The sequence below is a fragment of the Phycisphaera sp. genome (genome assembly GCA_025916675.1).
Taxonomy (GTDB): Bacteria; Planctomycetota; Phycisphaerae; order Phycisphaerales; family UBA1924; genus JAHCJI01.
This window is the reverse complement of record CP098402.1, coordinates 288,358-749,730: the sequence shown is the minus strand read 5'-3', so window position 1 is coordinate 749,730 and position 461,373 is coordinate 288,358. Positions and strand designations below refer to the sequence as shown.

Genomic DNA, 461,373 nt, shown 5'->3' with positions numbered 1-461,373 from the left:
AAACCCCGCCCGACGCGCTGTCGGAGGTCTACGCCACGAGCCTGTTCGAGGTCTGCCAGAAGGCCGGTGGTGATGCTGCCGTCCAGGAGACCCTCGACGAGCTCGACGCCATCCTCGAGATGGCGCGCCAGGACGCGGCGTTCAACGAGTTCCTGGCTTCGCAGGTGCTGCCCGCCAGAAGCCGTGCGGCGTCGCTTCGCAAGATCCTGGAGGGCAAGGTCAGCACCCGCACGCTGACGTTCTTGCTGGTTCTGAACGACAAGGACCGGCTCGGACGCCTGCCGTCGATGATCCAGGCCTTCCACGAGAAGGCACAGGAGGCGTTCGGCCGCCTTGAGATCGACGTCCACACCGCCGGGCCGATCAGTTCGGCCGACCTGAGCACCATCCGCGACCGGTTGGCTGCCGCGCTCGACAAGGAGGTCGTGGCGCACCATCGCAACGACCCGGCCATGATCGGCGGGCTCAAGCTGCGGTTTGGTGACCGGCTGGTGGACGGCTCCATCGCGACGCGCCTACGCCGCATGCGCGACCAACTGGGCCAGGACGGCGCGGCCCGGGTTCGGGCTCGCGTTGGCGAGATGATCGACGCGAACGCCGAGACTGAAGACCAGACGCCAGACGACGCCTGATTTCTTTCGAGGGGCACCCCAATGCCAACGCGGACCATCGACCAGACCCCCGTGGACGGCCAGCGGGCCCTTGTCCGCGTGGACTTCAACGTGCCCATGGACGGCGGCGCGATCTCCGATGATCGCCGCATCCGATCGGCCCTCCCCACCATCAGGAGCGTGCTCGACCGCGGCGGCAGCGTCGTGCTGATGAGCCACATGGGCCGGCCCGAGGGCGAGGGGTACGAGGAGCGGTTCTCGCTCGAACCCGTCGCAGGCCATCTTTCGGAGTTACTCGGCCGGCCCGTCGCGTTTCCCTCGAAGGACTGTGTTGACCAAGACGCCGCCAAGGCTGTTGAGAAGCTCAAGCCCGGCGGTGTGATCCTGTTGGAGAACCTGCGGTTCCACAAGGCCGAGAAGGACGGCGACGCCGGGTTCGCGGCCAAGCTGGCGGCGTACGGAGATCTATACGTCAACGACGCGTTCGGCACGTGCCACCGGGCCCATGCGTCGATGGTCGCCGTGCCGCGCGCGATGGTTGACAAGCCCAAGGTCGCGGGTTTATTGGTCGAGAAGGAATTGGCATTCCTGAGCGAAGCGGTCGCCAACCCGGCGCGGCCGATGGTGGTGATTCTCGGTGGCGCGAAAGTGTCGAGCAAGATCGGCGCGATCGAGCACCTACTGCCTAAGTGCGACGCGATGCTCATCGGCGGGGCGATGGCCTACACGTTCATGAGCGCCAAGGGCGATCCCACGGGTACGAGCCTAGTCGAGGAAGATCACGTTTCGACCGCCGAAAGCGCGATGGCGGCGGCCAAGGCGGCGGGCGTCGATTTGCTGCTGCCGATCGACCACATGGTGGCAGACAAGTTCGATCATGGTGCCCCCACCCGAGCCGAGGAGCGCATCCCCGACAACGCGGTCGCTGTCGATATCGGACCCAAAACAGCCGAGTTGTACGTGTCACGCATCGCCGGCGCGAAGTCGGTGCTGTGGAATGGTCCCATGGGCATCTTCGAGTGGCCCGGTGCCGACAAGGGCACGCGTACGGTGGCCGAAACCCTTGTGCGGGCCACCCGCGATGGGGCGACCACGATAGTGGGTGGCGGCGATTCTGCGGCCGCACTGGATGCGATGGGCCTAGCGACCGATATCACCCATGTGTCCACCGGTGGCGGGGCCTCGGTGGAGATGCTCGAGGGCAAGCGCTTCGAGGCCATCGAGGTGCTCGACAAGACCGCATAAACACGCCTGACGGGCCGCTTCTCCCCGTTGGCAAGACTGGGGAAGATGCAGACATGGGCACCTACGACCTTTGCGTGATCGGCAGCGGCCCAGCAGGCCAACGGGCGGCGATCCAGTCGGCCAAGGTCGGCAAGCGCGTGTGCGTGATCGAGCGCTTCGGCGAGGTGGGCGGCGTCGCGGTCAACACCGGCACCATCCCCAGCAAGGCGTTGCGCGAGGCCATCCTGGGCACCAGCGGCAACAAGAGCCTGCTGCCGACCGAGAACGACTTCATGTCGGCCCGTAGCAAGTCGTTCGCCGGCCTGCTCGACGCGGCCAATGGCGTCATCCGCCACGAGGTCAAGAAGGTCGCCGGCCACTTCGCGTCCAACGGCATCGACGTGGCATATGGCGAGGCCTCTTTTGTCGACCCGCACACCGTGCGCGTGTCGGGGGCGAACGTGTCGGAGGTCAAGGCCGACAAGTTCCTTATCGGCGTGGGCGCGAGCCCGGCCCGCCCGGACAACATCCCGTTCGACGGGCAGAACGTCATCACGAGCGACGAGCTGCTGCGGCTGGACTACCTGCCCGCCACGATGCTCGTCATCGGCGGCGGGGTGATCGGAACGGAGTACGCCTCGATGCTGACGGCCCTGGGCGTGCGCGTCACGCTCATCGAGGGGCGCAACGAGTTGCTGGGCTTTGTCGACAAGGAGATCACCGAGGCGCTCCAGTTCCACCTTCGCAAGCGGGGCATGACGCTACGCCTGGGCGAGAAGGCGGTGAGCATCTCGGTCATCGATCCGCCCGACCTAGCCCGCAGCGGAAACGCCCAGATGGCCGAGGTCTTGCTCGAGAGCGGCAAGACGCTGAGGGCGGATTGCCTTCTGTATTGCGTCGGCCGCCAGGGCAGTACGGCAGAACTGAACCTGCAGGCCGCCGGGCTCTCCGCCGACAAGCGCGGGCGAATCGAGGTCGACGAGCACTACCAGACCGCCGTCGAGCACGTGTACGCCGCGGGCGACGTCGTGGGCTTCCCGGCCCTGGCCAGCACGAGCATGGAGCAGGGCCGCCACGCGGCGTGCCACATGTTTGGCCTGCAACTGCCCGAGGACTCACGCACGCTGCCCTACGGCGTGTATGCCATCCCCGAGATCTCGATGGTGGGCAAGACCGAGCAGGAGCTGACCGAGGAGAACATCCCGTTCGAATCGGGCGTGGCCCAGTACGACGAGATCGCCCGGGGCCAACTCCTGGGTGACGAGCTCGGCATGCTCAAGCTGCTGATCCACCAGGAGACCCAGCATATTTTGGGCGTCCACGTCATCGGTGCTGGCGCCACCGAGATCGTCCACATCGGCCAGGCCGTCATGGCCCTTGGGGGCACGCTGGACTACTTCATCCACACGGTGTTCAACTACCCGACGCTGGCCGAGTGTTACAAGGTGGCGGCGTTGAACGGGCGGAACCGGCTGCGCAGCACCTGATCCACCCGCTGCGGCCTAGCCTCCCTCGGCATGGCCAAACGCAAGCGAAAAGCCGCCGTTCGAGAGACCGATCCGCTGCCCGAGCGGGCGGTGGCCGCTGGTTCGCTCGACGATGTGCTGGGGCACGACGACGCCGTGGCGTTCCTTCGCAAGACGCTGGAGGCCGGCCGCGTGCCGCACGCGTGGATGTTCCAGGGGCCAGCGGGCGTAGGCAAGCGGACGCTCGCCCTGGCGTTTGGTGCCGCCCTGCTGACGCCGCCCGAGCCGGGCCCGGACCGCGACGAAGCCCGGGAGCTCCTGGCGGCCGGTGCCCACCCAGATCTCACGCTGATCTCCAAGGAATTGGCCTCGTACAGCGCCGAGGCCGACGTGCGGAAACGCAAGCAGCGCAACATCTCGATCGACCTGCTGCGCGAGTTCTTCGATCCCGCCGTCGCGCGCACGTCGAGCCTGCCGGGAGGGCTCGCGGCGAAAGTGTGCGTGATCGACGAGGCCCACCTGCTCGCGCGCGAGGGCCAGAACCACCTGCTCAAGACGCTCGAGGAGCCGCCGCCGCGGACGGTCATCATCCTGGTGGCCGATCGGCCCCACGACCTGCTGCCAACGATCCACAGCCGGTGCCAGGGGCTGCGACTGGGGCCGCTCGACGACGACTCGATGCGGCGATGGCTCGAGGGCCGCGGCACGATCGGCGACGAGGAACGCTCGAACGTGCTCCGCTTGGCAGACGGCTCTCCCGGCATGGCCGACCTCATGCTGAGCACCGGTGTCGCGAGCTGGCCCGAGATCATCCAGCCGCTGGCCGAGAGCGCCGCAGCTGGGCGGGATGATGGTTCGCTGGCCGAGGCGTGCGTGAAGCTCGCGAGCGAGTGGTCCGAAGCGTGGGTGAAGGCCCACCCCGCCGCGAGCAAGGACGCGGCGAATCGGACGGCCCACGGCTTGGCTCTAGGCGTGATTGCCACGTGGGCGCGAGGGCATCTGCGCAACGGTCAGCTCGGGCCCGAAGCCCTCGAGGCGATCGCGGCGTGCTCGGGCTTCTTGGCGCGAGACGTGCAACCCAAGTTTGCGTATGAGGTGCTGACCGAGCAACTCGCTGCGGCGTCGCTTACGCCTGCACGCTGAGTGAGCCCGACTGGTGCTCGACAGTCGCCGCTGGCTTGCTGGCTGCTTGGGCCTCGGTCTTGTCCTGCTTCACGCGGTCCATGGCCAGTTTCCATGTCTCACGCTCGAACTCCAGAAGCTCGATGACGCCCTGGATGCGCTCGGGGTCCTTCTGCATGCTCGCTTCGGTCAGCTCGCTGAACATGAACATGAACAGGCTGGTCACCCGGTCGCACAGGTCGGGATCGACCTCACGATTCACGCCCACCGCCAACTCGGTGACTATGGCCCGGCACTGGCTGATGCCCTCGAAGCTCTGCTCATAGTTCTTGTCGATCAGGCCCTGCTTGCCCTGGTAGGCGAAGCGGATGGCCCCATCGAGCAAGAGCAAACGCAGCTCCGTCGGAGTGGCACTCATGACCTGGGAGCGGAGGTACGACATGGCCGATTCGGGTGGCATGGCTCTCCTATCGGCTGCCTCGGTCGGAGGATTGAGTCCGAATCAGGATCATCCCAGAGAGGCGAGGGCCGCCTGCTGGGCCTGGAAGTTGCTGATGATGCCCTCGAGCGACGCGAACTCCCGCTCAAGCCGGGTCCGTTTGTCGGCCAGCTTGAGGTCGAAGAACGCGATGCGGTCTTCCTGGAGCTGGACCTGGTTGTCCAAGGCCCGGCCGCGGGCGGTCAGCACACCGTCGACCGAGTCGATGTAGGTCTTGCTGAGTTCCTCGATGCGGGCGAACACGCCCAGCGACGAGAAGGTCTCGCGGGCCAGGGGGTTGGTCACTTCGATGCCACTGTCCAGAACGGTCTTGCCGCCCGACTGGTCGATCTCACGAGCGATCAGCAGGTCTTCGACGGCTTGCGGATCCTGCTCGATGGCCTCGCGGAGCTTGTCCTTGTCGAGTTCGAGCCGGGCACCATCGCCGAGCGTCAGGCCCACCTGGCTGAGGTTGCTGAACCGGCCCGAGACATTCTGAGGCCCGCCCAGGACGGTGCGGACCAATGCGTTCTTGAGGCCGATGAGCGTGCTGTCGCCCAGCAGCGGGCCGCGCGCTTCGGTTTCCTCGTCGAAGCGGCTCTGGAAGTCGATGCGGTCGAGCGTCTCGTTGAACGCCGTGACAAAATCTTCGATCTTGGTCTCGAGCTCGCTGCGGTCGCTGGCGACGTTGATCGTGACCGCCTCGTCGCTGGCCGATTGCAGGTTGAGCGTCAGGCCCTCGAAGACGTCGGTGATGGTGTTGCTCGAGCTGGTGACGAGCACGGCCTTGGCCGGATCGCTCGAGCCGAAGAACGCCTTAGCGTCCTGGCCTTCCTGCAGTTGCGTGAGCCCGAGATCGAACCCGCCGGTGTCGATCAGCGTGCGGCCGGCGACACCCGAATCGCGCGCGGTGAGGCTCAGACGGAAGGGGTTGGCACCCACGCCCTCGTTGAGGATCGAGGCCGTCACGCCCACGCCCGCTTCGTTGATCTTGGTCATCACGTCGCGGAGTGAGTCATCCGGATCAAACTCGATGGTCGTCTCATAGCTGCCCACGATGAAATTCTCGGCTGCGCTGGCCGCCTCGCCCTCGATGTTCAGGGCCGACGCGACCGAGCCGCTGACGTCCTCGATGATGAGCTTGCCAGCTCCACCGCTGGTGTCTTCGAGGACGAACCCGTCGCCGTTGTCGTTGATCCGGACCGTGATGTCATCGCCCTCTATGGCGGAATCGATGGCTCGGAGCAGATCTGCGACGGTGCGCACGTCGCCGTTGATCTCGACCTCGTGGGACTTCGCGTTGGCGTCGATCACGCGGAACGTGCCCGTTCCGATGCCCTTGCCGCCATTCAGATCGGCCACCAGGGTGTTGAGGCCGACGTACTGACGCTGGATGCGGTCGCCGGTGAAAACGTTCGACGCAACCCCACCGGCTTCCGTTTTGATACCCAGTGCGACGGCGGTGTCGTCTGCGGTGCCCGAGCCACTGATCGAGAGGTTGCCGGTGCCGCCCGAGACGTCGGTGAATCGGAGGCCCGTGCCCATCTCGTCGAGTTCGACGGTGATCTTGCTCGGGTCGATCTGGTCCTGGAGTTGCTCGAGGAGGCCGTTGAAATCGGTATCTAGATCGTTGATGGTGATATTGATGAAGGTGCCATCGCGCGCCTGGATCTGTAGCAGGCCATCACCCAGATTTTCTGCCGAGCCCTTCAGGCCCGACAGCAACGTGCTGTTCATGCCGGCCAGCACTTGGCCGCCCTGCACCGTGCCGATCGTGGATCCTTCAGTGAAACCCAGGTCTTCCAGAGCACTCCCGACCAGCCCGGTGGTCTCGGCCAGAGCGATCGTGTTAGTGCCCACCGAGTCGAAGAGCTCGAACCCGTTGCCTTCGGCGTTCAAACGAGCGACAACGTCGGTATCGCTTAGTGCATCATTGATTCGGTCGAGCGCGTCGCCCACGGTGGCGGCCTTGCCCTCGAGCAGCGGGTCTTCGCCCTCTCCGGCATCGGGGTCGTACAACTCGCCCAATCGAACCTTGTAATCGTCGCCGTTCACGGTGATCGTGAAGTCGGCGGTCTGGCCGATGATGGTGTTGGCGAACACGCCGTTGCCGTCGTTGAGCACGGACAGCGGCGTCGCCTCGGTCAGTGCATACACGCTTGAGCCGACGACCTCGTCGCTGAGCACGGCCGCGCCGGTCGCCAACCCGAGTGACTCGATGACTTCTTCGGACCCGGCGTTCTCGAGGGTGATGTCGCTGCCATCGCCCGAAGCCGCGACGAGCACGAAGCCGCCGTCGCGCACCTTGGCCGTCACGCCGATGTCCGCGGCGTTGATCGCGTCGAGCACTTCGTTGACGGTGGCCGCCTTCGACAGATCAACCTCGGCCGTGTCGGTACCGTCGGAGATGCGGATCTTGCCGCGGGTGATGCCGTTGCCGCCGTTCAGGTCGGCCAGGGCCGTGTCACGGTCGAGCCGGGCCTCGGCACCCTCGAAGGTGAACGCGTCGGCACCCACCGGCACGTCGTCGGCCGACGAGAAGCCGCGGGTCAGCCACTGCTCGGTGCTCACGAGGCGATCGACCAGGAAGGTGTACGAACCGGCGGCGGCGCCAGCAGAAGCCGTGGCAGTCAGGATGCTCTCGTCTGAACTGGTCGCGCTTTTAGCGTCAAACACCGGCTGGGTGCGCAGCGAACTCACCATGCTGCGCAGATTCTGCAGGCGCGAGTTGATGTCCAGGTAGGCGGTCTGCTGGACCTTGATGTTGCTCAGCCGCTGCTGGGCGAGCAGTTTGGGCCGCGCTTCAAGTGAGAGCAACTGCTGGATAATCGAGGCCGTATCCAGACCGCTGGCCAGGCCGATTCCAGACGTAATACCACCCATCGCAGACCTCCTTGCCCGCTCGGAGACCGATCGTCCCCACCACTGCCACCAGCAGGCCTATCGGCCCGAAAGCGATCCGAAATCGAGTGCGATTCCCCCGAATGGACAACTCTGAGCAGGATGTGCCGGCAGATCCTGCCGATAATGAACGTATGCCCAGCAAGAGCAAGGCCAATCCAGCGATCACCGTCGGAGGAGTCGCCTTAGTGTTATCGGGCCTGTTAGGCCTGTTCCTGGCCAGCTTCTCCGTGGACCAACTGATCTGGGCCATGCTGCTGTTCGAGCCGATCGTGATCGGTGGTGGCCTCATCGCTGTCGCGGTTGGCATTGGCAAGCAGAAGTCCAGCGTGCCCATGGCCTTGGCGACCGCTGCTGGCTGCATTGCCGTGTCCGGCTTCCTCAGCACCGTGGCGGGACGCAGCACGCTCGGCTCTGGGCTGCTCGTGCCAATGCTGGGCGTTCGCCTGGTTATCGCCGGTGCCCTGGGGCTCTACGCCGCGTGGCTGGTAATCGGACCGAGCCGGGATGGCTGGAGGCGGATCGTGATGGGCTCGGTCTTCCTTATGCTCGGCGGCGGTATCGCGGTGTCGAGTTTTATCGGGCCTGCGAAGCCGTTCCGGGAATGGTTGCTCTCTATGGGTGGTTTTACGGCGAGTGCCGCGGCTCTGGTGCTGTTCGTGGTCTTCATGATCCTGACGGCGGCTGGCGTGCATCTCCTGGTGCGGCCCTTCGAGATGGCGATGGATGCGGGCACCCCCGAAGGGTCTGCCGCTTCCTAGCACCAGCACTCTCCATCGAAATGCTGGAGCTTTTTCTCCCAAGGACATCACATGGGCATTCTTGAAATTTTGGGCCTCATCGCCGTTACCTTCGTCGCCGGGGTCTTGCTGGCAGCGGCCATCTTCACGGTCCTGCGCCATCGCGCCGGGCGGAAGCGCAAGCTCGAAGAGCCGGGCAAGGTCGACCAGACCATCGTGCTGGCCGAGCGTGTGCGCTCGGTAGGACGGCTCGTGGGCCTGGAGGTGATGGTCAAGGAGATCGCGACCGCGTCTCGCGGCTTTCAGTGGATGCCCCCGCTGCTGCTCAGCCAGGCGAAGGTCGCGATGATCTTCCACTTCGAGAAGCAGTACTCCATCGATCTGACCCGTATCGAGGATGGCGACATCGAGCAGGTGGGCATCAACCGCTTCCGCGTGGTGCTGCCCGAGATCGACGGCACGCTACGCCTCTCGGATGTCACGCCCTACGACATCCAGCACGGGCGCGTGCTGGGCCTGTTCGACGTGATCCCGATGACCGCCGAGCGGCAGACCGAACTCATGGCTGCTGCCCAGCGCGACGCGGCCACGCTGTACGAGAGCAAGGAGCCCAAGTACCTTGCTGAGGCGAAGCGGAGCGTCGCGCGTCACTTGTCGTCCTTGCTTGAGCTCTTCGATGTCAAGGTCGAGGTGGTCTGGCGTGATGATGTCGAGGACGTGTCCGAGTCGATGCTCGAACCGGCCGCTGTCGGCTGAAGCGGCATCCCGCATTCGGGGCATGGATCGACGCCGTTCTGCATTGGGTAGGCGCAGTTGGGGCACCGCCCACGCCATCGCCTCCACCGTCGGTGCGCCCACACGCCCGCGTACCACAGCATGAGCATCGGGCTCGCATAGATCACCGTGTTCGCGATCAGACCGGGCAGCAGCGGTAGCCACGGGAACGCGCGACGAGCCTTGCGGACGGTCACGTGCGACAAGCCGGTATGCACACTTCTCAGTTCGTGATTCACGTTGGTATCGGTGCGACCCCACACGCACAAGAACGGCCAGCCCGCGGCGATGCCCCTGGAATTCTGTGGGTTTTCGATCGATGACCGCCGCAGCCAACCGGGCCGCGGGTCGCCCGGTCGCAGCGGGATTGGCTGGCTCCGTTGCTCGTCGAGCATGTCGGCCGCGTAGCTTTCAATCGGGCCCGTCACGGCCATGAGGCTGTATCCCGGCCGCCGGACCGTGAACACGTAGATCGACTGGTCGCCGTCCAGGTCATGGCGTGAGCTTGTTCGTGGGGTGAATTGGCCCCGATCGGGGATCAGCACGGTGACCACCGACGACGCGTACGCGCACACCAAGCCGAGCGACAGGAACACCAGCACCGGCAAGAGGATCGCCGGGCGATGCTCGCGCCCGCGCATCGCCTACCGCCCGAGCCCGTTGGTGCCCGGTGCCGGCACGGGTGCCATGTCGAACATGCGCTCCTGCTGGGGCTCCACGAACGTGTCGGTCGTCGGGTGCTCGACGTCGATGCGGTAGTCGCCGCTCCAGCAGGCGGTGCAGTACCGCTTGGGGTCGTGCTTGGCGCAGGCGAGCATTCCGTTGAGGGACAGGAAGTGCAGGCTGTCAACGCCCAGGTACTCGCGGATGTCCTCGACCGTGCGGCCGTTGGCGATGAGCTGGTCGCGGTGGGCGAAGTCAACGCCGAAAAAGCACGGATGGCGGATGGGCGGGCAGCTAATCCGCAGATGGACCTCGGCCGCGCCGGCGTCGTAGATCTGCCGCATCTTGAGGCGTGTGGTCGTGCCGCGGACGACCGAGTCGTCGACCACGATCACCCGTTTGCCGCGCACGAGCTCGGCGATGACGTTGAGTTTCAACCGTACAGCGGTCTCGCGTTCTTGCTGGGTGGGCTTGATGAACGTGCGCCCGACGTAGCGGTTGGGTACGATGGCCTCGCGGTAGGGGATGCCGCTGGCCCGCGAGTAGCCGTTGGCGGCGCTGCGGCCCGAGTCGGGCATGGGCATCACGTAGTCGGCCGGGCTGGCCTGCATCGCGGGGTCTTCGTTCCACAGGGCCGAGCCCAGATCCTCGCGGAAGGTCTGGACGTTCTGGCCGAAGACGTTGCTGGCCGGGCTGGCAAAGTAGACGTGCTCGAAGACGCACATGGCGGTCGGCTCGGCCTCTGGGGCGAAGCGGCGGCTGCGGACGCCCTGGGCGTCGAGGGTCACGATCTCGCCCGGCTCGACTTCCCTGACTAGCTTCGCGCCCAGCACATCCAGAGCCACCGTTTCACTGGCGACAACGGGCGAGCCATCGGCCATCTCACCCAGTACCAAGGGTCGCCAACCCCAAGGGTCGCGAGCGGCCTCGATGCGGTCTTCGAACAGGATCACCAGCGAGTACGCGCCCTGGAGGCGGCGGAGCGTGGCGGCCAGCGGGTCGGGTGCCTGCTGCTGCTCGGGGGCGGCCAGCAGGTGGATGATGACCTCGGTGTCGCTCGACGTGTGGAAGATGTGGCCATTCTCGCCGAAGGCGTGGCGCAGGGCGTTGCCGTTGACCAGGTTGCCGTTGTGGGCCACCGCGACGCGGCCCTTGGCGGTGGTCTGCACCAGCGGCTGGGCATTGGTCGACAGGCTCGCGCCCGTTGTGCTGTAGCGGTTGTGGCCGATGGCCGCGACCGGATTGCTCGCCGCCATGGCCGACAGCACGCGTGGCGTGAACACCTCGGGTACCAGGCCCATGCCGGTGTGTCCCGTGATGCCGACCTTGGCAGCCTCGCCGCTCCCGCCATCGGTGGTCGCGATGCCGGCGGACTCCTGCCCGCGGTGCTGCTGGGCGTACAGGGCGGTATAGGCGGAATGCACGGGGCTGAGTTGGGCGTACGGGCCGGCCCAGATGCCGAAGACGGCGCACTTTTCCTTCTTCTCGCCAATATCCAGGTCGAGAAGCGGCGCGGTTGGTTTCCGGGTGTTGTTCAGGACGGGTAGGGAAAGACGGGCAGGGACGTCGTTGGGCATGCGGGGTTCCAGAGGGTAAGTCCCGTGCGTGCGGCGGCTTGGCCAAGTCTAGCCGGGAGGGGGAGGTCGCCGAGCCAGTTCCACACAGAATGCGCGACGTAGTCCAGATTGCATGCCCTATCGCCGCCGGCACCTCCCGTCGTCCTAGGACGGCTTGTTGCCCTCCTCATTCGTTTCGTCAGTTTCCGGCCGGACGATCACACGGATGCGACCATCCTCCACGGCGTACTTAGCGAAGACATCGCGGATCTCCGACGGGGAGAAATCGCCCAGGGCCTCGCGCTCACTCGACAGAACATCGAGGTCGCGGCCCAGGTACGTCAGCGTGCGGAGCTCGCGGAGCCAGGCACCGGGATCGCGCACCGACTCGTCGTGGACGTTGCGGAGCTGCTCGACGGCGATGGTGAGTTCCTCGTCGGTCGGCCCATCGGTTGCAAAGGCGGTGAACATCGCGTGCACTTCGTCGGCCAGTTCCTCGGCACGGGCGGGGTCGGTTGTGGTCTGCACGCTCAGCAGGCCGAAGCCAGGCCAGGTGGTGCCGGTCCGGCTCGACACGCTGGGGCTGTAGGCCAGCCCCAGCTCTTCGCGGATGCGATCGATCATGCGGCTGCTGAGGATACGAGCGGCCACGCTCAGGGCGATGCGATCGCGCTCGTCCCACTCGTTGGCACCGTAGTAGCCCGTGATCACGAACGCTTGCGGCGTGCTGACCTTGGGCTCGCGGAGCAATTCGACGGGGCCCTGCGGACGCGGCATGCTGCGCTGTTCACGATTGGTCTCGGCCGACACGCGTGCGCGATCGGGCAGCGAGCCCAGATACGTCTGGACCAACTCGATGGCCTCCTCGACGTCGAGATCGCCAACGAGGGCGACCTCGATCGGCCCGGCGAGCTGCGCGTCGAGCCACTTCTGGGCTTCATCGACAGTGATCGCTTCGATGCGTTCTTTGGGGATCAGCCCGGGGCGTGTGTCGCCCTCGGGGTACATCGCGTCGATGATGGCCTTGAGCGCGGCCCCCTGGGGCATGTTGTCGAGGGTCTCGAGCGTGCGGAGCTGCCCGCGGCGCCACTGCTCGATGGCGGCGTCCTCAACGGTTGGAGCGGTCAGCAGGAGATGGGTGAGCTCGAGCGCTCTGCCCAGTTCCTCGGGGCTCGCGTTGAGCGCCACCGAGACGCCGTCGGCATCGGAACCGCCTCGGACCGAGGCCTTCCAACCCGTCACAACGTCACGGATCTGCGTCGAGCTGAGGCCCCCGCCGGACGGGCGGGCCAGGGCGGTCGTCGAGGCATCGGTGAGGCCCCGGGTTTCGGCGGTCTCGTTCACAAGCCCGCCGTAGACATGCACCGCACCGAGGATGGAGCCCTGCCGCTCGGTCATGCGCTTGATGTGGACGCGCACTCCGTTGGACAGCCACAGGCTGGTGACGCCGGTCTCCTCGTCGGTTGTCTTCTCGACGATCTCGCCGGGCTCGGGCGTGCTCGGCAGGAGGCGCTCTGCCCGGGCCTGGGCCCGGTAAGGCTCGGGCGAGACAGCCAGTGCCTTTTCACCTGCCGCCAGGAGTTCGCTCTCGCTTGGTCTGGAATCGTTCTCGGTTGTCTGCAGCGTGAAGATCGCGTCTTCGAATGCGAACGTCTGGGCGAAATCCTCGTTGGTATCCCCGAGCGTGACCGAGGGGAGCAACTCGCGGAGCAGGTCCAGTTGCTGGGCCACGCTCATGTAGGGCTCGCCGCTGGCGATCGACTCGACCACGGCACCACGCAGCGAACGGCTGGGACGGGTCGACTCGCCCTCCACGGCACGTTCGGCACTGGAGAGCAAGCGGCGTTTGGCATCGTCGAGTTCCTGCTGGGTGAAGCCGTGGAGCGTGGCGCGGCGGACCTCGCGGCCCATCTCGCTGAGAACCTCCTTCCAACGGCCGTTCTCGCTCCGGCCGGTGGCCTGCGTCCAGCGGATGGCGCCGGCGAAGTCGCCCGCGGTCACGTTGCCGTTGAGCATCGAGAGCTCGCCGTTCTGCACGCCCTCGCTCAGGCGATCGTTCATCATGCCAAGGGCCAACGAGCGGACCAGATCGTCGCGGTACTGGCCCACCGTCGTGGTCGCCCCGCCGGGAATGTCGATGAAGTTGATGGCCACCTCTTCGCGGGTCTCTTCCGGATCACTCACGACGACGGCCGAGCGGCCCTTGGTCGGCTGCACGCCCACGTCGCGCGGCTTGGGTTGTGGCGTTGCCTCTCTGCCCGCGAACAACTCGGTGATCTGCGGGGTGACATCCTCGGCCTTCACGTCGCCGACGACGAGCAGGGTCATGTTGCTGGGCACGTACCACGTGTCGTAGTAGGCCTTGATGGGCCCGAGCCCAACCGTTGTGAGCACCTCTTCGGTGCCGATCGGGATGCGCTTGCCGAACTGGCTCTCGGGCGCGATGCGCTCGATAAGGTCGTACAGCACGCGCTGCTGGGGCGAGAGGCTGGCGCGGCGTTCTTCCAGGATGATCGCGCGCTCCTGCTCGATGCCCGCGTCGGGCAGGATCAGGTTGTCGGCGACATCGCTCAGAAAGAGCAGCCCGGCCCTGAGCGTGCCGGGCTCGGTGTTGGGCAGGCTGATGGTGTAGCCGGTGCGGTCGAAGCCGGTGACGGCGTTCTGATGGCGGCCGAAGCTGAGGCCGAGATTCTCGAAGAACGGGCGCACCGTGCCGGGGGGGAAGTTGGTGCTGCCGGCGAAGGCCAGGTGCTCGAGGAAGTGGGCGATGCCGCGCTGGTTGTCTTCCTCATTGAGCGAGCCCGAGTGCACGTGCAGCCAGAGCTCGACGCGGCCGGGCGGCTCGGCGTTGGGCACGATGATGTAGTCCAGCCCGTTGTCGAGCTCGCCACGGATGAGGCGCGGATCTTCGGGCAGGGGCTGGGATGGGTCGAATCCGGTTTGGTCGCCCTGCGGGCCGTCCTGCGTGAGGGCCGGGGCGGCGACGGCGAGCGTCAGCAGTAAGGCCAGAAGGCGGGCGAGGGGGTTGGTAATCGTGGTCATGGTCCACGATAGGGATGCGCGGCGGCGGCCGGTCTGCCAGCGGGTCGGGAAGCTCCTATCTCGCTACGAACCCGAATCCACGCCCGTCTTCTCGCTGACCGGGCTGAACATGTCGAGGATGCGACACCGTTCCAAAGCCTTGCACGCGTGCGGCAGGTTGGGGGGCAGTTCGAGCACCTGGCCCGCCTCGACGATGACCTTCTCGCCATCCCCAATCGTGAACTCGGCCCGGCCCTCGAGCATCACGACCATCTGCTCGTTCTCGTGGCTGTGGCTGGCGACCTCGAAGCCCGGGTGCAGCACGACCTCGCTGATCATCATCCGCTCGCCCATGATGCGGCGGCGATCGATGAGGGCCATGGGCTGATCGGTGGGCAGGTCGATCCATGTATGGAGGGTGTGCGCGTGCGGCATGCTTGAGCATATGCGACATGGGACAACCCTATAGCCAATTAGCCAGAATTATGATATTCTAGGGGCATCAGCACCATTCCGGTGTATCTGAAAGGGGAATCTCGATGCAACGCACAACATCGCTCACCGCGTTCTCGATGTCGCTCGCGCTGGCCTCGGCCGCCTTCGGCCAGTTCACCGGCAGCACGGCTCCCCCCGGCACGGTGTTCGCCTCGGCCACCAAGGTCGCCCGGCAGAACCCGATCGTGGCGACGGCTGTCGGGACGGTGACAGTGGTGTGGGACCCGGCCAGCGGCGTGGCGTTGGTCGCCCCGCCCGCCCCCGGTTTCGCCACGGCGACGCCTGAGGCGCTGGCGGCCGATGGCTTCTCGCTCATCGGCACGATGGTTACCACAACGGGCTCACGCTCACCGTTCTTCTGGACGCCGACCGGAGGCACGCTCGACCTAACCGGCTTCCTTGCACCGGCGGCGACACAACTCCGACTGACCGACGTCTCGGTGCCCGGCGGCGGCTCGGCCGGCGTCGTCATCGGCGATCTCATCGTGCCCACGCCGATGGGCCCGCAGCGGCAGGCGTTCTCGCTGGCCATCGGCGCACCACCGGTGCCGATCGGCGATCTGCCTGGGAGTGTTGACAGTTCGACCGCTGTTGCGATCAGCGCCTCGGGCCAGTTCACCGCGTGCACCGGGAACTCCGTGCTCGGTGGCGAAGCGTTCGTCCACGATGCAATAACGGGCGCGCTCACACCAGTTGGCGCACTGGCCACCGGTGCACAGTTTTACTCGGAAGCATGGGATATCAGCTCCGATGGCTCTGCCGTTGTCGGGTTCAGCCTGAACGCCGCGGGCTTTCCCACGGCTTATCGATGGACGGCCGCGACCGGTATCGTGTCGCTCGGCACGCTCCCCGGCGGCACGCTTTCGATCGCGACGGCTTCCAATACGGACGGCTCGATCATTGTTGGGTTCGGCGATGACGCCCTGGGCCTCACGCGAGCGTGGATATGGACGCAACGCTGCGGCACCATGCGTGACTTGCAAACCGAGCTGATCACGGTGTACGGCCAAGCCAACGCTGCAGGGTGGACTCTGGCCATTGCAGATGGCATGAGCGACACCGGCTTTGTTGCCGGAAGCGGACTTGATCCCGCTGGCAACACCCAGATCTGGACGAGCCAGATCTCGCGCTGCTGGGCCGACTTCAACGGCGATGGCATGCTCACGCCCGCCGACACCACCGCGTTCAATGCGGCGTTCCTGGCGGGGTCGCTGCGGGCGGATTGTGATTGTGATGGCGTGCTGACGCTCTTCGATTTTGGTTGCTTCAACGCCCAATTCGCCGCGGGGTGTCCTTAGGCAGGCAATACAACTTCAGCCTTGCAATCGTTCTCGCAACTCCTCGAACCCAGGCTTGCCCATCAACGCGAACGTCGCCTTCTTGCCCAGCTCGACGGCGGGCTGGTCGTAGGCGTCCACGCCCAGCATGAGCCCCGCGTAGGCGGTGGCGACCTGCCAGAGCATCATGAACTGGCCGACGGTGTGGGGGGTGACCTGCGGGAACTTGATGGTCAGGTTCGGGCGGCGGCTCTCGGTGAGGGCGAACTCGGTGGCTTTCTTCTCGGCGCTGAGGAGTTTTGCGAGGCTCGAGCCTTCAAGATACGCCAGGGCGTCCTCGCCCAGGCCGGTGGGGATCGGGGCGTCGTGGGCGAACTTCTCGACCTCGAGGAAGATGATGACCTTGTCATTGGGGCCCTCACGATACAACTGCACCTGGCTGTGCTGGTCGGTCGCGCCGAGCGCCTTCACGGGCGTGAAGCCGGCGTGGGTGCCGCCCCCGTCTCCGGACGGCACGATCTTGCCCAGGCTCTCGGCCCAGAGTTGCCGCCACCAGTCGGCCATGAGGTAGAGCTGGTTGGCGTAGGGCATCATGACGTGGACGGTCTTGCCCTGCCGCTGGCCGAGCTCGACCAGCACGGTCGCGAGCGTGGCAGCGGGGTTGGCGTGCAGGTCCGGATTGCGGCAACTCTGCTCCATCTCTGCCGCGCCGTCGAGCAGGGCGTCGGTATCGATGCCGCACAGCGCGCAGGTGACAAGGCCGACCGGGCTGAGCGCGCTGAAGCGCCCCCCCACCCCTTCGGGCACGGGCAGCGTCTCGTAGCCCGCCGCATCGCACAGGCGGCGCATGGTGCCGCTCTCGGGGTCGGTCACGGCGATGAGCCGGTCGGCATGGCCATCGCCGCGGGCCTTCTGGAGCATGTCGCGGATGATCAGGAACTGCGCCGCCGTCTCAGCCGTCTCACCGCTCTTGCTGATGACGACCACGAGCGTGCGGTCGAACTTGGGATCTTCGTTGGTGATAAACGCCAGCGTCTGGTGGAACAGCACCGGGTCGGCGTTGTCGAGCACGAACAACCTCGGGTGCTTCCGCTCCCTGTTGGGCGTGAGGTTGTGGGTCAACGGGTTGAGAGCGCTCTGGAGCGCGATGTTGCCCAGGGCGCTACCGCCGATGCCCAGGACGACGACGTTGTCGAGCTTGCCCTCGTACTTCTTCGCGATCGCCTTCACGGCTTTGGCGTAATCTTCACGCATCGGCCCTTCGGCCAGCAGCCGCCATCGCTCCCAACCCGTGCCGCGGGACGCTTCGAGCCGCCCGGTCAACGCGACAGCCACCCGAGCGGCGGGCCCATCTGGGGCCAGCACGTCCGGGTCGAGGCCGTGGCCGTTGACGGCGGTGTTCAGGCACCGCGTGGTATCAAGAGAGATGGCAGTCGGCATGGCCGAGGGTACACCCGGCGACGCCGCTTGACCTGCCTAGCAGCCCTCGCCGAAGGCGTTCTGGTAGGCGAGGAAGTCGAATATGGTCAGGTCGCCATCACCGTCGAGGTCGGCGGCCAGGTCGCCCGCATCGAACAGGTTCTGGAACTCGAGGAAGTCGAAGATGGTCAGGACGCCATCTCCATCCAGTTCGGCCACGCACTCGACGCTGACGAGCTCGATGCTGTACGTGCCCAAGGCGGGTGTGCCCGTGAAAGGGAACACGTCCGAAATGTTCGCGATGGGCTCGGCCGGGTTGGTGTCGAAGTTGGGCGAGGTGTAGCTGACGCCCGAGTCGGTGCCCGAGTCGTAGGGCCACAGCTCGAACTCGATTGTCTGGATCCAACCGTCGTCGTCACGCAGCGAGAGGCTTTGCGTGCCCACGAACCAATCGGGGCTCGGAGCGATCATGCTGACAAGGCTCAGCAACGGATAGTCACTGGAAGTCTCGAACGTGAGGGCCACGCGGCCCGGCGACAAGCCAATGCCACCGCCCGACAGCGTGGCACCGATGAACCCGTCGTCTTCCATCGCGCCGATCTCGCTCAAGAGCACGGACTTGGAGCCAGTTTCGGCCATCCGCTCGATGCCCGTGCTGGCCAGTTCGCCCGATTGCCACAGTGTGGCTCCATCGCTATGGGTCGCGCCCACCAGACCCGAGAAGTGGGGGCTGGGGGGGAAGGCCGTGGGATGGGTCGCCGCCGACCAAGTTGCGTCGAAGGTCACGCGGTAGGTTGCTGTCGATTGGGCTTGGGCAACCGCCGGTACTGCGGCCAGGGCAAACAGGCAGGTGAGTGTTCGGATTTGGCGACTGGTCATGGCATCTCCTCCACGCGGGTTCTTCTTGATAGCGACTCGACACATGGGTCGGCGTGGCGGGCCATTCCTTGCAGCCGCCCCAATATTCAATACGCTAGATTGTCAGCCCGCGATTCGCGCGACAACCTTGAGTTCCACGGCTATCGGGGCATTCCCGCCCTGGGGCAGCCGGCTGACCTCGATTGTTGTTCGGCACGGGTTCGGTTTTCCCTCGCCCGCAAAGGTAGCCCTCCAGAGCATGTTGAAGGCGGCAAAGTCGCGCTGCAAGTCGGTCAGGTACACCTGAACATCGACGATATCCTCGAACCGCGCCCCGCCGGCCTCGACCACGGCCCGGATATTGGCGAAGCAGGCCAGGCATTGGGCCTCGAAGTCGTAGTCGATGAGCTCCCCAGAGTCGTTGAGTGTGACGCCGGGTACGGTGTTCTCGCCCGGGGCGCGCGGGCCCACGCCCGAGCAGAACAGCAAGTCACCCACGCGACGGGCGTGGGGGTACGCGCCGACGGGCTTGGGCGCGGCATCGGTCGAGATCTGGTCGGACATGCTTACTCGCTCGTGTTGATGGTGACGCTCTTGGGCTCGGTGAAGAAACGCATCGCTTCCCAGCCGCCCTCGCGGCCGACGCCCGATTGTTTGACTCCGCCGAAGGGCGTGCGCAGGTCGCGGAGCATCCAGCAGTTGACCCAGACGATTCCGGCCTCGAGCGCGGCGCTGGCGCGATGGGCGCAGGCGAGGTTCTGTGTCCACACGCTGGCGGCCAGGCCGTAGGGCGTTCCGTTGGCCAGTTCGATCGCCTCGGCCTCGGTCTCGAACTTCTGCACGGTGCAAACCGGGCCGAAGACCTCTTCCTGGATGATGGCGCAATTCTGGCTGGCGTTCTCGATGACGGTCGGCAGGTAGTACGCGCCGTTCTTGACGCGATCGGGCAAGCTCTCGGGCCTCGCGCCGCCTGCCAGGATGCGCGCGCCCTCCCCCACCGCCCGCTCGACATAACCGGCGACCTTGTCGCGGTGGTCGTGGCTCACCAGCGAACCAAACCGCGTGGCATCGTCCTGCGGATCGCCAGGCGTGAGCGCCTTCGCGCCGTCAACAAGTCGCCCAACGACCCGGTCGTACACGCCCGATTGCACCAGCACGCGCGAGCCGCAGAGACAGATCTGCCCCTGGTTGCTGAACGCGGCGCGGACGGCGGTCTCGCTGGCCTTCTCGATGTCCGCATCGTCGAACACGATGAACGGGTTCTTGCCTCCGAGTTCGAGTGAGCAGGGCTTGAGCGATTCGCCGCACGCCTTGCCGATCCAGCGGCCGACCTTGGTCGAGCCCGTGAACGTCACGGCGGCGATGCCCGGGTGTGTGACGATGGAAGCGCCCGCCGGCTCGCCGTAGCCATGCACGATGTTCAGCACGCCGGGCGGCAGCACTCTCGCCGCTCGCTCGCCGAGCATGCTCGCCGTAGTAGGCGTCAGCTCGCTGGGCTTGGCCACCACCGTGCATCCTGCCGCGAGGGCCGGGGCGATCTTCCACGTGAGCAGGTACAGCGGCAGGTTCCACGGGCTGATCGCACCGATCACGCCCTTTGGCCGCCGCAGCGTGTAGCCGAGCATCCGGCCCGGCACGTCGTGGCTCTCGCTGGCAAACTGGCTGGCCGCCGCTGCAAAGAACCTGAGGTTGCGTACCGAGCGGGCGATGTCGACTTCCTCGGCTATCGAGATCGGTTTCCCGCTGTCCCGGCTCTCCGCGTGCGCGAACAATTCGGAGTCGTCCTCGATTGCGGTTGCCAGCCCATGCAGGATGTCCCCCCGAGTCTCGCCCGACAGCGTTGCCCAGCCACGCACTGCGCTGGCCGCCACCACCGCCGCGTCCACGTCCGCCTTGGTCGAGGCCGGGATCGTGCCGATGGTGTCGCCGGTCGCCGGGTCGACGTTCTCGATCGTCGCGCCGGCGGCGGCGGGCTTGGGCTCGCCGCCGATCCAGTTGGCAAGTTGGGTCGCGTTGGTCGTGATCGTGCTGCTCACGGGGCACTGTAGATCGCCAAAGGAGACGGGGTTTTTGGGCCCATCGGTCCTACACTGGCCCATGCCCCACACGACCACAGCCCAGCATTCCGTGCATGACTCGGCCGTCGACCTCATCCGCTCGCAGGATCCCGACGTCGCCGCCATCCTCGACGCCGAGGGCGAGCGGCAGGCGACAACTATTGAGCTGATCGCCAGCGAGAACCACGCCAGCCCGGCCGTCATGGCCGCCGCGGGCACGTGCATGACCAACAAGTACGCCGAGGGATATCCGAGCGCCCGCTACTACGGCGGCTGCATCCACCACGACGCCATCGAGCAGCTCGCCATCGACCGGGCCAAGCAGCTCTTCGGGTGCGAGTACGCCAACGTGCAACCGCACTCGGGCGCGCAGGCCAACGCCGCCGCCTTCCTGGCGCTGCTCCAGCCCGGCGACACGTTCGCCTCGCTCAACCTGGCCGACGGCGGGCATCTCAGCCACGGGCTGAAGGTCAACATGAGCGGCAAGTGGTTCAAGCCGGTGCATTACTCGCTGCACTACGACGAGAGCCACCCCGACTTCGAGCGGATCGACTACGACTCGGTCGCCGCGGTGTGCCGCGAGCACAAGCCAAAGATCCTGATGTGCGGCTTCTCGGCCTACCCGCGGATGATCGACTTCGCCAGGTTCCGCGCCATCGCCGACGAGGTGGGCGCCATCCTCTTCGCCGACATCGCGCATATTGCTGGGCTCGTTGCCGCGGGCGCGGTGCCCAGCCCCTTCCCGCACGCGCACGTGGTCACGACGACCACGCACAAGACCCTGCGCGGCCCGCGCGGCGGGCTCATCATGACCAATGACGAGGACCTGTCCAAGAAGCTCAACCGCGCCGTCTTCCCCGGCATGCAGGGCGGCCCGCTCATGCACGTCATCACCGCCAAGGCCATCGCGTTCGGCGAGGCGCTGCAGCCCGAGTTCAAGACATACACCAGGAACGTCATCGCCAACGCCCAGGCCCTCGCCGGCGCGCTCGCGAGCAAGAACTACCGCATCACCAGCGGCGGCACCGACAACCACCTCATGCTCGTCGACCTGCGCACCAAGAGCGCCGACCTGACTGGCCTGGACGCCGAGCACTGGCTCGAGCAGGCCGGCATCATCTGCAACAAGAACGGCATCCCCCAGGACTCGCGCCCGCCCAAGACCACGAGCGGGATTCGCCTGGGCGCCGCCGCCGTCACCACGCGCGGGTTTGGTGAGGGTGAGATGAAGCAGGTCGCCGAGATGATCGACCGCGTGCTTTCGGCGGGGCTGAAGGGTGAGTTGGAGGGGGAGGCGGGGAATGTGCGCGAAGAAGTGCGGGCGTTGTGTGGGCGGTTTGCGTTGCCGGGGCATGGGTGAAGTGACAGGGAGAGCCCGCTAATATCAGGTATGCGTGAGAAGAACTTCAAGAGTTTGCTGCAGCAGCATGCCCAGCAGCAATTCGGCGTCACTCCCCACTACCACATTATTGATGAGCAGGGTCCCGATCACGCCAAGAGCTTCAAGGTTGCCGCGGAGTTTGCCGGACACCTCTATCCTGCGCAATGGGGTCAGTCCAAGGAGCGGGCGGAACAACATGCTGCGCACGAGGCTTTGCGCGAGCTCGGGCTCGAACCTTTGAATGAAGTTCCAACCGGAGACGAGATTTACAAGCTGTCTCTACTCGCGCGAGTCGCTTTCGCAGCACGTTGCGCTCGACGAGTGCAGCCGCTCTTTGAGGCAACATGGCGCAAGGCGACTCGTAAACAAGTAGATTCAGTCATTGAAGCCATCCGATTCGCTGAGCGATTTGCTGCACACCCAACGCGCTATGGCGATACTGATTTCATACAGCTAAGTAGCGCCGCACATGGAACCGCATTGCAGAATGCTAGAGATGTTTCCGCTGGTGGAACCGATGTCGCTCCAGCAGAAGCAGCGGCATATGCGGCAGCTGCGGCTGCGGCTGCGAATGCTGCTGATGATGACCAAGCCGCAGTCGCGGTTATCCGTGCGGTCGCGTACGCTGCTCGAGGTGTTGGCGACGCCACCGCTGCCATCCGCCATGACTACGACCTCCTCCTCCGCACCAGCCAAGCCGAGCACTGGACCGACGACACCCCCGTTCCCCCCGAGTTCTTCGGCCCGATGTGGCCCGAAGGCGCGCCCGAGGGTTGGTCAATAGAAGAAGCCACAGCCCCCGCGCCGCCATCTTTGAAGATCGAGATCCAGACGCCGCCGGGCATGGACGAGCAAGCGTCCAAGGAATTCAACCAACGCGTCGCCCGCCTGTTCGCCGAGATGAGCGCCCTGCACGTGGCGATGGGCGGCAACGGGCTGCGCATCCTTGACGACGCCTCGGCCGCGCCCGTTCTCGACGAGGACGAGTTGCCCATCGGCGTGGGCGATCCCGGTTGCGTGGAAGCCGGGGGTGGGCGATGAGCGAGCACCTACCGAGCGACGGCGAGTTCAACGAGTTCCTGCTGGGGCCCAAGGACAACGACGACGGATCGACGCCGAGCGATCCGGATGAGATCCGCCGGCTGAAAGCGATCGCCTACCACGCCCAGAAGCGGATGCGGGAACTCGGACTCGACGGCGAGCCCGCCGAGCACCCGCCCGAGCCGACGGTGCCGACGACCCGAGCGCGAGACATCCGAGAGATCGCCGACAAGGCGATGTCCGACGCCGACGACCGCGTACGCACACGCATCGAGCACATCAAGATCAAGTCGCCCGATGGCTGGCAGGTCAGTCGCTTATCCGTCCATGCTGGCGCACTCGACGATCTCACCGCGGCGGTGAAGGACCTCGCCGGCTCCGCCGTCGGCACGCTGGTCGCCAGCATTCGGGGGACGGCCAAGGTGTGCATCCGCTTTGGCGGCTGGTTCAAGGCCGACGCGACCGCCACGGCAGGGCAGCCGGCCGACGAGGGCGCGGCGGCGGACGAGACCGCGGGCCAGTAGAGCGGTCCATTCGCGAAAGCCAGGTCACCGTGCTGTCGCTGGCACGCGTGCTCACGCACGCGGCTCGGACGGGGGGACGCCCGCGCCGCGCCGGTCGTGCCGGGGGGCCTCCAACTCGTGAGCGCGAGCCTCGGCCTCATGAGCGCGAGCGGTAAACCCATGAGCGGGGGGTGGACACTCTTGTGCGCGGGCCTCCAACTCAGGAGCGCGGGGCTCGGGCTCAGGATCGGGGGTCTCCAACTCATGATCGCGGGACGAGAACTCATGAGTGCGAGACTCCAGTTCATGAGTTTGTGTCTCCTGTACTCGTGTGATCGGACCCGGAACGGGGCCCCAAACCGCCCTGGGAGCGTACCAGCGGGGTTTCTGGCCCGGGCCGAGACGGGTCCGAAAAACGCCGACGAAAAATCTTGGATCCCATTGAAGTCGTCCTCTGATCCTCCCGAAGTTCTTTTCGGACCGGCCCGGGGATATCGGGCCGGGCGGGCGACGCCGCCCGCGAATACAAGGCGGATCCCGCGTTCAAAGGAAGAACCGGGGCCCCACAAGAAACGGGTCGCGGGCCGTGGGGAATCGGGCGCGGTGGCCTTGGAGTGCAACGCAATGCACACCGCTTCTGCTTTCGGAACGCCGGCGACCACCGCACGCGCCGGCTCCACCCTCTCGCATCCCGACGCGGCCGCGGACCGCGCCGAATATAAGAACGGGGGTGCGTCATGAGCACCATCCCACGAACCAACGACGCCGCCCTGGACTGGTGCGACGAGCACGCCACCCTGTGGTCGGCCGACCCCGCCGCCGTGGGGCTCGACGCCACCGAAGTGGCGAACATGGCCGCATTGGTCCAGCAGGCCCAGGACCGCAAGTCGTCCTTCGACGCGGCCCGGACGGCCTGGCTCGGCGCTTCGGAAGCCTACTCCAGCGGCATCGAGTCGATGCTCGACGACGCCTCGGTGCTGGTGGCCAAGGTCCGCGCCTTCGCGCGCGGCTCGGCCGAGCCGGCGCTCGTCTACCAGGCCGCGGGCATCCCGGCCCCGGCCGATCGCGCGCCGCGGCCGGCCCCCGGCACGCCCACCGATTTCAGGGTCGAGCTGCTCCAGGACGGGGCCATCACCCTGGGCTTCAAGTGCCCCAACCCGCCCCGCACCGGCGAGGCCATCTACCGCGTCGAGCGGCGGCTTGGCGCCGGGCAGGGCGAGCCGTTCCTGTTCGTCGTCAACGCCAAGGAGCGCCGCTTCACCGACTCGGGCATCCCCGAGGGCACCGGCGTGGCGACCTACCGCATCACCGCCGAGACGGCCACCAAGAACGGGGCCCCCGCCCTGTTCGCCGTGCGTTTCGGCGCGGGCAACCAGGCGACGATCATCGCCATGCCCGGGGACGGCCAGGCGGGCCAGGCGGCCTAGCGGGCGGGCCCGTTCGTTCACAACTCACACACCATGCGGGCCCCGGGGCCCGCTTTCTCGTGCGCGTGCGCGGGCACGGGTGCGTGTGTGGTGCTTTCGGGCGTGCGTGCACGTTCGACGCCGGCTGCCCCTGAGGTTTTCGGGCCTCGTGGGCTAGTCTGGCAAGCGAACTTGGCGAGCATGGGTGGGCTTGGGAGGCTTGGGCTTGGGGTGCGGTGGCCACCAGGTCATCCGCGTCGGCCAATAAAACCTTGCGAAAACCGTCACTTTCCTGTACACTGGCGAGCCAGGCCGAGCCCGCCAGGGCCGGCGTGCGCCTGCCCCACACAGAGGTGAGAACCATCATGCAACAGACAGCCCGCCCCCTGATCGTTCTGGCCGCTGTGGCCCTGCCGACTCTCGCCGCAATCTCCGCCTCCGCCCAGACGCTCAATGAGGACTCCAAGCTCACCGCATCCGATGCCGAAGACGGGGACCAGTTCGGCCGATCCGTGGCCATCAGCGGCACAACCGTGATCGCTGGGGCATCGCTCGACGAAGACGGGGGCCCGGGCGCGGGATCCGCGTACATCCTGGACCTCACGACCGGCGAGGAACTGTTCAAGCTCACCTCGTCCGACGCGCAGGCGTTCGACTCGTTCGGCAACTCCGTGGCCATCTCCGGCACCACCGCCATCGTCGGGGCATACGAGAGCGACGACGCGGGCTCCCGCTCGGGCTCTGCCTACCTCTTCGACGCGGCAACCGGCCAGGAGCTGTTCAAGCTCACCGCGTCCGACGCCGCCGCCCTGGACCAGTTCGGTTTCTCCGTGGACATCTCGGGCACCCTCGCCATCGTCGGGGCGGCTGGCGTCGCCAGCTCGACCGGCTCGGCCTACATCTTCGACACGACCACCGGCCAGCAGCTCTTCGAGCTGACCGCGAGGGATGCCGCGGCGGACGACTTCTTCGGCGCCTCGGTGGCCATCTCCGGCCCCGTCGCAATCGTCGGGGCCTATCGCAACGACGACGCGGGCTCGCAGTCCGGCTCTGCCTACCTCTTTAACGCAACGACCGGCCAGCAGTTCTTCAAGCTCACCGCGTCCGACGCCGCGCCGTTCGATTCCTTCGGTATCTCCGTGGCCATCTCCGGCACCACCGCCGTCATTGGGGCATTCCGAGATGGCGAGGGGGGCTCCCAATCCGGCTCTGCCTACATCTTCGATACGACGACCGGCCAGGAGCTCTTCAAGCTCACCGCGTCCGACGCCGACAGGGAAGACTGGTTCGGCTCCTCCGTCGCCATCTCCGGCACCACCGCCATCGTTGGGTCTTTTCAGGACGACGACTCGGGCCTCAGCAGCGGCTCGGCCTACATCTTCGACACGACCACGGGCGAGCAGTTGTTTAAGCTCACCGCGTCCGACGCCGAGGAGTTCGACTTCTTAGGCAGCTCCGTGGCCATCTCCGACAGCTCGGCCATCGCCGGGACGTGGGGCGACGACGACGCGGGCACCGAATCCGGTTCGGCCTATGTCTTTGACCTGATCGCCTGCCAGGCCGACCTCGACGGCGACGGCGAGCTCACGATCTTCGACTTCCTGGCGTTCCAGAACCTCTTCGACACGGGCGACCTTGCCGCCGACTTCGACAGCGACGGCGCGCTGACCATCTTCGACTTCCTCGCCTTCCAGAACGCCTTCGACGCCGGCTGCCCCTAGCAGCGCGCCGAACAGCCCGCAACCAAACACCATCGGCCACCAGCGGCCGCATACCGGCCACCACGAGCCTGTCAAAACCCTGCTACACGCCCTGGGTGCCCGTGTGCAAGCCGCGCGCCCGGTCACGCACCGGCATGCGCCTCGCTATGCCCTATCGACAAGGAGAACACACGATGCGATACCGGACGCCACAACTGATGATCGCCTGCGGCCTGGCACTCGCCCTGCCAACCGCGGCTGACGCGCAGGACATCGACTACGACTGGCTCACCATCGTCGACACCGGCACCCACCTGGCCAGCGGGCTCGCCGACGCCGACCTCGACCCGGTCGCCGGGCGGGTCTACCTCGTGGGCACCAACGGCCCGTCCTTCAACACCGACCTCGTCGCCGCGGCCATCGACGCCGACGGCAGCGTGCTCTGGGTCGAGCAGTACAACGGGCCGGGGGACTGGCACGATCAGGGCCGCTCCATTACCGTCGCGCCCACCGGCCAGGTCTTCGCCAGCGGCAACACGCCCGCCGCCAGCAAGCACGCCCAGGCCCTCGTGCTCGAGTTCGATCCCTCCTCCGGCTCGATCCTCAACGACACCATCTACCACAGCCGCCCCGGCATTGCCGAGGGTGCCTACGAACTCGTCGCCGGGGCCGACGGTTCGGTCATCTTCGGCGGCGGGACCAACGGCGACGGCGCCGACTCGCTGCTGGTGGGGCTGAACCCCGATGGCACCACCAACTGGGTCACGACCTACGACGGCCCCGCCCACTCGCCGTACTCGAGCGACCACGTCGACCAGGTGCACCTCGAGGGCGACGGCTCGCTGATCGTGCGGCACTACGGCGTCATGAGCGACCTCCAGCCCGACTACGTGCTCGCGAAGTACGACGCGTCCAATGGCGACCTTATCTGGCTCAACAACTACGGCACCCGCGGCGGCGAGTACGCCACCGAGTTCGTCGTCGACGACGACGGCGACATCTACATCACCGGCGTGGGCATCGACCTCACCAACAAGTTCTTCACCGTCAAGGTCGACGGCCGGACCGGTGGCGAGATCTGGCGTGCCTACGACAGCCACGGCATCCGCGATAGCGCCCGCCATATCGTCCTCGATGGCCGGGGCGGCGTCTACCTCGCTGGCACGGCCGACCTCGACGGCAATCGCAGCAACTTCAACGACGTCATCTATGCCGTCAAGCGCGATGCCGGCAGCGGCGCGTTCCTCTGGGACTTTGACTACGGCGCCACCTGCCGCGGCTGCTCCGACGCCCCGAGCGACCTCGTCATCGACACCGCCGGCAACCTACTCATGCTTGGTGCCACCAACTCCCCGCCCTACAGCCGCCACACCATCCTCTTCCACCTGGATAAGGACTCCGGCTTCGAGCTCGAACGCCGCGTCTCCCAGGAGGTCCCCGCCGGCACCGTGCATCTCGACAACGCCGACAACTTCTACGTCACCAGCTACCTCTCCGACGCCACCACGGGCCAGACCGGCATGGGCGCCTGGAAGATGCCCGCCTTCGGCGGCACCCGCTGCCGCGCCGATTTCGACGGTGATGGTGCCCTCACCATCTTCGACTTCCTCGCCTTCCAGACAGCCTTCGACGCCGGCGACCCCGCGGCCGACTTCGACGGCGATGGCAGCCTGACCATCTTCGACTTCCTGGCGTTCCAAACCGAGTTCGACGCCGGCTGTCCGTAAATCCCAAGACAACCACGAGAACAGGAACAGAGAAATGCGACTCCTCCCCATCACGCTCGCCCTCGCCCTAGCCCCCCTCGCGAGCGCCCAGGACTGGATCAAGCAGGCCCCAAGCCCCACCGGCAGGGACCTCTACGCCGCGGCCTTCATCGATCCTGATCTCGGCTTCATCTGCGGGGTCAATCGGAACCTGATGCGCACGCGCGACGGCGGCGAGACCTGGGAGACCATCTTCTCCGGCGTCTTCACCACCGGCCCCTTCTACAACGTCCACTTCCACGACGACCAGAACGGCTGGGTCATCGGCAACAACAACGGTGCCTACCGAACCACCGATGCCGGCGAATCCTGGCAGCAGATGACCGACATCGAAGGCGGCTCCTGGCGAGAGGTCGTTTCGTTCAGCCCGACCAGCCTCGTTATCGGTGCCAACGGCGCCCTCTCCGCATCCACCGACGGCGGCCTCACCTGGGAGGTCCGCAGCGGCTACCCCGACTGTCCGGTCGTCTATGGCATGGACTTCCAGAGCGAAACCGTCGGCCTCGTCAGCGGAGACCAGGTCGGCCCCGGTGCCGGAGACCTGGGCATCTACCGCACAACCGACGGCGGACGCACCTGGACCAAGGTTCTGGACAAGACTAGCAACGACGTGATCTTCATGGACGGCGACCGCGTGATCGCCCAGGTCTTCAGCGAGCTCGCCGGCGAGAACGTCAGCACCATCTGGTACTCCGACGATGCTGGCATCACCTGGTTCGAGACCGGCGTCTTCTTCGGCGAGGAAGCCCCCGACGTCGACATGGAACGCGTCAACGCGACCACCGTCGCCGCCATCTCCAGCCAGGGGGCCATCTGGATGTCCAACGATGGCGGCTTCCGGTGGACCAAACGGCAGGGCGCCGTCGGGACATTGCCCTACTCCTGGCAGCTCCACTTCGCCGACGACCTCCACGGCTACGCCGCCGGGCCGCGCGGCATCCTCCTGGCCACAACCGACGGCGGACGCAACTGGGACATGATCCAAAACGGCGGCGGCTTCACCGTCACCGACCTCGACATGTTCGACGACGACTTCGGCATGGCCGCCGGCGGCAACTACGTCATGCGCACCGAAGACGGCGGAGACTCCTGGGACCTCCAGCGCCTCGTCCTCGAGGGCCCGATCTTCGGCCGCGACGAGAACGTGGCCGCCGTTGACTTCGTCTCGCGCGACGTCATTGTCGCCGCCGGCGCGGGCGGCGTCGTCTTCCAGAGCTTCGACGGTGGGCAATTCTGGTCGCAGATCGGTGCCCCGAGCCTTCCCCCCCTGTTCGACATCGAAGACATCGATTTCGTCTCGGAATTTGAGGGCTGGGTCATCGGAGACTTCGGCCTCTACCACACCGTCGACGGATTCAACTGGACACGCGCCCTCGACTTCTTCGGCATCCGCGTCCAGTTCATCGACGAAGACAACGGCTGGATGCAGATGCCCGGCGGACGCCAGTTCCGCACCGTCAACGGCGGCGACACCTGGGAAGACCGTTTGCTCCCCAACCACCCGCGATTCGGCTCGGCCTCGGTCGAAGACGTGCACTTCCTCGACGAGAACCACGGCTGGGTCGTCGGCTGGTGGGGCTATGCCATCAAGAGCGCCGACGGCGGCCAGTCGTGGGAGTTCATGGACCTCGGCCTGCCCACCCAGACCATCCTCCAGGGCGTCAAGGTCGTCTCACCCGAAGAGATCTGGATCACCGCCTACGACCGCGACCTCAGCCGCAACTACGTCATGCACTCCACCGACGGCGGCCGCACATGGACCGAAGAAACCGTCGATCAGGGCGAGTTCACCTCCACCACCGAGATCGAGATCTCACCAGACGGCGGCGTCTGGACCGCGGGCTTCCAGGGCGAGATCTACCACAAGGCCGGCATCACCTGCCGCGTCGACATCGACGCAGACGGCGTGCTCACCATCTTCGACTTCCTCGCCTTCCAGACCGGCTTTGATGCCGGCGATCTCTCGCTCGACTTTGACGGCGACGGTGCCCTCACCATCTTCGACTTCCTGGCCTTCCAGACGGAGTTCGACGCCGGTTGCGAGTAGGCCAATTCCGGCTAGGGCCGGTTGCCAGAGGCGGAGCAACGAAACAAGCCAGATTCTCATAGCACGCATGGGCCATTTTCGGGTATGCTGAGCCGATGCCCGCCGGAATACACCCCTACCCGGGTGGTGTTAGCAGGGCTATCCGTAAACCAAACCCAAGACCGAGGAGCCCGCCGATGCCCCGCCCTTCCACCGTCGCCCGCCTCACGTGCCTGCTCTCGGCTGCCGGCTGTGCCACCAGCGCCGCCGCCCAGACGACCTACCGCATCGTCGACCTCACCGACGCCACGCGCGGCCCGCTGGGCCTGTTCATCGTCGACGCGACGGCCGTCAACGAAGCCGGCGTGGTCGTGGGCCACGGCTTCGAGCCGGTCGAAGGCAAGCCCGTCGCGCTCCGCTGGACAAGCGAGGGCTCGGTGGTCGAGGTGCTGCCGCTACTTCGTACCAACGACAACGCGAGCGAGGCGTGGGCCATCGACGCCGACGGCCGAGCGCTGGGCACGTCGGACAGCATCCGTTTCGAGGGCGGGCCCGGGCCGATCCGCATCTTCCAGGATCCCGTGGCCGTGCGGTGGGACGACGGCGGGCCGGTGGCGATCGAGAGCCTGCTGTCGAGCCCGCCGCCATACATGCTCTCCGCCGTGCGCGGCCTGAACACCGCGGGCCAGCTCGTCGGCTGGGGGCGCGAGGACCGAGTTGGTGGCGGCCTGGAATTCCGCGGCTGGCTGCTCGACACCGACAACACGCTGATCGACCTGGGCGTGCTCAACCGCCCGCGCGCCATCAACGACGCCGGCCTGATCGTCGGCTACGACAGCACGGGCCAGGACAAGGCCTACGTGTGGGACGATGGCGACCTCACCAACCTGCACGACAATCCCGACCTGACCGGCGTCACCAGCCGCGCCTTCGACGTGAACAACGCCGGCGACATCGTGGGCGAGGCCCAATTCGACATCTCGCAGCCCGAATACGCCACGCTCTGGCGCGACTCGGGCCGTGGCTACGAGCCGATCCACGTCCTCGATGGCCTGGGCTTTAGCCGGCCGCAGGGCGTGGCGCGAGCGATCAACGAAGACGGCACGATCGTCGGCTGGTGGAGCGACCTGGACACGCCACCGTTCGACGGCATCGACGCGTTCATCATGCCCGACGGCGTGGACGGCGAATTCTTCCCGCTCATGGACCTGGTGCCCGATGCCGACGCGCTCGGCTGGGAGAAGCTGCAGCGCGCCGACAACATCAACGAGAACGGCTGGATCGTCGGCACCGGCGTCCGCGACGGCGTCCTGGGCCACGCATTCCTGCTCATCCCCATCGGCTGCGACGCCGACCTCGACGGTGACGGCCAGCTCACCATCTTCGACTTCCTTGCGTTCCAGAACCTCTTCGACGATGGCGACCTCGCGGCCGACTTCGATGGCGATGGCGCGCTGACGATCTTCGATTTCCTGGCATTCCAGAACGAGTTCGACGCCGGCTGCGAGTAAGGTGCCTTACTCGGGCCGACGCGGCGGGCTTCTCACCCTCAGCCCGAATGCGGCGGTCTTAAGCACCCAGACAGCACCAAACTGCTACGGATCTGCCGGCTCGACGGCATCTATCTCGTGCTCCAGCACGTCCGGAATCACCCGAACCTGTGTCGTGAAGACCAGCGGCAGATCCTGACCCTCGACCTCGTACCGATGCTCGACAAAGAACGCCGTATACCCGCTCTCGGGCTTCTCGACGCGAATGCGGTACCGCCCATCTTCCCCGGCTTCCAGCGTGATCATCTGGAACGGCTTACCGATGACTTCCTGGCGAAAGTCTCGCGCGTCTGGGTTCGTCCCCTGCCACAACACCAACCGCCGGAGCCGGACACGCTCGTCTTCGACGTTGACTGTGAGGAGCCACTCGACCGCTTCGTCACTCTCCCGGACGACTTCAACATCAAGCCCGGGCATCACAACTTGGTTGAGAAACGAGTCATAAAACCCGATCGCCGAGAAGATCGCGTCGGCGTTGCGATCCACCGCGTGATCCCAGTTCGGAACAACGCGCAGGCGCGTGAGGCCCGGCAGATCATCAAGGTAGTACTTCGTCGTATCGGGCAGGAAGTACTGATCGCCCGAGACGTTCAGCAGGAACTTGGGCATGTCGAGCCGGTCTCGGAAGAGGTACGGATCGACAATCCGCCGCAGCTTCATGCCCTCGGGCGTGTCGAGTTCCTGCATCAGGTTCCGCCCGGCGTAGTCCCCGATTGCCGGCGCGAAGAAGCCGTACGCACCGAAGTGGTGCCGCATCGTCGCCGGCAGGTTCAGCACGTCGATGACCATGGGGATGATCGCGCGCACGCGGCCGTCGACCGCCGCGGTCAGCCACGTGGTCCAGCCTCGCTTGCTGCCACCCGAAACGACAAACCCACCAATCTCATGCCCACCGCCCGCTTCGGTCCTGGCGAACGCCTGCACGGCGTCCATCGCAGCCACCGCCGACTCGACCATCGCCTGGTGGATCACCCAGCCGTCATCCCCGGTGCGTCTGGCGAGCATCCAACTCTCGGCCAGCAGGTCGTCTTCGTACCGGCCTTCACCGAGGGTGCCATCCCCGTCGGGCAGCGCAAGCGGCTGGTTGGGCACATTGGGCACCGCCACGACGATCGTTCCCGTGGCCTGCGCAATCATCCATAACTCGCGCTGCAAACGGGCCGGCGGGCCATCCTGCCGGCGTCCGCCGCCGATCAAAAGCAGCGCCGTATCGTGTTCCACCTCGTCGGGCACGACCACCTGCATCATGTGCGTCCACAGCGGGTGGCTCGTCTCGCCCCCACCGCCGGGCAAGCCCCGCCACTTCTGGCTTGTCAGGTCGATCGCGAACCCCGTCATCCCGTCGCGTGCGTCGTATTGCTTCACCACGGTCCACGAGAACGCGTCATCACGCTCGGCCGTGTATCGGTCGAGGGACGAACCGCCGCGTTTGATGACGCTGGCCGGCTGGGCCCGAGCGGGCGTGATGCCGGCAACGAGTACACCAACGACGACAGCAAACTGCACACATGTTGAGCTCATCATGCCCGATCGTACACCCACTCGTTCGCAACGGAACGCAACCGCCCTACTCGCATCCCGCGTCGAACTCGTTCTGGAAGGCCAGGAAGTCGAAGATCGTCAGTTCACCATCACCGTCGAAGTCCGCGGCCAGGTCGCCCGCATCGAAGAGGTTCTGGTAGGCCAGGAAGTCAAAGATGGTCAGCACGCCATCCCCGTCCAGATCGGCCCGGCAACCCTCGCCCAGATCGACGCGGACGTTGTCCATGATGATCCAGGCCTCGTTGAACACCCCACCACGCAGGATCACGTGACGCACCGGCCGGTCAAACTCCCAGCCGTTCCACGCCCAGCGACCGCAACGCCCGCCGAGGTCGATCTCGTCCTCGCCAACCAGCGTGCCGCTCGCATCGTAGAACTCGGCCATTGGTGCCGGCCGGTCGGCATCGAACACGTTCGTGCCCATGTACCCCCCGAACCTCACGATGCCCTCGTCAAAATCGTACCGCCCCGCCTCGCTGCTCGACCCGGCCGACCGTGCCCCCGCGAACGGGAACAACTCGCAACACTCCAGGACGCAGATGAAGCCCCAGTAGTCGTCAACAACCATGCGGCCATCGGGGCCGGCGCCTAGGTCGGCCGTGTCTTCCAGCACGCGCCGGGTCTCACCCGTGCCGAAACTACCAGTGGGGAAGCCTTCGAACGTCTCGTTGCGTTCGCCATCGAAGGGACCGATGGGCGTCACCTGCGCATGGGCGTGGCCACAGGTGGCTGCCAAGACCAGAAGAGATACCGTCGTGCAAGCATTGATCATCAGCGATGCCCTCCTGTAGAACGGCATATGCCCGCTCAGACCCCAACGTGACGAAGAAAATACTCGATGATCTCGGATAGGTTGTGCGGGCCGCCCATACCACTAAAACACAAGTTCATATGGTGACGCCCAAGCCCACCCATGTTTGGATCATTCAAGACTTCGCACTCAAACCAGTCATGCTCATCACGGTAGATTTTCCGCGGCTCAATTGACTTAGGATCGATGCTTGTGCCTTCGAGACTGACCTTCACCCACCAGCCCGGGTTGTCAAGGGTATCGATCTTCACGCCACATGAATGCTCCCACTCCTCGTCACAGTTGGAATAATACCAGCGCATGAGCTTTGAGAGGATTGGTATCTCTTCATGCATATCAGGCATGGTTAGGCTTCTTCCTTTTTGAAGATCAACAGATAATTGAACCCCCGGAGAAAGAAGTTCTCCTTCGCCGCGGCCATGTGCCGGTTGCCCTGGCGCAGCTTCGAGTTGCGCCGCACCACGCACACGATGTCGATCGGCCGGAATTTCTCTCGCAGCATCGCGAACAGCTCGAAGCCGATGGGCATGAAGATGCCGCCGGCCTGACCCTTCTGCTTGCGCCACGAGTCGCTGACGTACACCGCCAGGTACCGCCGGTCGTTCAAGACTCGATAGCATTCGTCGAACACCCCCGCCATCGCCTCGTAGTACGCCGCCTCGCTCGAATCGAGCTTGCCGATGCAATCCGGATGGTTGCTGTAGTCGATGTGCGTCGAGTAGGGCGGGTCGAGGAACACGAAGTCCGCCGACGCGTCCCCAACCGGCAGCTCGCGCGCGTCGCTCTGCTTGATGTCGGGCCGGCTCGGAGCCAGGTCGTACCCCACGCCCACGCGGTTCGTGTCCGAGCACACGTCCAGGGTCGTCCCGCCGCCGCACATGGGGTCGAGCACGGTATCGCCCTCACGCGTGTAGCGCGTGAGCAACTGCCAGATCACCCAGCTCGGCGTGCCGCCGGTGTAGGTCTTGTCGCCCTGCACCGTCTTCGCGCCGTCGTAGTGCTGGCTGGGGTAGGCCCACAGCGTCGTGGTCATCTCGCGCATGGGCGGGCGCCTGCCGGGGCGGACCTTCGGATCGCCGGCGACGTCCTGCCACCTTGGCGGGCCCGCCTTCGCTCGGGCCGGCCCGGCCTTGTCTCGCTCTGGCCCCTTGCCTGTCATTCGCTCTTGCTCTGGGCGATCAATTCGAGCAGCTTCTTCTCCGTCTCGTCCAGGCTCAGATCACTGCGCGCCCCCGCCGCACGGATGTGCCCGCCCCCGCCGAACGCGCCGGCGATCTTCGCCACGTCGGGCCCATCGATCTTGCTGCGCATGCTGATCTTCACGCGTTGCTTGCCATCGCCCTCGGGCGGCAGCTCCACCAGCACGATCGCCACGCTCACGGCCCGCACACTCAGCGCCGGGTCGGCGAAGCCGCTGGTCATGCCCACACTCGCGCCGATGCTCGAGATGTCCTCGGCGGACACCTTCACCACCGCCACGCCCCCCACACCAACAACATTCTCGTGCAAGCTCAGCGAGCCGAGCGCCTTGGACATCAGCTTGAGGCGTTGGATCGGGTCGCTCAGCATCGTCATCTTCACAAGCCTCGGATGCTGGGCCCCGGCCTGCACCAAGTCGGCCGCCAGCCGCAACACGTGCGGCGTCACGCTCGGGTGGCGGAACCACCCCGTGTCGGTGCCCAGCCCCAGCATCAGCGGCTCGGCGATGTCCAGGGGCAGGTTCGCGGGGCTCTCCATCCCGAGCAGCAGCGTGCACACCTCGGCGGCAATCTCGCACGCCGCCGCCGCGTCGCTATCGACCACGCGCCGCTCGGCCACGTCGGGCGACCCGCTCCGGTGGTGGTCGAGCACGGCAACCACGTCGGCCTTGCCCGCGATCCAGGGCTTGTACGGCTCGAGCTGGCTCCACGCGCCGGTGTCGCACACCAGCACCTTGTCGAACGCCGGCGGCGGATCGCCCGCGTCGAGATGCACCCATTCGGTCTCGCCCAGAATGTCGCCCATCCATGGCGGCAACTCGCCCGCGTACGCCAGGGACGTTTCAACACCAGCCAGCTTCGCCGCCCGGGCGATCGCCAGCGTGCTGCCTACCGCGTCGCCATCGGGCCGCGCGTGCGTGATGAGCAGCAATCGTCCCGCGCCCTGGATCCACTCGACCAACTCGCCCGGGCTCACGGTCGATTCGTACACGGCTGTCTCCGTCGCGTTGGTCATGCGTTCATTTCCTCGCGGCTCCACGCGGGTGCCGTCGTGCTCAAAACCTCGATCGCCCGCGCCACGTCGCGCGAGAGCTGGGTGGTCAGCGCCCCAACGCCACCAAACCGGACCTGGTCGCGCAGCCGCGACACGAACGCCAGCCGCAATGACCAGCCATACTCGGGCATGCCACCATCGGGCGTGAACCCGATCAGGTGCGCTTCGACCCGCCGCTCGACACCATCGAAGGTCGGTCGCTCGCCCACGTTCACCGCCGCGGGGATCGTGCGCCCGTCTTCCAGTGTCGCAACGCACGCGTACACGCCGTCGCCGAGCGGCATCGTCTCGTATTCCAGATTCGCCGTCGGGAAGCCAATGGTCCGCCCGCGCTGATCGCCCTTTGCCACTAGGCCCGCCATCTCGTACGCCCGCCCCAGCACACGCCCGGCATCGGCCACCCGCCCGCGCTCCAGCAGCCACCGCACCCGGCTGCTGCTGGCCGCAACGACGCTCTGATCGCACAGGTCGACCTCAACCGGCCCGACGACCTCCACCGAGAAGCCGCGGTCGCGCCCGAGCCGTCCCAGCGTCGAGACATCCCCGGCCCGTTTGGCCCCAAACCGGAAGTCCGGGCCTTCAACCACCCCGATGGGATCCAGCGGGACCAGCACCTCGTCGACGAACCGCTCGGGCGTCAACCCCAGCAGCTCCGGAGATGGTTCGAGCCGCATCACCTCGTCGGCCCCGGCCTCCAGCAGCAGGTCCGCCCGCTGCTCGAACGTCGTCAGCCGCGGCGGCTCGCTCCCGGGGGCCAGCACCGCCCGCGGCGAGGGATCGAACGCCATCACCAGCACATTCACACCGCCTTCGCGGGCGTCGGCCAGCTCGCGCGCCCGCTTGACAAGCGCTCGGTGACCCACATGCACACCATCGAATACCCCAATCGTGATCACGGCTAGGGCATTCGGGTCGGGTTCGGTCTGTTCGTGGGCACTTGGCACAAGGCGATGCTATGGCCCCGGCAGAGCGCCCAACGGCCCGAGCAGTCCAATCCCGTGCGCCGATCCGCGACTAGGTACAATCTCAATGGCCCGCCGAGACGCTCGTGCCCGTGGCCAACCCGCACGCCCGTTCTCCGCGAGGAATCGATCTTCCATGGCCATCTTCAGCCGCAAGCAAAGCCGCCCCACCCCGCCGGTTACCAGCCCCAACCTCGCCGCCCGGCCCATGGGCGCACAGGGTTACGCCACGCCAGAGAACGGCGTCGCCGGCGACCCGATCAACCCGGCCATTGCCACCATCGGGCGAGACATGCTCGGGCGTGCTCGCAAGCACAAGGCCGGGCTCTTGAGCAAGTCGTTCTATTCCGACAAGCTCATGGACTGGTCGATGCGTGACCACGGCTTCAAGGTCGAGATGTTCCGCTTCGTGGACACCTTCCCCGTGCTGACCACGCCGGAGATGGTGCACGAGCACCTGATCGATTACCTCGACCAGGACCACGTCACCATGCCAGCCGGCATGGACCTGGGGCTGAAGGCCGGCAGCCTGGCCAAGGGCCTGATGACCAAGACGATCTCGGGCCAGATCGAGGGCATGGGCAAGAAGTTCATCGCCGGCACCGACGCCAGGAGCGCCCTGCCCGGCCTGAAGAAGCTCTGGGAGAACGGCATCGCCTTTAGCGTGGACCTCCTCGGCGAGGCCTGCGTGAGCGACGAGGAGGCCGACGCGTACAGGGCCAAGTACCTCGACCTCATCGAGAACCTACCCGAGGACGTGTCGGGCTGGAAGAAGAACGACCGCCTGGAGCGTGACCACCTGGGCGGCATCCCGCGCACCAACGTCTCGATCAAGATCAGCAGCCTGAGCGCCAAGGCCGACCCCATCGACACCGAAGGGGCCATCCAGGACCTGATGACCCGCCTGGTGCCCATCCTCGAATCCGCCCGCGATCGCGGCGTCTTCGTCAACTTCGACATGGAGCACTTTGCTCTGAAGGACCTGACCCTCGAGCTGTTCTTCCGCTGCTGCGAAGCCGTCGACTTCCAGGCGGGCCTTGCGATGCAGGCGTACCTCAAGAGCGGCGTGGCCGACGCGCAGCGCGTCAGCGAGTGGGCCCAGCGCACCGGCCGCATCGTGACGGTCCGCCTCGTGAAGGGTGCTTACTGGGACAGCGAGACCATCCACGCCGAGCAGGAGGGCTGGCCGTGCCCGGTCTGGAACGCCAAGTGGCAGACCGACCAGTGCTTCGAGGACATGTGCAAGGTGTTCCTGGACCACTGCCCGGTGGCGCCCGAAGCCAGCGGCATGGGCCCGACGCACCTGGACAGCGGCTCGGGCGGCGTGAAGCTAGCGCTGGGCAGCCACAACGTCCGCTCGATCGCCGCCGCGCTCGCGTATGCCGACAGCAAGGGCCTGCCCCGCGCTGCCACCGAGCTGCAGATGCTCCACGGCATGGCCGACCAGCTCAAACACGCCGCCAGCGACATGGGCCTGCGCATCCGCGAGTACGTGCCCGTGGGCGAGATGATCCCCGGCATGGCCTACCTCGTCCGCCGCCTGCTCGAGAACACCAGCAACGAGAGCTGGCTCAAGGCCGGCTTCCTCGACGAGGCCGACGAGAAGGTGCTGCTGGCCCGCCCCGCCCCCCGCGCGGGCGACCCCACCGCCATCGACGACCTCTACAAGATGGCCGCCGAGCGCCACCACCTGAGCAACGCCGACCCATTGGTCGGCGACGGCAAGGCCTTCACCACCGCGCAACTGCACGACTTCTCCCGCAAGAACGTCCGCGACCGCTTCGCCAGGGCCGTGCAAGTTGCCAGTGTGCCCAGCGTCGCCAACGACCACACGCCCGAGCAAGCGAGTGACATGGTGCGCCAGGCCGAGGCCGCCTTCCCTGCTTGGCGCGACGCCGACCCGCGCAAGCGCGCCGCCGTCCTCACCCGCGCGGCCCAAACCATGCGCGAGCGTCGCGACGAACTCTCGGGCATCATCATCAAAGAAAACGGCAAGGACTGGCGCAACGCCGACGGCGACGTGGCCGAGGCCATCGACTTCTGCGAGTACTACGCCCGTCAGGCCGTCTCGCTCTTCGACCGCCACCGCCTGGGCCGCTTCATCGGCGAGCTCGACGAGACTTGGTACCAGCCCCGCGGCGTCGCCGTGGTCATCAGCCCGTGGAACTTCCCCCTGGCCATCGCCTGCGGCATGACCACCGCCGCGCTGGTCACGGGAAACACGGTGATCCTCAAGCCCGCCGAGCAGACACCCGCGATCGCGAGCATCCTGTTTGATATTCTGTACGGCGCCCTTTGCGAAGAAGTCGGACTGAAGCTCGGTTCAGAAGTTCTGCACTTCTGCCCCGCTCCGGGCGAGACCACCGGCGCCGCCCTCGTCCGCGACCCGCGCGTGGCCATCCTCTGCTTCACCGGCAGCAAGGCCGTGGGGCTCGACATCATCAAGGCAGCCGGCGTCACACCCGAGGAGCAGCAGCACGTCAAGAAGGTCGTCTGCGAGATGGGCGGCAAGAACGCCATCATCGTCGATAGCAGCGCCGACCTCGACGAGGCCGTGCTCGGCGTGCGCCTGAGCGCCTTCGGCTTCCAGGGCCAGAAGTGCAGCGCCGCCAGCCGCTGCATCGTCGTCGATCCGCAAGGACCCCAGGGCGAGCACACCCAGACCTTCATCCGCCGCCTCGTCGCCAGCACCGCCTCGCTGATCATCGGCGACCCAACCAAGCCCGGCACCGACGTGGGCCCGGTCATCGACGACGAAGCCGCGACCAACATCCGCCGCCATATCGACACGGCCAAGCAGGAAGGCCTGAAGCTCGAACTGGCGATGCAAGCCCCCGACGGTCTCGAGCAGTCGGTCGGCAAGCCCTACGTCGGCCCCCACATCTTCAGCGGCGTCACGCCCGACAACGCCCTCGCCCGCCAGGAGGTCTTCGGCCCCGTGCTCGCCATCATGCACGCGAGCAGCTACGACGAGGCGCTGAAGATTGCCAACAACCACCCCTACAAGCTCACCGGCGGCGTCTTCACCCGCAAGCCAACGCACATCGAGAAGGCCAAGCAAGACTTCCGCGTGGGCAACCTCTATATCAACCGCGGCACCACCGGCGCCCTCGTCGCCCGCCAGCCCTTCGGCGGCTTCGGCATGTCGGGCGTGGGCAGCAAGGCCGGCGGGGCCGACTACCTGCTCCAGTTCGTCGAGCCCCGCGCAAGCTGCGAGAACACCATGCGCCGCGGCTTCGCGCCCGAGCTCTAAATCAACCGCCACCCAACGAGCCCCTCGCGCGAGCGATGGGAATGGACGCCCAAACAAAACGAGCCCCTTGCTCGCGCGAGGGGCTCGTTGATTCCGAATTGTTCCGCCGGATCAATACACCCGGCCGCGGGTCTCTTGCGCCTCGATCTCGGGGATGTCGATGATCGTCGGTTCGATCTCGATCACGCGATCGTGGCTCGGAAGCCGCTGGCCACCGATGCTGGCCTTGGCGCGATCCTCGTAGCTCAGGCCCTTCTCGCCCGAGGCCAGGCTCTGGAGCTTCTGCTCCTGCTGGGCCCGGAGCTGCGCCAGGCGATCCTTCACCTGATCGATGCTGTGGGCCTTGTACGGGCCGAGCTCGTCGAGGGTCTGCTGGCGGGCTTCCATCATGTCGATCATCCGCTCGTTGCGGGCGATCGCGTCGATCTGCTGGTTGAGCCTCCACAGCTCGCTCTGGAACTGCGCCTTCTCGCCCTCGAGCTTCACGAGCAAGTCGCTTAGACGCTCGCGTTGCTGGTCGAGCAAGTCGATGTCGCCGGCGATCGAGTGGGACTCGGCGAGGTACGCGTCACGCGTCTTGACGATCTGGACTTTCTTGGCTTCGGCGTCGCTCAGGTCCATCTTCGAGCCGTTGAAGCTCACGCGGATGATCACGCCGTGGCCGGCCTCGGCCCGAACGTCCTGGGCCTTGGCGAAGATGCCGTCGATGGCTGCCAGGTCGGCCTCGGCCAGCTCGACCACGCGGTCTGCCACGGCGAGCTCACGCTCGTACTCGGCGGTCTGCGCGTCGAGGGTTGCCAGATCCTGGCGGACGCGGGCGATCCGCTCGGGGTACTGGGCCTCGAGCTTGCGGAGCTGGGCCCGCATCTTCACCGGGTCGTCGATGTTGCGATCGATGGTCTCGTTCACGGTATCACGGGCCTGGCTGAGGGCCGCCCCGACACGCTCGGGGCCGGCCACGGCGATCAGGCCGCCGCCCACGAGGGTCCCGATGACGCCGACGCGAATGATGGTCTTGACGAATGGCATGTGCCGACCTCCTGTAAAATCGTTCGTCGTTTCCGGCTGATTCGCGGGACGCTGGCCCCTGTCCGAATCACCCGGCGAGCGTCGGCCCATCCCTTCAGGGGCCGCTCGCTCTGTCACCGGACTTGTTGGGAAGCCGCCCCGCCGCATTTCACGCCAAACTCCCAAACCACCCCCATCCCGCCACAATTGGCAGGAAGCGGACCTTCATGAATCCCAATTAAGCCAATAGAGGACGCCGAGGCCGGTTTCTGAACCACGAACGCCGAAAGCGCGTCATAATGGAGGGGGGCGAGCGTTCCATCGCGCCCCGCCGAGCAAGAGGACTCAGGGGATTCGTGGATGCTGCATTCTGTCACCACAGACTTTATCGGGCGACTCAGAAACAACGACGAGGCCGCCTGGTTCGAGCTGTGGGAAACCTTCGGCCCGGTCGTTCGCACCCAGCTCACCCGCTGGGGCAAGGGCCGTATCGGCGTCGAGACCGTCCGCGACCTCTCCCAGGAGACCCTGGCCGCCCTGAGCGGCTCCATCGACCGCTACGACCCCAGCCGCGGGGCCCGGTTCAGCACGTGGCTGCTGGCCATCGCCAAGCACGTGCTGGGCGACGAGATCGACCGCCGCATGGCCCAGAAGCGGGGCTCGGGCAAGAAGGCCGTGGCCCTTGACGAACGCTGGGCCACCATGCCCTCGAGCGTCGGGGCCGACGCCGAGTATGAGGCCTCCGTCTTCCGGGCCAAGATCGAGGCCGCCCTGCGGGCCGTCGAGCACGAGGCCGAGTTTGTCGATTTTTCCATCTACCGCATGCGCGTCCTGGACGGATCCACCGGCCGCGACGTGGCCGCCCAGCTCGGTGTCAGCGAGCCGACCGTCAGCCGACGCCTGGCCAAGGTCCGAGACATGGTCCGCCTGCGATCCCGCGCGATGGTCCAGCAATTCAGCTTCACAGAGGACGAATTGGACGAAGCCGCGCGAAACGGGCTCGACCTCAATCCGACAAAGGCTGACGACGACCTGTTCGACGAGGCCATCGCCGAGATCTACCACCGGCAGGCCGAGCTCCGCCAGAAGGACGAACAGGCGGCGTTAGAAGGCTGACCGGAAACCTCCCCCCGGTCGGCTAGGAGGCCCCAGATGACCACCCCGTTGCTGCTGATCATTGCCATCCTGCTGCTCATCCCGGCGGCGGTCGTCATCATCGCCTTCCTCTTCAAGGGCTTCATCTTCATTATCAAGCAGGTGTTCACGTTCGTCTTCGGCATGATCGGCGACGTGCTGCGCCTCATCGGCATCCTCATCATGGTGCCCATCCTCAGCCTGCTGGTGGTCGCCAACATCATCATCGGCCGCTGGTCGGCCGCAGGGCACTTCGGCAAGGGCGTGGCCGGCGAGGTCCGCACGTTCGGCGCCGCCCTCTACCGTCTTGTCATCGGGCACCCCGCCCGGCTGTTCTGCCTCACTCCGCTGACCGAGGGGATCGAGCGCCGTTTGCCAGAAATGGTCGCGGCCGCGCCGGGCCCCGACAAGCCAAGCCGCCGCACAGGCGCGTTCGAGGGCTACCAGGTCACCGGCTCGCTGCCCGGCGGCGGCTCGGGCGGCAAGCTCTACCTGGCCACACCCGACGAGCGCAAGCGCGGCTCGTTCCTGCGCCAGGGCATCGGTGAGGTAGAGCAGGTCGTCATCAAGTCGTTCCACCTGCGCGAGGGCTCGAGCCTCCCGCAGATCGTCCGCGAGAGCCGCAGCCTCGAATCGGCCCGCAAGATGGGCCTCGTGCTCGAGCACCAGCTCACCGACGAGCGGTTCTTCTACGTCATGCGCTACGCGCCAGGCGAGTCGCTCACGCGCGTGACCCAGCAGATGCACGCCATGACCGGCGCCAAGGGCCTGAGCAAGCGCGACATGCGCACCGTGCTCGGATACTCGCGTGACCTGCTCGACACCCTGGCCGCCTACCACGCCGGCGGGCTGTGGCACAAGGACGTCAAGCCCGACAACATCATCGTCGACGGCGATCGCGCCCGCCTGGTCGACTTCGGGCTCATCACCCACCTCCGCTCGGCCATGACCCTGACCACCCACGGCACCGAGTACTTCCGCGACCCGGAGATGGTCCGCATGGCCCTCCGCGGCGTGAAGGTCAACGAGGTCGACGGCGAACGCTTCGACGTGTACGGCGCGGGAGCCGTGCTCTATTCAATGGTCGAGAACAGCTTCCCGGCCCACGGCGGGCTTAGCCGCATCAGCCAGCCGTGCCCCGAGGCCATCCGCTGGATCGTCCGCCGGTCCATGACCGACTACGACAAGCGCTACCGCTCGGCCGGTGAGATGCTCGCCGACGTGCAGCACGTGCTGGCCTCGCAAGACATGTTCGCCATCAAGCCCGCGGAACTGCCCAGCATGGGCGGCGGCTCGGCCGTCGCGTCGGCGATGGATGCCGATCAGGTCGACGATCCTCGTGCCGTCTCACCGGTCGCCCACCACGCGCCGCCGCCGCCGATGCCCGACGAGAAGGCCGACGCAAGTGCCAAGCCCAAGCCAGCGCACATCCGCGTGCTCAACTGGTGGTCGGGCAGCTTCACCGTCAGCAGCGACGACCCCAATCGCCCGATGGCCGACGTGCCGGTGAGCGTTGGCACACCCGCGCCCGCCTTCGTGCGGGCCAGCGCCCCGCCCATGCCCGGCAACACCAGCAAGCGCCGGGCCGGCGAGCAGGTCGCCGCCGCCCGCCAGCGCGCCCATGACCGCCGAAATCGCGCCCACGCGCGCCGCCGCGGCCTCACAAGCAAGGGCCACAAGTCCGGTGGTGCGCGCTTCGGCATCGGCCTGGCCATCATCCTCGTGGTGCTGCCCGCCGTCGCCGCCGCGCTCATCACGATCGGGTACACGACGAACGATCGCACACCCTACGAAGGAGGCCGGCGCGTCATCACCGCACCTCCAGCCCCCGACGCGCCCGACCACGCCCGTCGCTTCGAATCTCCCGCCGAACTCGCCGTCAAGCTCCGCCAGGCCGTCGGTCAGGCCACCAAGCACGGCATGGACGGCACGCTCCTGGTCATCCGCGACGCCACCGGCCTCTCGCTCGAAGAGCGCGCGATGCTCGAGCACCGCCTGGCCGCCCTGCGAGCCGCTGGTGTCAAGGTTCTCGACGCCCACAACGCCGACGAGGGTGAGCTCGAACACGTCACCGATCTGCTGGCCCACCTCCGTGCGGACCTGGGCATGGCAGACCCCCGGTCGGACCACGGTTCGAAGAAGCTCAAGGCCTGGGTCCACGAGCACCACGGCGTCGACGCGCTCTACTGGATCGCCGCCGACGAGCGGGACGCCACCATCGCCCATCCCCTGATGCGGGCCAAGGGCGACGCTGGCGAATCCATCCTCCGCGCTTTGCGTCAGCTTCCCTGATCGGGCTCGACGGCATCGACGGGCTTCGGCTGGGCCTCGGTGACCTTGGCCAGCGCCTTCTTGGCAATGAATCCGATTACGCCGAGCACGGCAAACGTGACCGCTAGTGCGATCACGATCTGCAGCGTGTCGCGCTTGAACAAGTCCACGAGATTGTCGCCCCGCTTGGCGCCCTCGGCGGCGAGCCACACCGCGGCAAACGTACGCGGGGCCATGCCGAGCGCCGTCCCGATGACATACGGCACGAGCCTGACACCCGAAGCCGCCATCGCCAGATTTGTGAGCGCAAAGGGCGAGTTCGGTGGCACGCGGAGGAGCGCCACGATAGCCGTCGTTCGCAGCATGCCGTGGCCTATGAGCGCATCGCGCACGGCTCTCGCCTTGGGATTTTCCTCGATCATGCGTTCAACACGCCGTCGCGACACGGTGCGTGCGATGGTGTAGCCCACGATCGACGCCCCGGCGAATCCGGCCCAAGCCGCCAGGAAGCCCACCACGGGCCCGAACGCCCATCCACCCAGCAACGCCTGCGAGTAGGTCGGCAGAGCCCCAAACCCCGCGCTGAACATAAAGATCACCGCGTACAGCACTATCCCCTCTGTCTGATGCGCTTGCAACCAATCCGAGATGTCCCCGATGTATGCGAGAAGCAGGAACCCGCCAAGTGGCGGCATCGCCGTCCACGCGAGTGCAAGAAACCCCGCCGGCCCCAGCCGCTTGAAGAACGCGAAAAGACCCTCCTTGGGCTTGTCGCCGGTTTGGGTCTCAACCGGTTCCGCGGCTCGGCTCTCGGGCTGTTCGGGCGTCGTCATGGCCCAGCGTACGCGACCCTGCCCCATCGTGATTGGGCCTACGCTCGATCGTTGATGAGAAACCCGCGCCCGACGGCCCACCGGCCGCCCGAGCGCCTTTCCAGCCCATCGGGCCGAGGTTCCCCCGTTCCATGTTGCCCAAGCCCCCTCCGCGTGAGCCCTCACTGGGATTCATCTACTCGCCGCCCTACCGCATCCAGGGCATCTCCATCGCCGGCGAGGCGACCGCCATCCAGGTGCCCGAGCTCGACGTGTGCTTCGACATGGGTGCCTGCCCACGGCCCATGCTCGCCAGCCCCATCTGCGCCCTCAGCCACGGCCACATGGACCACATCGGCGGGCTCGCGTACTACCTCAGCCAGCGGCAGTTCCAGGGCATGGGCACCGGCACGATCGTCTGCGACGCCCGCATCCAGGGCGACCTCCGGCAGATGCTTGAGGGCTACGTCGGCCTCGAACGCCAGCGCACGCCATACGAGCTCGTCCCGCTCGAAGACGGCCAGAGCCACCAACTCAAGCCCAATCACTTCCTCCGCGGCTTCCACACCGAGCACACGGCCCCCTCGATGGGCTATGTCGCCTACGAGCAGCGGACGAAGCTGAAGGAAGAGTACGTGGGCCTACCCCAGGAGAAGCTCGTCGAGCTCAAGAAGCGGGGCGAGGAGATCACCCGCAGCTTTGAGGTGCCCCTAGTGGCATACACAGGCGATACCCTACCAGGATCCCACCTGCTGCGGTCCGACATCCGGGCCGCCCGCGTGGTTATCGCCGAATGCACGTTCTTCGAGAAGGGCCACCACAAGCGTTCACGCATTGGCATGCACATGCACATCGACGACATCGTGCAGTGGTTACCCCTGCTCGAATGTCAGATGCTCGTCTTGGGCCACATCTCGCGCCGCACGCAATTGGGTGATGTCCGCCAAGCCCTCGAAGAACGCCTGGACGCCGAGCAGCTCGCGCGTGTACGCGTGCTGATGGACCACCGTGCGAACCGGCAGGAGTACGAACGCATCGTCGCGCAGTCGGAAGAAAAACAAGCAAGCAATTCTCAGCAGCCCACCGAGCAAGCCTGACGCACGCGCCAGAGCCAATTGTTCCGGCGCGGTGTACAACTCCGGTTGACACCGACTGGTAATTGTGGTATCTTGATCCCCGCGTCTGTTGGAGCGGTCGGAAGAACAAGACCATCCGCCTCCGTGAATACACTTGCGGCGATCGGCGGGGGTATGGTGTTCTGCGCCCGCCACGACAAGTTCACCCGCGCGGGACAGGGGGTCATGCATGGGCTTTGTTTCGGCGGCGAATTCGGGCAACGGCACACCAGAAGACCGTCAGGGCGCCCTGAGCCGCCGCGAGGCTACCGACCTCTGGGCCAAGGCCTTGGTCACCGTGCAGGCCGAGCACCCCACCCTCGTCCGCGTTTGGTTCGAGGAACTGGAACCGACATCCCTCGATTCGGGGTTGCTCGTCGTGCGATGCGCGAGCGAGGTGCAGCGCGACCACATGGACCGCGAGTGCAGCCGCCCGTTCACCGACGCCGCACGCATGGCCTCGGGCCAGTTCGTGAACGTCCGTTTCGTCGGCCCCACCGGCCAGGGCCCCCAGCCGGCCCGCATCGCCCGGCAACTGGCCATCAACGCCGACAACACCTTCGCCAACTTTATCGTGGGCCCGGGCAACCGTCTGGCCCACGCCGCCGCCCAGGCCGTCGCCGAAGAGCCCGGCCGCCGCTACAACCCGCTGTTCATCCACGGCGACGTCGGCCTGGGCAAGACCCACCTGCTCCAGTCCATCTGCATCCGCATCAAGGCCCAGCACCCCGACTGGACAATCGAGTACGTCTCGTGCGACGAGTTCACCAACCAGTTCATGGAATCGGTCCAGGCAGGCCGCATGAGCGACTTCCGAAACGAGTTCCGCCAGGTCAACATGCTCGTCATCGACGACGTCCACTTCCTGGCTAAGCGTGATCGCACGCAGGAAGAGTTCTTCCACACCTTCAACGCGCTCTACCAGACCAACCGCCAGATCGTGCTCAGCTCCGACGCGCCCCCCGAAGACATCCCCGACCTCGAAGACCGATTGGTCAGCCGCTTCAAATGGGGGCTGGTCACATCCGTAGAGGCGCCCGACTACGAGACCCGCATCGCCATCGTGCAGACCAAGGCCCGCCTGCGGGGGCTTGCTCTTGGCGAGGGCGTGGCCGAGCACGTGGCGGCCTGCATCGACACCAACATCCGCGAGCTCGAGGGCGCGATCACCAACCTCCAGATCCGCGCCTCGGTTGACGAACGCCAGGTTGACCTCCAACTCGCCCGCGAGACCATCCACGCTCCCGACCAAGTTGATGCCCCCACGAGTGCCACGATGCAGGCCGTCCTCGACGCCGCCATCGGCTTCTATGGCGTCAAGCTCAGCGACCTGCAGGCCAAGAAGAAGACCCGGTCCATCGCCCGCCCCAGGCAGGTGGTCATGTACCTCGCCCGCAAGCACACCCGCCACTCGCTCGAAGAGATCGGCGGTTATCTGGGTGGTCGCGACCACACCACGGTCATGCACGGGGCCAGCAAGATCGCCGAATTGCGCGACGCCGACCCGAATTTTGCCGCCGAACTCGACCGGCTGGAAACCCGCATCTCGGGCCGTACGCCGGCCCCAGGCCGGTCCTAGAGCCCGGTAGCGCGCTCGCGCACCAGAATAAATCCAAAATCACTCCTACTTCAGCGAGGTTCCACGCTCGCGAGGGATGCTTATCTAACGACTGCCGCCTTGGCGTCGAACGCGGGAAACACCGAGCTGGCGCCAATCCGGCGTACACCGAGAAAAGGGAGCATCACTATGCAAGCCAAACAACTCATCCTTGTCAGTGGTATGGCACTGGCCATGATCGCAACGACCGCCACCGCCCAGAGCCGCAACAACGACAATCGCCGTGACGGCGTCCAGCAAGATGGCCGGGACCGCCTCGGCGAAGCCAGCCGGGCTGCTCGGCAGGAAGGCCAACGCTCCACCGCCAACAACATCCTCACATCCCTCGAGGGCATCTGGAACGTCAACATCCAGGTCAACCGAACCCAGTGGGACGCCATGACCCGCTCACGGCTGGGCACCACTGATTCCGACCGCACCGGTTTGAACCGTGATCGCCTGGACTCAACCAACCCCGACCAGGGGACCGATCGCAACCCGCGTGAACGCGACATCGAGCGTGAGGGCACCGAGATTGATCGTCAAGATGGCACGCGCGAGCAAGATCGACGCGACCGTGAGAACATCCAGGAGCGCGGCGAGCGTGGCAGCGAGCGCGGCTCGGGCCAGATGAGTTCCGCCGACGGCATGGCCCGCTCGAACGCCATCCTGGGCGGCAATATCCTGCAAACCAAGAGCATCTTCGGTGCCGATGGAGCGACAACGCGTTCCACGACCGGCCGCACGCCCGACCGGCAGGATCGCGACGCCGGCAACAATCCCCAGCGGGATGCCGACCGTCAGGCCCAGGAGCGAGACGGCATGGGCCAAATGGACAACAGCAACCTCCAGAGCATGTCGTTCCTGGGGTATGACCAGAACAGCGACGAATACAACCTTGCCCTCATGACCGGCCAGAGCGGCACAATCCATAATTTTACTGGCAAATTCGACCGTTCGGACCGCCGCATCGTGTTTAAGAGCGTCGATTCGTCGCCCGTGTCCACCTCGACAACCGATCGTCGGTCGACCGACCGCAGTGGTACGACCACCAGCGGCACGCAGATGAAGGACATGACCATGGTGCTCCGGATGGATGGCAACGACACCTACACAGTTACCGCCTACAGCGGCTCGACCACCACAACTGGCACCACGGACCGTGGTACCGACCTGGGCGGCCAGCCCTCGCGCGGCGATGACCGCGGCACCAACAACCAGGACAGGGATCGCGGTGTCGGGGACCGCCAGGGTCAGGACGCCACCGGCTCCTCGCTCCCCGCCAACATCATCTACAAGGCGACCTACACCAAGGCCGATCGCAACATGCGTTCACAGCATGATCGCATGTTCGACGACCGCGAGCGTGAGGAGCGGACGGCCCGCTTGGACAAATCCGAGCAGGAACGCAACGAGCGCACCCCGCGCTAATCACACAAGACGCCCGGAACCATGAGGTCCCAGGCGTCGCACTCTGTGGTGCTCGGAGCGGAGCCATGGGGTCGGCTCTTCTCCCAGTCCCCGGCGACCACAACGTGTGTGGCGTCGGGGCTTTTCGTTCACCCGTTCGGGCTTACTCTTCGTCCTTCTGATGCCCCATCGAGCGTGGCATGTTGTCGAGCACCTTGTCGATCAGCCCGTACTTGATCATCTCCTCGTCGTCGAGCCAGAGGTTGCGATCGCAGTCTCGCTCGATCTTCTCGGTTGTCTGCCCGGTGGCATCGGAGTAGATCTGGTAGAGCCGCTCACGCAGGCGGATGATCTCTTTGGCTTCGATCTCAAGGTCGGTCGCCTGACCCTCCATGATGCCGCCGATGAGCGGCTGGTGCATCAGGTTGCGGCTGTTCCGCAGGCAGAACCGCTTGCCCTTCTCGCCGCTCGCGGCGATCACCGACCCCATGCTGGCGGCCTGGCCGATGATATACGTGCTCACCTGGGGCTGGATGAAGTTCATCGTGTCGATGATGCCAAGCCCGCTGGTCACGCTGCCACCCGGCGAGTTGACGTATAGGTGCACGTCGCTCTCGGGGTCCTCGTTGGCCAGGAACAGCAACTGGGCCACGATCAGGTTGGCCATGTCGTCGCCCACCGGCCCGCCCAGGAAGATGATCCTGTCCTTAAGCAGGCGCGAATAGATGTCGTACGACCGCTCGCCGCGGCCGGTCTTCTCGATGACGATGGGCACCAGGTAGTTCGATTCAACGCTCATGGGCGGGTGTCTCCGGCTGGGGGTGGTCTTCGACGTGCAAGGTGATGAAGTGGGCTCCAACGAACGCCGGCTTAGCCGCCGCCCTTCTTCGTGTGCTGGAGCACCTCGTCAACGATGCCGTAGGCCTTGGCCTCTTCGGCGCTGAAGTAACGGTCACGCTCGCTGTCCTTCTGAATGGTCTCCCAATCCTGGCCGGTGTGGTTCGCCAGGATCTCGTTCAGCGCCCGCTTGCTCTTGATGATCTGCTCGGCCTGCAGGCGGATGTCCTCGGCCTGGCCCGTGATGCCGCCGTAGGGCTGGTGGATCATCACCTTGGCGTGCGGCAGGATGTACCGTTTGCCCTTCTCGCCGGCGGTCAGCAGCACCGCGCCGCCCGAGTAGGCCCGCCCGATGCAGTACGTTGCCACGGGGCTGGAGAGGAACTGCATGGTGTCGTACAGCGCCAGCGTGTCGTCGACGGCCCCACCGGGGCTATTGATGTAGAAGTTGATCTGCTGGCCCCGCTTCTGGTCTTCGAGGTACAGCATCTGCATCATCACCCGGGCGGCCGAGGAGAAGTTGATCTCCCCGATCAGGAACACCACCCGGTTCTCGAGCAAGAGCTCGTCGATGGTCATCTCACGCGTGCGTTGGTAGGAAACAGCCGATGCGGGCATGGGCGGTCCTTCTCCTCTCTAGAAGCCGACTCTAAGGCCGACCCGAATCCTGGTAAAAACCGACCAAGCCGGGCCTGCGCCCTTCGGACGGATCTGGGGCATCCTCGCAAGCCTCTCATCGGCTCACAAGCGGCATGGCTGCAACCGGCAGGCCATCGGCCGCCGGGGCCTGGGGCGCCCGGGGCCTCGCCCCGGGTCGCCGCACACCCTGCCGGGGGCCATATCGGCTGGAAGGGGCGGCACGCTGTTCCCAATAATCCGCCGTTCTGGCAGGCACCGCGCCGGCCCAACTATTGGGATCTGGCGAACACCCGATCACGCGCTGCCGCGTGCCAATGGCCTTGGGCCGATCGCTTCCGTACACTCCCGCCCACTGCGGTCCCGGCGGGGAGCGCGGGGGTTCATGTAGCCAGCGGGCGTGCCCGCGGAGGGTTTGTTCATTGCCGACCGCCGTGATCAGCGACATGCACGGGAACGCCACCGCTCTCAAGGCGGTGCTCGCCGATATCGAGAGCAAGGGCGTCGACCGCATCGTCTGCCTGGGCGACATCGTGGGCTACGGCCCCGAGCCCCTGGCCTGCGTCGATCTCGTCCGAGAACGCTGCGCCTGGTCGCTCATGGGCAACCACGACTTCGCCGTCCTGTACGAACCCACGAACTTCAACCCCATGGCCGCCGGCTCGGCCTACTGGACACGCGAGCAGTTCGATGCCGAGCCCGACGAGGCCAAACGCACCGAGCGATACAACTTCCTGGGCCGCCTGCGTGTCCGCGTGGCCGACGCCGATTCGCCGCTGAAGGTCTCGCTGCTGGCCGTCCACGGCTCACCCCGCCGACCCATCAACGAATACATCTTCGACAAGGACGTCCGCGACGCCCCCGAGAAGCTCGAAGCCATCTTTGAACGTTTCGAGGGCGCCTGCATCGTCGGACACACCCACGTCCCCGGCGTCTTCACCGACGAGCCCGATTTTTATCCCCCCGACGAGTTGGGCGACGCGGGCTTCAAGTTCCGCGAGGGCGAGAAGATCATCATCAACGTGGGCTCGGTAGGCCAGCCCCGCGACGGCGACCCCCGGGCCTGCTACGCCATGCTCCACGAAGACCGCGTCGAGTTCCACCGCGTCGAGTACGACATCCAGGACACCGCCACCAAGATCAAGGCCATCGCAGCCATCGACGACTACCTCGGGGATCGCCTCTTCGGCGGACAGTAAACAACCCATGGCAGAACCCACCAAGAGCCTCGCTCGCATCTTCGTTCCGCTGGCCATCCTGGCCGCCGTAGGCCTGCTGGTCGCCTGGCCCATCATCAGCGGCAGCCAGAGCGCCAATCCGGGCAACAACCCAACCGCAAGCCAACCCGAAACGCCAGCCCAACAGCCGGGCGGGTCGCAAGATGAGCAACCCGGCGAACCCATCAGCGAGCCCATCAGCGAGCCCGAGCAACCCGCCGCCGGAGATGAGCCGCCCGTTCCGGCGGAAGACTCCGAATCCACGGACGAAGCCTCGCCCGATCCTGCCCCGCAGGACACGCCCGCATCTTTAGCAGCCGAATACCGGGTGCTGCCCGCCGGCGACGGCGGAACCGCCCCGACGTACGCGCGGGTCGGTGGCGTCGACCCAAACACCCACACCCTCGAACTCACCTTCTCGCCCCTCGGCGCGGGCATCCATCGCATCGAACTGGCCGGCTACAAGCGCCGGCTCGGTTCGGCCGATCCGGTTCCGGTACAACAAGAATGGACGCTCGCCACCACCGGTGGGACGGTGCGCATCGTGCCCTTTGCCGCCGTCGCCGTTGAGATCAACGGCGAGCGCGTCTCGGTCTACACCACCACCGACCTCGACGGCAACGCCCGGTACGCATGGACCCAGGTCGAGCCCGGCAGGTTCCAGGCCACCATCGCCGACGCCACCGGAACGCCCGTCGCCCGCCTCGAACGCCACTACCAATCAGAGGGCAAGTCCCACGACTTCACGCTCACCCAGAGCGCCGAGAACCTGACCGACCAGCCCCTCGACATCCGCTGGATCACCTTCGGCCCGGCCCAGCTCTACCAGGAAAGCCAGGGTTACGGCGGCGACAAGCGCCGCGTCCGCTTCGGGTACGTCGAGCCCGGCTCGCCCCACTTCGTCATCGGCGGCGACTACATGAAGACCATCGCCAACGTGTCGGGGCCACGCAACAAGCAGACCGGCCTCTACCCCGCGTCGATGGAACTCTGGCCCACGGCCGGCGTTTCAAGGAACGGGCACCAACTCGCCTGGGCGGGCCTGACGAATCGCTACTTCGGCGTCGCGGTCCACGGGGTGGCCCAGGGCCAGCCGACCCCGGACGTGGCCCCGCTGCTCACCCCGGTCGAACGCGTCTCTCGCGTGCTGCTGGATCCCAGTGCGAGGACCAACAGCCCGAACTATGTGCTAGGACTCGAACTCACCAGCCCGAAATACGAAGTCGCGCCGCGAACGCAACTGACCCACGCGCTGGGTATCTACAGCGGCCCGCTCTCGCGTGAACTCATCTCGGCCAACCCATCGGCAGACGCCGTGATGCTGCGGCAACTCGTGCAGTACACCTTCGGTGGCCCCTGCGCCGTCTGCACCTTCCCCTGGCTGGCCCACATCCTGGTGTGGCTGCTCAACAACATCCATGACTACCTGACCTTCGACTGGGCGCTGGCCATCATCGTGCTGGTGCTCATCGTGCGCACCGTGCTGCACCCGGTCACCAAGTGGAGCCAGATCCGCGTCCAGCGGTTCAGCCACCAGATGCAGGAGATGGCCCCCAAGCAGAAGAAGATCCAGGAAAAATTCAAGGGCGATCCCAAACGCATGCAGGCCGAGATGGCCAAGCTCTGGCGCGAGGAGGGCATCAACCCCGCCGGCATGCTGGGCTGCCTGCCCATGTTCCTCCAGACCCCGGTCTGGATCGCGCTCTACGCCTCGCTCTACTTCGCCATCGAGCTGCGCCACGAGCCGGCCTTCTTCGGCATCTTCCAGCACATCGGCGGCTGGCCCTTCCTGGCCGACCTCGCCCAGCCCGACAGCGCCATCACGCTGCCGGCGGCCTTGCAATTCCAGCTCCCGCTCATGGGGCTGATCACGTCGATCAACCTGCTCCCCCTCTTGCTGGGCGTGGTGTTCTTCATCCAGCAAAAGTACATGATGCCGCCACCGAGCGCCACCATGACGCCCGAGCAGAAGTCCCAGCAGAAGATGATGAAGATCATGATGGTCATCATGTTCCCGGTCTTCATGTATAACGCGCCCAGCGGGCTCTCGATCTACTTCATCGCCAACTCCACGCTGGGCATCATCGAGATGCGCTACATCCGTGCCCACATCAACAAGAACGACCTGCTCACCCCCAAGCAGCGCGACCCCGGCAAGAAGACCTTCATGCAACGCCTCATGGAACGCGCCCAGCAACGCCAGGAAATGATCCAGGCCGCCAGGGGCCAGGGGCCCGCCAAGGGCCCCACCAGCGGCGCCCTGGGTGCCCGCCGCAAGAAGACCGAGAACCGCCGCAAGGGCCGCCGCTAACCCAAAGCGATGGACACCAGCTCGACCATCGTCACACCGGCCACGCCCATGGCCCCCGGCGTGCGCGCCGTGGTGCGTCTCTCGGGCACGCACGCCTTCGACGGTATCGACAAGCTCGCAACCACCCCTATCGACCGCACACGCGGCGTCGGCCCGATCCGCCTGAGCCTGCCCATCGGCGAGCTTCCAACCCTCGCCGTCCGCCTGCCCGGCCCGGCCTCATACACCGGCGAGGACACGGTCGAACTCCTGCCACCCGGCTCGCCCACGCTCATCGCGGCCCTCGTGCGCGCATTGCTCGCGATTCCCAGCGTCCGCCATGCCGAGGCCGGCGAGTTCAGCGCCCGCGCGTACCTCAACGGTCGGCTGACTCTGCACCAGGCCGAGGGCGTCGCCGCCACTATTGCCGCCGTCACCGACCAGCAACTCGAAGCCTCCCACCGCCTCCTGACCGGCCAATCGGGCCAGCGCTACGCAACGCTCGTAGATGGATTGGCATCCACTCTCGCCCTCGTCGAGGCCGCCGCCGACTTCGCCGAAGAGGAGCACGTTGTTCCCATCAACGCCGGCGACTTGCGCAGCCGCCTGGCCACCATGCTCGACACGCTCGAAGCCGAACTCCAGGGCCGCCATGGTCGAGAGAACGCCGCCGCGCGCCCGCTGGTGGTCCTCGCCGGCGCGCCCAACGCGGGCAAGACCAGCCTCTTCAACGCCCTGCTCGGGCGCACCCGCGCGGTCATCTCGGAAACCGAACACGCCACCCGCGACGCCATCATCGAGCCGCTCACCCTCGACCACCCCACCATCGGCCGCATCGACTGCGACCTGGCCGACCTGCCCGGCGAGCCAGACCTGGCCGAACTCCCGCTCGACACCGACGAACAAGCAAGCGTGCGCGCCGTGATCGAGTCCACGTTGGAGCGCGCCGACGTGGTGCTGCTCTGTGATCCCAGCGGGAGCTTCGACTCGCCGGCCGCGGCCACCAATACCATCCGCCTGCGCACCAAGGCCGACACGATCGGCACCGAGGCACCGGGTGCCATCGCCGTCAGTGTGCGCACCGGGCTGAACCTCGATACGCTCCGCCTCGCGCTCGCCGAAGCCATCGATACGGCCCACCTGGATGCCAGCGCGGGCTTGCTCCCCCGCCACCACGCCCTGGCCTCGCGCGTGGCCGAGGCACTCACGCGTGCGGCAAGCGCCGTCGCGAACGACCCACCCCGAGGCCTCCCAATCGATAGCGAACTCGCTGCTGCCGAAATGCGGCTGGCTTTGGACGCCCTGGGCGAACTTGGCGGCCGCGTCTCGCCCGACGAGGTTCTCGGTCGCATCTTCGCCAGCTTCTGCGTCGGGAAATAGCCCGTAGCGACATCCTGGCACACCCGGGGCTCGCGCCCGAGCGCCGATCGGGTACACTCTCCTCCGAGATGACCACACAGGACACCATCCCCGTCCCAACCACCACCGACCCTGCCGTCGACCAGCTCCCGCCCTTCCGCGTGCTGCTGCACAACGACGATGAGCACGACATGCTCTACGTGGTCGAGAGCCTGGTGGATGTCACGCCCATCGCCTACAAGCCGGCCGCCCGCATCATGCTCGAGGCCCACATGCGTGGGGCCGCCCACGTGATGACCACCCACAAGGAACGGGCCGAGTTCTACCGCGACCGCCTGCGCTCGAAGGGCCTGGTGTCCACGATCGAGCCGGTGGACAACCCGTCCGAATAAGCACCCAAGCGTGCCGACTGCAACGGTCGGGCCATGTACGCCGCCGCGCGCCCTCGGGCGGTCATGTTTCACGCCCAACATCCCTCGCCCATCGGCGGTCCACGCCCGATGCCAGAACCGACGCGGCCACTCGACCGAGCCGCGCCGGAGGGTTGCGTCATGTCCAAGCCGATGGGCCAGATTCTGATCGACAAGGGCATCCTGAGCGAGACCCAGCGCGACCAGGTGCTCCGCGCCCAGCGTGGGACCAACCGCCCCTTCGGCGAGCTGGCCGAGAAGATGTTCGAGATCTCCCAGGACGAGATCGAAACCGTCTGGGCCGAGCAGTACAGCGCCATCGCCGAATGGGTCGACCCGGCCAACCTCGAGATCCCCAGCCACGTGCTGTGCGTGCTGTCGGGCCGCCAAGCCGCCCAGTTCGCGATGATTCCCATCCGCTACGCCGGCCGATCGCTGGTGCTGTGCACGACACGCGAGCAACTCCCGCGCGCCCTGCGATTCGCCTCGTCCACGTTCGGGGCCGAATGCACGCTGGCGCTCTGCGAGACCGAGCAACTGAGCGCGGGCCTGCGCAAGCATTACGACGTCGACGCCGCTGCGTGGGAGGCCCTCATGCGCCAGCTCGGCTCGGGCGAAGCCGCGTAATTCCTAATCCCCGGCGATCGTCATGATCGGCGGGTCGAGCGGCAGGATCTTCACCAGGTCCATGTACGCGCCGTGGTGCGCCTGCACCTCGGTGAGCGAGTCGCCACCGGTCTTGTCGAGGAACGCCCTGGCGATCTCGAACGCGACCACGTTCTCCATGACCACGCTGGCGGCCGACACCGCGCACACGTCGCTGCGCTCATAGTCGCTCTGCTGGGCTTCCTTCGTATTCAGGTCGACCGACGGCAACCCGCGGAGCAGCGTGGAAATCGGCTTCATCGCCCCGGTCACCACGACCGGCTGCCCGTTGGTCATGCCGCCCTCGACCCCGCCGGCGTTGTTGGTGTCTCGCACGAAGCCCATCGAGGGTCCGTCGACCTTGGCACGGTCGTAGCGGATCGGGTCGTGCACCTGCGAGCCCGGCAGTTCGGTCACGCGCCGGCCCATGCCCATCTCGACGCTCTTGAACGCCTGGATGCCCATGACCGCGTAGGCGATGCGTGCGTCGAGCTTCAGCCGCCAGTCGACGCAACTACCAAGCCCGGGCGGCACTCCGAACACGTGGGCCTCGCACAGCCCGCCGGCGGTGTCCTTGTCGACCTTGGCCTGGCGGATCACGTCGATCTGCTTCTTCGTCGCGTCGGCGTCCGGGCAGTACGTCTCGCTCGCGTTACGGGCCTTGATCAGTTCCTTGTGCTTGTCCGGTGTCACCACGGCTTCGGAAACGGCCGTGCCCACGCTGCGCACGAAGCCGAAGACCTCGATGTCGAACAGCTTGAGCAGCCCCCGCGCCAGTGCCCCCACCGCCACGCGGGCCGCCGTCTCGCGGGCGCTCGCCCGCTCGAGCGTGCCCCGGCAATCGGTCGTCAGCCACTTGAGCGAGCCGGCCAGGTCGGCGTGCCCGGGACGGGGCCGGTACACCGGCGGGGTCCGCTCGGCGTCGTCCATGCGTGAGTCCTTGTTGGCCACGCGCATGGCGATGGGCGAGCCCAGCGTCATGCCCATCCGCACGCCGCTGAGGAACTCGACCGTGTCGGTCTCGATCCGCTGCCGACCGCCGCGACCGTACCCGCCCTGGCGGCGAGACAGCTCCACGTTGATCGCGTCCTCATCGATCGGTACGCCCGCGGGCATGCCCGTGACGATCGTGATCATTCCGGGTCCGTGGCTCTCGCCGGCGGTCTGGTAGTCGAGGGTCGGCATGGGCGGATCGTATCCGCCATTACTCCTGGGGTGGCGTGCCGATGACCGAGAGCAGGTTACTGCGATCGTCGGTCCAGGCGCGGAAGCCCTCGGGCGCCATGGGCGGGCGCCAGAGCGTGCGCTGCCGCAGCGGCGTCAGGTCATCGGGCAACCGCGACAGCATCACCCAGGTGCTCGTGTATCGGCCGGTGCCCGTGTTTTCTTCGGGCACGCGCAGGTCGAAACGCATGGTGCTGTGCAGCCCCAAACGCTCGGCGGCTCGCGCCACCACGGGCTCCAGATTCAAGTACACATTGGAGATGTGCACCGCCAGCACGCCGCCGTCAGCCAGCCGATCGAGATATACCTCGAACGCCTCAAGTGTCAGCAAGTGGACCGGGATCGCGTCGGAGCTGAACGCGTCGAGCACGATCAGGTCGTACGGCTCGCCCTCGTGCGCCTCCATCAGCAATCGCCCGTCGCCCACGAAGTACTCGATCTCGTCGGCCCGGCTTTGGCTGACGAAGGTGAAGTACAACGGGTTGCGCGCGATCTCGACAACGGCCGGATCGATCTCGTACGCGTGGATGGTCATACCCGGCCGGCCGTACGCCGCCAGCGCTCCACTGCCCAGGCCGACCAGTGCAACGCGATCGAGCGCGTGGTGCTGCCGGGGCGCGGCCTGCCCATCGATGAACGCGAAAATGTCCGCGATGGGGCTCTGGTCGTGGTAATAGGCCAGCGGCACGGGCACGCCGCCGGTATCCACACGCTGCAGGCCGTGGGCGGTCGAGCCGTGGCGGAGCTGGTGGAGCGTCGCGATCGAACCATCACGCCATCGCGTCTGGACCTTCTCGACCATGTGGACACCAAAGAACGTGCGTTCGATGTGGATGACCTCGGCCGGGCCCTTCCAGAACGTCGCCGCCAGCAGCACGCCACCCACCGCCAGTGAGAACGACACCGGCCAGCTGTACACAACATACAAGGCCAGGGCGGGCAGTCCGACGGCCAGCCCCCGATCCCACCACTCGGCCGATGCGGCCAGCGGTTGCCGGCCCATCGCCCCGAGCAGCACGAGGATGGCCACGAACACCGCCACCACGGTGCCGCCCACGACGAGTTGGCCGGCGGGGGTGTCCAAACTCTTCGCGTTCTTGTCCTTCCACTTGGGCAGCCCGGGCAGTGCGAGCATGGCCAGGGCGATGGCGATCGGATACTCCAGCACGCGATCGAAAATCACCGGCGCCAGCAAGGCGTTGAATGCCCCGCCCAGCACGCCGCCAAGCGCGACGAGCAGGTAGAACTCGGTCAGCCGCCCGGCCTCGGGCCGCAGCGATGCGAGCCGCTGGTGGCAGAGCATCGCCGCCAACGCAAAGGCCGCGATGTGCGCCCCCGCCACGGCTGCCAACGGCTGCCGAGCGTGCAGCAGCATGGCGACGACGACACCGACGACCGCGATGGGCGCGAGCCGGCTGACCCAGCGATCGACACCGGGCTTGGTCACGCCGAACGCGATGATGAACGTGAGCAGATAGAGCGACAGCGGCACCACCCACAGCAACGGCGCGGCGGCCACGTCGGTGGTCAGGTGCTGGGTCACGCCAAGGAGCAGGCTCGAAGGGACCATCGCCAGGCCGACCCACGCCAAGCGGCGCAACCCGGTCACCGGTTCGGCGGGCGCCTCTTTCACGATTTCGCGCGGTGCTCGCGTACGACGGATAACGAGCGCGGAGCCGATGCCAAGCAACACCACCAGGGCGACGTACGCGATCGACCACCACGATCGCTGCTGGTCGAGGCTCAACAACGGCTCGGCGATGAACGGGTACGCCAACAGCCCGAGCAGGCTGCCCGCGTTGCTCGCGGCATAGAGCGGGTACGGGTCGGCCGCGAGTTTGTGGTCTGTGGTCGAGATCCAGCGTTGCAGCAGCGGCGAGACCGAGGACAGCACGAGGTACGGCGCGCCGATAGCCAGGGCCAACGCGAACATCACCCAGAGGGCGGGCGGGCCCTCGGCCGACCCAGCCGGCAGGGCAAGGGGCAGGGCTAGCACCGCCGCGGCGGCGAGCACCAGGTGGACGGCAATCGCAACCCGCGGCGCACGCCGGCCGAGCAAACCGAGAACGTGGGCACCTAGGTACCCAAGCAGCAAGCCGGCCTGGAAGAAGAGCATCGCAGCCGTCCAGACCGCCGGGCTGCCGCCGAGTTTTGGAAGCAGCATGCGCGCGAGCATCGGTTGCACGCAAAAGAGCAGTGCGGCGGCCAGGAAGATGGCGATGGTGTAGATCGGCAGCATCGGGCGTGCAACCCCTCCGGGGCCCGCATGGTACCGCCTACGGGCTCGCGGGCCGCCTGCCACGGCCGGCGCAAAGGAGGGCGACGGGAATTGCCCAACCTCGTGAAACGCCCCGATGCGAATTGCCCTAAGCAAGCGTGGGGGAGCCTTGCCTTGGTCAGACCAGCCTCGTGGACACTCCGGCAGCCGTTCCGCTCCCGCACCATGCGTGCCCTGCTCATGGCCGCGCTCGCCTTGCTGGTCGCACCTGTCGTTTGCGCCGGACCGCTGCCCGAGCACTGGGTGGCCAAGGGCAGCGATTGGGTGATCCACGTAGACGCCGAACGGTTGGCCCAGGCCGAGGCCCTCACGCCCCTGTTCGATGCCATGACCGCCTCGGCCTGGGGAGCCAGCCTCACCGACATGGGCATCGACGCCCGCATGGACGTCAGCGGCATCACCATGTTTGGCACGATCACCCGAGCCCCCGACGCCCGGGGCGTGACCACCACGATACTCCAGGGAGGTGCCGCCCTGCGGCAGGCCATCCAGAAGCACGTCGAGGCCCACAACGGCTACACCCTCATGCTCCGCAGGACTCTCCAGGCCGACGGGAAGCGAATCAACGCCTGGACCATCGACAGCCTGTCGGTCCATGTCGCCCTGGTGCCCATGGGGACACGCGAGGCATCGACTGGGCAGCCCCCGAAGCTCGTAGCCGTGCTCTCGGACAATTCTGATCGGCTCCAGGCGTGCATCGGCCTCCTCCTGTCCGAGAAGGCGAGCGACCGACCGGAGCCGCCCTCCCGAGACGGCAACACCAAGCTCGATATCGAGGGTGGCCCCGAGTGCCCCCCGCCGGGCTGCGTGCTGTTCGCCTGGGCCAAGGACCTCGACGATGCCCACCCCAAGCTGCGATCGGAGTTGCTGGCTTCGGCCGACAGCTTGGTGGCCCACCTGGGCTATCGCGACGAAAGCAACCAGACCGTGGTTTTCGCCAATCTCGATGTCCATGGCAACGAAACAGCCAACGGCGACAGGATGGTGTCGGCGCTCAACAGCATGGTCGAATTCTGGACGAGCCGAACCTCGGCGTTGGCCGCGAGCAACCCGGCTATGCTGGAATTGCTCCCACTGGTTGAGGCATGCCAGGTTTCACGAGACGGTTCCTCGGTGAAATTGATAATGGAGCGTGCCATCGCGAAAGCCGACCCGCCGGCATCCGACACCCCAAATCGTGGGACCGGCCTCGCCATTGAACCGGAATCGCCGAATCCCAGCGACCGATAAGTGGCTAATCTGGGTTGTCCACTGTCATGAAACAAATTTTACGGATAACCCTAAGTGTGAAACCGCATTGGATTTTGCTGCGGATGCGTTAACCTAATGGCAATGTCCGCGTCGGTTGCCGGCTCAATCCCGTTCGAAGTCCCATTCCATGGGCGCCCCGCCGAGCGGGTGGACAACCTGAGTGATCAGGCCTTGGCCGAATTGGCCAAGGAGGGATCGGTCGCCGCCTACAACGTGCTCGTCACTCGCTACCAGGACCGCGTCTATCGCTTCCTACTGCGTCGCACCGGATCGTCGGCCGAGGCCGAGGACGTGGCCCAGGAGACGTTCCTGCGGGCCTGGCAGAAGCTGCACACCTTCGAGCCCGAACGCCCATTGGCCCCGTGGCTGCTCACGATCGCTGCCCGGCTGGCCGCCTCGGCCGCCCGCCGGCGTGCCCGGGTGCGTGTGGCACCGGAATCGGCCATCGGCTACGTCGATGCCGCCGCTCCCAGCCTCACAGCGGCGAATCCCGACGCGGGATACGACCGCCGCCGCATCTGGAAGATCGCCGAATCGGTCCTCAACCGCGACCAATTGACCGCCGTTTGGCTCCGCTACGTCGAGGGCCTGAGCCCGGCCCAGATCGCCCGCGTGATGGACAAATCGGGCGTGGCCGTACGCGTGATGCTGCTGCGGGCCCGGAACGTGCTTGGCGAGGCCATCCGCGACCGTGCCGGCGATATCGTCTCCGCTGATGGGGATGACCCTAAGAACGAATATACGAGCAAAAAAGAAGACACGAGTAAAAGCGCCGCTTCGCGCGTTACGCTCCGCGGTCGCGGAGCGAATACTTAGCAGGACTAGGAACACATCCTGTGGCTCGTACCAACCCACATCCCGCTCAGTTCACCCCTCGCCGCCGGAAGGCGATCCGTCGTCGCCTGGAGTCGCTGCTTAGCGACCAGAAGGGCTGGCCGCAAGAGTCCGCGCCGCTGCGTGTTCGGGCGGGTGTGATGTCGAATTTGGCCGCCCAGCGCCAGGCCGGGACGACCGGTGAACGCGTCACGATGTATCGCGACAACGGCTTCTCGAACCGCAGGTTGCAATTCTCGCTCCGCCCGCCCTTGGCAGCCGCCGCGGTCATCGCCATGATCGTGTCAGCCGCCGTCCACTTCATGGGCGGCAGCGAGGCGTGGCAGCCTTGGGCCGATGGCCTGGCCAATCGGTTCTACGACGTCAACGGCGGTGGTCCGAGCTACAGCGGCTCCGCGTATGCCAAGGCGGACCAGCGACCTCTCGGCACGGAAGCGGGCCGCGATGCGACCGAAGCACTTATCTCCGACGTCGCTCGATTCCGCGATCACATGACCGGCCGCATCCCCACGAACGGGCCCACGCAACGCCAGCCGGAGAGGGACACACCGCGGCAATCGCCGCCACCGCGTCGCTCGAATGACCCGGCCCCGGCGTCTTCTTAACCGGCTCCCCCAGCACCCTTCTAATTCACACCTCTACGGCACCAATGAGTTCCGTCAGCTTGATTGCGCCCATGCGTTTAGCCCACCGTGCCAGCCCCTTGTGCACACGGGCCGGGATCGATGGATCGGCCAGGGTCGCCGTCCCCATGCCAACCGCTGACGCGCCCGCCAGCACGAACTCGGCGGCCTCGCGCCAGTTGCTCACACCACCAAGCCCGATGATCGGCACCCCTTCGTCACGTGCGATACCGCGGTACGCGTCGTAGATCAGCTTCACGACTATCGCGTGGACCGCGGGGCCGGACAGCCCGCCCGTGCCGTTCGTGATCCGTGGGCGACGCGTCTCGATGTCGATAGCCATGGCCGGGGTGGTGTTGGCGATGCACAGCACATCGGCACCCGGGCGTTTGTTCGGCCCATTGGGAACACCTTGTGCCTCGATAGCCGAACGCGCGATCGCCACGATGCCAGGAACGCCAGTGGCGATCGGCGGCAACTTCACGATGAGCGGCTTGCTGGGCAGGGCCGCGCGGGCGGCACCGACGAGTTCGGTGAGCGCGTTTGGGTCGACACCAAAGTCGGCCCCGCCATGCACGTTGGGGCACGACACATTGAGTTCGACCGCGTTGACGCCGTCGAGCCCATCCATCTCGGAGACGACACGCACATAGCTGTCGATCGTGTCGCCCGCGACCGAGGCGATGAGTCGTACGCCATGCTCACCCAACCGGTGGGTTGGCGCCACATGTTCGGCGAATCGTTCGATGCCAGTGTTGGCCAGCCCGATGGCGTTGAGCATCGCGCCGCGCAGCGGCACCATGCGCCACGTCGGGTGGCCCTCGCGCGGCTGCGCGGTAATGGACTTGCTCGTGACCGCCCCGAGCGCCGCGGGGTTAAGCACGTCGAGTATCTCGTCGGCGTAGCCGGCCGTGCCCGCGGCCAGGATGATGGGGCTCTGGAGCTCAAGGCCCGCCAAGTCGACCGCCATGGGCCCCTTGGGCGTCGGGCGGGCAAGCTCGGGCTGAGTCTGCATTGGCGCGTCTGTGGGGTCCGGCACGCTCAAGTGTTACCACCGACCACGGCCGAGGCCAGTGGCACGGAGCGATCTCGATCAGGAGCGATCGGCACCGGCACGGCGGAAGTTGGTCAGCAATCCCGCACGGCTCGGACGCTGGGTAGCCGGCTCGCGATCGAAGCTCGCGCTGGGCAGGGCCTCGATGGCTTGGGCAGCCGTGTCGAACCCGTCGATGGGATCGAGCCCCTGGGCGAAGAACGAGTCCCACTCGGGGTCGAGGCGGCGGACGAGTTTGCTGGCCGGCAGGCCGACCGTCGTGGCATCGTGGCCGGTCAGGCAGGTGAAGCCGAGCTCGACCAAGGCCCGGATCTCGTCGCGCTGCACCTCGGTCGAGAACCCACGCAGGCCCTCGAGCGAACGCGACACGCCGAGCATCTCGATGGTGGCGCTGCCGCGGCGGTCGATCAGGACGTCCCGGGCCTTCAGGGCGCCGTGGTGGACGAGCTTCTCATGGGCGGCGGCCAGGCCGTCGAAGATCTGGCGGAGCAGGCGATCGGTCTCGCCGGGCTCCATGTGGCCGCCCTTCTCGCCCAGTAGGGTTTCGAGATCGATCAGCCCGTCCTGGTGCCCGGTGTAGGGGGTCACGGCGCAGGGCTGGTGCACGATGCCGAGCAGCAGCTTCTCGACGGGCAGCACGTGCTTGTTGTCGATCATGCGTAGGTTGTCGACCGCGCGGCGCAGCACGGCCACCTGGGCGTCGTCGGGCCGGATGGGGAACAAGTGCAGCACCTTGGCTTGGTGCCGCTGGGGCTCCATCGCCAGCAGCCGGCGTGCGATCGGGGATTCGGGGAGTTCGCGCGTGATGGTGTAGTCACCAAATCGAACGCGAGTCTGGGTTTCGCCCATCAGGTGGGATCCTCTGTTGGCCGAGCAAGAGCGTAAACGACGATCCCGCCTGGCCCGGACTCCGAGCTAGTCAGAATACTAGCTCGCCGGCAAGGTCGGCATATTCCGCGCATTCGCACCATAACCAGATCGTAGAGGCGGAAAATATGTGTATTTATGCGTACATGCTACGAACGGCTGGCAGCAGGTCATTGGCCAAAACGTCCGAGAACTCACGGTATGGGACGATCCCGAGATCCTCGGAAGCTGCAGATCGATCGACATCGCCCGGCCAGCTCGAGACGATGGCCGCGCGATCCGGGTTGATCTCGTAGCGTGGCTTGAAGCCGGGGAAGTGCTTTGCGATCGCGCTGGCGATCTCGCCGGCGGTGGGCGCGAAGCTCGCCACGTTGTACACACGCTGCGACACACTCTCGGCCCGGGCGATCGCCAGCGTGGCCTCGACGGCGTCGGCCATGAGCATGAACGGGAGTTGGGCGCTCTCGTCGACGAAGCAGACCGCCTCTTCACCCTTCGCCGCCGCGTGGAGCATGAGCGGGCCGTAATCGCTGGTGCCGCCGCTGGGGGCGGTATGGGGGCTGATGAGCCCCGGGTACCTCAGGCACCGGAAGTCGATTGGGGCGGGCGCGTCGCCGCGCGAGAGCATGCGGTAGTGCTCGGCGTAGTACCGGCCCAGGTGCTCGCAGCACAGCTTGTTCACGCCGTACATGGTGATGGGGTTGAGGTACTCGTCCTCGGCCACCGCTCCCGCACGGCGTTTCTCGGCCTCGCTGGGCAGGCCGTAGACGGCGATCGAGCTTGGGTAGATGAACTTCACAGGCCGGCCGGTGGCGTTGACCTGCCCGGTCAGCAAGCGCAACAGGTTCATCGTGCCCTGCGTATTCACCTCGTGGGCCAGCTCGGGGTTGTTCTCGCCCGTCGAGCTGAGCAGGGCGGCCAAGTGGTAGACCTCGGTGATCTCGTAGCGGGCCAGGATGGGTGCCAGGGAGAAGGGATCCCGGATGTCACCCGTGAAGACGGCGTGGCAGTGGTTGGCCAGGTCGTCGTTGATGGGTCGCAGGTCGGTCGCAACAACGGGCGTGCCGCCGACCTCGCTCAACCGGTGGATGAGCCCGTGGCCAACCTCACCGCCTGCCCCCGTCAGTAGGATGGCCTGACGCCGTGGGGTGCCCTGGCCGGTGGCGGTATCGAGTTCCGCAACCGGATCGGCGGCCGCTGGAGACAAACGCATGGCGGTATTCGTGCTCACGGGCAGAGGATAGGGGGCCGACGGGTGTTACTCGTCCTTGCCGCCCCGACCGATCCCAAACGCCGACCCGACGGCAAAGAGCATCCAGAGCGCGTCGTATCCGGTAAGGAAGTTCTCGGAACCCAAGTCGGCGTACATCTCTTCGGCCTCTTGGATGCTCCCTTCGTGCAGCTCTCGATACGCCTCACGGATCTGGACCTGCTCCTCTGCCGGCGTCTCGTTCCACCACACCACGGCTTCGGCCCACAGATCGGGCGGGTAGTCGGCCTCGGTCCACCGATACCATTGGTTGTCGGGCAACTCGGGCCAATCGATGTGGATGCCGTCTTCCTCCCATTGCTCGGCAAGCTGGTCGGCGACGTAGGTCATCAAGATCTCATCGTTGAACTCCTGGGCCAACGCCAGATCGGCATCGTTCATGTAGTGGATCTCGACGACGGCCAGCTTGCCCGCGCCCACGGCCGCCAACGCCACGACCGCCGCGAGGACGCCGGTGCCCGTGCTCGGCCCGTCGCCGGCCACGTTCGAGCCGACGGCGGCACCCAGACCCGCCAGGACGCCCACGCCCCAGGCGATCCAACCGACCTCGTAGCCCGTGAAATAGCCCACGGCGGCCCAGATGGCCGCTCCGATCGCACCGCCGACCAGGGAACCAATGACCGCTCCGACCATGACGCCCACTCCTTTCCAGACGCGCCGAGTGGGCGCTTCCCCCCGAAACCCGGTGTGCGGCCCCATGGCCGCTCAGGGTCAATGTACCCAAAAAAGGCCTGCCGTGCAAGCCCTTTTTCACGCATCATGCAGCGTTCTTGATCTCGCCAGCGGCATCTATCAGCTACAGCCGGCGTCAAACGCGTTCTGGAAGGCCAGGAAATCGAAGATCGTGAGATCCCCATCGCCATCGAAGTCGGCGGACAAATCGCCGGCGTCGAAGAGGTTTTGGAAGGCGAGGAAGTCGAAGATCGTCAGCAGGCAGTCGCCGTCGAAGTCGGGACGGCACCCGCTGACGGTCAGGGCGTAGAGGGCCCCGGTCGTTACTGTGCCGGGGGCCGGGTCGCCGCTATCGGCGGTTGGCGCGCCGACGAAGACGCGCAGCTCGCTCGGGCTCTGGTACAACGTCGTCGCTGTGCCGAACCGTGCGAAGGGGATCGCGTCGCCGGGGCGGATGATCGAGGACTGCACCGGGTTGGCGGGATCGCTGATGTCGAAGCTGTAGGCCGTGCCAGCGAGGGTGGTCTCGCCCGAGAGGGCCCCGACGAGCAGCGTGTCGCTCGTCAACGAGACCGAGATGCCGAAGTCTCCAACGCCGAGCGTGTCGTTGGCGGTGACCTTGGAGAGTTGCACCGGGTTGGACCGGTCGCTTACGTCGAAGAGGTAGACCGAGCCGTTGGTCCCATCGGGGTTGTTCGTGTCGGCAGACACTGCGGCCAGCGCCACGTCGCCCTCGATGAGCAACGCCACTTCGAGCCCGAACTGGCTGCCGGCGGCCGGGTCATCGGGCAGCAATTTGGCTGTTTCCTCGCCCGTTTCAATGTTGAACAGGTAGGCCGATCCCGAGCTGGCACCGAAATCGTCGTTGCCGATGGCGCCGATGAGCGCGTAGCCCACCTCGCCGGCCGTGACACCGCCGCCGTCGATCGAGACCGCGCTGCCGAATCGGTCGACGGCCGCCGCATCCGAAGCGGTGAGCTTGAACCGCTCGACGGCGTCGAGGCCGACGATCTCGAAGACATAGACCGCACCGGTCGAACTGCTCTTGTCCGAGGCGCACACGACCGCACGATCGAAGTCGATGTCCAGGGACCCACCAAAGAGGTCGAGCCCACGGCCGTCGCTGGCCAGGAGCTTGTCGACCTGGGCACCGGTCGACCGCAGGTAGAGGTAGGCCGCACCCGCCGCCGGGCCGGCCTCGCCCTGAAATGGTGCGCCCACGAGGGCCCAGGCATTATCGGCGGCCACGGACGCCCCGAATCGGTCGCCGCTGGCGCCGTCATCGGGGGCGAGCTCGAACTGCAATTGGGGAACCGTCGGGTTGATCGCGTAGATGTACGCCCGGCCCGCGCCATCGGCACCGGCATTGATCGCCCCGGCCACGCCGAAGCCGGCGGCCGCGGCATCGAACGATGCCCCGAAGTTATCGTCGGTTACGACCGAGGCCGGGGTGACCTTGGCGTCCTCGCTGCCGCACAGGGACTGGGCCAGGGTGGGGCAGGCGGGCAGCACGCCGACGACGCCCAGCACGTACAAAGCTCTCCGATTCATGTTCATCTCGTCTTCTCCCTTGTATTGATCTCACTCCACGGCGGAGGTTGTAAGCCGCTGCGAGAAGCCGGGCAAGCCCGCGCAGCCGTCGACTGCCCGGCCCACGATTCCCCGCTTGCCCAGCTTGTTGGTTGCGAGGTCGAAACACCCAGGAACCGCGACCTATCCTCGCTCGCACGGATGCACACGCCCGGCCATCGCCCGGGGACAGCCGCTATGGAGGGTCGCCTTGGCCGCCAGGAAGACCACGACCAAGACCCGCCAGACCGCCGAGACCATGGCCGGCAAGCAGCGGGACATCTCCGTCAGCGAGTTCTTCTCGAAGAACCGCCACCTGCTGGGCTTCGACAACCCCCGCAAGGCCCTGCTGACCACCGTCAAGGAAGCCGTCGACAACGCCCTGGACGCCTGCGAGGAGGCGGGCATCCTGCCGGACATCGAGGTGCTGATCGAGGAATTGGTTGCCCCGCCCAGCGCGAGCAAGCCGGGGCGGTACGCCGTCACCATCACCGACAACGGGCCGGGCATCGTCCGCAAGCAGGTGGAGAACATCTTCGGGCGGCTCTTGTATGGCAGTAAGTTCCACCGCATGAAGATGAGCCGGGGGCAGCAGGGCATCGGCATCAGCGCGGCGGGCATGTACGGGCTAATGACCACGGGCAAGCCCATGGTCATCACCACCAAGCCCGGCAAACGCAAGGCCGCTCACCACCTCGAACTGGCGATGGACACCACCAAGAACAAGCCCGAGGTGACCATCGACGTCGAGACCGACGACTTCCCCCCCACCACCAGCGGCACGGGCACGCGGGTACGCATCGAGATGGAGGCCCGCTACCAGCGCGGCAAGACCAGCGTCGAGGCGTACCTCGAGCAGACCGCCATCGCCAACCCGCACGCGCAGATCACGTTCATCCCGCCCGAGAAGGCGGCGGGCGGTCCGGCATTAGAAGTCGAGGAAACCTCCACCGAGCTGAGCCACACGACCGAACTGGCCGACCGGTACATCTTCCCGCGGGCCGTCGAGGAACTGCCGCCCGAGACCGAGGAGATCAAGCCGCACCCCTATGGCGTTGAGCTGGGCAACTTCCTGCGGATGCTCAAGAGCACCAGCGAGAAGCAGCTCACCGGATTCTTCAAGAACGAGTTCAGCCGCGTGCCGCCGGCGATCGTCAAGGACATCACGGGCAAGGCGTCGGTGAAGGGCGGCAAGACCCTCACGGGGCAGACGTACGTCAGCACCGTCGACCACGATGCGGCCGAGCGGTTGTACCGGGCGCTCCAGGACAGCAAGCTGCGGGCCCCGCCGACGGACTGCCTGGCACCCATCGGCGTGCGGCAGATGCTCAGCGGGCTGCTCAAGGGCGTGAAGGCCGAGTTCTACGCCGCCAGCACGCGGGACCCGGCGGTGTATCGAGGCAACCCGTTCCAGATCGAGGCGGCCATCGCGTTCGGCGGAGACCTGCCGGGCGACGAGTCGGCCCGGGTCATCCGCTTTGCCAACCGCGTGCCGTTGCTGTACCAGCAATCTGCGTGCTCGTCGTTCAAGGCCGTGGTCGAGACGGGCTGGAAGAACTACAGCCTCAGCCAGCCGCGTGGGGCGCTTCCGGTGGGGCCGATGGTGATCATGGTTCACATGGCCAGCGTGTGGGTGCCCTTCACCAGCGAGAGCAAAGAAGCGATCGCCGACTACGACGAGATCCGCAAGGAGATGCGGCTGGCGCTCCAGGAGTGTGGGCGGAAGCTGGGGACGTACCTGCGCCGCCGCCAGAAGATGCGACGCGAGGGCCAGCGACGCGACGTGTTCAGCCGCTACATCGCGGAGATCGCGCGCTCGACGGCGGCGCTCACGGGCGAGGACGAGGGCAAATTGCTCGACGCATTGCTCGAGCAGGCCCAGGCCCGGACCGCCATCGCCGACGCGGAACTCGACGAAGACGGCAACTACGTCAAGAAGGAGAAGGCACCGGCCGAGGATGATGGGGTGATCATCGTCGACAGCGACGCGAAGCCGTCGCAGGTGGAGGCGAAGTCGAACGGGGCCGTCGAGAAGGGGCGGCCGGAGGACTCGGGGCGTGGGTTGTTTGGGGATGACGAGGAGAGCGTGCCGGTGCGGCGGAAGAAGAGTGGCAAGAAACAACGGAGCAAGGCAAAGTGATCAGCCGCCCTACTCGTGCCGAACTGCGGTATCTCTGCATCGCCACATCCATGTTGGCGGCTTTGGGTGTTGTAGTTTCTGTGCGTGATGTTGTTGGGCGTGCGGATTGGTTCAAACATTATCCAGTCATGGCGGAATTCATAGCGCAAGAACTCCGTGAACAACAGTCCACCGCTGAATCCGGCATCCTGCCAGATCCACAACTCAACTTGGCACTGACCTACTGGCGGCCGCGTTTTGAGGATCCGCCGTCACCGGGAGGACCGGGGCATGTCGTTCTCAGTGTTCTAATTCTGGGCACTAGCCTCGCCACACTCGTTGCAGGCTTCCAACCACAAAAACTTCAGAATGACGCCGAAGCGAATTCCGACGAGGTTGCGTAATGGCCAAGAAAACCACCAAGAAAGTCCGCTCCACCCACCGCAAGCGATCCGCCGAGGCAAAGGAGCGTGACGCCAAGACGCAGGAGGCGCTCAAGGGTTTGGCCACCGGCGTTGCTAACTCGGCGCTCGCTGGCGTCGAGCCGACGTTCGACGTGCCCACGCGCTCGTCGAGCAACACGAGCTGGAACAAGAAGCGCGGCATCCTGCAGATGGGTGCCGCCACCAGCACGCGGCAGATCTTCAACCTGGGCCAGGCCCGCAAGTTCATGCAGAGCCTGCGCCACGCCCACGGCATCAGCCGCCTCATCGACCAGGACAAGACCACCAGCCTCCGCGGCATGTTCTATACCGGGCTCGGTGACGTGCACGACGCCAAGGGCAAGAAGACCGGCGAGAAGACCTTCGATGACCAGACCGAGAGCGACGTGATCCTCGAAGACCTCGAAGTCACGCTTGGGGCGCTCCGCGAAGAGCTGCACATCTTCGCCAAGAAGCGCGGCGCGATGGTCGGCAATATCACCATCGAGGACAGCGGCGACACGATCGACTGCCGCAAGATGGGCAGCGGCGGCTACGCCATCCCGAGCATCTGCGAGCCCGACCGCGTGAAGTTCGGCAAGTGCGAGGCCGACTTCGTGCTGCACGTCGAGAAGGACACCGTCTGGCAGCGCTTCAACGAGGACCGCTTCTGGAAGACGCACAACTGCATATTGACCGAGGGCAGCGGCCAGCCCCCACGCGGCGTGCGGCGCTTATTACATCGCCTGAATAAAGAACTCGGCCTACCGATCATCTGCCTGCTCGACTGCGACCCTTGGGGGCACTACATCTACAGCGTCATCAAGCAGGGCAGCATCTCGCTGGCCTTCGAGAGCGAGCGGCTGGCCATCCCCCAGGCGAAGTTCCTGGGGATTCGCTCGAACGACTTCGAGCGATGCAACCTGAGCGAGAGCGTGCAGATCAGCCTGAACGACCGCGACATCGCACGGGCCAAGCAAATCGCCGCCTACCCGTGGTTCCAGGACCACAAGGGCTGGCAGAAGGAGATCAGCAAGCTGCTCAAGAACGGCTTCAAGCTGGAGGTCGAGGCGCTCATCAACATCGACATCAGCTACGTGACCGAGACGTATGTGCCGGAGCGGTTGGCGGCGGAGGATTGGTTGGATTAGCCGTTGGCATGTGCGGAGGCTGATGCGATGGACGAACTCGCCTCTGCGTTCACTGACTTCGAAACCAGGCTCGACGATTTGCCGGCGGTTGCGACTGAGGTGCGGATCAAGCCAGACTGGCGCCAGGCGATGGTGGTGTACGGCCCGGCGGCCATCGCGTCGCTCGCGAACAGCCGGGCGATCATCGTCGATCGGGAGCCCGCAACCCCAGCGATGATGGCGCCGATCATCTGGTGCTGTGGCAGGCCTGACAAGGAACGCGACACGCGATGGGTTGGCCGCTCACTGTTCGGCGTGCTGGTACATCACGACTCGCTCGCTGCTGAGACGCTGCGCTGGATGCTAACGCGGCCCGAGTGGATTCTTCGCGCGACCGCCATCGAATCGCTTCGAACTGGCCATCCCGCTTGGCTGTCCGAAGAGTTGCTGGTGCAGGGGCTCGCCGACCGACACCGATTCGTTCGGAGCATGGCGGTTCACATGATCAGTGCTTGCCACCGGAATGACTTGCTCCCGTACCTGCGGGAGGCGGCATCCATTGAAAAGCTCGACTGGCTACGTGAATCAATGGAATCCAGAATCGTCGCCCACGAACATCGTGAACGATCTTCGAGTCAGATCACGCCCACACCGCCCTGGCTGCAATTCCGCGACCGACCGATGGGCTATCTCTTCATGAACCGCCTCGAAGGCCCGGACGTCGTGCAAGTCTTGAAGGCGCGGCACGGCGAGACTGGAGACGGCAATTGGCCGCCGCTCCAATGATTACCGCCAATCAATCACAATCTTCCCCAACTGCTCCTGCGCCTCCAGCCGCTCGTACGCCGCACGGCCGTCGCTCGCCTTGAAGACCTGATCCAATACTGGCTTCAGCGCGCCGGCCTTGAACAGGCTCGCCACCTCGCGGAACTCGGCGGGCGCGCCCATGGTCGAGCCCAGGATGCGGAGCTGGTTCCAGAAGATGCGGGCCAGGTCGGTGGTGGCGTCGGGGCCGGTGGTGCAGCCGGGGGTGACGTAGGCGCCGCCGCGGGCGAGGCTCTTGATGCAACTCAGGTGGGTGGCCTTGCCGATGCTGTCGACGGCCATGTCGACGCCGCGTTTGCCGGTCCAGGTGCGCACGTCGCGCGACCAGTCTTCGCCCCCACTGGAAGATTGGTCGAGCACCCCGTGGTCGGCCCCCATATCGATGGCCTTGTCGATCTTCCACTGGTGGCGGCTGGTGACCACGACGGGGCAGCCAAAGTGCTTTGCGATCTGCATCGCGCTGGTCGCCACGCCTCCGCCGATGCCCGTGACCAGCACCGATTGCCCGGCTCGCAGCCCGCCCTTGGTGACCATCATGCTCCACGCGGTGAGCGCGGTCAGGCCAAATGCGGCGGCCTCGAAGGGATCAATCTCACTCGAATCATCGGCGCCAAGATCCGCCAGGTGCGTGGCCGGTGCGTGGAAGAACTGGCGGTGCGTGCCGTGGTGGTGCTCGCCGATGAGCTCGTAGTCGGGCGCGAGCGTGCTGCCGGGCGGGTCGGTCGGCCGCTCACGCGGCGGCACCTCGACGGCGGCGTTGACGATCACCCGCCGGCCGACCCACGAAGGATCGACGCCCTCCCCCACTTCCTCGACGACCGCGCACGCGTCGCACCCGCTGACGCGAGGCCAGGTGAGGTCGACGCCCGGGATGCCCATGCCCACCCATAGATCCATGTGATTGAGCGCGCTGCACAGCGTCCGCAGCTTCGCGTGGCCGGGCGGCGTGGGTTCGAGGTCGGGCCAGTCGGTCTGGTAGTCGATATTGGGGGCGACGGTTTTGGCTTGTTTAGTACAGACGAGGGCGTTCATACCCGAGCATAGCCTGTCATCTCTAATCTCGTGGAGGTCCACCGCATGATCCGACAATTCTCCGAAAAGGCACGGCGAAAGCTCAAGTACTACGTGTACCTGTACATCGATCCGCGCGATGGCGTTGTGTTCTACGTGGGCAAGGGCACAGGGAATCGTTGCTTCCACCATATGAAGGACGTTCGGGAATCCGACAAGGTGGCTCGCATTAAGGACCTGCACAAACTCAGCCAGAGGCCCGAGATTGAGATCCTCAAGTACGGACTGAGCGAAACCCAGGCACTGCTCGTCGAAGCCACCGCCATCGACTTGCTGGGTATCAAGAGCCTGACCAACCTGGCGCGCGGCCACGGTTCGCGTGTGGGCTCACGAGCGAGCGTCGAGGAGATTGCCGCGCAACTGGACGCCAAGCCGGCGAAGATCCGTCCGGATCATCCTTGCGTGCTGATCAACATCAATCGCATGTTCCGTTACGGCATGACACCGACACAGCTCTACGACGCCACCCGAAGCGCATGGAAAGTGAGTCCAGACCGCCACGACGCGAAGTACGCCATGTCCGTGTACCAAGGCGTGGTGCGAGAAGTCTACACGATCGCGCACTGGCTGCCCGAAGGTGAAACGCTGCGCAACGACGACCCTAGACGTGAGCGAGCAATCGACCCATCGCGATATGAGTTTGTTGGTCGGATCGCCGACGAGGATGTTCGCAAGCTCTATGTGGATCGCTCCGTCGCGCATCTCTCATCGCCGGGCGCACAGAATCCGATCCGATACGTGCACTGCTAGGTCCACGAAAAAGCCGCCCTCTCGGGCGGCCCATCACTCACAAATCCGCGTGCCTTACTTCTGCACCGTCTTCAACCCCTGCACGTGCTTCATGCCACGGCGGCGGTCGCGCAGGCGGCGCTTTTTGCCCACGCGGTCGCGCAGGTAGTAGAGCTTGGCACGGCGGGCGTCGGCCCGGCGGACGACCTCGAACTTGGCGATCAGCGGGCTGTTCAAGGGCCAAGTCCGCTCGATGCCGATGTCGTCGACCACGCGGCGGACGGTGATCGTCTCGTTGATGCCGCGGCCGCGCTGGGCGATGAGCACGCCGGTGTAGACCTGGGTGCGCTCACGCTCGCCCTCGACGATGCGGACGTGGACCTGGATGGTGTCGCCGATGTCGAAGCGCGGTAGGTCGGTCTTCATGTGGTCCTGGGAGATCGACTCCAGGATGGCCTGTTGGCTCTTGGGGTTGGAAAGCGACATCGCGGGCACTCCAAATCTGGCAATGGGCAAACCCCGTCCCAGACGGGGCGGGTCGAGATATTAGGCCCTCGGGCCACCGCCTGCAAGGGCTTCAGGGCCGTCTGGATCGAGTAAATCCGGCCGCCTCTCCCGCGTCCTGGCCAGCCGCTGCTCCAGCCGCCAGCGGGCCACAGCCGAGTGGTCGCCGCCCAGCAGCACGTCGGGCACGGCCACGCCCATCCACTCCCGGGGGCGGGTGTAGTGCGGGCAATCCAGCAGGCGGGCACCCTCGGGGATGCCCATCTCGGCGGCCAGCCTCGCGTCGACCGGGTCGCCGTTGGGGTCGGCGTGGGGCTCGGCCCCGAAGCTGTCCTGGCCGGCCGATTCGTCGTGCCCAAGCACGCCGGGCAGCTTGCGGATCACCGCATCCATGAGCACCATGGCGGCCAGCTCTCCGCCGCTAAGCACGTAATCGCCCAGGCTGATTTCCTCGGGTTCCAGCTTCTCGATCACCCGCTCGTCGAGGCCCTCGTAATGCCCGGCGATTAACAGCAGCCGCGGTAGAGTGGCCAGCCGCTCGACGGTGGCCTGGGTCAGTGGCCGGCCCTGGGGCGTTAGCAGCACACGGTGGGCGGGCCGCTGATTCATTGCCTCCACGTCCATCACGGCGTCCCACACCGGCTGGCAGGTCATCACCATGCCCGGGCCGCCGCCGAAGGGCCGATCGTCGGTCTTGCCGTGCTTGTTTAGCGTGTAGCCGCGGATGTCGGTGGCGTGCCAGTCGACCAGCCCCGCCGCGCGGGCCCGGCCGGGGATGCTCACGGCCATCGCCGCCGGCGGCTCGTGGCCGAACATCTCGGGGAAGGTTGTGAGGACGTCGATGCGCACGCTCGCTCCGGAACGAGCCCACGTCGTGAGACGTGGGTCACCTCTGCAATGGACCCGCAAAAAACCCACGTCTCACGACGTGGGCTCGTCAGATCGGAACTCAAGGTGAGCCGATCAACCCTCGGCGGGCTTCTCTTCCTCTGCAGCGACCTCTTCGGCCGGAGCCTCAGCAGCGGCCGCGGCCTCTTCCTCGGCCTTCTTCTTGGCCTCGGCGGCCGCTTCCGCCTCCGCGGCGGCCTTCTTCTCGTTGGTGGCCTTGTCGACCGCGCCCTTGGCCTCGCTCAGGGCACCCTCGGCCTTGGCCTTGGCGGCGTCGGCGGCCTTGGGGTCGGCGGCGGACACCGCGGCCCGGGCCTCGTTCACGGCCTCGCTGATGCTCGAGGCGTAGCCCGCCAGATCAACGCCCTCGGCGTCGTCGGAGCTCGACAGCTCGCCGATCTCGGTCTGGGCCTTCTCGGCGGTGGCCAGGCCCACCTTGCAGCCCACGCGGTTGCGGTCGGCCTCGCGCTTGGCCAGCCAGGCGTCCTTGAGCTTGGGGGTCAGCAGCTCCCGGTTGCCCAGGATGTCCATCATGGTGTCGCTGGGCTGGGCACCGACGCTGAGCCAGTACTGGATCCGCTCTTCGTGCAGCATGAGCTGCTTCTCGGGGTCCTTCTCGATGGGGTTGTACCACCCCAGGTTCTCGAGGACCTTGCCATCACGCTTGACCCGCTTCTCGGCGGCGGCGATGCGATAGAACGGACGGTGGGTGCGCCCCAGGCGCTGCATGCGGATCCGGACCACTGGATGCTCCTTTGATCAGGTTGTGTATGGCCTGCTGGTCGGGGAACGCGGCCAGAGAGCCGGTCCCACAGGCGGGTCGAGATGGTAGGCCCCGCAGTGAACCGAGGCCGGCAGCCCTGATCACCGCTGATCGGAAGCACTACCTATCACGGATTGCCCGGAACACCAGCAGCACGTCGATGATATCGACCCGCCCATCGCCATTCAGGTCCTCCGGACATCCGTCGCAGCGGCCAAGAGCGTGGATCACTGCAATGAGATCATGAGCATCGACCACGCAGTCGCCCGTTACGTCGCCGAAGACCGAGCAGCCGCCACCGGTAACGCGATAGACGGCCATCGTGCCCGAGACCTCATGGGCCACAAGTAACAGAGCCTCGCCCGTGGGGCTGTCCGCCGCCGAGACGAACACGATGCCTTCGGGGGCCAAGTCGCCGGCCGTGCCAAGCTCGGGATCGCCCGAGAAGTCACGGCTGTTGGTATAGCTCTCGAACACCGGCGAGCGCGGGTCGGTGATGTCGTAGACGAAGATGCCGCCCACGCGCTCTGCCCCGACGAAGGCGTAGGTGTTGCCACTGATCGTGCCTAACGCGAGCGCTTCGGGCTCGGGGCCCTTGTCGTCGCTCCGGTTGTCGAATGAGTCATTCTCGTCGTTGGTGCTGTTGAAGTTGTCGGGGATGAGCATCGCGGTGATACGTTCGAGGTCGTCGGCCGAGTCGAACACCTGCCTGCCGGTGGTATCGAAGATGCTGAACCCGCGACCGCCATAGCTGAAGAGGCGATCAAAATCGCCGTCGCCGTCGGTGTCACCGGCGGTGGTCGTGATCTTCAGGCGGCCCAGGTTCTCGTCCAGTTGCAGCGTGGTCGCGTCGGGGAAAACGTCGGGGTCGAGGTCGAGGTCGCCCACCCGGGCCTCCTCGCTAAAACCGTCGTAGTCGCGGGCGTCACCCTCGTTGGCGGTCACGATGAAGGTACGGCGGCCGGCGGTATACGTGGCGATCGTGTCAGGCAAGTAGTATCCATGCACGGGCCACGTGGCGATGTTGATCGCGTCGTCGCGATTGCTCGCGTCCATAGCGTTGGCTGCCATCGCATGGTTCTTCGTGCCGAGGCCCCAGATATCGGTGACACGGGCGGAGCGCACGTCGATTGTGACGATCGCGTTGTTTTCCTGGCATACGACGTACGCGGTCCGTCCATTTGGGTCGACCGCGATGTACTCGGGCTCCAGATCCTGAGCGATCGACGCGCCGGGGCCGAAGATGCGGACGCTGTCGTCCAGATGACGGTCGCGGATGCGGCCAAAGCCGGCCGTGCGCACGTCGGATTGGCGGATCTCGCGGCCCGGGCGGATGCGGATGACGCTGACGCTGCCCTCAGGATCGACGGTGTAGTCGTCATTGGGCTCACCCTCGTTGGCCACAAGGGCGTAGCGGCCGTTGGGCGTAAAGGTCACCATGTCGGGAAGCGCCCCGACCTCTACGGCGGCCTTAAAGGTACCGTCCGTGTCGAAGAACGCGACGTGGCCAGGGTCCTGCTTAGGGTCGGCCTCGACGGCGACGGCCACCAGCCCATTCGACACCGCCACAGAATTCACACCCGCGCCATACGGAGCCAGATCGATGGTGAAGGCCAGCGTAGGGCTGTTCGGGTCAGAGATGTCCAGAGCATCGACCGTGTTGGCCAGAGCGTTGGAAACGAACGCCAGCCCGCTGCGAGTGTCGAACGCGACGATCTCGGCGGCACCCTCGTCGAACGCCCCGCTCTCGTAGCGACCGACGAACTCCAATTCGACACTCTGTGCTACGGTGGGCGCGGCAACGGTGGCGACGGCAAGGCCGGCAACAGCAAGCAAGCGGGTCAGCATGAGACTCTCCTCTTCGAACAACGCGCGAGTACCACGAACAGCACGTGGGCTTCTCGTTCTGAAGCTAGCAGCCCGCCACAGCACACGGGTACATGCTGCGCTTTGCATATAGAGTCTTAGCGCCGTACGAACAATGCCTAATGCGCATTGCGATGCACGAACCCGCGCACCGGCGTCATCGCCAGGATCCGCAGATCGAACAGCAGCGACCAGTGGCGGACGTAGTACAGGTCGTACCGCAGACGGCGGCGCAGGCTCGTATCACCGCGCAGGCCGTTGACCTGGGCCCAGCCGGTCATGCCGGCCTTGACGTGCTGGCGGAGCATGTAGCCGCGCCAGTCTTCCCGGAAGCGCTCGATGAGCTCGGGACGCTCGGGGCGCGGGCCGACGAGGCTCATCTCGCCACGCAAGACGTTGAGCAATTGCGGCAGCTCGTCCAGGCTCGTACGGCGCAGGAAGCGGCCGGTGGGCGTGATGCGCGGGTCGTCGCGGCGTGTCCAGCCGGCCTCACCGTCGCCAACCACGGCATCGTCATCGTCGACGCGCTCGGCGGTGAGCTCCAGTTCCGCGGCCTCCTCGGCGGCGTGCCGCATGGTGCGGAACTTGTACATCCAGAAGATCTCGCCCCCGAGCCCGACGCGCCGCTGGCGGAAGATCACCGGCCCCGGCCCGCTCAGCGCCACGGCCAGGGCGCACAGCACGATTACCGGGCTGAGCAGCACGAACGCGGCGGCCGCGCCAGCCAGGTCGACCGCCCGCTTGCACGCCCCGCCCACGCCGTTGGCTGGCGACTCGCGATAGCTGAGCACGGGCATGCCGTCGAGTTCGTGGACCATCATCGACTGCTGCACGTGCCGGGGGTTGATGTCTGGAACGATGCGGACATCGACGGAGAACCGCTCGAGCCGCCGCAGGATGCGGCCGGTCGACGGTGCCTCCCGGCTGGGCAACGCGAGGTACACCGCGTCGACCTTGCACCGCGTCATGGTCTGCTCGAGGTCGCGCAACCCGCCGAACACGGGGCGGCCCATGCACTCGGCCAGCCGGTTCTCGTGCTTGTGGCTGATAAAGTGCGACACGCGAAGGCCCGTCCAGCTATTGCGATCGAGCGTCTGGGCGGCAATGCGCCCGGTACGCCCCACGCCGATGATGGCGACGTGGCGGAGGTTGTACCCCCGGCGGCGCAACCAACGCAAGAACATCCTGAAGGCAGTCCGGTGGGCCGACATCATGCCCAGCAGCAGGATGCCGAAGAGGACCATCTGGGTGCGGTTGGCGTCGAGGCTGAAGCCGAAGATCTGGAACGGCCGGCTGGGGATGTTGCCGCCGGCGAGCTGGCTCGAACCCACACCCCAGAGCACGACGACCATCGCCATGACCGCGACCGTGCTGGCCTTGACAACCTGCGCGAGCTCGCCCGCCAGCGAGCGATCTCGACGGGGGCGGTACAGCTTGAAGGCATAGAACGACACCATGCAGCAGAGCAACGCCGCCAGCAGTAGCGGCTGCTTGAAGTAGCTCTCCCACTCCGAGGCCGGCGGCCAGAACGTGTAGCCCCCCACGAGCCCGTAGTCGTCCAGCGGCCGCACCATGACCTCACCAAAGGTTCGGGCACCATCCGGGCTGCCATCGGAGATGGGGACCACCAGGATCTTGCGCAGGATCCACGCCAGGAACGCGGCGGACAGCACCACCAGGCCGTCGGCCAGTGCCAGCATGACCAGCAGGTATTGGTGCTGTTGCTTCAGCACGGTCGGCGTTCCCCTTCGATAGCCCCGGTGTCGTGCGTTCGGAGCACGTCAGGGCCCGTTGCGTCGCTCACTCGGCAACGGTTCGTACAGTTTATCGGTTCCGATCCCCCGGGACGCTCCAGCGGCCACGAGCACCGCAAGATTGCGCACGCCGGCGGTCGTCTAACCGTTGCTTGCTGGCCATGGCGGCGACGTTCTCGGGCTGGGACCGATGCCGCTCATCCGCTCCAGGGCTGCACGATCGTCGTCGCTCAAGGCATCCCCAGGCGGCGGCACGATTTGGACGACGGCGAACAGGTCGCCGCTGGTGCCCTTGGGGTCGGTCAGCCCCCGGCCACGCAAGCGCAGGCGCTTGCCGCTGCGTGTTCCCGCCGGCACCGTGATGAAGACTTCACCCTCCAGCGTGGGCACGCCCACTTCCTTGCCCAGCGCTGCTTCGGCGTATGTCAGCGGCAGGTCGAGCTCCAGGTCGAGCACGCCCTCGCGGCGGTAGAGCGGGTGCTTGCCCACGCGGATGGTCAGGATGAGATCGGGCTCGCCGCCACCCCCAGCGACCCGCAGCTTCGTGCCGTCGGCGATCGCCTTGGGGATCGAGACCTCGATGGTCGTTGCCTTGCCCGACCGCCGCACCGGCACACGCTCGGTGCCACCGCGCGCCATCGTCACGAACGAGATATCGAGTTCGGCCTGGGCCGTTGGTCTGGCACGTTCTCTGGCCCGGCCCCGCTGCGTGCGGCCGCTTCGAGAACCTGCCCCGCCGCCACCGAAGAGCGACTCGAAGACCGAGCCCATGTCATCAAGATCGAAGTCGGCCCCGCCGCCGCCCCGGCCACCGACGCTTGACCAGGAGTAGTGCCCGCCCCCACCGGCACCGGCGGCCTGCGCCGCGCCGGCCCGGCCGAATCGGTCGTATTGCGCCCGCTTGTCGGGCTCACCCAGCACGTCGTAGGCCGATTGCACCTCGGCGAACTTCTCTTGCGCATCGGGCGACTTGTTCACGTCCGGGTGGAACTCTCGCGCGAGCTTGCGGTAGGCGGCGCGGATCTCCTCTTGCGAGGCCGACCGCTTGACACCGAGCACCTCGTAGTAGTCACGCTCTGCCATAAGGCTCACCGCGCGGACCGCGCGATCAGGGCTGCTCCTGCCGCTTGGTGCGTTCTTCCTGGCTGATGGGGTCGGACTGCTCGACCTTGACGACGTGGATGTGGAAGACCAGCGTCGAGTTGGGCGGCAGGTTCTGCATCTCGACGTTGCCGAAGCCGAGCTTGGGCGGGATGATGAGCTTGCGACGCAGGCCCTCGACCAGCGGTTCGATGCCGTTCTTGAAGCCGCCGACGACGCGCAGCGGGTACATGGTCCGCATCGTTAGGCCGTCCTCCCATGTTGAGTCGAAGAGCGTGCCGTCGGTGCGCCAGACCTCGAAGTTGAGGAAGACGATGTCGCCCTCGTCGGTGGGCGGGCCATCGGTCACGCCCTCTTCCAGCGTGATGATGACTAGGCCGTCTTCGTCCGTCTGGACCGTCGCCGGAAACTGCGTGCGTTCCCACGTCAGTTCGCCGCCAGCTGATTCGAGCGCCGCGCCGTCGAGCCCGTAGAACGTGTCCTCGGACACCAATCGGTCGGGCCGGACGCGCAGGCTGCTTGTCATCTCGACCGAGCCATGCTCGCGCGTGGGGTAGGCGTGCGGTGTTTCACCCGCGTACCCATTCGTCGCGCGCTCGAACTCGAGGTCCATCGTCGCGATCAGCTCGTCGGGACGGATCGTGTCCACCGGCATGTCCTTGGGTGCCAGCCAGAGGTTTGCCAGCACGCCGGGCCGATCTGCCTCGCGGAACTCGTAGGTCCGCAGCCGCAGCGTGTCGCCGAATCGGTACACCCGGTAGATCGCCTGCTTCACGGGCTCCCAGGGCGTGCCGTCGCGGTGCACCTCGACGTACATCGCCCGCCCGAGCAACTCGGTCTCGAACGGAACCATGTGCGCCCACAGTTTGGTTGCGTCCTCGCCGCCGGCAGGGTCAACCGTCCGCCAGCTCCCTTCGAGCATCGAGGTGAGGCGGGCGATGTCCGGGTCGCCCATCTGGCCGGCCGACGGGTCGGCGAAGATGCTGGGCTCAATCGGCGGCGTGTTGACTTCCTGGGCGCGTGAAACACCCGCCGGGGCCAGCACGGCCGCCAGCAGGGCGATTACGGTCACAAACAAACGTCGATCCATCAGTACGAACTCCTCGGGCAGGGCTGGATGACCATTCTATGGGCCGCCCACCAAGAGAAGCCGCAACCCTGGGTCAGGCCAATTCGGGAAACATCTTGGTCACGATGCCCACCAGGTCCTGCACGTGGCTGACGCTCTCCTCGAACAGGGCCTTCTCGCCGCCCTCGAACTGGAAGTCGACGACCTTCTCGACGCCGCCCTTGCCCAGCATGGCCGGCACGCCCACGAAATAGCCCTTGGCCGAGCCGCCGAACTCACCATCGCAGAAGACCGCGCTGGGGATGATGCGCTTCTTGTCCTTGATGATCGCCTCGACCATCTGGATCGTGCCGCTGGCGGGCGCGTAGTACGCGCTGGTGCCCATGAGCTTCACGACCTCGCCGCCGCCGGCCTTGGCCCGCTCGACGCACGAGGTGATGGTGGCCTCATCCAGCAAACTCGTGACGGGGATGCCGTGCACGCTGGTCAGGCGGGGCAGCGGCACCATGTCGTCGCCGTGGCCGCCTAAGAGCAACGCCTGCACGTCCTCGACCGAGCAGCCGATCTCCCACGCGATGAACGTACGGAAGCGGGCCACGTCGAGGGCGCCGGCCTGGCCCATGATGCGGTGGGCCGGGAAGCCGGTGGCCTTCCACGCGGTGTAGACCATCGCGTCGAGCGGGTTGCTCACGACGATGACGATCGAGTCGGGCGCGTGCTTCTTGATGTTCTCGCTGACACTCTTGACGATCTTGACGTTGGTCTCGATCAGGTCGTCGCGGCTCATGCCGGGCTTGCGCGGCAGGCCGGCGGTGACGACCACCACGTCGCTGCCCGCGATGTCGGCGTAGTCGCTGGTGCCGATGATGTTGCTATCGAAGCGCTCGATGGGCCCGCAGCAGGCCAGGTCGAGCATCTTGCCCTGGGCCACGCCCACCTTATCAGGAATATCGAGCACGACGATGTCGCCCAGCTCCTTGGCCGCCGCCCAATGGGCACAGGTCGCACCGACGTTGCCGGCCCCGATGATGCTGATCTTGGGGCGGCTGGTGTTCATCTTGGGTGTGGGGCTGGTCATGTTCGGTCTCCGTCTGAGTGCGGTGCGGGGGAATCAATGGAAGGCGGAGAGGATAGGAGCGCGCGGGGCCGAGATGGCCAGATGGCAGATGGCCAGATGGCAGATCCGGAGGGAACGCCCCCTCTTCATCTGCCATCCGGCCATCTGGATTTCTGGATATCTGCCGCTCCGCGGCCTCTGCCGCCCTGCGGCCTCAGCCAGCCTTGTCGGCGCCCTTGGCGGTCTGGGCGTCCTTCAGGGCCTGGGCGTCCTCGATGGTCAGGCTCTCGCCCCCACTCTCACCCCCACTCACAACGGGGCTCTCGCCCACACTGCCAAAGTTGAACGTGCGGGCCGTGCTCCAGTCGCTGAGCACGCCGTTGGTCAGCTTGGTGGCCACCTGGTAGCTCACCCACTCGAGGCCGGTGGGCACGCTCGGGTCGGTCCAGGTCTTCTCGGCGGTCGTGTCCATGTACTGGAATTCGCCGACGGTGCCGCCCACGGGCTTGGTGCGGCGCTGGATGACGAAGACCGAGCCGGCGCCCTTGTTGGCCTCGAACGTCAGCACGAGGTTGCCGTTGGTCGTGTTGCGCAGGCCCAGGTTCTGGGGGATGGGCGCCTCGGTGCGGGGCGTCTTGGGCTTGGGCTCGGGCACCTCGGCGCGGATGTACACGCCCTGGTCGCCCGTGGCTTTGGCATAACCCTCGATCTGGGTGACCAGGCCGCCCAGGGTGCTGCGCAGGTCGCCGACCTTGAGGTCCTTGTCGGCGGTCTTCGTGGTCGATTGCTGGCGGATCGTGTCCGCGTCGCTCAGGGCGGTTTGGGCGGCACTCAGCTTCGCACTCGCATCCGCCACTTGATCGGCCGTGATCCCGATGTCCGGCGGCGTGCCCTGCCCGGCCCACACGGGGATGTGCTGGGCGGCCCAGGTGAGCAGTTCCTGATCCTTATCAGGGAGTCGTGGCATTGGTATGCCCCTTCTTCTGGCGACGCGACCGATCGAGCCCGTCCCCTGTGCCTTGCCCGGTCGGCACGCCCGTCTCGTGCGAGCGATTCCCGCCGGGGTTGAGGGGTGTATCGTCGGTCCGCCATAGCGGCTTCAGTTCGCAACCAATGTTGTTCTCATATTTCTGTGCGCAAGGGTCGGGCCGGATTGGGAAACGGGCCTGCGAACAAGGTTTTTTGGATGAGATAAAGTTACGAAGAGATGGAGAGAGAAAGCGGGGTCTCTGTCCGAGCCGCGCTGCGTGAGCACGCGGCGACTCCGTGGGGGGTTCTGTCCGAGCCGCGAGCGTGAGCTCGCGGACCTCTTGAAGAAGGCAATAGGCATCGGGCAATGGGCAATGGGCCGGACCCAGATGGGCCGCTCTCCCTCCCCGTCCGGGTGCCACGGCTTGCCCGTCTTCGGCAAGCCGTGGCGGGCATCCCGTCCCGCTGGCGATGGCAACTCGGCCCGGCACACCGACCCCGAGCTGGCGGGCTTCATCATGAAGGCCCGGATCTTCAGCGCCTCCGAGCTGCGCCGGGCGTGCAAAGTCCTGGGCGTCTGGGAGCGCGGGGACCGCAAGGCCGAGCTACGGGATCACCTGCGCGACGCGCTGGGCACGACGGTCGAGCGGCCGGATTTGGTGGCCCATCACATGCCCAACAAGAGCATCCGTCACCTGAGCGATGCATCGATCACGACAACCTCCAACCGCTGAATCCATGGATTAGCCTTGCGGAGTTCGGCCGCCTGTTCGGCCAGGTCGGTACGAGCCTCCTCTATGGTGTCCCACTTCGACCGCCGGGTCCCACCGGGGTGCTTCCCAGACCACGCCACAACATACACGCCGCACGGCCACCCAGTCAGTTTCATATACCTTTCAAGGAGCTGCGCCTTCAGATTCGTCTTCGCTTCGGCATTGTGCGACCACTTCACCTCTACTGGTATGTTTATCTCCGCGAGTTCTACGGTGTTTTGAGCAGCGATAGTCACGAGTACGTCCAACTCAGAGCCGGGAAGGCCCTTCAATTCTTTAGGCAGTATCCTCCGCCGCACCTTCACCTCGCGATTCGCGACGACGGCATACGACTTGAAGTAGTTCTCTATCGATTCCTGAACCTTTTCCGACACCCGCTCTTCATCCTTCGGAGATTGCTCTTGCTGGCGCGGACGATCCCACAGGTCGTCAACCGCCATACGGGTGCCTTCTTGAAGCGTCTTTCCATAGGCATCTATTGCAGTGACAATTCCCTCCACCGCGTCACTGCCGCTCCGGACGAGTCGTTTGTCACGGGCACTGAGTATGCCGGCTACCTCTGACACCTGCAAGGGCGTCCATACCGCCAAGCGATACCCCTGCTCGGCTTCGGAACGAGTCCGACGCAGCCAGGGGTACCTGTCGCCATAGTCTGCTGCGATGCTCCTGATTTCTTTCACCGCTTCAAGGCTCTGCTGTGACGACAACCAGTTCAGCATCTGCCAGCGCAGGTCCCGCGCCGCCTCTTCCGGGCCAATTGATCGCGTGCCCGAAGTCTCTGGCGGGTCAGTTTCGAATGAAAACTCGTCAATGAGCCGTCTGAACAGTCCCGCCGCCACTGCGGGGGACATGGCTGCCTCGGCTGTATTGCTCGACTGCATACGACGGTGGAGCCTGCCGCCCATGGCATACCTACCGAGAATCCCAACTCGCAGGTCCGGCCTTTCCTCCAGTACACCTTCCACAACTGACCATGTTGCGTTCGGCTGTTCGAGGAGCATCGCAACCGCGAGCGATTCCACCTTACCGTCATCGCGATCGGTATTCGCTGCCTTCAATGCGGTTTGGCAAGACCCGATCGCCATGTCGGGAGCCCGAGAGAGGATAAACTGCGCAGCTTCCCGCAACTGATTCTCTGGTATCTCGCCAGCCTCAATCGCCTTTGCCAGTTCGCTTTCAAGCACGCCGATATTTTGGCCGTTCAGCAAACGCAGCATCTTTTCCAGCCAGTGCCTAGCACCCTCGCGAGGATCTGTGGCCACTTCAAGGACCACCTCACGTACTGCCTGGCCGGCAACGCTTGCCAAGCGCTGAATCACAAAGTTCGCAAAGTCGCCGGAATCCTCTCGCAGCTCGACCAGAAAGTAGCGCGCGCGTACTTTCCACCAATTGGACGAAAGGCCTTCCACCCACGCTGGTTCCTGTGAGTACACAAGCAGCAGTGCTGAGATCGTGTCTTCAATGACGGGTCTCGGCGACTCCAATACGACCTTCGTGTGATCGCCTTGCGAATCACCAACGCACGCTTTTGCAGCATTCACGATGCGGGCCTTGGTTGATTCGTTGGCACCCGTCCACCCCGGTGTAGCGGTGAGGTCGAGATTGTATTCGGGAGGAGCGACCTCTTCGGTGAGCATTAGTTGGATGCGCAGCGTTCCAAACCACTGCGGACCCTCCGCTTCGCACTTCGCCAATACGTGGGCCACTCGCGCTTGTGGTGGTGGTGAAAGCTTGGGCACCTTTCTGGGCAGAGACAGTTCGTATTCCTCGCGTTGCCGCCGTGCGTCCTCGCTCTCCAGCTCTATAAACATAGGGTATGGAAAAGCAGAAGCGATGATTGCGTCATCGCGGCAACGGAGCCACTCGTTAACACAATCCGCACTATTCGCCCATCCGGGCAGGAAGCGAGCAAACAGCGCAAACTGACGACGAGTAGGCTCGTCATAAGATTCGTCCAATGCCCTGCCAAGCAGCCAGGTAAAGTCTTCAAGATTCGATAGGTGCGGGGTGTGCATGACGATCGACCATACGAGGTCCTGCCCCTTCGCTTGTATAGCAATCGCCTCAAGCAATTGCCGTCGGATCGTAGAATCCAGTTGAAAAGTCACTTCTGGCGGAGGCACGTCGGTAGGCCAGAGTGGCTGAGACCAGGCAATGGGGGACGGTTTATGAGCCAAACCCGCAGCGAGCACTACCTGCGCCAGCGCACTCGCGATTGCCGGATCGTCCAACTCGTGAAGAGCCGCCATGCAAATATTGCGAGTCAGAGCTAGAAAAGTGTCGTGATCGCGGATGAGCGGTGCCGCCTTCAAGCACCAACTAAGTCCCGCAAGCCGATTGCCTTCGGCACTGAAGTCCTCGTGTTCCAGCTCGTACAGGAAACCGTTGTACGAGCCGGAGTAGTTATCCTGGCTTCGCAGGGTTAGCCTGTCGAGCAACCCGCTTACGCTGAGACGGTCAGGCCAATTGCAACGCAGCGCCTCACCCTTAATGTCCTGCCGGAGATCATCCTCTCGGTCAACTGTCAGGGGAAGAAGGGCGGCCTTGGCGGTGATGCTGCCAATCAGTCCAACAATCCTCGCGGCTCGCACACGTGCAGCGTACGGTGCTGTGCTATCTAGGGCCAAGGCCGCGAGGGTGGCGTCGAGTTCGGTAAGGCCCCATTGTTTGGCAGCCTCCAGGGCCAATTCGAGAACATCCTCGTCCTCTTCTGTTCTGCGATTCAACAGTGGCTCGATGTCCGGGGCGGCGCCGGCATATTGCAACCCTTGCAGCGCAATGCCGCGCCACATGATGTCCGCATCGGTCCGCTCATGTCGCTCGAACTGGCCAACAAGGCCAAGAAATGCTCTGCGACGCAGTTCGTCATCGGCGACATCCGAGAGTCCGATGATCTCGGGATCCGTCTCGGCGACCCAGTCCCGGATCTCCTCGCTGAACATCGCGGCGGAGGCGGCGGTTTCGCGAAGGGGCCCCACAACCCCGTGCTCCCAGCCGAGCCCGGACGCGAGCATGGCTCGGCCTTGGTGCAATGGCAAGGTGGCCAGACGCCTTCCCGCGAGAAACTCCGCGAGTTGCCGGTGCCAGAAGCGGAAGCGGAGCGGCCCGTCCGCATCGAAGAGCCCATGCGATCTAAGACGACGCAGGAACGCATGGTCGAATGATTGATCACCGACTTGCACGTTCGCCAACTCGTCCTGGGTCAGCGAAACGGATGATGGAGTATCGCTCTGGTCAACATGGTCGCGGCCACACGTGAGTAGACAAACGGCGAGCACCTCCGCCGCGGCGAGAACCTCATGCACAGAAAGCTGCGAACCTGTCCCTTCTTCTCTTCGCTCTTCATCGTCGCGGGCAAGGTACTTGACGGCATCGGCAAAAAGCTTGCTTCTCGGCCCGTGGAGTGCCCCCTGGTCCTCGAATACGCCCATCAGCATCGTGAGCGTGAGCGGCTGCTCTGCCAACAAGCCCACGCCGGCCTTGTGAGTGGCTTCTACGAACGCCTCACCGTCCAAACCCACGCTTCGAGCGATGGCCACAACGTCCTCTTGGGATAGTGATTGGATGTCGCCTGCAAACACCTGGTCTTCGCCATACGCGGCCTTGAGGGCATCCGTGATGCCATATGCCCACACGGCGGAGCGGCAGGAAAGCCGGAGCCGCGGCTTCTTGGCCTCCAGATGCTCGCGAATCCAGTTCGTCAGTGTGCGGTTGGCCATGGGAAGGTCAACCATCAACTCATCAAACGCGTCGAGGCTGATGACCGAGTCCTGGTTCGCGTTGTCGGACAATCCTGTAAGGCGGCGCTCTAATCCCTCAGAATGGTCACCGATGTCAGCGAATCGACGGGACCGAACATCCCGTTCCATTGCCTTCTCGGTCTCTTCCAGAAGCGTGATTTCGAAGGTCTTACCCGAACCAGCGGAGCCGAGAAGAATGCAAACCTGGAAGTCTGCCAGGTCCTCGGTCGGAATCGTGCGAAACCCATCCGAGTGCTGACGCCAGAGTCGCTGGATGGGCCATCGTGCCATGGGGCGACGATAGGCGACTGTACGGGAAGTATGGCTGTTACTTTATCCCCCTCCGTCCTCGCCGCGCTGCGCTTGCTCGGCCACCGTCTTGACCCCTCCACGGAGTGGCCCTGCCGGGGGCTGGGGAGGGAACTGAGGGGACCACCGCCCCTGGCGTGCCCTCGCGGGCCCAGCCCCCCACGGAGTGGGCCCCCCGCGTCACCGCGGGGGCTCGTCGGAGGCCGCGAAGCGGGATCAGGACCCCTCACCCCGGCCCTCTCCCCGAAGCGGGGAGGGGGAGGCACGCCCCCCTCCGACCTCGGAAGACCTCGGCCACCTCCCCCGCTGGGAGCGGGGGAGGGGCAGAACCCCGCCGCCTCGGCCCCTCGCCGCCCAGCCCCCCACGGAGTGGGCCCCCCGCGTCACCGCGGGGGCTCGTCGAGATCAGAAGGACGCCTCGGGAGGCCGTGGAAGCGGCCCAACCAGCGAGGAAAACGGCTCCCCCAGCCACCGGAGCCCTCCGGGCAGCCACGCGAACCGATCCCCGAGCCGGGGGAACGGCTCGGGCACTTGGGAGGGCGGCGTTCCCACCCGGCCGAGCGGCCCTGGCAGGCACGGAAACCGTTCCGAACGCTGGGAAAACCGTTCCCGTCGAAAGGAAAATCGTTTCTGACGATAACGATATGGTTTTCGTTCGTGTCGGTTTGGCGGGTGTTTGGGGAGGGAGAGGCACTGGGCATGGGGCATTAGGCACTAGGGTCGGAGGGGAGCGGGCCCTCGTTTCCGGGCCCATTACCCATTGCCCATTGCCAGCAGATGCCATTGCACGCTCGTGGCAATTGGGGGTTGGCAATTGGCAATGGAGCGGAGGGGAGCCGGATCAGGCGCTCGGCGCGAGTGGCCTCTTTAATGCGAAACTCGCGACCGCGAGCAAGACGGCGAGCCCCGCGCACGCCAGCAGCCCGATCGTGAACGAGCCCGCGTAGTCCAGGCTCACGCCCAGCACCACCGGGCCCAGGCCCGTGCCCGCGACGCCTAAGAAAGTAAGAAAGCCGCGGATGCTGCCGTGGTGGCGGCGGCCGAAGTAGCGGGCGACCGTCGGCACCCCCACCGCCGAGCCGATGGCCATCGCGATGCCGTAGAGCGCCATCGCGACGCACAGCAGGACCACCGTGTCGGCCACGACCACGAGCGCGGGGCTGGCGGCCATGAGCAGCGCGGCGATGGCGAGCAGGCCGCGTGGGGGCAAGCGGTCGGCAAGAAAGCCAACGGGCAGCACGAGCGCGGCGACGGCGAGGGCCCAGCTCGTGCTCATCGCCGCCGAGTACGCTGGGTCGAGGTCGCGCGCTTCCAGGATCGGCTGCGAGTGGAACAGCAGCGCGGTGCCCGTGAAGCCGCTCAGGACCATCGCGCCCGCGAGGATCCAGAACGCGCGGGTTGAGACTGTTTGCCCGAGAGTGAACGCCGGATCCGGGTGTTTTGGTGATCCGCCTTCGCCCGGTGCCGATGAGCCTTGCGTGTCCGATTGTTCTTGCGATGAAAGAAGCGGCCCCTGGCCGTCGCCGTCGATCTGCTGGCCCTTCTCGTCCGGGCGATCCTTTAAGACGAATGCGGCGAGCGGCAGCACGAGCAACCACACGATGACGCCCAGCGCCGCGTAGGCCCAGCGCCAGCCGAGCCACTGGATGAGGCCGATGGCCACCAGGGGCGAGGCCGCGAAGCCGGCCTGGGCGAAGACCATCTTGAAGCCGTTGATGGTGCCGAGCCTGCGCTCGTACCACAGCGCCAATATGTGCCCGCTGAGCATGGACAGCGAGCCCTGGCCCAGGAAGCGCAGGCCGAAGAAGCACAGCGTGAGCACCGGCAGCGAGCGCGCCTGCCCCGCGGCGATGCACGCGCCGCCGAACAGCAGCGCGACCACGAACATGACGCGGCGTGGGCCGAGCTTGTCGGCCAGAGCGCCCACGAACGTGAGCGGAATGGCGGCGGCGGCCGTGCCGATGAGGTACGCGCTGCTGAGCTGGGTTGCGCTCAGGGCCAGCGTGTCGGTGAACGACTTGTTGAACTGGCTGACGACGACCGTCTGGCCCGGGGCGCTGGCGACGAGGGCGACCGTGCAGGCGGCGGCGATGACCGGGCCGTAGAAGCGGCCATCGTCGCTCGCGGGCGAGTCTGGCGGGGAGATAGTCTGCGACGGTGGGGCCATAGGGCCCCGAGCTTAGCGTCTTCGGCTGCGTTTGGCCTTGGGCGGGTCGGGCTCGAAGGGTGGTTCCTCGTCCTCTTCGTCCTCTTCTTCCGTTTCGTCTTCCTCTAGCTCTTCCTCATCCTCGTCAAGCTCTTCGTCGTCTTCTTCATCCTCTTCCTCGCCGTCCTCGTCTTCCTCTTCGTACTCCTCCTCGTCCTCGTACTCCTCGTCTTCTTCCTCGCCCTCTTCGTCTTCCTCATCCTCGTCGAGTTCTTCGTCGTCGTCCTCTTCGACCTCTTCCTCGTCTAGCTCTTCATCCTCTTCAACTTCCTCGTCATCCTCTTCCTGGGCCTCTTCATCGAGCCCATCGCGACCTTCGCGTTCAACCTCTCCCTCTTCATCCTCGTCGTCAAGCTGCCCCACGACCTCGACCTCAACGCTCGCTTCATCGTCGAACGGCTCGTCCTCGTAGCCATCCAGATCCGAATCTTCGGGATCGGCCGCCGCGTCCTTCGCGGCCAGCTCCTTCATCGCCGCCCATTCTTCCGCGGTGATCTTCACGTCGCGCGCCACGCTGCCCTTGTGGTCGCTGATGACCCCGGCGATGCCCATGAGGTCGATGAGCCGAGACGACCGCGTGTAGCCAATCGCCAAGCGACGCTGGAGCAGGCTCACACTGCCACGCTTGCTCTCGAGCACGATGTCGACCGCGCGATCGAACAACGGATCCTTGAGCGCCCGCCGCAAACTCGCCGAATTGTTGTTCGCGCTCTGCAGCAGCCTGTCATCGTCGCTCAGCGCGCCCTCGGGCTGGCCGAGCTGCATGATCTGCCGCTCGAACGTCGGGCCCGAGACCTCACGCACGAACTTCACCACGCGGCGGATCTCGATGTCGTCCACCAGCGTGCCCTGGCTGCGCATCAGCTTGTGGTTGCTGGGCGAGAGGAACAGCATGTCGCCCTGACCCAGCAGCAGCTCGCCGCCCTTCTGGTCGAGGATGATCCGGCTATCCAGCCCGCTCGACACCTTGAACGTGATCCGGCACGGCATGTTGCCCTTGATGAGCCCGGTGACGACATTTGCCTGCGGCCGCTGCGTGGCGAGGATCAGGTGGATGCCGACTGCGCGCGCCTTCTGCGCGATGCGCACGATCGCGCCCTCGACCTCCTTGTTGGTCATCATCAGGTCGGCCAGCTCGTCGATGATGAACACCATGTACGGCAGCTTGCGCGGCACGCGCGCGGCCGCCTCGTCGGTCTCGTGGCCCAGGCGTTCCTTGATCTCTTCCCAATCCAGATCGTTATAACTCGATATGTCACGACACCCGGCCTCGGCCAGCAACTCGTACCGCTCGTCCATCTTCGTGACGGCCCACTCGAGGATCGCCGCCGCCTTGTGCATCTCGGTCACCACCGGGCACATCAGGTGCGGGATGTCCTTGAACTGGCTCATCTCGACCATCTTGGGATCGACCAGCACCAGCCGAAGCTCGTTGGGCTTCTTGGTGTACAGGAACGACATGATGATCGTGTTCATGCACACGCTCTTACCACTACCCGTGGTGCCGGCGATCAGCACGTGCGGCATCTTGGTCAGGTCGGCGATGAGCGGCTCGCCCGACGCGTCCTTGCCCAGGAACATCGGCAGCTTCATGCCCTGGAACTTCTCGGGCCGGCCCATGAGCTCCTTCAGCCGCACCTTCTCCTTGGTCGCGTTGGGCACCTCGATGCCCACCGTGTCGCGGCCGACCTGGTTCGCCACGATGCGCACGTTGACCGCCTTGAGCGCGCGGGCGATGTCGCTGCTCACCGCGTTCACCTGGCTCACCTTCGTGCCCGGCGCCAGGCGCACGTCGTACAGCGTGATCGCTGGCCCGCTCTCGATGCCCACGACCTCGCCCTTGATGCGGTACTGGTGGAGCGCGCGCTCGAGCGCCTCGGCCCCTTCGCGCACCATCTCGTCGAGCTTGTCGTTGAAGTCCTCCTCGGGATCCTCCAGCAACTCGACGCTCGGGAAGCGGTAGCCCTCCACGGCGACGCCCTGGAGGTCGCGCAGGTCCTCCTCCTTCGCAACGGCCCGGTTCTGGCTGGAGAACAGCACCGGCATCTTGCTGATCTTCTCGCGCAGGCGGTCCTCGCTGAACACCTGGGGAGCGCCGGGCTCGTCGTCGTCTTCTTCCTCTTCCTCGTCGTCTTCTTCTTCGTACTCCTCCTCGTCTTCGTCCTCCTCGTACTCCTCTTCGTCGTAGTCCTCTTCGTCTTCCTCGCCCTCGTCGGTCACGATGTCTTTCTCGATGCGTTTGGCCCGGGCCTCGGCCTTCTTCCGCTTGTCACGCTGAGGCTTCAGCCGCGCGTCGTCGTCGATGTCGTTGGCCCGCGCGGGCACGCGCTTGATGGGCCGTAGCTTCTCGCCCAGTTCGGCCAGCCACGCGCCGATCGCGCCGGGAACCCCTCGCATCGAGTGCGCCCCGCCGCCGGCCGTCCGCCCGACCCAACCCGCCTGCCGAAGCAGGCTGCCCCCGGCGGGCACGATCCAGCGGTCGTACGCCACGATCACGCCGATGGTGGCCGCCACGAGCATCCACAGCAGCGTGCCCCAGACGTTGAAGTGCTCACGAAGCTCGCCCGACCCAACGAGCCCCACGACGCCGCCCGGGAGGTCGGGCAGCCGGGCCGTCGAGGGCAACAGAAGCGCCTGCACTCCGGCCCCGGCCACGGCGATGACGACCACGCCCACGATGCGGATCAGCGGGTGATCGACCCTCGCCCCACCAAAGTGCAGCCCGATGAGCAGCGCCAGCCCGGCCAGGAACACCCACGCCCCCAGCCCGACCGTGTAGTACGACCAGTGGGCGACCAGCGCCCCGATGCCGCCCATCCAGTTGGCCGCTGGCTCGTTGGCTGGCCAGGCGGCGAAGCCCGGCGCGTCGGCCCGATCGAACCCTATCAGGCTGGCGGCAATGAACAGCCAGACCGCGCTGACCACCAGCCAGGCGATCCATCGCAGCACGGGCGCCAGCGACGCCCCTTCGTCATCCGTGACCCGAGATGCCATAGGACCAACGGTATCGGCTTACCGGGCCGACGCGCGGCAGGAATGCCGATGGCAAACGCACCGCTCTCAGGCGGCCCGAGTTGGCGTCTGATCGGGGGCGGGTGGTTCGGCCTCGGTGCCGATCTTCTCCGGCCCCTTGGAAGGATCGACCGTCTTGCCGTCCTCGAAGCGCGTGACCCCCAGAGGATTACCCGATCGCAGTTCCTTGGGCAGCACCGCCTCGGGCGCGTTCTGATACGACACGTCACGCATCCAGCGGCCGGCCGCGTCCGGGCCCACCGAGGTCGAGTCCACACCCTGGCTCGCCGGATAGGGCCCGCCATGCACCAGCGAGGGGCAGAGTTCCAGCCCGGTGGGCGTGGCGTTGAAGACCAGCCGCCCAACCCGGTGTTCGAGCGTGGCCGCCAGTCGCCGCCCGATATTGCTGTCGGTGGCTCCCATCCAGATGGACCCGGTCAACGCGCCGCCGATGGCGCTGGCCGCCGTGAGCACACCCGGCCCATCATCGGCCATCACCAGCAGCATCGCGGGACCGAAGAGCTCTTCGCGGAGCATCGGCTCGCGGACGAAGGCCTCGGCCGCGCACCGCATGAGGCAGCCATTGACGATGGCTGGCTTGCCGTCCTCGGTGTCTGGCGCGTGGAACGAGCCGCCCTCCAGCCGCACGCCCTTGGTGTCCAGGCGGGCCTCGACCTCTTCGACAAACCGCCCCCGCAGCCGCGGCCCGCGCATCTTCGCCGCGGGCATCTGGTCGAACAGCGACGCCAATTGCCGAACGAACACCTCGCTCTCGGCCCCACGCTGCAACACCACGACGCTGGGCCTGGTACAGGTCTGCCCGGCCACGTTGGTACACGACTGGAACAACCGCTCGGCGATCGTCGGTCCGTTGGCTTCCAGCGCCCCGGGCAGCACGAAGACCGGGTTGATCGAGCCGATGGATGCCGAGAACGCCATGCCCGGCGCCTCCCCACCGATGACCGCCGCGACAGAATCGGCCCCAGCCTTGGAGCCGGTGAACGCCAGCCCTCGCACACAGGGGTTGCCAACCAGTGCCCAGAGCAACTCTTCCTGCCCCTGCTCGTCGGCGTGCAAGAGCGTCACCACCCCGGAGGGCGCACCAAGGCTCGTGCAGGCTTCCAATGCGGCGTGCGCCACCATCGCGTCGGTCAATGGGTGCTCGGGATGGCTCTTGCAGATGATCGGACACCCCGCAGCGAGGGCGGACACCGCGTCGGCACCCATGGCCCCGCCCGTCAAGGGTTGGTTCGCAGGCCCCATGATCGCGACCGGACCGATCCCCCGCCGGATGCGGCGAAGATCGGGCTTGGGCAGCGGCCGCCGGCTGGGCTCGGCGGTATCAACGCTCGCGCAGTCCAACCGTCGAGAACGCACGACACCCGCGAACATCCGAAGGGTCAGCATCAGCCGCTCTCGCTCGGCAACGATCCGCACGGCACTAAAGCCCGTTTCGTTGGCCGCCAACTTCACGAGATCGTCCCCGAGCCCATGGATGGCGTCGGCGATCGCTTCGAGCATCGCCGCGTGCTCGGGCGCATCGATGTCCATCAGGCCGTGATATGCCGCCCAGGCGGCTGTCGCCGCCGAGCTGGCATCTTCGGGCGATGAAACCTCAACCTGCGGCCCAGTCGGAGTTCCTGTCGTCGGGCTGATTGCCTGGAAAGTCCGTCGAGAATCCGGCCCCGCAGGCACAAAGGCCTTCGGGATGAGCGCCCTCGTCAGGGAGCCACGTATCGGCCCGCCGGAAGAAGCTTGGGATGGAGTCGGCGCAGGCACGATTTTACATCGGCGTTTCCGGGCGTGGACTTCATCTCCACGTCCGATATAGCAATGCTCTGGGCGCACAGAAACAACCCCGTAGACCCTCGGGGTTGCTCATATGACTTTCGTCGGGAAGATGTTGGTCGACCTTTAGCGGCGGCGACGCATCGCGGCCAAGCCGCCCAAGCCAACCAGCGCCAGCGAAGCCGGAGCGGGAATGACCTCGATCGCGCCTGAGCCCTCGATCACCGTGGGGGTGACGTCGCTGCTCAGGCCGGTATCGTCGAGATACAGGTTATACCGGCCGGTATCGGTGGCCAGGTCAACCGTGCGGGCGGTGAAGTCGGTGGTGCTCCACGTGCCCGACCAGATCATCACGGGGTCGCTGGTGTCGGCGGCCAAGCCGCCAGCGGGGAACTGGAGCTGGCCCGTGATGATGTCCACCACGTCGCCGTCCATGGGGGTGCCGTCTTCCTGGCCGGGGTCGGTGAACGCCGACATGGGGCCCGAGAAGTCGCCACTCATGTCGCCGCGAAGGCTCCACTCGGCGGCAGCGAAGGCGTAGAACAGGTCGGCGTCCCAATCGGCCCACACCTCAACGGTCGCCGAAGGCGTGCCAGGGCTCACCACGTTGCTCACGCGGATCTCGTAGGTGTTGGGCTGGACGGTGGCCGAAGCCATCGCGGCAACGCCAATGGCAGCGCCCGCAAAAGCGGCAATCTTGGTCTTGGTCATATCTCGTCTCTCCTGACGTTTGGTCTAGAGGTTGTCTCTTCCTGAGCGAAAGATACCACAAGACAGCCCCCCCGATCAAGCCCTTTTTCGATTTGCAAGCAAAATTCATAAAAAAACCGGTGTTATCCGGATGTTCCCTATATTCACACCAAACGCTTTAACCGGTTGCTTCTGCCCATTGTCCCGAGCCAACTTGAAAGGGCTATGCTCGGTATCATGCCGTCCAAGATCCGATCATTCCTGCTTCGAGGTGTCGCCGCCGATCCTTGCGAGGTGGAGGTCGACCTCGATGACGCTGCCTTGGCGAAGGAAACCATCGTTGGCCTGCCCGATGCGGCCATCCGCGAATCGATCGAGCGTGTTCGGGCGGCTCTCACGAATACTGGCTATCAATTCCCGAATGGCAGGCTGGTCATCAACCTCGCCCCGGCCCACGTCCGAAAAGAAGGCCCGATCTACGACCTCCCTATCGCCGTTGCTCTGCTCCAGGCGACCGGTGTCATCCGAGGCCACGCCCCCGACGACGCACCCCCACGCCTCCACCGTTGCATGTTCGCCGGCGAGCTCGCGCTGGACGGCCGGGTCCGCCCCGTCCGCGGCGTGATCGCCATGGCCGACCTGGCGCGGGCTGAAGACCTCGACGCGGTGATCGTGCCAGCCGAGAACGCGTCCGAAGCCGCGGTCGCCGGCCCCACCACCTTCGGCGTGCGCACGCTCGCCGAGGTCGTGGGCCTGCTGAACGGAATCCTGGAGATCGAGCCGCAGTCGCCTCCGGACCTGGCGGGCATGCTGAGCGCGGCCCACGCGCCGATCGACTTCGCAGAGGTTCGGGGGCAAGAGGCCGTCAAGCGGGCCATTGTAATCGCCGCGGCCGGCGGGCACAACGTCGTCATGCTGGGGCCTGCCGGTACGGGCAAGACCATGATGGCCCGCGCACTCCCGGGCGTGCTCCCGCCCATGAGCGCCGCCGAGGCCATCGAGACCACCCGGATCCACTCGGCTGCCGGCGAGCTACCCCCGGGCCAGGGGCTTGTCGCCAATCGCCCGGTCCGCACGCCCCACCACACCGCGTCCGGGGCCGCGATCGTCGGTGGCGGCGTCGTGCCAAGGCCGGGTGAGGTCTCGCTGGCCACCCACGGCATCCTCTTCATGGACGAGTTGCCCGAGTTCCCGCGGTCGGTGCTCGAGACCCTCCGCCAGCCGCTCGAAGACCATGTGGTCACGATTTCCCGCTCACGCGGCACGGTGCGATTTCCGGCGGATTTCCTGTTTGTCGCGGCGATGAACCCGGCCCCGGGCGGCTCGGCGGGAGACACCGCTTCGGGCCAGAAGGCAGCCGAGCGCTACCGCGCCCGCATCAGCGGGCCCCTGCTCGACCGCATCGATATCCACGTCGAAGCCCCGGCCGTCCCCTGGAAGGAACTTTCGGCCACCGGCGAGTCGAGCAGCACCAACTCGGCCACCATGCGTGAACGCGTGCTGAAGGCCCGGGGTGTCCAGACCGCCCGCCAGGGCGAGGGCAGGCTCAACGGCCGCCTGCGAGGCAAGGAACTCGACACCCTCGCGCCCATGAGCGAACCCGCCCGCAGCCTGCTGGGGCAGGCCATCGCGGAGCTTGGTCTCTCGGCCCGGGCGTACGACAAGGTCCGCCGGGTCGCCCGCACCATCGCCGACCTGGAAGCCGCCGAGGGCCTCGACGTGCAGCACGTGGCCGAGGCGGTGCAGTACAGGTTGCTCGATCGGGCCTGAGGTCGCTCCAAGTGGGCCTCGCGTGCGCCCGGTCGGCCAAGGGTCGGTATCATCGTGCCTTGCCTTCTCGGGCCCAGGCGATTGCCACCGGCCCGATCGTGCCCGCTTCTCGTGGAGACCCGCGCCCATGATCGATATCGACCGGCTTCGCCAACTCATCGACCTGATGGTGGAGCACGACCTGACCGAGGTCGACGTGAGCGACGAGGATCAGTCGATCACGATCAAGCGAGGCGTGACCGGCGGGTTCCAGATCTCCCCCCAGCCTCAGGGCTTCGCACCCCAGGCGGCCCCCGCGCCGCAGGCGACCGGAGATGCTCCAGCGGCCCCGGCCGCCAGCACGGCCGACGATGGGTTGGTCGCGATCGAGTCTCCCATGGTGGGCACGTTCTACTCGTCCCCCGACCCCGACTCGCCCGCCTTCACAAAGGTTGGTGCGTCGATCAGCCCCGACAGCGTCGTGTGCCTGGTCGAGGCCATGAAGGTCTTCAACGAGATCAAGGCCGAGACGACCGGCACCATCGAGCGCATGTGCGTCAAGAGCGGCGACGCCGTCGAGTTCGGCCAGGCCCTGTTCATGGTGAGGCCCGCCTGACCGATGTTCCGACGCATCCTCATTGCCAATCGTGGTGAGATCGCCCTGCGGATCATCCGCGCCTGCCGGGAGCTGGGCATCGAGGCGGTATGCGTGTACTCGCAGGCCGACAAAGACGCCCCCTACCTTCGTTTGGCCGACCGGGCCATCTGCATCGGCGCGGGCCCATCGAAGGACAGCTACCTCAATATCCCGCGCATCATCGCCGCCGCCGAGGTGAGCGACGCCGACGCCATCCACCCCGGCTACGGCTTCCTGTCCGAGCGGGCCGACTTCGCCCAGATCTGCCGCGACTGCAAGATCGAATTCATCGGCCCCAGCCCCGAAGCCATGGGCACGCTGGGCGATAAGGTCGCGGCCAAGCGTGCCGCCAAGGCCGCCAAGGTGCCGATCTTTCCCGGCTCGGAGGGCGCCATCGAGGAAGAGGACGAGGCCGTCGAGGTCGCCCGCGAGATCGGCTTCCCGGTCATTATCAAGGCCGCCTTTGGCGGTGGCGGTCGCGGCATGCGTGTGTGCCACAACGAGGCCACCGTGCGCGCCAACATCAAGAAGGCCCAGCAGGAGGCTCAGGCCGCCTTCGGCAATGGAGCGGTCTTCATCGAGAAGTTCCTCGAGCACGCCCGCCACGTCGAGGTCCAGGTGCTGGGCGACAAGCACGGCCACTCGGTCCACCTCTTCGAGCGCGACTGTTCCATGCAGCGCCGCCACCAGAAGCTCATCGAGGAGGCCCCAGCGCCGGGCGTCGATCGCAAGAAGGTCGCCTCGGTCTGCGAGAACGCCGCGAAGCTCATCCGCAACACGGGCTACGCCGGGGCCGCCACCGTCGAATTCCTGATGGACGACGAGCAGAACTTCTACATGCTCGAGGTCAACACCCGCGTCCAGGTCGAGCACCCGGTCACCGAGATGATCACCGGCGTGGACATCGTGAAGAACTCGATCCTCATCGCCGCGGGCGAGAAGCTGGGCCTGCGGCAGAAGGACATCTCCATCAACGGGCACGCGATGGAATGCCGCATCAACGCCGAGGATCCGGCCCGCAACTTCATGCCCAGCCCGGGGCGCGTCGACACCTGGGAGATGCCCGGCGGCCCGGGCATCCGCATGGACACGCACGTGGTTCCGGGGTACATGGTCCCCCCCACCTACGACTCGATGGTCGGCAAGCTCATCGCCCACGCCGACGATCGCGAGGCCTGCATCACCCGCATGGCCCGTGCCCTACGGGAATTCCGTGTCGGGCCGATCAAGACGGTGATCCCGCTTCATCTCCATCTGCTCGAGCACAGCGCTTTCCGCGATGGCGCCGTGGATATCCACTATCTGGAGCGAGCCCTCAAGCAGGACCTTCTTGGTCCGATGACCTGATCAGGCCCAATAACACACCCTATCAAAATCAAAAAACGGACCTTTTCCAGTCCGAGAGCTACTTTTTTCCCTGTTAGAGTGAATTTCGGCTCGCATTCGTTTCGCAATCCCGTTACGGTACTCGGTAGGAGAGAGTTCGTCCGGATCGAATTCTCGTGGTTCCTTCAGGGTGCCGGGTTTTAGGAGACTCGCCCCGATTTCCTAGGAAGAGGGTTAGACATGCGTAACGTGATGATTCTTGCCGCTGTGGCCGGTGCCGCTTCGCTGGCCACCGCCCAAACGACCGTGTACTCGTCAGACTTCGAGGCCGATGGCGGCGGCTGGACCCCCAGCGGCGTCAACGGTGATTGGGAGCGTGGCATCCCCGTCGGCGCGGACGGCGCGGCTCTTGGCGGCTTCGCCAGCAGCGAGCCCATCGGCGGCTTCTCGGGCGACTTCGTCTGGGGCACCGTGATCGGCGGCCTCCACGGCGTCGGCAGCGACGAGCAGCTCAGCCAGAACTTCGACTTCACCGGCCTCAGCGACGTCAGCCTCTCCTTCCAGGAGTGGAGCGACAGTGGCAGCTCGACCTTCGACATGGCTAGCGTCATCGTCAACGGCAACCAGGAGTACCTGAGCGATGGTGACTCGATGGACGCTTGGCGTGGTGTGACCCTGGACCTGAGCGCCTACGACGGCCTCGGCAGCGTCGACATCGTCTTCAACTTCACCAGCACGACCGTTGTCGAGCGTACCGGCTGGTACATCGACGACGTCAGCATCCGCGCGATCCCCGCCCCCGGCGCCATGGCCCTCCTGGGTCTCGGTGGTCTGGTTGCGGTTCGTCGCCGCCGCTAATCGATCCCGATCGATAAGGCAAAGACCAAAACCCGGCCCTCGCGGCCGGGTTTTTCGTGCGCCGATCAGATATCGCGGCGGTGCTCGAGTGACTTCTCGACACGGTGCAGGGTGTTGCGAATCTCAGTGAGAAGCCCGACCACGCCCTCACCAGCAAGCTCGGGGACCGCCGCCACGTCGCCCGCTTTGCCCGCCCGCCCTCGCCCCTCGGCCTGTGCGTCGCGCTGGTCGAGCACGGCCTCGCGGAATGCCGGGGCGTCGACGATGCCGATCAGGCTCACCAGGTGCCCGCCGGGGCCCGAACTCTGGCCGGCGGTCTCGACCTTGAACCCGTGCAGGCCCATGGCCCGCATGATGGGCCCCTGGATCATCTGGAGGTCGGTGATCTTCTCGAGCGGGATGGTGCTCTCGACGCGGTTGATGAGGCCCTTGCGGATCTCCAGCGTCCGCTCGGTGAGCGTGCAGCTCATCCGCGCCACGTACTTATCGATAAAGAAGCGGCCGACCAGGAAGTACACCACCGCCAGGGGAATGGTCACGATCAGCACGACGAAGATGATCGTGCCCTGGAGCAGGAGGTAAGTGGGCAGCTTCGGGTCGAAGCTGGCCTCGCGGAGGATTTTGTGGCGGCTCACGGGTTCGGTCATGCCCCAGCATAGGGCAACCCCGGAGCCGAGCGCACTAGCTGGGCTGCACCGTGCCTTGCACGGGCCGGTCTTCGCGGGCCATGGCGTCGATCGGTGCGTGCTCCACGCGCTCGCCCGGCAGGGGGTTGAAGCGCGATCCGAGCATCGGGATCTTGCGGTTGGGGTTGTACGTGGGCAGCATGCCCAGCACGACGAACAGCACCACCGCCAGCACGAGGTTCAGGCCCAGCATCACGCCAACATGCGGTAGGCCCTGGGGGATGCCGAAGAAGACCGCCACCGAGGTGACCACCAAGACGACCAGCGCGAGCGGGATCATGCCCTGCCAGGCGGTGCTCATGACTTGGTCGTACCGCAGGCGTGGTACCGTCCAGCGGACAAGCATGATCAGGAACACCATGGCGGCGACCTTGCCGAAGTAGACCATGATCTTGGCCAGAACCGCCAGAATGCCCGTCGCACCCGTGCCGGTCAGCGGGTCGTTGATGAAGGGCAAGGCCTGGAACCCACCCATGAACAGCAGCACGAAGAACGCGCTGCTGACCACCACGTGGCTGTACTCGGCCAGGAAGAACAACGCGAACCGCATCGAGTTGTACTCGGTGTGGTAGCCGCCCACAAGCTCGCTCTCGGCCTCGGCGTTGTCGAAGGGCGTGCGGTTGGCCTCGGCCAGCATGGCGATGAAGAAGATGACCGCCGCGATGGGCTGGCTGGCCAGCAGCCAGCCGTTGACCTCCTGGTAGCGGATGATGTCCATCGGCAGCAGGCTGCCCACCATCACCAGCACGCACAGCAGGCTGATGCCCAGGGGCAGCTCGTAGGCCAGCATCTGGGCCGTGGCCCGCAGGCCGCCGAGGAAGCTGAACTTGTTGTTGCTGGCCCAGCCGCCCAGGGTGATGCCGTACACGCCCAGCGAGGCGATGGCGATCATGTAGATGACCCCCACGTTCACCGGCAGGGCGGCGATCTCGACCGGCCCGCCCGCGATGTGCAGGTTCAGGATGGGAATCGTGAAGCTCGGGCAGTCCCAGATGCCGCCCCAGGGGATCACCGCGAAGCCGATGAGGGCCGGGATGACCACGATGCCCGGGGCCAGGGTGAAGAGCACCTTGTCAACCTTGCCGGGGGTGAAGTCCTCCTTGAGCATGAACTTGATGCCGTCGGCCAGAGGCTGGCCGAGCCCCACCATGCCCTTCAGGAAGCCCAAGAAGGGCAGGCCCAGGTTGAACCCCGTGCGGTTGGGCCCCACACGGTCCTGGATGTAGGCCGAGATCTTCCGCTCGGCGTACGTGGCGTACCCCGCGCCGCCGAGCAGAACGTGGACCATCAGGGCGTACACGGTGACGCTGACGATGAGCTGGGCGGAGACGAAGGAGAGGAGGTCGGTCATGGGGGCGATCGTAGACGGCTATTAGCCCGAAGTGACGGTCACCTTGGCCGCGCCGCTGGCCTCGCCAACGGGCATGTCCTTGCCCAGGGCGATGCCCAGATCCCGCCGGGCGCCGTGCGTCAGGTGGGCTACGTCTGGCCGCGGGCCGGGCCGCTTCATGTGCTCGTACACGGGCGCCATCGCCTCGATTGTTGACTTGAATGCCGCCTCGCCCAGCCCACGCGGGGCCGTGCCGGTGCAGATGTCGGTCGCTCGAAGCACGGCGGTGTTGTTGCTCACGCTCAAGAGGTCATACGCCCCGCGGGCCACCCACTCGTCGATGGCGGGCTTCACGGGCACGTCGGTGTTGCTGTAGTCGTGACACATCACCGCCGTCCCGGGCACCAGCCAGCGGCTCAGGCTCTCCAGGTCGGCCCACACGCCCTCAAACTCGTGGCTGCCATCCACGAACACCATCGTGGGCACAATCGGGATCTCGGCCAGGAACTGCCGCAGGTCGCCGATGTACATCAGCGCCCGGTCGGCCAGCCCCTGCGTCCGCAGCGTGCCCATGGTTCTGCTATACGCGTTCAGATCGGGATCGACCCCAAAGAACTGTGGTGCCGGCCCGCCGTGCGCCTTCTGCGCCGCCAGAGCCCCGCGAAGCTCTACCGTGGCCGAGCGGCCTCCGAAGACGCCGACCTCCAGGATCACGGCCCCGGAGAAGTACGCTGCCTCGTAGAGCTTGAGGCTGTCGCCGGGGTCTTGCCAGCCGGGCAGGTTCTTGGTGGCCTCGTAGATGCCCTGGTGCTCTTCATTGATGAAGCCACTGGGCCCGGCCAGCTTGTCGACATCTTGCCAGCTTGGGGCGTATTCGTTCTCTGTGGGGTCGCGGGTGATGACGGGCGTTTCGAATCGCATGGCGTGCTCCAGGGAAGTTCGCGGTAAAAGGCGCTTGGCGTTCTGGTCGTCAGGACTGAGAGCAATGCACGCCATCAATTCGAACACCACGCTCGTCGTAGATGGGATTGCTTCCGGGATTCTCTCGTACGAACCGCTCCAGTCGTGCTCGAAATGCCGCGGGCTGCTCGCGGATGATCTGGTCCAGTTTTTCGCGAGCTTCTTGGAACAACTCCTGCTCCAACTCAGTGATCGCATCGACAGCTCGCCGTTCAACCGCGGACAAGTCAGACGTGTGGGGTCGCTTGGTTACATTCCTGCGTTCGTATCGCAAAAATTCATCAGGCCAACCGAATCGCTCCGCCATCAATATCAGCGATTCATCAAACCGTTCGGTTAACCCGAAAACCGAAACTTGTTCGAACAGGTTCGACCTCGCTGTATCCAGTTCTTCCCGTGTCACATCGCCGACTCGGCCGTGCCAGAGCGATCGCGTGGTCAGGCAGCGGATAGTGCCATTGTCGGCATCCCGTGGCAGCGAATTCTCGATGAAATCGATAAGTGACCAACGCGAATTTGTCACAATACTATGAAGGTAATGCCGTGGATCTTCAAGAATGTGATAGTACTGTGAGACGACTCGATCAACCGGATTTCGCAACAGCGTAATGTAGCGAACGGGTCGATCAATGTAATCGTGTATCCCAAACTGGAAATGGCCGTGCAACAAGTCATAGCGATTGCGACACTCCGCCGTTTCATGCACAAATTCATCACGTGCGCGAAGCGAACCATCAAAGTTGCGCGACTGCCCCCCCTCCGACCTGAGTATGTCTTTCAGGACTCGCTGCAGCGTTCTCCCACCAGTCTTCGTGACGTGAAGGAAAGCGAGAACTTCGTCATCTCGACCAGTTAGAGTTGCCATGCAATGTCGCCTTTCGATCACCCCAGGTCATCGAGCCCCAACTGCGCATTGGTCTTCCCAAACCGCCGCACCCTACCAGCATAGTCCTTCACAGCCTCGTCGAACCGATCGGCCCCGAACTCCGGCCACGCCGCGTCGCTGATGAACAACTCGGCGTAGCTGACCTGCCACAGCAGGTAGTTGCTCAGCCGCCGCTCTCCCGCGGTGCGGATGAGCAGGTCGGGGTCGGGCATGCCGGCGGTGTACAACTCGCCAGCGAACGCCTCCTGGTCGATGTCGGCCGGGTCGAGTTCGCCGGCGGCCACCTTCGCGGCCAGGGCCCGGGCGGCGTCGACGATCTCGTCTCGGCCGCCGTAGTTGAGCGCCAGGGTCAGGTTGGCCCGCGTCGCCCGCTCGGTGATCCGCTCGACCTTCTCGATGGCCTCGCGGACCTCGCCCGGCAGGCCCTCACGCCGACCGATGACACGCAGGCGGATGCCCTCCTCGGCCAGCCGGTCGGCCTCGCCGTCGAGGTAGGCCACGCACAGCAGCATGAGCTGGGAGACCTCGTCCTGCGGCCGCTTCCAGTTCTCGCTCGAGAAGGCGTACAGCGTCAGGTGGGTCACGCCGAGCTCGCCCGCACGCTCGACCACGTCGCGCACGCGGACGGCCCCCTCACGGTGGCCCCAGATGCGCGGCAGGCCCTGGGCCTCGGCCCACCGGCCGTTGCCGTCCATGATGATCGCGACGTGCTTGGGCACGCGCTGCGGATCGATCCCGAGCGCGAGAGCGGCGTTCTGGGTAGCCGTCTGGCTCGCGGTGCTGCTCATCGGCCTGCTACGCCTTCGGAAAGGTTCAGGATCGTCTGGTCCCGATCGGGCCCCACGCCAACGAACGCTACCGGCACGCCGATGGCCTGCTCGACGCGATGGATTAACGCCCGGGCCTCGGGCGGGAGGTCGCCCACGTTCCGGCAGCCGGTGACGTCCTGACCAAAGCCCGGTAAGGTCTCGTAGATCGGCGTGGCCCGAGCGAGGTCGGCCGCGTCGGGCAGGAAGCGGTCGGTCTTCATGCCATCCACGTCGTAGGCCGAGCACACCTTGATCTCGTCCAGGCCGCTGAGCACGTCGAGCATGGTCATGGCCACATGGGTCACGCCGTTGACCATCGCCGAGTAGCGAAGGGCGACCAGGTCGAGCCAGCCGATGCGTCGCGGGCGGCCGGTGGTGGTGCCATACTCGCCGCCGCGATCCCGGATGCCGTTGGCGATGTCGCCGTCGATCTCGGTGGGCATGGGGCCGAGGCCGACACGGGTGGTGTAGGCCTTCATCACGCCCACCAGGCCGGCCAGCTTGCCGCTAGGCACGCCGCTGCCGGCGGGGATGCCCAGGGCCGAGCAGTTCGAACTGGTGACGTAGGGGTACGTGCCGTGGTCGATGTCCAGCAGCGTGGCGTTGCCGCCCTCGAACAGCACGCGTCCGCCTGCGGCCAGGGTCTCGTGCAGCAGGTACGTCGTGTCGGCCACGTTGGGGCGCAATCGCTCGGCGATGGGCGCGAGCTCGTCGAGGATGGCCTTGGCGTCCATCGGTTCTTCGCCGGCCGCCACGATGGCGCGGTTGTGCATGCTTACCGCGAGCCGGACGCGGTCGCTCAGGATCGATCCGCCTCGGACAAGGTCGCCCATGCGCACGGCCGTCATGCGCATCGACTTCTCGGCGTAGGTGGGTCCGATGCCTCGCTTGGTGGTGCCGATGGCCGTGGTGCTGCCGCCCTCGGCCCGCGCGAGCTCTTCCATCGCCTCTTCGAGGCGCGCGTCCATGGCCTTGTGGTAGGGCATCACCACGTGTGCCCGGCTGCTGACGACCAGGGCCGCCGTGTCGATGCCGCGGGCCTCGAGCGCGTCGAGTTCCTTGACCAACTGGAAGGGGTCGACCACCGCGCCATTGCCGATAACCGCCTTGGTGCCCTTGTGCAGGATGCCCGAAGGCACCAGGTGCAGCGCGTACTTCTGGCCGCCGACCACGATGGTGTGGCCGGCGTTGGCCCCACCGTTGTACCGGGCCACCGCGTCGAAGCCCGGGGCCAGCAGGTCGACGTACTTGCCCTTGCCCTCGTCGCCCCATTGCAATCCGACCACGGCGGCCGCCCGGCCGGTCGGGCAGAGCGCGTGAGCCACGGCCTGGGAGGTGGCGGGTGATTCGGTCGAAATAGGGGTTTGTCCTGTCATGCTGCTCCGAGCGAGCCGGTGTTTGGCCACGCCCGATTGAAGCCCGGGCGGGAACGGGCCGATAGCCCCTGGGGCAGAACCATATGTATGGGGCGGGCACGAATGGCAGACAAGGACAATGGCATCCACATGATGTGCCCGAACCTGACCTGCCGGAAGGTCCTGGCGGTCCCCACGTCGGCACGTGGCAAGACCGTGCGGTGTAAGGCGTGCGCGACGGCCATCCGAGTGCCCCAAGCCAAGACCCAGGAAGACGGCCCGAACCCTCGAAAGTCGGCCTGAGCCGCCGGCATCGATTTAGAGCTTGGGCGCTTCCTCATCGTCGTCATCGAAATCGAAGTCCGAGAACATGTCGCTGTCATCGGGATCCTTATCGTCCACCAGCGAGCCCTGGCCGACCTGCTTGCTGGTCTGCGGCTGGCTCCTTGGCTGATCGAGTTCGCTGGGGGTGCCCTGCTCAATGGCCGCATCGTTGTCGATGCTGGCCGGCTCGCCGTCGATGCGGAGGACCATGAACGCCGGCCCGACCTTCATCACGTCGCCGGCGGCCATCTCGGCCTCTTCGATCAAGAGGCCGTTGATGTAGGTGCCGTTGCTCGAGCCCAGGTCTTCGACCGAGAGCCCGCCGTTCGCGTTGGGTTCCACGCGGCAATGCTCGCGGGACACTTCCGCGACCGGGACGCGCAGGTCGCAGTCTTCTTCACGCCCGATGATGCGGGCCCGCGAGACCGCGAAGGCCCGCTGCTCGCCGTCCGAAGTCACAAGAACGAGTTCGATCGACACGGCGTACACTCCCGCTTCTAGCGACTTTCCCGGCCCATGCGCGGGCCCGGAGCGATTCCCACCGGCCCGGCACCGGGCCAACATCGGGTGGCAATGTGGACACTACCCCCATCACCATCGCTGGGCAACGCGGGGGCGCAGCCCATCCGCTGGAATCATTGCACCCCGATCGCTCGGGTGCCGCACCCGTCCAGGCCCTGTACATCCACGTCCCGTTCTGCTTTCACAAGTGCCACTACTGCGATTTCTATAGCTTGGTGGACACCCGTGACCGGCAAGAGCCCTTCACCGACCGCCTGATCGCCGAACTTGCCCACCTCGCCCCGTTCGCCGGCCCGCTCACAAGCATCTTCGTCGGCGGCGGCACCCCGACGCTGCTACGGCCCAACCTCTGGCGGCGGCTGCTGGCCACACTCCACGAGCACTACAAGATCTCGGATGCCGAATTCACCGTCGAGTGCAATCCTGAGACGGCCACCCCCGAGTTGTTCGCCGTCCTGGCCGCGGGTGGGGTCAACCGGATCAGCATCGGCGCGCAGTCGTTCAACCCCAAGCACCTGAAGACGCTGGAGCGTTGGCACGACCCGGACAACGTTGGCCGCGCGATCGAACTGGCACGCGGCGCCGGCATCGCACGCCAATCGGTGGACCTGATCTTCGCCGTCCCGGGCCAAACCCCCGCCGAGTGGCAGGACGACCTCGATCGGGCGGTGATGTTCGGCGTGGAACACATGAGTTGTTATTCGCTGACCTACGAGCCCAACACCGCCATGACCGCGCGCATGAACCGCGGCGACTTCGAGCCGGCCGATGAGGACCTCGAGGCCGACATGCTGCTCATGATCCTCGATACGCTGCGCGCCAACGGCTACGACCGCTACGAGGTGAGCAACTATGCCAGGCCCGGGGCAGAGTGCCGGCACAACCTGGCCTACTGGCGGCAGGACCAGTGGCTGGCCGCGGGCCCCTCGGCGAGCGGGCACATGGCGGGCTGGCGTTGGAAGAACGTGCCGCGTTTGGACAGCTACCTCGGCGCGCCCGATGCGATCGGCCTGCCTCCGGCGATCGACCTCGAAGAACCCGACACGAGGCGCGCTCTGGCCGAACGGATCATGACCGGGTTGCGATTGCGCGAGGGCATCGACGCTGTTGATCTGCCCGATCGGCTGCATGACGAGGCGCATCGCCAGCGGGCCCTGGGCCACCTCGTGATCGCTGGCGACCGCTGGCGGCTGACCGACGCCGGCATGATGCTGGCCGACGGGATTGCGGGCGAGTTCATGGGGCTCGTTTAGCCGGATGCGCCCGCAACGGGCTTGGCGAGACCCACGCGCTTGAGCGTGGCCAAGAAGTCCCGGGGCAGCGGCGCGCGGGCGTCGACTTGTTGGCCGGTCATCGGGTGCTTGAAGGCCAGCCGGTGGGCGTGCAGCATCATGCGGCTGGCGGCGTCGGCGACCGTGGGGTTGGCGTAAAGGTCGTCGCCCAATATTGCGCAGCCGATGGACGCGAGGTGCACCCGGACCTGGTGCAGGCGTCCGGTGATGGCCCGGCACTCGAGCAGCGCGGCGGCGGGATTCTGCTCGACGAGCCGGTACGCCGTCAGGGCGGGCTTGCCGCTGCTGGCGATGCGGGCCAGCTTCATGTTCTTCATTTCTTCGAGGATGGGGCGGTTGATCGTGCCGGCGGGCAGCTTGGCTGGAGCGCGGCGGGTGATGGCATAATAGAACTTGGCCAGCTCGCGTTTGCGGAAGAGGTCGGCCAGGGCGTCGTAGCTCTCGGGCGACAGGGCCACCAGCAGCAACCCGCTGGTGGGCTTGTCGAGGCGGTGCATCATGCCAAACTCGCGGGACTTGCCCACGTTCTGGAGCTTGGCACCGTACCTGGCGAACAGCCCGTTGAGCAGCGTATCGTCGGCGTGGGCCTTGCCGGGCACGGTGGCCAAGCGTGCCTTCTTTTCGACGACCAGCAAATGCTCGTCCTCGAATTGCACCTTGAAGTTGATGCGTTCGTTGGGCTCGACGGTCAGGTTCATAGGTCACCAATCCTCTTTCGGACTGGCATCGTGGTCGATGTACCACCGGGTATGGCCACCGATCAGTTCGGGCACGGGCGCCAGCTCGCCCGCGGCCACCCTTTGCAGCGCGGGCCGCACCGCCTTGCCGACCGCCAGCACGCCCATGAATCGGCTACCCGAGAGCATCCGGTGGGTGAGCGTCACGGCGTTGTCGGGCAGGCGGACCACCAGCCGTTCGCTCTCGGCGGCGTGCTCTGGATCGAGCCTGCCAGCGACACCTGTGGAGTCCAGCGCGAGTACGGCCATATCCAGCCGGTCGTGGCCGCTGGGCCGAGCCCCCAGCGTGCTCTGGAGCGTTCTCTCGTATTCGTCGTCGGCGGCCGGGCGAAAGGCCGAGATGCCGTGGACGTGCTCGCGCGGGATGCCCGAGTGGCCGATGATCATGTCTCGCAGCAACCCGTACACGCTGGCCGGTTGGTCGTGGGCCACGGGGGCCTCGTCGACGGTCCAGACGTGGGTGTCGCGCCAGGGCAGCATTCGGTATGCCGGGTCGGTCATCAGCTCCCGGCAGAGCCGTTCGAGTGTTTTCAGTTTGGGCCCGCCCGAAACCGCCAGATGGAAGCTGCCGAACTCTCGGATGCAGGCGTTCGCCTGGAGGGTCATGTCTTGCGCCAGAGCGGCCAAGGCGTCCTCGCGAGTGGGCCCGAAGGCCACCGTATCGCGCAGTGGCGGGGGCTGGGGCTCGGCTTCGAGTTCGATGGGCGGGAGGTCCACGGCGGCATTGTCGCCTGCCCGGACCCATAAAGCCAGACTGGCCGGCTCCCAAGTCACGCCCGCAACCTCGGGGCTGTAGACTGGTACGACACCCGGCACTCGGGGAGGGTGCCCGCGCGGCCGCACGACACCGACCGCCCTGGGCACGAGGAGCATCGCAGAATCATGGCATCGGACACATCACGATTGGTCCTTCGGCCGCATGGCTGGCAGGGCAAGACCCACACACTGGACGGCCGCGAGGTCACCATCGGCCGCCACCCCGCCAACACGGTGCGGCTTTCCGATGAGAAGGCCAGCCGCCACCACTGCGCCATCCGCCCCGATGCCACCGGCCGGTACCTGGCTGTCGACCTGGAATCTCGAAACGGCACGCGTGTCAACGAGGTGAAGGTCCAGCAGACGTACCTCGACGAGGGTGATGTTGTTCGCGTGGGCGGTCACGAGTTTCTCGTCGAGTTGGTGGCCATGGATGCCGACGGGGGCGGTTCCGACTCGGGCGACTCGGCCACCATGACCGCCACGCGCACCAGCCGCAAGAAGAAGGAATCGGGAACCTCGGCCGCCAAAGCGACCTGGGCCAGGGAGATCCGCCGGACCATCGAGAACCTGCCGCCCGCGGGCAAGCTGGTCGACGACGTGACCATTTTGAACGCTTCGGGCGAGCGCACCGGTGCGCTCGATGGCGAGAGCCCCGGGCCGGTGGCCGTCCGTCTGCTGCTGGCCAGCGCGGACAAGAGCCGGGCGACGGACATCCACGTCGAGCCGCGGGGCGAGACGTACCAGGCCCGCTTGCGCGTCGATGGACAGATGGTTCCGCTCGCCGAGATGCCCGGCAGCGTGGGAACCCTGGCCTGCAACCTGATCAAGACGGCGTGCGAGATGGAAGTCGCCGGGAAGCAGGCCATCCATGACGGGACGATGTCGGCGTTGTTCGTGGTCGACGGCGACGAACGGCGGGTGGAGTATCGCATCAGCTTCACACCGGCCGTGGGCGGGCAGAAGCTGGTGATGCGTGTGCTCGACGGGCGGGGCGTGCCGCAGTCGGTAAGCGACCTCGGGCTGGCGCCGTACATGGTCCCGCGCATCCGAAAAGTGCTGACCAAGGACGCGGGCATGCTGCTGGTGTGCGGCCCGACGGGCAGCGGCAAGACCACGACGCTGCACAACTGCGTGCGCGAGATCGACCGCGAACGCAAGAACGTCATCACGATCGAAGACCCCGTGGAGTACAAGCTCTCGGGCGTCACCCAGATCCCTGTGGACGATCGCCAGGGGCTTGGTTTTAGTGGACTCCTGCGGAGCGTGCTGCGCCAGGATCCCGACGTGATCCTGGTGGGCGAGGTCCGCGACGACGAGACGGCGCGCACCGCGATGCAGGCGGCCATGACCGGGCACCTGGTGTTCTCGACCGTCCACGCCAAGGACACGGTTGCCGCGGTGTTCCGCTTGCTGGACCTTGGTGTCGAGCCCTACCTGGTGGCCAACGCGTTGGACCTGATCCTCGCGCAACGGCTCGTGCGCGTGTTATGCACCAGTTGCCGGCGCGAGGTTCCCCTGAGCCCGGGGGAGGCGAGCAAGCTTGGGGCAACCCTGAGCAAGCACTCTGGCGCATCCAATAAGGCCAACCACGTGTATACCCCAACCGGTTGCGCGCAATGCCTGAGAACGGGCTTCATAGGCCGCCGGGCGATCTTCGAGTTGCTCGAATTCAACGACGCGCTGCGCGACATCGTGCTCAAAGAACCAAGCATCCAGGCCATAAAGAAGGTCATCGAGGCGGACTTGTTTACGACACTGCGCACCTTCGGACTACGCCTTGCGGCACAAGGGATTACCAGCCTCGAAGAAGTGAACCAGGTGGCTGGTGGAGAATGACCCCCTCGAATGAGGGGGGGGCTCATTCTGCAATCTGAGTCGGTTGTCCCGATCGCCCAGTTCCAAACGCCTTGGCCGCAGAATTCGCTAGCCAAAACACAACTTGGGTTTGTATTTTGTGGCGATTTGCGTCGATCCCTTTCAGGTCGAATCGTTGAAAGGGAATGGATGCGTTATGTGGCGAGCTTCAACACAATTAGCGTCAGCGGGCGCGAATGCCGCGGGAATGACAGCGGGCCAGGCGATATTCGTCGGTCTTGCTGGCGGTGCGGTCACCATGGCCGTCACTCGGGGCGTGCCAAGGCAGTCCCAGGCCGAACCGGCTAGCGGGCCCATACCGACAATCGAGGCCGAAGAGCCGAACAGAGAACTTGCCCTGCCAGATGATGGATGGTCCCATCAGATCGAACCGAGCGACTCGCTACAGCCCAGCCTGTTGGCCACGCCGAACGCGCGAAGGGGTGAAGCTCGTGATTTCGAGGCATCGCTGAGTCTGCCGCAACCCGATCCGATGGAAGATTGGTTGAGCCTCGAAGCCGCTGCGCTCGCGCTCCAGCCCGGGCCCTCGGGGCGAACTCGCCAACAAGACCGCCAAGTTCCCGGTTTGCCAACCGCGCCGTTGTCCGCGTCTGGGATCGCGGCTCGAGCGGGCGGGGTGACGCCCGCCGCCGTACCCGCTGATCGGCAGACGCGCAGCAGTGGATCGAATGACAGCGGTCGCCCCATGCCCACGATGCAGGAGTCTGCGTCCGCATCTCCAGCGAGCGCGTCGGGTGGAACGTCGGTGCCATCGGTGACCGTGAACATCGTGAATCCAGTTGGCAAGGGCGATGAGAACGATGATGCGGACGAGGAAGAAGAAACCGACGCGCAATCGACCAAAACCAGTCGGCAGGAGCTGATCGCGATCGCACGGGCCGAGGGGGTCCGCGGCGCCCCGGGCACCCGGGGCGATCAGGGAGAACGGGGAGATCGGGGCGAACGGGGTGAACAGGGTGCTGCCGGAGCCACAGGCAGCGCGGGACCAGCCGGCCGGCCTGGCGAACGGGGCGCGCGGGGGGCGCAGGGCGCGCAAGGATCTCGCGGCCTCTCGGGACTGAACGGACGGCCCGGCGAGCCCGGACCGCGCGGCGAACAAGGGCCCCCCGGCCCGCAGGGCGAAGCCGGGCGCGACGGACCCCAAGGGCCACGCGGTTTCGCCGGATTGCGCGGCCTTCAGGGTCCGACCGGAGAAACCGGCGCCATCGGGGAGACGGGGCCAGAGGGGCTGATGGGTCCGGCTGGGCCAGCAGGGCCAATCGGACCACAGGGTGCAGCTGGCACTGACGGCGAGACCGGACCGGCGGGGGCAGACGGAGCAATTGGGCCGCAAGGGCCAACAGGACCCATGGGGCCAGCCGGCGCGGTTGGTGCCGATGGAGCGACCGGACCGCAGGGACCGATCGGCCCAATGGGACCAACCGGAGTCGATGGTGTAGACGGAGCCACGGGACCACAGGGCCCGACAGGACCAGCAGGTGCGGACGGAGCGGATGGAGCGACGGGACCACAAGGGCCAGTTGGACCGATGGGATCGGCGGGCGCGGATGGGGCCGACGGAGCGACCGGGCCGCAAGGACCGACCGGACCAGCCGGCGCGGATGGGGCCGATGGTGCCACCGGACCGCAGGGGCCGATTGGTCCGATGGGGCCAGCGGGCGCGGATGGAATTGACGGCGCGACCGGGCCGCAAGGACCGGCAGGACCGGCGGGTGCGGCTGGAGCCGACGGAGCAACCGGGCCGCAAGGGCCCGCCGGGCCGACCGGACCCGCGGGCGCGGATGGATTAGACGGCGCCACGGGGCCGCAAGGGCCGGCGGGTCCCACCGGGCCCCAAGGACCAGCGGGGCCGACCGGACCACAAGGACCGGCCGGCTCTTCGCCTTGGACGCAGACCACGACCAAGACAACCATCACCGGCCAGGTCGGGATCAACGTGGCCTCGCCCGCCGAAGCACTGGAAGTCTCGGGCTCGATCGTGCTCGACGGGGTTCTCGACAACACGAGTGGCGTGGGCCTGGACGTGCGGCTCAGCGGCACGAGCGCCCTGTCACTCATCGAAGACGCCGTGTGCCCCTCGATCATCATCGGGCACGTTGACAACGCCATTCTCGACGCCGCCGCTGGCGTTTCGATCGGTGGTGGCGGTGCGTCGCTCGCGGCCAACGTGGTCTACGACGACTACGGCGTCATCGGTGGCGGGCTCAATAACATCCTGGGCACGAACGATGGCGACCCCACCACCACCGTTGGTGCGGTCATCGCGGGCGGAGACTCGAACGTCGCCGCGGCGGCGTACAGCAGCATCGGCGGGGGGCAATTGAACACGATCCTGTCGACGGCCGTCGGTGCGAGCATCCCCGGTGGTGTGCTGAACACGGTTTCGGCTCCATACTCGCTCGCGGCTGGCGTGCGTGCGAAGGCGTTGCACACCGGGTCGTTCGTATGGGGCGACTCACAAGCCGCCGATCTTTCGACCACACAGGACAACCAGTTTATTGTTCGGGCCGAAGGCGGCATCTGGCTGGGCGACGACAGCGCGGTTTCGTTCCCGCTCGGCTCCCTTCTGGCCACCTCGAGTGGCGGATATCTGACCGCGCTTGGTCTCTGGATCAGCGTGAGCGATCGCGACAAGAAGACCGACTTCGAGGAGTTCGACAAGCAGGATTTGCTCGAGAAGGTCGCCGATTTGTCCGTGACGACCTGGATGTACAAGGACGACGAGACCGGCTCGCGCCACATCGGCCCGGTGGCCCAGGACTTCTATCACGCCTTCGGCGTCGGGCCCGACGAGCGGCACGTGGCGGCAACGGACCTCTCGGGTGTGTCGCTGGCGGCGATCCAGGCGCTCTACGAGCGTGTGACGGCGCTGGAGGCAGAGGTCGTTTCCCTGCGGGCGCAGGTCGAATCGAAGGACCGACCCGCCCGACCGCGGGCAGTGGAGGTCATCGCACCAGGTCCTTGATCCGCTCGCGCAACGCCGGGAGCACGTCACGCTCGAACCACGCGTGCTTGGCCAGCCATCGGTTGTTGCGTGGCGAGGGGTGCGGCAGCACGATCATCTCGGGCAAGAGCTCCGCCCACCCGCCAACGGCTTCGGTCAGGGTGCCGTAGCGGTCCCCGATCTTGTGCTCGAAGGCGTAGCGGCCGATGAGGATGGTCAGGTCGACCCTCTTGAGCGAGGCCAGCAGCGGCTCGTGCCATGCTTGGGCGCATTCTGGTCTTGGCGGCAGATCCCCGCCGTTGCCCGAGCCCGGATAGCAGAAGCCCATCGGTGCCAGGGCGATGCGTTTGGGGTCATAGAAGGTCTGGTCGTCGACGCCGAGCCACTCGCGCAATCGCTGGCCGCTGCGGTCGTCCCAGGGGACGCCGCTGGCGTGCGCGACCGAGCCGGGGGCCTGGCCGATGACCAGCACGCGCGAGCTTGGCGCTGCTTGCAGTAACGGTCGAGGCCCGAGGGGCAGGTGCTCGGCGCAGATCGTGCAGCTCCGGATGTCGTCTAAGAGAACCTTGAGCCTCATGGCAACCCCCACGAGTGTACGAGCCAAAGCCCCGCCCGCGCTCTCACGCGGGTGGGGAGCAACGGGGGAGGGCTTACTTGCTTGTTGCGTTCTCCCAGAACGCGTCGGCCTTCGAGCGGGCCTCTCGCTCATCGGCGTCCTGCCAGAGCTGGCGTGCGTCGACCTCGTCGTTCTTCAGGAACAGATGGGTGCGCCCGTCGATGACCTCGAAGCTGGTCGGGTCGGGCACGAACTTCGAGTCGACCGAGCAGCCGAAGGCGCAGTAGCCGCCGTAGGCCGGCAGGTAGCGATCGGGATCGGCCTTAAACGCCTTGACCTGCTTGGTGTCGGTGAAGAAGTAGGTCACGCCCTGGTGCTCGGCTCGGTGCAGGGGTGAGCCGGGCTCGGCGCGGTGGCGTGCCAGGTACGACACCGGGCTGTAGCCGCTCACGCCCAGGCGGATGGTGTAGGCGGTCACGGCCTCGGGCTTGTTGGCTTCCTGGCTCTCGGAGGGCTGCCCGGCGATGCTGATGCCAGCGGCACCGGCGCCAGCGGCCAGAACGATCGAAGCGACAGAGAACATGCGATTCATGTGCGATCTCCTCGCGGCGCGGCCCATACAACAGCCGCCACCGCAATCATGGTTCAAGTACAAACTCGGAAGATGAGAGATGGGCGCGCACCGTGTGCGCGGGGGCCTCGGAGATCGTTAGAAGAGCGAGAGGCCCGTGCCGTTCAGCTCTGCCTGGGAGGCATCCCGGCGGTCGCATCGCGGCGAGTGCTCGATGGTGAGGGAGAGGCTCATCGTGGGCTGGTGAACCCTCGGTGCGGAATCGCTGTTCCCGCATCGTGACAATTTTCTTGCCGGCCCGCCAACGTGCCGATAGCCAAGACGAGCACCCGACAGGAACCGCCCATGCCCGCCACCACCGCCCAAGCCGACTATCGCGCTATATACGACGCCGTCATCGCCGAAAACCGGGGCTACCACAGCGCCCAGGGCTCGCCGGGGTATCAGGCGTGCCTGATGCACGCCGATCGCCTGCGCGGCCTCCGGGGGCGTTCGCTCGACGTGGGGTGCGGCGCGGGCTTCGTGGTCTTTCTGCTCGGCTCACCGACGTTTGGCTTCGAAGCCCACGGGGTTGACGTGAGCGAGGAGGGTGTGGACCGCGCGAGAAAGATCACGCCCGCCGGGCGCGTGGAGGTCATGAGGCCGGGTGAGATTCCACACTCCGATGGTTCGTTCGATCTCGTGACATGCTTCGACGTGCTTGAGCACCTCGACGAGCCGGACATCCGTGTCCTGCGAGACGAGCTTTGCCGCGTGCTGGTGCCTGGCGGCCTGCTGTTCTGCTCGGCAAGTTGCCGCGAGTCCGCATCTGTGGATCACAACGGCGAGAATCTGCACCGCACGATCCAACCGCCGGTCTGGTGGGCGGAGGTGTTCGAGCCCGATGAGTATCTGGCTCGACGATCGACGGAGGACGTGCTGATGTGGTGGACCAAGGCCTAGTTCTTACCCATCTTCCACGGCTTAGTCGTTTTCTGGGCCCATTGGAGCATTCGGGCGGGATCGGGCCGGGAATGGTCACGAAATCCGAGCGTGTGCTGTATACTGCCTTTGGGTCAACTGGCTCGACTCGTGAGGGGGCTGCGATGCGCGGTATCGGACGTGGGTGGTGTGTGGCGTGGTTCTTTGTAGCGGCGTTCGCGATGGTGCTGGGTTTGGGCCAGCGCGCCAACGCCCAGGCTGAGCCATGGCTCGAGTTCGGCCAGCACGAATGGGGCGTTCGGTTACACAGCGAGACCAAGACCGTGCTGGGCTCGCCGTTTCCACAGCAGCTCCAGATCTGGTATCCGGCGACCGCGCAGGGCGAAGGCACGCCGGCCGCGACGGAGGGCGGGCCGTACCCGGTCATCTTCTTCCAGCACGCGGGCGGGTCGGATTACACGTTTTACGACTATCAGTTCTCGCGTCTTGCCAGCCGGGGGATGATCGTGGTGTCGATCCGCCACGACCACACGGGGTGCTCGGGGGCGTGCCATCGCGAGTTGTACAACGTCACGATGGACCAGATGTTCCAGGAATGGAACACCGACCCCGGCCACTGGCTGTACCAGCGCGCCGACGTGCAACGCATCGGGCTTGGCGGGCACTCGCATGGTGCGGCCTTCGGGGCGATGCTCGACCATCGCCCGATGAACCCGACCGGCCGGTACGACATCGACACCGTGTTCCTGATCGCACCGTGCCCGATCGCGCAGGGCGTGCCCATATCGGAGTATCTCGACGCCTACGAGAACATGCCGCCGCTGCAACTTATCTATGGCTCCAAGGACGAGTGCGGCTGCACGGGCACGGGCCAGGGCATCGCGATGTACGAGCCGGCCAGCAAGCCCAGGCACTACGCGTACGTGCTTGGTGCCAGCCATTGGTCGTTCTGCGAGGGCGGCTCGGTGTCGCACGCGACGATCTCACGCCTGGACGCCTGGCGGGCGTCCGGGGCGGCGCTGGCAGCGTTCCACTCGTACATGCTGTGCGGCGACGAGAGCGCGTTGCCGTATCTCCGCAACGAGCAGCCGCTCGTCGTCGGCGGGCCCGAGGTGCGGTACCAGTTCCAGGAGCCCGACGACTTCGCGATCGACAACTTCGAGGACTCGAACAGCACGACGATCGACCAGGGTGTTGCCATCGCGGGCATCCCCGGGCAAACCTACGTCAACGGGTTCCTCGGTGACACGTTCGTCGTTGTTGAGTCGGGCGTGCAACTGGTGCGCAACCAGATCCAGGACCTCTTGCCCCTGGGGGGCGGGCCGTACGACGTGCTGTTCTACGAGGATGACGCGCTCGCGGCCGACGCGTACATCGAGGCGGTCGCCCGCGAGCAGGCCGCGGGGCTGTTCGACACGCTGGTCAGCACGGCGAGCGCCACGCACTTCGAGAGCCAGTTGCGAGCGGGGCCGTGGGACCTGGTGATCTCGGCGCAGCAGAACGGCAGTCGGTCGGCGACCCACCCGTACGACCAGGAGCTCGCCGATTATGTCTGCGGCGGGGGCAAGGCGATCATCGCCGACTTCCGTGTCGATTCGTCCACGGCCAACGCCACCCTGGCGTGCGCCGGCGCGCCGTTCGATGGCACGACCAATTGGTCGATGCTGCGGTCGACCAGCATGCTATTCGAAGGCACGCTCGGCATGCGGAACCCCGGCTGGGGCATCTGGACGTATGGGCTCGAACCAGCCAATGGGTCGGTCGTGTACGCCGAGAACGAGCTCACCGTCATGGGTGAGATCCACAACGAGACCACGAGCACGCTGGGATTCGAGGTGACATCCAGCGGGATGGTCACGTTCGAGGAGGCGTTCATGCTCGACGCCGTACGCGGGCTCTATCACCCGACGTGGGGGCTCGAGTTCGCGTGGGCCCGGCTCGGTGCGGAGTTCACGCACGCGCTCACCGAACCGGGTGGCGTGGGATTCGACGCCCGCGGCTGGAGCGACCTGACCTTTCGGATCCTCCAGGTCCACAATGATCCGCTAAACCCCACCGGCCAGGCCAAGAACCTGACGATTCGCATCACCGACACCGACGGCAACACCGCCCGTCGGCGGCTTTCCGATGCCGTGCAGGGGTCGCTGCGGCCTTCGGCCCCGCCGGCCGCCACGGTCGACCGCAAGTCGGTGCTGGAGACCTACCGCTTCCCGCTCGGCGCGTTCGTGGATGCCAACCCATCGCTCGATCTTGGCAGGCTCGAATCGATCTCGTTCGTATGCGATCAGTCGCCGACCGGGCGATGCTTCATCGACGACATCGCCCTGGCGGTGCCGATCCGCTGCCTGGCCGACCTTGACGGCGATGGCTCGCTGACGGTGTTCGATTTCCTGGTGTTCCAGAACCTGTTTGCCAACAGTGACCCGGCCGCCGACTTTGACGGCGACGGCACGCTGACGTTCTTCGATTTCCTCGCATTCCAGGATGCGTTCGCGACCGGGTGCCTGTAGCCGGCGTGGGATCGGATGAGGGCAATGGAGCGGAGGCGACTCGAACGCCCAACTTCCAGCTTGCAAAGCTGGCACTCTACCAATTGAGTTACCGCCCCAGAACGGTTCGCGCTAATTGCAGCCAACCTATCACCACAATGGCTCGACCGATCGGTATTGACTCTATGCCCAGGGATCAGCCATGGCCAAAAGCTCCTAACGACTGCCACGCCTTTCGTTAACCGAAAATCGTGGCACTAGCTGGCATATTTCTTTTCGCGACCCAAACGCGGGCATGCCTCGGAAACAGTGATTTGGCATGGCGAGCGAAGCTGAGGCACAGATCCTCTACCACCAGTGGGCGGTATCACACCTCAACGCCAAACCCCATCAGCTACAGAGCACGCTAGCAGGGGAACCCCGCGGACTACATCATCTGCCAAGGCCACAGCAACGAAGGGGTCCCTCATTGCCGTCGCCTCTGATCTACTTCAGAGTTTGGATAGCAGATCCCGACGCCCCGGGAAAGCTGATCTGCCGGTCTCAGGAACCAAACGCGATGTGCTGGCTATCGGGTCGGTCCAGGGCATCGAGATACTCACTGCGGTTGAGGCTTGGAAGCGGGTCGAGCCGCATCACTGAACAAGTCGCTCTCTTCGAATAAACAACCGTATGCGTGCGCCATCATGCCGAGGTTCCAGATCACCTAAGGGTCAATGCACAATGGCCCCTGTTGTCGCACACTGTACTGGCACAGGATTGATGATAGGAATATCCACACAACTTCAACATTTTGCAGCCGCCATTAAAATGAGGGACAATTCCCTGTTCCTCCATATCTCACAGCCGTGAGACAATGTACTTGGTACGCGTCGCTTCAGTTCCTGACTAACGCCGAGGGCTTTTATCACGATCACCTCTGATCTTGATCCCAAATAGTGATGTCCCCAATCGGAGGAAGCCGTGAATATACTGCTGCTATCGCCTCAGACTCCAGACACGTTCTGGAGCTTTAGCCACATCATGCCCCTGCTCGGCAAGAAGGCGGCGTTCCCACCGCTCGGCCTGTTGACTGTCGCAGCAATGCTGCCCCGCGACTGGCATCTGCGCCTGATCGATCTCAATGTGTCACCACTCTCCGACGCCGACCTCGCTTGGGCGGACGCGGTTTTTCTTTCTGCGATGATCGTGCAGGAGCCTTCGGCCCGGGAAGTGATTGACCGGGCCAACGCAATGGGCGTCCCGGTCGTTGCCGGCGGGCCGCTCTTCACAACCGGATCGGAGCGTTTCCCAGAAGTCGCCAGTTGCGTCATTGGCGAGGCCGAGGACATCATCGCTTCCTTGGTTGCGGATCTTGCCGAAGGTTCGCTCCAGGCTCGATACGAAGCTCCGGAGCGGCCTGATATCTCGAAGACGCCATTGCCTCGATGGGATCTGATCAATGTACATGACTATGCAACGCTCAGCGTGCAGTTCTCACGTGGGTGTCCCTTCGATTGCGAATTCTGCGACATCACCGCAGTCTACGGCCGCGTGCCCCGGGTCAAATCGCCCGGGCAGATGATCCAAGAACTTGAGGCGGTGCTCGCGACCGGGTGGCGGGGCTCGGTGTTCATCGTTGATGACAACTTCATCGGAAACAAAAAGAGAGCCAAGGCTTTGCTGCGTGCGATGATCCAGTGGCGATCCGAGCAGCGCGTCTCGATGACTTTTACCACCGAGGCTTCGATGAACCTTGTCGATGATTCCGAGTTGTTGGGCCTAATGGTCCGTGCCGGATTCAAATACGTGTTTGTTGGCATCGAATCCCCCCAGGAAGCAAGCCTCACCGAGTGCAATAAGGTCCAAAACACCAAACGAGACTTGATCAGTGCAGTTCGAACAATCCAGCACTCGGGCATCGAGGTTATGGGCGGCTTCATTGTCGGGTTCGACAGCGATACCGAGAATATCTTTGAGCAGCAGCGCACGTTCATCCAAGAAGCTGGGGTCGTCACGGCTATGGTTGGCATGCTAACCGCGCTACCTGGTACACGCTTGTTCACGCGTCTAACCGCCGAGGGCCGAATGATCCGCCAGAGCACTGGCAACAACCTAGACGCGGTCTTGAACTTTACGCCATGCCTCGATCGCGACAACCTGACCGAGGGCTATCGCCGATTGGTCACTGATCTGTACCAACCACGAACCTATTACCGGCGAATCCAGACATTCCTGCAACAATATCGGCCACAGAGCACGGCAGGCACGCTCCAACGGGAGGATCTTCTCGCCTTCCTGCGAGGGACTTGGATCCTTGGTGTTCGCCAATCCGGGCGTTGGGCATTCTGGAGGCTATTGGGGTACACGATTCTAGCCCATCGCCGCGCGTTCCCCCACACAATGGAACTTGCGATTCGGGGCATTCACTTCAGGGCGGTGGCAGCTCGAATCTAGATCGGTTCGAGGGCACTGACTACCAAGCCCGGCACTGGTCTTGGTAAGACGAAGGTGCATTCTACTTTACACAACTAGCACTATGACTTGGAGGGTTCGGTCCTGCTTCACCCTCGCTGCCAAGCAAGGCTGGTTTGCTGTGCACTCCGCCGTTCGGTCAAGTGACCAAGAGGCCGGTATGACAACAGGCCTACGCGATCGGATCGAGGATATTTCCCCATTGAACATCGGCATGATCTACGCCATTGTTATGGGTGCCGTGAGTGAGAAGAGCGCATCACACAGGATTTGGCGGTCATGCGACAGGAGGTAGTTCAATGGCCCTGGCAACGATGAGGACCGACGCACAGATCAAGACCGACGTGCTCAACGAGTTGGAGTGGGATTCGCGTGTCGACGAGACCGAGGTGGGCGTCCAGGTGAAAGACGGAGTGGTGACCCTGGCCGGGCATGTGCCCGCGTACACGAAGAAGCTGGCAGCTATCCAGGCCGCCCATCGTGTACACGCTGTGCTCGACGTGGTCAGTGAGTTGGAAGTCAAGTCTCCAGCTTTCTGGAAACGGTCGGACCAAGACGTTGCAAAGGCCGTACGCCACGCGCTCCAGTTGGACGTGCTAGTCCCCGAACAGCGGATCACTTCGACGATCACTGACGGCGTAGTCGCTCTGCGGGGGAAAGTCGACAGTTGGGCACAGCGGCAGGACGCCGAGGGTGCCATCCACAGGCTGGCGGGCATCAAGGGCGTGATCAATCAGATTACGGTAGAACCCAAGGTAGGAGATGCCACGACGATTAAGCATAAAATCGAGGAAGCCCTAGAGCGGCAGGCAGAGCGAGAGGCCAAGCGCGTCAGTGTAAAGGTGAACGACGGCGTGGTACTCCTGACCGGTACCGTCCGTTCTTGGGGTGAACGGCGCGCTATCGAAGGTGCCGCAGGTTTTGCGAGTGGTGTGCGACGCATCGACAATCGTACAACGGTTGATCCATGCAGCTGATCGCGTCACATTACCTTGTCCTGATAGCCCATCATTACTTGCAAGCGTGAAAGGAATCTGATCATGGCACTGAGCCTATGGAAGCATCGCGATACGGCCAACGGTTCGCTCGGGCGACTGCGTGACGAGATTGATCACACCTTTGGTAGACTCATGGCCGATCCCCTCGACCTCATCGAGCCCAAGCTCCTGCGAGAGAACGGCTGGATCCCACCGCTAGATATCAGCGAGTCGGATGCCGAGTTCACCGTCCGTGCAGAGGTGCCCGGGATCACCTGCGAGGACTTGGACGTCTCCGTCACCGGTCACACGTTGGCTATTTCCGGGGAAAAGGAAGAGATCGACGAGAAGAAGGGGGAGAACTTCTACCGCAGCGAGCGACGGTTCGGTTCGTTCCGCCGCGTGATCGATCTACCTGCTGGTGTCGATGCCGATCGCGTCAGCGCCGATGTTGACAGCGGTGTGCTGACCGTTCGTGTCCCGAAACAGCCTGGCGCCAAGCGTCAGCAGGTCGAGATCAAGGACGCCAACCGCAAGGACAAGGTAGCAACCTGAAGCGGGCTGGCTTCGGCACAGAAGGGAGAATCGCCATGAGCATGAAGACGATGGACGACCTACTGATCGAGCAGCTCAGCGAGTTGCACGCTGCGGAGCAACATGATATCGAGGTGCTGACGAGGCTGGCCGATGCGGCGTGGGATGCCGATCTTGCTGGGGCCTTCCAGGCCCATGCGGATCAGACCATCAAGCACGTCACCCGGCTCGATCAAGTGTTTACCCAACTCGGTGCCAAGCCGGCCATAGCCCGCCGGGCAGAGACACATGGCATGCGAGGCCTGTGTGCCGACTGCCTGGAGTTGGCCAACACCAAGTGGAGCGAACGCCGCGTGCGCGACGCGGCTCTCATCGCCGCCGCCCAGCACATCGAGCACGACGAGATTGCCGGGTACGGCTGTGCCCACGCCTGGGCCTCCCAGTTGGGGCACGAGCGCGTCGCGGACTTGCTGCAGACGACCCTCTCCGAGGAGCAGGCCGCCGATGCGGAATTCTCGCGACTGGCCGAACGTATCAACAAGGCTGCCCCTGTCGCGGCGCATGCCTGAAGCAAACTCCGTATCGTGCCGCCCGACCATTCTGACAGGCGGCACGGGCAGGGAGGGAGAGCCCCGGTACGTTCAGCGACGTGTCCGGGGTTTTTGGCTTCTTACGAGGAAGAGATGGCCATGCAACACGTCTTTACCATCAACTCTGGCGATCTGGCTATGCGGCGCGCGGCATCTCGCCTGTTCGGCGAACTCCAGCAGCGTTTTGGGGCCATCGAATCGTGCCATGTCGACATCACGAATCAGACCGACGACGAGGCTTGGATGGCGACGCTCTACCTGGCGACGCCGTCGGGTGTGCATCGTATCGAGCGGTCGAGCACCTCGCAAGACGTAGCCCTGCGGGCGGCCTTCGTGGCGGCACGCGGATGTCTTGAACACGAGCGGCACCGGTGCACTCGGATCACAATCAGATCAGCATGATTCGCAATCAAGTACGGAAGATACTTATCAAGAGCGGGCTGATTCGATCATCTCAGGCAGTCAGTTCAGCGATAGCTGGATGCGTGACCAGTTCACACGTCTCAAACCGCATGACATCTACCTCATGCAAGTGAAGCCTCATAGTGCTCAAGCCGATCGTTCGACGCAACTCGCTCAGCAGCGTCGGTGTGACAAAAGCGTCAAGGCTGCCCTGGGGCGCAGCCCAAGTATGGGCGGCTAACCACCTCTGCAGACCTGGGACAAATCGACATCGGGCCGCCTCATCGAAGTCACGGCCGAGGGGCAACACCCGCCGGTGCTCGCATTCGCCCTTACAAGCGACCACAAAGCGATCGAGTTGCTCGACGTGGCAGCATATGCCCGGCGTCCGAATACACGAGAACAGGCGGGCACTACGCCAGTCGGCTATGGCGAACCAAACGAGCGAATGCTTGGCAGCAGTCAGAGTCTCACCTTGGCCGCGCCCTACCACTGCCCACCACTCGTGACGCGTTCCCGAGCCCCGCCGGCGATCATGGCTTCGATAGCCCGATCGGCTGCGGTCTCGAGCTCGTGCTCTGCTCGCAACCAGTCACCGACCTCGTCTCCTGGGATGTTTTGACGAACACGATCTTCATAGATGAAGTACGCGCGAGCTCGTATGTGATCGTCATGCATGACCGGAAGAGGGTCGGGTGCGCGATCAATGGGCTCGGATGTATCCTCTTTCCACCCATCCCATCTCAGTGGGGGCATGGAGGGAATCCGATTCTGCAGAAGCATTGGATTAGAGATCATGGCCACGGCTAGTCTCCTTGTATTGATCACCATTTAGTTGCTACAGCAGATTGACAACGTCGAAGCTGGTGACAATCCCGATCAGGATCGGCGCTTCGTCAGCCATAACAGTGCGATGGATGCAGTGCTCAACCAAGCCTTGTGTAACGATCATGATCGATGAATGGGAACCACGCTTCATCGGTGACGCACCCCTCACACCAGTAACTCTCCTGGACGCTCGCAGGATGGCATCAATCACGCTGGAATTACCACGGCATCCGCTCTGGTTGCCAACACAAATTCCGTGCGGTTGATCGACTGCAACCATGCTGGCGACTCCGCCTGTGCCAGCCGCAAGGCACATGGCGCACGGATCTGCTACAGCATCACTGCCGCGGTTTGCCACGTGATTCTTCATCGCAGGGTTCAATACCGCCTCTGTCGAAGTCATGTCGCTACCTCTTCTTGAAAGAATGCCTCCCGGCTATTGGTGAGGACCACGCCATAGCCATGGCTCAGGATCGCCCAAGCTAGGGTCGCTTGGGCGCAAGATGCTTCGTGGGATATCATCGCGCGGGCCTGAGCAAGGCTAACTGCGGCTTCCCGTACGCCCTCGATCTGACGCAAGACTCGCAGGAGCAACTCGCGGCATCGATTGTCACGCATGCCCAGAACTACGAATATGGTTCGTTCTGTCATCGCTGCTCCCTGCAGCTTTACAACCAGTCAGATCCGGTGAAGACCAAGCGAGCCTCCCGTACTACATGATGCCGTGGGGGATGCCCGTGAGCAACGGGGAAAACTCCTTGATTGGCTCCGTATGGCCCCGCTATCCCGGCTTGTTTGCAGGGACTCTGGGCATACTGTCCATTACGCATGGCCACCTCACCCAGAGGATGTTCAAGCTCAAGACCAGACGGTCCCGCCAAGTGCGTGGGTGAGGCATCTTCAGACCGTCAGCTATCTCCTGAAGCGGCTCGCCAAGCCGCAATTGAGCACGCGGTGCTCGCTGGCACGCTCGATCCGCTCATCACCATCGACGCCCACGGAACGGTGCAGTTCGCCAGCGACTCGTGCGAGCGAGTGCTGGGGTGGAAGCCGGACGATTTGGTGGGACGCAATGTCAGCGTGCTCATGCCCGAGCCCCACCGATCGGCGCACGATGGGTACTTAGCCGCGTACCGCCGTACGGGGTTCACGAACATCCTGGGGCGTCCCCGAGAACTCGAGTGCGTACGGGTTGATGGCGAGCGCATCCCCATCGAACTATCGGTATCTCGGGTCGATCCTCCGGGTGGTAGGTTACCGCTCTTTGTGGGGATCATCCGTGATATCAGCAAGCCCAAGCGACTGGAGCGGGAGCTGCGGCTGCTGAAGAACGTGGCCGTTGCAACCTCGGAGGCCAGAGACCTCCGTTCCGCACTGATGGCCACCCTTCGCGAGATTGGCGAATCGACGCGTTGGGAGCACGGCGAGGCCTGGTCACCAAACGATGGCACCGGCGAACTCGCGGGCGTGGTCACGTGGACTCGGTCGGATGTCAACCTCGACGGCTTCGTCGCAGCCATGTCAGATCCTGGCACAGAGACCAAACAACGCTTCGTTGGCCGTTGTTTGGCCGAAGGGCGGCCGCTCTGGTTCGGTGATCTGGCAGAGGATCCAGCCTTTTCCAAGAGTGAACTTGTCAAACGGTTGGGCCTCCGAGCCGCGTGTGCTGTGCCCGTGATCGAAAGCAACCGCTCGGTCGCCGTGCTGTTGTTCTTTACGCGAGAACACCGCCACGAGGATCTGCACTTACTCGAATTGGCTACAGCCGCTGTAGTACCGCTGGGAGCGTTCCTCCATCGCCAGCAGACCAACGATCAACTGGCCGAATCGCGTCGACAGCTTGAGGAGCTTGTCCAGCAGCGCACGGCCGACTTGGAGCGCAGCCGGGATCAACTCCGGATGGCCGACCGCTTAGCAGCTATCGGCACGCTCGCAGCGGGGCTCGGCCACGACATGAACAATGTGCTGCTGCCCGTCCGAGCCCACATCAATGCGCTACGCCAACCCCACACGGACGAGAAGGTCGTACTGGGCCATGTCAATGAGATTGGCGACAGTATTGGGTATCTACAGCAGTTGGCCGATGGGCTCCACTATCTCGCCATGGACCCCGACACGATCGACCATGACCAAGGCCCGACCGATCTACGCCATTGGTGGGCTCAAGTGGGCGTGCTGCTCACGAAAGCCGTGCCAAAACATGTCCAAGTCACTGCGGAGTTTGCCGACGATTGCCCGCCGGTTGCCGTGGCGCTCCACCGGCTGACCCAGGCCGTGCTGAACCTCGTGGTCAACGCTGGTGAAGCGATCGCCTCCCTGGAGCCGGGCCAGGAGCCTGCCGGGCGGATAAATCTCTCAGCGCGCCCTGAAGGATCATCTGTGCGTTTCTCGGTCACGGACAACGGCTGCGGTATGACTGAGGACGTCCAGCATCGGGCGTTCGAGATGTTCTTCACGACGAAGACTCGCGGCCTCGGCACTGGCCTCGGACTCGCGCTCGTTCACAGAGTAGCTCATGACGTCGGCGGTTCGGTGGGCGTTCGCTCTCGCCCTGGAGAAGGAACGACGGTCGAATTGCTGCTGCCAACCGCCGAAGGGCGTAAACACGGCAAGAGGCTACGAGCCGCTATCGACCTCCCCTTGGGACGATCGCGTTCGCTCGTGGCACAGTTACTCGAATCGGCGGGTGCAGAGCTGACCAAGTCTCGTAGCCCTGGAGAAGCAGATATCTGGGTCGCTCCGGCGGCAACGATCGACGCGGAAACGCTCCGCAGTTGGCGTGCCAGGCAACCCGACGCCAGGCTAGTTCTGCTAGGACGACGAGGAAGCACGAGTGGAGAGGCATTGAGGCCCGTCGCCATGGCGGGCGAAGATGACTTCGAGGCACTGCGAGCCGCTGTGATCACGGCGATGCATTAGCCAGCCGAAGCCGCGCGAAGGAGGACCACGATGGCCAACGCAGCCAGCAAGCGCAAAGGTTTGGGAACCGCCCGGCCGGCTTCAGCGGCGGCAGCTGCACGCGTGACCGGTTCTGGTGTGGGAGTGCTGTGCGTGGACGATCACAAGGTGCTCGTCGAGGGACTCAAGGCACAGTTTGCTGTCGATGGTCGTATCCATTGCGTCGGGTACCTTTCGGCGGCCGACACGCTGCTCGATGAAACCGATAGGCTCGACCCCGACGTTGTGCTGCTTGACATCGAGATGCCGGGAGCCGACGTATTCGAGATGGCTGATCGCCTGCGGCATCATCGCCCGAAACAACGCTTCGCTTTTCTCAGTGCGCATGTGCGGGACGGCTATATTTCGGCGGCGTATCGCTGCGGCGCGTGGGGTTACTTCGCCAAGAGTGACGAGCTCGAGGATATCACCACAGGGCTCGTGGAGATCGCTCGCAGCCGAGAGTCGGCGTTCGTCATGGGCCCAAAAGTGAGCTCGCGGTGTCTCACAACCGGCGGCAACGCACACAAGACGCCCTCGCCGGCTCTCGCCCTCGACGCTCTGACGAACCGTGAGGTCGAGGTACTCCGCTTGATCGGCAAGGGCCTATCGCGCAGCGAGATCGCTGCCGAGTTGTGTCGGAGCGCCAAGACGATCGACGGCCATCAGGATCGGATCCTCAAGAAGCTCGGCGTCCATTCACGGGCAGAACTGATGCGGCTGGCCATCCGAGAAGGCTTGGCCGAGGCGTAATGGGTTCAGATAGGCTAGGTATGAGCGTGCCACTCACAGAGCCGAATGGCTGTCCTGAAACCACCGAGAACGGTGCGAGAGCGGTTTTCACCGCGCGAGGTCTTTCGAAGACGTACCGCGTGGGCGACGTGACCGTCCATGCGCTGCGCGGGGTGGATTTCGACCTCTTCGCTGGCGAATTGGTGGTGCTGCTTGGTCCCAGTGGCAGCGGCAAGTCGACTCTGCTGAACATCCTGGGCGGGCTCGATACCCCCAGCACTGGATCGCTGGATTACCTCGGCACGAGTTTCACCAAAGCCGACGACGCCCGGCTGACACGCTATCGTCGCGAGCATGTGGGCTTCATCTTCCAGTTCTATAACCTCATTCCGAGCCTGACCGCGCGCGAGAACGTAGCCCTCATCACCGACATCGCGCCCGGTGCCATGCGGCCCGAGGAAGCCCTGGCACTCGTCGGCCTGGGCCAGCGCATGGACCACTTCCCCAGCCAACTCTCCGGCGGTGAGCAGCAACGCGTGGCTATCGCCCGCGCCATAGCCAAGCGTCCGCAAATACTACTGTGCGACGAGCCCACCGGCGCCCTCGACGCCAAGACCGGCGTGGTGGTGCTCGAAGCTATTGAGCGGGTAAACCGCGAGGTCGGCACCGCAACGGTCGTCATCACGCACAATGCGATCATCGCGAGCATGGGTGATCGCGTAGTGTCGCTCTCTGGCGGCCAGGTTGCGAGTACGCACGTCAACGAGCATCGGGCGGTCGCACGGGAGCTCACCTGGTGAGGGCTCTCCATCGCAAGCTGCTGCGAGACCTGTGGCACACGAAGGAGCAGGCCTTGGCCATCTCGGTGGTAATGGCCTGCGGCATCGCGACCTTCGTGATGGCCCTCAGCATGATGGATTCGCTGCGTGCTGCCGTCGATACATACTACCAGCGCCACCGTTTTGCCGATGTCTTCGCCCACGCCCGACGGGCCCCGGATTCGCTCGCCGGCCGATTGCGAGAGATCTCCGGCGTGATCGCTGTCGACACGCGCACCGTCAAGGGTGCGTTGCTCGACATGCCGGGCATGGATGAGCCAGCCTCGGCGCGCATGATCTCATTGCCCACGAATCAGGCATCGGCCCTCAACCTCGTCCACTTACGCAGCGGCCGCCTGCCCGAAGGACGGAACCGACGCGAAGTGCTCGTGAGCCATCGATTCGCCGAGGCGCACGGACTTCTGCCTGGGGATAGCGTTGCCGCGATTCTCGATGGTCGTAGCGAGCAATTGCGCATTGTCGGCATAGCGATGTCGCCCGAGTTCGTGTATCTCATCCCGCCAGGCGGCCTGCTCCCGCAGCACGACCGATATTGCGTCTTCTGGATGGGTCACGAGGAAATGTCGGCGGCGTTCAATATGGATGGCGCGTTCAACGACGTGCTACTACAGATCATGCCCGGCACGAGCGAGGCAACAGTGATCCAGCGTGTTGATACACTACTGGCGCGTTACGGTGGCCTGGGATCGTACGGACGGAGTGACCAACCCTCGCACCAGTTCATCACGAACGAGCTCGACGAGCTGCGAGGCATGACGCTCATCGTCCCCGTTGTGTTTCTGGTCGTGTCGGCATTCCTCCTGCACTTGGTACTCGGCCGGCTCATTAGCTTACAACGCGAACAGATCGCCGCCTTGCGGGCGTTGGGCTATACGACTTGGGAGATTGGCCGCCATTACCTGGGTTTCGCGATGCTCATCGCGCTGGTAGCTTCCATCCTTGGCCTCGCGTTGGGCGCGATGATGGGCCGGGGCCTGACAGCGTTGTACATGGATTTCATGGATTTTCCGGGTTCCATTTACATGCTACGTCCACCTGTCGCCTTGATGGCCTTGGCGATCGGGCCAGCCACCGGTGCGCTGGCAGTCACGGGAGCCCTGCGCGGAGCGATGCGGCTGTCTCCAGCAGAAGCGATGCGCCCACCCGCCCCTACCTCCTATCGACCAACGATTGTTGAGCGCGTGGGCCTGCACCGCCTGCTGCCCGTGTCGTTGCGGATGGTCGTACGGTATCTGGAACGACGCCCGATCAAGACTGCGCTGTCAGCATTCGGCGTCGCACTGGCGACTGCTATTCTGGTATTGGGTAATGCCACAGAAGACGCCGTTGATCACGTGCTCAACCTGCAATTTGATCGTGTACTACAGCGCGATGTCGACCTCGTCTTTTCCGACGAGACCGACTCCAGCGCCCTGGCAAGCGTACGCCACCTCCCCGGGGTGCTCGCCACCGAACCCTATCGCAGCGTAGGTGTGCGGTTGCGTCATGGTTCGGCCACGCGACGCACCGGTATCCTGGGGTTGGAACGCGGCGATGGCATGCACCACTTGCTGGGCCAGGACGGCCGGGAGGTTGTACTACCCGATCACGGTGTTGTCCTCTCGAAAATCCTAGCGGATTTTCTCCGTGTCAAGCCGGGCGAACAAGTCACAGTAGAAGTACTCCAAGGCCGGCGACCGGTCTTCGATACGATCGTCGCCGCAACGATCGAGGACTTCTCCGGCTTGGCTGCCTACATGCATCTGGGTGAACTTAACAGACTCATGCGCGAGCCGGGCGTCGTTGGTGGCGTGTATATACGCGTCGATGATGCCAAGCGAAGTGAATTGTACGACGAGGTGTCTCGCACCCCCCGGATCATGGCGGTGAACGTAACAGAATCCACTGAGCAGAGCTTTCGCGAAACCATCGCCAAGAACCTAGGACTCATGCGTACGTTTCTGATCGGCTTCAGCGCCGCCATTGCGATCGGCGTGATCTACAACGGCGCGCGAGTTTCGCTCTCAGAACGCGGACGTGACCTGGCCAGCTTGCGTGTACTGGGTTTTTCCCGGCTTGAGGTCGCCACGATGCAATTGGCCGAACTCACCATCATCACCGCAGTTGGGGTTCCTTTGGGGCTGGTCGGCGGCTACGCCCTCGCGTGGTTCACTGCCACGGCTACCCGATCAGAACTGGTACGCATGCCCTTCGTCATCCACTCCGATACTTTCGCAATTGCGGTCGTGATCGTCTGCATGGCGTCGTGTCTATCAGGCATTGCCATCGCGCGTCGGGTACTCCGCCTTGATCTCATGGCCGTGCTGAAGGCACGAGAGTAAACAACGTAATCCACACATGGAGACCGGGAGGCTCCGATCATGAAACGCATTGCTCGGTGGATTGTCGTCATGCTTGCCGCACTTGCTGTGGTCACCGGCCTGATCGTCACGCTTCGGCCTCAACCGGTTGCCGTCGACGCCGCGTTCGTCACGTTAGCTCCGATGATCGTGAGCGTAGACGAGGAAGGCATGACCCGCATTGGAGAGCGATACGTCATCTCCAGCCCACTCCACGGGCGGCTGCGGCGAATCACGCTCGACCCCGGTGATGCGATCGAAGCGGGGGTTACTCCAGTGGCCACCATCGAACCAATGGACCCGGCGATGCTCGACCCTCGGGCCATTGCTCAGACTGAGGCACGCGTGGAGGCTGCTGCGGCCGCTGTTCGTCGAGCAGAATCCCTACGCGAGCGTGCCCGGGCGGCATGGGATCTCGCCGAGACCGAACACGGACGCATCGCCAGCGCCGGTGAGCGCGACGCCGCTACCACTCGTGAACTTGCCCGCGCCAAGGCTGAGCTGCGCTCGACACATGAAGCCTTCCGTGCTGCGGAATTCGACGAGGATATTGCACGCTACGAGCTTGACGTCGCCCGCAGTTCATTGCTCTATGCTCGTGGCGAGACGCCCGAAGGCAACTTGGCTCGCATGCTACTGACCAGTCCCATCGATGGCGTTGTGCTCAGGGTACTGCGTGAGAGCATATCGGTCGTCGACGCTGGAGAACCGTTGCTGGAAGTCGGCGATCTAGATGACCTGGAACTCGTGATCGACGTGCTCTCAACCGATGGTGTACGCATCGACGCTGGCGATCGCGTCATGATCGAGCACTGGGGAGGAGATGAACCGCTGGCAGCGGTTGTGCGGCTGGTCGAACCGAGTGCGTTCACCCATATCTCGGCGCTGGGCATAGAGGAGCAGCGCGTCAACGTCATCGCCGATTTCGTTTCACCTCTACCGGACCGAACTGGGCTTGGCGATCAATACCGCGTTGAGGCCAAGATCATAATATGGCACCATGAGGCCGTACTAGGTGTGCCGACAACCGCCGTCTTTCGCACCGATGATAGATGGGCGGTCTACGTCATTCGCAACGGTCGTGCGTTCCTCCGCCAAGTACAAATTGGCCAACAAAACGATGAAGTGACGCAAATCCTCGCTGGCCTTGATGTTGACCAGTTAGTTGTTCGGCACTCGACAGACAACCTCGTTGATGGCACCCGCATCCGGATACGGCGCCCATGAAGATCATCCGGACACAGCGGACGGAGCTGCAGAATTCGCACAACCTGCATTTCTGCCCAGGCGTCGCTCCCACCGTTCCAGCAGCATAAATCCGACAATGGCCACCATGACCATCGCTACCAAGAACCACCATGGCGATAGCTGTGTCATGGTGTTGAGCGTCTCATTGCCAACATCACCAATCCCGAGCACGGACGATTTCACCCAGGGGTACATCTCGGTGTGAAGAGCCGCACCAAAGAGCCCCCCAGCATGCCCGGGGCGGCATGGCGCGATCCATCACCGATTGCAGCGATACCTGTTCCGGGGCAGTAAACCAAAAGGACCATTCCTACTCAGAAAATCAGGCCGCCGAGAACGCTGCCCGGAAGCGCCGCGTTCTTAACACGCAATGGAACGTCGAGCCCCAACACTCACATTCCGTAGATGCCAACAGCGACGCGTGGATAGTGCCTTTACCATTTCACAGACAATTCGTGCTGGACTGCAAGACTTGCTGCGAGTTACCGTCGCAGTCCGCCGTGTCTGATCTAGACGCCTTGAGCAGCCCGACTGCCCGCCGACTTCGGCCGTACCAACAAAAATCTTTGCACTACTTTGCGGTCGAATAGGGACTAAGTGGGACGATGGTTCAACCCGTATTGAGTAGTGCAAACGGCGCTCATGGCCTCACAAGCCAGATTCCAGAGGACACGCCTATCTCGCCAACAATTTGCAAGGCTGGCACTCTACCAGTTGAGTTACCGCCCCTGGTGGGGCCAGTGTATGCCCGTTCGTGCGGTGTCGAGGTCCGATACTGGCCTGAAATCGGCCGCGATGGCACCCCAGCGGTCGGCCCGCTTACAATGGTCTGCCCACGCCGAATTCCCGATGACAGGCCTGTACGAAGGCCGCTTTTTGACCAGGATGGAGCCCGACCTATGCCTCAGGATTACACCCCGACCGAGAAGGAACAAGCCTTTCTCGACAAGGTCGAGGACACCCAGTACAAACGTGAGATCATCAACGGGCTGGCCCCGTTCATCGGCGACAAGGTGCCCGACGACATGCGCGGGCTCTACAGCACCGAGGAGCTCGTGCAGTTGGGCGGGCTCAAGGGCACCGATCGCGACGTCGAGAAGCGGATGCCCGTCAAGATCACGCGGCACTTCTTCGAACTCGCCAAGACCAGCCCGGCCATCCAGCGGCTGGTGAAGGCCAGCCCCGACGAGACCACCGACCTGGCCGGCTCAGAAGACCCCGGCAACCAGATGGACTACAGCCCGGTTGAGGGGCTGCTGCACAAGTACGAGATGGGGCTGATGTACGTCGTCTCGACGTGCTCGGCGCACTGCCGCTTCTGCTATCGCGAGGAGTTGATCGCCCGCAAGGAGGTCGCCCGCCAGGACGGCACGGTGGCCAAGAAGGGGCTGGCCAAAATCCCCGAGATCACGGCGTACATCCGCGACTTCAACGCCAAGGTGGCCGCCAACGGTGGCGTGCACCCCGAGTCTGGTCGCGAGAAGCTGCGCGAGATTCTGCTCTCGGGCGGCGACCCGATGGTGCTGAACAATTCCAAGCTCGCCGCGTGGCTGGCGGCGCTGGCCGAGGCGGGGATCGAGTCGATCCGGATCGGCACGAAGGAGATGGCGTTCTACCCCAAGCGGTTCGACCCGACGTTCCTCGCGATGCTCGACGACTTCCACGAGGCGTATCCCGAGGTCGGCCTGCACATGATGGTCCACTTCGAGCATCCCGACGAGTTTCTGGCCAAGGGCGAGGACGGCGAGTATTTACGCGGCGAGCACGGCATCTACCAGTGGGTGCCCGACACCGGCGTAGCGATGCGCGGGCTGCTCGACCGCGGCTGGATCACCGTTGAGAACCAGACGCCCATCATCCGTGACATCAACGACGACCCCGACGCGATCCGCATCATGCAGCGAGAGATGAAGCGTGTGGGTGCCGACAACCACTATTTCTTTTGCGGCCGCGACATCGTGGCGTACAAGGCGTTCAACATCCCGATCGAGGAGGCTTGGCGCATCCTCAACGAGTCGCAGAAGGGCTTGTCGGGCGTCGAGAACCACGCCCGCCTGTCGATCACGCACTACAAGGGCAAGACCGAGGTGGTCGCCGTCACCAACGAGCCCATCCCGGGCCTGGCGGGCAGCGAGAACGGCGTGGTCATCTTCAAACTGCTCCGCAACGCTGGCAGCGCTCCAGAGCGTGGCAAGGTGTGCATTGTCGGCCGCAACCCCGACGCGGTGTGGTTCGACGGCTACGACGATCGGGTGCTGTTTGACGAGGCGGGGCTGTACGAATACTCGCGCGTGACCAACCCGAGCCTCGCGGCCACCTGAGCAATCCGATGATCAACAAACAGGTCTCGAGCCCGGCCGAGGCCGTGGCTGATGTCTTCGATGGTGCGACGGTGATGGTCGGCGGGTTCGGTGAGGCTGGCAGCCCGATCGAGCTGATCCACGCGCTGATCGACCAGGGCGCGACCGACCTCACGGTCGTCAGCAACAACACCGGCAGCGGCGAGGTCGGGTTGGCTGCGCTGCTCAAGGCCGGGCGGGTGTCGAAGGTGGTCTGTTCGTTTCCACGGACCGCCAACTCGACGGTGTTCCCCGAACTCTACCGCAGCGGCAAGACCACGCTCGAGCTTGTACCGCAGGGCACGCTGGCCGAACGCATCCGCGCGGGTGGGGCGGGCATCCCGGCGTTCTACACTCCTGCCGCGGTGGGCACGCCGCTGGCCGATGGGAAAGAAACGCGAGAGTTCGAGGGGCAGGAGTTCGTGCTCGAGCGCGGATTGAAGGCCGACTTCGCGTTGATCAAGGGGCGCACCGCCGATACGTATGGCAACATCGTGTACAACAAGACCGCGCGCAACTTCGGCCCGATCATGGCGATGGCGGCGAAGGTTGCGATCGTGCAAGCAGAACGCGTCGTCGAGCCTGGCGGGATTGATCCTGAGGTTGTCGTGACGCCGGGGTTGTTCGTGGAGCGCGTCGTCGCGGTGGCGAATCCCGTGCATGAATCGGAATTAGTCGCCGCCGGGGAGACGTACCCATGACCCAGACCGAGCAACTCGCCGGACGCACGCGGGAAGAGATGGCCCAACGGCTCGCGCTCGACATTCCCAATGGGTCGTATGTCAATCTTGGCATCGGCATCCCCGAACTCGTCGCGCGGTTCGTGCCCGAGGGCCGCACGCTGATTTACCACACCGAGAACGGCCTGCTGGGCATGGGTCCCTCGCCCGAAGAGGGCGCTGGCGACCCCGAACTCATCAACGCCGGCAAGCGGCACGTGACGGCCATCCCCGGGGCGGCTTACTTCCACCACGCCGACAGCTTCGCGATGATCCGCGGCGGGCATATCGACCTGTGCGTGCTGGGCGCGATGCAGGTCTCCCAGAACGGTGATCTGGCGAATTGGTCGACGGGCGAGCCCGGCGCGATCCCCGCCGTCGGCGGCGCGATGGACCTTGTGGCGGGCGTCAAGAAGGTCTACGTCATCACGCAGCATTGCACGAAGCAAGGCGAGCCCAAGCTGGTCGAGGATTGCACCTATCCGCTGACGGGCCGGCGCGTGATCGACCGCATCTACACCGATCTTGCGGTCATCGACGTGACACCCGAGGGGTTCCGGCTGGTCGAGTTGAGCCCGGGTGTTGGGTTCGGCGACGTCCAGCAGCGCACCGGTGCCCCACTGCTGCCGATCCAAGAGTGAGTGATACCCGATGAGCACGCCTTCCCAGACCACACGTAGCGCCGAACTCTACGAACGAGCCCAGAGAGTTTTGCCTGGCGGCGTCAGCCGCAACACCGTGCTGCGCGATCCGCATCCCGTGTACGCCGACCATGGTGTGGGCTGCCGGATCACCGACATCGAGGGCGTGACGCGGCTGGACTTCTCGAACAACATGGCCTCGCTCATCCACGGCCACGCGTGCCCGGCGATTGTCGAAGCGGTGACCGCGCAGCTCGCTCGTGGGTCGGCATTTACGACGGCCACCGAGGTTGAGGTGCGATACGCCGAGCATCTGGTGGGGCGGAACCCGAACTTCGAGAAGCTGCGGTTCGTGAACTCGGGCACCGAAGCGTTGATGGTGTCGCTCAAGGCGGCGCGGGCGTACACGGGGCGGCCCAAGATCGCCAAGGTCGAGGGCGCCTACCACGGCGGGTACGACTACGCCGAGGTGAGCCAGGCGCCGAATCCCGACACATGGGGCGAGATCGACCAGCCCAACAGCGTCGCCCTCGCGCACGGCACGCCCGGGTCGGCGCTCGGCGACGTGGTCATTATCCCGTTCAACGACCCCGAGCGCGCGATCGCGATCCTGAACAAGCACGCAGATGAACTTGCGTGCGTGCTGCTCGACCTGATGCCCCACCGTGTCGGGCTGCGGCCGGCGGACCCGGAATTCGTGGCGGCGATCCGCGAGTGGGCCACGAAGCACGGCTCGCTGCTCGTGCTCGACGAGGTCATCACCTTCCGCACCGAGCACGGCGGGCTGCAATCGCGATACGACATCACGCCCGACCTGACCGCCATCGGCAAGATGATCGGCGGCGGCTTTCCGGTAGGCGCGGTGGTCGGCCGCTCGGAAGTCATGGAAGTGCTCAATCCGCGCGCCAAGCGTGTGCTCTACCCGCATTCGGGCACCTTCTCGGCCAATCCTATCAGCACGACGGCCGGCCTGGTCGCGATGGAGCTGTTCGACGAGCCCGCGGTGGCTCGCCTCAACGCGTTGGCCGCTCGTGCCATGAAGGGCATCGACACAGCGGCCCGGCAAGCGGGCGTGCCGGTGTGTGTGACCGGAAGCGGTTCGATGTTCCGCGTGCATATGAAGCCACAGCCGCCGCGAAACTTCCGCGAGGCCTACCTCACGCCGGAAGAGAATTCCCGTCTCAAGGCCTTGCTCGAGTACATGTTCGACGAGGGGTTCATCCTCATCAACACGTGCTCGGCCACGCTCTCAACGCCGATGACTGAGGCCGAGATCGATGAGTTGGTTGGCGCTTTCGAGCGCGGATTCGAGAAGATGGCAGTGAGCGTCTGAATTCAGGCCCGCTCGAAAGTCGTCGCCAGCCCCTGACCAACACCCACGCAAAGCGAAGCCATGCCGTGTGTCGTGCCGGTGCGCACCATCTCGTGGAGTAGCGTGGTCGCCAGCCGAGCACCGCTGCAGCCGAGCGGGTGGCCGATGGCGATCGCTCCGCCCTTCACGTTCAGCTTCTCGCTTGGGATGTCCAATTCCCGAGCGCACGCGACCGACTGGGCCGCGAAAGCCTCGTTCAATTCGACGAGGCCGATGTCGGAGAGCGAGAGTTTGGCGCGATCGAGGGCCTTGCGGATGGCGGGCACCGGGCCGATGCCCATGTAGGCCGGATCGACGCCGACCGCGGCGCTCGGGCCCACGAATGCCAGCGGCTCGAGGCCCAACGCCTTGGCTCGGCCCTCCTCGACGAGCAAGAGCGCGGCCGCGCCGTCGTTGATGCTCGATGAGTTGCCCGCCGTCACGGTGCCCTGGTCGTCTTTGGCGAACACGGGTCGCAGCTTGGCGAGCTTCTCGAGCGTCGTGTCCGGCCGCGGGTGCTCGTCGGTGTCGAATACCATCGGCTCGCCCTTGCGCTGGGGGATCCGAATCGGCATGATCTCGTCCTTGAACAGCCCCTGCTCGTGGGCGGCGGCCCACCTCTGCTGGCTCGACAGCGCGAACGTGTCCTGATCCTCCCGGCTGATCTTGTGCTGCCGCGCGACGTTCTCGGCGGTCTCGCCCATCGCGTAGGGATGGTGGAGTTCAGAAAGCTTCGGGTTCACGAAGCGCCAGCCAATGGAGGTGTCGTGCATCTCCTGGTTGCGTGCGTAGGCCGTGTCGGGCTTGCTGAGCACGTATGGTGCCCGGCTCATCGATTCGACACCGCCGGCGATGAACACGTCGCCGTGGTCGGCCTCGATCATGCGGGCGGCGATGTTGATCGCGTCGAGCCCCGACGCGCACAGCCGGTTGATGGTGGATCCTGGAACACTCGTCGGCAGCCCCGCGAGCAATACGGCCATGCGTGCGACGTTGCGGTTGTCCTCGCCGGCTTGGTTGGCCGCGCCGAAGTAGACATCATCGATGGTGGCCGGATCGATGCCCGATTGTTTGACCACCGCCTTGATGGCGTGGGCGGCCAAGTCATCGGGTCGAACGCCAGCCAGGGCCCCGCCGAATCGGCCGACCGGGGTTCGCAGGGCACAGATAACAGCGGCGCGTCGCGGCATCGGCCATGGTAGCTGCGGAGGTCAACGGCGGGTTACCACCCCCCGATCCCCCCCACGCGCCATATTCGGACTCCCGAGCGCCCGGTCGCGGCACTCGACCGGGGACGGTCAAGACGCTGGCCGATAGGCGGGGCGAAGGGGGATCGCCGATGGGTCCGACAATAAAGGTTGCGCTTGGCTTGGCCACGCTCGCATTCAGCATGGCTGCCTGGGCCTCGCCACAAGAGGCGTTCGAGAGCGCCCACAAGGCCGAGGTCGAAGGCCGCCATCGCGAGGCCTTTGACGGCTATCTCAGGGCCTGGGCCGACCCCGCCCTGCGGCACGAGGCAGCCCGCCGCGCACGCTCGCTCGAGCGCGTCGCCAGGCTCTCATCGAACGACGACACGTCGGTGATCGAACCCATCCAGACCAAGCTGGGCCCGGGCTTCAAGACCTATCGCTCGCGTTCGTACCTCGTGCTCAGCGATGCCCCCGACGACTGGACCCGAGGCCGCATCACGTTGCTGGAGCGCGCCCGCGAGCAGTACTTCCGCGACATCGACCGCCTGGGCGTGCCCGTGCACCCCCACCCCCACCGCCTGGTGTGCGTGTTCTTCGGGCAGCACGGCGACTATCTGGACTTCGCGAAGAACCACGATGGGTTCGATGCCGGCTGGACGGCGGGCTATTACAGCATGGCCCACAACGCGATCATCGTCCACGACGACCGCACCTCGCCCAGCTTGTTCCGCGTGATGCGTGAGCTGGCCAAGTACGAGCAGCGCATCCAGGAGCTCACCGACCAAGCCAACGAGGCCAATCGCCAGGGCCAATACGAGCGGGCCCGGCTGATCCGCGATGCCGCCAACGACCTGAACGAGCACCTGGGCGAGGAACGCCGACGCATCGAGAACGAGGTGCTCCGCTTCGGCGTTGCCAAGGTACTGCACGAGGCCATCCACCTGCTGGCGTTCAACACCGGGCTCCAGGACCGCCGGTCGTCGTATCCCTTGTGGGTGAGCGAAGGTCTGGCGGCCAGCTTCGAGGCCCACAACACCGGCGGGCAGTTCGGGTTCGCGTTCGCTTACGAGCCGCGCGAGCAGGAACTCGAGAAGCTCGTGCTCAAGGATGAGCTCCCGAGCCTGGAGAAGGTGGTCGTTTTCGACGACAACACCGGGCTGCGGGCCTATACCGCCCGGCCGCTCTACGCGATGGCCTACGGGCTCTTCAAGGAACTGCACCGCACCCAGCGGGACGAGCTCGCGGCCTATTTGGGCGAGCTGGCCGATCTGCCCGCCGGGGAACAGACCCCGGCTCAGCACCTGGAACGCTTCGAGCGCCACTTCGGCGACGTGGCTTCGCTGGAGCGTCGCATCGCCCGGCGGTGGACCGCCGCCGCCCGGGAGCGCCAGAATCAGGACGAGCGGACCCGTCAAACCGCCGGGCTGTGACGCCCGCGACCCAACCCATCACCCAACAAGCACTCGATCGAGGCGGGCAACCCCTCGCCCGGACGACAGATCGCTAGACCCAGCGCATCAGACGCTGTAGTCTGTACCTGTCAGGCGTGCCCTACTTTGGCTGCCTGAGGCGGCCATGTGGCTCGCGCATACGACCCAATCGGGCCGATTAGGGCCCTCGATATCAGGAGACCAGCCATGCCAGGGTTCGACCTCTCAGGAAGGTGCCGCGTGTCGGCGGCGTTCGCCATGGCGCTGGCCGCGGGCACCGCCTCGCTCCAGATGGCCTGCGCGAGCAGCGCCACCACCTCGCCCGATTCGTCGCTTTCGAGCAGCCGGGCGGGTGACGAGTCTGCTGCTCGCTCGGGCATGGCGTCGGCGGCTTGGATGGCCGAGCAATCCCGCGTGGGTTACCCGCGCATGCCGAGCCTGAGCCCCGATGGCTCGACCATCGCGTTCACGTGGGCGGGCGACCTGTGGGCCGTGAGCGCCGGGGGCGGCGTTGCCTCGCGCCTGACCACGCATCCAGCCGACGACCTGCGCAGCGCGTTCAGCCCGGATGGTTCGACGCTGGTGTTCACGTCCACGCGCGACGGCTCGACAAACCTGTACGCCATGCCGGTCTCGACCGATGGCGGCCGTGTGGTCGGTGGCGCCGTCCGCCGCATCACGCTGAGCGATCGCTCGCTCACGCTCTCGGGCTTCGACGCGGCGGGCGACGCGGTGCTGGTACAGGCGAGGCTCGAGCCGGGCATGTACCGCGGAACCAACATGTATCGCGTGCCGCTCGATGGGAGCGCCATTACACGCCTCACCGATGCCTATGGCCTGATGCCGCGGATGACCGCCGACGGCTCGCGCGTGCTGTTCACCCGGCAACGCGACCTGTACGACCGCCCGGCCTATCAGGGCCCCGCCGCCGGCGAGGTCTGGGAGATGGACACCGAGACGGGCCGATTCGAGCAACTGACCAACTTCGATGGCAACGATGCCAACGCGTTCGGCCTTCCCGACGGATCGACCATTTACGTCTCGAGCCGCCACGGCCAGAACAACATCTGGCGCATCCCCGCCGGCCGCACCGATGCGGACGGGCTGCGCCGCGTGACCAATTTTGCACCCGAGGAGGGCGAACACACGATCGGCCACGGCGTGCTCGATCTGAACCTGTCCGACGATGGGTCGACGGCCGTATTCCTGGTTTGGGATACGCTGTACACGCTCGACCTGACCCAGCGGGGCGCAACACCCGAGTCCGTGGAGATCTACGCCTCGGGCGACAGCCAGACGCTCGACACTCGGCTCGAGACCCTCGACCGCCAGGTGAGCGAGGCGGCCCTGAGCCCGGATGGCAAGACCCTGGCCGTGGTGGCGCGAGGCGAGGTGTTCATCCGCAACACCGAGGACGACCGACCCACCCGCCGCGTGACCTTCACCAGCGGGCGAGAGCAGGACATCGCCTGGAGCCCCGACAACCAGTACCTGTACTTCTCGAGCGACGAGGACGGCGAGTTCGCCATTTACCGCGCCATGGTGAGCCTCGCGCGTGAGGACATCATGCCCGAAGAGCCGGAGGAAGAAGAACCCGAGGCCACCGAGGAAGACGCTGACGCCGAAGAGCCTACCGAGGGCGAGGACCAAGCGACCGAAGCCGAGAGCGATGGCGATGGCGATGGCGAAGAGCAGCCCGAAGACGGCGGCGAGGATGAATCCGAGAAGAAAGACGAAGAAGACAAGATCGATCACGGCAAACGCTGGTCCGACGCGCTGCGCTTCGAGGTTGAACCGTTCATCGAGAGCGACGAGCGGACGGTCGAGCCCATGCCATCGCCTGACGGCTACCGCCTGCTGTACGTCCGCGAGCGGGGCGACCTGTGGATGCGCGACCTGGCCAGCGGTCAGGACACGCTCGTCTTCGAGAGCTGGAACGAACCCGACGTGCAATGGGCGTCCGACAGCCGCCACATCGTCTACGAGGTGGCCGACCTGGACTTCAACGCCGACGTGTGGCTGCTGGACCTGGACGGCCAGGACGCCGAGCCGGTGAACATCACGCGGCACCCGGATATCGATACATCCCCGCGGCTGAGCCACGACGGCAAGATGCTGGTGTTCCTGAGCGATCGCGCGGGCAACAACTGGTCGTACGACGCGTACGCAGTGCTACTCGACCGCTCTCTTGAGGGTAAGACCGACTACGAACTCGCCCAGTACTTCAAGGACGCCGCCAAGGCAGTGGGCAAGCAGGGCAAGATCGACACGCCCGATTTGGACGAGCCGGCCGATCGCGAGCCGCTGGAATTCGACACCGAGGACGCGTGGCAGCGCGTGCGTCGACTGACGGGCTTCAGCGGAGTCGGCAACCTCGCGCTCACGCCCGGCGGCGACCGCGTGCTGTTCAGCACCAACATCGACGGCAGCACCAGCCTGTTCTCGGTCGACTACCAGGGGCAGGACCGCAAGACCGTGCAGAGCGGCGGCGTATCACAGGTGCACGTGACGCCCGATGGCTCGAAGGCCGTGTTCATCCGCGGCGGGCAGGCGGCGACGGCCAAGCCCACCGGCGGCGGGGCCAACACGCTGGGCATCGACGCGACGGTCCGCATCGACGTGGCCGCCGAGCAGGCCCAGAAGTTCCGCGACGCGGCCAACATGCTCGGCCGCGAGTTCTACCACCCCACGATGAAGGGCCTGAATTGGGACGGCCTGACCGAGCGGTATCTGGAGCTGGCGCGCGTGACACGCACGCCCAGCGAGTTCTACCAGGTCGGTCGGCTGCTGATGGGCGAGCTCAACGGCTCGCACCTGGGCATCTGGGGCGGCACGCAGCTCTACGACGCACCGGCAATCCGCACCGGGTACCTGGGCATCGACGCCAAGCCCGTGGCACGCGGCTACGAAGTCACGTACGTGCTGCCCGAAGGCCCGGCGTGGCGTGACACGAGCAAGCTCCACGAGGGCGACGTGATCATCGCTATCAACGGCACGCCGCTGGCCCCCGAGGGTGGGATGCCGACGGTGGACCTGAGCGAAGCGATGGCCGGCACGTCGGGCGAGGAAACCCTGCTCGACATCGTGCCCGCAGACCCGACAGGATCCGCGTACGTGCTCATCGTGCCGACTTCTTCGGGCGGCGATAGCGGCCTGCGGTACGAGGACGGCGTTCGCCAGCGCCGCGCCAAGGTCGAGGAGCTGTCGGGCGGGCGCGTGGGCTACCTGCACATCCGCGGCATGAACGAGCCCTCGCTGCGCGATTTTGAGCGTGATCTGTACGCCGCGGCGAGCGGCAAGGACGGCCTGCTCATCGACGTCCGCGACAACGGCGGTGGCTGGACCACCGACATCCTGCTCAGCTCGCTCACGGCGCCACGCCACGCCTACACCATCCCGCGCGGGGCCAACCCCGACGACGTCCCCCAGGATGCCTACCCGCGTGATCGCCGGCTGATCTACGGCTACTCACGCCCGATCGCGGTGTTGTGCAACGAGAATTCGTACTCGAACGCCGAGATCTTCTCGCACGCCATCAAGACCACCGAACGCGGGCCGCTGGTGGGCCAGGAGACCTACGGCGCGGTCATCTCGACCGGGTCGTACCGGCTCATCGATGGGACGACGGTCCGCCGGCCCTTCCGCGGCTGGTACCTGCCCGACGGCACCGACATGGAGAACAACGGTGCCGTGCCCGACGTGCTCGTTGAGGTTAACCCCGGCCACGAGGTTGAGGGTGTCGACCCGCAACTCGAGGCGGCGGTGAAGGCCGTGATGGACGACATGGAGTAGGCCCGACCCACGTTATCAGGCCTCGGGCTTACCCAGCCCGCGCAGACGGACGCCCGCACGGGCGTCTTTTGCGTTGGAGCCATGGCGCGATCGTGTAGTGGCCGATAGCCAAGCCGAGGAGTGTTCGCCTATGCCGGGAGAATCGACAGTCGTGCGATCGGCGGTTGGGGTGTGGTTGCTTGCGGTGCTCGGTGCCGCCGCGACGGCGCACTGGGTTCTGCCCTTCGACGCCCAGGCGGGCCTGTTCGCCCTGGGCCTGCTGTGCATGGCGTACACGCTGGCGGCCTTCGGGCTCGCGCGGCGGACGGCGGGCCTGACGGCGCTGCTGCCGCTGGCATGGGTTGCCGGCTTTGGCATGTGGCTGCCGATCGCTCAGGACTTTGGGGCCGAGACGCTCGCGCCGAGCTTGGGCGATTGGGGCGTTGCCGCATCGATGGTCGAGCCCGTGGCGTACGCGTTAGTGCTTTTGGCAGGCGGTGTGGCGACGAGCGCGTTGCTGTACCTGGGCACGGGATCGGCGGCGGTATTCTGGCACGTGCTGGTGCTGACCGGCTTGGTCGCCGGCGCTTCGCTCTCGCACAATGACACCCCCACCACGACCTTCGCGGCCATCATCGCGTGGCACGCTGGGGCGGCCGGTTCGCTCATGCGGTGGGCCTCGCACGCGGCGTGGTCTTGTCGGGAGGGCGTATGTACGCGGTGCGGCGAGGACATCCGCGGGGTGTCGAACTCCACGTGCCCGAGTTGCAAGGGTGCGCTGTTGTGCAGCCCGCCCGCGCGGAAGATGGCCCCGGGGCGCGATCAGGCGGCTTGAAGAGCCCGTGCTGGTGCCGGGGCCTCGTTTGAGGTTGTCACTCTTCGAGGTAGGGGATGGGCGTGATGGGGCCCTTGCCGTCATAGGGCAAGAGCTCGATCGGGAGCGCCTTGATGCCCCGGCGTTTGGCCTTGTAGACCGCGTAGCGCAGGGCGTGATCAACGCGCTCATGAACCTTGGGCGTGATGTTTAGGCCGTGGGCGTGCATCTGCTGCAACGAAAAGAGCCAGGCGTGATACTCCTCGAGGCACCGCGGCTTGTACGTGCCAAGGCCAATGGCGTGGTGGCCGACCTCGTGCAGGAAGACCGCAGCCGAGATCGGGCCGCGCGGGCGCGGGGACTCGATGAGGCGTGAGACGCTCCCGTCGGCGTAGTGGACCTGCCACGCGACGCCGCTGGTGCTGCTGCGCCACTTGCGTACCCGGATGTTGTATCTGGCGAGCATGAGGCGCGCGACGGCCTCGTAGCGGTCCGCCGCGGGTGATGCACGCTTCGCCCGTGGCGCGGCAACGGCCACGGGCTTGGCGGGCACCGGCGGGCGCTCGATCTTCCGGCGGGGGATCAGGTCCCAGAGCGTGCGCATGGCTGGCGCTCCGGTGTGGCGAGTTCACCGCCGGTGAGCGAACGCCCGTTGGCGAACGCGGCGAAGTCCATGGGCTTCTTGCCCGCGGGCTGGATAGTGATCAGTCGCAGCGCGGTCCCGTGGCCACAAGCGATCAATCCCGCCGGATCGATTAGCGTGCCGGGGCCCGCGGTGTGGTCCGAGGTTTCGGCGGCGACACGCAACAGCTTGAGCGCAGTACCCGCGAGGTTGATGCTCACACCCGGCCAAGGGGTAAGGCCGTGCACCCGGTTGCGGCAGGCGCTGGCTGTGTCGGCGAAATCGATCCAGCCGTCGGCCTTGGAGAGCTTGGGAGCGAGGGTGACCTTGTCGGCATCTTGCTCGATGGGCGTAAGCGTGCCGGCGGCGTGGCGTTCGAGAACGCCCAGAACAACAGGCACGCCGTCCCGGGCCAGCACCTCGTGGAGCTCGCCGATGGTGAGGCTGGGGTCGAGCGGGCGGCTGGCCTGACCGAGCACGAGGCCGGCGTCCATCTCCTCGGCCAGGGTGATGACGCTGACGCCGGTGGACTCGTCGCCGGCGAGGATCGCGGCGTTGATGGGCGCTGCGCCCCTCCAACGAGGCAAGAGTGAGGCGTGCAGGTTGATGGCGAACTTCTCGGCGAGCAGCTTCTGCCCCAGCTTCTGGCCAAAAGCGATGACGACCCAGGCCTCGGCGTCGATGCCGCGGATGTGGTCTCGGATATCCGGGGTGTTGACTTTCTCGGGCTTGAACAGTTCGACGCCCGGCAGGAGCGCTTCGGCCTCGGCGGCGATGGGCGTCGGGCTCAGCTTCTTTCCTCGACCGGCGGGACGGTCGGGCTGCGTGACGATGGCGGCGACCTCGTGCCGCTCGGCCAGCGCACGCAAGGTGGGCACGCCGAACGCTCCCGAGCCGAAGAACACCACACGCATGGGCAATTTGGGCCTCCCTGCCCTGTTTCTTGGGAACTAGCGGGCCTTGCGTTCGAGGCGACGCAGGGCCGATCGGGTGCGCAGGCGGTCGAGCTGGCCGAACTTGTCGATGATCAGGACGCCGTCGAGATGATCAACCTCGTGCTGGATGCAGCGGGCGAGCAGGCCGGCGGCATTGATCGTGAATCGGTTGCCATCCAGGCCGGTGGCTTCCATCGAGACCTCGACCTGGCGGTTGATCTGGCCGCGGATATCGGGCAGGCTGAGGCAGCCCTCCTCGAACGATTCGAGGGCCCCGCCGGGCGTGAGCGTGGGGTCGATGCAGACGATGGGCTTGCCGGCGGTGTCCTCCTGCACGCCTTCGGGCTGGGGGGCGGCGTGTGGATCCGCCGGCACCATGCACACGAACATCCGCCACGGCAGGCCCACTTGCGGGGCTGCAAGACCGATGCCCTCTTCCTCGTGCATGATCTGGAGCATCCGGTGGGCGACCTCGCGGACGTTGTCGGTGACCTCGCCCACCGGGCGGGCCTTGGCCCGCAGGGCGGCGTCCGGATGGAATCGCAGGTGCAGGCGGGCGGGGTCGATCGAGCCGATAGGCTCGGATGTGCTGGAAGCGTGCTGGGGCATCGCGGGGATGATATTGTGCCCGCTTGGGGCAGGCGGGCATTGGCCCTAGAATCGGGCTCCATGCCAGTTGGTCGGGCTTTGAGCAGCAGACGGGAGCAGGAATTTGGCGATCTTCGGCGGCAAGAAGAAGAAGGAAGACGCGGGTTCTCCCGAAGCAAACGGCAAGGGCGAGCCCGAAGCCGCCGTGACCGAGCCGAAGGGTTCGGGCAAGGGTGCCCAGCCGGGGCCCTCGTTCAACCCAGAAGCCGCCGAGCGGTTCTTCGAGCACGCCCGCACCTCGCACGAGACGACCAGCTACGAGTACGCCATGAACATGTGGCTGAGCGGGCTGCGGCAGGATCCCTCGAACATCTCGGCCATGGAAAACTTCTTCCGCTCCGCGGCGGCCTTCGTGGCCGCCAACCCAAAGAAAAAGCCCAAGGTCGATCTTCAGGTCAAAACGCCGGTAGACAAGTTCCTCGCGGGACTACTGAACTGGGCGACGCGGCTGAGCGACGGCGACGCGGCGATGCGGGCGGGCGAGGCGGCTGCCAACGCGGGCCTGGACGAGCAGGGCTATTGGTGCCTCGAGCGCTCGATGACACTGGCCAAGCAGGCCAAGCGGCCCAGCCCGCTCCACTTCAAGAAGCTGATGCAGCTGTTCGCGAAGGTCGGTGCCTACAACGAGGCGGTTGAGGCCGGCACCATCGCCGTGCAGCTCAACCCCGCCGACACCGACCTGGCCAACGCGGTGAAGAACTTCTCGGCCCAGGCAACCATGAGCCAGGGCGGCTACGACAACGTGGGCGAAGAAGGCGGCTTCCGCAAGAACGTCCGCGACGCGGCCAAGCAGCAGCAGTTGCAGGACGAGGAAGCGCTCTCGAAGGGCGAGGGCACGATCGAGCGATTGATCGAACGCGCCCGGGCCGACATGGAAGAGCGGCCCGAGGACCCACCCACCATCTCGGCACTAGCCAAGCGGCTGCTGGAGCGCGGCACACCCAAGGACGAGAAAGAAGCCTACGAGCTCTATAAACAGGCCTACCAACTCACCAAGGAATTCCGCTTCCGCCAGGCGGCCGACGATATCAAGATGCGGGCCTGGCGCCGCAAGCTCTCGGCCCTGGAAAAGACGGCCAAAGAAAATCCCCAGGATACCGCCATCCAGGAGAAGCTCGCGCTCGAACGCAAGGCCGTGCTCGAGGCCGAAACCAAGGTGTACGTGGCTCGCGTTGAGGCCTACCCGACCGACATGTCCCTGAGGTTCGAGCTGGGGCGGCGGTACTTCGACCAGGGCCAGTTCGAGGACGCCATCGCCAACCTCCAGCAGGCCCAGGGCGAGCCCAAGCTGCGCGTCCGCACGCTGCACATGCTGGCCCAGTCGTTCCTGGCCATGGAGTGGGGCGACGAGGCGGTCACGACCTTCCGCCAGGCCCTGGAAGCCCACGGCCGCGACAGCGACGCGACGGGCATGGAAATCAACTACGGCCTGATGAACGCCCTGCTGACCAAGGCCACCGACCACCGAGATCTGGAAGCCGCGACCGAGGCCGACAAGATCGCCTCGGGCATCGCGATCAAGGACATCGGGTTCCGGGAGATCCGCCAGAAGCGTGACGCGATCAAGAAGCTGCTGGCCGAGTTGCGGCAGGGCTGAGCGGCGTGGCCAGGGGCAAAGCGATCGCGATCATCCCGGCGCGGATGGAGTCGACTCGGTTTCCCGGCAAGCCGCTTGCGAGCGAGACCGGCAAGCCGATGGTCGTGCATGTCTGCGAGCAGGCCGCCAAGGCACAGGCCGTGTCGAGGGTGGTTGTTGCAACCGACAGTCAAGAGATCGCCGAAGCAGTGGTTGCTCATGGCTTCGAGGCGGTCATGACGTCGGAAGACCATCCCAACGGAACCAGCCGGCTGGCCGAGGCGGCCGAGACGCTCAAGCTCAGGAAGAGCCAGGACATCGTCAACGTTCAGGGCGATGAGCCCGAGATCGAGCCTGAGACCATCGACGGTGCCTTGCGAGCGCTCGAAGCCCAACTCAACGCGTCCTGGGAAGTTGGCACCGCGCCACACCTTGGGCGCGAAACCTACGCGGCTGTCGGTACAGTTGCCTCGCCCCTCGCCCGCGGCGACGATCCGAGCAACCCCAACATCGTCAAGGTGGTCATCGGAACCATCGAACCACAACATGCCGTCGCCCCGGCGTTGTACTTCACGCGGGCGGACGTGCCCCACTTTCGCGACCATTCCGTAGCCGTGCCCCGACTCAAGCATGTCGGTATCTACGCCTACCTGTATCACGACCTCCGGGGCTACGTCGGCCTCCCGCCCACCCCCCTCGAACAGTGTGAGCAACTCGAGCAACTCCGCTGGCTCGAACACGGGCTGCCCATCGCCGTCGCCGTTCGGCAGGCGTGGCACCAGGGCATCGACACCCCCGAGCAATACGCGGCCTTTGTCGAGCGATACCGGACTCGGGGCGAAAAGACGTGACCGGCGCGATCGGGTTGGCTATCCTCTCTGGTGCCCGACCAACGAAATTCGAAGCACGGCAACGACCATCCCCAAGACGACTGGCCCATGCCTGTCGGCAGCGAACCCGCCCCCTCCGATCGGACGCTGGGTGAGGACGCCCGCCGTCGTCGCGCGGACGAGTTGCTGGTGCAGGCAGCTGAGGGATCGCTGACGACCGAGTTCTACTCGCCAGTGCCGCCTGGGTACCGCCGGGGTCGCACGAAGTACGTCGCCGTGCTGGGCACGGTGATGAGCGGGCTGGGCAAGGGCATCTTCGCCGCCAGCGGTGCAAAATTGCTGAAGGACAAGGGCCTCGTCGTCGCCCCCATCAAGATGGAGGGCTACCTGAACATCGATTCGGGCACGCTGAACCCCTACCGCCACGGCGAAGTGTTCGTGCTCGACGACGGCACCGAGTGCGACATGGACCTGGGCACCTACGAACGGCTGCTGGCCCAGAATCTCAGCCGCCGGAACTTCACCACCTCGGGCCAGATCTTCAGCGAGGTGCTCGAACGCGAGCGGCTGGGCGATTACCTGGGCCGCGACGTGCAGATGATCCCGCACGTCACCGGCGAGGTGAAGCGCAAGCTCCGCGAGCTGGCCATGTATGGCGATGGCTCGGGAAGGCCGGCCGACGTCGTTTTCGTCGAGGTGGGCGGCACGGTCGGCGACTACGAGAACGGCTTCTACATCGAGGCCTTGCGCGAGCTGGCCTTTGAAGAAGGCGAACGCTCGGTGTGCTTCGTGGCGCTCACCTATGTCATCGAGGCCAAGGTGCTGGGCGAGCAGAAGAGCAAGGCGGCCCAGCTGGGCATCCAGCGATTGATGGAAGCGGGCATCCAGCCCGACATGATCGCCTGCCGCTGCGACAACCCGGTGACCGGCCAGGCGATGCAGAAGATCGCCATGTACAGCAACGTGCAGCTCCGCCGCGTGTTCAGCATGCACGACCGCGAGAGCATCTACCTCATCCCCGAAGAGATGCGGCGCGACGGGCTGGACCGGGAGATCCTGAGCGTGCTCGACCTGCACGACCGGGTGGACATGGGCCAGGAAGACCGCGAGCGCGAACGCTGGCGGGCGTTTGTCCGGGGCCTCACCAGCGAACCACAACACAAGATCCGCATCGGGCTTGCCGGCAAGTACACCGACCTGGGCGACGCCTACGCGTCGATCGACAAGGCCATCGAGCATTGCGCGGCCACCCTCCACGCGAATATTGAGGTCGAGCGCTTCGACACCACCGACCTGAGCGAGGCCCGCATCGCCGACGAGCTGGGCGACATCGACGCGGTGATCGTGCCGGGTGGGTTTGGCGCCCGGGGGGTCGAGGGCAAGCTGTCAGTGGTCAAGCACTGCCGCACGACGGGACTGCCATATCTCGGCATCTGTCTGGGCTTCCAGGTGGCGGTCATCGAGTACGCCCGCAATGTGCTGGGGCTGGAAGGGGCGGCTTCGGCCGAGTTCGACCTCGACTCGCCGCACCCGGTCATCAGCGAGCTTCCCGAGCAGAAGAAGATCGAGGGCCTCGGCGGCACGATGCGGCTGGGTGCCCAGGACGTGAGCCTGACGCCCGAATCGCTGGCCAGCTTCCTGTTCTCGGGACGCCACAGCGTCCGCGAGCGGTTCCGCCACCGCTACGAGGTCGATCCTGGGTACATCGATCGGCTGACCGAGGCGGGCCTCGTCTTCAGCGGGCGTCACCCGACACAACCCATCATGCAGGTACTCGAGTTGCCCCAACCCGGGCACGACGAGGATTACGATGGGCCGACGCACCCCTACTTCATCGCGGGGCAGTTCCACCCCGAGCTGACGGGCAGGCCACTCGAGCCCCAGCCCATGTTCATGGGTTTGTGCGCAGCGGCGATCGCGCGGCGCGTGGCGATGGGGCCAAGGGCGGGCGAGCCCGCGGGGCCCAAGGAAATCTCGACGCTGGTGAAGCGGTGGTTGCGGACGCCGCGGAAGCGGACGCAACCGGCGTAGGAAGCACTAGATCAGTTCGAGTGATCGAAGCGATGCCAATATCACGACCGACGCGAATCGCCCGGGGCGGCCTGTGCCGACTTGGGCGTTGTGCATAAGGGTCTGGGCGTACAGGTCGGCCTCGATGTCGCCCTGGGCGGCCAAGCTGGCGAAGGCGTTCACGGCCCATGGGTGGGCGGTGGCGTTGTCGGGCTGGAGTTCCTGCACGCACCACTGGGCGGCGCCCTCGGCCCGGCGTGTGAGGAGGGGTTCGATCCGCTGGACGCCGATGGTCCACAGGGCCTGGATGGCGGCCAGTTCGCGTTCGGTCCAGACCTCGATGGCGACCTCGCCCCGGCTCGGCGCGGCGGCATCTTGGAGGGAGCCCTCAGCCACCATGATGGCCCCGTCGAACGAAGTGTCGTTGGCCAACGCGTGCCAGAGCACGAGGTCGAGGCCCATGTCCCTGGTCGGGGCGGTCGTGAAGTGCAGAAGCCAGGCGAGCAAGGGCCGGTCGATGGTTCGGCGGTTGCCGTTCTCGTCGGCGAACGTGTCGGGATCGACGCCGTCTAATGGATCGGGGCCAAGCACGGCTCGGAGGCGGTCGATCCAGGGCTGGACGGGGCTTTGATGCACTGTGGGTCCTGTAACTCGATTGGTTGGCACGAGAGCTCGCCGTTGGGCTGGTGCGGGCGGGCGGAGTGGTCGATGCTGGGGTGATGCCGGATGGCCAGGGCCAACACGCTCAAGATGGCGATCGATTCGCGTGGATCGATCCCGGCGTGAGCGTATGGGACCAGTGGGGCGCGGTGCCGCCGCCGCCCAAGGTCAGGCCCTCGATCACCAGCACGGCCGCCCCCCCGGCCCAATCGGAGCCCGTGGTGGCCCCGGCACCCATGGCCGACCCCGAGCCGCTGCCCGAGACCCCGCCGAAAGAGGCCCCCGAGCCGATCGCCGAGGATCTTGGTGGGACCGATGGCGCTCCAACGTTCAATGAATTCAGTGCCGAACTGGACGTCGCCGAACTCGACGAGCGGCTGCGGCCCGTGACCACGTGGTCGGCCCGTTCGACCGGTGTGAATCGATCGACCCTGAGCTTCCGATCCCGGCGGATGTGCTACGCCAAGAAGCTTCTCATGATCGCGGTCCACCTGATCGACGACAAGCCCACGATCCTGGCCGGCCGGGTCACGAGTTGCGACTACGACGGCGAGGCCCTCTACAGCATCGAGGTCGAACTGATGCCCAAGCCCGTGAGCGAAGAGCTCCGCCAGTGGGAAGCACAGCGTTAGGCCACCCACGCCCCTGACTTGACCTTGGCCCCCGGCCCCCGAATGCTGCGCCATGCGCATCATCCGCTCGGCCGGAGAGCTTGCCGACTACCAGAACGAGATTGGCGAGTATCCGGGCGGGGTGCTGGTACCCACGATGGGCGCATTGCACACCGGGCACGAGTCGTTGATCCGCCAAGCGGCCCAGGAAGCGACCCGGCGCGGGCTGGCGGCGGGCTGCGTCGTGACGGTGTTCGTGAACCCCACGCAGTTCGACGAGGAGCACGACTTCGACCGCTACCCACGGGTGCTCGACGCCGACGCGGCGATGTGCGAGGCGGCCGGGGCCTCGGCAGTGGTCTCGCCCTCGGTCGAGATGGTGTACCCCGATGGGCTTGGTGCGCCAGGACCCAGGGTGCCCGATGTCGCCGTGGACAAGGGGCTCGAAGACGAATTTCGACCGGGGCACTTCGTGGGCGTCACCAAGGTGCTCGTTCGGCTGTTCGAGCTCACCAAGCCGGCGGCGGCAGTATTCGGCGAGAAGGACTGGCAGCAGTACCAGCTCGCGCGGGCGTTGGTCCAGCAGGAGGGGCTTGGCATCGACATCGTGCCCGGGCCAACGGTGCGCGACGCCGATGGGCTCGCGATGAGCAGCCGGAATCGGTTCTTGAGCGAAGACCAACGAGCCGCCGCCACCGCCATCCCGAGGGCGCTCCGGGCAGCCTCGCAAGCGGGCACGGCTGGTGAGGCCGAGGCGGCGATGCGCGGTGCGCTGGCGGGCCTCGATATCGAGTACGCCACGGTGCGGCGGGCCGACACGCTCGAACGAATCGATCCCCGCACCCGGGCCGGCTCCGCGCCGCTGCGGGCCCTGATCACCTGCCGGCTGGGACAAACCCGGCTGCTGGACAACGCGGCGTGGCCCCTGCCGGCCGATTCCCCCCTGCTCGGGCTGTAGGGCCCCGGCTCGGCCGCTATCCTTGGCCCTTCGATGCCCAGCATGGGTGTGTTTTTATGTATCTCTGGATTCGGAGGCCGGCCTTGCTCAAGACCCCGCTCAACAAGCTCCACCACGAACACGGCGGCAAGATGGTCGAGTACGCCGGCTGGGAGATGCCCATCGCGTATGGGTCGATCCAGGACGAGCACACCCAGGTCCGCACCAGCGGCGGGCTGTTCGACGTCTCGCACATGGGCCGCCTGAAGATCACCGGCCGACACGCTCGGCGGCTGCTCGGGCGCGTCTGCTCGCGGCGCATCAGCGACATGCAGGCCGGCCAGTGCCGCTACGCGCTAGTGTGCAACGAGCAGGGCGGCGTGAAGGACGACGTGCTGGTCTATCGCATGGACGACACCGAGTTCCTCATGGTCGTCAACGCGAGCAACCGCGAGAAGATCGTCGAGCATCTCAAGAGCGTGATCGCCGCCGAGGAGTTGGTGGTCAAGCTCGACGATCAGACCACCAAGACCGCGATGGTCGCCATCCAGGGGCCCAACGTGATGGACCTGGTCGGCCGCGTCAGCAGCGAGGTACCCACGCTCAAGCGGTACCGCTTCACGATCAAGAACCTGCTGATCGCCAAGCTGCTGGTCTCGCGCACCGGCTACACGGGTGAGGACGGCGTGGAGGTCATCCTGCCGGCCAGCATCGTCGACATGGCCCTCAAGCTGCTGCTTAAGGACGTGGATTTATCGGCCGAACGCAGTGACATGAAGCTGGTTGGCCTGGGTGCTCGCGATACGCTGCGCCTCGAAGCGGGCATGCCGCTGTACGGGCACGAGCTGGGCGAGGACATCAACGCCCTCTCGTGCGGCATCGACTTCGCCATCAAGCTCGACAAGGACGAGGGCGACATGCCCGAGCCGTTCATCGGGCAGGAAGCCCTCAAGAAGACCAAGGCCGAGGGCGGGCCACCGCGCACGCTGGCGGCCTTCGTGGTCGACGGCAAGCGCACGCCGCGGCAGGGCATGGTTGTGAAGGCCGATGGCAAGGAGGTCGGCATCGTGACCAGCGGGTGCATGAGCCCGACGCTGGGCGTACCGATCGCGATGGGGTTTATGGACAAGGCGTCGAACGTCGAGGGCACGAGGGTGGCCATCGATACGGGCAAGGTCGAGCTCGAGGCCGAGGTGCGGGCGAACCCCTTGTACAAGAAGCCCAAGTAAGCAACGAGCCCCTCGCGCGAGCGGCTCGTTCATGTCGGCGCGATGAGCTTCTGCCCAAGCCACACGCCAATCGCCACCGCGCCCAAGCCCAGGATCAGGTGCAAGGCCACGTAACCGAAGGCGATGCCGGCCTTGCCCTCGCGCCAGAGCGTAATTGTCTCGAGCCCGAACGTGCTGTACGTCGTCAATGCGCCGAGCACCCCCACCACCACGAGTAATCGTGCGTGCTGGGCGGCGCCGTCGGCCTCGCGCGCGAGCAGCCAGGGCAGAACAGCACCGATCGCCAGGCACCCGGCGACGTTGACCAGGAGCGTCGCGGTGGGCAACGCGAGCGGGTGTTCCTTCAACGAAGCAAGCAGCACGCGCCCCACGCCATACCGGGTCGACGCACCGAGCGCACCGCCTAGCGCGACGGCCGCGATGTCGAGCAACACACGCACGGATCAGCGCGGCTGGCGAGCGGGCTCGGTGGCCGGCGAGGGATCACGCGAAGGCGCGGCATCGGGCACGGCCAGCGGATCCTCGCCCGGCGCGGGCGGGAAGAAGCCGTCGGGCACGTCGGTGGTCTCGAAGCGCATCCACTCGACATCGACGGTGGCCTCGACCTCGGGCGCCAGGAAGGGCGGGTGGTCGAAGGGCCCACGCTCCTGGCGGTCAGGGTTGTGGCGGACCTTCGTTTCGAGCTCGACATGGGCCATCCAGCCCTGCTCGGTCCCGCCCTCGGCCATTCGGCGTCCGATGCGGCCGGGCACGCTCACCTCGATGGGCAGCGACAGCGGCGCACCGGTCGCCTTGTCGAAGAGCTGCAACTCGGCGGTAGCCCGGGCGGCCGTCGAGCTGCTGGTGGGCAGCGTGACGCGCAGCACGCGGACGAGCCAGTCCTTCTCACCGCTGAGAGCCTCGTTCATCTTCTGGACCCAGTCCTGGGCGAACTTGCGGTACGCAGCGCGATCGGCGGCGCTCTCGCGCGGGATGGAAGCGAGTTCAAGCCGAGCGCGGCGGCGCAGCGTCTGCATCACGGCGATGGGCGAGGCCATCGGATCGCTCGGCTCGGCAAGCATCGGCGCGGGCGGGGCATATCCAAGATTGCGCAGCATCTCGATGGCCTCGCCGAGGCGGACGCGAAGCTGGTTACGCTCGGCTCGCACCTGCGCCAGTTCGGCTTCGAGCTGGGCGATGCGGTCTTCCGAACTGGGTTGGGCCGGTTCGGCTTGTGCGAACGCCGTCGTTGCCAGCCCGATCGCGAGCAGCATCGTGAGCGTTGAACGGGATTGGTGGATCATGGATCAAGCCTCGCCGGTGCGCCCGCGGCTGCGCCCTTGGTGGCACCATTGGTGGTACCGTTCGCGTGGGCGTTGGGCGCGGGGGCGTCGGTCCACGATGCTGGATACGCCTCGTCGTCCATCGCCAGGGCCGCCTTGGTGGGGAACATGGGGCGGAAGGTGTCGCACATCACCGCCAGTTCGTCGGTCCACTTGGCGCCCAGGCTCTTCTCGACGGTGCCGGGGTGCGGCCCGTGCGGGATGCCCTGCGGGTGGACGGTAATCGAGCCCTGCTCGATGCCGCGGCGGGCCTTGTAGTTGCCCTCGACGTAGTACAAGATCTCGTCGCTGTCGAGGTTGCTGTGGTTGTACGGCACGGGGATCGCTTCGGGGTGGAAGTCGAGCGCCCGCGGGCAGAACGAGCAGATGACGAAGTTGTGGCCCTCGAACGTCTGGTGGATGGGCGGGGGCATGTGCAGCGTGCCGGTGATGGGCGCGAAGTCGCCGATATTAAAGATATACGGGTAATAGCAGCCGTCCCAGCCCACGATATCGCACGGGTGGTAGCTGTAGATATACGAGTGCACGGTGTCGCGGGCCTTGATGCGGACCTCGTACTCGCCCAGCTCGTCGGTGAACAGCGGGTGCTCGTCGTTGGCGACCGGCAGCTCGAGGTCGCGCTCGCAATAGGGCGCGTGCTCGAGGAACTGGCTGGTCTTCTTGGACAGGTACGTTGGTGGTGGCAAAATGTGGCTGCCGTTGGCCGTCTCGAAGCCCACGAATTTTCCGTACGGCATGTCGGCCTTACCGTGCCCGCCGAACTTCTCTTCATCACCACCGTCGGGGCGCTCGTCCCATTCCATGTGGTAGATGATGCCCTTGGGGATCACAATATAATCCTTGGGGCCGAACTTGAGCGTGCCCATGAACGTGCGGACCGTGCCGCTGCCGAAGTGCACGAACAGGCACTCGTCGCCCTGCCCGTTCTTGAAGTGGTACCCCATCGCCTCGGCCGGGTTGCACACGCTCATCTCGACGTCGCTGTTGCCGAACAGCACGATGCGGCCGGTGACGCTGTCGCCCTTGGGCGGGGTGAAGGCCCCGCCGGTGCGTAGGTGCCGCATGCGCATGGTGTCCATCTCGACGTACTCGGGTTTCGTCCCGTACAGGTTCTTCCAGCCGGTCACCTGGGTGGGCGGGTGGATGTGATACATGGTCGAGGTCGGCCCCACGAAGCCTTCCGTCCCAAACAGCTCCTCGGAATAGAGCTTGCCATCGGGCCGGCGGAACTGGGTGTGCCGCTTCTTGGGGAGGCTGCCGAGCTTGGTGTAATAGGGCATGGTTGGATTCCTTTTCGGAAGGCACGCGCTCAGTCGCGTGCCGCAATGGCAGGGGAGGTCCTGCTCCGGGAGGCCGGACGGGCGCTTGGCCCGGGCGACCAGGGGTCCGTGGCATTGTATACGAACGGGGCGGGCGTCTGGTTGTGGCCAGGGACACCAGGAATGTGGCTCGGAAGGGGGCAAAGGGCGTGCGGGATGAGGCATCGGGCAATGGGCATCGGGCTCCGAACCGAGCCGGTTGTGTAAGCAACTGGCCTTCACTCTTGAACGCGGAGGCCACGAAGGGCTCGCAAGTCCGACCCCCAAGACACCCCCACACGCCCCACACGAGCCCCACGAGCCCCTCGCGCAAGCGAGGGAACTGGATGCCCGAGAACCGGGGGCCGCCCACCCTCACCCCGCCCTCGCTCCCTTACTCGACGCGTTCCCGGACGCTCGGGATCGAGCATCCCACGCGCGGGATGAAGAAATCCATGGCCGGGATGGAGCAATCCACGCGACGGATGGAGTTTTCGTTGCGACGGATGGAGCAATCGTCGCCACGGACGGAATTTTCGTTGCGACGGATGGAGCAATCGTTGCGTGGGATGGAGCAATCGTCGCGACGAAAATTCCATCCCAGGCACCGAAACCGCCCTGGCAGGCCGTGAGAGCAGTTTCCATATCCGGACCCGCTCCGCTGGCGGCCACTCAGTGGCGGGTCTTTGCGCAGCGGGGGTTATCGCACCGCCGGGCCGCTCCCAATCCCTCCCCTGCCCCCGGCGGGCCATTCCGTGGCGGGCCATTCCATCGGAGGGCGCTAGTCGAGGTCTTCCGACGTCCGATCGGCGTTGGCAATCCTCACGAACCCACGCGGTGACGCGGGCCGCCCCGGGGGGGCCGAGGAAGGGCTCCGGCGTCCATCCGTCGGGGGGTGGCGCGGCCCTCCCAACGAGCCCGCGGTGATGCGTCGGGTGGGCGGCGGCTAGGCCGTCGGGGTCGAGGGGTTCCGTCATTTCCGTTGAGCACAGCGATTCGCCCTTAAGGCTGAAGTCCGGATAGCATGGCCCACAGCCATGAATTCAAGGACTTCCGTTTAACTAATCTGTTGGTCAGGCAAGCTAATGTCGAAGATCTTCGTACCGATTGCGCTTCAATTGCACGCGTTCGGACTCACTTTACTCCACGATCCCAATTGGACTGGCATGACGCTCTTCGACAGGCTCAAGCAGCATGTTCGAGGGCGCGTGGAGCCTGTTGAGCTTCTCCGGAAGCCGCTTGAGCGTGGGCTGCCGTACTATTTGGGTACTTGGTTCTACGACGAGTTCTTCAGTGAAGATCGCATGGAAGACCTCAAGGACGAGTACCGAGCTTGGTTCCTTAGCGACTTCGCCGACTTCCTGGTAGCGCACGAGTGTGATGCTCAATGTGAGACTGTGCTCGCCACGAGCCGCCTCCTGCAGCGGATTGACGTCCTATACGAGCGCGACGAATCCAAGTACTTCCGGTATCTCGAGTCCGACAGGGGCGCATGTGAGCTCTCCGAGTGCTACATCACGATGCTCCACGCAAACGCCGGACTCGTCGCGGCGATGCGAACCATGTATGCAGTGAAATACTCAGACCGAATGATGCACGACCGGCAGCTTTGCGCCTACATCGCTGAGCTCGTGGTTCGGATCGGATTCGACGGAGATGACAATGATATTGGCGAACCCAGCCGCTGGGTTGCGCGAGAGAGGTGGCCGGAGCGGGTAAAGTCAATCCTTCGTGCCAGGGAGCGAGGCAAGTGTTCCATTTGCCACGTGGACATGACCCAGGAACTCGACGCTGACACCCACATCGATCATATCATCCCCCTGGCCCAGGGCGGGTGCAATGACATCGTCAACCTCCAGCTTCTCTGCAGTAGCTGCAACCTTGCGAAGACGTCCGGCACTGTGCCGGTCAGGTCTTCGATCCCTGAGTACATTGGGCGACGTCGATGTCTGCGCCGAGATGCTGACTAACCAGACGGTACAGGCAGACGGGCGCTGCGCGCCCGCCGCATCGCCAGCTCACGCGCAAAACGCGCTCACCGCCCATCCCCATCCTTCTCCCCCGGCTTGCCGGAAATCCTCTCCGCCTCCTCGCGCGTCTCGATCACGAGGGCCCGCTGGGCCTCGGTCGGCAGGCCGCAGGCGTCGACGCGGCCGAACACGCGGTAGCGGTGCCGGGCGATGAAGCGGTAAGCGGCGTCGCGGATGGGGCGGGGGATGGCCAGGAACACGACCGCCAGCGACCACGGGAAGCCCAGCAGCCGGGCGACTCCGATCGCCGCGTCGCTCTGGACGCGGGCGCGGCCGCCATCGGAGCCCTGATGGACCAGCACGATGGAGTCGATGGACTCGGGGACGTGATGCCGCTGGAAGAGGAAGGCCGCCGCCTCGCTCTGGAGGGGGGCGAAGCGGAAGCGACCCTTGCGGTCGAGCCGGGACACCAGCCGCACGGTGCGATCGCACAGGCCGCAGGTGCCGTCGAAGAGGATGATGGGGTGGGTTTCGGGCATACGCGCAAGGCCTGCGCCAGGGGCGCAGGCTTTGAGTGGGAAGGAGCCGCCTGTCGGACTCGAACCGACGACCTGCGGTTTACAAAACCGCTGCTCTACCAACTGAGCTAAGGCGGCCAGCGTTAGTGCCGCTGGGGCGTATGGGGAAGCCCCATTGGCACGCCAGTTGAGTGTATCCGCCCGCGGGCTGCCAATACGCCGCCCGGGAGGCAGATCATGCGCCACGCCCAAGTCCCCACGATCCTGGAGGCCGAACCCCAGAGCGAACTCGCACGCCGGCTGGCCTCAGGGGTGAGCATCGAGGAGATGATGCGGCGGGGGGAGATTGGGGGGCAGGCGTTGGGGCTCATCCAGATGATGGCGGGTCAAGCGGCAAGCGAAGATGGTCCGCGTGCTCACGCACGCGGCTCGGTTCAGAACCCTGTGGAGTTCAACTGAATGCAGCAGGGGATGCGCATCTCGGCGTCGGGGGCGATGGTGTCGCTGTACCGCACCGACGTGGCGGCGGCCAACCTGGCCAACGTGAACACCGTGGGTTTCAAGCCCGACAGCGCGAGCGCCCAGAGCCGCGCCGTGGTGCGTGAAGAGGACAACCTGCCCTTCCTGCCCAGCGACCGTGTGCTTGAGCAACTTGGCGCTGGTGTGCTGGCCGGGCCGCGGCGGACGAGCTTCGAGCAAGGGGCATTGCAACAGACCGGCAACGATTTGGATATCGCGATCGAGGGGGACGGCTTCTTCCTGGTGGGCGTGGCAAGCGAGGACGGCGGGGAAACCAAGCTGACCCGCGACGGCCGGTTCACGCGGAATGATCTGGGACAACTGGTGCAAGCCGCCAGCGGGTTGCCCGTGCTGGGTCCCGGCGGCTCGCCTATCACGCTACCGATCGACGGCACGGTCACCATCGACGCACACGGCTTCATGTACGACGAGGTTGGCGGCCTCCTGGGCCAGCTGGGCGTGGTGAGCGTGGCCGACCCGTCGCAGCTCAAAAAGCAGGGTGAGGGCCTCTACGCCGCGTCGCCAGAGCTCCTGAACGCCACGATCGCCCAGCCGCTGGTGACCGGGGTTCGTGTCCACCAGGGCATGGTCGAGGGCTCGGCGGTCGATCCCATCAAGGCGATGATGGAAGTAACGAACGCGGGCAAGTCGGTGGCCAGCAACACCAGGATGATCGGCTATCACGACCAGATTCTGGACCAGGCGATCAACACGTTCGCACGCGTGGGCTAGTCCCAGCAGAACTCCGAGGAGAGACCAGCCCATGGCCGCCATCGCACTGCAATCCGCCGCGTCGGGGCTCAGCGCCCTGTCGACCAAGCTCGACGTCGTCGCCAACAACCTGGCCAACGTGAACACCGAGGGCTTCAAGGCCAGCCGGGCGAACTTCCAGGATCTGCTCTACGTCGAGCGCGAGCAGCCGGGCGTCGAGACCGCCACGGGCGACCAGCGGCCGACAGGCCTTTACGTGGGCCTGGGCGTGAAGGTCAGCGGCACGCAGGTGACCTTCGAGCAGGGGGCGCCGATCCAGACCGGCAACGACCTGGACATCTTCATCGAGGGCGAGGGCTTCTTCCAGGTGATGGTCGAGGACGCGCTCGCGCCGGGCAGCATCGCCTACACACGGGCGGGGAACTTCGCGCTCAACGCCGACGGCGAACTTGTGCTCGCCAACAGCGAAGGGCGCCGGCTCGAGCCGGGAATCGAGATTCCCACAGACGCGATCCGGCCCATCCAGATCTCGGCCGATGGTCGCGTGCTGGTGCGGCAGCCTGGCGCCCAAGGCTTGAACGAGGTCGGCCGGATCCAACTTGCGAATTTTGTCAACCCGGCCGGCCTCAAGCAACTCGGGGCGAACCTCTTCGCCGAGACCGTCGCTAGCGGGCCGCCACTCGAGGGCAACCCCCTCGAGGACAACCGAGGCGGCATCCGCAACAACATGCTCGAGTCGAGCAACGTCGACCCCACGCGGGAACTCATCGAGCTCATCCGCACCCAGCGGGCCTTCGAGATGAACAGCCAGTCGATCCGCGCCGCCGACGAGGCGCTCTCGACCATCTCGCAGCTCCGCCGATAGGCCTCGCCGGCGATTGGCACGCCAGTTGAGGTTGCATGTGCGGAGACCCGCCATGCGCACACTGTTCGCCATCCTGATCGGCCTGTTGACAACGAGCGCCGTCGCCGGCGGTGGCTCTTCGACCATCACGCTGCGGTCCACCGTGCTCATCGAGACCGGCCAGACCGTGACGCTTGGGGACATCGCCGACCTGATCGGCCCCGAGGCGAATCGCCTGGCCGAGACGACCATCGACACGACCGCGCTGAACGCCGGCCCCGGCGGGTGGCGCAAGATCGACGCGCAGGGTGTGCGCGTCGACCTCGAATCGGCCGAGCCGCTCTGGGGGGCCCTGCAACTCCGCGGCGGCCCGTGCTACGTTCGCATGGTCACGCACGACCCAGAGGCCGCCCAGAAGTCGCCCGATCAGCCAGCCATCGACCGCCCCGCCACTCCCGGCACCGTACGTCAACTCGCCGAGCAGTGGATCGCCCGGGCGTTCAAGGCGCCCATGCGAGACGTCGAGGTCCGCTGGGTATCGGCGACACCGGGCCTGCTGGACCACACCACGGCTCGACTGCTCCCACACATCGACGACGCTGGGCGCTCAAACCGCATGGCGCTGCGGATCACGCTGTATGATGCCGACGCGAACGTGGTCGCCGAGGGCGAGGCCAAGGCCGAGGTCCGCATCCGCCGCGACGTAGCCGTGCTCACCCACGATGTCCGCAAGCGTCGCATCCTGACCGATGGCGACGTGCGGATCGAGCGGCAATGGACCGACGCGACCGATACGCCCGCCGGCGTGGTCACCCTCATCGGCCGCGAGGCGGCGACGGATCTGAAGGCCGGCGCGGTGGTCAAGGCCAACGACGTCAACACGAGCGTGGCCATCAAGCGTGGCGAACGGGTCCAGGTACGGATGATCGTGGGCAGCATCACGACAACACTCCTCGCCCGCGCCAAGACCGATGGGCGGCCCGGTGAAGTCATCGCCTTCGAGATGATCGCCCCCACCCGTCGCGACCGCGTGCCCTTCCAGGCACGGGTGGAGCACTCCGGATTGGCCGTCGCCATCGTGAAGGACCCCAGCCGATGAAGATCCTGCTGACGATTCCGTTGATCGCGGTGGCCGCCGCTTCCGCGAGCGCCCAGCTCTCGCGTCAACCGAACCCGGCCCCCACCACCGCCGCCGATCCGGCCGAGCCTTTGTACGCGGTGTCGCTCTTTGCCGTGAGGCCACCCGAACCCAGGGAGTATGAGCGCCACGACATCATCATGATCATCGTGAACGAATCGTCGAGCCAGACCAGCGAGCAGACGCTGGAGACCTCGAAGGAAACCGACGCTACCGCGTCGATCGGAGCCACGCTAAGCGTCGAGGAGCTGCTCAACCTGCGGCTGGAAAACAGCAGCGTGAGCGACCTGGAATTGCTCCGCTATGCGGCACAGCGTGAGTTCGAGGGTGAGGGCGAGTACGAACGCACCGACCGCATCACCGATCGCCTCTCGGCCACCGTGATCGACGTAAAACCCAACGGCGTGCTCGTGCTCGAGGCCCGGCGCTTCACTGCCGGCGACGAGGAAACCAAGACGTTCATCCTGAGTGGTAACTGCCGGAGCGAGGACGTCACCGAGCAGAACACCATCCAGAGCAACCAGCTCGCCGAGCTGCGGCTGGAAGTGCGGCACGAGGGTGAGGTACGCGACGCCGCTAGCAAGGGGCCGCTCACACGATTCGTCGAGTGGCTCCTGCCCTTCTGAGTCTCGATGCCGGAACGAAAGCGAGTTGATATGCGCCAGATGCTCTTGATGATCACGACCCTGCTCCTGCTCGCCGCGACCACGGTCGGGCAGGACGTGGGCCTGCCGGGCGTGCAGGTGCTGCCCCGCCGCGCAGAATTGCAGATCAGAGAGCTGGTCGACTTCGCCAACACGACGCCCGCCCAGCTCTTAGGCGTCGGGCTAGTGACCGGCCTCTCGGGCACGGGCGATCCGCTCGAAAACAGCGCCACCGCCGAGCCGCTCATGGCCGCCATGCGCAGCCAGGGTGTTCCCGTGAATGATCCCACCCAGCTCGCCGAATCGCGCGGCACGGCGTTGGTTTGGATCAGCGCCGAGATCCCCAGCACGGGCGGCCGAGAGGGCGACCAGTTCAACGTCACGATCACCGCGGCCAACGGGGCGGAAAGCCTGGTGGGCGGCGAGCTCTTCGTCTCGCCCGTCCGCGGCCACCTGCCGGGCGACCCCGTGATCGCCTTCGCGTCCGGCTCGGTCGTCGTGCAGGATCCGGTGACGCCGCGGCGCGGCACGATCCGCAAGGGGCTCACGCTCATCAAGGACATCATCACCCACGAGGTCGGCAACGTGTTCGACCTGAAGGTCAAGACGCAGTACGCCGGGCACGCGGCAACATCACTCGTCGCATCGACCCTCAACGAGGCATACTACAACTCCGACGAGCCGGGGCTGCCGCCGGTCGCGCGGGCCCTCGATGATCGCATCGTCCGGGTGAGCGTGCCCGAAGCCGACCAGCCGTTCCTCACCGAGTTCGTGAAGTTCGTCATGGACCGGCGGGTGCGCGACCCCGACCTCTTGAATCTTCCCGCGCGGGTCATCGTGAACCGGGAGACCGGTGCCATCGTGGCCACCGCCGACGTGGACATCAGCCCGGTGGGCGTGACGCACGAAGCGCTGCAATTCACGGTGACCCAACCCCCGCTCATTGCTACACCGCAGACGCCCATCACCACGCAGGAACGCTGGGCCGAGGTGGCCTCGACCGCCAGCCAGAACGAGATGGCCAAGCTGACCGACCTGCTGGCCGCATTGCGGACACTCGACGTGCCCGTCCGCGAGCAGATCGACCTGCTCGCCATGATGCACGAGATGGGTGCCCTGCACGCCGACTTCATCGAGGTGCCCTGAGCATGAACGTTCACCCCCCCACCACCGCCACCGCCGTATACGACCGCCAGCGGGACTTCTCAGCCGTCATCGCACGCGACGACACGCCAGCCAGCGCCCAGGGCTCGGCCCGACGCGCGGCCGAAGACTTCGTTGCCATGGCATTCGTTGAACCCCTGCTCGCGGAACTGCGTGAGGGCAACAACGCCGCCCCGCCCTTCGCACCGGGGCCGGCCGAGAAGCAGTTCGGCGAGATCATGGACCAGGTCATGAGCCGGCAGATCGTGCGGGCATCGAACTTCGGGCTCGTCGATCGGCTGGAGGCCGATCTGTCCCAACGCAGCGCGCAGCTTGCCGAGGGGGTGGTCGCATGAACATGGTCATCGAAGCAACCGGCCGGCTGATCGTGGCCATCGACACCATCGCACGCATCAACGAGGTGCTGGGGACACTGGCCGCCGAGCAGCGCGGAGCCATCTCGAAGATGCGCTCCCCGGACGTTGGCGCCATCGTCGCCCGGCAGCGTGAGATCGGGCGGCAGCTTGCGACCGCGGAAGAAGACCGCCGGCGGGAGACCCAGCACCTGTGCCGGGCGCTCGCGCTGCCCGAGGGCACAAGCATCGCGGACCTGGTTCGGGCCGTGGGCACGCACGACCGCGCTGTCGGGCAAGCCCTCGGCGAAGCGGCCGGCCGGGCAAAGCAAGCGATCCTGGGTTGCCAGAAGGAACAACGCGTGGTCCACGCCGCGGCCACGGGCGTGATGGCCCACCTCGACGGATTGGCACGCCAGGTGCTCGCCCATATGAACCAGGCGGGCGTGTACGCTGCCAGTGGGGCGCTCGCCGGCGGGCAGACGCCGCGGGGGGTCGACTGTGTCTCCTGAGTTCGCAACCAACCCGGGGAGAACGCCATGGGCCTAACCAGCGCGCTGCGCATCGGACAGAGCGCCCTGAACGCCAGCCAGCTCGGCGTGCAGGTAACCGGCAATAACATGGCCAACATGGCCACGCCCGGCTACGCCCGGCGCTCGCTGCTGCTCACGCCGCTCGAGTCGGCCGACCCATTCCAGCGCTTCCAGGCGGGTAACGGCGTCGGGCCGCAATCGCTCAGCCGAGTGATCGACGAGGCGGTGCTGGCCCGCCTGCGCGGCCAGATCGCCCGCGAGAGCGAGACCACCCAGGCGGTGCAATCGCTCGGTGCGCTCGAGGCCGCCATCGGCGAGCTCAGCGAGACCGGGCTGACCACGCAACTCACCGAGTTCTTCGGGGCTTGGTCCGACCGCTCGACGCTGGTGGCCTCCGACGGCGTGGTCGTGCAGCAGGCCGAGACGCTGGTGAGCAACATCAAGCGGCTCCGTAGCGATTTGGTCGATCAGAAGGCCCAGACCGACGGCCTGCTCGACACGCTCATCCCCCGAGTGGACGACCTGCTAACCCAGGTTGCCGATATCAACAAGGACGTGGCCCGAGCGAAGGTGGGCGGCGGCGATACGGCAACCCTGCAAGACCAGCGCGACCGTGTGCTGGACGAACTCGCGGCGCTCATCGATGTCGATACCGTCGAGCGCTCCTCGGGCGCGGTTGACGTGTACGTCGGCAGCACGCCCATGGTCCTGGCCGGCCAGAGCCGGGGCATCGAGCTCCGTCGCGACGCGGTGGACGGCGTGACCGAGGTGACGCTGCGTTCGAAGGCCGACGGATCGGTCCTTCCGGTTCGCTCGGGCCAGGTCGGGGCCTTGCTCAAGGCCCGCGACAGCGCGGTGGGCGAGACCATCGAGCAGCTCGACAAGCTGGCCGCCGAGCTGATCTTCCAGACCAACCAGATCCATGCGACCGCCACCGGCCCGGACGGCTTGCGCGAGGCCACAAGCCAGCTCCGCATGCCCACCGAGGATCGGCTGCTCCCCATCAACGGGCCCACCAACCCCAGCACGGCCGACCTGCCGTTCGACATACGCAACGGCTCGTTCCTGGTTCACATCCGCAACCCTGTGAGCGGCACGAGCGAGGCGACCCGCATCGAGGTCGACCTCGACGGGCTGGGTGCCGATAGTGCGGCGACGACGGTCGACGATACTTCCCTCGAAGCCATCCGCCAAGCTCTTGATGATGTCGAGGGCGTGCGGGCCGACTTCACCGCCGACGGCCGCTTGCGCGTTCGCGGCGAGAACGGCGCCCGGTTCTCCTTCAGCGAGGACAGCAGCGGGCTGCTCGGTGCCATCGGCATGAACGCGTTCTTCGCGGGCACCAGCGCCGACGACATCGCCGTGCGCCATGACATCGCCGACGAGCCCAGCCGGCTCCAGGTCGGTCGTATCGGGGCCGACGGCGAGTTCCGCGAGAACGCGGCGGCCCTGAACATGGCCAAGCTGCAGGACAAGGGCTTCGAAGCGCTCGGCGGCGTGGGGCTTAACGGCTTCTGGGCCACCGTGGCCGGAGACGTGGGCGCCCAGACCGACGCAGCCCTCACCAGCGCCCAGGCGGCGGCGGTCGTGCGCGAGTCGATCGAGGCCCAGCGGGCTTCGGTCAGCGGCGTGAGCCTCGATGAGGAAGCCATCAACCTGGTCACCTACCAGCAGGCCTACCAGGGCGCGGCCCGCTTCATCTCGGTGGTCGACCAGTTGCAACAAGAACTGCTGAGCATCTTCTAATGCACCCCTCGCGGATGGAAGGAACCAGGCCATGAGCGGCATCCCAGTCGGGCTCTCCAGAGCGCCAACCCTGTTCATGGCGCAGGTCCAGCTCAACCGCATCAACCGCGGCAACGTCGACCTGTTCGGCGTGCAGCAACGCCTGGCCACCGGCCGGGACATCAACCGCGTGAGCGACGACCCCGCGAAGGCCGCCGCCATCTCGACCATCAACCAGTCGCTCGACCGCTCGAGCCAGTGGCTGCGCAACTTCGACACCGCCGGCACCGCGCTGGACATGCTCGACGGCGCCCTCGACGACGCCCAGAACGCCGGCCTCGAGGCCAAGAGCATCGCGCTGGAGTACATCAACAGCACGTTCAACGCCGAGGATCGGGCGGGTGCGGCCATCACGGTCGAGAGCCTGATCGACAAGGTCTTCGCGACGGCCAACCGCAAGAGCAACGTGGGCCACATGTTCGGCGGCGATCACCCCGGCAACCAGCCCGTCACCGCGGTGCTGGGCGGATACCAGTTCAGCGCCTCGGGCGACGGGCTCAAGATCGACCTGGGCCCGGGCGTGGACGTGCCGCTGACGCTGGGCCCGGGCAGCCCGCTGGGCGGCACCTCGGCCCGCGTGCGCGGGTTCACCGAGATCCGCCCGCCGGTGGAAGCAGACACGCCCATCGAAGACCTGCGCGGGGCGCGGGGCCTGGGCATCGAGCTGGGCGAGATCGAGATCCTCGTCGGTGGAGAGACCGAGCGTGTCGACCTAAGCGGGGCCGACGTGGCCGGCGACATCGCCGATGCCATCGAGGCGGGCATCCGCCGCGTCGAGGATCGCACCGGGCGGGAACTGCTGGGCCCGCAGGGCGTGCGCTTCGAGGCGCGGGCTTTGCGCATCGACCTGCTGGCCGCTGACCAGGACGGGGCCGTGCCGGGCCTGAACTTCGGCGAGGTCGCCCGGGGCACCACCGCCAGCGACCTGGGCCTCATGGACACCGGCGCGTTTACCGCGGCAAGCGGGACCGGGTCGGACCTCAACCCCAAGCTCACCTGGCTCAGCCCCATCCCCGACATGGACGACGTGCCGCTGGGCAGCATCCGAATCCGCAACGGCGGGCAGACCCGGCTCGTCGACCTGAGCGAGGCCGAGACCCTGCAGGACGTACGCGCCGCCGTCGAAGCCACCAGCCTGGGCGTGCGCGTCGAGCTCGACCCCGAGAACGGCACCATCGATCTGGTGAGCGACCTGGCCGTGGCCGTGGGCAACGGGCTGAGCGTGGAAGAAGTAGCGGGCAACTTCGACACCGCCCAGCGGCTGGGAATCCGCAGTTTTGCCGCGGAAACCGAGGCCGCAAGCCTGAATGACGGGCGGGGCGTGCGGATCATCGACAACCAGGCCGACCCGGTCACCGGCGAGGTCGACCCCGAGCGCAACACCGACTTCCGCGTCACCCTGGGCGACGGCCAAGCGTTCGATGTCGACCTGCGACCCGAAGACCTGACCACCATGGGCGCGATCTCAACCCGGATCAACCAGGCCGCCGCCGACGCCGGTATCAACGTGCCAGACGAATTCGAGGCGGGCGTGGTCACCACCGGCCCGGGCGGGCTGAGCCTGAGGCAAGCCGGCGGCGCTGCCGGGCCATTGCAAGTCGAAAAGCTCAATGGCTCCCCAGCGCTGCGCGACCTTGGGCTGGATGACGTGGTCTATGACTCGGACACCGACGCCCTCGTTGGCGAGGACGTGGCCCAGGTCCGGGTGCGCAATATCTTCAGCGATCTGCTGGATCTGCGACAGGCCCTGCTCAATGACGACGAAACTGGCATCGGCTTTGCGGGGGAAGCTGTTGAGGCCCGCCTGAGCGAGATCGCACAAGTGCGGGCCATCGTGGGCGGCGATGCACGACGCGTGCAGGAAGCCCACGAACTGCGGGAGGACATCGTGCTGCTGGATCAGGCCACACGGAGCGAACTGCAAGATACCGACTTCGCGCAAGCGGCGGTCGAGCTCAGCCAGTTGCAGATCCAGCTCCAGGCGGCCCTCCAGGTGACGGCCACGAGCCGCCAGCAATCACTGCTCGACTTCCTGGGGTAAGGGCCCCGGGCGACGGAATCGAAGACTCGGACTCGAGCGACTCGTTAGGACTCAAACGGACATCGGCACCAACGTGGGCATCGCGCCCGGCCGGAGGAGTACGGCATGCAAGTCAAGACGACCCGATTCGGCGTGGTGGATATCGCCGACGACAAGGTCATCACGTTCCCCCAGGGCCTCCTGGGATTCCCCGACCACAGGCGTTATTGCCTGCTCGAACCCGGGGAAGACGCGTGCTTCTTCTGGCTCCAGTCGGTCGACGAGCCCGCCCTGGCGTTCGTGCTAACCGACCCGGCGCTCTTCTTCAAGGAGTACGAGGTGCCGATCCGCCCCGAGCAGGCCGAGACGCTCGGGATCGACAAGATGGACGATGCGCAGGTGTTCGTGATCGTGAACAAGGTGGGCCAGATCCTGACGGCCAACCTCCAGGGTCCGCTGCTCATCAACACGCTGAACCTCAGTGGCCAGCAACTGGTGCTCGCCGACAAGCGCTGGTCGACGCGTCACACCATCATGCAGGTGGGCGTCGAACAGACCCAGGCCGCGACGGCCTGACGGCAGTGGCGATGATGGATCGGAGCCACCAAAGCAACCCCACCGAAGGGGGCACGGAGCGCACGGATGCTGGTGCTGTCAAGGCAACGAGACGAAACAATCATGATCGGCGACGCGGTGGAGATCACCATCGTCGACATCCGCGGGGACAAGGTCCGGCTGGGCATCAACGCCCCGTCCCAAGTGGCCGTCCACCGCAAAGAGGTGTACGAGGCCATCAAGGCCGAGAACAGGCGGGCGTCCGAGGCCCAGGGTGCCGAGTTTGGCGCCCTCAGCTCGGCCGTCCGGCCGGGGCGCCGCGCGGGGCTCAGCCCGGCGGGGCGCGTCCCTGGCTCCAACGGGGCATCAACCAACGGGGCGTCGACGAACGGCTCGGCGAGCAACGGTCAGTCCGCTCCCGAACGCACCCCACGGGTGCCCCACACCGACAACGACTCACGGAGGCAGGCTTCGACCTGACTCTTGGATTGGCTACCGGGCTCATAGCCCTCGTCGCTTCGACGGATAGTTCCAGCAGGCCGCGACGGAGTGCGGCTGCGGCTCACGGAGGATCGCGATGACTCGCATCAACACAAACGTACCCAGCATGATCGCCCGATCAAACCTCACGCGGACCAACCGTGAGTTGGACGTCAGGCTGGAACGGCTCTCAACGGGATTGCGGATCAACCGCGGTGCCGACGACCCGGCGGGACTCATCATCTCCGAGCGGCTGCGCTCGAACATCCGCGGGGCCGAGCAGGGCATCAAGAACTCGGAACGGGCATCGGCGGTGATCGCCACCACCGAGGGCTCGCTCACCGAGATCAACGAGCTGCTCAACTCGATCAAGGCCCTCGTGGTCGAAGCGGCCAATACGGGTGCGTTCTCTGACGATGAGATCGCAGCCAACCAGGCCCAGATCGACTCGGCCATCGACTCGATCACCCGCATCTCCAATACCGCACGATTTGGCGACCTGCGGTTGCTCGACGGCTCCCTGGGCTACCAGACCTCTGGCATCGCCACTTCAGCCATCGCTAAGACCAACATCAAAGCGGCCAGCTTCTCGCAGGACGACTCGCTAGACGTGAACGTCGAGATCCTCACCTCGGCCCAGCAGGGCGGGCTCTACCTGAGAGGCGACAATCCTTCGCCGGGCGATCCGCTCAATGGCACCGTCCTCTCGACGACCCTAATCGAGGTTCGTGGCCCAGACGGCGTGATCAGCCTTGAGCTGCCCGAAGGCCAGACGTTCAGCGCCGTCGTGGACTCGATCAACCGCAACTCGCCCTCGACCGGAGTGATCGCCGAGCTCATCAACGGCGACCCCACGAGTGGCATCGCCTTCCGCAGTGAAGAGTATGGATCGCGTTCCTTTGTCTCGATCGATCGCCTGGGCGAAACTAGCGCCGAGAGCGCTTGGGAAACCTACAAGTTCGACGACGACCTGGCCATCGGTGACACCGACCCCTTCCCATGGGGCACTGTCGGAACCGATCTCCAAACAGCCGAGCGCGACCCGGGGCGCGATGTCGGGGCCATCATCAATGGCGCCCTGGCCAGCGGCGACGGGCTCAACGTCAGCACAGCCGGCTCCCAGCTCTCGCTTGAACTCACCCTGACGGCTGACTTCGCGACTCGTGTGGGTGAGAGCTCGACCTTCGACATCACCGGCGGCGGCTCGCTCTTCCAACTCGGCGCCGAGGTGGTGACCCAGCAGCAGGTGAACATTGGAATCAACTCCGTGGCCGCCTCCCGGCTCGGCGGAACACTCGTGGATGGCAGCCTCGAATTCCTCGAGTCCCTGAAGACCGGCCGCGCTAACAGCCTGGCCAACAGCAAGGACCGCGGTAACTTTACCGCCGCCAGTCGCATCACGGACTCGGCCATCGACGAGACCACCATCATCCGCGGTACCCTGGGCTCGTTCGAGCGGAACACGCTCCAGACAAATATCCGTTCGCTCGCGCTCACGGTTGAGAACCTGACCGCCAGCGAGTCGATCATCCGCGACGCCGACTTCGCCGTCGAGACGAGCCTCCTAACCCGGGCCCAGATCCTGGCAAGTTCGGGCACCACCGTCCTGGGCCTAGCCAACCAGCAGGCCCAGAGCGTGCTGCAGTTGCTCGGCTAGTACCGATAACAACACAAAACACCGCCTAAGGGTGGTTATCAGACTCTCATCGCACGCCTCATGGCCCGGTTTGCCCCGGGCCGTGAGGCGTTTGGCGTCAATTTTCACGGCATTGCCAAGTCGGACTGAATTGGCCTTCCGGATTCGACGATCCAGGCACCAAGCACGAGGTTCAGCCCTGGTACGGATGCCAGGACGGCTGCGTGCAAGCGGCGGGGTAACGCCCCGCAGTGGCACCCGGTGCCGCAGGTATGCGGAAGCCGGGTTCACGGAGGATCGTCGTCATGAGCCGGATCAACACGAACGTGCAGTCGCTTCTCGCCCAGCGTGTGCTTGGCCTGAACAACAACAACCTGAGCCAGTCACTCGAACGCTTGTCGACTGGTACCCGCATCAACCGGGGCAAGGACGACCCTGCGGGTCTCATCGCCTCGGAGAACCTGCGTGCCGAGGCCACCGCGCTGACCTCGGCCATCGGCAACGCCGAGCGTGCCGACCAGGTGGTCAACATCGCCGAAGGCGGACTCCAGGAGGTCTCGAACCTCCTGAACGAACTCCAGGGCCTTCTGACCACAACCGCCAACCAGGCCGGTCTGGGCGAGCAGGAGAAGCTAGCCAACCAGCAGCAGGTCGACTCGATCCTGCAGACCATCGACCGCATCGCCTCTGCGACCAGCTTCCAGGGCACCAAGCTGCTCAACGGCAGCTTCGACTACCGCGCCCAGAACGTCGCCAGCGACATCACCGACTTTAAGATCAATGGTGCCAAGTTCGAGAGCGATGAGCTCGACGTCAACGCCCTGGTCACCCAGTCGGCCCAGCAGGCCGGCTTCCTGCTGTCGACGACGGGCACACTCGACCTCAACGGCAGCGGCGACGACTTCCGCATCGAGATCGGCGGCCGCCTGGGCAGCCGCGAGTTCAGCTTCACATCTGGACAGACCAATGCCCAGATCGCCGAAGCCATCAACGACTTCAGCGAGGTCACCGGCGTGACGGCGTCGGCCTCGGGCGGCACCGTCGCGTTGATCACCACTGAATTCGGCGACAGTGAGTTCGTCTCGGTCAAGGTTGTCGACGATGCCAGCATCCAGGGCACCGGCGTTGGCATCTACGACTTCGAGGCCGACGACTTCGGCACCGCCGATACCACCATCCGCAGCACCTTTGCCAATGCAACGAACGAGCAGCGGGACGTGGGCCAGGACATCGCCGGTACGATCAACGGCATCCGCGCCGTGGCGGACGGCAAGAACTTGCGCATCAACACCGACTTCCTCGACATCGAGCTTACCCTCGACACCACCTCCAGCCAGACGCTGGGGGCCGTTGAGGCCAGCTCGGGTGAGCCCACCCTCCAGATCACCGGCGGTGGTGCCGACTTCCAACTCGCCGGACAGGTCGACGTGGCCGGCAAGGTGAGCCTGGGCATCTCGAACGTCGCCGTTCGCAACCTGGGCAACTCGACCGCAGGCTTCCTGGGCGATCTGGCCTCGGGTAAGTCGCTCAACCTGGCCGACGGTGATGACCTCTCCGGCGCTCAGAATGTCGTTGAGGAAGCCATCGAGCAGGTCTCGACCCTGCGTGGACGCCTCGGTGCGTTCCAGCAGAACACCGTGGGTGCGACAATCCGCAGCCTGTCGATCTCATTGGAGAACACCCGGGCCGCCGAGTCGGTGATCCGTGATACCGACTTCGCCGCCGAGACCGCGCAGCTGACACGGAGTCAGATCCTGGTCTCGTCGACCACCAACATCCTCTCGCTGGCCAACAGCCAGCCCCAGTCGGTCCTCCAGCTTCTCGGCTAATCCCGATAGCTCCAACCGTCTGAGATAAAGCACCTTCAAGGCCCGTCCCGATCTCGGGGCGGGCCTTTTGCCATGCGCCCGGGCCGGTGAGCCGATACGTGCAAGAGTGACGCAAGCGCCCCTGGACATCCCCGGCATCGATGAATTGCCCCGTGAGTACCAGGACACCCTGCGGGGGTTTCTGACCTTTCTGCGTATCGAGTGCGGCCTGAGCCACAACACGCGCATGGCCTACGCGCGAGATCTGCGTGACATGGCCACGGACTTGTGCGAGCATGGCATCGGAAGACCAGCGGACATCCACCCGCGAGCCCTGGCCGACCACCTGGGCCGCCTCTCGAGCCAGCACGCCTTGAAATCCCCGAGCCAGGCGCGGCATCTGGCCAGCATCCGCGCGTATTGCCGGTGGCTGCACGCCCGGGGCGTGGTAGCCGAAGACCCCACCGATCTGCTGCTGCGCCCCGCACGATGGCGGCGGCTGCCCAAGACGCTCTCGCCCAGCCAGGTGAGCAAGCTCGTTGAGGCACCCCACGCGCCGGCACATGGCAAGGGGCCGCCCCTGTGGCTCCGCGATCGGGCGATGCTCGAGCTCATGTACGCCTGCGGCGTGCGCGCCAGTGAGGTGTGCGACTTAGCGGACGATGATCCCGTACGCGATGTGGCCATCCTGCGCGTGCGCGGCAAGGGCGATAAGGAGCGCGTCGTGCCCATGGGCATGCCGGCGGTGCATTGGATCGCCAGGTATCGCCAGGAATGCCGCCCGCTGCTGGTCGCTCGCGGCAACCCACACCTCGGACGGCTGTTCCTGTCTCGCACGGGACGGCCCCTGGAACGCACGGCCGTGTGGGTCATCGTGAACCGCTGGGCCAAACGCGTCGGCCTGGCGGGCATCCACCCCCACATGCTGCGGCACAGCTTCGCCACGCACTTGATGACCGGTGGTGCCGACCTGCGCGTCGTGCAGGAGATGCTGGGCCACACCAGCATCGCGACGACCGAGATCTACACACACCTGGACTCGGACCGGTTGCAGGACGTGGTGAGCAAGCACCTCCCGTTGGGCTAAGCGAAAAGCCCGGGCCTGCACCCGGGCCTCGTCGGGATCCAGATTGCGAACTCACATGGGCCGGCGGAGCGGGTTGCCGGGCGAGGAATCTCCCATGCTGCGATCGCGGTCGGAGACCCACGAGCGGGACTTCGACTGGCTCTCTTGCGTGGAACCGCCCTCACCGATCGGACGATCGACGACACCCACGGTGCGCTGACCGTGGTTACTGGCCACACCGGCCGAACGGATCGTGTCCAGTTCCTTGTCGAGCTTGCGATCGAGTTCGCTCACCGATCGGACGATCACGCCAGCCTCGACGCCCTCACGGAAGCACAGCAGGGTGTAGCCGCCCAGCACGGCCGCGATCAGCGGCAAGGCCAAGTGCGAGGCCAGCAGCGCGACCGTGTCGAGCTTCTGGGCACCCTCACTCGCCGAGAGCAGAGTCTGATAACTTACGAACGCGCCGTTGAGCGGCAGCCCCGGCAGGGTCACGATGAGCGGTATCGACGAGAATCCGAGAACAGTGGCCCAGGTGCTCGCCCGGACCGTCTGCTCGACGCCGGGAATGCTGCCGCCTCCGGCAACGACCACGCCTAGCGCTACGGCAACCCAGAGCGTCGCGGCCGAGATCAGCCCAATCGACGCCGAGGCATCTGTGAACGTCCGGAGGGTCCCGTCCCAGCGGCTGAGTACCTTTTGTGGCTCGGTTTGGACTTGGCGGGCCCCACGGGTGGCACGTCCGGCACGTTCACCGGGGGTCGCGGCGGCACGGGCCTCGGGAGCGACCACGGTGAGCTGCTGGGCTGTGGCCGGGGTTTCCTGGACACTCCAACGGACGTCGGTGAAGTGGACGAACCCAAAGGCCAGCATCTGGAGCACCGCCGCAACAATAACTGCGGTGGCAGACCAGGTGACTGTGGTGCGGAGTTGTACCAGGGCCCCCGAAACGTGCGGGCGGGCGTTGTGCTGCATCGACAGAATCCTCCAGCAGGGCGCACGGCGCCCCTTAGAGGTATCGATTCGGGAGGACCCGGAGCCCAGCAGAGAGCAGTCCCAGACCAACCGATGCACGATTTGCAGGCGTCATGGCCGTTGCATGCGGCAGGGGCCATCCAGATTCCGGAGATACTCGGACCGGATGGTAAATTTCAAATATTTCTGAAAGATTACTGTACCAACAGGCGAATACCACTAACAATACAACGACTTGTCTGCCCGGAGGACCGCATGCTGTCGATCTACAAGGCACCCCAGCCGCACGCCCATCTTCTTGCCGCCGACCGTGGGCTGCTGGATGCCGTCGTGCGTGGGCACGCCCGCCTGACACCCGAGCAGGCCCTGGACATCCTACAGAACATGCCCCTGGCCGACCTGGGCCGATGGGCCGACGCCCGCTGCCGGCAGGTGCACGGCGATACATACCGGACGTACGTCATCGACCGGAACATCAACTACACCAACGTGTGCAGCGCCAAGTGCATCTTCTGCGCCTTCCGGCGTGACGCGACCGATGACGACGCGTACACGCTCGAGTACGAGGACATCTACGAGAAGATCGCCGAGCTGAGCGATATCGGCGGCACGCAGATCCTCATGCAAGGCGGCATGAACCCGGCGTTGCCACTCGACTGGTACCTGGGCCTCTTGCGCGGGATCAAGGAGCGATTCCCGCACATCCATATCCATGCGTTCAGCCCGCCAGAGTTCATCGAGTTCGTCGAGTTCTTCAACCCGCCAGGCTCGACGTTGGAAGACAAGATCCGCTGGGTGATGGTCCGCTTGCGAGAAGCGGGGCTCGACAGCCTTCCCGGCGGCGGCGGCGAGATTTTCGCGCCAGCCGTGCGTCGCAAGATCGGCCTTGGCAAGTGCGACGCCGAGGCGTGGCTGACGTGCATGTACGTCGCGCACTCGCTGGGCATGTTCACCAGCGCAACGATGATGTTCGGCCATATCGAAGGGCTGGCCGACCGCGTGCATCACATGGAGCTGGTCCGGCAATGGCAGGACAGGGCGCTCCTCGAGGGCGGCGCGCGAGACCCGATGGACGCGGGGCCGGGCGAGCCCATCGCCACGCCGAGCTTCGGGCACTACAAGGCGTTCATCAGCTGGCCCTTCCAGCGGGAGAACACAGCGCTCGGCCGCCTGCGTGAATGGGGGCAGGGCGAGGACGATTCTGGCGATTTTCCCGGCGATGTCGTGGCAAGGCTCGATGGCAGCGGCACCAAAGGCACGCACCCCGAGTTCGGCCGCCGCCTGCGACTGGCGGGCGCGACGCAGTACCTTCGCACGCAGGCCCTCAGCCGCCTGATGCTCGACAACATCTACTCCATCGGCAGTAGTTGGGTGACGATGGGGCCGCACGTGGGCCAGGTGGGCCTGAAGTTCGGCGCCAACGACATGGGCAGCGTGATGATGGAAGAGAACGTCGTGTCGTCGGCCGGCACGACCTATTGCCTGAACGAGCCCGTGCTGTGCCGGCTCATCCGCGACGCGGGCTACGTGCCCTCGCAGCGCGACAATACCTACGACGTGCTGCGGACGCACGACGGCGTGGACAGCCCCGACCTGAAGGTCACCGACTGGAGCGAGCACCGCGCCCGCAAGCTGCACAAGCAGGCCGAGACCGGGACCTCGACAGCTACCCTCACCGTGAGCGCCAGCTCAGGGGACTGACTTGCCGTCATCCTTGACCGCGTAGGTCGTGATCTTTTGCTCGACGAAGCCATCGTGCTGCTCGGGTGGATGCACGACGTCGACCGCCCGATCTGCCTTGGGTTCCAGATACAACTCGGCCATGCGCCGCTCGATCGACTCGACGATCGCCTCACGCTCGGACTCGGGCGCGAGCATCAAGCACGCCAGCCACCGCCGGCCAAGCTCCGCGCCCGCGGGGCGCAGCAACTCAACGAGCATCCGGACGTGGTCGCTCGGCGAGAGCGTCGGCGACGGATCGCGCTCGGGCATCGGCTCCGTTTCGGGCTGCTTCTGTGGTTGCGGCTGGCTTGCCATGGTCGCTCTCGGACGGTTTGGGCTCGATCGAAGTCGATGCTACCGGCGACGGCCCGTTGCCCTGGCGGATCATCACCTCGAGCACCTGAGTGTAGCGGTCGAGACGATCGACCCGCGATTCAAGCCGCTCGATCGCCAGCGCGACGTGTGTGAGCAGGTCGGTCGCGTTGGCCTCGCGGAGCGCCTGGGGCTTCACCTCGACCAGCCGCATGGGCCCCCGGCCCGTGAGGATCCAGTTGATGTTCAGCCCGAGCGAGGCGGCTAGACGCGTGACGAAGTCGACGCTCGGCGCGTGGCCCGAGAGGTACCGTCGCACGGTCTCCGGATGCGTGTTGGTCAGGCTGCCGACGCGTTTGAACGTCCGATCACCAACGGCCGCCTGCAAGCGGTCGTTCAATCGCTCGTGCCCATTGGTTTCGACTCCCCCACGATCGCTCACCGTGTATTGTGCCCTGCTCACCCCACGTCGGCAAGCCCGAGCCACTCGCCGACGGTTCGCAGCACGCGGCGACGGAGGATGGCGTCCTCCTGATTCCCCAGATTCGGGGAGCGCCGGACCCAATCCTGGGCATCACGCCGCGCCAGCTCGAGCAACTCGGCATCACGCACCAGGTCGGCCACTCGCAATGGGATCGCGCCCGACTGCCGCGAGCCGAACAATTCGCCCGGCCCCCGCAACGCAAAATCGGCCTCGGCCAGCTTGAACCCATCGTTCGTGCTCGTGATGGCCTTGAGCCGCCGCACACCGATGTCGGTGGTGGGTTCGGCAACCAGCAGGCACTCGGGGCGGAGGCCATCGGGCACTCCCCCGCGACCGATGCGTCCACGGAGCTGGTGCAACTGGGCGAGGCCGAACCGGTCGGCCTGCTCGACAACCATGCAGGTTGCGCCCGGCACGTCGACGCCCACCTCGACGATGGTGGTCGCCACCAGCACCTGCACCTCACCCGAGCGGAACCGTTCCATGACCGCCTCGCGCGCTGCGGTGGGCATCTTGCCGTGCAGCAGGCCCAGACGCAGGCCCTCCAGCGGACCGGCTTCGAGTTCCTTTACCAGATCGAGCACGCCGACGAGGGGTTCCTTGCCCGGCTCGGAATCTTCGGCCGCGGCCAATTCGAGCTGCTGAGTACTATCACCGATGGCCGGTGCGACGACGAAACCAAGCCCGCCCTTACCCACATGCTCGCGCAGCCGCTCATAGGCCCATGAGCGCGTGGGACCGGGGATGTGCTCGGTGTGCACCGGCTTGCGGCCCGGAGGCATGTCGCCGATGGTCGTGACGTCCAGGTCGCCCAGCACGCTAATGGCAACGGTCCGCGGGATGGGCGTGGCGGTCATCACGAGCGTGTGGGGGATCGTCTGGCCGGCCTTGTCCCGGAGCGCCGCACGCTGGCGGACGCCGAAGCGGTGCTGCTCGTCGATGATCGCCAGCGCGAGGCTCTTGAATTTCACGGTCTCGGTGAGCAGGGCGTGCGTGCCCACCACGATGTCGGCGTGGCCCATCGCGATCTCGGCGAGCACGCCCTGACGCTCGGCCGTACTGAGCGCACCGGTCAGCATCGCCACGCGCACGTCGGCCTTGCTGAGCATCTTCCGCAGCGAACGCTCGTGCTGCTCGGCCAATATCTCGGTGGGCGCCATGATGGCGGCCTGGTGCCCGGTCGCGACGGCCATGAGCATCGCGTACGCGGCGACCATGGTCTTTCCAGAACCCACGTCACCCTGGATGAGCCTGTTCGCGGGCGTGTCCTGTCCCAGGTCGCTCGCGAGCTCGGCCATCGCGGCGAGCTGGCCCGGCGTGGGCCTGAAGGGCAGCCGCGAGAGGATTCGGTCGTGCAGCGCTTCGTCGGCGCGCAGGGCGATGGCGCGGCCTTCCTGGCGCAACTCGGCGCGTCGGAGCTGAACGCCCAGTTGCAGCATGAGCAACTCGTCGTAGGCCAATCGGCGGCGTGAGACGGCGACCTCGTCCTGGTCGGCCGGCGCGTGCTGCATGCGATAGGCCTCGCGCAGCTCGGGCAAGGCTCTGTGCTTGCGGAAGCCTTCGGGCAGGTGATCGTCGATCTGCGGGAGCGCATCAGGCAGCGCGGCGGCGATCGCGTCGGCGATGGCGCGGCTCTTGAGCCCCTCGCCCGCGGGGTACACCGGCACCAGCCGGCGGTCGAGCGCGTCGCCACCGGCCGCACCATCCGCGTCTTCGGGCAGCACGTCGAAGGCCGGGTTGGCCATCTGCGGGTGGTGGTTGTACATCGCCACCTTGCCTTGCACACGGAGCCGCAGGCCCGGCTGGATCTGGTTGCGGAGATAAGACCCGTTGAACCACACCAGGTCTATCGAGCCCGACTCGTCGGTCAGCTTCGCCTGGAATCGCTGTCTGGGGAATCGGCCGGCCATGCGGGTGGAGGTCACCTCCCCCACCGCCGACCCCTGCTCGCCCTCTGGCAGTTCGGCGATGCTGCGTGTAGGCTCGTGCCACTCGTGGCGCGCGGGCAGGTGGGCCACGAGCTTGCCGATGTTGGTCAGCCCCAGAGCCGCAAGCTGCCTCGCCCGGCGCGGGCCGACGCCGGGGAGCTCGATGAGCTGGCTGGTGAGGCTCAGGGTCGACTGGTTCATGTCGCGGGATCTTCGTTGGTTGAAGCGCCGGGGTCGATTGAGCGGAGATAGTCCCAGCTGAAGATGCCGGTGCGGTGGCCATCGGAAAAGACGACCCGCAGGGCGTAATTGCCGACGAGCTGGGCATCAACGGCGCGCAGGGCCGAAGATGGGCCGCTGTCCGGCACGACCACCAGCGGGTTGCTCTCCATCTCATCGCGAAGCTGGCGCATGTCGGCCGATGGGGACATCCGCCGGAGATACGACAGCGGGTAGAACGACTCGACGCCATCCTGCCAGCGCACGGTGAGGCCCCGCTGCCGGTCGAGGTCGAGGGTTTGGGGGGCGAACTCCTGACGCATGAATCGAGCTCCAAGGCACCCATAGAGCCCCACCGCCGCGGGCGCTCTATCGTCATGGGCATGCAACACGATAGCGCCGGCACCGACTTCGACCGCGCCCTGCGAGAGGCCCACGCCCGCTGCGGTGCGCCCTTGTGCGTGGGGATCGACCCCGTTCTCGAGCAACTGCCCGAAGGCCTGACTGGTGAACCAGGCGCGGCATTCGAGGCCTTTTCGCGAGGCGTCGTCGACGCGATCGCGCCGCACGCGGCCGCGGCCAAGTTCCAATCAGCGTGCTACGAGCGGCTGGGTGCCGCCGGCATCACCGCACTCGAGTCCGGCATCCGAGCCGCCCGAGAAGCCGGCCTTGCGGTCGTCCTGGACGCTAAGCGCGGGGACATCGGCATCTCGGCCCGCCACTACGCGGCGGCCGCGGCGAACCTGGGTGCCCAGGCTATTACCGTCAACGCGTACCTTGGCACGGAGACGATCGAGCCCTACCTCGACGCGGGGCTGGCCATCTTCGTGCTGATCCGCACGAGCAATCCAGGATCCGTCGACGTGCAGGACGTGCCACTACGCAACGGCGGTACGCTGGCCATGCATCTGGGCCAGCTCGTGGCCAACCTCGGCCGCTCTCGGCCGGGCGTGCATGCTGTCGTTGGCGCGACCCAGCACGACCAATCTGCGGTGCTGAGGGCTGTGATGCCCGACCAGTTGTTCCTGCTTCCGGGCCTCGGTGCCCAGGGCGCAACCGTCACCGATCTGTGCGCATTCGCCAAGCACCCGAGCCATACGAACGAAGACCCCACCCGCGGATTGCTGCCAACAGCGAGCCGGTCTGTAATCTACGCCGGCGGAAAAACCGCCGCTTGGACCGACGGCGTGTCGGCAGCCGCGGCGGATCTGAATTCAGAACTCCGTGACGCGATGACGGCCCGAGCCACCTCGATTCACTAATCCAACGGTCCATTGATTCGAGTCGTTGGCGAAACGTAGTGGCAAAAATTACCCAAATCTAGAGTATCTAAAAAAACCGACACCCCGTGACGGAATGTCGGCCGATGGATCTTGATGTTCGGCTGAAGGGAGGCAGCCGGTCAGATGGTCAGATGGTCAGATGGTCGCTTAGCGGCGACGACGAGCGGCGGCCAAGCCACCGAGGCCGAGCAACGCCAAGCTGGCAGGGGCCGGAATAACCACGCCGCTGACCTGGGTCGAGATGCCGGTGAAGTCGGCATCAAAGAAGCCACCGGAGCCGTCCAGGAACAACTGGACCAAGGCACCGTCGTACGGGGCGGTACCGGGCAGGTCGGTGCTGAACGAACCAGCGGTGGGACCATCGAAGGTACCGTCGCCGCTGAGGTCGTTGAACTGGACACCCGACAGGAGGCCGTTGAAGGCAATGACGCCCGGGGCGAGTTCAATGAAGTCGCCGTCCAGGTCACCACTCAGGGTTTCGCCTTGCACGTCGGTGATCGTGAATGTGCCGGAGCCGTCCGCAGTGCCAGCACCGGTGATCATGACATCGATATCAAAGCTGAAGTCCGACGCGCCGACACCGGCAAAGCCGGGCTCGAACACGGCGGTACCGCCCGGCGCGGACAGGCGGGTCACGTCGCCGGACGTCGAGGCGTTCGAAGAACCCAGGAACGAGCCATCGCTGGCCGTAAAGGAGCCATCAACTTCGGTAAAGCCGAACGTCAGGATGGCCTGAGCGTTGGCAACGGCAGCCGTGGCAGCGATTCCAGCGGCAGCAATAAGCATTGTGCGACCCATCTCTGCATCTCCTCTTCGGGCATCATGCCCGATCTAGTGGCCTTGCGGCCGAAGCGACCGCCCCCAATCTCCCAACGGGGGCAGAGCCTTGTCCTCTTAACGTACAGCGTAACCGGATGCAAGCTAGGAATCCAGACAATTTATCCGAAATTCGCCGCCTTTATTGGCCCTTGCCTCGGATGTTTGCCCAGGTTATCAAGTATAGGAGCTTCGCACGAAAACAGGTACGTTATAGGACAATGCAAAGGTCCTATAATACAACTAATGCCTTGAGAGGCCAAGCTCAAACATGAAATGGTAGGATTTTGTTTGAAACGGCTTGCCCGACGGATCACATCGGCTTCTTGTCGATGGTCACGTCGTAGATGTGCAGGAGCTTCTCTTTATCGAAGATCATCTCTTGGCGGCTCTGTCCGGTAATGTCATACTCGGTGGTCAGCTCGATCGCGTCCACCGGGCAGGCTTCCTCGCACATCCCGCAGAAGATGCACCGCAGTTCGTCGATCTCGAACTTCTTTGGGTACTTCTCGCGGTCGTCCCAAGGGCTCTCCTCGGCCACGATGTGGATGCAGTTGGCCGGGCAGATGGTCGGGCACATCATGCAGGCGACGCACTTGACGCGGCCCTCTTCATCCCTATTGAGGCGGTGGACGCCGCGGAAGTTGCTGGCGTTGAGGCCGCCCTCCTCTACGGGGATGTCCTCGCGCCGCTCCTCGGGGTAATTCATGGTCCGGCTGGTGTTCTTGCCGGGGAAAACCTTGCCTTGGCCGAAGCTGGTGAAGAAGTGCCGCATGGTGGTGCCGAAGCCCACGACGACCTCTCGGACGTAGAGCCGCTCGACGGCTGAGGTCGGAGCCGGGGCGATGCGAAGGATGTCCTGTTCGGGCACGGTCATGGGGCCGATGATAGGGCATGGGATGATCGGGTCGATGGTGATCACATGGGAATCACCACCCCCCCGAAAAATCAACCGGAAAGCCGATGCACAACACGGCCTCGGGCCGAGATAGACTTTTGGTATGGCAAGCCGCCGCCCCCCACTGTTCGAACTGCTCCAGCACCAAGACGGCCCGCGTCAGGGCCAGGGACCTGGTGTCGGGCGCCCGAACGCCCTCGGCCATGCAACCGAAGAGCCCCCGGCGACCAAGACCTCGAACGGGCATGCTCAGGGTGCGGTCGAGACCAAGCCTGAAGGCAACGGCTCGGCAGCGTCGACGCTTGAGGACCTGTCCGAACCGGTCACCAAACCGAAGCCAAAGCAACCCCAGGCTCGGCCCAGGCCCACGCACGTGCCGGCACCTTTGCCCGAGCCGGCACGAAAGACAAAGCGTGTCGCAAAGAAGGCCGAACCCAAGCCAGAGCGGGCCGCCGGCGCGGCCGACTGGTCGGGGATGCATCCCAAGAACGCTGTCAGCGTGAAGATGATGTGGATCTATGGCGCGATCTTCGCCGTGCTTGCGATCGTGGTCGGCGTCTGGACGCTGGGGTACAACCTTGGTGAGAGCAGCATGGAAGCTGAGCTCAAGCCCTACCTTGACCGGGCGAGCCAGCCCGGGGCGATCTCCGACCCGATGACGGCTGAGACCGATGGCAACTCCACAGAGACCCCACCGCTCTCGGGCATCGAACGCCAGGAAGAGCGGCGTCAGGCCGAAGCGACGCTCCGCACCGACCCGACGCCCCCGGTGGTCGAGCCCGATCCTGCCCCTGTTCGGCCCATCGACGTCCTCGTCGATGTGCGGGTGGCCGGCAACAACTACATGAAGCTGGCTAGCGGCATGACCCGCGAGCGGGCCGTTGGCCTGGCCCAGCAACTCTCGACCAACGGCGTCCACGCCATGGCGATCGACGAGGGGCGGCAGGGGTTCGGGCTCTACACGGCCTTCGCGGTACCCAGCGGGCAATTCAGCGCGATGGAACGCGAACGGCGCGAGCTCACGGCTCGGGTCGTCCGGCTGCTGGGCTCGACCCCACAGGAACTGGGCGGGCCCTACACGTCCCGCGACCAGCTGTGGATGCGATTCGACGGCTGATTGGCCAGTTGGCAACTCAACGTCTATGATCTCTGCCCGGGCCTGATTCACGGCTCGGGCTGTCTTGCAGGCCAGGTTGGCAGGAGTTCGGCCATGAGTATTCACAGTTCGCTTCGCACCGGTGGCGCCTTGGTCGAGAAGCGGTCGGTCCTGACCCGGGCCGAGCGTGTCGCCAAGCTGCTCGACGAGAAGAAGATGCCCAAGGACGAGAAGAAGGCTCTGGGCCTGCCCAAGGTCCGCGTCTTCTAGTTTCCTTTGGCAGCGCTTTTGCCCTCTTGGGTGGGAACGATGGGGGCATGGACGTAAGCCGCCTCGTGACCGACCGAGCCCGGGCCGTCGACGCCTCGGGCATCCGCCGCATCTTCCAACTCGGTGCCCAGATCGAGAACCCGATCAACCTGAGCATCGGGCAGCCGGACTTTCCGGTGCCCGAACCGATCAAGCGCGCCGCGATCGAGGCCATCGAGGCCGACCACAACGGGTACACGCAAACGCAGGGCATCGCGCCGCTTCGTGAGAGGCTGACAGACTGGCTCACCCTCGACCTGGGCTGGAGTTTCGGCTCGGCGGGTGATCCGGAGTTGCTGGTCACCAGCGGCACGAGCGGGGCGCTGTACCTGGCCTTCCTGGCCCTGCTCGGTCCGGGCGATGAGGCGATCATCCCCGACCCGTACTTCGTGATGTATCCCCACATCGCCACCATGTGCGGTGCCAAGGCCGTGCGGTGCGACACGTACCCAGACTTCCGGATGACCGCCGAGCGGGTGGAGCCGCTGATTACTGAGCGCACGAAGCTGGTGCTGTACAACGCGCCGTCGAACCCGGCGGGCGTGGTTGGCAGCGTTCAGGAATGCAAGGACCTTCTGGACCTATGCCGCCGCAAGGGTGTGCTGCTGATCAGCGACGAGATCTACGACGAGTTCACGTTCGATGACTTCGAGGACGACAAGGCCGCTGGCGACCCGTCGCGGGCGCGGTGCCCATCCCCCGCCCGGTTCGAGGGGGCGCAGGACGACGTGCTGGTGATCCGCGGCTTCGGCAAGACCTACGGCGTCACCGGCTGGCGGATGGGCTATGCCGCGGGGCCGGCCGAGTTGATGGGCCATATCGGGAAGTTCCAGCAGTACACCTATGTGTGCGCGCCGTCGATGGCCCAGCACGGGTGCATCGCGGCGATGGACGTGGACATGGGGCAGATCGTGTCGCAATACAAGCAGCGGCGGGACGCGCTCGTGAAGGCCTTGAGCCGGTGGACCGAGGTGGCGGTGCCGGGCGGTGCGTTCTATCTGTTTCCCCGCGTGCCGGAGGGGATGACCGGTACCCAATTCGTCGAGGACGCGATCTCGCGCAAGCTGCTGGTGATCCCCGGCGGGTTCTTCAGCGATCGCGATACGCACTTCAGGCTGAGCTTCGCGTCCTCGCAAGACACGATCGACCGAGGCATCGAGGTGCTCGAACGGATGTACACCGGCGGCTGAACGATCGGGCCGATACGATGGACACCCCAAGGAGATTCGCATGATCGCACGGACGCTCGCCCTGGCCACCCTGATGCTCGCGACCAGCGGGACCACCCTAGCGCGCGATCCCGAGCAGCTCAGCCGCTGGGCCGAGGAGGGGAAGGTGCGAGCCGAGAAGATGCGCGGGCTGCTCTTCCTGCGCGACGTGCCGGTGGAGTTGATGTCGCGGGCGAAGATCAAGGACGAGATCCTGGCGATGGTCGACCGGGATATGCCGCCGGCGTACCGCAAGCAGATCGACTTGGGCTACAAGGCCTTCGGGCTGGTGCCGCCGGACTCGGACGTGCTGAACGACATGATCAAGCTCGTGGTGTCGCAGGCGGGTGGGTTCTACGACCCCGAGGCCAAGCATGTCATCCTGCCCGACGATCTCGAGGAGTTCATGGGTGAGATGGTGGGCGAGATGGTTGCCAACGCGCCGGGCTTCATGGACCCGATGATGCGCAACATCCTGACCCACGAGTTCACGCATGCCTTACAAGACCAGCACCACGACCTCAACACCATCATGGGCATGGCCATGGACGACGACGACGTGAAGCTGGCGCTGACCGCGCTGGTCGAGGGCGACGCGACGCTCATCGGCACGGGCGCGATGATGGATGAGAACGGCGACATGACCAACCTGCTCAAGCAGGATCCCGCCGCCATGGGCGCGATGATGGGTGCGGGCGGCGGCATGATGGGTGCCGAGGCCAACGCGATGCCGGCGATCCTCAAGGAGACTCTCATCTTCCCGTACGTGTATGGGTACATCCTGGTCACGACGATGGTGCAGGACGGCGGTTTCGCCCGCATCGACGCGGCATTTGGTGATCCCCCGCTCTCGACCGAGCAGCTGCTGCACATCGAGAAGTACCTGGGCGAAGAGCGGGACGATCCGATCGAGATCACGCTGCCCGAAGTGAACCTGGACGACCTGGGCTGGACGCCCGTGGGCCAGAACACGATGGGTGAGTTCCAGACGCGCGTGCTGTTGGGAAGCTCGCCCGATGCCATCGCCGCGGCCGAGGGCTGGGACGGCGACCGCTTTCAGGTGTGGCAGCACGAGGATGGGCGGCTTGGCCTGGCGTGGATCAGCGTGTGGGACACCGACGCCGACGCGAAGCAGTTCGCCGAAGAGTTGGCGTACCACGAGGGCAAGCGTTTCACCGGCGAGGCGGGCAAGACCAGGAGCACGAACGAGGGCGGGCGGTACGAATTGGCCGTCGGCGACGAGGCCGACCTCTCGTGGGTGACCGTCGAGGGCGACACGGTGGTGCTGACGCGGGGCTTGCCCGCCGACACAGCGGGGGCCGTCGAGAGCAGCATCCGGGGGCTCTCGACCAAGGCCATCAAGACCTGGGCGGGCGTGCAGGCGGCGTCCGAAGCCTGGAACGCCAAGCACTCGGCTGAGGCCGAAGTCCTGGTGCCCTGATCTGACCACCTTCGCTCGATCGGAGACTGCATGGACGCGGAGCAGCAGCACAGCCCCGAAGCTACCCAGGCCGCCGCAGACAAGTTCCGCGCCGATTACACCGCCGTGCGCGACCAGGTCGCCCGCGTGGTGGTCGGCCAGCAAGACATCGTCGACGGCCTGTTGACCTGCCTGTTCACCGGGGGGCACGCGTTGCTCGAGGGCGTACCGGGCATCGGCAAGACGCTCATGGTGCGCACGCTGGCCAGCGCGCTCTCGCTCGACTTCGGTCGCGTGCAGTTCACGCCCGACCTGATGCCCGCGGACATCACCGGCACGACGGTGATCGATGAGGTCGAGACCGATTCGGGGCAGGTCAAGCGGCAGTTCGTGTTCCAGCGCGGGCCGATCTTTGCCCAGATGGTGCTGGCCGACGAGATCAACCGGGCGACACCCAAGACGCAGAGCGCTCTCTTGGAAGCTATGCAGGAGCGCAGCGTGACGGTCGCGGGCACGACGCATGAATTGCCGCTGCCGTTCTTCGTGCTGGCCACGCAGAACCCCATCGAGCAGGAGGGCACGTACCCGCTGCCCGAAGCGCAGCTCGACCGGTTCTTCTTCAAGCTGCAGGTGGGCTACGCCAACCGGGCCGAGATGGGCGAGATCATCGCACGCACGACCGGGGCGGTTGCCACCAGCGTGGAGTCCGTGCTCGACGCGAAGACGATCCTGGAGCACCAGAAGCTCGTCCGACGCGTTGCGGTTACCGATCAGGTCCGGGACTACGCCATCCGCCTGGTGCTCAGCACGCACGCCAAGGGTCGGTACTCTGACGGCCAGTTCGCGCCGCCGATGGTCAACCAGTTCGTGCGGGTTGGCGCGTCGCCCCGTGCGGCCCAGGCGTTGATTCTGGGTGCCAAATGCCGGGCGCTGGTCGATGGCCGACCGTCGGTGGCCATCGAGGACGTCAAGGCGATCGCGCTGCCCGCCCTACGCCACCGCATCGTGGTGAACTTCGAGGCCGAGGCGGAGGGCGTGGCCAGCGACCCGATCGTTGAGAACATCGTGCAGACGCTGCCGGTCGAGGGCGTATGAGCTCCGTGCAACCGAAGCGGGAGCGTTGACCATGCTTGGCCGCGTGTCGATCCGAGTGCTCTTGCCGCTCCTCATGGGCCTGCCCGTCGCGGTCGCGGCCGTCGTGCTGGTCACGTTGTGGAGCGGGCAGACCAGCGAGACGGCGCGCACGCTGAACGCCGCCGAGATGGCCCAGATCCACGGCCGGATCGACGAACGGCTGGCGTCGTTGCTCGAAACCCTGCCACGGGCGACGCGCATCCAGCGCGGGCACATCCTGGCCGGCCGGCGCGATCGGGACGACCTGCGGTCTTGGCGCGGGCCGCTGTTCGAGTTCGCCGAAGCGATGGACATGATCAGCGGCATCAGTTGGGGCGACGCCACGGGCCGGGCGACCTGGGTGTTCCGCTACCCGGGCAAGCTGCACCCCGAGTTCGCCATCGCCGACGAGCAAACCAAGCTGGCCAACGACTCGCCCGATACCGGGTACGTCGAGGAGTATTCTCTTGACGCAACGGGGAACGTCATCGATCGGATCGGCGGCTATCCGTACGACCCACGCGGCAGGCCCTGGTATGTCGGGGCCGTGTTGGGCGGCAAGCCCACCTATCTCGACCCCTACGCGTGGCTGAATGTGGACGGGCAGGCCACCACGCTCGGCCTGCCGTTCGTCGAGCCGGTGTACATCGAGCCCAACGGTGATGGCGAAGAGCGCGAGTTGATCGGCGTTCTTGCGGCCGAATTCAGCCTCGAAGACCTCGCGGCCTTTCTTCGAACGCTCGAGGTGGGCGACGCGGGGTTCGTGCTGATCCTCGACGGCGGCGGCCGGCTGATCGCCCACTCGCTGCCCAAGGATCAGGTACCGGCCATCATCGAGATCGACGGCTTGCCGGCCGTCCCGGTCGCCTCGCAGATGGCCGATGCCCGGGTGCGCGACGCGGCCAATCACGTGGCGCGCGAGGTGGCCCGTCAGCAGGGCGAGCGAGCCGAGGACTTGTCAGAAGAGATCGAATCCGGCACGATCGTCGCCGATATTGCCGGCTCGCCCATGCTGGTCCGCGTGTCGGCGTACCACGATGCGCCGGGGCTCGACTGGCGCATCATCACCGCCCTGCCCGAAGCCGAGTTGCTCCTGCCGGTGGCCGCCGCGCGGGCCAGCAGCGATCGGGCCAGCACGGCTGCCTTCGTGCTCACCGTCCTGCTTGGCCTGGCGCTCGGCCTGCTGGCCACGCGGCCGGTGTCCAGGCTCGTGCGAGAGATCGGCCGCGTGGGCGAGGGAGAGCTCGAAGAACGCGTCGTGCCCGGTGTGACGAGCGAGTTGGGCCGGATCGCCGAGGCGGTGAACACCATGGCCGAGGACCTGCGCGATCGCGTTCGGCTGCGCGAGAGCCTGCTGGTGGCGATGGAGGTCCAGAAGAACCTGCTGCCCCACGAACCGCCGGTGATCGAGGGCCTGGACATCGCCGGCCACAGCACGTACTGCGATGAAACCGGCGGGGACTATTACGACTATCTGCACATCGAGGGTCTCAGCGAGCGATGCGCGGCACTGGCCATCGGCGACGTCGTCGGCCACGGCGTGGCGGCGGCGATGCTCATGGCCACGGCCCGCGGCATCCTGCGTAGCCGGTGCCACGAACCGGCGTCGCTGGGCGAGTTACTCAAGCACCTCAATGAATTGCTGGTTGACGACACGGGCGGCGAACGCTTCATGACGATGCTGCTGGTCGTGCTCGATGGCGGGACTGGCAACATGGCTTGGGCCTCGGCGGGTCACGGTCCGCCGATGGTGTATGTCGCGAAGGATGATCGCTTCGCCGAGCACAAGGGCGGCGGCATCCCGCTCGGGCTGTTTGCGGGCAGGGAGTTCGAGACGTACACCGCCGGACCGTTCTCGCCGGGCGATATCGTGGTGCTGTCGACCGATGGATTGTGGGAAGCCAAGCAGGCCGACGGCGAGTTCTATGGCATGGAACGCTTGCAGCGGGTGATCCGCGAGTCGGCCACAGAGAACGCCGAGTCGATCGCCGCGGCGATCCGCGAGGATCACAAGGCCGCGTGCGGCGACAAGTCACAGGACGACGACATCACGTTCGTTGTGGCCAAGATCGTCTAACGCCAGGCGCTCTGCGTTTCGCTCACCGACCAATCGGACTCGAAGAAGCCCGCGGCGACCACACCATCGAGCCCCGATTTGAGCACGTCCGGGCTGGTGAGCATCCAATCTGGGTAGCCCACGCCCGAGATGAAGTACCGCGGCTCGTCGGCCAGTCGGCGACCACCATCGCCGGTGCCCGCGACGACGCCGACGAGCGCCGTGTCGCTGCCGGGTCTTGGATACAGGAAGTGGGCGGCCAAGTCGTCACGTTCCAGCGTGCGATCCCCCACCGTCGCCGCATCGCGCGCGATGCGGATCGGGGCATCGTCGAGCAGGGCATCCCAAAGCCGATGTGAATCGGCGCAGCCGTAGATGATGATGTTTCGGTCGGCGTTCTCGGGGTCATTGAGATCGAACGCGGTGTCGGGCACGACGTCGACCGAGCCGTTGGCGCGGTACTGCCAAGTGTCGGCGTCGTAGCGGGCCTTGGCCAGGGCCCAGGCGTTCTCATCATCGGTGCCGCCGGTGGCGTAGACGAAGGCCATGTGGTTGTTGAAGGCGTGCTTGAAGGGTCCGGCGCGGTGGGCGCCCTTGAGGGCAAGGTCGAACCTGCCAGTTCCTTCCCACGGCTGGTCGACGCTTGCACGTTGGAGGCGAGTGGTTCCGGTTTCATCGCGGTGGAGGGGGACATCAAACGTCTGCCCGTCGACGGTGAGCGTGGCGGGCTCGACCTTGAAATCGCTCCATGCTCGGGGCTCGATGACCATCGCGAGCACGTTCTCCGTCGTCACCACCATCGTGTTCTTGTTGGTGTCCCGCACGAGCTCGACCTGCGTCGGCGTCATCGCCTTCGCCTGCCGATGGATCGTAAACAGCCGCCCCTCGCTGCTGATGGCGGGATTGATAGTGATGAAGGTCTCGCTCGCCGGCGTCATGTCGATGCTGCGATCCTCGAAGAACTCCATCATCGGCGGCCAGTCGACGCACTGGTTGCCCCACCAGTGCCCGGCCCCGGGTTGTTCGTAGTAGGCAAAGTTGGGGTGGAACTTCGCCAGCCGTTCTCGCATGAAACGGGCCTGGGACACGGGCACATTGTTGTCGGCGTCGCCGTGGAGGATGTAGACGCCCAGGTCCTTGTAGTTCTCTTCGAGCAGCAGCGTGCGGCTGGCGTTGTTGGCGGTGTTGAGGATCTGGCCGATGGGGTCGCTTTCGTCGAAGTCGCCCGCGCCGCCGTAGCTCCAGAAGTCTCGCCAGCCGGCACTGGGACCGATGGCGGCGAACTTTGGGGCAAAGTGGGCGCCCACCTGCCACGTGCCATGACCGCCCATGGAGTGGCCGGTGAGCCAGGTGCGCTGCGGGTTGTTGTGGCCATACGCATCCGAGGCATGGTCGAGTACTTCCATCGCGTCGATGCGGCCCCAGTCTTCCCAGTCGAAGCCGAAGGGGCGGCGGTTGGTGGGCGCAACGATGATCGTGCCATCCTTGTGGCCATACGCATTGGCCTGATTGCGCGCCTCGACGCTCGCGCCGTGCAAGGTGAGGATCAGACCTTCGACCCTCTTTCCTTCGGTGGGCGGCGTGACGGCGTAGTACTGCACGCTGCCGTCGATGTCGCTGATGAAGGTGCGGCTGTGCTTGTTATGCCTTTCTCGCATCCGCAGCGACACGGATGTCTGGGCCTGTGTCATTCCTGAGAGGGCACCCAACTCGACGGCGACCTCATCGGTTTCCAAAGTTGCTGGGAGAGCCATGTGCACAGGCAGCTTGCGGACGCCAAGGGGCGCGATCCCCCCCAGCCCGGGGACGACCTGGGTGGTCAAGCGGCCGCCGTCCCACACACCCTGCACGCCAATCAGTTGCTCGGTGGTAGCGTTCACCAGAGGCGAAGCTGCGACATATTCGCCACCTTCGACAACGTCGGGCCTGGTCACGTCGCGATCGAGCCAGAACAACTCCGCCTTGGGCTCGCGCAGCTCGATGCGCAGCCGCCCGCGCCCGCCCCTGAACAACAACTCGTTGTCGCCCTCGATCAATTCGATGGGGAGCACCGTGATGCCGAGGTTGTACACGTCGCCGCCTCGGCGTTCGCCATTGATACTCACGTGCCGATGGCCGCGGGCATGGAGCATCACGATGCGGCGGACCGGCGACCGGACGATCACGTGGGCGTAGCCGCCGGCGAGTGCGCGATCATTGAAGACGCCGTCATCGTTGGCGGAGATCGGCTTCCAGGTCGCGGTCCGCCCGTCCGCGGCTGTCACCACTTCGTCCTCGACCGGCGTACCCCACGTGCCTCGGACGATGCTGGCTTCGACCGGATCGGTCACGATCAGGCTGCGCCCACCGCGAGAGAGGCGATCGACGGCGAGCATCTCGCGGATGACCAGCGAATCGGCGTCTTCGACGAGTTCGACGACCGTCTGGGCCGGCGAGGGCGAGACGAGAAGCAGAAGGATGGCAACGGCAATAGCAGCGGCAACACGCATGGGCATCTCCAATGCCCCAGCGTATGGCCCGTGCCAAGAGCGTGTCAGGCGGGCGTGCGGTCGAGCACGGCCTGAGCGCACCGAGAACCACTCGCCAGGGCGCCATCGATCGAGGCATTGTCCAGCCAATCACCACAGGCGAAGAGCCCGCCACCCATCTCGACCGGCCGCTGGGGCGTACTCAGCCAGGGTGGGCTCTGGTCCGGCAGGGCGTGATCGATGCGATCGACATTGATCGCACGCCAGCCATCGACCTGCTCGCCAAACCACCGGCGGAGTTGGGGACGCGCGACGTCGTCGAGCACCTCGTCATCCATCGCGGCGGCGAGCATGGTGGGATCGATCACGTTCGCGTACACCAGGTGCTTGCCCTTGGGTGCGTACGCGGGCGAAGCGACGCTCATGGAAGCCAGGTGATTGATCGGGCCTTCACCCTGGCCGTCCAGCACCAGGATGGCTTCTTCGGTGGGAGGTTTGTCGCAGGCGTAGGCGATAGTCGCCGTCTGTCGCCAACGCACCGGCTTGGCGTCAACAGTCGCGTGCGGCGACATCAGTGTGCGTGCGGTACCGCCTTCGACCGCCACGACGATGTTCGTCGCGCTCACCGAACGATCTGTGGTTTGGACTGTCCAGCCATTGCTGGTGCGTTCCAGACGATCAACGCGAGAATCCACCTGCACTGAATCTGCTGGCAATCGACGGGCGATCTGCGCGGGCAGCGCGGCCATGCCACGGGCCGGAACGCACGTACGACCTTGTGCGAACATGCGATAGGTAAACTCGAGCATGCGACTGGAGGTCTCGAGGTCCGGATCGAAGAACACCCCGCCAAAGAACGGTCGGAAGAAGCGATCGATGGTCGTGCTCGCGAAGCCCTCCTCGCGCAACGCGTCGATCGCGGACCGATCGGGCCGGGCCCAGAGATTCTCGACCGGCCCCGCGAGCACGCGCAAGGACATTTCGGCCAGGCGCAGCTTATCGCGCGTGGTCGCGATGGGCGTTCGAAAGCCGCGGAGCGCGTCGCCGGGCCGTCGGCGGGGATCGGCGACGCGATGCATTTGCCCGTCGTGGAACACCATCGCGCCGGGATAGAAGCACTTCAGGTCGAGCGCATCGTAATCGAACGCTTCGGCCGCGTTGGGATACGCCGTGAGCAGCACCTGGAAGCCGCAATCAACGAGGTAATCGCCTTCCGATGTCGAGATAGTTTCGGTGCGGACCCGACCACCGAGCCGGTCCGCGGCTTCCAAGAGGATGAACGAGCGGCCGGCCGCATGCAATCTGCGCGCGCAGTTCAAGCCAGCCAGGCCGCCTCCAATAATGACCGTGTCAGTGTCCATGCCCGCCTCGGAGCGAAAGGGAGAGCCGGGAGATGCGAGTTGTCATCCAACGTGTAGCCGAAGCCAGTGTCATCCTCCCACGAGAGGGCGATGTTAGCGGACAAATCGGCCACGGCCTACTGGCCTTGGTTGGCTTGCAACGCGGCGATACCGATTCCACATTGGATTGGATGGCCAACAAGCTCTTACGGTTGCGAGTGTTCCCGGATACGCAAGACAAGATGAATCTCTCTGTGCTGGAAGTTCCCGATGCAAGAATCCTTCTCGTGCCAAACTTCACCGTGGGATGCGACATCGGCAAGGGCCTTCGACCCAGCTTCGATACGGCCATGCCGTCCGATGCGGCGAGTGGCATGTTTAAGGAGTTTGTGGAGAAATTTTCAGGGAAGGGCATCAACGTTGAGACCGGCGTTTTTGGATCGGAGATGCACGTGCGTCTTTGCAATGACGGGCCGGTCACGTTTGTAATTGAGTCTCAGGATCAATAAGAAGAACTTCGGCGAGCAACGACAGCATCGCCCTCCACTCCATGTATCGGTACGGTACGCCCGCCGTGAGGTGCAGAGCTTTCACCATGGCGTGCGCGCGCTCGGTTAGGCCTTCTTGCCACTCCTGGGATGTCGGATCGCAGAAGTACGTGCGACACCCCACGGGCTTGATGGTGTGTACGCCGCACAGCGTGCCGTCCTGGAACGGGCACCCGCCCCGCTCGAGCGCGTCGACAACGGTGTCGGGCGTCAGGCTGGGATGTTCGGGCGCGAGCTGGCGCACGCACCACGCGGCTTCGAGCCCGGTGACATATAGACGGTGACCGTAGGATTCGAAATTGCAGCAGCGGCCCGATGCCGCGCACGCCGGGGCACGGGCGGCCACCTGGTCGGCGATCATGGCGTAGATCGCGTCCAGCCGCTGGCCGACCTCGGGCTCTCGCACCGCATCAAGCCAACGCCGGGCCTGGGCGACATCCTCGACATCGAACGCCGGCATCAGATGGGGCTCGCGTCACGCGTCAAGCGCACGGTGCGGGGGGGCGTGAGCGTTCCGGTGTTCATGCCGGGGCACGTGGCGCTCGCCCGATCCCACGCACGCTCATCGGTCAGGTTGCGCTTCCAGAAGGGCCAGGTGCGGCACTGCTTGGGTCGGGCTCGGTACACACCGCAGACGGCCTTGCCGGGCACGGTCGTGCGATCGAGGAACACGCAGTCCCACCCGAACGCGGTCAGGCGTTCGTCCAGCGAGATGCCGCCATCGATCGGCTTGGTGTATTGCGCAATGAATTCGGCTTCGCTCACGCCGAGGTGCCGGGCCAGCGCTGCTCGCTCGCTCGCGTCGAGCATCACCGTGCCTGGCACGCCGGTGCAGCAATTTCCGCACATCGTGCAGTTGAACCGCAAGCCACTCTCGGTTGTCGAGTTGCCTCGTGCATCGGATGGCCCGAACGGCGACCGCTCGAACCAGTCTCGCCCGGCCGGGTTCATGCCAGGACGCCGGCGGCGGTGCTGAACGTGGCATCCTGGTCCTGGGGGACGCCAGCGTAGCGCAGGGCGACGATGGTCTGATCGTCGTCTCGCGTGCGTGAGTTCGTGTGCTCGTAGAGTGCGCCGTGGACCGAATCGACCACGCAGGCCGGCTGACCCGAGCAACCTTCGAGCGCCTCGTCCAGGCCGTTCACGCCGAACATCTCACGCTTCTGGTTGAACGATTCGGTGATGCCATCGGTATAAAGCACGATGGTGTCGCCCGGCTCGAGCCTGATCGATGCGCTGGTCGCACCCAGTGGCTCGAACACACCCAGCGGCAGGCTGCCCGCCTCCTCGATCGAGAGCACCTCGCCCGAGGCGCCCCGCTTCCATCGCGGCGGGTTATGCCCGGCCCGGCTGAACTGGAACTCGCCCGTCGCGGGGTCGTACACGCCCAGGAAGGCCGTGGTGAACGCGCCCTCGAGCCCGGCGGCGACGAGGCGGCTGTTGGCGTGCTCGAGCACGAGGTGCGGATGGATGCCGCTGCCCTCGTAAGCGTGCAGGATCGCGTGGAGCATGGCCATCACCGTGGCCGCCGCGGCCCCGTGGCCGGCCACATCGGCGATGAGGATGCCCCAGCGGCCGTCCTCGAATGGGAAGAAGTCGTAGTAGTCCCCGCCCGCCTGGTCACTGGTGAGGTAGCTCGTTGCCAGCGAGAGCCCGGGAATATCCGGCAGCGAGCGAGGCAGCAGGCTCTGCTGAACGCGGGCGACTTCCTCGAACTGCCCGCGCAGCCGGCTGGTCGCCTGCTCGGCCTCACGCACGGCCACGAGGTTGCGTGTCGCCGTGCCGCTGAGGTTTGCCACCATCACGAACAATTCGAGCGCTTCCTCGTTGAACGCCTCGGCATCACGAACGAACTGGAAGGCCCAGTTGAGCGGTCGACCGCGATCGAAGATCGGTGTCGCCAGCACCGCCTTCATGCCCGCGGCGGCATCGCCCAGCGCGGGGTCGTCCTTCACGCCGTCGATCCGGACCACCGCCGGCTCGCCAGCATCCATGATCTCGCCCAGCAAGCCGCCGCCATGCACCGGGAGCGCCTTCCAGTTCTTCCAGGGATCGAACCGCTCGTAGATGTTCTTGCCATCATCCGGGGCGTCGGCAACCTCCTGGGTGTCGATGATCCGCGTGACCTTGTACTGGCCCTCGGCCAGCCCGCGGACCGAGGCCGAGACGTACAGGTCAACCGGGTAGAGCTGCCACATGCGGCGGAAGGCGAGCTGGATCTGCCCGGGTTCTTCAGCGCGGCTGACATCCTCGAGCAACTCGCGGACGAGCGCCAGGCGGGCCAGGGGATCGGTCAGCACTTCAGCCATGGTTAGTATGATATGGAGTCGCGTGGGCCCGGCCTTATTCCCCAGGCGGTTCTTGGGGGTGTCCCGCTCGGCCCTTGGGGCGATTACCGGGCGTCGACGGCCTTGGGCGAGCCGACACGCCTGGCGTGGTGGCCATTGCCCGAGCCATCCAGGACGTAGGGGCCAAGGGAGCGGTCGAAGGTGTACAGGACCACGGTGGCGGCGTCGGCCCCGAGGCGTCGCTGCGGGCTGAACCGCTCCCCGCGGTAGCGTGCGGTGTTGGACAGGCGGACCTCGTCGATCTGGCCCTCGAAGAAGCTCATGGGGTTGCCCGAGCCGTCGGGGTCGGCCCCGATGATCAGCGGCAGGCCGTTGGTTCTGCGGTCCCACGCGGGATCGACGCCCTCGGTGGAGACTAATTCGCCATCGAGGTACACGCGGGTGGCGTTGCCGTCGTAGACCGCCGCGACGTGGTGCCAGGTGTCGGTCTCGATCGCGTCCAGGACCCGATTGTTCCGGTAGCCGCCGCCCAGGTGGTTGCTGAAGCCCAGCACCCCGTTGCTCACGAAGAAGCCGTACTCGCTGCTCTGCGTCTTGGTGACCAACCCCCGGCGGCCCGAGAAGCTGCGTGCGTTGAACCAGCACTCCAACGTGAACGGCCCCTGGGCCACGCTCGCGGCGTGGCTGGGCACGAGGATGGCATCGTCGACGCCGTCGAAGTCCAGGGCCATGTTCACCGCCGCGGGCTCGCTCCCCATCAGGCTCGCGAGGTCGACCGGCACCTCGACCTCCTGCGTGGGCAAGGCGTAGCGAGCGGTCTGGCCCAGGTAGTCGGCGTCGACCGCGAGGCTCAACCGATCGAGGTAGTCGTCGGCAGTGTTCGACGGGCGACCGATCAGGAACGCGACTTCTTTCATTTCCCCCGGCTGCAAGATCGCGTGGACGTGATCGGGCCGCACGAGCCAACGGTTGTCGCCCGAGGCCGGTGTGACGGCGAGGTCCAGGGGCCGGTCGGTCGTGTTCTCGATGGTCAGGGCGACCTCGCCGCGAGCGCTCCCGGTCGCATCGAAGCCAACAACGCCGTCGATCTGGGCCGCGCTGCGGGCCTGGCGGGCCAGCATGTCGGCCGTCTCCCCGGTGATCTCGCGCACGTTCATCGCGGCACCGACGGGGTAGGCCGTCATGGCGATCTGCTGGGGACGCACGGTGATCAGGTGGTACTGGTGCAGCCAGCCGGCGTCGGGAACCTGGCCGTTCTGGTGGCCGCCGACGGTGGCCAGCGTAACGTACTCGATGCCGTCGTTGCCGTTCGGACCAAAATCGTGCCGCATGCGGTGGATGTGGCCCGCGAAGACGGCCCGCACGTTGCCGGCCTCGACCAGCATCGGGTGCACGTTGTCGTTCCAGTCGCTGCCGTAGTTGCGCCCCAGCCATCGCGGGTGGTGCACGAACACGAACTGGTGCGTCGCGTCCTTGCCACGCTCCAACGCGTCGGCCAAGAACCCCTTCTGCTCGGGGCTCATCGCCTGGCTGGCTGGCTTGTTGAAGTTCTTCTCGCCGGTCTCCGGGTTGCTCTCGTCGGTGTACAGGATGATGAAGTGGCTGTCCTTGTGCGTGAAGCTGTACCACAGCGGGCCGAAGTGCATCTCGTAGCTATCTTCGTGCTCGCCCTCGGGCTTGCCTTCACCCCGCCAGTAAATGTCGTGGTTGCCCGCGACCGGGAACCAGGGGCACAGCAGCTCGCCCATGACGGCCTTGAACTCGCCCATCTCGGTCATCCACTGGGCGCTCTGGTTGTAGCCGTCGATCATGTCGCCCACGGTCATGACCAGGTCGGGCTCGATGAGGTTCACATCACGCACCGCGTCGGCCAGCACATTGATGCCCAGGTCGGGCCCGCCCGTGCGATCGCCGAAGACCGCGAACACGAACGCGTCGTCCTCGCCCGGCAAGGGCAGCGTGACCGCCGAGTCGCGCGTCGTGAAGAAACGCGTGCCATCGGGCGCGACGGTGGCGTGCGGGCGGTTGTGCGTGTGCACGTGCCGGTCGTGGAAGAGGAAGGGCGTCTCGTCCTTCGCCTCGTACCCTGGCTCGCGTTCGCCTTGTCGGGCGATGTGGCCGCTGGAAGCACCAGTTGCATCGCACGCGAGCAACGCGAGCAGCAAAACAATCAGAGGACTGGCATGGCTCATGGCAGGGCGACTCCGGATAGCGGGGAGCGGGTTCGGCAGCGGTCCGAGCCTACCACCGCGCACGGCCCGTATCCGCTGTTCTCTGCGGCTTGAACGCACACTTGACGCCCGGCTGACACGGCCTGAACACTCGGCCGGCAGCCACCGTTCGCCACCCCGAACACACCGCTATCATCCAGCCTCATGGGCCGCCGCCAGATCCACTACGAGCGGGCGTTTACCAGCATGCTGGCCGAGCGTGGCGTGCCCTACGTCGCCGTCGACGAGGCCCGCCGGGCGGTTTTGCCCGGCGAACAGGCACCGCTCGCGACGATCCAGGCCGGCCGCAGCAAGACGCTGAAGGCCTTCGACTACGTCCTCTACGGCACGCCCAATCTGTTGGTCGAACTCAAGGGCCGCCGCCTGCCCGTGGGCTCGACGCGGCTTGAGAACTGGGTGACCGACGACGACGTCGACAGCCTCCGCCGCTGGCGGTCCATGTTCGGCCACGACTACACCGCCTGCTTCGTGTTTGTGTATGAGTGCGCGGGCGAGCCGCCCACCACACCCAGCCCGCTGTTCGAGGACGCCTGGATCTTCAAGGACCGCTGGTACGCCCTGCGCGCCATCGACGTGGAGGCATACGCCGCCCAAATGAGAGTACGAAGCGCGCGGTGGCGCACGGTGTGCCTGGGCAAGGAGGACTTTGAGCGGGTGAGCGGGCCGTTGATGGGCCGTGCGAGCGCGGGTGTTGGTTCTTCATGAACAACCGGGCGCTCGTGCCGCGTTGAGAGCGTGTTTCGATCGCCTGGCCGCTGCGGCCGGACCGCAAAACTACGACGGCGGCTAGCCAAACCCCGATACCGAAGCCAGCGGGTGTCGATCGGTGCCCGCCACGATCAAAGGAGACGAACATGGGGCCAGGCACTCGACAACAGGGGCGGTCGGCGTGCATGGGCGCGATGGCACTGCTCGCCACGGTGGGAGCGGCCCGCGGGCAGGTGTGCGACCCGCGGGAACTGTTCATCACCGATGAGATCCTGCCGGCCAGCGGGGAGGTGTTCGACATCGCCAGCGCCGACTTCAACGGCGACGGCCATCCTGACCTGGCGGCCGCCGACGGGTACGGCAACGAGGTCGTGGTCTCCCTCAACGACGGCACGGGGCGGTTCCCCTTCCGCCAGGCCCTGGCCGGCCATGGCTTCCCGTATCGCGTCGAAGCCTCCGACATGGACGGCGATGGCGACATGGACCTTGTCGTGGCCGACCAGCGCGGTGACGGCGTGGTGGTGTACATCAACAACGGCGCGGGCGTGTTCGCCGAGCACGCGATGGTGCTGGTGGGCGATGGCCCGATCTCGCTCGCGCTAGCCGACCTCGATGGCGACGGCGACACCGACGCCGTGACGACGACGGTGTTCGACGACGAGGTCGTGCTGCTGCTCAACGATGGCACGGGCAGGCTGGTGCGGGCCCGCACGCTCGTGGCGATCGGCCAGGTGCGCGACGACATCGTCGCGGCCGACCTGGACGGCGACGGCGATGTGGATCTCGCGTTCCCCGATGGTCGCAACGATCTGGTGCTGGTGCTCCGCAACGCTGGCGGCGGCGTGTTTGGCGCGCCGGAGTCGTGGCCGGCGCCAGACTTGGCGGGATTCCTGGTCGGCGGCGACTTCGATCGTGACGGCGATGCCGACCTGCTCGTGCAGGGGCGCGAGACCGAGCCCGTCCGCTGGCTGGTCAACGACGGCAGGGGATCGTTTTCCGAATCGTGCGTCATCGACCCGGGCGTGCCCGGAGCGATCGGGCCCGCGGCCGACGTGACCGACGATGGCACGCTCGACCTGGTGCTACGCGACTACGACGGCAGCCGCGTGTTCGTGCTGCCCGGCGATGGCGAGGGTGGCTTCGGGCCGGCGGTGGCCTCGGCGGCGGGCTACCGAAACTCCGGGATCGTGGCGGCCGACATCGATAACGACGGCCGGACCGATCTGGTGACGGCCAAGAGCGACGAGCCCAGCTACGCCCGCGTGCTGCGCGGGAAGGGCGGCGGCCGGTTCGGCGAGCAGGTCGCCATCGGCCACGTGGGCACGGGCGGCATCGCGGCGGCCGACTTCGACGGGGATGGCGACGACGACCTGGCGATCACGAACGTGTACGACGGCACGCTCGGCGTGCTGATCAACGAGGGTGATGGCCCGTCGTACGAGCGCACGGACTTCGTGCTCACTGAGGCTCCCGGGCCGGTCTCGGCGGGCGACCTGGACGGCGATGGCACGATCGACCTCATCGTGGCGGGGCTCCGCGAGAACGACCTGACCGTCCTGCTCGGCGACGGCCGAGGCGCGTTCGAGCTGGCGAGCCGATGGCGCCCGGGCGGGGGGCCCGACGACATGGCGCTGGTCGACCTGGACGCCGATGGCGATCTGGACCTGCTGTTCGCCACTGGCGGCAGCGACGCCCTGGGCGTCCTGCTTAACCGTGGCGACGCGACCTTCGAGCCGGCGAGTTTCTTCGAGGCGGCTCGTAGCGGCAGAACCTTCGCGTACGCGGACTTCGATCGCGACGGCGCCATCGACGCCGCCGTGGTGTCGTCGGCCGGTGATGTGGTCACGCTATCGCGCGGCGTGCCGGGCGGCGCATTCGAGCCAGGCGAGGTGCTCGTCGAGTTCGAGTCGCCCGTCGACGCCGTGACGGGCGACTTCAACGGCGACGGCTGGCCGGATCTTGCGGTCGCGTTCGAGTATCGCGACGGTGAAGTGGACTTCGTCTCGATCTACGAGAACGACCGAACGGGGGTGCTGAGCTTTCAGACGTCGCTCGCCATCGGCCGACTCCCAAGCGACCTGATCGCGGCCGACTTCGATCGCGACGGCAGCACCGATCTGGTGGTCCTCGGGTTGTTCGAGGCCCGTGTGTTCGTCCAGGATGGAGATGGGTGGCTCAACCCCGGCCCAACGATCGATGTTGGCACACCCTTCCGGCGCATGGCCCTGGCCGATCTGAACGGCGATGGCCTGGACGACCTGGCGACCATCGGCGGCCCACACCGCGGTCCGGGGCAGATGCGCATCACCTTCGCCAACCCCGCGTGCGGCTGCCCGGTGGACATCGACGGCGATGGCACGCTGACCATCTTCGACGCGCTAGCCTACCAGAACCTCTTCCAGGACGGTGACGCCCGAGCCGATTTCGATGGTGATGGCAGCCTGACGATCTTCGATTTTCTTGCTTTCCAGAACGCCTTCGACGCCGGGTGCCCATAGCAGCCCGGAAATTGCCTTGGAAATCCGGCCGGATTGTGGTATGGTGGGCCAAAGAGGAGCCCGCCATGCCGCACTCGACCATCCGCCCCGTCGCCGCCCTCGCCTTGCTGGCCGTCGTGGGCCACGCGCTCGCACAGGACGATCCGCTCGCCGAGCCCTTCCCCGCCCGGATCGACCTGGGAACCCTCGAACCCGCCGGTGGCGGCGACGGCACGCTGGGGGCGGCCGCGATGGGGCTGGGGGAATTCGAGAAGTTGGGCTTCTCGGCCGCCATCGCCGGCGACCTCAACGGCGACGGGCTGGCCGACGTGGTCATCGGGGCCCTGGCCAGCGACGGCTATCGCCGGTTCCGGGTGGGCGGCGAGGCCTATGTGGTGTTCGGGCGAGCTGGCGGCCTGCCCGCGGAAATCGACCTTGACGCCCTTGACGGCGGCGACGGCTTCCGCGTCGGCTCGGCCGACCCGGATCGGCCGATGGGCTATGCCGTGGCGGCCGCGGGCGACGTCAATGGCGATGGGATTGACGACCTCGTGCTGGGCGACAGCGGTGCGCCGCAATACTCGTCGTCGGGCACGGGCGGCGCGGTGGTCATCTTCGGCCGCGACGTGGCCGGCGGGGGCTCACCCTTCCCTGCCCGGGTCGTGATCGAAGACATGGATGGGACCGATGGCTTCCGCATCACCGACGTGTGCCAGCCGATCAGCGGTGGCACGCACTGCGCCCAGGCTGGCACCAGCATTGCAGGGGTGGGAGACATCAACGGTGACGGCGTGGACGATCTCGCGCTTGGCGCGCCCGACGACATCGGCGATCCGCCGGTTGGGGGCCTGGGCGCGGTGTACGTGCTCTTTGGCCGCTCGGGCGGCTTCCCCGCCGAAGTGGCGCTCGATGCGCTCGCGCCCGGCGAGGGATTCAAGGTACTGGGCGAGGACTGGTTTAACGAGGCCGGGCGCTCGGTCGCCGGCGCGGGCGACATCAACGGCGACGGATTCGCCGACGTGGTGATCGGCGCCTCGCAAGCCAACAGCCAGCAGTACTGCTACGGCGGGTACGGCTACTGCTACACGGTGTATGGTGGGCGGGCCTACGTGCTGTTTGGCCGCGACGCGGGCGATCCATTCCCCGCCGAAATCCCCCTGGCCGGGCTGGACGGGACGGAGGGATTCGCTCTGAACATCGACAACATCGACGCCCGCCTGGGCGGGGCGGTGGCCGGCGCGGGCGACCTCAACGGCGACGGCATGGACGACCTCGCGCTCGGGGCTCCCGGCGCTTCGCACACCCGCTACGGGTCCTACTCGTTCCCGGGCAAAGACCACGGGCGAACGTACGTGGTGTTCGGCCGTCCGGCGAGTTCGCCATTTGGGGCCTCGGTCGCGCTGGATGAGCTCGACGGAGCCGACGGCTTCGTGCTGGCGGGCCTGGCGGTTAATGCGATGGCCGGGCAGTCGCTCGGCGGCGCTGGTGATGTCACCGGCGATGGCGTGGACGACCTACTCATCGCAATGCCCGGGGTCAGCGACGCGTTCTTGCTGCTGGGCCGAGACGTGGCGACGATGGGCCCATTCGACGCACAGCTCGAGCCCGACGACCTGGCCGCAGTTGGCGAAGGGGCATACTTCGACGCCCCCGGCACGGGGCACAGGCTGCGAACGGGTGTGGGCGGAGGCGGAGACATCAACGGCGATGGGCGCGTCGACATGGTCGTGGGCGCACCGGGCGTCGCGGTCTCACCATTCGACTTCACCGGCGCCGCGTACATTGTCTATGGCCGCGGCGTGGCGTGCGCCGCCGATCTCGACGGCGACGGCCTGCTGACCATCTTCGACTTCCTCGCGTTCCAGAACGCCTTCGACGCCGGCGATCCCATCGCCGACTTCGACGGCGACGGCGAGCTCACCATCTTCGACTTCCTGGCCTTCCAGAACGCGTTCGACGCGGGGTGCCCATAAGAGTCCAAAAATTGCTTTGGTCCGCATGCTGGTTCGTGGTATGGTGTGCAGAGAAGGAGGCCCAATATGCCCTACAGCACGCTCAGAACCCGAATCAGCCCGACCACGCACACCACACAGGCCCTCGTGGCCGCCGCAGGGTTGGCCTTGGCCACCGGCCAGACCCTGGCCCAAGGACCGCTGGAAGAGCCCTTCCCGGCCGTGCTCGAACTCGCCGACTTGGACGGCGGCATCGGCTTCGTGCTCACCGGCGCGGGTGCCGGTAGATCGGGCTTCTCGGTGGCCCCCGTCGGCGACATGAACAGCGACGGCATGCCCGACTTTGCCGTCGCCGGCCGCAGCTATTGTGCGATCGTTTTTGGCCGCGACAGCAACTTCCCCGCCACCGTCGATCTGGACGCGCTCGACGGGACCGACGGCTTCCGCTTGACCGGCTTCCCCGACCAGCTTCGATCCCAGAACACCCAGGCCATCGCCCACGCCGGCGATATCAACGGCGATGGCATCGACGACGTCGTTGTCAGCGCCGCCTATGGCTGGCCCTTGGGCCGCCCCCAGGCCGGCCAGTCGTTCGTGGTATTTGGACGCGATGCCGGTTTTGCTGCCGACCTGGACGTCACCAACTTGGACGGCACCAACGGCTTCACCGTGTACGGCGAGGTTCGTACCAACCTTGGTTGGTTCGCCGGATCGGCCGGCGACCTCAACGGCGACGGGGTCGACGATCTGGCGTTCGGCGCGCCCGGTTGGCCGTACGGCGGTGCCGGTTTCGGCACCGGCAAGACGTACGTCATCTACGGTGATACCACCGGCTTCCCCGCCGTCCTCGACATGGCCACCCTCGACGCCACCACGGGCTTTCGCATCAACGGTATCGAGATGGACGACTCCAGCGGCTGGTCCGTCGCATCGGCAGGCGATTTCAACAGCGATGGCGTAGACGACCTGCTCATCGGCGCCAGCCGGGCCGGCCGCAGCGGCCATGCCTACGTCGTCTTCGGAAACGCCGCCGGATTCCCGCTCGACTTCCCACTGACTTCATTGGACGGCTCGAACGGCTTCCGCATGAGCAGTTCGGCGACCAGCGGCCAGACCGGCCACAGCGTCGCGCTGGCGGGCGACCTGAACAACGACGGCGTCCGCGATCTGCTCATCGGCGCCCGCTACGCCTTCCCGGATGGTCGATCCTTCGCCGGCCAGACGTACGTGGTGCACAGCCAAATTGGTGGCTACCCCGCCTCGATAAACCTCGATACCTCGTCGGGCTCGACGATCAAGGGCGTCTCGGGTGCCGACTGGAGCGGATCCTCGGTCTCGCCGGCGGGCGACCTCAACGGCGACGGCCTTGCCGACCTGCTCATCGGTGCGCCGGGCGGCGACCCCATGGGGCGCTTCCGCGCCGGGCAGACCTATGTCGTCTTTGGCAGTGTGGCCGGCCTGCCCGCCTCGCTCGACCTTTCATCCCTGGCCGGCCCGAACGGCTTCACGATCAATGGTACGACTCCTGGCGACGAAAGCGGCCAATCCGTCGCACTCATCGGCGATGTCAACGGTGATGGACGCGATGACATCATGGTCGGTACCGACGGCGCCGCTCCGGGTCGCTCGTACGTCATCTACGGCCGCGAGGGCGGGTGCCTGGCCGACCTCGACGGCGATGGTGAACTCACCGTCTTCGACTTCGTCGAGTTCCAGAACCTCTTCGCAGCCGGCAGCAGCGAGGCCGATTTCGACGGCGATGGCAGCCTCACCGTCTTCGACTTCCTCACCTATATCAACGCGTTCAATCTCGGCTGCCCATAAGCCGACCGACAGAAACTCGCGTGGATATCCTCCGAACAACCCGATTGGAGGACCCCTATGCGCAGCAACCACGTGGACGAGATCGACTACCGCATCATCGGCGACGACATGCAGGCGGTCATCATCACCCTCGACCCCGACGAGGCGATGGTGGCCGAGGCGGGGGCGATGATGTACCTCGAACCCGACATCGAGATGGCCACCCAGCTCTCGATGAAGGAGGGCGGCGGGCTCTTAGGAAAGCTCTTTGAGGCCGGCAAGCGCACGATCACGGGCGAGAGCTTCTTCATCACATACTTCCATAATCATGGGAGCGTCCGGCGTGACTGCGCGTTCGCCGCGCCGTATCCGGGGCATGTGGTCCCGATCGAACTCGGCGAACACGGCGGCACGCTGATCTGCCAGAAGGACGCCTTCCTGTGCGCCGCCCGCGGCGTCACCGTCGACATCGCCTTCCAGAAGCGCCTGGGCGTGGGCTTCTTCGGCGGCGAGGGCTTCATCATGCAGCGCCTGAGCAGCGACGCCGGCAAGGGCCAAGCTTTCCTGCACGCGGGCGGGACCACGTTGGTCAAAGAACTGGCCCCGGGCGAGAAGCTCCGCGTCGACACGGGCTGCCTGGTCGCCCTCGACACCAGCGTCGACTACCAGATCGAATTCGTCAAGGGCATCAAGAACAAGATCTTCGGGGGAGAGGGCCTCTTCTACGCGAGCCTGACCGGCCCGGGCACGGTGTGGTTGCAAACGCTGCCGTTCAGCCGCCTGGCCGACCGCATTATCTCCGCGGCGCCAAGCGAGGGCGGGAAGCGGCAGGGCGAGGGCTCGGTCCTGGGTGGGATTGGAGACCTGATCGGGGGGAGTTGAGCTGTGCCTCTTGTCGATCAACCCCTGATCGGCCCCACCGTCCGCCTCGACCCGACATCACTGGAAGACGCCGCGGGCTTGCTGGCAGCCGCGACATCACCCGAGACATTCCGCTGGTTTACGCGTTTACCAACGCCGTTCGATCGATCAGGCATGGAGCGGTACCTCCAACTCCTCATCGACGACACCAGCGTCGAGCCCCTCACCCTGCGTCTCGTCGCCACGAACGAAGTCGTCGGCATGACCAGCTACCTCGACATCCGCCCCGAGCACCGGACGCTGGAGATCGGATGGACCTTCATCGCCCCGGCCCACCGCGGCACACGCACCAACCCCGAGATGAAACGCCTGCTGCTGGCGCACGCGTTCGAGCAACCGATCTTCGCGCCCTGTGCACGCCACACCGGCGGACCGGCCCTTCGCGTATGCCTGAAGACCCACCACCGCAACACGCCCTCCCAGCGCGCGATGGCCAAGCTCGGGGCCGTCTATGAAGGCACGCTTCGCAACCTGGTTATCATGCCCGATGGCTCAAACCGGCATTCGGTGTTCTACAGCGTCATTGCCCACGAGTGGCCGGGCGTGCGCGATGGGCTCGACAGGCGATTGGCCTAGCGGCAGATCACTCCTCACGCTCAGCCCTCCAGATAGACAAGAACCCGCGGCCGGTCGAGTTTGACATGCCCTCGAGCACACCGCCTCGAAGGATGCCCGAGTGGAGGTAGGGCCCCGACCCATCCGAGGTGACAAAGGAGAACGCCACGTCGCCCCAATCGGCGTTCAGGCGGGCTTCGGAGATCGGCGATCCATAGAACGTGCCAGTGAACGTCCGTTCCTCAACGGAATCAACCACGAAGCTCTGGTAATAAGCCTCGGCATCCGGGGTCGGGCGAAGGTCCACACGCCACCTCCCGACGAGCGACTGCGGGTCCGCTTGGCGTGCTCCATCGGCACGCTCGGGATCTGACACGCAGCCGGTGAAGAGGGCCAGGCCCACCCCGACAATGACGCAAAACAGCAGCTTGATCCTCATGGCAGATGCTATGTGCTCCAGCATCCCCGCCCCCTCTCCCCCCGTACACTCTGCAACGCCCGAGGCCGTGCCGCGGTACAGCCTCCATGGACAGACCAAACGGAGCCGCCAAGATGACCCGATCGCAACCCAACCTTCTCCGCACTCGCCTGAGAACTGGCCTCCGCACCGGCCTGGCCTCCGCCGTCCTGGCCGGATCGCTGATGCTGGCTTTGCCCGCCGATGCCTCGGCCCAGGCCGCCGGCGCGACGCAGCAGCAGCGGGTCACCCCGCCGCGACCCCAGCAGCCCAACAAGCCGCCGGTCATCAAGAACTTCCTGGTCGCCGGCGTGGTGGTCATCAGCATCGTGGCCGCCACGGTGATCCCCGCTAAACGCGGCCACCAGGACTAACCAGCCGAGCGCCACGCACCCCGCCCCGAACTGGACCGGCCCCGAAGGATTGGGCCCCGAACCCCCGGAGCATCATCATGAGTACGACGACACCAACCCCCACGCGCAAGGCCCAGCGCAAAACAGCGCTGGCCGACCCGCGCGTGGCCTTGGTCGCCCTGAACGCCGCCCTGCTGCTGGCGCTGGGCACCATCACGCTGGCCCCCAGCGCCACCGCCCAGCAGGCCCAGCGCCCGCGCGGCGAGTACATGGTCCTCGGCGGGCAGATGACCGGCTCGCCCAGCAGCGCCGTCCACATCATCGATACCTCCAACCAGGAGATGGTCACGCTCAAGTGGAACCAGTCGAGCACGTCCTTCGAGGGCGTCGGCTATCGCAACCTGAGGCTCGACGCCCAGGGCCAGACCGGGGGTGGACGATGAACTCCGCGCACACCAACCCCCCCACCAGCGACACCAGCACCCGCCGCGGCACCATCCCGCTGCTGGCCAGCGCCCTCGTGCTGCTGGGCCTCGTGCTCGTGCAGGCGGGCCGCTCGGGTGAATCGTCACCCGTCTCACCCGCCGCCGCGTTCGCCGAGATGGCCGTCGTGGGCGGTGCCTACTCGGCCATGACCACCCAGGGCCAGAGCTCCAGCGAAGAGCTGCTCTACGTGCTCGACCAGCGGGCCGAGCAACTCATGGTCTACCGCGCCGAGAACGGCCGCACGCTGACGCTGCAGCGCAGCGAGGACCTCGCCCAGGTCTTCGCCCAGGCCAAGGCGGCCGCAGGCGGTGGTGGGCGATAGTCTTGAGCGCTCCGTAGCGGCGTCCCGCCGCACACTCGCTCTTCCGCAATCGGAGCCCTCGGAACATTCATGCCCATCGTCCCGCTGCCACAGTTCGAGCAAGACCTCGCCGAGTACACCGACGAGCAGGACCGCATCGCGCGGGAGAAGCTCACCGCGCCCAAGACGGTCGTCTGCCGCTTCGGCGCGATGAAGCTCATCGGCGAGTTCCGCTACACGCTCGACGTCACGCCCGGCTGCGGCAGCAAGCTCGTTGCGCGCACGTTCCGGGGCACCGAAGTGGGCGAGATGCTCACCAGCACCTGCCCCAACAGCGGCTGCGGCAAGAGCATCAGCCGCAAGGAGATGCTCGAGTACATCGACCACTCGGGCGGCCGCGACTACCCCTTCTACGACAAGGGCCGCATCCTCCGCATCGCAACGCCCGAAGACATGGACGCCCAGGCCGCGCTCGAGCAGTCGGCCCACGAGCTCAAGCTCCGCGCCCGCACCATCGCCGACGAGATCGGCGTGGGCATCCGCATCGTGCAGGCCGAGGGCGTCCTCGGCGGCGAGACGCTGGCGTACTACTACCTCGCCGAAGGGGGCGAAGGCATGCCGCCCGGCCAGCAGCACAAGGGCGGCCCCCAGCGCGGGCCAGACCCGCGCCTGCAAGCCGGGATGCTCCGCGATGCGCTCCAGACCGAAGCGCCCGATGGCACCCGCGTCGAGGTCCGCCCCGTGGGCGCGCGCGACGAGGCACGCCTGACCGCCGACTACGAGCGATGCGGGCAGCATTGCTGCTGCACGAACTTCTTAAAGGTTCTCAAGCCCGTCCCCATGCGCGCCGCCAAGCAGCAGAAGGCGACGCTCGACCCGCTCAAGATCTCGGGCCGCTGCGGCCGACTGATGTGCTGCCTGCGCTACGAGGACGAGAGCTACCGGGAACTGGCCGCACGATTGCCCCACCGCAAGACACCGGTGGGCACTACCGAGGGCACCGGCATCGTGCTGGACACCCAGATCCTCACCCAGCTCGTGCTGGTCAAGCTCGACTTCGACGGCCGCGAGGTCGCCATCCCGCTCGAGGACCTCATCGACCCCGCCGACGCGCCCGATCCCGCGGCCAAGGTCATCGCGCCCCCACCGCCGCCGCGCACCCGGCCCAGGCCCACCAAGCCGAGGCGCGACGCCAAGCCGGCCGAGGGCGGCACCTCAACCGACGCGACCACCGGGGCCCCGACCCGCAAGAAGAAGCGTCGCAAGAAGAAGAAACGCTCCGCCGACGGCACGACCCCCACCACCCCCACCGGCACCGCGCCGACCGACGGCCCCAAGGCCGAGCGGCCGCGCACCAACGATGGCCAGGGCGATTCCGCCCCCCGCAAAAAGAAGCGCCGCAAGCGCCGGCGGAAGAAGACCGGCGGGGATGACGGCGGGCAAGGCGGGCCTCCGTCCGAGCCGCGTGCGTGAGCACGCGGACCAACGCCCGGAGTACGCGGGTCGAACGCGAACACGCGTCCGGCCTCAGGCATCGGGGAAGTTCGAGCCCACCCACCACGCTGCCGCGCACACCTGCGCGAGCGTGAGCAAGGCGTGGGCGAGCATCGCCACCGCCGCCACACGCACCGGGCCACGGCGCTCCAGGAGCAGCCGCGGGGTGGGCGTGCCCTCGGCGTGTCGCCGCGTCCGCACGAGCACGACGATCGTGGCGAATAGCACGACGAGCGCGATCTGGAAGCACGCCAAAAGGCCGAGCGCGAACACGGGCCACAGGTGGAACCACACCGACCACCAGTCCCGGCCGTCCGCGCTGTTGAGCTGGCCCACGGGCGAAGCCCCGTTCCGCCGCATCACCCACAGCGTCGCCACCGACACCATCGCCAGGCCGTTGAGGACCAGCCCGGTCAGCACCAGCGGGTGCCGCCGCGACGCGAACTCGGCCGCCGCTCCGACGGCGATCGCCAGCACGGCCAGGATGAGGGCGAGGCTCCCCACGGGCGAGTGTAGAAGCGGCGCCGATCGTGGCCCTGGGTCTCTTGCCCCGCCATCATCGGCCGTTCGGCCGCGCCCAACGGCCCAAAGACCGCGGCCAGAGGCCCAAAGTTCGCGTCCAGAGGCCTATTGGCGGCGTCCGGAGGCCCAAGGATCGCATCCGTTGGCCCAAAGACCGCGTCAATAGGCCCAAAGATCACATCCATAGGCCCAAGGATCGCGTCAATAGGCCCAAAGACCGCGTCCATAGGCCCAAAGATCGCGTCTATAGGCCTCTTGGCCGCGTCCAGAGGCCCTTGGTTCGCGGGCAGTTCCTGATGGAATTGGGTTCAAGTCGTGGTGCGGGAGCGCCGCGGGCCGCTCTGGCGGGGGCCCTCGCGTGGGCGGGTGATTTCGGGTGTTCGTGTTGTGCTCTTGGGGGTTTCTTGCACGGTCGACGCTCTGGCGGAGCCGAAGACGGCTGCGCCAGAGCGGTTCCTGGTGTTCGGGTTGTGCTGACGACCGTGCTCGAACGTTCGACGCTCTGGCGGAGCCGAAGACCGCGGCGCCCGGGCGTTCCTGGTGTTCGGGTTGTGCTGACGACCGTGCTCGAACGTTCGACGCTCTGGCGGAGCCGAAGACGGCTGCGCCTCCGCTGCGCCAACCTGGTTGTTCTTGGGCGGTCGCTGCGCTCCCTTGCGGGCTACCGCCCGGGCGGCCGGGGGCCGCCGCGCCGGGACATGCGCCCTGCGCCGGAAGACCGGCTGGTGCGGATGTCCCGTCGCAAAGTGCCTTGGGCGTGATCACGCGATTGGCTCTTGACGCCGAAGCATCCGCCGAGCGAGTCTTCGAGCGAAAGCGCATGCGAGAGGCGCGGCCGCTTCTGCCGCCCGGCCCTTAGGCCGCAAGCGAGCAACGCGAGCGTTCCAAACAAACAAACAGACGCGAGCGCTGGCGCAGCCGTCTTCGGCTCCGCCGAGCGGCGGAAGGCCAAGAACGCTCGATCGACACAACCCGAGCGCCCACGGCCATCGAAAGCCCCAGGAGAAAAAATTCCAAAGACCGCCAAATCGGACTGGAGTCGCCCCGCCACCGCGACGACATTCGTTTCCAGAGCAAGATCGGTGCGCCCGTCCATGGACGAACCCCGGCCGCATGGACGCGGCCACGCGGGCGGACCCACAGAAGAAACGGAGCCGCCAATGGCTATCCCGCAATCGCCCGTCGTCGCCCCCATCGAGTACCTCGAAGAGCGCATCCCCCTGTGGGAAGCCGACCCCACCGCCGTGGGTTTGTCTGTTGAACAAGTCGCGGCCGCGAGTGTTCTTACCCAGGCCGCACGTGATGCGTATTCCAGCCAGCAGGCCGCCTTGCTGGCCGCCGAGAACGCGTTGACCACCCGCGACGAGGCCATCACCGAGATGCGCGGCTTCGCGTCCAACCTCATCGCGACCATCCGGGCCTACGCCCGGGCCGAGAGCGACCCGGGCGTGTACGCCGCCGCCGGCCTGGAGCCGCCCGCGAGCCCCACGCCCAGCCCCGACCCGCAGGTGCCCACCGATGTGACGCTGCAACTGGGCAATCAGGGGGCCATCGAGGTGCGCTGGGAGGGCAGCCTGGCGCTAGGGACCTACTACGAGGTCCAGCGCACGCTCGACAGCGGCGTGACCTGGGTCGCCGTCGACACGGTGGCCACGCGCATGGTGTCGGACACCGGCGTGGCCGCCGGCACGCCCCAGGCCGGCTACCGCGTGCGGGCCAAGCGGCCCTCGGCGGGCGTGGGCAAGGCCGGTACCGACACCCGCGTGAGCGGCTGGACGTCGACCGTGGTCATCAGCCTGGGCACGCAGGGGAACCAACTGGCGATCTCGCAAGGGACGGCCAGCGACGCGGCGTAGGGCACCTTGCATTGATGCGTTCTGGCGGGGGTGTCCGGTGGAGCCGGGGGCCCTCGCTTTTTTGTGGTGTGCTCGGGGGTTCTTGGAAGTCCGACGGCGTGCTATCGAGCGTTCTTGTACGCTCGACGCCGTGCTTTCGGCCGTTCTTGCACGCTCGACGCTCTGGCGGAGCCGAAGACGGCTGCGCCAGAGCTGCGTTCTGTTGGGTTGCTCTAGGGCGCTCACTTCGTTCGCTTGCGGCCTGACGGCCGGGCCGCAGAAGCGGCCGCGCCTCCCGCATGCGCTTTCGCTCGAAGACTCGCTCGGCGGATGCTCCGGCGTGAAGAGCCCAACGCGCCATCACACACAAGGCATCCGGGCGACGGGGCATCCGCACCAGCCCGTCTTCGGGCGCAGGGCGCATGCCCCGGCGCGGCCGCTTCTGCGGCCCGGGCGGTAGCCCGCAAGGGAGCGCAGCGACCGCCCAAGAACACCCCCGTTGGGCGAGCGCTGGCGCAGCCGTCTTCGGCTCCGCCGAGCGGCCAAGCGCCAAGAACGCCTGCGAAGCACCCTCACGAATACCCGCAGCCGCCCGTGGCCACCGCCCCCTACCCTCCGCCCATGGCCGACACCCCCGCCAAACCCGCATCCGGCTCTACCCAATCTCCCGCCCAGGGGCGGGACTCAAGCCGCTTCTCCATCCGCGAGACCTTCAGCTCCATCATCATCGCCTTCGCGATGGCGTTCGTGTTCCGGGCCTTCGTCATCGAGGCCTTCGTCATCCCCACCGGCTCGATGGCCCCCACCCTCCTCGGCCAGCACGTCGAGGTCGTCAGCGACCAGACCGGGGCCCGCTGGCAGGTGGGCCCCTGGACCGATGGCACGCGGGCCGAGAGCCGCTACACCGTGCACGACCCGATGACCGCCAGCAACCCTCCGGCCCTGATCGAGAGCGGCGTCGCCGCGGCGCGCAGCCCGGCGTACCAGATCGACACCGAGGTCGAGCGGCTCCGCGCGGGCGACCGCATCCTGGTGCTCAAGTACCTGCCGATCATCTTCGAGCCCGAGCGCTTCGACGTGGTGGTGTTCAAGAACCCGACCGATCCCACCGTGAACTACATCAAGCGGCTGACTGGCCTGCCCGGCGAGCAGTGGGCCGTCGTGGATGGCGACGTCTTCACCCGGCCGCTCCCAGAAGGTGATGCCAACCCATCCGAAGCCGACCTCGACCAGCCCGGCGGCACCTGGGCGATGGACGGCTGGGCCATCGCCCGCAAGCCCGAGGAGGCCCAGCGGGCCGTGTGGATGCCCGTGCACGACACGGCCCGGGCCCCGGTCGACCCCATCCGCGACGGGTACAACTGGTACAGCCCGCCCTGGAAAGCCGTCTCGACCTCGGGCCAGGCGTTCAACGGCTGGGAGAACCTCGACGGCACGACCCCCGAGCACACCCTGCCGGGCCTCACCCGGCTGGAATGGGACACCCAGGCGTGGCCCATCGTCGACTACTACCCCTACAACGAGCGGTACCGTCGAAGCGGCGAGCGGCTGACGCCATACCAGCCCGCCACGTTCGGCGTGGGCGACGTCCGCGTGCGCATGGGCGTCGAGCCGGTGGGCCAGAGCCTCGAACGGCTGGCGGTCCGCATCGACACCCGATCCCACGCCTTCCGAGCCATCATCTCGGGCGGCACAGCCCGCATCGAGACGCGGCCCATCGAGACCGACGACACGGATCGCTGGACCACGATGGCCGAGGCCGGCATCGACCAGCCGCCCGCTGGCGAGGTCACCGACGTCGAGTTCTGGCACGCCGACCAGGCCCTGTGGCTGTTCGTGGGCGGCAAGAAGGTCGCCCACGCGACGTACGACTGGGGCCCCATCGAACGCTTGGAGCTGGCTACCGGCCAGCCGCTGGACGCCCGGGCCCCCATCGTGCCGCCGCCGAACACCTATCGCTCGGCCAAGCCGGCCATCGCCCTCGTGGGCCCGGTGAAGCTCCACCGCCTGGCCCTCGACCGCGACCTGTACTACCAGAGCACCCGCGGGGACAGCCAGCTCCCGGTCCGCGGCAGCCACCCGAGCCTCGATCTGGCCATCCTGGACCAGGGCCAGTTCTTCGTGTGCGGCGACAACTCGGCCAGCAGCCAGGACAGCCGCTTGCTCGGCGAGCCAAGCCCCTGGGTGTCACCGCTGGGGGCCCCGGCGGGCATCGTGCCGAGCGAGTTGATGCTGGGTCGTGCCTTCTTCGTGTACTTCCCGGCGGTCGAGCGGCGTGGCGCGGTGCCGATCCCCGGATTCGGGCGGCTGCGATTTATCTGGTAAGCCCAGCCCTGCGGCTAGGTTGCGATCAGATTCTCATTTCCGGGCATGTGAAGAATTGACCAATCCGGCCTGGTTCTCCAGATTTGCCTCCAGGATCCCGGCTACCGTTCGCTCCGCGGAGAGAGCCTTTCTTCCCGAGTTCACCTGCTCGAGACGAGAGGGCACGACCCCCGACGGGCGGAGGAGCCTGCCGGGGGTCTTCCTTCCGAATCCCAGAATGTCGTCTATCGCGCGTGTGCCGTCGCTTGCGGGCGTTGGCCGTCGGTTGTCGGTCGCGATCTGCCGGCGACCGAACTTGGCTACAGACGCCCCCCGATCTGTTCCGATAGGCTTGGTGTGAGCCTTATCGCACCACCGACGCACACCCCCGTGCAGGGGACCTCCCGCCGCATGCGCCACGACGACACACCCGAGGCCGGACCCAAGAGCGAACTCGCTCGCGAGAAGTCGGCCCTGCGCGCGTCGGCCCGCCACGCGATGGAGACGATGGCCAAAGAGCAATCGCGCGCCAAGGCCGAGGCATTGGCCGAGCGTGCGCTCTCGTGGCCGCCCATGGCGATGGCCCGCCGGGTGATGGTCTACCTGTCGATGGCGGGCGAGGCGGGCACCGGGACGCTGATCGAGCGGCTGCTGGAGGCGGGCGTCGAGGTGGCCGGCCCGCGCGTCGACTGGGACGCTCGGACCATCACGCCCGCGCAGATTACCGACGCGATGACCGACGTGGTCCAGGGGAATCTGGGCGTGCCCGAGCCCGCACCGAGCGCGCCGGGCATGGCGCTCGAGACCATCGACGTGATCCTCGTGCCGGCGCTGGCGTTCGACCTGCGGGGCTTCCGCCTCGGGCGCGGGGCCGGGTTCTACGATCGACTGTTGGCCGACCCGCGCCGCACGGGGCTGGCTCTTGGATACGGGCTCGAGGCCCAACTCGTGCCGCGCGTGCCCACCGAGCCACATGATGCGAGGCTCGACGCCATCGCCACCGAGCGGCGGCTGCTGGAATTCAACGGCCCGCGCATCGCCTCGGTGCTCGGCAAGCTCCGCGAGCCGGGAGCCGACTAACCTGAACGGAATCCGACGGATCGGACTCGGACGGAATTGTGGCCAGCGGGCCACGCAGCACGCAGGGAGGACGCATGTCGCTGCCATCACAAGGCGGGATCGGATTTGGCGGGGCCACACGCGGACGCCGGCGTCGTGGTGGCGGCGGTGGAGGCCGGAAGATCCTGGCCGCCGTTCTCGTGATCGCCGTCGCGGGCAGCCTGGTCTGGGCCTTCAGTTCTGGCGGCGACTCGCCCGAGAACACGAACCCTGACGCGGACTCCGCCGGGCTCGCGCTAGCCCAGCCGCAGACTCGCGGCCCTCGCCGGACGATCGACCCTGGCCGGTCCGAAGCGGGCTCGGCCCGGCTGGTTGGCACTCCGTCCCAGGCGCAACACACCGAGCCGCAACCCCAGAGCCGCACCGTCGAGCAACCCGAGGGCCAGGACCAGGCCGCCAAGCAAACCCCCGGTGATGCGCCGGCGGGCGTGCTGGCCACGCCGGTCCAGGATACCCCGGTGTTCACCAGCCCCGCCCGCCCGAGCGCCGCGGTGGCGACGCTGGTCGAGCGTGCAGAGCAGGCATTGAAAGCCAACGAACCCGTGGCCGCCCGCGAGCACTACAACCAGGCCCTCATGCACGAGCGGGCGACCACCAGCGATCGGGCCAGCATCCGCCAGCAGATGGCCGCGCTGAACGCCGACCTGATCTTTTCGCCGCGCGTATATCCGAACGACCCGTTCTCGACGAAATACACCGTGCAGGGTGGTGACTCGCTGTCGCGCATCGCCCAAAACGAGGGCGTCGCCACCGAGTGGCGGCTCATCCAGCGCGTCAACCGCCTGAGCAACCCCGGCGGCATCTTCGAGGGCCAGACGCTGAAGCTCGTCCGCGGGCCGTTCAACGCTGTGGTCACCAAGTCGGCCTACCGCATGGACGTGTACATCGGCCCGCCCGAAGAGATCGACCAATGGGTGTACGTCCGCTCGTTCCCCGTCGGGCTGGGCGAGCTCGACGGCACGCCGGTGGGCGCGTTCACCGTCCGCCGGCACAGCAAGCTCATCGACCCATTCTGGCGCAACCCGCGCACGGGCGAGGAGTTCTCCGCCAGCGACCCGGAGAACCCCATCGGCGAGCATTGGATCGGCCTGGAGGGGCTTGGCCAGGCCGAGGCCTTCAGCGGCTACGGCATCCACGGCACGGTCGAGCCCGAGAGCATCGGCCAGTCGATGTCGATGGGCTGCGTGCGGATGCTGCCCGACGACGTGGCCTTGGTCTACGAACTCCTGACCGAGCAGATCAGCCAGGTCCATATCGTGGAATAAGAGGTCAATCTTCGCCGTACGGGGCCCGGGCGCTCGCCCGGGCTTTTTCGTGGTCAAACAGGCCCCAATTCCGCCCCAGAATTCCGGCTTGAATCGCGTTCCCATCCTATAATACAGGCCAGCATTTTCGGGGTTCTTCCGGGCCCTCCGGAGGGCCCGCCACGCCGCGAGGACCTATGGCTACAGACGACGCCACCACCCCCGACACGACCGCTACCGACGCACCCAAGAAGGGCGATTACGGGGCCGAGCAGATCAGCGTACTCGAGGGCCTCGAGGCCGTCCGCAAGCGGCCTGGCATGTACATCGGCGGTACGGGCATTGGCGCGTTGCACCACCTTGTGTACGAGGTCGTCGACAACTCCATCGATGAGGCGATGGCCGACTTCGCCAGCATCGTGCTGGTGACCATCCAGGCCGACGGGTCGGTCAAGGTCGTCGACGACGGCCGCGGCATCCCCGTCGACCCGGTGAAAAACGACGACCCGACGCTCAACGGCAAGAGCGCCATCGAGGTCGTGATGACCAAGCTGCACGCTGGCGGCAAGTTTGGCCAGGAGGGCAGCGCGTACAAGGTCTCCGGCGGTCTTCACGGCGTGGGCGTGAGTTGCGTGAACGCGCTCTCGAGCCTGCTCGAGGTCGAGGTGTACCGCGATGGCAAGGTCCACACCATGAGCTTCTCGCGTGGGCACGTGGCCGAGCCGCTGCGCGTGGTGGGCAAGATCCCCGAGAACGCGTCGCGCACAACGGGCACCAGCATCACCTTCGTGCCCGATGCGGAGATCTTCCCGGTCGTCGAGTTCAGCTACGACACGCTGGCCAACCGGCTGCGCGAGCTGAGCTTCCTGAACCCCGGCGTGGTTATCCGCCTGCGCGACGAGCGCGTCGACGCCGACGGCAAGCCGCGCGACGAGACGTTCAAGGCCGAGGAGGGCCTGCTCGCCTACGTCAACCACCTGATGAGCGGCAAGACCGCCGTGTGCGTGCCCATCCACATCCGCAAGGACGACGAGGAGCGTTCGATGGTGTGCGAGGTGGCGCTCCAGTACCACGACGGGTACAACGAGACGCTGCTGACCTTCGCCAACAACATCAACAACGTCGACGGCGGCACGCACGGGCAGGGCTTCAAGGTCGCCCTCACACGCACGCTGAACAACTACGCTCGAAAAGTGGGCATCATCCGCGAGAAGGACCCAACGCCCAGCGGCGACGACCTGCGCGAGGGGCTGATCTCGATCATCTCGGTGAAGCTGCCCGACCCGGCCTTTAACAACCAGCCCAAGGAAAAGCTACTCAACCCCGAGATCGAGCCCTTCGTGGCCCAGGCCGTCACCGACGCCTTGGGCACCTGGCTCGAGGAACACCCCGCCGAGGCCAAGCGGGTGTGCATGAAGGGCATCCTGGCGGCCCAGGCGCGCGAGGCGGCCCGCAAGGCCCGGGAGCTCACACGCCGCAAGAGCGCACTCGACTCGGGCAGCATGCCCCACAAGCTGAGCGACTGCAAGACCAAGGACGTGGAACGCAGCGAGTTGTACCTGGTCGAGGGTGACTCGGCCGGCGGCAGCGCCAAGCAGTGCCGAGACGTCGAGACCCAGGCGGTGCTGCCGCTCAAGGGCAAGATCCTGAACGTCGAGAAGGCGCGCATCGACAAGGTGCTGGCGTTCGAGGAGATCCGCACCATGGTGGCCGCGCTCAAGTGCGGCATCGGGGCGGAATTCGACCACAGCAAGCTGCGGTACGGTCGCATCGTCATCATGACCGACGCCGACGTGGACGGCAGCCACATCCGCACGCTGCTGCTCACGTTCTTCTTCCGGCAGATGCCCGAGCTGATCCGGCGCGGCCGCATCTTCGTGGCCCAGCCGCCGCTGTTCCAGGTGTCGCGCGGCAAGAGCCACCGCTATGTCATCAACGAACGCGAGCTGAGCGCGATGCTCACCGGCGAAGCGATCAAGTACTCGAGCCTGCTCGTGCGCAAGCCGTTCGAGGAGGGCGAACTGCCCCCTAGCGGCGACGCGCCCCTGGAACGGCGCATCGAGGGCGACGACGTTGCGAAGACCGTCAAGCTACTCGAGCGGCTGACCGAGCTGAGCGTGGTGGCCGAGCGGCGCGGCGTGAAGTTCATCGACCTCATCGCCTCGCGTCACGATGCGGCGGCCGGCGAGGGCGGGCTGCCCACCCACCGCGTGGCCTGGCGCGGCGGTGCCGAGTGGGCGTGGAGCGAGGAGGCGGCGCTGGCGATCGTCGAGAAGAACGACCTCCGGCTGGAAGAGAGCGAAGCGCCCGAGCCCGACGAGACGAGCGAAGATACCGAAACTTCAGAAACGGCCAATACCCAGGCGAAGCCCGCTGCCGAGACAACGGACCCGATGAGCGCGCGCCCGATCGCGACCATCCGGGAATTGCACGAGAATCGCGAACTGGATTCGATCTTCACCCAACTGGGCGAGCTTGGGCTCGACATCACCGACTGGGATCTTCGCCAGGAGGAGGCCGTGACCGGCGAGAAATTGCCGGCCCGCTTCGCTTGGGAGGTGCCCCAGAGCGGCAAGGCCGAAAGCGAAAATGGCACCAAAGAGGGCGGCAAGGTGCGCGTGGCCGAAGCGGCCAACCTCGCGTCGATCGTGCCGGCCTTGCACGATATCGGACGCAAGGGCATCGACGTCAAGCGGTTCAAGGGCCTGGGCGAGATGGACGCCGAGCAGCTCTGGGAGACCACGATGGACCCAGAGGTGCGCACGCTGATGCGGGTAACGATGGACCAGGCGGCCAAGGCCGAGACTCTGTTCACAACGCTCATGGGCGAGCAAGTCGAGCCCCGCCGCAAGTTCATCGAGGAGCACGCGCTCGAAGCCAAGAACCTGGACGTGTGATCTTCCTGGAGTCCGATATCAGCCCACTGATCCGTGTGTGCCCAATTCGCCCCAAGCGGTGGCGGTTTTCGGTCGATTGAACTCCCGAACCATCGGGAGATTGGAATGGGCACCCGAGCGCCTGGCCCCAGTGGCCGCAACAACACGCTGAACCTCTCGGCCGAGCAGTTGGATCAGATCATGGACGATCTGGACGAGGCTAGTGCCGGCGGTAGCACGCGTCGCAGCCACTCGCGCATCAGCTTCCGCAAGCCCGCGCTCGAGGTCGAGGTGTACCAGCCAAGCGGCGGCAGCGTCAACTTCTGCGTGGCGTGCCGAAACCTATCCCGCGGCGGCATGAGCGTGGTCCACAGCTCGTACATGCACGTAGGCACCAAGTGCCGCATCAAGATGCTCCACAAAAGCGAGGGCGAGAAGTGGCTCAAGGGCGAGGTGGTCTAGTGCCGCCACGTCACGGGCCGCGTGCACGACGTCGGGTTGCGCTTCGCGCAAGAGGTCGACGTCAACGACTTCATCCGGCTCGACCCGCTCAGCAACAACTTCTCGCTCGAGAACGTCGATCCGGACAAGCTCGACGGCCGCATCCTGCTGGTGACGCCCAACGACATCGATCGCAAGCTGATCGAGGTGTACCTGTCGGAGACCTCGCTCAAGATGGTCCACGTGGCCGCGTATGACGAGGTCTTGGCGCAGTTCACCGAACCATTCGATGTGGTCCTGTGCGACTTCGACATGGACACCGCCGCGGCGGCCGAGGGCATCCAGGGTATGCGGTCGGCCGGGCACGCGGTGCCGGTGATCGCTATAGCTGGCGACCCCTCGGAGGCGACCAAAGCCACGATCCGAGAGTCTCGCGCGAGCGCGCTGGTGCCCAAGCCCATCGAGCGGAACGCACTCTTGCGAGCACTAGCCGAGTTCATCCTGCTCGGCCGCGGTGCCGGCGATGACCTGCCCCCGCCCCAGCCCAAACAGGAAACCGACCCCTCGCTCAAGGCCCTGGCGGATCTCTTCGCCCAGGACCTCAAGAAGTTCGCCGAAGAGATCGCTTCGTGTACCCAGTCGGGCGATGAGAAGAACCTCCGCTATATCTGCGCCCGCATCCGCGGTACCGGGCCGCTGCTGGGCCACGGCAACGTCGCCGACGCGGCGGGAAAAGTGCTCACGATCTTGGACGCCGAGGACGGCTCGATCGAGACCGCCGAAGAGGCGCTCAACTCGCTGACGAGCCTGTGCAAGCTGGCCCGGGCGGCCTGAGGCTCGACGCCGAGGAGCCCGGCGCCCACAATCGGGCGTGGCCGAACTCGCGCAGACCATCTCGAACGCATTGGGCACACCCGTTCACGGCCTCGCCGAGATGCATGGCGGTTGTATCGCGCGCGTCGTGCGTGGGACGGCAGAGGGCCGGGGGCCATTCGTTGCCAAGATCGGCGATGGCACGAGCGACCTCACCATCGAATCGGGCATGCTCGCGGATCTTGGCCGTAAGAACGTGTTGCCCGTGCCCGGCGTTTGGCACTCGAGCCCCGATCTGTTGGTGATGGAACGCCTGCCCGGCTCCACGGGTGTCGATGCCCAAGCCCAGCGGCACCTGGCCGAGTTGCTGGCTGAGCTCCATGGCTTGGAAGGCCCGGCCTTCGGCTACGAGCGGGACACACTCATCGGGCCGCTCACCCAGCCCAACGGCCAGGAAGATTCCTGGGCACGATTCTTCGGCCGCCATCGGGTGCTGCACTTCGCAGGGTTGGCCGAGCAACGCGGGGCCTTGCCGGGGGGCGGTCTAGAAACTGCGAGGCGACTGGCGGACGCCATGGAGCGGGAGCCCGATCGGTTCACGGCTCCGGGCGAACGCCCCGCGCTCATCCACGGCGACCTGTGGTCGGGCAACATGCTGAGCGTGGGCGGCCGGGTGACGGGTCTCATCGACCCGGCGATCTACTGCGCCGACAGGGAGATCGAGCTGGCGTTCATGGGTTTGTTCGGATGTGTGGGCAAGGCGTTCTTTGACCGGTACCACGAGCTGCGACCCATCGCGCCGGACTTTTTCGAGCGTCGCCAGGGGATGTACCGGATCTACCCGCTTCTGGTCCACGCCGTTCTGTTCGGCGGCGGGTATGGCCGGCAGGCGGTGGGCGCAATGCAACGAGCCTTGGGGGGCTGATCCGACAAGGCGACGTGGTACGAAATTGATGGGAAAGGGTGACTGACGGGACTCGAACCCGCGACCCCCAGGATCACAACCTGGTGCTCTAACCAACTGAGCTACAGCCACCATCTTTGGGGCTCACCCGTGCCGGGCGGCCCGCCGAGCGGTAACGCTAGCACGTTCTCGGGCGGGGGCAAGCGCCGGTGCAGCGTGGCCCGGCGACGGGTGGCGACCTACCCTCGCTATTACCTCGATTTTATGGCCTGATTGCTGGGCGCAAGCGGGCCGGAGAAGCATTGCCGATGCCTAGCCAGACAAGCCAGACGCTCGCCAGCCTCGACCTATCCGCCGCTCGCACCCTCCGCAACCTGCCGCCCGCGCGGTTGGTGGAGATGGCTCTGGCCGCCGGCGAGGGCCGCCTGGCCGCCGGTGGCGCGATGGTGTGCTTGACAGGGGACCGGACCGGTCGCAGCCCGACCGACAAGTACCTCGAGGACACCCCCGCCATCCACGACAAGATCGACTGGGGCAAAGTCAACCAAGCAATGACTGCCGAGCAGTTCGAGTTGGCCGAGCGGATCGCCACCGACCACCTGAACGCCCAGGACAAGGTCTTCTGCTTCGAGGGCTTCGCCGGGGCCGACCCGGCGTACCGCCTGGGCGTGCGCGTCGTCACCGAGCAGGCCTGGCACAACCTCTTCGCCAGCACGCTGTTCATCCGACAGGGCACCCGCGCTGCCAGCGGCTCGACCGACTGGAAGCACGACTGGACCATCCTGAACGCCGGGAAGCACAAGCTGACAGCCGAAGAGGCCGAGCAGTTCGGCGTCAAGGGCCCGATCATCATCGCCCAGTCGCTCGAGCGCAAGACGGTGGTCATCCTGGGCACCGAATACGCCGGCGAGATCAAGAAGAGCATCTTCTACGCGATGAACTTCGACATGCCGGAAGTTGGCGTGTTCCCCATGCACTGCTCGGCCAACGTGGCCACAGACGACCCGAGCAACGTGGCGCTGTTCTTCGGCTTGAGCGGCACGGGCAAGACCACGCTGAGTGCCGACCCGGACCGAGCCCTCATCGGCGACGATGAGCACGGCTGGAGCGATAAGGGCGTGTTCAACTTCGAGGGTGGTTGCTACGCGAAGTGCATCAAGCTCTCGAAGGAGACCGAGCCGCAGATCTGGGACGCCATCAAGTTCGGCAGCGTGCTCGAGAACGTGGTCATCGACGACGAGACCCGCGAGCCCGATTACGACGACGGGTCGATCACCGAGAACACCCGCGTGACGTACCCGGTGGACTTCATCCCCGGGGCGGCCATCCCTTCCATCGGCCAGCATCCGCGCAACGTGATCTTCTTGACGGCCGACGCGTTCGGCGTGATGCCCCCGGTGAGCAAGCTGACGCCCGAGCAGGCGATGTACTACTTCATCAACGGCTACACCAGCAAGCTCGCGGGCACCGAGGCGGGCGTGACCGAGCCGCAGCCCAACTTCAGCGCGTGCTTTGGGGCACCCTTCATGCCCCGTCCACCCGCCGAGTACGCGGGCATGCTGGCCGAGCGCATCAAGAAGCACAACGCCAACGTCTGGCTGCTCAACACGGGCTGGACCGGTGGGCCATACGGCGTGGGCAGCCGCTTCAAGCTGGGCTACACCCGCGCGATGGTGTCGGCCATCCTGAGCGGCGAGCTGGCCAAGGCCCAGTACGTCGAGCACGAGGTGCTCGGGCTGCACATGCCCACGGCGGTGCCCGGCGTGCCGCAAGAGGTGCTGCACCCGCGCAACACCTGGAAGGACGGCAAGGCCTACGACGAGAAGGCCCGCGACCTGGCCCGCCGCTTCCGAGAGAACGACACCAAGTATGAGATGACCGACGCGGTGCGCGGCAGTGGGCCGAAGGCCTGATCGTATTGCAATGAGAGCAATGAAAAACCCCGGGCGATCGCCCGGGGTTTTTCGTGATTCACGCCATCGAGTTCATGTCTTGGTGCCGCGTGAGGTGTTGTACGCCTCTTGCCCCTCGGCGGTCGTGCGGAGCTGGCGGTTCTTGCCGAGGCTCCAGTTGGGCACGGGCCGATTGGGATCGTTCTCGCAGATCACCCAGCCGTCGACGACCATGACCTCCATCGCCTGCACGAGCTGGCTCATCAACTGGGAGGCCTTGGCGGGCGGCTGCGAGCCGCGGATCTGCTGCTGGAGATAGCCGAACACCTGGTTGGGGTCGTTGCTCTTCATGAGCATGCTCGCGAGCACGGGGTAGGGCCCGGTCTTGGGCAGCACCTTCCCCTTACGCACGACGCACTGCACGGGCACGACGCGGCCCTCGCGATACTCGGCCACCTTCTCGTCCTTCACGTCGCGCAGGTCGAGGGTGAGCTTGTTGTACTTCATGAAGCTCAGGGTCTCTTTTTCGAGGTCGATTTCCTCGTCGCCGAACTTGCCCACGATCTGCCTGGCCGTGGCCAGGTCGAACGAGCCCAGGTTGGCCGAGTCGAGCGTCTGGTTGGTGAAGCCGCCCTGGGCCAGCCATCGCCAGGCTTCCTGGGGTGTCAGTGTGAGCCCGGCCTCGTCGGCGATGTTCTGGCAGTGCTCCTGGAGGTCCTTGAAGCAGCCGTTCGAGGCGTACCAGAATTGCGCGAAGCGGATGTGCTGGCGGATGTTCTTGCGTGTCTTCTCGTCGTAGCTGGTCTTGAGCCAGCCCTTGTCGAGCTCGCCGCGCTCCATCTCGAGGATGGTGTACGCAAGCTCCCGGGCCGAGCCGTGGGCCAGGGTCATGCCGGCGGCCAGGATGGGGTCGGCAAAGCCCGCCGACTCGCCGCAGACGAACCAGTTCTCGCCAGTCACCCGGTCGGCCACCTGGGACCAGTCCTTGGTGGCGTAGACCTTGTCGGTCTGCTCGGAGTCACTCATCAGGCCGGCGATCTCTTCCTGGTCCTTGAGGGCCTTGTGGTAGATCTCTTCGGGCGAGAGGCCGGTGGTCTTGTGGTAATCGGCCGGGCACACGAGCCCGACGCTGGCACGCGTGGGGCTCAGCGGGATGAACCAGATCCAGCCATAGGGCAGGCTGCGCACCTGCACACGGGTGCCGCCCACGCCGATCTCCACGGCCCATTGCACGTTGTCCCAGTAGCTCCAGAACGCGACGTTGCGCAGGCTCTTGGGCGCGTCGCTCTCGACGCCCATGGCGCGGCGGAGCAGCGCGTGGGTGCCGCTGGCGTCGACGTAATGCCTCGCGCGGACGACCGAGCCGTCGTCGAGCTTGAGCCCTTCGACGCGATCGCCGTCCTTGAGCACCTCGCGCACCTGGGTCGCCTGCCGAACGTCAGCGCCGAGTTCAGCAGTGTGATCGAGCAGGATGGTGTCGTAGATGGAACGCTCGACCTGGAAGGCCGTCCGCGTACGCTGGCCCTCGAACTTGCCGGGCCGGGGCTCGTCCTTGAACTCCTCGACGGGATAGAAGTCGAAGTCCCACTGCTCGCCGTCGCGGCCCCAGGTGAGGCTGGCGCCGAGCTTAACGGGGAAGTTGGCCGCCTCGACCTTGTCCCACACGCCCATCTCGTTGAGGATCGGGCTGATGGCCGGGAGCTGGCTCTCACCCACGTGCTCGCGGGGGAAGGTCTCTTTTTCGAGCACCAGCACACTCAGGTCGGGGTTGTACTTGCGCAAGAGCGTGGCCACCGTGCTGCCCGATGGGCCGCCACCGACGATGGCGACATCGCACACGATCTCGCTTCCTTCTCCACCCGTTCCGTTCGCGTTCGCAACCAAGGCTGCCCCCTCTCCTCAACAGTCAAAACCGCCGAAGGGAGTATCGGCAGCCGGTCATCCTATGGCCCGTTGGGACGGCTCCACGGCGGCTGGTTTGGTCCGATCACCACTGCCCAGAACCCGAACGTGCGGCGGGGAATCCTCGGGCCACGCTGGCATCGGACGCCTGCGATCGAGCCGCCCGATGAGCCAGCCGTCCCTGAGCATGGCCTCGAGCCGAGCGACGTATCGCCAGATGGCCCCAGGCCACTCGCTTGATGGGACGCTCGTATGGATCTCCCGCTCCAACTCGCCCAGCACGTCCGCGATCACGGTGTGGTGCTTCAGGGCTTCGAATAATCTCTCGTGCACACCCGCGACGGGCAGCGTCCGACCATCACGGACGTAGCATGGCACGAGATCGACCCCGCCAGCCCGGAATCCGGCGATCCAATCCCGCGTTGCCCCAACGAGATTGGGCTTGATGATGTTGTAGCGTCGCAGCTCAAGTTGGAGTTCGCCGGCGTGCGAGCACCGATCGACGATCGCGTGGTCATTCACCCTGCGGCGTGTCGACTCGTGATAGCTCCACAGCAGCCACCTCGTGTCGTGTTCACCGCGGTGAAGTGCCGCGAGCGTGCAGCCCGCATCGTGGCCGATGGTGAGAGCCAACGAGGGGTTCGCCAACCGGGCGGTCTCGCTCGTTCCGGCAGGTCCGTCGCACAACAGCCAGTTCTCGCCGGTGGTTTGGTCGTCACTCGCCCCCACCGCCCGCACCAGCACCCGATCCGAGCCGCTGGCATCGACGTACCAATCGGCGACCACCGTACGGCCATCATCCAAGTGCAACCGCTCGATGTGATCTGTGCACGTGTCGGCACGCCCTATCGCGAGGTGGGTCAAGATGATCGCGCCGACGGCCCGGGCACGCTCGAATAACGCTTCGGCGGACGCGGGTTGCTTGGCCTCCTCGCCCACTCCGATCTCGCGGAGGACTTGCGCGCCCTCACGCGATAGGGTCCGGCCCGCCACAGGTTTGCCACGGGTGGGCGTCTCAATGATCAGGACGCTCTGGTCGGGCGTCTGCTGGCGGACGATCATCGCGGCAACGGCACCGGCCGGGCCGCCACCCACGATGGCCACGCTCGTTCTTACTTCAGACTCACCGCCGACCGGCATACCTTCGCCGTTCGTACGCAACATTGCAACGCCCCCCACGGACCCCGTTGTTGCTCAACCCTTGAGATGTTCGCGCCAGAGCGCTAACTCGACATTACCCAGAAAATCTGGATCTTGCAAGCGTATTTTCCGCCACGATTTACATGGGTGGGATTGGCTTGCCGTGGGGGTCTGTGGCACCCGTTTCGGGGGGCAGCGTCTCGGGCAGGTGCTCCAGGCTCTCGGCGGCGGCGTGGACGTGATCGGCGGCCAATCCTGCCCGGTCGACCAGGTAGGCCTCCCACAACCGGTGCCGGCGCACGAGGGCCGCCGCTTGGGCACGCCCTTCGTCGCTGAGTGCGAGTCGATCGGCCACCACGAGCCCGCGACGGCGCGCCCGCGTGAGCACGGGCTTGGGGGCGGGCACGATCGTCGCCTCGCCCTCTTCCTGGCGATACAAGCGGCCGAGCAGGTCGTCGAGCGCGATCCGGCGGGCCATCCGCAGGCGACGGATCGAGGTCGCGAGAACGCCGTACCGAGGTCCGAAAATCACCGCAATCGACAGCAGCAAGCCCAGCACGATGGCCATCGACCCGGCGGCATTCACTTCATCCCGATCGAACGCATGGGGAACGGCGATCGATCCCGAGTACCCCAGAATGGCAGCCGCAATAGCCACGCCCGTGCTCACGAGCAACTGCGGAGCGAGCCTGTCGGTCAGCAGCCGCGCGGTTGCTGCGGGCACGATGAGCATGGCGATGACCAGGATCGAGCCCACCGCCTCGAACGCGGCGACCGTCGCTCCGGCGACGAAAACCATCAGGATGTAATGCAGGATCGTGGCGTTAAAGCCCTGGGCGGTAGCCAGAGCGGGATCGAACGCGGCCAGGCGAAGCTCTTTGTAGAGCACAACCACGAGCACGATCGTGAGCGCACACGTGATGGCCAGGGTCCAGATCTGTGGCGGGGCGGCACCCAGCACGCCCCCACCGACGACGCCCGCCCACGAAGCCGGCCCTTCCCACCACACCAGCGATTCGAGCTGGCCGTGCAGCACGCAGTTGGCGTCCAGGTCGGTGTTGCGTGCGGCCCGCTCAATGAGCAGCACGCCCAGCGCGAACAGCACGCTGAAGACGACGCCCATCGCCGCGCCCGATTCGACTCGGCCGAGTCGTTTGATGAGTTCGACCAGCACGACGGTGGCGACCCCGGCAAGTGTTGCGCCGAGGAACATGACCGGGGCCGTGCGCGACCCGGTGAGCATGAAGGCGATGACCAGGCCCGGCAGCACGCTGTGGCTCATGGCGTCGCCCATCAGGCTCAGCTTACGCAGCACCAGGAAGTTGCCAAGCAGCCCGCAGCACAGCGCCGCCAGCACCGCCGCCAGGAGGGGGAAGAGGTCGCCGCTCGGAGTCAGCGTCATGTCCGCACCCCCTTGGCCTTAAGTGCGGCTTCGAGTTCGGCCACGAGTTCTGGGCTCAGCACGTGCTCGACAGTGTCGGCCGACCAATCGACGTGGCCCGGCGCGACATCGGCGTAGGTTTGTAGGTATTGCTCCCACAGGCGGTGATTCCGGGCGATGCGGGCGCCTCGGGCCGAGCCGGTGCTTGTGAGTTCGTAGCCCCCGCTGTTGCGCTCGAGATAGCCCTGTCGGCGCAGGGAGGCGATGACCATCGGGCCGAGCCATACGGGCCAGCCCCACAGCCGTTCCATCGCACGGATCGTGCGCGTCGGGATGACCCCTTCGCTCTTACGCATAATTTCGTGCTCGTGCGCGGCCTCGAGCAGGTGCTCTCCGGCGATGCGCAGGCGTTGGATGGCCCGACGTGAGGCGGTCGCGACAACGCCATGCCGCGGTGCGAAGAGCAGGCTTGCCACGAACACCGCACCGCCGCAGAGCACGATGACCGACCCGGCGGGCGCGCGCGGCAGCAGGGCGCTCGTCGCGGCACCGATGTACCCGCTCAGGGCACCCAACCCCCCCGAGATCAGCATGAGCGGGAGAAGCCGGTCGGTCCACAGTCGCGCCGCTACGGGCGGGATGATGAGCAACGCGATCACGAGGATGAGCCCGACGGCCTGGAGGCCCGCGACGGTGACCAGCACCACCAGCCCGAGCATGAGCCCGTCGAGCACGCTCACGGGGAACCCGGCGACCCGGGCGTAGTCATCGTTGAAGCAGGCCAGCGCGAGTTCTTTGAAGAGCACCGCCGTCACGATGACAGCGCTCAGGGCGATGCCGGCCATGAGCATCGCATCACCGGCGCGCATGGCGGCGGTCTGACCATAGATGAAGTGGCGCAGGCCCGCGGGCGAGGCGCTGACGTTCTCGGGGCGCTGCACGTAGCTCAGCAAGACCACGCCCACGCCGAAGAACACGCCAAGCACGATGCCGATGGCCGCGTCCTCGCGCAATCGCGTATAACGAAGAATGCCGAAGATGCACAGCACCGCCAGGACCCCGGAGACCGCCGCCCCGAGCAGCAGCACGGGGAGCGACCGGCCCGATGCACCCATCGATGCCGCGACGAGGAACGCGATCACGATGCCCGGCAGCGTCGCGTGCCCGATGGCGTCGGCCACCAGCGAACGCCTGCGCAGCAGCGCGAACACCCCCACCACGCCCGCAGCAAGCCCGAGCATGGCCGAGCCGGCCAGCACGGCGTTGGTGTTGTACCCGCCATGGAAGCTCAGGACTTCCAGGACCTCGCCGATCGACAGCGTTTCGGGCCGGGCCAGTGCCACCTAGCGCACCTTCAATCCCGACCGTGCCACGGCCTCGGCGGCCTCGCTGAGCAGGGTGAGCTTTCCGCCGTAGGTCTTGTGCAGGTTGTCCCGGGTGAAGACATCCTCGACCGGGCCGGCGGCAACGACGCGCATGTTGAGCAGCAGGGCGTGGTCGAAGTACTCGGGCACGGTCTGCAAATCGTGGTGGACGACGATGGCGGTCTTGCCGGCCTCGCGCAGCTCTCGCAACAACGCCACGATCGCGCGTTCGGTGGCCGCATCCACGCCGGCGAACGGTTCATCCATGACGTACAGGTCGCCCTCTTGCGCGAGCGCCCGCGCCAGAAACACCCGTTGCTGCTGGCCGCCCGAGAGCTGGCTGATCTGCCGGTTTGCCAGGTCGGCCAGGCCCACGCGGTCGAGGCACTCGAGGGCCGCCCTCTTATGCCCGCGCCCGACAGGTCTCAACCAGCCGACGCGGCGGTATCGGCCCATGCACACCACGTCGAGCGCGCTAACGGGGAAGGTCCAGTCGACGCTCTCGCGCTGGGGCACGTAGGCCACGCGATCGCGCACGCGCTTGTAGGGCTCGCCCCAGAACTCGACCAGGCCCGACGCGCGGGGAACCAGGCCCAGCGCCGCCTTGATGAGCGTGCTCTTGCCCGCGCCATTGGGGCCGACGATGGCTACGAGCGCATTGGCCGGCGCGTCATAGTCCACGTCCCACAGCACGGGCTTGCGGTGGTAGGCCACCGTCATGGCATGGATCGACAGCGGGCTGTCGGCCGAGTGCTCGGGCCGCTCGGCCAGGCTCACATCCTGACGGGCGGTGTGCACCACGCTGTGCGGCACCTGGGTCACTGGCCGAGCTTTCCCTGCATGCCGCCCTCGGGGGCCTCGCCCCCCAGCGCCCGGGCGATGGTCGTGGCGTTGTGGTCGATCATGCCGACGTAGGTACCCTCGTAGGTGCCGCCCGGGCCCATGGCGTCGCTGAAGAGCTCGCCCCCGATGGTTACGTCGTGCCCCCGGGCCTTCGCCCCGGCGATGAGCGCCTTGATGTTGCGTTCCGACACGGTCGACTCGACGAACACGGCCTTGATCTGGCGATCCACGAGGAGGTCGACCAGCCGCTCGATGTCACGCACGCCCGCCTCGCTCTCGGTGGAAAGGCCCTGGATACCGAGCACCTCGTACCCGTACCGGCGGCCAAAGTAGCCGAAGGCGTCGTGGGCGGTCACGAGCACACGCTGGGCTTCGGGCACGCTATGGAGGATGCCCTCGCAGTAGGCGTCCAACTCGGCGATCTCGGCGAGCACCGCATCGGCGTTTTCGGTGAAGAGCTCACGGGACGCCGGTTCGCGGTCGATCAGGCGATCGCGAACGACCTCGACGGCCTTGGACCAGGCGGTCGGGTCCATCCACACGTGCGGGTCGTCCTTGCCTTCCAGGTCCTCGGGCTGCACAAGGTATTGCGCGTCGATGAGTTCGGTCACCGGATGCACGCCGCGATCGCCCAGGGCGGCCCGCACGAGGGCGTCGGTCATGCGGCCTTCCAGCAGCAGGCCGTTGTAGTAGACCACGTCGGCGCCCAGCAGCGCACCCATGTCGTCGCGCGTGGGTTGGTACAAGTGCGGGTCGACGCCCGCGCCCATGAGAACCCGGACCTCGCCACGCTCGCCGACCACCCGCTGCACGATGTCGCCGATCATGCCGGTGGTCGCGACGATCGTCAGTGATTCGGTCGCGCCAGCGGGCTGGCCGGCGGCGCCTTGGGATGCTTGCGGATCCTCACCGCACCCCAGCAGCAGCAGTAGCGCTGTGACCACGCCTCCGACGAACACGTTCCAGATCTTGCAAGCCATATGAGACCCCTTCCGATCGGCCGGTACTGTAGCGCCGGCTACCACTGATCAGCTTCAGAACTCGATCCCAAACCGAACGCCCACGACCAGGGCATTTTCCAGGGCAGGATCGCCGCCCGGGTTGATGATGTATTGGACTTCGGGCTGCACGAAGGCGGCCGCGGGGAGCTGGAAGCGGTAGTACGCGTCGATGGCCAGCTCGTCGCCGTCGAAGCCCGCAGCCGGCTCGTCCGACAGCACGGCCAAGGTGGCGTACACGCCCATCCGGTCTTCTTCCCGAGACGGGACACACCCGCCGCACACGATCCCCAGGGCGGCGTGGCCATCGATCTCCGCAACCGCGTCATCGGCCCAGCCGAGCTGCCCGAACACGTCCACCGAGCGATCGCCGGACGACCACAGCCTCTGCTCGGCGGTCGCGTACAGGCCGCCCGTGCCAACCTCCCGGCCGCCGTCGAACCGCTCGAACGTGCCGTCGTGGAACCATACCCCGAGGCTTGCCCGCCCGGCTTTCCACCAGCGACTGCCCTCCCGGCCCTCCCACGAGACGGCGGCCTGCCCAATGTGAAAGTAGTCGTCCGAATGCGAATTGTTGAAGAATGTCGATGGCCCGCGGCGGCCGGGCTCGACGCCATCTGCTGCGGCGGCCCCGTCAAAGAAGCCGTACGAGAGTTCCAAGTCCAGTTGATCGCTTTCGACCACCGTGGCGAACAGGCTCACGCCCGTCGCCGGGTCCGGATACGTCGGCAGCGCGAAGATCGTCGGGCTGAACCCGGCGGACGAGTTCGCGAAATCCACCGCAACGGCGACAAACGCGAACTCACCGTTAGCGTCGACCTTGCCCGCCTTCAGTCGCAGGCGGTCGTCCAGTAACTCCTGCTGTAGCCACAGCTCGTAAATCACATCCAGATGGCGGCGGCTCTCGATGTTCGAGTAGGCCTGGATGTCGCCGGCATCGTTCGAACCACCCTCGATGCCACCCTCGGGATTCACCATCAGGTATTGCAAGAACGCCGACCCGCCCGACCACCCGACGGCTTGTTCGAGGTCCACGCCCGCGTCGATCGTGAGGAGGTTGCGAAAATCGAACCGTCGACGGACACCGCCGGCCACGACGCCGCTGAATTCGGCCACGTAGGTACCACCCAGCGAGATGCCGTGGCCACCGAGCTCCTTTCGGAATTGGTCAACCTGCCGGCCCAGCCCAGGCTCGCCCACCTCGTGTGTGGTACCACCGGCCTGCTCCTGCGAGGCCATGGCGGCAAGGTTGCACCCCGCTATCACCATCAACGCCGCAAGCCCTGACCAACCGTGCCGCACCATGCCCGCTCTCCTGGGTCGCCGGCCCAACACCGGCACGCTGGATAATGTAGCCTGTGCTACAAATTACATCAAGTAGCCTGTGCTACATTTTTTTGCATCATCTGTGCACCAGATACGGAACGTGCCACCGATCAATGCTCGTCAGCGAGAAATTGGTCGCTCAGGGGCTCTCTCGGCCCTCGGCGATGGCCCGGAAGCGTTCCAGCGTCGCCTTGCTGACGTGGTGCTCGAGCCCCTCGCTATCGACCGCGGCGACCTTTTCGGGCACGCCGATGGCGATCAAGAAGCGATAGACCACCTCGTGCCGCTCGCGGCAGGCCTTGGCCAGTCTCTTGCCCTTGGCGGTCAATTCGATGGGCTTGTAGGGCTCGGTCGTCACCAGCCCGCCCTCTTCCAGCCGGCCGACGGTGCGCACGACCGTGACGTGGCTGACGCCGAACCGCTCGGCCAGGTCCTTCACGCGGCAGGCGCCCACCCGCTCGACGACCTCGGCGATGGCCTCGACGTAGTCCTCGGCGGTCTCGCTGGCGTGGTCGAGCCGGGTGCGCTGGTGGCCGCGGCGCGGGGGGGTGGGGTTCGGCTTGGAGGGCTTGGGTGTGGGCACGGCGGAACGTAGGCCCGGGCTCGGGCCCTTCGGGGGCCTGTTCGGGGGACGCTCGGCAGAACGCCCCTGGAGGCCCATCAGACCCGACAGGAGCGCAGGAATTGCGCCGCGGAAACAATGTCGGTGCCCGCTGAAATGATCTCAGTGCCCCCTGAAACAATGTCAGTGCCTGCTGAATTGATCTCAGTGCCCGCTGAAACGATGTCGGTGGCCGCTGAAATCAACTCGGTGCCTGCTGAAACGATCTCAGTGCCCGCTGAAATCATCTCGGCACCCCCTCGAACTCTGTCAGCACCGGCGGGAGTCTTCTCGGCGCCCGCCGTCCCGGAGAGTTCGAACGGCCTGGCGAGGAAACTACGCGTTGCGATCGGCCTGGTCGAGCCAGCGATCCGCCCCGGTCGATCGGCCGTTGAGCCCGAATGCCCGCCGGACATACGTGACCGATGTCGGCAGGTGGAACGCAGCGGTGCGGTCCGGGCTGCCCAATCGCCACATGTCGGACTGCAAGGCCAACAGATTGTCCGCTTGTTGACGGGTCAGTTCGGTGTGCCAGCGCAGGTCGTTGAGCGGCGGCACGCATGCTTCGAGCTTTGCGTCGATGGCCGCGGCGAGCTCGGGCTGCCATGGCCCCTTACCCGACCGCAACGGCCGGAGGATGCTTCGCAACTCGCCGGCCAGTTCGCTGGCGAGGGGCGTCATCGTCTCAGGCCGACGGATGCGAACGAAACCGTCGTCATCGACGAGGTAGGCAAAGAACGCCTGCTCGGGCCGGCGCTCGGCCGTCGCGTACACATTGCGGCCGGTGGCGCGCCCGGCCCGCCGCATGAAGGCGCATAGGTCGCCGAAGCTGGAGGCGTTGATGTCCTGCGGCGGGCAGTCCATGTCGATATAGTCGGCGCTGTGCAGATGGCCCCGGATGCGCGTGGGGCCGATGTCGATCTCGATGGTCATGCCGGCGTCGGGGTCTTCGATGCGGCGGATCGCTTCGGCAACGTCGAGCGGGGGCCGGTCCTCCGTGTTGGTCAGCTCGACGGCGGTGTACGGCGCGTCGAGCATCGCTTGCAGGAACGCGCGATACCCCTCGATGGTGGTGTCGAAGATCTCGATGTCGAGCAAGAGATAGTCGAGGATCGGGCCTTCGGGGTCCAGGTCCTTAGCCATCTCGGCATAGGTCAATTCCCGTCCCACGGGCCCCTCCGCGTACCGGCGTCGGTGCGCGTGCTCGCGCCCGCGGCTCGGTTCTAGTACTTGTACACCCCGTGCCCGGTCTTGTTGCCCAGCCGCCCCGCCGTCACGAGCTGCTCGAGCTTGGGGCAGGGGCGGTAGCGCTCGCTGTGCAGGCCGTCGGCCAGCACGTTCATGATGTGGGCGCAGGTGTCCAGGCCGATGAAGTCGGCGAGCTGCAGCGGGCCCATGGGGTGGTTCATGCCCAGCTTCATGATCTCGTCGATGTGCTGGGGCTCGGCCACGCCCTCCATCCACGTATAGAACGCCTCGTTGATCATGGGCATCAGGATGCGGTTGCTGACGAAGCCCGCGCGGTCGTTGGCGGGGACGGCCGTCTTGCCCATGCGTTCGGCCAGATCGAGCACGGCCTGCGTGACGACCGGAACCGTGGCCAGGCCGTTGATGACCTCGACCAGCTTCATCACCGGCACCGGATAGAAGAAGTGCATGCCGATGACGTTCTCGGGGCGCTTGGTGGCGGCGGCGATGGCGGTGATGGAGATGCTGCTGGTGTTGCTGGCCAGGATGCAGCCCTTCTCGGTCACGGTGTCGAGCTTGGCGAAGATGTCCTTCTTGACCTGCTCGCTCTCGACGACCGCCTCAACGACGATCTGCCGGTCGGCCAGGCCCTGGATCTCGGTGGCGTACATGATGCGGTCGAGGGCGGCGTCGGCGTCCTTCTGCTCCATGCGGCCCTTCTCGACGGCCCGGGCCAGGAGCTTCTGATGGGTGGCCTTGCATTTGTCGACCTGCTCGGCCGACGCGTCGAAGACCACGACGCTGAGCCCCGCCACGGCGGCCACCTGCGCGATGCCGCCGCCCATCTGCCCGGCCCCGACCACTCCAACCTTCTCGATCGACATCGCGTACACTCCTTCAGAAACCCGAACAGCCGGAGCCCGTGCCCCAAGTTGCAACATTAGCCGCCACCTTGGCCGCGGCCGAGCCGCATCTGGAACCTTCCTATGGACCGCATCGCCCAACTCGAGAAGATGCTCGCCGCTGAGCCCGGGGACACCTTCGTGCTGTACTCGCTGGGCCATGAATACGCCAAGGCCGGGAAGCACGAGGAGGCCATTGGCTTCTACGAGCGGTGCATAACGGCCGACGCGAGCGAGCACTACGCGTACTTCCACATGGCCCGCTCGCTCGAGGCCGAGGGCGAGGAGGAGAGGGCGGTCGAGGTTCTGACCACCGGTTTGGCACGCGCGCGGGCCGATGGCAACGAGAAGGCCAGCAGCGAGTTGGACGCGTATCGCTCTCAGTTAGCCTGACAGGCGTGCTCCCATGGAAGAGCCCGAGACCATCACGCTTGTTTCGAGAGGCCCGAATCGCTGGAAACTGGTGACCCCCGACCACAAGAACGCCACGCTCGACGATGCGGCGGTCGTCGATGGCCAGCTCGTGAGCGGCGATCCATGGACGCCAGCCATACAAGAGCGCGTACGGCAGGTTCTCGCTGAAGCAGGGGCACGGATCGCCGCCGGGCGTTTGCTGCGCGTGCGCCCGCGATCGAGCGCGGAGCTTCGAGAGCGCCTCGGAAAGCGGTTTCCAAAGGAAGCCGTCGATCGGGCGGTCGATGCTCTGGTGCGGAGCGGCGCGGTCGACGATGCCCGGCTGGCCGACGACCTGGCCGAGCAGTTGGGTGGGGTCAAGCCCCACGGGCGTGAGGCCATCCGCGATCGCCTCGAACGGGCCAAGCTGGGGGCGGAGATGCTGGAAGAAGCCCTGGACGCCCACGCGCCGAGCACCGGCGAGGGCCAGCGGGCGGTCGACGCGGCCAGGGCCCAACTCAAGCGGCTCCAGGCACTCTCACTCACACCCGAGGCCATGCGGCGGCGGATGTTCGGGGTGCTGGCCCGACGCGGCTTCGACGCGGAGACGGCCGCCGAGGCGATCGAGCAAGTGCTCGGGACTGCCGATGATGAGGTGTTCTGATGGTCTCATGCCCTGCCCGAGCTGAATAGCATGGGACATGGCGAGAACCCCCACCATAATCGCGACCTGTTGCTCACTCCTGGCGTTGGCCACACTCTCGGGCTGCATCGCCGCCCGGCAGAGCCCCGAGGAGTTTGGCACAATCGGCGGCGTCGTCACCCTACCGGCCCTGGCTGGCCAGCAGCAACTCGACCGCACCGCGCCCCAGCCGTCGACCAGCACCCGTGACGGGAACGTGCTCGATCGCAGCCGGTGGGCAACGATCGCGTTGCTGGCACCGAGCGACCTGACACTGCATACCCCCCACTACGCGCCGGCGCGCCTGCCCACGACGGGCGATTGGCGGTACGACGGCACGCTCCCCAGCGAGCTCTCGGCCCACGAGTACGGCAGCGGCAACAGCCACCAGCTTAAGAGCCTGGCGTACGAGCCGTTCCTGCAGGTCTATGACCTCGTGATGATGCCGGTACGGATGTTCACCGAGACGCCGCCCAACAAGCTCGACGCCTCGCCCGACACCACATACATCCGTGCGCCAGAGGCGTGGGAGACCGGGCTCCCGATCACGGGCCGGCCCGTTGGCACGGTCGGCGGCACGGTGGTCTCCCGCCCCGCCGAGGCTCGCGAGTTATGATCGGTTCGTTCGATGAGAACGGGTTGCCAGCGGGCTACCCCTTCAAGCCCAACTACGAGATCTCCCCCAAAGCGGCCGCCCAGATGTTGGCCAATGGTGAGGCGCTCCTGGTCGACGTCCGCCTTATAGAGGAACTCGACGTTGCCAAGCTACCGGCGACCGGCGATGGAGTCCACGCGCCGCTCCACGAACTGAACGAGTACCTGGACGACATCGAGGACGCCGCCAATGGCCGCCCCATCCTCACACTCTGCCACCACGGCGTGCGCTCGATCAAGGCCGCGCTCGCATTGCGAGGCTGTGGCTTTGAGCAAACGCACTCCATCGCGGGTGGCATCGAGAACTGGTCCCAGGCTTTGGACCAGAGCGTGCCCCGGTACACACGCGACGGCGCGATTTGTACACCCGTCGAGTAGGCTCTCGGGTGCTCACGCTGCGGGCCGCTGCTGCCTGGCGCCCAGTAGCGCCTCGATCAGTTCATGCTTGTTGACCGGTTTGGCCGCGTAGGCGTCGCAGCCGGCTTCGAGGCAGCGTTCCTCGTCGCCGGGCATCGAATGTGCTGTGAGCGCCACAATGGGCAGTTGGCATCCCCGCTCGCGGAGCATCTTCACGACGGTATAGCCGTCAAGGTTGGGCATCTGCATATCGGTCACGATGGCGTCGAAAGGCATCGCAGCGTGCAGTGGGCCGTCGACCGTTCCATCGTCGGTAAGCAACGACAACCCTAGCCGCCCATCCGCTGCGGTCGTCACGTCGGCTCCGGCCCGGCGCAGATGGGTGCAGATCAGGCGCAGGTTGTCCAAGCCATCTTCCATCAAGAGGATGCGCAGACCGGCAAGGGGTTCGCCTCCGTTCCTGCTCGTGGCCGCCTCGCGTGCCTTCCGGATGGGGCTCAGTGAGAGCGAACTGGCTGGCACACTCTCGGCACCGATCACCTGACCCGCTTCGATCGTAAGCGTAAACGCGCTGCCCTCACCGGGGATGCTCTCGACCGAGATGTCGCCGCCGAGCATGTTGGCGAGTCGCTTGCTAATACGCAAGCCCAGGCCGGTACCTCCAAACCGGCGCGTCATCGACGCGTCCGCCTGCGTAAACGCGGTGAACACGTGTTCGAGTTGCTCGCTGGTCATGCCAATGCCGGTATCGCACACTCGGAACGAAAGCCTGCCACCCTCGGGCCCGTGCTCGTATCCCATCGAAACCGACACGGTGCCCCTCGCGGTGAACTTGATGGCATTGCCCAGCAGGTTGACAAGGATCTGACGCAGGCGTGTAGGATCCGTCAGCACTGCCTTTGGAACGTCTGTGCGACTATCTAATACAAGATCGAGCCCCTTGGCATCGGCCTTGACACGCATCAGCCGGGCTACGTCTCGCAGGACTTCGTGCGGGGCGGTCTGCAACCGCTCGACAACCATGCGCCCCGCGTCGATTTTCGAGACATCCAGGATGTCGTTGATGATCGTGAGCAAGTGCTCGCCGTTGCGTTTGATGACTTCCACGTGTTCCGATCGCTGTTCGCCGGTAAGGTTCGCGTCATCGAGCAAATCGGCGTAGCCGAGGATGGCCGTCATCGGGGTGCGAATCTCGTGGCTCATGTTGGCCAGGAACTCGGTCTTGCTCCGGCTCGCATCTTCAGCGCGCAGCCGCGCTTCGCGGAGTTCGGCTTCTCTCTCCACCTCGGCGGTCACGTCCCGGGCCGTTCCGAAGAGTCCACCAATGTTACCATTCTCGTCGCGCCGCACTCGACCCTCGACCGTGACAAACCGCACGCCGTTGCGATCATGCCGCCTTTGGAGCGTCAGAGCGTACGGGGTACCCTCGGTGAGTGCGATCTCGATGGCCTGAGCGAGACGGGCGGAGTCTTCCTCGACATACTGGGCCAAGACTTGTTCGTTTGTCGGCGCCCCCGTATCGGATGGCAAGTCGAACAGGTAGAAGAGGTGTTTTGACCACGTCGCCTCGCGCGTTGCAGCGTCGTAGCTCCAACTGCCCATGCGCGATATCGTCTGGGCCACTTCGAGCGCCTGATTCGATTCTTCGAGTGCCTCACGCTGGGCACGCTGGTCGGTAATGTCCTGGAACGCTCCGGCCACCCTCACTATCTTGCCTTCGACGTACACCGGCTCGCCGACCGATCGAACCCAGCGGTGTCGTCCCTTCGCCGTGGTAAACGGCATCTCGAAATCAAATGCCTCACCAAACTGAATCGCCCGCTCCACGTATCGGCCCACCTGCTCGCGCACATCCGGCGCGTAAAACTGGATCGCCGATTCCAGGCTCGGCTCAAAGTCCGCTCCGACTTCATGGATGGCCTTGACCTGGTCGGACCACACCAGAACACCACGAAGGTGATCGAGATCCCACCCCCCGACTCCAGCCAAGCGGACCGTGTTGGCCAATTCGGTCTCACGCCGGGCGAGTTGCGTCTGCGACTCGACCTGCTCGTGCACGTCCATCTGGATCCCGACCAACCGGCTCCCGGCCTGGCTGATTGAATCCGCGGTCGACTTTCCAAACACACGGGTCCATCGCCACGTGCCATCTTTGTGTCGCATGCGACACTGGACCCCAATGAACGGCTGCTGCCCTTCAACGTGCCTTTGAATCTGAGACTCGAGGAGCTCAAGATCTTCGGGATGCACGCGCGTCAGTAGCGTGCTCGCGTCGGGTATCAGATCACAGGATTGCTCGCCGAGAAGGGCCGCCCACCGCTCGTCGCACGCAAACTCGCCCGTATCCAGATCCCAATCCCAGAAGCCCATCCCGCCGGCTTCCAGGGCGAGTTCCATGCGGTGATTGGTTTCATTCTGCAGCGCCTCACCAAGCACCACGTCCGTGACATCGGAGTGTGTGCCCACCATACGAATCGGCTCGTCGTGCTCGTCCCAAGCAACAACCTTGCCCGACGCGCGAATCCAGCGCCAGTTCCCATCGCGATGGCGCATCCGAAATCGCACATCCTGATACGGCATTCCGTTATTCACATACTCCCACAGGCGCGATTGGCAATTCGGGAGGTCTTCGGGATGGACCCGTGACGACCACGCGTCCGTCGTGTTTCCGACTGTCTCGATCGTCTCACCGATCATTTCTGCCCAACGCGCATCGAGGCTGAGCCTTCCCGTCTTGATCTCCCAATCCCAGGTTCCAAGATCGCCGCCAGCAAGCGCCATCTCGGTGCGCTCGGCCTGTTCGAGGAGCGCGCGCTCCATCTCGATCTGCTCGGTCACGTCTCGAGCCGCCGCATACACGAAGCCGCCTCGACGGTTGGCCCGCCACTCGAGCGTTCGCCACGACCCGTCACGGCTTCGGTAGCGATTGCGGAATGGTGCGATCGAGCCACCCTGCGAGAGCGTCTCCAAGCGACTTTCGGAAGTGCTGATGTCATCGGGGTGGACGAATTCCCTGAACTCTCGGGAGCAAAGCTCGTCGCACGATATGCCGAGGAGGTTCTCCCAAGCGTCGTTGGCCTTGACGTACCGGCCCTGGAAATCGATGATGCACAACAGTTCGAGCGAACTCTCGAAGAAGCCCGCCAGTTCGGCCATGACCCGCTCTTGTTCGATCTGAGTGAGCTTCCGTTCGGTGATATCGCTCTCGATGGCCATGAATCCGATCAGCGCACCATCATCGTTGTGCCGCGGCTGCATGTCGAGCAGCACCCAGTAATCGCTTCCATCCTTGGCGCGGTTGAGCAACTCACCCTGGAACCCTCGATCATTCGACAGTTGCTCGAACATGTCGTCGAGCGTGCTCGGATCCGAGTTCGGGCTGAATAGGACTTGGCCCGGAACACGCCCGATCATCTCGTCGAGGGTGTATCCCGAGATGCGCGTGAACGCATCATTGACCCAGATCACACGACGTTGGACGTCGGTGACAATGACGGCGTTGGTTGTCCGGCGGGCGATGTCGGCCAGCCATTCGAGGTCCTGACGCTGCGTCGACGCCTCGCTCTTCAGCCGGCGCAGCGCCTGTACGAGTGGCCACGCAACAGCTATCACAAAGCAGATCTCGGCCGCCAGCATGAGCCCATGCAGATTGCTGAGATGGTCGATCAACAAGACCGCGAAGACAAACGCCAGCACGAGCCCCAACGCCGAACGCACGAGGACGCGCACGATCCACCGGCGTCTCGTGTCGGGTTTGGCTTCTGCTGTTTGCACCGCTCGAGGGCTCCACCAGAACATTGCATTGGCCCGATAACATCAATACCCCGGCCACTGTTCTACCTATCGGATCGGCCGATCCGTCCCGCCAGTGCAGCCCGATTCGCGTGCACCACCCAGAGCAAGCCTCACGACGCAGCGGGTCTGCGGCACGGGCGGGAAGCCCCCCTACCATCCGCCGATGCCCCGCCAGATCGTGCGCTTCTATCAGCGAAGCCGACTACTCAATATCAATCTCAATCTCGTGCTGGCGGGCTTCATCGCGATCGCGCTGGCCAAGTTCCCGGTCATGCTCATCTCTGGGTGGCTCGGAGCCGAGTACAAGTTCCTCATCACCCTCATCGCCTACGGCCTGGACACCATCTTCGACGTGGCCGTCTACTTCGGGCTGCACTGGATCGCCAACCACTGGAAGCCGTCGCTGGTCCATGGCACCGGCCCCAAACCCGAACTGCCCGCCCACCGCAAGAACTTCCTGGCGGACGCCGGCCGCGTTCAGGCCGAGCGGATGATCCTGGTGCCGGTGTTCGCCGCCGTGTCGATCGGCATGATGTACAGCCTGCAGAAGTACGCGGGCGTGTCGGCATCGTGGGCGTTCGTGTACAGCTTCGCCACCGCGATCCTCGTTACCCGCACGCTGCACACCATCAGCGGCATCTGGACGGGCACGTTCAAGGGCGATCACCACTACGAGGCCAAGGGCACGGCCGAGCCGGGCACCGTCGAGCCTAAGACCATGCCCGAGCCCGCCGACGCAACGGAGCCCGCGTCGCGCGAGCGTGAAGCCGTGTAGCCCCGCACGGGCCTACAACCCTCACCATGTGCGGCATCGCCGGTGTATTGCGAATCCACGAGCCAGGGCAGGCACCCCACCCCCTCGAGGCCATCCCCGAGGCGTGGCTCGACGTTCTCGACGAGGGTATCAGGCACCGCGGCCCAGACGGCCAGGGCCGCTTCCGAGATCGCGCGACCCGCCCCGACGGCACCATGGTCGACGTTGCGTTCGTCCACCGCCGCCTGAGCATCCTCGACCACGCGGGCGGCCACCAGCCCATGGTCCACGATGGCGAGCGCCTGCGCGCCGACCTGACCTACCAGCCGGGCGAAGAGCCGAAGCTCGCGCACGAACTGTGCCCCGACAAGCCCCTGGTGGCTGTGGTCTTCAACGGCTGCATCTATAACCAGCACGAGCTGCGGACGGAGCTGACCCAGCAGGGAGCGTGGTTCGAGACGGACCACTCGGATACGGAGGTGTTGGTGCATGGGTGGCGGAGGTGGGGCCTGCTCACGCAGGATCGCGTCGACGGCATGTACGCAATCCTGGCATGGGATCGCGCTACCGGCCAGTTAGCCGCAGCACGAGATCTGTCGGGTGAAAAACCACTCTTTCGCACGCGCGAACCCCGCCAACGGATCGTGATATATGCGTCTTCCGCCTCGGCGATTGATCACTGGACCGCTCGTCACGATCCGGACATTGCCGAACCGATTCGATTCCTCTTCGCCTGGGTCCCATTTGGCTTCCACTACCTCAGCCCCACAACCACAAGCCAGTCGTTCCAGGGCGTGTGTCGGCTTCACGGAAACGGGCCCTCCGAGGGTGCCGATACGCCCGGATCAGGCCGCCCAGATGATGAACGCGACCGCCGCTGGAACCGCCCTGTGCGCGGGGGTCTCGGCTATCCACTCACGCATCACCTTGCGGCGCAAGAAATGCTCGAGCGATCAGTTGCCGATCGTCTGGAAGCGGATGTCCCGCTCGGCGTGTTCCTTTCCGGGGGCATCGACTCCGGATTGCTAGCCGCGATCGCAAATAAGCAAATCGAGGATTTGCGCACATTCACCCTCAGGATGCCGGACCCAGCGATCGATGAATCCGAGGCGGCCGCTGAGACCGCACGCACCCTTGGCACGCTCCACACCACATTGGACTGCGAACCAAATCCCGCGGAGGATCTCGTACGCCTGGTCCATCAACTCGGCTTACCGCTCGGTGACAGCTCACTCTTGCCTACATACTGGCTGTGCCAAGCGGCGCGCGAGCACGTGCGAGTTGCCTTGAGCGGCGATGGCGGAGATGAACTCTTCGGGGGATATCGACGCCATCAGATTGCGCCAGTGTTGAAGCGACATCGAAAAATCTTACGATACCTGCCAACCCGATTGATTGACCAGCGTTCCCCGGGTGGCAAGGGCACGTATATCGCAAGGCTCGTCAAAGCTGCCCGGCACAACGGCTACGACGAGTTGTTAGCCATCTTCCAGACTCCAGATCTTCGCCGGTTGCTCGGCACTGACGCAGTTCTCAATCTCCACCAGCCGTGCAGCATCGGCGGCAAGGATCCGCTCACACGAGACTTTGCGTACTACCTCTCCGACGACCTCCTCCGCAAGACCGACACCGCCTCCATGGCCGTCGCCCTCGAAGTCCGCGCTCCGTTCCTCGCGCGTGAACTCGTCGAAGCCGCGCTGCGGACGCCGCTCGGCGTGCTCATGCCCAATGGCGAACGCAAGGGCCTGCTCAAACAAGTCGCCCGCAAGTACCTCCCCGCCTCAATCGTCGACCGCCCGAAGCAAGGCTTCGCTATTCCCATCGGCCAGTGGTTCCGCGACGACTACGGCGGACTGCGTCAACTGCTGTACGACCACCTCGAGTCGGCCGACCCGTTCCCGGGGCTGGCGAGTGCGGGCGTCGGCATCAACATGAACTTCGTGCGACAGATGCTTCGCGAACACGACGCCGCGGGCGAGAAGTCACTGAACCCCTGGCACGGGCGCGACCACTCGCAGCGGCTGTACATGCTGCTGGTGCTCAGCATATGGGCAGAATGGCTCGACGGGTTGCGACCCGCCGAGCCATCGGAGTAGTCCCGAGTTGGCGAGCCGGCTCAGCCCTTGTCGAGGGTGACCTTGATCGCGTTGGGCACGTGGATGTCGCGCTGCGGGTAGGGAATGCCGATGCCGGCCTTGTCGAGCGCGTACTTCACGTCGCGCGTGAGCCGCTCCTTGACGGCCCAGTAGTCGGCGGCGTTCACCCAGACACGGACGGACCAGTCGATGGATGACCCGCCGAGTTCGCTGAGGTAGATCACCGGATCCTGATCGGGCAGCCGACCTTCAACGTTGCTGGCCGCGGCCATCAACGCCGCACGCGCCTGATCGATATCGGCTTCGTACGCGGTGCCCACCGAGACGTCGGCGCGTCGCGTCGTGTGATGAGAGACGTTCTCGATCGTATTGCCGAAGATCGCGCTGTTGGGCATGATGATGCGGCGGTTGTCGGGTGTGTCAAACGTAGTTGTGAAGAGCTCGATCTCCTCGACCTTGGCCGTCACACCGTTGACGTTGATGACGTCACCCACTCGGTAGGGCCGGAAGATGAGCAGCATGACGCCTGCGGCGACATTGCCCAGCGTGCCCGACATCGCCATGCCGATGGCAAAGCCCAGGGCGGCAACCACCGCGGCGAAGCTCGTCGCCTCGACACCGAAGGTCTGGAGGATCGTGACGGCCCCCATGATCATGATGGCCCACTTGACCAGATTCCCGAAGAACTTGGCCAGCGTGATCTCGACCCGGGCCTTGCTGGTCGCCTTGATCGTCAGCTTGCGGGCCCAGCCGGCGACCAGCAACACGACGATGATGAGAACAATCGCCACCACGATGGGCTGCGCGATAGACCACACCTCGGGCAGGGTGATCTGGTCGAAGTTGCCGCTGCTGATTTTCTCCCAAAGTTGACCGGTGGTATCCTGGAACTTGGAAGCCTCGGCAGCCTGCTCAGAACCCTCGGCGGACGAACCGCCATCTTCTTGTAAGAACATAATCTTCTCCCACAGAATTTCGGACTGTGACTAGAACGTCGCGAGAATCGTCAAGAAATACTTGACGTCGTGCTCTTTCGCATCGCCAGGATCCGAGTCGTACTCGTGCTCGGCACCCACACGGAGTCGCAGATCGGCCGTATCGGCCAGTAGCACATCGTGCGAGATGTAGCTCACCGCACGGAATTCGCCGAGATCGTCCAGCGCCGGGAAGACCTCGGTGCCGGCCGCGAACGTGTTGCGATCGTTGATCTCCCAGACGAAGTCCAGGCCAACAACGCCTTCTGGGTGCCACGTGTCGTCGGTCCCACCAAATTCGCGCGTGACGCCCGCACCAATACGACCCGCGAGCGAAGCCCGGTCCTGGCCGTTCTCCAGCAACGCACGCTCCTTGAGGAACTCGTAGCCCAGGCCACCGAACAACTGGAGCCGGGTTTCCCAATCCTGGAACTCGTCGTACTCGTACACGCCGAACACGAACGTGAAGTACCGCTCGCCGGGATACAGCCAGTCGTTCTCGCCGCGGGCCCGGCCCTCGTTCTCCGAGACACTGCCCTCGTCCTCGCCGTAGAGGTAGCGGGCCCGGAAGAGCGTGCGGAGCGTGTCGGTCTCGCGTTCGGTCTCGAAGATGGCGCGGATGTTGAGGTTCTCGGTGTTGCCGGACGACCCGGTCAGGCCGAACTCGGCCGTCCGCGTCCAGCCCTCCCAAAAGCTGGTCGGCCCGGATGTATCTTCAACGCCGGCCACTCCCTCATCGCCAGCCGCTTCGGGATCCGACTCCTGATACGGGAACTCCAGCGTTGGGAGGTCAAAGTCTGACCCCCACGCAGCGGCGGCCACCGAAAAAGCAGCCACCCCCGCCAGAATACGGGATTTGTTCGAAACGCTCATAGGGACTTCTCCTTCTCTTGCTGTCGTGTCGGCTGGCCCCACGAACCGATGACTGGGCCGACACGGGTCGAGCGGGGAGTTTACCATCCCTTTTACCGGGAGTCGAAGCCCAATCCTCGACCCGGATTTGGCGTCTGTCCGATGATTCAGCATGGTGGAATATACTCCAACAAGGCGCCGGTTCCTGACGGGCACGTTCGCGATGGGCGTGCTCACGCTGGCCGGCTGCGCCTCGTCACGGAACGGCTACGCGCTCGGCCCGCCAGCGCCCGCTTGGCCGGCGCAAAGGCGGTTTGGCAGCGATCCCTACCCAACGACCGGCCGGACGCCGGCAGCGATCGACCTGCCAGTCCCTGCCAACGCGCCGCACGTCATGCCTCGCTCGGCTTGGACACGTGAGCGGCCGAAGCTCGCCCTGGCGAACCGCATGGGCCGCATCCAGCGCATCACGATCCACCACGACGCCATGGACGCCGCGGGATTCAGCACCGCGGGGCAGGCCCGCCAACGGCTGAGCAACATCCACCGGGCCCATACCGACAATGGTTGGGCCGACATCGGCTACCACTATGTCATCGACCCGACCGGCACCGTCTGGGCGGCGCGCCCGGTCCAGCTCCAAGGGGCACATGTCCGAGACTGGAACGAGCACAACCTGGGCATCATGCTCATGGGCAACTTTATGCACGAGCGGCCGACGCCCCAGGCGTTGGCGTCGCTGAAAGCCCTGGTGCGCAGCGAGAGCGCCCGCTACCGCGTGCCGGCCTCGCGGATCAGCACCCACCGCGAACTGGCAAATACGGCGTGCCCCGGCGACAGCCTGCAGCGTCAGGTCGATGCCGCTCGCAGCCAACGCCTCGCCGGCTTCGCGTAGATCCGGTTCTCACGATTTCCTGATTAGCCCTGCTCGGCCCCGCCGGCGTGATCCTGTTCACCAAAGATGGCGCTGCCGACACGCACGAGGTTCGCGCCTTCTTCGATTGCCACCTCGAAGTCGCCCGACATGCCCATCGACAGGATGTTGAACGCGCGGCTCACCATGCCCTCGCTCACGACCTCCTCGAACAGCTCGCGACAACGGCCGAACACGATGCGGCTGTCCTCGGGGCTGCCCGTGTCCGGGGCCATGGTCATTAGGCCACGCAGGCGCAGGTGGATCATCGAGTGGATCTGCTCAACGACATGCATCAGGGCGGGCGACGGGCACCCCGCCTTGCCGGCCTCGCCGGAACAGTTGATCTGGAGCAGGATCTCCACCGGCTTGTCACGCTTGAGCCCGACCTCCTGGAGTTCCTCGGCCACCCGCAGGCTGTCCACGCTGTGGATCAGGCGGCTCGCGTCGGCAACCTGCCGGGCCTTGTTCCGCTGGAGCTGGCCGATCATGTGCCAGCGGATGGGCTCGTGCTTGGACGCCGGATCTCCCCCGAGGGCCGCCCCTAACGATCGCATACGCGACACTTGCTCGTCGAGCATCGGGGCCCGCTGGAGCAATTGTTGCACGCGGTTCTCACCAAAATCCCGGTGGCCGGCTTGCACGAGTTGGAGGATCTGGTCTGGCTCGGCGTACTTGGTCACGGCCACCAGCAGAACCTGCTCGCTACGGCGTCCGGCCTTCGCGGCCGCACGCTCGACCCGCTCACACACATCGGTGTAGCGGGTGAGGAGGTCGCCCTCGGACATTGCCGGCCCTGCGATCGCCATGCCCTAGCATACGCCCCGAAGGACACGCACGGGCAAGCCCCGACTACTGGTTTTCCGAGCCTTTCAGGAGCTCTCAACGCATGGCCATGACCACCGAGTTACCCCCGCGAGACCAACCCATCGAGCAGGGCCAGCCCGCACCCGGATTCACCCTGCTGACTCAGGACCGCGAGGAGTGGACGCTCAGCGACGCCCTCGAGAGCGGCGACGTGGCGATCTGCTTCTACCCGATGGACTTCAGCTCGGTCTGCTCGGCCGAGATGAAGTGCGTGAACGACGAGATTTCCAACTGGAAGAGCAAGGGTGTCCAGGTCGTGGGCGTCTCCTGCGACAGCTTCTGGACCCACAAGGCTTGGGCCGAGAGCATGGGCCTCAAGCAGACCCTACTGGCCGACATGCACCGGGCCGTGTGCAAGGCATACGGCTTCTATTGGCCCGACCTCAACGTCTCCAGCCGCGGCACCGTGCTCGTTGGCAAGGACGATGGCGGCACGCCGGTCGTCCGCTGGGTCCAGTCGCGCGAGATCGGTAGCGCGATGGATCTCGACGACTTGCTTGCCCAACTCGCCTGATTCAGAGCTCGAACACATCTCCGCGTTTGGCGACTCGGAAACCACGACGCTCGATCCCAACGCGTGCCGGCGAATCCGCCCACTGCGCCGGGTTTGTGTGGTTCAGGTGGATGAAGTGCACTTTCTGCCGCTGGTCGTGAGGCAACGGAGAAAGCCGCTGCATCGTGTCGGTGATGCGTGGATGCGGAAACGTGCTCATGTCCCGGCCCGGGATCTCGTTGTTGTCATAAAACGTCGCGTCGAGATACGCACGATCCACACCGCGGAGAACATCGAGAAGCCGCACGCCCATGCCCTCCCACTCTTCCCACGAGTCGATATCGGGAATGAAGACCACCGAACGGCTGGGGCCGTCGATACGAAATCCAAGAACCTCGCTGTACTCCTGCCGATGCGGAACGGCGAACGGCGTCACCGTAACCCCAATCCCAAGGTCAACCGGTTCGTCAACGGTGAGCCGGCGGAGTTCAATGTTTTTGTACCGTACGAGCTGGTCCCACGGCCCGTTCGTCGAGAGGTATTCTGCCATGCGCGGAGCGACGTAGGTCGGCACCGCCGAAGCCCCCATCGACTCGTGCCCCAGGAACATCAAGCCCGTGTAGTGCCCCATGTGCGCGTGCGTGAGGAACACGCCATCGAGCCGGATCGGCGCCTCCGCTTCGGGATGCGCCCGGCTGAGTGCCCAAGCCTGTTCCCGTAAGTCCGGCGTGGCTTCGATGATCCAGCGTCGCCCCGTGTTCGGATCCACGATCCCCAACGAGGTCGCCAGCCTCCGCTGGGTGGGGTCGGCCCGAGCGGGGTGCCCTGCAGGCGAGTTCATCTGCGGTGAGCCCGCATCTTGCGCCGTCCCAAGCACGATGAGGTAAGGCCCATCGCCGGCGAAATCGCCGTCGTGGGTTTCTTTCACAGAGGCGACACACCCGGCAAAAAAGGCACTGCCTACAGATATGAATGCAATAGCCACCAACCAGAGCCTTGCGCGGAATTCCCCGGACAAACTGGCCATGCCAATACCCCCCATCATATGGGAACCGAATAAGGCTAGGCGGAGCGTGCGAACCGCGATCTGCACCGCTGCGGCGACTTGCTGCCCAACAGCCCGAATGATATTCTAAACCACGGACGGCGCTACGATCACGCCACGAATAGCGGAGACAGCTTCAAGAAGTAGCCGGGTCGGCCGATCGACGCAGGCCTAAACTAAGTTAGTGTGTATGACCCGGCCCCGTAGCTCAGCGGTTAAAACACGCGACTCATAACCAAGAGCAACACTACAACGCAATGCCAAAAAGCCCGGCGCTCTGCCAGGGCCGATCTTCGCGAAGGGGTCGTGTCGATCGATCGGCCTTTGTATTCCTACATCCATCCAAATGGAGTCCACGAATATAGTAGTGAATGGATCACCGCCCGATCAACGATCCGAGTAATAGCCCGGGCGATCAAGGCGCTTGGGTAGCGTCCTCTGCCGGTCCGACGCGCATCCACACCTGCACCTCAGTCTGGTACAGCCCGTTGAGTTGTGAGATCTGGTCGATGAGTTTGGCGAGTACCGGGTTGCGGGTGTCGTTGTGATCGCTTGAGATGTCACTGGTGACCTGGATGATCCAGAATGGGGTGTTGTTGAAGGCATCTGCGCTCGTACCCGTTTCCTGGTCCATCCGTAGGGTGAGGCTTCGCGCAAGAATCCGGCCTCTGTTTGGAGGTCAGGACGATGAAGAAGAGCAGACTCAGCGAGGAGCAGATCGCCTTCGCGCTTAGGCAGGCCGAGGGCGGCACGCCGGTGCGAGAGATCTGCCGCAAGATGGGTGATTCTGAACAGACGTTCTACCGGTGGAAGAAGAAGTACGCCGGGATGGGCGTAGCCGAGGTGCGTCGGCTGAAGCAGCTCGAGGGTGAGAATCGCAAGCTCAAGCAGCTTGTTGCTGATCTGAGTCTCGACAAACACATCTTGCAGGACGCCCTCAAGGGAAAGCTCTGAGGTCTGGTCGTCGCCGGGAGATGGTGAAGAAGACGCAGGCGGCGTACGGCGTGAGCGAACGCCGGGCGTGCGAGGTGGTTTGCCATCCCCGGGCCACGCAACGCTACGCGAGCGTCAAGGACCATCAGGCCGTGCTGAGATCACGAATCAAGGAAATCGCGGGCGTGCATGTCACGTGGGGCTATCAGCGAATCTGGATCAAGCTGCGCCGGGAGGGCTGGCTCGTGAACCGCAAGCGGATCTACAGGCTGTACCGGGAAGAAGGCCTCTGCGTTGGTCGGCACAAGCCGCGTCGACATCGCAGCAGCGTGACGCGACCTGAGTTGACCAGGGCGACTCACACCAACGAGAGCTGGAGCATGGACTTCATGTCTGATCAGCTCTTCGATGGCCGCCGATTCCGGCTGCTGACGATCGTGGATGACTTCACACGCGAGAGTCTGGCGATCGAGGTGGCCAGCGGCTTGCGCGGCGACGACGTGGCGAGGGTGCTCGATCGGATCAAAGCCGAGCGCGGCTCGCTGCCACAGAAGATCCGCGTGGACAACGGGAGCGAGTTTACGAGCAAGCGGCTCGACCAGTGGGCGTATCTGAATGGGGTGCGTCTTGACTTCAGCAGGCCCGGAAAGCCCACGGATAACGGGTTGATCGAGGCCTTCAACGGGCGGATCCGCGCCGAATGCCTCAACGAGAACTGGTTTCTTTCGCTCGACGATGCCAGGGAGAAGATCGAAGGCTGGCGGCTGCATTACAATCAAGATAGACCACACAGCGCCTTGGGCAACCTGGCCCCCAAGGGATCCTGCATCATCCGGCCAGGCGGACCCGGCCGGATGATGCAGGATCCCTAACCCTCAAGCTGGTACAGGAACGGGGACAAGCGCAGTCACAGCCTACCTCAAGTTCTATTTGGACTATAGAAACTCGGTTATCATGGCACTCTGGTGCCCTATCCTATTTTGTACTTGTAGTGCATGAGCACGCGATTTGCTGTGGGCCAATCTCGTGTAAATCATTGTCCCAACAGCAATTAGCCCCGTAGCTCAGCGGTTAGAGCACGCGACTCATAATCGCTTGGTCCCCGGTTCGAATCCGGGCGGGGCTATTGATTGATCTAGGCAGGGCTAGGCCGGACGTCGGACGTCACCCTGCTCGGCCACGGGCTCGGCTAGGGTGGCTCCGACCAGTTCCGCAAGAACCGAGCCCTCGAAGGGCTTCTCCAGGAAACGCACACCAGGGATGCCCACCAGCTTCTTGCGGGGGGCGTCCTTGAACCCGCTGATGATGATCATCGGAACATCGGACACCCTCCGGATGTTCTCAGCGAGTGTCTCACCATCACCTTGCGGCATGTTCAGATCGCTGATAATCAGATCCGCACCGTGCAACTTGAACAGGCTCAGAGCCTGCGCACCCGAGCACGCCGACTCGCACCGGTATCCCATGCCACCGAGGCGCGCAGTTAGTGCTGCCAGCACACCACGGTCATTGTCAACCAACAGGATGGACTTCGGAACTGTGATTGCCATTGGTTCACCCTGAATGAGTGTCATGCTGCCACCGACGTCGCTGCGCCGAGGGCGTCCAATACCGTGCTCGCCTCATAGGGTTTCGTAAGGAAGCCCACAGCGCCCGCCGCCTTGGCCTGCTCCTTCACCGTATCCTGGATATTGGCTGTCAGGAATATAACCGGGACCTCGGACGTGCTGTCCTCAGCCCGGAGCCGGCGGAGTACCTCGAACCCATCCATGTCTGGCATCCGCAGGTCGAGCAGGATGACATCCGGGAGGCTGGCCTGGGCTGCGGCCAGGCCGGTCGGCCCATCACCAGCGAGAGCCCGGGCCCGCGGTCGGTCACACCAATCCTGACTTCGCCGGGAACGTCTGAACTGATGGCACTGAGCACGATCGTGCTGCCCTCGGGCGAGAACTTGATGGTGTTGGTCATCAGGTTACTAATGACGCGGCGCACTTTCTCTTCGTCGGCAAAAACCATCGGCAGGCCTTCCTCGACGTATTCTTCGATCACGATTGACCGGGACGAGGCCTTGCGTGCCAGGGCCGCGCGGCCGTTCTCAAATATGGTCTCCGCGGTATACGACCGATGCTCCACGCGCAACCGTCCAGCGCACAGCTTACTCGAATCGAGCAAATCTTCGACCATGTGGTTTAGGTCAACGACCGCACCGGACATGATCTTGAGATACTCTCCCTCTTGTCCGGAAACAGGCCCTGCCAACCCGTCGTTGATGATCGATGCAAATTCCTTGATCACCGCCAGCGGAGTTCGGAACTCGTGCGACACATCATCGACGACGCGATGTGCTCGCTCGGCCATCGCGTTCAGATCCGTGTTCTGCTTTGCGATGAGATCGCTCGACCTGCGGAGGTCCTCGGTCGTGGCCTGCAGGTCACGGGTCCTGCTCTCAACCAGCGCCAACGCATTCGCCCGGGCGCACCCAAGTAGCCAGACGAAGCCCGCCGTCAGAGTACTCAAGACCAGGCCGTATAGCATCCCAATCGTGCTCTACGAAGAATGGACGCCTGCATCGAACGCCGGGCTGCTCTAGTTTGTCCTGCACCAGCGTGATGCGATGGGTGAGCGTCGGCTCTCCCGTCCAAATGGCCGTCTCGACGGCGTTGCGACGGTTCGATTCCGAACCCACGTCGTATCCCCACGCGAGCATGTTGTCCTCGAGCGGATCGATGAACTTGATCGGGTAGAGCACGTCGTGCTCGCCAACCGTCTTGATGCGATACTCCGGCGCATGATCAGCCCGTTCGCGTGCGAGGAACTGCTCGAGTTCTTCCTTGGGCACACGCTCGATGAACCCCATCCCGATGGTCCCGGGGAACTCCTCGGCGAGATCTCGAGACTTGACATAATCGCGAAACTCCAAGCGGCTGACATGTTCACTGCCAGCGTACATGCCTCTTGCGCCTTTCAACCCATACACCGGAAGATAGACACGCCGGCCCGCTTCGACGATGACACGATCCGTGAGCCTCTCAAACTGAATCTGGGCGGTTTCGATCTCTCGAGAAGTGGTCCGCTTGGAGACCAACGCCGTCATCGCGATCCCAATGGCGAACACCAGGACAACGGTGGCCGCAAGCCAGAGCCGGGCCCGGGTCTTCGGGCGGCGCGCAATGGCCACCTCTGCATTCGATTGCGTGACTCGGGTCATAAACGTGGACGCTCCAAGCAGCACGAAGAGCCAAGAAGTGTGCAAGGCCATCGTGGAGAAGAACGGCACGCTCCAGAGGGCCCCATCGTCGATGAGCGATGACGCCCCGGCCATGAAGCCGATCGCGATCGTTCCCATCGTGAACGCGGATGCGAGCCACTTCATGGACTCTCGCGAGTTCCGAGTTGAGCAGAGAGCAAGCGGCACGCTCATCAGCAACATCGCCAGAGCCGTGGCCTGCGACATGCGCCCCGGCAGGTGCCCGGTGTCTCGTACGCGAGAGATCGTGTCGATCGCAAACAATTCGTCGATGCCAAGGTTCACGCCCGCCACCATCTCCGTGATGGTGAGCAAGGCGAGCACACCAGCGAGACTCGCGGCAACCAACGCAAGGCGACGTGGCCAGGTGCTCCGGCGGCAGTTTCGGTACGGCATGTTGAGGCAGAGCAGCGAGACACCGCCCAGGCACAGCCCGAGCGCTGTATTGAACGTCATCGCCGGCAATCCGGGCAGCAGAGAAGTCACACTCTCCCAGTGGAACTTCCAGGCCAGCATAACCAGAGCGGTAACCCCGCACGCGATCACGCCGATCAGGCGCACCGCGTGCGACACCCAGAAGCGACTCCCGCGCTCGATCCTGTCGTCTTGGACTGTCTCAATGGCGACATTATTTAGGGGGCTGTGAAGCGACAAAGCACGAGGTCTGTCGGCACACCGCAACCCATCCTGAGGTCAAAGTACCCGGACCATCGGTGTAGCACCCCCGTTTCCCCTACTCAAAGTGGCTTGAAACCCACAAGGCCACGTCCCGTAACCAACTCGTCGAACTGGATCAGGAATCTACGAGGGTGGGAAGAAAGCTATGGCCATTTCATGCGCCAGAAGCGTCACACAACCCGATCGGCACCGGCCGCACGCTCCAGCCGTTGACGCTCGGCCTCATCAAGCCGGCCGGTCAATCCCAGTGCTTCGTACACGTCCAACCGCGACCGCGCGTCGGCAGCCGCATACGCCGCATCGGTATCAATCACGCGCTTGTCCATGATCATCTCGAGCTGCTCGCGTGAGTACTCGGGCTTGTTGGCCGCCGTGGATGCCGTGCCGTACTGGTTCAGGTTTGATGCAAAAATCCCTGCCGCGCTCACCGGCAGAAAGTCCTCGTACCGCAAGCCTTCGTGAGAGACACACCCCTGCCTCACGAGTTCCTGCATATCGGTCTCGGTCATCGAGCCGGCCGCCGCCAGTCCCGCCTTGGTCGGTACGTACTCAGCATACACCAAGCCCTTGGCCAACAAGCCACCCAGCGTTTTCGGGAAACTCGCGAACGCGTCGGTGTGCATCTGCAAGAATGCTTTCTCGTCACGCTTGGCCAGATCGGGATCTTCCGCCCGCGCCCCTTCGAACGCGGCCAGGCACCGGTCGTACATCGCTCGCCCCGCCGGCGTCGTCGCGTAGAAGCGCTGCTCGATCTCGCCGAAACGCGCGGTGTGCGATCCCTCGACCTCGCTGCCGTCCGCTTCTACGAACACCACCGGCTCGGTCAGCGCCCGGTACGCATCCTGCCGTAGCAACACCGGCGTGTCCGCCGCCGGGCCCTCGGTAAAGTCCTTGAAGCCCGCGTGCGGCAGTTCCGACAAGTCCAGATCCGCCTCGCCCAGCCGATCGGCCAACGCCGCAATGTGCGAGCCCAGCACGCCCGAATCGATATCGGCATCACCGACGCCCCGCACCCTATCTGCGCCAAGGTGCTTGAAATGCAACGCCAGCCAGTCGGGCCCGCTCATCAGCAGCATGCCCTCGAACGCCCGAGCCGCCCGCGTCTCGAACGTCGCCCGATCGCTCTCGCCCATGCAGAACTTCATCGCCGCCGTGTACACGTCCATGCACAGCGTGTTGGGCGTCAGGTGGTTCAGGTGGTGCCGCTCGAAGCACGCGATGTCGGCGGCGATCTTGAACCCACCCTGGCACAAGTCCGTGTACAACCCGTGGTCGCGGGCCCGCCCCGTCCACTTGAAGATCCGCCCCGTCGCCTCACCGATCAACTCGTCGGCATCGTCCCAAGTCAGCCCGCCGTCGCTCTCACTCTTGTTAACCAATTCGATGGCACGTTCCGAAAACACCTGCCGGTCCGCCAGCACCGCCTCGATGCGCGCCCGTGTACTCTCATCGAAGTAGTCGGTCATCAGCAGCGACGTGAACACCCGGTGCTCGGGCTTCTCGGGCGAGCGGAACGCCGTCGCGATCACAGGCTGGCTCTTCGCACCGATCGACGTCGTGTCATAGAAGTTATGTGGCTCCATCCCGAAGCACCCGAAGAACCGCGTCACGAGCCGGTACTCGTCGGCCCGTCCGATCCGGATCGCCCCGTGCCGCTCACCGCCCGTGCGCTCGACCTCCTCGTCGCTCACCACAAAGCCCGGGTGCCGCACCGACAGCAGCCCGCACACCGCCCGGTTGCACACCGCGTTGACCGCCTGCGCCTTGTCATACAACGGCACCTCCCGCCCGAACATCGCCGAAAGCTCGGCAAACAAACGATCCTGCATCTCGATCTTGTCGGCAAAGCCGGGGGGCATCTCACACTCCGTCGCAAGGAGATTGGCCAATCCCAATCGTACGCGCTACGGGACAGGCCCCACCCAAGTACGCGCCGCACTGGAAGTCGCCGCCCGGCACGGGGTCAATCCAGCCCCTTCACGATCCCTGCCGTCAGATTCTCGCGCCCACCCTCGGTAATCACCACATCGTCCTCGATCCGCACGCCCTGGATCTCCTTGCGCAACGAATCGACCACCCCCCACTGCACGGCATCGCCAAACTTCTCCCGCGTCTCGGCCACCTCGATCAACCCAGGAATGAAGTACAGCCCAGGCTCGATGGTGAACCCGTGCCCCGCCTCCAGCGGGATGTCGACACGAACGCCCACACCACCCGGCCCCTTCCGCGGCTCGCGCCCGGGCAGCCGCCCGCCCGCGCCGCGCACGCCCAGGCCGATCATGTGCCCAACACCGTGCGGAAAGAATAAGCCCGCCACGCCGCGCTCGACCAGTTCCGCCGCGTCGCCCTTGAGTGCGCCCAGGCCGATCAGCCCCTCGAGCACCACCTCGCTGCACCGTCGGTGCACGTCGTGCCACTCCACACCCGGCTTGCACATCGCCAGCCCGGCCTCTTCCGAGTCGATCACGATGTTGATCACGTCCCGCTGCGTTTGCGTCGGCTCGCCCACCGACCAGGTGCGTGTCACGTCGCCCGCGTAGCGCTTGTGCGACGCGCCCGAATCGACCAGCACGCACTCACCCTTCGAGATCACCCGATCCCCCGGCGCAAAGTGCAGCACCGCCGCATTCGGCCCGCTGCCCACGATCGTGTCGTACGGCGTGCCGTCCCCACCATTGCGAAAGAACTCCGCCTCGATCTCCACCTGCAACTGCCGCTCGGTCATGCGCGCGGCCTCTCCGCTGGTCAGCACGCGGTGCGCGTACGCGTGCCCCGCCGCGGTAGCCGCAGCGGCGTTGCGCATGTTGGCAATCTCCACTTCATCTAACACCCGCCGCGAGTGCAGCAACGCCTCGGCCAGCTCCGCGCTCAGCTTCGCATCGACACCCCCGCCATACCCACCAACCGGGCACCCCAGCATCGCCACCGAGCGCCCGCGACGCTCCACCAGCCACGACCCAAGCTCGGCCAGCGGCGCGCCCTCCCACGTCACGTCACCCTCCCACGTGCGATGCGCCTGCGTCACCTCGGGCGCGAACACCCGCCACGGCGTCTCGCTCTCGTCGGCAAGGTCGATCGCCAGCACACCCCCCGGGCATTGCTGCTCGGTCAGGTAGTAGTAATCGCTGTGGGCCATGAACGGGTACACCCGGTCGTGCTGCCCGGGCACCGAGATCATCTCCCCCGCCCCCAACAACACAACCGGCATGGGCCCCGACGCCCCCACCACCTCCCGCGCCCGCTCACGCAACGCCGCTGCGGTCCGCCGGCGGCGGGCAAGGAGATGGTCGGCGGCAACGGCTTCGGTCGGCTGGCTCATGAGCCCAGTGTATGAACCCAGTCGAGCGAGGCCGACCTATCCTTGTTTCCCACCCCAAGAACAGGAGATTTCCCATGGCCATCCGACTCGGCGACACCGCACCGGACTTCACCGCCAAGAGCACCCAGGGCGACATCAATTGGCACAACTGGCTCGGCGAGAGCTGGGGCGTGCTCTTCAGCCACCCGGCAGACTTCACGCCCGTCTGCACCACCGAGCTCGGCGCCGTCGCCAAGCTCAAGCCCGAGTTCGACAAGCGCAACGTCAAGGTCGCCGGCCTCTCGGTCGACCCGCTCGACAGCCACGAGAAGTGGGCGGGAGACATCGAGGAAACCCAGGGCGCCGCCCTCAACTTCCCGCTCATCGCCGACGACGACCGAAAAGTCTCCGACGCCTACGACATGATCCACCCGAGCGCCGACAACACCATGACCGTGCGCTCGGTCTTCGTCATCGGCCCGGACAAGAAGGTCAAGCTCACCCTGACCTACCCCGCCAGCACGGGCCGAAACTTCGACGAGCTCCTCCGCGTCATCGACTCGCTCCAGCTCACCGCCAAGCACAAGCTGGCCACGCCGGCTAACTGGAAGCAGGGCGAAGACTGCATCATCGTCCCGGCCGTCAGCAACGACGAGGCGAAGGAGCTCTTCCCGGGTGGTTTTACCGAGGTGAAGCCATATCTGCGGACGACGAAGCAGCCGAGCTGAATACCACAACTTGCGGCGAACTCGATCGCCGCAAGTGGGCAATGATGCTAGTGTGACCACCACCGCCGACACCCTCACCCCCGCCGTCCGTGCCAAGCTCGACGAGCTCACCGAGCAGTACCGCGCCGTGGGCACGCAGCTCGAAGACCCAAGCGTCCTGGCCGACCACGAGCAGGTCCGCGATCTCTCCATCCGCCGCTCGGCCCTGGCCGCCGTCGTCGAGGGCTACCAGCGCTACACCGGCCTGCTCGAAGAAGCCGCCGACCTCCGCCAGGCCATCGACTCGGGCGAAGACGCCGAACTGGCCGAGATGGCCCGTGCCGAGCTGCCCATCCTCGAAGCCCGCGCCGCCGAAGAGATCGAGTCCGTCAAGGCCGCCCTGGTCTCCAGCGACGACAACCTCGTCGGCTCGGTCATCCTCGAGCTCCGCGCCGGCACCGGTGGAGACGAGGCCCAGATCTGGGCCAAAGACCTGCTGGCCATGTACGAGAAGTACGCGAGCCAGAAGGGCTGGGCCTTCGAGGCCCTCGACTTCACCGGCGGCGAGAGCCACGGCGGCGTCCGCTCGGCCACGGCCAGCGTCAAGGGCGAGGGCGTCTGGGCCGAACTCAGCTTCGAGGCCGGCGTGCATTCCGTCAAGCGCGTCCCCGCCACCGAATCGCACGGCCGCGTCCACACGTCCACCGCCACCGTCGCCGTGCTGCCCGAGCCCAAGGCCGTTGAGGTTAAGATCGACTGGGCCAATGACGTCACCGAGCACGTCACCACCTCGCAGGGCCCCGGCGGGCAGAACGTCAACAAGGTCGCCACCGCCGTCCACCTCGTCCACGACCCCACCGGCATCGAGGTCCGCATGCAGGAGAGCAAGAGCCAGCACCAGAACCGCGAGAAGGCTCGCCGCCTGCTCATGGCACGCCTCTACGAACGCCAGCTCCGCGAGATCGAGGCCGAACGCTCCGCCGAACGCAAGAGCCAAGTCGGCACCGGCGAAAGGTCCGAAAAAGTCCGCGTCTACCGCTACCAGGACGGCATCGTCGCCGACCAACGCCTCGACACCAAGTTCCAGCTCCGCCAGACCCTCTTCGACGGCGACCTCACGCCCCTCATGACCGCCCTGATCGAGCAGCGCACCGCCCAGCGGCTGACCGACCTGTAAAAACGCCTCAAGACACATCCCGTGCCAGCCGATGCGCCCCATAGGAGAATCGCTATGGGACGCAAGCACGCCATCACCATCCTGATGCTCGCCGCCGGGGCCGTCGTCCTGTTCGTGTCGATCGAACCCCGCCAGGGTGAAGCCACCCTCCAGCACCAACTCCCCGAGCCGTACGAGCCCGCGGTCGATCTGGGCACCCTCCAGGGCCGAGACTACGACGTGCGCATCGAGGTCACCGAGGCCGGCCACGTCTACACCGTTGTCGATCACGACGGCGTGGTCATCGACGAGCGCCTCCCGCTCGAGATGCTCGGCCAGAAGTACCCGCTGCTGGCCCCCCAAGACTTTTGGGCCGACGAGTTCGGGAACGACCTGGGCCCGCTCATGGTCGTCCCTGACGACGACTATTAGGCCCAACCTCGCACGCCGGCCCCTACCCTATCCGGTGACGCCCAAAGCGCCGACATCCCTGCCTATACCCAGCGAATGCGCCCACGTCGCGCTCTTCGGCGGCACCTTTGACCCGCCACACCTGGCCCACGTCACGCTAGCCGACCTCGGTCGCCGCGAACTCGAAGGCCGAGTCAGCGCGCCGGTTTTCCTGGCCTTCGTGCCCGCCGCCCGCTCGCCCCACAAGGACAACGCCCCCACCGCCACCGACGCCCAGCGCCTCGACATGCTCGCCCTGGCGACCGAGGGCCTCGAACACGCCGGCATCTGGACCGACGAACTCGACCGTGCCACCCACGGCGAGCCCAGCTACTGGGCCCGCACGCTCGAGCGCGCCAAGTCGATCCTGCCCGACCGCACGCTCTGGTTCATCATCGGCGCCGACCAAGCCACCAGCTTCCACCGCTGGCGCACACCCCGAGAGATGCTCCAATTCGCCCAACCCACCATCCTGCCCCGCGAGCCGATTACCAGTGCAACCGATCTGCGCGCGGCGATGGCGAATACTGATTTCTGGAACGAAAAAGAACTCGACCACTGGGCCGAGTCCTTCGTCGATATTGACTCGTTGCCGGCCGCCTCGACCGAGGTCCGCGACGCCAAGGGCTCGCCCTTCGAGACGCCGCTGCACCCGAAAGTGCTGGCCTACGCCCGGCAGAACGCTCTTTACGGCCTGAGCTGAGCGATCACGCCCCCGCCGCCACCGCGCCACCTACAGCGTTCTTCAGGTCCTCGACCTTGTCGGTCTTCTCCCACGTGAAGTAGCTCTTGCCCTCACGCTCGAAGGGCTTGCGACCGAAGTGCCCGTGCCGGGCGGTCAGCTTGTAGATCGGCTTGCGGAGCTGCAGCGTCTCGATGATGCCCCGCGGCGTCAGCGGGAACACCTTGCGGATGGCCTTCTCGATCTGGTCCAGGTCTGCCTTTTCAGTCCCAAAGCAATCCACATGCACGCTGGTCGGCTCGACCACACCAATCGCGTAGCTCAGCTGCACCTCGCACACGTCGGCCAGTTCGGCCGCCACAACGTTCTTGGCGATATACCGGGCCATGTACGCCGCCGAGCGATCGACCTTCGTCGGATCCTTGCCGCTGAACGCCCCACCACCGTGCCTGCCGCGACCGCCGTAGGTGTCAACGATGATCTTGCGGCCCGTCAGCCCGGCGTCGCCGTGCGGCCCGCCGATCTCGAACTGGCCCGTCGGGTTCACGTGCACCGTGATGCCCGGGTTCCACCAGCTCCCGAGCACGGGCTTGAAGATGTGCTCGATCACCTGCTTGCGCAGCTCTTCCTGCTTCTGCTTGCCGCTCCAGCTCCGGTCGTGCTGGGTGCTCATGAGCACCGTGTCGACACGCACCGGCCGCAGCCCCTCGTACTCGATGGTCACCTGGCTCTTGGCGTCGGGTCGCAGTCCGGGGATGATCCCGTCGCGGCGCACCTGCGCCTGACGCTCGACCAAACGATGCGAGAGCTGGATCGGCAGCGGCATCAGCTCCTCGGTCTCGCGGCACGCGAAGCCGAACATGAGACCCTGGTCGCCCGCGCCCTCGCGGTCGACGCCCTGGGCGATGTCGGGGCTCTGCTTGTTGAGCGCCACCAGCACCGCGCACGAGTCGCAATCAAAACGCATCTCCGCGTCGTCGTACCCGATCTCGCGGATCGTGTCACGCACGATGTCCTGGATGTCCACGTAGGTGCTCGTCGTCACCTCGCCCGACACCACGACCAGCCCTGTGGCCACCATCGTCTCGACCGCCACCCGCGAGTGCGGGTCGTCCTTGAGCATCACGTCAAGGATGGCATCCGAGATCTGGTCGGCCACCTTGTCGGGATGGCCCATCGACACGGACTCTGAGGTAAACAGCGAGGTGCGGTTGTCGGCCATGGACTTTCGGTCTCCCGGCAAGCGGCAAAGCGAGCCATCTGGGGCGTCGGATTCGTCGAGGCTCGCTCGGGCCAACCCCGTCCTGAAGCCTCTCAAGAAGTCAGTCTAGCGGCCAGAACCCGCATGTCTCGCCCTAGGCTTGTCCATGCCCACCCCCGCCGGCCCCAGAACGCGATCCGCCAAGCCGACCAAGCGGCCCACCAAGCGCCAGACGACCAAAACATCCCCAAACGGCACCGATTCCAAAAAGGCCCTCACCTATGCCGACTCGGGCGTCGACATCGACGCCGGCGACCGCTTCGTGGGCGCCATCATGGGCCTCATGCGACGCACCCACGGCCCCCGCGTCCTCAGGAACGACGGCGGATTCGCCGGCCTCTTCCGCCTGGACTTCAACGAGAAGCTCTTCAAGCGGAACTACAAGGAGCCCGTCCTCGTCGCCGCCACCGACGGCGTGGGCACCAAGCTCAAGCTCGCCCGAGACATGGACACCTTCGACACCGTGGGCCAGGACCTCGTGGCCATGTGCGTCAACGACCTCATCGTCGAGGCCGCCGAGCCCCTGTTCTTCCTCGACTACCTGGCCATCCCCAAGGTCGAGCACCAGATGCTCGTCGACCTCGTCAAGGGCGTCTCCAAGGGCTGCGAACTGGCCGGATGCAGCCTGCTGGGCGGCGAGACCGCCGAGCTCCCGGGCATCTACCCCGAGGGCGAGTTCGACATGGCCGGCTTCGCCGTGGGTGTCGTCGAGCTCCGACGCGCCACCAGCAGCATGAAGGTCGAGCCCGGAGACGTCGTCCTGGGCCTGGCCTCCAGCGGCGTCCACTCCAACGGATTTAGCCTCGTCCGCCGGGTCATCGACCACGCCAACCTCGACCTGCACACCGTCTACCCCGAGCTCGACGCCGAACAATCACTCGGCCAAGTCCTGCTCACCCCCACGCGCATCTACGCCAACAGCATCACCCGCATCTTGCGCGGCTACAAGGTCAAGCGCGTCGTCAGCGGCATGGCCCACATCACCGGCGGCGGGCTGGCCGGCAACCTCGAGCGAAGCCTCCACCCTGGCGTCGACGCAGTCCTCGACCGCAAGGCCTGGCCCGTCCCGCCCATCTTCAACTTCCTCAAGAAGCACGGCAACATCCGCGCCCCCGAGATGGACAAGGTCTTCAACATGGGCGTGGGCTACTGCGTCATCGTCCGCCCCACCTTCGCCGACGCCATCGCCGACAAGCTCGCGCGCCTCGGCGAAGGGGTGACCCGGATCGGCGTGATCCGAAAGGGCGAGGGCCGCGTCTTGTTTAGGTCTTGATCGGGTTTCAACCGGATTCTGCCCACGCCATGAGGGAAATTAGGGACATTCCCGATTGCACCCAAGACCAAACTGTGTACGAATCGTATTGTGATTCCGTGTGATTCTGGTATACTGGAAGCACATAGGGGAGGTCGCGGCACGTGCCGCCCTCTGTCAGCGAGGCGTCGCTCGGGCTACAGGGCCCAAGCGACATAGGTTTGGTTGCAGCCCGAAAGTCCCGCCGGTGTTCCCTCGGCCGTCATCACGACGCCCGACCGGCAACTGCCCGGGGCAGACCATTCCGTAGCGACGGGGACAGTTCCATGCGAGTGCAAAGACTCGGCCGTAGCCAGCACAAGAGGGGCTTCACGCTCATCGAGTTGCTGGTCGTCATCGCCATCATCGCCCTTCTGATCGGCATCCTGCTGCCGGCGCTGGGGAGTGCCCGTCTGCTCGGGTACCAAGCCGTCTCGCTCAGCAACGTCCGGCAGTTGCAAGTCGCCTTCTTCAACTACAAGGCCGACTTCAACGACGACATCCCCATGAAGATGTCGTGGCGCAATGGTGGCATCGGCGGTTGGTGTACGTGGAGCTTCGGCGGCAAGGACGCATCCGAGTATTACCGCACGTATGCCGGCGGTGTCTTCGACGAGCCAGCGTTCACCAAGCCGCTCAACCCCTACGTGTATCCAGATCTCAACCTGCCCGAGCCAACGGGGTACAACCCCGACCCAATCCGTTACGAAGAAGGCCGCCCCGACGACGATCAGCGCGAGATTGTGGAAATGCCGGCCTTCCGCTCCCCCGGGGATAAGAAGACCCACCAGCGGAGCTGGCCCGCTCCCAACACCCAGCTCAGCAGCTACGACGATGTGGGCACCAGCTACCACGTGAACATGCGTTGGTGGGATGCCGGCGACATGCGGTCGTTCTCGGCATGGGGCCCCTCACCGATTCGGTATCCCAAGGGCAGCGCCCGCTGGGAAGAGGGTATGAAGCGTTTCCGTCAGGCCGAGTTCTTCGATGCGTCAAAGATGGTCTGGATCCACGATCAGACCGCCGACGTCGTCGCCAACGACCCTCAAGGCCGCGATTGGCTCGGCGAGTTCAACGAGAACAACAAGAGCGTGATGGCTTTCTATGACGGCCACGCCGCATACCTGAGCATCGAGCCCAAGGATCCCTCGGATCCCGATGGCAACCTTTCGACCGAGTTCTACACATTTATCTTCAACCCTCGCTAAACATCACGAGTTCGTGAGGCTACAGAAGGGCCGCGCTCCGCGTGGCTCTTTCTCTATCCCCACGGGTTCCAGTTGGATGCCCCAAGGAGTTGCCATCGATGTCAGATTTCGTGCAGGAGTTGAAGTACAAACTCCAACCAATCCAAGAGAAACTCGGCATGGGCGAGAAGCCCATCGGACGCTTACTCATTTATGTCGGGATCGTCGTGATCGGCTTCGGTGTCCTGCTCTGGGCGATCGTTCCCAGTGGCAAGCCACTGACCTCAAACGCACGGAATCCTGATGCCGTGATACCAGACGCCGAGCCAGAGCCTGACGCCCCACCGAGAGAAATTCCCGGCGGATCGAGAGTCGCACCGGGCAGCTAAACGGGCTCTGCCTGTACCCTTAACACAAGATCAACGCCCCGGGCGATCAATCCGATCGCCCGGGGCGCGTTGTTCGATGCTCCGCATTTTCTTATGGGCAACCAAGATCGTACGTGTTGCCAAATTCCTGATAGTCAAAGATCGTGAACGACCCATCCCCGTCCCAATCCGCCACCGGATCCATCGCGTCGAAGGCGTTGCCGAAGGCCTGCTGGTCGAAGATGGTCAGGCTGCCGTCGCAGTCGAGGTCGGCCGTGCAGCCGGTCCAAGAACCCCGCGCTCGCGCTTGGGGCTCGGATCTGAGGAGGGTGCCCATCCATCCGAGGCCCAAGCGCGAGCGCGGGGTCTTCGGATTCCAATACTTGGCCCGCCCTACTCCCGCGCCGCCGCCCCCACGACCTCCGCCAGCCGCTCGGCTAGCGATCGCGGTGCCTCGGATACCTCGAACGGATCATCCATGCCCGTCGGCTGCTGCTCGGCGGCCGGCACCGCGTGCGAGCCCACCAGCAGCCACGATGGCCCGTGCACCGCGAACGCGATCCCCTCCCCCAGAGGCGGGGCCCACGCGGGCGTCGCATCGATCGCCAGCGCCCGCACGCGTGAGGTGTCCGACCTCGAAGATCGCGTCACCCGTTCGAAGAGCGATGCAACGGTGCCTTCTCCGACCGCGAGCACAACAACTCTCGCATCGAGCGCCGTCGCGATGCCAGCCAGATCGGCCTCCGCGAGGGCACCGGCAAGCCGCATCCGGTCCTCGGCCTGCCTGGCATCAACCATGAGCACAACGACGCGCTCCGCGTCGCCGGCTACAGCTACGGCATGCAACGTGGTCGCGCGTCCCCGAGCATCGACGCCGATCGCGTGCCCGAAGATCTCGTTCTCACGCACCGGCCCGGGCGTACGCCCCAGTTCCGCCAACGATTCAACGATCGTGCCGTCCAGCGGGATGGGCTCGAACCACGCCGAATCGACCTCCACGGATTCGATCGTCGCCCGCGCCAGCACCGTGCCCTCGCGCTGCACCTCCATGGCGACAAGCCGGAAGTCGGCCCCTACGTTCAATTCCAAGGCGGCTCCAAACGCAACACCGGCGTAGCGATCGCTCTCGCCCGACGCCACCCTCGACCACGACAGCGGCGGCATCAGCGCGAGCAAACGATCGGGTTCGCCAGCCAGCGCCAGATCGATCTGCGGTGCCAGCAACGGTGGCAGCACGCTCTCGATCGCCCCACGGCCGAATGGCTCGGGCAGCACGGCCGTAAACACGCGCGAGCGGTCGCTCTGCCGCCAGGCGAGCAACCGCCCGGGCTCGGCATAGATGCGAAGCGGATCGCCACGCCCCAGGGCCAACGCGATGGCCGGTTGCTCGCCAGGCCGGACAGCCACGATCATCTCGCTGCGCGCCGCGGGCGCCTTACCGCGGGAGACCTCGATCTCCATCCGCTCGGCGGTGGGCTGCTGGCGGTAGGCCTCGCTTATCGGCGCGATGGCCGACCCTTCCTGGGCCCATGCGACAGCCGCAACCACGAGCACGCCCAGCCCAGCCGCGATCCGCCTCACGCCTTCACCCCAGTACCCATCGCTTCGAGCGTCCGCGCGACGCTCTTTTCCCAGCCCGGGGGCACCAGCGCCGGTGCCAGGTCGGCCAGCGGCTCGATCACGAAGCGTCGCTCCCCCATCCGCGGATGTGGCACGGTCAGCCCCGGCTCATCGATGGTCTGCTCGCAGAACAACAGCAGGTCCAGATCGAGCGTGCGTGGCCCCCACCGCTGCTCGCCATCACGATTGCGGCCGTAACGCTTCTCGATCGCCAACAATCCGTCGAGCAGTTCGCGCGCGGCGCACTCGACCTCGAGCATCGCCACGGCGTTGACGAAGTCCGGCTGGTTCTTCACGCCCACCGGTGCGGTCGTGTACAGCCGGCTGGTAGCAATGACCCGCACGCCGGGGATCTCGCCCATCTCGCTGGCCGCACCGATGACGTTGCCGGCGGGGTTGCCCAGGTTGCTCCCCAGTGCCACATAGGCCTTGCGGCTCTCGGGCAAGGGTGGGCGTGCTTCCAGGTACCAGGCGTCTTCTTTGGGGTTGTCCACACCGAATGAAAGCGGCCGCTCGCGTGGTGGGCAAGCGGCCGGCATCGGTCATTTTTGAGCAATGGGGCTGGGTCTACTCGACGGGCTCGAGCTCGCGGGTGCGGTGCTGCATCTGGGCCTTGAGCCGCTCCAGAATGGCGCTGTGCATCTGGCTGACCCGGCTCTCGGACAGCGCCAGCGTGGCGCCGATCTCCTTCATCGTCATGCTCTCGTAGTAGTAGAGGATGACAATCAGGCGCTCGGCCCGGCTGAGGCCCTTGGTAAGCATGTCCCGCAAGTCCTTGCGTTGCATGCTCCGCACGGGGTTGTCGCAGCCGTCGCGGATGACCTCCAGGTCGCGGGTCTCGCCGCCGCTCGAGTCGCTGGCCTTGCGGGTCATCGACATGGTCGAGACCGCCCGGCTGTCACGCCGGATCTTGTCGAATTCTTCCTTGCCAACGCCGAGGCGCTTGGCCACGTCGTTGTCCGAAGCCGGCTCGCCGGTCTCCATCTCGATCGAACGGCGCACGCCGTCGACCTTCGACGAACGGCTTCGAACCAGTCGCGGGACCCAGTCCATGGCGCGGAGCTCGTCGAGGATGGCGCCCTGCACGCGCCTGGCGCAGTACGTCTCGAACTTCACGTTCTTCTCGAGCTTGAAGGCCGAGATGGCCCCCATGAGCCCGAACATGCCCGCCTGCACCAGGTCCTCGACATCGACCTCGTCGGGCAGTCGCGCATGGATGCGCTCGGCGTTGTACCGCACGATCGGCAGAAATCTCTCCCAGAGATAGTTGCGGATTTCGTCGTTCGGTTTGGCAGCAAAGAGCTTCCAGACCTCGCGGATATCCATGTCGTCGTACACCGAAGCACTGGGCTCGGGAGCCGTGGCCTCGGTCACACGAAAACGAGATGGACGCGATGATGATTTGAGAGCGGTCGGCATGGTCGGCTCCCTGACCCCTGTTCCATCGAACCCAAAACCCCGGGAATCCGGTCTTCGGGCTGTGGTGACGCGTGCCATCCGTGGTCACACGCCCTTGAGTATACAGAATACCACGGTCGAACGCCAGCGTTTCAAGAATCTTGGACAGATGTTTTCTTATTGGCTGGTTCCGGGCCGCGCTCCGCAACGCCCCCCAGCCCACGCTCGCGATCGACCACACGAAAAGCTACAAGCTCAAAGACGTACCCAACGGCGAGGCCCAGCCCATAACAACCAAGGCAGGAAACCATCGCACGGGTCAACACCGACGCGGCCTCGCCCGAAGACAAGAGCCCCGAAGCCATCGCCACCGCGAACCCGCACAACCCACAAAGTGGGCCGCACACGCGCGATGGAAACGGATGGATCGATGTTGACGGCGGCACGTGCCACCTCCATCGGCCACGAGTCAGGTCGACTCAAGCCGAATTGCGCGCTTTTGTGGACTTCTGCGCAGCAACTGCGCAACACCGCACCGTGCGGACGCGGCTATCGGCCCCGCACGAGGCGTGCCAGGAACCCGCGGCGATTCCGATCAAAACCCAACTTAGCAGGTTCGATCTGTTCGCAAAGCCGTTCGACCACACGAGTTAGATGGCGTGACGCCTGCGACTTCGGGGCCGCGAGCGCCACCGGCCGCCGGATCCGGGTGCAACGCGACACCATCGGATCTTCGGGAATGTGGCCCAGCATGGGCAAGCCGCACCCGAGGAATTTCGCGGCCACTTCCGCAACTCGCGCGTGCGCGGCCTGCGCTTCCTCGGCAGACTTTGCTCGGTTGACGAGCAAGTAAGGAATACGTTCGTTCGCAGAAGTACGCAGAGACTTAATGAGCGCATAGGCGTCGGCCAGCGATGCCGGATCGGGCGTAGCGACGGCAATCGGCAGCGTCGCGCCCGCCAGCCCCTCGCGCACCGAAGCACCGAGTCCCGCGCCGTGGTCGACGACCACGACATCCATCGCCCGCGAGAGCAGATCCACCGTTTGCGACACCGCCGCCCGGGCGTCCATGCTCGACGCGTTCGCCAATGGGCCGACCATGCCCGGCACGATGACGACCCCGGCTGGCCCGGGCATCGAGATGCGCCGCAACAGGTCCGCGCTCACGCGTCCACCCTGTGCCACACGCCACACGGCCTCGGTCAGCCTCGCGGTCGGGCGCAGCCCGCAGATCAGATCAGCATTGGCCAGTCCCAGGTCGGCGTCGACGAGAGCAACCTTCAACCCCCGCTTGGCCAGGCCGATGGCCATCGAGACCGCGATCGTGGTCTTGCCCACGCCACCCTTGCCCGAGGCGATGGCGATGACCGGAGCGCGGCGCACCGGGGCCTCGCCGCCAGCGCGGCGCTGGGCCATGCGACGCAGCGCGGTGGCCTGATCGGTCGCCGCGGTTGCCATCACAGCGCCGCCTCAGCCAGCGGGGTCTCGCGGCGCAGCGGTGCCGGCTCGGGCTTCTTCGCGGTTGAAGTGCTACCCAGCACCAGCCGCGCCAGCCGGTCTGCCCGGCCAGGCTCGATGTGGTCGGGCACCTCCTGCCCGGTGGTCACGAAACTCAACGGCAACCCCAGCGCATGCACCATCGAGATCACCGTGCCCACGCTCTCGGCCTCGTCGAGCTTGGTGAAGATCATCCGATCGGGCCCGGCCATCGAGAACCCCTTGGCCGCGCTCCGCAACGCCGAGGGGCCCGCCGTGGCCGACAACACCAAGTGCGTCTCGTGAGGCTGGGCGGCCTCCAGGTAGGCCGAGAGCTCCTCGACCCGTTGCCCATCTCGCGGCGAACGCCCGGCGGTATCGATCAGCACCACGTCGCAGTCGGCCATCGCCCGGCAGGCCGAGGCCATCTCCGCCGGGCTCATCACCACCCGCAGCGGCACGCTGATGATGCTCGCGTACGTCCGGAGCTGCTCGACGGCGGCGATGCGGAACGTATCGGTGGTGATCAATCCCACACGCTGCCCACGCCGGAGCTTGTATGCCGCCGCCAGCTTAGCGATCGTGGTGGTCTTGCCCACCCCGGTGGGGCCCACGAGCGCAATCGTCAACGGCCCATCGCCCGTCCGCCCACGTCCGGGTTTGGCGATCGGGATCGCCTCTGCCAACGCTGTCAGCGAAGCGGAACGGACCAAGGACGCATCGCCGAGTTCCTCGCGTCCCAGCGAATGCCTGACTTGTGAAACAACCTCGTCGGCCAATTCGCGGCCGACCTCGGCCTCGATCATCTTCACGTACGCCTCGGCCAGCGGCTCGCCCAGCGCCGACGCCGACACCGGCCCGGCCTGCTGGGTGTGCATCATGCGGCCCATCAACTGCCGCAGGCTGCGGAGTTCCCCTTCAACACCATCCGAATGGGCCTGCGCCGCTGAACTCCGCACACGCATCCGTTCGGCCTGGGGCTGTTCACTCTTGGGGTTCTCGAACGGGACCGGCTCGGGCTTGGCTGCCGGTTCCGGCACAGGCTGCGGAGGCACTTGGGCCGACGCCAAAGCCGTGTATCGCTCGAGCAACTCCTGCCGATGCTGAGGAGACGTCGGATCGGCAGGAACGTCAGCCGCCGGTTTGGCTGGCCTCGGCTGGGGCCTGGGTTTCTGCCCAGTTCGGGCCGCCGGCTGCGGCTGGGCCTGACCACGCTGGCCCTGCCCACGCTGGCGCTCGCGCACCACCGAAGCGGGCGACGCGGTCACCTCGACGACAGGCCGGCCACCAATGCCAAACAGCCCGCCAACCTTGTAATTGCGTGTGTGCAGGATGATCGCATCGCGGCCCAACTCACGTTGGACGGCGTCGATGGCGTCTGCCATCGAGCGTGCACGATACGTTCGAATACCCATGCCCTCCGTGGCTCCTTCCGAATTCGAGTCGGGCCTCCGGCCCGGCTGGGGATCGCCCGAACTATCGGCCCGCCCGCGTCGCAATGACGACTTTTTCACGCTGGCAGGGTCATGGTCGGGCCGCTGGCCGACCCGTCCGACTCCATGCTCACCCCGCCTGCGCCACGGCCCCCTCGCTCGGCGGCCGCACCAACCCCATCGCGTTCAGCTCCACATTCTGGTCCACCTCGTTGTACCCCAGCACCGCGATGCCCGGCAGCCTGGGCTCCATGATCTGGAACAGCACCGCCCGCACCGTCGGCGAGGCCAGCACCACCGGCGCGTGCCCCGAATTCACCACCGGCTCGAGGGCACGGTTGATTTCCCCGGCCACGGCGTTGGTCACCCCAGCCGGCATCGTCAGCGTCGTGCTCTCGCTCCCACGATCGATATAGCTGCTGATGAGGTCTTCCATGGCCGGGTCGACGGTGGCGCACGACAGCACGAGTTGCCCCTCGCCCTCGTCCACGGCGTACTGGTGGCAGATGGCCCGCCTCAGCCCGTTGCGGACGTACTCGGTCAGCACGTCCACGTCTTTGGTCTTCCCGCCCCAGTCGGCCAGCACCTCGAGCACGGTCTCCATGTCGCGGATCGGCACGCGCTCGCGCAGCAGATTCTGAAGCACGTGCTGCAGGTCGGCAAGCTTCAGCGAGCCGGCCAACGCCTCCTCGACCAGCTTCGGCGCCCGCTCCTTGACACCCTCCAGCAGATTCCCCACCTCCTCGCGCGTCAGCAACTCGCTGGCGTGGGCCTTCACCACCTCGGTCAGGTGCGTGGTCAGCACGCTGGTCGCGTCGACCACCGTGTAGTTCATCGACTCGGCCCGCATCCGCATGTCGGTGGTGATCCACCACGCATCGAGCCCGAAGGCCGGCTCCCTGGTTGCCTCGCCCTGCAGCTTGCCAGTGGCGATACCCGGATCCATCGCCAGCAACTGGTCGGGCCGCGTCTCGCCCCGCGCCACGTCGGCACCGCGGATGCGAACCCGGTAGTGCGTCGGCGGCAGTTGCAGATTGTCCCGGATCCGCACCGGCGGCATGACAAACCCACTATCAAGTGCGAGCTGCCGCCGCACGGCCGAGATCCGTTCGAGCAGGTCGCTGCCATCCCCCGTGCCCACCAGGGGCACCAGCGCCTGGCCAACCTCCAGTTCCAGCAAATCAACCTTCAGCAGGCTCTCGACCCCCGGCGGGGGCGGCGGCGGCGCGGGCGGCGGGGGCGGAGGCGGCCGCGTCGCCCGCTTCATCGCGAAGGCGATGCCGCCCAACCCGAGCGACGTCGCCAGCAGCGGCACCGCCGGCAACCCCGTAAACGCGAGAACGGCCAGGAACCCCGACGTGATCGCCAAGCCCTTGGGCTGGCTGAAGACCTGGCCGGTCAATTCCAGGCCAAGCTCGCCCTTGTCGCCCGAGCGCGTCACGATGAGCGCCGCCGCGATCGCGATGATGAACGAGGGGATCTGGCTTGTCAGACCATCCCCGATCGTCAGCCGGCTGAACGTCTCGGCCGTCTGCGCCGCGGGCCAGCCCCGCTCGATGGCCCCCACCGCGAACCCGCCCGCGATGTTCACCCCCGTGATCACGATGCCCGCGATCGCGTCACCGCGCACGAACTTGCTGGCACCGTCCATGGCGCCAAAGAAGTCGGCCTCGCGCCGGATCTCCTCGCGCCGATCCCGCGCCTCGGTCTCGCTGATGATCCCCGCGTTCAGGTCGGCGTCGATGGCCATCTGCTTGCCGGGCATGGCGTCGAGTGTAAACCGGGCCGCGACCTCGCTGATGCGCGTGGCGCCCTTGGTGATGACCAGAAACTGCACCGCCACCAGAATCAGGAAGATCACCACGCCCACGAACAGCGAGTCGCCCGCCACGAAGTTGCCGAATGCCTCGATGACCTTGCCCGCCACGTCCATCGCCTCGGCCGGCGAGGCCGCGTCGGCGGTCAGGATCAGCCGAGTCGAGGCGATGTTCAGCACCAGCCGGAACATCGTCACGCCCAACAACAACGAAGGAAACACGCTGAACTTCAGCGGCCGATCCATGTACAGCACCGTCAGCAGGATCACTACCGACAGCGAGACGTTGGTCGAGATCATCAGGTCGAGCAAAAAGCTCGGCAACGGCACGATCAGCACCGCCAGCAACGCGACGAAGCCGATGGGCACGATGATGCCCCGCCACTTGGCCAGCGATTCAAGCCGCCCCAGGATGCCATCACCCGCGGCCATCAGCTACCTGCCCCCGCCGGTGCCGGCGCCCGGTGGCTGCCTTCCAGCCGGTACACGTACGCCAGCACTTCCGCCACCGCCTCATAATGCTCGGGGCTGATGGTCTGCCCGACCTCCACCCCGCGGTACAACGCCCGCGCCAACGGCGGGCGTTCCACCACCGGCACCCCGTGCGTCCGCGCGACCTCGCGGATCTTCAGCGCGACATAATCGGCCCCCTTGGCGATCACCTCGGGCGCCGCCATCTCATTGGCATCGTACTTGATCGCCACCGAGAAGTGCGTGGGGTTCGTCACGACGACGTCGGCCCCCGGCACGTCGCTCTGGACCCGCTGCGAGGCGATCTCGCGAGCCACCCGCGCGCGGCGCTGCCGCATCTCCGGGTCGCCGTCCATCGATTTCTGCTCCTCCTTGACCTCCTGCTTGGACATCTTGTTGTCGCTCTTGTGCTGCCACTTCTGGTACTTCAGGTCGGCCAAGCCGATCACCAGCAGCACCGCCAGCATCCAGATCGCCAGCTCCACGACCGCCCGCAAGCTCAGGATCGTCGCGGCCCTGATGTCCATCAGCGGCATCGAACCCAACGCCGGGATCCACCGCGCCAAGACGATCACCACGACGATCACCACCAGGATCAACTTCGCGAAGTCCATCCCCAGCTTCACCGCCCCCTTGGGCCCGAAGATCCGCTTGGCACCGCTGATCGGGTTCAGCCGGTCGAGCTTGGGCGTGATGGCCTGCGGCGAGACCGACCACCCCACCTGCACGAGCTGCGAGAACAACGCCACGATGAACATCACCGCCATCGTGGGAAACAGGATGAGCCCCATGCGCACCCCGATCCATCGCACCACGCGGTTCACGTCCTCCGCAACCGTCGCGTGCCCGGGAGCGCTCCCCGCCATCACGTCGCGCATCATCGCCGAGACCAGACCCGTCGCCAGCAGACCCAGCGCCGCCACTAGCAACGCCGCCCCGGCCATCATCACCACGGCCCCGAAGTCCTGGCTCTTGCCCACGCGCCCCTGCTCGCGGGCCTTGCGCAGCTTCTGCTGGGTGGGGTCTTCGGTCTTCTCGCCCGGGTCGTCAGCCATCGCTCACCCCCAGCGACCGCGCCCAGTCGTACACGTAGCCCAGCCCATCGGTGATCGCCTCGCTCGCAACGTCGCCGATAGCGAAGATCGACACCACCAGCACCGACATGCCAAGCAAGATCTGGATCGCGAAGCCGATGGACATGATGTTGATCTGCGGAATCGTCCGCATCAGCACACCCATTGCCAGACTGGCCAGCGTGGCCATCAGCAGCACGGGCATCGCGATGCGCAGGCCCACCACAAAGGCCGCATCGATCAACGCCGCCATCAGCTGCGCGGGCGCGACGTCCACCCACGCCGTCCCGGGCGGCAGCATGGCGAACGTGTCCATGATCGCCACCACCATGTGCTCGAGCCCGCCGATCTGGATGAACAGCCCCAGGCCCATCAGGTAGAGCACCTGTCCGATCACCTCAGACTGCGCATCAAACTCCGGGTTGTACACCTGCGCTAGCGCGAGGCCCAGCTTGTAGCTGATCACGCTGCCGGCCACCTGGATCGCCACCAGCGGCATCGTCGCCATCATGCCGATGGCCAGCCCGATGAGCACCTCGCCCAGCAGCACCATCGCCACCGTGCCGAGCTCCATCGGCGGTACCTGAACACACCCCACCGCCACGGCCGGATACAACGCGACCGTCAGCATCAGCAGCAACAGCACCCGCACCCGCCGCATCACCAGCCTGCTGGCCAGCACCGGCGCGAACAGGAACAACCCGCTCACGCGGGCCGCCACCAGCCAGAACGGCAGCAGGTGCTCCAGGATGCTCGCCACCGCCGGGTCCAACGGCCACCATCCTTACTAGAACAACCTGAACATCTCGATCGTGAACTCAACGAGCTGCGCGATCATCCAAGGCAGCAGCAAGAGCGCCACCACGATCATCCCGATAATCTTCGGCACGAACGACAACGTCTGGTCCTGGATCGACGTCAGCGACTGGAACAGGCTCACCACCAGCCCGATGATCACGCCCGCGATCAGCACCGGCCCGCCCACGCGTAGCACCAGCAGCAGCACGTCGCGCACCATCTCGACAATCCAATCGCCGCCCATCGCCACCGCCCCCCGCTACACGCCCGGCAGCCACGCCACCCAGTTCGCCAATGCCCCGACCATCGGCGCCGCCACAACCGCCCCCTCGCTCGCGGCGCGCGATACCTGATCGCTCAGCCGCTCGATCTGCCCCTCCAGCACGAAGCTCTCCAGCAGCGACCCCGCCAGCAACTGCCACCCATCGGCGAGCACAAACAGCAATAGCTTAAACGGTAAACTGATGAGCACCGGCGGCAGCATCATCATGCTCATCGAGATCAAGACGCTGGCGATCACCATGTCGATCACCAAAAACGGCAGGTAAATCCGGAATCCCATCAGGAACGCGACCTTCAGCTCGCTCAGCATGTACGCCGGCACCAACTCGGCCATGCCCACGTCGGCCCGCGTGAGCTTGCTCGGGTCGCTCACGTCGTGCCCGCGATACTCCATGATCGTCAGCAGGCTCGACCAGTTCCCCGTCGCCTCGATCTGGTCGAACATGAAGTCCCGCAGCGGCCGGGCACCGGCGTCCCAGAGCTGCTCGTACTCGGTGATCTCACCCTGCTCATACGGCACGATCGCTTCGTCGTAGATCCGCCCGATCGTCGGCGTCATGATGAACAGCGTCAGGAACAGGCTGAGCGCCAGGATCACCTGCCCCGGCGGCACCGTCTGCGTGCCCATCGCCTGCTTCAGCAAGCCCAGCACGATGATGATCCGCACGAACGACGTGGTCATCAGCATGATCGACGGCACCAGCGTGATCACCGTGAGCACCAGCATGATGCTCACCGCCGCGCTGATGCCCGGCTTGTTCCCCTGCCCGTCGGCCGGCAAGACCTCGGCCGCCGCACCAAGCACGCTCAGGGGGTTTGGCCCGCCATCGCGCCCCTCGAGCGCGTTGGCAAGCTCACGCGCTATCGCCGCGCCGGGAGCCTCGGCCACCGGCGGCACGGCCGGCGGCCCCATCACGCCCTGCGCATGCGCACCAGCCGCGAGGACCGCCACCGCCACGACTGCGAGCAGCAGCCACCTCACGCCCACACCCCACGCCCCTTGGGCAACGGCTCGCCCCGCGCCCCGACCTCGATGATCTCACCTCGATCGACCCCATCGTCGGCCCCCTGGAACCGCTCCATCGCCTGGCGGAACCGGGCCGACACGCTCTCGCTGGCCTCGTCGCGCGTCTGCCGCAAGATGGCGGCCACCTCGCTCGGGTCGTCGAACTGCGACAGCGTGGTAAACGCCCCGCCCTTGCCCGACACGCTCTGGCTCAGCAGCAGCACGCGGCGGTCGATCCGCAGCAGCACCAGCACCTGCCCCCGGCCCACCGGGTACCGCGCCAGCACCTCGATCACCCCGCTGGGCGCACGCCCGCCGGGGCCGATCATCGCCGCCACCGACCCGCTGCGCCGAGAGAAGAACCGCGCCGCCGCCGCCAGCACCAGGATCAACCCAACGACCATCGCCACCGATGCCAGCGACCGGACCCAGCCGCCCGAGCCCGCCGCCGGCTCCTCCGCTGCCGCCTCGTCCCGACGCGGCGCAGCCATGAGCGGCATGTCCGACTCGGCCGGACGAGCCGTTGCCGGAGTTGATGCACTCAGTTGCTGCTGGGTCGATGCGGAGGCTTCATCGCCAATCGGCGGACCGACCTGCCCATGCGTGGCCGTCGCGCTCAGCGCGAGCGCACCCAAAACCAGCCATGCGAAGCGTCGAACTGCCATGTCGCCTTCCTGGCTGGGCACGCGCGGGCTCCGCCGCACGGCTGGTGAGTACCACCAAGCGAATCCTGCTTACGACTCGGCCGGCTCCTTGGCATGCTCGCCCACCGAGTCGATGATCTCATTCACACGGATACAGAAATTGTCGTTCAGCACGAGCACCTCGCCCCGCGCCACCAATCGGTCGTTCACGTACACGTCCAACGGGTCGCCGGCCAGCTTGTCCAGCTCCACCACGGCCCCGGAGTTCAGCCGCAGCACGTCCTCGACCAGCATCCTCGTCCGCCCCAGCTCGATGCGAACATCAAGCTGAACGTCGGCCAGCATGTCCAGCCCGTGCTGGGCGCCCGCGACGCTCGAGAGGTCGAAGTCTGGGAGCTCGAGCGGCTTGCCCCCGCCGCCAGCCGCCTGTAACGCCGCCTCCACGACCTCGTTGGCCATGGTCTGGCTATCGCCATCGGCTGGCTTCTCTGAATCGGTACTGCCGCCACTCGCCGCCGCGTCGGCCTCGGCCTGGATGCTCTCCAGCGCGTCCTTGGCCGCCTTGAGCGCCTCGGACGCTTCATCTGGCTGGTCGGCACCATCGCCCGCCACCTCGGGCTGTTGGGCGCCCCCCTGCTCGTCGGCGGGTTCGGGTCCGGTCGTTTCTTCGGGGCGCTCTTCGGGCATCCTGCTCGCTCTCGTGCGCGGTCGGTATCCGCCAGATCGGCGCGTGCCGACCAGACAACGCCGGACTCCGCCGGCTTGTGCAACATCGGAGCCCGAGCCCTCGCATCCGCAGCTTTTGCCGCAGTGTGCCCGGGCACGCGCAGGACCTGCGCGTTCGCCAGTCAGAATCGTCAGTTCCGCGGGAAGCCCCGCAGCTTGGCGATCACCAGACGCTCGACCCGCGGCAGCCCGTCGGCGTCGTTGCCGAACACCTCGTTCACCAGCGCCGTGAGCTGACGCGACCCCGTCCGGAAGTCCGGCTCGCGCAATTCGGTCAGCTTGGCCCGGCGGAAGATCTGGGTAATGCCCTCCTGGATCTCGGCCGACCGCTGCTCGAGTTGCCCCTGCACGAAGTCCTGGTTCTTGCGGCGCACCTTGATGTAGATCTCGGCTTCCCAGATCCACACCTGGTTGCTGGTCATGTTCTGGTACTGCTCTTCGGTCAGCATGATCTCGACGAGGGCCTCGGGGTCGTCCTCGTCGCTCACGATCTCGGCCGCCGCGTCCTTGGGGGTGCTCGACATCATCGTGACGAACAGGAACACGCCCACGCCCTCGATGGCCATGATCGCCAGGATCACCGCGAGCAGCTTCGTCGAAAGGCCGCCCTTGCCGCCCTTCTTCTCCTCGGTGCTCTCGCCCTCTTTGTCCTTGGTCGCTTCCTCGGCCATCGCTATCCTCCGCGCTGCGGCGATCCCCGCTCGTGTTATCGGCTACGGCCGCCCCGTCCAGTTCGGATCGGGATGCGTCTCGTCGGGGTTGATCTCCGTGCGGATCACCTGCACCCGGCGATTCGATGCCGCCGCCGCCCCAGGGCCGCGGGCAGCCACCGCAGGTTCGGAATCGGCCTTTGCCTCCAGCTCCATGAGCCTGGGGTCCAGATTGACCTCCGCCACCAGGTAGTCCATCACCGCCTTGGCCCTGCGATAGGAAAGATCGTAAAAATCCAACCCCGAGATGCGGTCCTCGGCTCCCCAGGCGTGCCCGAGCACCTCGATCTTCACCCGGTGCCCACGCAACGCCGGGCCGATCTCCTCGCTGAGCTGCCGCTGCGCGCGGGGGCTCAGCTCGGCCGAACCGGCCTCGAACGTCAGGCTCGCGCCCACGGCGAAACGCAGCCCCTCGTTGATGACGTTCGTGCTCTCGTTCCGCCCCGCGATCGACTCGCTGGTGGTCTCGGCACTGATGAATGGCTTCTCGGCCGACTCAGAGTTATCGGTGTCCAGGCTGTCGACCGTCATGTACGGAATGTCCTCGACTCGGATCTTGCCGATGCCGCCGTTGTACCCGAACGCCTCCTGGATGCTCCGCACCACGTCCTGATAGTCGCGTTCCTGCTTCAGCTCGCTGAACGCCGCCAGCAAGATGAAGAAGCAAAGGAGCAGCGACATCAGGTCGCCGTAGGTCACCACCCACTCGGGAACGCCCGCGGGTTCTCGCTTCTTGCGTTTACCCATCTCAGGCCGCCTCGCGCGCCGCCGCGAACGCGTCCCGCTTCGCCGGCGGCAGGAACGTCAGCAGCTTGCTCTCCACCACGCGCGGGTTGTCGCCGCTCTGGATCGACATCACCCCCGTCACGATGATCGTCTTGACCAGCAATTCCTCGGCGTCCTTGGCCGAGAGCTTGTCGGCCAGCGGCGAGGCGAACATGTTGGCCATCATCGCTCCGTACAGCGTCGTGATGAGGGCCACTGCCATGCCCGGGCCGATCTTGCTGGGGTCGTCCATGCTCTTGAGCATGAAGATCAAACCCAGCAACGTCCCGATCATGCCGAACGCAGGCGCGTACTTGGCAATGCCATCGAGCACCGCCTTCGCGTTCCCGTGCCGATCGCTCAGCGCATCCAGCTCGGTATCCAGGATCGCCCGGATCAGCTCCGGATCGGTCCCGTCCACGGCCATCTTCACGCCGCGCACGATGAACGGGTCCTTCATCTCGCCCATCAGGTTCTCGAGGCTCAGGATGCCCTCGCGGCGGGCGACCTCGGCGTACTTGACCAGTTCGGCGATCGTCTCGGCCGGGTCGCTCGTGTCATTAAAGAAGGCCTTCTTGACCACGCCCACCAACCCGGTGATGCGCGCCATGGGGAAGCTCATCATCACCGCGCCAATGGTGCCGAACACCACGATGAACACCGACACCACGTCGAAGATCGCCATGATGTCGCCGCCGCCACCGATGAAGATGCCGATGAACAACGCCACGACGGCGAGTACGACTCCGATAACCGTACCAAGGTCCATACCGCACTCGCTCCGATGGTGGCTCGGCCGCCCGAGGCCCTCCGGGGCCCCATCCATCATCGTCGAGCCTTATTGACCTCTTGAGGCCAATACGGACCCACCGACCCTCAACTCGGAGGCATCAGCTTCCGAAGCAGCCGCCCGTAGTCGATCGACCGCGTCACTACCTCGACCATCTTCTCCTTCACCACGATGTGATCGCCGCTCACCAGCGTGATGGTGGTGTCGGGGTTCTCTTCGATAGTCCGGATAAGCTCGGCATTCAGCACGAAGCCCTTGCCGTTCAGCCGCGTTAGCACAATCATGCCCTCAGCCTCCCCGCGCCCTAGCGGCCGATCACCACGAGCTGCTGCAACAGCTCGTCGGTCGTGCGGATCACCCGCGCGTTGGCCGTGTATCCCGTCTGCGCCAGGATCAGCCCGATGAACTCCTGGCTCAGGTCGATGTTCGATTGCTCGAGCTGACCGCCAAGCGTCCGGCCCGTGCCGAATCCCCCGGGCTCGGTGATCACCGCCTCGCCGCTGTTGGGCCCCACGCGGAACAGGTTGTCACCCTCGTCGGTCAGCCCCTGCGCATTGGCGAACGTCGCCAGCGCGATCTGCCCGATCGGTCGGCTCAAGCCGTTCGTGAACGCCCCGGAGATCACCCCATCGGGCCCGATGCCGAACGCGTTCAGCGTGCCCGCGGGCAACCCGTCTTGGTCGTCCACCGCGATGTTCGCCTCGCCCTCGCCCACGTCGAGCGCCTGCAAGCGCGAGCCCTCGCCCTGGAAGAGCAAGTCGAACGCCAGCGGCTGAGCCGCGCCCGTCGCCCCACGATTCAGCACCACGCCCACCGGCTCGGCCTGCCGCAGGTTGCCATTGGTGTCGAACTCGACCGTCCCCGTCGCCAGCGCCGGGCTCCCGGCCGCCTCGTCGCTCTCGACGTAGTACCGCCACGTCGTGCCCGCGTCGGTCTTGTCTTCCATCACCATCGTCAGGTCGGCAAGTACCAGCCCGCCCAGCGAGTCGTACACAAAGAACGGCGTACGCTGCGACTCACCATTTGCCTCCCGCGCCGTCTGTGCCGCGAAGGGGTTGATGCCGGTCGCCTGCCCGTTCTCGTCGAGCACCACGATGTCGCCCGTCTCGATGTCAAGGTCGTTCGCCTCGCCCGCGTTGCCGACCACCTGGATCTGCCCGGTCTCGGTATCAAGCGTCACGCCAGGCGCTCCAGCGCCCGTCTGCGGCTGGATGCCAAGGGCCGAACCCAAGAAGCCCAGGAAGTCGCCGATCGTCGTCGCCGCGCCAATGGCCAGCTGCGCGATCGGCAGCGTCCGCCCGCCCTTCTCCGCCCCGCGCACCTGCACGCCATCCCCAACCGTCGAGCTCTCACCCAGTTGCAAGGTCTGTCCATCGGTGAACATCGCCGTGCCCGAGCCGCGCTGCAACGGATTCTCAAGCCCAACCAGCGGCGTGTCGACCGTCAACGGTTCACCACCGAGGGCCGCAAGCCCGAGGCCATCCCCACCACTCAGCAGCGTGCGCGAGCCAACCTGCGCCACGTCCCCGCCCGCGTCGAGCACGCCGTTGAACCGCACCGTCGACGTCGCCTGCGCGATCGTCAGCGAGCCGAGCTCGATCGTGATGTCATCGAGCTGACCCTGCTGCACCTCGAAGCTGTCGTTGACGCCCCAGCCCTGCACACGCTCGCCGTTGACGGTCACCAGCTCGTTGTTCTCATTCAGCGTGAACGCACCAGCACGGCCGTAGAACCGATCTTCGGACCCTCGCAGCACGAAGAACCCCGCGCCGTCGATGGCCACGTCGGTCGGGCTGCCCGTGGGCGTGATCGTCCCGCCGCCCATGTTCCGCTGGATGCCGGCGATCTTCGTGCCCACGCCCACCTGCATCGGGTTGGTGCCGCCCAGCGCCGCCGTTGGCTCGTTGCCCAGGCTGAACGTCCGCGGGTTCTGGTTCGCCTGGTACATCCGCGAACCCTTGAAGGCCGTGGTGTTCACGTTGGCGATGTTGTTGCCGATCACGTCGAGCCGACGCGTCTCGACGTTCAAGCCGCTCAGGCTGGCAAACAGGGCCGTGGTCGATGCCATGGGTACGTTCCTTCACACGGCGCTCATGGCGCGATAAATCAGTTCTGCAATTCGGGTGAGCCCGCCGGTGCCAGCCTGCGCAAGAGCGCATCGCTCGCCGGCGCTGGCTCGCTCGTCGGCCCGGCCGATAGCACCGCGTCGACATCGGACATCAACGCGCTCTCGGCCGGCGCGCTCTCCAGCGCCATCCGGCTCTCGACATCCAGGCGGATCACCATGCCGTCCATCAGCACGGCGGCCGTCTTGGCCCCCTGCGCCTCGGCCATATCGGCCGCGTGCGAGAGCCGCTGCAACTGGTCGCTGCTCAAATCAACACCAAGCTCCGGCCCCGACACCACGGCCCGCCCGGTTTCCAGGCCGCCGTCCTTGGCCGCCTCCAACGCCTTACCAAAGTCACCACTCGCATCGGCCTTCTCACTCCCGCCAACGCCAAGCAGCCTCGAACCGAGGCCAACCAGGCTCAGCAGGTCGAGCGGCGTCCCGGTCACGGCAGCAGCTCCGCGTACTCGCCCACGCCGGTCAGCTTGTCAATACCAATCGTCGAGCCATCCTGCAGCAGCAGCGTCGGCGAGCCATCCCGCGTGCGCACCGCGCCCACCGTGCCCACGATGCTCTGCCCCGCCTCATCGATGCCCTCGACACGCCGCCCCACCAGCGACGTCGCGCTCGCCAGCCGGTTGTCGGCGACCAGCGACTCGAGCTTCTCGGTCAGGTTCAAGTCGCTCTCGATCGAACGCACGCTGGACAACTGCTGCACCAGCGCGTTCGTGTCATTGGGCGCCAGCGGGTCCTGCGCCTGCAATTCGGCCAGGATGATGCCCAGGAACTCCTGAGAGTCCAATTCGCCCAAGCGATTCGGTTGTGAAGCTCCCGAGGCAAGCCCCGAGTTCGCGGATATAGCACTCATGCGACGCACCCCGGAGGCGCGTGAAGCCCACCAACCGCCTACGCGGTGGCGTCCAGCCTCACCGTGCCCATCGCTCGCCAGGGCTCCGCCCGGGCGGCCGGTTCGTCATCCTCTCGCGTCGCTCCGCGTCGCGATCCATCGTCCGCCCCACCGCCATCGGGCGCTCCACGCCCCTCGCGATCTCCGGCAAACGCTCGGCCATCCTGGCCACCGTCGGCTCCGCCATCGGGCCGTACCGCAAGCCGCGTACCAGCCTGCGATCCGTCCTCAACCAGCTTCACATCGATCCGCTCCACGCTCAGCCCGCGCATCTCGAGTTGCTGCCGCAGCGAGTCCCGCGAACCCTCAATCATGCGTTGCGCTTCGGCACTGTGAGCCTCGAACGTCGCCGTCACCCGGCTGTTCTCGACCTGCACCCGCACGCTGAGCTGCCCAAGGTTCTGGGGCCGCAATCGCAGCGTCACCTCGCCAGTGCCCGAGCGCAGCGCCTGCGCCAGCCCGCGCCCCACCTGCGCCTCGAACACCCGCTCGAAGCGCAACGCCCGATCGCCCCGGGGCGTCGCCACCTCGGGAGCCTTCCCGCGGGCCGCACCACTCTGCGGCCCGCGGGCGGCTCCGATGGCCGTGGCTTGTGAATTCTGATTTGTCCCGCTCGCCGAGGCCTGGGCCGCCACCGCACCCGTTGCCACCGAAGCCGGTGCCGGAACCGCTTGCGCTCTCGCCTGCGCAGGGTTCGCTACCGGCGCTGGCCGCTGGTCCCCCTGCTTCATCGGCTCATCGCCCTTGGGAGCAGCGTTCTGTGTCTTGCCCCGCGCCTCGCCCTTGTTCGGAACCGGCGCTTCGATCGCCTCATCACCCGCACGCGAGGCTGGCGTCTGCTGGCCTACCTGCTGCCGACTCGCACCCGCGAGCTTCTCCAAGCCCTCGCGCGACTCCTGCGCCCTTGGCGTCGGAGGCTGCGCCCCCTCGCGCGTTTCCTGCCGGCCCTTCTGCGCGTCCTGTGCGTTCCACTCGGCGGCCGAATCATTCCGGGCCTCACCCCGCACGATCCCAGACTCTCCGCCCTGCAACGCCCCCAGCAGCATACCAAACGCCCCCGCATCGCCCTGCACACGCAACTCACGCTCGCGCTGCGAGCGTTGCACGTTCTGGGCCTCAGGGGGCTTGGGGCTCATCTGGAGATGCTGCGGCATCGGCTACCTCCGGCGTTACGCCGTCCGTCCGCAAACGCTCCAGCAAAACAGCGGCCAACGTCGGGTCGTCCTTGGCAAACTCGGCGATCACCTTGTTCCGCTGCCGATCTTCCATCGCCCGCAAGTACTCCACCACAATCGCCTGCCCGTCTAACTCACCCTCGGGCGGCTCGGCCTGCCCGTCCCACATCGCCATCAGCATCGCCCGCGCCGCCGGCGCCCGCTGGCCCTGCAGCGCGTCGACGGCCGTACGAAACTGGGTCTGGCCAACCAGATTGTCCCGCTCGGCGATCCTCGCTTCGAACGCCGCACGCTGCATCTCGATCGCCTCGCCCAGCCGATCCGTCTCGGCCCGCTCTCGCGCCAGCAGGTCGCGCAGGTCTTCCAACTCGCGCATCGCCCGCGTCATGCGCTGGTCGGCCGCCATCGCGGCCTCCTGCTGCAGTTCCACCAGTTCCTCGGCCGTCATGGGCGAGGTCATCAGCCGCTCTACCCGATCGCGGAGTTGCTGCACCTCGTCCTCACGCTGCTCGGCCTCGGTCACATCAGCCGCCAGCCGAGCCTCGCGCTCCTCCGGCGTCTCGGCCAGCATCTGCTTCAGGTCATCGAACCGCTCGCGATCCAGCCGCCCGCTCGCGCCCAGCCACCCCACGACCGAGCCAATCGCAAACAGATTCGCGATCGCCAGCACCGACGCAATCGTCCACAGGTTCCGCATGGCCTAGCCCTCCACCGATCCTGTATGCCCGCGACGCATCACGAACAGGTCGTCCAATTCCAGCCGCTCGGCCTTCTCCAACTCGTCTACCCACGCCTTGTACCGGCGCTCGCGCAGCTTCTCGATCGCCTCGCGCCCCACCGACGCCTCCCGCAGCAACTCCCGCGCCTTGTCGATCCGCTTCTGCACGCCCGCCAGCCTCACCGCCAGCGCCCGGGCCTTGCGATCCGCCCCCAATTCTCCCGCCACGTGCTCTCGCAACGACCGCGCCGACACCCGGCCAACCATCAACTCCCGCGCCACGTCCCGCTCGGCCTCGACCACCCCCCGGAGTTCGACCATCTCCGCCTCCACAGCGGCCCGCTCGTTCTGCGCCATCGCCAGCACGCCCAGGGCATCACGCTCCGCCCGCCGCCGCTGCTCAAGCACCACTTCCAACTCAAATGCAAACCGCCGCGCCACGCCTTAGCCCCCTTCGCCCAGCCGGGTTGCGATCTCGCCGCCGAGCGTCAGCAGCCGCAGCCGCGCATCCTCGAACGCCCCAGCATCATCAACGGACTGCCGCAGCAACCCCTCCATCGCCGGCATCAGCTCGATCGCGGCGTCCACCTCCGCGCTCGATCCCTTCGCGTACGCCCCGATGCGCACCAGGTCCTCCGACTTCGAGTACGCCGCCAGCAAGCGAACAAGCCGCTCCCGAGCCCCCGCGTGCTCGGCATCCATCAACCGCGGTGCAAGCCGGCTGACCGATCCCAGCACGTCGATCGCCGGATAATGCCCCCGCGTTGCCAGCTCGCGCGATAGCAGCACGTGCCCGTCCAGCACGCCCCGCACCGCGTCCGATACCGGCTCATTGAAGTCATCGCCCTCCACAAGCACGGTGTACAGCCCGGTGATCGATCCCACACGCCCGCCGCCAAGCTCTACGGCCCCCGCGCGTTCCAGCAGCGTCGCCATGCTCGCGAACACGCCGGGCGTGTACCCCCGGCTCGTCGGCGGCTCGCCCGCGGCCAGCCCGATCTGTCGCAGCGCGTGCGCATACCTCGTCAGCGAATCCATCACCAGCAGCACGCTCAGCCCCTGATCGCGAAAATGCTCCGCCACAGCGCACGCCGACCGCGCCGCACGCGCCCGCACCAACGGCGGCTCGTCGGCCGTCGCACACACCACGACGCTCCGCGCCAGCCCCTCTCCACCCAACGCATCCTCGATGAACTCGCGCACCTCGCGGCCGCGCTCGCCCACCAGCGCCACGACTACCACGTCCGCGTCGGTCTGCCGCGTGATCTGCCCCAGCAGCGTGCTCTTGCCCACGCCCGGCCCCGCGAAGATCCCCATCCGCTGCCCTCGCCCGATCGGCGTCACCAGGTCGATCGACCGGATCCCCGTCCGCAGCGGCTCGCTGATCGGCTCGCGCGTCATGGGCCCGACACGACGGGCATCGAGCGGCGCCCATCCATGCTCGCGCGGCGAGGGCAAGCCATCCAGCGGCCGCCCCATCGCGTCGATCACACGCCCGAGCAGCCCCGGCCCCACCGCCACGCTCGCCCACGCCTGCAACCCCTCGACCACGTCGCCCGCGCGGATGCCATCGCCCCGCCCCATCAGCATCACGATGGCGTGCCCGTCGGCCAGCCCCACGATCTCCCCGAGCTGCTCCCCACCGCCCGACAGCGACGAACGCACCCGAACCACCGAGCCCACCGGCATCGGCAGCCCGCCCACCAGCAGCGTCGACCCACGCAGCGTCGACACCCGGCCCGACACGCCCATCGCCACCGTCGCGTCAAGAGCCGCGCCCGCGCGCTCCAGCACACTCACGGCGACTCGCCCGGCAGCAGCACGTCCACGATCCGTGCCAGTTGCGTCTCGATCGTGCCATCAATCTTCGACTCGTCCGCCTCGACCACCACCGAGCCGTGCGACAACGATTCATCCTCGACCACAACCGCGTTCGTCGACTCGGCCAGCCGGTCCGCGATCCCCGGCATGGCCGCACGCACCGCTTCGGCATCCCCGGGCGACACTCGCACCCGCACCCGGCTCGGCCGCATCGTCAGATCGATCGCCTCAAAAAGCTGCCGCGCCGCAGCCTCGCCGTCAAGTTCCACCGCTCGCTTGGCCACACGCTCACCCAGCCGAACCGCCAGCGCCAGCACGCCCCGCTCCGCCTCGGCGTAGAGCGCCGTCCGCATGGCCTCAAACCGATCGAGCGCTCCGTTCCACGATGCCTCGAGCGCCCCCAGCGCCTCGGCCTCGGCCGCGATCGCCTCCGCCCGCCCACGCTCCATCCCCTCGGCGTGCCCCTCGGCCTGTCCCTTGGCCAACCCCTCGGCGTGCCCCTGCTCGGCGGCGTCAGAGATCAACCGCTCCCGCTCGGCCTTCGCCTCATCGACAATCCTGTCGGCCTCGTGCTGCGCACGCTCGGTCAGCGCCCGCCCCTGCCGCGCAAGATCGCCCAAGTCGAGCACCACGGCCTCGCGCGCCAGCGAGGCCGCATCGGCGCGGCGGATCATCGGCATGGCATCACCCCGCACATGCTCAGACCACCAGTTCCGTATCGCCGCGGCCCTGGATCATCAGGTCGCCGGCCTCTTCGAGCCTGCGCACAATGTCGACGATCCGCTGCTGCGCCGTCTCCACGTCGCTGATGCGCACCGGGCCCATAAACTCCATGTCTTCCTTGATCATCTCGGCCGCCCGTGCTGACATGTTGCCGAAGATCTTCTGCTGCAACTCCTCCGATGCCGTCTTGAGCGCCAGCGCCAGCTCGTCGTTGTCGACTTCCTTGAGCACCGACTGGATGCCCTTGTCGTTGACCATCATGATGTCCTCGAACACGAACATCAACCGCCGGATCTGCTCGACCAGGTCGGGGTCCTCCGACTCGAGCCCCTCCATGATCGCCTTCTCGGTCGAGCGATCGGCCAGGTTCAGCATCTCGGCCACCGTCGGCACGCCGCCGCTCTTCTCCATGTTCTGCATGAGCATGTTGCTCAGCCGGCTCTCGAGCCCCTTCTCGACCTCGCGGATCACGTCAGGGTTGGTCTGCTCCATGTTCGCGATGCGCTTGATCACCTCGATCTGCTTCTGCATGGGAAGGCCGACCAGGATCTCCGCCGACTTGTTGTGCGTCAGGTGGCACAAGATGAGCGCGATCGTCTGCGGGTGCTCGTCCTGGATAAACGTCAGCAGGTTCTCGCTCTCGGCGCGCTGCAGAAAACTGAACGGCGTCTTCTGCACCTGCGTCTGGATCTGCATCAGCACCTTCGACGCCTGATCGGGGTCGAGCGAGTTCTGCAGCAACTCCTTTGCAAAGTCCAGATTACCCTCGCCCGCGAACTCGTTGGCCACCGTCAGGTCGTAGAACTCACGAACAACCGCCTCTTGCAGCTTACTCGGCACCCGCCCCAGGCTCGCCAACTCGCGCGTGACCTCCTCAACCACCTCGGCGGGCATCGACTTCAAAACGATCGACGCCCGCTCGTGCCCCACGGCCAGCAACAGGATCGCAGACTTCGTCGCACCATCAAGGTCGATCGGGTTCGCCGGCAGCTTTTCGTGCGGTTTGCGAGGCAATACGTTCTCCAGCCCAATCTGGACTCAGTCACGATCCGAGGCAACCCAGCTCTGCAACAGCGACGCGGCCGTCTCGGGCGAAGACGCCACCAACTCGCCCACCTGGTCCAACATCTTGCCAGCGCGCACCTGCTCCTCGTCTAGCTCGATGCCAGACATCGGCACGTCCCCCTCGTCGGCCTCGCCGAACAGGTCGCCGTCGGCCTGCAACGCCGGCGGAATGCCGACCAACTCCTCGGCCGTCGGCAATTCGGCCCGCTTGGTCGCCTTGCGCATCAGCATCGCCATCATCGCCAGGCTCACCAACGCCAGCACGCCCAGCACCGCCTTGTCGATCAGCCCACCGCTGGCAAGCCCCATGAATCCGGCCCCGCCGCCACCCATGCCACCACCACCAAACCCGGCACTCGAGGCGCTGCTGCCAACCAGTGGCATGTCGCTCAGCATCGACACCGTCACCGCCACGTCCGCCGGGTCGCCCGTCACGATATTGCCCAGCACCACCTGGATTCGCGCCTCAAGATCGCTCCGCACCCGATCGAACCGGTCCGCAATTTCCTGAGGCGTCGGCGCCACGGGCTCGGCGTCCTCGGCCGGCGCGGCCGTCTCCTGCTCGATCAACCGCAGCACATGGCTCCTCGGCACGCCCAGCATCACCGACACGCCCAGCAGGTCGCCGCCCGGATCCTCGACGTTCTCGGTCATCGACGGGAAGCGCGAGTCGAAGGTGCTGTCCTCGGTCGTCTCGGTAAAGCTCGATCCGTCCGCCGAACCCTGGCTGATCGACGCGGGCTCATTCGATCGCGTGCCGCTCACGCCCCCCCGAACCGTGCTCTGCTGCACCTGTTCCGTGCGGCTCTCGCTGACCAGCCCCGAAACCGGGCGCTCGAACTGCTGGCTCTGCTGCGTCCGACGCGTGCTGTCCACCCGCGCCAGCACCCCCAGAGACATCCCGGGAATGTCGCGCAAGAACCCGCGGATCTTGCCCTCGATCATCGCCTCGAGCTGGGCCTTGTGCTCAAGCGACCGCCGCGCGCTCAGACGCGTGTCATCACTGGCGTAATACGCCATCATGCTCACGCCGTCAACGATCGAAACGCCCGGCGGCTCAAGCCCCGGCACGCCTCCGGCAACACCGATCGCGATGGCATCGACCGCGTCCTGGCTCAGGTCACCGCCTACCGGCCACACCGAGACCGTTGCCGTGGGAGCCCGGTGCGTGCGCCCCAGCCCCCCCTGCTCGGGCATGTTGATAACCACCTTCGCCTGGCTCAACGATTGCCACATCGTCAAGATCTCGGAGAGATGCTCCGAGTAGATCGCCCAGTACTGCTGGTGGTTGTCCTGACGCGAGTTCATCCAGCTGCGCGCCGCGATCAACCGCTCCACGAACGACGCAGTCTGCGTCGGGGCGATCTGCTGCTCCATCAGCATCGCCCGCGCCCGCAACGCGTAATCCTGGTTCACCATGATCTGCCCGGTCGGGCTCGTGTCCGCCCGGATGCCCGCGGTCTCGAGGGCGCTCACCGCCCGAGCCTGCTCGCCGGGGTCCGACACCAACGCCACCTGCACCGCCGAACTCTGCCCGGCGTACTGGGACACCAAAAAGAACGCCATCGCCACGATGAGCACGACACAGCCGACCAGCAGCTTCTCGATCGTCCCGAGGCGACCGAGATAGCCCGCCAGTTGGCGCAGCTTCTCTTTGGGTTGCTTGGTGGCCGTCTCCACGCCCGAACTCCCGCGCGTTCCACGCGCAAAAACCGTGCCGCTCAGCAGGCAACACGCCAGTTCGTGGTCGGCTTGTCAGAGGCCCGGGCTTGAATACCCGACAGCGACTATGCACAACCCGCGCGAAGCGGGCCCAAAACGCGCAACAACTGCGCGTTGCTCACACACGCATCTGCTGGACTTCCTGGTACGCTTCCATCACCTTGTTGCGCATCTGCTGCAACAACTGAAAAGCCGTGTCGGCCTTCTGCGTCGCCAGCAGCACGCCCTCGAGGTCGGTCCGCTGGCCGGTCATCAGGTCCTCGACGGCCTTGTCGGCGTCCTGACGCATCTCCGAGGCCTCTTTGAGCTGCCCGAACAGCGCCTTGCGGAACGCCTCCCCGTCGGTCGGGTCGCTCTGGGGCCGCACCGGCTGCCCATCACGCAGGGGTCCAGACGCGCCGCCAATCAGGCCAACAGGGTCGCTCATGCCAATCCGCCTCCGAGGTCCGCCGGCAAAACACCAGCCGCCGGGTCATCCTACGCGATCAACCGCAAAGCCTGGGCCAACATCGCCTTGGTCACTTCCGCGGCCGCAACATTGGCCTCATACGCACGCGACGCCTCCATCGCGTCCACCTGCTCGGCCACGCTGCTGATGTCAGGCCCCATCACGTACCCGTTCTCGTCCGCGTGCTTGCTCGAGGGGTCCCACCGGGGCCTGAGCGCCTCGTCGTTGTGGAACACCTCACGCACGTGCACGCCCAACTCCCGCCCCCTGGCACTGCTGGCCGACGGATCCCCCGCCGCCAGCACCACCTCGCGCCGCAGGAATGGGTCGTAATTGCCCCACTGGTCCTCGATCACGTTCGCGCCGGCGATGTTCGCCGACGAAGCCGTCAGCCGCGCACGCTGGGCGATCATACCACTGGTCGAGATGTCAAGGCTTCCAAACAAGGCCTACACCCCTCACCCCACACGCTGGCTGATCGCCGTCCGCAACACGCCCACACGGCTGCGCATCAGGTCGGCCGCCACGCGGTACGCCCCATAGTTCTCGGTCATCGATTGCATCAGCCGCTCCACGTCCCGGTCGTTGCGGTCGTGCAGCAGCACCCCACCCACGCTGCCCGTGCCCTTCAGCGGTCGCAGGCTCAGCGCGCCATCGGGCCCCGTCCGCACCTCGCGCGAGCTGCGCATCTCCAGCCGCCCACCGATGCCCCCGTTCTCCTTCCGCCGGGCCTCCACGGCCTCGCCCAGCATCTCCTGGAAGGCCTTGGGCGACACGTCCACGGCCTGGAAGTTGGGGGTCGTCAGGTTCGCCACGTTGTGGGCCAGCAGCCGCTGCCGCTGCCCTGTGAAGCGCATCATCGCCTCGAGCGTGGGGAGCGAGCCGGCCTGGAGGGTTTCTTTCAACATCGCGTGAGTAACTCCAACGCAAACACCGGGCCAGTCCTACAGGTCCTCGGGCACCAGCCGCTCGTCCTTCCACTTCTTCAGCTTGATCCCCAGCGTCCGCACGCCGATACCCAGCGCGTCGGCCGACTTCTGCCGGTGCCCGTCGTACCGCTCCAGCGTCCGCACGATCGCGTCGCGCTCCATGTCGTCCAGCGTCGTGTCACCCGGCGCGAACGTGATGGCCCCGTTATCCAACTCCGGCGGCCCACCCGCCCCGATCGCCACCGCCTGCTCCACACGCGGAGACGCCTCGATCGCCACCGCCGGCCGCTGCACCGGCGTCGTCTGCCACGCCAACCAGGGCTCGAGCATCTCCCGCCGGATCACCACCTCATCGTGCCGCGAGCCCGTGGCGCTCAGCACCACCGCCCGCTCGCACACGTTCTGCAGTTCCCGAACGTTCCCGGGCCACTCGTACCCGCACAGCAGCTCGACCGCGCCGGGCTCCAGCCGCACACGCCCCCGGCCCTCACGCCGCGCAATCTGACCCAGGAACGTCTCGGCCAGCATCGGCACGTCCTCGACCTTGTCGCACAGCGCCGGCAAGTGGATCGGCAGCACGTTCAGCCTGAAGAACAAGTCCTGCCGGAAGTCCCCCGCCGCCACCGCCTTGGGCAGGTCCCGGTTGCTCGTCGCCAGCACGCGCACGTCGATCGAGATCGTCTGACTGCTGCCCACCCGCTCGAAGGCCCGCTCCTGCAGCACCCGCAGCAGCTTCGCCTGGATCGCCGGGCTCACCTCGCTCACCTCGTCCAGCAGCAAGGTCCCGCCGTGGGCCAGCTCGAAGCGCCCCTTCCGCATCTTGTCCGCACCCGTGAACGCCCCCTTCTCGTGCCCGAATAGCTCGCTCTCAAGCAGCGTCTCGCTCAGCGCCGCGCAGTTCACCGCCAGAAACGGCCCCGTCCGCCGCGGGCTCAGCTCGTGGATGGCCCGCGCGACAACTTCCTTGCCCGTCCCGCTCTCACCCACGATCAGCACCGTGCCGTGGCTGTCGGCCACCGCCTGCGCCTGCGCCTTCACGCTCCGCATCGCCGGAGACGCCCCCACCAACCGATCGAGCCCGAACGGCGCGCCCTCGGTCACGATCTTCCCGCTGCCCTCGACCTCCGCCTGGCTGCCCTGCGCCCGCAGCACCGCATTCTCGCGTCGCAGCTTCGCGTGCTGGATGGCCCGCTTCACGCAGATCAGCAGCTCATCCCCCTCGAAAGGCTTGGTCAGATAGTCGAACGCCCCGAGCTTCATCGCCTCGACGGCCGTCTGCACCGAACCGAACGCCGTCATCAGCACGACCGGCAATTCCTCGTCGATCTTGCGCACCTGCGCCAGCAGCTCCACGCCGGTCATGCCCGGCATCTTCAGGTCGCTCACCACCGCGTCGGGCCGCTGCAGCGCCACCCGCTCGAGCGCCTCGGGCCCGTTGGTCGCAGCCAGCGCGGTCATGCCCGCCCGCCGCAGCACCGAGCACACGCTGTCGCGCATCATTTCCTTGTCGTCGACAACCAGTACCGTGCTCAAGCCACGCCCTCCGTCACCATCGCCGCCGCCTGTGTCGGCAGCGCTAACACGAACCGCGCCCCGCCAGCATCCATGCTCGCGGCGTCAACCCGACCGCCATGCGCATCCACGATCCGCTGCACCATCGCCAGCCCCAGCCCGCACCCCGTCTGCCGCGTCGTATAGAACGGATTGAACATCCGCTCCACAACGCCCTCGGGCAACCCCGGACCGTTATCCCGAACCTCGTACGACACCACGCCGTCGCAAACCTCAACCGAGAGCCAGACACGACCCGATCCACCGGAACCACCATCGACGATGGCCTCCACCGCGTTGCGGATCAGGTTCGCCAAGGCCTGCGCCACGAGCCCCGCGTCGACCTCTATGTCCTCGAACGCTGGCACCTCACCAAGCCCAAGCCCCACGCCCGCCGCCTCGGCCATCATCTGGCACGTCGACACCGCCCGCCGCGCCGGCTCGGCCGCATCCACGATGCCCACCGCCGGCGCCAGCTCCCGCGCAAACCGCAGAACGTCGCCGACGACGCCATCGAGCTCCCGCGCCGCCCGCAAGATCTTCCCGGCGGTCTGTGCTTCCTCGGTTACGCCCAAGTCATCCCGCAGCATTTCGGCGTGCAACGCGATCGCCGCCAGCGGGTTCCGAACCTCGTGCGCAATCCCCGCCGCCATCTCACCCAGCGCCGCCAGCCGCCGAGATCGCTCCAGCCGCACGTTCGCCTCGTTCAGTTCACCCTTCAACCGCGAGACCTCGGCCCGCAGCGCCTCGTGCGTCTGGCCAAGCTCGCCAGCCGCAGAGTTGAACGCCCGCATCAACTCGGCCAGATCCTCCGGCGTCACGGGGGGCGCTAGAGCCGTATCACCAGCCGCCACCTGAGCCACGCTCAGGCCTCCCGATCCTGATGGATGGGCGCCCGCGTCGCCGCGCCGCCATAGGCCCGCATCGCGCCCTTGGCCCGCCCCAGCCCGCTCATGCTCGAGCTCACCCTGTCGCGAGCCCCGTCCAGGTGCTGCCGCGTCTGCGAGTCCTGGTCATGCACCCGCGCCGCCAACGCCTTGAGCTCATCGAGCCGCTCGCCTAGCGCCGCCCGCTCGTCGTCGGGCAAGCCGCCAACGAACCCCTGCCAATCGCCACGCACGTCCTCGAGCCCGCGATGCACCTCGACCAGCTCGTCGACCACCGCCTGCCGATCGCCCATCAGGCGCAGCAACGCATCGCCCTCGCCGTTGGCGATCAGCTCATCCTGCCTGGGCCCAAAGGCCGCAAGTTGGTCATACAGGGCCGCCTGGCGTTCCAACGCCGGCATCACCCGATCGCGCAGCAACGCCCGGGAAGAATCCGGACCGCACGCCTCGCCTTGGGTCATCCTGACCTCCAGACCGGGCGCACTCCACGCCCTCGCCGCTGCCATCGGACGCTTCAGGCAAATTTCTTCAATCAACGCGCAAGAAGTGCCGCCGACCCGGCCGAAGCTACTCGAACACCGGCTCGGCCAGCCGCCGCGCCAGCATCGGCGCCCCCTCCGGTGCTGGCGGCTCGGTCAGGTCGATGGGAAGGTACACCCCATTGCCGTGGTCGCTGTTCAGCACCACCGCGCAAGGCTCGACGAAACGCGCCCCCTCGGGCACCTTCTCGTGCCCCAGCACGAACATCGTCACGCCCCACCGCTCCACCAGGTCTTCCAGGCTCTCCGCGTCGTAGTGCCGCCCCCACACCATCATGTGGGCGCTGCCCGTCAGCGGCTGGTAGTCCTCGTCCGTCAGTTCCCGATCCAGCACACCAACATCAAACCGCCCCATCATCGCCGGGCTCGGCACGCTGTGGCTGCACTGGATCACCCCGCGAGGCGTCTCGCACCGAAGCGCCAGCGGCATCGCCCGCACGAACGACGCGATCGCCCCATGCACCCGGTCGGCATCATCGCCGAACACCCGCTCGACACCGTCATTGAACGCCTCGACCACACGCACGCCGTCCTTCACGATGCCCGAGCCGATGATCTGAGCCAGCTCATGGTTGGCCAGCAGCACGTGGACGTGCTCGGGGAAGGCAACCTTGAGCGCCGCGACCCGCGTCAGCGCCCGATAGCTGAAGTCCACGCCCCCCATCAGGTTCTCGCCGTGGATCAATTCGTGCAGCGTCAGATGGCTGCGCTCGCTCTCGGGCGTTTCCGACGGATCGCCGTTCAGCCCCGCAGCCTCGATCACCCTCGACAGGTGCAGCGGATTGTCGTGGATATCGCCCGTGGCCACCAGCCGACCGGGCGCCTCCACCCAGTCCACCGAGCCACGCCGGCACACCGCGTCCCTGCTGGCCGCCGCGGCCGACTCGAGAAGCCGGCACACCTCGTCCACCGAAGCGAGATCGAGCCCATCGAATGCGTGTACCTGCATACGGGCCGTCCTCGCCCAGCGACATTCGCCGGCTTCAGGTCGTGGGCGTGGAACGCACCGGAGTCGCCTTCTCCGCCTCGGCCCGCATGATGCCCTGCACCAGGTTCAGCCGGTCGGCCACGTACACCATCGACTCGGGCCGCTTGGCAGGGTCGACCTCGACGCACTGCATGATCACGTCGTTCAGCTTCGGATGGATGCGCTCGTTCAGCTCGATCGCCGGCGTGGGCTTCTCGATCATGCTGTCGTCCAGCGACCCCAGCAGCGAGTCGTCGTTCGCCAGCGCCGTCGGCACACGCTTATCGGTCAGCACCGCGTACATCGTCGCGCCAAGGTTGTAGATGTCCGTCTTGGGCGTGATCGCCCGGCGGTGCACCTGCTCGGGGGCAATAAAGTCCGGCGTGCCCTGGATCCGGGGCTTGATGGTCCCCGTCGCGCACGATTGCCCCAAGTCGATGATCTTCACCGTCCCATCGGGAGACACCACCACGTTGTTGGGCTTCATGTCGGCGTGTACGAACCCACGCTCGTGCATGTGCCCCAACGCCAGCGCCACCTGGTGGAACACCGACAACGCGTCATCGAACGTCTTCGGCGGGTTCTCGTCCATCGCCAAGCCGTCAACCAGCTCCATCACCAGGAACAGGTCCTTCACCTTCAGCAGGTGCTTGCGCTTCATCATCCGCCGGATCTTGCGAATGTTCGGGTGGTCCAGCTTGCTGGCCACCTTGTACTCATACTCGGCCTGCTCCAGGAACCGCTGGTCCTTGGTCGTCTCACGCTTCACGTGCTTCAACGCGTAAATCTGCTTGGACTTCTCATCCTGGGCCAAATAGATAATCGACGCGGCCCCCCGGCCGAGTTCGTCGAGCACACGGTGCCCCTCGATGACCTCACCCTTGCGAAGCGGCTCCAAAGGTGACTGCTCCTCCCAGTTCCAGCTTGAGGCGTGCCCCGATGTATCTCGGGAATCCGTTCTCAAACGCCCCAATCGCCCCGACAGCCCATTCTTCGCAGGGGCTACCGCAGGGGCGACTACGGTAGCCGGTCTATCGGCCCGTGACGGCCCCGGATTCGCGGCAACTTGCCCCGACGGCCCAGGCCCGCCCAAAGCACCAACTCTCGGACGCGCCGGGGCCGATCCTCCGGCCCAGGCGATTGCCCCTTCCGGGGCCCTGTTCAACGACAGCTTTCGTAATTGTTCCATCGTTCCGCTAGCGTCGTTTGTCCGGAAGACTCACGCACACTTTCACCGCGGTAGGGAACGTCGCGGCTCACCGGTATGTTCGGCTTCGAGCAGGATCGGTTGCAGCCAGCGGCCCGCGTACGGGTTATCGAGACCGCACGCCCGCTTCCGCCAGACGCTGGTAGAAGCTGTCCCGGGGGAAGTACGGACCCGGATCGTCAACCCCAGCCACGTCCTCGTGCATGTGGATCTGGCTCGCAGGGATATCCAGCTCCCGCGCCAGCGTCGAAACCGCCGCCACGAGCCGGTCCATCTGGCCACGCCCAAACGCCTCCAGCCGCCCGTCGCCCACCAGGCAAACGCCGATCGAGTCGCGGTTGTACGCCAGGCTATCCGGCCCCGCAACGTGGGCACCCGGCTGCTGACGCAGCCAACGCTCGGCCACGTGCAACTCGCCGTCGGACATGCCACGGCCATTGCCAATCACAAAGTGGTACCCGAGCCCAGCCAGCCCCATCGACTGATGGGTCCGGGCGAGCTGGGCCGCGTCGCCGTGGCGAGACCGGCTGTGGTGGATCACGATCCGCTTCCAGCGATTCCGATCGAGGCTTGCCGGCGGCTCGGTGATCGCCTCGAGCGACACACCCACCGCCGAAACCGCCATCGGGGCAATGCTACGACCACCAACCGTCGGCGTCCGCTGCCCCTCGATCAGCACCAGCATCGAAGCCAGCCCCACCATCGATGCCGCGAAGCTCGTGAGCACCATGCCCCGGCGAGACCGCAGCAACGCGCTCAAAACGGCCTGGCCGCCCGTAGACCTTGAGTCCCGCGAGTCCATATTCAGCCTGCCATCCATGGTCATGCCGGGTCCAGTGAATCGGTGTGAAGCGAGAGTAGCGCACGATCGCGCAAGAGTGCATCGGAATACACCGAAGCTCCGCTTTGCTTATTTGCGTCCGATTATGCGTAAGCGATGACAGTCGCAGCGAATGCCGCTGTTATAGGCTCATTTTGGCGCAAGCCGAGCGGCCACGTTCGGCCTCGCACGGCCAAACTCGTCGCGAACAAACGTGTCCGAATCCTGATTGCGGATCCGGTCGTAGCGGTGGAAGGGGCTGCGGACCTGGTTCTCAGTGATCAGAGGATCACGACAGCCCGCCGAGCAGGTGGCCACCGTGCCGACAACAACCGACAGTGCCAGACGCCCCGATCGATTCATTCGGCGAAATCTCTTAGCCATAAAACAGTGTACGACACGTTTCAAGACGTGTCGTACACCGGAGGAGGAGAGAGAGATGCGTGTGGGTCCGGCCCTTCCTGGGCGTCCCCCGGCCCTTGCGTTCCCGGCCGGGGCGGTCCACATAAAGCTATACGTTCTCAGCACTTGTTTGTTCGATTTTGGCTCAAACAAATGTTGCGATTTCGCAACACTACCAACCCGCAAGAACTCACACGGGCAGGTGCAGCCCGTCCACTAGCCCCTGGCGGCCATCGGCGACGAGTTGGCGGACCCCCTCACCGAGACCGAGGGCCACCGCCGTCGACAGGTTCAGGCTCCGTTCGCCTACCCGCAGCGGGATGCCAACGCCCCAGGCTTCCTGCCCGGCAAGAATCTCGGCCGGCAGACCCGCCGTCTCTTTGCCAAACACCAGGTGATCGCCCGGCTCGAACACCGCCTCGAAGTGGGGCCGTCCACGCCGGGAGGTGAAGTACCACCGCCGGGCATCCGGAAACGCCGCCAGATACGCCGCCCAGTTCGGGTACACGCTCGGATCCAATCGCGGCCAGTAATCGAGCCCCGCGCGCCGCAGCGCCTTCTCATCCAAATCGAAACCGAGCGGCTCGATCAAATGCAAGGCCGCACCCATCGCCAGACAGGTGCGGCCGATGTTGCCCGTGTTGTTCGGGATTTCCGGCTCGTGCAGCACGACGTGGAATCGCGGAACGCTCGTGCTGGATCCCATGGCCGGTCGGGTTAGCGTCGGTTCTGACGCGCCAGATACGCCTCATCGCGCTGGCGACGGATCTGGACGGCGGGATCGAGATCAACGATCCGGTTCAACGCCACCTCAAAACGATCGTTCAGCGGGTTGCCCAGCCAACGCACCGAGTTGTCGGTGCTGTAAATAACCGCGATCGGATACTTGAACTCGCGGGCCATCTGGATCACGGCGTCGTTGCCCCTGATCTCCTTGCCGAGCGACGAGGAGTACATCTCGAACTGCCGATCGAATGCCACGGAGTGCTTCACCTGGGTGCGGGTCACGATGGCAGTCAGGGACTTGAAGAACTCGTTGAGCGCATCGTCCAGCATCGTCGGGTTGCGACGAGCCTCACGCCGATCGATCGTCAGGATAGGCTCGGCCATGCCGATCACGGCGATATCGCGCCCATGGCGGCGTTGCAATTCGTCCATGTAGGGCTGCACACGCTCGTAGCTGCCACCAATCGTGTGCGCCCAGTAATACACCACCCGAACACGCCCATCGAGCGTCGGCTTCGGGCCCAGCCAGTTGACCAACTCGGTATTGAAATCAACGATCGGCAACTCCGTCCGGCCGCGATTCTCAAAGTCCGCGCCAGCCTGTGTCTCGGCCGCAAGCCATCGGGCCGGCCAGTTGGCATCTTGGTACAGCGTCACGTCCTGCGGCGGGATGCTCCAATTCGGAATATTCGCCGCATCATGCTCGGCCACACTCGCGATCACCCGCGACGCGGGCTCATTCGAATCGCTCCGGCGGGCCATCGCCCCGGCGGCCTGCTCACGCGTCTCGTCGGTCACGATCCGCAGGGCATCACGCACGCTGGTCCGCGTGATGTCCGCAAAACGCAACTGCCCCGCGCGGTCGACGACATAGAAGTTCGGGTCCATGTCGGCACGGATACCCGCACGAAATTTCGTGCCCTCGTCGCGCGCCACCGGATAGCTCAGCCGGAGCCGCTCGGCCGTCTGCGCGGCCGTGTCGTAGCCCTCGTCCGAGTGCACGCCGAGGACCACCAGGCCCTTGTCCGCGAACGTCTTGGCCATCTGCTCGGCCATGCGGGCCGAGGCCGTCGAGCCGGTGTGCCAACTCGCCCATGTCAGGATGAGCAAGGGCTTGCCGTCGAGGTCGTCGGCCTTGATCGGCTCGCCGGTCCATTCGGTCAACCCATCCAGCAGCGAGCGATCGAACGCGCTCAACTCCATGGCATTCAGGGCCTCGCGACGATCGCCAGATCCCTCACGGATGACCTCATCGCTCTGGGCCAGGCCCGAACACGCCGCCAATGCCACGATGGTTGCTGAAAGAATTGCTCGCATGATGTTCCGCCCTCTGCTACCCGTCTGGGTTCAATTTTGTTTGCATTTTGATCGCAGCTAGCTACTCGTCCGCCCACTTGTGCGCTACGTGCAGGATACCACGCTCAAACATGCGCCGTTGAGAATCACATCTATAGACGCCGAAGGCCGCCACATGTTCCCCTCAGCGCTCGCCCGGCCTGCACAGCCCCGCCAGAGCCACCGCGGCCGCGACCCCAACATTCAACGAATCGACGCCATCATTCATCGGGATGCGCACACGCTGCGTCACCGCCGACATCACCCCCTCGGTCAGCCCAGGCCCCTCGGCCCCCAACAACAAGGCAATCCGCACGGGCGGGCACCGCAGATCCACCTCGCCGATCGCAGCCGCCCCAGGGTCCGGGGTCAAAGCCAGCGTCCGGAAGCCCGCCACCTCGATCGCACGCACGTCCCCGGGCCAGTCCTCCGCCCACGCCGTCGGCACACGCAGCACGTGCCCCATCGATACCCGCAAACTCTTGCGATAGAACGGGTCGGCGCACCCCGGCCCCAGCACCACCGCCGATCCCGCCGGCCCGAGCGCCGACAAACTCCGGTACAGCGACCCCACGTTGTCGTGATTGCTCAGCCCCTCGAGCACCAGCAGGCACCGCGCGTCCTCGACCACCGACGCCAACGCCGGAGCCTCACCCCGCTCCCCCAGCGCCAGCACCCCCCGGTGCATGTCGAAGCCCACGATGCCCTCCGCCACGCCCCGCTCGGCCACAAACACCGGTGTGCCAGCCGGCAGCCCCTCGATCGCATCTCGCATCGACAGCAACCGCGTCGGCGTGACCAATACCGAACGAACCTTGAACCGAGACGCGAACAGCTCCCGCGCCACGATCTCGCCCTCGGCCAGGAACAACCCGCCAAGCCCCGTCCCACCATCGCGCTGCACCCGCAACCACGCGTCCTTCTGGTCGCGGTAGGGCTCGAGCCCCGGGTGCGAGAGGTCCTCGATTGGCACGAATTGCGGGCCGGCGGCGGTCGTCACGGGTTCATCATGCGCCGCTCATCACCCGATGGCTAATCTGCCCGCCCACGAACGCACGAGCGTCCCGGGCGTATCGGACCCTTCCCCACCCCCCCGGCGCAGGAGACTTGAGCACGTGGAACTCTGGCAAGCCATCGTGCTGGGCATCGTCGAGGGCATCACCGAGTACCTCCCGGTGAGCTCCACGGGCCACCTCATCCTCGCCTCGGGGCTCATGGGCCTCAGCGACACGCCCGAGGGCCACAAGGCCGTCAGCGCCTTCAACATCGTCATCCAGGGCGGCGCCATCCTCGCCGTCCTGGGCCTCTACCGCCAGCGCGTCTGGCAGATGGTCCAGGGCCTGCTCGGCAAGGACCCCGTCGGCCTCCGCATGGCCGTCAACATCATCATCGCGTTCATCCCCGCCGCGGTGCTCGGGCTCGCCTTCAACGACGCCATCGAAGAGCACCTCTTTACCGCCACCGTCGTGCTCACCATGCTCGCCCTCGGCGGCGTCTACATGATCGCCCTCGACAAGGCCATCATCGCCCCACGCCGAAAAGAACAAGCCGGAAGGACCATCGAACAACTCCGCCCGGGCCAGGCCCTGATCATCGGGCTGCTCCAATGCGTCGCCATGGTCCCCGGCACCAGCCGCTCGATGATGACCATCACCGGCGGCGTGCTCGTGGGCCTCAAGCCCAAAGACGCCGCCGAGTTCAGCTTCCTGCTGGGCCTGCCCACCCTCGGCGGGGCGTGCGTGCTCACGCTCTTCAAAGATGTGTTGAGCGATGAGCCCTCGATGTTCGACGTCATCGGATGGCCGGCGATCCTCGTCGGCATGGTCGTCTCGACCATCTCGGCCATGCTCGCCGTCAAGTGGCTCGTCGGCTTCCTCAACAAGCACGGCCTCGCCCCGTTCGGCTGGTACCGCCTCGCGCTCACCGCCGTCTTGCTCGGCGCCCTGCTCGCCGGCTGGATTGCCTTCGTTCCCGAAGCCGCCTAGGCGAACACGCTGTAGATCAGCAGCAACAAGAACCCGCCGAAGAAGATGATGTCGACCAGCACGGCAACCGCCGCCCCGCTCAGCAATAGCGCCGCCGCCCCGAACCAGTCCGGCTTGCGCACCACCGCGATAAGCGACACCAACAGCGCGATCGGGCTCAGCACCCCAAAGGTCATCAACCCCGCGCACGCGAACAACAATGCGATCCGCCCCGGCGTCGTCGGCACGGGCTCATGCGGCTGCAACGGCTTGCGGGCGGGCACGGCGTCCATGCGTATATCTTAGAACTCGACGGCGACGTACAGCAGCTCGGGTCGGGAAAGCAGCCGCGGAGCCTCGCTGGGCCGCGTCCGCACCTCCACGAGCCCGGCCGTCTCCACCTCGCCTGAGGCCAGCATCGGCAGCGCGTCGGCCACCGAACCGAAGCTCGCCCCGATCATCTCGAGCTCGCCCCGCACCACCGGCGAGAGATCCACCGACACGTCCGGCTGCGGATCCGCCGCCAGGATGAACGTGCCCCGGGGCCTCAGCATCCCGAGCGCCAGATCCATCGAGGCTTCGCTGCCCACACAATCGACCACCACCGTCTGGTCGCGCCGGCGGCCGACCTCCTTCGCGTGGCGGTGCGACACGCCCCACTTTTCGGCCCGGCCAAACGCTTCGGGCCGCCAACCCAACAACCGCACCGTCGCGTTCAGCTTGGCGATCGCCTGCACCGCCAGTAACGCCGCGAGGTTGTCGCCCAGCACCGTGACGTACACCTTGCCTTCCATTCGGATCATCCGGGCCGCGTGCACCGCGCGCGACAAGGGCCCAGCCAGAATCGCCGCGTCATCAGCGAGCCCCTCGGGCACCAAAGCCAGATTCCGCCACGGCACCGCGATGGTCCCGGCCATGCTCCCCGGCACGCCCGCGCTCCCAAGGGTCCCGCCCTCGCGGCAATGCTGGCTCACGCCCGCCTTGCACATGTCGCACGCGCCGCACGCGACCATGGGCGAGCACACGACCCGCGCCTTGCGCAGCCGTTCGCGAACGCCCTCGGGCGCATCATCGGAGACGTCAGCCACGATACCCACAACATCGCGCCCCAGCACCGAACCGTCGGCCACGCCCGCCGCAGCGCCCAAAACCCACGCCGGCACGTCACCCGCCAGACGCACGCGCACCAGGGCCTGCCCCGCCTCGCACGCCGGGACGGGGGAATCAATCAAGGCAGGCTGGTTCTGTCGGGCGACAATGGCGTCCAATGAAGGCTCCAGGGGCTTCAGTCGTCGTGACAGTGCCTCATCGGCCTTACCGGGGCGTTCGGGTCAAACCAATAGGTGTCGAGCTCTCTTCGTTGGGCGGCAAGGGCATCAGAGGCAGGTATTCCCACCAACCCCGTGATCTGCTAAAAACCGGATAGGTGTACGCCCGCTGGTCCGCGAACCATGCCCCATTCTCATCGATCCACCCCTGCCACGCGATGAAGTCGAGCCCGAAGTCCTTGCCCGTGAGCAATTCCAACGAACGCACGACCGCCACATGCACGGCCAGGCTCTGCTCGGTATCGGACCGCAACGACTTCACCAGCCCCACCACCACATCGCTCTGTGGATATTGCCCGAGCGCCAGCGCCGCCTCCACGCGCACGTTCTGATCCGGCTCGACCAGCGGCTCGATCAACTGCAACAACCGATCGGTCGCGCCGGGCTCGTGGATACGCTGCAACCCGAGTGCGGCCGACCGACGCACGATGGGCTCGGGGTCGTCCAGCGCCGCCGCGAGCAAAGCCCCATCGGCCGCCACCCCGTGCGTGGCCAGCCCACGAGCCGCCGCCGCCCGCACCGACGTGTCCTCGTCGGTCAGGTTCACCCGGAAGATGTCCAGAATACGGTCGTCCGGCTCGAGCAACTCAACAGTCAGGCGCACCGTGCCGCGATACCGCGCGTCGGGGTCGTACTGATCTCGCGCCAGTTCCGCAGGGTTCTCCTGCGATTCGCCAAACAGATTGTTGACGATGCTGTCCTCGCCGAACCGCACGCCCGTCCCGCCCTGGCAGCCGACCAAGACAAACGCGATGGGCACGAGCAGCAGCAACAGACGCCTCATGGGCCATGCTATCAGCCCCGGCATCCACCAGCCAGCAACGACTACCAGCCCGACTCGAACGGATCGCGCATCCCGACCGGCCGGTCGAGGATTTCACGCATGATCAACGCCTGGCGGACATCGATACCCCTGGCCGTAATCGGTGCCGAGCGGCGACCCACGCCAGCCACGGGCAACGGGGCCTCGACGGGCCTGGCTTCCTCCGCACGCTTGGCCGCGATCACGTCGGCGATCACGGTCTCTTGAACCGGCTGCATCGTCGGCAGCGGCGCGACCTGGCGACGCTCGCCCGTCCGGCGCGGCTGCGGAGTCGGCTTCATGGCGGTCCGCTGTGCCGGCCGCTGGGGGGGCTGTTGCATGGGCTGCTGGGACGCCTGCTGGGACGTCCTCTGCCCCGGCCGCTGCGCGGGCGAGCGCACCTGCGATGGCTGGCGCTGCTGCTGGCGCTGACGCTGCGCATCGATCGCCTCACGCCGCCGCCGGAGCTGCTCCTCGAGTTCGGTCCGCTGCGCCGCGGTGCGTTGCTGCTGACCCTGCTGGCGACGCCGGGCCAGGTCCTCCAACCGCTGCCGCGGGGTCTCGGCCTGGGCCGCCGGCTGCACCTGCGAAGCCGCGGGCTGCGACGACTGCTGCTGGCCATCGATCCGCCCCGTCCGCAGCGCCTCGAGCCTCGCCCGCTTACGAAACTCCTCGGCTTGCTTCTTCTCTTTGGCTTCCTGGAGCTTCTTCAAGAACCAGCCAAGCCCCGAAACACCAAAGAACACGATCGGGATCAGGAGCTGGATGTTGTTCTGGATCCATTGCAGCATGGTGCAAGCCTAGTCGGCAGTCCTACCCCCAGCCGCCAGACGCGGGAGGGCCACCACACGCCCACCATCGCCGCTCGTCAGCCGCTCGAACGCCGCCCCGAACACCCCCTCCAGCGCCCCTGGGTCGCTCAGGGCCCCATTCTCGAGCACCATCGACCCGCCCTCCCCAGTGATCGCCAGCCCGCGATCGGCCACCGCCGCTGCCCACGGCAGATCATGGGCCGCCACCACCACCGCAAGCCCCCGCCCCGCGAGTTCGCGGAGCGTCCCGATCAGCCGCCCAGCGTGCCGAATATCCAGAGAACTCGCCGGCTCATCGGCCAGCAACACCTTGCCACCAAGATCACCCGTTCCAAGCTGTGCCAGCGCCCGCGCGATCGTCGCCCGCTGCTGCTGCCCCACGCTCAGCCTCGGCAGCGGGCTTGCCGCGTGCTCTTCCAGGTCCATGTGCTCGATGGCACAATCCACCGCGACCCCCGCCCCCCGCCGACCGGCGGCGTAGGCCCCAAAACCCACGTACTCGCGCACCGTAAACGCGAACGCCAAGCTCGTTCGCTGCGGTGCCAACGCCAGCGCCCGGGCCCGCTCCCGCTCGCTTAGCCCTCGGATCGGCCGCTCACCGACCTCCACCGATCCACCGTCAGGCGTCAGCACGCCCGCCATCAATCGCAGCAGGGTCGACTTGCCGGCGCCGTTGGGCCCCACCAGAGCCGTGATCGACCCCGGATCAAGCTCGAGATCCACCGGCCCCAGCCCACGCGACCGCCCGGGATACCGATGGGTCAATCCCCGCACGCTCAGACAAGGTTGGACGGCCTTCTCGCTCACCACGCCCCTACGCTAGTGGCCCTCGGCACGCTTCGGCCAGATATTCACCCTTTGTTCATTCGGAGACCGCCAGCGATGGACCAGAGCACCAACGGCAGCCACTCTCAAGATCGCGGCACCGTCGCCGTCACCGGTGCCACCGGATTCGTCGGCGGACACGTCGTGCGGACCCTGCTCGACCGCGGCTGGACCGTCCGGGCCCTGAGCCACTCCAAGAAGGAAATCGCCGACCTGCGCGATCGCGACCGCGAAGCCTTGACCGTCGTCGTGGGCGACGTCAACGACCCCGACGCCCTCAACGAGCTGCTCCGGGGCTGCGACGCCGCCGTCCACCTCGTCGGCATCATCCGCGAGGGCAAGGGCAAGCGTTTCGAGACCCTCCACGTCGAAGCCACCCGCAGCGTCATCGCCGCGTGCAAGCGCACCGGCGTCGGCCGCTACATCCACATGTCGGCGCTCGGCGTGTCCGACGAGGCGCGCACCGAATACCAGCGGACCAAGTTCAAGGCCGAGGGCCTCGTCCGCGCCAGCGACCTCGACTGGACCATCTTCCGACCCTCGCTCATCCATGGCCCCGGCGGCGAGTTCACGCAGATGATGGCCCAATGGAGCCGCGGCGAGATCGCCCCCTGGATCGGCATCCCCTACTTCCGCCGCCCCGAGACCGAGCAGAGCGTGCCACTGGGCGGCGTCAACTACATCGACCCCGACGTCCAGCCCATCGTCGTCACCGACGTGGCCAACTACTTCGCCGACGCGCTCGACCGACCCCAGACCATCGGCGAGATCTTCAACCTCGTGGGCGGCGAATGTCTCTCCTGGCCCGCGATGCTCGAGTACGTCCACGACCACGTGCCCCACGCCAAGGAAGGCGTCCATCCGCTATGGGCCCCGTCCGACATCGCCGCGATGCAGGCCAAGGCCGCCCAGTTCGTGGGCCTGGGCAGCCTCCTGCCCTTCGACGAGGGCATGGCCACCATGGGTGGCCAAGACTCGACCTCTTCGCTCGACAAGGTCGACGCCTACTTCGACCGCGAACCCATGCCCTTCCGCGAATCGTTCTCGGTCTACGCCGGCAAGCTCTAAGCAAGTCCACGACCCACACGAGCCCCTCGCGCGAGCGACGGGAATGTGCGTACGGACATCCACCCCGCCCTCGCTTGCGCAATGGGCTCGGTGTTCCTATGGGACGCGTCTCATTCCTCTTGGCGCGGTTACACCCACCGGCTCCGGTTGCGCAAGCCGCGCGAGATATTCGCAAACCACCACCACTGCCCCCGCACCAATCCGAATCCGATGATATATGGAACCCGCTCGGGGACTCGAAGGAGAATTGGATGCCCGCAGGAGCCCACATGGTGTGTGACACGCCGATCTCGCAGCTACCTTCCGCCACGCCAGGCGTGGTGATGAGCCTGAACAAGAAGGGCATCACGACCCTCGGCGAGCTCCTCGCGGCATCGTTCGATGAGGTGGCCTACCAGCTCGACAGCTTCGACGACGCCGAGGTGCTCATCAACGAGGCCAAGCACGCCGCCAAGAGCAACCCCGAACCCAACCAGGCCGACGAACAGCCACAGGACGCACACTCGCAGGAGGAAGACGGCATGCCAGAACAGGGGCAAGGAAACAACGAGCAACACGAGCCAAAGCCCCGCAAGCAAGAGGCGCCAAAACCCACCAGCGGCCAGGTCGGCCTCGCAACCGCCATGCAAGCGGTGCTCAGCCTCGACGGCGGCGCCTTCGCCTCCATGGAAGCCTCTTCCGCCGCGGCCCAACGCCTCGCGGCCGCCGCGCTCATCATCCAGCATGGCGGCGGCGAGGACGAGTCCGTCGCCGCCGGCCTGCTCGACACCATCGACCCCAAGGCCCCATGCGTCGACCGCGAAGACGCGAGCGTCCGTTTCGGCGAGCCTGCCGTCGACCTGCTCGAACGCGCCGAGCTCCTGCTCACCGTCCCCATGAGCCCCAGCGGCAAGCCCTCGAACGTCCACTCCAAACTCGTTGAAGTCGCCGATCCCGCGGCCCTGCTCGTGGCCACCTGCGGCGCGGTCGCCTCGGCCCGCGCCGTGCTCGCGCGATACCAGAGCTCGGGCGAACAAGCCTGGACCCTCTTCAAGGGCGGCCGCGAGTTCGCCGTCTGGTACTTCGGCTCCATCTGCAAGGCCCTCGGCCCCGCCCTCAAGAAGGCCGGCCGCGAGAGCCTCAGCCACGAACTCTGGGCGGTCGTTCGCGCCCTCGAAGCCACCGGCGGGGAAGACCGCAAGGCCGCGTAATCTGCCGGTCTTGCACCGCGTTTCCCGGAGAATCCGGCCGCGGGTCGATATGGTTGGGGCCTTGACGGGGGGAATTGCCCCCCACCAACGCTTCCCGGCCAGGAGGGCCCACCATGTCCACATCTACAGAAGCCGTCCTGAAGTACCGCGAGGCCATCCTCCGCCACGTCGGCCACGCCCAGTACGCGCCCTCAACCATCGAGACGCTGGCCGAAGACCTCCGCGCCGACGATCCCGCGCAATTCCAGAGCGCCGTCGACGAACTCGTCGGCCAGGGCATCCTCGCCCTCAGCAACGCCGGCCAGGTCCTGCTCCCCAGCTTCGGCGACACCGACGGCGAGGTCCTGGGCACCTTCAACCGCAACCCCAAGGGCTTCGGCTTCTTCAAGCCCGAATCCCGCGTCCGCGAGGGCGACGTGTTCGTGCCACCCGACGACACCATGGGTGCCCTCTCGGGAGACCGCGTCCGCGCCAAGATCCGCCGCGATCGCAAGCGCGAGTCCAGCGGCCGCTCGGGCTTCGGCCCACAGTACATCGGCGCGATCGTCGAGATCCTCGAACGCAAACGCTCCAGCTACGCCGCCACCATGGAAAAACGCGGCACCACCTGGCTGGCCATGCCCGACGGCGACACCTCCATCGGCCCGGTCGTCATCGCCGACGCCGACAGCAAGCACGTCAGCGAGGGCGACAAGGTCATCGTCGACCTCACCGAATACCCCGAGGGCCAGGCCCTCGCCGAAGGCGTCATCACCCGAGTGCTCGGCGAAGCCGGCCAACCCGACGTCGAGACCCAGGCCATCATCGCCGCCTACGCCCTGCCGCCAGACGAATTCCCCGACGCCTGCCTCGACCAGGCCCGCGAAGCCACCCGCGCCTTCGACGACGCCGTCGGCCGCTTCCTGGGCGAGGGCCCGAGCGCTCTGCCCGACCGCCTCGACCTGACAAACGACTTCATTACCACCATCGATCCGCCCGACGCCAAGGACTACGACGACGCCATCAGCGTCAAGCGCACCGACAACGGCTGGGAACTTGGAATCCACATCGCCGACGTCGCCTCGTTCATCACGCCCGGCTCGCCGCTCGATGTCGAGGCCCGCGAGCGCGGCAACAGCGTCTACCTCCCCCGCCACGTCATCCCGATGCTACCCGAGATCCTCTCCAACGGCATCTGCTCGCTCCAGCCCCAGGTCCCCCGCTTCGCCAAAAGCATCTTCATCCACTACGACCTGTCCGGCCGCGTCACCCGCACCGGCGCCGCCCAGACCATCATCAACAGCGCCAAGCGCATGACCTATTTGGAAGCGCAAGCCCTCATCGACGGCAACGAAGAAGAAGCCAAAAATCACGCCCGCACCGCCCCCGAGTACACCCCCAAGCTCAAGAACACCGTCAAGCTCATGGACGAGCTCGCACGAACCATCCGCGAGCGCCGCCGCGCCGCGGGCATGATCCACCTCGACCTGCCCGACGCCGAGCTCATCTACGACGACAACGGGCACGTCATCGACGCACAGCCCGAGGACGACGCCTTCACCCACACCATCATCGAGATGTTCATGGTCGAGGCCAACGAGGCCGTCGCCCGCCTCTTCGAGCGCATGAACGTCCCCGTCATGCGACGCGTCCACCCCGCACCCACCCCCGCAGGCATGGAAGACGCGCAGAAAGTCGCCAAGGTCGCCGGCTACACCATCCCAAAGAACCCAACCCGCGAGCAGCTCCAGAGCATCCTCGACGCCACCCGCGGCAAGGCCTCGGGCCGAGCCGTCCACATGGCCGTCCTCCGCACGCTCAGCAAGGCCGAGTACTCACCCGCCGCCATCGGCCACTTCGCCCTGGCCAGCGACGCCTACTCCCACTTCACCAGCCCCATCCGCCGCTACGCCGACCTACTCACCCACCGCCTGCTGCAAGACTACCTGGCCATCACCGACAACGGCCAGAAGCCCCCCAAGGGCGAGAAGGAAATGAAACTCCTCGGCCGCAAGCTCAGCGAGACCGAGTCGTTCGTGCCGCAAGAAGACCTCGTCACCATCGGCCGCCACATCAGCGACACCGAGGCCCACGCCGCCGACGCCGAACGCGAGCTGCGCAGCTTCCTCGTCCTCCAGCTCCTCTCCAACAAGGTCGGGGAGGTCTTCGACGGCGTCGTCACCGGCCTCAACACCCGCGGCATCTTCATCCAGATCGACAAGTACCTCGCCGACGGCTTCATCAAGGTCGAGGATTTGCCAGGAGACGTCACCCGCGACGGTCGGCCGCCAAAGTGGATCACCGTCAAGGACACCGGCGCCCTCGTCGACAAGAACTCGGGCCGCTCCTTCAACTTCGGCGACCGCCTCCGCGTGCAGATCGGCGCCGTCGACCTGCCCAAGCGTCGCCTCGAGCTCCTCGTCGCCGACGCCGAAAGCCGCGCCGCCGGCAAGGCCGTCACCAAGGGCGTCGAAGGACTCACCCTGGGCGAAGGCGGCGGCGGCCTCGAAGCCGCCGAAGGCGCCGGCTTCAAGAAGATGCCCGGCGGAACCCGCCGCAGCCGCAAGAGCAAGTCACGCGACAAGGGCAAAACAAACTACCGCCGAGACAAAAAATAACTCTTCCTCCCTCTCCCTCCCAGGGAGAGGGCCGGGGTGAGGGGTCTTCACTCCCTCTTCTCTCCTCTTCCCCCCAATCCCCTCTTCTCTGTGCCTCTGCGCCTCTGTGGTTATCCCCTCTTCTCCGAGCGAGGGCCGTTCGGCTCCCGTGGCGTCTGCGGTGCGTCTTCGAGCGCCCACTGGTCGTCCCCCTCCGGAACCACATGCAACGTCTGCGTCGGGAACGCAAACTCCACGCCCATCCCCTGCGCCAACCGCAGCACGTCCAGCATGAACCGCTGCCGCTCGGCAAGCTCCGTCGCCCAATCCGGGCACTCGTGGAAGATATAGATCAGCACGTCCAAGCTATGCGGCCCGAACTTGTTCAGGTACACGTGGAACACGTCCTTGCGCGTGCTCGGGTGGTCCTTCACGATCTGCCGGACGCCCTCGCAGAACTTCTCGATCGCGTCCGGCGGCGTGTCGTACGGCAGGTTCACGTGCGTCGAGAACCGCCGGTACCGCCGCCGCCCATAGTTGTCAACGGTCGCACGCACCAGCGTCGCGTTGGGCACCGTCACGATCGAGTCATAAAACGTCCGGATCCGCGTCGAGCGCAACCCGAGTTCCACCACCGTCCCCTCGACGTCATCCACCACCACCCAATCCCCAACCTCGAACGGCCGATCCGCGATCACCGCGATCGACCCGAAGAAGTTCTCGATCGTGTCCTTCGCGGCAAATGCAACAGCCAAACCGCCAATGCCCAGCCCCGTCAGCAGCGGCAGCACCTCGTAGTCGAGCGCGTGCGCGATGTACACGATGCCAAAGACCGTGATGATCGCCTTGGCCGTCTTCCGACCCAATGGCACCAGCAGGTCGTCGATCTTGGTGCTGGTCTTGCTCGCCCGCTTGGTCAGCACGTCACCGATCAGGTCGACCACGCTGAACGCCGCCCACACGACCGACACCACCAGGATGGCCAGCACCCCGATGCGGATGATCGTCTCGGGCAACCGCGGCAAGCCCAGCAACTCCTGCCCGTAGTACCACACGACAGCCGCCGCCAGCAACGCGAAAGGCCGCGCCGCCCGCTTGACGACCTTCGGGTCCGCCTTCACCCCGCGCCGGGCGAATCCCGCCCACCAGAGAAACCGCACCAACGCGATCGCCAATAGGTCGGCCACGAACCCGGCGAACACAATGGCCACGATCAGTGCCCATTTCCAGGCCGGGATGCCGGCGAAGCTCGCCCACAGATAACGATCCGCGACAACGCTCTCGAGGTTGAACGCCACCCAACGCTCGATGCGGAGCGCGGGCGTCAGTTCGCCGATGTCCTCGCCCCACCTCGCCGGCAGCCGCCCCAACCGCCGGAACAGCGCCTCGGAGTTGTCCACCGTAGAAGTGGCAAACGTCCACACACCCCCAGCGCGCCGGGTGAGCGCGATCTCCAGCCCGTCCTCACCCTCGCCCAGCAAATCCGCCGCCTCGGCCTGCCCAAGCTCGGCCAATTCCTCGCTCTCATGCGGGAAGTACACGAACCGATCCATAGGCGACCCATCACGCCCGGCCTGCCGCACCGCCTGCGCATCGGGTAGCGCGTACCGCGACACCTGCCCCAGCCGCTTCAGGCTCTCGTGCAACCGGATCGCGCTGTTCAGCGTCGTCACGGCCTCGGGCCCGGACAGGCCGAGCGCGGTGGCAAGATCATCCTCGGCCCGGCCACGCTCCTCGCTGAACGGCTCGCTTCCGTGGTACCGCGAGACCGCCCGCAGAAAGGTCATCATCGTGGAACGCGGGCTGTCAAATCGAGGGTCGAGCCCCTCGCCATCGCGGGCTTGCTCGCTCGTCGTGGCGTCGGGCGGTGGCTCGGTCTCGGGCGTTTCCTGGGCCCAAACCGGTGAAGCGAACAGCAGAACGAGATAGACAATCGCGACGCGGAGCATCGGACATGCTAGAACCATGATGACGGCGCGGGCGAGCACCTGCTCAACCCGACCGACGAGACTCCCAAGGCCCGGTGATCGCCAGCGTGATGCCCACGGTCTGCACGTTCACGAACAGCGTCGAGCCATCGGGGCTAAAGCAGGCCCCAGCCAGCTCGCTGTTGTTTCGCGCGTTGCGGCCGATCTTGTAGATCCGCCCCTCGGGCGTCACGCCAACGAGGAAGTCCTCCTCGCTGCCATCCTCGCACACGATCAGGTCGCCGAACGGTGCCACCGTCAGGTTGTCCGCGTTGTCGATCAACCCCGCATTATTCGGCTCGATGAACAGCTCAAGCACGCCCGGCTCGCCTGCCTCGCCGTCCGTGCCCTCGGCCGGCGACGGCGTGTACCGCCAGATCTGCCCCTTGTTGATCCGCCCGCCACTCGTGCACGCGAAGTACGCCGACGCCGGCGAGCCATCGGCCAGCGCCCCCCACCACATGCCCTCGCCGCGCGCAAACCGGGCCGCGCCCCTGGCAAACCCACGCTTGCGCAGGTCGTCCTTCGGGCTCTCGACATCGTCCATGTCCAGCCATTCGACCTCGAGCCGATCGCCGATCGCGACCTTCTGCTTCTCCCAGTTCCGCGTGTCCAGGCTCAGCCTGCCCTTGATGCACAGGGCCTGCAACCGCCCGCCCCGCTGCAACTCCCCGGGCACGTCGGGCACGAACCGATAAATCAGCCCGTCATGCCGATCCTCGGTCTGGTACACGATGCCCGTCCCAGGGTCAACGCACACCGCCTCGTGCATGAACCGCCCCATCGCCTTGAGCGGCACCGGATCCGCAAGCCCCGGCGTCGCGCTCGCCGGCACCTCGAAGTTGTACCCGTGATCGCGCTCGAACACGCGACTCTCGCCATACCGATCGCTTGCACGCTCGGCCGTCTCCTCGCACGTGATCCAAGACCCCCACGGCGTCACCCCGCCCGCACAATTGCGGATCGTCCCGGCCAACGACAGGAACTCCTTCTCCACCGTCCCCGTGCGCGTGTCGTACACGATCGTCGTCGTGCCGCCATAGCTGTGGTAGCCGCCAAAACCCGCATCATAGAACTTCGCGCGAGGCAGCCGGCCCGCCAGCCGCTGCCCATCACCAAACGGGCTGCCGTTCCTCTTGCTCGGGTCCAACTCGTGGTTGCGCACGATGATCGTCGTGCCGTCCTCGCCCTCGAACGCGCCCATCGCGTCGGGCAACCCCGGCACGAGCAACCCATCGCTCATCACCTGCCCGATGCGGCTGATGATCTTGTAGCGGAAGCCCTCGGGCAGGTCGAAGATGCGGTTGGGGTCAGGCCGCAACGCCCCAAACCCAAGCCCGATATCCCCGCTCCCCGGCGTCGCGAACGCCCCCCGCGCAAACAGCGACTGCAACCCACCAAACCCCAGCGTCACAGCAGCCGCCGACTGCATGAACTGGCGGCGGGTCGTCTCAGTGTTGGAAAACGGCGTACTCATCGCAAAAACATACGAGCCCCGGACCGTTTCAGTCCGTATACAAAGGATAGTACGGCCCACATTTAGCGCCCGCTTCACGCAAACCAGCCCCAATGCCCGCCATGCCCAACAAAGCCGCAACCCGAATCTGGAAACGCCTGCGAGGCCGCAAAGCCCGCTGGTTCGGCCACCCGGCGATCATCGGTGCCATCGCTCTCGTGACCCTCGCCGACTTCGCGACCATCCCAGCCGGCCCGTGGTTTGGCCCATCCACAGTCAAACAGGCCCTTATTCGTACGACTTCCAGCTTCCTCGGCAAAGCCCGCCCGACAGGCCCACGAAACTGGTTTCCAGGCGTTTTCTTCACGCGCGGCGAAGATGTCGAGTTCGTGTGGCACGGCCTCTATGGCAGTTTTTCCTCCCCAACGATGCTCGACCTGCGACAACTGGAACAGGAACGCTGGCTCCCGATGGGTGGTGCCAGCACGTGGCACAACCGCACGCGGGGCCTCCTGCACGTGACGTCACGAACGACCTCTTTCCGCATCCACGGCGACACGACACCAGAGAGGCGAAGCAAGATGATGTCCAGATTCGTCGAACGCTACGACGAACTGCCAGCAGACCATGAATTCCGAAATTGGTCAGAATTCAACGATATCCGCCGCCTCTATGCACAAGGCAAGGACACCGAGACCTCCATCATCTGGACCGGCTACCTTCGAAACACCCTCACCCTCGCCCTCCTCGCGGGCCTCTTCATCCTCCCCATCCTCGGCCGCACCGACCTCCACCTCCGCGCCTGGCGAGACCGCCTCCTCAACCGCCACTACCCCGGGCAATGCCAAACCTGCCGCTACGACGTGCGAGGCCTCGAACAATGCCCCGAGTGCGGCACGCCCGTGGAAGGGGACGCCTAGCCCATGACCAAACACCCCAACCAACGCAAACCCAGCCACTGGCGCTGGCCCCGCCGAATCACCCTCGTCCTCCTCGCAGGCGTACTCCTCACGGTCGCGTCGAGTTGGATCCTGCAATGGCGGGCATTCCGAGCCTCGGCGTCAATGGCCGCATGGTCCATCGATCCGTCCACAAATATCACGCCACTCGATTACCACTACCAAGGCAATGGCATCTTCGAGTCGACCGTGTTCTATCTCTCGAACGACACACCGCCATCGGTGCCCATCGATGTCCACCATGTGCCGGAAGTTCCGTGGTTCATCATACAGCGTGACGGCAGGAGTTGGATTCATAGAAACGAGTGGGATTACTCGCAGACCGTCCACCGCGATGCCATTCCAAAGAATCCCCCGTTGATTCCTTCCGCCCACTACCGACTTCATCCGAACGAATTCACCTGGATCAACCCAAACGAACCGCTATACGAGCTGAGCCAAACCATCGTCCCCGACTGCACCATCGACATTGATCCACTCAAGTCCCACTGGTTCGATCCTGCTCGCTACTTCGCGCACGCCCCCGGCTGGTTCGCCGCCTCCTCCTTCCGACGCAGCCGCGACCAATCCCTCCACGCCCTCCACCGCCCCGTCGAACGCTGGTCCGCCCAACGCTGCGGCTGGCCCATGGACGCCATGATGACCGAGCAGTACGCCATCGGCCCACGCCCACCCATCGAGCGCGTCGAAGACATGCCACTCGTCAGCCTCCGCCACGGCCTCAAGGGCGGCCTCATCCTCCACCACCAGCCCCAGCACCCCATGCTCCACCCGCTGGGCCACCACAGCCTCCCCCTCATGCCCCTCTGGCCCGGCTTCGCCGCCAACACCGCCGCCTACGCCGGCACCATCGCCCTGCTCTGGCTCACCATCGCCGGCGGCACCCACCTCCTGGGCACCAAAAAACGCCGCCGCAAACGCGGCCTCTGCGAAGCCTGCGGCTACGACATCCAAGGCCTCACCACCTGCCCCGAATGCGGCAACGCCAGGGCGCCCGCCTAGGCGAGCATGGCCATCGTCACGGTGTTCTCGGGATCCAGCCCACCGGCCTCAAAATCCGTCAGGTTCTTAATGGTCGTCCGTGCGATGTTGCCCAGCGCTTCTCGGGTGAAGAAGCCCTGGTGGCCGGTGATCAGCACATTGGGAAAGGTGAGCAACCGCGCGAACACCTCGTCGTCCAGGATCTCGCCGGAAAGGTCCTTGAAGAACAGGTCGCCTTCCTCCTCGTACACGTCGATACCCAGCGACCCGAGCCTCCGCGCCTTGAGCGCGTCAATCACCGCTTTCGTATCGACCACCCCACCGCGGCTCGTGTTGATGAGCATCGCCCCATCCTTCATGCTCGCAAGCGCCCGCCCGTCGATCAGGTGGCGTGTCCCGGGCGTTAGCGGGCAGTGCAGGCTCACGATGTCGCTCTCGCGAAGCAACGTGTCGAGCCCAACGAACTCGACGCCGAGCGTGCGTGCTTCTTCGCTTGGCTTGGGGTCGAAGGCTAGCACACGGCAGCCAAAGCCTCGCAAGATACTGCACGCAGCCAACCCGATGCGGCCCGCCCCCACGACCCCAGCGGTCTTCCCATGCATATCGAATCCCATCAGGCCTTCGAGCGCAAAATTCCGCTCGCGCACGCGGTTGTACGCCCGATGGATCTTGCGATTCAGACACAGCATGAGCGCCACCGCATGTTCGGCTACCGCGTGCGGCGAGTACGCAGGCACCCGTGCCACGGCGATGCCAAGCCGCTGGGCGATCTCCAGGTCGACCTGGTTAAACCCCGCCGCTCGCAGGGCCACCAGACGCACGCCGGCGACCTTAAGCCGTTCTAGCACGGCCGCCGGCGCCTCATCCTGGCTGAAGATGACCACCGCCTCGTATCCTTCGGCCAGCAGGGCGGTTGTTTCCCGTAGCGACGCTTCGACGAACCCGAGTTTGTGCCGGTCGCCATTCGCCTCTTCCAGGGCCCGCTTGTCGAACGCGCGCGTGCTGTAGACCAGTGCCCTCATGGCGTATCCAACGCCGCCCACGGCCCAAAGGCAACGAGCCGGACTCGATCCCTACCCAGACGCCACGCGATCCCACCACACACCACCAACAAGGGCGTGGCCACGAGGCCCACAATAGCCAACCCAGAAGCTCCGTCATCGCAGCGCGAAGGATGGTCTTTGCCCAAAAAAACCCGCGTCGATCACACCAATCGACGCGGGCGAACAGTCCCAATCCCGGATCCGATCGCGAACCGATCAGGCGATGTCGCTGGTGATACCCAGCGGCGTGCCCAGCGTCCCGAACCCACCGCCGAAGAAGCTGTCGGTCCGGCCCTGGTACGCCACGATGCCGCTCGAACTCTTCACCGTGAAGCCGTAGAACACGCCCGCCGCCCCATCGGCCTGCGCCGCCGCGAAGCGGTTCGTGCTGATGAAGTCACGCAGGTTGAACTCGCTCACCCGCGACGCCCCCGCCACGCGGCGGAACGTCTCGGTGCTGCCATCGGTGAAGCGGAAGGTGATCTCCAGCAGGCTGTCGTTCAGCCCCGGGTTGTACACCCGCACGTACTCCTGCACCTGCCCGGCCTGCAACGGCGCGAAGCCCTCGCTGAAGCCCCACAGGCTGTGGGCGTCGTTGGCCGTCGCCGAGCTCAGCGAGTCGCCCAGCCCACGCGTGCTGCTGGCCACCACCACCGCCTGGTCGCTCTCGTAGAACACGCCATACGGTGTGCCCGTCGGGAACAACGCGATATCCTCGACCTGCACCAGGCTCACGCGGCCCGGGTCCACCTCGACCGTCTGGCGGATGGCCCCGCCGCTCTCGAAGATGAACTGCAGCGTAACCGTCGCCTCGCTCGACGATGGGTTGAACACGCTGATGGTCTCGTCCGTACTCGTCTGGCCAATCTGGCCCTCGGCGATCGCGCCCTGCGTGCGACCCAGGTTGGGCTCGCCCAGCTGCGCCGCGCCGGCACCATTGCTGAAGCTGCTCGACGCCGCCACGATCGGCTCGGTCGCGATCAGTGACACACCATACTGCCCCGGCTGGATCTGCCCGGCAAGCTGCCCGTTGGCCAACTCGTTGTTGAAGTTCCAACCGCCACGGCGGAAGCCCTCGAGCGTGTACACCAACTCGACAGCCGCGCTCGACCCGCCCTGCCCGGTCAACGGGAACAGGAACAGGCTGACCTTCGTCGTCTCGCCCGTGGTGTTCTGGAACGTCACGAAGTCGCTGCTGCCCTCGCCAATCGAAACGCTGGCAAAGCTCCACACCTCGCTGGCCGTACCGCTGAACGCCTCTCCAGTCGACGAACCAAAGTCAAAGTGGCTCATGGTCGCGGCAACGGGCACCGAAGAGCGGATCTCCAGGGCATAGGGCGTGTCCTTGAACACGCCATCGGTCAGGCCCGTCGTCTCGTTGAACACGTTGGTCGCGCTGCCCATCGCGTACAGCTCGGGCGTAGTGATCGTCAGGGCGTCGGGGCTGCGCGTGTTCGCGTCCACCATGCCGTCGAAGATCACCTGATCGCGGATGCCGATGCTCGGGTCCTCGTACCGCACGATGACCACCACGCGGCCATCGGTGTTGGTGAAGTTGGTCAGCGGCACGAACGTGCTCGCACGATCGTTCGCGAAGCCCTCGGGATAATACTGGCGGAACGCCAGATCGGCCAACCCCTCGCTGTCGTCGGCCGGTGCCGTCGGGTCGTAGGTCAGCAGGCCCTGATCCAAACGCATGCCGTCGGCCCGTGTGGCCGTGGCGGTCGCCTGCAGTCCGTTGGCCCCATCGATACCCGCCTGGCCCTGATCACTCAGGAAGACGAAATACCGCATCGTCGTGCTCTGCCCCGGATCGACGTCGCCCAGGTCGTACGACAGTGCCATCGTCAGGTCGCTCGCCACACCGTCGGGATCGGGAACCATGCGGTCGATCACGCTCTGCGGGTTGCGCACGTCGGCTGAGAGCGACGCGAAGAACGCCGAAGCACGGGCGTCGGTCGGGTCGGCCGCCAGCCCGATCGAGAGCCCATCCGAACCGGTCGCGATGGCCATGGGCTGACCGTCAACGACATCGTTGATCGTGAACAGGCTGCCCGTCGTGCCAATATTCTGGTCGGGGTTGAAGCCCTCGGCCCACAGCACGTCGTTGATGCGGCGATCGGTCGTGTTGGTGAGCACCACGTCGATGGCAATGAAGTTGTCGCCAAGGCCATAGCTGATGCTGCGATCGACCCGGAAACCGTTCGACACGCCGCCGATGGCCACCCGATTGACGCCCGGCGTCGACTGGCTGGTGACGTTGAACGGCACGTCCTGGCTCGAACCCGCCCCATCGTTGACGAACGCGCCAGAAGCCGATCCCAAACCAAAGAACGCCGGACGGCCACCGCCGATACCAGGGATGAACTCCGTACCGCCAAACACGATACCGGTGCCATCGAAGCCCCACGCGCCACTGGCCGAGACGCCCGCATCCAGACGGTCGCCGCTGAGCGCCACACCCGGGTCGCTCACACCCGAAGCGAGTTGCACCTCCAGGCTGTACCCGCCAACGGTTTCGCCCTCGCCGCCAGAGCCAACGACCGTCGGGTCGTACGCGCTCGGGGCCACCGCACGCACCGAATCGCTCACGCCGATGAAGTACGTACCGCCGTCGACGAATACGAAGCCGTTGATGGCCGCATCGCGCTCGCCCGCGGGGTTCGAGGCCTGCAATTCGTTGCCCTCGTCGTCGAACAAGCGGATCGCTAGGTCGGCAACGCCGCCTGAGGTTGCTGCGACGTTAAAGGTGCTGCCCGCGGCGGCCTCGAACTGGTAGATGTCCACGTCGAACGCACCAAAGCCACCATCGCCGATGAAGGCATTCAAGTTCACCACGCCCAACGCCGGCTCGATCAACCGGGCCGTCGTCAGTGTGTCGTTGAGCTCAAAGGGACCGAAGATGTCGTTCTCGAGCGTGAAGTCGAGCGTCCAGCCCAGCAGGCTGCCGATGTCGTTGCCCTTCGTGTCGCGGATCACGAGCTGCCACGTGCCTGCGGCAGAGTTGTTGTTGTACACATCCAGCGACTCTTGCGGACGCCAATCACCGGTGAACGGCGCGTCCGCGGCGGTCGCGCTCGTGATGCTGCGCGACGCGTCATCATCGAAGACCGCTGACGTCACGTCATCGGCATCCGCGCCGATACCGCCAAACAGCTGGACTTCCTGGCCCTGCGGCCCAACAAGGCTCACCCTGAGATCACTCACGAAGTCGTGGTTGATGTTGATCGTGACGTTGACATCACGGACCTCGCGTGCGTCGCTCACAAAGATCGAATCGATCAGCACACTCTGGTCGGGCACCGTCACGCCCGGAACACCAAAGGCGTTCCCCAAGCTCACCTCGGAGTCACCGATCAGGGCAACGTCGAGCCGCAAGTCATAGTTGCCAGTCGACTGGCTCTGGCCGCTGGCGGGCACCAAGGGCAGGTACCCCTCGTTCCCGAAGCCGCTGACACCAACGTAGTAGATGCCACCGCTGGGCACGAAGAAGTCGATGAACGGGTCGTTACCGAAGAACTGGTCGTTGATGGCCAGTTCCTGGCCGGCGGCGTCGAACAGCCGCAGCACGCCATCAAGGTTGCTCGGCGTGGGCAACTGCTGGGCCAGCACGCGAGCCGAGATCAAGCCGCCCCGGGGCAGCTCGAGACGATAAAGATCGACATCGAGCCCACCGTTCACGCCATCACCGATGGTGCGACCCGAGAAGGTCACCGTGCCATCCCCACCACCGGGGATGATCGCCGGAGTCGCGGTCGAGAGCCGGTCGTTGGGCTCGCCGATGCCCGGAGCAAGGATCAACTCGAACTCGTAAACCTCGTCCGCACCGCTCGTGGAATCGCCGTTGAGGAAGTTGCCCTCATCATCCACGATGGCGGTGTTGTCGATCGTCAGGCGGTAGTCATCGATCGCGCTCAACGAACCAATGGGCGTGATCGTCATCACGGTGCGCGTGGCGTCAAGCGTCGCGGTCGAAAGATTCACCGTGACCTCGTTGCCATCGAAAAAGCCACCGTCACCGCCCGACCGGACCAGCGACAGGCGGCTCAGGATATCGACAGGCAGCGCCTGCACCGGCTCACTGAACGACACCTGGACCTGGTTCACCGGCGAGCCGGCAATCTGCCCGGGGCTGACCTGCAGCACCAGCGGGCCGTCGGTCGTGATGATCTGCAACGCCCGGGCCGCGTTGACGCGCCCATCGGCGATCACACGATCCTGCAACGCCGCGATCGGATCGGAAGAATCGATCAACGCCTGCGTCACCTGCTCGGGGGTCAGGTCGGGGCGGATGGTCTTCATCAAGCCAACAACGCCCGCAACGATCGGGCCGGAGAACGAAGTGCCGTCGATGAACGTGTACGTGCCGTTGACCGCCGTGGTCAGGATGGCCTCGCCCGGCGCCGCCACATCCACCGTCGTCTCGCCGAAGTTCGAGAAGCCGGCCAGCTCGTCGCGGTTGTTCGTGGCCGCGACCGACACGATACCCGGCAGGTTGTATGCCGCAGGGAAAGTGGTAAACGTGTCGTCGTTGTCGTTGCTGTCGTTGCCGGCCGAGGCAACGAACGTGGCGCCCGCCGCGATGAAGTCCTCGATCGCCTCGCGCTCGAAGTCGAACTCCTCGAACTCCTCGAAGAACGACGGGCTGAACGCGCCATAACTGTTGTTGCTCGCGACGATGTTCACGCCGCTCAGGATCAGATCGGTCAGATAGTTGTGCCCAGCGATGATGGCGCCACCAACGAGCGAGCCACCCTCCTCGGCGATCTTGATCGGCAGGATCGAAACGTCCCAGTTCACACCCGCGATGCCGATGCCGTTGTTGCCAACGGCACCAATAGTGCCCGCAACGGCGGTACCGTGGCCGCCGCCCATGGCCGTATCGTCCGGATCGTTGTCACCACCGAACTGGCCGGTGCCCCCAGGGCCAAACGTCGCCGTGCCAAAGTCCCAACCGCGGATGTCATCCACGAATCCGTTGCCGTCGTCGTCGATGCCGTTACCCGGAATCTCGCCGGCGTTCGACCAGATGTTGTCGGCCAGGTCCTCGTGGTACCACTCCACGCCCGTATCGACCACGGCGATGACCACACCGCTCGAACCGGTCGTCGTCTCCCACGCCTCCTCGAGGCTGATATCAGCGCCCACCGTGCCCTGCGGCTGGCCTGGGATGGGCTGGCCCACGTTGTCCACCCACCAGGCACCTCCGTTCAACTCGTCGTTGGCCACGCGCGTGGGTTGGTAGGCCACGTTGGGCTCGATGTTCACCAGATTGCCCATCCGGTCCCGCACCCAGTCGATCGCACGCTCATTGAGCGGATCGGGCGTCAGGAACTCGATGAACCGGCTGCCGCGGAACATGTAGCCATCAATCGCGATGCCAAGTTCGCCGATCACCTTGCTGAATTCGGCCGTCAGCGTCTCCTTCGTGACCGAGCGATCGAAGGTCGCGATCCACGAATCCTCGACAGCCGCGACCTCACCGCCCTTCCAGGGGCGGACCTCGATGCCTTCGGGCAACTCGACCACCGCCGAAAGCAGCACGCGAGGCTCGAGGGTCTCGACCATCGCCGGCGACGGGGTACCCGCCGATCGGGCGGCTCCCGCGCGACGGAACAGGTCGGTCAGGCGGCTGATGGGGGCGCTCGTGTGACGGCTGGTGGGCATTGGAATCTCCATCGGCGGCGCTATGAAGCGTGCGGCAGGTGCTACGGATGCTTCGGTGCGGGCTGACCCCGGCTCGCTCTGGGCGGGGTGTGCGGGTGGGTCGGTGGGCCGTACGCGGCGGCGCTGCCGCATACGGAGTGGCCGCAAGGGACGCGGGCCCTCGGGCCTTGTGGAGCGCTCTCCCGGACGGGGCTGCCCAGGCAGCGTCGGCGTCAGCAGGCCGCCAACGCATTGCTCCCACAAAGGCATACGACCATTCGGGTCGCGCTGTTGCTCAAACCGTCCTTAGTGTAGCCGCCACCCCCGGCGAAGTGGCCAAAGCATCAACCCCCGACCATCCGATCGCCCGCCAGCGCAAGCAACATCTCGGCCTGCCGGGCACTCGCCCCACGATGCTCTTCCACGCACGCCAGCGCCGCACCGGCCATCACCCCCGGGGCCTCCGCATCACCGAACAAAGACTGGATCACCCCCCCCAAACCTTCCGCCCCAACCACCCGGCACGCCCCCGCCCGGGCCAGCACCCCCACCACCGTCGCAAAGTTCGCGTGGGCCGGCCCGGTCACCACCGGCTTGCCCAGAGCCGCCGGCTCCATCGGGTCGCTCCCCTGCACCGGCCCATCCACCGGCCCAAAGCTCCGCCCCACCACCACCACGTCGGCCAGCTCATACGCCGCCCCAAGCTCACCCAGCGTGTCGAGCAGGAATCGATCCCCCCCACCAGACTCCTGCCCAGCCACCCCAACCGACCGCCGCACGCACCCCCGCCCCCCAGCCGAGAGCGCCGCCGCCGCCTCATCAAACCGCTCGGGCTTCCGCGGCGCACACACCAACTGCACGCCCTCCGGGCACGCCCCGTGCAGCAACGCCTCCTCACCTGGCCCAGTGCTCCCCGCCACCAGCACCGGCCGAGACCGATCCACCCCGAGCGCCTTGGCCAACGCCACAGCCCCCGGCGACACACCATCGGGATGCGGATCCGGAGCCGAATCCCACTTCAACGACCCCGTCACCTCCACCCGATCCGCCGCCACTCCCATCGCCACGAACCGATCCGCATACGCCCTGTCCTGCGCCCCCACCGCCGCCAGCGACCCAAACGCCCCCCTCAACAACGGCCGCAGCTTCTTGTACCCCCCAAACGACCGCTCACTAATCCGCCCGTTGATCACCGCAACGGGCACCCCACGCGCCCCGCACGCCGCCACGAAGTTCGGCCACAGCTCCAGCTCCGCCAGCCCCACCACGTCCGGCCGCACCGCATCCAGAAACCGCCGCACCGCAAACGTCGCGTCCAGCGGATACCGCCGGACCTCACAGGTCTCGCCATACAGCTCCTTCGCCCGCGCCAACCCGGTATCCGTCGTCGCCGTCACCACCACCCGCGCATGCGGAACCAACAACGGCACCAACGCCCGGATCGCATTGGTCTCCCCCACCGACACCGTGTGCAGCATCACCCGCGGCAGATCATCCCCACCAGCCACCGGCTCCACCCGCCCAAACCGCTCGGCCCACCCCCCGCGAGCCTTCCGCGCCCACCACGGCGCCGTCACCCCGGCCACGCCCAGATACACCGCGTTGGTCACCAACCCCATCGGCCGAATCGCTCCACGTTTTCCGGCCCGTTCACCCACGCACGCCTCTCAATGAAGAAGACCCCAGAACCACAAGAATAGGAAAACCAACCAACGAACCCCGCGAGGCCTGCCCCGAGCCACCAACAACCTCCAGATGGAGATAGAGCATTCCCCGCCCAAGGGATACCCTCGAACGATGATGGCCGGGGCGTCTCCAACGCCCCGGCAATAGAGGAACAGACAAGGAGTCCGAGATGCGTGACGGGATTCAAAACAAGCTCCTGGCTTCGGCCATGATCGCCGGCCTGATCGGCCTCACCACCCTCAGCGGCTGCACCGCCGCCGCCCGTGGCATGGGCCGCCTCACCGCCAACAAGTACGCCAGCGCCCAGCACGGCACCGTCTGGGTCGTGCCCCCGCCCCAACTCGAGCCTCCCGCGCCTGATAACAAGACCATCTACATCTCTTACCAGAACATCTCCGACGCCGACATCGACCTCACCGACCTCCTCCGAGACGCAGCCACCGCCCAGGGCTGGCAGCTCGTCAGCAACCCCCAAGAAGCAACCTACCGCCTCCGCGCCCGCACCCGCTTCTTCGGCGAGGTCGAACCCGAGACCGGCGGCGAGAAGATCGCTCGCACCATGGGCTGGGTCAGCGGCGCCGCCGTCGGCATCGGCACCGGCGTCCTCGTCGCCGACGCCACCGACAACTGGGGCTACGGTGCCGCCGCGGGCGCGGGCGCCGGCGGCCTCGTTGGCTTGGGCATGACCAACGCCTCCAAGGTCCGCGAATGGGCCATGATCACCGACTTCGTCCTCGAAGAACACAAGGACCAGCCCATCGAGTTCCAACTCCTCGCAGAGAGCGACAGCGCCGGCACCACCACCGCCGGCGTCGGTAGCAGCCGCATGGGCGACGGCGGCGGCACAAGCTCGAGCTCCTCAAGCACCGCCACCACCACACGCACCAGCAACTACTTCCCCCACGGCGTCCGCCTCAGCGCCTGGGCCAACCAGATGAACATGAAAGAAGCCGAGGCCATGCCCCACATCCGCCAACGCGTCGAGAAGGTCGTCAAGCAGATGCTGCCCCAGTAGCCCCACGACCGCAAGCCATCAAAATGCCCGACCACGCAATCTTGCGTAGTCGGGCATTTGTTCTGCGCTCCACGCCGATTGGCCAAACCAACACACCCAAGACCGAACCTTCAGGCCGATAGCGATGGGTTTTCAACGAGGCTCGCCCCGTTGGCCTCGGGAAAGAAATCCACCCGTGCATATCCCGGGGTGCCAATCCGGCGCCCACGGTGGGCCGTCACCCTGTACACAACACGGCGCGTTCCCACGGGCAGGGCCGTGTCACGGAATCCCGTCGAATCGCAGCTCAGCAAATGCTCGAAAGCCCCATCGGCAATGCGACGCTGCACCTCGTACCTGATAGGTTCGTCGTCCGAGCCATCGAGCACATCATCGTCCATCGTCTGGAAGCCGATTCCCAGCACGCCGGGTTGCATCAACTCGATCGCAAATCCGTGAGGGCGGGCGGGGCTCGGCCAGGGTGCCGCAGGAACCGGAACGTCCAGAATCCCAAGGATCTCCTCGCGCTCTCCATCCTCGCAAGCCATGTCGGCGAACGATCTCACCTTCTCGCGTAACACGCCATGGAGAGCCGCATTCAGTTGCTCGATGGCCGCCCGCGCATCCAGATACAGCGTCGCGATGTCAGCATTCTCGTACTTCTCCTCGGCGGCCTTGCAACTCGGGCTGTACATGGTCGCAAAGCCGCTCTCAATGTCCTTCATCACCGCCTCGGCATCGTGGACGACCTGCTCAAGCTCCCACACACCAAACGCATCGATGTTCAATTCCGTGGCTAGACGAGTCCAGAGCGGCACATGCGCGCTGGCCCACTCGAGCAGGTCGTCGCCGCTGGCAGGTTGATTCTTTGGATCAAGCCAGTCGATCGAGTCAGTACTCGAATCGGCTGACCCCGAAACGGCGGGTGCCGTCGCTTCGGGAAGAACCGGCGCTTCACCGGACGGGGGGATTGTGTCGGTCATGGGCGAACTCCATCATCCATCGAGATCGAGCGAGACACGAACGAGGCATAGCAATGGCACAAACGGCACCGCAGACATGATCCTCACCCGTTGTATCGACGCACCATGCAACCCGCTTTTGCGACCGATCTTCTCGGACCATCACGCTTGCGAGTCCGCCGCGTAGCAATCACCGCGTTGACAATCTCCCAACATCACCACCAAAGCGCGCAACCTCCCAGCGTTCCACAAAAAACGGCTTGACGCCGCAAGCCGTTCCTGTATCGTGATTCCATGCTCGACGAGAACCTCAACCCGATCCGCACGCCAATCCGCCAGCGCATCAAGGCAAGCTCACGCCTCCACGCCCCACCCGGTCCACGCCTCATACCGGGCCTGAAGGTCGGCTGCTACCTCCCCGGGTCCCATCCCACGACCATACGAGATCGGCTCCATCACCCGGATCCGCGGCCGGCTCGTCCGCGACAGAGCGCCCCAAGCCGTCGGCGTCATGGGCGCGCCCTCGATCACGATCGGCAGCACCCGAGCACCACTCCGACGGATCAGCAAGCCAACCCCGGCCTGGAACGGCCGCAGGGTCCGCGGCTTCCGCTCGATGCCACCCTCGGGAAACAAACCGAGCACACCGCCGTTACCAAGGTGCCGCAGCGCCTCGCGCACCCCGGCCGGGTCGCTGTTCGCCCGATCCACAAAGATGATGCTCCCAAACTCCCACAAGAACTCGCCCGCCGGGTGCCGCATGTCGGCGGCCATCATCCACCGCGGCTCGATCGGCAAAATCGCCTGGATCAGCAGCGGGTCAACGCCCGAAGCATGGTTGGCCACCACGATCAGCGGCCCGACCGGTCCACGCTTGGGGTCCGGGATGTTCTCCAGGCCACTCAGAACCGGCGGATGCCGCAACCGCACGTACCCCCGGATCACGTACCACGCCAGGTTCCCCAACACCTCATCGCCGCGCGGCCCATCCAGCAGCCGCCCGGCGACAATCGCCAGACCAAACCACAACAGAACCGCCAAAATGATCCAGAAAAGCCAATCGGGCATGAGGGCAACAGGTTAGCACCCGTTAGGTTCGGTTGCGAGCCGCTACGAGCGCTTCGGAGCCGAGATCGTCAGCCCAGCACGCTTCTGCGGGCGCTTGGCCGGCCGCACGGCGCGCGCCATGAGCGCGATAGCCCCCACCGCCACGACCGTCACCACCCAGAACTGCCAATCACCCCAAGGCACTCAACCCACCGCGCTCATCACGCCGTACACGATCGCGGCGGCGACATAGGCAACGCCCGTCATCCACCCGGCCTGCAACGCCGCCCACTTCCAGCCGCCGGCTTCCTTGGCCGTCACGACCAAGGTGGGCAGGCACTGGATGGCCAGCACGAAGAACACCAGCATCGACCAACTGGTCGCCGCGGTGAACACCTTCGTGCCATCATCGCGCGTGGCGTTGGTCAACCGGTCGCGAACGCCCTCGCCCTCGGCGTCGTCGGTGCCGGCGATCTGCACCGCCATCGTGCTCACGAACACCTCGCGCGCGGCGAAGCTGGCCAGGATGCCGACGGTGAGCTGCCGATCGGCGCCGATGGGCGCGAACGCCGGTTGCAGCGTGTCGCCGATGCGGCCCAGGAACGAGACCTCGGCCGCGCGCTGGGCGTCGTCGGGGTCGGTTGGCTTGGGGTAGGCCGAGAGCCACCAGAGGATGACCGAGATCGCCAGGATGACGGTACCGGCCTTGCGCACGAACAGCCACCCGCGCGCGGCGGCGGTCTTGGTTGCGCCGACCAAACTTGGCCACTGGTACCGCGGCAGTTCCAGAGCCATCGCCGGGCTCTTGCCCCTCAGGATGGTCCTGCGCGCGATGATGGCGGTGAACAAGCCCGCCAGCGCGCCCAGCACGTAGCAACCCGTGAACGCCACGGCCTGCAGCATGGTGCTCTGGGGGAACAGGATCTGCGTGAGCAGCACGTACACAGGGATGCGGGCCGAGCAGCTCATGAAGGGGATAGCCAGGATGGTGGCCACGCGCTGGCGGAAGTCGGGGATGGCGCGGGCGCTCATGATGGCGGGAATCGCGCAGGCGTGGCCGCTCAGGAGCGGCACGAAGGCGTGGCCGGGCAGGCCGAAGGGTTTGAGGAGCCGGTCGATGACGAAGGCGGCGCGCGCGAGGTAGCCGGTTTGTTCCAGCAGCGCGATCAGGAAGAAAAGCAGCACGATTTGCGGCAGGAAGACCAGCGTGCCGCCGACGCCGGCGATGACGCCGTCGGCCAGCAGGTCGCGGATCGCGCCGGCGGGCAGGGTGCTGCTGACCACGCCGGCGAGCCAGCCGAAGCCGGCCTCGATGGCGTCCATCGGGATGGTGGCCAGGCTGAAGATGGCCCAGAACAGGCCGGTCATGAGGGCGGCGAAGGTGGCCACGCCGAGGATCGGATGCGTGAAGGCCAGGTCGAGGCGATCGGTGATGGCGTCGTGGTCGCGCGATTCGGCGGTGCAGGCCTTGGCGTAGACGGCGTCGGCCCACACGTCGAGGTCGTGCGCTTTGGGGCTGAGCGGGCCGGCGGCGGTGCGCGCGCGGGCGAGGGCGGGGAGCACGTCGGGCACGCCTTTGCCGGTCTTGCCCGAGGCGATGACGACCGGGCAGCCGAGGGCGGCCTCGAATTTCTCGGCGTCGATGCTGATGCCGGTGCGCGCGGCGGCGTCGGTCATGGTGACGACGATGATGGTGGGCAGGCCGAGCGCGATGGCCTCGCCTGCCAGGCGCAGGTTGCGGGGCACGTTGGTGGCGTCGACGACGATGGCGACGGCGTCGGGCTGGCCGGTTGGGAAGCCCTTGATCGATTGATCGCCGGCCAGGACGCCCTTGGTGATGCGCGATTCGTTGGTGTTGAGGGTCAGGCCGTAGGCACCGGGGAGGTCTGCCAGGACGACCGGGCCGGCGGGCGTGGTGACGCTGGCGAGGTGGGCTTCCTGGGTGGTGCCGGGGAAGTTGGCGGTCTTCTGGCGGCGGCCGGCGAGGGCGTTGAAGAGGGTTGACTTGCCGACGTTGGGGTTGCCGACGAGGGCGGCGGTGCGCACCGCGGGGGCGGTCACGCTGACGGGGTTGTGTGGGCGCGTGACCGTGGGCATGGCATTATGATGAAGGCAGGACGTAGAGGGAGTCGGCCAGGTCTCGGCTGAGGGCGATTCGGCAGCCGCCGGCGTGGCCGTCGACGTGGACGATGCAGGGCTGGCCGGCCTTGCAGACGCGGAGCTGGCAGGAGGGGCGCAGGCCCATGGCGGTGAGGTGGGCGGCCGAGTCGTCCTGGAAGTCGCTCGAGTCCAAACGGCCCGTCTGGCCGCGCGTGAGCTGGGTGAGGCGGACTCTCGCGGGGGCCTTGGCTGTGGTCTGGGTCGCTGTCACGGGGGAGTCTAGCGGTATTGAGACTGGTTCGCAAGTGGGGAGAAAGGTGAACGCTGAGGTCGCGGAGGGCTCGGAGGTGGAGAAGAGGGGGAGGGGTCGTTCCGGACGCGTCGGGAGGAACTCAGGGCGGGCCAGAAGGAACTCAGGGCGCGTCGGGAGGAGTTCCAGGCGCGCCAGGAGGAGTTCCGGGCGCGCCGGGAGGATCTCCGGGCGCGTCAGGAAGAGTTCCGGGCGTGCCGGGAAGAGCTCCCGGAGCGTCGGGAGGAGTTCCCGGCGCGTCGGGAAGAGCTCCCGGCGCGTCGGGAACTCTTCTAGGGGGCGCCAGGGCGGTTTCTCTATCGGACCCGCTCTGCAGGATTATCGGCGCGGTGATCGGCGGCGAGTCCGCGGCCTTTGCGAGCACGAGGGTTATGGGGAGTTGGGGCCGGGCTTGGTGGGGTGGCGGAACTGGTCGGCGGTGGGCGGTGAAGTGGTCGAGCTTGAGGCGGCCCAACCCGCGATCCCATCCGAGTGCGTATCTGGAACCGGAGTCAATCCCCGGGGTAGGGAGCGAGATGTCCCCACAGTTCTTCGTCCCGAATGAACCGATGGCCCACGTACTGACCGTCATCCGCGCCGTTCATCCGCCAGAACACCAAGTCGTCGCGAGTATGCATGGTCTCATCTGGCCCCATGCTGCTCACGACGATTACCCATACCGTCGACTCCGGGGTTGCATTCACTTCGCGATCGCCCATCAATTCTTCGGGCACTTCACTGAGAACGCTTTCCTTCACTATCACGTGAAGCTCGTTCCCCCATTCATCCGTACTTGGGGTGCCCGGCATTTGAGCCCATCCTGCGGGGGCTTGGTACCCGATTCTCTTGATCTCGGCCCAGATGTGCAGGCCGGCAATCCTCAGTCTCTTGTTGGTCTCCTCGCCAGCGGGCTCGCCGCTTGCAAGTGTGACTAGCGCGATCCCTCCCGCCGCGACCGCAACTGCGACGGCGCCACCAATCAACTTCGCCCTCTTGCTCATCGCAGTGCCCTACCCGAATACGCGAAGACATGCGCACACAGAGCGCGCACTAAGACCTTATGCTAGCGTGCACGCCACTGGGAACGGCTTCGGCCAGATGTCCCTTCGCTGCGTGCGTCCGAGATACGATCGATCATGAGCGATCTGTTTGGAGCCGAGCGGGCGAAGCGGCGGCGGCGGGCCGAGCCGTTGGCGGCGAGGATGCGGCCGCGGGTTATTGATGAGGTTGTGGGGCAGGGGCACATTCTGGGGCCGGGGAAGCTGTTGCGGCGGATGTTGGAGGCGGATGCGCTGACGAGTTTGATTCTGCATGGGCCGCCGGGGACGGGGAAGACGACGCTGGCCGGGTTGGTGGCCGAGCATTCGGGGCGGCACTTTGAGTCGGCGAACGCGGCGTCGATCGGGGTGAAGCGGGTGCGGGAGGTCTCGGAGATCGCGCGGGCGCGGCTGGAGGATGGGGGGACGCGGACGGTGCTGTTCCTGGATGAGGTGCATCGGTTTTCGCGGAGCCAGCAGGACGTGCTGCTGGAGGACGTGGAGCGCGGGGTGCTGACGCTGATCGGGGCGACGACGGAGAACCCGCTGTTCGCGTGCAATGCGGCGCTGGTGAGCCGGAGCACGTTGTTCCGGTTGGAGCCGTTGACGGAGGATGAGGTTGTCGAGGTGTTGCGGCGGGCTCTTCGCGATGACGAGCGTGGGTATGGGAAGCTGGAGGTCGAGGCGCACGAGGATGCGTTGCGCGTGTGGGCGATCAAGAGCGATGGGGATGCGCGGCGGGCGTTGACGGCGCTGGAGGTTGCTGTGCTGAGTTCGGGGAAAGCCCGGCAGAAGATCGTGATTGATCGGCGGGTTGCCGAGGATTCCATACAGCAGAAGGCGGCGGTGTATGGGGATGATGAGCATTACGACTCGGCGTCGGCGATGATCAAGAGCATCCGGGGGAGTGATCCGGATGCGGCGTGCTATTGGATCGCGCGGATGCTCGAGGGCGGGGAGGACCCGCGGTTTATTGCGCGGCGGTTGGCGATTCTGGCGAGCGAGGATGTGGGGAACGCGGACCCGCGGGCGATGCTGATTGCGGCGGCGGCGTGGGAGTTGGTGGAGCGGATCGGGCTGCCCGAGGCGCGGATCACGCTGGGGCATTGTGCGTGCTATCTGGCGCTGGCGCCCAAGAGTAATGCGGCGTACCGGGCGATTGATGCGGCGATCGCGGATGTGAAGGAGGGGCGGACGGTGCCGGTGCCGGTGTATCTGCGGGATCCGAATTCTTCGCCGGTGACGACTGGGGAGGGGACGGGGGTGCGGACGAAGGAGGTTGGAGATGAGCGGTATGAGTACAGCCATGGGGCCGAGGGTGGGGTGACGGGGCAGGATTATCTGGGGGTTGCCAAGCGGTATTACGAGCCTGGGGAGGCGGGAGAAGAGGGGGCGATGGCGGCGCGGTTGGAGGAAATCCGGGCGATGCGGCGGAGGAGAAAAGGGGATCACCACAGAGGCACAGAGGCACGGAGGGAAGAGTGAGAAGGGGATTGGGGAAGAGACAGAAGAACCCTCACCCCGGCCCTCTCCCTGGGAGGGAGAGGGAGGCAGAGGGCAGAAGGCGGTTGTGATGCGGCGCGGGTTTACGTTGATTGAGTTGTTGGTGGTTGTCGCGATCGTTGCGGTGTTGGTTGGGGTGTTGCTGCCGACGCTTGCTGGGGCGCGGGATGCGGGGCGGGCGGCGGTTTGCTTGTCGAATCTGCGGCAGTGTCATTTGATTTGTGCGCAGTATGCGGATGTGTACAAGGGGTATGGGCCGGCGATCGGGCGGCCGTATGGGAGCGTGCCGAATTGGGCCTTGGTTGTCCAGACCGAGGCGAAGGGGGGCGAGGGGCGTGCGGGGACGGGGCCCGGGGAGGTGTTCGAGGAGGTTGGGATCCTGGTGTGCCCGGCGTGCCAGGCGAAGACCGGCGAGCGGATGACGCGGACATATGCGATGAACGCGACGGGGTTGGCGGGGTTGCCCGGCGATGGCGGGGATTACGACGCGAAGGCGACGTCGATCCGGTTTGACCTGGTGGGGTCGCCGGCGGTGACGCCGTTGCTGGTGGACTCGGCGCCGACGGAGCCGGGGCCGGGGATGCCGCCACGGACGCGGACGGCCAGCGTGATCGACTTTCGGCAGGATGGGCACGTGGCCGAGCGGCTGGGGTATTGGCATGGGGGGCGGGCGGACCGGCGGTGCCATGCGGTGATGTTTGATGGGTCGGCGCGGGGGTTTGCGGGCGTGCAGGATGGATGGCTGGAGCCCTTGCGGTAGGCATCCGGGATTGGGCGTGGGGATTGGCGATGGGTACCGGTGTACCGTTGCGGCGATGCGACACTTGGGGCTGATCTGGGAAGCGTTGCGCACGAGCCTGTGGTTCGTGCCTTCGTTGTTTGTGCTCGGGGCGATCGTGCTGGCGCAGGGGATGATCGAGTTGGACCACGTCTTGCCGATGGGCAAGCTGGAATCGGCGTTGCCTCGTGTGTTCGCGGTTGGGCCTTCTGGTGCTCGCAGCGTGCTGGCAACCGTGGCGGGGTCGATGATCTCGGTGGCCGGGGTCGCGTTCTCGATCACGATCGTGGCGTTGACGCTCGCGTCGAGCCAGTACACGAGCCGGATCTTGCGGAACTTCATGCGCGACCGGGCGAACCAGGCGGTGCTTGGGGCGTTCGTGGGCATCTTCGTGTATTGTCTTTGGGTGCTGCGGACGATCAGCGAGGGGTCGGGGGAGGCGTACTCGTTCGTGCCCGCGACGGCGGTGCTGATGGGCGTGGTGCTCGCGATCGTGGGGATCGCGTGCCTGATTTTTTTCATCCATCACATCGCCCAGGCGATCCAGGCCGAGCACATTATTCTGGCGGCGACGAACGAGACACTTGATACGGTCGATCGGTTGTTTCCCGAGCGGCTTGGCAAGGATGCGGATGCGGGCGAAGAGACCGCGGCGATGGCCCGGGTCTCGGATGGAGCGATGGCGTGGCGGGCGATCGCATCGAACAAGACGGGGTATCTGCAGAGCGTTGACGAGGATGGGTTGCTGCGGTTTGCCTGCGAGCGTGGGATCGTGGTGCGGATGGAGTGCGCCATCGGCCGGTTTGTGGTGGAGGGCTCTGCCCTGGCGTCGCTGGCCGTCCCGCCGGCGCCGGCCTCGGTTGCGGACACGCGGCAGCCCGAGGGGCACACGGTCGAGGCGTTGCGGGGTCTTTTTGCCATCGGCGGCCAGCGTACGACGGTGCAGGACTCGGCGTATGGCATTCGCCAGATCGTGGACGTGGCGCTGAAGGCCTTGAGCCCCGGGGTGAATGACACGACGACGGCGGTGAGCTGCGTGGAGCACCTGACATCGATCATGGCGCGGGTGGCGGTGCGGCGCATCCCGTCGGCATACCGGCTGGAAGAGGGGCAGGTTCGCGTGATCGCGCTCCGGCCTTCGTTTGCCGAGCTGCTGGGTAATGCGTTCGATCAGATTCGCCAGAACAGCGCGGGCAACGTGGCAACGCTGCAGGCGTTGGTGGATGGTCTGATCGTGCTGGCGGACCGAGCTGCAAAGCCGGAATATCGGCAATCGATCACCGATCAGCTGGACCTGATCGCGGCATTGGCCGAGCGGACCATCGAGCAGGACGCGGACCGAGCGAGAATCGAAGAAACGGTCCGACGCCTGCGCGAGGATTTGGGCGAGGCGGGGTGATCGATCGGTTGGGGTGGGTTACTCGCAGCCGGCATCGAACTCGTTCTGGAACGCTAAGAAATCGAAGATGGTGAGATCTCCGTCTGCGTCGAAGTCGGCGAGGGGGTCGCCGGCGTCGAAGAGGTTTTGGAAGGCGAGGAAGTCGAAGATGGTGAGCTGGCCGTCGCCGTCGAGGTCGACGCGGCAGGGGGGATCGCCGAAAATGAGGCGGTAGGCTGCGCCGCCGCCGTCGAAGGGGCTGGCGGTGACGGTGATCTCCATCGAGAGCGGACCACGGTGGGTCAGGAAGACCTGGCCGCTGGACCAGCGTTCGTCGGCGAAGGCGGTGTCGTAATCGAAGCCGATCTCGTCGCCGATGGTTGTGGGCTCGGAGCAGTCGAACTGGTCGACGGTGCCGGCGCGGTCGACCAGGCGGACTGAGAAGCGGTCGCCCGAAAGGAATGCGTCGGTGACCTGGAGCACGGGGTTGTCGTCGGTGATGAAGAGGCTGATGATGATGAGGTCGCCGACGGGACCGAAGGTGAAGCGTTCCCAGTCTTGGGCGTTGGCCTGGGTGGCGGTGGCGGCGAGGGCGAGCGTGGCGGTGATGATGGTGGTCTTGGTGTTGGACAGCATCTTGATACCCCCATGAGCGGGCCCGTCGGGCGGGCCGGGTGATTGGTCGGATGACGAGGTATCTGTTGTACCCGAAAATGGGCTAGAGATCAACGGAAAATGGGTTGATCGGCCCGGGCGATTTGGACTAATCGGGCAAGATTGGTCACCAGGGCGGCTTGGGTGGCCCGGAAGCTAGGACAGGCGTCGCCCAAGACGGCTCTCATGCTGGTGACGGAGCGCTCGTGCAAGCCACACGGGACGATGAGGCTGAAGTGGGTGAGATCGGGGTCGACGTTGAGGGCGAGGCCGTGGGTGGTGATCCACTTGCGGACGCGTACGCCCATGGCGGCGATCTTGGCGGGAGGGCCATTGGCGGGTTTGACCCAGACGCCAGTGGCTTCGGGGTCGCGGTCGCCCTGGATGCCGTAGGTGTCGAGGGTGTCGATGACGGCTTGTTCGAGGAGGCGCATGTAGCCGTGGAGGCCAAGGGGCTTGCCGGTGTCTGTGTTGGTGAGGCGTTCGAGGTCGAGGATGGGGTAGGCGACGATCTGGCCCGGGCCGTGGTAGGTGACGTCGCCGCCGCGGTCGGTCTGGTGGAGTTGGACGCCCAGGGCGGCGAGGCGGTCGGCGTCGGCGAGGACGTGGCTTGCGGCCCCCTTGCGGCGGGTGACGGTGATGATGGGCGGGTGCTCGACGAGGTAGATGGTGCCCAGGTCGCCCGCGGGGTCGCCCCGGGCTTCGATGAGCTCGGCCTGGCGGGCGCGTTGGATGGCGAGGGCCTGCTCATAGGCCATGCGGCCCAGGTCGATGGTGTCCAGGCCTGGGGTATGCTCGCTCACGGGGAACGGTAGTCGCGGACAGGCGGGGGGTGGGCCCGTACGATGGGGCCTATGCAAACAGCTTCTTCGCAACAGACCGGGCATCACGAGACCGCCGAGATTCACCAGTCGTCATACGTCGACCCGGAGGCTTTCCTGGGCGAGGATGTGGTCGTCGGGCCGCGATGCCACGTGGGGGCGGGTGTGCGGCTTGAGCGGGGCGTGCGGCTGATCAACTCGGCCCATATCGAGGGGCCGGCGACGATTGGCGCGGGCACGCTGGTGTATCCGTATGTGGTGATCGGGATGCCGGCGCAGGATTTCAAGTTCTCGCCGGGCGACCCTACGCCGGGGGTAAAGATCGGCTCGGAGTGCGTGATCCGCGAGCATGTGACGATCCATCAGGCGACCAAGGAGGACCGCCCCACCACCATCGGCGACAAGTGTTATCTGATGGTCGCGAGCCATGTGGGCCACGACTGCCTTGTTGGCAATGAGGTGATGCTGGTGAACAGCGCGCTGCTGGCCGGGCATGTGACTATTGGCGACAATGCCATCTTGAGTGGGAACACGGCGGTGCATCAGCATTGCCGTGTGGGACGGCTGGCGATGATCTCGGGCTGCCTTGGGACGACGATGGACGTGCCGCCGTTTTGCTTGTGCGACCAGATGAACGTGACCAATGGCGTGAATCTTGTCGGGCTGCGGCGATCGGGCGCACCGCGTGAGTCGATCGACGCCGTGCGGTTCGCGTTCCGCACCGTGATCTCGAAGAGCCTGCCACGGAAGGAAGCGCTCGCAAAGCTGCGCGAGCTTGGCGAGAAGGACCCGTTGGTGTCGGAGATGGCCGAATTTGTTGCGACTACGGTGCGCGGCGTGGGCCGCGGCGCCGATCGGAACGCGCGTCGGTAGTGCGTAGCTTGGCCTGCTGCCCAAGGAAGGGCCATGCGGTGGAACGAGTGAGGGACAACCAACCTGCCATGTGCGTGCTGGCCAGCGGGTCGAGCGGGAACTGCACGGTGCTGCGGTCGGCCGACGGCGCGTTGGTGTTGATTGATGCGGGGATCAGCCCGAAGCGGACGGCTGTGGCGCTAGCGGCGCTTGGGCACTCGCTGGAAGACGTTTCGGCGGTCGTGCTGACGCACCTGGATAGCGATCATTTTTATTCGTCGTGGGCGACGGCGGTGCCGAGGCGGCTTGGCTTTGGCGCGAGCGTGTGGGTGCACGCGTCTCACTCGCGGGAGCGGCGGCTTGGGCCGTTGCACAGGGCGGGGCGCCTCAGGACGTTCGAGCGGGAGGCGTTCGAGCCGGCTGGTGGCATGATATTTTCGAGCCGGCTGGCGAGCCATGACGCGGAGGGGGTGGCGACGTTTCGGATCTCGACGCCGCAGGGTGACCTTGGGTTTCTGACCGACCTTGGCGAGGTGACGGATCGGTTGGTGGAGTTCCATCGGGGCGTTGGGGTGCTTGCGATCGAGAGCAACTACTGCCCGCGTTTGCAGGCGAGGTCGACGCGGCCGGACTTCTTGAAGCGGCGGATCATGGGTGGCGCGGGGCACCTGAGCAACCAGCAGTGCCTGCACGCGACCGAGTCGATCGGGCCGGGGAGCCACGCGGTGTTCTTGCACTTGTCTCGCGAGTGCAACAGCCCGGAGATCGTGGGCGAGATGCACGAGGGGGCGGACTATGCGCGGACGATCGCTTTGGCTGACGAGCCGACGCGGTGGATCTCGATCGCGGGGCCAAGACCACCGATCCAATCGGTGCCGGTGGGCCGGCCGGCGGCGCTGTCGCTGTTTGGGCCGCCGTCCGGACCACGAGCATGACGCCCGCGCGGCCGGCCGACCAACCTCTTGGGTATCGCAACACGAGCGGGCGGCGCGTGGAGCAAGGGAACGAGCGGGCGAGCCCGAGCGTGGTGCGGTCGCGGTTGTGGCGGTGGTTGATGGCGCTCTCGCGGACGCGGCGCATCGTGACGGTGCAGGGCGTTCGGTATGAGGAGCTCGACGCGGTGCCGCTGCGGCGGGCGCTGTCTCGGGGTATGGGCAAGCGGTATCGGGTGCGGTTCCCGGATCGGGCGAAGATGGTGCTGGAGGTGAGCGGGGCGCGGCCGATTGCGGATCTGCTCGGGGCGGGTGATCTCGGCGAGTTCACGTTGGTGGATCCGCTGATGCGTCCGGGGGATCGGGTGCTGTTGCTGCACGCGGGCACGGGTCATGGGGCGGCGTGGCTGAGCGATCGGCTGGGGCCGACGGGGGCCCTGGTCGCCCTGGAGCCTGACGCGGCGAGCGTGCGGTATGCGCGGCATCGGTATCACCCGGCGAACACGGCGCTGGAGGTGTGCGACTTGCACTCGCCGACGAGCGCGCCGCCCGCTCTGATTGGTGAGCTTGATGGGGCGTTCGATGCGATCGTGCATCGGCGGTTACCCGGCGAGGGGCCGCAGCGTGACGCGCAGTTAGCCGAGTGCTGGCGGCTCTTGTGCCCCGGTGGGGTGATGTCGGTGCTGCTGGCGTCGCCCAGTGGGCACCACGACCCGCGCGAGGACCCGCGATTGCGGACGCTCGAGGAAGCCGTTAAGGCACTGTCCGAAGAGAGCGGGCCGGGGTTCGAGCGGATGGAGCGCGTGCGGGTGCATGCTCGGTGCGGCTTGCTCGTGCAGCGTGGGTACGAGGACGAGGACGTGGACGACGATGATGGGCCCGGACCTGTTGGGCCCGATCGCGGTGAGGGGCAGCGGGTGTAGTCGCGGTGTGAGGCGCTAGCGCCGGGCCATCTCGCGCATGACGCCCAGGACTCCCGCCGTCGCGGACGAGAGCGCTGAGCCGGGGTCGGTGCCAGGACGGTACTCGACGGTGAGGACGGTGCGTTGCTGGTCGAGGCCGTACCAGGTGCCTAGCGAGCCAGCGGGGTTTGTGAAGTCGGCATGGACGCGCCAGGCGGGGTCGATCGGCTGGGCGGCGTTCACGTAGGCGCTCGCGAGGCGTTCGCCGGGTTCGCTGGGCCCGTCGGGGTCGACGAAGGGGCCGCCGGGGGTGGAGTGGAAGACGATGATCACTTCGGGATCGAACCTGAGGATGTGGCGGTGGACGGCGGCGGCCTCGGGCTCGCTGAGGGGTTCGGGGCCATTGGTGCGCGAGGGGCGGAAGTTGGGGGCGGGCCAGTTGCGGTTGAGGTCGACGCCGCGCGCGTTGCCGCGGCGGCGTTGCTCGTAGCCGTCGGGGTTCATGGTGGCGATGCCGCTGAGGCTTAGTTCTTTGCCATAGCCGGCGGTCGTGAGGCGCAGCCAGAGCTGGTCGAAGCGGTCGAAGACCTCCGGTTCATCTCCATGAATGAGGCCGATGACCAGCAGGCGGCGCGGGCCGGTGCCGTGGGCGCGGGCGTAGATGGGGTGGCCCTCGCGGCTGGCACCGAGCTGGGTGGCGGTAGATTCGAGGCGGGGGCCTTCGGGGAGGTTGACGGGGTCGGGTAGTGGGGTGAAGGGGTTTGGCGGGGGTGCAGAGCAGGCGGAGACCAGAAGACAGATCAAGACGAGAACGGTGTTTCGGAGCTGATGCATAATCGTGCAGAGTAGCGTGGAGCGACGGTCGGGTTGCGGGTGCGCAAGAACGCCGGCCGGTGGTCGGGGTCCACGCGGCCGGCGTCGTGCAAATGGTGATCGAAAGCAGGCTGGCTCGGGCTCAAGCGAGAACGTATGCGAGCCCGAGCCGGCCTGGGTGTGGGGTTATGGGCATCCGGCGGCGAAGCCGTTCTGGAAGCAGAGGAAGTCGAAGATGTTCAGGCTGCCGTCGCGGTTGCAGTCGGCGCTGGTGTCGCCGGCGTCGAAGGCGTTCTGGAAGGCGAGGAAGTCGAACAGCGTGAGCTCGCCGTCGAGGTCGAAGTCGGCGTAGCAGCTCTGGATGATGCGGTCCTCGCCACCCTCGGGGTAGTCCATCATGCTGATGGTGCCCATGAGGGTGTCTTCGATCATGGTGGCCAGGCTCTGCTGGTAGCTGACGCCCAGCGTGGTGAAGGGCAGGCCGCGGAAAGGATACTGGTCGCCGCCGCGGGCGAGGAAGTCGACGATGGCGACGTCGACGTCTTGCGCGCCGGGGACGACGTCGCCGTTGGTGATGATCTGGGTGCCGTCGCTGAGGGTGACGTTGCGGACGCGCTCGCCGGGGGTGACGACGATGGCGTCGCCGTCGAGGACCTGGGCCTGCTGGCGCCAGTCGAACTCGAGCGTGAAGCCGGCGATCTGGGCGAAGCGGCCGCTGGACTCGCCCTGGCGGCTGACGGCGTTCTCGAGGACCTCCTTGAACTGCACGGCTGGCACGTCGGGCACGATGGTGACGAAGTTGCTGAATGGCAAGATGTCGAAGGTGTCCAGCTCGGTGATCTCGCCGGCGGCGATGATGCTGTCGTTACGGATGCCGCCGCCGTTGGCCAGCGCGACGTCGGGGGCGTCGACGCCGAAGGTGGCGGCCAGATCGATGCCGGTGGTCAGGAACGCGTCGGCGATGAGGTTGCCCAGGTTGGTCTCGATGTTGCGGACGCTCGAGCGGCGGCCGTCGAGGTCGACCTCGCTGAAGCCGATGACGTTGGCTGCCAGGGCGGCGACGCCCGCGGCCACGGGGTCAACGACCTCGGCCTGGATGACCGGGTCGGCGGTGACGGCGTCGGGGCTGACGGTGGAGACGCGGACGGGGCCGGACTCGTCGAGGATGTCGGTGAGGTTTCCGTCGGCGTCGAATCCTAGGACGAGGCGGCCGACGTAGCGGTAGTCGCCGCTGGTGGTGACGATGGGGATGTCGTTGCCGTCGGCGTCGGTGCCGAAGATCGGGTAGCCGCTCTGGCCGGCGACCTCGTCGGGGGTGTCGCCTGGGACGAGCAGGTCGTCGCCGTTGGCGAGCAGTTCTCCCCCGCCGCCGCCGACGATGGCGTCGACGCCGCGGAGGGTCTGGATGAGATCGAGCTCCTCGGTCAGGCCCTGGAGGTGGCTGGAGAGGATGATGATGTCCACGCCGTCGGCGGTCAGGGCGTCCACCTCGGCCTGGATGATGGTGGTCAGGTCGTCGTCGACCGCGACCCCGCGGGGGCTGGAGATAAAAGGCAGGTCCGGCGTGGTGGCGCCGACGATGCCCACGCGACGGACGCCGGCGTCGGTCGTCACGTCGACGACGGTGCTTGGGGCGATGCGGCCGCTGTCGACGAGGGCCTGCAGGCCGGGCTCGCCGGTAAAGTCGAGGTTGGCCGAGAGGAAGGGGGCGGGGTTGTCGGCGAAGCCGGCGATGAAGTCTTCGAGCACGTCGGGGCCAAAGTCGAACTCGTGGTTGCCGATGATGAAGGCGTCGTAGCCGATCGTGTCGAGAGCGATGGTGTCGAAGAAGGGCACGCCCTTGTCGAGGCTGACCGAGAACTCCGGGCCTGGCAGGAAGTTGTCGCCGCTGGTGAGCAGGAGGCTGCCGCGGGCGAAGCCGCCGGCGGGGAAGGTGGTGGCTTCGGCCCGCAGGTCGCCCACGACGGTGGCGAAGCGTGCGACGCCGCCGAAGTCTTCGAGGCCGCTGCCGGCGTCGATGAGCTGGCTCTCGCCGTCGTTGTGGTGGAGCAGGTGGAGGTAGAAGTCGGTCTGGGCGCTCGCAGTCGCGGCGGCCAGGGCCAGGAGCATCGACGCGGGAGCGGTTCGCTTGGTCATCTATTCCCTCTCACAGTTGGCGTGCGTGTGTGTTGAGAGGAAAGTAAGAACGGACCAAACTGCGGGTGTTTTGGCCGGGTGAACAGTGCGCGAAGATGGTGTTTGGGGTGGAAGACGAGCTAAGGACCACCACCCAGCCAGCCGGCGATCCGGTTCACGATTACCCCAGCGCCGACCGAGAAGACCCCGAGTACGACGACGAGTACGCCCATGCCCGCCAAGGTCCACAGGTACGAGCGTGGATCTTTCTCGTGAGGCTGCTCGACGCGGGCGAGGATGGCCGACGCGAATATCTCGGCAGCGCCTTCGGCCATGTCGAGGAAGAGCTCGGGCTCGATGAGTTCGAGCTCGCCCAAGAGCGGCTGGCCGTCGTCGCCGGGGACGAGGTCAACGCGGGCGTAGAGGGGTTTGTCGCCGTAGCGGTCTTCCCAGGCGGTAAGGGCGAACTCGGCGACGTGGGTTTGCGCTTCGGTGGGCTCGACGAGGGTGTAGACGCCGCCGAAGTCGGTCTGGGAGCGGAAGTCGCCCTTGGCTGGGACCTTGGTGACGGCGTGGGAGAAGGTGCCGTCGAAGTAGACGAGGGAGGTCTCGCCCTCGGTGGTGATGCGGGGGAGGTACTTCTGGACGAGGGCCCCGCCGGATTTGGTGAGTTCGCGGAGGTAGTCGAGGGCTTGGGTATCGGGGCGGTCGAACTTCTTCAGACCGCTAGCGGCCGCGCCGACGGTGGGTTTGATGACGATGGTGGTCCAGTTGTTTGACTTGGCCTGGTCGATGGCGGCGGGTTCGTTGCCTTGCGTGACGAAGATGGTGGGGACGATGGGGACGCCGGCGGTCTGGAGTTCTTGCAGGTAGGTCTTGTCGAGGTTGGCCAGGGCTGTATTGGTTGAGTTTTGCAGCCCCCCACCGTTGTCTTCGCTCTCGCCGAGTACTGTGAGGAACTCACGGAAGCGGTCGAGGCGGTCCCAGTAGTCCCACGTGGTGCGCAGGACCAGCACGTTCGCGTCGACCAGTTGGCCGACCAGTGGCCCATCTTCTTCCTTGATTGGCGTGAGTACGTCATCCCATGCGGCGAGTTGCACTACAGCGCCCTGGCGGACCAGTTCCTGCATCAGCCTGCCTTCGGAGGCGTGGTCGATGTGGTCGTGGTGGCGGCAGGTGAGCAGGGCGATGCGGGGCGTGTGCCGCGGCTGGCGCGGGTTGTCGGGCGCACCCGTCATTGGCCGGCGCGGGAGAAGCGGAGCAGCTCGCGCTCGCCGACCATCAGGTCGAGCGTGCGTTCTGTCGCGGCGATTGAGTCGGCGCGTTGGAGCATGGCGATGAAGCGCTGCTCGAAGGTCATGGCCCCGATCTCGCCGGCCATCTTGGTCGTGACGATGCCGCCGGCGTCCCATTGGCCCTGGTCCATGGCGTCGGCGTTTATCTTGCCGTTGTAGCGGTTGATGCCGGCCTGGCCCGAGATGGCGCCGTCGGCGGTGATGGTGAGGGTGGGCGTGCGGGCGCCGCTGGGCAGGTCGTAGTTCTCGTCTTCGATCTTGGTGAGGGTCCACTTGCCGACGGGGGAAGCCGATAGGGCTGGATTTGCATCGCCGTCGCCATTCGTGCTGATGGCACAGCCGGACGGGAAGAGGATGATGGCCGCCAGGATGGTCAATAGTGCGATTCGCATGGGAGGCTCCATTCTTGGATTTCGACCGCAGGATTCGTGAACCGGCGGTGGCGATGATACGACTCTATTGCCGAGGGGGATCCGATCGTGCAACGCAGCAGCCTTGACATCGCGGAAGACCTCGTGGTGCTGCGGGCGTCGGGCGGGTGCGTGGAGTCGTTTTCCACGCTGACCGATCGGTGGCACCCTCGCTTGGTTCGGCACGCGACGCGGTACTTGCGTGATCGGGCGGCGGCGGACGACGTGGTGCAGGAGGCTTGGCTGGCCATCTCGCGCGGCATCCGGCGGCTAGACGACCCGGCGCGGTTCGGGCCCTGGGCGTACCGGATCGTGACGAACAAGTGCGCGGACCATGTGCGCTCTGAGAGCGCGCAGCGACGGGTTGCGTTGGCGAGCACGCCATCGGACAACGGCGCGGTGTCGGATAACGAGTCGGGTGGTGCGTTGCGACGGGCGATGGCGGTGATGCCGGCCGAGCGGCGGACGCTGCTGGCGTTGCATTACCTGGAGGGGCTGAGCGTGGCGCAGCTTGCGGAGGTGTTCGCCGTGCCGATGGGGACCATCAAGAGCCGGTTGTTCCACGCACGGGCGGAGCTGAAGTCAATTGTGGAAAGGGATAACGATGAAGAACATCGATGATTCGATCCGTTCGGCATTGAGTGCCGAGGACAAGGAATGGTTTGATCAACTTGGCGAGCAATCGCCCATCGAGCAGGTGATCGACAGCTTTACGTCGCTGTCGCGGATGTACCTGGTGATGTCGTTCACGCTCACGTTCGCCTTCCTGGGGCTTGCGGTCTTCGCGGTGGTGCGTTTCTTCTTGGCCGAGGAGGTGGGCGGTCAAATCTTGTGGGCCGGCGTGTTCTTTATCGGGTTTCTCGGAACCATGCTGATGAAACTGGGCTACTGGATGGAGCTGAGCAAGCTGGCGACCATGCGGGAGATCAAGCGGGTGGAGCTTCAGGTGGCGCGGCTGGCGGAGCACTTGAATGTGGGTGGGGATCGCTAGGCGTCAGGTCTGCAGGATCCCGGTCTTGAACTCGCGGCTGTAGTCCCAGCCCTGGTTGGCGCTGGCGAGGGCGTCGATCAGTTCGGCGCGGGTGTTGTGGGGCTGGATGAGGCGGTCGACCCAGCCTCTTGCGGCCCCGTAGTGGATGTCTTGTTGTTCGTTGTAGCTGGCGCGGACGGCGTCGAGGATTTCCTTGTGGGTTTCCTCATCGATGGTCTCGCCCTTGCGTTCGCGGCTGCGTTCTTCGATGGTGGCGAGCACGCCGGTGGACTGGGCGGCACCCATGACGGCGCACTTGGCGCTCGGCCAGGCGAGGGTGAGGAAGGGCTCGAAGGCGCGGCCGCACATGGCGTAGTTGCCCGCGCCGTAGCTGGAGCCGGTGATGAGGACGATCTTGGGCACCACGCAGTTGCTCATGGCGTTGACGAGCTTGGCGCCGCTTCGGATGATGCCGGCCTGCTCGCTGTCTCGGCCGACCATGAAGCCGGTCGTATCGTGGATGAAGACGAGCGGGATCTTGCGTTGGTTGCAGTCCATGATGAAGCGGGCGGCCTTGTCGGCGCTGTCGTCGTAGATGACGCGGGGCATGGCGGCGGCCTTGCTTGGGCCGGCCTTGCCGCCGGCCTGCACGCGCTGGGTGAGCTCGCACTGGTTGGCGACGATGCCGCAGGGGTGGCCGCCGATGCGGGCGTAGCCGCAAACGAGGGACTGGCCGTAGTCGGCCTTGTACTCGTCGAAGTCGGGCTCGAGGCTCTCGTGGCCCTCGGCGTTGGGCATGCCGCGGGCGTCGACGACGCAGGCGAGGACGTCGCGGACGTCGTATTGCTGGCCTGATTTGTCGGTGAAGATGTCGTAGATGTCGTTGCCGGTGCGCAGGGGGTTGACGCTGTCGGGTGCTTCGGGGATGTCGCCGCCGCGCTTGGCAACGATTTCGCGCACGCGTGTGAGGCACGAGTCGTCGTCGGGTTCTTTGAAGTCGATGGTGCCGCTGATAGCGGCGTGCATTGAAGCGCCGCCGAGTTCTTCGTCGGTGACGTCCTGGCCGATGGCGGCCTTGACGAGGGCCTGGCCGGCGAGGTAGAGGCCGCTGCCCTCGGTCATGAGCAGGGTGTCGCAGAGGACGGGGAGGTACCCCCCGCCGGCGACGCAGAAGCCCATGATGGCGGCGGTTTGTTGCAGTCCTTCGGCGCTCATGACGCTGTTGAGGTAGAAGATGCGGCCGAAGTCGTCGGTGTCGGGGAAGACGTCTTCTTGCAGGGGGAGGTAGACGCCCGCGCTATCGACGAGGTAGATGAGAGGGAGGCGTGCCATGCGCGCGACGTGCTGCGCGCGGATGATCTTCTTGCAGGTCATGGGGAAGAACGCGCCGGCCTTCACGGTGGCGTCGTTGGCGATGATCATGTGGCGGCGGCCTTGGACCAGGCCGATGCCGGTGACCACGCCCGCGCCCGGGGCGCCGCCGTGCTCTTTGTACATGCCTTCGGCGCACCAGAGGCCGAGTTCCACGAAGTTGGGGATCTCGTTCTTGTGTGGATCACCGGTTGGCTTGCCATCGACCAGTTTGGCGACACGTTCGCGGGCGGTGAGGCGGTTCTTCTTGTGCTGGCGTTCGATGGCCTTGTCGCCGCCGCCCATGCGGATGGTGGCCTCGCGGGCGAGGCTCTGAGCGTTGGCGTCTTTGAGCGAGGAAGGGGCTGTAGCAGTGGCGGGCAAGGCGGGGCTCTCCGGCGGTTCGGGTTGGGTTCGCCGGTAGCGTATGGGGAGAAAGGGGGGATAACCACAGAGGCACAGAGGGGGAATTGAGAAGAAGGGATTGGGGTGGGGAGAGGAAGAGAAAGAAGAAGAGCCCAGGCTTGCGCCAGGGCCTCGTCAGGAGGAATCAGCCGCGCGGGATTGGGAGGAGCATGGTCTTGAGGACGCCGCCGAGCCAGAGGCGGCGTTGGTCGGGCAGGAGGCTGGCGAACTTGAGGGTCTTCTTGCTGGTCTCGATGGCGATGGCGCGCTTCTTCTTGCCGTTCTCTTCGATGTCGGCGTCGGTGAGCAGGACGGCCTCGACGCTGTCGGCGTTGAAACGGCGCTTCATGCCGAAGGGGCCGACGCCGGTGAAGATCTCGCCGTCGGGGCCACGGAGGCGGACCTCGACCCGGCCGGCGATGGTCACGAACAGCGCACCGATGACGGTGAGGCCAATGAGGACGAAGGGCGTGAGGAACAGGGCCATGAAGATGGTCATGCCCAGGGGCATGTTCTGGTTGCCGCTGCCTCCCCCACTGCTGGCGAAGGGCGTGGGGAACCAGGCGGGCAGGGTGACGCCGAGGTGCAGCAAGAGGGACGAGATCATGATGACTACGAAGATGCCGGTGATGCCGTTCCAGAACGCGGCGAAGAACAGCATGCCCGCTGCACCGCCGACTGAGCGGGCCGAGGCGCGGAGGGTGACCCGGTCGCCGAAGTCTCGGATGGCGCAGCCGCCGGGCGGGTCGCCCTGGGCGAGGGCGAGGGCCTTGCGTTCTTCGGCCTGGTCCTTCTTGGAGCCCTTGTCGCGTGGGGCCTGGTCGACGCCGGCGAGGTCGGCCAGGCGGCTGAGCCTGCCGCAGCGGCGGCAGAGGGCGACGCCCTCGGGGACGTTGATGTCGTCGATGGGGATGGTGGCCCCGCAGGGGCAGGTAGTGGCCATGAGCAAGAAATCGGCTTGCGGAACGGTGGACTTCCACTATACTGGCATCCCAGGGGTACACAAACCCCGAACCCACCCGGAGGCACGCGATGGCGACACCCGAAGAGATGGCCAAGGCGATGGCCGAGAACCTGAAGAAGAACACCGGCAAGAGCCTGGCTCAGTGGGCCAAGGTGGTCAAAGGCAGCGGGCTGACCAAGCACGGTGAGGTGGTGAAGTATCTGAAGACCGAGCACGAGCTTGGGCATGGGTACGCGAACCTGATTGCGCATGAGGCCAAGGGCACCGCCGGGGCGGCCAGTGGGAAGAAGGTGAGTGAGGGGGAGGGTGCTGGCTTGGTCTCGGCGCAGTATGCCGGAGCGAAGGCTGACCTGAAGCCGATTTACGACGCGCTGATCAAGAAGGTGGAGGCGTTCGGCAGCGATGTTGAGGTGTCGCCCAAGAAGGCATATGTCAGTCTGCGGCGGAGTAAGCAGTTCGCGTTGATCCAGCCGAGCACGAAGACGCGGGTGGATGTGGGTATCAATCTGAAGGAACCGCCGAAGACGGCGACGGATCGGCTGGAGAAGTCGGGCAGCTTTAACGCGATGGTGAGCCACCGGGTGCGTGTTGAGGGTGTCAAGGGTGTGGACAAGGAACTCATCGCGTACTTGCAAGAGGCGTACGACCGGGCTTGATCGCGCGAGCCATAGAAAGGAACCAGAATTATGCGGATGTTTCTCTCAACCCTGATCGACGCTTCGCAGGAGTCCGTGTTTGCGGCGGCGAGTGACTTTCCGAACGCGGCCAACATGATCGGGGGTATCAACTCGGTCGAGATGCTGAGCAAGGCCAACAACGGCTCGGACATCGGCGTGGGCACGCGGTTCAAGGAGAGCCGGACGATGATGGGCAAGGAGGCGGTCGAGGAGATGGAGGTGACCGAGTTCGACCCTCCTCGTGCGTACACGCTGAGCGCGATGTCGTGCGGGGTGAAGTTCGACAGCCGGGTGACGTGCCTGGAGGAAACCCCGGGAAGCGGGGACCAGACCGGTGGGTGCCGGCTGAGCTACGACATTGATACTGAGCCGCAGACGCTGTTTGCGAAGGTGGTGTCGCCGATCATGGGCGTGATGATGAAGGGGACGATGCGTAAGGCGATGGAGAAGGATCTTGCCGACATGAAAGAGTATTTAGAGTCGCCTGGTAGCAGTACGGCTGGTGGGGTTCCGTCTGGCGGGTGATGACAATCGATTCTCGACGGTTCATCACGCTGGGCGCATCAGCGCTGTACCATCCATGGACACGCCGCCCACACACCGATGTCTGGCGCGGCAGCACCCCGAAGGGAGAACCACCCATGCCCCACCTCGCATCTCGTACGCTCACGCCCGCTATCGCCCTCTTACTGTCCGCCGGCGTTGCGCTGGGGCAGAACTCGAACCAAGCCGAGAGCACGACTCCGAAGGTCGACGCGGCGATCGCTTCGTATGAGGCCGATTGGGCCGCGTTCATGGAGACGGGCGAGCGGCCCACGTACGACCTCTGGGTCGCGGCGCAGCAGAAGGCCCTCGAGTCGATCGACATGGGCCAGGTGAGCGTCGAGGGTCTGGTGAAGCTCCACGGCGCCAACATGCTCAACGGCGACGAGGCCCGCGCGAAGGCCACCGAGCGTGTTGCGGAACTGAAGCAAGAAGCCAAGGCGGACTCGGTCGACTCGGTTGCTCTGGCGACAATGGACCTGATGCTCCGCGGCGTGCGCACGCGCACGAGCCAGCCCGATCCCGAGTTGCAGAAGGAGCTGTTCACCGCCGTCATCGACCATCCCAAGCTGCACGAGGCCATCAAGCACGGCAAGGCTACTGGCATCGGCCAGGCCGTTGGGAGCGTGGGCGGCGACCTGCTGGAATCCAACAAGGACGGCGTCGTGGCCCTGGGCGTGATGCTGGCCGACGCACCGCCGAAGATGGCCACCGAGGGCGCCGCGTATTGGCGGTCCTTCGATCGCATGGAAGGCGTCGACAAGGAGCAGGTCGAGGCCATCCGCGTTGGCCTGGTTGGCATGATGGGCCGGGCCGTGAAGGCGACCGATGATGACGGCGAGCCCGTGCTGGGCGATGCGCAGGATTACATCAAGGGCACGCTGGCGCGCATGGACGGCGCGGCCGCCCGTGGCATGCTCATCGATCATGCCATGCCGGACATGACCATCGCGTGGTCGAGCGATTCGTCGATCGCGTCGTTTGCCGACCTCAAGGGGAAGGTTGTCGTGGTCGACTTCTGGGCGACGTGGTGCGGCCCGTGCATCTCGAGCTTCCCCAAGGTGCGTGAGTTGCAAGAGCATTACGCGGGCAAGCCCGTGACCATCGTGGGCGTCACCAGCATCCAGGGCGCGGTGTACGGTGTGCCCGAGCATGAGGGCCCGATCGACACCGAGGGTGACCCGCAGAAGGAGTACGACCTGATGCCCGCCGTGATGGAAGCGCACAACGTGACGTGGCCCGTGGTGTTCACCGAGCAGGAGGTCTTCAACCCCGACTTTGGAGTTGGCGGCATCCCGCACGTGGCGATCATCGACGCGGACGGCAAGGTCCGCTTCAACGGCATGCACCCTGCGGCGCCGATGAACGAGAAGACCAGCAAGATCGACAAGCTTCTGGTCGAGATGGGCGTCGAGCCGCCCGCGTCGGACGAGGAAGCGAACGACGAGAAGCCGCAGGGCTGATCCCGCCTCGACCTACTCGCAGCCCCGATCGAAGGCGGTCTGGAAAGCGAGGAAATCGAATATCGTGAACAAGCCGTCGGCGTCGAAGTCGGCGGCTTTTTCTTGTTGGTCGAAGAGGGTCTGGAACATCAGGAAGTCGAAGATGGTGAGTTGGCCGTCGGCGTCGAGGTCGGCGCGGCACCGGATGTTGAGCAGGATCGACACGCCCCCGTTGTGTGCGGTTGCGATGTCGAGTTGGCCATCGCCATCGAGGTCCGCGGTGGCAAAGTTCTTGGGGCTCGCGCCCACGGCGTAGCGGTGCTCGGTGTCGAATGTGGCGTCGCCCGCGTTGAAGAGGACGGACACGTTGCCGTACTCGGGGTTCGCGACGAGCAGGTCCATATCGCCGTCGCCGTCGGGATCGGCCGCGGCCAGGAAGCCGGGTCGAGCAGCGGCGGGGTAACGCTGTTGTGGTGCGAACGTTCCGTCGCCGAGTCCGAAGAGTACCGATACGTCGTCGAGGCCGTTTGCGACGGCCAAGTCGAGGAGGCCGTCGCCGTCGAAGTCGGCGGACGTGATGGAGCGCGGGCTGGACCCGACCGGATAGCGCACTGGGGGGGCGAAGGTCGAACTGCCCATGTTGAGCAGCACGGCGGCGTCATCGCTGCCGGTGTTGGCCACGGCGAGGTCGGCATCACCGTCGCCGTCGAAGTCGCCGATGGTCACACCCCTGGCCTCGTCGCTGGTGGTGATGCATTGGGATGAGAGGAATCGCCCGTCGCCGAAGTTCGGCAGGTAGCACACCTCACCGCTGCCAGAGCACACGGTGACGAGTTCGATGTCGCCGTCGCCGTCGAGGTCGGCCGAAGCAATCGCAACCGGGCCCTCGCCCGTCGACACGGAGCGTGGCGAACCGAATGTTCTGCCACCCTCGTTGAGGAGGATCCAGACACGGCTGAAGGACGCCTCAGCCGCCGCGATATCGGTGTCTCCGTCGTTGTCGAGGTCTCGGGCATGCACGATGATGGGCCCGCGTGTCAAGACGTCGAGGGGAACGCCGGGCCCGAAGTTACCCGCACCCACGCCGAAGTAGACTTGCAGGCCGGCGCTTCCCGCGACAACATCTTGCACGCCGTCGCCGTCGAAATCGGCCGTAGCGACGCCATAGGCGATGCCCGACGTCACCAGGCCGGGAGCCGGCAACGACAGCGTGCCGTCGCCGGCGTTGAGGGCGAGCGAGATGTCGTCGGCGTTCGGGTTGGGGGCGGCGAGGTCCGGGGCTCCGTCGCCGTCGAAGTCGGCCACGGCGAGATCGCTTGGGCAGCACCCGAACTGGTAGTTGTTGGGCCCGGTCAGGCCGCCCGCACCGTCGTTCATGAGGATAGTGGCTCCTCCTGCGAACGAGAAGGGGAGAAGGGCGAGGTCGGTGTCGCCGTCAAGGTCCATGTCGGCGGCGGCGATGTCGATGAAGCGGCGGCCAAAGTTCCGCCGCGTCTCGGGTGCGAAGGTGCCATCGCCGTTGCCGATCAGGATGGAGAGGTCATTGGATCCGAGATTCGAGACCACGAGGTCGAGAACGGCGTCGCCGTCGAGGTCGGCCGTCGTTGCGACGTGGAGGCCATCGCCGACTGCGTATCGCACTTCGGGCGCGAAGGTGCCGTCGCCCAGGCTGAGGAAGACCGACACGTCACTGGTTGCCGACCAGTTGGGCACGATCAGGTCGGCGTTGCCATCGGCGTCAAGATCGGCGGCGATGATCTGGCTTGGGCGTCGGGACAGGGGGAGGTCTTGGCCGGGCGCGAACGTGGCATCACCATTGTTCAGCAGCACGGGAACGCCATCGATGGGAGCGGAGGTGATGGGCGCGATGTCGGCGTCGCCATCGCCATCGAAGTCGGCTATGGCGATCGAACTGGAGCTATAGGGGATCGCGATGGTCTCCTGCAGCGCGAACCCGCCGGACCCGTCATTGATCAGTATGGCGATGCTGCTCGGGGTGTGGATGTCGGCAACGAGGTCTGTGTCGCCATCACCGTCGAGGTCGGCTCCCGAGATGGCGAACGATGCGTTGCCGATGCTGGTCCGCGAGGTGGTGACGAACGCGCCCCGGCCGTCGTTGAGCAGGACGGCGACGTGGCCGGAACCGGTGTTGGTGGCCACGTCGATATCGCCGTCGCCGTCGAAGTCGGCGTGGAACACCCCCAGCGGTCGGCCATCAACGGGGAAGACCTGCCTGGGATAGAGCGGTTGCTGGGCGTTGGCAAGGCCGCAGCAGCATGCGGCCAGCAGCGCCGCGAGGCAGGCATCGAAGGTATGGTTGAATCTCGTGCGAGTAGGTCTTGGCCGTTGCATGCTCGTTCTCCATCCCTGGTGGTCGTTTCTTGTTCACATGCAAACTACCACAGCGGATCCCGGTTTGCAAGCCTGTTCTTCTGATGTTTGCTTGATGTCTGGGCAATCTTAATAATCGCTTGCCTACGTAGCGTGTCACTCTTCAGTCGCAGCCGGCGTCGAATGCGGATTGGAACGCGAGGAAGTCGTGAATCGTGAACGAGCCGTCGGCGTCGAAGTCGGCGGCCCTTTGTCGTTGGTTGAAGAGATCCTGATAGGCGGCGTAGTCGAGGATGGTGAGTGTGCCATCGAGGTTGAGGTCGGCCCGGCAGGGGCAGTGGTTGTCAACGGTGGCGCTCACGTCGAACACGCCGGACTCGGGGAAGCGGATCATTTGGCCGTCGACGGTGGCGGCTTGGACAACCAACCCTTCGAGCCGGCGGTAGCAGTCGATGGGGCCGAGCGTGGCTCGGAAGCCACGATGTTTGGCGGTGCCGACCGGCTCGAAGCGGGCCGGCTCGAATCCGGACTCGCCCTCGAAGCGTTGCCAGACGCGAATGCTGGCGGGGTCGAGTTGGCACGTGCCATCACGCACGTCGATGCGCCAGAATTGTGGTTCGCCGAGATCGGACCATCCGTCGAAGGGGTCGGGGAACTGTGACGAGATGCCCGGGTGCTCGACGGCGATCTGGAGTGGCCGCGATGTAAACTCGCCGAGCTCGACGAGGCCGGCGTGGACGGCGCGGCCCCAGGGCGTGATGGACTCGGTGGGCATCACGAAGTTGCTGGCGAGTTCGAAGGTCCAGGTGACGGCGTCGAAGGCGTCGAAGGACCAGTCCTTGGTGGTGCCGCCGTACTTGCCCGGTGCTCTCCAGGTAACGGTGCGTTCGAGATCGCCCGAGGCGTTCATGGCGGCGACGACGGCGGCGCTGGCGTGCGAGAGGCTTGCGCGGCGGTGCTCGGGCAGATCGCCCGTGTGGCTGTAGGGGGCGAAGAGCACGCCGCCCGAGGCGTGGATGTCGGCCTGCGCGACGACGCGGTCGGCCAGCGGCAGCAGGTAAGCCTCGAGCGCGGCGGTCTCGGGCTCGCTGAAGGGGCCGGTGCCGGGGTAGGTGGAGCGATCCGGGCGTTGCGTGGGCACACCCTGGCCCCAGGCGACCGAGAAATTGCGGTTCAGGTCGACACCGTGCAGGTCGCCGGCCTCGTCGCGGCGCATGTTCTTGCGCCAGAACCGGGTCTGGAGCGGGTCGCCCGGCATGGTGTCGTGGACGAACCCGTCGACGTTGAGCATCGGCACGAACACGAACTCGACGGTGTCGAGCAGCTTGGTCACGCGATCGTTGACGCCGTAGCCGCGGACGAACTGCTCGAAGGCGTACGTCGTGCTGGTGTGGGCGATCCACTCGCGCGCGTGGACACCGCCGAGGACGACGATGACCGGCTTGGGGTGTGCACTGGGCGTCCCGGTGACGTGGTAGGCGGGGATGGTGCGGCCTTCGAGCGAGTGGCCGATTTCTGCGGAGCGCACCAGGTTTGGGTGCTGCGCCTCGCGCAGTGTTTCGAGCATGGCCCAGCGCTGGCGGTAGGCCTCGAGCGTGCGGTATTGCGCGTACCAGGCTTCGGGGGTCGGCACGTCAGCGGTCTTTGGTTCGGGGCCGACCGCGGCTGGACGCACCAACTGGTGGAGGCGTTCGGCGAGGACTTCCACGGACCAGCCGGCGTCGAGCAGTTCGCGCACTCGATCGGGGCTGAGGGCGGCCTCGATGGACCGCCCCACTGCGGGGGCGCGCGTCCAGATCTCGGCCTGCATGGCTTCGAGCTGCTTGATGAGCGAGCGGGTGGCGTGCTGGATGCGGATGAGTTGGCCGGGTTCGTTCTCGGCTTGGGGTTCGGGTTCGGTCGCGTGCTGGGATTGGGGGTGTTCACTTTGAATCCGGGCCATGCTCTGGGTTGAGGCGAAGGCCAGGCACGCGATGAGCGCGACCATCGGTAGTATGCGTTTGCCCATGCCAATGGGTACGCCTTCGTGGTTGACCGAGTTGCAAATCACAGCATCGACCGGGATGTTTGGGCGGATTCGTTGGCTGCGGCTAGCGATTTGGGGGCTCGCTATGCTCGGAGCGTGGGTGCGATGCTGGATATCTTGAGCCTGCCGGCCGACGGGGCGGCCCGGGGCGTGCTTGGGTGGACGCTGTGCCGGCGGCTTGAGGATGGGGTGGTGCTGCGGGGGCGGATCGTCGAGACGGAGGCGTACGCGGGGGTGGCCGACGCGGCGTGCCATTCGTATGAGGGGCGGCGGACGGCCCGGAACGAGCCCATGTATGGGCCGCCGGGGACGACGTACCTGTACTTCACGTATGGCATGCACTGGTGCATGAACATCGCCTGCACGGCCCGGGACGATCCGCAGGCGGTGCTGCTGCGTGCGATCGAGCCGGTGGAGGGCGCGGCGCGGATGGATGCGCTGCGGCTCAGGAATCCGAAGGCGGCCAAGGGGCTGGCCGAAACGAAGCTGGGGGCCGGGCCGGCGCGGCTGTGTGCGGCTATGGGGCTGGACAAGTCTTGGAACGGCGTGGACTTGCTCAAGAAGAAGCGGTCGGGGCCTGATCTGTGGCTCGAGGTTGGGCCCGAGCCGGAGGGGGTGCTGTTTGGGCCTCGCATCGGGATCGACCGGGCGGGCGAACCGTGGGTGAGCGCCCCGCTGCGGTTTGGGGTGGCCGGGAGTGCGAGCCTGAGCAAGAAGTTCGCCTTGATTCCCAAGAAGTGTTCGGGGATTGTGTGGAGTTGGGGGGAATCACGCCCGCTGGCCGATAGTGGGCGCGGTGGCGTGTAGGATTTCGGGTTCGGGCTCTTGCCCGGGCGGGATTCGCGCAGCAGGGAACAGGCGGGCCCCATCGGCGGGTTGGTATGGACATGAGTAACACAAGCGAATGGCAACGCATGCGGGAACGGGCACCCTTTGCCCCCGAGGCGTTCCGCTTCGTGCAGGAGGGCTTGCAGCACACGCTCGAGCGTGCGCGCGGCGAGAGCCCGAGCGTGTCGGTCGAGGGAGATGCCGACGAGGCCGACCTGGATTTGACGCTGCTGGGCGAGATCGCGGGCATCGACGCGAACGACCTGGATGAGATCGCCCAGATCGAGACGCGGCACGTGAGCGGGCAGGAACTGTGCCTGGGATTGCGGAGCCTGGCGGTCGAGAAGTATGGCTTGCTGGCGCGGACGGTCTTGCGCGGCTGGGGCGTGAGCAAGACCGAGGACTTCGGCAAGATCGTCTACGCGATGGTCGACACGGGGCTGCTGCGCACGAGCGAGCAGGACTCGCTGGACGACTTCCGCGGCGTCTACGAGTTTGAGGAGGCCTTCGACGGGCTGGCCGATCGCTGTGCGGATCCGGCGGGCGGGTCCGGCGTTTCGGGGACAGACGGGATTGGCTAAGGCCGACGAGGGCCCGGCCCCCGAAGAGAAGGACCAACCACCCGCGAAGCAGCCGTGGTACATGCGGCATTTGTGGCAGATTCAGCCGATCCGTGACATCCTGGTGTTCGCGGCTGTGTTCGGCGTGCTGTACCTGGGGTACGTGCTTCGGACGGTGACGGTACCGCTGCTGCTGGCGTTGCTGCTGGCGTACTTGCTTGAGCCCGTGGTACGGCGGCTGGAGCGGAGCAAGCACTTCACGCGGAACGGGGCGGTGTCCGGGATCCTGGTTGCCGTCGTCATTTTCGTGGCGGTGCCGCTGGTGCTGGGCGTTGGCTTCGCCGTGGTGCAAGCGGTGGACATCGCGACGAAGACCCAGGACGGGATCGATCGCTATGCCACCGTGACGACCTATGTGCGGAGCCACGAGGGCGAGGTGGTGCCCCACTTCGATCCGGATCGGACGCCCGCGCCGCGCGCGAATCCGCCGCGCTACGAGCTCCAGTTTTATGAGCGTGTTGATCCGCCGCCACCCCAAGCGGAGGGTGAGACCGGAACGCCGGCAGCGGGTGAGAGCGACGATGCGGCTGCCGATGCCGGTGCTCAGGATTCGATTGGTGCCGATGGCAACCCGCTGCCCGGGGGTGAGCGCGTCGCCACGGAGGCGAGCATCAAGGCGTCGGCCGCGTTTGGCGGCCTGCCCGACGTGTTGCAACCGGTGGTGTACCAGTATCTCCGACGGACGGCCCAGACGCTCGACGAGCAGCCGGCGGACACCACGACGAACACGGTGGCGCAACTCCTGGACTGGGGGCTCAACTTCGTTCGCGGCAACACAGAACGCATGACCGACGTGGTGGTGCAGGGCGGGCGAACCACGGTCGTCACGGGTCTGTCGACGCTGACGTCGATCGGCATGCTGCTGTTCGGTTTGTTTCTCACGGGATTCTTCTTCTACTTCCTCTCGACCGGATACGCGCACGTGCGTGACTTCGGGTACGAGGTCATCCCACACGATCACCGCGACCGCGTCGTGCACCTGCTGACGCAGATGGACAAGGTGGTCGCGGGCTTCGTGCGTGGGCGGATCACGATCGCGATCATCCAGTCGATTATCTTTACGATCGCGTACTGGCTGATTGGGGTGCCCGCGCCGCTGATCTTCGGGCCGCTGGTTGGCATCCTGAGCATCGTGCCGTATGTGGCGCTGCTTGGTATCCCGATCACCATCGCGGCGATGGCGATCGACAATAGCGGGTTCCTGGCCTTTCAGCAGACGTGGTGGTGGACGCTGGCGGCTCCGATCGCCGTGTACTTCGCGGGTCAGGCGGTCGACGACTACCTGCTGACGCCTTCGATCCAGGGCAAGGCGACGAACATGGACGTGCCGACGATCCTGTTCGCGTCGCTGGCGGGCGGGATCCTGGCGGGCATCTACGGCTTGCTGCTGGCGATCCCGGTGGCGGCGTGCGTGAAGATCCTGTTGCGCGAACTCTTCTGGCCGAGGTTCAACGCTTGGTTGCGTGGGGAAGAGAAGGATTTTCTACCGCTTAAGCGGTAGGCTTAGACCGATCGTCGCTGAGATTCTTGGGATCTGGGGGTTCGAGACATGGCCAAGCCGAATGGTGTTGCGATCCCGATGCTAATCTCGGGCATCGTGAATCTCATGTACGCCGCGAGTGCGGCGGTTTCCGCGTTGGTGTTCGGCGCCGCCACGTTCGGCATCGGGTGCGCGTGCCTTGTCATCCCGGTACCGGCAATCATCCTTGGCATCTACGAGATCAAGATGTTCAACAAGCTGCAAGGCCCGCCGCCGTACGCGCAGCATCGATCCGCGGCCCACACGATCGCGATCATCCAGGTCATCACGATCATCTTCGGCAACGTGGCGAGCTTCGTGTGCGGGATCATCGCGCTGGTGAACATGAACCAACTCGACGAAGCGACCGGCTAGCGCCGACGACGCGTTCCCGCGGCGAGGCCCAAGGCCAGCACGGACGCGCCCGCGGGCGCGGGGATGACGTGGATGGTAGCGGAGCCTTCGACGAGGTCGTCGAGGTAGGCCCGGGACTCATGCGAGTCGGGCATGATGTAGACCTCGAAGCGAGAGGTCATCGTGGATAGATCGACCTCGAACGCTCTGGTGGGATCTACCGGAGCAGTATAGGTCGCCTGCCAGAAAGCGATAGGATTATCCAGGGAAGGTTCGAAGCCAGCGGGACCGAAGTTGAGCTGGCCGGCGAGGATGCGCTCGAATCCATCTGAGGTGGGCACACCGATGCTTGTGCCGGGGCCATCCATCGGGGTGACGAGCGAGACATCCGACCACCCGGTCGCACCAACGGATGAAAGCAGATCGGTCGCGATGCCGGCCATGGCGTACTCGAAGGTCGGGAAGGCAGCCGAGAGGGTGACGGTGGTGCTCTGGCCGGGCAGGAGCGTGGGCTCGTCGACATCGATGATGACCGACGACTGCGCGAGGGCGGGCGTGGCGACGAGGATGGCACACAGGCACTGTGTCCGCATGGGTTGATCTCCTCTTTCTTACTGGCGACGGCGTGCGGCGAGAAGCGAGCCGCCGGTGATGATGAGCAGGCTGGCGGGGGCGGGGATGACGTGGATGGTGGCTTGGCCCTCGGTGAGGACGTCCATCAAGCTCCGTGTGTCGTGGCTCTCGCGCTCGATGTAAACATCGAAGAGACTCGTCTCGGTCGCAAGTGCGACGTCGAACGGTGCCACCGCGTCGGAGGGCGCGGTGTACGTCGCGCTCCAGAAGGGGAGGGGGTTGGGATCGGGCTCCCACTTGCCGGGCGGGAAGTTGAGTTGGCCGGCGAGGATGCCCTCAACGCCAGTGGCACCCAGCGTGCCCGCGCTCGTGCCCGGGCCGGCCATGGGCTGGATGAGCGCCAGGTCGCTCCAGCCGGCGTCGCCGGTGGAGATGAGCAGGTCGGTCTGCACGCAGCACATCAGGTACCACGGGCCGTCCCACCCGGCGGCCATGGTGACGGTGGTGCTCTGGCCGGGCAGGAGGGTGTCGTTCTCGATATCGAAGACGATCTCGGCGCTGCTGGTTTGGGCCAGGGCGGGGGTTGTCGCGGCCAGCAGCAGGAAGCAGGCGGTCGTTCGGCGCATGGGAATCTCCTCGCGTTCGTAGAAGGTACCGGAAAGCGGGGGACGATGCAAGGGGATTTTGTCGTGCCATACCCCTCGCTCGCGCGAGGGGCTCGTGGTCTTGTTGTTGTTCGGCTATTTGCGCTTCTTACGTTGCTTGAAGCCCTTGGGCTTGCCGCCCTTGGTGCCCTTGCGGCGGGGGATGCTTGGCATCATGTCGGCCGCGCCCGATTGGCCGCCCGCGCCGGCGGCCATGTGGCTCATGGTGCTCATCTTGCTTCGGGCGCTCATGTCGGCCATGCCCTTGGTGAGCTGGTTGATGGTGTTGAACTGCTTGACGAGCTTGTTGACTGTTGGCTGGTCGACGCCCGCGCCCCGGGCGATGCGGCGCTTGCGGGAGTTGTCGATGAGCTTGGGCTTCTTGCGCTCCTCGACGGTCATCGATTGGATCTGGGCCTCGACGCGGTCGAGCTCCTTGTCGTCGATGTTGACGTCCTTGAGCATCGAGCCGACGCCCGGGAGCATGCCGAGGACTTGTTTCATGGGGCCGAGCTTGCGGATGGTCTTGAGCTGCTTGAGGAAGTCGTCCATGCCCATCTCGCCGCGCATCATCTTGTTCTGAAGCTTCTCGGCTTCTTCCTCGGAGACCTCTTCCTGGGCGCGCTCGACGAGGCTGACGACGTCGCCCATGCCCAGGATGCGGCCGGCGAATCGCTCGGGGTGGAAGGGCTCGAGGGCCTCGAGGCCCTCGCCCGTGCCGACGAAGCGGACGGGGGCGCCGGTGACCTCACGGACGCTGAGGGCCGCGCCGCCGCGTGTGTCGCTGTCGAACTTGGTGAGGATGACGCCGTCGATGCCGAGCTGGTCGTGGAAGGCCTTGGCGCTTCGCACGGCGTCCTGGCCGGTCATGGAATCGACGACCAGGAATATGTAGTGCGGGTTGCAGGCGGCCTTGACCTTCTTGAGCTCGCCCATGAGCTCGTCGTTGACGTGCAGTCGGCCGGCGGTGTCGAGGACGGCCACGTCGCTGCCGTTGGCCTTGGCCTGCTTGAGGCCGCGCTTGCAGACGTCGACGGCCACGCCCACGCGCTCGCCGTAGGCACCGATCTGGTCGAGCTCGCCGTGGAATTGCACGGAGGCGCTGCCGGGGAGTGCGCCGGCTTGCGAGGCGACGGTCTCGAGCTGCTCAACGGCGGCGGGGCGCTGCAGGTCGGCGGCGACGAGGGTGCTGGAGAGGTCCTTCTTGCGCAGCCACGCGGCGATCTTGCCGCAGGTGGTGGTCTTGCCGCTGCCTTGCAGGCCGCACATCATGATGACGGTGGGCCCGGGCGACACGGTGTGGATGCCCGGGTCGGACGCCTTGCCCGGCTCGCCGCCGAGGAGCTCGACGAGGCGATCGTGGACGATCTTGATCATCTCCTCGCCGGGCTTGACGGATTCGGTGACCTTCTGGCCCAGGGCGTCCTGCACAACGTTGTCGCAGAGCTTCTCGACGACCTCGAGGGCGACGTCGGCTTCGAGCAGGCTCTCGCGGACCTGGGCCATGGCGTCGCGGACGTTCTTCTCGGAGATCGAGCCCTGGCCGCTGAGGTTGCGGAGGGCGGATTGGAAGCCTTCGGTGAGTCGTTCGAGCATGGGGAGTCCTTGGGAGTCTGGGCGGAATCGAGGGGCATTGTAGAGGCTGGACCGCGTGGGTTAGCCGTTTACGCGAACAACACGGCGTTCTCGCAGGAGCCACCACTCTCTCCGCAGGCTCGCCAGGTCGGTCTCGATGTGTTCATCCGGCGGCTGGTCTTCTTCCTCTGCCCAGCAGGAATATACATCGACGGGGCCACTTTCCAGGAATGAATCGATGATCGCCAGAATCGCCGCTCGGTCGCGATCGAGTCGTGCCGCTTCTTCTGGATCTTCTGCCGCCAGGGCATCGTACGACAGAGCCGGCCCCTCTCTCCACGCAATGGCAAAGGCGCACGCGCACCCTTCCTTGCTTGCGACTTCAAGAACACGGTCGAAGGTCAGCGATCGAAAGCACAGTGGCCGCTCCGCCGGGCTCACTGGGTGGGCACGAAGTGACTCGGCAACAGGGTAATCTGCCAGCGAGTTTGTCGCCAGGTACAGGACCATACACATGGCCGATTCTAAGCGGATTTGGTTGAGCCCGCTCGGATGACGCCCTCTCCAGCACTCCCTGGCCTCGCTACCGTTTGCGTGATGGACACCGCCCCCACCACCGGCCCTGACGCTTCGCCTGCCACCGACCGCCCGCTGCGCCTGGCGGCGATCGATGTGGGCTCCAACTCGATCCGCCTGCTCATCGCCGAGCGCGACGACGAGGGCGGGTACCGCGTGCTGGACGAGGAGAAGGTGAGCCCCCGGCTGGGCCACGCCCTGACTGAGACGGGCATGATCGCGCCCGATCGGCTGGAAGAGGCCATCGGCGCGGTGGAGCGGATGAAGCAGATCGCCATCGGGTATGGCGTGGCCGAGGTGCGGGTGATCGCGACCAGTGCCGTGCGTGAGGCCAGCAACGGGCACGAGTTTGTGGCGGGCGTGCAGCGGCTGAGCAACCTGCGCACCGAGGTCATCGGACACGAGGACGAGGGGCGGCTGGCCCACAAGAGCGTGGCGGCGGCCTTCGACGTGCGCAGGCTGTCGTTCGCAGTGGCCGACATCGGGGGCGGCTCGACCGAGGTGGTGTTCAGCCGAGGCGGCGCGGTCGAGAAGGTCGTCGGCCTCAAGCTGGGCGCGGTGCGCGTGGCGGACATGTTTGGCGGTCGGAACGCCAGCGACCCCGAGACCTTCGATCAGATGCGGCAGTATCTCAAGGGCGCCATCGAAGCCGCCGTCGGCAAGATGCCGCTGAAACCGAAGACCCTCTTCGGCACCGGCGGCACGTACAGCGCCCTCGCGTCGATGCAGCAGGCCCGCGACGGCGCGGCCACCGAGAGCGTGCAGGGCCACCGGATGGGCCGCGACCGGGTCGCCCGCATCCTCGAACGCACCCGGGCCGCGCTGCACAAGGGCTCGAACGTCCACGGCCTGAACAAGGACCGCTACGACATCATCCTGCCCGGCGCGGCGATCGTCGAGGCGCTGATGGACACGCTGGGGGTCGAAGAGCTCGTCGTGCACGACCGCGGCATCCGCGACGGCCTCATGCTCTCCATGCTCGAATCCCACTCCGACCACTCCGTGGCGGGGTATGGGGTCAAGAACCATTCGAGCGCCACCGGCACCACCGCCACGACGACCACCGCCACGCGCATGACGCTGGGCAGCCGGGCCGAGGCCGTCCGCCGGTTCGCGCGCAAGTGCCGCTACCACGAGGCGCACAGCGAGCACGTGACCCAGCTCGCCCTGGAGATCTTCGACCAGCTCGCCGAGCAGCTGCCCGGCGTCGCCACGCAACTCGCCGAGCGGCACCCCGGCCACCCGCTGGCGGTGGACCACCAGACGGCGATGGACGCCGAGGGCCGGGGTGTGCTCGAGGCGGCCGGGGTGCTGCACGACATCGGCTACCTGGTGAACCACTCGAGCCACCACAAGCACAGCTATTACATCATCGCCAACGGCGAGCTGGACGGCTTCTCACCGCGCGAGCGGGAGCTGATCGCCAACGTCGCGCGCTACCACCGGCGCAGCCACCCCAAGGGCAGCCACCAGCCCTACAAGGCCCTGGACAGCCACGACCGCACCATCGTGCGCCGGCTGGCGGGCATCCTGCGGGTTGCCGACGGGCTGGACCGCACGCACACGCAGGTGGTGGATCGTGTGTCGGTCAGGGTCGAGCCCAGCGACGGCAGCGAACACCCGAGCACCCCCACGAGCACCGCCGTCTTCACGGTCGAGTCGCCGTCGGACGTGTCGACGAACATCTGGGGGGCGGAGCGCAAGAGCGAGCTGTTCTCGTTGGCGTTCGGGGTGGGGTGCGTGTTCGATGTGGGGGGCGTGGCAATGGGCAATGGGCAATAGGCAATCGGGAAGGCGGGAGGACGCGAGCGTCGTCTCCCACCCATCGCCAATGGCCACGAGCACCCCTGCGGGTTCGTGGCAATTGGGAGTTGGCAATTGGCAATGGGTCAGAGGAGCATGGCGGCCTCAGCCCGCCTTAGACTCGACCGATGGGGCCGGCGCAATGGTCCCCGCCACCGCCTGCTGGTTCCCGCCCGCGCCGATGGTGAGCGTGGCCGGCAGCGAGTAGGCGCTCGTGCCGCTGGGGCGCTCGGCCCGCACGCGGTAGGCGACGGCGGCCATGCCCGCGGGCGTCGTCTGGTCGACGAACTCGCGCTCGAGCACGGTGGTCAGGTCGGCCCACGCGCTGGTCTGGCCCTGCACCGTCGTGGTGCGGCGCTGCACGCCCCACACTGTCCCGCCGAAGCGGCTGGACTCGAACCGCAGCACCGCGCGGCCCTGGGTGTCCAACGCAACACTCAGATCGGTGGGCACCGGCGGCGCGGGTAGCTCGCCGGGCGTCTTGGGCGCGGGGATCTGCGCGGCGGCGTACACCGCGTCGGGGTCGGCTTGCTGGGTGGCATAGAAGCGGATCTTGCGCACGAGTTCCCGGGCGAGGTCGCGGTTGGTCTCGGCCGCCGCGTGCCAGGTGATGGTGCTCGCTTTTGCGGCCGCAACAGCCGCGGTCCGGTCGTCGAGCCCGCTGCGCGCACTATCACTGGTTCCGGTGATGGCCGTGATGTCCTCGACGGTCAGGCCGATCGAGGTCGGGTCGGCGCTCCACGCCGCCAGGTGGTCCTCGGTGAAAAGCAGTGAAGCCCGGTCTCCCGCGGGCACGGTCGTTGTCTGTCCAGGCATGAGTTGCCCCTTGTGCTATGGCGCATCCGGTGCGCCGGTCGCGGAGGCATGGCGTTCGCCGCCGCGGCCCATCCATGGGCCCCCGGCACGCGCCGGGGCGACCCGATAGGAACGTCGGTGGTCCGGGAACGCGACTCCACTCCAACATAAGTTTCTGGCCGATATTTTTTTCCGGGCGACCCTGGCGCCCCCCGCAGCGGGGGCTTGATGGCCCCACGCGTGGCAACGCCTACCCCGAGCGACCAGAACGCCCGGTGCGCGCGGCCCAAGGCCGGATTCTGCCGTGTTGTGCTGGGTTTTCGCGATGCGAATGGTCCGGATAATCGGGCGTGCGCAGAACATCACGGCCCCATCGGGCAGCGCGACGGCCCCGACGCACGACGCAACGGCCCTGGACGGGAGCGCCACGGCCCGCGCGCAGAACGCGATGGCCCTGTTCGAGAGCGCAACGGCCCCGGCACGAAGCGTGATGGCCCTCTTTGGGATCGTGATGGCCCGGTGGGGGACGTTGGCGGGTTTGTTGGGGATGCGTGTGGTGGGGGTTGTTGCTAGAGTGGCGGTGAGATGGATAAGACCCGTGGAACTGGATCGCGGCGTGGGCACTTGAAGTTCGCCTTCATTGGCCTTGGTGGGGTTGTCGCCTTATGGCTGGCGTTTGGTGCGCTGGCGCTCAACGCCGATGGCGTGCTGTGCTGGCTCGGTTACGACGCGGCATCAACGATCGAGCCGGGCACCTTCGGCGACATGTTCGGGGCCGGCAATGCCTTCTTCTCTGCGCTCGCCTTCGCGGCCGTGGCATACACGCTGTGGCTCCAGTTGCAGGAGTTGGAGGAGGCCCGGCTGGACCGCCGTGAGGCGCGCGAGGACAGCAAGGAGAACATCAAGCTGCAAGGGGAGATCGCCGAGAGCCAGCGGTCAGCAACTCAGATGCAACTGAAAGTTGCGCAGTCAGGCGATGTCTACGCGACGTATGCTCGAGTAGCAGGAAGTGAGTTCATGGAGCGGCTGCAACGATTGCAGTGGATCGCATCGGCCAACGTAGACTTCGTCAAGCAAAACAATGGGATCCGATACCTCTTTGCCCCACAGACAGTGGGCGATCTCTTGTACCACAACCATCGCGGTTCTGCACCGAATCACTACAGCGCGGGCCGGATACCAAAAGAAGAGTTGTATGCTGCCGGATCCAGCCCGGTGGCACTAGCTGATCGAGTGATTGCCGATGTGCGATACTGCATATCCGCTCTTGTAGATTTGCAGCCACTATTAAAACTGGAGTTGATGACTCACAAGGAACTTGGCGCATTGATTACGCGTGAGGAGTGCGCGTTCCTGACGGAGTGTGCGATTGGGTGCATGATGCTGCATGGTCGACAGCTGCAAACCATCGCTGAGCTAATAGACTCCATAGACAACCAACAAGACAGCTAAGCGGAGTATTGAAATCTAATCGCGCGTCTGGACTGTCCGTGAATTGATGACCTTGAAGGCCAACTTGAGCTGCGACCTGAGTCGGAAACCCGCGGCTCGGACGGGGGCGTGCATCCCCTCCGGCCCCATTGCCAACTGCCCAGTGCCCATTGCCAAACCTCCGAGCCCTCGGCGACCTCCGCGTTCAAATCCCTTCCCCCCTTCGAGCCCCTCGCGGCCTTCGCGTTCAAGAAAGAAAGCCCGGGCTTGCGCCAGGGCCTCGTTTCAGGACAGCGCGCGTGAGTCCTTCACGCCCAGCGTGCGGTAGATCTCCCGCGTCGCCTTCGACCGATTGAGCGTGTACAGGTGCAGGCCGGCGACCTTGTGGTCGAGCAGGTCGCGGCATTGCTCGGTGGCCCAGTGCAGGCCGACGCGGCGGACGGCGTCGGGCTCGTCGCCCGCGCGTCTCAGGGCGCGCAGGAGTGGGGCCGGGAAGCGGCTGCCGGCGGCGAGCTCGGCCATGCGGCCCATGCCCTTGGTGCTGGTGATGGGCATGATGCCCGCGACGATGGGCACGCGGATGCCGGCCAGGTCGCAGCGCTCGCGGAAGTCGTAGAAGTCGTGGTTGTCGAAGAAGAGCTGGGTGATGATGAAGTCGGCCCCGGCGTCGATCTTGGCCTTGAGGTGGTCCATCTCCTTGAGGCGATTCGGTGTCGCGGCGTGGCCCTCGGGGTAGCCGCCCACGCCGATGCCGAAGGCGCGGTCGGCGCCCAGGTGGGTGTCGCTGTAGGTGCGGATGGCGCGGACGACGTCGGCGCCGTAGCGGAAGTGGGCGAAGGGGTCCTCGCCCTCGCGCCGGCCGCTCGGAGCGCCGCCATCAAGCGGCGGATCGCCTCCCAGGGCCATGATGTTGCGCACGCCGGCTCTGGCGTAGCCCTCGAGCATGGACTCGACCTCGCCCGGCGTGTGGCAGACGCCGGTCATGTGGGGCATGGGGTGAAGGGCGGTCTCGCGGCGGATGCGCAGGACGAGCTCTCGGGTCAGCTCTCGCGTCGATCCGCCCGCGCCGTAGGTGACCGAGACGAAGCTCGGCTTGAGCTCCTCGAGCTCGCTGATGGCGGTGTAGAGGCTCTCGGCGCTCTCGGCGTTCTTGGGGGGGAAGAACTCGAAGCTGGCGGTGACGCCGTCGCGCTTGAAGATGTCCAGGATGTGCTCGCTGGGCGTGGCGGGAGCGGTGTTGTTGGCAGAGGACTCGGGCACCGGGCAGTGTATGGGGGCGGGCGGGCGTTCTCGACAGGTGTGGGCGGTGGCGGTTCAGCCGAAGACCACGCCCAGGCCGACGAGCACCGCCACGCTGATGAAGAGCAGGCTGAGCGTGAAGGCGAGCCCCTTGAAGATGGTCGAGAAGAACGTGCCGACGGAGCGGCAGACGCCCGAGCGGATGGTGAAGAGGGCCAGCAGCGGCGCATACATGGCGGTGAAGAGCAGGTTGAAGCCCGCGGCGGCGAACAGCGTGTTGCCGGCCATGCGGCCCGGGGCGCCCTGGGAGAGCTGGATGACGGCCAGGATCGTCGCGATCACGGTGGCCCCCACCATCACGACAACCAGGCCGCGGGTGGGCGAGGATGCCATCTTGGTGCACTTCCTGGCACCGGCTTTGGCGCAGGCACGCCCGCGACCGCAACGCTTGGCGGTGGAATCGCCGTGGTCTGCGGCCTCGGCGGACAGGACGCTGGGCATGGGCGGGGGTGCGGCGATCGACATGGCTCGGATCCTTTCGTTCGGCGGACGCTGCTGGGCGTCCACCAATACGTTGGGATTCGAGCCGGGGCGATTTCGGGCGCTGGGGAAAGGGCTTACTGGAGGTAGCCCATCATGGCGCTGGCCAGGCTCAGGACGATCAGGAAGCCGCACATGTCGGTGACGGTCGTGAGGATCGGGCCGGAGGCCAGGGCGGGATCAGTCTTGAAGCCCTTCAGGAGCAACGGCACACCGCCGCCGATGCACACGGCGATGAGGGTGTTGGCGGCCAGGGCCGACCCCACGACGAGGCTGAGGGCCAGGTTGCCCTTCCACAGGAACGCGACGCCGCCGATGAGGATGCCCAGGATGATCCCGTTGATGATGCCGACGCTGCCCTCCTTGAAGAGCACGCGGAAGATGTCGCGCGGGCGGGCGACGCCCAGGGTGAGCTCGCGCATGCTGACGGCGACGGCCTGGTTGCCCGAGCAGCCGGACATGTCAGAAATAATGGGTAAGAACACCGCCAGGGCGATGACGGCCTCGAGCGTGTCCTGGTGGAACGCGATGACGCTGGCGGCGGCGATGTTGAGCACGATGTTGATGCTCAGCCACGCGAGGCGGCGGCGGCTGCGCAGGGCGAGGGGCATCGACCGGAGCTCCTCACCACCCACGATACCCTGGCTGGCGCGGTACATGTCGTCGGCGTCTTCGCGGGCGGCCTCGCTGACGGCGCTGCGCTCCACGACACCGAGCAATCGTTGCTGCTCGTCGACGACGGGGAAGGCGAGGAAGTCGTGGTCGTCGAACACGCCGCGGAGCTCGTCGAACTCCATCATGTGCGCCACTCGCACCGGATCGGGCACCATGATCTCGGCCACCGGCGTGGCGCGGCGGGCCATGAGCAGGCGGCGGATGGGGATGACGCCCTGGAGCGCGCCATCGCTGTCGACCACGTAGGAGTACTGGATGTTGTAATCGCGGTAGCGCTCGGCGTTCTCTTCCATGTCGGCCAGCACGTCGCGGACGGTCATGGACTCATCGAAGGCCAGGTACTCGGTGAGCATCAGGCCGCCGGCGGAATCCTCCTCGTAGCTGGCCAGACGGCGGACCTCGTCGGCGACCTCGGCGGGCATGGCGCCCAGGATGGCCTGGGCCTGCGCCTCGTCGATCGCGGCGATCAGGTCGGCTCGGTCGTCGCTGGACATCTCCTCGATGATGTCGGCGGCCTTCTCGTGGTCGAGGGTGCCCAGCACTTCGAGCGCTTTGGCCGCGTGGACCTTGGGCATGACTTCCACGAGATCCGCCGCGGACTCGGAGGTGAGCAGCGACAGCAGTTTGGCGCGCTCATCACCGTCGAGCGCGCTGACGGCGTGGACGGTCTGCTCGGTGCTGGCCTGGTCGAGCCACTCGGTGCAGCCCTGGCCGTCGCCGCAGTCGATCGCGTTGTCGAGCACGGCCTCGTCGGGGGGCGCGATTTGCGAGGTACCTTCGGCTTCGGGGGGCGTCATAGGAGCTCCTTGGACTCTGAAGATAGCGCCCGGCGCGGTGTGGCCGGTGTTGGAGTCAAGATTCGATCGGCTCTCAGCCGCCCGCGGCCATCAGCACGTAGAACCGCCACGAGCCGTCGGGCTGGCGCACGGCCTCGTGGGCGGCGACCTGGCCCTTGGGGTATGTCTCATAGGCCAGCAGCATGGCCTGGCTGCGGGCCTCGCGCACGTCGCCTGCGGTCACCGAGAAGGCCCTGTGCTCGCGGCCGTCGACCTCGTAGGCACCCTGGCGGAACCACTGGGGCTCGGTGGGCTGATCCGCCTGCATCGGAGCCTCGCGGGCGGCATCGACCGGAGCGGCATCCTGGCTCGCGACCCGCCGCTCGGGCTTCTCGGTCTGTCCCCGCTGGGTCACTGGCTGGGGCATGGGCCTGGGTGGCGGGTTGCTGGCGCAGCCGGCCAGCATCATCAGGGCTATTCCGAGGCTTGCCATCCGCACCATCACGCACTCCTTGCGTAGGTAACTCATGCTCAATCCTACGGGCGCTCGCCGGCACCGGCGGCCTTGCCATCCTCGACCTCTCCACCAAAGAGCGCCCGCTGGTCCTTGACTGCCTTGGGGCGGGTCTTGAGCATATCAAGTTCTTTCTGGAGCTCGGTGGCGCTCATGAACTGGTGGTACTCGCTGGCGAAGCGGATGTAGGCCACCTCGTCGACCTCGCGGAGGCGGGCCATGACCAGCTCCCCCACCACGCTCGAATCGACCTCGCGCTCATAGGTCTGGTGGAGCTCTTCCTCGACGGCCTCGGCCAGCCCCACCTTGTCGGCCTCGGGCACGGGCCGCTTGCCGCAGGCGGCCTGGATGCCCCGAAGGATGTTGTCGGGGTCGAAGGGCACGCGGCTGCCATCGCGCTTGACGACGACCAGGCGGGCTTGCTGTTCCACTCTCTCGTAGGTCGTGAATCGGCGATCGCAGCGGTTGCACACCCGGCGGCGGCGAATGGTCCGCCCGCTCTCGGCCGGGCGCGAGTCGATGACCCGGTCGTCGTTGTGGCTGCAAAAGGGGCAGATCACCGGGGGGGCTCCAGGAAAACCAAAGGCGTTGGGTCGGGGTTCGGGACCACCACAACATGTTGGGAAGTGTAGTAGCGTGCCATGATCCGGGAAACGGGCGGGATGTCTTAGATCTGGACCTGTCTGAAGTGCCGCGGTGATCGGCCCGATAGCCCACCAGAGGCTCGAAACTGGCCCCCCCGCCGGCGGCCGCCGGCCGGCATTCCACCTACGCTCCATGCCCATGATCCACCCCTGGCACGACGTTACCCCTGGCTCTGGCAACCACCCCCTGCCCGGGCACTTCCGCGCGGTCATCGAGATCCCCAAGGGGAGCCACAACAAGTACGAGCTTGACAAGCACAGCGGCATGCTGAAGCTCGACCGCGTGCTCTCGAGCGCCGTCTACTACCCGGCCAACTACGGCTTCATCCCCCAGACGCTGGCCGACGACGACGACCCGCTGGACGTCCTGGTGTTCAGTGTTGAGGAAGTCGTGCCGATGTGCCTGGTGCAAGCGCGGGCGGTGGGCCTGATGAGCATGATCGATGATGGGCAGGCCGACCACAAGATCATCGCGGTGCTCGAGAGCGATCCGATCTACGACGACTATCTGAGCGCGAGCGACTTCCCGCGGCACACGTTTAAGATGCTCAAGCGATTTCTTGAGGACTATAAAGTTCTCGAGGGGAAGGACGTGGAGGTCGACGAGATCATGCCCGCCGACGCGGCGCACCCAATCATCGAGAACGCGCTGAATCGGTACAGCGACGAGCGGCGGCGGGGGCAGATCCCCGGGCTGCACAACTAGCAGTGCCCGAGAGAGCCGACCGCTCACCAAAATAGTGAAGTCTCGGGCAGCACACGAGATCGTGCCTCGGGCAGGGCCTCGCCGTTGGCATCCACGCGCAGCACCTCGATCGATCCGGGCTCGCCGATAACGCGCAATCGGTATGGACCCGGCGGCGGCAGGCGCACGCTGTAGGCTGTCGAGAGCGACGGGTTGCGTGCGTCGGGGCCGGCAGGGTTTGGGCCGGCGCGAAGGTGCATCACCACGCCGAGGCGGCGCTGGATGAAGATCGACCCGCCGCGTTCGAGGGCCTGCTCGTGCCGCCCGCCGGGAGGGACGCCGAAGGCGACCGAACCGTCGCCCGCCAGCGGGCCGGTGATGTATGACTGGCGGGCTTCGATTTCCGAGGCCGCCTCGAAGCGCAGCCACGCGCTCGATTCGTTGATGATGGTCAGGCGTGGGCCGCCGCAGCCTGAAAGCAAGGCAACCATAATCAGAATAAGGGGGCAAAGCACAATGGAAGGAACGCTGTGGCCGACAATGCGATCTTTGAAGAAACCCAGCGCCTGCACCAGAACAGGATCGTGCGCTACGTGACCCCGATCGCCTTGTTCGGCGCGCTGGTCGCGACCTGCACGGCGTTGGTTGGCCAGGGCACTTCCCCGATTGGTCTGGCGGCGATGATCACGGTCGTGATTGTGTTGACTGCCGGTTTCGCCATGCTGCCGATGCGCACCACCGTGACGCCCAACGAGATCTTGGTTCGGACGCTCGTGTTCTACCGCAAGCGCGTCGCGATCGAGCATGTCGCGTCCGCGAACGCGATCACATACAACGCGCTGTTCGAGTGCGGGGGTTGGGGCATCCGCCCCACGCGCAAGCACGGCTTGGTGCTCAACATCGCCGGCGACAAGGGCGTGGCGGTGCGGTACACCACCATTGGAAACGAGAAATCGTTGCTCATCGGCTCCCAGCGCAGCGATGAATTGGAGCACGCGATCCGCGTGGCGGCCAACCTTTCCGATGGCCTTGCAGACGAATCGCCGGGGCATGGCGGGGGTCCTTCGGCTGCCGGTTAGTCGACGATGCTGACGGCCTCGGGGCTCAGGCCCTCGCGGCCGGTTCCCGCGGGTACGCTGTCGGAAGCACGCACCTGTCGCACAAGCTCGGCGGCCCGCTCGGGCGTGAGCTGCTCGTGGAGTTGCTCGTCGATGAGGGCCACCGGGGCGGTGCCGCACGAGCCCAGGCACTCCAGCTCGATCAGGCAGAGCTTGTCGTCGTCGGTGCTCTCGCCCACGTCGATGTCCAGGGCTTCCTTGATGGCTTGGGTCACCTCGGGCTGGCCGCAGAACTCGCAGGCGATCGACCGGCAGACGCCTACGACGTGGCGGCCTCGGGGGGCCAGGGCGTATTCCTCGTAGAAGCTGGCCGTGTCCATGACGTCGGCCGGCGAGAGGTCGAGGAATCCCGCGATCTCTTCCATCGCCTGGGGCGGCACCCAGTGGTACTCGTGCTGGATCATGTGCAAGGCGGGCAGCAGGGCGGCCAGGGTGGTCTCGAAGCGGGGCAGGTACCGCTGCGAGAGCTCGTCCTGCATGGCCTGGGTGAGGTAGGGCTCGGTGCGCCGCTCGATCTCGGTCGTCGCCGAGGGCTTGGGGATCCACGCCATGGTCGCTGCTCCGGGGAAACTTCTGGCTGAAACGGGTCCATGATAGCGCCCGGTCGAAGCGGGCTCATTCGGGAGCGTCGACCGGATTGGCCTCGGTCTCGGAGAGCTCCGGAGGCTTGGGAAAGGCCACACCGGGGCTGCACTTGGCGCGTTGGGCCAGTTCGATGCGGGTGTGGGCGACCATGGGCCCCGCGGCGCTGGTACGTTGCACGCTGGCGTACTCGACAATTGAGATCGTGTCGGTGTGGAATGCCTCGGCGGGCGGGGCCTGGTCGGGCTCGCCCCAGACGACCACCTGCACCGGGACGCCCAGGGCGTTCTCGAGCAACACGAAGTCGGTGGTGTTCGCGAGCGCCATGAACTTCGAGCGCACGCCGGCGGTGAAGATGAACGCGCCCTCGAACAGCGGGTTGGGGCCCGGCGGGGCGCGGTGGGTGTCGCCCACGGGGCCGGTCCACTTGGCCTCCAGCCCGTTGAAGACCACGACCGTCTGGCCCGGCTTGAGCATGATGTCTGGGAAGGTGAAGGCGAAGCGGCCCTCTTCGCCCCGATGCCGATCGAGCAGGCGGTAGCCCGCGAGGTTGATCGCATCGGCGTGCGGGTTGGTGATCTCGATGAACTCGTCGCCGGTGGCGTGGCGCGTGCCGTCCTTGTTGGCGTCTCCGCCGCTAGTGGGCACGGCGAAGAGGACCTCGGTGATGAGCGGGTGGGGGAATGGGACGAGCGGCTTGGCTTGGTCGGTAGCCGGAGCAGGCGCAGCGGGCACCGGGTCCACGGCCTGGCCGGCCTGGATCGCGAGCAGCATCGTGAGAGTTACCACCACCCCCATGGCTCTAGGCTACCCGGTTCTGGGGATCCCGACCACCTCCAAAGGAGCGAGCCATGCGAGTCGCGCGATTCTGGGCAAGGGCGCAGGTTGAAGAACAGGGCTACGGCCGCGGCGCGTGGGGCAGCTCAGACGCGAGGCTCGAGGAAGCGCAGGCCATCGCCGAGGAGAAAGCCAGGCAGAAAGTAGCCGAAGTGGTCGCGGCGGACGACTGGAGCCTGCACCACTACGACTACGAGCGGCACGACATGCCCGAGCCGATCGTGCAGGACATGCACGACGCTAGCGGCGATCGCATCGCGGCCATCACCATCAACCGCTACGGCGCGAACGTGCTGAACACGGCCCGGCTGGTGTTCGTCGATGTGGACTTTCCCGAGCCATTGCCGGGACCGGGATTCGTCGGCCGCTTGCTTGGTCGCAAGCGCCCCGTCGAGGACTTCCAGGGTGCGGCCCTCAGCCGGCTATCGGCGTGGGCTCAAGAGGACGCGGCACGGGGCGCCCGGGTCTACAAGACCGCCGCCGGCCTTAGATATCTCTTGACGTTCCCGGCGATGGCCCCTGATGGCCAAGACACTTCTGAGATGATGCGCGAACTGGGGGCGGACCCCCTATACGCCAAGCTATGCCAGGCCCAGGGCAGCTTCCGCGCGAGGCTAAGCCCCAAGCCTTGGCGCATCGGCGTGTCGGGCACGCCCAAGCTCAGCTACGAGAAACTCGAGAACCCCAGCGCAGAAGCACGCGCCTGGATGTTCAAGTACGAGGACGCCTGCCGGGGGTACGCGGTGTGTTCGCTCATCGACGAGATCGGCCAGACACGCCCGCCCGATGACAACACCGCCCGCCTCATCGCGATGCACGACGAGCGGGCGGGGGTGGGCAAGGGATTGCCTCTGGCGTAAGCCGGCTTATCCGTCGCAGCCGAGCGAGAACAGGTTCTGGAAGCACAAGAAGTCGAAGATATTCAACTCGCCCGAACAATCGCAGTCGGCGGTGGTATCGCCCGACGCGAAACGATTCTGGAAGCACAGGAAGTCGAAGATGGTGGCCGCGCCGTCGCCGTCGCAGTCGGCCGGGCAGGGCAGGCCGCCGCCGGGGCTCGCGTCGCCGGCCCAGATCGCGAGGTTACCGATGAGCCGGCGGAAATTCTCATCGCCAACCTGGAGTGTGCCGTTCACGGTCGAGAAGCTCGCGACACGACCCAGGCCCCAGTCCCAACCGACCACGCCCGAACCGCCATCGAACGACGACGTGGTGTAGAAGCTGGTCGCGCCGTCGCGCGGGGTGATGTGGCTCTCGGTGCCGGCCAGGCTCGTCAGGGGAAAGTTGAACTCGTCGGGTAGGCCCGCGTTCACGACCGGGTCGGGCGTGTCGAGCGTGAACGTCGCATCGCTCAGCGTGTTCCACGTTGTGTAATTTGACGGAATGATCAGGCCCAACGCCTGGAACGTGCCACGAACGTACACGTTGTAGTTTGTCCACTCGGTGGTCAGCAGACCGCCACCCTTGCACACGAAGTCGATCAGGCTGGCCTGGCCGGCCCCGGACATGTCGCCCGAGATCCAGTTGTGGTTGGGCTGGAGATAGATGACCGTGTACTGGTCGATGTCCATGCCATCGAACTCGAAGTATTCCGGGCCAAGCACGGCAGTATGGCCGACGGCCTCGAGGGCCAGGATGACCGACGAATCGGTTACCGGCTCGCCGCTGGAGAGCACCAGCACGTTCTCCTGAGCGTGGGCCAGTGATGCGGCGAGGGCTGCTGACGTGGTGGCGGCGATACGTGCAATGTTCTTCATCTCTCTTCTCCCAAAGCTACCCAAAGTAACATCAACCACGGCGCCCCGAGCGGTGCGCGGATACATATCATCCCCAAAATCAATGCAACAATCAAGCCAGATTTCGGCCCGGCATCTCGCCTCGCGATATATGAGACTACAGGCCCTGGCGCGCGTCCCAGACCTGCTCTTCGGTGACCTTGCTTGCGTGGTTGCCCCACGAGTTGCGGATGTAGGTCAGGATCGCGGCGATCTCGGCGTCGCTGAGGTAATCGAAGCCCTGCATCTGCTGGCGCCACTGGCCGGTGGGCTCGAGCCCGCCCTGGTGGTCGCCCACGCCCAGCACGGTGATCTCCACGAGCCGCCCGACGTTGCCGGTGACGACGCTGTTGCCCGCCAGCGGCGGCTGGCTGCCCTGGACACCCTCGCCCTGTGGCTGGTGGCACAGCGTGCAGTGCACCTGGTACAGCGAGCGGCCCTCGGCCAGCGACACCACGGCCTCGGCCGAGCCGATGGTCGCGGCGGGTGTTGAGTTCTCGCCGCAGGCCGCCAGCACGAGCAAGGGCAGGATGGAAAGGCCGGTAACGAGGATCTTGCGTGCCATGGCCGATGGTACCCCCACCCCTCCCCCCACCGCGACCGACTACCTTGGTGCCGATGGAGCCCACCGCCGTGCCATCTCTGGAAGAACTGGACGACCGCTTCATCCCCGTGCGGATCGAGGCCATCGTCAACGCGATCGATGCCGATCCCGAGCGGTTTGGCGAACTGGCCGGCTGGGCCCAGAAGATCTGCAAGGCCTCCGAACGCGTGATCGTCCAGGAAGTCGGCGAGTTGCACCGCCACCTCGATCGGTTGTACGCGGCGGCCAATCCGGACCTCGACGCGCTGGCAGAGCCCAACCCACTCGCGCTGCCGGACGACCCGAAGCTGCACGCCGCGCTGGAGTACCTGTTCGACCGGGCCAGCTTCACGCCGCTGAGCGACATCGGCATCAAGGCCGCCATCAAGGCGGGCACGGCGTACGGGCTGCGCGTGCGCATCAATCCCGACCGTGTGCGTTCGCTCTCGCTGCACGTGCGCGGGCGCGGCACCATCACGCTGGTGCGTCGCAACAAGAAGAAGCCCTGGAAACGCATCGAGCGCGAGATCGAGATCTATACCCGGCTGGCGGTCATCGCGCAACTGACCGGCGAGGATTGCCTGCGGCTGAAGCTCTTCCGAGATATCCCGGTGGCCGACGTCGAGGCCCTGCTGCCCCACGCCGAGGCGACGATGACCTTTATGGATCGGGCGTTCGTGGTGGGCATGGGCGCGGGCTCGCTGGGCACGCTGGCCAAGGTCGCCGTCGCGGGCGCGGCCAGCACGAGCGCGCTGGCGATCCCCGCGGCCATCGGTTTCGGCGGCATGGCGGTGCGGAGCTTCTTTGGGTACAGGCGGAAGAAGAAGCAGCGCACCAGCCACCGCACCGAGCATCTGTATGACAAGAACCTGGCCAACAACGCCGCCGTGCTGCACACGCTGTGCCGCATGATCGCGCACGAGGAGGCCAAGGCGACGATCATCGCGTACGCCGTCCTGGCCGCCCGGCACGACCTGGAGGAGTCCGAGCGGTGGCCGATGGCCGAGCTGGGCGATCGCGCGTCGGCGTACCTCAAGGAACGCTTCAAGGTCCCGAGCCAGTTCGACGCCGAGACCGCGCTCTCGACGCTGGAACGCCTGGGGCTGATGGAAGACGCCGCCCTGACCGACCCGGACAAGGCCCACGCGACCGTGGAAGCCCACTGGAAGACCCGCGACACCACGGGCCACCACCTCGCGACAATCGAAGCACGAGCCGACGAGAAGATGAGCAAGGGCTAGTCTGGCCCGTATGAGCAAACCAGAGACCCAGCCGTTGATCCTGTTCGTGTGCCTTGGCAACATCTGCCGCAGCCCGCTGGCCGAGGGCATCTTCCTTCACATGGCCAAGGAGCGCGGGCTGGACGCGCTCGTCGTCGACTCGTGCGGCACCGGCGGCTGGCACGAGGGCGAGGGGCCCGACCGCCGGGCGATGGCCGTGGCGAAGCAACGGGGCGTGCACCTGCCCAGCCGGGCCCGGCAGGTGCGCGGCGAGAGCGACTTTACAAGATTCACGCACATCATCGCGATGGACGCGAGCAACGTGGAGAACCTGCTGGCGATGGGAGCGCCTAAGGAACGCGTGCGGCTGATGTGCTCGTACGACCCCGCGCACGCCGGCAAGGACGCACCCGACGTGCCCGATCCCTACTACGGCGGCGACGACGGATTCGACAAGGTCTTCGACATGCTGGTGGCGGCGTGCGAGGGGTTGCTCGACGAGATCGAGGGGAAAGCGCGGGCGTAAAAAGTACGGAACGAGCCCCTCGCGCGAGCGAGGGGAATGGACGCGCGCACGCACTTTCCCCTCGCTCGCGCGAGGGGCTCGTTATTCACGCTTGCGCCGACGCAGGTCACGAAAGAACGCCCGCAACAACTCGCCGCACGCCTCGGCCTCGACACCGCCGATGAGTTCGGGCCTGTGGTTGAGCCGGTCGTCGGCCAGGATGTTCATCAGGCTCCCCGCCGCACCGGCCTTGGGGTCGAACGCGCCGAACACCACGCGGCCGACGCGGGCGTTCACCAGCGTGCCGGCGCACATGCAGCAGGGTTCGAGGGTGACGACCAGCGTGCAGCCGTTCAGCCGCCAGTCGCCGATGGCCTTCGACGCGGCACGGACGGCGATCAACTCGGCGTGGCCGCAGGGATCGGCATCGCCTTCGCGCGTGTTGCGAGCTTCGGCGATGACATTGCCGCTCGCGGTCTCGTAGACCACCGCGCCGATGGGTGCCTCGCCGGCATTGGCCGCTTCTCTGGCGAGTTCGATGGCCCGAGCCATCACGGTGCGATCGATCTCGGTCGCGTGCTCGGGGCCCAGCGGCTGAGGCACGCCCCCACCGCTCCCAGCCGAACGCCGCTTGAGGAATCGGCCCAGCACCTACAAGCCCTCGTCGTCGACGTTGCCCTCGCCCGCGTTGCCGGCCAGCTTGTCGGCGGGCAGCACGCGTGCGATGAGCAGGCCAAGCTCGTACAGCGTGTAGAGCGGCACCGCCAGGGCGAACATCGAGATCGGGTCGGCCGGCGTCAGCAGCGCGCCCAGCACCGCGGCGACCAGCACGGCGTACTTGCGGTGCTTGCCCATCGCCCTGGGGTCGATCAATCCCGTCCAGCACAGCAGAAGCACGACGACGGGCGTCTGGAACGCGACGGCCATCGCGAGGGTCAACTGGAACAGCAGCTTAATGTACTCGGCCACGCGGAACTGCTGGCTGAGCCCGGCCGTCAGCGCGAGGGGCACGCCCAGGATGCGGACCTTGGGCGGCCGTTCATCGTCTTGGATGACCTCCTCAGGGTCGGCCACCTCGACGGCTGGGAGCTGGCCCACGGCGATGCGCATCTCCTGCAGGCGGGTGTTGATCCACATCTGGCCCGGTTGCGGGCTTGGCGGATCGCCGTGCAACGACGGGACCTCAGGGAACACCATCGCCGGCGGGGGCTGGGCGGTGCCGGGATTAGGACCGCCCAGGGCCTGGCCGAAGCCGATGAAGAACGCCAGCACGAGCGGCATCATCACGAAGTACAGGAATGCGACCGACGCGACGGTGAGCCCCACGCTCATCGGTGCCAGCACGTACACGAACCGCCGCTCGGCCGCGTAGAGACCAGGGGCCGCGAACCGCCAAGCCTGGTAGATCAGCCAGGGCAGCCCCACGATGACCGCGACCGCGATGGACACGCGCAGGTAGGCCCCGAAGGTCTCCATTGGCCCGGTGACCTGCACCACAGGGGGCAGCCCCCGGCCCTTGAGGGCCTCGCGCAGGGGTACCAGCATGAGGTCGATGATCTGGCGGCCGAAGACCAGCGAGAGGATCAGGATCGGGGCCAGCCCAAAAAACGCGATGATTAGCCGGCGGCGGAGGTCCTCAATGTGATCGCCCAGCGGCATGGAAAGGCCGCCCTCGGCCGACCAAGGCGAGGTTCCCCGTTGGCTGGCTGGGCGGTTGGCGGGCGGATTCGGCAATGGGTTCGCTTCCTGATCGGTACGCGGAGTGAACCCGCCGGCCCGAGAATCCGAAGTATAACGGCATGGGCGGACCCCAGGGCACTTGCGAATCCATGCTCGGGGCCGCTTCGTGGCGGGTGGGCCGCAGCCGCGCATCTCGTGGTGTCGAGGAGGGAGACGGAGTGAGAGCCCCGGAGCGAAAACACGGATGAAAGCCAAGCCCCCCAGCACGGCGTCGGTGGATCGATACCGGGTCGACCCTGCGCTGGTGGTGCGCGCGACCGAGGGCCACTCCGAGGCCGTCCAGCAGCTCTGGCAGAGCCATCGCCGCTGGGTCGCCGCCATCGTGCTGGCCCACATGCCGCGCGAGGCCGACCTGGACGACCTGCTCCAAGACATCGCCGCGACGTTCGTGCGTAGCGTCCGGGAGCTTCGCACACCGGGCGCGTTGCGTCCCTGGCTCCGCACGGTGGCCATCAACGCCGCCCGGGCCGAGGGCCGCAAGAAGACGCGCCGCCGCAACGCCCTGGAGAGCCAAGCGGCCACCGACCCCGGCACGTTCCAGCGTGACGAAACGCCCGACCTGACCGCTGCGGCGCCCGAGAGCGCTGATGAGGCGCACTGGCTGCTCGACCTGATCTCGCAGATGCCCGAGAGCTACCGCGAGCCACTGGTGCTGCGGTGCGTGCGGGGCATGAACTACAAGGCCATCAGCGAATTGACCGGCCTGCCCGAGACGACCATCGAGACGAGGATCGCCCGCGGCCGCCGCATGCTCCGAGAACGCGTCGCAATGGAACGGGATCGCAAGACGGACGCCGCTAGCGCATCCAAGAACAGAGTCAGGAATTCGGGGGCAAACGGAGAAGTGGACGAATGAGCCCGATGGATCACGACAACTTCGATTCTGGAACTCGCGAGCCGCTCGACCGCGACCTGCTCATCAGCCGCGTCGTTGACGACGCCGCCACGGCCGAAGACTGGCAGCAGCTCCGAGCCCTGGCCGAGTACGACCCCAGCGTGTGGCGTGAGTTGTTCGAGGCCCAACACGCCCAGGCGGAGTTGTCGCAGGCCGTGCAGCAGGCGATCGCGATCGCCGACGGCGTCGACGCGCCCGTGGACGACATGGGCGGCATGAGCCTGCGGTTTCGGTTTCGCCAGGCGGCGACCTGGGCCGGTTGGGCCGTGGCCGCGACCGTGGCGGTTGTCTGGGTGGCGCCGCAATTGATGGGCACGCCCACGTCGGCGCCGGGCTCGAACCTCGCGGGCGTGGGTCCGCTGGTCACGCTCGATGGTCCCAGCAGCACCCAGCTCGACGGTAACATGTTCGAGGCCGCCCCCGACAATCCCAACATCGGACGAGGCACCCTGGCCAACGAGCGCTCGTTCGGCGGCGACCAGTTCCGCCAGGCATCGACCGGGTCCACCACCGGCACCGAGCAACTCGCCGAGATGCCCGACCGCGTGCTCCTCGAGGTCCGGCCGCTGGCGAACGGGCAAGTCGAGCTGATTTATGTTCGCCGGCTCATCGAGAAGTCCGTCATCAACGAGGGCGACCTGTACCAGGTCAAGCCCGATGACGCCGGCATCAACCGAACGGTCCCATATCGGCAGCGTCGGCCCTCGTCGGGTCCGATCTGATTCGCAGCAGGTTCCAAAACCCCGCGGCCACAGTGGTGGGATGACTATCAGAAGGCCGCTTAACGAGTTCGAGCGCGACGGGTCCGCCCACGGCCCGCGTCAACATCTGAAGCATCGGGTGCCCAACACCATTCGGTATGGACCCGGTCGGCACGGATAGGAGGCTCAAGTCATGATCCGCAGCAGCAACACCACCATCGATCGCATCATGCGTGTCGGGCTGGCCACGCCCGCCCTGGCGCTCACCATCGTGGCCGGCGCGGCCGTCGCCCAGCAGGGCGGGTCGAGCGGCACCTACGAAGTTATTGTCGAGACCGAGCCCCAGGACAAGGCCGATGCGCCCCGTGCCCGCGTGGCGTCTCGGCAAGCCGCCCAGCAAAGCCAGGTCGTGGTCGAGGTCCAGAAAGAGGCCGATGGCAACAACATCTGGGTCCGCCGCGTGAACGATGATCCCATCGTGGTCAAGCTCAACGGCAAGGAACTCAAGAAGCACCAATACACGTTCAAGAATGGCGTGGTCACCATCAACACGGACGGCAACAGGTTTGAGCTCAGGATGCCCCAGCAGTTGATCGCGGAGGCCGGAGATGGGCCGCTCGCCGGCCGCATTCGGCTGGTGGAGCCACCCGCGATTAGCCAACTCCGTGGCAACGTCGCTGGTGGTTGGGCCCAGGAGCGAGCCCCGGAAGCCGTCCAGTCCCAACCCAAGGTCATGCTGGGTGTCGTGATGGGTGAGCCCGAAGCCACAACGGTCGAGCATCTGGGCCTGCACGCCAAAAAAGCCGTCCTGCTCGAGCGTGTCGTCGACGGGCTGCCCGCCGACAAGGCCGGGCTCCAGGATAAAGACATCATCATCGGCTTCGGCGAGAAGGCCGAGCCCCGTTCGGCGGACGAGATCCGCAAGGTGCTCGCCAAAGCCGAGCCTGGCACGGTGGTGAAGGTCAAGGTCATCCGCAAGGGCCATCCGAAGACCTTCGACCTGAAGCTCGAAGCGTTCAACGCGCAGGCCCTGGGGCGTGCGCCCGCTTCGGGTGGTGGCGTGGGCCAGCTCCGCCTGGCACCACAAGGGGACGCGGCGGCAGGACAAGGGCCGTGGGGCAACTTCCAATTCGAGCGCGACGCCCAGCATTCTCACATGGAGCAGGCCGAGAAGGCCATGAAGGAAGCCGCCGAGATGCTCGCCCGGATGGAAGGCGAGATCGATCGCGAGGCGACCGATGCCTACAAGCAGGCCTCCAAGGCCATCGAGAAGGCCATCGCGGCCATGCGTGAGGGCGAGCAGTTCGGCCTCGAGATCGAGGACATGCGGCGGATGCAGGAACAGGCCGTCGCCCGCCTGCGTGGCGATATGGCTGCCCGTGATAACGACCAGCGCTTCTGGGCCGACCGGGGTGACGGTGGCGAGGGCTTTGCCCTGAGGTTCCCCGGCCAGGACGACGGCGACAACGAGTGGGCCGAGCGTCTGGAGGAACTCGAGGATCGTCTGGACAACCTCGAGGACACGTTCGATCGGGCCATCGACCGCCTGGAAGACCGGACCGAGGCCATGATCGAGCGGCTCATGGAGCGGCTCGAGCGGGCTCTGGATGACCGCGGCGACGGCCGACGCGGCCGCTAAGGAGCCCACCCGCTCCGAACCAGCCTTTTGAAGATTTTTCTTCTTGGGGCTGCAACCCGGGCTGTTCGAAACGGAACAAACTCGGGAGTAAACCTCACACGACAGGGCCGGCCGGGGAGACGACCCGTTCCCGAGCCACCAACCCTGTTTACGAACTCCCCTACGCCGGGCCTTGGATCGGGCAGGATCCAGGCCCGGCGGTCCTATTGGGCCCCGCAGAAATTCGATACTGAGGGTTCCTCGATGGCCGGGCTTCGGTCTGGCTGGGATCAATTTGACGCCATCCACCTCGCAACCGCACCATCTGGGTGCCCGGTCTTGCCGTGGACTGCAAGGTCGCACGCCTTGGTACGACTCACACGTGGCATGAGCCGCGAGGCTCGTCAAGCGAATAGTCCATGCCGTGGCCCGGTTGAGCACCGCTCGGCCTCACCACCATACCCGCCAACCCACTGAACCGAAAGAACCAACATGCTGCAAGCAGTGACGATCACCGTAGCGCTGGCCACCACTGCCCTGGCCCAGGATATCGACCCCAGGGGCATCTATCACAACGCGTTCTCCGGGAGTTTCAGCGGCACCGAGTGGTTTCAGGTCATCCCCATCCCAGGCACGGACCGCTATCAGGTCGCCGATATCTTCGCTGGCGGGTTCAACGCGACCATCGACGTGAGCGGGGCTGTTGTGCTCGACGGCGGCTTGGGAACAGGCTCGTTCAGCACAGCGGACGACTGGATCATCCGCCCGCGGCTGGGCGGCACTCCGTTCGTGTTCGACAACATTCGGGCACCCGACACCAGCGTCGACTTCCCGCTCGAGTTGGAGTCGGCCGCGCCCGCCAACGAGATCCTTGGTGGCACGTATCGCAGCCTAACCGAATCTCTCAATGCGCGCACTGGGCTGCGCATCGGTGGTGGTGTCGAGAACGTCACCGTTACCGCCGATGGCCAGACGTTTCGCATCACCGATCCCGGCGGCTTGTTCTTCCAGGGCACCTTCGAAAGCCCGCTCGATATCGGATTCCGAGTTGTGACGCCCACGCCATCAAACCCGCGGTACCGCACATTCTCGGGGTCGTCGATCAACTTCGCCCAAAACATGCTGGGCCGGGTGACGATCGAAGATGTGAACACCTGGAGCGCCATCATCCTGCTCCAGTCTCGGACCCCGTTGGGTTCTCAGACGCAGTCGGCCTTTCGGTTCACGGCCACACGAGTGGCTCCACTGCCCGTGGGCGATCTCAACGGCGATCGGGCCCTCGGCCTGGCCGACCGCGACCTGATGCTCGCCCAACTTGGCCTTGACAGCTTGGACGACGCCTTCAACGTGGCGGCCGATCTGGACGGCAACGGTGCAATCACCACGGGCGACGCTCGGACGTTGTACGACCTCCTCGGCCTGTGCTTCGTCGACCTTGACGGTGACGGAAGCCTGACGATCTTCGATTTTCTGGCCTTCCAGAACGCGTTTGACGATGGAAACCCCGTGGCCGACTTCGATGGCGATGGCGCGTTGACCATCTTCGATTTTCTGGCGTTCCAGAACGAATTCGACATCGGCTGCCCCTAGCGCCCCGGGCGTAGCATCCGCGGTCACGGAGGGCCCCAAATGACAGACAAGCAGCACACCACCACCCCGGCCGACATCGCCTTTGCCCAGGACGCCTACAAGCGGCTCAAGGGCGAGATCCACAAGGTCATCGTGGGCCAGGACGAGGTCGTCGACCAGATGCTGCTGGCGATGTTCGCACGGGGGCATGCCCTTGTCGTGGGCGTGCCGGGGCTGGCCAAGACGCTGCTGATCTCCACGATCGCCCGTACGCTGAGCCTGGACTTCAGCCGCATCCAGTTCACGCCCGACCTGATGCCCAGCGACATCACCGGCACCGAGGTCATCGAGGAGAACCGGGCCACGGGCCACCGCGAGTTGCGGTTCGTCCAGGGGCCGATCTTCGCGAACGTGGTCTTGGCCGACGAGATCAACCGCACACCGCCCAAGACCCAGGCCGCCCTACTCGAGGCCATGCAGGAGCGCCAGGTGACGATGGGCGGCATGAAGCACGACCTGCCCAAGCCCTTCTTCGTGCTGGCCACGCAGAACCCCATCGAGCAGGAGGGCACGTACCCCTTGCCCGAGGCCCAGCTCGACCGCTTCATGTTCCAGATCCGCATCGCCTACCCGAGCCTCGAGGAAGAGACCGAGATCATCCGCCGCGCGAGCGAGAAGAGCGCCGTGCAGCTCGACGCCGTGCTGAGCGGCGACGACATGGACAGGGTCAGCAAGATGGTCGAGCACCACCCGGTGACCGAGCACGTGATCGCCTACGCCCTGCGGCTGGTCCGCGCCACGCGCATCAACGAGCCCATGGACAACCAGGGCGAGCGGCCCAGGTTGGTCAGCGAGTACCTATCATGGGGTGCCGGCCCGCGAGCGAGCGAATATCTCGTGCTGGCCGCCCGCGCCAAGGCGTTGCTGAGCGGCGACGCGATGGCCACGGTCGAGCACGTCAAGGCGGTCGCCCGCCCCGTGCTGCGGCATCGCATCCTGACCAACTTCAACGCCGAGGCCGACCGAGTCACCACTGATGCGATCGTCGACGACCTGATCGAGAACACGCCGATCGACGGCATGAGCGCGAGCGACCGCAAGCAGGTCGACGCGGTGATGCGATAATCCGCTCCTAGATCAGCGTTCGCCGCGGACGTGCTCCAGCAGCGTGCGGCGTTGCTCGGGCGTCAGTTCGGCGGCCACTTCGAGGAACACAGCCAGACGCGACTTGTCGTCGTCCCGGGCTTCCTTGTTCAACAGCGTCTTTTCGCCGTACTGCTGGATGATCTGGCGCACCTTGCCCTCCTGCTCGGGCGAGAGGGTGAGCATCGCGATGAGTTCCTCGACACGCTGGCCCTGCTGGACGATGGTGCGCTCGTAGGCACCCTTCACCTCGGCACCGAGCCCCACGAGCATCTCGATCGCCCGCGCCCGCAGGCGGAGCCCACGCTCGCCCATACCCGCTTGCTCGGCCTGGAGCAGTGCCACACGGTCTTCGATGGCCGCCTCGAGGTACTCGCGTTCGAGACGCTGGTGCTCGGTCGCCGCATCTGTCGGCAGGTGGCGGCGGATGCGATCGCCCAGTTGGCCCTTGCGCGCGATCGGTGCCATAGCCCGACGAAGCACGGCGATGGCCTCGGCCCGATCAGAGTCGTTGCCGCCGTTCGAGAGCTTGATGAGCACGTCGAGCCGATCGATGACGAGGTCGTCGAGCGCCGTGCGACGCTCGGCGAGGATGGCCTCGATGGCCTGGCTCGGGGCTTCCTCAATGGTGAACTTCTCTCGCACGAGGTCGAGCGCCGCCTCGGCGGGATGGTGCTCTAGCCGCTGGAACTCACCTGAGAAGTCGCGGCGCACGAGCGTGGCCTGTTCGGCATTGGCCTCCACCGTCGGGCCGGAGAGCAGCGGAGCCTCGTCCTCCTCCTGCTGCATGGCAAGGCTGGGGCACGCGGCCATGAGCACGGCGGCGAAGGCGAGCGATGTGGGCGTGCGATTGGCGAATCGGCCGGGTTGGAACGGCATGGCAAGAACCCCCTTGGAATGTGGAGGGGCGCGACGCCCCACCACCGCCTTAATGGGATGCGCGAGCGTCGGATTTCTGGCCCGCTGCACGCTCAACGCCGCAAGGAATGATCCCATTGCAGACGGGCGAAAGCCGTTCCGGGTTCTACAATCGGGAACACCCGGGGAGCACAAGGAGCCGCCGATGTCGCAAACCGCCCAACCCGTTGCAGCAAACCCTGTTGACACGAAGACCGCCACCAGGCGCCCGCTGAAATTCGACAACTTTGAAGAGATCGCCGCCGATCTGGATCAGATCGAGGCCGCAATGGACGCGGGCACGCTGATCACGAGCGGCAATTGGACCGCCGGCCAGAACTTCGAGCACATGGCCAAGTTCCTGGGCTTCGCGCTGGACGGATTTCCGAGCATGGCCCCGCTTCCGGTGCGCTGGATGGCCCAGCTGATGTTCAAGAACAAAGCCATCCGCACCGACGAGCCCATCCCCGCCGGCTTCAAGCTGCCCAAGGCGGCATCGTACCTGATCCCGAGCGACGACATCACAGACCGCGAGGGCCTCGCGCTGCTGCGCAAGAACGTGCAGCGCGTGATCGATGCCGAGAAGATGACCCACCTGAGCCCGATCTTCGGCAAGCTCACGCACGAAGACTGGCTCCGGATCCAACGCAAGCACATGGCGTTGCACCTGTCGTTCCTGCATCCCAACGGACAACATGGGAGCTGAGCAGCCCAATCGCAGAACAACTGGGGGAGTGTACATGGGGTCAACAGCATCGACCGCGCTGGAGTATGGCGCGCCCACCGAAGCGGACATGCCCCAAGTGGGCGTCGTGCTATCTCGCGCCTTCGAGCCAACGCCCGATGGCGCCATCACCTGGGTACGAGAGGGAATCGGCGTTGAGAACGCCCGCGTGTTGCGCGAGAATGGGACGGTGGTTGCCACGTCGATGCGCGCGCCGATGGGCACCTGGCTGGGCGGACGCATCGTGCCGCAGGTGGGCATCGCGGGTGTGGCCGTCCCGCCCGAAGCGCGAGGAAGGGGTTTGGCCCGAGAGATCATGCGCCGGTGCGTGCTCGAGATGGCCGAGCTCGGTGAACCCATCAGCACGCTGTACTCGGCGATGCATCCGCTCTACCGGAGCGTGGGCTATGAGACGGCCGGGCAGTTGTTCAGCGCCCGCGTGCCGGCGGGCATGATCCTGAGTGGCGACCGCGGGGCCGATTGGCGACCGTTCGTCCAGAGCGATCTGCCTGGCGTGAAAAACTGCGCGAGCCAGCGCGCACGCCACGTCTCGGGGGCGTTGGATCGCGGGCCGTACTTGTGGAATAGGGTTTTCAAGCCCAAGGCCGGGCCGGCCGAAGCGTTCGTTGCGGAGGATGCGTCGGGACAGATCGAGGCATATTGCGTGTATCGCGTGACCGACCGCACCGATGGACCGACCGCGGGCAACGCCCGCGGCAAGCTGATGGATCTGGTCGACTTCGGCTACCTCAACGGCCAGGGGCTCGATCGCCTGATGGGCTTCCTTCGCGGGTTCTCATCGGTCGTCGGCGAGATCGACCTGGCCGACCATCCCGGCTCTCCCATGCTCAGCCGCCTGCCCGATCGTCGATTCGCCATGAGCATCCATGATCCGTGGATGCTCCGCGTCGTGAACGTCGCCGGGGCGCTCGAGGCCCGGGGGTACGCCGAGGCGCTGGCGTGCGAGTTCGTTCTACGCATCCGCGATCCTCTTCTGGGAGCCAACAACACGCCGCTGCACGTCAGCATCGGGGCAGGTACGGCAGAGACGCGACCGGCCAATGGTGCCGAAGCAGAACACGCGATCGACTTGGATATCCGCCACTTGGGCCCCATTCTGACCGGCATGCAAAGCGCTACACAGCTCGCATCGCTCAGGCTTGTTCGCGGGGCAAAAGCCGAGACGGCCAAGCTCGACGCCGCGTTCGCCTGCACGGGCGAGCCCTGCATGTTCGACTTCTTCTGACAAAATAAAAGGGCGTCGCGACCCGGGGTTGGCGGGTCGCGACGCGTGGGAGGGGCTTGTCGCGATGGTCGTGAGCCTTCGCGAAAGCCGGGGGATCGGGATGTCTCCGCTGGCGTGCTCAGCAGCCGGCGGCGAACTCGTTCTGGAAGCGGAGGAAGTCGAAGATGGTCAGGATGCCGTCGCCGTCAAGGTCGGCGCACCGGCTGCCCGCATCGAAGGCGTTCTGGAAAGCCAGGAAGTCGAAGATGGTCAGGCTGCCATCGCCGTCGAAGTCGGCCCGGCAGGCGCCGAAGTCGCACGGCGTGGAATCCAGACGCAAGGCCGCACCACCACCATCGAAGGGCGAGTCGATCACGGTGATCTCCACGCGGTAGCGGCCCGGGGCCAGTTCGGCCGAACCGCTGGAGAACCGGCGACTGGCGTAGGCGGCATCGTAATCGCCACCGATGGAATCGCCATCGACGGGAACGGTCGTGTTGAAGGCGGCCACCTGCGTCGCACCACGGAAGACGCGAACACGGAAGCGGTCGCCCGACAGGAACGCGTCGGTCACCTTCAGCAGGCCGCAGTTCACGCCCACGGCGATGTTCTGGTTCACAACGTCGCCCACGCCACCGAAGCTGAACGGACGCCACGGCAGGCAGCCGCTCTCGACACCCGAGCTGAGGAACTCGCCCACGGCGAAGCCGCCGGCGTTGCCGTCGGTGTTCACCACACGCACCGAGGTGATGTGGCCACCGGCGGGGGCGCTGAAGCCAAAGCCCTTGGCGCCCGAGTCGCCGACAATGTTGGTGTTGAACGCCACGCTCGAACCAGCGGCATCGCGGCCGGTGATCTCGAAGCTGAAATCGGCGAACTGGTTGGGCTCGACGTACAGGATGAACGCGCCGACCTCGCCGGGGTCGAAGCTCATTGTCACGGCGTCCTCGCCGCTAGTCGAATACACCGGACCGGTGTACCCGTGGCTCCAGGTGGCCCATCCGTCGCCGATGCGGCGGAGGCTCATGTCAATGCTGAAATCGACGGTGCGGCCACCACCAACGTTGGCGGAGGTCACGTCGCTGAAGGTCGCTCGCCCGTCGCTGCCGGCCGACATGCTGTAGCCGTCCAGGGTCGCTGGCGGCGCGGCGGTGCCCAGGTCGGTTCCGGTGACCTGGGCCTGGCTGGCGGCGGTGGCGAGCAGCACGGCCGCGGCGGCGGCGTACTTCGAGGCTGTTTTAGTCATGGTCTTGATCACGATTCGGTCTCCTCAATCTCGTTCCATTGATCCGTCCGTCGGGGCCCATCGGTACATCCGATGCGGTCCACCCGACTTGATCCGGCTCACTGCCGGTAGGCCGTGAGCGGAAGGCCGCCGCCTCGCTCACGCCAATCCTGAGAATCTCTGGCACGAAATTGCTCTTTCCCGGTCCGGTCCCACTATGTCGCCGGCACGACACCCCCTGAATGCACACAAAGCCATGCTCTCCGTGCAGATTGCAGGGATGCGATGGACCTGTCAAGGGCAATTTCACCCAATCGGCACGTTTTTGCGTCGCCCCTGCGACATCACGAATGGGTCGTGTCGGGGTCTACGACAACACGCCGTGCCGGCGGAGCGAACCCGTGAGGACTTCCCGCGCCTCGGTATCGCTGGGCAAGAGCACGTACCCGATTCCTCGGGCGCTCGCGAGCCGGGCCAGCCGCTCGTTGTGGGCGTCCAGCCTGCGGCGATAGTCGGCCACGAGCGGGGGCGTGATGGTCACTTCGGCCGTCCGCCCGCTCTCCACGTCGGTCAGCATCACGTCGCCCAGCAGGCCGGCGTCGGCTTCCGCTTTCGGGTCGAGTTCGCCGGGCGAGAGCACCTGCGCGAGGATGGTGTCGAAGCCGCCGCCCTGGGAAAACGCCATCGCGTTGAGTGCGGGCGTCAGGTCCTCCTCGGTCAGGAAGTCGCTCAGCACGACCAGCACACCCTTGCCCACGCGGGCCCTGGCCATACGGAGCAACGCCGGCACGAGCTCGGGGCGGTTCGTGCCCGTAACCCCACTCTCGGGCGCGGCCTGCCGGTACACGAACTCCAGCAACCGGTTCACGCCCGACCGCCCGCGCACCGGCGGCATCCGAAGCACGCTGGGCTTGCCGGGCACGCCCAACGCCCACACGCTCACTCGGTCCTGGTTGCTTAATCCCACATACGCGATCGCCACCGCCAGCCGCCGGGCTAGCTCCAGCTTGGGCGGCCGGCCCGCCTCCATCGACCGCGAGCAATCGATCGCCACATGCAAGGCCAGGTCTTCTTCTTCCAGGAAGAGCTTCAGGAAGAGCTTCTCGAGCCGGGCGTACACGTTCCAGTCGATGTGCCGCAGGTCGTCGCCTCGCACGTACTCGCGGAAGTCGTCGAACTCGACGCTCTGGCCGCGCTTCTTGCTGCGCCGCTCGCCGGGCAGCTTGCCGGCGAAGATCTTGCGGGAGCGCAGCCGCATGCGCCCCAGCACGTCGAGCAGGTCGGGGCCCAGGGCCTCCTCGAGCGTCTTGGGGTTGGGCTGTCGGTCGGGGGTGTAGATCATCCGTGCTTTCCTCTCTTGATAGTAGAGGCGGCGGTCGGTCAACAATGGCGCATGGACCACATCCCCATCGTGCTCGCCCAGGGCGACAGCGGCTCCTCTATCGCCTGGCTTCCTATCGGCTACCTGCTGCTCGAGTGGGCCATCCGCCTGGTCCTCGCCCCCATCATCATCCGCAAGCACAGCGCGGGCGAGGCCATGGCCTGGCTCGCCCTCGCCCTGTTCCAGCCGATTCCCGGAGCCATCCTCTACGCCGGCTTCGGCCGCCAGCTCCTCGGTCGCAAGCGGGTGAAGGCCAACCAGCGGGCCGCGAAGCTTGTCGAGACCGTCGAGCGCCTCAACGCCCTGGAAGAACACAGCGCCCCGAGCGACGCCATCGACCCGCCCTACCGCGACCTCTTCCGCCTGGCCACCATGGTCGGCGGCACGCGGCCACTGCAAGGCAACGCCGGCGAGGTCATCGACAGCGGCCATTACATCGATCGGCTGATCCGCGATATCGACGAAGCGCAGCACCACGTCCACCTGCTCACCTATATCTACCGCGACGATGCCACCGGACGGAAGGTCGCCGAAGCACTCGGCCGGGCGGCCAAGCGCGGCGTCGCCTGCCGCGTGCTGGCCGACGGCTCGGGCTCGGCCGACTTCTTCGGCACGCTGGCACCCGAGATGCGCGAGCACGGCATCGAGGTCCGTGACGCCCTGCCCAGCAGGTTCTTTCGCCGGACGCTCGCGCGCATCGACGTGCGCAACCACCGCAAGCTCGTTGTCATCGACGGCACCATCGCCCACACCGGCAGCCAGAACATCTGCGACCTCGACTACGGCTACGGCCACTACGGCCGGTGGATCGACCTGACCGCCCGCCTGACCGGGCCGATGGTGATGCAACTCCAATTGCTGTTCTTCGAGGACTGGGTCGCCGAGACCGGCCAGATGCCCGACGACCTGCCCGAGAGCGAAGCCCAGCTCTTCCCCACCCCCGAGCACACCGGCCCGATCGTCGCGCAAGCGATTCCCAGCGGCCCGGGCCGGCGCGAGGAGGCCTTCCGCGACGTGATCCTGAGCGCCATCAACGAGGCCAACGAGCGCATCGTCATGGTCACACCCTACCTCATCCCCGACCCGCCCACTCAGCTCGCCCTGCGTCTGCGCGCCGTCGCGGGCGTCCAGGTCGACATCATCATCCCCGAGAAAACAAACTCGTTCCTCGTCAACGCCGCGGCCAAGAGCGTGCTCGAGGACCTGCTCGACGCCGGCGCCAACGTCCACCTGCACCAGAAGGGTTTATTGCACGCCAAGGCCCTGACCATCGACGACAGCCTCACCGTCTTCGGCTCGGGCAACTTCGACCGCCGCAGCTTCCGCCTGAACTACGAGCTGAACCTGCTCGCCCACGGCAAAGACGTCACCCTCGCCATGCGCGATCGGCTGGAGCAATACCTCGACGACTGCCGCCCCCTGCACGCCGACGAGCTGGCGGGCAGGCCGTGGATCCAGAAGCTGGCGGACGACACGGCGAAGCTGGTGTCGCCGCTCTTGTGAACTGTGGTTTCTGGTTGTTCGCCGCTCGGCGGGGCGGAAGACCGCCGCGCCAGCGCTCGCCCAACTTGGGTGTTCTTGGGCGCTCGCGTTGCTCGCTTGCGGCCTATGGGCCGGGCGGCTCAGCCGCCGCGCCGGGGACATGCGCGGAAGACCGCGGATGCCCCGTCGCGAAGGGCCTTGTGCTTGATCGTGCCCTTGGCTCTTGACGCCGAAGCATCCGCCGAGCGAGTCTTCGAGCGATAGCGCATGCGAGAGGCGCGGCCGCTGAGCGGCCCGGGCGATAGCCCGCCTCCAGAACAATGGCAAACGGGAGGCAGACCCTCCGGCCTACCTCCCTTCAAGTACTTCACACTACAGCTCCTTCCAGAGCTGCTACCTCGCCGCAGGAGGGCTCCGCCCCCCTCAGCCAGGCAACTCGCGAAACTTCAGGCCACGCGCATCAGCGGGCCGCCCTGGCTGCCCTGGCTGCCGAAGCTGGCGGTGCTGGTCAGGCTCCACGGGCTCTCGCCGGTGCTGATGCGGGCGCGCACCTGGTAGTTGACCGCCAGCACGCCCACGGGCACCGCCTCGTCGACGAAGCGCTTCTCGCCCAAAATCGCGATGGTGCCCCACGGGCCCGCGGGCGCGTCGAGCGGCAGCACCTGGCGCTGCACCTCGTAGACCGCGCCGCCGCCACTGGTCACTTCCCACGAGAACACGACCGCGCCGTTGTCGATGAGTTGCACGGGCTGCACGCTGGGCTGGGGCGGGGCCTGGCGTGGGCTGGGGTCCTTGGGCGGGTCGATGGCGGCCCGGGCCCACACGTCGGGGTCCTCGGTGTTGCGGGCGTAGCCGTCGATGGTGGTGATCAGGCTGCCCAGCTGGCGGACCACCTCGGCCAGGGCGGTGTCCTTTTCTAAGGTCGCCGTTTTCGCGGCGCTCAGGGCCGTGCCCTGTAAGGCCAGCTTCGATTCCACGTCGCCGACGGCCGTATTAAAGGTGTCGGCCTGGAGCTGCGAGATCCCGATGTCGGGCACGCCCGATTGTCCGCCGGTCCAGATGTCCGCGTGTGTGCGGGCCCAATCGACGAGTTCGGCTTGCCGGGTTGGGTACCGGCGTGATGGTGTAGTCATACGACACACTCCGTTCCTGGCGGCCGCGGGCACCGAGTCAGAAGGGCCCCAAACCGCGTGTCCACCCGGCGGCCGCCCCGGCATCCGTTGCCAGGGCCGAAAACCCGCCGGTCCATTAACTTCGGGACTATCCGAGAGCGACTTTATTGGAATCTTGAACTCCTGACGCGAAGTTCGTTACAGATGACATAAATGCTGATAGAACAGCCACTTACAGCGTGACGACCATGTGGCCGAGGCTGGGCTCAGCGACTATCCAGGCCATGACTTGCAACCGTTCCGTTTCACTGATCTAATAGTCGGTCGGGCATTCTGATTACTGAATCAGCCTATTCCAATCCAGGAGCAGTCAATGTCACAAAGAACTTGGGCGGCGATGTGGTCTGTACTAGTATTGTTGTCCGCCATCGTTCAGGCGCAAGCAGCGGACGCGTTGTGCGCTAGCTGCCCGTCGGCGGGCGACCCACTGATCTTCTACGTCGATGATGGCGCACCTCCCTTCAATCCGAATCTAACCTGGTTGTACTATGCCAACGACATCACCAAGCCCGTGCCACAGATCGGTGATGCACGCGACCTGATCCGGAACTTCCGGAGCCTCTGCGGCGAGACTGGAGAGGACCTCGATCGCAATGTGGTCGTGTACATTCGTGAAGGTACGTACGCGCCCGACACCAACAACATGGGTTTTCCGATCCCGCTCCGATTTGAGAGTCAGGACTCGGGCAGCGGCATGAAGGGTACGACGATTACGTACAAGGCGTACGACCTCGGGCCATCCGGGGCCGAGGGCGTCCTCGTTAGTGGTGGAATTGTCTTGGACGGTTGGACAACGCTGTCTCCGGCGGGCGGTGACCGCTGGTGGACGCGAAAGCTACCGAATGGCTGGGCGACCGTCGATTACCTTGATCCAACAAAGCCAAGGGACCTCTATGTGAACAATGCTCGTGCGACAAGGGCGCGCGAGCCGGATGTGTCGGATTCGCCGTCCACCCAAGGGTTTGCACGCGTTACGGCTCCAATCTTCAACGTACCGCACACCGGAGTAACCAACAACGTTAACAAGACAGCCAACGAGTACGCCCTTGACGTTGACTACCTGTTCCCCGCGAACGCCGGCACCGCTGCCCGCGGCTACACGCCCGATCGCGGCATCGAATGCGTGATGCGCAACCAGGGAGCATGGGCGTCGCATCGGCAGTACGTCCGAGAGATCTTGCCGGAGCATACGGCGTCGGGGCGGACCTACGTCCGGTTGCACGACATGATCGGCGTTCAAGACGAAGAGGGCACCAGTGACAGAGCCTTAGGCCAGCACGTGTACAACGACGATCCCGATTCGTGCGGTTACGCGACCGAGATCTACCTCGAGAACGCTAAGGAGTTCATGGACGAGCCGTACGAATGGTGGTTCAATCCTGGCGACAGTGGTGACATTGATCCCTCGTACGCCGACGATCGCATGTGGGTGATCCTGCCTGCCGATCAGGTCCCGCCGTATGCATCACCGCCTCCTCCGCTGAACCCAGGGGATCCTCCGCCGGCCATAACCGCCGAGATTGTTGTGCCATATGCCTCTGAGCTGTTCCAGTTCCATGGATGCTCGAACATCAAACTGGAGCTACTGAACTTTGCCCACACCAACCAAGACTTGCCGGGGCCAATTCCTTACAGCCAAGTAGCGTTCGGTAGCCGTGTGACGAAGGTGATCGATCTGGGAGGAGGCTCGTACACCTTTGAGGTAGTATCAAAGCCCAACCCACCCGACCCGGCCATCGAAGGTGACCTTGACTACCCTAAGCAAGGTTGGTCGGAGACCATGCGTGGATTGCCGTTCTACGCCGCGGGTACCAGTAAGTGCAAGATCGCCGACCAGAATTCCATCGACAACCTGGAGGAAGTCAATCGGTACCGGTTGGTGCCAGCCGTGCGCATTACGGGTGGTACGGACGTCACGGTGAAGCAGTGTCGAGTCGCGCACACCGGATCGACCGGCATCCTGATCGAGAATGGCCACGGGCACACCATCGAAAATAACGAGTTCTTCGACATCGGTGGGTCTGCCGTCGTCATCTGTCGCGCTAACCTGAGAACGCACAATTGCGGGACAACGGGGTCCATGTTTGACGGCATTACCGCCGTTCCCACGAGCTTCACCGTGTCGCACAATTACATCTACGACACGGGTCGAACTTACCTCTCCAGCCCCGCGATCTTCTCGGGGTGGACCGCAACGAATACAGTGCCGCCGGTGACGTTCTCTCAGATCTCACTCAACTACATCATGAACACGCCGTCCGAAGCGATTTTCTCGGGTTTCGGCCCGGACGATTCACAGTTGCGTGCCCAGACGCGGCACCTCGACATCAAAGACAACATCGTTCGCAACGCGAACCAGTTGCTCGACGATATGGCCGGGATCGTCACCATGCGCGATGGCGACGGTAGCGGCGTCATCCGCAACGTGGTGTTCCAAGACTCCGGCAGTACGGGCAACGCGAAGCATGGGTTGTATACGGACGGCAAGAGCGTCTTCGGAATGACTGGGACGCCCATTGGTCCGCCGAGCGGATGGACCTACGACCAGAATGTCGTATGGGGCTTCACTCGGCCATTCCACATGAACACGGCTCACACGTGCCCGGAGCACAACAACTGGACGGATAATTTTATCGAGAATTCAGACGCGAGATGGCTCGTCTGCGCCACTTGTAACAATCCACCGACGACTCCGTGTACAGTGACAATTTTGGGTGAATTTGACCGAATCTGCGATAATGGCGGGAGCATTCGCCTGCCATATTTTGATTTTGACTTCTTTCAGAATCGCTACCAAATTTCACCGGGGTTGTCAGATGTGGCCACGCGATCCCCTGCGGCGCAGCTGGTCATTGACGGAGCGGGACCCGGCCCATCGGGTGTCGGGACTCCGGCCGAATTCCTGTACTTGACGTTCGAGTCGCTCATCCATCCGCCGGGGGCAACGAATCGCACGCCCCCGGCCCCATGACACCACGACCTCCAGCGGTGAGGGTGCCCGATTGCCTCAGCGAACTTGATTGACTCCTAGTCAGCCCCCGGCTGCTTCTGGCTCTCCGGGTGCTTCTCGGTGGGCCGTGTGGATCCTGGAGTGCATGCACCGGGGCATTCGAAGACTTGCTGGAGCCTCCCGGGGCATGCACCGAGTAGCTCGGGGCGCTGCGGGATCTCTCCGGTGTGCGCACCGGGGCGTTCGGGGCCTTACGGAAGCCTTCGGGTGCGCGCACCGGAAAGCTTCCGCAGCTGCGAAAGTCGTCCCAAACCGCCCCCTGAGCCCCGTTCCCATATCCGGACGCCAAGGGCTTGCGCGTCGGTGGTCGGGGACGGGGGCCTTCCCCAGAATGGCGACGCTTGCTATCCTCGGGGCATGCGTGAAAACCCCAGCGAACTCCCCGGCGATCGGGCCGGCGGTGGCGACGGCGAAGAACACGAGACCGGGCACGAGGCCAGGGCTGAGACCGGGTACGGGATCGAGCCCGAGGCCGAACGGCCCGTGCCCGCGCCACCCATCCCCGAGCACCTGCGGCCCAGCGCCCCGCCGACGACGCCCTGCGGCCTGCCGAGCGGGCCGGTCCGCGGTGGCGCCCTGTGCGTGAGCTGCGGGTACGAGCTGGCGGGCCTGAGCCCCCACGGCGAGTGCCCCGAGTGCGGCACGCCCATCGCCCGCTCCTTAAAGGGCGACCTGCTGGCCTTCGCCCCGGCCGAGTACCTCGCGAAGCTGCACCGCGGGGCCACCATCGTGGTCGTGACGATCCTGGTGATGGTCGTGTTCGCCGTCCTGAGCTTCGGCGTGGGGATGTACTTCGCGGCGAGCAGCGCAAGCGGCACGGCCCCGGCACTGCTGGAAGGCGTCCTCGGCCTGGGCGGGCTGGCGCTGGGCCTGGTCCTGCTCTACGGCTGGTGGCTGCTGAGCACCCCGATGCCGATGCACGAATCGACGCGGATGGACACCGCCCGGCGCTGGGTGCGCGGGCTGCTCATCGCCAGCGCCGCCCTGACGGCGGCGCAGTTCGTGGTGGGCCTGGCCCTCGGCGCCTCAAGCCCGACGGTCCCGGCGGGCTCGGCGGGCTCGGCGGGCATGGGCGCGGTGGGCATCCTCGTGGTCGCCGGCCTGCTGAGCACCCTCGTGGGCGTGGCGGGCTACGTGGTGCAGATGCTCTACGTCGCCTGGCTGGGCCAGCGCATCCCCGACCAGGACATCCACCGTCGCGGCAAACGCAACGCGTGGCTGGTGCCGCTGCTGGCAACGGTGGGCATGATCATCATCATCGGCCCCCTGATCGCGCTGGTGCTCTACTGGAACCTGGTCGACGCCCTGCGCAAGCAGCTCAAGCACCTCCGTGAGAACCAGGATCGCTTGGCGACACAGCCCGCGTAAGCGCCGCGCGGCAACGCGGTCGCGAGAGATCCGTGTGCCGCTGGCCGGCCTCTGCTCAGCGCACCGGGCGGTTGCCTTGCGGCGTGGGCTCGGGCCGACGCTCGGGGTTGGCCCGGCCGGCGGATCCGCCCGGCTCGGTGCGATCGGCTTCGACGTCCTGACGGGACCGCAGCGCCGCCTCGGCGTCCAGGCGGGCGGCCTCGGCTCGCAGCTCGGCCGCGCGGGCCTCGAGCATGGCCGTGCGCTCGCGTGCGACATTGGCCTGCGCGCGGTAGTGCAACTCGCGCTGGTCGGCGAACAGCGGGTGCCAGGCCGACTCGCCGGTCTCCAGCAGCTTCTGGTGCTCCTCGTTCTGCTTGGCCACCGCGTGCAGCGAGCCCTTGATGGTGTAGGTGAAGGCGTAGTCGTTGGCGTGGGCCAGCACCGATTGCACCGCGTGCTTGCCGGGCTGGGCGTTCTTGATCTCAGCGAACATCCGGGCCCGCACTGCCTGGCGGTACACTGAGGCCGCGTCGCGCAGGGCCGCGTAATCGTTCACGTCCAGGCCGTCCAGGAACGAGTCGTTGTAGATCTCCAGCAGCAGGCCCGCGCCCGCGAGCGTGGCCCCCACCACCGGCGAGATGAACGCGCCCGGCACGCCGCCGCCGATGAGCGCCTTGGAGAGGTCGCCCAGGGCCCCGAAAGTTTCCAGGTCGCCGACCATGATCCGCCAGTACGTCTCGCCGTTGTGGTCGGCGGCGATGAGCAGCAGCTCGGCGATCTTGCCCAGACGCCGCTGAAAAACCGCCGGGTCGCTCGTGCCCAGAGACGTATGGCGGTGCAGCGGCGAGACATCGACGATCATGTAGGCCGTGCCCAGATCCTGGGTGGTCGTGGGATCCTGGAGCGTGCGGTACCACACCACGCCCTTCTTCCAGTCCAAATCCCAATCCGGACGCCAGTACCCGATGCGAACGAGGGCGTGTTCTGCGGAGGGTTCGGCCTGCGTTTCGCGCTGGGCCTCGCCCAGGCTCAGCGTCAGCATCAGGCCGTGTGCGAGCTCGACCCGGGCTGTGGCATTCGGCGCGGGCTCGCTCCTTGGGATGGCGTACAGGTCCCAGTCGTCGGGTGCGACGGCGTTGGGATCGTCCTGGCCGATCAGCCCCGTGACGGGGATGAAGCCCAGCTGGTGCGAGCTGGCCGACATCCAGCACCCTGGAACGCAGGCCAGCAGCGGCGCGAACGCGAGCGTGAGAACGCGTCTCATGTCTTGGCACCCCCGGTGTAACGCCCCCACCGTCGCGCGGGCTTGGAGAAACAATATCGCCGGGTCACGCCGCGGACCATCCCCCGATCGTGGGGGCCGTACGCGCCCCCACACTTCTCCGGCGCGGCCGAGCCCCTAAAACCCCCGCTGCCACTCGATCGCGTCTGCCAGCACCGCAATGCTCGCCCAGTCGATCTGGCCGCCCGAGGTCATTCGCGGTCGTGGCGACGCCGTGCGGCCTTGGGATTGTGGCTTGGACGGGGGTGGCGGGGGTTCTTGGAGGCGGTTCTGGGGCGGTGCTGGGGGTTTGGGTGGGTGGTGCTGCCGATATCGGAGGATCGCCCGCCCGGGTTTGGCTTGGACAATGCCGCGAAGTCTGGTATGCTGTCGGTCGGAGGAGATCGATCATGAATACATCCATACGCGTGGTGGCCTTGGGGGCCGTGCTGACCGTTCCCGTCCTGGCCGCGGGCGCCCTGGGCCAGGCCTGCGATCCGGCCGAGATCCTGGCACCCCAGATGCTCTACGGCGCGGGCGAGCGGCCCCAGTCGGTGGTGGTCGGCGACCTGGACGGCGACGGTGATGCCGACCTGGCCGTAGTGGGCCAGACCGCCCGAGAGGTCAGCGTGCTGCTGAACGACGGCGACGGCGCTTTTGCGATCGATGCACGCTACAGCGTGGACGGCTTCCCCGCCTTCGCGGCGATCGGCGACCTGGACGGTGACGGCGATCTGGACCTGGCCGCCGTCAGCGCGTTCACCGGCGATATCCGTGTGCTGCTCAACGACGGTGATGGTTTGTTCGCCCCGGGCGGGATCTTCGCGGTAGGCGACGCGCCCCAGACGGCGGCGATCGGCGACCTGGACGGCGATGGCGATGCCGACATCGTCGTGGGCAATGTTGGCTCGCCCGACATCAGCGTGCTGCTGAACAACGGCGACGGCACCTTCGCGCCCGAGGTGCGGTACGACCCGCGCAGCGGGGTCGCGTCCATCGTGATCGGCGATCTGGACGGCGATGGCGACGCCGATCTCGCTGTCGCGACCTCTCGCGCCACCGTGCTGCTCAATGACGGCGACGGCTCGTTCGTGTTCGATGGGGCCTACGGCTCGGGCCGAGAGCTGTTGTCCCTGGCGATCGGCGACGTGGACTCCGACGGTGACCTGGACCTGGTTGGCGCGAACTCTGCCGTCGACAACGTCACCGTGTTGCTGAACAACGGCGACGGCACGTTCCTGCCCGACACGCTCTACGGCGTGGGCTTCTACCCCGTGTCGGTGGCGATCGGTGACCTGGATGGCGACGGCGACGGCGACCTAGCGGTAGCCAACCGCTTCGACGACAGCGTCAGCGTGCTGGCGAACAACGGCGATGGGACCTACGCCGACGAGGTACGCTTCGCCACGGGCGACTCGCCCCTGGCCCTGGCGATGGGCGACCTGGACGGCAATGGCGCCCAAGACTTGGCCTTGACCAACTACATCAGCCAGGACGTCAGCGTGCTGCTCAACGCCTGCGACCCCTCCGGCTGCCCGGCCGACCTGGACGGCGATGGCGCGCTCACCCTCTTCGACTTCCTGGCGTTCCAGAACCTCTTTGCCACCGGGGACCCGGCCGCCGACTTCGACGGCGACGGGGCGTTGACGCTGTTCGATTTCCTGGCCTTCCAGAACGAGTTCGACGCGGGGTGCTCGTAGCCCGTGTGCTCTCTTCCCGGCTAAGCCGAGCAGTTAAAACCCCCGCCGTCCCTCGATCGCGTCCGCCAGCACCGCCTTGCTCGCCCAGTCGATCTGCCCGCCCGAGGGCAGGCCTCGCGCTAACCGGCTCACGCTGATGCCGCGCTGCTCGAGTTCCTGGGCGAGATACAACCCGGTCGCGTCGCCTTCTAAGGTCGGGTTCAGGCCCAGCACGACCTCCTTCACGCGCACGCCGCCGGCGTTGCGGGTGGGGTCGTCGACGCGCGCGAGCAAGTCGGCGATGTTGATGTCGCCCGGGCCCACGCCTTCCAAGGGGCTCAGCCGGCCCATCAGCACGTGGTACACACCCGCGAAGGCGCCGCTGGCCTCGATGGCGAACAGGTCGCGGGGTTGCTCGACCACCAGCACGAGCGACGCGTCCCGCGAGGCGGACCCGCCCTCACTCGGAATCGCCGCACGGCACACGCGGCACGGCGGCTCGTCGGCCAGGTTGCCGCAGATGGGGCACGGCGTCGACCGCGTGCGCATCTCGGCGATGGCCTGGGCGAGGCTCTTGGCCGTCTCGGGCGGACCCTTCAAGAGATAGAACGCCAGCCGCTCGGCGGTCCGCCGGCCGATGCCCGGCAGGGCGGCCATCTCGTCGATGGCCCGCTGCACGCTCTCGGGGTAGGGCGTGGGTGCGGAACGCTTGGGAGCGGGCTTGCGGTGCTGTTCAGGCATGGTCCGCCTCCCCCCCATTGCCAATTGCCCATTGCCAATTGCCATCGGGCACCCTGGGCTGCTCGAGGCAATTGGCAATGGGCAATAGGCAGTTGGATCGGATTCGCATGCCCAATCGTATTCCTACCCTTGGCCATGACCGAGACCACCACGGCCGAAGGCGCGAAGCCCGCTGGCTCGAAAAAGAAGCTGATCTTGCCCATCGTGCTGCTGATCGCCGTCCTCGCGGGCGTGATCTGGTACGCCGACGACGGGCACGAGCTGTTCTGGCCCAAGCGTTGGGGCGTGGTGCAGGAGGGTGCGATCTATCGCAGCGGCGAGCCCCTGCCGCGGGCCACGCGGCGGGCGGTCCAGGAAACCGGCGTCAAGACCATCATCGACCTGGGCGCGCACACGCCGGGCACCGAGGAAGAGGCCACCGCCCAGGCCGTTGCGGCCGAACTCGGCGTCACGCGATACCGCTTCGGCCTCATCGGCGACGCAACCGGAGACCCGAACGACTACGTGCTCGCGCTCCGCCTCATGAACGACCCGGCGAACCAGCCCGTGTGGGTGCATTGCGCCGCGGGCAGCGAGCGTACGGGCTGCCTCGTCGCGTTGCACCGCGTGATCGTCGAGGGCTGGGATGTGGATCGCGCGTACGAAGAGACCCATCAGTACGACCACGACGACAACCCACACCTGCGCCCGATGCTCGAGAAATGGCTGCCGCAGATCCGCGAGGCCTACCGCACGGGCGGCACCATCCCCTACGACCCAGCCACCGACGGCACCGGGGCGGCGGGCGATGGCGAGACGAACGGCGGACGCATCGGGCCGTTCGAGCAGCTCAATCCCGTCGACCCCGAACCCACGACGGAGGGGGGCTAACCATGGACCCCATCCGCGTCGCTTGCGTGCGATACCTCAACACCGCCCCGCTCGTCGAGGGCCTCGACAAGCTCGAGGGCCTCACGCTCATCCCCGCCGTGCCGGCCGACATCGCACCGATGGTCCGATCGGGCAAGGCCGAGATCGGCCTCGCGTCGGTCATCGATGCCGTTGGGGATCCCGAGCTGGCCATTCTGCCCGCCGGCATGATCGGGAGCGACGGACCCACGCTCACCGTCCGCCTGTTCAGCAGCGTGCCGCTCGCGAACATCACCGCCGTGTGTGCCGACGCGGATAGCCACACGTCGATCGCGCTCGCCAGTGTGCTGCTGGCCGAGCAATTCGGTGTGTCCCCAAAGTTCGTCCCATTCAATGCCTTGGAGCGTGTGGCCCTTGGCGGCGAGACCGTCGAGCAAGATGCCGACGGCTGGCCCGCCACGCTCCTGCTCATCGGCGACAAGGTCGTGACACACAGCCCACCGGCCGTCCGCTATCCGCACCAGCTCGATCTGGGCGAAGCCTGGAAGACGCTCACCGGCCTGCCCTTCGTGTACGCCGCGTGGACGTGCCGTGCCGACGCCATCGATACCGACGAAGGCCAGCGTCGCATGGCGCTCGCGAGCGCGATGCTCGACCGCCAGCGCCGGCACAACGCCACACGCCTCGACTGGCTCGTACAGCACTGGGCACCCAAGGCCCGCTGGCCGGTCGATCTGGCCCAGCGGTACATCGGCGAGCTACTCCGCTACGACCTCGGTGAGCGCGAACGAGAATCGGTCGGGAAGTTCTTCGAGCTATGCACCAAGCACGGCATCACTGAAGCCGCAGCACCTTGCTTCGCCGACGTATCGAATCCAAGCCCCATTCCCGGGAACGCGTAGCCCATGGCCGCCCGCGGCCCAACGAGCCAACCCGCCATCGACGCCCTGGCCGAGCTACGCCGCGCGCCGCGCAAGGTCATGCTGCGCGCCGTCGAACACCTCGAAGAGGCCATCACGACCCTCGACACGAGCCATGACGTGCCCGCCGGTTGGTTCCTCTCGACCGCATCGGGCTACGGCATGCACGTGCCGGGTCGCGTTTCAGGCGATGCGGCGCTTGTTGATACGTGCGCCATCATCGAAGCACTAAGCGCCGCGGCCGACACCAAGCTCGAAGAACTGCCCGAGGGCAGCGTGGGTGTCAACGAACTGGCCGAGGCATGGAACGTCGCCGTACGCACGCTGCACCGCTATCGAGCAAGAGGGCTCTCGGCCCGCAGCGTGCGTTCCGGCCGCACACGACGACTGATGTTTACGCCCGCGGCCATCGCCGCGTTCGAGGCTCGGCGGGGCGATGCCATCGCGGGAGCACGATCGTTCACACGCCTCGACGCGCAAGAGCAAGAGCGTGCGAAAGCTCGAGCGCAAGAATTGCAAGAAGAGGGCAAGACACCCAACGCCGCAGCCTGGGTCGTCGCCGATGAGCTCGGCCGGAGCCACGAGGCCATCCGCCAGCTGCTGCAACGCGAATCTGGCGACTCGACCGCGTGGACCGACCGCGAACGCCGCATCGCATTGCGCGCGCACGATCGGTTCCTCGAGCCGGCCGCCATCGCCGGACGGCTCGGTCGCGATACGGGCGCGACGCGCCGGATCATCGACGGCCAGCGCCTCGCTCGCCTGCGCGATCTTGGCCTCGAACCCGTGGAGGTCGAGGAGCCACCGAGCCCCAAGATTCCCTTGGGTGCACCGGGCCCAACGCTGCTGTCCGATCTCGTCGCCGAGATGCGTGACCCGCACGCCCCGGACCGTACGACCGAGCGGCAGATCACCACTTATGTGCGTTTCCTGACCGCCCGGGCCGCGCGCACCATCGCCGAGCTCCACGCAGCCAAGCTCCGGGCCGAGCCCATCGACACTGCCGAAACCGACCTGCTCTGGGCCGCCCGGCTGCGCGTCGAGGCGCTGCGCCCCATGCTGGGTATCGTGCTGCGCGGCATCGAGGCCCGGCTGGGCGACGAGATCGAATCCCTGCCCGCCCGCCTGGCCACCAGCCGCCTGCAACTCGCCCTGGCCGCCGCCGCCGAGGCGGCCCACCGCTACGACCCCGCGCGCGGCGGTCGCCTGAGCGCCGCCGTCACGGTCGCCGTCGACCGTGTGGCCAGCGACGCGCTGCCGCCCGACAAGGCCACGACCGCCGCCCGACGCAGCTTCACCCAGTCGGCCATCGACGATTGGACCCGCCGCGTCAGCCCCTGGCAGGCGTTCCTCGAAGCCCCGCGTTCGCTCCGCGCGGGGCTGCACACGCTGCCCGACGACCAGCGATCGTTACTCGAAGCCCGCTACGGCCTGGGCGAACGCCCCCACACGCTGGCCGAACTGGCCGAACGCTTCGGCATCCACCGCCCCTGGGTCGCCCGCCGCGTGCGCGAGGCCGCCCGCGCCACGCGCGCCGCCGATACCATGCACCAATGACCACGACCGCACCCGAGCTGAGCCACGCCGAACGCCAGAGCGTCGAGATCACCGGCGTTCGCCTCATCGTCGGGCTCGAGGTCCACGTCGAACTCGCGACCCAGAGCAAGATGTTCACCCGCGCGCGCAGTCCCGCGGCTCCCGGCGCGGCGGCGTATGAGCCCAACACGCTCATCGACCCGGTCGTGCTGGCCCTGCCCGGCGCGCTGCCGGTGCCCAACAAAACGGCCATCGAGCTCTCCATCGCCGTCGGCCTGACGCTCGGCTGCTCGATCGCCGGAGTCACCCGCTTCGATCGCAAGAACTACTTCTACCCCGATCTGCCCAAGGCCTACCAGATCAGCCAGTACGACCAGCCCCTGTGCTTCGACGGCGCGGTCGACCTTCCGGCCTTTAACGACCGCGGCGAGGCCGACCTCGATGCCCCGCGCACCCGCATCGGCATCGTCCGCGCCCACCTCGAAGAAGACGCCGGCAAGCTGCTGCACGAGGCGCCCGGGGGGCGCGCGATCGACCACTCCATCGTCGACCTCAACCGCGCCGGTACGCCGCTGCTCGAGATCGTGACCGAGCCCGACTTCACCGACGCGAAACAGGTCGAAGCGTTCTGCCGCTGGCTGCGCCACACCGTTCGCCTGCTGGGCGCCAGCCGGGGCGTGCTGCAAGAAGGCCACATGCGCTTCGAGCCGAACATCAACTGCGAGCTCACGCTCGGCAATGGCCAGACCATCACCACGCCCATCGTTGAGGTCAAGAACCTCAACAGCTTCCGCGCCGTCGTGGGCGCGATCGAGCACGAGCACCGCGCCCAACCCGAGCGCTGGCGCGAGGACGGCCGCGTCATGGGCCCCGGCGCCAAGGCAACCTACGGCTGGGACGACACGAACCTGCGCACCACGCCCCAGCGCGAAAAAGAAGACGCCCACGACTACCGCTACTTCCCCGACCCCGACCTGCCGCCGATCCGCATCACCGAACACATACTCGAACGTGCGCGCACGCTGGCATCCGAGCCCTGGCTCCCTCGGCTCGAACGGCTTACGAGCCACCTCGAACTCCCGATCGCCGATGCCTCGATGATCCTCAACGATACCGGCACGGCCGCACTCTTCGCCGGTGCCCTCCACGCCCTTGGCGAGCGCGGCCACGAGGGCACCAAACCCGCGAAGGCCCTGGCCAACGCGATCACGCAGAAGCTCGCCAGCCTGGCCAACGAGCGATCGTGCGCGCCGGGCGAGTTGCACGTGACTCCCGCCCAACTCGCCGACCTCGCCGACCTGAAGCTCAAAGGCGACATCAGCAGCAACGGCCTCGACGAGTTGCTCGAAACCATGGCGGTCGAGCCCACGACCGTTGACGCACGCACTCTAGCCGACCAGCGCGGCCTGCTCGTCGTCCAGGATGCCGGCGCCATCGACGCCTGGTGCCAGGCCGCGATCGACGCCAACGCCCAGGCCGCCCAAGAAGTCCGCGGCGGCAAGCAGCAGGCCATCGGACGCCTCATCGGCCACGCCATGCAACAAGCCAAGGGCTCGGGAGACCCCAAAGCCATCCGCCAGCGTCTGCTCGAAATGCTCTCGTAATCGCTACTGGAGCAGCGGGGGGAGGGCCGGCGTGCCGATGATCAGGGGATGCCCCTCCACCGGTCGCGGCACGTACTGGAACTCGGTGCCAAGCCCGTCGGTGAAGTTCACGTGCCGCACCGAGCCGTCCAGGAACAACACGTTGCCCGTGTTCGGCTCGGGGTGCCACGACGCCTCGACTCGCCACTCGCGGTCGACCGCGATCTGCCACTGCGGCACCGCCACCAGCAGCATGCGCGAGGGCATGACCTCGATCTCGTGCTCGGCCATCGGGCCGGGCATGGCTGTCGGACGCGTTCGCCGCTCGTCGAGCAGCAGCGGGTTCGCTCGATAGCTGGTGCCGAACCGCTCGAACACTGTCGGCTGGGGGAACACCTCTTGGGTCACCGGCTTGCCCGAAGCCTCGGTCCATCGGTACCCGCGATCCATCGGCGAGCGGAACAGCGTCGCCAGGCCATCGCTGTCTTGCTCGCTCTCGGTCATGATGCAGCTGTTCAGCGGACGGTCGCTCGACAGCACCGCGCGACGCTCGGCACCCAAGAACGATGCCCCGCCATACTTCCAATCGGCATCCGCGCGGAAGGGCATGGCCTGGTGGTCGTCGATGTACTGCCGCCAGCCGATGCCGATCTGCCTGAGGTTCGTGGCGCACACCGCGCCGTTGGCGGCGTATCGGACGTACCGCAGCGACGGCAGCAACAGGCCGAGCAGGATCGCCACGATGCCCATGGTGATCAGCAGTTCGAGGATCGAGAACCCTCGGGAGCCACGAAGCTCTGGATTGGCTGGGTTGCCCTTGGGCGTACGCATGAAGGTGGAATCCTAGCCGATGCGGCCCACGAGTCTGCCAGGGCCTTCGCCATTTGTATAGCCGAGCGTCCAGAAATGTTTCACCGAACCCACCCGCGAGCAAGTATTTCTGAATGTTCGCGTGCCGATCGGCTGGGCTTGTCCCTTATGTCTGGACACTCGTGGCCGCCGCAGCCGCGGCGGGCGCGAGGAGCATCGCCGGCAGGAACACGCTGAGCCAGCCGGGCATGCCCGCGATGGGCGCCGAGACGCCCAGGGCCGACAGCACCAGCGCCGCGAGCACGATCGGCGCACACTTGGCCGCCTGCACCGCCATGTTCCGGGGCTCGCGCGTCACGAAGAAGGGCAGCGCGATGACAAGCGACAGGCCCATGGCCACCCAAGAGCCGACCCGACCCCACCGATCCCGCTGGAGCCGCCGCCGCAACTCGGGGGTCAGGCTGCGATCCTGGGACAGCATCCGCCCGAGCGTGGCGAAGCTCAGGTGCTGGCCCAGCCCGGCGAAACGGCGGACCGCCAGCGCGTTGGGGTCCATCTCGGTCTCGACGCGATCGATCGGCTCGGGAGCCCCCGGCCGGCCCACCGGCTGGACCGAGCCGGCCTCGAGCATCCACGCCGAGCCGTCCCAGGTGGCCTTCTCGGCCGAGATGAGCCTCGTGGGCACGCCCACCTCGTCCCGCTCCCAGATCTTCACGCCCTCCATCACGCCCGCCTCGGGGTCGAAAGAGGCCGCGAAGATCAGCTTGCCGCTGGCGTCGGGCGTCGTCGGCAGGTTGCTGACGCCGATCTTGCCGTCGTTGTTCTTCACACGCGGGTCGTCGGCCAGCAGGATGCCCACGATCCGAGGCACCACCAGTTCCTGGTTGGCCACACCCACCAGCACGAAACCGAACGCCACGACGAACACCGGCACCATCGCCCGCCACAGGCTGATGCCGCTGGCCAGCATGGCCACCAGTTCCCGCCGGGCCACCATCTGGGCTGTCGTGAAACCGAGCGCCGCCACCAGCACGAAGCCGAGCGTGAAGTTGAAGAGTTGGATGAGCCTGGGCCACCAGAGGTTCCAGACGATCGACGCGGTCGCCATCGCCTTGGAGACGAAGTCGTCGTGCTCGCCCGCGTACCGCACGTAGCGGTGCAGGTTGAGCGACGCGTCGACCACCACGATGAAGCTGCCCAGGATCACCAGCAGCAGCACCACGTTGACGAAGTACTGGATCGCGATGGAGCGGTCGAGCAATCGCATGGGCACGCCCTTCCTCAACCCTTCCGCCGCCCGATGCGCAGCGACACCCACACGACCAACCCGGCCAACACCAGCGGCCCACCCCACAGGATGGGCAGGCCGAGACCTCCATAATCGTCCACCATCTGCTGGCCGGTCGAGATCACCAGGATGAGCCCCAGCGCGGGCAGGAACGCCGCCAGATAGGCCGTCAGCGGCGGGGCCTCCTGGAATCGGATGGCCGCCACCGCGCCGGCGATCGCCAGCACGATGGCCGACAGGCTGAGGGCCATCCGCTCGTGGTGCTTGCCGAGGATCTGCTTGCGAACCTTGATCAGACGCTCGCGGAGGTCCCGCGTCGGTGGCGCCAGGAACTGGTCCTCGCTGCCCCACCGCTCGTTGTGGGCCTCGACCGCCGCCAGGAGCTCGGGGCTCGACATCGCCAGGAACGCCGGCACCGGATCATCGGCGACCACGAGCGGCCCGAGCGTCATCGTCTCGCGAACGCCGCCCACCCTCGAGTCGGCATCCGGGCCCTGGGCCACCGCCGTCCGCACGTTCTCGCCGTGGAGCATTAGCTCCATGCCCCGGCTCATGGGCGTGCCGGTGAGGTTCGCCTCGATGGTTCCGGCCCCGAGTTCGAAGCGGTCCACCGACCGGGTTCCTTCGCTCTCGGGGCGGTACCGCTCGACCACGATGGGCTGGATGCCCCGGGCCCGGAGCCGCCACGCTTTGGCTTTGTCGTCCCAACCGATAGCGCCGGCCCGGAGTACCAGTGTCGAACCGTCCGCGCCACGCAGTTGCACGGCCCCGCCGCCGCGCAGCTCCCTCACCGTCCGCTCGATCACCGTCCGCAGCGCGAGGTGGAAGGCCAGATCCCGCCTGGCCGCGTCGACGGGCCCGAGCGGGTCGGGGTCTCTGTACGCCCGTCGCATCTCGCCGAATGTGAGGAACTTCGGGCTGTCTCCCCCGCCGCCGGGCATGAAGAGCTTGTCCTGGAACGCGCCAACCCGGCTGCCCGACAGCCGGCCGGTGTCGCCCACCGCGTCCTTGACGACGTAGGTCACCACGCTCACGCTCGAGCCGAGGGCGCCGGGCACCTCGTTGGGGCCCATGAGGTCCGCCTCGGTCACCTCGCGGGGCTCCTCGACCAGCAGGTCGGCCCGCTCGGCCGCCCCCCAACTGGCCATGTTGCCCTCGGGATCGAGCTTGATCAGGTGGGCACCGAGCAGCACGAGATGGTCCTGGATGCCCGGCTGGTCGACCTCGGGCGTGAAGACCTGGTCGGCGTACAGCAGGAAGCCCTGGACCTGCACCGCCTCGCCCCGCTCGATGGCCCGGCTGATGAGCCCGGCGGCCTGGCCCGAGGCCACCTCGCTCATTTTCTGGAGGAACCGGGGGATCACCTGCTCATTGAGCGCCCCGAGCGTTGCGGTGAGCACCACGCCGGTCACGATCGCGGGCATCAGCAGCGTCAGCAGGCTCATGCCACCGGCCTGGGCGGCCATCAGCTCGCGTTCCTGGGCCAGCCGGTGGTAGGCCAGCGTGCCCGCCAGGGCCCCAGCGAACGGGATGGCGTACGCCAGCATCGGCACCGCCGCGAAGCCCATGAACTTCAGCGTATCAACCGCCGAGAGCAGCCCCTTGGCGTAGTTCTGCACCGTCGCGCCGAACGCCGTCACGAGCACGAGCACCGCCGTGATCAGCAGGACATGCCGCCAGAGCTCGAAGGTAATGTGCCCAATCAGGGTCCACGACACGCGCACGCCCGGACGATAGGGGGCAACCGCCCCACCCGCTCGGCCGGGCTACAACCCGTCATGCCCCGTGAGGCCAGCCAATCCCTCCCGCTCACGACCTTCGTGATCCCGTGCTACAACCACGGCCGGTTCGTGGCCGAGGCCGCCCGATCGTGCCTCGACCAGGCCGACGCGCACGTCGAAGTGGTCGTCATCGATGACGGCTCGGACGATGGCAGCACCCCCGAGGCCTGCGACGCCCTCGAATCCATGGGGGTCCGGGTCATCCACCAGCCCAACGCCGGGCTACCCGCCGCCCGCAACGCCGGTGCGGCACTCGCCGGCGGCGGGCACCTCGTGTTCCTCGACGCCGACGACTGGATCGAGCCCACGTTCCTCGCCAGGCTGCACGCAGTCCTGGCGACCGATCCGCACGCCAGCCACGCCTACTGCCAGGAACGCCTCACCGACCTGGGCGAGAACGTCATCTGGCGTGTCCCGGATTGGGATCCCATCCTCCTGCTGGTCACCAACCTCCACCCGGTCACCTGCCTCATCCGCCGCGACCGATTCGAGGCCGCCCACGGCTTTGATGAAACCATGACCGAAGGCTACGAGGACTGGGATCTCTGGCTGCGTTTTGCCTCGCACGGCTGGCACGGCATCCGAGTGGCCGAGCCGCTCTTCAACTGGCGGCGCCACAGCCGCCAGACCATGATCGACGACGCCGTCGCCCACCACGAGGCCCTCTACCGTCGCTTGCTCGAGAACCACCGCGCGTTCTTCGACCGGCACGCCCTGGACACCGCCGCACGCGCCAACACCATCCTCCGCCGCGCGGACGCCCACTGGATGGATGAGACCGGCCTTCCCATCGAGATCCAGTACCTCCACGCCGTGCGAGACGCCTACCACAAGTCTGGCGCGGTCGCCCTGGCGCGCCACTTAGACGCGGTCTTCGCCAGGCTCCCCGCACCGCTGCGGCGTTCGCTTCAACGCCTGGCGCGAGGCAAGGCCGGCACCAACACAATCTCGCACCCTTCGGCTGGCCAACGCCCACAATAGAAGCGGGACCGACCGCTTGTGCGAGCGATCGGCCCCGTAAACATGCTTTGAGAGTCTCTTGCCTACAGCACGGTCTCGAAGAACGAATCCGACAGATCGCGAATCGTGCCCTGGGCGAACGTGCCGGTGCTGATCGTCACGGAGTTGCGACCGGAGGACCCATCGTCGCCGCTTCGCGAGACGGACACGCCGAACTGGCCCGCGTTCCCCGCCGTGCCGCCACCCATCGGCAGCGCGATGCCGGCAATGAAGATGGTGTACCGGCCCCATTCCTCACCAAGGTTGATCGTCGAAAGAATGTCATTAAAGTCGCGTACCGAGAAATCGGTACGCTCACCCGGCGCCAGCATGGGCAGGTCCCCGAAGGACACGAACTGGGCGCGGTCGAAGAAGTAGATTTGCATGGTGAAGTTCAGCGTCACGCCGGACGCATCGCTGTACGGGTTGTACAGCGAGATCATCTCGCCATCGTCACCCGGGTCGAAGCCCGACAAGACAACAAGATCTGACAGCTGCGTCTGGAACGCCGTCGACATGGTCTCGTCACCAATGGTCGCCGTGTAATGCGCCGCGACCGGCTGGGCAGATTCGTAGCGAACGGTCAGGATCTCGTCGGACGTAAACACGCCACCAAAGTCAACCAGGAGCCGCTTCAGGTCGTAGAAGCCCAGGTCGCGCGGCGCCAGCACAACGCCCGTCGTGGCCTCGTTGCCGTCGCTATCGCTGATGGTCAACTGCACCACCGTGCCCACCGGCCGGCTGTTTAGGAAGCTGAGATACGACTCTTCGCTCTCGCTCGGCGAGTACCGAACACCGGCCAGCACACCCTCGGTGCCCCCGCCGTCGATCGCGCCCAGCGCGCCATACGCGTTGATCGATTGGGTGGCCGACAAGGCCGCGTTCAGGATGGTGTCGTACGTGCTCATCGCGGCGATGATCGGCACGTCGGATTGCACCCGGACGGCCTGCACCCCGTCGGTCGCAAACCCAAACAGGTTGTGCAACTCGGCACCACCACGGCGGTGGCCCTCGAGCGGATAGCTGATGGTATTGAAGGTGCCCGCGTCGGTGTACACAATCAGTGTGACCGTACCGGCATCACCGGTCAACGCCTGCCACACGACGTACGACTCGCGATCCATCACGTTGTCGGTGTCGCCCCTCGTGGTCGCCAGTCCGCCGAACGCCCACGTGTTGAACGCGTCGGTCCCACGCGAATCCAGATCGGCGAAGTTGACGAACGACTCGCTCATCGTGGCGCCAAAGTCGCTGTGCGTCAGCGTGGCGCTCATGGCCGCGCTGCTGTGGACCTCGATGGCAAACGGCGTGAACTTGCGCGCCTGCGGATCGTCGTCGGTCAGCGCGGGATCGCTGATGGCGATCCGCGTGCGCGTGCCCGCGTCGAGCATGCCGCTGGTCAGCACCTGGTCGCGAACGCCGGTCTCGTACCGCAGCACGATCTGATAGAACGGGTCCGCGCCACCCGAGGTGTTCGCCGTGAGCTCGACATACGTAATGCTCGTGTCGTTGGCGTAGCCCTCGGGGTACCCAACCAGGAAGGTATAGAAGGTCTCGCTCAAGGCCGGCTTGATGATCAGCGTGCTGTTGACCTGGACGAGGAATCGCTCCTCGATCGCCGTGCTGCGGATCTCTTCGGGAGCGATCGGATCGGGCTCGGACCGAACCGGCACGTCGCTGAGCGCGAAGCTCACCACGTCGGCGTCCGGGTTGTCGAGGAACTGCGTCCGCCCGAACGCGTCGAGGACGGGGTTCCCGTCGTTGTCGACGAGGATGTCGGCGAACACGAACGTTTCCAGGTTCTGGATCGCCTGCACCACCGACCACGAGCGGTCGTTGGCCACTCGACCGAACACCGTAAAGTCCTGCGCATCAAGATCGATGTCATCGGCACCCTGGCTGCCGTTGTTGTCGCGGAGATTAATGAAGAACTGGCTGGTCGCGGTATCGGTACCGATGCTCGTGACCAGCGCCATCGCCAACGAACGTTCGACGTTCGAGCGATCGGCGTTGGCCTCGTTCTCGATCGCCTCGAAGGTCTCGACCCGGCTCAGCCCATCGTCATCGTTGAAGACGAACCCACCACCCTGGATGATGAACGGATCGCCATCGATGTCGGGGTCGGAAGAGGACACCGTCACCGAGCGGTGGAAGAAGCTCTCGAAGTATCGCCCGGTGTTGACATAGCTCAGGAAGTTCTCGACCGTCACGGGCGCGGCGCTCGCGCCACCGGGCCCACCGCTGTCGTACAACTCGAAGTCGATCTCGCCAAGAGACGTCTTGAACCGCACGACCGTGTTCTCGGGGTCCACCAGATCGGTGATCTCGGGGAAGCTGGCGTCCAGCAGCACCCGGGGTTCCAGGGCCTCGACCAGTGCCACCTCGCGGGGTCCCTGACCCCGGCCGGCCAACCGATCCATCCAACCCAACGCGCGTCCGTACAAAGACATGGTTCCGCTCTCCGTGTGGTGTTCGCCCGCCGGGCGTGGGGCCGAGGTCCGATCGGCCAGTTGGCGGGGCGTGCTGCCGCCCCCGTCAGGGCAGCTTCGGGGGTTCCATGCTAGCGACCGGCCAATGCCGACGCCCGCACGCCCTGTCCCCATTTGTTCTACAGTGCCGTACGCTCCCAACCATGGAACGGTTGACCGATCACGGCCAACAACCCGCGTCCCACGAGGCCCGAGCCGATACCCCAGCCCCCCAAGGGCTCTGGGTTATCAGCCCATGCTTCAATCGGCCCACCGACGCCCAAAACCTTTGCCGGGCCCTGGCGGGCCTCAAGCTGCCCCCCAATCCGACCCCCACGCTGGTCCTGGTCGACAATGCCAGCGAGCCCTCGATGGCCGATTCGCTCGGGGCATCCCCAATCCCAAGCCCGTGCCCAGGCCCTTGGACGTGCCATCACCTCCGCCTGCCCACCAACGTGGGGGGAAGCGGCGGCTACAACGCGGGGTTGGCCTACGCCGTCACCCATGCCCAACCCAACGATCCCGTCTGGCTGCTCGATAGCGATGCCCTCCCCGAACCCGATGCGCTTCTGGCGCTGTTCGCGACGCTCTCCATACCCGGCGTCGCCGCCGCGGGTTCGATCTTGAAGGACCCCGACACCGGCGAGTACTACGAGCTCGGCGGCCGAATCGAACCTCGCACGGGCGAATACGCCTCGGCCTGGAACCCTGACCCCGATTCGCCGCCCACCCAGCCCATCGATGCACAATACCTGGCCGCGTGCAGCCTGCTCACCACGGCCGAGGCCATCCGCCAGACCGGCCTGATGCCCGACACGTTCCTCAACGGCGACGACGTGGCCTGGGGACTCCGCCTGGCTCGGGCCACCGGCGGCCGGCTGGTCGCCACGCCCGACTCGGTCGTCGTCCACCCGCAATGGGACCGCATGCGCACCATTGCGCGGTACTTCGCGGCCCGCAATTCCATGTCGGCCCTGCCCCAGGCCGGCGTGGGCGTCTTCCACCGGGCCATGCGAGAAGCCGCCCGCGCCGCCACGCTCCACGCCACGGGGTTGCACGCCCTGGGCGACCTGCACCTGCTCGGCCTGCGCCACGCCGCCGAGGGCCGCGTCATGGGCTTCCCACCCAAGGGTGTCGACTTCGGCAACCCCGACCGCCCCGGCCTCACCCAAGACCATGCCGAGCGCGAGGTCTCGGGCAACGCCCGCGTCGTCAGCGCCCGCGCCCGCCGGGCGGATTTCTTCAACCCCAAGGGCTCGATCGCCGTCGACGCCCAGGGCGGCTGGACCATCACGACCTCGCGCACAACCCAATTCGCTCGAGCCATCGGAGCGATGTTCAGGGGCTTCAAGCTCGCGCTGAAACTCAAACGCCAGGGCGGCAGCTTCGCCCACGCCCCACCCGCGCCGATGGCCCGCGAGGTCCGAGGCGGTGAAAACGGCCTGAGCATCATCATCGTCGCGTACAACCGCAAGGCCGCCCTGCTGCGCACGCTCGAGCACCTGCACGCCGCCGAGCCCGGCGCGAGCGCCGAGGTCATCGTCGTCGACAACGCCTCGTCCGACGGCACGGCCGATGCCGTGCGCGACCGGTGCCCCGCCGTCCGCCTCGTCGAACTTTCGGAAAACACGGGTGTGGCCGCCTTCAACCGCGGCGTCGAAGCCAGCACGGGCCGAACAGTCCTCATCCTCGACGACGACTCGTGGCCCGACCCTACCGCCCTCGCGCTGGCCCTCGAACTGCTGAACGATCGTGCCGACATCGCCGCGGTCGCCCTGCACCCGCGCCACCCCGACGGCGGTCGGAGCGAGTGGCCCTTCGCCCGCCGCGTCTGCACCGCCTGCGACGCCTGGCCGGTCATGGGCTGCGGCAATCTCGTCCGCAAGGCCGCCTGGCAGCAGGTCGGTGGCTATTGCGAAGGCTTCTTCCTCTACCGCAACGACACAGATCTGGCCCTCTCACTCGGCAGCACCGGCAAGGTCTGGTTCGACCCGAGCTGGGTCGTGTGGCACGACAGCCCCGCCGCCGCGCGCAAGAGCGTCCGCTGGTGCCACCTGGCCACGCGCAACTGGCTCTGGATGGCCAAGCGCCACAGCCGCCACCCGAGCCGGTTCTGGGCTTGGCTCGGTGTGCTGCAAGCGTTCCGCATTGCTGGCGTCCGGCCGAGTGCCATCCTCGCCGTAACGAAAGGCGTGCGCGACGGCCTGTTCCGCTCCGCCCCACCAGCCAGTTCCAGTTCGCCCGAAGGCTGGAAAGCCCTCATGCATCTGCGGCTAGGCAAGCCCATCCCCACGGCACCCCGCTACGTTGGCCCATGCCCGAGCAATCCGACAAGCACGACGCCCCGAGCCACCTCAGCCCAGATCAGTTCCGAGCCCTCGCCCACGACGCGCTCGACCTGATCCTGGACTACCACGCCAATATCGAATCCCGACCCGTGCGCTCCGAATCCAAGCCGGGCGACGTGCTGGCCGCCCTGCCCGACCTGCCCCCCACCGATGCCGCGGGCGACGCCGAGTGGCCGGCCATCCTCGACGACGTCCGCGAGATCATCCTGCCCGCCCTCACCCACTGGCAATCGCCCGGCTTCTTCGGCTACTTCCCGGCCAACAGCTCCTGGCCCGCCGTGCTGGGTGACCTGCTCAGCACCGGGCTGGGGGTGCAGGGCATGCTCTGGCAGACCAGCCCGGCCGTCACCGAACTCGAAACGCGGATGCTCGACTGGATGGCCAGATTGAGCGGCCTGCCAGAGCGGTTCCTGAGCACGGGCGGGGGCGGGGGCGTGATCCAGGGCACCGCTAGCGAGGCCACGCTCGTCGCGGTGGTCGCCGCCCGCCACCGCCTCCGCACACAACATCCTGAAATCGATCCGCGCACGCTGGTCACCTACACCAGCACCCAGGCCCACAGCTCGGTGCTCAAGGCCACCCGCATCGCCGGCATCGAGCACCTCCGCCTCGTGCCCACCGGCACCGACCATGCGCTTGACCCTAGGGCGTTGCGCTCGATGATTGAGCAGGACATCGCCGAAGGCCTGACGCCCTTCTACCTGTGTGCGACGTCCGGGACCACCAGCAGCGGCGCGTTCGACCCCATCGACCGGATCGCCGACGCGCGTGACGACCTCGCGCCCAACGCCTGGTTGCACGTCGACGCCGCCTGGGCCGGGTCGGCCGCGGTCTGCCCCGAGTTTCGCGGATTCCTGGACGGGCTCGAGAACGCCGACAGCTATTGCACCAACCCCCACAAGTGGCTGCTGACCAACTTCGACTGCGACCTGTTCTACGTGGCCGATCGTTCTGTGCTGATCGACTCGTTGAGCGTCACCCCCGAGTACCTCCGCAACACCGCGACCGATTCGGGAACTGTTATCGACTATCGCGACTGGCAGGTGCCCCTGGGCCGCCGGTTCCGGGCCCTCAAGCTCTGGTTCGTCATGCGCCACTACGGCGCGACCGGCCTGCAAGCCCACGTCCGCCAGCACGTGCGATGGGCCCAGTGGCTCGAGCAGCAGATCCTGGCCGACGACCGGTTCGAGCTGGCCGCCCCGCGATCGCTCTCGCTGGTCTGCCTGAGGCTGGCCGGCGATCGCGACACCGACACCCGGGCCCTGCTCGAGTCCGCCAACGCCACCGGCAAAGTGCTGCTGACCCACACCACGCTGCCCGATGCCGAGGGCCGCGACCGCTACACCATCCGCGTGGCCATCGGAGGGACGTACACCACGCACGAGGCCGTCGAGGCGCTCTGGAAGCTCCTGGTCGCCCACGCGGGCTGAGCCGCGCGTACGCTGGGCCATGGCCCTTCGCTGTCTCGCACTCTTGCTCGTCGCGACCGCTCTGGCCGGCTGCGCGAGCGGCCCGCGTGCCGATGCCCCGTCCGCGGCGGCAACATTTGTCGTGCAGGCCAGCGACTACGCACAAGCCTTCGAGGTCGCCCAGGCCGAGCTGCGCCGCCGGCTGTTCGAGTTGGAGCGCGTCGACGCCCAGGCGGGCGTCATCCTCTCTCGCCCGAAGACCGGCGCGGGCGTGCTGGCCCCGTGGACGCTCGCGCCCAGCAGCCGTCTCGTTGAAGATACCCTCAACGCCCAGAGCCGCACCGTCGAGATCCAGTTCGAGGCCGCCGAGACCGTGGCCCAGCCGCCCGACGGCGTGCCCGACGCCTTGGCCAACCCGGACCTGCCGTTGCCCCCGGGCCGAGCCCGGGGCTCGGTGGTCGTCAGCGTGCGGGTACTCATCAGCCGCCGCGTCTCGCCCACCCGCCGCCTCGAACCCAGCGCCATCCGTTACAGCAATCCGACGATCAAGCCCGAACTCTTCCAGCGCGGCCTGGGAACGGTGTACGACGCCCCGCGAGACCTCGACGCGAAGGCTTCGGCCAGTCTTGCCGAAGCCATCGAGCGCCGCCTACTTGAGAACCTCGGGCGGCGGGACGCCCAGCGTGGCGCACCCGACCAAGGCCGCCCGGGTGCGCACGCCCAGCTTGCGGTGCAGTGACTTCACATGGTCGTGCACCGTGTACCGGCTGCGATCCAGTGTCTTCGCGATCTCGACGACCGAGGCGCCTCGCACGAGTTGCCCGAGCACCACGTGTTCCTTCTCGGTGAGCCAGCCGCGAGGCTCGAGCCCAGGGCCCTCGCCCAGGGCCTTGCGAGCGATGGCGTGCGCCCACGGCAGCACCTGGGCCAGGAACGCCGCACGCGCCCGGGTGTGCACGTCACGCGGGCCACCGAGTTGCACCGTCAGCACGATCTGCCCACGCTCGCACGAACAGGCCAGAGCGGCCAACTCGACCCCAAGGTTGGCGTAGTCCATCGCCTCCTCGACCATCCGCATCGAGGGCTCGCCGGGCGGTGGCTGGCTCACCAGGCACGCCGGCGTGTCCGCGAATGCGGGCGGGCGGGGCCACGGCAGGCCCTTGATCGCGTCGAGTTCGAGAACGGCGTCACCTGGCAAGCGTCCGGCCGCACCGAACGACTCACCCCGCCAACGACCGAACTCGTCGAAGCGGCCCAGTTGCACCGCGACGGCCCGTTCGGGGCCGCACAGTTCGAGCAACGCGCAGGCAAGCTGCTCGGCCAGATCTGGCGTCGGCACCGCCGCGATGCGCGAGAGCGCCCACGACAGTCGCAGCGCACAAGCGGGCACTCCAGAATCGGGTTGTTTGGCCGCATCGGCGGCTTCCACCAGCCTCGACGCGCGTTTATAATCATCTCCTGCAATCACGCTCGCACCCCCTTGGTTCGGGGGAACTATCGGGCACCGAACAGGGCCGCGGCGCTGCGGCACACAAGCCCGAAATCGGTGATTCCACACATCTGTGTGCCCACCAGCCATCGATCCGCAATGCCACACGGATCACCGGGATCGATCCCAACTTTCGAGCGATCCACGACGATCGATTGAGGACGAAGTTTTTTGACGACCCAGCCCACCCCCGCAGCCGGGGAGACCAAGCCGACACTGCCCAAGGACGCCCGCGTCTTGGTCATCGGTGCCGGCCCCACCGGCCTGGGCGCCGCGTGGCGGCTGCGCGAGCTGGGCTGCGAGAACTTCACCATCTTCGAAGCCATGCCCTACGCGGGCGGGCTGGCACACTCGTTCACCGACGACGCGGGCTTCACCTGGGACATCGGCGGCCACGTCATGTTCAGCCACTACGAGTACTACGACAAAGTCTTCGACGAGGTGATGGGCAGCGACTTCGCCCTTAACAACCGCGAGAGCTGGGTGCGTATGCGCGAGACCTGGGTGCCGTACCCCTTCCAGAACAACATCCGCTATCTACCGCCCAAGGACGCGGCCGACTGCATCGTCGGGCTCATCAATGCGCAAGCCGCCGATGCGCCGAGCTTCCGCGACGCGGCCAACTTCGGCGAGTTCATCGACCGCGTGTTCGGCGAGGGCATCGCGCGACTCTTCATGCGGCCGTACAACTTCAAGGTATGGGCCCACCCGCCCGAGATGATGAACAAGCACTGGATCGGCGAGCGCGTCGCGGTCATCGACGTCGAGCGGGCCGTGCGCAACGTCGTCGAGGGCAAGGACGACTTCGGCTGGGGGCCCAACAACCAGTTCAAGTTCCCACTCCGCGGCGGCACGGGCGAGTTCTACCACCGCATCGCCGAGCGGCTCAAGGATCGCACGCGTCTCTCCACCCCCGTCGAGCGCATCGACACCTCGCGCAAGGTCGCGACCGTGCGCACCGCCGATGGCTCGACCGAAGAGCTGCCCTACGACGTCATCATCTCGGCCATGCCGCTCGACGTCCTCTGCACCGACATCGTCAGCGACGCACCGGAACACGTGCGTGAAGCCGCCGGCGGCCTGCTCCACTCGGCCGGCCATATGGTGGGCATCGGCCTCAAACGGCCGTGCCCGAGCACTAAGAGCTGGATGTACTTCCCCGAAGACAACTGCCCGTTCTACCGCGTCACCTACCTCAGCAACTACTCGCCCTACATGACGCCCAACCAGTCCGGGGCCAACGACACCCACTACTCCCTGCTGTGCGAGACCAGCGCCAGCGGGCACAAGCCGGTCGACGCGGCCACCATCGTCGAGGACACCATCGCCGGTCTCGAGAACGCCGGCCTGCTCGAGCCGGGTGAGCGAGACGACATCATCAGCACCTGGCACCACGCCGTGGAGTACAGCTACCCCACCCCTTCGGTCGATCGCGACGAGCGGTTATCGGTCGCCATCCCCTGGCTCGAGGCCCACGGCATCTACAGCCGCGGCCGCTTCGGCATGTGGAAGTACGAGGTCGCCAACACCGACCACACGCTCATGCAGGGCGTCGAGGTCGTCGACCGGCTAGTGCTGGGCCAGCCCGAGCACACCATCGGCATCGTCTACAAGGTCACCGAGGATGGCCGCGAGGCCGCCGGGCACGATCGCCCCACCGTCGCCGGCTCGGGCGAGAAACGACTGGCGAAGAATACGGCAATCCCTGATACGTCCGAAGACGTTGCCGAGTCCGAACTTGGAGCCACGCTCGGGCCGAGTGGCGGCGCAAACGCCAGATGAGTCAGGATTAACCCACACAATAACTCAAAGCGGACCTTCGGTAACCCGCTGAAGTGGGTCCGTTTGTGTCGGTTGCGCTGCCTATTCGGGCGATTGCTGGCCGAGTTCCAAACCCGGCGCACAATTGAGGCAGAGGAACGGTGGCCCCCTGCCCGGCGGCCAATAATTAGGAAATTGTTCGGCTATCATGTGGCCGCGTGTTGGACGGAAGGCTCCGGGGTATGGGTGTTCTTACCAGCCAATCGAATAACCCCCTGCTTGGGGGGCGCTGGCAGGCTGACGTCCTGGCCATGACCGACGAGGCCCACCTCGTCGCGTGGTCGCCCTCGCCCCGCAGGCAGCTCGACTTCCTGGCCTCGATCGGCCAGTTCCTCCAGGCCCAGCGGTACACCGAGGTCTTCCGGTTCCAGGGCCGCCACATCCACGACCTCGAATCGTTCTGCACCCAGCTCGAGCACGGCATCCCCGGGCCGACGCTGGCGCGGCGCGTCCACGGGCCTCGCGGCGTGGTCTCGCTGCTGCGAGGCCGCGACCCCGCCCACTGCGGGGCGGCCAGCCGCTACCGCTACCTGCTCTGGGACGACGCGCACGTGCTGCTCGAGAGCGACCGCCAGCTCTTTGGCGAATTGGTCGACGCCATCATCGGCGTGTCGGCAGAGTCGGAGTACGTGGGCGACGACCTGCTGCTCATCCAGCGCGCCATGTTTGCCGGCAACGCCGCGATGAAGACCTACGCGGACGACCCGACCGGCCAGTTCAACGTCTGGCTGCCCGACGGCTTCGACGAGGCCTTCTGGGAAGTGGTCACCGGCATCGAGGCCCCCTCGACCACCACCCTCTCGATCGACCGCCTGATCGACCCCAGCGTTCGCTGATCGAATCCGCCAGTTCTTAGCTGCACCCCGCCATGAACGCCGCTTGGAAGCAGGTGAAGTCGGCCGCGGTGATTTCGCCATCGCCGTCGCAGTCGGCCAGGGTGTCGCCGGCCGAGAACGCGTTCTGGAAGCACAGGAAGTCGAAGATGGTCAGCTCGCCGTCGCCGTCGCAATCGGCCACGCAGGCGAGAGAGCCGTAGACCTCGAAGGGCAGCGAGACCTGCACGCCGCCCTCGGTGCGGTTGCGCGCGGCCCGCCACGCGCCCAGCACCCGCTGCATGGCGTCGCCGATCACCGGCTCGGCATCGTCGCCCAGGTATGGGCTGTAGGGCCCACCGTCGATGGAGCCGTTGAGCGTCCATGCGATCCAGTACTCACCGGCCCCGACCGACCAGCCCAGGTTGTCGGCCGTGAGCGCGAACACGCGGCGGTCGATCGGGAAGTCGACGCCGAACATCGCGACATAGGCGTCGGTGGGCTCGGCGGATGCCAGCACGTTCTGCTCGATGTCGCCCGCGATCACGCTGCTGCCGGGCGCGCCGGGCACCCCGTCCCACAGCTCCACGGCCATGAAGTCGGTCGTCGGCCCGGCGATGGCGCCCTGCTGGTAGCCGTAGACCACGACCGAGTCGATCGTCGCGCCGGCGGTCAGCTCGAATCCCTCGGCCAGGCGGTAGGCGATGGTCGAGTAGGCGCTCACGCCGGCCGACGCGCCCTCGGGCACGGCCCAGATCAGGTCGCCGCCGGTCTCGTGGGCACCGGGCATGGCCGAGAGCGGGCCGTTGTCGGCCAGCAGATCCTGGGCGGCTGCGCTGCCGGCGATGCACCCGAACGAAGCAAGAACGATGCCGGTACGCACCGCGCGATGGGTCGAGGTCTTGGCCATGGGTCTCCTCCGTGGGCAGATTACGCGCCGGGCAACCCTATCGCTACAGCGCAAAGCGGCCCGGGGCCAGCCGTTGGGGTTGTCCGTGTTCCACTCCGTGGCCCGCGGGGCGCAAGATCCGCCGATTCAGGAATTTTCACGCAGAACCGACAACCCGAATAAACCACACACCCCATCGCTGCCGATGCCATTGGTGGAGATGGAGCCGGAGAGGAGAGGGATCGCCCCAGTTGGGCCGAGTGGTGGGCCCTGGGGCGGAACGGAATCTTCCACATGGTGGTGACTGTCATGGATGCGGCACAGCAGATCGAACTCAAACCTGTCGACACGAATCAGCAAACCAGCGAAATCGAGCCCGGCCCCTACACCTTCGACCGAAGGCGTTGCTCGCGCGGCCCGGCCTCGGGCCAGCGCCTGGGCGTGGTGTTCGGCGTCGAAGGCGGGCGGTGGCTCCTGCCCCTCGAGTTGCGCGATAGCAGCGCGAGCGGCATCGGGCTCATCTCGGCCCAGGTCCTGAGCCCGGGCGATCGCGTGACCCTGTACGACGAGGGCCAGCGGGCCACGTTCATCAAGGGCCACGTCGCCCGGTGCGTGCGCCGCGAGGACGGCAAGTACGACCTCGGCCTGACGTACTAAGCGCGTACTTGTTTTCTCGGCTATTCCAGCGTCTGGCGCATCCCCACCCAGGTCGCGCGGTACCGCCGCGCCATGTCGTCGAGGGCCTGGGGCACGACGCGGATCTGGGCGACGGTCGTGACGAAATTGGTATCCCCCGCCCAGCGCGGCACGATGTGCGCGTGCAGGTGGCTGGGCACGCCCGCGCCCGCCGCCCGGCCCTGATTAATGCCCACGTTCAGCCCCTGGCACTCAAGCGTCCGCTCGGCCAGGTCGCAGGCGAGTTCCAACAGCATCCACAGGTGGGCTCGGTCTTCGGGCTCGTAGTCAAGCAGCCGGGGCCTTGGCTCGCCCAGCGCGACCAGCAAATGGCCGTTGGCGTAGGGGTAGGCGTTGAGCAGCACCATGCCGCGGCTCGTGCGGGCGATGACGTGGTTGGCCTCGTCGGCCTGCGGGTTGGCCCAGTAGGCCGAGAGGAACGTACCGCCCGAGTCGTTGGCGGGGGTGTCGGCGGCGTCACCCAGGGTTTCGAGATATTGCATCCGCCACGGGGCGTGGATGCCGTCGGGGCCAGCGGGGCGGTTATCGGGGCCCTGGCCGGGCCTGCTGCGATCGGGACTGGGCATGCGACGACTGTAGGAAGATGCGCGCGCAACCAAAACCAGCCGATATCCATGTGGAGCGATCCTGTTGTATCGGAGAACGCCTGATGCGCATCGAAGACATCATGACCCGCGAGGTCATCACCGCCAGCATGGATGACAGCCTCGAGAGTGTTCGCGACCTGTTCACCCGCTACCGATTCCGGCACATGCCTATCACCGGCGACAAGGGCGAGTTGGTTGGCATCATCTCGGACCGGGACATGCTGGCCAACGTCAGCCCCTTTGCGGGGACGATCAACGAGCGGCCGGCGGACGCCAATAGCCTTCGCCGCAAGGCCCACCAGATCATGTCCCGCCACCCGGAGACCGCTCCGATGGCTCTGCACGCCGAGCGAGCCGCTCTGATCATGCTCCAACAGCGGATCTCGGCCCTGCCGATCGTGGATCCCGACGGCATCCTGGTCGGGATCGTGACGATGCGGGACATCTTGCGTTTCCTGCTGAACCAGTGCGGCTCGAGCCGCCGGAGCGGGGCAGCCTGACGGCTGGCGTTGTTTGGGGCACCCCGGGTTGGCCATCCAGTGCTTGGCGGATATACTCTCCGTTCAACGCAACCCCCCAACAGGGGCCCCCACGGGGGCTATCGGAGCCGGGCCATGAAGCAGGACACGCACCCCAAGTACTACCCCAACTGCAAGGTCTACCACAACGGCGAGGTCGTGATGACCGTGGGGGCCACGGTGCCCGACATGCACGTGGAAGTCTGGTCGGGCTCGCACCCGTTCTTCACGGGTAAGCAGGCCTTCGTCGATGCGGCCGGCCGCGTCGAGAAGTTCCAGCGCAAGTTCGGCGGCAACTACTTCGCCGACAAGGACAAGAAGGGCAAGTAAGCCCGGCTCGTTCGAATCTGGTGCATTCTCGGAACCGCGCGACCCTGTTGCGCGGTTCGTAATTTATTGGAACCCGGGCGTGTACTCGGACGCCCGCGCTTGCCCCAACCCTACTAAGCGCACAGATTGTCATGCGATCACCTTCAAAAGAACTCAAGTGATCCAGCGCCCCGCGCCGCGAACCGATCTTGAATGCAGGAAGTCCCATGTTCTCGGCAACGGAAGCCAACACCCCGACCCAGTACACCGCGGCCCACACCCTGCCGATCGCGGCTGCTGCCAGCAAGCCGGAGCGTGATGACGCTCCGAGCAAGAAACCTGGGCAGTTGAGCGAGGCCGAGGAACGCAAGCTCCGAGAACTGCGCGAGACCGACGCACGCGTCCGCCGCCATGAGGAGGCCCACCGTGCTGCGGCCGGCGCGCTGTACCGGGGTGGGCCAAACTACACCTACGAGACCGGGCCCGACGGCAAGCGGTACGCCGTGGCGGGGTCGGTGCAGATCGATACATCGCCGGGCCGCACGCCCGAGGAAACGGTGCAGAAGGCCGCCCAGATCCGCCGCGCGGCTCTGGCACCGATGGACCCGTCGGGTACCGATCGTGCCGTGGCGTCGAAGGCCACACGAATGGAAGATGCCGCCCGACGGGCGCTCACGAAACAGAGCATGGACCGGCCCGAGGCGCCCCAAGTAGTCGCGAGCGCACCGGCTGAGATGCCGGTCGCCGCCGCACCGCCCACCTCCCAACCTCCGGAAGAAGCTGGAATCCAGCTCCAAGGCCAGTCTCAAACCCAAACACGATCCAAAGCAGAGGCTACACCGCAAACCGATCCGCAGGCGAAATCTCAGGCGCAGAACACCCTGTCGCCGGGCGATCTTGGCGGTGAGGTCTGGTCGACGGTCAGCGCCCTGAGCGATTCGACCCAGCTCAAGCAGGATCGCCGGGCCGACGAGATGCCAACGCCCGCGCCGCACATCGACGTTATGGCCTAAACCGGCTTACTCGCTTGTGATCGCAAAATAACGACCAACACCGGCGCTGCCAGCACCGCGACCACGACACCCGTCGGTAAACGCCCAGTTTCGAGCGGCAGCACACGCACAACGCTGTCGCTCACGAGCATCAGCACCGCCCCAGCCATGGCCGCCCCGAACACCAGCGGCGTGTGCCGCGGGCCCATGAGCATGCGCACCAGGTGCGGGCACACCAGACCGAGGAACGCGATGGGACCGGCCAGCACGACGGCCACCGCCGTCAGCACGCCGGCCACCAGCACCATCTCTATTCGCAACCGCTTCAGGGGCACGCCACTGGTGAGCGCCTCGTCCTCACCCATGGCCGCCGCGTCGAGCGCCCGGCCACGCCACGCCACCCACAGCACGCCGGCGAGCGCGAGCCCGCCGGCCAGCACGACCTCGTGCAGCGCGAGCGATTCGGTGAGCGAGCCGAAGAACCAGGTACCCTCGGGCCGGGCGCTGGGCGGCATGATGGCCCGCACGGCGCTGGCCAGCGAGCCAAGCCCGATGGCGAGGGCCACGCCCACCAGAATCAGCGTTACGGGCTCGACCTGCCCCCGCCGCCGGCCCAGCAGCAGTACGAGCCCGAGCGCCCCGATCGACCCGATGAGGGCCGCGACGTCGTCGCGGATGCCCAGCCCGATCGCCCGGGCCAGCGTCACGGCCAGCACGGCCCCCGCCGACATGCCCAGCAGGTCTGGCGAGGCCAGGGGGTTCCGCAGCATGGCCTGGAGCGCCACGCCCGCGGTGCCGAGGCAGACCCCCACGATAACGGCGGCGATGGCCCGGTCGAGGCGGATGCCCCAGACCCATGAGTTTTCGGGCAGGCTCAGCCCACCGCCGGGTGCGACGAGCAGCCTGAGCGCCAAAGCAATGGCCAGCAGCGAGACGAGCAGGGCTAGGGCGACCCGGACGGGCATGGCCCAGCGTATGGCGCTACCATGGCGGCCCCGGCCCTTGACCTACCTTGGGCCGGTCTCAGTTGACTTCCTACGACGGAGCCGGGCACGAATGAGCACCCTTTCCTGCAAGCTGATCACCCCCGACGGCGTGCTGGCCGACAAGCCGCTGCAGTATGCCTCCATCCCCGCCCACGACGGCCAGTTCGGCGTGCTGCCGGGCCGCGCCCCGATCGTCGCCAAGCTTGGCCTGGGCCTGCTCACCCTTAAAACCAGCGAGCGCCAAGAAGAGGTGTACCTGGTCGAGGACGGCTTCGTTCAGGTCTCAAACAACGTCATCCGCATCCTGGCCAGCAGCGCCAAGCTGCCCGCCGACCTGGACGAGCAGGACGCCAAGGCCGAGTTGGCCGAGGCCGAAGCCCGCCGCGTGCCCAAGGACCACCCCGATCCGGTGGCCGAGCAGGAGCGCATCACGCGGCAGATGGAGCGGGCGCGGCTGCAACTGAAGTTGATCCGGGAACGGGATCGGTAGGAAGTTTCTTACCGAGCCGCGAGCGCAAGCTCGCGGACCAACCTTCAACAACCAAAGATGTATCGAAGTGCCCAACCCCGTTAGCGGTACGGAGGTTGGTCCGCGTGCTCACGCACGCGGCTCGGTTACGTCCCGGTCATGGCACACAATTTATAAAGCAGCCGCGCCCCCACCACCGCGTCTATGGATCGCACGCTCGGATCCGGATCGGGCGCGACCTCGACCAGGTCGAAGCCGACGACCTTCTTGCCGCTTTCGATGACGGCCTTGATGATCGCCGCCGCCTGGGGAAAACTCAACCCGCCGGGCACGGGCGTGCCGGTGTTGGGGCATAAGTACACCTCGAGGGCGTCGATGTCGAAGGTGACGTAGATCGTGTCGGGCAGCGTCTCGAGGGCTCGCTCGACAAGGTTCTTGAACAGCACCGGATCGCCGCCCGTGTCGGCGATGTCCTCGCCAAACACAGTCGTCACGGGCTTGCCCAACGTGTCCTCGGCGGCGCGCGCAAACTCGAACTCTTCCCGGCAGTAATCCCGGATGCCGATCTGGGCGAGCGCCCTCACGCCCGGCACCATCGTGAGCGCGTTACGCATGATCGAGGCGTGGCTGTGGGTCAGGCCGCAGTACGCATCACGCAGGTCCATGTGGGCGTCGATCTGGAGGACGCCGATCTCGCCAGCGTGCTGAGCGCAGGCCTCGATGGCGCCCAGCGGCACGCTGTGCTCGCCGCCGACTAGGCCGGGGGTCTTGCCTTCCTTCAGGATGCTCGCGACGGTATCTCGCACGTACTCGCGCACCCGCTCGCCCGCGGCGTTCACGCGCTCGCGGGCCGCCTCGTCCACCGGGGGCTCGCCCTCGACCTCGATCAACGCCTCGGCGTCGGGCCTGACGGCAGCCGACAGCTCGGCGATCCAGCCCTCGATGGGCTCCATCATGATGCCACGATCACTGATGCGGCCCAGCCTCGTGTCTTCCAGGTCGATCTGTGATGAGGCTTCCAAGATCGCCATGGGGCCGTTGGCAGTGCCCGGGCGGTAACTGGTGGTGGCGTCGAAGGGCACGCCCACGAGCACAACTCCAGCGTCTCGACGGGTGGTTGGCAGGCGGAGGAAATCGGGCTGGCTCATGCTCTTGTCCTCGTTCTGGCCGATGCTCAGGCCGGCACCAACCCGAACATCGGCCACGGTAGGGCTTGCTTGCCGCGCCCGGCGGGGGTAGGTTGCCTGCGATCCGCACGCCTCGTGGGAGACACCGATGGACCCGAGCAGCACCAACCCGATGGCCGAGCCCGAACTGAGCACCAAACGCAAGGGCGTGCTCGACTGGGTCGAGTGGCTGGGCAACAAGCTGCCCGACGCGGCCACGCTGTTCCTCGTCGGCGCGATCATCGTAATGGTCATCAGCGACATCGGGTTCCGGCTTGGCTGGTCGGTCGACGTCAAGTCGCTCCAGGAGGTCGTCGACCCCCAGACGGGCGCCGTGACGACCGAACTGGTTTCGACCGGAGCCGAGCCGCTGACCGCCAAGAGCCTGCTGACACCCGACGGGCTCTACTGGTGCCTGAGCACAATGGTCGCCAACTTCATGGGCTTCGCGCCCCTGGGCGTCGTGCTCACCGGCATGCTGGGCATCGGCGTGGCCGAGAAGACCGGGCTCATCGGTGCCGGGCTCAAGGCATTCATGAAGGTCGTGCCCAACCGGTTGCTCACGCCGGCCATGATCTTCCTTGGCATCATGAGCAGCTTCGGCCTCGACGCGGGGTACGTGGTGCTGCCACCGTTGGCGGCGCTGCTCTACAAGTCGGTCGGGCGTTCACCGCTTGCGGGCATCGCCGCGGTGTTCGCGGGCGTGGCGGCGGGGTTCAACGCCAACCTCATGGTGACCGGCCTGGACCCCATGCTGGCGGCGCTCAGCACGCAGGGCGCGCAGATCATCGACCCCGACTACGAGGTCGCCGCCACCTGCAACTGGTGGTTCATGATCGCCTCGACGTTCGTGATTACCGGCGTCGGCTGGGCCACCTCGTCGTGGTTCGTCGAACGCCGGCTGAGCCGCAAGAGTATCGAGGAGGGTGGAGCCGCGCCGGTGGAAGCGGTCGACCTGGAAAGCCAGCAGATCACCCCCATCGAGCAAAAGGGGCTTCTCGCGGCCACGCTGGCCGGCCTAGTGGTCATCGGCGTCATCTTCGCCTCTGTGGTCATCAAGGACTGGCCGCTGTACGACCACAGCTACCCGGGCGTGCCCATCGCCGACGTGGTCAAAGACACCAACGGGCAGCCCGTCGCGCCACCCGAGACCATGCCCGAGACCGCGATCGTCGTCGAGGGCGAGGGCTATTACACCGACGCAACCCAGACCGGCTTCGTGACCACCGATGGCGTCGTGCTGGCCAAGCGCTCGCCGCCCTTCGCGCGGTGGGTTGTGGTCATCACGCCGCTGATCCTCATCGGCACGATCATCCCGGGCATGGTCTACGGCATCGTCGTGGGCAACGTGAAGAGCACCAAGGACGCGGGCGCGGTCATGATCAAGGCCATCGAGATGATGGCACCGATCATCGTGCTGGCGTTCTTCGCGGCCCAGTTCATCCAGTACATGAGCTACAGCGGGCTGGACGTCATGATGGCCCACTCGGGCGGCCAGTGGCTGGCCGGCAGCGGGATGAGCAAGTACCAGCTCATCGTGGCCTTCATCGTGATGACGATGTTCTTCAACCTGTTTATTGGGTCCATGAGCGCCAAGTACACGCTGTTCGCGCCCATCTTCGTGCCCATGCTCATGTTCGTAGGGATCAGTCCTGAGTTGACCCAGGCCGCCTACCGCATCGGCGACAGCACGACCAACATCATCACGCCGCTCAACGCGTACCTGGTGATCGTGCTGGTGTTCATGCAGCGGTTCGCACCCCGTTCGGGTATGGGCACACTCATCTCGATGATGATGCCCTACACGATCGTGTTCGCCATCGTCTGGACCATCATGCTGCTGGTCTGGATGGCCCTTGGCATCGAACTCGGCCAGAACGGCCCGCTGACGTACTCGATGACCCAGGGCTGAGGACTTCGGGCGGAGCATCCAGCAACTGCTCGGAAAAACCTCAGCGGCTGGGCCCGAAGCGGATTGCCCAATACGATCCCCACTCGGTCGGCACTGGCGTTGCTGAAGTGCCGATGTACCGTTGGGCCCACAGGGTTGGGCACGCGAAGATGGGATCAGGCGCAGTGCTATGGGACCTTCGGCCGAGGCCGCGACAACCCTACCAGATGCCTCGGGCGGGGCGACCATGAGCGGCACGGCTTCTGTGCGCCAGGTGTTGCTGTTCGCCGGCGCGATCCGGCCCACCCCGCTGCTCAAGGCCGCCGCGCGCAACGTTCTAGACCTGCCGTTGCTGGACGAACAGACCATCGGCCAGCGGTGGATCGCCGCCCACCAGGAACTGTGCCAGAGCATCGGCTCGGCCCCACCCCTGCGCGTGCTCATCGATCGCAAAAATCCCAAGCCCACGTCCATGCCCGAGGGCCAGGCCACGATCGAGCCCGACGACGTGGCCTTCCTGGGCACCGGCGGCGTCTTGCGGGCCGCGGCCAAGGACCAGGACGGCATGATGCTCGTCGCCACCGGGGGGAGTGTGCTCACGCGAACACTGCCTGAAGTCGTGGCTCGGTTGCTCGCCCTGGAAGCCGACGTGGCGTTGCTGGCCGAGCACGACGGTACCCCAACGGGTGTGATGCTCGTGTCGGCGGCCGTGATGCGTGAGATCCCCGGCGCGGGCTACATCGACTTTAAAGAGCAATGCCTGCCGGGCATTGCCGAGCGGCACCGAGTGCGTGTGGCCCGTGCGGCACGAGGCGAGCGGGTGTGCCTGCCTATCCGCAACCGTGAGCAGTACCTCGAGGCGCTGGCCTACCAAGCGGATGGGGAGCCATTCCAGGTCGTTGAAGATGGTGCGGAGGTGTCACCAGCTGGCCGCGTCCGGGATGCTGTTGTCCTCGCCGGCGCGCGCATTGGTGCCAAGTCTGTGGTCGCCCGTTCGTTCTTGGGCCCGGGCGCGGTTGTTCCGGCCGGACAGGTCCTCACCGATCGAACGCTGGGGGCCGGCGCATGAGCGTCGAAGCAACAACCTGGGGCCGCTGGGCCCCGCTGCAAGCTATCGCCGCAACGCTTGCGGCCATCCTCGCCTGCCTGCCCGCGTGGCGCGACATCTACATCAGCGCGACAGCCGACCCCGACAACGGGTACATCGTGCTCGTGCCGGCCGTCGCTGGCTGGCTCGCCCTGTGCCGCCGGCGACGCCTGCGCAGCGCGGGGCGGCGCGGGTTATGGCTTGGTCCGGTGATCGTGGCGGTCGCCGGGCTGATTTATGTGCTCGCCGGCACCTTCGGCCCAACCCTGGCGCTCCACCTGGGGGCCATCGGGGTGCTGATCGGTGCCATCTGGTCGGTCGTCGGTCGCAGCGTGATGCTGCGTATGTCGCCGGCCGTGTTCGCGTTGTTCTTCCTGGCACCCGCACCGATGGAGTGGCTGCTGCCCGTCAGCAACATCCTGGGTTCGTGGAGCCTGGCCGTCACCGCGGGGCTGCTTGAGATCCTCGGCGTAACCGCCTACGTCAATGGCCGCGACCTGATCGTCGGGACAGCCGAACTCAGCCTGGGTGGATTCGCGGGCGTTCGGATGATCGCCGCCATCGGTCTGGTCACCTACGCCTTCGCGTTCGGCATGCCCCTTCGCCACGGCGTGAGGATCGGCCTCGTGCTCGCCAGCCCGCTCGTGGCGATCGTCGCCAACGTCGTACGCCTCGTGCCATTTGCCATCCTGGCCGACAACTGGCCGGCATCCGCGACCATGCTGGCGCAGATGAGCGGCTGGCTCACTCTCGCGCTCGCCTTGGGGATGCTGTACGGCGGCATCCGCCTGCTGCGATACGCCCAGGTACCCGCGCGCCGGTACGCGCTGGCATACCAATAACCCGACGAAAGGACGACACGAGGAACCCCCTTGACCCGCACGCTTCCCATCATACTGGTTCTGCTTCTGGCGCTCGGCGTCTTCCTGGTCGATCCCGCGCGCCCCGCAGCGCCAATGATCTCGCCCGAAAGCCTGCCGACCGCCGAGCAAGGGCTGGCGCAGAGCGTTGGCACCTGGAATCGGGATCCGACGTGGGATGATACATTGCCGATCGCGTATCCACCACACAACGAGGTGCTAGATACGTCGGCGCGATATATGTCGTCCGCAACAGGTGCAGAAGCCTTCTTGCGCGTTGTCATCGCCCAAGATCGCCGCGACCTTCTGGCGTTTGAGCCGACCCACGCGATGCGCGCGGGCGGCTGGTCGTCCATCGGTGCTGAAGAATCTAGCAACCTTTGGCAGACCAGGCATACACGCCACTCTGACCTGGTCGACGAGTTCCTCGTGGTGGACACCGCATTCGTTATCGCTGGGCTATGGGGGCCGACGCCCGGCATCACCCACGCCGTGAGCACCGGAGGGCCCGGCTGGCCGGGACCCGGCGCGATCGTCCAAGTGCTGCACGGCGGCGGGTCTGCCGCCGCGGATGCGGACATCCTGCGGGAAGAAGCACGACGCGTAGCCGATCGATTGGCCACCGAGCTTGCGACGGCGGGCACACGATGATCGCCGAACCCCCCGCCACCCCGACCGTCTTTGGCCTCTCGGCCGTTGCGCTGCACGACCGCTTCTGGGCGTCGCGGGGCGTGCAGGTCGTCCGCCGGGCGATGCCCACACCGCTGGTGCCCCACGCCCACTTGTTCTTGCTGCTCCAGCAGCGCACGCTGTGCCTGTTCGAACTCCCGCCGGTGGTCGACCACATCGTATGGGACGACGCCGACCTGGTGCTGCTCCGCATGCACGACTTCGACGACCACGCCTACCGCGAGCGGATTATCTCAGAAGATGATGGCAAATTCGTTCGTCTCGAGCGTGTCTACGGCAGCGACGACTCGCGCTTTGCGAGGGCGGCCATGACCAATCGGCCGACCGTCGCACGCCTGTGGCAAGGGGCCGACTCGCCGCGCGATGGCTGGCGCAAGCTCCGCAAGGCCGTCCGCCGCGAGCAGCGCTGGCCGATGGTCATCGATGCCCGCGTGTTTGATGCCGACGACGCGACCGAGCTCGCGCGGTGCGCCCGCTTGCTCGTCGAGCGCTGGCGCAAGCCCAGTAGCACGATCGATCGTGCCGAGCCGCGTACCGATCGCACCTGGGCCGACCCCACAGCCGTGATCGAGCCGGGCGCCCAATGCATCGGCAGCGTCTGGATCGGCGCGGGACGCACCGTGGACGCGAACCAGCTCATGGTCGGGCCGGACATCGTGTGGGACGATCCCCAGCACGTGCCCGACCCCGGCGGGGTGCACTGGCTCGACCTGGAACCCACGGAGCGAACAGAGCCGCTGCGACCGCGTTCGGTGCAACCCATCGAGCGGGTGATCAAACGCGGATTCGACATCGTGTTCGCCCTGGTCGCGCTGCTCTTCACGCTGCCGATCTACCCGTTCGTGATGCTGGCGATCTGGCTCGAGGACGGCCGGCCGTTCTTCTTCGCCCACACGCGAGAATCGCTCAACGCCAAGGACTTCCCGTGCCTGAAGTTCCGCTCGATGCGCAAGGACGCCGAGAAGATGAAGGCCGAGCTGGCCGCGATGAACCAGGTCGACGGGCCGCAGTTCTACATCGCGAACGATCCACGCCTCACGCGGGTTGGCAAATTCATTCGAAAAGTCCAGATCGACGAGTTGCCGCAGTTCCTGAACGTGCTGGTCGGCCACATGTCGGTGGTGGGTCCACGCCCCAGCCCGTACAAAGAAAACCAGTACTGCCCCGGCTGGCGCGAGGCACGCCTGAGCGTGCGACCGGGCGTCACGGGCCTCTGGCAGGTCAAACGCACCCGCGCGTCGGACAGCGACTTCCAGGAATGGATCCGCTACGACATCGAGTACGTCGAGAACATGAGCCTGTGGCTCGACCTGAAGATCATCTGGCGCACCATCGCCCAGATCATCCGCTCGATCAAGCGTTCTTGACTACCAGCTCGGCTCTCCGAGCGGTTCACCCTCGTACCGCTCTACCGGCACGCCCTCGGGCATCGCCTTGAGAAACTTCGAGCCGTAGCGGGCCGTCACGATGCGAGGGTCGAGCACGACGACCTGGCCTGTGTCGCTCGCGCTGCGGATCAACCGGCCGAAGCCCTGCTTGAACCGGATCACCGCACGCGGCAAGCTGTCGACACGGAATGGATCCTTACCCTGCTCCTTCAATCGCTCGGCACGCGCTTCGGCCAACGGACGGTCGGGCGGGTCGAAGGGCAGCCTCGTGATAATCACGTTGCGCAGGCTATCGCCCGGAACGTCAACGCCCTGCCAGAAGCTCGCCGCGCCGAACAGGGCCGAATTCGGATCCTCTCGGAAGCGTTCGAGGATGACCGCCCGAGAGCCGTCGGCCTCCTGCGCGTGGACGTTGATGCCGAGCCGCCCAAGCGGATCACGGCACGCCCGCGCCATCGCGCGCAGCAGCCGGTGGCTCGTGAACAGGACGAACGCCCCGCCCCGCGTCGTGCCCACGTGCTCGACGATCGCCGCCGCCAGCCGCTCCTCGTACCCACGATCGAATCCCCGCCCGGGCATGCCCACGCGTTCGTCGACGATCAGCCGCACCTGGCTCTGGTAGTCGAATGGCGAGCCCAGCCGCTGCGTGGCGGCGCCGGCCGCGCCGAGCCGCTCGATGGCGTGATCGAACCCCTTGCCTTCTTCCTGCGAGCTCGTCGCCAGCGTCGCGCTCGTGAGCGCGACGGAGAAATCGCGACCGAACAGCTCCTCGTTGAGCAACGGCCCGACGTCGATGGGCGCGCACGTCATGCTCACACGCGGCCGCCCGGTACTGCCCCGGCTCGCGTCGATCCAGTACACGTAGCCCGGCTGCTTCTGCTCGATGAGCTGCTCGCACGCCCGTGCGATCTCGGCGGCCCGCATGGTGTAGCTGTTCAGCTCGAACTTGTCGGGCTCGTACTGGGGCTCTTCGGGCAGGGTTTCCTTGAGCCGCTTGAGCTTGCCAGCTAGCGCGTCGAACGCCGGCGTGACCGAGTTGCCAACGATCTCGGGCTCACGCACGCGGAGGCTGCCACCCTCGCCACCGCTCTTCTCGCCCGCGACCACGCCAAGCGAGCCGAAGAACTCCCGGGCCGCCAACTCGGCCTCATGCACGGCATCCGCCGCCGCGAGTGTGGCCCGATCATCGGGAAGCTCGAGATTGGCCAGGTACCCCTTGTTCGTCCGGCTGTTGAGCAGCACACCCAGCAGGTGCATCACGCGGCCCTCGGTCAGCGAGATGCCGAAGTGGTCGGCGGCGACCTCCTCGACCGTGTGCGCCTCGTCGAGCACGACATGGTCGTAGCGCGGCAGGAATCCCGTGCCGCGCGCCCGCAGCGCCATGTCGCTGAAGAACAGCGCGTGGTTGGTCACCAGCAGGTTGGCCCGCTCCATGTCTCGCCGGGCGTTCTGATAGAAGCACTGCTGGTACCGCGGGCACTTGCGGCCCATGCAGTTGCCGCTATCGCTCTGCACGCGGTCCCACACGCCGGGCTTTTCGAGCTGCGGCAGCGAGCTGAGCGTGCCGTCGCGGGTCTCGTAGGCCCACTCCTCGATGGTGCCGAGCGACCGCCGGCTGGGCTCGTCGCCGAACAGCTTCAACCGCCGCTTGCTGGCCAGTTCGAGCCGCCGGATCGAGAGGTAGTTGCCCCGCCCCTTCACCAGCGAGGCGTGCAACTCGCTCGTCGCCCCGGGCTGGGCCAGCAGGACCGGTTGCAACACACGCTGAAGCAACGGGATATCACGGGCGATCAACTGCTCCTGCAACGCGATCGTGTGCGTCGACACGACGACGCACTCGCCGAACAGGATCGCCCGCACCATCGCCGGCACCAGGTACGCGAAGCTCTTGCCCACGCCCGTGCCCGCCTCGACCAGCAAGTGGGTGCGGTTTTCCATCGTTCGCTGCACGGCGTCGGCCATGCCGAGCTGCTCTTCGCGCGGCTCGTACCGCCCGCCCAGCGCGTCGGCGATGGGGCCGCCAGATTCCAACAGGTCGCGTGCGTCGGGCATTATGCCCCCAGCGGCCTGCGCTTGGGCTCGCCGTTGCCGCGCGGGTACGCCTTGGGCGTCGGCCGCATCTTCTCGAGGATCACGATGCGGCCCGTGGGGGTCTCGACCGTGCCGGCGTGATGGCTCAGCAGCAGGTGTAATGCAGCCTTCGCTTCGGCCAGTTCCTCGCCCGCCCTCTCGCCCTTGATCAGCAGCGCCACGCCGCCGGGCTTGACGAACGGCGTCGCCAGTTCGGCGATCGTCGCCATCGGCCCCACGGCCCGGGCGATGGCCGCGTCGAAGGTGTCGCGGTATTGAGGGAAGCGCCCGGCCTCTTCGGCGCGCGCGGTGATGGTCTTCCCGTGTTCCACGCCCAACACATCCACCACTGCGCGCACGAAGGCGGTCTTCTTGGCCGTCGAGTCGAGCATGGTGAACCGCAGGTCGGGCCGCACGATCGCCAGCGGCACGCCCGGCACGCCGCCGCCAGTGCCGATGTCGATCACAGTGGCGCCCTCGGGCAACTCGGCCAGCGGGGCCATCAGGGTCAGCGAGTCCAGGATGTGCCGCGTCCACGCCTCGGCCGGCTCCTTGATGGCCGTCAGGTTCATCCGCGTGTTGGCGTAGAGCAGCAGCCCCAGGAAGCGCCCCAGCTTCTCGACCTCACCGGGCTCGAAGGCGATACCCAGCTCGGCCGCGGCGGCCAGGAACTCCGGCGGAGCCTCGAGTGGCTCGGCGGGTGCATCGGCAATGATCTCGGCGATGAACGCCTCGACACTGCGATCAGGGGCTGGGCCGGGTTCGGACGTTGCTGAGGACCGGTTGGGCATCACCCTCAGCGTATTCAAAGGACGGGCGGTACGACTGCGATGTCCGGCGTAAACCCACGCCCAGCACCAATCCGGTGGTCAGCCACACCGCCACGATACTCGACCCGCCGTAGCTCAGGAAGGGCAGCGTGATCCCTACGATGGGGACCAACCCGACATTCATGCCCACGTTCACGATCGTCTGGGCGGCGATGAGGGCGGCCAGCCCCACGCACAGCAGCCTGCCAAACGGATCGGCGCACATGGCGGCCACCCCCAGGGCCCCCAGCAGCCAGGCCAGGTAGATGCCCAGGATGCCCACCCCGCCCCAGAAGCCGAAGCGCGTGACGAGCACGCTGTAGACCATGTCGTTGTGGGCCTCGGGCAGGCGGTTGTAGCGGATGAGGGCGCGGGCGTGGTCGTCGGCGTTGCCGGTGGCCAGCCCCGAGCCCATCACCTTCTGGGCGGTGTAGCTCTGGTAGTTGATGTCGTCGGCACCCTCCTGGCTGCCCTGGATCTGCCGGATGAGCCCGACCACGCGTTCCTTCTGGTAGGGCTTTAGGAACGGGTAGCTGGCCGGGGCGGCCATGGCGGCGACCAGCGCGATCACGGCGATGTGACGCAGCTTGGCGCCCGCGGCGATCACGATGGCGCCCAAAGCCGGCACGATCATCATGGCCGTGCCGAAGTCGGGTTGGAGCATGATGAGCCCGATGGGCACGAACGCGACCAGCCCAGGGCCGACGAGCCCCAGGAAGCGCCGGTGGCTGCGCCGGTAGCGCATATGCCAGGCCAGCATGATCACGAACACGACCTTGGCCACCTCGGAAGGCTGGAAGTCCATGGGTCCTAAGTCGATCCACCCGCGCGTGCCGTTGCGGGGCGTCACGATCGAGCTGGGGATGAACGGCAGCAGCAGGAAGATCAGCAGCCCGATGGTCACCAGCGCCAGCGGCCAGCGCAGGAGGCCGATCAGGCGGTAGTGCGGCACGCACACGATGCCGGCGGCCACGATGCCCACGCCCACGAAGATGAGCTGGCGGTGGGCGGTCGAGCTCAGGCCGGTCGCGTCCTCGGCGCGTGTGGCCAGGTCGATGGCGTACACGCCCAGCAGCGAGAGCGCGAGCGCCGCCGCAAAGCTCAGCCAGCCGAAGTTGGCCAGCGCCCACTTGGCGCGCGAGCCCGAGCCCTCGGCCAGCATGAAGCCGTGCAGACGGTCGAGCATGGCTCAGGGGCCTCCGCCGGGCAGGTACCCCTGGGCCTGCAACGCGTGGATGACCTGGTTGGCAATGGGCCCGCTCACGCGGCCGCCGCTGCCGGCGAATTCCATCATCACGCTAATTGAGTACTTGGGCTTCTGGCCCTCGGGGCCGACCAGCCCAACGAACCAGGCGTGCGTGTAACGGCTCTTGACCGGCCTGAACACCGTGGTCGTGCCCGGCGGTTCGTCGTCCGGGTCGTCGATGATGTTCCCATTGGGAGCGATGCGGAGTTCCTTGGTCAGCGTGGCGACGGCCTGGGCCGTGCCGGTCTTACCCCACACGTCCACGCCGGGGGCGTTGAAGTACTCAACCCGCTCGCCACGGATTGTGGTGTGGTTGCCGGTGCCCAGCTTTGGGTCGTTGACGCTCAGCCATAGCCCCCGCAGGGCCCGTTCGACCGCCGCGGGATCGAGCCCGATGTCTTCGATCGGCGGTGGTTCATCGCCGCGTACCAGCGTCGGCCCGAGCCTCTTCCCGCCGCGCGCGAGCGTGGCGAACGCGTCGGCGGCGTGCAGCGGGGACCACGCGATGGGCCCCTGCCCGATGCCCATGAGCGCCGCGTCGACGTTGGTCAATCCTCGTGTGGGATCGTCACCGGACGTGTTGGTCATGGGACCGAGGATTCCCGCGGCGCTGCCCACCGCGTCCAGCGGGGGGTCGCCCGCGCCGAAGGCCCGGTAGGCGTCGAGCATCCGCTGCGGGCCCAGCCGGCTGCCGAGCGTGTAGAAATAGATGTTGCACGAGCACATGAGCGCCTCGGCCTCGTCGGGGTCGTGCTCGAGCTGCGAGCTGTGGGTCTGGAACCCAAAATCGGAACGCCAGATCCAGCACCTCAAGATGTCTTCGCGCCCCGGCAGGAAGTGGCCGGTGCACTCGATGCGCTCATGCAGTTCCTGCTCGCCGCGGCTGGCGGCCCAGGTGAGCGTGAGCGCCTTGGCGATGCTGCCCGGCGGGTAGACGGCCGACGTGGCGCGGTTGAATCTCGGGTCGTCCCAGTCCTGGGTCTCGACGCCCTCGGGCCTGGTCGCGCTGCCAGCGGGATCGTCGGGATCGATCGTTGGCGTGCTGACCAGGGCGAGGACCTCGCCCGACTCGATGTCGATGACCACCGCCGCGCCGGCCAGGGGCTGCCCGTCGTCGCGGCGGCTCGGCGGGTTGCCGTGCCAGCCCTGGGCCACGGCCAGGCCGACCTCGGGGGCCAGGATCGCCGCGATGCGGGCCTGGAGCATGGCGTCCAGCGTCAGCGTCACGTCGCGGCCAGGGGTGCGCTCGATGACGGTCTGCTTGCCGGTGTCCAGCCGTCGTACACGCAGGCCGCGGAGGCCGCGGAGGGTGTGCTCCATCTTCGCTTCGACGCCGGTGTGGCCGACGTGGTCACCCTCCATGTAGCGCCCGCGGTCGACGCCACGGCTTGTCTCAGCGATCGCCGCCTCTTCTGGCGTCGCGGTGGTCTTGAGCCAGTCCTCGCGGCGCTTGGGATCCTCGGCGTGGACGGTGTCGCGCACGGAGCCGATGATGGCGTCCATCGTGCCCTTGACGGTCACGCCGATCGATCCCCCGCCACGGCCACCGCCATCGCCCTTGAGCGGGCCGGGCAGGGTGGAACGATCGATCTCGGTGGTGATGGAGCTGTAGGGGTACTGGCGGTTACGCGAGTGCCCGGCGTCGAGCCTGGGCACCAGCGGCAGCTCGGTCCGGGCCAGCGTGCCCGTTGGGTTGCCCTCAAGATCGTGTACCGGCGCTTCGAGCACGGTCGTGCGCTCGCGCAAGGCCAGCACGGCGAATCCCACGGCGTCCTCGACCTGGGGGATGATCGTGTGCGGCTGCTTCTGCTCGGCCACCGGCCGGTTGGCTTGTCGCTCCACAAGTTCTTTGGAGAGTTCTTCGCCGCGGGCCAGGGCACGGTCTTCGATCTGCTCACGTCGGCGATCGACGTACCCCTTGCGGATCGTCTCGACCTCTTCGAGCACCTCGGCCTTGCGGGCCACGATGGCCTCGAGCGGCACGCCGGCCACCAGCGCCAGCTCGGCCAGCCCGTGCTCGACGTGCTCGTCGAAGTACGGCTCGTACCCGCGGGCCAGCGCGTCGCGTTGCTCGGGCGCCAGCTCTCGCCACACGGCCCGGTGCACCTGGCGGGCGAACTCGATGCTGCGGGCCTCGGCCCACGAGCCGCTGAGCACCGAATAGTCGATCCGCACGTCAAAGGTCGGCCGGTCCTGGGCCAGCACGCGGCCGGTGCGGTCGAGGATGCGGCCGCGGACGGTCGGCTCCCAGGCCAGCCGCTCGAGCCGGCTCTCGGCCTGGTCTCGCAGCCCCGGCCCCAGGTGGAAGCTCAACCGCCCGAGCTGGGTGGTGAGGGCCGCAAAGCCGACGAGCCCAAGGCCCGCCAGCATGATGAGGCGGCCGTGGAACATGCCGATGCCGTCTTTTTCGTACATGCCCATGGGTGGCTTCCTTGCCGGCCCCTCCGGGGGGGGTGTTGGGGGGGGACGGGCGGGGGCGCGGGGCCGTCCGGTGGCCCTCGCATCAGGGTATCGGGCGACGGCCGTGCCGGCCGCGACGCTGGAGATCGGCAATCGGCGATCGGCGCCTCTGAACAAGGCCGCGAGGCCCCTCCTGCTCCCTCTCCCCGTCTTCGGGGAGAGGGTTGGGGTGAGGGGTCTGCCGGGCGTTCGTGGTATTCCAAGACCCCTCACCCCGGCCCTCTCCCCGAAGACGGGGAGAGGGAGCAAGAGCGCCACGACCCCCACCCCCACCAACCCCCCAAAACCCCCCTCACTGCCTCCCAGGCGGGCTCTGGCCCCCGGGGACGGACCATTCCCGGCCGGGGATGGACCTTTTCCGTGCGGAATCACTCCATCCGAGAGCGGAAATGGTCCATCCCCGTGCGGAAACAGTCCATCTCCGTACGGAAACACTCCGTCCGAGAGCGGAAAAGGTCCGTCCCTGAGCGGGAACGGTCCGTCCGGAAGCCGGAATGATCTGCCCGCGAGCGGGAATGGGCCGCCCTGCTTCACACGCCCAGTTGTCGTCGAATCTCCTTTGACCCTGACCGAGCGATCGTAACCTCACTCATTAACTGGGCTTAGCAGCCCCCAACCGGTGGCCTGCTAATGCTGCCAGGAAAAAACTTCTCTGTTCCGTGAACTGGTGTCGGAGCGTTAGCATATTGCGCATCCAGTAAATGACTTTACCCCAACAGATCAGCCACCGCCTTGCGCGTAAGTGCCGCTGTCCTCAGCGAGCAAACGATTGCACTGATCGATCCGGAGATTCTCACCATGTTGCTAATAGTCCTCCCGCTGGCACTGACCATTTGCCTTGCCGACGCCGTCACTGACCGCGATGGCGATGGGATCCCAGACGCACGAGAGTTAGAACTCCAGGGCGATGCGGTGATGCAGAGGGTATTCAATCCTCTTGTGAATGAGTATTACCCGCTCGTGATCGTACCAAATGGTCCGCTTGAAGTCAGCTTCGAGCACATGCTCATCGTTGATGCAACACTAACCAAGACGGTGAAAGCTGCTATCACTAACTCCTCTTCATTTACTCAAACCAATTCCACGTGGAGTGAGGTTGAGACCATCGCAAATATCACGGCTTCCGCAGAGGTTGGCTGGAAAGACGGCGTGGGGACAGCATCCTCAAAGCTATCCGCCTCGCTGAGCTACACTTCGAAATCAGGATCGCGGTTTGACGCCAAGGACGTCCAAACATTTCTTCAATCTGAATCGGAGGCACGCGAGCTTGTCCAAAAGCAAAACATGCAGATTGGTCCGAAGGCGGGACGGATTCGCACAAGCGTAAATTTGTATAATCCCACCGGACATCCCATCCGTATCGAGAGTCTTCGCGCCACATTTCATCAAACAGCTCCGCCCGCGACGACCCAACTGAACCCAATCGCAGCCCAACACTCGGTTGATGGAGCACTCGGCCTGATCTTGATGCCCCACGAACAACAACCTGTTGTAATAGAACTGACAGGGATAAACACCGTAGAACTACGAGACGCTGTCGAGCAAGGCCGGTCTTTTCACGTCGCCCTTTCAAGTCTGGATTATGAGTTCGTGACGCATGAACCAAGCCTCAAGGGAAGCTTCGTAGCCCAACAAGCTATCTCCCAGGTACGTACTTCCGATGTTCACGTGGTGAGCGACGACCGACACCATCGCGGACGGATAGCTCACCGAGATTTGAACGGCGATCCCATCTCTCTAGAGCGAGCGATTGAACTTTGTCTTTCAGCCGACGATGCAATCGCTCTAAGCGCGGACACCATCCTTAGCGTGGCCGGTATTTCAGCGACCCCGGCCGCAGACGGTGGCGAAGCACAAAGTCGCTGGCATCTCGCGGCCGATGCCCTTGATATAAGCCGCTCGCACAAGGACTTGCTCGAATTGCCAATTGCTGACTTTGGGGGTGAAGTGTGGCTTGTGCTTGTGTCTGCTGGCGAATCAGACGCAAGGCCATTTGATGCAGATGTAGGGTATTCGAAGATCGATTGGGCGACGGATGATCAAGAAGAACTGGCCGTCGACCTCCGACCCGGTGATCGAATTCGCGTGGTGGTGGGTGGCCACCACCATGAGCACGTTTTTGCAGTAGTAAACGAAGAGACCGTGTCGGTTCCCCCATTCCGCATTTCCGATCGAGAAAAGCATGCGATGTATCTGGATACCATTCCTTACCACGGAAAACGCGAACAGTGGCAGCGTCGACCCCTAAACGTTGTTTCAGACCTCAACACCACGGGCTTGCTTGCCGACAGCGGCCAAGGCTTTGAGCCGATTCGACGGCTTGGTTCTACCCATTGGCGAATCACGGCACCCGGGACCGCTGAATGTACTTTCACGGCAGCAGAGCACACTACGATCAAGTTTCGAATGGGATCTTCGCCAGCTACTGAGTCTTTGCAGATCGGTTACGAATTTGATATGCACCAGAAGACGGTCTCATGGCCAGATGCTGTCGTTAACGCAAATAGTGCCCAGCAGGCATTCAGCATGCGCGGGGGCGGCAAGTTTAGTGTGAGCCAAGTTCTTCGATGGCGAACAGACGATCTCTATAAAGCCGACCCAGATCGCGGAAATGACGACACACTGTGGCCCTCGTACTACAGGCTGTTCAGAAACGAACTTGAGCAATTTGTCGAAACACAGCAAAAGCGAAGTCGTGTTTACCCGCGACGGAGCATGATCGATCTCCATGTTGCAATTGACCGATCCGAAAACTAACTTCTGACAAAGGAGCTACAATGGACAAATGTGAGTACGATGGGAAGCTTTATTCACACGGGGCGGAAAAGTGCCAGGAAGGTCATCTGCACAGGTGCGACGACGGCGAGTGGATGCCTCTGGGTCTTTCTTGCAATGATGGCGATGCAGATGAATCCACTGAGAGCGAAGCCCCGTCCAGTTCCAGCGATGACTGACACGATGCTCTCGGGAGAACTGCTCTTGCAAAGCCGCCAAGCGGCTTGAACTCCATAAGTGTCTTTGCCCACGACCAAAAAGTTGGTCTAGAAATTCTGATTCCCACTAAACCCACCCCCACATCCCCCCGATGAACCCTCCAGACCGCCCCTGACGCTCGCCCGGCACGGTGCCGGACGCCCGCCCGGGGCACAATGCTGGAGATTCGGTCATGGGTTCACCGCGCTATCCGGATAAGGAAGCACTGCTGCTGGCCTGGGCCCGCCACCACGCGACCGTGTGGGCCGGCGGGCAAGCCGGGCCGCCCGACACGGGGCTCGATTTGGCCCAAATCCAGGCGTTTGAGGCCACCGTTTCTGCGGCTGAGGATTCGCTGGTCGACCGAACGGCAAAAAAGGCGGCCGCCAAAGCGAGCACAACCGCCAAGAAGAACGCCTTCAAGCTGATGAAGAACCGCCTGAGCAGCTGCGTGGCCACCATCGACGCCTACGTGAAGGACACCCAGGACGAGGGCGTCTACGTGCGGGCCGAGCTGGACCCCCCCAAGGAGCCCAGCGAGCGCCCGGCGCCCGCCAAGCCCGGCGACCTCTCGCTCACCAGCTTCTCCGACGGCTCGCTGCGCCTGGCCTTCAAGGTCGCCGCCGCCGGCGCGGTCTTCGAGGTCCAGCGGTCGACGACCGACCTCGTCGGCCAGGAAAGCCCCTGGGCGACCATCGCCGTGACCGGCGAGAAGATGCACACCGACCCGGCCGTGCCCGGCGGCCTGCGGAGCGTGAGCTACCGCGTGCGGGGCATCATCGGCAACAACAACACGGGCGCGTGGTCGACGCCCGAGCCGCTGAACTTCGGCAGCCAGGGCAGCCAGGCCGGGCCGGCGACGGCGGCGGACGCGGCCTGATTCGTCTTGACGCCTCGGCGGCGGGCCCGTGCACCGGCTCCGCCGTCGCGAAATGGATTGACCCCCACGAGCGGCGACGCCCGGGCTTCGGCCCGGGCGTTGTCGTTGGCGACCTTATCATGCCTCATGCCCGCCGAAGGCGAATCTTCTCCCAGCCCCCGCAGGGTCGTTCTTCACGCCGACCTGGACGCGTTCTTCGCGTCGGTCGAGCAGCGGGACAACCCCGAGCTGCGGGGCAAGCCGGTGCTCGTGGGCGGGGCCGGGCCGCGCGGGGTCGTCGCGGCGGCGAGCTATGAGGCGAGAGAATTTGGCTGCCGCAGCGCAATGCCCGGGGCGGTGGCTCGGCGGCTGTGCCCGCAGGCCATCTTCGTCAAGGGCTCGTTCGCCAAGTACCGGGCGGCCAGCCAGGCGGTGTTCGATGTCTTCGAGACCGTCACGCCGCTGGTCGAGCCGCTGAGCGTGGACGAGGCGTTCCTGGATGTCACCGGCAGCCTGCGTCTGCTGGGGGATGGCTTGGCCATCGCCAAAAAGATCCGCGCAGACGTCAAGCGCGAGACGCAACTGACCGTCAGCATCGGCGTGGCGCCCAGCAAGCTGGTGGCCAAGATCGCCAGCGACCTGGACAAGCCCGACGGGCTCGTGATCGTGCGCGACGGCGAGGTCGAGGACTTTCTTGAGCCCCTGGCGATCTTTCGCCTCTGGGGCGTCGGCCCGGCCAGCGAGGCGAAGCTCAAGAAGCTGGGCATCTCTACTTTTGGCCAGCTCCGCGCGCTCGACAAGCCCACGCTCAAGCGTCTCTTCGGCACGATGGGCGACGCGCTGTGGAACCGCTGCCGTGGCATCGATGATCGGCCCATCGTCACCGATCGGCGCGCGAAATCGATCGGGCACGAACGCACCTTCGGCGAGAACCTGAACACGCAGGACCAGTGCCATGCGCAGGTTGTCGACCTGGCCGAGCGCGTGGCGTGGCGGCTGCGGCGGGCCAACCGTGCTGCCGGCACGCTCACGCTCAAGGTCCGCAACGGCGAGTTCAAGACCATCACACGCAACCACACGCTGGCCGAACCGAGCTCGGAGAGCGCCGCCATCGTGCGCGAGGCCTCGGCATTACTGGATACCTGGGCCAAACGGGGTTTCGAGCCGGTACGGCTGCTCGGCGTGAGTGCGAGCAACCTCGCGACACCAGAAGGACCGGGCCTGTTCGACGCCGCTGAGCACGAGAAAACCAGCCGCGTGGACGAGGCCGCCGACGCGATCCGGAGCAAGTTTGGGGACGGTGCGATCGGGCGGGCGAGTTCGCTGGATCGGTGAGGATCAGGTCCTGGCTCGGAGGCGGATCGGGCCGCGCAGTTGGTCTGGTGAGACCCGCGATCCGCCCTGAATGATCTCGATCGTTCCCAAACGCGCGAGCCGGCGGGCCGCCCTTCGCGTGCGTTCCATCAGCGGCTTCCAGCCTTCTGGGTCCACGGCCCGAGCCGCCTCGCTTGGGCAGATGGTGGCACCGGCGCCGCGACTTGACAAGAGGTCATTGATGGCCGCCTCGATCCTGGCGTCCAGCGGGCCGGGCTTCTCTCGGCGGCATTGGTCGGAGCAGTAGCGGACCTGATCCCACGACCGCTCCCACTTCTTTCGCCACAAGAAGGTGCGTCCGCAGGTCTGGCATACCTTGGTGCGCGTCTCTTGGTTGGTCACGGGTTTGCTGCTCGCGGACGGGCGAGCGGGTCGACGCGCGGCGTCGGGTCGCCATGCACGCGGATGCGTTGGGCGATGCGCGGCCAGGCACGCAGGGCCAGGCCGTCGGGAAGTGAGGCGAGGATGCGCTTCTCTTCGCCCTTTGGCATGCGTAAGGCGTCCTCCACCGTCATCTTCCCAAACCGTCGCGCGGTGTACGCGGCCATTGTCGCGCGCAGGGTCTGGGCGATGATGGCCTTTCGCGGTAGCACGCCCGCGCCGATGGCCTCGAGCGCGAGGCTTGCCTGCGTGCGGATGGCATGCCGGCTCTTGTCACGGTTGAGCCGGTGGACGCCCTGGCAATCGGCGACCGCCACCGTGGGCATCGCGTCGGGATCGGTCTCATCGAAGCTCACGATCAGATTGCTGGGCTTGTGGTCGCGGTTGTGCAGGCCCGCCGCCAGGATGCATCCGACCTGGAGCCCCACGGCCCGGGCGAGCGTGTGTTGCCGGCCGATGGGCATCTCGCCGCGATTCGCCCGATCGAGACAATGCAGCAGGCTCGTGCCCTTGAGCCGGCCCATGATCAGGCAGTCTTCCCGCTTGGTGCCGTCGCGGCGGTTGAGTAGCGCGAGCATCGGGGCCGCTGGGATGCCCTCGGCCGCCAGCAGGGCCGCCCCGGCCCAGTGGCGATCGCCCGGGGCCACGCCCAGCCGAGCGCGGGCACGGCTGAGCAGGCCCCTGTACCTATAAAACTTCAGGATGACATCCTGCCCCCGCAACGAGGCGGCCAGTACGCGGACGCCTCCGTCTTCTTTCAGCAGGACGGCGGTCTCGGCCCAGGGCTCCCGGGCCAGCGCATCGGCCCACGCCGGGCCATCGGCCTGGGCGCTGTGCCGGCGGGCGGTGAAGCTGGGAGGCTCGGCCATCGGGCCCTAGTGTACGTTCGGGCCGTTTCCGGCCGCCGGATCTTCGATTTGCCCCCTCCACGCGGGCCGCTCCGTGCAACGGACGCCCCGAGGATACCGATGCCCACGCTCCCCCAGCCGCTCTCGGTGGCCATCATCTGCAAGGACAACGCCGCCACGATCGGCCGGACCCTGGAGAGCGTGCGCGGGCTGGGACAGGAGATCGTCGCGGTGGATTCTGGCTCGACCGATGGCACCCTCGACATCCTGCGGCAGCACGGGGCCCGGATCGTCGAGACGGGGTGGCTGGGCTACGTCAAGACGAAGCAATATGCGCTCGAACAGTGCGCCCAGCCCTGGGTGCTGTCGCTCGACAGCGACGAGTCTCTCGAACCCACGCTTCGTGGGGCCATCGAAGCCCTCGACCTGGAAGGCGACGCCGGGCCCACCAACTACCGGGTGAACCGTCGGGTGTTCTATGGTGGACGATTCTTCGAGTACATGTGGCAGCCCGAGTGGCGTGTCCGGCTGGTCCGCCGAGAACGCTTCCACTGGCAGGGGCTCGACCCCCATGACGAGCTCAAGCCAATCGCCCCCCCCGAACCAACCGCCGATCTGCCTGGGGACCTCCGGCACGACAGTTTCTCCAGCTTCCCGGAACTCCTGAGCAAGCACGTCGGCCACGCCCACCTCATGGCACAGAGCCTGCATGGGGCCGGCCATCGGGTAGGGCCAGCCAAACTCATCACCTCCCCGATCACGTCGTTCGTCCGGCAGGCCATCTTCCGGCGGGGCTACAAGGATGGCACCCGGGGCTGGGCCGCCGCCGGCGCGATGGCGGCTTATACCCTGATGAAGTACGTCTGCCTACTGGAGTTGAAGGACCAAGAGGGCCGACAGCAGCAACAGGACCAACAGGCAAAGTGACCGGATGGATCAGGAGCGAGCACGAGTGACCCAAGCCCCGCCAGCGATAGACCTGGACCGCGTCAACAAGACGCTCGAGTTCGACGACGCCAAGGACACGCGCGTGGCCCCCACCGTGGCCGACATGAAGCGCTGGACCATCCGCTGGCGCTGCAAGGGCGAGCCGCTGGGCGTGAACGGTGCGGTCAAGAAGCGGTGGTACGTACGCCCCCACAAGATGTGGGAGTACAGCCGGGGGTTGGCGTTGACCGGGGCCAGCCGCCCAACGCGAGAGCCGGGCCAGAAGCTGCACTCGCTCGACGTCGGCGGTGCCATGACCCTGCCCATCCTGTACCTTGGCAGCCTGGGCGACCGCGTCGTGTGCCTGGACATCGACCCCACCATGACCCAGCAGAGCATGGATGCCGCCAAGCGGCAGGACCTCGACCTGGACTGCCGCACGACCAATCTTGGGCAGGAGGACCCCTCCGCGGCCGACCTCGGTGCCCCCGAGGCCGGGTTCGACCGGGTCTACTGCTTCAGCGTGATCGAGCACATCCTGCCGCCCGAGCAGGAGCGTGTGGCCAGCCGGATGGGCAAGCTGGTGAGGCCCGGCGGCATGCTGTGCATCACGTTCGACTTCGGCGAGCACGGCCCCATGGAGGCCCCGATGCGGACGATGGCAGACGCGCACAAGCTGGGCGACCTCATCGGCTTGCCGCTGGTTGGGGGTGATTTCATCGACACCGGCGACCGCTACGCGCTCAATCGCAAGCACCCCGAGGCCCAGTACACCTTCGGCTCCATGTTCTTCCAGCGGCCCGTGGGCTAACACGCCGGTGGGCTGGGGCTAACATAGAGGCCCTTAGAGTGAGGGCGAACCGTGCCCGCGGCCCACGCCGCGTAGAGGACACCAATGGCCAAGAAGACGACCAAGAAGGCCGGCGCGAGCGCCGCCTCGAAGAAAACCACCAAGAAAACGTCGAAGAAGACGACCAAGAAGCCGGCACCGGCCGCCAAGGTCGGCAAGAAGACAACGAAGAAGAAGACCACCAAGAAGACCACGCGCAAGGCGCCCGCCAAGGCCGCCGGCCGCAGCAAGGTCACCCGCACCAAGGTCAAGGCCATCACGGCCCGCTAAGCCCGCAAGCCCCCGGCTCGGGCGCGACTACCGGTTCGCGCGCCGCATCGAGCCCCGAACGCATCGCAACGAACCGGCTGTTTCCGCGAGCATTCGCTCCCGGGCAGCTCAAGACGGCCCGAGGCTCCGGGCGATTTTTCTTTCGCCCGGGCCAACGGCACCACGAGCAACACTCGGCAGGGCCCACCGGCAACGGACCATGGGGACCAAGCCGGAGAGGATTCCACCCTGCCCCCGTCCAAGAAGACAACCAAGAAGAAGACCGCCAAGACCTCGACCGCAAAGGGCAAGCCGCGCGCGGATGCGCCCCAGGGCCGCCCAGCGAAGAAGACTTCCAACGCCGCCGGCAAGGGTGCCCCAAAGCCCGAGCGCGACGAGACCATCTTCGACACCACCATCACCTTCGACGACTTCGACCTGGTCGAGGACGTGCTCGAGGGCGTCGACGACGAGGGCTTCGTCAACCCGACGATGATCCAGGCGATGCTCATCCCCGTCGCCCTCACGGGCAAGGACGTGCTGGGCCAGGCCAAGACCGGCACGGGCAAGACCGCCGCCTTTGGTCTGCCGCTGCTGTCGCTGATCGACCCGGGCGACGCGTTCGCGGGCCTCGTGCTCGCGCCGACGCGCGAGCTGGCGCTGCAGATCACCAGCGAGCTCCAGACCCTGGGCAAGCACAGCGACCTCAAGGTCGTGGCCATCTACGGCGGCGACCCCATCGAGAAGCAGGCCCGCAAGCTGGCCCAGAAGCCCGAGATCATCGTCGGCACGCCCGGCCGCGTGATGGACATGGAACGCCGCGGTTATCTGCGCTTCGACAAGATCCAGGTGGCCATCCTCGACGAGGTCGACCGCATGCTCGACATCGGCTTCCGTGAGGACATCCGCCGGATCATGAGCGCGTGCCCCAAGGACCGCCAGACCATCTTCGTCTCGGCCACGCTGACCGAGGAGATCGAGAAGCTCGCCCGGCAGTACATGAACAACCCCGAGAAGCTGGTCGCCTCGGCCGGCTCGCTCACCGTCAGCGTGGTCGAGCAGCACTACATGACCGTGCAGCCTTGGGATAAGAAGCGTCTGCTCGTGCATCTGTTGACCCACGAAGAGCCCGCCCTCACGGTGGTGTTCTGTCGCCTCAAGCGCGTTGTGGACGACCTCGAGAAGCTGCTGCGCGACAAGGGCATCGACGCCGTCGCCATCCACGGCGACATGCGCCAGAGCAAACGCAACAGCGTCATGGGCCGGCTGCGCACGGGCGAACTTGGCGTGCTCATCGCCAGCGACCTGGCCAGCCGCGGCATCGATGTCGAAGGCATCAGCCACGTTATCAACTACGATCTGCCCGAAGACCCCGACCTCTACATCCACCGCATCGGCCGCACCGCGCGTGCCGGGCGCGGCGGCATCGCGTGGAGCCTGGTGACCCCCGAGCAGGGCGCGTTGCTCACCGAGATCGAGACGCGCATCAACACCCACATCCCCTACATGGACTATCCAGACTTCAAGCCCGGGCCCGAGCCCGCCGGCGTGCGCGAGCGGCGCGAGCAAGAAGCCGCCCGAGAGGAACGCTCCAAGCAGCGCACGCTCGAACGCCAGGGCAAGGTGCTGCCCAAGGGTGGCGATGAGAACAAGTTCCCCGGTGGCGTCGTGCCGACCAAGCTGCCGCCCAAGCGCATGGGCGGGCGCATCTCAGGCCGCCGCTAGGCCGCTTGCTTGCCCAACTTGTTGAGCGCCTTCTCGCGGCTCTTGGCGATCGTGAACAACCGATCGACCCGCGTGGTCTTGAGCACGGTGGCGATCGGGCTGGCCAGGCCGCTCAGCGTGAGCGAGCCGCCGGCCTGCGAGCAGGATTCTCGTAGCGCGACCAGCATCGAGATGCCCGCGCTGGACATGTACTCGACCCGAGCCATGTCCATCAGCACGCGGCCGCGTGCCTGGGCGATGTCGCTTGCGGTCTCGGCGATCAGGCCCGATGTGTCGGCCTCGGTCACGCTCGGGCCCTTGGGGGTTATCACGAGCACGCTCGCGCACACCTCTCGCGTGGCGGTCGGTCCGTCGACGATGGTCGTTGCGGTCAAGGTGCGGCTCCCGGGGTGCGCCCAAGCAAGGGACAGGATGAAAGCGAATTCAACGGATCCATCGGCAGGCTGCCGCGAACGGGCCAGTGCGCCCAGCCATCCCGCGGCCGTCTGCGCCGGAGGGGCAAGCTGCCGCTGTTACCGGACGCGGCCGCCCCGGCTCGGAGGCCGGAACACGCAAGCTGGCGCACTCTGGGGTCGAGGCTCGAATTCCCCCATTCCCTTCACGCAAAGGAGAGATCGATGATGAATCAGAAGAACACGCTGTCGTCCCGTTTGATAGCCGCCGCCGGGCTGGCCGCCACGGCCGCTGCCGCCTTCGGCCAGTGCGAGCCCGCCTGGGACTACGCCATCGGCACGCCGGGCGTCGACGACGGTTACGTCCAGCCCATCTTCGTGTGGGACGACGGCACGGGCGAGGCCCTATACGCCGGCGGCTCGTTCGGCAGCATGGGGGCCGCGCCCGACACCACCCTGATCGCCCAATGGGACGGCAGCGAATGGAGCGGCTTGGGCAGCCCTGGGCTGAGCACCGGCAGCACCAACGGCTTCGTGACCAGCATGGCCGCGTTCGATGTCTTCGGTACCGAAGCGCTGGTCGTCGGCGGGTTCTTCGCCAGCGCGGGCGCCATGGCCGACACGCAGTCTCTAGCCGCGTGGACCGGCAGCGAATGGGTCTCGATGGGCTCGCAACTGGTCAACCCCGATGCCGTCTGGGCGCTGACCAGCGGCGACCTTGGTAGCGGCGACGCCCTGTACGCCGGCGGCTCGTTCACGAGCATCGGCGGCATTTCGGCCGGTGGCATCGCGCAATGGGACGGCGAGAACTGGGCCGCCGTGGGTGATGGCAACCCGCTGACCGGCGTGGTCACGCCCAACGTGTTCGGTGCTCTGGTCTTCGACGACGGCTCGGGCCCGGCCCTGTACGCCGGCGGACGCTTCGACGAGATCGACGGCGTGCCCGGCACGACACTCTTGGGTCGCTTCAAGGATGGCGCGTGGGAGCCGGTGGGTGCCGGCCTCGTGCGCAGCTCGATCACCGGCGACGCCGGCCAGATGGCCATCTTCGACGATGGCAGCGGGCCGGCGCTCTACATCGGCGGCCGCAGCTTCTTCGCCGCCAGCGTGGGCACCGGCTTCGACGTCTGGAAGTGGGACGGCACCGAGTGGTCGGGCGTGGGCCAGGACATCAGCGGCATCGTGACCAAGCTGTTCGTCTGGGACGACGGCAGCGGCGAGGCGTTGTACATGGGCACCAGCGACTCCTCGCTCGGCCGTCTCGCCCGACTCGAAGGCGATGCATGGGTGGGCTACGGCGGTGGCGCCGATGGCGGCTCGGCCTTCGGCCTGGGCGAGTGGAACGGCGACCTGTACTTCGGCGGCAGCTTCGAGACCGTCAACGGTGAGGCGGCCAGCGGCATCGTCAAACGCACCGGGTGCGCCGGCGGAACCTGCTACGCCGACTTCGACGGCGACGGCGAGTTGACCATCTTCGACTTCCTGGGCTTCCAGAACGCGTTCGACGCCGGCGACCTGGCCGCCGACTGCGACGAGGACGGCGACCTCACGCTGTTCGACTTCCTCTGCTTCCAGAACGCGTTCGACGCGGGCTGCCCGTAACCCCAACAGAAATCGAAGACAACGACCGCATAACCCATAAATCCTGCTTCATGCTTGCCTGAATGCCAACGGCCAGTTCCGAACCTCCACATGGGTTTGGTTGCTGGCCGTTGTCTCGTTACCATGTACAACGTCCCGCCGTATCTCCAGAGAACAGCAAGAGAGGGAGACCCAACTATGAAGCCCATCACACCCAACACCACCATCGCCTTGCTCGCGATCGCCGGAACCGCCGCTACCGCGTTCACCCAGTGCGACCCGTTCTGGGACGGCGAGATCGGCAACCCGGGCGTCGGCCGCGGCTACATCCAGCCCATGATGAATTGGGACGACGGCACCGGCGAGCGCCTCTACGTCGGCGGCTCGTTCGACGGCATCACCGGCGTGGCGGGCACCACCATCCTGGCCCAGTGGGACCGCGGCACCAACGAGTGGTCGCGCGTCGGCACGCCCGCCCTGAGCACCGGCAGCACCAACGGCTTCCTCACCAGCATCTTGCCCTTCGAGGTCTTCGGCGAGGAGCGGCTGGTCGTCGCCGGCTTCTTTGCCAGCGCTGGTGGCGTAGCCGACACACGCTCCATCGCGGCGTGGAACGGCGACGAGTGGGTCTCGATGGGTGCCGCGCTGCCCGCGCCCCAGAGCATCTGGTCGATGACCACCGGCGACGTGGGTGAAGGCGAGAACCTGATCATCGGCGGCGCGTGGCCCGAGATCGGCGGCGTTGCGGCGGCCGACATCGCGCAATGGGACGGCGACGAGTGGCTGCCCATCGGCGACGGCACGGGCATCTTCGGCACGTTCAGCCCCACCGTCTTCGGTGTCCACATGTTCGACGACGGCACCGGACCGGCCCTCTATGCCGGCGGACGCTTCGACTCGATCGGCGGCGCTGCGGGTACCGAACTCATCGGTCGCTTCAACGGCACCGAGTGGGAGGCCGTGGGCTCGGGCCTGGTCGGCACCTCCTTCACCGCCGACGCGGGCGTCATGACCGTGTACGACGACGGCACCGGGCCCGCGTTGTACGTTGGCGGCCGAAACTTCTTCGCCCCCGGCCAGCCCGACGTGAGCGTGTACAAGTGGGACGGCGTGAGCTGGACCGCCGTGGGCCAGGAGTTCGGCGGTGCCGTTACCGACATGATCGTGTGGGACAATGGCAGCGGCCCGGGCCTGTATCTAGCCGGCACCGCCGTGCCCGACATCCGCTACATCGCCAAGCTCGTCGACGACGAGTGGGTGCCCGTCGACGGCGGCATCGCCTCGACCCCGCCCACCAGCGGCTCGTTCGCCAGCGCCTTCGGCCTGCACGTGTGGGACAACGACCTCTACGTCGGCGGCAACTTCACGCTCGTAGGCGACCCGGCCATCGACGTCCGCGGCATCGTCCGCCGCCACGGCTGCGCCGACGCGAGTTGCTACCCCGACTTCGACGAGGATGGCGCGCTCACCATCTTCGACTTCCTCGCCTTCCAGAACGCCTTCGACGCCGGCGACCCCATCGCCGACTGCGACGAGGACGGCTCGCTGACGATCTTCGACTTCCTGTGCTTTCAGAACGCGTTCGACGCGGGGTGCGAGTGATCAGCTCTTGTCGAAATTCTTGAGCTTGAGCCGCGTCCGGTGATGGTCGGGGGCCACCACGCCCCCGGCCGTCTGGCCCTTCATGTAGTCCTTCTGCCAGGTGTCCTGCCCGCCCTGGTGCCGCGTGATGGCCTTCTGCCGCGACGCCGCCCAACTCAGGTAGGCCTTGTGGGTCTTGTCGTCCTTGATGATCGGCACCGCCGCGGGCTCGCTCCACTCGAGCAACGCCAGCGGGTAGGGCGTGATCATGCAGATCGGCTCGCCCTTGCGGAACCACACGTCGGTGCCGCGCTTCATGATCTTCCAGTTCATCGTGAACGTGCTGGGAGACCAGTCCGTTTCCACCAGGCCATCGAGCGGCACGGCGAAGTCCTTCGGGTAGTTCGTCGCACCGCGCACCATCAGCCCGATCTTCGGCGGCGTGCGGAAGAGCCAAGGCAACCGAAACGTGACGATGCCGCTGCCGAAGTGGCTCACGATGAATTCTTCGATGCCCTTGGGCCCGTCGTGGACCTTGATGGTGAGCGCGTCGGGCCTGTCCTTGCCGTTCCATTTCATCGACACCGTGGCCGGGCACGGGATGATCCAGCCGCTCTGGTTGGCCATCGCCAGCGGCAGGCAGCGGTAGGCGCCCTTGCCGGGCGTCTTGTCCATCCACTCACGCGTCGGGCCGGCGGGCTCGATCGCCCACCCCTTGTCGTCGCTCACGATGTAGGCCGTCAGGGGGCACGGTCCGTCGATGGTCACTGCTTCGGGCATGGGGGCACTCCTCCGGTTTCGCTCCCGAGCATAGAAGACGCCACCCGGGCCCACCGGATAAATTTTTGACCTGACCACACCCCGAACACTTGACGGCCTGTTCGGGCTCTGGTACACTCGCCACAGCCGGGCACGCGACCAGCGCCGCCCCCGGCCCTTGGGATCTTCTGGTCACGGTGGACCGGGCCCACGAAACACGCGCTGCAGCGGTGTGACGCCCGGCGAGAGGCCCCAAAGCCCCGCAGGCCACGGCACACCGAAGACATCTGGAGGTGCCCCATGGCACGCACGAAGGGTTCTGCCGGTTCCGCGACCGCTTCGAAGGCCCCCACCGCCAAGACGGACGCGAAGTCCAACGGCGCGGTCGAGGTCGTCGCCCCCGAGAAGGGTGACACAAAGACTCCCGAGAAGAACACCCCCACCGCTCCCGCCCCCCAAGCCAACAAAGCCGAGCCGAGCCCCGAGAAGGCCAAGGCGTTAAACCTGGCCGTCGGGCAGATCGAGCGCAACTTCGGCAAGGGCGCCATCATGCGCCTGGACGAGGCCGCCGTCCTCAACATCCCCGGCATCAGCACCGGTGCCCTCTCGCTCGACCTCGCGCTGGGCGGCAAGGGCATCCCACGGGGCCGCATTGTCGAGGTGTACGGCCCCGAGTCCAGCGGTAAGACGACCCTGGCATTGACCGTGGCCGCCCACGCCCAGAAGGACGGCGGCGTGGCCGCGTTCATCGACGCCGAGCACGCGCTAGACCCCTCGTGGGCCCGCCGCCTGGGCGTGAACATCGACGACCTCTTGGTCAGCCAGCCCGACACGGGCGAGCAGGCCCTGGAAATCTGCGAGTTACTCGTACGCTCGAACGCCGTCGACGTGATCGTCATCGACTCGGTAGCCGCCCTTATTCCCAGGGCCGAGATCGAGGGCGAGATGGGCGACACCCACGTGGGCCTCCAGGCCCGCCTGATGAGCCAGGCCATGCGCAAGCTCACCGGCATCATCGCCCGTAGCAACTGCACCGTCATCTTCATCAACCAGATCCGCGAGAAGATCGGCGTGATGTTCGGCAGCCCCGAGACCACCCCCGGCGGCCGCGCCCTGAAGTTCTACAGCTCGGTGCGCATCGACATCCGCCGCGTCAGCTCGATCAAGGACGGCGACGAGGCCGTGGGCAACCGCGTGCGGGCCAAGGTGGTGAAGAACAAGGTGGCCCCACCCTTCCGCCAGACCGAGTTCGACATCATGTTCAACGAGGGCATCAGCATCTCGGGCGACCTGATCGACCTGGGCGTCGAGTACAAGGTCGTCGACAAGAGCGGCGCGTGGTTCAGCTATGGAGAGGTCCGCCTGGGCCAGGGCCGCGAGAACTCCAAGCAGTTCATCCGCGAGAACCCGGACCTGGCCAAGGAGATCCGCTCCAAGGTCCTCGCCCAATACGTGGCCAACGCCCAGGCCAAGGAGCAGGGCAAGAACAAGCGGTAGAGCCCGCCGGGGCCAATGGACCGCCCATCGGTTGCTCCGGGGTGGGGATGCGGGCTACACTCCCTACCGCCATCTGGCAACCACCGCGGACGTGGCGGAATTGGCAGACGCGCTAGGTTCAGGTCCTAGTGGGAGTAAAATCCCGTGGAGGTTCGACTCCTCTCGTCCGCACTCAAGCCCCGGGCTCGCCCCGGGGTTTTTTGTTAGCCCTGGCCCACCCGCTCGGCCCGCCAGACCGCCCCGCACTCGGGACAGCGGAGAGCCGATTCGAGCTGCTCAACCGCCACCGTTGGCAGGCCGCCCAAGCCGTATGAACAGCCAGGGCATTCGCCGAGCTTCAGCCGCTTTGGAATCTGCACACGCGCCGAACGGCGACGCCACATGCCAAACAAGATCAACGCCCAGGTGAGAGCGATCAGCGGCCACGGGGCCCACATCGGGATGTGCTGGCGAAAACCGGATCGGATCTCCCAACTCGACCACAAGCCAATAGCTGCGACCAGGACCAGAATCACACCCGCATGGAGCAATCGGTCCGGCAGCGGCTTGTCAACGATCGTCTTGAGCTTCTCGACCCGGCGGGTGATCGGCCGACCCACGTCGTCAACCCACCCGCTCGTTGGCCGCCGGGTCGCATCGGGGGTTGGGTTGGTCGTCGGATCCAAATGCCGGAGGGGGGACTCGAACCCCCACTCTGTCTCCAGAAGTGGATTTTGAATCCACCGCGTCTGCCAATTCCGCCACTCCGGCAAGGGCCCCCGATGATAGCCGGGGCCGTTTCGCGCCGCGCCAGACACGCGGCACCGGCCCGGCTCGCGGACCAGCGGGAAGACCGCGAGCCGGCAAGGCGGGCCGGCGATTGCCGAACACAAGATTCAATAGCTAGAGCCGTATCAGCTTGCCAAGGCGTCGGCGGCCTGCGCCAGAGCGCTGGCCACGGTGCTGAGCAGGTCCTCGGTCTGGAACGGCTTGTGGATCACCGCGAAGGCGCCCATCGAGGCCGCGGACTGATCGATGGTCACGTCGCTCGATCCGGTGAGATAGATCACCGGCGTCGACGCCAGCTCATCGATCTTACTCATGCGCGACTGGACGCTGAACCCATCACCGGCGGGCATGTCCACGTCCAGGATCAACAAGTCGGGGCACAGGTGGGCCGCCCGGTCCATCGCCGAGTAGCCGTCCTGGGCGGCAGCAACCGAGTAGCCCGCGGCCTCCAGCCGCGCCTTGAGCGCGGCGAGCAACGCGACGTCGTCATCAGCAATGAGAATGGTGGGTCCGGGCGTCGGCTTGGCCATAGCGATACTCCTGGAACGTCCGATTACGCGGCGTCGGTTACTTCGTCGGATCCGATAGTGGCATCGTCGAGACTATCGATGAGCTTGAGGATGTCGCCGGACTCGTACGGCTTCGACAGGAACGCGACGGCACCGAGCTGCATCGCTCGCTGGTGCGCGTCCTCCTGAGCATGGGCCGAGAGGAACACGATCGGCATCTGGCTCAATCGCGGCATCCGGCGGATGCGCTCGAACGCCTCGAAGCCATCGATGTCCGGCATGCGAACGTCCAAGATGACCATATCCGGCTCGTACATCGCCGCCGCCTCGACACCGGCCAGCCCATTGATGGCGTGGTAGACCGTGTGGCCGTAGGTCTCAAGACGGGTCATGAGCGCCCCGGTGATGGCGGGCTCGTCATCGACAATCAGAATGGACTTCGGCATGGGGTCGAGCCTCCAGTTCGCAAGCGAGATGCTCCAGCAGGAACGATTCAGAATCCCGGATGTTGCGTGTGCCAAGGATGTCGATCACGAGCGGACTGCGGTCCAGCCGCCCAACACGGAGTGCGGATTCGGCATAGAGCCCGCTCACACGCGCACGCC

408 protein-coding genes, 6 tRNA genes and 3 pseudogenes (2 of these 417 cut by a window edge) are annotated in these 461,373 nt (G+C 66.2%); 201 read left to right on the top strand and 216 right to left on the bottom strand.

Annotated features, from left to right (window positions below; genetic code table 11):
* The 4 genes in view from atpH to NCW75_03270 are tightly spaced (at most 53 nt apart) and all read left to right on the top strand, a layout consistent with a single transcriptional unit that may run on beyond the window.
* On the top strand, positions 1–632 hold the 3' portion of the coding sequence (gene atpH, locus NCW75_03285; protein UYV13316.1) for an ATP synthase F1 subunit delta. It extends 13 nt beyond the left edge of the window; 632 of the gene's 645 nt are visible here — the last part of the coding sequence; its start codon lies beyond the left edge, outside the window; it ends in the stop codon at positions 630–632.
* A 21-nt stretch (positions 633–653) separates the two neighbouring features.
* Complete coding sequence (locus NCW75_03280) at positions 654–1,856, top strand: phosphoglycerate kinase (GenBank protein ID UYV13315.1); 1,203 nt, start codon at positions 654–656, stop codon at positions 1,854–1,856.
* A gap of 53 nt (positions 1,857–1,909) precedes the next feature.
* Entirely contained in the window at positions 1,910–3,322 is a 1,413-nt protein-coding gene (gene sthA, locus NCW75_03275; protein UYV13314.1) for a Si-specific NAD(P)(+) transhydrogenase, read from the top strand.
* Between the two features lie 30 nt (positions 3,323–3,352).
* Positions 3,353–4,444, top strand: coding sequence for an AAA family ATPase (locus NCW75_03270; GenBank protein ID UYV13313.1), 1,092 nt, complete (start codon positions 3,353–3,355; stop codon positions 4,442–4,444).
* Here NCW75_03270 and fliS read toward each other — a convergent pair.
* Both fliS and fliD read right to left on the bottom strand, forming a co-directional pair.
* On the bottom strand, positions 4,428–4,883 hold the full coding sequence (gene fliS, locus NCW75_03265) for a flagellar export chaperone FliS (protein ID UYV13312.1): 456 nt from the start codon (positions 4,881–4,883) through the stop codon (positions 4,428–4,430). The genes NCW75_03270 and fliS overlap by 17 nt on opposite strands.
* 48 nt (positions 4,884–4,931) lie before the next feature.
* Positions 4,932–7,784, bottom strand: coding sequence for a flagellar filament capping protein FliD (fliD, locus tag NCW75_03260; GenBank protein UYV13311.1), 2,853 nt, complete (start codon positions 7,782–7,784; stop codon positions 4,932–4,934).
* A 101-nt stretch (positions 7,785–7,885) separates the two neighbouring features.
* Here fliD and NCW75_03255 point away from each other — a divergent pair, with 101 nt between their 5' ends.
* Entirely contained in the window at positions 7,886–8,563 is a 678-nt protein-coding gene (locus NCW75_03255; GenBank protein ID UYV13310.1) for a hypothetical protein, read from the top strand.
* 51 nt (positions 8,564–8,614) lie between these two features.
* Positions 8,615–9,298: a DUF4230 domain-containing protein gene (locus NCW75_03250; protein UYV13309.1), complete on the top strand. Its 684-nt coding sequence runs from the start codon at positions 8,615–8,617 to the stop codon at positions 9,296–9,298.
* Here NCW75_03250 and NCW75_03245 read toward each other — a convergent pair.
* The 4 genes from NCW75_03245 to NCW75_03230 all read right to left on the bottom strand — a co-directional run bounded on the left by NCW75_03245 (position 9,190) and on the right by NCW75_03230 (position 14,991).
* Positions 9,190–9,957: a hypothetical protein gene (locus NCW75_03245; GenBank protein UYV13308.1), complete on the bottom strand. Its 768-nt coding sequence runs from the start codon at positions 9,955–9,957 to the stop codon at positions 9,190–9,192. The genes NCW75_03250 and NCW75_03245 overlap by 109 nt on opposite strands.
* 3 nt (positions 9,958–9,960) lie before the next feature.
* Entirely contained in the window at positions 9,961–11,556 is a 1,596-nt protein-coding gene (gene purF, locus NCW75_03240; protein UYV13307.1) for an amidophosphoribosyltransferase, read from the bottom strand.
* A gap of 144 nt (positions 11,557–11,700) precedes the next feature.
* Positions 11,701–14,577 (bottom strand): insulinase family protein, encoded by a 2,877-nt coding sequence (locus tag NCW75_03235; GenBank protein UYV13306.1) that lies wholly within the window; start codon positions 14,575–14,577, stop codon positions 11,701–11,703.
* Positions 14,578–14,640: 63 nt separating this feature from the next.
* Complete coding sequence (locus tag NCW75_03230; GenBank protein UYV13305.1) at positions 14,641–14,991, bottom strand: cupin domain-containing protein; 351 nt, start codon at positions 14,989–14,991, stop codon at positions 14,641–14,643.
* Positions 14,992–15,095: 104 nt separating this feature from the next.
* Between NCW75_03230 and NCW75_03225 the strand changes: the two genes are divergently transcribed.
* The gene (locus NCW75_03225) at positions 15,096–16,349 is read left to right on the top strand and encodes a hypothetical protein (GenBank protein ID UYV13304.1); all 1,254 of its coding nucleotides are present in this window, start codon (positions 15,096–15,098) and stop codon (positions 16,347–16,349) included.
* A 15-nt stretch (positions 16,350–16,364) separates the two neighbouring features.
* Here NCW75_03225 and NCW75_03220 read toward each other — a convergent pair whose 3' ends face one another.
* The 4 genes from NCW75_03220 to NCW75_03205 form a co-directional block, all read right to left on the bottom strand.
* Positions 16,365–17,768, bottom strand: coding sequence for a hypothetical protein (locus tag NCW75_03220; GenBank protein ID UYV13303.1), 1,404 nt, complete (start codon positions 17,766–17,768; stop codon positions 16,365–16,367).
* A gap of 36 nt (positions 17,769–17,804) precedes the next feature.
* Positions 17,805–18,626, bottom strand: coding sequence for a spondin domain-containing protein (locus NCW75_03215; protein ID UYV13302.1), 822 nt, complete (start codon positions 18,624–18,626; stop codon positions 17,805–17,807).
* A gap of 102 nt (positions 18,627–18,728) precedes the next feature.
* Positions 18,729–19,169 (bottom strand): RidA family protein, encoded by a 441-nt coding sequence (locus tag NCW75_03210; protein UYV13301.1) that lies wholly within the window; start codon positions 19,167–19,169, stop codon positions 18,729–18,731.
* Positions 19,170–19,171: 2 nt separating this feature from the next.
* On the bottom strand, positions 19,172–20,641 hold the full coding sequence (locus NCW75_03205; protein UYV13300.1) for an aldehyde dehydrogenase: 1,470 nt from the start codon (positions 20,639–20,641) through the stop codon (positions 19,172–19,174).
* 61 nt (positions 20,642–20,702) lie between these two features.
* Between NCW75_03205 and NCW75_03200 the strand changes: the two genes are divergently transcribed.
* From NCW75_03200 to NCW75_03165, 8 genes are all read left to right on the top strand, one after another.
* Positions 20,703–22,022 carry a serine hydroxymethyltransferase gene (locus tag NCW75_03200; protein UYV13299.1) on the top strand — a complete coding sequence of 440 codons (1,320 nt, stop codon included), beginning with the start codon at positions 20,703–20,705 and terminating at the stop codon, positions 22,020–22,022.
* A gap of 30 nt (positions 22,023–22,052) precedes the next feature.
* On the top strand, positions 22,053–23,084 hold the full coding sequence (locus NCW75_03195; GenBank protein ID UYV13298.1) for a putative dsRNA-binding protein: 1,032 nt from the start codon (positions 22,053–22,055) through the stop codon (positions 23,082–23,084).
* Positions 23,081–23,608 (top strand): hypothetical protein, encoded by a 528-nt coding sequence (locus NCW75_03190; protein ID UYV13297.1) that lies wholly within the window; start codon positions 23,081–23,083, stop codon positions 23,606–23,608. The genes NCW75_03195 and NCW75_03190 overlap by 4 nt, the downstream gene beginning before the upstream one ends.
* Positions 23,609–24,324: 716 nt before the next feature.
* Positions 24,325–25,014, top strand: a complete 690-nt coding sequence (locus NCW75_03185; protein UYV13296.1) for a fibronectin type III domain-containing protein — start codon at positions 24,325–24,327, stop codon at positions 25,012–25,014.
* 344 nt (positions 25,015–25,358) lie between these two features.
* Positions 25,359–26,714 (top strand): hypothetical protein, encoded by a 1,356-nt coding sequence (locus NCW75_03180; GenBank protein UYV13295.1) that lies wholly within the window; start codon positions 25,359–25,361, stop codon positions 26,712–26,714.
* A 173-nt stretch (positions 26,715–26,887) separates the two neighbouring features.
* Complete coding sequence (locus tag NCW75_03175) at positions 26,888–28,420, top strand: hypothetical protein (GenBank protein ID UYV13294.1); 1,533 nt, start codon at positions 26,888–26,890, stop codon at positions 28,418–28,420.
* 34 nt (positions 28,421–28,454) lie between these two features.
* Positions 28,455–30,506, top strand: coding sequence for a YCF48-related protein (locus NCW75_03170; GenBank protein ID UYV13293.1), 2,052 nt, complete (start codon positions 28,455–28,457; stop codon positions 30,504–30,506).
* A 176-nt stretch (positions 30,507–30,682) separates the two neighbouring features.
* Positions 30,683–31,996 (top strand): hypothetical protein, encoded by a 1,314-nt coding sequence (locus NCW75_03165; GenBank protein ID UYV13292.1) that lies wholly within the window; start codon positions 30,683–30,685, stop codon positions 31,994–31,996.
* 84 nt (positions 31,997–32,080) lie between these two features.
* On the opposite strand, the gene NCW75_03160 is transcribed toward NCW75_03165, so the two are convergent.
* The 6 genes from NCW75_03160 to ribF all read right to left on the bottom strand — a co-directional run bounded on the left by NCW75_03160 (position 32,081) and on the right by ribF (position 37,585).
* Positions 32,081–33,559, bottom strand: a complete 1,479-nt coding sequence (locus tag NCW75_03160) for a PhoPQ-activated pathogenicity-related family protein (protein ID UYV13291.1) — start codon at positions 33,557–33,559, stop codon at positions 32,081–32,083.
* Positions 33,560–33,602: 43 nt separating this feature from the next.
* Positions 33,603–34,313 carry a hypothetical protein gene (locus NCW75_03155; GenBank protein ID UYV13290.1) on the bottom strand — a complete coding sequence of 237 codons (711 nt, stop codon included), beginning with the start codon at positions 34,311–34,313 and terminating at the stop codon, positions 33,603–33,605.
* A gap of 71 nt (positions 34,314–34,384) precedes the next feature.
* Complete coding sequence (locus NCW75_03150) at positions 34,385–34,732, bottom strand: immunity 53 family protein (protein ID UYV13289.1); 348 nt, start codon at positions 34,730–34,732, stop codon at positions 34,385–34,387.
* A gap of 2 nt (positions 34,733–34,734) precedes the next feature.
* A complete protein-coding gene (locus tag NCW75_03145) occupies positions 34,735–35,430 on the bottom strand; it encodes a hypothetical protein (GenBank protein ID UYV13288.1) in 696 nt (231 codons plus the stop codon).
* Positions 35,431–35,543: 113 nt separating this feature from the next.
* On the bottom strand, positions 35,544–36,602 hold the full coding sequence (locus tag NCW75_03140; GenBank protein ID UYV13287.1) for a DHH family phosphoesterase: 1,059 nt from the start codon (positions 36,600–36,602) through the stop codon (positions 35,544–35,546).
* The gene (gene ribF, locus NCW75_03135) at positions 36,599–37,585 is read right to left on the bottom strand and encodes a riboflavin biosynthesis protein RibF (protein ID UYV13286.1); all 987 of its coding nucleotides are present in this window, start codon (positions 37,583–37,585) and stop codon (positions 36,599–36,601) included. The genes NCW75_03140 and ribF overlap by 4 nt, the downstream gene beginning before the upstream one ends.
* A 154-nt stretch (positions 37,586–37,739) precedes the next feature.
* Here ribF and NCW75_03130 point away from each other — a divergent pair, with 154 nt between their 5' ends.
* On the top strand, positions 37,740–40,856 hold the full coding sequence (locus NCW75_03130; GenBank protein ID UYV13285.1) for a proline dehydrogenase family protein: 3,117 nt from the start codon (positions 37,740–37,742) through the stop codon (positions 40,854–40,856).
* 111 nt (positions 40,857–40,967) lie between these two features.
* Here NCW75_03130 and NCW75_03125 read toward each other — a convergent pair whose 3' ends face one another.
* Entirely contained in the window at positions 40,968–41,885 is a 918-nt protein-coding gene (locus NCW75_03125) for a hypothetical protein (protein UYV13284.1), read from the bottom strand.
* Positions 41,886–42,224: 339 nt separating this feature from the next.
* On the opposite strand from NCW75_03125, the gene NCW75_03120 reads away from it, so the two are divergent.
* Both NCW75_03120 and NCW75_03115 read left to right on the top strand, forming a co-directional pair.
* Entirely contained in the window at positions 42,225–42,980 is a 756-nt protein-coding gene (locus tag NCW75_03120; protein ID UYV13283.1) for a sigma-70 family RNA polymerase sigma factor, read from the top strand.
* 399 nt (positions 42,981–43,379) lie between these two features.
* Positions 43,380–45,290, top strand: a complete 1,911-nt coding sequence (locus tag NCW75_03115; GenBank protein UYV14218.1) for a hypothetical protein — start codon at positions 43,380–43,382, stop codon at positions 45,288–45,290.
* Here NCW75_03115 and NCW75_03110 read toward each other — a convergent pair.
* Positions 45,278–46,102 carry a VTT domain-containing protein gene (locus NCW75_03110; GenBank protein ID UYV13282.1) on the bottom strand — a complete coding sequence of 275 codons (825 nt, stop codon included), beginning with the start codon at positions 46,100–46,102 and terminating at the stop codon, positions 45,278–45,280. The two genes, NCW75_03115 and NCW75_03110, sit on opposite strands and share 13 nt — an antisense overlap.
* A 131-nt stretch (positions 46,103–46,233) precedes the next feature.
* Here NCW75_03110 and NCW75_03105 point away from each other — a divergent pair, with 131 nt between their 5' ends.
* The 3 genes from NCW75_03105 (at position 46,234) to NCW75_03095 (ending at position 50,224) form a co-directional block, all read left to right on the top strand.
* The gene (locus NCW75_03105; protein ID UYV13281.1) at positions 46,234–47,178 is read left to right on the top strand and encodes an MBL fold metallo-hydrolase; all 945 of its coding nucleotides are present in this window, start codon (positions 46,234–46,236) and stop codon (positions 47,176–47,178) included.
* Positions 47,179–47,386: 208 nt separating this feature from the next.
* Positions 47,387–48,775 (top strand): chromosomal replication initiator protein DnaA, encoded by a 1,389-nt coding sequence (gene dnaA, locus NCW75_03100; GenBank protein UYV13280.1) that lies wholly within the window; start codon positions 47,387–47,389, stop codon positions 48,773–48,775.
* A 168-nt stretch (positions 48,776–48,943) separates the two neighbouring features.
* Positions 48,944–50,224: a hypothetical protein gene (locus tag NCW75_03095; protein UYV13279.1), complete on the top strand. Its 1,281-nt coding sequence runs from the start codon at positions 48,944–48,946 to the stop codon at positions 50,222–50,224.
* A 142-nt stretch (positions 50,225–50,366) separates the two neighbouring features.
* Here the strand turns inward: NCW75_03095 and NCW75_03090 are convergent, their stop codons facing one another.
* Together NCW75_03090 and NCW75_03085 are read right to left on the bottom strand one after the other, a co-directional pair.
* Positions 50,367–51,002, bottom strand: a complete 636-nt coding sequence (locus NCW75_03090) for an ATP-dependent Clp protease proteolytic subunit (GenBank protein ID UYV13278.1) — start codon at positions 51,000–51,002, stop codon at positions 50,367–50,369.
* Between the two features lie 71 nt (positions 51,003–51,073).
* Complete coding sequence (locus NCW75_03085) at positions 51,074–51,658, bottom strand: ATP-dependent Clp protease proteolytic subunit (protein ID UYV13277.1); 585 nt, start codon at positions 51,656–51,658, stop codon at positions 51,074–51,076.
* Positions 51,659–52,098: 440 nt separating this feature from the next.
* Between NCW75_03085 and NCW75_03080 the strand changes: the two genes are divergently transcribed.
* The 5 genes from NCW75_03080 to NCW75_03060 all read left to right on the top strand — a co-directional run bounded on the left by NCW75_03080 (position 52,099) and on the right by NCW75_03060 (position 57,579).
* On the top strand, positions 52,099–52,875 hold the full coding sequence (locus tag NCW75_03080) for a metallophosphoesterase family protein (GenBank protein ID UYV13276.1): 777 nt from the start codon (positions 52,099–52,101) through the stop codon (positions 52,873–52,875).
* A gap of 7 nt (positions 52,876–52,882) precedes the next feature.
* Entirely contained in the window at positions 52,883–55,204 is a 2,322-nt protein-coding gene (gene yidC / locus NCW75_03075) for a membrane protein insertase YidC (GenBank protein UYV13275.1), read from the top strand.
* 9 nt (positions 55,205–55,213) lie between these two features.
* A complete protein-coding gene (locus NCW75_03070) occupies positions 55,214–56,563 on the top strand; it encodes a 50S ribosome-binding GTPase (protein ID UYV13274.1) in 1,350 nt (449 codons plus the stop codon).
* A 68-nt stretch (positions 56,564–56,631) separates the two neighbouring features.
* The gene (locus NCW75_03065; protein ID UYV13273.1) at positions 56,632–56,934 is read left to right on the top strand and encodes an ATP-dependent Clp protease adaptor ClpS; all 303 of its coding nucleotides are present in this window, start codon (positions 56,632–56,634) and stop codon (positions 56,932–56,934) included.
* A gap of 159 nt (positions 56,935–57,093) precedes the next feature.
* Complete coding sequence (locus NCW75_03060) at positions 57,094–57,579, top strand: hypothetical protein (GenBank protein ID UYV13272.1); 486 nt, start codon at positions 57,094–57,096, stop codon at positions 57,577–57,579.
* Positions 57,580–57,582: 3 nt separating this feature from the next.
* Here the strand turns inward: NCW75_03060 and aroC are convergent, their stop codons facing one another.
* Positions 57,583–58,782, bottom strand: a complete 1,200-nt coding sequence (gene aroC / locus NCW75_03055; GenBank protein UYV13271.1) for a chorismate synthase — start codon at positions 58,780–58,782, stop codon at positions 57,583–57,585.
* Positions 58,783–58,801: 19 nt separating this feature from the next.
* On the bottom strand, positions 58,802–61,060 hold the full coding sequence (locus tag NCW75_03050) for a fused MFS/spermidine synthase (protein ID UYV13270.1): 2,259 nt from the start codon (positions 61,058–61,060) through the stop codon (positions 58,802–58,804).
* Positions 61,061–61,264: 204 nt separating this feature from the next.
* Between NCW75_03050 and NCW75_03045 the strand changes: the two genes are divergently transcribed.
* From NCW75_03045 to NCW75_03035, 3 genes are all read left to right on the top strand, one after another.
* The gene (locus NCW75_03045) at positions 61,265–62,329 is read left to right on the top strand and encodes a hypothetical protein (protein ID UYV13269.1); all 1,065 of its coding nucleotides are present in this window, start codon (positions 61,265–61,267) and stop codon (positions 62,327–62,329) included.
* A 102-nt stretch (positions 62,330–62,431) separates the two neighbouring features.
* Entirely contained in the window at positions 62,432–63,166 is a 735-nt protein-coding gene (locus NCW75_03040; GenBank protein ID UYV13268.1) for an RNA polymerase sigma factor, read from the top strand.
* A 20-nt stretch (positions 63,167–63,186) separates the two neighbouring features.
* A complete protein-coding gene (locus NCW75_03035; protein ID UYV13267.1) occupies positions 63,187–63,789 on the top strand; it encodes a hypothetical protein in 603 nt (200 codons plus the stop codon).
* Positions 63,790–63,814: 25 nt separating this feature from the next.
* Here the strand turns inward: NCW75_03035 and NCW75_03030 are convergent, their stop codons facing one another.
* The 5 genes from NCW75_03030 to NCW75_03010 all read right to left on the bottom strand — a co-directional run bounded on the left by NCW75_03030 (position 63,815) and on the right by NCW75_03010 (position 69,227).
* A complete protein-coding gene (locus tag NCW75_03030) occupies positions 63,815–64,846 on the bottom strand; it encodes a dihydroorotate dehydrogenase (protein UYV13266.1) in 1,032 nt (343 codons plus the stop codon).
* Between the two features lie 54 nt (positions 64,847–64,900).
* Positions 64,901–65,710: a hypothetical protein gene (locus tag NCW75_03025; GenBank protein UYV13265.1), complete on the bottom strand. Its 810-nt coding sequence runs from the start codon at positions 65,708–65,710 to the stop codon at positions 64,901–64,903.
* A gap of 154 nt (positions 65,711–65,864) precedes the next feature.
* Positions 65,865–66,959 carry an NAD-dependent epimerase/dehydratase family protein gene (locus NCW75_03020; GenBank protein ID UYV13264.1) on the bottom strand — a complete coding sequence of 365 codons (1,095 nt, stop codon included), beginning with the start codon at positions 66,957–66,959 and terminating at the stop codon, positions 65,865–65,867.
* Between the two features lie 27 nt (positions 66,960–66,986).
* On the bottom strand, positions 66,987–67,631 hold the full coding sequence (locus NCW75_03015; protein ID UYV13263.1) for a hypothetical protein: 645 nt from the start codon (positions 67,629–67,631) through the stop codon (positions 66,987–66,989).
* Positions 67,632–67,790: 159 nt separating this feature from the next.
* Positions 67,791–69,227, bottom strand: coding sequence for an FG-GAP repeat protein (locus NCW75_03010; GenBank protein UYV13262.1), 1,437 nt, complete (start codon positions 69,225–69,227; stop codon positions 67,791–67,793).
* 223 nt (positions 69,228–69,450) lie between these two features.
* Between NCW75_03010 and NCW75_03005 the strand changes: the two genes are divergently transcribed.
* From NCW75_03005 to NCW75_02990, 4 genes are read left to right on the top strand one after another with little or no spacing between them, the layout of a single operon-like run.
* The gene (locus NCW75_03005; protein ID UYV13261.1) at positions 69,451–71,379 is read left to right on the top strand and encodes a DNA topoisomerase VI subunit B; all 1,929 of its coding nucleotides are present in this window, start codon (positions 69,451–69,453) and stop codon (positions 71,377–71,379) included.
* Positions 71,376–71,762, top strand: coding sequence for a hypothetical protein (locus NCW75_03000; protein UYV13260.1), 387 nt, complete (start codon positions 71,376–71,378; stop codon positions 71,760–71,762). Before NCW75_03005 ends, NCW75_03000 begins: the two co-directional genes overlap by 4 nt.
* Positions 71,762–72,931, top strand: coding sequence for a DNA topoisomerase IV subunit A (locus NCW75_02995; GenBank protein ID UYV13259.1), 1,170 nt, complete (start codon positions 71,762–71,764; stop codon positions 72,929–72,931). The genes NCW75_03000 and NCW75_02995 overlap by 1 nt, the downstream gene beginning before the upstream one ends.
* A 27-nt stretch (positions 72,932–72,958) precedes the next feature.
* Positions 72,959–73,696, top strand: a complete 738-nt coding sequence (locus NCW75_02990) for a HEAT repeat domain-containing protein (protein ID UYV13258.1) — start codon at positions 72,959–72,961, stop codon at positions 73,694–73,696.
* Here the strand turns inward: NCW75_02990 and NCW75_02985 are convergent, their stop codons facing one another.
* Entirely contained in the window at positions 73,697–74,767 is a 1,071-nt protein-coding gene (locus NCW75_02985; GenBank protein ID UYV13257.1) for a zinc-binding dehydrogenase, read from the bottom strand.
* 45 nt (positions 74,768–74,812) lie between these two features.
* On the opposite strand from NCW75_02985, the gene NCW75_02980 reads away from it, so the two are divergent.
* Positions 74,813–75,556 (top strand): hypothetical protein, encoded by a 744-nt coding sequence (locus tag NCW75_02980; GenBank protein UYV13256.1) that lies wholly within the window; start codon positions 74,813–74,815, stop codon positions 75,554–75,556.
* A 54-nt stretch (positions 75,557–75,610) separates the two neighbouring features.
* Here NCW75_02980 and rplS read toward each other — a convergent pair whose 3' ends face one another.
* The 9 genes from rplS to NCW75_02935 form a co-directional block, all read right to left on the bottom strand.
* The gene (gene rplS, locus NCW75_02975) at positions 75,611–76,021 is read right to left on the bottom strand and encodes a 50S ribosomal protein L19 (GenBank protein ID UYV13255.1); all 411 of its coding nucleotides are present in this window, start codon (positions 76,019–76,021) and stop codon (positions 75,611–75,613) included.
* Positions 76,022–76,081: 60 nt separating this feature from the next.
* Entirely contained in the window at positions 76,082–76,888 is an 807-nt protein-coding gene (locus NCW75_02970; GenBank protein UYV13254.1) for a tRNA (guanine(37)-N(1))-methyltransferase, read from the bottom strand.
* A gap of 114 nt (positions 76,889–77,002) precedes the next feature.
* Positions 77,003–77,671, bottom strand: a complete 669-nt coding sequence (rpsP, locus tag NCW75_02965; protein UYV13253.1) for a 30S ribosomal protein S16 — start codon at positions 77,669–77,671, stop codon at positions 77,003–77,005.
* Positions 77,672–77,810: 139 nt separating this feature from the next.
* Positions 77,811–79,538, bottom strand: coding sequence for a choice-of-anchor I family protein (locus tag NCW75_02960; protein UYV13252.1), 1,728 nt, complete (start codon positions 79,536–79,538; stop codon positions 77,811–77,813).
* A 137-nt stretch (positions 79,539–79,675) separates the two neighbouring features.
* On the bottom strand, positions 79,676–81,289 hold the full coding sequence (locus tag NCW75_02955) for an undecaprenyl-phosphate glucose phosphotransferase (protein ID UYV13251.1): 1,614 nt from the start codon (positions 81,287–81,289) through the stop codon (positions 79,676–79,678).
* Between the two features lie 162 nt (positions 81,290–81,451).
* Positions 81,452–82,393, bottom strand: coding sequence for a DnaJ domain-containing protein (locus NCW75_02950; protein UYV13250.1), 942 nt, complete (start codon positions 82,391–82,393; stop codon positions 81,452–81,454).
* Between the two features lie 25 nt (positions 82,394–82,418).
* Positions 82,419–83,501 (bottom strand): CpcT/CpeT family chromophore lyase, encoded by a 1,083-nt coding sequence (locus NCW75_02945; protein UYV13249.1) that lies wholly within the window; start codon positions 83,499–83,501, stop codon positions 82,419–82,421.
* Positions 83,502–83,574: 73 nt separating this feature from the next.
* Complete coding sequence (gene mdh, locus NCW75_02940) at positions 83,575–84,558, bottom strand: malate dehydrogenase (GenBank protein UYV13248.1); 984 nt, start codon at positions 84,556–84,558, stop codon at positions 83,575–83,577.
* A 193-nt stretch (positions 84,559–84,751) separates the two neighbouring features.
* On the bottom strand, positions 84,752–85,504 hold the full coding sequence (locus NCW75_02935) for a hypothetical protein (GenBank protein UYV13247.1): 753 nt from the start codon (positions 85,502–85,504) through the stop codon (positions 84,752–84,754).
* Positions 85,505–85,931: 427 nt separating this feature from the next.
* Between NCW75_02935 and NCW75_02930 the strand changes: the two genes are divergently transcribed.
* The gene (locus NCW75_02930) at positions 85,932–86,240 is read left to right on the top strand and encodes a hypothetical protein (GenBank protein UYV13246.1); all 309 of its coding nucleotides are present in this window, start codon (positions 85,932–85,934) and stop codon (positions 86,238–86,240) included.
* On the opposite strand, the gene NCW75_02925 is transcribed toward NCW75_02930, so the two are convergent.
* From NCW75_02925 to NCW75_02905, 5 genes are all read right to left on the bottom strand, one after another.
* Positions 86,198–90,310, bottom strand: a complete 4,113-nt coding sequence (locus NCW75_02925) for a hypothetical protein (protein UYV13245.1) — start codon at positions 90,308–90,310, stop codon at positions 86,198–86,200. The genes NCW75_02930 and NCW75_02925 overlap by 43 nt on opposite strands.
* Before the next feature lie 859 nt (positions 90,311–91,169).
* Complete coding sequence (locus tag NCW75_02920) at positions 91,170–92,495, bottom strand: MFS transporter (protein UYV13244.1); 1,326 nt, start codon at positions 92,493–92,495, stop codon at positions 91,170–91,172.
* Positions 92,496–92,507: 12 nt separating this feature from the next.
* Positions 92,508–95,528 carry a DNA translocase FtsK gene (locus NCW75_02915; protein ID UYV13243.1) on the bottom strand — a complete coding sequence of 1,007 codons (3,021 nt, stop codon included), beginning with the start codon at positions 95,526–95,528 and terminating at the stop codon, positions 92,508–92,510.
* A gap of 66 nt (positions 95,529–95,594) precedes the next feature.
* Positions 95,595–97,241, bottom strand: coding sequence for an aldehyde dehydrogenase family protein (locus tag NCW75_02910; GenBank protein UYV13242.1), 1,647 nt, complete (start codon positions 97,239–97,241; stop codon positions 95,595–95,597).
* Between the two features lie 219 nt (positions 97,242–97,460).
* A complete protein-coding gene (locus tag NCW75_02905; protein ID UYV13241.1) occupies positions 97,461–98,045 on the bottom strand; it encodes a PEP-CTERM sorting domain-containing protein in 585 nt (194 codons plus the stop codon).
* A gap of 216 nt (positions 98,046–98,261) precedes the next feature.
* Between NCW75_02905 and NCW75_02900 the strand changes: the two genes are divergently transcribed.
* The 4 genes from NCW75_02900 to NCW75_02885 all read left to right on the top strand — a co-directional run bounded on the left by NCW75_02900 (position 98,262) and on the right by NCW75_02885 (position 102,594).
* Entirely contained in the window at positions 98,262–99,794 is a 1,533-nt protein-coding gene (locus NCW75_02900) for a YifB family Mg chelatase-like AAA ATPase (protein ID UYV13240.1), read from the top strand.
* Between the two features lie 127 nt (positions 99,795–99,921).
* The gene (gene accB / locus NCW75_02895; GenBank protein UYV13239.1) at positions 99,922–100,389 is read left to right on the top strand and encodes an acetyl-CoA carboxylase biotin carboxyl carrier protein; all 468 of its coding nucleotides are present in this window, start codon (positions 99,922–99,924) and stop codon (positions 100,387–100,389) included.
* Positions 100,390–100,392: 3 nt separating this feature from the next.
* Entirely contained in the window at positions 100,393–101,757 is a 1,365-nt protein-coding gene (accC, locus tag NCW75_02890; GenBank protein UYV13238.1) for an acetyl-CoA carboxylase biotin carboxylase subunit, read from the top strand.
* A gap of 219 nt (positions 101,758–101,976) precedes the next feature.
* Positions 101,977–102,594, top strand: a complete 618-nt coding sequence (locus NCW75_02885) for a PEP-CTERM sorting domain-containing protein (protein UYV13237.1) — start codon at positions 101,977–101,979, stop codon at positions 102,592–102,594.
* Positions 102,595–102,659: 65 nt separating this feature from the next.
* On the opposite strand, the gene NCW75_02880 is transcribed toward NCW75_02885, so the two are convergent.
* Genes NCW75_02880 through NCW75_02855 form a run of 6 tightly spaced genes read right to left on the bottom strand, consistent with a single transcriptional unit; the run spans position 102,660 to position 108,641 of the window.
* Complete coding sequence (locus NCW75_02880) at positions 102,660–103,241, bottom strand: PH domain-containing protein (protein UYV13236.1); 582 nt, start codon at positions 103,239–103,241, stop codon at positions 102,660–102,662.
* A gap of 34 nt (positions 103,242–103,275) precedes the next feature.
* Positions 103,276–104,631, bottom strand: coding sequence for an NADH-quinone oxidoreductase subunit H (locus tag NCW75_02875; GenBank protein ID UYV13235.1), 1,356 nt, complete (start codon positions 104,629–104,631; stop codon positions 103,276–103,278).
* Between the two features lie 21 nt (positions 104,632–104,652).
* On the bottom strand, positions 104,653–105,531 hold the full coding sequence (locus NCW75_02870; GenBank protein UYV13234.1) for a class I SAM-dependent methyltransferase: 879 nt from the start codon (positions 105,529–105,531) through the stop codon (positions 104,653–104,655).
* A gap of 49 nt (positions 105,532–105,580) precedes the next feature.
* Positions 105,581–106,435 carry a sulfotransferase family protein gene (locus tag NCW75_02865; protein ID UYV13233.1) on the bottom strand — a complete coding sequence of 285 codons (855 nt, stop codon included), beginning with the start codon at positions 106,433–106,435 and terminating at the stop codon, positions 105,581–105,583.
* 17 nt (positions 106,436–106,452) lie between these two features.
* A complete protein-coding gene (locus tag NCW75_02860; protein ID UYV13232.1) occupies positions 106,453–107,244 on the bottom strand; it encodes an isoprenyl transferase in 792 nt (263 codons plus the stop codon).
* Positions 107,241–108,641 (bottom strand): adenylosuccinate synthase, encoded by a 1,401-nt coding sequence (locus tag NCW75_02855; protein UYV13231.1) that lies wholly within the window; start codon positions 108,639–108,641, stop codon positions 107,241–107,243. The genes NCW75_02860 and NCW75_02855 overlap by 4 nt, the downstream gene beginning before the upstream one ends.
* A 102-nt stretch (positions 108,642–108,743) precedes the next feature.
* Between NCW75_02855 and NCW75_02850 the strand changes: the two genes are divergently transcribed.
* A complete protein-coding gene (locus NCW75_02850) occupies positions 108,744–108,923 on the top strand; it encodes a hypothetical protein (protein ID UYV13230.1) in 180 nt (59 codons plus the stop codon).
* A gap of 15 nt (positions 108,924–108,938) precedes the next feature.
* On the opposite strand, the gene NCW75_02845 is transcribed toward NCW75_02850, so the two are convergent.
* Positions 108,939–109,424: an FHA domain-containing protein gene (locus NCW75_02845; GenBank protein UYV13229.1), complete on the bottom strand. Its 486-nt coding sequence runs from the start codon at positions 109,422–109,424 to the stop codon at positions 108,939–108,941.
* 95 nt (positions 109,425–109,519) lie between these two features.
* On the opposite strand from NCW75_02845, the gene hemW reads away from it, so the two are divergent.
* Positions 109,520–110,719 carry a radical SAM family heme chaperone HemW gene (hemW, locus tag NCW75_02840; GenBank protein ID UYV13228.1) on the top strand — a complete coding sequence of 400 codons (1,200 nt, stop codon included), beginning with the start codon at positions 109,520–109,522 and terminating at the stop codon, positions 110,717–110,719.
* Here hemW and NCW75_02835 read toward each other — a convergent pair.
* Entirely contained in the window at positions 110,716–111,456 is a 741-nt protein-coding gene (locus NCW75_02835) for an RluA family pseudouridine synthase (GenBank protein UYV13227.1), read from the bottom strand. The two genes, hemW and NCW75_02835, sit on opposite strands and share 4 nt — an antisense overlap.
* A gap of 3 nt (positions 111,457–111,459) precedes the next feature.
* On the bottom strand, positions 111,460–112,212 hold the full coding sequence (locus tag NCW75_02830; protein ID UYV13226.1) for a 6-phosphogluconolactonase: 753 nt from the start codon (positions 112,210–112,212) through the stop codon (positions 111,460–111,462).
* A 165-nt stretch (positions 112,213–112,377) separates the two neighbouring features.
* Between NCW75_02830 and tadA the strand changes: the two genes are divergently transcribed.
* The 3 genes and pseudogenes from tadA (at position 112,378) to NCW75_02815 (ending at position 117,094) form a co-directional block, all read left to right on the top strand.
* Entirely contained in the window at positions 112,378–114,090 is a 1,713-nt protein-coding gene (gene tadA, locus NCW75_02825) for a Flp pilus assembly complex ATPase component TadA (GenBank protein ID UYV13225.1), read from the top strand.
* 1,768 nt (positions 114,091–115,858) lie between these two features.
* Positions 115,859–115,987: pseudogene (locus NCW75_02820) on the top strand (collagen-like protein).
* 78 nt (positions 115,988–116,065) lie between these two features.
* A complete protein-coding gene (locus tag NCW75_02815) occupies positions 116,066–117,094 on the top strand; it encodes a tail fiber domain-containing protein (GenBank protein UYV14217.1) in 1,029 nt (342 codons plus the stop codon).
* Here NCW75_02815 and NCW75_02810 read toward each other — a convergent pair.
* Complete coding sequence (locus NCW75_02810; GenBank protein UYV13224.1) at positions 117,075–117,650, bottom strand: uracil-DNA glycosylase family protein; 576 nt, start codon at positions 117,648–117,650, stop codon at positions 117,075–117,077. The two genes, NCW75_02815 and NCW75_02810, sit on opposite strands and share 20 nt — an antisense overlap.
* A gap of 73 nt (positions 117,651–117,723) precedes the next feature.
* The gene (locus tag NCW75_02805) at positions 117,724–118,221 is read right to left on the bottom strand and encodes a hypothetical protein (GenBank protein UYV13223.1); all 498 of its coding nucleotides are present in this window, start codon (positions 118,219–118,221) and stop codon (positions 117,724–117,726) included.
* Positions 118,222–118,545: 324 nt separating this feature from the next.
* Here NCW75_02805 and NCW75_02800 point away from each other — a divergent pair, with 324 nt between their 5' ends.
* Positions 118,546–119,142 (top strand): class I SAM-dependent methyltransferase, encoded by a 597-nt coding sequence (locus NCW75_02800; protein UYV13222.1) that lies wholly within the window; start codon positions 118,546–118,548, stop codon positions 119,140–119,142.
* A 143-nt stretch (positions 119,143–119,285) separates the two neighbouring features.
* Complete coding sequence (locus NCW75_02795; GenBank protein ID UYV13221.1) at positions 119,286–121,631, top strand: hypothetical protein; 2,346 nt, start codon at positions 119,286–119,288, stop codon at positions 121,629–121,631.
* Between the two features lie 25 nt (positions 121,632–121,656).
* On the opposite strand, the gene NCW75_02790 is transcribed toward NCW75_02795, so the two are convergent.
* Positions 121,657–121,729: transfer RNA gene (locus NCW75_02790), tRNA-Ala, on the bottom strand.
* A gap of 904 nt (positions 121,730–122,633) precedes the next feature.
* Here NCW75_02790 and NCW75_02785 point away from each other — a divergent pair.
* The 5 genes from NCW75_02785 (at position 122,634) to NCW75_02765 (ending at position 126,567) form a co-directional block, all read left to right on the top strand.
* Positions 122,634–124,046, top strand: a complete 1,413-nt coding sequence (locus NCW75_02785) for a DUF4070 domain-containing protein (GenBank protein UYV13220.1) — start codon at positions 122,634–122,636, stop codon at positions 124,044–124,046.
* 317 nt (positions 124,047–124,363) lie between these two features.
* Positions 124,364–125,041: a BON domain-containing protein gene (locus NCW75_02780; protein UYV13219.1), complete on the top strand. Its 678-nt coding sequence runs from the start codon at positions 124,364–124,366 to the stop codon at positions 125,039–125,041.
* A 63-nt stretch (positions 125,042–125,104) separates the two neighbouring features.
* Positions 125,105–125,596 (top strand): Hsp20/alpha crystallin family protein, encoded by a 492-nt coding sequence (locus NCW75_02775; GenBank protein UYV13218.1) that lies wholly within the window; start codon positions 125,105–125,107, stop codon positions 125,594–125,596.
* A 35-nt stretch (positions 125,597–125,631) separates the two neighbouring features.
* The gene (locus NCW75_02770; GenBank protein ID UYV13217.1) at positions 125,632–126,144 is read left to right on the top strand and encodes a DUF892 family protein; all 513 of its coding nucleotides are present in this window, start codon (positions 125,632–125,634) and stop codon (positions 126,142–126,144) included.
* Between the two features lie 120 nt (positions 126,145–126,264).
* The gene (locus NCW75_02765) at positions 126,265–126,567 is read left to right on the top strand and encodes a hypothetical protein (protein UYV13216.1); all 303 of its coding nucleotides are present in this window, start codon (positions 126,265–126,267) and stop codon (positions 126,565–126,567) included.
* Between the two features lie 486 nt (positions 126,568–127,053).
* Here the strand turns inward: NCW75_02765 and NCW75_02760 are convergent, their stop codons facing one another.
* Together NCW75_02760 and NCW75_02755 are read right to left on the bottom strand one after the other, a co-directional pair.
* Positions 127,054–127,245, bottom strand: coding sequence for a DUF2934 domain-containing protein (locus NCW75_02760; protein ID UYV13215.1), 192 nt, complete (start codon positions 127,243–127,245; stop codon positions 127,054–127,056).
* Positions 127,246–127,405: 160 nt separating this feature from the next.
* Complete coding sequence (locus NCW75_02755; protein ID UYV13214.1) at positions 127,406–127,798, bottom strand: hypothetical protein; 393 nt, start codon at positions 127,796–127,798, stop codon at positions 127,406–127,408.
* A gap of 551 nt (positions 127,799–128,349) precedes the next feature.
* On the opposite strand from NCW75_02755, the gene NCW75_02750 reads away from it, so the two are divergent.
* The 9 genes from NCW75_02750 to NCW75_02710 all read left to right on the top strand — a co-directional run bounded on the left by NCW75_02750 (position 128,350) and on the right by NCW75_02710 (position 140,522).
* A complete protein-coding gene (locus NCW75_02750) occupies positions 128,350–130,314 on the top strand; it encodes a PAS domain S-box protein (protein UYV13213.1) in 1,965 nt (654 codons plus the stop codon).
* A gap of 30 nt (positions 130,315–130,344) precedes the next feature.
* Entirely contained in the window at positions 130,345–131,085 is a 741-nt protein-coding gene (locus NCW75_02745; GenBank protein ID UYV13212.1) for a response regulator transcription factor, read from the top strand.
* A 20-nt stretch (positions 131,086–131,105) separates the two neighbouring features.
* Positions 131,106–131,864: an ABC transporter ATP-binding protein gene (locus NCW75_02740; protein ID UYV13211.1), complete on the top strand. Its 759-nt coding sequence runs from the start codon at positions 131,106–131,108 to the stop codon at positions 131,862–131,864.
* 53 nt (positions 131,865–131,917) lie between these two features.
* Complete coding sequence (locus tag NCW75_02735) at positions 131,918–134,224, top strand: ABC transporter permease (protein ID UYV13210.1); 2,307 nt, start codon at positions 131,918–131,920, stop codon at positions 134,222–134,224.
* Positions 134,225–134,263: 39 nt separating this feature from the next.
* The gene (locus tag NCW75_02730) at positions 134,264–135,469 is read left to right on the top strand and encodes an HlyD family efflux transporter periplasmic adaptor subunit (GenBank protein UYV13209.1); all 1,206 of its coding nucleotides are present in this window, start codon (positions 134,264–134,266) and stop codon (positions 135,467–135,469) included.
* 920 nt (positions 135,470–136,389) lie between these two features.
* Complete coding sequence (locus NCW75_02725; protein ID UYV13208.1) at positions 136,390–137,811, top strand: hypothetical protein; 1,422 nt, start codon at positions 136,390–136,392, stop codon at positions 137,809–137,811.
* Positions 137,812–137,819: 8 nt separating this feature from the next.
* The gene (locus NCW75_02720; GenBank protein ID UYV13207.1) at positions 137,820–138,530 is read left to right on the top strand and encodes a 3-oxoacid CoA-transferase subunit A; all 711 of its coding nucleotides are present in this window, start codon (positions 137,820–137,822) and stop codon (positions 138,528–138,530) included.
* Positions 138,527–139,189, top strand: coding sequence for a 3-oxoacid CoA-transferase subunit B (locus NCW75_02715; GenBank protein ID UYV13206.1), 663 nt, complete (start codon positions 138,527–138,529; stop codon positions 139,187–139,189). Before NCW75_02720 ends, NCW75_02715 begins: the two co-directional genes overlap by 4 nt.
* Before the next feature lie 10 nt (positions 139,190–139,199).
* Positions 139,200–140,522, top strand: coding sequence for an aspartate aminotransferase family protein (locus tag NCW75_02710; GenBank protein ID UYV13205.1), 1,323 nt, complete (start codon positions 139,200–139,202; stop codon positions 140,520–140,522).
* A 2-nt stretch (positions 140,523–140,524) separates the two neighbouring features.
* Here NCW75_02710 and NCW75_02705 read toward each other — a convergent pair whose 3' ends face one another.
* Complete coding sequence (locus tag NCW75_02705; protein UYV13204.1) at positions 140,525–141,730, bottom strand: acetyl-CoA C-acyltransferase; 1,206 nt, start codon at positions 141,728–141,730, stop codon at positions 140,525–140,527.
* 200 nt (positions 141,731–141,930) lie between these two features.
* Here NCW75_02705 and NCW75_02700 point away from each other — a divergent pair, with 200 nt between their 5' ends.
* The 3 genes from NCW75_02700 (at position 141,931) to NCW75_02690 (ending at position 147,766) form a co-directional block, all read left to right on the top strand.
* The gene (locus NCW75_02700) at positions 141,931–143,160 is read left to right on the top strand and encodes a DUF1570 domain-containing protein (GenBank protein ID UYV13203.1); all 1,230 of its coding nucleotides are present in this window, start codon (positions 141,931–141,933) and stop codon (positions 143,158–143,160) included.
* Between the two features lie 207 nt (positions 143,161–143,367).
* Positions 143,368–146,952: a S41 family peptidase gene (locus tag NCW75_02695; GenBank protein ID UYV13202.1), complete on the top strand. Its 3,585-nt coding sequence runs from the start codon at positions 143,368–143,370 to the stop codon at positions 146,950–146,952.
* Positions 146,953–147,082: 130 nt separating this feature from the next.
* Entirely contained in the window at positions 147,083–147,766 is a 684-nt protein-coding gene (locus NCW75_02690) for a hypothetical protein (protein UYV13201.1), read from the top strand.
* Between the two features lie 37 nt (positions 147,767–147,803).
* On the opposite strand, the gene NCW75_02685 is transcribed toward NCW75_02690, so the two are convergent.
* The 3 genes from NCW75_02685 to def are packed head-to-tail and all read right to left on the bottom strand — an operon-like array spanning position 147,804 to position 149,911.
* Positions 147,804–148,349: a hypothetical protein gene (locus NCW75_02685; GenBank protein ID UYV13200.1), complete on the bottom strand. Its 546-nt coding sequence runs from the start codon at positions 148,347–148,349 to the stop codon at positions 147,804–147,806.
* A complete protein-coding gene (fmt, locus tag NCW75_02680; GenBank protein ID UYV14216.1) occupies positions 148,328–149,281 on the bottom strand; it encodes a methionyl-tRNA formyltransferase in 954 nt (317 codons plus the stop codon). The genes NCW75_02685 and fmt overlap by 22 nt, the downstream gene beginning before the upstream one ends.
* Before the next feature lie 36 nt (positions 149,282–149,317).
* The gene (def, locus tag NCW75_02675) at positions 149,318–149,911 is read right to left on the bottom strand and encodes a peptide deformylase (protein ID UYV13199.1); all 594 of its coding nucleotides are present in this window, start codon (positions 149,909–149,911) and stop codon (positions 149,318–149,320) included.
* A gap of 103 nt (positions 149,912–150,014) precedes the next feature.
* Here def and NCW75_02670 point away from each other — a divergent pair, with 103 nt between their 5' ends.
* From NCW75_02670 to NCW75_02660, 3 genes are read left to right on the top strand one after another with little or no spacing between them, the layout of a single operon-like run.
* Positions 150,015–151,547: a hypothetical protein gene (locus NCW75_02670; protein ID UYV13198.1), complete on the top strand. Its 1,533-nt coding sequence runs from the start codon at positions 150,015–150,017 to the stop codon at positions 151,545–151,547.
* A gap of 5 nt (positions 151,548–151,552) precedes the next feature.
* Complete coding sequence (kdsB, locus tag NCW75_02665; GenBank protein UYV13197.1) at positions 151,553–152,377, top strand: 3-deoxy-manno-octulosonate cytidylyltransferase; 825 nt, start codon at positions 151,553–151,555, stop codon at positions 152,375–152,377.
* Positions 152,378–152,407: 30 nt separating this feature from the next.
* Positions 152,408–154,387 carry a CTP synthase gene (locus tag NCW75_02660; GenBank protein UYV13196.1) on the top strand — a complete coding sequence of 660 codons (1,980 nt, stop codon included), beginning with the start codon at positions 152,408–152,410 and terminating at the stop codon, positions 154,385–154,387.
* Between the two features lie 6 nt (positions 154,388–154,393).
* On the opposite strand, the gene NCW75_02655 is transcribed toward NCW75_02660, so the two are convergent.
* Positions 154,394–155,002 (bottom strand): hypothetical protein, encoded by a 609-nt coding sequence (locus NCW75_02655; GenBank protein UYV13195.1) that lies wholly within the window; start codon positions 155,000–155,002, stop codon positions 154,394–154,396.
* Positions 155,003–155,025: 23 nt separating this feature from the next.
* On the opposite strand from NCW75_02655, the gene NCW75_02650 reads away from it, so the two are divergent.
* The 3 genes from NCW75_02650 to gcvT all read left to right on the top strand — a co-directional run bounded on the left by NCW75_02650 (position 155,026) and on the right by gcvT (position 157,803).
* The gene (locus NCW75_02650) at positions 155,026–155,658 is read left to right on the top strand and encodes a hypothetical protein (protein ID UYV13194.1); all 633 of its coding nucleotides are present in this window, start codon (positions 155,026–155,028) and stop codon (positions 155,656–155,658) included.
* Between the two features lie 52 nt (positions 155,659–155,710).
* Positions 155,711–156,595, top strand: coding sequence for a pantoate--beta-alanine ligase (panC, locus tag NCW75_02645; GenBank protein ID UYV13193.1), 885 nt, complete (start codon positions 155,711–155,713; stop codon positions 156,593–156,595).
* Positions 156,596–156,678: 83 nt separating this feature from the next.
* Positions 156,679–157,803, top strand: a complete 1,125-nt coding sequence (gene gcvT, locus NCW75_02640; GenBank protein ID UYV13192.1) for a glycine cleavage system aminomethyltransferase GcvT — start codon at positions 156,679–156,681, stop codon at positions 157,801–157,803.
* A 29-nt stretch (positions 157,804–157,832) separates the two neighbouring features.
* Here gcvT and crcB read toward each other — a convergent pair whose 3' ends face one another.
* The 3 genes from crcB to NCW75_02625 are packed head-to-tail and all read right to left on the bottom strand — an operon-like array spanning position 157,833 to position 160,405.
* Entirely contained in the window at positions 157,833–158,243 is a 411-nt protein-coding gene (gene crcB, locus NCW75_02635) for a fluoride efflux transporter CrcB (protein ID UYV13191.1), read from the bottom strand.
* A gap of 3 nt (positions 158,244–158,246) precedes the next feature.
* Positions 158,247–159,086 (bottom strand): hypothetical protein, encoded by an 840-nt coding sequence (locus tag NCW75_02630; protein UYV13190.1) that lies wholly within the window; start codon positions 159,084–159,086, stop codon positions 158,247–158,249.
* Complete coding sequence (locus tag NCW75_02625; GenBank protein ID UYV13189.1) at positions 159,083–160,405, bottom strand: homogentisate 1,2-dioxygenase; 1,323 nt, start codon at positions 160,403–160,405, stop codon at positions 159,083–159,085. Before NCW75_02625 ends, NCW75_02630 begins: the two co-directional genes overlap by 4 nt.
* 1,184 nt (positions 160,406–161,589) lie before the next feature.
* Between NCW75_02625 and NCW75_02620 the strand changes: the two genes are divergently transcribed.
* Positions 161,590–162,393 (top strand): HNH endonuclease, encoded by an 804-nt coding sequence (locus NCW75_02620; protein UYV13188.1) that lies wholly within the window; start codon positions 161,590–161,592, stop codon positions 162,391–162,393.
* A gap of 65 nt (positions 162,394–162,458) precedes the next feature.
* On the opposite strand, the gene NCW75_02615 is transcribed toward NCW75_02620, so the two are convergent.
* Positions 162,459–162,932, bottom strand: a complete 474-nt coding sequence (locus tag NCW75_02615; GenBank protein ID UYV13187.1) for a DCC1-like thiol-disulfide oxidoreductase family protein — start codon at positions 162,930–162,932, stop codon at positions 162,459–162,461.
* Positions 162,933–162,976: 44 nt separating this feature from the next.
* Positions 162,977–163,049 (bottom strand) — tRNA-Thr (locus tag NCW75_02610).
* A 99-nt stretch (positions 163,050–163,148) separates the two neighbouring features.
* On the opposite strand from NCW75_02610, the gene NCW75_02605 reads away from it, so the two are divergent.
* The 15 genes and pseudogenes from NCW75_02605 to NCW75_02535 all read left to right on the top strand — a co-directional run bounded on the left by NCW75_02605 (position 163,149) and on the right by NCW75_02535 (position 178,167).
* On the top strand, positions 163,149–163,370 hold the full coding sequence (locus NCW75_02605; GenBank protein UYV13186.1) for a hypothetical protein: 222 nt from the start codon (positions 163,149–163,151) through the stop codon (positions 163,368–163,370).
* Entirely contained in the window at positions 163,371–164,162 is a 792-nt protein-coding gene (locus NCW75_02600) for a flagellar hook-basal body protein (protein UYV13185.1), read from the top strand.
* A gap of 31 nt (positions 164,163–164,193) precedes the next feature.
* Positions 164,194–165,006, top strand: a complete 813-nt coding sequence (flgG, locus tag NCW75_02595; GenBank protein UYV13184.1) for a flagellar basal-body rod protein FlgG — start codon at positions 164,194–164,196, stop codon at positions 165,004–165,006.
* A gap of 52 nt (positions 165,007–165,058) precedes the next feature.
* Entirely contained in the window at positions 165,059–166,084 is a 1,026-nt protein-coding gene (locus NCW75_02590; GenBank protein ID UYV13183.1) for a flagella basal body P-ring formation protein FlgA, read from the top strand.
* Positions 166,081–166,749 carry a flagellar basal body L-ring protein FlgH gene (locus NCW75_02585; protein UYV13182.1) on the top strand — a complete coding sequence of 223 codons (669 nt, stop codon included), beginning with the start codon at positions 166,081–166,083 and terminating at the stop codon, positions 166,747–166,749. Before NCW75_02590 ends, NCW75_02585 begins: the two co-directional genes overlap by 4 nt.
* Before the next feature lie 30 nt (positions 166,750–166,779).
* Entirely contained in the window at positions 166,780–167,913 is a 1,134-nt protein-coding gene (locus tag NCW75_02580; protein ID UYV13181.1) for a flagellar basal body P-ring protein FlgI, read from the top strand.
* Between the two features lie 2 nt (positions 167,914–167,915).
* Positions 167,916–168,266: a hypothetical protein gene (locus NCW75_02575; protein UYV13180.1), complete on the top strand. Its 351-nt coding sequence runs from the start codon at positions 167,916–167,918 to the stop codon at positions 168,264–168,266.
* A complete protein-coding gene (locus NCW75_02570; protein UYV13179.1) occupies positions 168,263–168,775 on the top strand; it encodes a hypothetical protein in 513 nt (170 codons plus the stop codon). The genes NCW75_02575 and NCW75_02570 overlap by 4 nt, the downstream gene beginning before the upstream one ends.
* 27 nt (positions 168,776–168,802) lie before the next feature.
* Positions 168,803–170,542 (top strand): flagellar hook-associated protein FlgK, encoded by a 1,740-nt coding sequence (gene flgK, locus NCW75_02565; protein ID UYV13178.1) that lies wholly within the window; start codon positions 168,803–168,805, stop codon positions 170,540–170,542.
* Positions 170,543–170,573: 31 nt separating this feature from the next.
* Positions 170,574–172,622 carry a hypothetical protein gene (locus tag NCW75_02560; protein ID UYV13177.1) on the top strand — a complete coding sequence of 683 codons (2,049 nt, stop codon included), beginning with the start codon at positions 170,574–170,576 and terminating at the stop codon, positions 172,620–172,622.
* Between the two features lie 105 nt (positions 172,623–172,727).
* Positions 172,728–173,177 carry a flagellar assembly protein FliW gene (locus tag NCW75_02555; protein ID UYV13176.1) on the top strand — a complete coding sequence of 150 codons (450 nt, stop codon included), beginning with the start codon at positions 172,728–172,730 and terminating at the stop codon, positions 173,175–173,177.
* A 66-nt stretch (positions 173,178–173,243) separates the two neighbouring features.
* Positions 173,244–173,405, top strand: a pseudogene (gene csrA / locus NCW75_02550) (carbon storage regulator CsrA).
* Positions 173,406–173,733: 328 nt separating this feature from the next.
* The gene (locus NCW75_02545) at positions 173,734–175,293 is read left to right on the top strand and encodes a flagellin (protein UYV13175.1); all 1,560 of its coding nucleotides are present in this window, start codon (positions 173,734–173,736) and stop codon (positions 175,291–175,293) included.
* A gap of 284 nt (positions 175,294–175,577) precedes the next feature.
* Positions 175,578–177,101: a flagellin gene (locus NCW75_02540; GenBank protein UYV13174.1), complete on the top strand. Its 1,524-nt coding sequence runs from the start codon at positions 175,578–175,580 to the stop codon at positions 177,099–177,101.
* 106 nt (positions 177,102–177,207) lie between these two features.
* Positions 177,208–178,167 carry a tyrosine recombinase gene (locus NCW75_02535; GenBank protein ID UYV13173.1) on the top strand — a complete coding sequence of 320 codons (960 nt, stop codon included), beginning with the start codon at positions 177,208–177,210 and terminating at the stop codon, positions 178,165–178,167.
* A gap of 51 nt (positions 178,168–178,218) precedes the next feature.
* On the opposite strand, the gene NCW75_02530 is transcribed toward NCW75_02535, so the two are convergent.
* Entirely contained in the window at positions 178,219–179,121 is a 903-nt protein-coding gene (locus tag NCW75_02530; GenBank protein UYV13172.1) for a hypothetical protein, read from the bottom strand.
* 255 nt (positions 179,122–179,376) lie between these two features.
* Here NCW75_02530 and NCW75_02525 point away from each other — a divergent pair, with 255 nt between their 5' ends.
* Positions 179,377–180,822: a radical SAM protein gene (locus tag NCW75_02525; protein UYV13171.1), complete on the top strand. Its 1,446-nt coding sequence runs from the start codon at positions 179,377–179,379 to the stop codon at positions 180,820–180,822.
* On the opposite strand, the gene NCW75_02520 is transcribed toward NCW75_02525, so the two are convergent.
* Genes NCW75_02520 through NCW75_02505 form a run of 4 tightly spaced genes read right to left on the bottom strand, consistent with a single transcriptional unit; the run spans position 180,811 to position 184,109 of the window.
* Positions 180,811–181,062, bottom strand: coding sequence for a hypothetical protein (locus NCW75_02520; GenBank protein UYV13170.1), 252 nt, complete (start codon positions 181,060–181,062; stop codon positions 180,811–180,813). The two genes, NCW75_02525 and NCW75_02520, sit on opposite strands and share 12 nt — an antisense overlap.
* The gene (locus NCW75_02515) at positions 181,052–181,597 is read right to left on the bottom strand and encodes a helix-turn-helix domain containing protein (GenBank protein UYV13169.1); all 546 of its coding nucleotides are present in this window, start codon (positions 181,595–181,597) and stop codon (positions 181,052–181,054) included. The genes NCW75_02520 and NCW75_02515 overlap by 11 nt, the downstream gene beginning before the upstream one ends.
* A gap of 17 nt (positions 181,598–181,614) precedes the next feature.
* Positions 181,615–183,768 carry an ATP-dependent DNA helicase RecG gene (gene recG / locus NCW75_02510; protein UYV13168.1) on the bottom strand — a complete coding sequence of 718 codons (2,154 nt, stop codon included), beginning with the start codon at positions 183,766–183,768 and terminating at the stop codon, positions 181,615–181,617.
* Positions 183,765–184,109: a DUF971 domain-containing protein gene (locus NCW75_02505; protein ID UYV13167.1), complete on the bottom strand. Its 345-nt coding sequence runs from the start codon at positions 184,107–184,109 to the stop codon at positions 183,765–183,767. Before NCW75_02505 ends, recG begins: the two co-directional genes overlap by 4 nt.
* A 60-nt stretch (positions 184,110–184,169) precedes the next feature.
* Between NCW75_02505 and pyrF the strand changes: the two genes are divergently transcribed.
* Positions 184,170–185,048: an orotidine-5'-phosphate decarboxylase gene (gene pyrF / locus NCW75_02500; GenBank protein UYV13166.1), complete on the top strand. Its 879-nt coding sequence runs from the start codon at positions 184,170–184,172 to the stop codon at positions 185,046–185,048.
* A gap of 168 nt (positions 185,049–185,216) precedes the next feature.
* On the opposite strand, the gene NCW75_02495 is transcribed toward pyrF, so the two are convergent.
* Complete coding sequence (locus NCW75_02495; protein ID UYV13165.1) at positions 185,217–185,867, bottom strand: PEP-CTERM sorting domain-containing protein; 651 nt, start codon at positions 185,865–185,867, stop codon at positions 185,217–185,219.
* Positions 185,868–186,198: 331 nt separating this feature from the next.
* Positions 186,199–186,762, bottom strand: a complete 564-nt coding sequence (locus NCW75_02490) for an NADH-quinone oxidoreductase subunit I (GenBank protein UYV13164.1) — start codon at positions 186,760–186,762, stop codon at positions 186,199–186,201.
* A 124-nt stretch (positions 186,763–186,886) separates the two neighbouring features.
* Here NCW75_02490 and NCW75_02485 point away from each other — a divergent pair, with 124 nt between their 5' ends.
* The 6 genes from NCW75_02485 to NCW75_02460 all read left to right on the top strand — a co-directional run bounded on the left by NCW75_02485 (position 186,887) and on the right by NCW75_02460 (position 194,006).
* Entirely contained in the window at positions 186,887–187,900 is a 1,014-nt protein-coding gene (locus NCW75_02485; GenBank protein UYV13163.1) for a hypothetical protein, read from the top strand.
* A gap of 93 nt (positions 187,901–187,993) precedes the next feature.
* Positions 187,994–188,149 (top strand): small basic protein, encoded by a 156-nt coding sequence (locus NCW75_02480; protein ID UYV13162.1) that lies wholly within the window; start codon positions 187,994–187,996, stop codon positions 188,147–188,149.
* A 47-nt stretch (positions 188,150–188,196) separates the two neighbouring features.
* Positions 188,197–189,378 (top strand): pyridoxal phosphate-dependent aminotransferase, encoded by a 1,182-nt coding sequence (locus NCW75_02475; GenBank protein ID UYV13161.1) that lies wholly within the window; start codon positions 188,197–188,199, stop codon positions 189,376–189,378.
* Positions 189,379–189,418: 40 nt separating this feature from the next.
* On the top strand, positions 189,419–190,837 hold the full coding sequence (locus NCW75_02470) for a hypothetical protein (GenBank protein ID UYV13160.1): 1,419 nt from the start codon (positions 189,419–189,421) through the stop codon (positions 190,835–190,837).
* Between the two features lie 30 nt (positions 190,838–190,867).
* Complete coding sequence (locus NCW75_02465; protein UYV13159.1) at positions 190,868–191,911, top strand: AAA family ATPase; 1,044 nt, start codon at positions 190,868–190,870, stop codon at positions 191,909–191,911.
* Positions 191,912–191,942: 31 nt separating this feature from the next.
* Positions 191,943–194,006, top strand: a complete 2,064-nt coding sequence (locus tag NCW75_02460; protein ID UYV13158.1) for a SpoIIE family protein phosphatase — start codon at positions 191,943–191,945, stop codon at positions 194,004–194,006.
* Here the strand turns inward: NCW75_02460 and NCW75_02455 are convergent.
* Both NCW75_02455 and NCW75_02450 read right to left on the bottom strand, forming a co-directional pair.
* Entirely contained in the window at positions 194,003–196,480 is a 2,478-nt protein-coding gene (locus NCW75_02455; protein ID UYV13157.1) for a prolyl oligopeptidase family serine peptidase, read from the bottom strand. The two genes, NCW75_02460 and NCW75_02455, sit on opposite strands and share 4 nt — an antisense overlap.
* Positions 196,481–196,518: 38 nt before the next feature.
* The gene (locus NCW75_02450; GenBank protein ID UYV13156.1) at positions 196,519–197,814 is read right to left on the bottom strand and encodes an FAD-dependent oxidoreductase; all 1,296 of its coding nucleotides are present in this window, start codon (positions 197,812–197,814) and stop codon (positions 196,519–196,521) included.
* Positions 197,815–197,846: 32 nt separating this feature from the next.
* On the opposite strand from NCW75_02450, the gene dtd reads away from it, so the two are divergent.
* Positions 197,847–198,302, top strand: a complete 456-nt coding sequence (gene dtd / locus NCW75_02445; GenBank protein UYV13155.1) for a D-aminoacyl-tRNA deacylase — start codon at positions 197,847–197,849, stop codon at positions 198,300–198,302.
* Here dtd and NCW75_02440 read toward each other — a convergent pair.
* From NCW75_02440 to NCW75_02425, 4 genes are all read right to left on the bottom strand, one after another.
* On the bottom strand, positions 198,271–198,801 hold the full coding sequence (locus NCW75_02440) for a hypothetical protein (protein ID UYV13154.1): 531 nt from the start codon (positions 198,799–198,801) through the stop codon (positions 198,271–198,273). The two genes, dtd and NCW75_02440, sit on opposite strands and share 32 nt — an antisense overlap.
* A complete protein-coding gene (locus NCW75_02435) occupies positions 198,801–199,292 on the bottom strand; it encodes a YkgJ family cysteine cluster protein (GenBank protein ID UYV13153.1) in 492 nt (163 codons plus the stop codon). The genes NCW75_02440 and NCW75_02435 overlap by 1 nt, the downstream gene beginning before the upstream one ends.
* A complete protein-coding gene (locus NCW75_02430) occupies positions 199,289–200,650 on the bottom strand; it encodes a SpoIIE family protein phosphatase (GenBank protein ID UYV13152.1) in 1,362 nt (453 codons plus the stop codon). Before NCW75_02430 ends, NCW75_02435 begins: the two co-directional genes overlap by 4 nt.
* A gap of 83 nt (positions 200,651–200,733) precedes the next feature.
* A complete protein-coding gene (locus tag NCW75_02425) occupies positions 200,734–202,821 on the bottom strand; it encodes a metallophosphoesterase (GenBank protein UYV13151.1) in 2,088 nt (695 codons plus the stop codon).
* A gap of 183 nt (positions 202,822–203,004) precedes the next feature.
* Here NCW75_02425 and NCW75_02420 point away from each other — a divergent pair, with 183 nt between their 5' ends.
* From NCW75_02420 to NCW75_02395, 6 genes are all read left to right on the top strand, one after another.
* Positions 203,005–203,565: an HYExAFE family protein gene (locus tag NCW75_02420; protein ID UYV13150.1), complete on the top strand. Its 561-nt coding sequence runs from the start codon at positions 203,005–203,007 to the stop codon at positions 203,563–203,565.
* Positions 203,566–203,714: 149 nt separating this feature from the next.
* Positions 203,715–206,066 (top strand): FG-GAP-like repeat-containing protein, encoded by a 2,352-nt coding sequence (locus tag NCW75_02415; GenBank protein UYV13149.1) that lies wholly within the window; start codon positions 203,715–203,717, stop codon positions 206,064–206,066.
* Positions 206,067–206,131: 65 nt separating this feature from the next.
* On the top strand, positions 206,132–208,018 hold the full coding sequence (locus NCW75_02410) for an integrin alpha (GenBank protein UYV13148.1): 1,887 nt from the start codon (positions 206,132–206,134) through the stop codon (positions 208,016–208,018).
* Between the two features lie 66 nt (positions 208,019–208,084).
* Complete coding sequence (locus tag NCW75_02405) at positions 208,085–209,821, top strand: integrin alpha (protein UYV13147.1); 1,737 nt, start codon at positions 208,085–208,087, stop codon at positions 209,819–209,821.
* Between the two features lie 57 nt (positions 209,822–209,878).
* A complete protein-coding gene (locus NCW75_02400; GenBank protein UYV13146.1) occupies positions 209,879–210,682 on the top strand; it encodes a TIGR00266 family protein in 804 nt (267 codons plus the stop codon).
* 3 nt (positions 210,683–210,685) lie between these two features.
* Complete coding sequence (locus NCW75_02395) at positions 210,686–211,297, top strand: GNAT family N-acetyltransferase (GenBank protein ID UYV13145.1); 612 nt, start codon at positions 210,686–210,688, stop codon at positions 211,295–211,297.
* A 7-nt stretch (positions 211,298–211,304) separates the two neighbouring features.
* Here the strand turns inward: NCW75_02395 and NCW75_02390 are convergent, their stop codons facing one another.
* Positions 211,305–211,715, bottom strand: a complete 411-nt coding sequence (locus NCW75_02390; GenBank protein ID UYV13144.1) for a hypothetical protein — start codon at positions 211,713–211,715, stop codon at positions 211,305–211,307.
* 113 nt (positions 211,716–211,828) lie between these two features.
* Between NCW75_02390 and NCW75_02385 the strand changes: the two genes are divergently transcribed.
* From NCW75_02385 to NCW75_02370, 4 genes are all read left to right on the top strand, one after another.
* A complete protein-coding gene (locus NCW75_02385) occupies positions 211,829–212,107 on the top strand; it encodes a hypothetical protein (GenBank protein UYV13143.1) in 279 nt (92 codons plus the stop codon).
* A 77-nt stretch (positions 212,108–212,184) separates the two neighbouring features.
* Positions 212,185–212,529, top strand: a complete 345-nt coding sequence (locus NCW75_02380; protein UYV13142.1) for a hypothetical protein — start codon at positions 212,185–212,187, stop codon at positions 212,527–212,529.
* The gene (locus NCW75_02375; protein ID UYV13141.1) at positions 212,526–212,894 is read left to right on the top strand and encodes a hypothetical protein; all 369 of its coding nucleotides are present in this window, start codon (positions 212,526–212,528) and stop codon (positions 212,892–212,894) included. Before NCW75_02380 ends, NCW75_02375 begins: the two co-directional genes overlap by 4 nt.
* 69 nt (positions 212,895–212,963) lie before the next feature.
* Positions 212,964–214,346: a hypothetical protein gene (locus NCW75_02370; protein ID UYV13140.1), complete on the top strand. Its 1,383-nt coding sequence runs from the start codon at positions 212,964–212,966 to the stop codon at positions 214,344–214,346.
* 54 nt (positions 214,347–214,400) lie between these two features.
* On the opposite strand, the gene NCW75_02365 is transcribed toward NCW75_02370, so the two are convergent.
* Positions 214,401–214,871 carry a hypothetical protein gene (locus tag NCW75_02365; GenBank protein ID UYV13139.1) on the bottom strand — a complete coding sequence of 157 codons (471 nt, stop codon included), beginning with the start codon at positions 214,869–214,871 and terminating at the stop codon, positions 214,401–214,403.
* Positions 214,872–216,049: 1,178 nt separating this feature from the next.
* Here NCW75_02365 and NCW75_02360 point away from each other — a divergent pair.
* From NCW75_02360 to NCW75_02325, 8 genes are all read left to right on the top strand, one after another.
* Positions 216,050–216,745: a hypothetical protein gene (locus NCW75_02360; protein UYV13138.1), complete on the top strand. Its 696-nt coding sequence runs from the start codon at positions 216,050–216,052 to the stop codon at positions 216,743–216,745.
* A gap of 600 nt (positions 216,746–217,345) precedes the next feature.
* Entirely contained in the window at positions 217,346–219,049 is a 1,704-nt protein-coding gene (locus tag NCW75_02355) for a S26 family signal peptidase (protein ID UYV13137.1), read from the top strand.
* A 390-nt stretch (positions 219,050–219,439) separates the two neighbouring features.
* Positions 219,440–220,108 (top strand): 5-formyltetrahydrofolate cyclo-ligase, encoded by a 669-nt coding sequence (locus tag NCW75_02350; GenBank protein UYV13136.1) that lies wholly within the window; start codon positions 219,440–219,442, stop codon positions 220,106–220,108.
* A 74-nt stretch (positions 220,109–220,182) separates the two neighbouring features.
* Positions 220,183–221,412 carry a LysM peptidoglycan-binding domain-containing protein gene (locus tag NCW75_02345; protein ID UYV13135.1) on the top strand — a complete coding sequence of 410 codons (1,230 nt, stop codon included), beginning with the start codon at positions 220,183–220,185 and terminating at the stop codon, positions 221,410–221,412.
* A gap of 176 nt (positions 221,413–221,588) precedes the next feature.
* Positions 221,589–224,288 carry a DNA gyrase subunit B gene (locus NCW75_02340; protein UYV13134.1) on the top strand — a complete coding sequence of 900 codons (2,700 nt, stop codon included), beginning with the start codon at positions 221,589–221,591 and terminating at the stop codon, positions 224,286–224,288.
* A gap of 105 nt (positions 224,289–224,393) precedes the next feature.
* Complete coding sequence (locus tag NCW75_02335; protein ID UYV13133.1) at positions 224,394–224,729, top strand: hypothetical protein; 336 nt, start codon at positions 224,394–224,396, stop codon at positions 224,727–224,729.
* Positions 224,730–224,765: 36 nt separating this feature from the next.
* Entirely contained in the window at positions 224,766–225,542 is a 777-nt protein-coding gene (locus NCW75_02330) for a response regulator (protein ID UYV13132.1), read from the top strand.
* Between the two features lie 37 nt (positions 225,543–225,579).
* Positions 225,580–226,446: a fructosamine kinase family protein gene (locus NCW75_02325; protein ID UYV13131.1), complete on the top strand. Its 867-nt coding sequence runs from the start codon at positions 225,580–225,582 to the stop codon at positions 226,444–226,446.
* A 37-nt stretch (positions 226,447–226,483) separates the two neighbouring features.
* Here the strand turns inward: NCW75_02325 and NCW75_02320 are convergent.
* A tRNA-His gene (locus NCW75_02320) sits at positions 226,484–226,557 on the bottom strand.
* 176 nt (positions 226,558–226,733) lie between these two features.
* On the opposite strand from NCW75_02320, the gene pckA reads away from it, so the two are divergent.
* A complete protein-coding gene (gene pckA, locus NCW75_02315) occupies positions 226,734–228,338 on the top strand; it encodes a phosphoenolpyruvate carboxykinase (ATP) (protein UYV13130.1) in 1,605 nt (534 codons plus the stop codon).
* Positions 228,339–228,410: 72 nt separating this feature from the next.
* Here pckA and NCW75_02310 read toward each other — a convergent pair whose 3' ends face one another.
* The 11 genes from NCW75_02310 to NCW75_02260 form a co-directional block, all read right to left on the bottom strand.
* Positions 228,411–230,201 (bottom strand): tryptophan 7-halogenase, encoded by a 1,791-nt coding sequence (locus NCW75_02310; protein UYV13129.1) that lies wholly within the window; start codon positions 230,199–230,201, stop codon positions 228,411–228,413.
* Positions 230,202–230,255: 54 nt separating this feature from the next.
* Positions 230,256–231,323, bottom strand: a complete 1,068-nt coding sequence (locus tag NCW75_02305) for a tryptophan 7-halogenase (GenBank protein UYV13128.1) — start codon at positions 231,321–231,323, stop codon at positions 230,256–230,258.
* 175 nt (positions 231,324–231,498) lie between these two features.
* Entirely contained in the window at positions 231,499–232,761 is a 1,263-nt protein-coding gene (locus tag NCW75_02300) for a metal ABC transporter permease (GenBank protein ID UYV13127.1), read from the bottom strand.
* Positions 232,758–234,083: a metal ABC transporter permease gene (locus NCW75_02295; GenBank protein UYV13126.1), complete on the bottom strand. Its 1,326-nt coding sequence runs from the start codon at positions 234,081–234,083 to the stop codon at positions 232,758–232,760. The genes NCW75_02300 and NCW75_02295 overlap by 4 nt, the downstream gene beginning before the upstream one ends.
* A complete protein-coding gene (locus NCW75_02290) occupies positions 234,084–234,824 on the bottom strand; it encodes a metal ABC transporter ATP-binding protein (GenBank protein UYV14215.1) in 741 nt (246 codons plus the stop codon). It abuts the gene before it with no gap.
* A gap of 98 nt (positions 234,825–234,922) precedes the next feature.
* Positions 234,923–235,927, bottom strand: a complete 1,005-nt coding sequence (locus NCW75_02285; protein UYV13125.1) for a zinc ABC transporter substrate-binding protein — start codon at positions 235,925–235,927, stop codon at positions 234,923–234,925.
* Between the two features lie 54 nt (positions 235,928–235,981).
* Positions 235,982–237,250, bottom strand: a complete 1,269-nt coding sequence (locus NCW75_02280; GenBank protein ID UYV13124.1) for a carbohydrate porin — start codon at positions 237,248–237,250, stop codon at positions 235,982–235,984.
* A gap of 160 nt (positions 237,251–237,410) precedes the next feature.
* Entirely contained in the window at positions 237,411–237,854 is a 444-nt protein-coding gene (mntR, locus tag NCW75_02275; protein UYV13123.1) for a manganese-binding transcriptional regulator MntR, read from the bottom strand.
* A 77-nt stretch (positions 237,855–237,931) separates the two neighbouring features.
* Complete coding sequence (locus NCW75_02270; GenBank protein ID UYV13122.1) at positions 237,932–238,120, bottom strand: hypothetical protein; 189 nt, start codon at positions 238,118–238,120, stop codon at positions 237,932–237,934.
* A gap of 88 nt (positions 238,121–238,208) precedes the next feature.
* A complete protein-coding gene (locus NCW75_02265) occupies positions 238,209–239,042 on the bottom strand; it encodes a hypothetical protein (protein ID UYV13121.1) in 834 nt (277 codons plus the stop codon).
* Between the two features lie 53 nt (positions 239,043–239,095).
* On the bottom strand, positions 239,096–239,944 hold the full coding sequence (locus tag NCW75_02260; GenBank protein UYV13120.1) for a 3-hydroxybutyryl-CoA dehydrogenase: 849 nt from the start codon (positions 239,942–239,944) through the stop codon (positions 239,096–239,098).
* Between the two features lie 102 nt (positions 239,945–240,046).
* On the opposite strand from NCW75_02260, the gene NCW75_02255 reads away from it, so the two are divergent.
* Genes NCW75_02255 through NCW75_02240 form a run of 4 tightly spaced genes read left to right on the top strand, consistent with a single transcriptional unit; the run spans position 240,047 to position 242,069 of the window.
* On the top strand, positions 240,047–240,355 hold the full coding sequence (locus NCW75_02255) for a tetratricopeptide repeat protein (protein ID UYV13119.1): 309 nt from the start codon (positions 240,047–240,049) through the stop codon (positions 240,353–240,355).
* Positions 240,356–240,368: 13 nt separating this feature from the next.
* Positions 240,369–241,019: a recombination regulator RecX gene (locus NCW75_02250; protein ID UYV13118.1), complete on the top strand. Its 651-nt coding sequence runs from the start codon at positions 240,369–240,371 to the stop codon at positions 241,017–241,019.
* A 37-nt stretch (positions 241,020–241,056) separates the two neighbouring features.
* Positions 241,057–241,653, top strand: coding sequence for a hypothetical protein (locus NCW75_02245; protein ID UYV13117.1), 597 nt, complete (start codon positions 241,057–241,059; stop codon positions 241,651–241,653).
* Entirely contained in the window at positions 241,650–242,069 is a 420-nt protein-coding gene (locus tag NCW75_02240; GenBank protein UYV13116.1) for a rhodanese-like domain-containing protein, read from the top strand. The genes NCW75_02245 and NCW75_02240 overlap by 4 nt, the downstream gene beginning before the upstream one ends.
* A gap of 12 nt (positions 242,070–242,081) precedes the next feature.
* Here NCW75_02240 and NCW75_02235 read toward each other — a convergent pair whose 3' ends face one another.
* Complete coding sequence (locus NCW75_02235) at positions 242,082–245,822, bottom strand: PAS domain-containing protein (protein ID UYV13115.1); 3,741 nt, start codon at positions 245,820–245,822, stop codon at positions 242,082–242,084.
* A 184-nt stretch (positions 245,823–246,006) separates the two neighbouring features.
* Here NCW75_02235 and NCW75_02230 point away from each other — a divergent pair, with 184 nt between their 5' ends.
* Both NCW75_02230 and asnB read left to right on the top strand, forming a co-directional pair.
* The gene (locus tag NCW75_02230) at positions 246,007–246,618 is read left to right on the top strand and encodes a hypothetical protein (protein ID UYV13114.1); all 612 of its coding nucleotides are present in this window, start codon (positions 246,007–246,009) and stop codon (positions 246,616–246,618) included.
* Between the two features lie 194 nt (positions 246,619–246,812).
* Positions 246,813–248,693, top strand: coding sequence for an asparagine synthase (glutamine-hydrolyzing) (gene asnB, locus NCW75_02225; protein UYV13113.1), 1,881 nt, complete (start codon positions 246,813–246,815; stop codon positions 248,691–248,693).
* 20 nt (positions 248,694–248,713) lie between these two features.
* Here the strand turns inward: asnB and NCW75_02220 are convergent, their stop codons facing one another.
* On the bottom strand, positions 248,714–249,649 hold the full coding sequence (locus tag NCW75_02220; GenBank protein ID UYV13112.1) for a mechanosensitive ion channel family protein: 936 nt from the start codon (positions 249,647–249,649) through the stop codon (positions 248,714–248,716).
* A 30-nt stretch (positions 249,650–249,679) separates the two neighbouring features.
* Positions 249,680–250,540, bottom strand: coding sequence for a DUF481 domain-containing protein (locus NCW75_02215; protein ID UYV13111.1), 861 nt, complete (start codon positions 250,538–250,540; stop codon positions 249,680–249,682).
* A gap of 151 nt (positions 250,541–250,691) precedes the next feature.
* Between NCW75_02215 and NCW75_02210 the strand changes: the two genes are divergently transcribed.
* Positions 250,692–251,414, top strand: coding sequence for a peptidoglycan recognition protein family protein (locus tag NCW75_02210; protein UYV13110.1), 723 nt, complete (start codon positions 250,692–250,694; stop codon positions 251,412–251,414).
* A 23-nt stretch (positions 251,415–251,437) separates the two neighbouring features.
* Here NCW75_02210 and NCW75_02205 read toward each other — a convergent pair whose 3' ends face one another.
* Positions 251,438–252,241, bottom strand: a complete 804-nt coding sequence (locus tag NCW75_02205) for a YggS family pyridoxal phosphate-dependent enzyme (protein UYV13109.1) — start codon at positions 252,239–252,241, stop codon at positions 251,438–251,440.
* Positions 252,242–252,321: 80 nt separating this feature from the next.
* On the opposite strand from NCW75_02205, the gene NCW75_02200 reads away from it, so the two are divergent.
* The gene (locus NCW75_02200; protein ID UYV13108.1) at positions 252,322–252,813 is read left to right on the top strand and encodes a redoxin domain-containing protein; all 492 of its coding nucleotides are present in this window, start codon (positions 252,322–252,324) and stop codon (positions 252,811–252,813) included.
* Position 252,814: 1 nt separating this feature from the next.
* On the opposite strand, the gene NCW75_02195 is transcribed toward NCW75_02200, so the two are convergent.
* Positions 252,815–253,885 (bottom strand): MBL fold metallo-hydrolase, encoded by a 1,071-nt coding sequence (locus tag NCW75_02195; GenBank protein UYV13107.1) that lies wholly within the window; start codon positions 253,883–253,885, stop codon positions 252,815–252,817.
* Positions 253,886–254,252: 367 nt separating this feature from the next.
* On the bottom strand, positions 254,253–254,471 hold the full coding sequence (locus NCW75_02190; protein UYV13106.1) for a hypothetical protein: 219 nt from the start codon (positions 254,469–254,471) through the stop codon (positions 254,253–254,255).
* A gap of 53 nt (positions 254,472–254,524) precedes the next feature.
* On the opposite strand from NCW75_02190, the gene NCW75_02185 reads away from it, so the two are divergent.
* Positions 254,525–255,642 (top strand): IS3 family transposase gene (locus NCW75_02185; protein ID UYV13105.1). Its coding sequence is split into 2 segments (ribosomal slippage): positions 254,525–254,780 and positions 254,780–255,642, totalling 1,119 coding nucleotides; the frame shifts between segments, so codons are not numbered across the junction.
* 181 nt (positions 255,643–255,823) lie between these two features.
* Positions 255,824–255,896, top strand: a tRNA-Ile gene (locus NCW75_02180).
* 19 nt (positions 255,897–255,915) lie between these two features.
* On the opposite strand, the gene NCW75_02175 is transcribed toward NCW75_02180, so the two are convergent.
* The 5 genes from NCW75_02175 to NCW75_02155 form a co-directional block, all read right to left on the bottom strand.
* A complete protein-coding gene (locus NCW75_02175; protein ID UYV13104.1) occupies positions 255,916–256,320 on the bottom strand; it encodes a response regulator in 405 nt (134 codons plus the stop codon).
* Positions 256,321–256,468: 148 nt separating this feature from the next.
* Positions 256,469–257,230: a sensor histidine kinase gene (locus tag NCW75_02170; protein ID UYV13103.1), complete on the bottom strand. Its 762-nt coding sequence runs from the start codon at positions 257,228–257,230 to the stop codon at positions 256,469–256,471.
* Entirely contained in the window at positions 257,217–258,590 is a 1,374-nt protein-coding gene (locus NCW75_02165) for a CHASE domain-containing protein (GenBank protein UYV13102.1), read from the bottom strand. Before NCW75_02165 ends, NCW75_02170 begins: the two co-directional genes overlap by 14 nt.
* 275 nt (positions 258,591–258,865) lie before the next feature.
* Positions 258,866–260,554, bottom strand: a complete 1,689-nt coding sequence (locus NCW75_02160; protein ID UYV13101.1) for a DUF1338 family protein — start codon at positions 260,552–260,554, stop codon at positions 258,866–258,868.
* A gap of 104 nt (positions 260,555–260,658) precedes the next feature.
* Complete coding sequence (locus tag NCW75_02155) at positions 260,659–262,014, bottom strand: aminopeptidase P N-terminal domain-containing protein (protein ID UYV13100.1); 1,356 nt, start codon at positions 262,012–262,014, stop codon at positions 260,659–260,661.
* A 74-nt stretch (positions 262,015–262,088) separates the two neighbouring features.
* On the opposite strand from NCW75_02155, the gene NCW75_02150 reads away from it, so the two are divergent.
* From NCW75_02150 to NCW75_02135, 4 genes are read left to right on the top strand one after another with little or no spacing between them, the layout of a single operon-like run.
* Positions 262,089–262,721 carry a peroxiredoxin gene (locus NCW75_02150; protein UYV13099.1) on the top strand — a complete coding sequence of 211 codons (633 nt, stop codon included), beginning with the start codon at positions 262,089–262,091 and terminating at the stop codon, positions 262,719–262,721.
* 52 nt (positions 262,722–262,773) lie between these two features.
* On the top strand, positions 262,774–263,877 hold the full coding sequence (locus NCW75_02145) for a PCRF domain-containing protein (GenBank protein ID UYV13098.1): 1,104 nt from the start codon (positions 262,774–262,776) through the stop codon (positions 263,875–263,877).
* A gap of 54 nt (positions 263,878–263,931) precedes the next feature.
* Complete coding sequence (locus tag NCW75_02140; GenBank protein ID UYV13097.1) at positions 263,932–264,288, top strand: hypothetical protein; 357 nt, start codon at positions 263,932–263,934, stop codon at positions 264,286–264,288.
* A 34-nt stretch (positions 264,289–264,322) separates the two neighbouring features.
* A complete protein-coding gene (locus tag NCW75_02135; protein ID UYV13096.1) occupies positions 264,323–265,009 on the top strand; it encodes a nicotinate-nicotinamide nucleotide adenylyltransferase in 687 nt (228 codons plus the stop codon).
* A gap of 4 nt (positions 265,010–265,013) precedes the next feature.
* Here NCW75_02135 and metK read toward each other — a convergent pair whose 3' ends face one another.
* Positions 265,014–266,210, bottom strand: coding sequence for a methionine adenosyltransferase (gene metK, locus NCW75_02130; protein UYV13095.1), 1,197 nt, complete (start codon positions 266,208–266,210; stop codon positions 265,014–265,016).
* A 145-nt stretch (positions 266,211–266,355) separates the two neighbouring features.
* Here metK and purM point away from each other — a divergent pair, with 145 nt between their 5' ends.
* From purM to NCW75_02115, 3 genes are all read left to right on the top strand, one after another.
* Entirely contained in the window at positions 266,356–267,522 is a 1,167-nt protein-coding gene (purM, locus tag NCW75_02125; protein ID UYV13094.1) for a phosphoribosylformylglycinamidine cyclo-ligase, read from the top strand.
* Between the two features lie 305 nt (positions 267,523–267,827).
* The gene (locus NCW75_02120; GenBank protein ID UYV13093.1) at positions 267,828–268,748 is read left to right on the top strand and encodes a prepilin-type N-terminal cleavage/methylation domain-containing protein; all 921 of its coding nucleotides are present in this window, start codon (positions 267,828–267,830) and stop codon (positions 268,746–268,748) included.
* 98 nt (positions 268,749–268,846) lie between these two features.
* On the top strand, positions 268,847–269,116 hold the full coding sequence (locus NCW75_02115; protein UYV13092.1) for a hypothetical protein: 270 nt from the start codon (positions 268,847–268,849) through the stop codon (positions 269,114–269,116).
* Between the two features lie 91 nt (positions 269,117–269,207).
* On the opposite strand, the gene NCW75_02110 is transcribed toward NCW75_02115, so the two are convergent.
* From NCW75_02110 to NCW75_01915, 40 genes and pseudogenes are all read right to left on the bottom strand, one after another.
* Positions 269,208–269,432 (bottom strand): hypothetical protein, encoded by a 225-nt coding sequence (locus tag NCW75_02110; GenBank protein ID UYV13091.1) that lies wholly within the window; start codon positions 269,430–269,432, stop codon positions 269,208–269,210.
* Between the two features lie 56 nt (positions 269,433–269,488).
* On the bottom strand, positions 269,489–270,676 hold the full coding sequence (locus NCW75_02105; GenBank protein ID UYV13090.1) for a hypothetical protein: 1,188 nt from the start codon (positions 270,674–270,676) through the stop codon (positions 269,489–269,491).
* Positions 270,673–271,209 (bottom strand): 2-amino-4-hydroxy-6-hydroxymethyldihydropteridine diphosphokinase, encoded by a 537-nt coding sequence (gene folK / locus NCW75_02100; GenBank protein UYV13089.1) that lies wholly within the window; start codon positions 271,207–271,209, stop codon positions 270,673–270,675. Before folK ends, NCW75_02105 begins: the two co-directional genes overlap by 4 nt.
* Positions 271,210–271,282: 73 nt before the next feature.
* Positions 271,283–272,089: a FliA/WhiG family RNA polymerase sigma factor gene (locus NCW75_02095; protein UYV13088.1), complete on the bottom strand. Its 807-nt coding sequence runs from the start codon at positions 272,087–272,089 to the stop codon at positions 271,283–271,285.
* 573 nt (positions 272,090–272,662) lie between these two features.
* On the bottom strand, positions 272,663–273,571 hold the full coding sequence (locus tag NCW75_02090) for a P-loop NTPase (protein UYV13087.1): 909 nt from the start codon (positions 273,569–273,571) through the stop codon (positions 272,663–272,665).
* Entirely contained in the window at positions 273,571–274,974 is a 1,404-nt protein-coding gene (gene flhF, locus NCW75_02085) for a flagellar biosynthesis protein FlhF (protein ID UYV13086.1), read from the bottom strand. The genes NCW75_02090 and flhF overlap by 1 nt, the downstream gene beginning before the upstream one ends.
* Before the next feature lie 178 nt (positions 274,975–275,152).
* Positions 275,153–277,270: a flagellar biosynthesis protein FlhA gene (flhA, locus tag NCW75_02080; protein ID UYV13085.1), complete on the bottom strand. Its 2,118-nt coding sequence runs from the start codon at positions 277,268–277,270 to the stop codon at positions 275,153–275,155.
* A complete protein-coding gene (gene flhB, locus NCW75_02075) occupies positions 277,270–278,364 on the bottom strand; it encodes a flagellar biosynthesis protein FlhB (GenBank protein UYV13084.1) in 1,095 nt (364 codons plus the stop codon). Before flhB ends, flhA begins: the two co-directional genes overlap by 1 nt.
* Positions 278,357–279,154 carry a flagellar biosynthetic protein FliR gene (fliR, locus tag NCW75_02070; protein ID UYV13083.1) on the bottom strand — a complete coding sequence of 266 codons (798 nt, stop codon included), beginning with the start codon at positions 279,152–279,154 and terminating at the stop codon, positions 278,357–278,359. The genes flhB and fliR overlap by 8 nt, the downstream gene beginning before the upstream one ends.
* Positions 279,155–279,169: 15 nt before the next feature.
* Complete coding sequence (locus NCW75_02065; GenBank protein UYV13082.1) at positions 279,170–279,424, bottom strand: flagellar biosynthetic protein FliQ; 255 nt, start codon at positions 279,422–279,424, stop codon at positions 279,170–279,172.
* A 15-nt stretch (positions 279,425–279,439) separates the two neighbouring features.
* Positions 279,440–280,450, bottom strand: a complete 1,011-nt coding sequence (gene fliP, locus NCW75_02060) for a flagellar type III secretion system pore protein FliP (GenBank protein UYV13081.1) — start codon at positions 280,448–280,450, stop codon at positions 279,440–279,442.
* Positions 280,441–281,133: a flagellar biosynthetic protein FliO gene (locus NCW75_02055; GenBank protein UYV13080.1), complete on the bottom strand. Its 693-nt coding sequence runs from the start codon at positions 281,131–281,133 to the stop codon at positions 280,441–280,443. The genes fliP and NCW75_02055 overlap by 10 nt, the downstream gene beginning before the upstream one ends.
* A 69-nt stretch (positions 281,134–281,202) precedes the next feature.
* A complete protein-coding gene (gene fliN, locus NCW75_02050; protein ID UYV13079.1) occupies positions 281,203–281,799 on the bottom strand; it encodes a flagellar motor switch protein FliN in 597 nt (198 codons plus the stop codon).
* A gap of 170 nt (positions 281,800–281,969) precedes the next feature.
* Positions 281,970–282,509, bottom strand: a complete 540-nt coding sequence (locus NCW75_02045) for a hypothetical protein (protein ID UYV13078.1) — start codon at positions 282,507–282,509, stop codon at positions 281,970–281,972.
* A 42-nt stretch (positions 282,510–282,551) separates the two neighbouring features.
* On the bottom strand, positions 282,552–283,295 hold the full coding sequence (locus NCW75_02040; GenBank protein ID UYV13077.1) for an OmpA family protein: 744 nt from the start codon (positions 283,293–283,295) through the stop codon (positions 282,552–282,554).
* A 1-nt stretch (position 283,296) separates the two neighbouring features.
* Positions 283,297–284,082, bottom strand: coding sequence for a motility protein A (locus NCW75_02035; GenBank protein ID UYV13076.1), 786 nt, complete (start codon positions 284,080–284,082; stop codon positions 283,297–283,299).
* 179 nt (positions 284,083–284,261) lie between these two features.
* Positions 284,262–284,387: pseudogene (locus NCW75_02030) on the bottom strand (flagellar FlbD family protein).
* 20 nt (positions 284,388–284,407) lie between these two features.
* On the bottom strand, positions 284,408–286,171 hold the full coding sequence (locus tag NCW75_02025) for a flagellar hook-basal body complex protein (protein ID UYV13075.1): 1,764 nt from the start codon (positions 286,169–286,171) through the stop codon (positions 284,408–284,410).
* 38 nt (positions 286,172–286,209) lie between these two features.
* Positions 286,210–286,659 carry a hypothetical protein gene (locus NCW75_02020; protein UYV13074.1) on the bottom strand — a complete coding sequence of 150 codons (450 nt, stop codon included), beginning with the start codon at positions 286,657–286,659 and terminating at the stop codon, positions 286,210–286,212.
* Positions 286,656–287,078, bottom strand: a complete 423-nt coding sequence (locus NCW75_02015; protein UYV13073.1) for a hypothetical protein — start codon at positions 287,076–287,078, stop codon at positions 286,656–286,658. Before NCW75_02015 ends, NCW75_02020 begins: the two co-directional genes overlap by 4 nt.
* A 38-nt stretch (positions 287,079–287,116) precedes the next feature.
* Entirely contained in the window at positions 287,117–288,271 is a 1,155-nt protein-coding gene (locus NCW75_02010; GenBank protein UYV13072.1) for a flagellar hook-length control protein FliK, read from the bottom strand.
* The gene (locus tag NCW75_02005; protein UYV13071.1) at positions 288,234–288,989 is read right to left on the bottom strand and encodes a hypothetical protein; all 756 of its coding nucleotides are present in this window, start codon (positions 288,987–288,989) and stop codon (positions 288,234–288,236) included. The genes NCW75_02010 and NCW75_02005 overlap by 38 nt, the downstream gene beginning before the upstream one ends.
* 3 nt (positions 288,990–288,992) lie before the next feature.
* The gene (locus NCW75_02000) at positions 288,993–289,451 is read right to left on the bottom strand and encodes a flagellar FliJ family protein (protein ID UYV13070.1); all 459 of its coding nucleotides are present in this window, start codon (positions 289,449–289,451) and stop codon (positions 288,993–288,995) included.
* A gap of 3 nt (positions 289,452–289,454) precedes the next feature.
* On the bottom strand, positions 289,455–290,810 hold the full coding sequence (locus tag NCW75_01995) for a FliI/YscN family ATPase (protein UYV13069.1): 1,356 nt from the start codon (positions 290,808–290,810) through the stop codon (positions 289,455–289,457).
* Complete coding sequence (locus NCW75_01990; GenBank protein UYV13068.1) at positions 290,807–291,511, bottom strand: FliH/SctL family protein; 705 nt, start codon at positions 291,509–291,511, stop codon at positions 290,807–290,809. The genes NCW75_01995 and NCW75_01990 overlap by 4 nt, the downstream gene beginning before the upstream one ends.
* Before the next feature lie 19 nt (positions 291,512–291,530).
* A complete protein-coding gene (gene fliG, locus NCW75_01985; GenBank protein ID UYV13067.1) occupies positions 291,531–292,568 on the bottom strand; it encodes a flagellar motor switch protein FliG in 1,038 nt (345 codons plus the stop codon).
* Between the two features lie 24 nt (positions 292,569–292,592).
* Positions 292,593–294,299 carry a hypothetical protein gene (locus tag NCW75_01980; GenBank protein ID UYV13066.1) on the bottom strand — a complete coding sequence of 569 codons (1,707 nt, stop codon included), beginning with the start codon at positions 294,297–294,299 and terminating at the stop codon, positions 292,593–292,595.
* Positions 294,300–294,459: 160 nt separating this feature from the next.
* Positions 294,460–294,768 (bottom strand): flagellar hook-basal body complex protein FliE, encoded by a 309-nt coding sequence (gene fliE / locus NCW75_01975; protein ID UYV13065.1) that lies wholly within the window; start codon positions 294,766–294,768, stop codon positions 294,460–294,462.
* Between the two features lie 50 nt (positions 294,769–294,818).
* Entirely contained in the window at positions 294,819–295,235 is a 417-nt protein-coding gene (gene flgC, locus NCW75_01970; GenBank protein ID UYV13064.1) for a flagellar basal body rod protein FlgC, read from the bottom strand.
* Between the two features lie 12 nt (positions 295,236–295,247).
* Positions 295,248–295,697, bottom strand: coding sequence for a hypothetical protein (locus NCW75_01965; GenBank protein UYV13063.1), 450 nt, complete (start codon positions 295,695–295,697; stop codon positions 295,248–295,250).
* A 36-nt stretch (positions 295,698–295,733) separates the two neighbouring features.
* Positions 295,734–297,251 carry a sigma-54 dependent transcriptional regulator gene (locus NCW75_01960; GenBank protein ID UYV13062.1) on the bottom strand — a complete coding sequence of 506 codons (1,518 nt, stop codon included), beginning with the start codon at positions 297,249–297,251 and terminating at the stop codon, positions 295,734–295,736.
* A complete protein-coding gene (locus tag NCW75_01955; GenBank protein ID UYV13061.1) occupies positions 297,248–298,132 on the bottom strand; it encodes an ATP-binding protein in 885 nt (294 codons plus the stop codon). The genes NCW75_01960 and NCW75_01955 overlap by 4 nt, the downstream gene beginning before the upstream one ends.
* 2 nt (positions 298,133–298,134) lie before the next feature.
* Positions 298,135–298,617 carry a flagellar protein FlgN gene (locus NCW75_01950; protein UYV13060.1) on the bottom strand — a complete coding sequence of 161 codons (483 nt, stop codon included), beginning with the start codon at positions 298,615–298,617 and terminating at the stop codon, positions 298,135–298,137.
* 106 nt (positions 298,618–298,723) lie between these two features.
* A complete protein-coding gene (locus NCW75_01945; protein UYV13059.1) occupies positions 298,724–299,644 on the bottom strand; it encodes a hypothetical protein in 921 nt (306 codons plus the stop codon).
* A gap of 34 nt (positions 299,645–299,678) precedes the next feature.
* Positions 299,679–300,560, bottom strand: coding sequence for a serine/threonine protein kinase (locus tag NCW75_01940; protein UYV13058.1), 882 nt, complete (start codon positions 300,558–300,560; stop codon positions 299,679–299,681).
* A gap of 415 nt (positions 300,561–300,975) precedes the next feature.
* A complete protein-coding gene (locus tag NCW75_01935) occupies positions 300,976–301,695 on the bottom strand; it encodes a peptidoglycan recognition protein family protein (GenBank protein ID UYV13057.1) in 720 nt (239 codons plus the stop codon).
* Between the two features lie 144 nt (positions 301,696–301,839).
* Positions 301,840–302,073 (bottom strand): hypothetical protein, encoded by a 234-nt coding sequence (locus NCW75_01930; GenBank protein UYV13056.1) that lies wholly within the window; start codon positions 302,071–302,073, stop codon positions 301,840–301,842.
* Between the two features lie 208 nt (positions 302,074–302,281).
* Entirely contained in the window at positions 302,282–302,761 is a 480-nt protein-coding gene (locus NCW75_01925) for a tRNA (cytidine(34)-2'-O)-methyltransferase (GenBank protein UYV13055.1), read from the bottom strand.
* A gap of 47 nt (positions 302,762–302,808) precedes the next feature.
* Positions 302,809–304,134, bottom strand: coding sequence for a TlpA family protein disulfide reductase (locus tag NCW75_01920; protein ID UYV13054.1), 1,326 nt, complete (start codon positions 304,132–304,134; stop codon positions 302,809–302,811).
* 163 nt (positions 304,135–304,297) lie between these two features.
* Positions 304,298–305,152 carry an RNA methyltransferase gene (locus NCW75_01915; protein UYV13053.1) on the bottom strand — a complete coding sequence of 285 codons (855 nt, stop codon included), beginning with the start codon at positions 305,150–305,152 and terminating at the stop codon, positions 304,298–304,300.
* A gap of 115 nt (positions 305,153–305,267) precedes the next feature.
* On the opposite strand from NCW75_01915, the gene NCW75_01910 reads away from it, so the two are divergent.
* Complete coding sequence (locus NCW75_01910) at positions 305,268–306,137, top strand: undecaprenyl-diphosphate phosphatase (GenBank protein UYV13052.1); 870 nt, start codon at positions 305,268–305,270, stop codon at positions 306,135–306,137.
* Here the strand turns inward: NCW75_01910 and NCW75_01905 are convergent.
* The 5 genes from NCW75_01905 to NCW75_01885 form a co-directional block, all read right to left on the bottom strand.
* Positions 306,134–306,409, bottom strand: a complete 276-nt coding sequence (locus tag NCW75_01905) for a hypothetical protein (protein ID UYV13051.1) — start codon at positions 306,407–306,409, stop codon at positions 306,134–306,136. The genes NCW75_01910 and NCW75_01905 overlap by 4 nt on opposite strands.
* Positions 306,410–306,418: 9 nt before the next feature.
* On the bottom strand, positions 306,419–307,348 hold the full coding sequence (locus NCW75_01900) for an alcohol dehydrogenase catalytic domain-containing protein (GenBank protein UYV13050.1): 930 nt from the start codon (positions 307,346–307,348) through the stop codon (positions 306,419–306,421).
* Positions 307,349–307,430: 82 nt separating this feature from the next.
* The gene (locus NCW75_01895) at positions 307,431–308,228 is read right to left on the bottom strand and encodes a HEAT repeat domain-containing protein (GenBank protein UYV13049.1); all 798 of its coding nucleotides are present in this window, start codon (positions 308,226–308,228) and stop codon (positions 307,431–307,433) included.
* 41 nt (positions 308,229–308,269) lie between these two features.
* Positions 308,270–309,037, bottom strand: coding sequence for a hypothetical protein (locus NCW75_01890; protein ID UYV13048.1), 768 nt, complete (start codon positions 309,035–309,037; stop codon positions 308,270–308,272).
* Between the two features lie 9 nt (positions 309,038–309,046).
* Positions 309,047–309,832, bottom strand: a complete 786-nt coding sequence (locus NCW75_01885) for an ABC transporter ATP-binding protein (protein UYV13047.1) — start codon at positions 309,830–309,832, stop codon at positions 309,047–309,049.
* A 108-nt stretch (positions 309,833–309,940) separates the two neighbouring features.
* On the opposite strand from NCW75_01885, the gene NCW75_01880 reads away from it, so the two are divergent.
* The 3 genes from NCW75_01880 to NCW75_01870 all read left to right on the top strand — a co-directional run bounded on the left by NCW75_01880 (position 309,941) and on the right by NCW75_01870 (position 314,738).
* Positions 309,941–310,951, top strand: coding sequence for an NAD(P)H-binding protein (locus NCW75_01880; GenBank protein ID UYV13046.1), 1,011 nt, complete (start codon positions 309,941–309,943; stop codon positions 310,949–310,951).
* A 251-nt stretch (positions 310,952–311,202) separates the two neighbouring features.
* The gene (locus NCW75_01875) at positions 311,203–312,141 is read left to right on the top strand and encodes a hypothetical protein (GenBank protein ID UYV13045.1); all 939 of its coding nucleotides are present in this window, start codon (positions 311,203–311,205) and stop codon (positions 312,139–312,141) included.
* A gap of 113 nt (positions 312,142–312,254) precedes the next feature.
* Positions 312,255–314,738, top strand: a complete 2,484-nt coding sequence (locus tag NCW75_01870; GenBank protein UYV13044.1) for a VacB/RNase II family 3'-5' exoribonuclease — start codon at positions 312,255–312,257, stop codon at positions 314,736–314,738.
* 110 nt (positions 314,739–314,848) lie between these two features.
* Here NCW75_01870 and NCW75_01865 read toward each other — a convergent pair whose 3' ends face one another.
* The gene (locus NCW75_01865; GenBank protein ID UYV13043.1) at positions 314,849–316,666 is read right to left on the bottom strand and encodes a mechanosensitive ion channel family protein; all 1,818 of its coding nucleotides are present in this window, start codon (positions 316,664–316,666) and stop codon (positions 314,849–314,851) included.
* A 43-nt stretch (positions 316,667–316,709) separates the two neighbouring features.
* Positions 316,710–318,161 carry a PhoX family protein gene (locus tag NCW75_01860; GenBank protein ID UYV13042.1) on the bottom strand — a complete coding sequence of 484 codons (1,452 nt, stop codon included), beginning with the start codon at positions 318,159–318,161 and terminating at the stop codon, positions 316,710–316,712.
* 92 nt (positions 318,162–318,253) lie between these two features.
* Between NCW75_01860 and NCW75_01855 the strand changes: the two genes are divergently transcribed.
* Together NCW75_01855 and NCW75_01850 are read left to right on the top strand one after the other, a co-directional pair.
* A complete protein-coding gene (locus tag NCW75_01855; GenBank protein ID UYV13041.1) occupies positions 318,254–319,060 on the top strand; it encodes a hypothetical protein in 807 nt (268 codons plus the stop codon).
* A 3-nt stretch (positions 319,061–319,063) separates the two neighbouring features.
* Positions 319,064–320,101: a hypothetical protein gene (locus NCW75_01850; GenBank protein ID UYV14233.1), complete on the top strand. Its 1,038-nt coding sequence runs from the start codon at positions 319,064–319,066 to the stop codon at positions 320,099–320,101.
* Here the strand turns inward: NCW75_01850 and NCW75_01845 are convergent.
* The 3 genes from NCW75_01845 to NCW75_01835 form a co-directional block, all read right to left on the bottom strand.
* The gene (locus NCW75_01845) at positions 320,098–321,102 is read right to left on the bottom strand and encodes a 2-hydroxyacid dehydrogenase (protein UYV13040.1); all 1,005 of its coding nucleotides are present in this window, start codon (positions 321,100–321,102) and stop codon (positions 320,098–320,100) included. The two genes, NCW75_01850 and NCW75_01845, sit on opposite strands and share 4 nt — an antisense overlap.
* A 237-nt stretch (positions 321,103–321,339) precedes the next feature.
* Positions 321,340–326,790 carry a S8 family serine peptidase gene (locus NCW75_01840; protein ID UYV13039.1) on the bottom strand — a complete coding sequence of 1,817 codons (5,451 nt, stop codon included), beginning with the start codon at positions 326,788–326,790 and terminating at the stop codon, positions 321,340–321,342.
* Positions 326,791–327,113: 323 nt separating this feature from the next.
* Positions 327,114–328,388: a hypothetical protein gene (locus NCW75_01835; GenBank protein ID UYV13038.1), complete on the bottom strand. Its 1,275-nt coding sequence runs from the start codon at positions 328,386–328,388 to the stop codon at positions 327,114–327,116.
* A 236-nt stretch (positions 328,389–328,624) separates the two neighbouring features.
* Here NCW75_01835 and NCW75_01830 point away from each other — a divergent pair, with 236 nt between their 5' ends.
* Positions 328,625–329,470: a complement resistance protein TraT gene (locus NCW75_01830; GenBank protein ID UYV13037.1), complete on the top strand. Its 846-nt coding sequence runs from the start codon at positions 328,625–328,627 to the stop codon at positions 329,468–329,470.
* A gap of 110 nt (positions 329,471–329,580) precedes the next feature.
* Here NCW75_01830 and NCW75_01825 read toward each other — a convergent pair whose 3' ends face one another.
* The 6 genes from NCW75_01825 to NCW75_01800 all read right to left on the bottom strand — a co-directional run bounded on the left by NCW75_01825 (position 329,581) and on the right by NCW75_01800 (position 334,848).
* Positions 329,581–330,432 carry a hypothetical protein gene (locus NCW75_01825; protein ID UYV13036.1) on the bottom strand — a complete coding sequence of 284 codons (852 nt, stop codon included), beginning with the start codon at positions 330,430–330,432 and terminating at the stop codon, positions 329,581–329,583.
* A gap of 333 nt (positions 330,433–330,765) precedes the next feature.
* On the bottom strand, positions 330,766–331,479 hold the full coding sequence (locus NCW75_01820; protein UYV13035.1) for a 1-acyl-sn-glycerol-3-phosphate acyltransferase: 714 nt from the start codon (positions 331,477–331,479) through the stop codon (positions 330,766–330,768).
* Positions 331,480–331,521: 42 nt separating this feature from the next.
* Positions 331,522–331,662 carry a hypothetical protein gene (locus NCW75_01815; GenBank protein ID UYV13034.1) on the bottom strand — a complete coding sequence of 47 codons (141 nt, stop codon included), beginning with the start codon at positions 331,660–331,662 and terminating at the stop codon, positions 331,522–331,524.
* Complete coding sequence (locus NCW75_01810; protein UYV13033.1) at positions 331,663–333,555, bottom strand: ferrous iron transporter B; 1,893 nt, start codon at positions 333,553–333,555, stop codon at positions 331,663–331,665.
* 4 nt (positions 333,556–333,559) lie between these two features.
* A complete protein-coding gene (locus NCW75_01805; protein UYV13032.1) occupies positions 333,560–333,829 on the bottom strand; it encodes a ferrous iron transport protein A in 270 nt (89 codons plus the stop codon).
* Positions 333,830–334,359: 530 nt separating this feature from the next.
* Positions 334,360–334,848 (bottom strand): hypothetical protein, encoded by a 489-nt coding sequence (locus NCW75_01800; GenBank protein UYV13031.1) that lies wholly within the window; start codon positions 334,846–334,848, stop codon positions 334,360–334,362.
* A 135-nt stretch (positions 334,849–334,983) separates the two neighbouring features.
* Between NCW75_01800 and NCW75_01795 the strand changes: the two genes are divergently transcribed.
* The 3 genes from NCW75_01795 to NCW75_01785 all read left to right on the top strand — a co-directional run bounded on the left by NCW75_01795 (position 334,984) and on the right by NCW75_01785 (position 338,564).
* Positions 334,984–336,369, top strand: coding sequence for a replication-associated recombination protein A (locus NCW75_01795; protein UYV13030.1), 1,386 nt, complete (start codon positions 334,984–334,986; stop codon positions 336,367–336,369).
* A 301-nt stretch (positions 336,370–336,670) separates the two neighbouring features.
* Positions 336,671–337,147, top strand: a complete 477-nt coding sequence (locus NCW75_01790) for a hypothetical protein (GenBank protein ID UYV14232.1) — start codon at positions 336,671–336,673, stop codon at positions 337,145–337,147.
* 55 nt (positions 337,148–337,202) lie between these two features.
* Positions 337,203–338,564, top strand: a complete 1,362-nt coding sequence (locus NCW75_01785) for a DUF2254 domain-containing protein (protein ID UYV13029.1) — start codon at positions 337,203–337,205, stop codon at positions 338,562–338,564.
* Between the two features lie 18 nt (positions 338,565–338,582).
* Here the strand turns inward: NCW75_01785 and NCW75_01780 are convergent, their stop codons facing one another.
* Together NCW75_01780 and lipB are read right to left on the bottom strand one after the other, a co-directional pair.
* The gene (locus NCW75_01780; protein UYV13028.1) at positions 338,583–339,179 is read right to left on the bottom strand and encodes a hypothetical protein; all 597 of its coding nucleotides are present in this window, start codon (positions 339,177–339,179) and stop codon (positions 338,583–338,585) included.
* 89 nt (positions 339,180–339,268) lie between these two features.
* Positions 339,269–340,000 (bottom strand): lipoyl(octanoyl) transferase LipB, encoded by a 732-nt coding sequence (lipB, locus tag NCW75_01775; GenBank protein ID UYV13027.1) that lies wholly within the window; start codon positions 339,998–340,000, stop codon positions 339,269–339,271.
* A gap of 51 nt (positions 340,001–340,051) precedes the next feature.
* On the opposite strand from lipB, the gene lpxA reads away from it, so the two are divergent.
* The 3 genes from lpxA to NCW75_01760 are packed head-to-tail and all read left to right on the top strand — an operon-like array spanning position 340,052 to position 342,725.
* Positions 340,052–340,891, top strand: coding sequence for an acyl-ACP--UDP-N-acetylglucosamine O-acyltransferase (gene lpxA / locus NCW75_01770; protein ID UYV13026.1), 840 nt, complete (start codon positions 340,052–340,054; stop codon positions 340,889–340,891).
* A gap of 38 nt (positions 340,892–340,929) precedes the next feature.
* Positions 340,930–341,805: an MBL fold metallo-hydrolase gene (locus NCW75_01765; GenBank protein ID UYV13025.1), complete on the top strand. Its 876-nt coding sequence runs from the start codon at positions 340,930–340,932 to the stop codon at positions 341,803–341,805.
* Positions 341,802–342,725 (top strand): class I SAM-dependent methyltransferase, encoded by a 924-nt coding sequence (locus tag NCW75_01760; protein ID UYV13024.1) that lies wholly within the window; start codon positions 341,802–341,804, stop codon positions 342,723–342,725. The genes NCW75_01765 and NCW75_01760 overlap by 4 nt, the downstream gene beginning before the upstream one ends.
* Before the next feature lie 15 nt (positions 342,726–342,740).
* Here NCW75_01760 and NCW75_01755 read toward each other — a convergent pair whose 3' ends face one another.
* From NCW75_01755 to NCW75_01740, 4 genes are all read right to left on the bottom strand, one after another.
* Positions 342,741–343,538 carry a hypothetical protein gene (locus tag NCW75_01755; protein ID UYV13023.1) on the bottom strand — a complete coding sequence of 266 codons (798 nt, stop codon included), beginning with the start codon at positions 343,536–343,538 and terminating at the stop codon, positions 342,741–342,743.
* Between the two features lie 165 nt (positions 343,539–343,703).
* Positions 343,704–345,653, bottom strand: a complete 1,950-nt coding sequence (locus tag NCW75_01750; GenBank protein ID UYV13022.1) for a 5'-nucleotidase C-terminal domain-containing protein — start codon at positions 345,651–345,653, stop codon at positions 343,704–343,706.
* A gap of 119 nt (positions 345,654–345,772) precedes the next feature.
* Entirely contained in the window at positions 345,773–346,870 is a 1,098-nt protein-coding gene (locus NCW75_01745) for a hypothetical protein (GenBank protein ID UYV13021.1), read from the bottom strand.
* Positions 346,867–347,319 carry an META domain-containing protein gene (locus NCW75_01740; protein UYV13020.1) on the bottom strand — a complete coding sequence of 151 codons (453 nt, stop codon included), beginning with the start codon at positions 347,317–347,319 and terminating at the stop codon, positions 346,867–346,869. The genes NCW75_01745 and NCW75_01740 overlap by 4 nt, the downstream gene beginning before the upstream one ends.
* A gap of 87 nt (positions 347,320–347,406) precedes the next feature.
* Between NCW75_01740 and NCW75_01735 the strand changes: the two genes are divergently transcribed.
* Together NCW75_01735 and NCW75_01730 are read left to right on the top strand one after the other, a co-directional pair.
* Positions 347,407–347,958 (top strand): RNA polymerase sigma factor, encoded by a 552-nt coding sequence (locus NCW75_01735; GenBank protein UYV13019.1) that lies wholly within the window; start codon positions 347,407–347,409, stop codon positions 347,956–347,958.
* Positions 347,942–348,328, top strand: a complete 387-nt coding sequence (locus tag NCW75_01730; GenBank protein UYV13018.1) for a hypothetical protein — start codon at positions 347,942–347,944, stop codon at positions 348,326–348,328. Before NCW75_01735 ends, NCW75_01730 begins: the two co-directional genes overlap by 17 nt.
* Before the next feature lie 3 nt (positions 348,329–348,331).
* Here NCW75_01730 and NCW75_01725 read toward each other — a convergent pair whose 3' ends face one another.
* On the bottom strand, positions 348,332–350,041 hold the full coding sequence (locus tag NCW75_01725) for an acyl-CoA carboxylase subunit beta (GenBank protein UYV13017.1): 1,710 nt from the start codon (positions 350,039–350,041) through the stop codon (positions 348,332–348,334).
* Between the two features lie 166 nt (positions 350,042–350,207).
* Entirely contained in the window at positions 350,208–351,005 is a 798-nt protein-coding gene (locus NCW75_01720; GenBank protein UYV13016.1) for a hypothetical protein, read from the bottom strand.
* An 89-nt stretch (positions 351,006–351,094) separates the two neighbouring features.
* Between NCW75_01720 and NCW75_01715 the strand changes: the two genes are divergently transcribed.
* The 3 genes from NCW75_01715 (at position 351,095) to NCW75_01705 (ending at position 353,709) form a co-directional block, all read left to right on the top strand.
* A complete protein-coding gene (locus tag NCW75_01715) occupies positions 351,095–351,682 on the top strand; it encodes a DUF4287 domain-containing protein (GenBank protein ID UYV13015.1) in 588 nt (195 codons plus the stop codon).
* 30 nt (positions 351,683–351,712) lie between these two features.
* Entirely contained in the window at positions 351,713–352,228 is a 516-nt protein-coding gene (locus NCW75_01710; GenBank protein UYV13014.1) for an SRPBCC family protein, read from the top strand.
* 116 nt (positions 352,229–352,344) lie between these two features.
* Positions 352,345–353,709: a TlpA family protein disulfide reductase gene (locus NCW75_01705; protein ID UYV13013.1), complete on the top strand. Its 1,365-nt coding sequence runs from the start codon at positions 352,345–352,347 to the stop codon at positions 353,707–353,709.
* Between the two features lie 12 nt (positions 353,710–353,721).
* Here NCW75_01705 and NCW75_01700 read toward each other — a convergent pair whose 3' ends face one another.
* Together NCW75_01700 and NCW75_01695 are read right to left on the bottom strand one after the other, a co-directional pair.
* Positions 353,722–356,040 (bottom strand): FG-GAP-like repeat-containing protein, encoded by a 2,319-nt coding sequence (locus NCW75_01700; GenBank protein ID UYV13012.1) that lies wholly within the window; start codon positions 356,038–356,040, stop codon positions 353,722–353,724.
* Positions 356,041–356,182: 142 nt separating this feature from the next.
* Complete coding sequence (locus tag NCW75_01695; protein ID UYV13011.1) at positions 356,183–358,027, bottom strand: hypothetical protein; 1,845 nt, start codon at positions 358,025–358,027, stop codon at positions 356,183–356,185.
* A 123-nt stretch (positions 358,028–358,150) separates the two neighbouring features.
* Here NCW75_01695 and NCW75_01690 point away from each other — a divergent pair, with 123 nt between their 5' ends.
* The 4 genes from NCW75_01690 to NCW75_01675 all read left to right on the top strand — a co-directional run bounded on the left by NCW75_01690 (position 358,151) and on the right by NCW75_01675 (position 361,387).
* Complete coding sequence (locus NCW75_01690) at positions 358,151–358,852, top strand: DNA-3-methyladenine glycosylase (GenBank protein ID UYV14214.1); 702 nt, start codon at positions 358,151–358,153, stop codon at positions 358,850–358,852.
* A gap of 80 nt (positions 358,853–358,932) precedes the next feature.
* Entirely contained in the window at positions 358,933–359,454 is a 522-nt protein-coding gene (locus NCW75_01685; protein ID UYV13010.1) for a hypothetical protein, read from the top strand.
* Positions 359,447–360,994 carry an AI-2E family transporter gene (locus NCW75_01680; GenBank protein UYV13009.1) on the top strand — a complete coding sequence of 516 codons (1,548 nt, stop codon included), beginning with the start codon at positions 359,447–359,449 and terminating at the stop codon, positions 360,992–360,994. The genes NCW75_01685 and NCW75_01680 overlap by 8 nt, the downstream gene beginning before the upstream one ends.
* 48 nt (positions 360,995–361,042) lie before the next feature.
* Positions 361,043–361,387 carry a hypothetical protein gene (locus NCW75_01675; protein ID UYV13008.1) on the top strand — a complete coding sequence of 115 codons (345 nt, stop codon included), beginning with the start codon at positions 361,043–361,045 and terminating at the stop codon, positions 361,385–361,387.
* Here NCW75_01675 and NCW75_01670 read toward each other — a convergent pair.
* From NCW75_01670 to NCW75_01655, 4 genes are all read right to left on the bottom strand, one after another.
* Positions 361,384–361,959 carry a hypothetical protein gene (locus NCW75_01670; GenBank protein ID UYV13007.1) on the bottom strand — a complete coding sequence of 192 codons (576 nt, stop codon included), beginning with the start codon at positions 361,957–361,959 and terminating at the stop codon, positions 361,384–361,386. The genes NCW75_01675 and NCW75_01670 overlap by 4 nt on opposite strands.
* An 18-nt stretch (positions 361,960–361,977) precedes the next feature.
* Entirely contained in the window at positions 361,978–362,565 is a 588-nt protein-coding gene (locus NCW75_01665; protein ID UYV13006.1) for a hypothetical protein, read from the bottom strand.
* A 114-nt stretch (positions 362,566–362,679) separates the two neighbouring features.
* Positions 362,680–364,179: a signal recognition particle protein gene (gene ffh, locus NCW75_01660; protein UYV13005.1), complete on the bottom strand. Its 1,500-nt coding sequence runs from the start codon at positions 364,177–364,179 to the stop codon at positions 362,680–362,682.
* Positions 364,180–364,239: 60 nt separating this feature from the next.
* Positions 364,240–364,674: a hypothetical protein gene (locus tag NCW75_01655; GenBank protein ID UYV13004.1), complete on the bottom strand. Its 435-nt coding sequence runs from the start codon at positions 364,672–364,674 to the stop codon at positions 364,240–364,242.
* 81 nt (positions 364,675–364,755) lie between these two features.
* Between NCW75_01655 and NCW75_01650 the strand changes: the two genes are divergently transcribed.
* Positions 364,756–366,516 (top strand): Ppx/GppA family phosphatase, encoded by a 1,761-nt coding sequence (locus NCW75_01650; GenBank protein UYV13003.1) that lies wholly within the window; start codon positions 364,756–364,758, stop codon positions 366,514–366,516.
* 126 nt (positions 366,517–366,642) lie between these two features.
* Here NCW75_01650 and NCW75_01645 read toward each other — a convergent pair whose 3' ends face one another.
* Complete coding sequence (locus NCW75_01645; protein UYV13002.1) at positions 366,643–367,353, bottom strand: hypothetical protein; 711 nt, start codon at positions 367,351–367,353, stop codon at positions 366,643–366,645.
* A gap of 603 nt (positions 367,354–367,956) precedes the next feature.
* On the opposite strand from NCW75_01645, the gene NCW75_01640 reads away from it, so the two are divergent.
* Positions 367,957–368,784: a hypothetical protein gene (locus NCW75_01640; protein UYV13001.1), complete on the top strand. Its 828-nt coding sequence runs from the start codon at positions 367,957–367,959 to the stop codon at positions 368,782–368,784.
* Positions 368,785–369,048: 264 nt separating this feature from the next.
* On the opposite strand, the gene metF is transcribed toward NCW75_01640, so the two are convergent.
* From metF to nrdR, 5 genes are all read right to left on the bottom strand, one after another.
* Positions 369,049–370,023 carry a methylenetetrahydrofolate reductase [NAD(P)H] gene (metF, locus tag NCW75_01635; GenBank protein UYV13000.1) on the bottom strand — a complete coding sequence of 325 codons (975 nt, stop codon included), beginning with the start codon at positions 370,021–370,023 and terminating at the stop codon, positions 369,049–369,051.
* Between the two features lie 54 nt (positions 370,024–370,077).
* Entirely contained in the window at positions 370,078–370,527 is a 450-nt protein-coding gene (locus NCW75_01630; GenBank protein ID UYV12999.1) for a hypothetical protein, read from the bottom strand.
* A gap of 92 nt (positions 370,528–370,619) precedes the next feature.
* Positions 370,620–372,014, bottom strand: a complete 1,395-nt coding sequence (mgtE, locus tag NCW75_01625) for a magnesium transporter (protein UYV12998.1) — start codon at positions 372,012–372,014, stop codon at positions 370,620–370,622.
* 73 nt (positions 372,015–372,087) lie between these two features.
* Complete coding sequence (locus NCW75_01620; protein UYV12997.1) at positions 372,088–372,522, bottom strand: hypothetical protein; 435 nt, start codon at positions 372,520–372,522, stop codon at positions 372,088–372,090.
* Between the two features lie 8 nt (positions 372,523–372,530).
* Positions 372,531–373,067: a transcriptional regulator NrdR gene (nrdR, locus tag NCW75_01615; GenBank protein ID UYV12996.1), complete on the bottom strand. Its 537-nt coding sequence runs from the start codon at positions 373,065–373,067 to the stop codon at positions 372,531–372,533.
* A 223-nt stretch (positions 373,068–373,290) separates the two neighbouring features.
* Between nrdR and NCW75_01610 the strand changes: the two genes are divergently transcribed.
* Positions 373,291–373,857, top strand: coding sequence for an inorganic diphosphatase (locus NCW75_01610; GenBank protein UYV12995.1), 567 nt, complete (start codon positions 373,291–373,293; stop codon positions 373,855–373,857).
* A gap of 23 nt (positions 373,858–373,880) precedes the next feature.
* Here NCW75_01610 and NCW75_01605 read toward each other — a convergent pair whose 3' ends face one another.
* Positions 373,881–374,327, bottom strand: coding sequence for a hypothetical protein (locus NCW75_01605; protein UYV12994.1), 447 nt, complete (start codon positions 374,325–374,327; stop codon positions 373,881–373,883).
* Positions 374,328–374,366: 39 nt separating this feature from the next.
* On the opposite strand from NCW75_01605, the gene NCW75_01600 reads away from it, so the two are divergent.
* Positions 374,367–374,915 (top strand): hypothetical protein, encoded by a 549-nt coding sequence (locus tag NCW75_01600; GenBank protein UYV12993.1) that lies wholly within the window; start codon positions 374,367–374,369, stop codon positions 374,913–374,915.
* Here the strand turns inward: NCW75_01600 and NCW75_01595 are convergent.
* Positions 374,912–375,505 carry an NAD(P)H-dependent oxidoreductase subunit E gene (locus NCW75_01595; GenBank protein UYV12992.1) on the bottom strand — a complete coding sequence of 198 codons (594 nt, stop codon included), beginning with the start codon at positions 375,503–375,505 and terminating at the stop codon, positions 374,912–374,914. The genes NCW75_01600 and NCW75_01595 overlap by 4 nt on opposite strands.
* A 64-nt stretch (positions 375,506–375,569) precedes the next feature.
* A complete protein-coding gene (locus NCW75_01590; protein ID UYV12991.1) occupies positions 375,570–376,334 on the bottom strand; it encodes a lamin tail domain-containing protein in 765 nt (254 codons plus the stop codon).
* 53 nt (positions 376,335–376,387) lie between these two features.
* Here NCW75_01590 and NCW75_01585 point away from each other — a divergent pair, with 53 nt between their 5' ends.
* Positions 376,388–377,233: a hypothetical protein gene (locus tag NCW75_01585; protein ID UYV12990.1), complete on the top strand. Its 846-nt coding sequence runs from the start codon at positions 376,388–376,390 to the stop codon at positions 377,231–377,233.
* 6 nt (positions 377,234–377,239) lie between these two features.
* On the opposite strand, the gene NCW75_01580 is transcribed toward NCW75_01585, so the two are convergent.
* A complete protein-coding gene (locus NCW75_01580; protein ID UYV12989.1) occupies positions 377,240–378,130 on the bottom strand; it encodes a hypothetical protein in 891 nt (296 codons plus the stop codon).
* A gap of 136 nt (positions 378,131–378,266) precedes the next feature.
* Positions 378,267–378,713, bottom strand: a complete 447-nt coding sequence (locus tag NCW75_01575; protein UYV12988.1) for a cytochrome c — start codon at positions 378,711–378,713, stop codon at positions 378,267–378,269.
* 53 nt (positions 378,714–378,766) lie between these two features.
* Between NCW75_01575 and NCW75_01570 the strand changes: the two genes are divergently transcribed.
* Both NCW75_01570 and NCW75_01565 read left to right on the top strand, forming a co-directional pair.
* Positions 378,767–379,972: a TMEM143 family protein gene (locus NCW75_01570; protein UYV12987.1), complete on the top strand. Its 1,206-nt coding sequence runs from the start codon at positions 378,767–378,769 to the stop codon at positions 379,970–379,972.
* Between the two features lie 10 nt (positions 379,973–379,982).
* On the top strand, positions 379,983–380,477 hold the full coding sequence (locus tag NCW75_01565) for a low molecular weight phosphotyrosine protein phosphatase (GenBank protein ID UYV12986.1): 495 nt from the start codon (positions 379,983–379,985) through the stop codon (positions 380,475–380,477).
* An 81-nt stretch (positions 380,478–380,558) separates the two neighbouring features.
* On the opposite strand, the gene NCW75_01560 is transcribed toward NCW75_01565, so the two are convergent.
* Complete coding sequence (locus tag NCW75_01560; GenBank protein UYV12985.1) at positions 380,559–381,059, bottom strand: nucleoside deaminase; 501 nt, start codon at positions 381,057–381,059, stop codon at positions 380,559–380,561.
* A 48-nt stretch (positions 381,060–381,107) separates the two neighbouring features.
* Positions 381,108–382,115 carry a twin-arginine translocase subunit TatC gene (locus NCW75_01555; protein UYV12984.1) on the bottom strand — a complete coding sequence of 336 codons (1,008 nt, stop codon included), beginning with the start codon at positions 382,113–382,115 and terminating at the stop codon, positions 381,108–381,110.
* 265 nt (positions 382,116–382,380) lie between these two features.
* Between NCW75_01555 and NCW75_01550 the strand changes: the two genes are divergently transcribed.
* The 5 genes from NCW75_01550 (at position 382,381) to NCW75_01530 (ending at position 388,104) form a co-directional block, all read left to right on the top strand.
* Positions 382,381–383,052 carry a sigma-70 family RNA polymerase sigma factor gene (locus tag NCW75_01550; protein UYV12983.1) on the top strand — a complete coding sequence of 224 codons (672 nt, stop codon included), beginning with the start codon at positions 382,381–382,383 and terminating at the stop codon, positions 383,050–383,052.
* Positions 383,049–383,813, top strand: a complete 765-nt coding sequence (locus NCW75_01545) for a hypothetical protein (protein ID UYV12982.1) — start codon at positions 383,049–383,051, stop codon at positions 383,811–383,813. The genes NCW75_01550 and NCW75_01545 overlap by 4 nt, the downstream gene beginning before the upstream one ends.
* A gap of 172 nt (positions 383,814–383,985) precedes the next feature.
* A complete protein-coding gene (locus tag NCW75_01540) occupies positions 383,986–385,431 on the top strand; it encodes a PDZ domain-containing protein (protein UYV12981.1) in 1,446 nt (481 codons plus the stop codon).
* Between the two features lie 471 nt (positions 385,432–385,902).
* Complete coding sequence (locus NCW75_01535; protein ID UYV12980.1) at positions 385,903–387,000, top strand: hypothetical protein; 1,098 nt, start codon at positions 385,903–385,905, stop codon at positions 386,998–387,000.
* A 39-nt stretch (positions 387,001–387,039) separates the two neighbouring features.
* Positions 387,040–388,104 (top strand): MoxR family ATPase, encoded by a 1,065-nt coding sequence (locus NCW75_01530; GenBank protein ID UYV12979.1) that lies wholly within the window; start codon positions 387,040–387,042, stop codon positions 388,102–388,104.
* A gap of 12 nt (positions 388,105–388,116) precedes the next feature.
* Here NCW75_01530 and NCW75_01525 read toward each other — a convergent pair whose 3' ends face one another.
* Positions 388,117–389,001, bottom strand: coding sequence for a hypothetical protein (locus tag NCW75_01525; GenBank protein UYV12978.1), 885 nt, complete (start codon positions 388,999–389,001; stop codon positions 388,117–388,119).
* A 184-nt stretch (positions 389,002–389,185) separates the two neighbouring features.
* Here NCW75_01525 and NCW75_01520 point away from each other — a divergent pair, with 184 nt between their 5' ends.
* Entirely contained in the window at positions 389,186–389,725 is a 540-nt protein-coding gene (locus tag NCW75_01520; protein ID UYV12977.1) for a DUF1569 domain-containing protein, read from the top strand.
* Positions 389,726–389,759: 34 nt separating this feature from the next.
* Positions 389,760–390,989: a GNAT family N-acetyltransferase gene (locus NCW75_01515; GenBank protein UYV12976.1), complete on the top strand. Its 1,230-nt coding sequence runs from the start codon at positions 389,760–389,762 to the stop codon at positions 390,987–390,989.
* Positions 390,990–391,107: 118 nt separating this feature from the next.
* Here NCW75_01515 and NCW75_01510 read toward each other — a convergent pair whose 3' ends face one another.
* Entirely contained in the window at positions 391,108–392,226 is a 1,119-nt protein-coding gene (locus NCW75_01510; GenBank protein ID UYV12975.1) for a hypothetical protein, read from the bottom strand.
* 334 nt (positions 392,227–392,560) lie between these two features.
* The gene (locus NCW75_01505; GenBank protein UYV12974.1) at positions 392,561–393,535 is read right to left on the bottom strand and encodes a DUF58 domain-containing protein; all 975 of its coding nucleotides are present in this window, start codon (positions 393,533–393,535) and stop codon (positions 392,561–392,563) included.
* Positions 393,536–393,586: 51 nt separating this feature from the next.
* Here NCW75_01505 and cls point away from each other — a divergent pair, with 51 nt between their 5' ends.
* Positions 393,587–395,077, top strand: a complete 1,491-nt coding sequence (cls, locus tag NCW75_01500; protein ID UYV12973.1) for a cardiolipin synthase — start codon at positions 393,587–393,589, stop codon at positions 395,075–395,077.
* A gap of 425 nt (positions 395,078–395,502) precedes the next feature.
* Here cls and NCW75_01495 read toward each other — a convergent pair whose 3' ends face one another.
* Positions 395,503–396,189 (bottom strand): hypothetical protein, encoded by a 687-nt coding sequence (locus tag NCW75_01495; GenBank protein ID UYV12972.1) that lies wholly within the window; start codon positions 396,187–396,189, stop codon positions 395,503–395,505.
* A 352-nt stretch (positions 396,190–396,541) separates the two neighbouring features.
* On the opposite strand from NCW75_01495, the gene NCW75_01490 reads away from it, so the two are divergent.
* Positions 396,542–399,199, top strand: coding sequence for a right-handed parallel beta-helix repeat-containing protein (locus NCW75_01490; protein ID UYV12971.1), 2,658 nt, complete (start codon positions 396,542–396,544; stop codon positions 399,197–399,199).
* Between the two features lie 396 nt (positions 399,200–399,595).
* Complete coding sequence (locus tag NCW75_01485) at positions 399,596–400,606, top strand: hypothetical protein (GenBank protein UYV12970.1); 1,011 nt, start codon at positions 399,596–399,598, stop codon at positions 400,604–400,606.
* Between the two features lie 55 nt (positions 400,607–400,661).
* On the opposite strand, the gene NCW75_01480 is transcribed toward NCW75_01485, so the two are convergent.
* Entirely contained in the window at positions 400,662–401,852 is a 1,191-nt protein-coding gene (locus NCW75_01480) for a hypothetical protein (GenBank protein ID UYV12969.1), read from the bottom strand.
* Between the two features lie 407 nt (positions 401,853–402,259).
* Here NCW75_01480 and NCW75_01475 point away from each other — a divergent pair, with 407 nt between their 5' ends.
* A complete protein-coding gene (locus tag NCW75_01475; GenBank protein UYV12968.1) occupies positions 402,260–403,549 on the top strand; it encodes an FG-GAP-like repeat-containing protein in 1,290 nt (429 codons plus the stop codon).
* A 33-nt stretch (positions 403,550–403,582) separates the two neighbouring features.
* Here the strand turns inward: NCW75_01475 and recR are convergent, their stop codons facing one another.
* Positions 403,583–404,269 carry a recombination mediator RecR gene (gene recR / locus NCW75_01470; protein UYV12967.1) on the bottom strand — a complete coding sequence of 229 codons (687 nt, stop codon included), beginning with the start codon at positions 404,267–404,269 and terminating at the stop codon, positions 403,583–403,585.
* A gap of 135 nt (positions 404,270–404,404) precedes the next feature.
* Here recR and NCW75_01465 point away from each other — a divergent pair, with 135 nt between their 5' ends.
* From NCW75_01465 to gatB, 4 genes are read left to right on the top strand one after another with little or no spacing between them, the layout of a single operon-like run.
* A complete protein-coding gene (locus tag NCW75_01465) occupies positions 404,405–405,139 on the top strand; it encodes a tyrosine-protein phosphatase (protein UYV12966.1) in 735 nt (244 codons plus the stop codon).
* A gap of 2 nt (positions 405,140–405,141) precedes the next feature.
* Positions 405,142–406,020: a menaquinone biosynthesis protein gene (locus NCW75_01460; protein ID UYV12965.1), complete on the top strand. Its 879-nt coding sequence runs from the start codon at positions 405,142–405,144 to the stop codon at positions 406,018–406,020.
* Positions 406,021–406,023: 3 nt separating this feature from the next.
* The gene (locus NCW75_01455) at positions 406,024–407,595 is read left to right on the top strand and encodes a hypothetical protein (GenBank protein ID UYV12964.1); all 1,572 of its coding nucleotides are present in this window, start codon (positions 406,024–406,026) and stop codon (positions 407,593–407,595) included.
* Positions 407,592–409,178 carry an Asp-tRNA(Asn)/Glu-tRNA(Gln) amidotransferase subunit GatB gene (gene gatB / locus NCW75_01450; GenBank protein ID UYV12963.1) on the top strand — a complete coding sequence of 529 codons (1,587 nt, stop codon included), beginning with the start codon at positions 407,592–407,594 and terminating at the stop codon, positions 409,176–409,178. Before NCW75_01455 ends, gatB begins: the two co-directional genes overlap by 4 nt.
* A 3-nt stretch (positions 409,179–409,181) precedes the next feature.
* Here the strand turns inward: gatB and NCW75_01445 are convergent, their stop codons facing one another.
* The 3 genes from NCW75_01445 to NCW75_01435 form a co-directional block, all read right to left on the bottom strand.
* Positions 409,182–409,988 carry a prepilin-type N-terminal cleavage/methylation domain-containing protein gene (locus NCW75_01445; GenBank protein ID UYV12962.1) on the bottom strand — a complete coding sequence of 269 codons (807 nt, stop codon included), beginning with the start codon at positions 409,986–409,988 and terminating at the stop codon, positions 409,182–409,184.
* A 145-nt stretch (positions 409,989–410,133) separates the two neighbouring features.
* Positions 410,134–411,234, bottom strand: coding sequence for an LptF/LptG family permease (locus NCW75_01440; GenBank protein ID UYV14213.1), 1,101 nt, complete (start codon positions 411,232–411,234; stop codon positions 410,134–410,136).
* Positions 411,235–411,248: 14 nt separating this feature from the next.
* Positions 411,249–412,979, bottom strand: coding sequence for an LptF/LptG family permease (locus tag NCW75_01435; protein UYV12961.1), 1,731 nt, complete (start codon positions 412,977–412,979; stop codon positions 411,249–411,251).
* A gap of 54 nt (positions 412,980–413,033) precedes the next feature.
* On the opposite strand from NCW75_01435, the gene NCW75_01430 reads away from it, so the two are divergent.
* Positions 413,034–414,017, top strand: coding sequence for a glycosyltransferase family 2 protein (locus NCW75_01430; GenBank protein ID UYV12960.1), 984 nt, complete (start codon positions 413,034–413,036; stop codon positions 414,015–414,017).
* 62 nt (positions 414,018–414,079) lie between these two features.
* On the opposite strand, the gene NCW75_01425 is transcribed toward NCW75_01430, so the two are convergent.
* Positions 414,080–416,416: a peptidylprolyl isomerase gene (locus NCW75_01425; protein UYV12959.1), complete on the bottom strand. Its 2,337-nt coding sequence runs from the start codon at positions 416,414–416,416 to the stop codon at positions 414,080–414,082.
* 251 nt (positions 416,417–416,667) lie between these two features.
* Here NCW75_01425 and NCW75_01420 point away from each other — a divergent pair, with 251 nt between their 5' ends.
* From NCW75_01420 to NCW75_01410, 3 genes are read left to right on the top strand one after another with little or no spacing between them, the layout of a single operon-like run.
* Complete coding sequence (locus NCW75_01420) at positions 416,668–418,905, top strand: glycosyltransferase (protein UYV12958.1); 2,238 nt, start codon at positions 416,668–416,670, stop codon at positions 418,903–418,905.
* Entirely contained in the window at positions 418,818–420,281 is a 1,464-nt protein-coding gene (locus NCW75_01415; GenBank protein UYV12957.1) for a pyridoxal-dependent decarboxylase, read from the top strand. Before NCW75_01420 ends, NCW75_01415 begins: the two co-directional genes overlap by 88 nt.
* A gap of 19 nt (positions 420,282–420,300) precedes the next feature.
* Positions 420,301–420,999, top strand: coding sequence for a hypothetical protein (locus NCW75_01410; protein UYV12956.1), 699 nt, complete (start codon positions 420,301–420,303; stop codon positions 420,997–420,999).
* Here NCW75_01410 and NCW75_01405 read toward each other — a convergent pair.
* Positions 420,910–421,728 (bottom strand): helix-turn-helix transcriptional regulator, encoded by an 819-nt coding sequence (locus NCW75_01405; GenBank protein UYV12955.1) that lies wholly within the window; start codon positions 421,726–421,728, stop codon positions 420,910–420,912. The genes NCW75_01410 and NCW75_01405 overlap by 90 nt on opposite strands.
* A 192-nt stretch (positions 421,729–421,920) precedes the next feature.
* On the opposite strand from NCW75_01405, the gene NCW75_01400 reads away from it, so the two are divergent.
* Together NCW75_01400 and NCW75_01395 are read left to right on the top strand one after the other, a co-directional pair.
* Positions 421,921–423,531 (top strand): FAD-dependent oxidoreductase, encoded by a 1,611-nt coding sequence (locus NCW75_01400; protein ID UYV12954.1) that lies wholly within the window; start codon positions 421,921–421,923, stop codon positions 423,529–423,531.
* Between the two features lie 221 nt (positions 423,532–423,752).
* Positions 423,753–424,406 carry a hypothetical protein gene (locus NCW75_01395; protein ID UYV12953.1) on the top strand — a complete coding sequence of 218 codons (654 nt, stop codon included), beginning with the start codon at positions 423,753–423,755 and terminating at the stop codon, positions 424,404–424,406.
* A 16-nt stretch (positions 424,407–424,422) separates the two neighbouring features.
* Here NCW75_01395 and NCW75_01390 read toward each other — a convergent pair whose 3' ends face one another.
* A complete protein-coding gene (locus NCW75_01390; GenBank protein ID UYV12952.1) occupies positions 424,423–425,292 on the bottom strand; it encodes a hypothetical protein in 870 nt (289 codons plus the stop codon).
* Between the two features lie 273 nt (positions 425,293–425,565).
* Here NCW75_01390 and NCW75_01385 point away from each other — a divergent pair, with 273 nt between their 5' ends.
* Positions 425,566–425,928 (top strand): PilZ domain-containing protein, encoded by a 363-nt coding sequence (locus NCW75_01385; GenBank protein ID UYV12951.1) that lies wholly within the window; start codon positions 425,566–425,568, stop codon positions 425,926–425,928.
* A gap of 20 nt (positions 425,929–425,948) precedes the next feature.
* Here NCW75_01385 and NCW75_01380 read toward each other — a convergent pair whose 3' ends face one another.
* A complete protein-coding gene (locus NCW75_01380; GenBank protein ID UYV12950.1) occupies positions 425,949–426,533 on the bottom strand; it encodes an HIT domain-containing protein in 585 nt (194 codons plus the stop codon).
* An 83-nt stretch (positions 426,534–426,616) separates the two neighbouring features.
* On the opposite strand from NCW75_01380, the gene NCW75_01375 reads away from it, so the two are divergent.
* The 3 genes from NCW75_01375 (at position 426,617) to NCW75_01365 (ending at position 428,394) form a co-directional block, all read left to right on the top strand.
* Positions 426,617–427,054 carry a CBS domain-containing protein gene (locus NCW75_01375; GenBank protein ID UYV12949.1) on the top strand — a complete coding sequence of 146 codons (438 nt, stop codon included), beginning with the start codon at positions 426,617–426,619 and terminating at the stop codon, positions 427,052–427,054.
* A gap of 114 nt (positions 427,055–427,168) precedes the next feature.
* Positions 427,169–427,402 carry a 50S ribosomal protein L31 gene (rpmE, locus tag NCW75_01370; protein UYV12948.1) on the top strand — a complete coding sequence of 78 codons (234 nt, stop codon included), beginning with the start codon at positions 427,169–427,171 and terminating at the stop codon, positions 427,400–427,402.
* A 206-nt stretch (positions 427,403–427,608) separates the two neighbouring features.
* On the top strand, positions 427,609–428,394 hold the full coding sequence (locus NCW75_01365) for a hypothetical protein (GenBank protein ID UYV12947.1): 786 nt from the start codon (positions 427,609–427,611) through the stop codon (positions 428,392–428,394).
* On the opposite strand, the gene NCW75_01360 is transcribed toward NCW75_01365, so the two are convergent.
* On the bottom strand, positions 428,391–429,338 hold the full coding sequence (locus tag NCW75_01360; protein ID UYV12946.1) for an iron ABC transporter permease: 948 nt from the start codon (positions 429,336–429,338) through the stop codon (positions 428,391–428,393). The two genes, NCW75_01365 and NCW75_01360, sit on opposite strands and share 4 nt — an antisense overlap.
* Positions 429,339–429,429: 91 nt before the next feature.
* On the opposite strand from NCW75_01360, the gene atpC reads away from it, so the two are divergent.
* Positions 429,430–429,849, top strand: coding sequence for an ATP synthase F1 subunit epsilon (atpC, locus tag NCW75_01355; GenBank protein UYV12945.1), 420 nt, complete (start codon positions 429,430–429,432; stop codon positions 429,847–429,849).
* A 125-nt stretch (positions 429,850–429,974) separates the two neighbouring features.
* Here atpC and NCW75_01350 read toward each other — a convergent pair whose 3' ends face one another.
* Complete coding sequence (locus NCW75_01350; GenBank protein UYV12944.1) at positions 429,975–431,033, bottom strand: agmatinase family protein; 1,059 nt, start codon at positions 431,031–431,033, stop codon at positions 429,975–429,977.
* A 70-nt stretch (positions 431,034–431,103) separates the two neighbouring features.
* Between NCW75_01350 and NCW75_01345 the strand changes: the two genes are divergently transcribed.
* The 5 genes from NCW75_01345 (at position 431,104) to NCW75_01325 (ending at position 436,889) form a co-directional block, all read left to right on the top strand.
* Positions 431,104–432,906: an AbgT family transporter gene (locus NCW75_01345; GenBank protein ID UYV12943.1), complete on the top strand. Its 1,803-nt coding sequence runs from the start codon at positions 431,104–431,106 to the stop codon at positions 432,904–432,906.
* A gap of 169 nt (positions 432,907–433,075) precedes the next feature.
* Positions 433,076–433,954, top strand: a complete 879-nt coding sequence (locus tag NCW75_01340) for a hypothetical protein (GenBank protein UYV12942.1) — start codon at positions 433,076–433,078, stop codon at positions 433,952–433,954.
* Entirely contained in the window at positions 433,951–434,814 is an 864-nt protein-coding gene (locus NCW75_01335) for an exosortase/archaeosortase family protein (protein UYV12941.1), read from the top strand. Before NCW75_01340 ends, NCW75_01335 begins: the two co-directional genes overlap by 4 nt.
* Positions 434,815–434,844: 30 nt before the next feature.
* Entirely contained in the window at positions 434,845–435,483 is a 639-nt protein-coding gene (locus tag NCW75_01330) for a hypothetical protein (protein ID UYV12940.1), read from the top strand.
* Positions 435,480–436,889: a sugar transferase gene (locus NCW75_01325; protein ID UYV12939.1), complete on the top strand. Its 1,410-nt coding sequence runs from the start codon at positions 435,480–435,482 to the stop codon at positions 436,887–436,889. Before NCW75_01330 ends, NCW75_01325 begins: the two co-directional genes overlap by 4 nt.
* Here the strand turns inward: NCW75_01325 and NCW75_01320 are convergent, their stop codons facing one another.
* Genes NCW75_01320 through NCW75_01305 form a run of 4 tightly spaced genes read right to left on the bottom strand, consistent with a single transcriptional unit; the run spans position 436,890 to position 443,456 of the window.
* Complete coding sequence (locus NCW75_01320; GenBank protein UYV12938.1) at positions 436,890–438,962, bottom strand: hypothetical protein; 2,073 nt, start codon at positions 438,960–438,962, stop codon at positions 436,890–436,892.
* Positions 438,962–439,771 (bottom strand): 16S rRNA (guanine(527)-N(7))-methyltransferase RsmG, encoded by an 810-nt coding sequence (gene rsmG / locus NCW75_01315; GenBank protein ID UYV12937.1) that lies wholly within the window; start codon positions 439,769–439,771, stop codon positions 438,962–438,964. The genes NCW75_01320 and rsmG overlap by 1 nt, the downstream gene beginning before the upstream one ends.
* A complete protein-coding gene (locus tag NCW75_01310; protein UYV12936.1) occupies positions 439,725–440,975 on the bottom strand; it encodes an FtsW/RodA/SpoVE family cell cycle protein in 1,251 nt (416 codons plus the stop codon). Before NCW75_01310 ends, rsmG begins: the two co-directional genes overlap by 47 nt.
* Positions 440,976–440,978: 3 nt before the next feature.
* Complete coding sequence (locus NCW75_01305; GenBank protein ID UYV12935.1) at positions 440,979–443,456, bottom strand: penicillin-binding transpeptidase domain-containing protein; 2,478 nt, start codon at positions 443,454–443,456, stop codon at positions 440,979–440,981.
* A gap of 771 nt (positions 443,457–444,227) precedes the next feature.
* Here NCW75_01305 and NCW75_01300 point away from each other — a divergent pair.
* The 3 genes from NCW75_01300 to NCW75_01290 all read left to right on the top strand — a co-directional run bounded on the left by NCW75_01300 (position 444,228) and on the right by NCW75_01290 (position 448,662).
* Positions 444,228–446,252 (top strand): hypothetical protein, encoded by a 2,025-nt coding sequence (locus NCW75_01300; protein UYV12934.1) that lies wholly within the window; start codon positions 444,228–444,230, stop codon positions 446,250–446,252.
* Positions 446,253–446,661: 409 nt separating this feature from the next.
* Positions 446,662–447,348: a hypothetical protein gene (locus NCW75_01295; protein UYV12933.1), complete on the top strand. Its 687-nt coding sequence runs from the start codon at positions 446,662–446,664 to the stop codon at positions 447,346–447,348.
* 126 nt (positions 447,349–447,474) lie between these two features.
* Positions 447,475–448,662 (top strand): DNA polymerase IV, encoded by a 1,188-nt coding sequence (locus NCW75_01290; protein UYV12932.1) that lies wholly within the window; start codon positions 447,475–447,477, stop codon positions 448,660–448,662.
* Between the two features lie 3 nt (positions 448,663–448,665).
* Here NCW75_01290 and NCW75_01285 read toward each other — a convergent pair whose 3' ends face one another.
* Positions 448,666–449,043, bottom strand: coding sequence for a DUF2256 and DUF3253 domain-containing protein (locus NCW75_01285; protein UYV12931.1), 378 nt, complete (start codon positions 449,041–449,043; stop codon positions 448,666–448,668).
* Complete coding sequence (locus tag NCW75_01280; GenBank protein ID UYV12930.1) at positions 449,040–449,951, bottom strand: hypothetical protein; 912 nt, start codon at positions 449,949–449,951, stop codon at positions 449,040–449,042. The genes NCW75_01285 and NCW75_01280 overlap by 4 nt, the downstream gene beginning before the upstream one ends.
* Before the next feature lie 99 nt (positions 449,952–450,050).
* Between NCW75_01280 and NCW75_01275 the strand changes: the two genes are divergently transcribed.
* The 4 genes from NCW75_01275 to NCW75_01260 all read left to right on the top strand — a co-directional run bounded on the left by NCW75_01275 (position 450,051) and on the right by NCW75_01260 (position 453,681).
* Positions 450,051–450,857 carry a glycosyltransferase family 2 protein gene (locus NCW75_01275; protein UYV12929.1) on the top strand — a complete coding sequence of 269 codons (807 nt, stop codon included), beginning with the start codon at positions 450,051–450,053 and terminating at the stop codon, positions 450,855–450,857.
* Between the two features lie 25 nt (positions 450,858–450,882).
* Complete coding sequence (locus NCW75_01270) at positions 450,883–451,668, top strand: class I SAM-dependent methyltransferase (protein UYV12928.1); 786 nt, start codon at positions 450,883–450,885, stop codon at positions 451,666–451,668.
* Positions 451,669–451,752: 84 nt separating this feature from the next.
* Positions 451,753–451,977: a hypothetical protein gene (locus tag NCW75_01265; GenBank protein UYV12927.1), complete on the top strand. Its 225-nt coding sequence runs from the start codon at positions 451,753–451,755 to the stop codon at positions 451,975–451,977.
* Between the two features lie 429 nt (positions 451,978–452,406).
* Positions 452,407–453,681 carry a DEAD/DEAH box helicase gene (locus tag NCW75_01260; protein ID UYV12926.1) on the top strand — a complete coding sequence of 425 codons (1,275 nt, stop codon included), beginning with the start codon at positions 452,407–452,409 and terminating at the stop codon, positions 453,679–453,681.
* On the opposite strand, the gene NCW75_01255 is transcribed toward NCW75_01260, so the two are convergent.
* Positions 453,678–454,055 (bottom strand): STAS domain-containing protein, encoded by a 378-nt coding sequence (locus NCW75_01255; protein UYV12925.1) that lies wholly within the window; start codon positions 454,053–454,055, stop codon positions 453,678–453,680. The genes NCW75_01260 and NCW75_01255 overlap by 4 nt on opposite strands.
* Positions 454,056–454,298: 243 nt before the next feature.
* Here NCW75_01255 and NCW75_01250 point away from each other — a divergent pair, with 243 nt between their 5' ends.
* The gene (locus NCW75_01250; GenBank protein ID UYV12924.1) at positions 454,299–455,675 is read left to right on the top strand and encodes a hypothetical protein; all 1,377 of its coding nucleotides are present in this window, start codon (positions 454,299–454,301) and stop codon (positions 455,673–455,675) included.
* A 177-nt stretch (positions 455,676–455,852) separates the two neighbouring features.
* Complete coding sequence (locus tag NCW75_01245; GenBank protein ID UYV12923.1) at positions 455,853–457,256, top strand: hypothetical protein; 1,404 nt, start codon at positions 455,853–455,855, stop codon at positions 457,254–457,256.
* On the opposite strand, the gene NCW75_01240 is transcribed toward NCW75_01245, so the two are convergent.
* Positions 457,257–458,015: a DUF6065 family protein gene (locus tag NCW75_01240; GenBank protein UYV12922.1), complete on the bottom strand. Its 759-nt coding sequence runs from the start codon at positions 458,013–458,015 to the stop codon at positions 457,257–457,259. It lies immediately after the preceding gene.
* A 483-nt stretch (positions 458,016–458,498) separates the two neighbouring features.
* Here NCW75_01240 and recA point away from each other — a divergent pair, with 483 nt between their 5' ends.
* Together recA and NCW75_01230 are read left to right on the top strand one after the other, a co-directional pair.
* Positions 458,499–459,491: a recombinase RecA gene (gene recA / locus NCW75_01235; GenBank protein UYV14212.1), complete on the top strand. Its 993-nt coding sequence runs from the start codon at positions 458,499–458,501 to the stop codon at positions 459,489–459,491.
* Positions 459,492–459,576: 85 nt separating this feature from the next.
* Positions 459,577–459,662 (top strand) — tRNA-Leu (locus tag NCW75_01230).
* A 32-nt stretch (positions 459,663–459,694) separates the two neighbouring features.
* Here the strand turns inward: NCW75_01230 and NCW75_01225 are convergent.
* The 5 genes from NCW75_01225 to NCW75_01205 form a co-directional block, all read right to left on the bottom strand.
* The gene (locus NCW75_01225; protein ID UYV12921.1) at positions 459,695–460,090 is read right to left on the bottom strand and encodes a hypothetical protein; all 396 of its coding nucleotides are present in this window, start codon (positions 460,088–460,090) and stop codon (positions 459,695–459,697) included.
* Between the two features lie 67 nt (positions 460,091–460,157).
* A tRNA-Leu gene (locus NCW75_01220) sits at positions 460,158–460,241 on the bottom strand.
* 143 nt (positions 460,242–460,384) lie between these two features.
* Positions 460,385–460,789 carry a response regulator gene (locus NCW75_01215; protein ID UYV12920.1) on the bottom strand — a complete coding sequence of 135 codons (405 nt, stop codon included), beginning with the start codon at positions 460,787–460,789 and terminating at the stop codon, positions 460,385–460,387.
* Positions 460,790–460,812: 23 nt separating this feature from the next.
* Entirely contained in the window at positions 460,813–461,214 is a 402-nt protein-coding gene (locus NCW75_01210; GenBank protein ID UYV12919.1) for a response regulator, read from the bottom strand.
* Positions 461,186–461,373 carry the end of an ATP-binding protein gene (locus NCW75_01205; GenBank protein ID UYV12918.1) on the bottom strand. 664 nt of this gene lie beyond the right edge of the window, so 188 of the gene's 852 nt are visible here — the last part of the coding sequence; its start codon lies off the right edge, out of view; it ends in the stop codon at positions 461,186–461,188. The genes NCW75_01210 and NCW75_01205 overlap by 29 nt, the downstream gene beginning before the upstream one ends.

Bases quoted from the DNA above. Each gene is read 5' to 3' on its own strand.
- NCW75_01870 (UYV13044.1), top strand. From the start codon at position 312,255: ATGTCCACATCTACAGAAGCCGTCCTGAAGTACCGCGAGGCCATCCTC.
- NCW75_02200 (UYV13108.1), top strand. From the start codon at position 252,322: ATGGCCATGACCACCGAGTTACCCCCGCGAGACCAACCCATCGAGCAG.
- NCW75_01365 (UYV12947.1), top strand. From the start codon at position 427,609: ATGTTCTCGGCAACGGAAGCCAACACCCCGACCCAGTACACCGCGGCC.
- NCW75_03040 (UYV13268.1), top strand. From the start codon at position 62,432: ATGTCCGCGTCGGTTGCCGGCTCAATCCCGTTCGAAGTCCCATTCCAT.
- NCW75_02860 (UYV13232.1), bottom strand. From the start codon at position 107,244: ATGAGCAGCACCGCGAGCCAGACGGCTACCCAGAACGCCGCTCTCGCG.
- NCW75_02160 (UYV13101.1), bottom strand. From the start codon at position 260,554: ATGCCCCCCGGCTTTGCCGACAAGATCGAGATGCAGGATCGTTTGTTT.
- NCW75_02250 (UYV13118.1), top strand. From the start codon at position 240,369: ATGGAAGAGCCCGAGACCATCACGCTTGTTTCGAGAGGCCCGAATCGC.
- NCW75_01520 (UYV12977.1), top strand. From the start codon at position 389,186: ATGTCGCAAACCGCCCAACCCGTTGCAGCAAACCCTGTTGACACGAAG.
- NCW75_02715 (UYV13206.1), top strand. From the start codon at position 138,527: ATGACCCAGACCGAGCAACTCGCCGGACGCACGCGGGAAGAGATGGCC.
- NCW75_02025 (UYV13075.1), bottom strand. From the start codon at position 286,171: ATGGCATCGACCACGGCCCTGTTTGCCAGCCTGAGCGGCTTGAACGTC.
- NCW75_02280 (UYV13124.1), bottom strand. From the start codon at position 237,250: ATGGTGCGGCACGGTTGGTCAGGGCTTGCGGCGTTGATGGTGATAGCG.
- NCW75_03185 (UYV13296.1), top strand. From the start codon at position 24,325: ATGAGCACCATCCCACGAACCAACGACGCCGCCCTGGACTGGTGCGAC.
- purF (UYV13307.1), bottom strand. From the start codon at position 11,556: ATGCCCAACGACGTCCCTGCCCGTCTTTCCCTACCCGTCCTGAACAAC.
- NCW75_01740 (UYV13020.1), bottom strand. From the start codon at position 347,319: ATGCGAATCGCACTATTGACCATCCTGGCGGCCATCATCCTCTTCCCG.
- NCW75_01570 (UYV12987.1), top strand. From the start codon at position 378,767: ATGGAGCCCACCGCCGTGCCATCTCTGGAAGAACTGGACGACCGCTTC.
- NCW75_02465 (UYV13159.1), top strand. From the start codon at position 190,868: ATGGACGCGGAGCAGCAGCACAGCCCCGAAGCTACCCAGGCCGCCGCA.
- NCW75_02720 (UYV13207.1), top strand. From the start codon at position 137,820: ATGATCAACAAACAGGTCTCGAGCCCGGCCGAGGCCGTGGCTGATGTC.
- NCW75_01240 (UYV12922.1), bottom strand. From the start codon at position 458,015: ATGCCCGAAGCAGTGACCATCGACGGACCGTGCCCCCTGACGGCCTAC.
- NCW75_01840 (UYV13039.1), bottom strand. From the start codon at position 326,790: ATGCCCACCAGCCGTCACACGAGCGCCCCCATCAGCCGCCTGACCGAC.
- NCW75_02520 (UYV13170.1), bottom strand. From the start codon at position 181,062: ATGCTCGTTGAGTTGCTGCGCCCCGCGGGCGCGGAGCTTGGCCGGCGG.
- NCW75_02785 (UYV13220.1), top strand. From the start codon at position 122,634: ATGCCCCTGCTCGGCAAGAAGGCGGCGTTCCCACCGCTCGGCCTGTTG.
- yidC (UYV13275.1), top strand. From the start codon at position 52,883: ATGGCAGAACCCACCAAGAGCCTCGCTCGCATCTTCGTTCCGCTGGCC.
- NCW75_01785 (UYV13029.1), top strand. From the start codon at position 337,203: ATGCGACACTTGGGGCTGATCTGGGAAGCGTTGCGCACGAGCCTGTGG.
- lpxA (UYV13026.1), top strand. From the start codon at position 340,052: ATGCAAACAGCTTCTTCGCAACAGACCGGGCATCACGAGACCGCCGAG.
- NCW75_01485 (UYV12970.1), top strand. From the start codon at position 399,596: ATGCGTGAAAACCCCAGCGAACTCCCCGGCGATCGGGCCGGCGGTGGC.
- NCW75_03170 (UYV13293.1), top strand. From the start codon at position 28,455: ATGCGACTCCTCCCCATCACGCTCGCCCTCGCCCTAGCCCCCCTCGCG.
- NCW75_01320 (UYV12938.1), bottom strand. From the start codon at position 438,962: ATGCCCGACGCACGCGACCTGTTGGAATCTGGCGGCCCCATCGCCGAC.
- flgK (UYV13178.1), top strand. From the start codon at position 168,803: ATGGGCCTAACCAGCGCGCTGCGCATCGGACAGAGCGCCCTGAACGCC.
- NCW75_02545 (UYV13175.1), top strand. From the start codon at position 173,734: ATGACTCGCATCAACACAAACGTACCCAGCATGATCGCCCGATCAAAC.
- NCW75_03145 (UYV13288.1), bottom strand. From the start codon at position 35,430: ATGCGCGAGATGACCACGACGCTGTGGGCCTACCCCAGCCAGCACTAC.
- NCW75_01475 (UYV12968.1), top strand. From the start codon at position 402,260: ATGAATACATCCATACGCGTGGTGGCCTTGGGGGCCGTGCTGACCGTT.
- NCW75_01430 (UYV12960.1), top strand. From the start codon at position 413,034: ATGCCCCGTGAGGCCAGCCAATCCCTCCCGCTCACGACCTTCGTGATC.
- NCW75_01420 (UYV12958.1), top strand. From the start codon at position 416,668: ATGGAACGGTTGACCGATCACGGCCAACAACCCGCGTCCCACGAGGCC.
- NCW75_01505 (UYV12974.1), bottom strand. From the start codon at position 393,535: ATGATCTACACCCCCGACCGACAGCCCAACCCCAAGACGCTCGAGGAG.
- pyrF (UYV13166.1), top strand. From the start codon at position 184,170: ATGCAACACGATAGCGCCGGCACCGACTTCGACCGCGCCCTGCGAGAG.
- NCW75_02360 (UYV13138.1), top strand. From the start codon at position 216,050: ATGGCTATCCCGCAATCGCCCGTCGTCGCCCCCATCGAGTACCTCGAA.
- NCW75_02010 (UYV13072.1), bottom strand. From the start codon at position 288,271: ATGCCGCAGCATCTCCAGATGAGCCCCAAGCCCCCTGAGGCCCAGAAC.
- fliN (UYV13079.1), bottom strand. From the start codon at position 281,799: ATGCCCGAAGAGCGCCCCGAAGAAACGACCGGACCCGAACCCGCCGAC.
- NCW75_01965 (UYV13063.1), bottom strand. From the start codon at position 295,697: ATGTTGAAAGAAACCCTCCAGGCCGGCTCGCTCCCCACGCTCGAGGCG.
- NCW75_01555 (UYV12984.1), bottom strand. From the start codon at position 382,115: ATGCCGCTGGGCGATCACATTGAGGACCTCCGCCGCCGGCTAATCATC.
- NCW75_01685 (UYV13010.1), top strand. From the start codon at position 358,933: ATGAGTAACACAAGCGAATGGCAACGCATGCGGGAACGGGCACCCTTT.
- NCW75_03210 (UYV13301.1), bottom strand. From the start codon at position 19,169: ATGTCCGACCAGATCTCGACCGATGCCGCGCCCAAGCCCGTCGGCGCG.
- NCW75_01440 (UYV14213.1), bottom strand. From the start codon at position 411,234: ATGCGATTGCTCGACCGCTCCATCGCGATCCAGTACTTCGTCAACGTG.
- NCW75_02900 (UYV13240.1), top strand. From the start codon at position 98,262: ATGCCGTCCAAGATCCGATCATTCCTGCTTCGAGGTGTCGCCGCCGAT.
- NCW75_01380 (UYV12950.1), bottom strand. From the start codon at position 426,533: ATGCCCAGTCCCGATCGCAGCAGGCCCGGCCAGGGCCCCGATAACCGC.
- NCW75_02290 (UYV14215.1), bottom strand. From the start codon at position 234,824: ATGACGGTGGCCTACCACCGCAAGCCCGTGCTGTGGGACGTGGACTAT.
- NCW75_01945 (UYV13059.1), bottom strand. From the start codon at position 299,644: ATGCAGGTACACGCATTCGATGGGCTCGATCTCGCTTCGGTGGACGAG.
- NCW75_02505 (UYV13167.1), bottom strand. From the start codon at position 184,109: ATGCGTCAGGAGTTCGCCCCCCAAACCCTCGACCTCGACCGGCAGCGG.
- NCW75_02015 (UYV13073.1), bottom strand. From the start codon at position 287,078: ATGAGTGCTATATCCGCGAACTCGGGGCTTGCCTCGGGAGCTTCACAA.
- NCW75_01395 (UYV12953.1), top strand. From the start codon at position 423,753: ATGGGTGTTCTTACCAGCCAATCGAATAACCCCCTGCTTGGGGGGCGC.
- NCW75_01865 (UYV13043.1), bottom strand. From the start codon at position 316,666: ATGCTCCGCGTCGCGATTGTCTATCTCGTTCTGCTGTTCGCTTCACCG.
- NCW75_02270 (UYV13122.1), bottom strand. From the start codon at position 238,120: ATGATTTCAGCGGGCACTGAGATCGTTTCAGCAGGCACCGAGTTGATT.
- NCW75_02920 (UYV13244.1), bottom strand. From the start codon at position 92,495: ATGGCCCCACCGTCGCAGACTATCTCCCCGCCAGACTCGCCCGCGAGC.
- fliE (UYV13065.1), bottom strand. From the start codon at position 294,768: ATGAGCGACCCTGTTGGCCTGATTGGCGGCGCGTCTGGACCCCTGCGT.
- NCW75_01480 (UYV12969.1), bottom strand. From the start codon at position 401,852: ATGAGACGCGTTCTCACGCTCGCGTTCGCGCCGCTGCTGGCCTGCGTT.
- NCW75_01810 (UYV13033.1), bottom strand. From the start codon at position 333,555: ATGCCCACGGTCACGCGCCCACACAACCCCGTCAGCGTGACCGCCCCC.
- NCW75_01550 (UYV12983.1), top strand. From the start codon at position 382,381: ATGAAAGCCAAGCCCCCCAGCACGGCGTCGGTGGATCGATACCGGGTC.
- NCW75_02925 (UYV13245.1), bottom strand. From the start codon at position 90,310: ATGGCACGATGGCCCATCCAGCGACTCTGGCGTCAGCACTCGGATGGG.
- NCW75_02065 (UYV13082.1), bottom strand. From the start codon at position 279,424: ATGGGCGGCGATTGGATTGTCGAGATGGTGCGCGACGTGCTGCTGCTG.
- NCW75_02420 (UYV13150.1), top strand. From the start codon at position 203,005: ATGGGCCGCCGCCAGATCCACTACGAGCGGGCGTTTACCAGCATGCTG.
- NCW75_01540 (UYV12981.1), top strand. From the start codon at position 383,986: ATGATCCGCAGCAGCAACACCACCATCGATCGCATCATGCGTGTCGGG.
- NCW75_01700 (UYV13012.1), bottom strand. From the start codon at position 356,040: ATGCAACGGCCAAGACCTACTCGCACGAGATTCAACCATACCTTCGAT.
- NCW75_02730 (UYV13209.1), top strand. From the start codon at position 134,264: ATGAAACGCATTGCTCGGTGGATTGTCGTCATGCTTGCCGCACTTGCT.
- NCW75_03255 (UYV13310.1), top strand. From the start codon at position 7,886: ATGGACAACTCTGAGCAGGATGTGCCGGCAGATCCTGCCGATAATGAA.
- NCW75_02220 (UYV13112.1), bottom strand. From the start codon at position 249,649: ATGTTCTTACAAGAAGATGGCGGTTCGTCCGCCGAGGGTTCTGAGCAG.
- NCW75_02260 (UYV13120.1), bottom strand. From the start codon at position 239,944: ATGTCGATCGAGAAGGTTGGAGTGGTCGGGGCCGGGCAGATGGGCGGC.
- NCW75_02120 (UYV13093.1), top strand. From the start codon at position 267,828: ATGCGAGTGCAAAGACTCGGCCGTAGCCAGCACAAGAGGGGCTTCACG.
- NCW75_01530 (UYV12979.1), top strand. From the start codon at position 387,040: ATGACAGACAAGCAGCACACCACCACCCCGGCCGACATCGCCTTTGCC.
- metK (UYV13095.1), bottom strand. From the start codon at position 266,210: ATGGCCGACAACCGCACCTCGCTGTTTACCTCAGAGTCCGTGTCGATG.
- sthA (UYV13314.1), top strand. From the start codon at position 1,910: ATGGGCACCTACGACCTTTGCGTGATCGGCAGCGGCCCAGCAGGCCAA.
- recG (UYV13168.1), bottom strand. From the start codon at position 183,768: ATGAACCAGTCGACCCTGAGCCTCACCAGCCAGCTCATCGAGCTCCCC.
- NCW75_02770 (UYV13217.1), top strand. From the start codon at position 125,632: ATGAGCATGAAGACGATGGACGACCTACTGATCGAGCAGCTCAGCGAG.
- NCW75_01650 (UYV13003.1), top strand. From the start codon at position 364,756: ATGGACACCGCCCCCACCACCGGCCCTGACGCTTCGCCTGCCACCGAC.
- NCW75_02745 (UYV13212.1), top strand. From the start codon at position 130,345: ATGGCCAACGCAGCCAGCAAGCGCAAAGGTTTGGGAACCGCCCGGCCG.
- atpC (UYV12945.1), top strand. From the start codon at position 429,430: ATGAGCACCCTTTCCTGCAAGCTGATCACCCCCGACGGCGTGCTGGCC.
- def (UYV13199.1), bottom strand. From the start codon at position 149,911: ATGCCCCAGCACGCTTCCAGCACATCCGAGCCTATCGGCTCGATCGAC.
- NCW75_01710 (UYV13014.1), top strand. From the start codon at position 351,713: ATGCGGATGTTTCTCTCAACCCTGATCGACGCTTCGCAGGAGTCCGTG.
- NCW75_02255 (UYV13119.1), top strand. From the start codon at position 240,047: ATGGACCGCATCGCCCAACTCGAGAAGATGCTCGCCGCTGAGCCCGGG.
- dtd (UYV13155.1), top strand. From the start codon at position 197,847: ATGCGAGTTGTCATCCAACGTGTAGCCGAAGCCAGTGTCATCCTCCCA.
- NCW75_02585 (UYV13182.1), top strand. From the start codon at position 166,081: ATGAAGATCCTGCTGACGATTCCGTTGATCGCGGTGGCCGCCGCTTCC.
- NCW75_02780 (UYV13219.1), top strand. From the start codon at position 124,364: ATGGCCCTGGCAACGATGAGGACCGACGCACAGATCAAGACCGACGTG.
- NCW75_02850 (UYV13230.1), top strand. From the start codon at position 108,744: ATGGCAGACAAGGACAATGGCATCCACATGATGTGCCCGAACCTGACC.
- NCW75_01930 (UYV13056.1), bottom strand. From the start codon at position 302,073: ATGGCTAAGAGATTTCGCCGAATGAATCGATCGGGGCGTCTGGCACTG.
- NCW75_01920 (UYV13054.1), bottom strand. From the start codon at position 304,134: ATGCGAGCAATTCTTTCAGCAACCATCGTGGCATTGGCGGCGTGTTCG.
- NCW75_02380 (UYV13142.1), top strand. From the start codon at position 212,185: ATGAGTACGACGACACCAACCCCCACGCGCAAGGCCCAGCGCAAAACA.
- NCW75_03015 (UYV13263.1), bottom strand. From the start codon at position 67,631: ATGGTCGGAGCGGTCATTGGTTCCCTGGTCGGCGGTGCGATCGGAGCG.
- NCW75_02300 (UYV13127.1), bottom strand. From the start codon at position 232,761: ATGACGCTGACTCCGAGCGGCGACCTCTTCCCCCTCCTGGCGGCGGTG.
- NCW75_02485 (UYV13163.1), top strand. From the start codon at position 186,887: ATGGCAAGCCGCCGCCCCCCACTGTTCGAACTGCTCCAGCACCAAGAC.
- NCW75_03250 (UYV13309.1), top strand. From the start codon at position 8,615: ATGGGCATTCTTGAAATTTTGGGCCTCATCGCCGTTACCTTCGTCGCC.
- NCW75_03280 (UYV13315.1), top strand. From the start codon at position 654: ATGCCAACGCGGACCATCGACCAGACCCCCGTGGACGGCCAGCGGGCC.
- NCW75_02540 (UYV13174.1), top strand. From the start codon at position 175,578: ATGAGCCGGATCAACACGAACGTGCAGTCGCTTCTCGCCCAGCGTGTG.
- NCW75_01675 (UYV13008.1), top strand. From the start codon at position 361,043: ATGGCCAAGCCGAATGGTGTTGCGATCCCGATGCTAATCTCGGGCATC.
- NCW75_01490 (UYV12971.1), top strand. From the start codon at position 396,542: ATGTCACAAAGAACTTGGGCGGCGATGTGGTCTGTACTAGTATTGTTG.
- NCW75_03085 (UYV13277.1), bottom strand. From the start codon at position 51,658: ATGCCCGCATCGGCTGTTTCCTACCAACGCACGCGTGAGATGACCATC.
- NCW75_02455 (UYV13157.1), bottom strand. From the start codon at position 196,480: ATGCCCATGCGTGTTGCCGCTGCTATTGCCGTTGCCATCCTTCTGCTT.
- NCW75_02415 (UYV13149.1), top strand. From the start codon at position 203,715: ATGGGGCCAGGCACTCGACAACAGGGGCGGTCGGCGTGCATGGGCGCG.
- NCW75_02950 (UYV13250.1), bottom strand. From the start codon at position 82,393: ATGGCAGAGCGTGACTACTACGAGGTGCTCGGTGTCAAGCGGTCGGCC.
- NCW75_02435 (UYV13153.1), bottom strand. From the start codon at position 199,292: ATGAACCCGGCCGGGCGAGACTGGTTCGAGCGGTCGCCGTTCGGGCCA.
- NCW75_03065 (UYV13273.1), top strand. From the start codon at position 56,632: ATGACCACACAGGACACCATCCCCGTCCCAACCACCACCGACCCTGCC.
- NCW75_02885 (UYV13237.1), top strand. From the start codon at position 101,977: ATGCGTAACGTGATGATTCTTGCCGCTGTGGCCGGTGCCGCTTCGCTG.
- NCW75_02980 (UYV13256.1), top strand. From the start codon at position 74,813: ATGATCCGACAATTCTCCGAAAAGGCACGGCGAAAGCTCAAGTACTAC.
- accC (UYV13238.1), top strand. From the start codon at position 100,393: ATGTTCCGACGCATCCTCATTGCCAATCGTGGTGAGATCGCCCTGCGG.
- NCW75_03115 (UYV14218.1), top strand. From the start codon at position 43,380: ATGGTCGCGGCCGCGCCGGGCCCCGACAAGCCAAGCCGCCGCACAGGC.
- NCW75_02055 (UYV13080.1), bottom strand. From the start codon at position 281,133: ATGGCAGTTCGACGCTTCGCATGGCTGGTTTTGGGTGCGCTCGCGCTG.
- NCW75_01820 (UYV13035.1), bottom strand. From the start codon at position 331,479: ATGCCCGATTGGCTTTTCTGGATCATTTTGGCGGTTCTGTTGTGGTTT.
- NCW75_02710 (UYV13205.1), top strand. From the start codon at position 139,200: ATGAGCACGCCTTCCCAGACCACACGTAGCGCCGAACTCTACGAACGA.
- NCW75_02495 (UYV13165.1), bottom strand. From the start codon at position 185,867: ATGGGTCGCACAATGCTTATTGCTGCCGCTGGAATCGCTGCCACGGCT.
- NCW75_01545 (UYV12982.1), top strand. From the start codon at position 383,049: ATGAGCCCGATGGATCACGACAACTTCGATTCTGGAACTCGCGAGCCG.
- NCW75_01695 (UYV13011.1), bottom strand. From the start codon at position 358,027: ATGGGCAAACGCATACTACCGATGGTCGCGCTCATCGCGTGCCTGGCC.
- NCW75_01630 (UYV12999.1), bottom strand. From the start codon at position 370,527: ATGTCGATCGCCGCACCCCCGCCCATGCCCAGCGTCCTGTCCGCCGAG.
- NCW75_02620 (UYV13188.1), top strand. From the start codon at position 161,590: ATGACGCTCTTCGACAGGCTCAAGCAGCATGTTCGAGGGCGCGTGGAG.
- NCW75_01565 (UYV12986.1), top strand. From the start codon at position 379,983: ATGAGCAAACCAGAGACCCAGCCGTTGATCCTGTTCGTGTGCCTTGGC.
- NCW75_02400 (UYV13146.1), top strand. From the start codon at position 209,879: ATGCGCAGCAACCACGTGGACGAGATCGACTACCGCATCATCGGCGAC.
- NCW75_02685 (UYV13200.1), bottom strand. From the start codon at position 148,349: ATGCGCACGCTCTGGGACCTGATCCCCCGCCGGAAGATCGAGCGCCCG.
- NCW75_03160 (UYV13291.1), bottom strand. From the start codon at position 33,559: ATGATGAGCTCAACATGTGTGCAGTTTGCTGTCGTCGTTGGTGTACTC.
- NCW75_01340 (UYV12942.1), top strand. From the start codon at position 433,076: ATGGGACCTTCGGCCGAGGCCGCGACAACCCTACCAGATGCCTCGGGC.
- NCW75_02460 (UYV13158.1), top strand. From the start codon at position 191,943: ATGCTTGGCCGCGTGTCGATCCGAGTGCTCTTGCCGCTCCTCATGGGC.
- NCW75_02215 (UYV13111.1), bottom strand. From the start codon at position 250,540: ATGAGCGTTTCGAACAAATCCCGTATTCTGGCGGGGGTGGCTGCTTTT.
- NCW75_01720 (UYV13016.1), bottom strand. From the start codon at position 351,005: ATGGCCACTACCTGCCCCTGCGGGGCCACCATCCCCATCGACGACATC.
- NCW75_02345 (UYV13135.1), top strand. From the start codon at position 220,183: ATGTCGCTGCCATCACAAGGCGGGATCGGATTTGGCGGGGCCACACGC.
- NCW75_02990 (UYV13258.1), top strand. From the start codon at position 72,959: ATGGACGAACTCGCCTCTGCGTTCACTGACTTCGAAACCAGGCTCGAC.
- flhB (UYV13084.1), bottom strand. From the start codon at position 278,364: ATGGCTGACGACCCGGGCGAGAAGACCGAAGACCCCACCCAGCAGAAG.
- NCW75_01655 (UYV13004.1), bottom strand. From the start codon at position 364,674: ATGTGTATGGTCCTGTACCTGGCGACAAACTCGCTGGCAGATTACCCT.
- NCW75_02110 (UYV13091.1), bottom strand. From the start codon at position 269,432: ATGGGCACCCTCCTCAGATCCGAGCCCCAAGCGCGAGCGCGGGGTTCT.
- NCW75_03245 (UYV13308.1), bottom strand. From the start codon at position 9,957: ATGCGCGGGCGCGAGCATCGCCCGGCGATCCTCTTGCCGGTGCTGGTG.
- NCW75_03270 (UYV13313.1), top strand. From the start codon at position 3,353: ATGGCCAAACGCAAGCGAAAAGCCGCCGTTCGAGAGACCGATCCGCTG.
- purM (UYV13094.1), top strand. From the start codon at position 266,356: ATGCCCACCCCCGCCGGCCCCAGAACGCGATCCGCCAAGCCGACCAAG.
- NCW75_01670 (UYV13007.1), bottom strand. From the start codon at position 361,959: ATGCGGACACAGTGCCTGTGTGCCATCCTCGTCGCCACGCCCGCCCTC.
- NCW75_02880 (UYV13236.1), bottom strand. From the start codon at position 103,241: ATGACCGAACCCGTGAGCCGCCACAAAATCCTCCGCGAGGCCAGCTTC.
- NCW75_01845 (UYV13040.1), bottom strand. From the start codon at position 321,102: ATGAGGGCACTGGTCTACAGCACGCGCGCGTTCGACAAGCGGGCCCTG.
- fmt (UYV14216.1), bottom strand. From the start codon at position 149,281: ATGCGTGTGGTGTTCTTCGGCTCGGGAGCGTTCGGCGTGCCCACCTTG.
- NCW75_03140 (UYV13287.1), bottom strand. From the start codon at position 36,602: ATGACCAACGCGACGGAGACAGCCGTGTACGAATCGACCGTGAGCCCG.
- panC (UYV13193.1), top strand. From the start codon at position 155,711: ATGCGCATCATCCGCTCGGCCGGAGAGCTTGCCGACTACCAGAACGAG.
- NCW75_01780 (UYV13028.1), bottom strand. From the start codon at position 339,179: ATGCTGTCCAACACCAAGACCACCATCATCACCGCCACGCTCGCCCTC.
- NCW75_02410 (UYV13148.1), top strand. From the start codon at position 206,132: ATGCCGCACTCGACCATCCGCCCCGTCGCCGCCCTCGCCTTGCTGGCC.
- NCW75_01410 (UYV12956.1), top strand. From the start codon at position 420,301: ATGGCCCTTCGCTGTCTCGCACTCTTGCTCGTCGCGACCGCTCTGGCC.
- NCW75_02205 (UYV13109.1), bottom strand. From the start codon at position 252,241: ATGGCGATCGCAGGGCCGGCAATGTCCGAGGGCGACCTCCTCACCCGC.
- NCW75_02375 (UYV13141.1), top strand. From the start codon at position 212,526: ATGAACTCCGCGCACACCAACCCCCCCACCAGCGACACCAGCACCCGC.
- NCW75_02625 (UYV13189.1), bottom strand. From the start codon at position 160,405: ATGCCCTATTACACCAAGCTCGGCAGCCTCCCCAAGAAGCGGCACACC.
- NCW75_01605 (UYV12994.1), bottom strand. From the start codon at position 374,327: ATGGTTGCCTTGCTTTCAGGCTGCGGCGGCCCACGCCTGACCATCATC.
- NCW75_02700 (UYV13203.1), top strand. From the start codon at position 141,931: ATGGCTGCCTGGGCCTCGCCACAAGAGGCGTTCGAGAGCGCCCACAAG.
- NCW75_01730 (UYV13018.1), top strand. From the start codon at position 347,942: ATGAAGAACATCGATGATTCGATCCGTTCGGCATTGAGTGCCGAGGAC.
- NCW75_02040 (UYV13077.1), bottom strand. From the start codon at position 283,295: ATGGGTAAACGCAAGAAGCGAGAACCCGCGGGCGTTCCCGAGTGGGTG.
- NCW75_02835 (UYV13227.1), bottom strand. From the start codon at position 111,456: ATGAACCTGACCGTCGAGCCCAACGAACGCATCAACTTCAAGGTGCAA.
- NCW75_02240 (UYV13116.1), top strand. From the start codon at position 241,650: ATGATCGGTTCGTTCGATGAGAACGGGTTGCCAGCGGGCTACCCCTTC.
- NCW75_01905 (UYV13051.1), bottom strand. From the start codon at position 306,409: ATGGACGCCGTGCCCGCCCGCAAGCCGTTGCAGCCGCATGAGCCCGTG.
- NCW75_02155 (UYV13100.1), bottom strand. From the start codon at position 262,014: ATGAGCCAGCCGACCGAAGCCGTTGCCGCCGACCATCTCCTTGCCCGC.
- NCW75_02915 (UYV13243.1), bottom strand. From the start codon at position 95,528: ATGGCATCTCGGGTCACGGATGACGAAGGGGCGTCGCTGGCGCCCGTG.
- NCW75_01835 (UYV13038.1), bottom strand. From the start codon at position 328,388: ATGGGGTTGGTGACCAACGCGGTGTATCTGGGCGTGGCCGGGGTGACG.
- NCW75_01880 (UYV13046.1), top strand. From the start codon at position 309,941: ATGGACCAGAGCACCAACGGCAGCCACTCTCAAGATCGCGGCACCGTC.
- NCW75_01665 (UYV13006.1), bottom strand. From the start codon at position 362,565: ATGCGCCGAACGACCGCCTGCTTCCTGCTGCTGGCCGCGACAACCCCC.
- NCW75_02960 (UYV13252.1), bottom strand. From the start codon at position 79,538: ATGCTGACCCGCTTGCTTGCTGTTGCCGGCCTTGCCGTCGCCACCGTT.
- NCW75_02350 (UYV13136.1), top strand. From the start codon at position 219,440: ATGCGCCACGACGACACACCCGAGGCCGGACCCAAGAGCGAACTCGCT.
- NCW75_02805 (UYV13223.1), bottom strand. From the start codon at position 118,221: ATGAATCGCATGTTCTCTGTCGCTTCGATCGTTCTGGCCGCTGGCGCC.
- NCW75_03225 (UYV13304.1), top strand. From the start codon at position 15,096: ATGCAACGCACAACATCGCTCACCGCGTTCTCGATGTCGCTCGCGCTG.
- NCW75_01385 (UYV12951.1), top strand. From the start codon at position 425,566: ATGGTGGTGACTGTCATGGATGCGGCACAGCAGATCGAACTCAAACCT.
- NCW75_01310 (UYV12936.1), bottom strand. From the start codon at position 440,975: ATGCTCGACCGTCTGCACGGCTTCATGCTGGCCGAGGGCTCGGGCTCG.
- NCW75_01575 (UYV12988.1), bottom strand. From the start codon at position 378,713: ATGGCACGCAAGATCCTCGTTACCGGCCTTTCCATCCTGCCCTTGCTC.
- NCW75_02755 (UYV13214.1), bottom strand. From the start codon at position 127,798: ATGACTTCGACAGAGGCGGTATTGAACCCTGCGATGAAGAATCACGTG.
- flhA (UYV13085.1), bottom strand. From the start codon at position 277,270: ATGGCCGCGGGTGATGGCATCCTGGGGCGGCTTGAATCGCTGGCCAAG.
- NCW75_02090 (UYV13087.1), bottom strand. From the start codon at position 273,571: ATGGCAACCGCGGCGACCGATCAGGCCACCGCGCTGCGTCGCATGGCC.
- NCW75_02425 (UYV13151.1), bottom strand. From the start codon at position 202,821: ATGAGCCATGCCAGTCCTCTGATTGTTTTGCTGCTCGCGTTGCTCGCG.
- NCW75_03190 (UYV13297.1), top strand. From the start codon at position 23,081: ATGAGCGAGCACCTACCGAGCGACGGCGAGTTCAACGAGTTCCTGCTG.
- NCW75_01535 (UYV12980.1), top strand. From the start codon at position 385,903: ATGCTGCAAGCAGTGACGATCACCGTAGCGCTGGCCACCACTGCCCTG.
- NCW75_02555 (UYV13176.1), top strand. From the start codon at position 172,728: ATGCAAGTCAAGACGACCCGATTCGGCGTGGTGGATATCGCCGACGAC.
- mdh (UYV13248.1), bottom strand. From the start codon at position 84,558: ATGACCAGCCCCACACCCAAGATGAACACCAGCCGCCCCAAGATCAGC.
- NCW75_01935 (UYV13057.1), bottom strand. From the start codon at position 301,695: ATGACCATGGATGGCAGGCTGAATATGGACTCGCGGGACTCAAGGTCT.
- NCW75_03130 (UYV13285.1), top strand. From the start codon at position 37,740: ATGGCCATCTTCAGCCGCAAGCAAAGCCGCCCCACCCCGCCGGTTACC.
- NCW75_01210 (UYV12919.1), bottom strand. From the start codon at position 461,214: ATGCCGAAGTCCATTCTGATTGTCGATGACGAGCCCGCCATCACCGGG.
- NCW75_01415 (UYV12957.1), top strand. From the start codon at position 418,818: ATGCCCGAGCAATCCGACAAGCACGACGCCCCGAGCCACCTCAGCCCA.
- NCW75_01305 (UYV12935.1), bottom strand. From the start codon at position 443,456: ATGGGCATGTACGAAAAAGACGGCATCGGCATGTTCCACGGCCGCCTC.
- NCW75_03050 (UYV13270.1), bottom strand. From the start codon at position 61,060: ATGCTGCCGATCTACACCATCGCCATCTTCCTGGCCGCCGCACTGCTC.
- NCW75_01375 (UYV12949.1), top strand. From the start codon at position 426,617: ATGCGCATCGAAGACATCATGACCCGCGAGGTCATCACCGCCAGCATG.
- NCW75_02605 (UYV13186.1), top strand. From the start codon at position 163,149: ATGCGCCACGCCCAAGTCCCCACGATCCTGGAGGCCGAACCCCAGAGC.
- fliS (UYV13312.1), bottom strand. From the start codon at position 4,883: ATGCCACCCGAATCGGCCATGTCGTACCTCCGCTCCCAGGTCATGAGT.
- NCW75_03150 (UYV13289.1), bottom strand. From the start codon at position 34,732: ATGCCTGATATGCATGAAGAGATACCAATCCTCTCAAAGCTCATGCGC.
- NCW75_01295 (UYV12933.1), top strand. From the start codon at position 446,662: ATGGGTTCACCGCGCTATCCGGATAAGGAAGCACTGCTGCTGGCCTGG.
- ffh (UYV13005.1), bottom strand. From the start codon at position 364,179: ATGCTCGAACGACTCACCGAAGGCTTCCAATCCGCCCTCCGCAACCTC.
- NCW75_01830 (UYV13037.1), top strand. From the start codon at position 328,625: ATGCGTGACGGGATTCAAAACAAGCTCCTGGCTTCGGCCATGATCGCC.
- NCW75_02115 (UYV13092.1), top strand. From the start codon at position 268,847: ATGTCAGATTTCGTGCAGGAGTTGAAGTACAAACTCCAACCAATCCAA.
- NCW75_02370 (UYV13140.1), top strand. From the start codon at position 212,964: ATGCCCATCGTCCCGCTGCCACAGTTCGAGCAAGACCTCGCCGAGTAC.
- NCW75_01990 (UYV13068.1), bottom strand. From the start codon at position 291,511: ATGCCGATGATCCGCCGCGCCGATGCGGCCTCGCTGGCGCGCGAGGCC.
- NCW75_02795 (UYV13221.1), top strand. From the start codon at position 119,286: ATGCGCGGTATCGGACGTGGGTGGTGTGTGGCGTGGTTCTTTGTAGCG.
- NCW75_01795 (UYV13030.1), top strand. From the start codon at position 334,984: ATGAGCGATCTGTTTGGAGCCGAGCGGGCGAAGCGGCGGCGGCGGGCC.
- NCW75_02390 (UYV13144.1), bottom strand. From the start codon at position 211,715: ATGAGGATCAAGCTGCTGTTTTGCGTCATTGTCGGGGTGGGCCTGGCC.
- rpmE (UYV12948.1), top strand. From the start codon at position 427,169: ATGAAGCAGGACACGCACCCCAAGTACTACCCCAACTGCAAGGTCTAC.
- NCW75_02475 (UYV13161.1), top strand. From the start codon at position 188,197: ATGGACGTAAGCCGCCTCGTGACCGACCGAGCCCGGGCCGTCGACGCC.
- NCW75_02285 (UYV13125.1), bottom strand. From the start codon at position 235,927: ATGGCTTGCAAGATCTGGAACGTGTTCGTCGGAGGCGTGGTCACAGCG.
- NCW75_03120 (UYV13283.1), top strand. From the start codon at position 42,225: ATGCTGCATTCTGTCACCACAGACTTTATCGGGCGACTCAGAAACAAC.
- NCW75_02490 (UYV13164.1), bottom strand. From the start codon at position 186,762: ATGACCGTGCCCGAACAGGACATCCTTCGCATCGCCCCGGCTCCGACC.
- NCW75_01445 (UYV12962.1), bottom strand. From the start codon at position 409,988: ATGCGTACGCCCAAGGGCAACCCAGCCAATCCAGAGCTTCGTGGCTCC.
- NCW75_01745 (UYV13021.1), bottom strand. From the start codon at position 346,870: ATGACGGGTGCGCCCGACAACCCGCGCCAGCCGCGGCACACGCCCCGC.
- NCW75_01755 (UYV13023.1), bottom strand. From the start codon at position 343,538: ATGCATCAGCTCCGAAACACCGTTCTCGTCTTGATCTGTCTTCTGGTC.
- NCW75_01590 (UYV12991.1), bottom strand. From the start codon at position 376,334: ATGGGGGTGGTGGTAACTCTCACGATGCTGCTCGCGATCCAGGCCGGC.
- NCW75_02590 (UYV13183.1), top strand. From the start codon at position 165,059: ATGCGCACACTGTTCGCCATCCTGATCGGCCTGTTGACAACGAGCGCC.
- NCW75_03045 (UYV13269.1), top strand. From the start codon at position 61,265: ATGCGTGCCCTGCTCATGGCCGCGCTCGCCTTGCTGGTCGCACCTGTC.
- NCW75_02580 (UYV13181.1), top strand. From the start codon at position 166,780: ATGCGCCAGATGCTCTTGATGATCACGACCCTGCTCCTGCTCGCCGCG.
- NCW75_02190 (UYV13106.1), bottom strand. From the start codon at position 254,471: ATGGACCAGGAAACGGGTACGAGCGCAGATGCCTTCAACAACACCCCA.
- gatB (UYV12963.1), top strand. From the start codon at position 407,592: ATGACCACGACCGCACCCGAGCTGAGCCACGCCGAACGCCAGAGCGTC.
- NCW75_02045 (UYV13078.1), bottom strand. From the start codon at position 282,509: ATGGCCGAGGAAGCGACCAAGGACAAAGAGGGCGAGAGCACCGAGGAG.
- NCW75_03060 (UYV13272.1), top strand. From the start codon at position 57,094: ATGTCCAAGCCGATGGGCCAGATTCTGATCGACAAGGGCATCCTGAGC.
- NCW75_02525 (UYV13171.1), top strand. From the start codon at position 179,377: ATGCTGTCGATCTACAAGGCACCCCAGCCGCACGCCCATCTTCTTGCC.
- NCW75_02800 (UYV13222.1), top strand. From the start codon at position 118,546: ATGCCCGCCACCACCGCCCAAGCCGACTATCGCGCTATATACGACGCC.
- NCW75_01860 (UYV13042.1), bottom strand. From the start codon at position 318,161: ATGAGTACGCCGTTTTCCAACACTGAGACGACCCGCCGCCAGTTCATG.
- dnaA (UYV13280.1), top strand. From the start codon at position 47,387: ATGGGCTTTGTTTCGGCGGCGAATTCGGGCAACGGCACACCAGAAGAC.
- NCW75_02005 (UYV13071.1), bottom strand. From the start codon at position 288,989: ATGCGGAACCTGTGGACGATTGCGTCGGTGCTGGCGATCGCGAATCTG.
- NCW75_01290 (UYV12932.1), top strand. From the start codon at position 447,475: ATGCCCGCCGAAGGCGAATCTTCTCCCAGCCCCCGCAGGGTCGTTCTT.
- NCW75_03010 (UYV13262.1), bottom strand. From the start codon at position 69,227: ATGAACATGAATCGGAGAGCTTTGTACGTGCTGGGCGTCGTCGGCGTG.
- NCW75_01825 (UYV13036.1), bottom strand. From the start codon at position 330,432: ATGACCGACACAATCCCCCCGTCCGGTGAAGCGCCGGTTCTTCCCGAA.
- NCW75_02775 (UYV13218.1), top strand. From the start codon at position 125,105: ATGGCACTGAGCCTATGGAAGCATCGCGATACGGCCAACGGTTCGCTC.
- NCW75_01460 (UYV12965.1), top strand. From the start codon at position 405,142: ATGGACCCCATCCGCGTCGCTTGCGTGCGATACCTCAACACCGCCCCG.
- NCW75_02695 (UYV13202.1), top strand. From the start codon at position 143,368: ATGCCAGGGTTCGACCTCTCAGGAAGGTGCCGCGTGTCGGCGGCGTTC.
- NCW75_01705 (UYV13013.1), top strand. From the start codon at position 352,345: ATGCCCCACCTCGCATCTCGTACGCTCACGCCCGCTATCGCCCTCTTA.
- NCW75_02875 (UYV13235.1), bottom strand. From the start codon at position 104,631: ATGACCGACCTCCTCTCCTTCGTCTCCGCCCAGCTCATCGTCAGCGTC.
- NCW75_02355 (UYV13137.1), top strand. From the start codon at position 217,346: ATGGCCGACACCCCCGCCAAACCCGCATCCGGCTCTACCCAATCTCCC.
- NCW75_01495 (UYV12972.1), bottom strand. From the start codon at position 396,189: ATGACTACACCATCACGCCGGTACCCAACCCGGCAAGCCGAACTCGTC.
- NCW75_01390 (UYV12952.1), bottom strand. From the start codon at position 425,292: ATGGCCAAGACCTCGACCCATCGCGCGGTGCGTACCGGCATCGTTCTT.
- NCW75_02530 (UYV13172.1), bottom strand. From the start codon at position 179,121: ATGCAGCACAACGCCCGCCCGCACGTTTCGGGGGCCCTGGTACAACTC.
- NCW75_02450 (UYV13156.1), bottom strand. From the start codon at position 197,814: ATGGACACTGACACGGTCATTATTGGAGGCGGCCTGGCTGGCTTGAAC.
- mgtE (UYV12998.1), bottom strand. From the start codon at position 372,014: ATGACGCCCCCCGAAGCCGAAGGTACCTCGCAAATCGCGCCCCCCGAC.
- flhF (UYV13086.1), bottom strand. From the start codon at position 274,974: ATGGCAGACGCCATCGACGCCGTCCAACGTGAGTTGGGCCGCGATGCG.
- NCW75_02985 (UYV13257.1), bottom strand. From the start codon at position 74,767: ATGAACGCCCTCGTCTGTACTAAACAAGCCAAAACCGTCGCCCCCAAT.
- NCW75_01895 (UYV13049.1), bottom strand. From the start codon at position 308,228: ATGAGGCGTCTGTTGCTGCTGCTCGTGCCCATCGCGTTTGTCTTGGTC.
- rplS (UYV13255.1), bottom strand. From the start codon at position 76,021: ATGTCGCTTTCCAACCCCAAGAGCCAACAGGCCATCCTGGAGTCGATC.
- NCW75_02570 (UYV13179.1), top strand. From the start codon at position 168,263: ATGAACATGGTCATCGAAGCAACCGGCCGGCTGATCGTGGCCATCGAC.
- NCW75_01275 (UYV12929.1), top strand. From the start codon at position 450,051: ATGCCCACGCTCCCCCAGCCGCTCTCGGTGGCCATCATCTGCAAGGAC.
- NCW75_01595 (UYV12992.1), bottom strand. From the start codon at position 375,505: ATGGCGTGGATCCCCAAGCCCTCGGCGACGACCGAGATCGAGCGGCGC.
- NCW75_03215 (UYV13302.1), bottom strand. From the start codon at position 18,626: ATGACCAGTCGCCAAATCCGAACACTCACCTGCCTGTTTGCCCTGGCC.
- tadA (UYV13225.1), top strand. From the start codon at position 112,378: ATGGCATCGGACACATCACGATTGGTCCTTCGGCCGCATGGCTGGCAG.
- asnB (UYV13113.1), top strand. From the start codon at position 246,813: ATGGTCGACGTTGCGTTCGTCCACCGCCGCCTGAGCATCCTCGACCAC.
- NCW75_03025 (UYV13265.1), bottom strand. From the start codon at position 65,710: ATGGGCGAAACCCAGACTCGCGTTCGATTTGGTGACTACACCATCACG.
- NCW75_02440 (UYV13154.1), bottom strand. From the start codon at position 198,801: ATGCCGGCGTTCGATGTCGAGGATGTCGCCCAGGCCCGGCGTTGGCTT.
- NCW75_01875 (UYV13045.1), top strand. From the start codon at position 311,203: ATGCCCGCAGGAGCCCACATGGTGTGTGACACGCCGATCTCGCAGCTA.
- NCW75_02690 (UYV13201.1), top strand. From the start codon at position 147,083: ATGCCGGGAGAATCGACAGTCGTGCGATCGGCGGTTGGGGTGTGGTTG.
- NCW75_01800 (UYV13031.1), bottom strand. From the start codon at position 334,848: ATGAGCAAGAGGGCGAAGTTGATTGGTGGCGCCGTCGCAGTTGCGGTC.
- NCW75_03095 (UYV13279.1), top strand. From the start codon at position 48,944: ATGCAAGCCAAACAACTCATCCTTGTCAGTGGTATGGCACTGGCCATG.
- NCW75_01580 (UYV12989.1), bottom strand. From the start codon at position 378,130: ATGAAGAACATTGCACGTATCGCCGCCACCACGTCAGCAGCCCTCGCC.
- NCW75_01715 (UYV13015.1), top strand. From the start codon at position 351,095: ATGGCGACACCCGAAGAGATGGCCAAGGCGATGGCCGAGAACCTGAAG.
- NCW75_01250 (UYV12924.1), top strand. From the start codon at position 454,299: ATGATGAATCAGAAGAACACGCTGTCGTCCCGTTTGATAGCCGCCGCC.
- NCW75_01360 (UYV12946.1), bottom strand. From the start codon at position 429,338: ATGCCCGTCCGGGTCGCCCTAGCCCTGCTCGTCTCGCTGCTGGCCATT.
- NCW75_03090 (UYV13278.1), bottom strand. From the start codon at position 51,002: ATGAGCGTTGAATCGAACTACCTGGTGCCCATCGTCATCGAGAAGACC.
- NCW75_02765 (UYV13216.1), top strand. From the start codon at position 126,265: ATGCAACACGTCTTTACCATCAACTCTGGCGATCTGGCTATGCGGCGC.
- NCW75_02600 (UYV13185.1), top strand. From the start codon at position 163,371: ATGCAGCAGGGGATGCGCATCTCGGCGTCGGGGGCGATGGTGTCGCTG.
- recR (UYV12967.1), bottom strand. From the start codon at position 404,269: ATGCCTGAACAGCACCGCAAGCCCGCTCCCAAGCGTTCCGCACCCACG.
- pckA (UYV13130.1), top strand. From the start codon at position 226,734: ATGCCTAGCCAGACAAGCCAGACGCTCGCCAGCCTCGACCTATCCGCC.
- NCW75_01750 (UYV13022.1), bottom strand. From the start codon at position 345,653: ATGACCAAGCGAACCGCTCCCGCGTCGATGCTCCTGGCCCTGGCCGCC.
- NCW75_02630 (UYV13190.1), bottom strand. From the start codon at position 159,086: ATGATCCACCAATCCCGTTCAACGCTCACGATGCTGCTCGCGATCGGG.
- NCW75_03070 (UYV13274.1), top strand. From the start codon at position 55,214: ATGGACACCAGCTCGACCATCGTCACACCGGCCACGCCCATGGCCCCC.
- NCW75_02575 (UYV13180.1), top strand. From the start codon at position 167,916: ATGAACGTTCACCCCCCCACCACCGCCACCGCCGTATACGACCGCCAG.
- NCW75_02725 (UYV13208.1), top strand. From the start codon at position 136,390: ATGCCTCAGGATTACACCCCGACCGAGAAGGAACAAGCCTTTCTCGAC.
- NCW75_01610 (UYV12995.1), top strand. From the start codon at position 373,291: ATGATCCACCCCTGGCACGACGTTACCCCTGGCTCTGGCAACCACCCC.
- NCW75_02230 (UYV13114.1), top strand. From the start codon at position 246,007: ATGCCCCGCCAGATCGTGCGCTTCTATCAGCGAAGCCGACTACTCAAT.
- NCW75_02810 (UYV13224.1), bottom strand. From the start codon at position 117,650: ATGAGGCTCAAGGTTCTCTTAGACGACATCCGGAGCTGCACGATCTGC.
- NCW75_03200 (UYV13299.1), top strand. From the start codon at position 20,703: ATGCCCCACACGACCACAGCCCAGCATTCCGTGCATGACTCGGCCGTC.
- NCW75_01890 (UYV13048.1), bottom strand. From the start codon at position 309,037: ATGCTGCAATGGATCCAGAACAACATCCAGCTCCTGATCCCGATCGTG.
- NCW75_03165 (UYV13292.1), top strand. From the start codon at position 30,683: ATGCCCCGCCCTTCCACCGTCGCCCGCCTCACGTGCCTGCTCTCGGCT.
- NCW75_02995 (UYV13259.1), top strand. From the start codon at position 71,762: ATGGCCAAGAAAACCACCAAGAAAGTCCGCTCCACCCACCGCAAGCGA.
- NCW75_01760 (UYV13024.1), top strand. From the start codon at position 341,802: ATGACGCCCGCGCGGCCGGCCGACCAACCTCTTGGGTATCGCAACACG.
- NCW75_01645 (UYV13002.1), bottom strand. From the start codon at position 367,353: ATGCCTGGACAGACAACGACCGTGCCCGCGGGAGACCGGGCTTCACTG.
- NCW75_01585 (UYV12990.1), top strand. From the start codon at position 376,388: ATGCGAGTCGCGCGATTCTGGGCAAGGGCGCAGGTTGAAGAACAGGGC.
- NCW75_03230 (UYV13305.1), bottom strand. From the start codon at position 14,991: ATGCCGCACGCGCACACCCTCCATACATGGATCGACCTGCCCACCGAT.
- NCW75_03110 (UYV13282.1), bottom strand. From the start codon at position 46,102: ATGACGACGCCCGAACAGCCCGAGAGCCGAGCCGCGGAACCGGTTGAG.
- NCW75_03175 (UYV13294.1), top strand. From the start codon at position 26,888: ATGCGATACCGGACGCCACAACTGATGATCGCCTGCGGCCTGGCACTC.
- NCW75_02855 (UYV13231.1), bottom strand. From the start codon at position 108,641: ATGACAGGACAAACCCCTATTTCGACCGAATCACCCGCCACCTCCCAG.
- NCW75_01325 (UYV12939.1), top strand. From the start codon at position 435,480: ATGATCGCCGAACCCCCCGCCACCCCGACCGTCTTTGGCCTCTCGGCC.
- NCW75_03125 (UYV13284.1), bottom strand. From the start codon at position 41,885: ATGCCATTCGTCAAGACCATCATTCGCGTCGGCGTCATCGGGACCCTC.
- NCW75_03220 (UYV13303.1), bottom strand. From the start codon at position 17,768: ATGCCGACTGCCATCTCTCTTGATACCACGCGGTGCCTGAACACCGCC.
- NCW75_02560 (UYV13177.1), top strand. From the start codon at position 170,574: ATGAGCGGCATCCCAGTCGGGCTCTCCAGAGCGCCAACCCTGTTCATG.
- NCW75_02335 (UYV13133.1), top strand. From the start codon at position 224,394: ATGGGCACCCGAGCGCCTGGCCCCAGTGGCCGCAACAACACGCTGAAC.
- NCW75_02760 (UYV13215.1), bottom strand. From the start codon at position 127,245: ATGCATGACGATCACATACGAGCTCGCGCGTACTTCATCTATGAAGAT.
- NCW75_02865 (UYV13233.1), bottom strand. From the start codon at position 106,435: ATGGCAACTCTAACTGGTCGAGATGACGAAGTTCTCGCTTTCCTTCAC.
- NCW75_02615 (UYV13187.1), bottom strand. From the start codon at position 162,932: ATGCCCGAAACCCACCCCATCATCCTCTTCGACGGCACCTGCGGCCTG.
- aroC (UYV13271.1), bottom strand. From the start codon at position 58,782: ATGCCGACCCTCGACTACCAGACCGCCGGCGAGAGCCACGGACCCGGA.
- NCW75_03180 (UYV13295.1), top strand. From the start codon at position 25,359: ATGCAACAGACAGCCCGCCCCCTGATCGTTCTGGCCGCTGTGGCCCTG.
- NCW75_02905 (UYV13241.1), bottom strand. From the start codon at position 98,045: ATGACCAAGACCAAGATTGCCGCTTTTGCGGGCGCTGCCATTGGCGTT.
- cls (UYV12973.1), top strand. From the start codon at position 393,587: ATGGACCACATCCCCATCGTGCTCGCCCAGGGCGACAGCGGCTCCTCT.
- NCW75_02870 (UYV13234.1), bottom strand. From the start codon at position 105,531: ATGCGATTCGAAACGCCCGTCATCACCCGCGACCCCACAGAGAACGAA.
- NCW75_02945 (UYV13249.1), bottom strand. From the start codon at position 83,501: ATGGATCGACGTTTGTTTGTGACCGTAATCGCCCTGCTGGCGGCCGTG.
- NCW75_02935 (UYV13247.1), bottom strand. From the start codon at position 85,504: ATGCCACGACTCCCTGATAAGGATCAGGAACTGCTCACCTGGGCCGCC.
- NCW75_02140 (UYV13097.1), top strand. From the start codon at position 263,932: ATGGGACGCAAGCACGCCATCACCATCCTGATGCTCGCCGCCGGGGCC.
- rsmG (UYV12937.1), bottom strand. From the start codon at position 439,771: ATGCCCAACCGGTCCTCAGCAACGTCCGAACCCGGCCCAGCCCCTGAT.
- NCW75_02740 (UYV13211.1), top strand. From the start codon at position 131,106: ATGAGCGTGCCACTCACAGAGCCGAATGGCTGTCCTGAAACCACCGAG.
- NCW75_01850 (UYV14233.1), top strand. From the start codon at position 319,064: ATGACCAAACACCCCAACCAACGCAAACCCAGCCACTGGCGCTGGCCC.
- NCW75_02150 (UYV13099.1), top strand. From the start codon at position 262,089: ATGGCCATCCGACTCGGCGACACCGCACCGGACTTCACCGCCAAGAGC.
- NCW75_01265 (UYV12927.1), top strand. From the start codon at position 451,753: ATGGCCAAGAAGACGACCAAGAAGGCCGGCGCGAGCGCCGCCTCGAAG.
- NCW75_03195 (UYV13298.1), top strand. From the start codon at position 22,053: ATGCGTGAGAAGAACTTCAAGAGTTTGCTGCAGCAGCATGCCCAGCAG.
- NCW75_01855 (UYV13041.1), top strand. From the start codon at position 318,254: ATGCCCGCCATGCCCAACAAAGCCGCAACCCGAATCTGGAAACGCCTG.
- flgG (UYV13184.1), top strand. From the start codon at position 164,194: ATGGCCGCCATCGCACTGCAATCCGCCGCGTCGGGGCTCAGCGCCCTG.
- NCW75_02175 (UYV13104.1), bottom strand. From the start codon at position 256,320: ATGGCAATCACAGTTCCGAAGTCCATCCTGTTGGTTGACAATGACCGT.
- NCW75_01690 (UYV14214.1), top strand. From the start codon at position 358,151: ATGCTGGATATCTTGAGCCTGCCGGCCGACGGGGCGGCCCGGGGCGTG.
- NCW75_02245 (UYV13117.1), top strand. From the start codon at position 241,057: ATGGCGAGAACCCCCACCATAATCGCGACCTGTTGCTCACTCCTGGCG.
- NCW75_01455 (UYV12964.1), top strand. From the start codon at position 406,024: ATGGCCGCCCGCGGCCCAACGAGCCAACCCGCCATCGACGCCCTGGCC.
- NCW75_02035 (UYV13076.1), bottom strand. From the start codon at position 284,082: ATGGACCTTGGTACGGTTATCGGAGTCGTACTCGCCGTCGTGGCGTTG.
- NCW75_02385 (UYV13143.1), top strand. From the start codon at position 211,829: ATGACCCGATCGCAACCCAACCTTCTCCGCACTCGCCTGAGAACTGGC.
- NCW75_01515 (UYV12976.1), top strand. From the start codon at position 389,760: ATGGGGTCAACAGCATCGACCGCGCTGGAGTATGGCGCGCCCACCGAA.
- NCW75_01245 (UYV12923.1), top strand. From the start codon at position 455,853: ATGAAGCCCATCACACCCAACACCACCATCGCCTTGCTCGCGATCGCC.
- NCW75_01345 (UYV12943.1), top strand. From the start codon at position 431,104: ATGGACCCGAGCAGCACCAACCCGATGGCCGAGCCCGAACTGAGCACC.
- NCW75_03105 (UYV13281.1), top strand. From the start codon at position 46,234: ATGTTGCCCAAGCCCCCTCCGCGTGAGCCCTCACTGGGATTCATCTAC.
- NCW75_01280 (UYV12930.1), bottom strand. From the start codon at position 449,951: ATGGCCGAGCCTCCCAGCTTCACCGCCCGCCGGCACAGCGCCCAGGCC.
- NCW75_02430 (UYV13152.1), bottom strand. From the start codon at position 200,650: ATGGCTGAAGTGCTGACCGATCCCCTGGCCCGCCTGGCGCTCGTCCGC.
- accB (UYV13239.1), top strand. From the start codon at position 99,922: ATGATCGATATCGACCGGCTTCGCCAACTCATCGACCTGATGGTGGAG.
- NCW75_01335 (UYV12941.1), top strand. From the start codon at position 433,951: ATGAGCGTCGAAGCAACAACCTGGGGCCGCTGGGCCCCGCTGCAAGCT.
- NCW75_02340 (UYV13134.1), top strand. From the start codon at position 221,589: ATGGCTACAGACGACGCCACCACCCCCGACACGACCGCTACCGACGCA.
- NCW75_03235 (UYV13306.1), bottom strand. From the start codon at position 14,577: ATGACCACGATTACCAACCCCCTCGCCCGCCTTCTGGCCTTACTGCTG.
- fliD (UYV13311.1), bottom strand. From the start codon at position 7,784: ATGGGTGGTATTACGTCTGGAATCGGCCTGGCCAGCGGTCTGGATACG.
- NCW75_02210 (UYV13110.1), top strand. From the start codon at position 250,692: ATGGTGGAATATACTCCAACAAGGCGCCGGTTCCTGACGGGCACGTTC.
- NCW75_01465 (UYV12966.1), top strand. From the start codon at position 404,405: ATGACCGAGACCACCACGGCCGAAGGCGCGAAGCCCGCTGGCTCGAAA.
- NCW75_02470 (UYV13160.1), top strand. From the start codon at position 189,419: ATGATCGCACGGACGCTCGCCCTGGCCACCCTGATGCTCGCGACCAGC.
- NCW75_01950 (UYV13060.1), bottom strand. From the start codon at position 298,617: ATGACCCAAGGCGAGGCGTGCGGTCCGGATTCTTCCCGGGCGTTGCTG.
- NCW75_01215 (UYV12920.1), bottom strand. From the start codon at position 460,789: ATGGCCAAGCCGACGCCCGGACCCACCATTCTCATTGCTGATGACGAC.
- NCW75_01620 (UYV12997.1), bottom strand. From the start codon at position 372,522: ATGAGTTACCTACGCAAGGAGTGCGTGATGGTGCGGATGGCAAGCCTC.
- NCW75_02705 (UYV13204.1), bottom strand. From the start codon at position 141,730: ATGCCGCGACGCGCCGCTGTTATCTGTGCCCTGCGAACCCCGGTCGGC.
- NCW75_01525 (UYV12978.1), bottom strand. From the start codon at position 389,001: ATGCCGTTCCAACCCGGCCGATTCGCCAATCGCACGCCCACATCGCTC.
- NCW75_02480 (UYV13162.1), top strand. From the start codon at position 187,994: ATGAGTATTCACAGTTCGCTTCGCACCGGTGGCGCCTTGGTCGAGAAG.
- NCW75_02405 (UYV13147.1), top strand. From the start codon at position 208,085: ATGCCCTACAGCACGCTCAGAACCCGAATCAGCCCGACCACGCACACC.